This window comes from Streptomyces sp. NPDC049040 (genome assembly GCF_043197715.1).
In the GTDB taxonomy this organism is placed as follows: domain Bacteria; phylum Actinomycetota; class Actinomycetes; order Streptomycetales; family Streptomycetaceae; genus Actinacidiphila.
In genome coordinates this window covers 288,358-740,185 of the sequence record NZ_JBICTO010000001.1, presented here as the reverse complement: position 1 = coordinate 740,185, position 451,828 = coordinate 288,358, and the positions used below count along the sequence as shown (strand labels likewise).

The following is a 451,828-nucleotide window of genomic DNA, read 5'->3' as shown; positions in this document are numbered from 1 at the left end:
GAAGCGGCCGGGCGGTCTTCGCGGCCGCGTGCGAGACGGCGGGCGTGCCCTTCCAGCACTTCGTGTCCAACAACGCGATGCCCTGCGGGACGACGATCGGGCCCATCACCGCGGCCCGCCACGGCATCACGACGGTCGACATCGGTGTGCCGATCCTCTCCATGCACTCGGCCCGCGAGATGTGCGGCGCCGACGACCCGGCCTACCTGGCGGGCGCGCTGAGCGCCTTCCTGACCGCATAGGCCCCGGTCCCCTCCGTCCCTCGGACGCGATGACCGGCGGTACCGCACACCGCGGCCGCAGTGCACGCAAAGGCGGCATTGCGGTCCGCGGCGCCGTGGAGTTGACTCCACCCTCTGTGCGAGCGGCGGCAAGGGTCGCGGCGGCCGATTCCCGAAGGGAGGCGACGATGGACGGGACGGTGTTCAGGAGCGAGGACCTGCCGCCGGCCGAGCGGTTCGAGGCCTGGCAGGCACTCATGAGCCAGACACACGCCCCGATGCGCCTGACCAGCAACCACGCCGGTGACTACCAGGCGCACCTGCGGCTCATCACCCTCGGCGAGGTGTCGATGTGGCCGGCCACCTACCAGCAGCTGGTGTTCCTGCGCACCCCGAAGCTGATCCGGCAGTCCGACCCGGAGTACTGCCACATCTCGCTGGTGGTGCGCGGCGGCGCGACCGCCTCCTGGCGCAGGAACGAGGCCACGTACGGCACCTACGACATCTTCACCAACGACAGCTCGGTGCCCTACGAGATCGCGACCTCGGACGAGACGATCACTTCGATCGGCATCGAGGTGCCCAAGACGCAGCTCGGCCTGCCGTGGGGCAGGGCACAGCAGGTGCTCGGGCGCCCGATATCGGGGCGCAGCGGGATCGGCGCCCTGCTGGCGCAGTTCGTCACCCAGGTGACGACGGACCCCACCCCCTACACGACGGCGGACGCGTACCGCCTCGGCGCCGTCCTCAGCGACCTGGTCACCGCGGTGCTCGCGAACGTGACGGACGCGGAGCCCCACCTCCAGCCGGAGACCCGCCACCGGACCCTGGTGCTCGGCGTGAAGGCCTTCATCAAGCGGAATCTGCACGACCCCGAGCTGACCCCCACCGCCATCGCCGCCGCGCACTACATCTCGGGCAGCCATCTGCACCGGCTGTTCAGGACCGAGGGGACCACCGTCGCCTCCTACATCCGCCACCAGCGGCTGCGGGGCGCCCGCCACGACCTCGCCGACCGGGCCCTGGCGGCCACGCCCGTCCACGTCATCGCGGCCCGCTGGGGCTTCAAGGACCACGCCACCTTCACCCGGGCCTTCCGCGCCGCCTACGGGACCACGCCCACCGACTACCGCCACGAGGCCGATGTTTCGGCGGTCAGCGTCGGGTAGGCGAGGGGTGAGCACCACTCAACTCCCCCCTCTGGAGGCGGACATCGTGGGTATCGGAGGCTGCATCATCCTGATCGCCGTCGGTGCGATCATCACCTTCGCGACGGACTGGCACGCCAAGGGGGTCAACATGGACCTGCTCGGCCTGATCATGATGGCCGTCGGCGTGATCGGCATGGCCGCGTACGTGAGCATCTTCAAGCGGCGCAGGATCCCCCCGACAGCGGACGGCAACGTGCCGCCCGTCGTCGAGGAGCGCTACTACACCGACCGGCGCTACTGAGCCGGCGGCGCGTCCATCCCGGCCAGGACCAGCGCGAGGCGGGTCTCACCGGTGTCGGTCAACCGGACCGGGACACCCCAGTCCTGCTGGTGCACATGGCAGGCCGGGTACTCGTTGGCCGGGTCGTCGTCGCAGGACGCCGCCATCGCCGACACGTGCAGGACGCCCTCCACCACGGACGGGTCGAGCACCAGATCCCGGAAGAGATCGGTGCCCTTGCCCCCGCCGTCCGCCAGCAACTCCGGCGGGGTCGCACTGACCAGCAGCCGGGTGGAGGGCCCGTAGCGCTCGTCGAGCTTCTGCCCGGCGGGCGCGGAGAAGACCACGTCTAGCCGGAAGGCACCGGCCGCCACATCCGTGGCGGCCCGCTGCGTGCGGTGGGCCACCGCCTCGACGCGCACCGCCTCCTCGGGCAGCCGCATCCGGGTCAGCCGGTGCCCCGCGGACTCCACGACGACGATGTCGCCGTCCACCACCGCCGCGTCCGACGGCTCGCGCAGGTCGGTGGCCAGCGTGCTGACCTCGCCGGTGGCCGGGTCGTAGCGGCGCAGCGCGTTGTTGTAGGTGTCGCTGACCGCGACGGAGCCGTCGGGCAGGCCGGTCACACCGAGCGGGTGCTGGAGCAGCGCCTGCCCCGCGGGCCCGTCACGGTGGCCGAAGTCGAAGAGGCCGGTGCCGACCGCGGTACGCACCACATAGCCGTCGCCGTCGGTCGCACGCTCCACCCAGCGCAGCGCGGACGTCTCCGAGTCGGCGACCCACAGCCGCCCCGCGCCCTCGGCGGCCGCCGAGAGCCCTGACGGCTGGGCGAACCAGGCGTCGGCGGCGCGGCCGTCGACCAAGCCCTCGTTCGTGGTGCCCGCCGCGACCTCGACCCGCCCTGCGGCCGGGTCGTACACCCACAGCTGGTGCACACCCGCCATCGCGATCCACACCCGGTCCTCGAACCAGGCCACGTCCCACGGCGACGACATGTCCACCTCGCGCGCAGTCCCGCTGGTCGGCGAGCCCTGCCACCACTGGCGCCCGGTCCCGGCCACCGTGGTGACCCGGCCGCTCTCCAGGTCGAGCCTGCGCAACGCGTGGTTGACGGTGTCCGCCACGATGACCCCGCCGTCCGGCAGCAGCGCGAGCCCCTGCGGCTCGCTGAACCGCGCCGTCGCCGCGTCGCCGTCCACGAAGCCGCGCTCACCGGTGCCGATCCTGCGCACGACCGTCTCGCCGTCGGCCGCCAGCTCCACCAGCGCATGCCGCGTCGAGTCCGACACCAGGTAGTGCCCCGACCCCGGCAGCGCCAGCACCTTCCCCGGAAAGCGCAGGTCCGTCGCCACCGGCTCCGGCGGCACGTACACGCCGTCGCCGCGCCGCAGCGTGCCCTTCGCTCCGTGCTCGACCTCCAGCTCCGAGATCAGCCGCTCCAGCGCGTGCGCGTGCCCCTCGCCCGCGTGCTGGGCCACCACGTAGCCCTCCGGGTCGATCACCACCAGGGTCGGCCAGGCCCGGACCGCGTACTGCTTCCAGGTCGCGAGCTCCGGGTCGTCGAGCACCGGATGGTGCACCTCGTACCGCTCGACGGCGTCCACCACGGCCTGGTGCTCCGCCTCGTGCACGAACTTCGGCGAGTGCACACCGACGATCACCACAGTGTCACGATGGCGCTCCTCCAGCTCCCGCAGCTCATCGAGAACATGCAGGCAGTTCACACAGCAGAAGGTCCAAAAATCCAGGATCACGATGGATCCGCGCAGGTCGGCGAGGGTGGGAGTGGCCTCACCCGTGTTCAGCCAGCCGCCCTTGCCGATCAGCTCGGGCGCCCGGACGCGTGCACGTGCAGTCATATCCCCATCCAACAGCATCACCGGGGGTAGGCATTCCCCCATGAAATACGTGGTGCAGGAGAAAATGTTCGCCATCGGCGACGACTACTGGATCGAGGACGAGGACGGCCGCAAGGCCTTCTACGTCGACGGCAAGGTGCTGAGGATCAGGGAGACCCTGGAACTCCAGGATCCGTCGGGCGCGGTGGTCGCCGTCATCCACAAGAAGCTGGTCAGCCTGCGGGACGCGATGACCATCGAGCGGGACGGCGACGTGCTGGTCACCGTCCGCAAGAAGCGGCTGGCGCTGCTGCACGAGGCCTACCGGGCCGACCTCGCCTCCGGCGAGGAGCTGGAGATCCGCGGCGACCTCATCGGCAAGGAGTTCGACATCGAGTACGAGGGCGAGCGGCTGGCCCGCATCTCCCGGAAGTGGTTCTCCCTGCGGGACGCCTACGCCATCGACGTCGAGCGCGAGGACGCGGACGCGGCCATGCTCATCGCGGTCGCCGTCTGCGTCGACCGCATGGTCGCCAAGGAGTAGCCGCCGGGTGGCCGCCGGGGTGGCCGCCTGCCGCTGCGGCCTCGGGGTCGCTACCGGCGGCTCACCCCGAGGACGCGGTCCCGCAGGACCGGGAATTCCGCGCGGGTCGCGGCCGCCCTGGCGGGGTCGAGGTCGACGGTGAGGACCTCCTCGCCGGGGCCGGCCTCCGCCAGCACGGTCCCCCAGGGGTCGACGACCATGCTGTGGCCGGCCTGCTCCACACCGGCGTGCGTGCCGGCGGTACCGCACGCCAGGACGTACGCCTGGTTCTCGACGGCGCGCGCCTGCACCAGGACCCGCCAGTGCGCGAGCCGCCGCGCGGGCCAGCCCGCCGGGACGACGAGCATGTCGGCGCCCTCGTCGACCAGCAGCCTGAACTGCTCGGGAAAGCGCAGGTCGTAGCATGTCGCGAGGCCGAGCACGGCCTGCGGCAGCCGTGCGGCGACGATCCGCTCGCCCGCCGCCATGACCACCGCCTCACCGCGGTCGAAGCCGAAGCGGTGGATCTTGCGGTAGACCGCGTGCAGCGCGCCGTCGGGCGCGAAAAGCAGCGAGGTGTTGTAGAGCGGCCCGTCGGGCCAGGGGTCGCGCTCGACCACGGAGCCCGCGTGCAGCCACACCCCCGCGTCCCGCGCGGCGGCGCTCATCGCCTCGGCGGTGGGACCGGCGGCGGCCGGCTCGGCGCCGCCCGCGAAGTCGTCGGACGCGAACGCGCCGACCGTCCACAACTCGGGCAGGACGACGAGATCCGCGCCCGCCTGGGCACGGACGAGACCGGCCGCACGGCGCCGCCGGTCGGCGGTCGTCTCGGCCGGGTCGACCTCGATCTGGAGAAGCGTTGCGCGCACCTGGACACCGCCCATACGTTGGGTCGTCAAGCCGGGCCTACCATCGTCATTCGAAAGCACTGCGTGGGCGCCCGCGCGCAGCGTAACTTAGGCGCCAACCACCACGACCGCGCACCGATCCGTCGAGGGGTCCCGTGACCGTCCACAGCAAGCTCCAGCCGTACATCGACGCCTGGACCCACTCCATAGAATCCATCAACGAACTGGTGTCCCCACTGACCGAGGGGGAGTGGAACCGCCGGACGGAGTGCCCCTACTGGTCGGTGCGCGACATCGTGTCCCACATCATCGGCTTCGAGTGCGAACTGCTCGGCGATCCGCGCCCGATTCACACACTTCCCAGCGATCTCCGGCACATCACGAGCGAGACCGCCCGCTACACCGAGGTGCCGGTCGACATCCGGCGGCACCACACGGCCCCCGAGATGACCTCGGAGCTCGAGTACACGATCATCCGCAGGTCACGGCAGCTGCGCAACGAGTCGCGGGAGCCCGACGCGGAGGTGCGTGCCATCGGCGGCGGCGAGATCACCCTCGAGGAGCAGCTGTGGAGCCGCGTCTTCGACGTGTGGGTGCACGAGCAGGATCTGCGCAGGGCGCTCGACAAGCCCGGCAACCTGGCGTCCGCCGCGGCCGCGCTGGCCAGGGACTTCGTGCTGCGCTCGCTGCCGAAGCTGGTCGCGCACGACGCGGGCGCCAAGCCCGGGTCCGCGGTGGTCTTCGACGTGCACGGGCCGCTGGAGTTCATGCGCACGGTGCGCGTCAACGCCGACGGCCGCGGTTCCATCGACTCGGCGGTCTCGCTCGGCCCCGCGGTGACCTTCGCCCTGGACTGGGAGACCTTCCTGCGGCTGCTGACCGGCAGGGTGCGGCCGGCGGCGGTCGCCGACCGGCTCAAGACCGAGGGCGACGCGGCGCTGGCGGAAGCGATCCTGCAGCACATCGCGGTGACGCGCTGACACGCTGACACGGTCGCCGGACCCCGGAAGGGCCGGTGCGTACGGGTGGCCACCCGTACGCACCGGCCCTTTGCATATATCCGACGGAACGTCAAGACCGGTAGGAATGCGGGCACTTCGGCGAGTAGGGTGCGGAACGCGGGATTCCCCCACGGCTCTCGCGTCCCGGGGGATGCTCTGCGTCCCCCGGCCGGCCTCCCCCACCGCCGGCCGGCCTCCCCCTTTCCGCCTCCACCGCTCACGGCAGGCGGCCGGCAGCCGGCCACCGCCACGAGGTAGCAATCGATGCCAGCCGCACCGCAGCCCCCGTCCGTCCCCTTTCCCCCCGCGGCCGCGGGCCCGCCCCGCCGGGCGTCGGCGCTGCCGGTCCACGGGCCGCCGGTGGCCGCGGCGCTCGCGGCCGCCGCAGCCGGCGGCTGGGCGGTCTCGCGCACCTCGGCCCCCGACCGGCCCACCGTGGCGCTGCTCGCCGGTGCGGCGGCGCTGCTGCTGGGCGCGGTCGTCGCGCTGGCCGGAGTCTGGTCGCGTACCGCCGACCGGCTCGCGGCGCAGAGCGCGCACGCACGGCAGGCCGCCGACGCGGCGCGGGCCGCCACCGCGGGACAGGCCGCGCTGCGGGCCGGGCTCGCCGCCGAGGCCGCCCGTGCGGCCGAAATCGAGCAGCAGGCGGACCTGCTGACCGAGGTGATCCTGCCCAGGGCGGTGGAGCAGCTGCGCTCGGGCAAGTCCGCGCCGACCGTGCTGGCGAAGCTGCCGCGGCCGCCGGGCGCGGCCCACCAGCGGCTGCTGGCGGCGGTCGTCGGCGAGGTCGGCGCGAGCGAGCGGATGCGGGCCGCGGTGATGGCGGCCTGCGCGAACACCGCCAGCCGGGTGCAGGCGCTGTCCACCAGCATGCTCGCCGACCTGCGCGAGATGGAGATGCGGCACGGCGAGGACGTGCTCGGCGACCTGCTGACACTCGACCACCAGACCGCGCAGGCCGGCCGGATGGCCGACAGCATCGCGGTGATCACCGGCTCCCGCTCCGGCCGCCGCTGGACCCGGCCGATCGTGATGGAGAGCATCCTGCGCGGTGCGGTGGGCCGGATCGGCGCCTACCGCCGGGTGCGGCTGCACTGCGCCTCCACGGCCGCGGTCGCCGGTTACGCCGCCGAGGGCGTCATGCACGCGCTCGCCGAGATCATGGACAACGCGACCACCTTCTCGCCGCCCGCCGAGGAGGTGCACGTCTACGTGCAGGAGACGCACGCGGGCGTCGTCGTCACCGTCGAGGACGGCGGCCTGACCATGCCGCCCTCGACACTGCTGCGGGCCGAGAAGCTGGTGTCGGCCGCGCCGCTGGACCTGCGGGACCTTTCGGGGACCCGGTTCGGGCTCGCGGTGGTGGGCTGCCTGGCCCGCAAGTACGGGCTGACGGTGTCCTTCCGCCCGTCGTCGCGCGGCGGAACGGGTGTGGTGGTGCTGATCCCGCAGCAGCTGATCACCCGGCTGCCCGAGGACTGGCCGCCGCTGCCCCGCCGCGAGGCCCGCTCGTACGACCGCGCCCCGGCGCCCGCCGCGCTGCCCCCCGCCGTGCCGGCGCCTGCCGGGGACGGCGGACGGAGGGGCAGGGCGCGTACGGACCTCGCCCGTACGGACGCCGAACAGACGGGCGCAGAACGGACGGGCGCAGAACGGACGGGCGGCACGCGGATGGAGAGCGTCCGGACCGGCGGCACGGGCGGCGAGCGTACGGAGAGCCTCCGCACCGGCGGCACGCGTACCGCGGTCGCGGCGCCCGTGCCGCTGCCCAGGCGCACCAGGAGCAGGACACGCGCCGGCTCAGGGCACCTCGACCTCATCGCGGCCGCCGCGGTGCCGCCCTCGCCGATCGCGCGGGACCGGGAGTCCCGGGAGCGCGAAGCCAGGGCCCGGGCCGCTTCGGGCGAGCGCTTCCGCGCCTTCCGCCGGGCCGCGCTCGGCGTGGCCCCCGTACCGCGGCAGGAACGTACCGACGGAGAACCGCACACAGGACAGGACACCGACAGATGACCACGACCGATCGCAGCCTGGACTGGCTGCTGGAGAACCTGCTGGCCAAGACCCCGGGCGCCCGGCATGCGCTGGTGCTCTCCAGGGACGGGCTCAAGCTGTGCATGTCGTCGGGCCTGTCCGCCGACCGCGCCGACCAGCTCGCCGCCATCGCCTCCGGAGTCCAGAGCCTGGCGCACGGCGCCTCCATGGAGTTCGGCGACGGCAGCGGCGGGGTCAGGCAGTCGATGACCGAATTCCACGGCGGCATCCTCTTCATCGTCGAGGCGGGCGAGGGCGCGCACCTGGCGGTGATCGGCGACGACGATGCCGACCCCGGCATCGTCGGGCACACCATGAACGAGCTGGTCGAGCAGATCGGCAGCCATCTGCGCGCCGACCGGCGCGACACCGGCGACGGGCAGGACCTGCTGCCCGCGCGGCCGCCCGGCGGGAGGCAGCCGGCATGACCAGGGCCCGGGGTCCCGGCCGCGGCCCTGTGGACAGCGGCGAGCCGGACCGGCTCTACGTCGTCACCGGCGGCAGGTCCCGCACCCGCGAGGACTCCTTCGACCTGGTGACCCTGGTGGTGAGCGAGGGCGAGCCGGCCCGCGGCATGCCCTCGGAGCACGTGCGGATCCTGGAGCTGTGCCGGCGCCCGATGGCCGTCGTGGAGCTGTCCTCCTACCTGCGGATGCCGGTCGGCGTGGTCAAGATCCTGCTGTGCGACCTCCAGGACTCCGGCCGGGTCAGCGCCCGCCACCCGGGGCCCGCGGGCCGCGGCGACCAGCTGCCGCCGCGCGACACGCTGAAGAAGGTGCTCCTTGCCCTCCAGAAGCTCTGAGCGCGCCCGTGGGGGCGCCGCCGCGCCCTCCCCGTGTTCCACCGCCACCACCGGCCCGAAGACCGTCGTGGCGGGCGCTTCCGGCGCCGGCGGGATCCGCGACGCGCGCAGCTTTCTTGCCGGCGCCGGCACCGGTATCGGGGTGCGGGCCGCCCCCGTCCCGCCCCCGCACTCCTCGCACACCCCGCCGTACGCCCGGGAGACCACGCCGTGACGACCCACCAGGACCCCACCGCGCCACCGCCCGCGCAGCGCGGTGAGGGTGCAGAAGAAGCGGTGCGCATGCACTCGCTGGACTTCACGTCCGACCCCGCCGACCTCTACCGGCGGCTGCGCCGCGCCCACGGTCCCGTGGCGCCGGTGCTGCTCGACGACGACATCCCGGCCTGGCTGGTGCTGGGCTACCGCGAGCTGCACCACGTGACCGCCAACCCGGAGGTCTTCGCCCGCGACTCGCGCCGCTGGCACGCCTGGGACCGCATCCCGCCGGACTGGCCGCTGCTGCCGTACGTGATGCACACCCCCTCCGTCCTCTTCACCGAAGGCGCCGAGCACCGGCGCCGCTCCGGGGCGATCAGCGACGTGCTGGGCGCGGTCGACCAGTACGAGCTGCGGATGGCGGCGGAGGCGGTCGGCGACCGGCTGGTCGACGGCTTCGCCGCCGCCGGGCACGCCGAGCTGATGGCGGACTACGCCGGGCAGGTGCCGCTGCGGGTGATGGCCGGACTCTTCGGCCTCGACGAGGACGAGACCGGCGGACTGGCGGCGGACATGGCCGCCTCGCTCGACGACGGGCCCGGCGCGGTCGACGCCTACCGGCGCATCCACGCCACGATGGCGGCGCTGCTCGCCCGCGGCCGGAACTCCCCGGGGCCGGACGTGCCGACCAGGATGCTGGAACACCCCGCGGGCCTCGCCGACGAGGAGGTCGTCCAGGACATGATCTCGATCATGGCGGCGGGCCAGCAGCCCACCTCCAACTGGATCGGCAACACCCTGCGGCTGATGCTCACCGACGACCGCTTCGCCCTCACCCTCTCCGGCGGTCGGCGCAATGCCGGCCAGGCACTCAACGAGGTGCTGTGGGCCGACACCCCGACGCAGAACTTCATCGGCCGCTGGGCTGCGCGGGACACCACCCTCGCCGGGCGGCGGATCGCCGAGGGCGACTGCGTGGTGCTCGGCCTGGCCGCCGCCAACACCGACCCGCAGGTGCGGCCCGACACCACCGCGGGCGCGACCGGCAACCGGGCGCACCTGTCCTTCAGCCACGGCGAGCACCGCTGCCCGGCCCCCGCCCCCGAGATGGCCGAGGTGATCTCCCGGGCCGCGGTCGAGGTGCTGCTCGACCGGCTGCCCGACCTGGCGCTCTCGGTGCCGGCCGAGGAGCTGGTGTGGCGCCCCTCGGTGTGGATGCGGGGCCCCGCACACCTGCCCGTCCGCTTCACCGCGTCGTGACCGCGGGCGGCCGCCCGCCTCAGCCGGCCCCGCCGGGCACGGGTGTGAAGCGCACCGGGAGCGAACCGGCGCCCCGGGTGAAAAGCCCCTGCTCGGGCGGCAGCCCCGGGCCGTCGGGCACCACGTCGGGCATCGCGTCCAGCAGCCGGCCCACCCCCACCTCGATCTCCGCCTTGGCCAGCAGCGCGCCCACGCAGAAATGCCGCCCGAGCGCGAAGGCCAGGTGGTCGGCGGCGGCCGAGAAGGCGTTCGCGGTGGTCAGGTCCTTGCGGTGGATGTCGTACGTGTCGGGTTCCGCGTAGCGCGCCGGATCGCGGTTGGCCGCCCCGATCAGGCAGGTCACCGTGGCGCCGGCCGGCACCGTACCGCCGCTGAGCGCCACGTCCCGAGACGGCTGCCGCATGATCATGTGCACCGGCGGGGTGAAGCGCAGCGTCTCGGCGAAGGCCGCCGCTATCAGCGAGCGGTCCGCGCGCACCGCCGCCAGCTGCTCGGGATTCGCCAGCAGGTTGCGGAAGACGCCCGCCACCGCCTTGTCCGTGGTCTCGCCGCCCGCCGCCAGCAGCAGGCTGACGAAGGCCTTCACATCCTCGTCGGACATGGCCACACCGTCGATCTCGGCCGTGCACAGCGTCGAGAGCAGGTCGTCGCCCGGGTGGGCGCGGCGTTCCCTGATCACCGGGAGCATGTAGGCGGCCAGCTCCTCGCGGGTACGCAGCCCGGCGGCGGTGACGTCGGGATCCTGGCTGAGATTGCCGAGGAAGGCGATGATCGCGGTGTACCAGCCGTGGAAGCGGTCGTGGTCCGCGCGGTCCAGGCCGAGCATGTCGACGATGACGTTGATCGGGAAGCGGGTGGCGAAGTCCGCGACCAGGTCGGCGCGGCCCTCCGCCCGGAAGCCGTCGATCAATTCCGCCGCGTTCCGCTCGATGACCGGCAGGAACTTCTCCCGCAGCTCCCGGCCGCGGAAGGCCGGGGCGACCAGCGCCCGGCGTACCGAGTGCTCCGTGCCGTCCATCTGCAGGATCGTCCTGCCGTGCACGGGGGCGAGCTGCCATTCGTAGTTGTCGCTGGTGAAGACCGGGTCCTTGAACGCGCGGGCCACGTCCTCGTACCGCGACACCAGGTAGCTGCCGGTGGCCTCGTGCCGGATCAGCGGGTGGTGCTCGCGCATGATCCGGTAGGCGCTGTACGGGTCGGCGGCGAATTCGGGCGACAGGATGTCGGGTGCCGCGTGCGCAGAGCTCATGGCGCTCCCTCGCGATGGGGTCGCGTGCGCCAACCACCGTGCGGTAATGGCGGGTTGACGCCCAGAAGGGCATAGTGCCCGCGCCCGTACCGGTCTACTCGCCGCCCACCGCCGCGGCGGACCTGTGGACGCTCTCCACCCGGCTGACCGCTATCCGCTCCCGCTCCAGGCGCTCGCTGTGCCGGCGCAGCCGCAGGATCTGCACGGTGCCGACCGCCTGGAGGACGAAGACGCTGCTCCAGGCCACCCGGTAGTCGTCGCCCGTGGCGTCGAGCAGCACCCCGACCGCCAGCAGGGTCAGCATCGACGCCGTGAACCCGCCGATGTTGACGATGCCGGACGCCGTGCCGAAGCGCTCCGGCGGGTTGGCCGGGCGGGCGAAGTCGAAGCCGATCATCGAGCCGGGGCCGCAGGCGCCGAGCACCACGCAGAGCAGCACCAGCAGCCACATCGGGTCCTGCCCGCCGGGCCAGCCGAGCACCACGGCCCAGATCGCCGCGGTGGCCGCTATCACGCCGAGCGTCAGCGGCATCCTGGCCCCGTGGTGGCGGGAGATCAGCTGGCCGAAGATCATCCCGAAGACCATGTTGGCCAGCACCACCAGGGTCAGCAGGCTGCCCGCGGTGCCGCGCGAGACCCCCTGGTCCTCGACCAGGTAGGGCAGGCCCCACAGCAGCAGGAAGACCATGCCGGAGAACTGCGTGGTGAAGTGCGTCCACATCCCCAGCCGGGTGCCCGGCTCCGCCCAGGCCGCGGCGATCTGCCGCCGTACGTAGGCGGCTCCCACGTGCTCCGCGGGCGCCGGCTCGTGCCCCTCGGGGTGGTCCTGGAGGAAGAACGCCACCAGCAGCAGCACGAAGGCGCCGCCGATCGCGGTGCCGAGGAAGGTCGGCGTCCAGCCCGCCGAGTGCAGCAGCCGGGACAGCGCGACCGTCGAGACCAGGTTGCCCGCCACCCCGAAGAGCGCCGCGCCCTGCGCGATCATCGGCCCGCGGCGGGCCGGGAACCAGCGCGACCCGAGCCGCAGCACGCTCACGAAGGTCATCGCGTCACCGCACCCGAGCACCGCGCGGGCGGCGAGCGCCATGCCGTAGGAGTGCGACAGGGCGAAGGCCAGCTGGCCGCTGGTGAAGAGCACCGCGCCCAGCATCAGCACCCGCTTGGTGCCCAGCCGGTCCACCATCAGGCCGACGGGTATCTGCATGCCGGCGTAGACCAGCACCTGGAGGATCGAGAAGGACGACAGCGCGGACGCGCCGATGTGGAAGCGGTCGGCGGCGTCGATGCCGGCCACCCCGAGGCTGGTGCGGTGCACCACCGCGACCAGGTAGACCAGGGTGCCGACGCCCCAGACCAGGGCGGCACGCCGGCCTCCCGGCGGGTCCCCCGGCAGCGCCCTGCCCGCCTGAGCACTCACGACTCGCCCCTGGCCAGGGTGTTGACCCGCGACAGGTGGCGGCGCACCGCGGCCTCGGCCTGCCGGGGGCCGCCGTGGCGCAGCGCGTCCAGGATCTCCGTGTGCTCGGCGATGTTCATGGCGACCCGGCTGGGCTCCGCGTGCATCGTCGCCACACCCATCCGCAACTGGCGGTCCCGCAGCTGGTCGTAGAGCTGGGAGAGGATGCGGTTGCCGGCCGCGCGCACGATCTCGGCGTGGAAGCAGCGGTCGGCGACCGCGAAGGCCGCCAGGTCCCCCGCGGCCGCGTGCCCGCGCTGCTCGGCCAGCAGTTCCTCGAGCCGGGCGACCAGCCGGTCGGGCAGCGCGCCCACCAGCTTCGCGACCGCGTGCTGCTCGACCAGCAACCGGGTCTCGACGACGTCGGCGATCTCCTGCGCGGAGACCGGCAGCACCAGGGCGCCCTTCTTCGGGTAGAGCTTGAGCAGCCCCTCCGCCTCGAGCCGCAGCAGCGCCTCGCGCACGGGGGTGCGCGACACCCCGACGGCGTCCGCGAGGCCGCCCTCGGTCAGCAGCGTGCCGCCCTCGTAACTGCGGTCGAGCACCCCTGCCTTGACGTGCAGGTAGACCCGCTCGGCTGCGGGGGGCGACTTGACGGCGACCGGGGTCGCGACGGCGGCTGCATCCATGATGCGCACATCATAGATACAACAGCGGGCCGCCCGATACGCCGTCCGGGATCCGGACGGCGTGCGGGATCCGGACGGCGTGCGGGCCGCCGCACACGGCGGGCTCCGGCGCCGGGGCGGGATCCCGAGGCGGGGCCGGGCTTCGGCGCTGCGGCCGGGCTCCCGCGGCGGGGCTCCCGCAGCGGGGCCGGAGCTAGGCGCCGGTGGTGAGGTCGCCGCGGACGATGCCGTAGATGATGCCGTCGCGCCAGGCACCGTCACGGAAGACGACGCTGCGCAGGACGCCCTCGCGGGTGAAGCCGGCCTTCTCCAGGGAACGCTGCTCGGCGATGTTGTCCACCTCGGTGTCCGCCTCGATGCGCATCACGGGGGTGTGCGCGAAGAGGTAGCGGACCAGGAGGCGCTGGGCCTCGGTGCCCACGCCCCGGCCGCGCGCCTCCGGGAAGAGGATGATGCCGATGTTCCAGAAGTGCGACGCGCCCGCCGTCTCGATCTTCCGCCACGAGACCAGGCCGAGCAGCCCGGTCCCGTCGACCACGGCGAGCCTGCCGCCGTCCGGGCCGAGCATGCCGTTCTCGGCCCAGTTCCTGGACATCCGGGCCGGGTCCTGCCAGCCGAACCACTGGAAGGGTGCGGCGATCGCGGGATCGTTGATCATGCCGGTCAGCGCCGGCACGTCGTCCTCGCCGACCGGCCGCAGCAGTATCGTGCCGTCTTCGCTCATCCGATCATCGTAACGACCGTGCCTACGGGTGGATCGTGCTCACCAGATCGGCGGTCGAGGCGACGGTGGACTGGATGGTGGGGGCCAGGCTCGACCCGGCCAGGCAGAAGCCCAGCAGCCCGCAGACGATGGCGTGGCTGACCTTGAGGCTCTTGTTGTGCATCAGGAGTGCCGCGATGACGAACAGCAGCAGGACGACGGAGACATTGACGACCATGGGGCGATAGCAGCACAATTTGCCGCCGAAACAGCGGAAACACGCAGAAGCGGAGACTCCCGGACGTTTGTCCGCCGGGAGCCTCCGCTCGGCGCAAGGGCTAAGCCCAGGTGATCAGGCGCTTGGGCTGCTCCAGGATCGCGGCCACGTCCGCCAGCACCTTCGAGCCGAGTTCGCCGTCGACCAGGCGGTGGTCGAAGGAGAGGGCAAGCGTGGTGACATGGCGGGGCTTGACCTTGCCCTTGTGCACCCAGGGCTGCAACTTGACCGCCCCGAAGGCCAGGATCGCGGACTCGCCAGGATTGAGGATCGGCGTGCCCGTGTCGACGCCGAAGACGCCGACATTGGTGATGGTGACCGTGCCGGACTGCATGTCCGCGGGGGAGGTCTTGCCCTCGCGGGCCGTCGCCACCAGCTCGCCCAGCGCGGACGCCAGTTCGGGCAGCGTCTTGTCCTGGGCGTCCTTGATGTTCGGGACGATCAGGCCGCGCGGGGTGGCCGCCGCGATGCCGAGGTTCACGTAGGACTTGTGGACGATCTCCTGCGCGGCCTCGTCCCAGGCGGAGTTGACCTGGGGATGACGGCGGATCGCGACCAGCAGGGCCTTGGCGACCAGCAGCAGCGGGCTGACCTTGAGCCCGGTGAAGGCGCGGTCCTCCTTCAGCTCCTGGACCAGCTTCATGGTCCTGGTGATGTCGAAGGTCACGAACTCCGTGACATGCGGGGCGGTGAAGGCGCTGGCCACCATCGCCTGGGCGGTGGCCTTCCGCACCCCCTTGATGGGGATGCGGGTCTCCCGCTCGCCGGGCGCGAAGGCGGGCGCCGCGCCGGACGCGGCCTGCGCGGGGGCCGACGGGAGCGACGCGGGGGGCGCCGCGGCCGCACGGATGTCGTCGCGGGTCACCACGCCGTTCGGCCCGGTCGGCACCACGGTGGCCAGGTCGATGCCGAGCTCCTTGGCCAGCTTCCGCACCGGCGGCTTCGCCAGCGGACGTTCGGCCGACCGCGGAGCGGGCGCGGAGGCGGGGGCGGGAGCGGGCGCCGTCGCCGGAGCGGGGACCGCTGCGGGGGCGGCCGCGGCCGGGGCCGCAGGGGTGCCGTTCACCGGGGCCGCCGCGGCGGGCTTGCGCGGGCGGCGGGTGGTCGAGGACGGCGCGACCCCGTAACCCACCAGCACCGCCTCCCGCTTCACGGGCGGCTTCTGCTCCTCGGCTGCGGGCGCGGCGGGAGCAGCGGGAGCGGGCTCCGCCGCGGGAGGGTCGCCCTCACGGGTGCCGGCGCCCGCGTCCACCACGATGATCGGTGTACCGACGTCCACCGTCGTGCCCTCGTCGAAGCGGATCTCGCTGACCACCCCGTCGTAGGGGATGGGCAGTTCGACGGCCGCCTTCGCCGTCTCGACCTCGCAGATCACCTGGCCGTCGGTGACGGTGTCGCCCACCGCCACGTACCACTTGAGGATCTCCGCCTCGGTGAGGCCCTCGCCGACGTCCGGCATCCGGAATTCACGAAAGCGCTGTGCCTGTGCGGTCATGGTCGTCACAACCCTCTCCTCAGAACGCCAGCGCGCGGTCGACGGCGTCGAGTACGCGGTCCAGGCCCGGCAGGTACTCCTCCTCGAGACGGGCCGGCGGGTAGGGGGCGTGGAAGCCGCCGACCCGCAGCACGGGCGCCTCGAGGTGGTAGAAGCAGCGCTCGGTGATCCGGGCGGCGATCTCCGCGCCGGCACCGTAGAAGACCGGCGCCTCGTGCACGACGACCAGCCTGCGGGTCTTCTCGACGGAAGCCTGGATCGTGTCGAAGTCGATCGGCGAGAGCGAGCGCAGGTCCACGACCTCCAGGCTACGGCCCTCGTTGGCGGCCGCTGCCGCCGCCTCCAGGCACACCTTCACCATCGGCCCGTAGGCGGCCAGCGTGACATCGGTGCCCTGCTGGGCGACCACCGCCCGGTGCAGATCACCGGGCACCGCCGAGACATCGACGTCGCCCTTGTCCCAGTAGCGCCGCTTCGGCTCGAAGAAGATCACCGGGTCGTCGCACTCGATGGCCTGCTGGAGCATCCAGTACGCGTCGGAGGCGTTGGACGGCGAGACCACCTTGAGCCCGGGGACGTGCGCGAACAGCGTCTCGGGCGACTCGCTGTGGTGCTCGACCGCGCCGATGCCGCCGCCGTAGGGGATGCGGATGACGACCGGCAGCTTGATCTTGCCGAGCGCGCGGGCGTGCATCTTGGCCAGCTGGGTGACGATCTGGTCGTAGGCGGGGAAGACGAAGCCGTCGAACTGGATCTCCACCACCGGCCGGTAGCCGCGCAGCGCCAGGCCGATCGCCGTGCCGACGATGCCGGACTCGGCGAGCGGGGTGTCGATGACCCGCCCCTCCCCGAAATCCTTGTACAGGCCGTCGGTGATACGGAAGACGCCGCCGAGCTTCCCGACGTCCTCGCCCATGATAAGGACCTTGGGGTCGTTCTCCAGCGCCTTGCGCAGGGACTCGTTGAGGGCCTTGGCCACTGCCATCGTCTGGGTCATGATCAGTGCCCCGTTCCCGCGGTCGTGGCGTCCCCGGTCTCGAAGGACGCCAGGTATTCGGCGAACTGCGCGCGCTCCTCGTCGACGAGCGAGCTGCCGTCCGCGTAGACGTTCTCGAAGATCGCCATGGTGCCGGGATTCGGCATGTTCCTTACGCCGTCGCGCACCCGCTTGGCGAGCGCGTCGCTCTCCGCGTCGATCTCGGCGTAGAAGGCCTCGTCGGCGAAGCCCTCGCGCTCCAGGTAGGTCTTGAGGCGGGCGATGGGGTCCTTGGACGCCCACTCCTCGCGCTCCTCCTCGCGGCGGTAGCGCGTCGGGTCGTCGGTCGTGGTGTGCGCGCCCATCCGGTAGGTGAAGGCCTCCACCAGCATCGGCCCCTGGCCGCTGCGGGCGTGCTCGAGCGCGGCCCTGGTCACGGCGAGCACCGCGAGCACGTCGTTGCCGTCCACCCGGACACCGGGGAAGCCGTAGCCCGCGGCGCGCTGGTAGATCGGCACCCGGGACTGCTTCTCCGTCGGCTCGGAGATGGCCCACTGGTTGTTCTGGCAGAAGAAGACCACCGGCGCGTTGTAGACGGCGGCGAAGGTGAAGGCCTCGGCGACATCGCCCTGGCTGGAGGCCCCGTCGCCGAAGTAGGCGATGACGGCGGCGTCGGCTCCGTCCTTGGCCACTCCCATGGCGTAACCGGTGGCGTGCAGCGTCTGCGAGCCGATCACGATGGTGTACAGCTGGAAGTTGTTCTCGTTGGGGTCCCAGCCGCCGTGGTTCACGCCGCGGAACATGCCCAGCAGGTTGAGCGGGTCCACGTCACGCGTCCAGGCGACACCGTGCTCGCGGTACGTCGGGAAGACGTAGTCGTCGGGGCGGGTGGCCCGCCCCGAGCCGATCTGCGCGGCCTCCTGGCCGAGCAGCGAGGCCCACAGCCCCAGCTCGCCCTGCCGTTGCAGGGTGATCGCCTCGGCGTCGAAGCGGCGGGTCAGCACCATGTCGCGGTACAGGCCACGCAGCTCTTCCTGCGTCAGGTCGATCGCGTAGTCGTCGTGCTCGACCCGCTCGCCCTCGGGGGTCAGCAGCTGTACGAGCCCGGGCTCACCGGTACGGCGCTTCGCGACGGCTACACGGGTCGCGCGCCCCCGGCCTTTCGCGGGGGCACCCCCAGCGGCAGTGCTCTTCACGCTCACGTTCGCTCCTCCGTCTGTCCGGCCCCCGGGATCTGCCGGGGAGCAGGATGGGGCCTCCCCCAGGTGTTCGGGGGGCGGCGCACCTGGTCCGGCGGGACGCACGGGGTGTGTGCGGCATGGCCGAGCCAGGCGTGACAGTGTCCCGGCGGGTGGCCTGCAATACAGACGTTACCCAGAAGTCCCGCATTCGCGCGAAGCCGTCCGACCTGCGGTTTTGCTTGGATTTCCTAGTAAGTGCGCGCGGCGGGCACCCACCGGGCCGGTGAGCAGGACCTTGTCGGCCTGCCGCCTGTCTGCGTGTCGGCCTGTTGCCGCAGGCCACCGGGACAACGGCACCGTATCTCGGATGCCGGACATACGTAAGGGGCCGCCCGGGGGTCCGCGGGCGGCGGCGGGGTCGGGAGCGCGGCGGGGGGCCGGGGGCCCGGCGAGTCTTCGGCGGGTCTTCGGCGAGTCGGGGCCGGGGGTCGGCGGGTCCGGGGCGGGGGTCGGGGGCGGGGGTCGGGGCGGGTGCGGGGGCGGGTTCAGGGGCGGGTCCGGCGCGGGTCCCCGGCGGCTCGGCCACGGCGGGCGGACCCGGGCGCGGGGTGCGAGGCTGGGCAGGTGAGTGAAAACGGACATATAAGGGTTTTCCTACTGGACGACCACGAAGCGGTCCGGCGCGGCGTGAACAAGCTGCTGTCGGTCGACCCCGCGATCGAGATCGTCGGCGAGGCGGCCACCGCGAGCGAGGCCGTGGACCGGGTGCCGGCAGCGCACCCGGACGTCGCCGTCCTCGACGTGCGCCTGCCCGACGGCAGCGGTGTCGAGGCCTGCCGGGAGATCCGCTCCCAGGACCGGTCGGTGAAGTGCCTGATGCTCACGTCCTTCGCGGACGACGAGGCCCTCTTCGACGCGGTCATGGCCGGAGCCGCCGGCTACGTCCCCAAGGTCATCAGGGGCGACGACCTGATCACAGCCGTCCGCGAGGTCGCCGCCGGCCACTCGCTGCTCGACCCGGTCGCCACCGCCCAGGTCATCGAACGCCTCAGGGAGGGCGGCGGCCGCAGCGAGCACGAGGAGCGGATGGCCGACCTGACCGGTCAGGAGCGGCGCTTCCTCGACCTGATCGGCGAAGGCCTCACCAACCGGCAGATCGGCGAGCACACCGGGCTCGCAGAGAAGACCGTCAGGAAGAACGTCACGGCGCTGCTCGCCAAGCTCGGCATGGAGCAGCGCACCCAGGCGCAGGCCTACGCGTCGCGCCTGACGAAACCGGTCCCCTGACCCGCGCCACCCGGTCACGGAAATGCCAATAGCAGGTCCGGGTGGGGTGGCGCCACCCCACCCGGACGGCCCCCTTAAGTGATCTACGCTGTGGCACGTGACAGGCACGGCGACAGAGCCGCACGCGCGGGCTTCGCTGACCGCACTGCTGCACCGGTATGACAATGCGGGCGAGCCGCTGACCTGCGAAGCGGTCCCCCGGGGGCTGCTGAATCGCGGGTGGCGGGTGACCACCACCCGGGGCCGCTACTTCCTCAAGCAGTACATCGCCGCGGACACCGCGGAACCCGCTCTCATCGCGCGCCAGCACCGCGCCACCCGGGGCCTGGCCCGGCTCGGCCTGCCCGCCGCCGCGCCGCTGCCGGCCACCGACGGCCGCACCGTGGCACTGCTCGGCGGCACCGGCTACGCGCTCTTCCCCTGGATCGACGGCACCCACCGCGAGGGCACGGAACTGACCGCGGGCCAGTCCCGGCGGCTCGGCACCCTGCTCGGCCGGGTGCACACCGGTCTGGCCCACGTCCAACCGCCGCCCGCCGCGGGCCCGCGGCCCAGCGCCGACCCGGACCGTACGCATGCCGACATCGGGCGGCTGCTGGCCCTGGTCCGCGCCCACCGGCCCTACGACGACTTCGACGGCCTCGCGGAACACCGCCTGGTCGAGCGCAGCGACCTGCTCAGGCGGCACGCCCACCGCCGACCGCCCGACCCGGCGCCCGACGGACGCGTGCAGGGCTGGGTGCACGGCGACTTCCACCCGCTCAACCTGCTCTACCACGGCGACGAGCCCGCCGCGATCGTCGACTGGGACCGGCTCGGCGTCCAGCCGCGCGCCGAGGAGGCGGTCAGGGCGGCCGCCATCTTCTTCGTGCACCCGGTGCACGGCCGCCTCGACCTGCGCAAGGTGCGGGCCTACGCGCGGGCCTACCGGCTCGCGTCGGGTGCGGGCGAGGCGGAGGTCGCCACCGCCGTCCACCGGGTGTGGTGGGAGCGGCTCAACGACTTCTGGATGCTGCACTGGCGCTACGAGCGCCGCGACCCCCGCTCCGACCCGCTCTTCCCCGCCGCCTCGGCGCTGGCCGTGTGGTGGACGGGGGAGTACGAGGCGGTGCTCGACGCGTTCGCGGGGTAGCGGCGCCCGTTGATCCGTCAGGTGTCGCCGAACCGGCCTTCACCGCCGAACCGGCCTTCACCGCCGGGCCGGCCTTCACCGCCGGGCCGGGCCGTCAGGTCCCGTCGGGGTTGTCGTCCGGCGTGGTCGGCGGCGCAGCCGGCGTGCTGTCCGGGGGATCCGAGGGCGGCGCCGTGGTCTTGGTCGGCGTCGACGAGGGGGTGTTCTTCGTCGGCGTCGAGGACGGGGTGTTCTTGGTCGGCGTCGTCGACGGGGTCGTCGGCGGCGCGCTGGTCGCCGGAGTCGAGGGCGGCGTGCTCGGCTCGCCCTGGTCCGACGGCTGCTCCTCGGTCGGCTGCTCCTCGGTGGGCTGCTCGTCGCTCGGCTGCGTCTGGTCCTGCGTCACGGAGGTGCTGGGCTTGGTGTCGGGGGGCGAGTCGCCTCCGTCACCGCCGCTCTGGGTCGCCAGATAGACGCCGAGCACGACCGCCATCACCGCCGCGACCGCGAAGAGCACCGGCTTGAGCCAGCGGTTGCCGCCGCCCTGGCCGTTGCCTGAACCCTGCCCGGTGTCGTAGCCCGCGGGGTCGTAGCCGCTGCCCTTGACGTCCGGCCCGCTGCCGACCACGCCTGCGACCAGCGGCAGGCCCATCTCCGCGGTGCTGCCGCTGCGCCCGTCCGGATGCTGCCCACCGCCCTGCCCGCCGGCGCGCGGCGGCTGCGGGAGCACCGCGGTCACCACACCGGTGTTCCACATGCCGCCGGTCCAGCCGCCCTGCTGGGTCAGCGCCTGGTGCGCGTAGCCGACGACACCGCGCATCTCCTCCGCGCTCTGGAAGCGGTCCTCCGGCTGCTTGGCCAGCGCCCGGAGCACCATGCCGTCGAGCTCGGGCGGCACCCGGTCGCTGACCTGCGACGGGACCCGCGGGTCGTCCTGGACGTGCTGGTAGACCACGGACAGCGGGGTCTCACCGGTGAAGGGCGGGCGCAGCGCGAGCAGCTCGTAGAGCAGGCAGCCGGTGGCGTAGAGGTCGCTGCGGTGGTCGACGGATTTGCCGAGCGCCTGCTCGGGCGACAGGTACTGCGGGGTGCCCATGACCATGCCGGTCTGCGTCATGGTGCTCGCGGCGCCGTGCAGGGCGCGGGCGATGCCGAAGTCCATGACCTTCACGGCGCCACCCGTGGTGATGATCACATTGGCCGGTTTGATGTCCCGGTGCACGATGCCGTGCTGGTGGCTGTACGCCAGCGCGTCCAGCACACCCGAGACGATCAGCAGCGCCTGGTCGACCGGCGGCGGGGTGGGTCCGTTCAGCAGGTCCTTGATCGTGTGGCCCTCGACCAGCTCCATCACGATGTAAGGGGCGGTGCCGGTCGGCGTACGGTCCTCGCCCGAGTCGTAGACGGCCACCACCGCATGGTGGTTGAGGCCGGCGACGGCCTGCGCCTCGCGCGTGAAGCGGGCCTTGGAGACCGGGTCCTCCGCGAGGTCGCCGCGCAGCAGCTTCACCGCGACGATCCGGCCCAGCCGTACAGCCTCGGCCGCGAAGACCTCCGCCATGCCGCCACGGCCCAGCCGGCCGCTCAGCCGGTAGCGGCCCTCGCCGACGAAGGAGCCCACGCCCCACGGGCCGGGGGACTCGCCGCGGGACTCGCCGGGGGCCTCCGATGCTCCGGTGCCGGCGGCCGTCTCGTTCGGGTCGACCATCAGTCCTCGCCGTTGTTCGCCATCGCTTCGTGCTTCGTCTGGTGCGCCACCGTACCGCTTTTCCGTACCCGGCCACGGCCCCCGTCCAGCCGCTTACCCGCCTTTGACGGGCCGATCCTGATACTTGCGAAAGTTCCGGGTTCTGTGCGCGCCCGATGCGCATCAGGTGACGAGATGGTCAACGAACTTGACGTGCTCGCGCGATCGGCCAGACTTGGCGGGCAAGCTCGGGGACGAGTGTCTTCCCGTTGGACCTTCATGGGGGTAGCGGTACTGATGAGCGGGGACGCCACGCAGGGCGGCGGGTATACGGGGCGCTCGGTCGGCGGCGGGCGGTACGTACTGCGCGACCTGCTCGGCCAGGGTGGCATGGCGTCCGTGCACCTGGCACATGACACCGTGCTGGACCGGCCGGTGGCCGTCAAGACCCTCCACACCAATCTCGGCCACGAGCAGTCCTTCCGCGAGCGCTTCCGCCGCGAGGCCCAGTCCGTCGCGAAACTCAACCACACCAACATCGTCTCCGTCTTCGACTCCGGCGAGGACACGATCGACGGCCAGGTCGTCCCCTACATCGTCATGGAATACGTCGAGGGCCAGCCGCTCGGCGACGTCCTGGCGGCCGACATAGCCCAGTACGGCGCCATGCAGGCCGACCGGGCGCTGAAAATCGTCGGCGACGTCCTGGCCGCGCTCTCCGTCAGCCACGAAATGGGCCTGGTCCACCGCGACATCAAGCCCGGCAACGTGATGATCACCCGGCGCGGCATCGTCAAGGTCATGGACTTCGGCATCGCGCGCGCCATGCAGTCCGGGGTCACCTCCATGACCCAGACCGGCATGGTCGTCGGCACCCCCCAGTACCTGTCGCCCGAGCAGGCACTGGGACGAGGCGTCGACGAACGCTCCGACCTCTACTCCGTCGGCTGCCTGCTCTTCGAACTCCTCACCGGGCGGATCCCCTTCGACGCGGACTCACCGCTCGCGATGGCCTACCAGCACGTACAGGAGACGCCGCCCGCGCCGTCCTCCTTCAACCGGGCCCTCACCCCCGCCATCGACGCCCTGGTCGCCCGCGCCCTCCGCAAGAACCCCGCCGAGCGCTTCCCCACCGCCGACGCCATGCACGACGAGAGCGACCGGGTGCTCGCGGCCACCACCCGCAACACCATGCCGCTCATCTCCCGCGACCCGGCGGCCGGCAACCGCGGCGAAGGCGTCTCCGCCTCCGTCTTCCCCTCCCCCCAGGGGCCGGTCCAGTCCCCGCCGCCCCAGCTGCACACCCCCTACGCGCCGACACCGCAGCCGCAGGGCTTCGGCCCCTCCACCCCGCCGCCGTCCGCGTACGGCTACCCGCAGCAAGGCGGCGCCCAGACCCCGCCGCCCAGCCCCGCCTACGGCATGAGCGCGCCGCCGTCACACCCCTCCCACCCGTCGCTGCCGCAGCAGCACATGGGCGGCGGGCGGCCCGGCGGCGGCATGGGCGGAGGCCCAGGCGGCGGAGGCGGCCGCAAGCGGAACACCCCGCTGATCGTGGGCGCGGCAGTCGCGGCGGTCGCCGTCATCGCCGTCGTCTCGATCCTCATCGCCATGTCCGGCGGTGGCGGCGACCCGGAGTCCGACCCGACCGGCGACCCCACCGTCACCACCTCGGACTCCGGCTCCCCGACCACCTCCGCGAAGGACAGCGTCGTCCAGGGCGACCAGAGCCGCACCATCGAGTCCACCGAGTGCACCAAGGCGCACAACGACCTGATCAACCCGGGCAAGCCCAACCTCATGACGATGCCCGACTTCACCTCGATCTACGTGGACTCCGCCGTGGCCTGCATGAAGGCCGCCGACTGGTCCTACGAGATCAAGTACATGGACGAGCAGCAGTGGGGCAAGGGCACCATCACCGCCCAGACGCCGAAGTCGCTCGAGGACTTCGACGTCGACTCGGGCCAGAAGATCACCATCTGGGTGTCCACGGGCGAGGGCTCCAGCTGATCCGCCCCCGGTCCGGCTCGTCCGGCCCGTGCAGCTCATCCGGCCCGTGCAGCTCGTCACGCGACGGGTGAACGGGCGGCCGGGTTCGGCGGCCGGTTTGTGGCGGCCGGTTTGTGGCGGCCGACCGCGCGCCCGGGTGCGGGTGCGCCTCCGTGTGCGGGCCGCGGCTTCACCCGTCCGGCCCGGCCCGGGGCCCCAGCTCCTGAGTCGGCAGCTCCGAGGCCCCGCGTGCTGCGGTTTTACAGGTACGGGCCCGAGCGCGAACCCGGGTGGCCGACCTCCTGCTCCTCGTCGCTGTCGAGCGCACCGGGAGGCAGCGCTCGGCGCATCTGCTCGAGCTGGGCACGGGCGGCCATCTGCTGAGCGAAAAGCGCGGTCTGGATGCCGTGGAAAAGCCCTTCCAACCAGCCCACCAGCTGCGCCTGGGCGATCCGCAGCTCCGCCTCACTCGGGACGCTGTCCTCGGTGAACGGCAACGACAACCGCTCCAGCTCCGCCACCAGCTCCGGCGCGAGACCCGCCTCCAGCTCCTTCACCGAGCTGGAGTGGATCTCCTTGAGCCGCACCCGGCTGGCCTCGTCGAGCGGTGCCGCCCGCACTTCCTCCAGGAGCTGCTTGATCATGCTGCCGATCCGCATCACCTTCGCCGGCTGCTCGACCATCTCCGTCACCGGGATCTCGCGGGCCTCCTCGCCATCACCGCCCGGTCCCCCACCCAGGGCCATTCCGTCCGGCCCCACGACCAAGACCTGCGGATTCTGCGAGCTCTCCGGCGACCGTTCGTTCATCGGCATCTCCATACGACCATTGTCCCGCACCCCCACCCCGCGCGGGCCCGTACCCCCTCCCGCCCGCCGGCCGTCCCCCGAGTCCCCCGACGGGAAATCCGACGCTCATCCGCCACCCCGCCCGCCCTCCCGCCCGGCGCGCCCGTCAGGTGGTTCGCCCCCCGTGGCCCCGCAGGACGACCCGGAGCCCGTCCCGAGACCCGACCGACCCCCAGGGGCTCATCCGCTGCCCCAACCGGGCGGCACCCGCCGCCCTCCAGGGAGCCACCCCCGGAGCTCACACCCCTCGACCCACCCGCCCCCACGACGCCCGCCGCCCTCCGGGAGCCACCGGGGCTCATCCGCCGGCCCCATCCAGCCCACGGCACCCGCAGCCCTCCGCGGAGCCACCCCGGGAGTCACCCCGCGGTCGTCCGGCCGGCGTCCCAGGGACGTCTCGCGGTGGTCCGGCCGGCGTCCAAGGGACGTCCCGCGGTGGTCCGGTCACGGTCCGGCGGGCATCCCCCCCGCCCACCTGACCCCGCAGCCGTCGACTGACCGTCCCACGGCACTGCCCCCGTGGCCCGGCGGGACGACCCGGGACTCAGCCCCCAGCTCCGGCCGACCTCCCGGGGCTCATCCGCAGCCCCCAACCGGGCGGCACCCGCCGCCCTCCGTGAGCCACCGGGGCTCATCCGCCGGCCCCAGCCGACCCCACGACACCCGCCGCCCTCCGTGAGCCACCGGGGCTCATCCGCCGGCCCCATCCAGCCCACGGCACCCGCCGCCCTCCGGGGAGCGGCACCGGGGGTCACCCCGCGGCCCAGCCGCCCCCAGAGCGCCCGCGGCCGCCAGGCAGCGGGCGCCCCTCATCCCTCGGCCCGCCTGGCGAAGTCGGGACGAGACCGGGTGACCAGTGCCGCCAGCAGCCCGGCGCCCAGCGGCACCAGCACGACCAGCATCGCCAGGGTGCCCCACGGCACCGCCACAGGTACGTGCGGCACGGTCGCGCCGCCCCATCCCTCGGTGATCGCGCGATGGTAGTCCGCCCAGCGGCGGTGCCGGTCGGCACGCCGCAGCGCGACGGCGGGCAGCACTCCCGCCACCGACCCCAGCACCACGCCCATCAGCGCGACCACTCCGCACTGGAAGCCCGACAGCGTCCGCCGCATCCGCCCGTTCGCGCCTATCGCCGCCAGCGTCCTCAGGTCCGGTTCCGCGTCCGTCTGCGCCAGCCCCGTCGTTATCCCGGACGCGCCGATGGTGATCAGCCCCGCGAACAGCGTGAGCGCCAGCAGGATCACCCCGTCCCTGCCGGTGTATCCCCGCTCCAGATACACCTGCGCCCTCGTACCGATCTTGGCCACGTCGTTGTTCAGCGCCTGTCGCTGTGCGCCACTGGGCATCGTCGACGTCGTGAAATACGAGCCGGCAGGGGTGGTCGTCAGCCCCGCCGCGTCGGCCGCCTTCTGCGGCACGACAGCCGTCACACCGTAGGACTGGTGGTCGGCCGCCAGAAGCGCAGGCAGCGTCTTCACCGGCCCCTTCGGCTCCGAACCGTCCTCCGGCGCTTCCGCCGAGTCGGTGATGATCTTGACCTTCAGTGCCCCGTGGTCGGCGTACGCCCGATCGAACAGCACCGTCCCACCGCGCGCCAGCTGCTGCTCGGCGGCGGCGTCGCGGATGCCGAGCGCGTGCAGCACCCCCGGTCCGCCCACCAGGATGCCGCCCTCGACGGAGATCGCCGCCGGGCGACCGCTGACATCGCACCGCCAGTCGTTGACCAGCGCCTCACGCTGCGCGGTGGAGAGCCCATGGACACCCCTGGGCCCCGACGAAGGACACCTGTTGGCAGCCGGCATCACCGGCTGGACGCTGCCGCAGTCCTGCGCACCCGACTGCGTGGCACAGGCCGGCGGACCGGCGTAGATCCTGGCCACATCCACCCGGCCGGTGACCGGGTAGTTCTTCGCCACCGCGGCGCGCACCCGCCCGAGGTCGGCGGTCCCATCGCCCCACGCGCTCACCGCGACCACTCCATGGGGCAGCTGGGCCTGGTAGGCCTGCCGCTCCTCCTGCGCCTGGCTGGCCGAATACGTCGCCACGGCGACCGAGCCGGCCACCGCGGCCAGGACCGCCGCCACCGCCGGGGCCGTGCGCCCCCGGTTGCGCACCGCGTCCCGCAACGCCAGCCGCGGTGTCAGCGGCAGCCACCTGCCGAGCCGGCCGAAAGCCCCGACGATCGCCGACGTCATCATCACCAACCCGATCTCCGCGAGAGCCGCTCCGCCGACCGCCGTGAGGCTGGTGTCGTCGTGCGTCGTCGCGTAGAAGACGACGGCAACACCGAGGCAGAGCAGGAACAGCCCCGCGGCCGGCAGGAAGCGATTGGCGCGCCGGACCCCGCGGCGTCCGGTGAGCGAAGCGAGCACGCTCTGCCGGGACGCGCTGACCGCCGGCACTATCGCTGCCAGCACCCCGGTGAGCACGGCGAGCCCGCCGATCCCCGCCAACTCCAGTGGCCGCAGATTCAGTCCGCCGAACCGCGAGCCGTTGTAATCCTCCAGCGTGCCGCGCAGCAGCTGCGTGAGCACCACCCCGAGCAGCGTGCCGACCACGGCCGCCGCCGCTCCTATCACCAGACCGCTGGAGATCACGATCGCCCGGATGTGCCTGCGGTCACCGCCGTTGGCCCCGACCAGCCCCAGCTGACGCCGGGAACGACGCGCTCCCACAGCGAAGGCCGGACCCGCCAGCAGGCAGATCTCCAGCATGCTCAGGCCGACGATGGTCGCGGCCGCGGCGACGGCCGCCGCCCGGGTGTCACCGCCGTCGTAGGCGAGCTCGAAGATATTCGGGTCGACCTGGTAGATCGGCACATCGGCCCTGGCCGGCGGATTCTCCCGTACCGCCCGTGAATCGACCACGACGCCGAGCGTGTTGGCCTGCTTCACCATCTGCCAGGTGAAGTCTCCCGGCATCGACACCAGATAGGACGCCCTGACCGAGTCGACCACTTTCTCCGCCGCGTCCAAATTCGCCTGGTACGGGGCGATGAAAGCCCCCGGCAGGGCGTTGAGCTGCGTGCTGTCCAGCTGACTCGGCAGTTCGTAGGCGCCGACGATGCGATATGTCCGGTCGTAGCCGCGCACCCTCACCTTCGAACCGATATGCAGACCACTGGACTTGAGGAACGCGGTGGTCGCGCTCATCTCGTCCATGGCCTTCGGAAAGCGCCCCTTGTCCAGGTGCGTGATTCCCGCGGCGATCGGGTCGCCGGCCTTCAGCTCCCTGATCTCGACGTCGAGCAGGCCGTACTTCGTCAGGATCGGCGCATAGCCGTTCGTGTCGCTCAGCCAGTGCGCTCCGGCCGGCAGTGCCGTCCGCGAGTCGACCGCCGCGTCGACGTCGCCACCCACCGCGGAGACCCCGCCGTCCACCACCGCGGCACCGACCGTCGCCGCCGTGCGGTCTTCCTTCCTGTGCACCGGGATGACCCCGCCGTCCACCGGTTCCTGGTAGACCGGTTGCGGCCCCTCGCCCGCGTCGGAGAGCCGCGCATCCGCGGCACCCAGCTCCCGGGTGATCTTCTGCCCGGTGGTCAGCTGTGAACTGCGGATCGTGACATCGGCCGCGCTCACCCCGATGATCGGCACCGCGATCATCGCCAGCACCAGCACGCTGCGGCCCTTGTACCGCACGGCGTCCCTCCGGGCGATCCTGATCGCCGCCCGCCAGGCATGCAGCCGCCCGACCCCCGGGACCCCTGCCTGCCCCGCCTTCACTGGGCCGCTCCGCCCGCGAGCAGCGACTCCGCGCTGGACCGCAGCGTCATGTCGACCACCGAGCCGTCCCGCAGGAAGACCACCCGGTCCGCCCAGGCGGCGAACCGCGGTTCGTGGGTGACCAGGATGCCTGCCGCCCCCGCGTCGCAACGGGACCGCAGCAGGGCGAGCACCGCGTCCCCGGTCTCCGAGTCCAGTGCGCCGGTGGGCTCGTCGGCGAGCACCAGCCGCCGGTCGCCCACCAGCGCCCGGGCGATGGCGACGCGCTGCTGCTGGCCGCCCGACATCTCGTCGGGGAAGCGGTCGGCGAGATCCTGCAGCCCGAACTCCTCCAGCGCCACCAGCGCCTCCCGGCGCGCTCTGCGGCTGCTCAGGCCGTCCAACTCGCGGGGGAGTGCCACGTTCTCCGCGGCCGTGAGCGCGGGGATCAGGTTGTAGTCCTGGAAGACGTAGCCGATGCTCCGCCGGCGCAGCGCCGCTATGGCCTTCCTGCTGGCGGTGGTCAGATCGGTGCCCTCGACCAGGACCCGTCCCGAGGTCGGCAGGTCCAGGCCGCCGGCGATGGTCAGCAGGGTGGACTTCCCCGAACCCGAAGGTCCCATCACGGCGACGAGCTCCCCCGGGTGCACATCGAGGTCGATCCCGCGCAGCGCGTGCACTTCCGCGGCACCCGTGCCGTGCACCCGGGTCAGTTCCTCGAGCCTGAGGACGGGTTCGACGGCGCGGCCGGGCGCGCCGGACGCGATGGGTGCGGCAGCCGCGGTGCCGTGGCGGGCGCCTGCCGGATCCGACGGGTCGCGCGGTTCTGCGGGCGGTGTGGGCTGGCTGGACATGAGAACTGCTTCCCCCTGATTCGGGCCCGGGCTGTTCGGTCCGGACTGCGCTTGCGCGCTGTGCTCTTTCGGTCTGCGACCGGTTCTCGGCACTCGGTGCCGGCGCTCGGTCTCTGCGCTCTGCGCTCTGCTGCGGGTGCCTCGGCTGGTGCGGTGCTGTGACTGCTTCAGGTGCTGCGGTGATGCGGTGCTGCGGGGTGGTGCGGCGCGCCGTCGGCCTGCTGTGCGGGCGGCCGGCTCCGGCCGGTCAGCGCCGGGGGCGGGGCCGCCCGAGGGCGCCACGCAGCCCCCCGTTTCGCGCGGCGCCCTCTTCCTGCTTGCTGTCCGCCGGCCGCTCGGGCTCTGCCGCCGGGCTCGGGCGGCTGTCGGCCGCGGCCTGCGGGGCGAGCCGGACGAGCCGGGTCTCGCAGTGGTCGAGCCAGCGGGCCTCGGCCTCCGCCTGGAAGATCAGCTGGTCCAGGACCAGCTGCCAGGCCACGTCGTCGGGGTCGAACACCCCCGGTCGGCGGGACGCGGCCTCCAGCGCCTGTCCCTTCAACCGCGTGTAGTCCTGCATCGCCCGGATGGTGTGAGCGCGCTGGGCCTGGATGACCGAGCGCACGTCGACCTCGGGCGAACCGACCGCCATCGCGAGCTTGATCGCCAGCTCGTTCCGCGGCGGATTCGCCCGGTCGACCGGGGTGGCGAACCACTGCCGCAGTTCGTCCCTGCCGTCCTCGGTGATGGCGTAGAGGGCGTGACCCGCCTCGTCCTCGCCCGCGGGGACGACGAGGCCGTCCCGCTCCAGCCGGGCGACGGTCGTGTAGACCTGCCCGACGTTGAGCGGCCAGGTGGAACCGGTGCGTGACTCGAACTCGGTGCGCAGCTGATAGCCGTAGCGCGGACCTCGTTCGAGGAGGGCCAGCAGGCCGTGACGGATCGACATACTGAGTATGTATACCGAGTAAGGCCACGGCAGGCAAGGCCGGTCGGCGGGTTCGCGCACCACTTCACTCGAACGGGTGGTCGAATGCGGCGGCAGGTTCGAAGCGGCGACCGGCAGGCAATCATCTCCGTGGGCGGTCACTCGCAGTCACGAGCTGCTCGTCAGGGGCGGCGGAGGCGCAGGCCGAGAAAGCCGAGTCCCAGGCCGACCAGCGTCAGGCCCGCACCGAGCGGCAGCACCCTGAGCACCCGTCGGCCGGGCTGGTAGGAGGGGGCCGACGGCTCCTGCTGCCCCGTCCCGGGGGCGGTGGGCGCGGGACGGCTCGTGGTCGATCCCGTGTCCCCCGCGTCTGGCAGGAACGACGGCGCCCGGCCGGTGTAGCCGCGGCCGTGGTGGCGCACCGGGTGCCGCTGCTCGTAGGTGTGCGCGGTCGGCCGCCCGCTCCCGGAAGTCGGGGGCGCGGGCGGGCGGGCCGGGGGGTGCAGCGGTGCGGCCTCGGAGTCCGACGGCTTCGGGGCCGGGCCGGGCGCGGGCCGGTCAGGGGTCTTGGCAGGCCGCGGCGGCTCCGCGGACGGGCGGGAAGAGGCAGGCGAATGAGACGAGGGAGGTGGCGGTATGGCAGGCATGCCGGCGGTGGCGTGTGGACGGGGCACGGCAGGGTCGGCCGGCCCGGGCACGGGGGGCCTCACGGGCGCGGATCCATGGGGCCCGCCCGGCCGGTCGGGTCCTGGTGGGCCCACGGTGCCGGGCCCGGGCGGCGGGATTCCCGGCCGGGGGTCAGGTCCGGCCGGAGGCTGCGGCGGCCGGGCGACACCGGGGAGCGCGGCTCCCCCAGGTGCGGGTGCGCCACCGGGCGCCCGCGGCGCGGGGGCGACGCCCGCGACGGGGGGTGGCTCGGCGGCCCGGGCGACGGCGGCGGGGGTCAGCAGCGACGCTGCGAGGAGCAGGGGGGCTGCCAAGCGGAAGGTGGCGGAGTCGGCCGGGCGTATCGGGGGCCCAGAGGCCCGGGATCTGGCTCGCCTGCCGGAAAACCACCGCACGCACGTCGCCTCTCCGCCGGACCATCGGTGGTCTCAGCGTCACATGAAGCGACATTTCCGGCATCCTGGCTGCCATGGCGGCAGAACGGTCCTCCGGATCGGCAGGGCAGCGCCGAGTCGGCCAGGCGAGCTGTGGGCGCTCCGGCCGGGTCCGCTGACGGGTCCGCTGCCGAGGCGCGCCGCACGGCGGCAGCTGTCAGACCGTGAGCAGGATCTTGCCGATGTGCTCGCTGCTCTCCATCAGACGGTGGGCGTCGTCGGCCGAGGCCAGCGGGAAGGCGCGGTCCACGACCGGGCGGACGGCACCGGCCTCGATCAGCGGCCAGACGTGCTCGCGCACCGCGGCGACGATCGCCGTCTTCTCCTCCACCGGCCGGGCCCGCAGGCTCGTCGCGATGACGGCGGCACGCTTGACGAGCAGTTTGCCGAGGTTGAGTTCACCCTTCGCCCCGCCCTGCATGCCGATGACGATGAGTCGGCCGTTCACCGCCAGGGCGTCGATGTTGCGCCCCAGGTATGCGGCACCGACCACGTCGAGGATGACGTCGGCCCCGTGGCCGCCCAGTTCCTCGACGAAGTCCTGATCCCGGTAGTTCACCAGGACGTCGGCACCGAGGTCCCGGCAGACGGCGAGCTTGCGCGCGCTGCCCGCGGTCGTCACGACCTTCGCTCCGACCGCCTTGCCCAACTGGATCGCCATCGAGCCGATGCCGCTGGAGCCGCCGTGCACCAGCAGGGTCTCGCCCGGCCGCAGATGGGCGATCTGGAAGACGTTGGACCACACCGTGGCGGTCACCTCGGGCAGTGCCGCGGCCGTCAGCAGGTCGATCCCCTCGGGGACCGGGAGCAGTTGGCCGACCGGGACGGCGACCCGCTCGGCGTAGCCGCCGCCGGCGAGCAGTGCGCAGACCTCGTCGCCGACGCTCCACCCTGTGACGCCCGGCCCGATGGCCGCGATCCGTCCGGAGCACTCCAGCCCCGGGTAGGGGGACGCACCGGGCGGCGGGTCGTAGAAGCCCTGCCGCTGGAGGATGTCGGCACGGTTCACGGCCGAGGCCACGACCTCGACGAGCACCTCGCCCGTGCCCGGCACGGGATCGGGGACGTCGGCAAGGACCAGCGCCTCGGGGCCACCGGGTTCGGCAATCGTGATCGCACGCATGACACGACCCTAAGGGACGTGCTGCCGTGGACCCGTGAGGCCGAGCGCGCACCCGCGAGGGCCGGCGGCGGGCGGCCGCCGGTCTCAGTCAGGCGGCGCCGCGGCGGGTTCTGCGGACGCCCTTCGGATGGTGATCAGCCGGTCGGCGACCCGCAACGGCGCGGCGTCCGGGTCGTCGTGGTCCAGCAGCCGCCCCTCGCGTATCACCGACACGACCAGATCGCCCATCTCACGCGGTGTCATGCCCACCTCCGAGGCGGCGACCGGCCGCTCGATGAGGTCGAGCCCGCTGCCGTAGGTGATCAGGTCGTCCATCACCTTGCCGACGTTCGGGCTCAGCACGGACAGCCCGAGCAACCGCCCCGCGGCGCCGGAGCTGGTGATGACGGAGTCGGCTCCCGACTGGCGCAGCAACGGAGCGTTCTCCTCCTCGCGGACCGAGGCCACCAGGTGTGCTTCCCGGTTGAGTTGGCGGGCGGTCAGGGTGACCAGGACCGCGGTGTCGTCACGCTGGGCGGCGACGACGATCTGCCGGGCCCGCTGCGCCTCTGCCCGCCGCAGCACGTCACTGCGGGTGGCATCGCCGACGACGGCCACGTAGCCCTCCTCCGTCGCGGCGTGCACCACCTTCGGGTTGGGGTCGACGACCACGATCCGCTCCCTCGGCACACCGCGCCCCAGCAGGGTCCGCGCCGCCGACCTGCCCTTGGTGCCGTATCCCACGATGACCACATGGTCGCGCAAGGTTCTCCTCCAGCGGGTGGTGCGGAATTGCTCCCTGGTCCGCTCGGTCAGCACTTCGAGCGTCGTACCGACCAGGATGATCAGGAAGATCACCCGCAGCGGCGTGACCAGGAAGGTGTTGCTCAGCCGCGCCCCGGTGCTGTAGGGGACGATGTCGCCGTAGCCGGTCGTCGAGAGCGTCACCGTCGAGTAGTAGAGGGAGTCGAGGAAGGACACCGAGCCGTCGGCGTTGTCGTGGTAGCCGCCCCGGTCGGCGTAGACGATCAGCACTGTGATGGCCAGCACCAGGACAGCCAGCACCAGGCGCCGAGTGACCTGGAGCAACGGCCCTGTCGAAGGCCGCGGGAAAGCGACCTTGTAGGCCTTGGGGTCGGGCGGGGGCAGGTCATCGGAGGCGTCGGTGTCCGGTGGCTCGTCGCCGTCCGATGGCGTCATGTGCCGCTCCCCCACGCCGGGGCGAGCGCACCGGTGTCCAGGACAGCGGTGTCCTGGCCGGCCCGGGCGCCGCCCGGCGGGATCACAGCCATACCGTCGGCGGCGGCGAGGCCGCGCAGCATCGCGGGACCGGTGAAGTGCAGCGGCCGGGCGGCCGATTCGTCGTCGAAGACGACCGGGACCAGCCGGGTGTCCACCGGGTGCCCCTGCACATCAGCCGTCAGCGGCGCCGCGTAGGGCGCCGGCACCGGGCGGCCGGCGAGGGTACGCAGGACCGGGGCCACCAGGGTGAGCACACCGGAGACGGCCGCGAGCGGGTTCCCGGGCAGGCCGGCCAGCAGCCCGCCGGCCGGGAGTTCGGCCAGCAGCATCGGATGCCCCGGCCGTACCGCCACCCCGTCGACCAGCAGTTTGGCGCCGAGTTTCGCCAGCACGGGGTGGACGTGGTCGACGGGCCCGCCCGCCGTACCGCCGGTGGTCACCACGAGGTCGGCGCTGCTGGCGGCCACCGCAGCGCGGAGCATGTCGGCGTCGTCCGTCAGCCGCCGCACCGAGGTGACCTCAGCGCCGAGGCCGCGCAGCCAGGACGGCAGCATCGGGCCGAGCGCGTCACGCACCCGGCCGGCCCGCGGCGCCCCGTGGTCGAGCAGTTCGTCGCCGAGTACGAGGATCTCCACCCGCGGGCGCATGGTGACGGTCAGTTCGTCATAGCCCGCCGCGGCCGCCAGGCCCAGCATCGCGGGGGTCACCAGCGTGCCCGGGGGCAGCAACTCGTCCCCGCTCCGGCATTCCTGGCCCCTGCGCCTTATCTCCTGGCCCGAGCGGGGATCGGGGTGCGGCGCCAGGACGTGCAGCCACTCGCCGTCGGTCCTGCGCCGGCAGGTGCCGTGCTCGCTGCGCAGCACCGCGGTGGTGCCGGGCGGGAGTACCGCGCCGGTGGCGATACGGAGGGCGTCGCCACCCAGCAGGACGCCGACCGAGCGCTGCTGCCCGGCGAGCACCTGACCCTTCAACCGCCAGGGGCCAGGTCCTGCCACCGCCCAGCCGTCCATGGCCGAGGAGTCGAAGGGCGGCAGATCCGTCAGCGCCACCAGGGCCCGCGCCAGCGCCATGCCGAGGATGTCCTCGCCCAGCGGCAGCGCCCGCGCGTCGAGCCTGCGCCCGACCTGCCGGGCGATCCGCCGCGCCTCGGGCCAGGGCACGGCCTCCGGGTGCCGGTCCTTGCCCGCGGGCGCCCGGGTGCCTGAAGAGGCGTCCCGTGTCATGCCGACGGGTTCGTGCCCGAGCGCGACGACCAGCGGGTCGGTGCGCGGCGGGCGCGAGGCCGGACCGCCGGCGCCGGGGCCGTTGGCCAGCGCGAGGGCGTCGTCGAGTGCCCGGTCGGCGGCGTCGGAGCCGCGAGGGCCCTTGTCACCCGCGCCGTTCATCCGCCCGACTCCTGCGGCCAGCGCAACGCCAGGTCGGCGGCCTTCCGCGACGCCTCCCGCACGGCCTCGGGCCCGCCGCCCGCCTGGGCCGCCGCGTATCCCACCAGGAAGGTGGTCAGCGGCGCCGCCGGCCTCGCGACACCGTGTGCCGCGTCACGTGCCAGGTCGAGCAGGACCTCGGTGTCCACATCGAGGTCGATACCCAATTCGGTCTTGACTGCTGCGATCCATTCGTCCACCACACGCCCATGGTCCCCGATCCGCACCCGCAAGCCACCCAGGCTCACCCCTCGGACTGCGTCCGGCACCCGCGGACGGTCCCCCGGGTGCGGGTTCGCTTCAACGGGTGTCGTCGAGCCGGGCCCGCGCGCCCGCCACGTCGTCCCAGGTGTCGCAGTCGAAACTGGCCTCGCCGGTCGGGTCGGCGAGGCGGCGCAGTGTCAGTTCGCGGGTCAGCAGGCGCAGCGGCAGGCCGCTCAGGGTGCCGTGCTCCGTACTGATCAGCGCGGTCTCACGGCGCAGCGGCTCCGCCAGATACGCCGCCGCCAGCGGTTGGTCGCGCCCTGCGGGGTCGGTGAGGATGACGCCCTCGCAGTCCTCGGCCACGGCCAGGGCCCCGGTGAGCGCCGCCACCGTATGCACCGTCAGGAAGGGCAGGTCCGCGGCGAGGACGACGACCGCCCGGGGGCCGCCCTCACCGGCCAGGGCGGCCAGCCCGGCGGCGAGTGCGGGCAGCGGTCCACCGCCCGTGGGCTGCTCCCTGGTCCACCGCACCGGCCGTGCGGTCGGCCTGCGCGGTCCCACCACGACGGTGCGGTCGGCGCCCGCGCACGCGGCGAGCACCCGGTCGAGCAGCGTCCGGCCGCCGACCTCGAGCGCGGGCTTGTCGGTCCCGCCCAACCGCCTCGCCGCGCCGCCGGCCAGCACCACCGCGTCGTAGCTCGTCGTCATGCCCGCGAGTATCCCCCGGCCAGGAGCGATCCGGGCCGGGGCCCCGCGTCACACCGCGGCGACGGGCGTCACACCGCGGCGAGCAGCAACGCCGGCTGCTCCACGCAGTCCGCCACCAGCCGCAGGAATCCGCCGGCGGTCCCGCCGTCGCACACCCGGTGGTCGAAGGTGAAGGACAGCTGCACCACCTGCCGCACCGCCAGTTCGCCGTCGTGCACCCAGGGCTTGGCCGCGATCCGTCCGACGCCCAGCATCGCGGCCTCCGGGTGGTTGATGATCGGCGTGGAGCCGTCGACCCCGAAGACCCCGTAGTTGTTCAGCGTGAAGGTCCCGCCGGTCAGTTCCGCGGGGGTCAGCGAGCCGTTCCTCGCCGCCTCGGTGAGCCGGGACATCTCGGCCGCTAGCGCCGTCGTGGTCATGGTGTGGGCGTCCCGCAGCACGGGCACCACCAGGCCGCGGTCGGTCTGGGCCGCGAAGCCGAGATGCACGGCGGGCAGCCGGATGATCTCCGACCGCTCGGCGTCCACCGTGGAGTTGAGGTCCGGATAGCGCGCCAGAGCGGCGGTCACCACCCGGGCCAGCAGGGCGAGCAGCGAGATCCGCCGCTCTCCTGAGGCGTTCATCGCCGCCCGGGCGGCCAGCAGTTCCGTGGCGTCGGCGTCCACCCAGCAGGTGGCGTCGGGGATCTCCCGGCGGCTGCGGGCCAGCTTCTCCGCGGCGGCCCGGCGGATCCCGCGCAGCGGCACCCGCTCGGCGCCGTCCTGCGCACCGCCGTGCACCACCGGTGCGGGGGCGAGCGCGGGGGTGGCGACCGCGCGCTCCACGTCGGAGCGCAGGATCAGCCCCTCGGGACCGCTGCCGGTCAGGCGCCGCAGATCGAGACCGTGCTCGCGGGCGATCCGCCGGACCAGCGGCGAGATGACGGCCACCGGCCCGTCCCCGCCCACCACGCCAGCACCGTCCACCGCACCGCCGGAAGCCACACCGCCCCGCGCCACGCTCCGGGAGGCCGCGGCCCCATCCACCGCGGCGCCATCCACCGCGCGTCCGGAAGCAACCGCACCGCCGGAAGCCGCACCGCCGCCGGAGTCCACGCCCTCGGAGCCCTCGAAGCCCCCGGAGCCCTCGGAGCCCCCGGAGCCCGCAGCCAATGCCACCGCCTGGCCGTCGGCGCCGGCCCGAGCCGCTGTGCCGCCGGCCGCCGGGCGGCTCGCCCGCACCCGCTGCCGGCGGCGCGAGACCGCGCCGCCGGTGCCGTATCCGACCAGGACGTTGCCCGAGCCCTCCCCGTCACCGCCCCCGCCGTCACCGCCCCCGCCGCCGTCCGCGGGTCCGGCATCGGTGCCGCCCGCGCCGGAACCGGCTTCGGACCCGACGGCGACGGTGACCAGCGGGCGCCCCACCGCGAGCGAGTCGCCCTCCTCGCCGAAGCGCGCGGTGACCACCCCGCCGTAGGGGCAGGGCACTTCGACGACCGCCTTGGCCGTCTCCATCTCGACCACCGGCTGGTCGACGGCGACGACCTCGCCGACCTGCACCAGCCAGCGCACGATCTCCGCCTCGGTGAGCCCTTCCCCGAGGTCGGGAAGGGTGAATTCGCGCACGACGGCCATCAGTCGTCCTCCCACTGCAGTCGGCCGACGGCGTCGAGGATGCGGTCCACGCCCGGCAGATGGTGCCGTTCGAGCATCGGCGGCGGGTAGGGGATGTCGAAGCCGGCGACCCGCAGCACGGGGGCTTCCAGATGGTGGAAGCAGCGTTCGGTGATGCGTGCCGCGATTTCCGCACCGGCGCCGCCGAAGCCCGACGACTCATGGACGACGACCGCCCGTCCGGTGCCGCGGACGACCTCGGCGACCGTCTCCTCGTCGAAGGGCACCAGGCTGCGCAGGTCGACCACGCCCAGATCCCAGCCCTCGCCCTCGGCCGCCTCCGCCGCCTCGAGGCACACCGGCAGCGACGGCCCGTAGGTGATCAGCGTCGCCGTGCGGCCCGGGCGGCGCACCACGGCCCGCCCGATCGGTTCGACCGCGGACGGCTCCTGGGGCGACCAGTCGGCCTTCGACCAGTACAGCCGCTTCGGCTCCAGGAAGATCACCGGGTCGTCGGAGGCGATGGCCGCCCGCAGCAGCCCGTAGGCGTCCTCGACGGTCGCCGGGGTGACCACGTGCAGGCCAGGGGTGTGCAGGTAGTACGCCTCGGAGGAGTCGCTGTGGTGCTCGACCCCGCCGATGCCGCCGCCGTAGGGGATCCGCACGGTGATCGGCATCGGCAGCGCCCCGCGGGTGCGGTTGCGCATCCGCGCGACATGGCTGACCAGCTGCTCGAACGCCGGGTAGGCGAAGGCGTCGAACTGCATCTCGACGACCGGCCGCAGCCCGTACATCGCCATGCCGACCGCGGCACCGAGGATGCCCGCCTCGGCCAGCGGGGTGTCGGTGCAGCGCTCCTCGCCGAACTCCCTGGCCAGCCCGTCGGTGATGCGGAAGACGCCGCCGAGGGTGCCGACGTCCTCGCCCATCACGTGCACCGACGGGTCGGCGGCGAGGGCGTCGCGCAGCGCCTGGTTGAGCGCCTGCGCCATGGTCGCGGGCTTGCGGGCAGGGGCCGTGGCCCGGCCCGCGGCCGTGGTGGCGGCGGTGGTCATGACTGCCGCTCCGCTTCCCTCTCCGCCCGCAGCTGCGCGGCCTGCTCGCGCAACTGCGGTGTCGGCTCGGCGTAGACGTGCGTGAAGAGCTCCGCCGGGTCGAGCCGCGGGTCCTCGTGCATCCGCGTGCGCAGGTCGGCGGCCATGGCCTCGGCGTCGTCCAGGGCGCGCTGCCGGCCGGCGTCGTCGAGCAGCCCGCGGGCCGTCAGCTCCCTTTCCAGCAGCTCGACGGGGTCGTGCTCCCGCCATGCCGCGACCTCGGACTCCTCGCGGTAGCGGGTGGCGTCGTCGGCGTTGGTGTGCGCGTCGATCCGGTAGGTGAGGGCCTCGACCAGGGTGGGGCCGCCGCCTTCACGTGCCCGCTCGACCGCTTCGCTGAGCACCTGGTGGACCGCCGCGGCGTCATTGCCGTCGACCAGCCGCCCCGGCATGCCGTAGCCGACCGCCTTGTGGGCAAGGGTCGGGGCGGCGGTCTGCTTGTCGAGGGGGACGGAGATGGCGAAGCCGTTGTTCTGCACGAGGAAGACCACGGGGGCCTGCCAGACGGCCGCGAAGTTGAGCGCCTCGTGGAAGTCGCCCTCGCTCGTCCCGCCGTCGCCGACCATGGCCAGCGCGACCACGGGGTCACCGCTGAGCCGGGCCGCGTGCGCGAGGCCGACGGCGTGCGGCAGCTGGGTCGCCAGCGGGGTGCTGAGCGGTGCGACCCGGTGCTCGCGGGAGTCGTAGCCGGTGTGCCAGTCGCCCCGCAGCAGCGTCAGCGCTTCGACGGGGTCGACGCCGCGGGCGACGACGGCGAGCGTGTCGCGGTAGCTGGGGAAGAGCCAGTCGCGGGGCCGCAGGGCGAGGGCCGCGGCGATCTCGCAGGCCTCCTGGCCGGTGCTGGACGGGTAGACGGCCAGCCTTCCCTGCTTGGTCAGGGCGGTGGCCTGCCGGTTGTAGCGGCGGCCGCGTACGAGCTGCCCGTAGAGCCTGTCGAGCAGCGCGGGGTCCAGGTCCGCCGCGGCGGGGGTGCCGAGCAGCCGGTACGGCTCAGGATCGGGCAGCAGCGGGGCGGCGTCGGTGCGTGGCCGCCGGGCACGGGTGTCCAGCACGGTCATCGCGAGCACCTCCTTGTGGTCGGTGACCGGTAGTGCGAGCGGGTCCCGCTCTCCCTACCGATTGTTCGGTCGCCGGAGGCATTTTGGCTACGGGGTGGTTTCGCCTGTGGACAAACGGTTCTGCACAGCCTGAGATGGAGCCAGTACGTCCATGGTAGGGAGCTTGCGGGGGATGGCGAGAGAACAGATGGCCGACGAGGAGCCGACGGTCCGACCTCTGGACCCGATAGACCGCACGATCCTGCGGCTGCTCCAGGAGGACGGCAGGGCGTCCATACGCTCGGTCGCCGAGCGGGTGCACGTGTCGCGGGCGAACGCCTACGCCCGGATCAACCGGCTCATCGAGGACGGGGTGATCCGCGGTTTCACCGCCAGGGTGGACCACGAGCGAGCCGGGCACGGCGCCTCGGCCTACATCACCCTCAAGATCGTCCAGAATTCGTGGCGGACGGTGCGGGAGAAGCTCGTCACCCTTCCCGGCGTCGTCCACATCGCGCTGGTGAGCGGCGATTTCGACGTCCTGCTCCTCGTGCACACCGTCGACAACCGCAGCCTGCGCGAGCTGGTCCTGACCCGGCTGCAGTCCATCGAGGAAGTGCTGAGCAGCCGTACCCTGCTGGTCTTCGAGGAGACCGACCTGGTGGTCGGGGACTGATGACGGCCAGGCGGACCCCGGCCAGGCCCAGGGCCCACCCGGCGGACGACGGACGGGTCAGCCGCCGTACTTCCGCAGGAAAGCCTTGACCTTCGCGAAGTTGTCGGGATTGTCCAGCATGCTCACCCCGTGGTTCGGGCCGTCGACGATGGTGAGGTCGTTCTCCCCGGCCTTCCCGGTGGCCTTGCTGAGGTCCCTGGTCGACGCGGCGAATTCCGTGTCGCCTTCGGCGGCCATGTAGAAGACCGGCATGGTCAGGCCGGGGACGGTACCGGCCGCGTCCATGCCGCTGTAGCTCGCGGGCGCCGAGAGCGAGACCACCGCGTCGACCGGCGGGGTGATCGAGCCGGCCGAGGTCAGCACTGCGGTGCCGCCCTTGGACGCGCCGACCAGCAGCACCTTGCGCGCGCCCTCGGCGCGGGCGTGGGTGACGGCCGCGGTGATCTCCGCGACCTCGCTGCCCGCCGAGTCCACCGCGATCACCCGGTAGCCCTCCTTCGCCAGCTCGTCTGCGTCCGGCACCCACTGGCAGACGTCGCCGTCCGCCTGGTGTGCGAGGACCAGCACGGTGGTGCCCTTGCCGGTCGCGTAGGCCTCGACGTCCTGGTTCTCCGAGCTGGTGAAGGTCAGGTAGCCCGCACTGGCCTGTTCGGGTGACAGGCAGCCGAAGTCGTTGACTTCCGCGGTCGGCGCGGGGGCGCCGCCGGTACTGCCGTCCGCGGTGTCGCCGCCTCCGCCGCATCCGGTGAGCAGGCAACCGGTGAGCAGCGCGAAGGACACCGCCAGCGCCGAGGCGGCGCTCATGCGCAGCGGGGCGGGGCCGCGCCCGGGAGATCGATCAGCCGTCAGCATGGCTGGATCGTGGCGGTGATCGACGGCCTAGTCAATGGTCTGGACCAATATGCGGACGTGCCGTCCGCCACGGACGCGGTCTACGCACGCAGTCCGTCGAAGGCCAGCCGTACCACCGCATCGGCGACCTGGTCGCGGTCCAGCGCCCCCTTCACGGCGGGGCGATACCACTCGACTATCGAGTTGATCATCCCGAACAGCAGCCTGGTGGCCAGCCTGACCTCGACGTCCACCCGCAGATCGCCCTCCGCCACGGCTGCCTTGAGCAACTCCGCGACCCGCTGGTCGAACTCCCTGCGGCGCTCCATCGCCCACCGCTCCGTCGTGGTGTTCCCCCGGACCCGCAGCAGCAGCGTGACGTAGGGAAGTTCGTCCATGAGCACGACGGCGGTCCGCCGGATGACGTATTCCAGCCGCCGCACCGCGGGGCCGCTTCCGGCCTCCGGCTGGTCGAGGATGCCGAAGAGGCCGTCGAGGGCGCGGCCGACCGCGCGGTTGAGCAGTTCCTCCTTGCCCCGCACATGGTGGTAGATCGAGGACTTCGAGATACCCGCCGCGCGCGAGAGGTCTTCCATGGACGTGCCGTCGTAGCCGCGCTCGTTGAAGACCTCCACGGCCACGGCGAGCAGCGAGTCCGGCGTATAGGTGTCGCGCTTGGGCATGGTCATGAGGAGATCACACCTTCCCTCGCGGCCGCACGCCGCCTCAGTTCCCGGCAGGGCGCGTAGCGCCCGGTGGGGGAGTCCCGGTGCAGCGCGTCCAGGAGATCGCGCACATAGGTGGCGGAGATCAGCTCGCACCACTCCAGCGGACCCAGCGGATAGTTGACGCCCCTCCGCATCGCGGTGTCGATGTCCTGCGCGGAGGCGACCTGCCGGGCGACCGCGTCGGTCGCGAGATCGGCCAGCATGGCGACCGTCCGCGCCACGATCAGACCCGGCACGTCCCCGATGACGCTGACCTTCTTGCCCAGCGCCTGGAAGAGCCCCACCGCCTGCTCCACCGCCGCGGCGTGCACACCGTCGCCTGGCGCGACGGCGACCCGGGTGGCGGTGCGGTAGTCGAGCGCCAGGTCGAAGCGGATCCCCGGCGCGGGCATGGGGTGGCCGTCGGCCAGCCGCAGCGGCGTGCCGCCGGGCAGCACGATCGCGCCGGGCCCCGCCGCGGGCTCCACACGGACCTCGATCCCGGCCTCTGCCGCCAGCCCTGCCAGCGACCGCGCGGGACCGAGCGAGCCGCGCACCCCGATGTACGCCGGCGGGACGGCCGGCCCCGCGGTGTGCGGCTCCGACCCCGGATCCGGTACGCCCGCCGCACCGCGGGTGCCGGCGCCCTCGGTGTACGTGAACCAGCCGCGGCCGGTCTTGCGGCCGAGCCGCCCGGACTCGACCAGCCGGCGCTGCGCGAGCGAGGGAGTGAACTTCGGGTCGTGGAAGAAGGCCTCCCAGACCGAGCGGGTGACGGCCTCGTTGACGTCCTGGCCGATGAGGTCCATCAGCGCGAAGGGCCCCATGGCGAAGCCGCCGCACTCGCGCAGCACCGCGTCGATGGTCGCCGGATCGGCGGCGCGCTCCTCGTAGACCCGCAGGGCCTCGGCGTAGAAGGGGCGGGCGATGCGGTTGACGACGAAGCCGGGGGTATCGGTGCAGCGCACCGGCGTCTTGCCCCAGGCGGCGGCCGTGTCATAGGCGGTGGCGACCGCCGCCGCCCCGGTGGCGGCGCCCGCGACCACCTCGACCAGCGGCAGCAGCGGGGCCGGGTTGAAGAAGTGCAGCCCGACCAGCCGCCCGGGCAGCCGCAGCCCACCGGCCACGGCGGTCACCGGCAGCGAGGAGGTGTTGGTCGCCAGCAGGCAGTCGTCACCGACGACCGCCTCGATCTCGGCGAACAGCGCCTGCTTGGCCGCCGCCTCCTCGACGATGGCCTCCACGACCAGTGCCGCCCCCGCCAGGTCGGCGAGGCTCTCGGCGGGGACGAGCCGGGCCAGCGCGTCCTGGTGCTCGCCGGCGGTGATCCTGCCCTTGGCGGCGAGCCGGTCGAGGCGGCCGGCCACGGCGTCGGCCGCGACCTGCGCGCGGCCGGGGACACCGTCATGGAGCAGCACCCGGTGGCCCGCGAGCAGGGCCACCTGGGCGATTCCCTGGCCCATCGTGCCCACGCCGACGACGGCCACGGTGCTGTTGCTGTCAAGTGCGGTCACGCTGTCCACGACTCCTTGCCGGTGCCGGCCGGTTCCTGCGGGCCCTGCCCGGTCCGGCGGAGAGTTGTCCACAGGCCGGGTTTCCCGCCCTTGTCCCGACCGAACATTCGGTTAATCTAGCGGTGTTCCCCACACCCGGCGCAGCTCGACGAGGAGTTGGTCCCATTGTCCGCCGATCTCTCCAGCCTGTCCCTGGCCGAGCGCCATCGAGAGACCCTCGACAGGGCACTGGACACCATCAGGACCCGCGCTTACTGGTCGCCCTACCCCGAGCACCCCAAGGCGTATCCGGACGCCGAGGAGGGCAAGGCCGCCTTCGAGGCGCTGCTCGGCCGCCGCTTCGACTTCACGACCGAGCAGCCGGGGACGGACGGCTGGACCGGCGGCGAGCGGTCCCCGTACGGCATCGAGCTGGGGGTGGAGTATCCGCACCCCGATCCGGACGTGCTGCTGCCCGCGATGCGCGCGGCGATGCCCGCCTGGCGGGTCGCGGGACCCGAGGCCCGGGCGATGGTGTGCCTGGAGATCCTGGCCCGGATCAACGCACGGAGCCAGCTCTTCGCGCACGCGGTGATGCACACCTCAGGACAGGCCTTCATGATGGCCCTGCAGGCGGGCGGCCCGCACGCGCAGGACCGCGGCCTCGAAGCGGTGGCCTATGCCTACGCGGAGCAGGTGCGCACCCCGGGCACCGCGGAATGGGTGAAGCCGCAGGGCAAGCGGGACCCGCTGGAGCTGCGGAAGGACTTCACCGCGGTGCCGCGCGGCATCGGCCTGGTGATCGGCTGCAACACCTTCCCGACCTGGAACGGCTATCCCGGGCTCTTCGCCTCGCTGGCCACCGGCAATGCGGTGCTGGTCAAGCCGCACCCGCGGGCCGTCCTGCCGCTCGCGCTGACCGTCGCCACCGCCCGCGACACACTGGCCGAAGCCGGCTTCTCCCCCGACCTGGTCTGCCTCGCCGTCGAGCGACCGGGCGAGGGACTGGCCAAAACCCTGGCCGTACGCCCCGAGGTCCGCATCGTCGACTACACCGGGTCGACCGGCTTCGGCGATTGGCTGGAGGCCAACGCGCGCCAGGCGCAGGTCTTCACCGAGAAGGCCGGGGTCAACACCGTGGTGGTGGATTCCACCGACGACTACCGCGGCATGCTCGCCAACCTCGCCTTCTCCCTCTCGCTCTACAGCGGCCAGATGTGCACCACCCCGCAGAATCTGCTGATCCCCCGGAGCGGCATCGGCACCGAGGCAGGGCCGCGGACGTACGACGAGGTGGTCGCCGACCTCGCCGCCGCCGTGGACAAGCTGCTCGGTGACGACGCCCGGGCCAACGCGCTGCTTGGCGCGCTGGTCAACCCGGACGTCAGGGCACGGCTCGACGCCGCCCCCGGCATGGGCGAGGTCGCGCTCGCCTCCCGCGCGGTGGAGCACCCCGACTTCCCCGACGCGGTCGTCCGCACCCCGGCGCTGGTCAGGCTGGACACCGCCAAGCCGGACGCGGAGGCCGCGTTCATGGCCGAGTGCTTCGGGCCTGTCGCCTTCGCCGTCGCCGTGGACTCCACCGACGCCGCGCTGGAGCTGTTGCGCCGGACGATCCGCGACCACGGCGCCATGACGGTGGGCGGCTACACGACAGAACCCGAGGTGGAGCGCCGGCTGGTGGAGGTCTGCCAGGAGGAGTGCGCGCAGCTGTCGCTCAACCTGACCGGAGGGGTGTACGTCAACCAGACCGCCGCCTTCTCCGACTTCCACGGCTCCGGCGGCAATCCCGCGGCGAACTCCGCACTGTGCGACGCGGCGTTCGTGGCCGGCCGCTTCCGGACGGTGGAGGTGCGCAGGCAGGCCTGACCGACGGTCGCACGGCGGTCCAGGTCAGGTCCGTCCGGGGACCAGCGGGGAACCGGACGTGGCCGACCAGTGGTAGAGCGTCATACCGACGCTGGTGGCCAGGTTGTAGCTCGACACCTGGGGCCGCATCGGCAGCGACACCAGGTGCGTGGCCCGGGCGCGCAGCTCGTCGGACACACCGTGCCGCTCGGAACCGAAGACGATCAGCGCGTCGTCCGGCAGTTCGGCGGCGCGGATGTCCTCGCCCTCCGGGTCGAGCACGTGCAGCGGCCCCGGCGGCAGCCCGTCCGGGGTCGTACGCTCCACGGCGGTCGCGTAGTGCAGCCCCGCGCCGGCCCGCAGGACGTTGGGGTGCCAGGGATCGAGGTCGCCGGTGGTGACCACACCGGTCACGCCGAAGCCGGCGGCGAGCCGGATCACCGCGCCGACGTTGCCGAGGTTGCGCGGCCGGTCGAGGACCACGACGGGGGCCCGCCGGGGCCGCGCCGCCAAAGTGGCCAGGGCCCCGTCCCGCGGCGGCCGGGCGGCAAGCGCTGCCACACCGGTCGGGTGGACGCGTGTCACCAGCTCGCGCAGCGCGGCCGCCGGGATCTCGGTGACGCGTTCCGCGAGGTCCGCGGTCAGGTCGGGCGCGAGGTCGGCGGCCAGCCGCAGCACGGCCGCCTTGTCACTGCTCACCGCGAGGTGGACCTCGGCGCCGAAGCGCAGCGCGTGCTTCAGGGCGTGGAAGCCGTCGAGCACCACGACCGTGTCCCGATCCCCGCCCGCGTCCCCGCCCGCATCCGAGGCGGTGCCCCCACCTGTGCCCGCGGCCAGCTCGCGCCACCGTTCCACGGCGGACCGCACCCCGGGCAGCCGGAGTGCGGCCTGCTCTTCGCTCATGGCGCCAGCCTACGGCGAGGCCCGACACCGCCCGCCCGGCCGGCCCGCCACCGTCCTGGCCGGGCGGGTCGGGTCAAGGTCAGGTCAGGTCAGGTCAGGTCAGGAAACGGCTTCGGCGCTCGGCGAACCGGCCGCGGGCTGCCCGGTGTCCTCGTCCCCCGCTGCCGTTTCCGGGCGCTGCCCGGGAATGGCCGCGGCCCCCGCCCGCGTCCCGCGCTCCCGCAGCGGCCGGCTGATCCGCTCACCCAGCCAGCGCAGGAAACCGGTCGGCAGGAAGACGGCGTCGGCGGCGATCATCGCCAGCGAGAAGAAGGGCAGGCCCAGCACCACCGCGATCGACGCGTGCTCGAGCATCATCGCCGCCAGCAGCACGTTCTTCACCCGGCGGTTGAAGAGGGTGAAGGGGAAGGCGACCTGCACCATGACCGTGCCGTAGGTGATCAGCATGACCATCAGCGAGTTGCCCGCCAGGGCGTGCGACAGGCCGGGCCAGGGGGTGAAGTCGTCCAGGTGCAGCGGATAGTAGAGCGCGGTGCCGTCCTCCCAGCGGCTGCCCTGGATCTTGTACCAGCCGGCCGTGGAGTAGATCAGGCAGACCTCCACGACGATCACCAGCATGGCGCCGTTGTGGATCACGTTGGCCATGATGTCCAGCACGGTGCGCGGCTCGCCGGGCGCGTAACGGCGGACGGCCCACCACAGCGCCTGGAGCAGCAGCCCCGCCCACAGGGCCACCTCCCACTCGGTGCTGAGCTTGCCCGCCGCGGTGGCCATCACCAAGGCGGCGCCCAGCAGCGCCCACAGCGCGATCCCCACCGGGTCGTTCCACAGCCTCCCGGCCGCGGCCTTGCCGCCCGCGACGGACTCGGCCGCCTCGCTCCCGGCCACGGCGTCGACCTCGGCGTCGACCTCGGCGCCCGCCGCCTCCGACGCGGCCGCGGCCCGCAGCGCCCTGCGGCGGTCGAGCGACCAGACCTGCCCGCAGCGGGTGAAGACCAGGTAGATGGCCATCAGATGGATGACGTTGTCGCCGCCGTCGCCCATGAAGACGCTGCGGTTCTGGAGCGACAGCACCCCGATCATGAAGAGCACCGACGCGGTCCTGGTGCGCCAGCCCACCAGCAGCATGGCGCTGCTGACGATCGCCACCGCGTAGACCAGCTCGAACCAGCCGCGGCTGTCGCTCCACAGCAGCGCGGTGAAGGCGTGGTTGCCGGCGACCAGGCGCTTGGCCAGGTCGAAGGTCCACGGGCTGTCCGGGCCGTAGAGCTCGGAGCGGTTCGGCCACTCCCGCAGCAGGAAGAGCAGCCAGGTCGCCGCGAAGCCGATCCGCACGATCGCGGCCTGGTACGGGCCGAGGGCACCGCCGGTGACCCTGGCCAGGCCGCGTGCGATGCCGCGGTCGATCGAGGCGCCGAGCCCGGCGAAGGGCGACGGGGTGCCGGCGGGGTCCTCGGCGTGCGCTGCCGGGGTGCGGGGGACGCTCACGAGGCCTTCTCCTGCCCTGCCGGCGCGCTGGTGACGGTCCACCAGGGCAGCTCGCGGAATGTGGTGGTCGTGTCGACCGACTCACCGCTCCAGGTCGGCCTGGCGACCATGGTGATGGCGGTCCTGGCCTGGATGCGGACGACCGTGCCGCCGTTGAGCGTGTGGCCGAGGCGCTTGGCCAGGATGTTCTCCAGCAACGCGCTGCTCATGTCGCTGCCGGTGCCCGAGGTCGGCTGGTTCTGGTCGTTGTGCGTGTCGGTGTAGTAGCCCCAGGCGCGGCGCAGCTCGTTCTGCTGGGTGTGGCTGGGCAGCGGGTTGTGCCGCATGTCCGCCACGTCGATCGCCGTCATGTCCACCCAGCCGGTGGTCTCCGTGCTGCCGTCGGGCTTGCGGACCTCCGCGCGGGCCTGCACGTGGTTGTTCTGCTGCACCGGGTCGGGCGCGAAGAGCTTCCAGTTCTGCTCGAACTCGGGATACACGTAGTCCCCGACCGCCGAGGCGTGCTGTTTGCTGAGCGTGTTCGAGGGCGCGACGTGCAGGAAAACCATGCCGAGATGGAAGAGCGCGCCCACGGCGACCACACCCACGGTCACGGCCACCGCTATTCGGGCGGGCAGCGACAATCCCGCCACCTGGGGCGGCTCCCCCTGCTCTGACTGCATCGTCTCTCCGCTCTCCGCGCCGGGCACGCCTGTCGGGCGGCACGCTAACGACGCCGGGGTCCGGCGGTGACCATACCGAGTCATCCACCGGTAGCGGAATGGTGCGACGGCCCCGCGACGGGCCGCCGGGCCCGGGGGCACCGGCTGCCGGCGACGGGCGGGAGGAAAGAGGTGCAGGACGGCGGGGCCGCGGGCCCGCCGCCGGGGTCACAGGACGAAGCCGTCGGCTCCTTCGCCGGTGACGACCGGTCGGCCTGCGGCCTCCCAGTCGAGCATGCCGCCGCTGACGTTGACCGCGTCCCTGCCCTGGCCGATCAGATACTGGGTGACCTGCGCGGACCGGCCGCCGACCCGGCAGACCACGTGGACCCGGGCGCCCTCGGGCACCTCGTCGAGCCGTGCGACGACCTCGCCCATCGGGATGTGCAGCGCGCCATCCGCGTGTCCGGCCGCCCACTCGTCGTTCTCGCGGACGTCGAGCAGGACGGCGTCGGCCGGTACGGCGGTGGCGTCCACCGAGGGCAGCTGGGAACGGAACATCGGGCGCGGCCTCCTGGGACACGGGGAACGCGGTCGGCGCATCGCCGATACCGCTCGCTCGCGGCGCGCATGCGCCGCTCGCATGGGTCCCGGCAAAACTACCTCAGCCGTCCGAGGCGTCCCTGACCAGTTCGGCGAGCCGCGCCTCGCGCTGGGCGACCTGGGTGAGCAGCTGCTCGGCGATCTCGTTGAGCAGCGCGTCCGGGTCGTCGGGGGCGAGCCGCATCATCTGCCCGATCGCGCTCTCGTCCAGCTCCGCGGCCACGGCAGAGAGCATCTCCTTGCGCTCGGCCAGCCACTCGAGACGGGCGTAGAGCACCTCGGCCTCGCCGGGCAGGTCGGCCAGCGGCACCGGCCCTGCCTCCCACTCCGCGGCCAGGGCGCGCAGGGTGTCCTCGTCCGCGTAGGCGTAGGCCTCGTTCACCCGGGCGATGAAGGCGCTGCGGCGCTCCTTCTCGTCGTCGTCCTGGGCGAGGTCGGGGTGGGCCTTGCGGACCAGCTCGCGGTAGAGCCGCTGGGCCTCCTTGCCCGGCCTGACCCGGCGCGGCGGGTTCGGGTCCTCCACCGGGCGTACCCCGTCGGAACCCAGCAGCCCGCCGAAGAGCTCCTCCACCCCGGGCATGGGCATGACCAGGGCGCGGGCCTCCCAGGCCCGCTCGATGTCCGCCCGGTCGCCGCTGTGCGCCGCGACGGCCTCGGCGACCAGCGCGTCCAGCTCGTCCAGCCGCGCGTACATCGGGCCGAGCCGCTGGTGGTGCAGCCGGGAGAAGTTCTCCACCTCGACCCGGAAGGTCTCCACGGCGATCTCGAACTCGATCAGCGCCTGCTCGGCCGCCCGTACCGCCTTCGCCAGCCGCTCCTGCGAACCGGGCGCGGGCGCCGCAGCGGCGGACGCGGCTGCGGACTCGGTTCCGAAGGTGTTCGTCACCCGGACAGCCTAGGCCCTGTCCGGGTGATCGCGCGGAGCGCCGGGCCGCACCAGGCCCTGTACGCCCGCACGGCGGGCCGGCGCCGCGCAGGCCGGCCCGGGTCACAGCCACCGCCGCCCCGCCTCCTCGACCCGCCCCGGGCGAGCCCTGCCCGGCCGGGGCAGCAAAGCGCCCATCCCGGCCGAACGGACGGCCGCCGGTCAGGCCGGTACCGGCGACCCCGGCGCCGGCGTGGCCGGGGCCCCGGGCGCCCCGGGGACCGTGGCAACCGGCGTCGGGGCGGGCACCGGCGCCGGTCGGCCCTCGAAGTCCGCGGGCAGCCGCCCGGCCCGTATCGCCGCCAGCAGGTCGGCGTGGTCGGCCTCGGTCCTGTCGGCGTAGGCCGCTGCGAAGGCGGCCACGGCCTCGTCCAGCTCCTCGTTCTTGCCGCAGTAGGCCGCCACCAGCCGCGGGTCCGCGCTGTGCGCGTGGGCCCGGGCCAGCAGTGCGCCCGTCATCCGGCCGTAGTCGTCGAGCAGCCCGGACGGCAGGGTCGCCGGGTCCACGCTCCCCTTGCGGTTCCTGAACTGCCGCACCTGGTAGGGCAATCCGTCCACCTCGGTCCAGCCGAGCAGGATGTCGCTGACCACCTGCATCCGCTTCTGGCCCAGCACCACCCGGCGCCCCTCGTGCTCCACCGGCTCCGCGGCGAAACCGGCCTTGGCGACGTAGGGCAGCAGCGCCGACGCGCGGGCCTCCTTCACCTGGAGCACCAGCGGCTCGCCCAGGTGGTCGAGCAGCAGCACCACATACGACCTGGTGCCCACGCTGCCGGTGCCGACCACCCGGAAGGCGACGTCATGCACGGCGTAGCGCGCCAGCAGCGGCAGCCGGTCGTCGCCGACGGTGCGGAGGTAGCCGTCGAGCGCGCCCGCCACCGCGGCGGCCTCCGCGTCCGGGATCCGCCGCAGCACCGGCGGCGCGTCGGTGAAGCGCCGTGCCCCGCCCTCGATCGACTCGGTGGAGCGCGCGGCGAACTTCGCGCTGGTGTTGCGCCTGGCCTTCGCCGACACCTGGTCCAGCGTCCCGGCCAGGTCGCGGGCGTCCGCGTGCGCGACCAGCTGCTCGTCGGCGATGGCGTTCCAGGCCTCGTGCACCGGAAGCTTCGCCAGCAGCCGCGTGGTCCGCCGGTAGGCGCCCACCGCGTCGTACGCCGCCGCCCGGCAGACGTCCTCGGCCGCGCCCGCCTCCCGCCCGGCCAGCACCAGCGAGGCGGCGAACCGCAGCAGGTCCCACTCCCAGGGGCCGCGTACGGTCTCGTCGAAGTCGTTGATGTCCATGACCAGGCCGCCGCGCGCGTCGCCGTAGAGGCCGAAGTTCGCGGCGTGCGCGTCACCGCATATCTGGGCCGGGATGCCGGTCACCGGGCGGTCGGCCAGGTCGGCGGCCATCAGGCCGGCAGAACCGCGCAGGAAGGCGAAGGGGCCCGCCGCCATCCGCCCGACCCGCAGCGGCACGAGATCGGGTATCCGGCCCGCGTTGGACTCCTCCACGGCCGTGACCGCGGCTGCCGCCCCCGGCGCGGCGCCGTCCCGGCCCCTGTCCTGCCAGGTCCATACCTCCGGGCGGCCGAACAGCGCCCGTGGCACCCGTTCGCGCAGTGCCTTCCCCGTCTGCTTGGCCGACCGCTCGTGCGGCCAGCGGGCGAATCCCGCCACCTGCGGCACTCGTGCGTGCACCGGTGTCTCCCCTGTCCCCATCGCCCGCGTCAGCGGACATCCCGTCATGTACCCCACTGCGGGGGTTAATCCGGCTATTCGGTCGCCCCCGCGGACTTATTCGTGCTTGCCTTGAAGCCAGGACCCTACTCAGCGGCGAACCGCAGGTGCACGACGTTGGACGACATCACCCGGCATCCCGCAGCCACCGACGCAGATGATCACACGGAGCTTCCCGCCACGGAAGAACGGCGCGATGAGCAGGCACACGGCGTGCTCATGCCGGTGCCGGAGGTCGAGCCGCCGCACCGCGCCCGGTTAGCCGGCAGCAGCCGTCCCGACGCCCCCGGGCGGCGCCTGCCGACCGCCCCGTTCGGCAGCCCGCCCGCCGGCGGCGGCACCGTCGACGCCGCCGGCATGACCGTGCTGCTGCGCCTCGCGGTGCTGTGCGTGGATCCCGACGGCCGGATCTCGTACTGGAACCGCGGCGCGGAGGAGCTGTTCGGCCACCGCTGGGAGCACGTCTTCGGCCACCGCGCCTCTGGTCTGCTCACCCCGACCCGTGCCGCCGCGGGCGCGATGCCCACCGCCTCGGGCACCGCGCACCAGGACACCCTCGACGTCCTCGACGAACTCACCACCTCCGCCTGGGCCGGACCCCTTGCGGCCACCGACCGGGACGGCACGGTCAAGGACGTGCTGTGGTGGACGTACCGGATCGCCGAGCCCGGCGGCCGCAGCCTGCTCGCGATCGCCGCGCACGCCCGCCCGCTGCGCACCGGGAGCCTGCGGATCGCGGTGGGCGGCCGGCTGCTGCCCTACATCGCGGAAGGACCCCAGCGCCAGGACATCGCGATCGCCGCTGTGCTGTGCCCCGCCCCCGATCCGGCGCAGGGCCATGCGCTGACCGCGAGGCTCGGCACCGTACTCCCCGGGGTCAGCCCGGGAAGGCTGGACCGCATCGTGCGGCAGATCGCCCCGCTCGGCCACCCGGCGCTCGAGGTCGAGGGCAGCGTCCGGCTCCCCGTCACCCCGCAGGACTACGCCCAGGTCGCCGCCGCGGCCCGCGCCGACCGCTCCGCACGCAGGGAACTGCTGCCCGGCCCCCGCCCGGGCCCCGCCGCAGACCACCGCCCGCAAGCCGCCGCCCGCCCCGGTCCCGACTCCGGTACGGGCCCCGCTGCCGGCCCTGTCTCCCACCCAGAGAATATCACTCCCCGCAATGAATTGACTACCCACAGTGGCGATCGTTCAAGCGCATCGTCCTTGACCGCCGTCCCGGCCCCGGGACCCGCAGGCACCTTCACGCCCCACACCCCGCCCCACCCCGCCGCCACAGCGTTCCGGGACCGGGCCGAGCCCGGTCCTGAGCCCGGTCCTGGTCCCGCCTCGGACCCCGATCCGGGGCTCGGTCACCCCGCGCCCTCCGCCGCCCGGGGCTCCCGCAGCCCGCTGCCGGGCAGCGCGCTGGACGAGCAGCTGTCGCTGCTGCGCGAGACCGGCTCTGTGGTCGGCTCGACCCTCGACCTGCACACGACCGCGCGCGAGCTGTGCGCGGTCACCGTGCCGCGGTTCGCGGACCTGGCCACCGTGCTCGTCGTGGACCAGCTGTTCTCCGACACCGAGCCGCCCAAGGACGACCGGACGGCCGACACGGTCCTGGTGCGCCGGATCGCGATCGCCTACCGGTCCGGCCCGGCCGACGGCTGGGAGTCCGCGCTGCCCGAGGGCGAACTGCTGACGCTGCCCGCGCACGACATGACACCGCGGCTCGGCGACCCGGTCCTGGTGCCGGTCGTCGACCCCGCGCTGGCCCCTGACATCGCCGCGGACCTGGGGGTGCCCGCGCTCGGCCGGCTGCTGGCCGGTCAGTCGCTGATACTCGCGCCGCTCACCGCGCGCGGCACCGTACTCGGCCGGGTCTGCTTCGTGCGCGGCCCGGGCCGCCGCCCCTTCGACGCCCGAGATGCCGCCACCGCGGCCGAGGTCGCCGCCCGCGGCGCGGTCCATCTGGACAACGCGCGGCTGCACCGGCTGGAGTCCCGCGCCGCGGCCACCCTGCAGCGCTCGATGATGCCGACCCGGCCGCCGCGCATCCCGGGGGTGCGTATCGCGCACCACTACATGCCGGGGGACCGGCAGGCGCAGGTCGGCGGCGACTGGTTCGACGCCATCCAACTGCCGGGCGGCAGGGTCGCGCTGATCGTCGGCGACGTGATGGGCCACGGGCTCCAGGCCGCGGCCGTGATGAGCCAGTTCCGCACCTCGGTGATCACCATGGCCGCGCTCGACCTGCCGCCCGCCCAACTGCTGCGGCATCTCGACAACCTGGCCCAGCGGCTCGGCACCGACCACCTCGCCACCTGCGTCTACGCCGTCTACGACCCCATCCACCGCACCCTGACGCTCGCCAACGCCGGCCACATCCCGCCCGTCCTGGCCGGGCACGACGGGCGGGGGGAGCTGCTGCAGATTCCCGGTGGCGCACCGATCGGCGTCGGCGGGGTGCCGTTCGAGACAGTGGAGATCCCGGCGCCGGACGGAAGCTGGCTGGTGCTGTGCACGGACGGCCTGGTGGAGGTACGAGGCCAGGGCATAGACGCCGGACTCGCTGCCCTGTGCGCCCATGTGATCGAGCCCCAGCAGACCCCCGAGGACGTGTGCGCGCAGATCCTGGGCCGGGTGCACTCCGAGGACCGGCGTGACGACGTGGCGCTGCTCGTCGCGCGCTTCGACGGCATCGCGCCGCAGGACGTGGTGCAGTGGCGGCTGCGCGTGGACGACTGCGAGGTGGCACGAGCCCGCGACCTGACCCGGCGCCAGCTCGGCGCCTGGGGCCTCGGCCGGCTGAGCGACACCGCGGAGCTGCTGGTCAGCGAGCTGGTCACCAATGCGATCAGGGCCGCGTCCTACGAGGTGGGGCTTCGACTGATGCGGGTCGGCAAGTTGCTGGTGGAGGTCAGCGACGACAACCACAACCTGCCCCAGTTGCAGCGCGCGGATGCCGACGACGTCCGCGGGCGCGGGCTCGCGCTGGTGTCGCACATGTCGCGGCGATGGGGGACGAGCCGCCAGGCGGTCGGCAAGGTGGTGTGGTTCGAACTTCCACTGCCCGGCTGATATCGTTGCACTCTACAACACAGCGTTTTTCCGCAGGTGGCCTGCCCACCAGGGCGGCCGAAGAACCGGTGTGAGGAGCCGCAGCCATGAGCGCACGGGAGCCGTCCTCGCTTGACGTCGTCCAGCGGGAGCTGACCGCGTTCGCCCGGCGCGCGCGGGCCACCGCCGCCCGCATGCACCCCGAACTGTCGCTCGTGGCCTACACGATCCTGTCACACCTGGAAGAGCGGCAGGGCTGCCGGGCGACGGATCTGGCCGCGCACTACCTGCTGGACAAGTCCACCGTCAGCAGGCAGGTGGCTGCGCTGGAGAAGCACGGCTTCATCGAGCGCAGGGTGGACGAAGCGGACCACCGGGTGCAGGTGCTGCATCTCGCGCCGCGCGGGATCGAGGTCCTGGCCACCGCACGCGCAAGCCGCCAAGAGGCCGTCCAGGTGCGACTGGCCGCCTGGGACCCGGAGGACCTGGAACGCTTCGCCGGCTACCTGGTCCGCTACAACGCGGACGCGGCCACCCACCCCTGAGCCCGGCCTCGGAAGCCGCCGAGCCCCCGCGGGACGCCGCCGGACGGTACAAGCCACCCGTGCGAGCCCAGCCCTGATCCCCGCCCGCCGCCGAGGCGACGACGAGCGGGGACCCACGGACGCGGGCCTGACGTCAGAGGTTGACGCCGAAGTCCTGCGCGATGCCGCGCAGCCCCGAGGCGTACCCCTGGCCGACGGCGCGGAATTTCCACTCCGCCCCGTTGCGGTACAGCTCGCCGAAGACCATCGCGGTCTCCGTCGAGGCGTCCTCGGTCAGGTCGTAGCGGGCGATCTCGGCGTTGCCCGCCTGGTTGACCACCCGGATGAACGCGTTGCGCACCTGGCCGAAGCTCTGCTGGCGGTTCTCACCGTCGTAGATGGAGACCGGGAAGACGATCTTGTCCACCTCGACGGGCACCCCGGCGAGGTTGACCTTGATGGCCTCGTCGTCGCCCTCGCCCTCACCGGTGAGGTTGTCACCGGTGTGCTCGACCGAGCCGTCGGGGCTCTTGAGGTTGTTGAAGAAAACGAAGTGCTTGTCCGAGACGACCTTGCCCGTGGCGTCGAGCAGCAGCGCACTCGCGTCCAGGTCGAAGTCCGTGCCGGTCGTGGTGCGGACGTCCCAGCCCAGGCCGACGGTGACCGCCGTCAATCCGGGGGCCTCCTTCGTCAGTGAGACATTGCCGCCCTTGGAGAGGCTGACACCCATGGTGGATCTCCCTGCTCAATCCGGCGCGGGCCGCGCCACTTGACGATTCCTTTGCCCAATGACTCCAACGGACACCAGCCTGCCCCTGTTCCCGTACGGCTGCCACCCTTCACATCGGCCACCACAGGCGTCAGGTGAGTTCGGAGACCTGATCCCGCGCCCACTTCGCCCATTCCTCCTGCATGGCGGTCAGCCGCAGGCCGTATTCCAGGGCCAGCCGCCCGTAGACCGACAAGGCGTCGTCCCCCCAGTCCACCTGGGCGTCCAGCCGCTCGAGCTCGGCGTGCTCGTCGGCGGCGCGGGCCGCTTCGACACTGAGATAGGTCACCGACTCCACAGGGGTGAGGACGCCGAGGAAGAAGACCCTCAGCAGGGTCTCGCTGCGCCGGGTGCGCTCCGGCTCGGTGTCGATCAGCCAGCTGCGCAGCTCGTCGAGACCGCGCTTGGTGATCGCGTACTCCTTGCGGCCGCGCGGGCCCTCGGCTGACACCTCCAGCAGACCGGCCCCGGCCAGCTTCCCCAGCTCCCCGTAGACCTGGCTCTGGGTGGCTGGCCAGACATTGGCGAGTGAACTGTCGAACAGCTTCATCAGGTCGTAGCCGCTGGCCGTGCGATCGGCGAGCAGCCCGAGAACCGCGTGGCGAAGACTCATGCATACCATCGTACCTTCCACTCTTGACAGGTCAATCCTTGACCTTCCACTCTCGACATGTCAGAGTTGGAATACATCGACGGCCGGGGAATCCCGGGCCTACGGAGGGACTCCCATGAACTACCTGCGCGGCTTCATCCCCTGGATCGCCTTCGCCGCGGTGTCGTCGGTCGGCTGGCAGTGGGGCGCGCTGGCCGGCCTGCTGCTCGGCCTGCGACTGGTGGTGCAGGACCGCAGGGCGGGCGTCGCCGCCGACTCGCTGATACTCGAGCACAGCACGGTCGTCTGGTTCGCCGCGCTGACTGCCTTCGCCTTCGCCGACACCGGCAGCCCCGTGCGGCACTACACGGGCGCGCTGTCCATGGGCTGGCTCGCCGTGACCGCATGGGCGGGCCTGGCCGTCGCCCGCCCCTTCACCCTGGGGATAGCCCGCCGCCGGACCCCGGCGGAGCTGTGGGACAACCCCGCCTTCCTGCGGATCAACGTCGTCCTCACCCGGGTGTGGGCCGCCGCCTTCACCGTCACAGCCGCCCTGCTGGCCGGCGCGAGCGCCGCCCACCTCGGCGACGCCGTGTCGATCGCGCTGCAGGTGGCGGGCTTCGCGATCCCCGCCCTGTTCACCGCCCGCTACCCCGACCGCGTGCGCGCCCGCCTGGCCTGACCCGCCGCCCATGCCCCTCATCGCGGAGAAGAGGGCTCCGACACGCCACCAAGAGCAGACTTGGACACCATATCCGCCTAAAGGGAGGATTATGGCACTCTACCCAGCCCTCTCGCGCACGCGGAGACACTTATGCGCTCTGACATCAACACAGCACAGGACACAAGGGTGTTGGCGTCCTGTCCCGACCAGAGGTCACCGGCCGAAGCGCGAGTGGAAGAGCGGAGATTCACCTTCGAGGGCTTCGCGTACCACTGCCGCATCGTGCACCAGGACAGTCCGCGGACCGAGCCGCTGGTCCTGCTGGGCGGCTCCTCCCAGAACCGCTACGCGTGGCTGCGGCACCAGAAGTGGCTGGCCGAGCACTCCACGGTGGTCACCGTGGACCTGCCGGGCTACGGTGACGCGGACTTCCTCCCCGCGGTCCACGGCCTGGATTTCCTCGCCGCCAACGTGCGCCACATGCTCGGGGAGCTGGCCATGGAGCGGGTCAATCTGGTGGGCAGCTGCTTCGGCGGGGCCATCGCCCTGCGCTTCGCCCAGCACCACCCCGCGTACGTGGCCAAGTTGGGCCTGGTCGGGATGACCAAGGTCATCCCCGACGACTACGCCACCGCGGTCCCGCGCTGGGCGCGCATGCTCGAGCAGGGCGACCGTGCGCAGATCGCCTCCGAGCTCGTCCAGCGGTTCATGTCGCCGCCCGGCACCGGCCTGGTCTACAAGCACCAGGCGGTCTCACGGCTGCTCTACGGACAGTTCATGGCGCAGTCCGAGGACGACATCCTGAAGTCGGTGGAGCACAACACCCGCCTGATGAGCCACGATTGGTATCGGGACGAGCCGGTACCCGCCGTGCCCTCCCTGGTCTGCACCGGTGAGCACGACACGCTCTGCACGCCCGCCATGGGCCGCGAGGTGGCCGTCTCGCTCCCGGCCGCGGCGTTCACCACCATCAAGTACGCCGACCACCTCGCGCCGGTCGAACGGACCGAGGAGTTCTGCGACTTGGTCAACAGGTTCTGCGACCACCAGCCGCTCACCGACCTGCCGTACACCAATCCGATCGAATGGGTGGGCACGACCGTCCGGCCGTGACTCCCCCCGTGACCGGCCACGGGCGAGGCGGCGCCGACCCGGAGTGATGTGCCGGCGCCGCACACCGGATCCCGTGCCCGGCCCTCCGGGTCCACCCGACCGGATCCGGGCGCCCCCGCGCGTCCGCCCGGATCACCTATGTGGTCCGGGCTGAACAGTCTGGCCACTCGGCTCAGCGCGAGATTTCAGGCGCCACGAAGCCTTCGGGCGCCGGCGCGGTGTTGGAGCAGCCCACCGAGGCGCCGATCTGCGTGGTGCCCGGCTGCCCGACCGCGCTCTGCGGCGTGTCCGTCTCCTCGCGCGAGGAGGTGGTGCATTCCTGGCTCTGCTGCACGTGGTAGCGGCCGTCCTTGGTGACGTACGTCTGCTCGCTCGTGGAGACGCAGGTGGTGTTCCCCTGGGCGTCGCGGGTGCAGTTGCCGGAGGGGCCCGCCGCGGAGGCGTGGCCGATGCCCACGCCCACTGCGGACAGGCCGCCCAGGAGCAGTGAGACGGTTGCGATCTTCTTCTTGGTGAACATGTGCCGCTCTTTCGCGGTCAGGGCCGGGCTGGGACCCGACGGATTCAATGAGGACGGGCCCCGGCGCCAGGCTGTCGCATGGATGCCGGGACCCATCTCAGAACTGCTCGGACGGACTCGCTCAGAAGGCGCTGTTGCTACAACCCATGGACGAGCCGAGGCTGGTGGCCTGGGCGCCCGGGTTGCCCTCACCGTTGAGCGCGTTGCCCAGCGCACCGTTGAGGACACCGACCTCGCCGAGGACGTCGAGGTTCAGGTCGTGCGAGACGCACTTGGCGCTCTGGGACACGACGAAGTCGCGGCCACCGTCGCTGGCGGAAGCGGTGCCCATGCCGATGAAGCCGATGCTGCCGAGCATGGCGGCCACGGCGGCGGCCTGGTAGAACTTGCGCATTTTCTTTTCCTTCGCTGATGGAGTGAGGGTGTGCGACAGCCCCGGCGCGTGACCCTTGCGGGTCATCCGGGGACTGAAGTTCGTACAGGTGCAGATGGCGCGCGAGGGCGCGTGCGTCCGGCTCTTCGCAGGACCCGGATCGGGTGGCCTGCGGGGGTGACCCCGTCCGCCACCACTCCGATCGGCTGCCGCGTGTCCGGCGGTCTCGCCCACGCACTCGGGCGGTGCCGCCGGGAGGGCCGGACGCATGAAAGACGGCAGGCCGCGGTGAAGCAGCCCGCCGCCTATGCGTCCCCGAAGGTCAGCCGACTGTCAGCGCTCAGAAGGCGCTGTTGTTGCAGCCCATGGTCGAGCCGAGGCTGGTGGCCTGGGCGCCCGGGTTGCCCTCGCCGTTGAGCGCGTTGCCCAGCAGGCCGTTGAGGATGCCGACCTCGCCCAGAACGTCGACGTTCAGGTCGTGCGACTTGCACTGCGTGCTCTGCGACACCTGGAAGGAGTCGCCACCGTGCTCTCCGGCGAAGGCGGTGCCCGCGCCGATGAAGCCGATGCTGCCGAGCATGGCAGCCACGAGGGCGACCTTCTGGATCTTGCGCATTTCTTCCTCCGATTGATGAATCACACACATCTGCGACAGAGCGTCCCAGGCGGGGCTAAATGTACTCAAGGCAGACCATGCGGCGCTCTGCGGCGCGCGGGCTCTTCACCCGGTAGGAAGGGACCATTCGACCGACGGGGGGCCGCCAACTCCAGGCGCCACAAGGGAAGTTGCCAGTTCAGGGCCAATTTCGGCCCACCACCTGAAATGACCCGATCAGCCCAACACGAGAGCATTAAGCCCCCCAGGAGATCACTCTCCTGGGGGGCGTGAGGTGACTCGGCCTGCCGGTCTCCGCCTAGTTGTTGAAGGCGTGGTTGACCTGGGTGCAGGTGTCGCCCTTGGTCTCGGACTGACCCAGGATGGAGATCGGGAGGTTGGCCTCCAGCACGGTCTGCGGGCTGCACTCCTGGTACGGGCGGAAGAGGTTGTTCTGCTCCTGCGGAGCCGCCTGCGGGGCGCCCTGCAGCACCGACCCGATGGGGGGAGCCTGCGGAAGGGTGACCGTCGGCGACACGTCAGGCGAGATCTGCGTCCCCTGCGGGGTCTGCGACTGCCCCTGCGGGGGAGCGGGGGCCGCCTGCGTGTCCGCGAAACTGACGCCCGCGCTGATGGCAGAAAGAGCGCCGACTGCCAAGGTGACGACGGCCAGTTGCTGGAGCTTGCGCATATTGTCTTCGGTCCTTCAGTGGACGTACGGAGGTCTGTTACCTACCGTGAGTGTATGAATGCTAACAGTAGTAACCCCAGGGCCTCGGCACGAGCGGGTTCCGCGTATCGGCCCACCCCCAGGGGGACATGACCTCTCGGGCGGCGCATCGAATGCCAGTCGGCGAACCGATCACACGCGCTGTGCGGTGAATTCGTACGCGGCGCACGCACGGTGAATCCGAGGGCAGGACCCTCCCGTTGGGCCGCCACCCGACCGTCGGCCGACCCCGCCCGGCAGTTGACGATCCACGCACCGGCCAGCGCGGCGACGGGAGCCGGCAGGCCGCCCTGGGCCGCGTCGAGTTGACCGGCGAATTCAGGTAATTCGGGCCGTTCGGTGTCGAGATGAGCCCGCCCGCGACCGAACGGCACCGGCAACCGGCAACCGAGAATCACGGGACGGGTGGACCGGCGAACCGGTGGACCACGACCACGACCACGCCCCGTGGCAAAGGCGTCACGCAACGCAAAACGGACCTCCGTCAGCGACTTTCGTCACTTCCGGAGGCCCGTTTCGGTACCTCTTTGTGCGCGAGGGGGGAGTTGAACCCCCACGCCCTTTCGGGCACTGGAACCTGAATCCAGCGCGTCTGCCTATTCCGCCACCCGCGCATGGGTGCTGTCGTCCGATTCTCCCACATCCGGCGGACCGTTCGATCCGGGGAGGTGGGGGTGCCTTCCGACATGCAGAAGATTAGCACGGGGCGCGGGGTGGAATCACATCTGTTTGGCCTGGGCGCGACCCGGGCGGGACACCGGCGCGGGCGGTGCGGGGGCGGCGGGGAAACTCGATACGGGGAGTCGGCGCGGGTGTGCCTTGGGGTGCGCGACACTGGGAACACTGGGCACAGGGCCGCATCTACCATCGCAGTGGACAAGGGGAGGCGTGCGCGGCCGGTGTGAGGGTTGACACTGGCCTGTCCAGGGCGATCGGGGAACCGGAGGTTTTTCCCGAGCGTGGATACGATCAGTAAGCAGTATCGGATTCGACTCGGAGGAAGTCCCGAGGAGGGAGGTGCCCCGTGGGAGTACTGAAGCGCTTTGAGCAGCGGCTGGAAGGCATGGTGAACGGCACCTTCGCCAAGGTGTTCAAGAGCGAGGTGCAACCCGTCGAGATCGCGGGCGCGCTGCAGCGCGAGTGCGACAACAACGCCACGATCTGGAACCGGGACCGCACGGTGGTGCCGAACGACTTCATCGTGGAGCTGAGCACCCCGGACTTCGAGCGGCTGAGCCCGTACGCGGTGCAGCTGGGCGATGAGCTGGCCGGGATGGTCCGCGACTACGCCAAGCAGCAGCGCTACACCTTCATGGGCACCATCAAGGTGCACCTGGAGCGTGCGGCCGACCTCGACACCGGCCTGTACCGGGTGCGCAGCCGCACTCTCGCCTCCAGCGAGTCCCAGCAGCCCCAGTTCCCGCAAGGACAGCAGCAGGGACCGCAGCACGGGCAGCCCTCGCAGCGCCCCCCGCAGCCCCCGTACGGGCAGCAGGCGCAGGCGCCGCAGGGCTACCAGCAGGCACCGCGCGCCCCCTTCCCTCCCGCCGGATCGCAGCAGCGCCCCTCGGCCCCGCCGCCGATGCCCGGCACGCCGCCGCCCGCGGGCGGGCGGCCGCCGGCGCCGGTGACCCGGCTGCCCGGCACAGGTGCGGGGCCCGGCACCCGTGCGTGGATCGAGATCAACGGCACCCGGCACCAGATCACCAGGGGCTCCCTGGTCCTCGGCCGCTCCACCGAGGCGGATGTCCGGGTGGACGACCCGGGCGTATCACGCAAACACTGCGAGATCCGGGTCGGCACACCCCCCCTGGTGCAGGACCTCGGATCGACAAACGGCATTGTGGTGGACGGGCAGCACACCCAGCGCGCTACGCTCCGCGACGGCTCCCGCATTGTCGTGGGGAGCACGACCATCGTCTATCGGCAAGCCGAAGGGTGAAGCGGGGCAAATGTCAGAGCTGACCCTGACGGTCATGCGGTTGGGTTTCCTCGCCGTTCTGTGGCTGTTCGTGATCGTCGCGGTGCAGGTCATCCGCAGCGACCTCTTCGGGACCCGGGTGACCCAGCGCGCCGCGCGCCGTGGTGACACCGGGACCCGCCCCCCGCAGCAGCGCCAGCAGGCCGCTGCGCAGGACAGGCGTGCCCAGCAGCCCGCGCAGAACAACCGCCAGCGGCGCGGGGCCCCCACCAAACTGGTGGTCTCCGAGGGGTCGTTGGCGGGGACCACGGTGGCGCTCCAGGGCCAGACCATCACGCTGGGCCGGGCGCACGACTCGACGATTGTCCTCGATGACGACTACGCGTCCAGCAGGCATGCCAGGATCTACCCGGACCGCGACGGCCAGTGGATCGTCGAGGACCTGGGATCCACGAACGGCACCTATCTCGACCGGAACAGGCTGACCACGCCGACCCCGGTCCCGCTGGGTGCGCCGATCCGCATCGGCAAGACCGTCATCGAGCTGCGGAAGTAGTCGCACAATGGGCGAGCGGAGCCACGACGCGCAAGCGAGAGGGTGGGCAGCGTGCGGATGTACCCGGAGCCGACGGGGGAGGTGCGCATGTCTCTGAGCCTGCGTTTCGCCGCCGGTTCGCACAAGGGCATGATCCGCGAGGGGAACGAGGACTCCGGCTACGCCGGTCCGCGTCTGCTCGCGATCGCCGACGGCATGGGCGGCCAGGCCGCCGGCGAGGTGGCCTCGTCCGAGGTGATCTCGACCATTGTCACGCTTGACGACGACATTCCCGGTTCCGACATCCTGACGTCGCTGGGTACCGCCGTTCAGCGCGCCAACGACCAGCTCCTCCAGATGGTCCAGGAGGATCCGCAGCTCGAGGGCATGGGCACCACCCTGACCGCCTTGCTGTGGACCGGTCAGCGCCTTGGCCTTGTGCATGTCGGCGACTCCCGCGCGTATCTGCTGCGCGACGGCGTCCTCACCCAGATCACCCAGGACCACACCTGGGTGCAGCGGCTGGTGGACGAGGGCCGGATCACCGAGGAGGAGGCCACCACCCACCCGCAGCGCTCCCTGCTGATGCGCGCGCTGGGCAGTGGCGAGCGGGTCGAGCCCGACCTGTCCATCCGCGAGGTCCGGGTCGGCGACCGCTACCTGATCTGCTCCGACGGCCTGTCCGGTGTTGTCAGCCACCAGACCCTGGAAGACACGCTGGCCGGCTACCAGGCGCCGCACGAGACGGTGCAGGAGCTGATCCAGCTCGCGCTGCGCGGCGGCGGCCCAGACAACATCACCTGCATCGTCGCCGACGTGCTCGACACCGACGACGGCGACACGCTCGCCGCCCAGCTCAACGACACCCCCGTGGTGGTCGGCGCGGTCGCCGACACCCAGCTGCCGCTGAGCGACGCGCGCCATCTGCAGACCCCGGCCGGCCGCGCGGCCGAGCTGGGCCGCACCCCGCCGCCGCAGCAGGCCGGTCCTGCCGGCTCCTTCGGGCCGCCCGGCAGCGGGGAGCCGGTCCCTGGCGCCGCGGGCGCACCGCTGGGCAGCTTCGGCAGCCATGACGACGCCGACCTCGACAAGCCGGGCAAGAACCGCAGGTGGGTCAAGCGGACGCTGGTCTGCGTCGCCGTCCTCGCGGTGGTCAGCGGCGGCCTGTACGGGGCGTACTACTGGACGCAGACGCAGTACTACGTCGGCGCCAAGGACAACCACGTCGCCGTCTACCAGGGCATCGACCAGAAGCTGGCCTGGATCAGCCTGTCGAAGGTGCACAAGGACCGCTCCGACATCGAACTCAAGTACCTGCCGTCGTACCAGCGCGACCAGGTGCAGAACACCATCGCGCTCAGCAGCCTCGGCCAGGCCAACGACAAGGCCGACGAGCTGGCCCGGCAGGCGTCGGTGTGCAAGAAGGTCATCGACGCCAAGACGGCAGCCGACGCGGCCGCCGCCGCGGCGAAGAAGGCCAAGGAGCAGCTGCCCGCCACCGGCGGTGCGGCCAGCACCCCGGTCGGCAGCACCCCGAAGAAGACCGCTCCGACCAGCACCACCCCGACCACCGCCCCGACGCCGGCACTGACGCCGGACGAGCAGAAGCTGGCCCCGAACTGCACCTCGGGCCAGCCGTAACACCAGGAGGGGTCGGCTCGTCATGAGCGCCAGCAACACCACCACCATCACGTCGATCGGCGCTCCCAACCGCCGGAACACCGAGCTCGCGCTGCTCGTCTTCGCCGTCGCCATCCCGGTCTTCGCGTACGCGAACGTCGGCCTGGCCAAGAACGGCTCGGTTCCGGCAGGGCTGCTCGAATACGGTGCGGGGCTCGGCCTGCTGGCGACGGCTGCCCACCTGCTGGTGCGCAAGTTCGCCCCCTACGCCGACCCGCTGATGCTGCCGATCGCCACCCTGCTCAACGGGCTCGGCCTGGTGCTGCTCTGGCGGCTCGACCAGGAGCCGGCCATCACCACGGCGCAGCTGGGCGGCGCGATGGCCCCCAAGCAGCTGATGTGGTCGGCCCTGGGCGTGATGCTGTTCGCCGGTGTGCTGGTCTTCCTCAAGGACCACCGCATCCTCCAGCGCTACACGTACATCTCGATGATCGTCGCGCTCGGCCTGCTGATCGCCCCGATCTTCTTCCCGGGTGTCAACGGCGCGAAGATCTGGGTGACGCTGCCGGGTATCGGCTCGATCCAGCCGGCCGAGTTCGCCAAGATCGTCATCACGGTCTTCTTCTCCGGCTACCTGATGGTCAAGCGGGACGCCCTGGCCCTGGCGAGCCGCCGCTTCATGGGCCTGTACCTGCCGCGCGGCCGCGACCTCGGCCCGATCCTGGTGATCTGGGGCGTCAGCCTGCTGATCCTGGTCTTCGAGACCGACCTCGGCACCTCGCTGCTGTTCTTCGGCCTCTTCGTGATCATGCTCTACGTGGCCACGGAGCGGACCAGCTGGATCGTCTTCGGCCTGCTGCTCAGCGCGGGCGGCGCGGTCTTCGTGTCGACCTTCGAGGCGCACGTCAAGGACCGGGTCCACAACTGGCTGCACCCGCTGGCGCTGCAGAACGACGCGGTCACCGAGACCGCCCAGGTGCGCTACGCCTTCGGCTCAGGCGGCCTGTTCGGCTCCGGCCTCGGCCAGGGCTACTCCCGGCTCATCGGCGGCATCGGCGCGAAGAGCGACTACATCCTCGCCACCGTCGGCGAGGAGCTGGGCCTCGCGGGCCTGATGGCCGTCCTGCTGCTGTACGGGCTGCTGATCGAGCGGGGTATACGCACCGCTCTCGCCGCCCGCGACCCCTTCGGCAAGCTGCTGGCCATCGGCCTTTCCGGCGCCTTCGCGCTCCAGGTCTTCGTGGTGGCCGGCGGTGTGACGGGCCTCATCCCGCTGACCGGTATGACCATGCCGTTCCTGGCCCAGGGTGGTTCCTCGGTGATCGCCAACTGGGCCCTGGTCGCGATCCTGATGCGGATCAGCGACACCGCGCGGCGGCCGGCGCCAAGCCCCGCTCCCTCTCCCGACGCCGAAGCGACCCAGGTGGTGCGTACTCAGTGAACAAGCCGCTACGACGGGTCGCGGTCTTCTGCGGTCTCCTCGTCCTCGCCCTGCTGGTGCGCGTCAACTACGTGCAGTTCGTCCAGGCCGACCAGCTCAACAAGGACCCGCACAACCGCAGGGTCGCCATCAACCAGTACGCGCAGCCGCGCGGCAACATCATCGTCGACGGCAAGGCCGTCACCGGTCACACCGAGACCGACGGCAGCGACTTCAAGTACAAGCGCACCTACACCGACGGCCCGATGTGGGCACCGGTGACCGGCTACGCCTCGCAGGTCTACGGCACCACGATGCTCGAGGGCGTCGACGACAGCTTCCTCACCGGCGACGACGACCGGCTGTTCTTCAACCGCACGATCGACCTGCTCACCGGCAAGCAGCGGCAGGGCGGCAACGTGGTGACCACGCTGAACGCCAAGGCGCAGAAGGCGGCCTTCAACGGGCTCGGCGACAAGAAGGGCGCGGTCGTCGCGCTCGACCCGCGCACCGGCGCGGTCCTCGCCATGGCGAGCACCCCCTCGTACGACCCGTCCGGCATCGCCGGCAGCAACGACGAGAAGAACTGGGTCGCGCTGGACAAGAAGAACGACCCCGACGACCCGTCGCTGAACCGGGCGCTGCGCGCGACCTACCCGCCGGGCTCGACCTTCAAGCTGGTCACGGCCGCGGCAGCGCTGGAGTCCGGCCAGGTGACCGACATCGACGACAAGACCACGTCGCCCGACCCGTACCCGCTGCCGGGCACCACCTCGGCGAAGCTGGTCAACGAGGGCAACATCAAGTGCAAGGACGCCACCCTGCGCGACGCGCTGCGGCAGTCCTGCAACACCGTCTTCGGCAAGCTCGGCGCGACCATCGGGCTCAAGGGCATGGTGGACGAGGCCGAGAAGTTCGGCTTCAACCAGAAGCAGTTCATCCCGGTCCGCGCCGACGCGAGCAACTTCGACACCAAGATGAGCCCCGACCAGGTCGCCCAGTCCTCGATCGGCCAGTTCGACACCGCGGCCACCCCGCTGCAGATGGCCATGGTCGCCTCGGCCATCGCCAACAACGGGGTGCTGATGAAGCCCTACGAGGTCGAGAAGCTGGTGGCGCCCAACCTGAGCACCATCTCGCAGACCGATCCCTCCGAGCTCAGCAAGCCGCTGTCGCCTGAGAACGCGCAGAAGCTCCAGTCGATGATGGAGACCGTGGTCACGGAGGGCACCGGCAAGAACGCCAGGATCCCCGGGGTCAAGGTCGGCGGCAAGACCGGCACCGCCCAGCACGGCATCAACAACGACAAGGCCCCCTACGCCTGGTTCGTCTCCTACGCCATGACCGACCAGGGATCGCCGGTCGCGGTGGCCGTCGTCGTCGAGGACGGCGCGGCCAACCGGGACGACATCAGCGGCGGCGGGCTGGCCGCGCCGATCGCCAAGAGCGTCATGGAAGCGGTCCTGAACAAGTGACCGGTGACGTGCGGGCGCGGCCGGCGCGCGGCTGCCCTACGAGACGAACCTCACGCGCGCCGCGGCCCCCGTCCACATACCGGTCGGGTATCGGCGGGCGGCTGGGGCACGGATGGGCCGACCCGGCCCGGTACCGTAGCTCGGAGCAGGCGCAGGGCATGGGTTAACGGAATTCGGGTCGTGAACGTCAAGAACGTCAAGATACGGGTTTGAGGAGAGGGCAGAGCTATGGAAGAGCCGCGTCGCCTCGGCGGCCGGTACGAGCTGGGCTCGGTGCTCGGCCGCGGCGGCATGGCCGAGGTGTATCTCGCGCATGACACCCGCCTCGGCCGTACCGTCGCTGTGAAGACGCTGCGGGTGGATCTTGCCCGCGATCCGTCCTTCCAGGCCCGCTTCCGCCGGGAGGCCCAGTCGGCCGCCTCGCTCAACCACCCCTCGATCGTCGCTGTCTACGACACCGGCGAGGACTACGTCGACGGCATCTCGATCCCGTACATCGTGATGGAGTACGTCGACGGATCCACCCTGCGTGAGCTGCTTCACTCCGGGCGCAAGCTGCTGCCCGAGCGGGCGATGGAGATGACCGTCGGCATCCTCCAGGCGCTGGAGTACAGCCACCGGGCGGGCATCGTCCACCGCGACATCAAGCCAGCCAACGTGATGCTGACCCGCACGGGCCAGGTCAAGGTCATGGACTTCGGCATCGCCCGCGCGATGGGCGACTCCGGCATGACGATGACGCAGACCGCGGCCGTCATCGGCACCGCCCAGTACCTGTCGCCCGAGCAGGCCAAGGGCGAGCAGGTCGACGCCCGCTCCGACCTGTACTCCACCGGCTGCCTGCTCTACGAGCTGCTGACCGTACGCCCGCCCTTCGTGGGCGACTCCCCGGTCGCGGTGGCCTACCAGCACGTACGCGAGGATCCGCAGCCGCCGTCGGTCTTCGACCCCGAGGTCACCCCTGCGATGGACGCGATCGTCCTGAAGGCGCTGACCAAGGACCCCGACTACCGCTACCAGTCGGCAGACGAGATGCGCGCCGACATCGAGGCGGCCCTCGACGGCCAGCCGGTCGCCGCGGCCGTCGCGATGGGCGCGGTCGGCTACGGCTACCCGCACGGCTACGGGGACAGCTCTCCCACCACTGCCCTGCCCCCGCAGGCCGACCCGCGCACCTCGATGCTGCCGCCGTCCCGCGAGGACGACGGCGGCTACGGCTACGACGACCGTCCCGACCGCCGCCGGCAGAAGAAGGGCGGCAACACGTCCACCGTGCTGCTGGTCGTCGCCGGCATCCTGGTGCTGATCGGTGCGATCTTCCTGGGCAAGTCGATCTTCGGCGGGGGCAACGCGACATCCGACGACAAGGTGCCCAACTTCCTCAGCAAGTCGTACGACGAGGCGCAGACGACGGCGAAGAACATCGACCTCACCCTGGTCAAGGGCGCGCCGCAGTTCTGCGAGGGCGTCGACAAGGACCTGATCTGCAAGCAGACCCCTGAGCCCGACACCGCTCTCCCGTCCGACAAGACGGTCACCGTCTTCCTGTCGAAGGGCGCCGCACCGATCCCGGTGCCGGATGTGAAGAACGACACCTACGACGCGGCACAGCAGGAGCTGACCAGCGCCGGGTTCACCGTGAAGCGGGTGGACCAGGTCTCCACCACCAAGGACGCGGACACCGTCCTGAGCCAGAGCCCGGCGGCCGGCACCAAGCAGCCCAAGAACACCGTGATCACCCTCAAGGTCGCCGTCGAGCCCGAGCAGATCGAGGTCACGGACGTCAAGGGCTACACCAAGCAGGCGGCCCTCGACCGGCTCTCCCAGGACGGCTTCACCAACGTCCACACCACGGAGCAGCCCTCGCCCGACGGCAGCGCCCCGACCGGCACGGTCATGAGCCAGACCCCGCCCGGTGGCAGCAAGGCGACCAAGGACGAGTCGATCAACCTGGTCATCTCCACCGGCCAGCCGCAGACGCAGAACCCGCCGCAGGGCCAGACGATGCCCAACGTGCAATTCCACCGGCTCGGCGAGGTGCAGGACCAGCTGAACGCGATGAACCTGGGCCTGAGCGTCGTCGTGGTCAACGGCGGCCCCGAGGACCGCAACGCCTGGGTCACCGGCAGCACCCCGAATCCGGGGACCCCGCTGACGCAGGGCCAGCAGATTCAGTTGCAGACCGCGGGCGCGCAGGGAGGCGGCCACTAGGGCCGCCGGGCAGGCCCCGGCCCTGGGGCCGGGGCACACCAGCAGGGGACGCCGCCGTCCGGACTAGCGAAGTTCGGGCGGCGGCGTCCTTTGCGCGTCGACCTTCTGGGTGCGGACCAGCTCGCCCCACACGACGTAGCGGTAGCGCGAGGTGTAGACCGGGGTGCAGGTCGTCAGGGTGATGTAGCGGCCGGGCTTGGTGCGGCCGGACTCCTTGGGGACCTGGTCGGTGACCGCGACGTTGTACTTCGAGGTCTGGTCGAGGACCTTGTAGACCTTGTAGATGTACCAGGTGTCCTTGGACTCGAAGACCACCGCGTCACCGTCGTGGATCTTGTTGATGTTGTGGAACTTCGCGCCGTGGCCGTCCCGGTGGGCGGCGAGGGTGAAGTTCCCGACCGAGTCCCACGGCATGGCCGCGGGGGTGGGGTCGGTGTAGTAGCCGGCGACGCCCTCGTTGAGCACCTTGGTCGAGGTGCCCTTCTCGACCAGCACCTCGTAGTTCTTGCCCATGGCCGGCACGTGCAGGAAGCCGATGCCGTCCTTGGTGTCCAGGCCGCGTGCGGGCGCATCGGTCGGGCCTGCCGCCCACTGCTGGCGCACCTTGCTGCTGGCCTTGGCCTCGTGGCGGTCGGCCAGCACGTTGGTCCACCACAGCGAGTAGACGACGAAGAGGGCCAGGACCAGGCCGGCGGTGATCAGCAGCTCGCCGACCACGCTGACGACGCCCGCGACCCGTCCGCGCCGTGCGGGCCCGCCGCCGGCCGCGCGGTCCCGCTCCCCGTCCGGTGGCACGTTCTGCCCGCCGTCGTGCGGCACGTCAGGACGTGGTTCTGGTCGCACTTCCGATGGCACTGGTGGCGCTCCTGGTGGTGGCAGGGGGCTCGGCGGATCCGTCAGCCGCCGACAAGCGCGTCGGGCTTGCCCTTGCTGCGCGGCCGTTCCTCGATCAGCTTGCCCCACACGATCAGCCGGTTGGTGCTGGTGAATTCCGGGGTGCAGGTGGTGAGCGTGAGGTAGCGGCCGGGCGCGGTGTAGCCGGAGCCTGCCGGGATCGGCTTGAGCACGTCGGTGTTGGTCGGCGGAGTGGAGGGCAGCGAGCTGGTGATCTCGTAGGTGTAGTACTCGCTCGCCGTCTCGACCACCACCTTGTCCCCGCGCTCCAGGTGGTTGATGTAGCGGAAGGGCTCGCCATGGGTGTTGCGGTGGGCGGCGACCGCGAAGTTGCCGCTCTTGTCCCAGGGCATCGCCGTGTTCAGGGCGCCGTCGTAGTGGCCGATCATGCCCTTGTCGAGCACATCGTGCTTGGAGACGCCCTGCGCGATGGGCGCCTTGACGTCCAGCTTGGGGATGTACATGATCGCGAAGCCCTGGCCGGGCGAGAAGGTGCCCGGCACCCGGTTCGGGTCGGCCGAGGCGCTGTCCCACTGGTGCTGGAGGTTGTTCGCGGCGCCGTTGGCCTGCTGGTGGGCGCGCACGTTGGTCCACCACAGCTGGTAGGTGACGAACAGCAGCATCAGCACGCCGGTGGTGATGAACAGCTCGCCGACGATCCGGCTGGCGACGACCGCAGGGCTGTCCTTGGCGGCCTTGGCTGCCCGCCGTGCCTCCATGCGGCTCAACGGGGCAGCGGACGCCTCCTGGGCCGCGCCTGGGCCGTGTGCGGGCCCGCTCAGGCCCCGCCCGCCGGCCCGGTGGCCGCCACCGCCCTGCCGCGCTGCCTTGCGCCTGGCGGCCCGGCCCCCGTCCGACGGTGAAGGCGGCGGTGCGAGCGACGGTGCGGGATCGGTCCCGCCGTCATCGGGGGCCGCGGCCGGCTCGGCCACGACGGGCATGCGCGCGGTCTGCTCCGCGTCGGCGACGGGCAGCTCGGGCGCCAGATCCGGTACGCCGGGTGCCGCGGGCTCGTCGTGGGCCACCGGCGGCGCCGCCATGGCGGGCTCGTCACGCTCGGGGGAGCGGAACCACGGGGACGCCGGTGGCTCGTCGAAGCCCTGCTCCGTGACGCCCTGCTCGGCGAAGCCGGGCTCCGTGAAGCCGTGCTCTGCGAAGTCGGGGCCGCTGAAGTCGGGCCCGGTGAACCCCGGCTCCCGGTAGGCCGGGTCCTGGCGGACCGGCTCTTGGCGCACCGGCTCTTGGCGCACCGGCTCGGTGAACGCCTGCTCCGGATGGTCCGGCACCACCGGGGGGCGGCCGGGCAGCGGGTCGCTCAGGGGGTCGTTCAGCTGCTCCACGACAGCTTTGAACTGCCCGGTGTTCTCGTACGACATCGGGCCGTCCGCGGGGCGCTCCGGGCGGAGCGTGGTCACGCCCCCGCCCTCCCGACGACCGGTGCGAGTCCGTGCGAGCGGCCCGGGGCGCCGTGGTCACCGCATTCGGCGAGCCAGTTCGCCAGCATCTTGTGCCCCCATTCGGTGAGCACCGACTCGGGATGGAACTGCACGCCCTCGACGGCCGCGTCCCGGTGCCGGAGCCCCATGATGATGCCGTTCTCCGTCCACGCGGTGACCTGCAACTCATCCGGAAGGGTGCTGCCCTCCACGGCGAGCGAGTGGTAGCGCGTGGCGGTGAACGGTGTCGGCAGTCCGGCGAAGACCCCGACCCCTTCGTGTGTCACCAGCGAGGTCTTGCCGTGCAGCAGCTCCGGGGCTCGGTCGACGACTCCGCCGTAGGCCACCGCGATCGACTGCACTCCCAGACAGACGCCGAAGACGGGCACCGCGGTTTCCGCGCAGTGCCGCACCATCTCGACGCACACGCCGGCTTCCTCAGGGGTGCCTGGACCAGGGGAGAGCAGCACCCCGTCGAAACCGTCCTGCGCGTGTTCCGGCCGCACCTCGTCGTTGCGCAGCACCTCGCACTCGGCGCCGAGTTGGTAGAGGTACTGCACGAGGTTGAAGACGAAGCTGTCGTAGTTGTCGACCACGAGGATGCGTGCGCTCATCGGACTGCGGCCATCCCGTTGTCGACGGTCACGTCGTTGAAGGGCAGCAGCGGCTCCGCCCAGGGGAACACGTACTGGAAGAGGAGGTAGACGACCGCCAGGGCCAGCACCAGGGAGATCAGCGCCCTCACCCATACGTTGCCCGGCAGATGCCGCCAGATCCAGCCGTACATGCGGTCCCTTCCTTCGGCTCCCGGGAACAGACTAAAGGGAGATCGCACGGAGTGGGTTGGTAGCCGGACAAAGCTTCGTCATGGCTTCACCTGGGCGTCCACCGGCTCCGCGGCCGTCTCCCGGCCTGTTCTCAGGGGCGGTTCACAGGTTGTGCATAGTGAAGGACAGTCGAGCCGGTGTAGCCGGGGAGAGTGGTCTTGCTCCCGGCGGTGACCTTCCAGCCCAGTCCGTAGGCGGACACGTACTGGAGATAGTTCTGGATCGCCGGGCTGTCGTTCAGCCCTTGGCGCAGTTTCGCCTGGTCACCCACTGCGGTGATCCGGTAGGGCGGCGAGTAGACCCGGCCCTGGAGGATCAGGGTGTTGCCGACGCAGCGGACCGCGCTGGTGGAGATCAGCCGCTGGTCCATCACCCGTATGCCCTGGGCGCCGCCCTGCCACAGCGCGTTGACCACGGCCTGGAGGTCCTGCTGGTGGATGACCAGGTCGTTGGGCTGCGGGTCGGGGACGCCGGGGATCAGGGCGGTGGCGTTCGGCGGGGCGTCATCGAGGGTGACCTCGATCGAGGGTCCGGTGAGCGGGCTGGTGCCGGCCGCCCTGCTCAGGGCGTCGATCGCCGCCTGCTCCGCGGCGCTGAGGCCGCTGCCCTGCCGGGTCAGCCGGTCGACGTCGTCGCGGACGCCGGTCAGCTGGCTCTCCAGCCGGCCATTGCGGTTGTTCTTGGTACGAATGGTGTCGGACAGCTTCGGCAGCGGGTCGTCACTGCGGATGTCGACGCCCTTGGCGGTGTCGAAACTCATCCAGAAGATCAGTCCGGCCAGCGCGAAGACTCCCGCACTGAGCACTCGCAGCGCTACGGTGCGGGAGACAGCACGGGGGGAGGGGGTGGGTGCGCTTCCACCGGAATCCGTCGCCACCGTACGCTGTCTCCTTACAACCTGAGGAAGCACTACGCTAACGGACGCCCGGCGGCGGCAGTGCCCCTCGCCGACAGCCGACTGCCACCCCATATCCGCCAGGACCGCCCCGCACATCCGCGCGGTTACGCAGCGCATCGACAGGAGACTCCCTCGTGCCGAAGTCACGGATCCGCAAGAAGGCCGACTTCACCCCGCCCCCGGCGAAGGCCGCCACCGCCATAAAGCTGGGCGGTCGCAGTTGGGTGGCCCCGCTGATGCTGGCGTTCTTCATCGTCGGCCTCGCCTGGATCGTGCTGTTCTACGTCACCCAGGGCAGCCTGCCGGTGGACGCCTTCGGCAACTGGAACATCGTGGTGGGCTTCGGCTTCATCGCCGGCGGGTTCGTCGTCTCGACCCAGTGGAAGTAGTTGTCCACACGGTTATCCACAGTGGGGAAAAGGTCGGAAGATCTGTGGATAACCTCTACGAGGTTGACGCTGGTACGACCGGTGGCCAGGACAGACGGCCACCGGTCGTTTGCTGTCCGGACGCCGAAGTGTACTGATCTTGCCGGGAAAACCGGGACAACCCGGACGAGCGACCGGCTGTACAGCCGTTCACATCGACTGTGCACAACTCGCACAGGATCCCCTACCCGTTGTGGATAACGTGGGATCACCGTCGCCGGTAACGGGCCTCAGGACGTGACCTGCGCCACAGCGATCACCGTCAGCACCACGGTCAGCACCAAGACCCCGGCCGCGGTCCCCCACTGCACGACATCACGCCGCTCACGCGGCGCGTACGCCATCCCTATGGCCACCACCGTGCCCGCCACCAGTCCGCCCATGTGCGCCTGCCAGCTCACGTTGGGCCAGGTGAAACTGAAGACGATGTTGAGCACCAGCAGGATCAGGATCCGCCGCATGTCGTAGCGCAGCCGGCGCATGAAGACAGCGATCCCGCCGAAGAGCCCGAAGATCGCCCCGGACGCGCCCAGCGTCAGCGAGTGCGGTGTGATCAGCAGCACAGCGGCGCTGCCTGCCAGTGCGGAGATCAGGTAGATCGCGATGTAGCGGCTGCGGCCGAGCAGCCGCTCCAGCGGAGCACCGATCCACCACAGCGACAGCATGTTGAAGCCGATGTGGAAGAAGTTGCTGCGGTCGTGCAAGAAGGCCGAGGTGATCACCCGGTACCACTCGCCGTCCGCCACCCCGATGCACTGGTGGGGGGCGAACCCCTTGGGAGTGCACAGCGCGTAGAGGCCGAGGTCCTCCACCACCCGGTCGCCCACCGCCAGCTCGATCGCGAAGACCGCGATGTTCAGCGCGATGAGGATCTTGGTGATGAGGAAGGGGTCGTGCGCCACCACCCCGCCGGCCACGGTGCGCTGCCGCGGCGCGTGCGCCGAACCCTGCCGGACGCAGTCCGGGCACTGGAAGCCGACCGAGGCACTGACCATGCAGTCCGGGCAGATCGGTTTCTCGCACCGGGTGCAGCGTATGCCTGTCTCCCGGTCCGGGTGCCGGTAGCAGCAGACCGCCTGGTCCATCACACGCACTCCCCTGTCACGGCGCCCTGACGCGCTGAACGCCCCGCCCACTTGGACGTGCGGGCGGGGCGCGGTGTTCCCGGAAGAGTACGTCAGTCGCGCTTCTCCACGACGACCGACTGGATCACGACGTCCTCCAGCGGGCGGTCGGTCCGCGGATTGGCGGGGCTGTTGATGATCCCGTCCACCACCTTCCGGCTCGCGTCGTCGGCGACCTCGCCGAAGATCGTGTGCTTGCGGGTCAGCCAGGTGGTCGGGGCGACCGTGATGAAGAACTGCGAGCCGTTGGTGCCGGGGCCCGCGTTGGCCATCGCCAGCAGGTAGGGCTTGTCGAAGGCCAGGTCCGGGTGGAATTCGTCGGCGAACTCGTAACCGGGGCCCCCGGTGCCGTTCCCCAGCGGGTCGCCGCCCTGGATCATGAAGCCGGAGATGACCCGGTGGAAGACCGTACCGTCGTACAGCTTGTCGTGGGACGCCTTGCCGGTCCGCGGGTCGGTCCACTCGCGGGTGCCCTCGGCGAGCCCGACGAAGTTGGCCACCGTCTTGGGGGCATGGTTCGGCAGCAGCCGGATCACGATGTCGCCGTGGGTGGTCTTCAGGGTGGCGTAGAGCTGCTCGGCCACGGTCTACCTTCCATAGTCTTCGCTGACAGGGACAAATCCTTGCACGCCCCGAGCGGGCGTGCGGGCTTCCGCCGTTCTCCGTCCGCCCGGACTCCGCATCAACCGGGCCGACTGACCCGTATGCCCGTCCGCACATGCCGTACGTCGTGCGCGCGGGCATGATTTCAAAACGGGTGGACAGGCGAAAACCGTACGCCACCGAGGAGGAGGTTCCTGTGACCCGCATCGACAGCGTGCGCAACGCGGCCGACATCACGAAGGACAGCGTGCGGCACGCCGCGGAGGTGGCTGCGCCGTACGCGAGCACGGCCAAGACCGAGGCCGCGCGTTACGCACAGCAGGCCGGTACGTACGCGCAGCAGGCAGGCGTGATGGCCAAGCAGACCTATGACGCCAAGCTCGCCGCGCAGGTGCGGCAGGCCCGTGAGCAGGCGTGGGCGGCGGTGCCGCCGAAGACGGCGGTCGCCGTGGAGACCGCCGCCCGCCGGACCAAGGAGACCGCCAGGACGGCGGCCGACTACACCGCGCCGAAGGTGGGTGCCGCCGTCGCCGCCACCGGCGCCGTCGCGGTCCCGGTGACCAAGGAGGCGATGGTGCGCAGCGCCGCCGCCCTGCACGCGCTGCGCGGCCAGGTGACCGCGGCGGACATCGACAGGCTGGTACGCCGGCGGGTCCGCAGGCAGCGGACGGGCCGGGTCTTCCGCGGCCTGGCGATGGTCGGCATCGTCGGCGGCGCCGCCTTCGCGGCCTGGCGCTGGTGGAGCAAGCAGGCCAATCCGGACTGGCTGGTGGAGCCCACGGAGGCGACGGAACCCGACGAGGCCACCGAGCACGCCGGTACGAGCACCCTGACGGTGGTGGACCCGCTGGAGGACTCCCCCACCTCGGTGAACGGCAGCGGTGCCCACGTCGACCGGGTCGACGGTACGCCCGGCGCCGACTCCGAGTTCCAGGCCACCCGGCCCGAGGACGACCGGCGCGACGGCGCCTGACCCCGCAGGCCCGTGGAGGTCTGCGGGGCCGGCGTCCCGGCACACCGTCAGGCCGCCGCGGGCACCGGCTCCGGCTCGGAGTCGGGGTCGTTCAGTACCGCGGGCACGTCCCTGAGGGTGATCAGCGCGGCCACCGCGCCGAGCACCATCAGGGACGCCCCGATCAGCGTCGTGGTGTGCAGGCTGTCGGTGAAGGCCTGCCTGGCGGCGTCGACGACCTGCCGCCCGAGGCCGCCTGCCAGCTGCTGACCGGTGTCGACGCCGCCGCTGACCGACTCGCGCGCCGCTCCGGTCTGCCGCGCGGTCAGACCGGCCGGCAGCCTGAGGTCACTGCGGTAGTACGCGCTGAGGACCGAGCCCAGGATCGCGACGCCCAGCGCACCGCCCAGCTCCATGGCGGTCTCCGAGATGGCCGCTGCGGCACCCGTCCTGGTGCTCGGGGCGCTGGCCAGGATCGTGTCGGCGGTCACGGCGAAGGTGAGCATCAGCCCGGCGCCGTTGACGATCACCACCGGCAGCAGCTGCCAGTACGCGGTGTGCGGGGTGGACAGGCCGAGCCCCGCGGTGCTCAGGCCCATCAGGAACAGCCCGGCCGCGACCGTGCGCGCCCGGCCGATCAGCGGGATGAGCGCGCCGGCGGCAGGTGCGGTGACGGCCGCCGCCAGCGGCCCCGGCAGCACCGCGAGCCCCGCGGTCAGCGGCGACCAGCCACGCACCACCTGGAAGTACAGCGAGAAGCCCAGTGACAGGACGGACGCCGCGAACATCGTCACCACGTTGGCGCTGATCGCCCCCGAGAAGGCCGGGTTACGGAAGAGGCGCAGGTCGAGCAGCGGCTCGGCCAGGGTGGTCTGGCGGACCAGGAACACGGTCAGCAGGGCGGCGCCGAGTCCGGCGGCGATCCACACCGAGGGCTCCGCGACCCCGTCCCGTGCGGCGGTCTTGATCGCGTAGATCACCCCGAACATGCCGAGCACCGACAGCGGCACGCTGACCCAGTCGAGCCGGCCGGTCTCGGGGTTGCGGGTCTCCGGCAGGATCAGGGCGCCCGCCACGAGGACCACCGCCATCACCGGCACGTTGACCAGGAAGACCGAGCCCCACCAGAAGTGGTCGAGCAGCAGCCCGCCGACCACCGGGCCGAGCGCGAAGCTGGCCGCGGCGACACCGCCGCTGATGCCGACCGCGGTGGTGCGCTCCCTGGGGTCGGTGAAGGAGGCCCGCACCAGCGACAGCGTGGACGGCATGATCGTGGCACCGGCCAGCCCGAGCAGCGCCCGGGCCGCGATCAGGGTGGCCGGGCTGTTCGCGTAGGCGCTGATCGCGGACGCGGCGCCGAAGCCGGCCACTCCGAGCAGCAGCAGCTTCTTGCGCCCGATCCGGTCGCCGACGTTCCCGGCCACGATCAGCAGGCCGCCCAGCACGAAGCCGTAGACGTCCACGATCCACAGCAGCTGGGTGGCGGAGGGGGCGAGTTGCGCGGAGAGCGAGGGCACCGCGTAGTTCAGGACGCTGGTGTCGATGCCCAGCAGCGCGGAGGCGACGCCGCAGATGGCGAGTACGGCCCAGCGCCGCCCGTTCTGCTCCGCGGCACCGCCGTTCATGTCGTTCGTGTTCGTCTTCGTCATGTACGGCAGCGTGCGCGGCACCGCTGACCGGCCGCGCACCGCGCGCTGACCGCTCGCGCACCGGCGCCCGGCGGGGCCGGTCAGCCCGCCGTGGCGTACGACATGAGCAGGTCGAGGGCCGCGGGGCGCTCCAGGGTGGCGGCCGCCGCGACGGCCGCCTCGTAACCGTCGCCGCCCAGTGCGGCACGCGCGGCCGCCGCGGTGGCCAGGGCGTCCGGATCCGAGGGGCGGCTGCCGCGCAGCGCCTCGGCGGCGCCGAGCAGCGCGGCGGCCTGACGCGGTGCGCCGTCCAGGATCGCGAGCGCGGCCGCTGCCGCCGCGATGTGTGCGGCGTTCAGCGAGAGCTTGAGCACCTCGGGGTCGAGGGAGACGGCCTTGCCGAGGCAGTCGTGGGCCGCGGTCGCGTCGCCCTCTGCGACGGCGATGGCGACCCGGGCGATCAGCACCGTGGATCTGACGCTGTTGCTGGAGAACCAGCCGGTGGGGCATTCGGCGAGTGCCTGCTCGGCCAGCGCGCGGGCCGCGGGCAGGTCACCGCCCAGCCGGGCGGTGTCCGCGAGGCAGCGGTGCGCCACCGCCAGCGCCTCGGGTGCCCCGGCCCGCCGGGAGAGGGCCACAGCCCGCTCGCCGTAGGCGGCCGCGGTGGCGAGGTCACCCGCCCGCAGGCTGTAGGCGGCGCGGTTGGTGAGCAGTTCCGCCATGTCGAGCAGCGAGTCCAACTCCTCGGCGAGGACCAGCGCCTGGTCGAGGAAGTCGACGGCTTCCCGGTACTCACCGCGGTATTCGGCGAGGTCGGCCAGCACGTTGAGGCAGGTGATCAGGCCCCAGCGGTCGCCCGCGCCGCGGAAGCCCGCCAGCGACCTCTCGCACTCTCGCTGCGCGAAGTCGGCGTCGCCGTTCACCATCCAGGCCTGGAAGCCGTGCCCGAGGTGCGCCAGCGCGTAGTACCAGGGGTCGTCCCGGCCGGCGAGCAGCGCCTCGATGCCCTCCAGGGTGTTCAGGTCGTCCCGCGGCACTCCGGCGAAGGGCGCCCACAGCAGGGTGAGCACCGGGAAGCGCCGGGCGATCCGGTCCATGCCCTCGACGATCCTGGTCACCGACGCCAGGTGCTCGGTGAAACCATCGGGGTCGGACATCGCGGTGACCACCGCCAGCACGCACAGTGCGTACTCCTCCTCGAGTCCCACGGGCGCCGTCGGCCCGAGGGCGGTGAGCACCCGCTGCGCGGGTCCGACGCCTTCGTAGCGCACCCCGCGCAGCAGCCAGTAGGAGGAGAGCGCGGCGATGAGCCGCATGGCGCCGTGGATGTCCCCGGCGTCGAGCGAGCGGTGCAGCGCCGTCTGGAGGTTGTCCCGGTCGTCGGAGAGCATCCGCAGCCAGTCCAGCTGCTCGGCGCTGCGCAGATGCGGGTCGGCGGTGAGGGCGAAGTCCAGGAAGTACGCGGCGTGGGCGCGGTGGGTCCGCTCGGTCTCGCCGGCCTCGGCCAGCCGCTCGGCGCCGTAGGCCCTGATCGATTCGAGCATCCGGTAGCGGACCGGGCCGGTGCCTTCGGTGCGCTGGGCGACCACCAGGGACTTCTCGACCAGCGCTGCCATCAGGTCCAGCACGTCGTCCGCTTCTATCGCGTCGCCGTCCGCGCACACCGCCTCGGCAGCGGCCTGGGTCCAGCCGCCGGCGAAGACCGCGGCGCGGCGCAGCGCCGCCCGCTCGTCCTCCGGCAGCAGGTCCCAGCTCCAGTCGACGACGCCGCGCAGCGTCCGCTGCCGCGGCTGGGCCGTCCTGTTGCCCCGGGAGAGCAGCCGGAAGAGCGCGTCGGAGCGCACACCGAGGCTGTACTGGGCGTCGTCGGCAGGCAGCGCCCCGAGCCGGGCGGCGATATCGGTGACGGACAGCGAACGCAGCCGGGCGGCGGCCAGTTCGATGGCCAGCGGCAGCCCGTCAAGGGCGGTGCACAGCCGCAGTACGGCGTCCGCGGTGGCGCGGTCGGCCGCCGGGTCGAAACCGGGGCTGACGGCTCCCGCCCGGTCGGCGAACAGCCGGACGGCGGGGGAGGCGAGCACCTGGTCGCGGTCGGTGCCCGGCTGCGGCAGGCCGAGCGTGGCCACCGGGCACAGCGCCTCGCCCGCGATGCCGAGCGCCTCCCTGCTGGTGGCGAGGATCCGCAGCTGCGGGCAGCCGGTGAGCAGCCGCTCGGCGAAGCGTGCCGCGTCGTCGACCACGTGCTCGCAGTTGTCCAGCACGAGCAGCATCGGCCGCTCCGCCAGCGCCGCGGCGATGCGTGCCACAGGGTCGGGGGCGGCCGGGGCCGTACCGGCCGCGCCATGACCGACGGTGGGCAGCAGCGCGCCGTCGCGCAGTCCGAGCGCGCCGAGCACGGCGCGCGGGATGTCGGCCCCGTCGGTGAGCCCGGCCAGCTCCACGAAGCGGGCGTCTTCGGGGTGGCGCCCGGCCGCCTCCACTGCGAGGCGGGTCTTGCCCGCGCCGCCGGGTCCGATCAGGGTCACGAGCCGCTGGCGGGTCAATCGGTCGCCGATGAGCGCGAGTTCGTCGTCACGGCCGACGAAACTGGTGAGCTGGGCGGGCAGTTCGTGCCGTACGGCGGCCGGTTCCGCCTCCCGAGCCGCATCCGGGAGGGCCGGGTCTGCCGGAGCCGCGCCCGTCGGGGCCATATTCGGCGGGGCCGCGCCCGGCGGGGCATCGGGGGTGGCTCGCCGAGCTACCTGTGGCGATGTTTCACGTGGAACATCCGCGCGAGGTCCGGTTTCACGTGAAACATCCCGCGGTGCCGCTATCGGCTCGCCACGCAGTACGGCGAGATGGACGGCAGCCAATTCCGGCCCGGGGTCGGCGCCCAGCGAGTCGGCCAGCTCCTGCCGGGCGTCCTCGTAGGCGGCCAGAGCCTCCCCCTGCCTCCCGCTGCCGTGGAGCGCCCGCATCAACTGGCCGCGCAGCCGCTCCCGCAACGGATGAGCAGCCACCAGCTCGCCGAGTTCGGCCACCAGCGAGCGGTGCCGGCCGAGGGCGAGGTCGGCCTCGATCCGGTCCTCGACGGCGCCGGTGCGCAGCTCCTCCAGCCGTACGACCTGGGCGGCGGCGAAGGGCGCGTCACCCACGTCGGCCAACGCGGGGCCGCGCCACAGGGCGAGCGCGTCGCGCAACAACCCTGCGGCCGCGGCCGGTTCGCCGTCGAGCAGCGCCTCGCGCCCCTGGGCGGCGAGCCGTTGGAAGCGGTGCGCGTCGACCTGATCGGGGTCGACGGCAAGCCGGTAACCCGCGGGGTGGCCCTCGATGGGGACCGGAAGCACCTGGCGCAGCCGGGAGATCTGCGACTGCACGGCATTGCCCACCCCGGCCGGCGGGTCCTCCCCGTACAGCGCGTCGATCAGCCGCTCACCGCTGACCGTCCGACCTGCGTCGAGCAGCAGCAGGGCGAGCAGCGCACGTCGCCGGGGGCCGCCCAGCGCCACCTCGGCGCCGTCCGTGCCGAGGGCCTGCGTCGCGCCGAGGATGCCGAACATCACGCACCGATTGTGTCGCACCGCCATCGAATGCGCGTGCCCCAAGATCACCTCTTGGCACGGCACGCCGCACCACCGCCACGCCGCCGACCGCACGCAGCTCAGTAGCCCACGCCGCCGACCGCACGCAGCTCAGTAGCCCACGCCGCCGACCGCACGCGGCTCAGCAGCCCACGCCGCCGGCCGTTCGCCGGTCAGCACTCCACGTCGCGCTCCCGCAGGTCGGCCGGACCGCACTCGGGCACGGTCCCGGACGAGGCGAGCAGCAGCAGTTCGTAGAGGGTGGCCCGCTGCGAGACGTTCAGCGCGCTGAGCACCTCGTCCTCCACCCCCGCGAGGGCGAACTCCGCCTTCGCCAGCCGCTTGGCCCCGCGATCGGTCAGCCGCACGATGTGCCGCCTGCGGTCCTCGGGGGAGCGCTGCCGCTCCACGAGAGCGTCGGCCTCGAGGTCGTTGAGCAGTCCGACCACCGTCGCCCGATCCATCATCAGCGTCGATGCCAGCGCCTGCTGCGTGCTCCCGTCCCGGTCCCGGAGGACGGTCAGCGCCACCAGATGCCGGGGGCGCAGCCCGAGTGGCTTCAGCACCGACTCGGCGTGCAGCCGCATCCGCCGGGCCAGGTTGTCGAGCAGAGCGCCCGACCGTCTCGGCGGCTGGTTCAGCACGGGGAGTGAGGCCATCCACGAAGTCTATCCGTCCGGGAGGAAGAATGGCGTGGTATAAATCGTTGGTGGTACACAAACTAATGATGAAAGGCCAATAGGATGCCTCACCTGCTGCACATTGACTCCAGCGTCCAAGGCGAGAACTCGGTCAGCCGCAGGCTCACCGCCCGCGCCGCCGCGGCCTGGCGCGCCGCTCACCCGGACGGCACGGTCACCTACCGCGACCTGGGCGAGGAGCCGCTTCCCCACCTCATCCCGAGCACCGTCTATGCCGGAGCCGTGCCGGCCGCCGACCGGACCCCCGCGCAGGCAGCCGCCATGGCGCTGAGCGAGCAGGTGGTGGGCGAGGTGCGGGAAGCCGACACCGTGCTGCTCGGCCTGCCCGTCTACAACTTCGGCGCCCCCAGCAGCGTCAAGTCCTGGGTCGACCACCTGGTCGTCGTCGGCCTGTCCATAGACCCGGAGACCCACGAGGGCCTGCTCGGCGGCCGCGACTTCGTCGTCCTCGCCGCCCGCGGCGGCGGCTACGCCCCCGGCACCCCCCGCGAGGGCTGGGACCACGCCGAGCAGTGGCTCCCGCACGGCGTCGCGATGGCCGGCCTGACCCCCCGCTTCATCACCGCGGAACTCACCCTGGCCAAGGTCAACCCGGCCATGTCCGACCTGATCCCGCTGGCCGACAAAAGCCTCGCCGCCGCCGAGCAGTCCATCGACGCCCTCTGGCCGGCCACCACCCTCGCCTGACCCGCACCGCGGCGGCGGCATCGCCGTCAGGGCCCCACCACCCGGCGGGGCCCTGATCCCGCGGAGCGGACGCCGCCCTGAGCCGAAGGACCTTTCCCCCGGACCCACGGACGCCGATCCCACGACGCCGCTACGGTCGGACCCGGCCATCCCCCCGTACGAAGCGAGGAACGTTGGACCGGCGCCCCGAGCACGACGACGACCCGACGGCAGGGGCATGAGCACGTGGACCATCGACCGGTTCGCATCCCACGCGGCCGCCGTCCACGGCAGCGAGCTGGAGGGTGTCCGATGGGTCGCGCAAAGCCGCGCGTACCGTTCCGAGGACCCCCCGGACCTCCGCCGGCGCTGGGCAGCCCTGTCGCTGGACGCCAATCGACGGGGGCACGGCGACGGCCCCTGGGACCGGGCCGGATGCACGGCCAGGACTTCATGCTCCGCACTTGGGTCATCGAGCATCTCGGCCCGGACGCGGAGCCGGCCTGGAACCCGGGCGTCCTGGCCACCGACACCCTGGCCGCGCTCACCTTGGACCCCGCAGAGGCCGAGACCCTGGCCTCGGACTGGCGCAGCCTCCCGATCGAGCAGATCGGCTGCCTTCGGCGGCACAAGAATCTGACTGCCCATCTCGACCGGCTCATCGGCTACCTGCGGCCAGGCACGACCGCGGATCTGATCGCGACCTGGATCGAGGTCAGGAAGCTCCTGCCCTGAGCCAGGGCGCCTCCACCCTGGCCCCGGTGGGCAGACGCCGACGGCCCCCTCGCCCTTACCCGGGCGAGGGGGCCGCTGACCTGCGTCGAACCACTGTGGAGCCTAGGAGATTCGAACTCCTGACATCTGCCTTGCAAATTCCCCCGGGGTGGCTTCGTGACCTGCGGCGATCGCCCCGCAAGGGCGATGAGCTGCGAAAACTCCCTCCGCTGGTTTCCACTGGCCGTGGAGGCTTTCACGACTCATGTGTGCTGAATGCGTGCTGCGGGTCGACAGGGTTTCGGGACCCGCGAAGAACGCCGCCCGGCCCCGTGCCGGTCCGTGGTCGGCACGGGGCTCGATCGAGAGCGTCCAGGAAGACGAGGCCGCCGGCGCGAACCGTGGATGCGGTTCGCGCCGGCGGCCGGTTCTGCGCGGAGCCGTGCGCCCTGCCTACTGCCTCCGGGTCCGCAGTGCCGGGCGGGCCGGCATGGCAGACCCGGATCGGCCGACCCGCTCAGTTGCGGATGTGCAGCCCCAGGAGGTTCACGACGCAGGTGGCCAGAACGGCTCCCCACCGCCACAGGCGGTCTCCCGCCGTCTCCGCGATCCCCTGGGCCACCCGGGTCAGCGCGTACACGACGAAGGGGCCCGCCAGGCCGTAGATCCTGCGGATGCGAGGGCTGCGGCACTCGGACAGGAAGGACCACTGGTAACGGGCGGGGGGCTTGCGGGAACTGCGGCTGACGGGACGGTTGGTCCGGCGCGTGCGGCGGCCCTGGGCTGCGCCCTTGGGCGACGCCCGCCGACGCTGGCGATTAGTCTTGCTCATGAGGGATTCCTTTGCGGTGCGTCTGCATGATGGGGTTCCTCGGAGGGCCCGGTGCGGTCCGGTTTTCGAGGCCGTGGACCGGCCGGGCTCCTTCAAGTCGTGGCGGGATAGAGCCGGCGGCCCGGAAGGGCGGCGGCTCGCGGACGTGAAGCAGTACCTGACCCGCTTTCTCGCATGATCGGAAGCATCGACGTCAAAACTGTCCGTCGAATGCACGCTCTAGGGCTTCACATCTTGCACCACCGGCGAATAAGATTCGACGGATTGCTGAAGATCTTACACGCCTGCCGGTTGCCGGAATAACACCCGGCCGAAGCAGGCGGCGTCAAGATTGCACCCCCATCCGCGCACGGGATGCGAAGATCACCATGTCTACCATCCCGCCACCCCGATGAACGACCATTTCCCCGAGCAGGATACGCGCGGCATCTTCTTCGCCGCGCTCCAGAAGCATTTCAACAGCGGACTGAAGCTGCGCCACCGGCGCAGAAATACTCATGCGACGTAAAATGCGGAATGCCTCATTCCGATTGCCAGCGCCGAGGAGTGCGAGGGCTTCCCCGGTCGGCGAGCGCTTGCCGACCGCCAGGAGGGACGGCGCTTGTGCGTTGCGCCGGTCCCCCTCGCTACCGACCGGTGGACATTCGCTGTTGCGCCGGTCCCCCTCCGCCAACGCCGACCTGGCGGCACGTCGATCCCGGCAGGCCGAGGAGCCGCAGCAGGCTTCATGGCGCATGTCGATCAACTGGTCAAGCCGGTAAGGGACGGTGCGCCCCGTGGCCAGCGCCACCTTCACCGCCTCGGAGTACAAGCGGGCGAGGGACGGCTCCTGCGGAGCCCGCCGCCCGCGGAGCCAGTGGGAGACCGCGGGTTCGGAGACACCGACTCGCCGCGCCACCGATGCCATCGTGAGCGGCGCGAACAGGGAGTACAGCTCGTTCAGGGCAGCGGTGAATTCCCGCTCGACCCCTCCGTCAATGTCGACTTTTACCGTACGCGGCACTAGACCTCCGGCTCCTTAGGTACGAGGGAGAGCGCGACCCCTATGAGGCGACGCGGGTTGACACTACATCGGGCAGCAGGCCCCCGGGTAGCCGCCGCAAGGAGGGAATTCCCTACCGTGCTGTAAAGAATCCTGTTCGCGCACACCGCCGTCGGGAAGGACGCATATCCACGCGAAGCGCCGCAACTAGAACATATGAGCTGTCATGTCCCGCCGCGACCGTGGTATAAATAATCCGGCGGCAGTGGGCTCTCAGCGCGACAGCCCTCCCGAGCCGCCGTCTCCTGAACTACTTCCGAAGATCCGGTGGTGCGAATGTCCGACCTCCCCTCGTGGGAAGACACTTCCCTGGGAACGATGAAGCGGGTCGCCCTCTGGCTGGTGACCGTCGTCGGTGAAGGCGAGGTCTTCACGAAAGAAGAGTTGCGCCGAGCGTTCCCCGGTGTCTCGCAGGTCGACAGGCGTATGCGCGATCTGCGGGACTTCGGGTGGTCTATCAGCACGAACAGAGAGGACGAAAGCCTCGATCCGGTCGAACAGCGGTTCGTGGAGCCGGGGATTCCCGTCTGGGAGCCGGGAAAGGCGACCCGGCCCCGCGGCACGATCGCCATCGGGGCCGGCAGGCGGCGTGAGATCATCTCCCGCGATGGCAACATGTGCCGCTCGTGCGGTATCACTCCGGGTGCCCGCTACGAGGGGACCTACGAACAGGCGCAACTCGACATCGCCCGTCGGCGGGTGCGGCGCGCGGATGGCGCCGAAGAGCCTGAGCTGGTCACCGAGTGCCAGCGGTGCCGCCTCGGCGCCCGCGAACTCGTAGCGGACCTGACGAAGGTGCTGAGCACCGTCAACGCGCTGCCTGTCGCAGAGCGCCGCGCGCTCGCCGGCTGGGCTGAGGCGGACGAGCGGGTCTTCAGCGCGGCCGAGCGGATCTGGGGCGAGTACCGCTCCCTGCCTGAGGAGTCCCGCGCCGCAGTTCGGGCGGCGCTCGGGCTCTGAACAAGCGCGGCGAACAAGATATCCAGCAGGGGGAGAGTGCAGTGACGCAAGACTACGGGCGCCCCGCCCGCGCCGAGGAGAACCGCGCGACGGTGGCCCGGCGGCTCAAGGAACTCGCCGATGCCGACGGGGCCCGCGAGACCCTGACGATCGAATGGCGCGGCAAGCCCGGCCACTTCGACGTCATCGAGATGCAGGTGGGGGACCTTTACTACAACCCGGCCACACACCGCATCCGCGCCCAGCGCAGCCACGACGTGGGCCGGGACAGGCTGCTGGACACCGAGCCGTGGAGCGACAAGAGCCAGGAATACCTCGACCTCCTGCTCAAGGCTCTGCCCTCTGATCCCTCCCGTCCGGACCCCGAGTTCCTCAACCTGGCGGAGAGCCTCCGCGACTACGGGCAGAACGACCCCGGCCTGATCACCCGCGACGGCGTCCTCGTCAACGGCAACACCCGGCGGGCTGCGCTGCTGCAGGAGTTCGGACCCACCCGCGCGATGCGGGTTGCTGTCCTACCCCAGTCGTGCGACTGGTCCGACATCGCCGCCGTCGAGCTCTCGCTCCAGCTGCGCAAGGACCACCGCAGGGACTACTCCTACATCAACCGGCTGCTCGCCATCGACGAGATGGCGGCGCAGGGAACGTCGCTGTCGGCTATTGCTACGGCCTTCCGCAGCACCGTAGAGGCGTGCCGGCGGGACCAGTGGGTCCTCAGCGTCATCCGGACCATGATCAAGAGGAGCGAGGCCAGCGGGAAGGCACTCCCGCTCATCGCGTTCGAGGACCACACGGAGAAGCTTCGGGAGCTCCACCGCAAGTACGCCAAGGAGGCCGCCAGCAATCCGGACAAGGCGGAGCTGATGCTGGAGTCCCGCCTCTCGGCCATCGCGCTGGGGTTCTCCAAGACCGACGTGCGGCTCATCGAGTCCGACTTCCAGGACCGCTACCTGGCGAAGGCGCTCCCGGAGGGCCTGCAGCCCAAGGCGCCGACTGCGGGCGAGGTGAAGATCCCCGGGCTGGCGCGGTCGGTGAAGGGACCGTCCGACAGGCTGGCCTCGGCCCGTGCGATGACCGATGCGCTCCTCCAGGCCCGGGCGCTCAGCTCCGCGGATGTGTCGCTCAGCAGCCGCGACGGAGTCCGGGCGCAGAACACCCTCGCAACATACAAGGACGCCTTCGAGGAGTCCCTCGAGTTCGCCGGCAAGGACGCCCGGGTCCGCAAGCGCAAGCAGGCCGCTCCCGCCCGGCTGGCCGACGCGTGCCAGGACATCGACCAGTGCGTCACCGACCTGGTCATGTCCCGCAGTTCGCGCAGCCTCGACGAGGATGCCTTCGACGACGCCGTGGCCAAGCTCAGGAAGAGCCTGGGTAAGCTCGCAGTCGAGGTCAAGCGCACCATCCCCGAGCCCGGGGACGAAACCTCCTGGCTGTTCGGACTGCTCAAAGAAGGACTGTGAGTGCCGGATACCACCGCTCCCAGCCTCGCCCTCGGGTTCGACATCAGTCGGACCCGGGCACTGCTGCGGACGGTTCCGGAACACAAGGGGGACCTCGCTCGGCTGCTGTCCCGGTTCCCCAGCGGCAGGATGACCGAACTGCTCACCGCCGCGATCCCGGTCGATGAGTTCGTCGCGGGCCTCGAAGCACTCGCCGGATGGCCCGACCCGGAGGGTGTCGTCTTCGACGGCCCCTTCCAGGCTCTGGTCGAGGAGATGCTCGACACCGCCGAGACCGCGGAGCGGTTCCTCAACGGCGGGACCGACGGGGAAGCCGTCGCGCCGGAAGACCTCGACGGCCTGCTGGGCGACGGATGGCGCGGCGGTCTGACCTCCTTCCAGCAGCGGGACGCGGCCCGGCTGCTGTCGCTGCGGCACGGGGCGAACTTCAGCGTGCCGGGGGCCGGCAAGACCCGGGTAGCGCTGGCCGTGTTCGCCGCGCTCCGCGAGCGCGGCGAGGTCGACCGGCTGCTCGTCGTCAGCCCCAAGTCCGCCTATGAGGCGTGGCAGTTCGAGAGCCGTGTCTGCTTCGAACGGCCGCTGGACGTCCAGGTGGTCGGCAGCCGGATGCCCGAGTCCGCCGATGTCCTCCTGGTGAACTACGAGCGGCTCGGCCGTTCCCAGTTCGGCCTAGCGGACTGGCTCACCTCTGTGCCCACGATGCTGGTCTTGGACGAGGCCCACCGCATGAAGCTCGGCGGCGCCGGCGTGTACGGGGCCGTCTGCCTGGCCCTCGGCCCGCTGAGCACCCGCCGGCTCATCCTCACGGGTACCCCGGCACCGAACGGCGCGAAGGACCTGGAGAACCTGCTGTCGTTCGTCTGGCCCGGCCATGGCCGCCGGGTGGTGACACAGGCGGTCGACGGCGGCGACCTTGCCGAGGCCAGCCGCGTCCTGAGTCCGCTCTACACCCGCACCACCAAGCAGGAGCTCGGCCTCCCGCCTGTCGACCTGCGGCTGCGGATGCTGCCCATGCCCCCGCTGCACCGCGAGATCTACGACGCGATGGTCGGCCGCTTCACCGCGCGCGCCGAGTCCAGCCGCTCGGACTTCCAAGCCTTGGGCAAGGCAGTGCTCCGCCTGCTGATGGCCGCAACCAGTCCGGCTCTCCTCGTTGCGGGCGCCACCAAGTACGAGCCCCTCTCGCTCCGGGTACCGCCGCTCACCGTCCCCGATGGCGACCCTCTCATGGCGCTCCTCCGGAAGCTGCCGAGCTACGAGGTGCCGCCCAAGTACCAGGAGGCGCTGGCGATCGTGGCAGCCAACGCCGCGGAAGGGCGCAAGACGCTGGTATGGGCGAGCTTCGTGCGGAGCATCACGACCCTGGAGCGCCTCTTCGCGGACTACCGCCCAGCCGTCGTGCACGGGGGGACCCCTGATAGGGACGAGCAGTTGCGCCGTTTCCGGGAGGACGCGGACTGCGCGGTCCTCGTCTCCAATCCGGCCACTCTCGGCGAGGGCATCAGCCTGCACCAGGTCTGCCACGACGCGGTGTTCATCGACCGCGACTTCCAGGCCGGGCGCTTCCTCCAGAGCCTCGACCGCATCCACCGGCTCGGGCTCGCCCCGGACGCCGTGACCCGCATCACCGTCCTGGCGTCGGAGGGGACTGCGGACGAGGTTGTTGCCATGCGCCTCGGCGAGAAGCTCGACTTCATGGGCAGGATCCTGGACGACCCCTCCGTGCAAATGCTGAGCGATCTTGAAGAGGAGCCGGCCTTCGCCGCAGGCATGGACGCAGCGGACCTCCAGGCTCTGCTCCGCCATGCTCAGGGAGCAGAAGCCGAGCGCAGCTGATCCCCTCCGCGGTTTGCGGATCAGAGCGAGCCGTCGTGCAGCAGCCGGTCCAGTGCGTCCGCCTCGCGCTGGAGCACGATGCGGCCGTCGCCGTCGCTGAAGGCGAGCAGCCTGGACCCCGTATCGAGGCCCGCTTCGGCCAAGAGGCCCAGCGGCAACGCGACTCGTCCGTCGTCATCGACAGCGGTTTCAGCGGGTTCGCGGATCATGGCACCGAGTGTTCCACGCCCGCCGCGGTGCCTGTCCGCGAAGCAGGGACGGATAGGGTCACGTCCTGTGGATGAAGGCATCGAGGGGGTACAGGCCCCTCTATGGGGGCCGCAGCCTGTGCAGGATGCGGAGCTGGAGGCCGTGGCGGCGGCGATCCTGCGGCAGGATCTGGACGGAACGCGCTTCGCCGGTGCGATCCGCAGGAGCATCGACATGCTCCTCGACGGGCAGCACACCGGCCGCTTCCGCTGGGAGCAGCTGTACAAGACGGAGAAGGCCCATATGGGGACCCTCGTCGAGATCAATCTCCAGCGTGAGTTCGGTTTCGGCGACGGGGCGGTGATGGACTACCGCATCGTCGGCGTCGACGTGGACTGCAAGTTCTCCCAGACCCCGGGCGGCTGGATGATCCCCCCGGAGGCCGTCGGGCACCTGCTGCTCGTTGTCTGGGCCAGCGACATCAAAGCGCGGTGGTCCGCCGGTCTGGTGCGAGCGGCTCCCGGCTGCCTCAACACGGGCGGAAACCGCGATGCCAAGACCACCCTGAACAGAGCAGGGCGGGAAGCCATCCGCTGGCTTTTCCGTGAGGCCCCGCTCAAGGAGAACATGCTGCTCGGGCTCTCGCCGGATGATGCGGACTCGGTCTTCGCCCAGAAGTCGGGACAGGGCCGGGTCGACGAGCTCTTCTTGCGTGCCCAGGGGAGGCGCGTCAGCCGGACCGTGGTCGCCACCGTGGCCATGCAGGAGGACTACATGAAGCGGGTCCGCTACAACGGCGGCTCCCGCTCGCGCCTCCAATCCCGCGGCATCGTCATCCTCGGCCACTACACGAGCCATGGCGACATCGCGCGTCTGCTGGGTCTGCCCGTCCCGCAGGCAGGGGACTCGGTGAGCGTGCGGCTCGCACGTCGGCAGGCGCATCACAGCGACGCGCCCTACATAGAATTGAACGGGGAGCAGTGGGTACGAGCACTGCCGTCGGACCCCGAAGAGACCGTTCCGAAACTGCCCGAGATATGAGCGCGAAAGCAAACGACGCCGACGCAGGCGCGGCATGGACAGCGCCGAAGGGCTCATGGGCCTCATCAGCCGCCAACCGGCGCAGCATGCTGGGGAACCGCGCTCGCGACACCGCCCCTGAGCTGGCCTTGCGCTCCCTGGTCCACGCGGCCGGGCTGCGCTATCGCGTCGCGGCCAAGCCGCTGCCCGGCATGCGCAGGACCGCTGACATGGTGTTCCGGCCGGTACGGGTGGCCGTGTTCGTCGACGGCTGCTTCTGGCACGGCTGCGAGCAGCACTTCGTACCGCCCAAAACCAATCCCGACTACTGGCGGGAGAAGATAGGCGGCAACATGCGCCGAGACCGGGAGACCGATGAGAGGCTGGCCGATTCCGGCTGGCTGGTCCTGCGCTTCTGGGAGCACGAGCCAGCGGGCGAGTGCGCCGCAGCCGTGGTCGCAGCTGTGAGCGAGCGCAAGGCGACACGGGAGCGCCGGAGCGGACAGTGACCGGGCCGGGGCCGGCGTTCCGCCTGCGCCCCGGCCCGGTGCGGCTCAGCTGATCCTGGCTTTGTTCACGGCGAACAGCTCGTGCCGCTCATGGCCTTCCTGCCCGACGAAGGCCTTGAACTCGCCAAGGGTGTAGGCGTAGGTGCCGCCCGAACGCTTCGCCCGCTCGATCACGAAGTCCCTTTCGAGGTGAGCCAGATGGCGCTCCACCTCGGGCTCGCTCAGCTCCACCCCGCCCTTTTGGAGCTTCGTGATGATCTGGCTCATGCCGACCGGGCGTTCGGCACCGCGCAGCAGCTTGTAGACGGGGTCGTGGATCACCTCGGTGGTCTCCACAAGCTCGACCCGCTTGCCCTCCTTTTTGAGGGCCTGGTAGATGGACCGGCCGACCGCTTCGGCCACAGGCGGGGGGAAGGCGTTGCCGATCTGCCGGTACCGGGTGGTCTTGCCGCCGGTGAACTCCCACTCCCCCTCCTCCCACCCTTGGATGCGGGCGACCATCTCGCACGTCAGCTTCGGTCCCGGCTTGCCTTCGGGCACGACCCATCCGGCCTCCGGCGGCGCATCGGCCACGCCCATAGCGTCCACGCCCAGCTTCTTCCATGCGGTCTTGGCCCTGGTAGGCCCGAGGTCGGCGCCGCCGTGCTTCTTCGAGCCGCCGACGATCGTCGGGGCAATGGCGAGAGCGCCCTCTGCCCATGCGTCGGCGCCTTCCCAGCCGCCAGAGCCCATCATGCCCGCCAGGGTTCCGCCCACTGTCGGCTTGTCCCCCTCGAGCGGCTCCGGCCAGGTGAAGTATTCGGCGTACTCGCGCTTCAGCGCGACCAGCACGAACCTGGGCCGCAGCTGCGGGACGCCGAAGTCGGAGGCCTGGAGCAGCCTCCATGAGGCCACGTAGCCACACCTCTGAAGCTCGTCCAGTACGTGCTGGCGGTACGCCGCGAAGCGGTTGGCGCTGAGGCCGCGCACATTCTCCAGCAGGAGGGCCTTGGGCTCCACGGTCTTGACCTGACTGACCGCCCAGGCGAAGAGGTCCCGCTCGTCAGTGGCCCCGAGCTGCTTGCCGGCGATAGTGAAGGGCGGGCAGGGCACCCCTCCCGCGAGCAGGTCGATGCCGTGGTATTCCTCCGGGTGCCAGACGTCCCGGCTGGCTACATCGCCTTCTGCGACGTGCCAGTCTTTCCGGTTGTGCCGAAGCGTGGCCGCTGCGTTGGGGTCGAGTTCGACCGCCAGCTTGTGCCCGAAGCCTGCCCGCTCCAAGCCCAGGGCTTGGCCCCCCGCTCCAGCGCAGATCTCGACCGCAAGAAGCTTCGACATTCGTCCTCCATCACGTGCACACCGCCGGGCCGACAGGCCGTAGTCCGGCCTCTTCCACTCTGTGCGTCCGATTAGATTCGAACGCGCTAGCGACCCGTTCTCTGCGGACGAACATCCCAGCTTCTTTCCGGACAGTCCAGCGTGACGGCCGAGTACAGCTGACCGCGAACGCGAGCCCCGGGGCGCAAGTGTAATTGCAGGTCGCTCCGCAGCTTGGGACGCGGGCCGCTGCGGGGCTAACCGCTGGGCACGCAGGATGACACGCCAGGGCTCCTACCTGCGACGCAGCCCCGCGCGGTTCCCCCGGGCGCCTGCGGTTCCGGCGAAAAGGCACCCGCCTGGAGCGTCGGCTGGCAAGATGCTCCGCAGATGCTTTCCCGGGGGGGCCGCATGGGCCGACAGCAGGTTGCAGATGTCCTTGACGCCGAAATGGCAGCCCGTCTTCTGCCGGGCTCCGCTGTCGCAAGCCTCGGCGTCTGGCTGAGAGGAGCCGGTGCCCAGTACGCGGAGGGCACGGGCTGCCACACAGTCGACTACTTTCCCGTCCGCTGGGCCACGGTCAGTCCATGGCCCCGAAGCCTGGCCGACCGGAGCACAACAGGAAAGGTCCGCTTGAGCCGCCGCCAAGCGGTATCGGCTGTGGGCGATGCCCTGGCGCGTGAAGAGTGGAGCGAAGCCCTGGTGGCCTCGTACGTCTGGGGGCAGGGACTCGCTGGCTATGGACCCCATCGGTTGGAGGAGATACTTGCCGATGCTGGTCTCCCCGCCCACTTGGTCCAAGCTGTCGACGCCCTCATACGGCATGGCGCGGTGGCCTCGTACAGCGTCCTGCGAGGGGCGGTAAAGGGCCTCGGTCCAGCGTTCTTCACCAAGCTTCTCTACTTCCTGGGCCCGGCAGTCGGATCCGTACCGCCCACCGCCCCACTGATTCTGGACATGAGGGTGGCGCGGGTGCTTCGCGCCTACGCCGCTGGCATCGGCGAGCAGATGGGCGAGCAGTCTGCCGCCAAGGTAGCGGCTTGGATTTGGAGCGACGGCGGGTGGACCCCGCATCGCTATGACATCTACCTGCGATGGATGACTGCCGCGAGTGAGCAACTCGCCTCGGCAGGAATCGGCTGGCCCCCGGCTTGTCCGGATCTCCTCGAACTCGCCTTCTTCGAGGGCCGGTGGAATCCCACCGCGTAAGCGCTGTCCCCGGCTATCGCCACTTGGACCATGCGGCCTTAGCGGGACACCAGGGCAACCGGCCGAGTGCTCAGCGGACGGATAGCGGAGTCGACGCACGCACAGGCAGTGGGATCAGAGCCGGCCCCGTCGGTTCAGTGCTCTTGCCCGTAGCGAGCTATGCCGCCATACCCTTCCGGGTTGCGACTTCTCGGGCGCGCTGTTCCAGGGTGCGGACTGAGGGGGACTTGCGGTGGGTGCGGATGCGGGTGCGCATCGTGTCGAAGTGCTCGTCGCCGCGTGAGGACGAGACCTGTTCGTAGTCGTCCAGGAACAGGGTCCAGGTGGCGCATGCGGCGTCGAGGTGGCCGAGTTCGAGTTGGCGTTGGGCGAGGAGGCCGTTGGCGTGGACGCGGCCCTGGCGTTCCTGCGGGGGCTGGGTGCGGAGGCAGTCCTGCATGGCCTTGACGGAGCCGGGGAGGTCGCCGAGGTGGTGGAGGACCGCGCTGGTGTGGAAGTGGAAGGCGGAGGCGTCGTAGCCGCCGACGGCGTCCTTGCGGGAGTCAGCCTTCGACAACGCGGCCTCGGTCTCTGCCAGCCGTGTGAACGCCTGGGCGCGGTCGCCGGTCTGGGCGGCGGAGGCTGCCTGCTGGCCGGCGAGGAAGGCGTGGAGTCGGGGGCCTGCCTGGGGTGAGGCTTCGGCAGCGGCGTCGGCGAGTTGGAGGGCCTTGGTGCCGTAGCCGAGGTTGCCGGCCTGGAGGCTCATCCCGCGCAGCGTCCGGCAGTAGGTGAGGTGGTCCTCGGCGGCGCCGGCCAGCTTGAGCGCCTTGACGTAGTAGCGCTGCCCGAGGCCGTGCTCGCGCTCGTACATCGCCATCCATCCGGTGAGGTAGACCAGGTCGGAGGCGGCGGAGAGCATCGCCGAGCGGTGGGCTTCGCTGGCGTCGGCGCGTAAGTACGGGGAGACGGTGTTCACCAGGAAGGCCGCCGCCATGGGCCGTGCGTGGCCGCCGCCGAAAGTGTCGAGGATGTCCGCGATCCGCTCCGTCATGGACCGGACGATCTCGACCTCGCCGTCCCCGATCCGCGAGGTCGGCCGCGCCGGTACAGACCAGTCCGTGCCGGCCAGATCCGGGAACCCGGGGACGGCAAGTGCCGCTGAGTAGAGGGCTGTCGTCAGTACGCCTCTGCGGGAAGGGTCCATGTCCGCCTTTCCGAGTTCGAGGAGGTCATCAACAGTCTCTCCTCCCCCGGTGGCCGCGACAGCGCCGGTACTCGCCAATCCCGCTTCCTGGAGGGTCACCGGACGCTTCAACCGCCGGGCGAAGACCTCCGCGATGACCGGCCGCACCCTGGCCCGAGGCATCGTTCCGCTCAGCCAGTGGCTCACTGCGCTCTGGTCGTAGTGCAGGGCCATGCCGGCCTCGTGACCAGCGCGGTTGACCGCGAGGGCGCACTGGGTCCGCGACCAGTCGGCCTCGTCGAGCAGCGCGGCGAGACCGGCATTGCGTGCAGTGGGTTGAGTCATCCGAACCAACTCCCCGGAGACGCGGGCTGCTTCATGACTTTCATGGTCGCCCCTTCGCTTCACGGTACCGCTCAGCGTGTCCACACGGTTGCGTAGTGCGTGCAACGAGCACCACGCGACAACCGATCCCTGAGCACTCGTCCCGCACGAGTGAGGAGGTGTGACCATGACGTCCGCCGACAGACCGCTGATCAGCAGCCTTGACCTTGCGCCCCAGCTGTATTCCGTTCGAGCAGCCCGCCGCTACGCGACGGCCGCGTTCCAGAGCTGGCACGTTCCCGCCGGCACCGTCGACAACGCCATCACGATCATCTCCGAGCTTGCCGCCAATGCCCTTCGGCACGCAGCCCCGAAGCCGGAGGCAGAAGCGGAGCAGCCGGCCGGTCGGCCTGTGGCCAGCGCCTGCACTCTCGTACTGCAGCTGTGGCCCGCATACCTCCTCATCCTCGTCTGCGATGGGGACCGTCGGCTGCCGGTCCTGCGGCATCCGTCACGCGACGCGGAAAGCGGCCGTGGCCTGCAACTGGTCGACGAACTCAGCGAAGCCTGGGGATACGCCCTCCCAGAACCCGCCGCCGGCAAGGTGGTGTGGGCGCAGATCATGCTCCCGGATCTCTCGGAGCAGGAGCCGGAACGCAACAGTGCGACAGGGCGGCCGGCGCTGCCCTGGGAGCTCATGCGATCGGGAGCGGCGCCCGAAACGTAGGGCCTGGAATCCGCCCCGCAGGAAAGCCCCGAAGCCCCCGCACCCGGCACAGCCGATCCGAGCAACTTCAGAGAGCCGCACCATGACATCCGCACCCGCCCTCTCCCCGGTTTGCGGCGCGACAGCCGTCCTCCCCGTTTCCCTGTCCGCTCAAGTCGTCGCTCTGGCGGCGCCGCACGGCAGTGCGGAACTCCCTGATGTGGAGGTGCAGTTGCGCTGCTGTCTCCAGGACCACGAATGCGGCGCGCACTACGCACTGGCGCTGGACCTGCCCGGCGCTGAGACAGGCGCAGTCTGGGCCCGCTGGGAGGCCGGGGCGGCGTCTCCCTGTTTCGTTCTGGAGGTGTTGCCCGATTGCCCCGCTACGGACCGGGTATCGCGCGAGCCGTGCAGCGAATTCGCCGGTCACCACGGCGGGCACACCTATGAACTCACCGACGATGTGGCGCCCGACAGCCGGGGGACCCCCGGGGTGGGCAGTCTCTGACCGGCTCGGCAACTCACGCAGCACCGGCGTCGGTGCACGTCCTTTCGTCCCACCACCCTTCCACCGTTGGGAGTCGTCATGGCATCCCGTACCCGCAGCAGGCCTCGCAGGCTCCATCAGGAGCCTGAAGCCGTCACCTGGGCCCGTGAGAAGGCCGGCCTGACCAAGAGGGCACTCGCCCGAACGGTCGGCGTGTCCGAGCAGTTGGTGGGAGAGATCGAGTCCGGCTGGCGCAACGCCACGCCCGCCAATCTGGCCCGTATCGCCGAGGCGCTGAACTGCCCGGTCGTCTTCCTGGAACGCAAGCGCCAGCGCTGACGCCCCGGTCACCTACCTCGCCGGGAGTCCTGCATGGGCGGGTGCGCTGGGGGCAGGGGCGGGGCCGACCGTGCGGGTTCGCCTGCGGGCGCGGGCGGCAGATAGGTGCGGGTGCGGGCTGCCTCTGCTCGGCGGTTGGGTGCGGTCATCAGGCGCCAGGCGATCACCTCGGCGGGCGCGTGGGCGGAATCGAGTTCGCGGTCCGCGGCTACCTGTCGCAGGAGGGTGGGGAGGTGGTGGCCGGTGGTCTCGGCTTGGGCGAGGGCGGTGGTGAGTGCGGGCCAGGCAGGGTCGGCCAAGATGCGGTCGGCGTGGTCGGGGATGGTTTGGCGGACGGTGGCCTCGAAGCGCTGGGCGGTCTCCGGCTGTGGGGTGCGGCGGGTGAGGTCGGCCAGCACGGGAGCTGCGGCCTGCTGGTAGCCGGTGCGGAGGTGGGTGACGGCCTGGTGGGCTGCGGCCGCTTGCTGTTCGTAGCCTCGCTGTTCGTACCAGCGGGCGGCAGCAGCGGCCGTGTGGATCAGCACGAAGAGGACCGCTACGACGATGCCGCCGGCGTCGGGTGAGGCGTACAGGAGGTCCTTGGCCGCATCGCGTAGAGCTGTGGCTTTCTCGTGGTCGGCGCGGATCGCGGAGCGGCGGGCACGGTTGAAGGCGGTTGCGGCGGCCTGGAGTTCGGCCCGGCTGTCTGGTAGCGCGACGCGGACGGTGTTGTGCAGGAGCGTGCCGACGGAGGTCAGGTGGGCTTGGGCTGCGGCGTCGTCCGTGCCTTCCAGGACGGTGGCTGTCTCGCGCAGGGCCTCGTCCACCTGCCGCCAGATGTCCTGTGGCTGCGGCCGGGAGTCCTTGGCCGGGCGCAGGAGCGGGTTGGTGAGGGTTTCGCGGATACGGACGATCGACAGGTCGGGCGCGAGCTTGGAACCGCCGAAGTACACCGGCTCACCGGCATCATTGGTGTCACCTGGCGCGGCAAGGCTGTAACCGGTGACCTGGCCCGTCTGCGGCCCGATGCGCTTGTTGACCATGATGCCCAGCGTGCCGAGGATGTCGAAGAACTCCTCCTCGGTGCGGACAGCGGCCAGAACGCCGTAAGCCTGATCACGCAGCCACTCACGGCTGGTGACGCTCCTGCCCATGCGCTCAGCCTTCGCCTGTTCGGCGCTGGTGGGCGTCTTGGGCGCGGTCAAGTCGCCGGACTTGAGCTGCCGCAGCCCGAACTCCTCCTCGATCCGCCTGCATTCCTTCTGCGCACGCCAGCCGTCGCGGTTCGTACGGGCGCGGCGGCCGTCGGCCCGTACGGAGACCGCGGCGATGTGGATGTGGTCATCGGCATGCCGGACGGCGATCCACCGGCAGGCCAGGTCATCGCCGTCGGGGGCGATCCCGGTGGCCGCAACGACTCGGCGGGCCACCTGCGCCCACTCGGCGTCGGTGAGGTAGCGGTCGCCGGGCGCGGTGCGCACCGGGCAGTGCCATACGTGCTTGGCCGGCATGGTGCCGGTCTCCTTCGCCCGGAGGCGTGCGTGGAGGTCGAGGCGGTCGGCGAGCCGGGCGATGGTGGCGTCGGGGTCGCGGCCGGGGTCGGGGGCGCCGGCCAGGTCCCAGGCGGCGACGATGTGCGAGTCTTGGTGTTCGTCTCGGCGGCCGGGGCCGAAGAGGTAGTGCAGCAGTCCTGCGGTGTGGGAGCCGGTGGACACGTCGGGCACCATCAGGCCGCCCCTTTGCCGGTGAAGCCGTCGAGGAGGGTGAAGGCCTCCTCGACGGCTGCTTCCACGCGTTCCAGGACGTGCTCGGCGTGTTCGGGTATGACGCCGGAGTTGACCGCGTGGGTGACCTGGTTGAGGTTGTTGCCGGTCCGGCGGAGCTGGGCGATGAGCCGTTCCACGGTCTCGACGAGCGGGCGGACCGGGTCGTCCTCAGGACTGGCCGCGGCAGTCCTGCCGAGGGCATGCGCGTAGGCGACATCGCCGACGTAGCCCGCGAAGAACTGGCCGCGTGCCCTCGCCGCTTCTTCGATGACGCGTTCGGCGGTCGGGGTGAAGCGGATGCTGCGGGGCCGGCTGCGGGACTCCTTGGTGCGCTTGCGGTACATCGGCGCTGGCAAAGGCGGGTCGTCCGGCTCCCGCCAGGACGGCGGCTCGGCCTCTACAGGGGCCGATGGCTGACCGCAGGACGGACAGGCGGTATCGGCCGACGGCTCGGGGTTGTCCTGGGTGAGGCCGCGCTCGGCTTCACCCTCCCGGCACGGCGCCCCCTGGCGCCGGTCCTCCTCCGCCCCCGCCGGGGCGGAGGCAAGCGCGGACGAAATCCGATAGGAGTTTCGACCGCTCCAGCTTGCTCCTGCTGGGCGGTCGGTGAACGTCCGGCTGATCCGTGCGAGGACTCCGGGCTTCTTCTGGGACTGGTTCATGCTCGTCCTACTCCTGAACGGGGGCGTGAGGGTGTGCGACCCGTCCCACCCGTTGCATGGCTGGTCAGCCCAGGTACGGGTGGATGCGGCGATGCGGGTCGACTTGTCACGGGGAAGTGACCCGTCCCCGCGCTGACCTGCGCGGGGACGGGTGGTACGGGTCAGCGAGGGTTACCGCCCGACCGGGAGCGCCTCTTCGGGTTGCGGGCAGTAGCGGGTCCAGGCGTCGGTGAACTGGTTGCGGGTGAAGCCACGGCGCTGGGTGTCGCCGGGGAAGCGGCGGTTGGCCGCACTGATCCCGTAGTCCCTCAGCAGCAGTTGGAGGCCGCGCGGGGTCAGACCGCTGGTGCCGTACTCGCGCCACGGCCCCTCCGGGTCCGTGTTCAGGGCGTTAAGGAGGGACTGCGTCGAGAGCGCGTCCGGGTCCCCGTACGAGGCGAACACGGCACGGATGTCGGCCAGGATGCGGGTCTTCAGGCCCGTGTCCTGGTCCTGGCCCTCCTCGTGGGCGGTCATCACCCGGCACGCCGCCCGCGCCCGCTGCGGCCAAAGGCCCCCCGCCAGGTCGGCGACCGACACCAGCGGCTCCCAGGTGTCCGCCGCCCGGTCTTCGACCGGCATCACCGGCTCCATGGCCGCTGCTGCGTCGGTCAACGGCACCAGCCAGGCCGCCAGCCGGTCCCGCAGGACGTGGAGAACCGGGGTGTCCCGGCGGGCACGGAAGGGCCGCACGGTCTCGCCCGGCCCGCGCCTGCGCATCCGGACCACGACGGCACGATCCATGATCGTGTCGGGCAGGTCGCCGATCCCGGCGAGTGCCGCCATGGCGAACGTCGCGAACCTGGTCGGCTTGTGCTCCGGACCGACAACCCGGGTGGTGGGGCGGTTGCGCTGGTGCCCGGAGTTGAGCAGGCCGCGCATCTCCTCGTTCTTCTCCGCGACCTTGGCGCTGCCGAAGATCGTGTCGGCCTCGTCCACCAGAAGGGTGGGCGGCTGCTCGGTGATCGACCGGAAGATCGCCGCCGGGGTCGAGTTCACCGTGATGAACGGGTCATGGACGGTGTCGTGCAGCACGTCCAGCAGCCGCGACTTCCCGCACCGCTTCGCCGGACCGACCACCGCCAACCTTGGTGCGTGCTGCCACGCGGGTTGCAGATGGGTCGCCGCTATCCACAGGGTGACCGCGTCAAGGGCCTCGCTGGACGGCATGACCACGTACCGGGCAACCGCTGACCTCAGCTCGGTCAGCAGGTCAGCGCCCTCTGTGGCCGGAACTTCGGCCCCCGGACTGACCGGGCCGACCGGCTGACCGGGGTCAGTGACCGCCACCAGGTCAGCGACCGCGGTCACCCGGTCAGTGACCGATGCCGGGTCACCGGGCGCCCGGTCACTGACCGGACCGCGGTCAGAGCCAGCCGCAGCCCGGTCAGCGGCGGACAGTGCACGAGCGGTCAGCCGCTCGGCCACCACCGCAGTTGGCGCCGGTGCATGGTTGGAGGCAGGCAGGCGGCAAGACGCGCCGCCGGGCTGGCCTGGTATCGCAACTGGCGGCCACATCGGTTTCCCGGATGCGCTGTTCGGGCGCGGGGTCGTACGCTGCATGGGTATCTCCTCCACTGGCGGCGCCGGGCTGGCAGGCCCGCACCGCCTGGTTCGATCGTTCAGACGCGGTTCTGGGGAGTTCGCGGCCTCCGGCGTTGACGCGCTGGAGGCCGCACTGCGCTGACGGGTGCGCGGTCAGGCCACGAGGTCGACGGCCTGTTGGTCGACCCATGCCTCAATCTCCGCCCAGCGGTAGCGGAGGTGGCGGCCGAGCTTGTGGACCTTCGGCCCGATGCCCCGGTGACGCCATTGGTAGAGCGTGGCGACGGGGACTCCGAGGTAGGCCGACAACTCCGCCGGAGTGGCCAGGGGGCGCCGGTCATCGAGGGCTTTCTGTGAGCTGGGCATGAGGCTCGCCTTTCGGATGCGGATGGCCATTCGCAGCCAACATAGCCACGAGCCGGGTGAGCCATCCAGCGGGATTGTGGCCGAAAAATACGGACGGGCCAAATGCGCCTCCACGCCTCGGGCGTAAACCCCCGGAAACCGAATCAAGCAACCCTCCCGGCCTGGCAACGCTCCTCATCCGGGAGACGACTTGCGCCGCCCCGTGCCCTCCTACCAGCCATGTTCGCCGCCTTGGACAGCGCAACACCAGGTAGCACTACTCAGCATAAAGAAAAGAGCCGGACCATATCACTGCCGCCGCAACAATGGAATCAACATCCGCCGCACACAACCCAGAGGCCTCTATCACGGAATTACGGCTGGCCCAAACCGCCGACTCCAAGGGAACCTCCCACAACGTTCGCCAGCCCCATCCGAAGGGGCAGAGGAAAAGGGAGATCCCGTGGACAAGAGCCCCGCCCTGCCGAGCAACCGGACCGGCGCCTGATGGCCCGAGTCTGGATCGAGGACCGCGCCGGCCACACCGCCTACCAGCACGCGGTCGCCGCAGCCAAGCAGGCCGGACGCACGCCGCCCGGACGCTGGCGTGTGCGCTGGTACGGCCCCGACGGCAAACCGAAGATGAAGGTCTTCGACGTGAAGGTGAAGGCGGACGACTTCCGCTCCCAGCTCCAGGCCCGGCTCGGGGACGGAACGTACCGAGACCCTGCCGCCGGACGCGTCCCGTTCGCCGTGGTCGCCGAGTCCTGGTTCGAAAGCCAGTTGCACCTCAAGCGCTCCAGCCGGGCGCGCTACCGGATCGCGCTGGACACGCACGTTATCCCCAGGTGGGGATCCACGCCTGTGGACAGGATCCAGTACGACGACATCGCCGCATGGCTGGCGGAGCTGGCCGCAGGCAGGACGACGAACGGACGCCCCCAGGCGGCACGCTCGATCCGCAAGACCTACGTCGTCCTCAGCCGCGTCCTCGGCTTCGCCGTCAAGTCCCGCCGCCTCGCCTTCAACCCGGCCACCGGCGTGCCGCTGCCCGCCATCAACCCCGCCGACCACGTCTACCTGAACGAGGTCCAGGTCGAAGCCCTGGCCGACTCAGCCGCCGGATACCGCGCCTTCATCTTGCTCCTCGCCTACACCGGCCTCCGCTGGGGCGAAGCCTCCGCCCTGAAGGTCGGCCGGATCGACCTCACCGCCCGCCGAGCGCACATCGTGGAGGCCTTCGGCCTCGACGGCGGCACGCTTTACCTGGACACGCCCAAGAACCACGAGCGCCGGTCCGTGCCCCTCAGCGCCTTCCTCGTGGATGAGCTGAGGCCGCACCTCGAAGGCCGCGACCCCGGCGAACTCCTCTTCACCGGCCCCCAGGGCGGCGCCCTGCGGGCCAGCAACTTCGTCCGCCGGGTATTCGACCCCGCCGTCACGGCAGCTGGACTCGGCGATCTGGGCGTCACGCCCCACAAGCTCCGCCACACTGCCGCCTCGCTCGCCATCGCCAGCGGCGCCGACGTCAACGTCGTCCAGACCATGCTCGGCCACAAGTCCGCCACCATGACCCTCGACGTCTACGGCCACCTCTTCCCCGACCGCCTCGACGAGGTCAGCAAGAAGATGCACAAGCGCCGCGCCCGCGTCCTCGCCAAGGCCAAGGAGAAGGCACAGAAGGCCGCGCGGAAGGCCCAGCGGGCGGCGGCCGAACTGGCGGCGCTGGAGCAGGCCGCAGCCTGATGTGTGCCAGATGCGTGCTGGACGCCAGCGGCCCCTCCACCCGAACCGGGCGAGGGGGCCGCTGACCTGCGTTAAACCACTGTGGAGCCTAGGAGATTCGAACTCCTGACATCTGCCTTGCAAAGGCAGCGCTCTACCAACTGAGCTAAGGCCCCGCGTCGGAAACAGCGTACCGGTTCGGGTGCCATGGGCCGAACCTGGTTTGCGGCACCTAGGATGGTTTGCAGATTTCGCAGGCGCAAACTGAGGAGCGGCTATGGACGGCTCGGGACAGGGCGGCTCGGGGCAGGACGCCATGGCCCGGGCGCTGGAGGCCAGGGAACTCCAGCGGGGTTGGTACGGGGAGCCGTTGGGGGAGCTTTTCCAGCGGCTGATCGGGGATCTGGGCCTCAACCAGTCGCGGCTTGCGGCGGTGCTCGGGCTGTCGGCGCCGATGCTGTCGCAGCTCAAGAGCGGGCAGCGGGCCAAGATCGGGAATCCGGCGGTGGTGCAGCGACTACAGGCACTCCAGGAGCTGGCCTGGCAGGTGGCGGAGGGGCGTACCGGGGCGCTGGAGGCGGCGGCCAGGATGGACGAGATCCGCGAGTCTGCGGGCTCCTCCGTGCTCGGCACGACGACGCATTCGGTGGCCGCGGACGCGACAGCGCCCCGGCAGGTCGTACGGGGCATCCAGGAGGTGCTGCGGTCGGTCGCCTCTGCCGAGGAGATCGAGCGGGCGGCGCACTCCCTCGCGCCGGACCATCCCCACCTGGCAGAGTTCCTTCGTGTGTATGGCGCCGGGCGGACCAGTGAGGCCGTCGCCCACTACGAGGCGCACCGGGACTGACGGCAAGCAGGGGGAGAGCGGTACGCCATGGGTGAGGTCTTCGCGGGCCGTTACGAGCTGGTCGACCCGATCGGGCGCGGCGGCGCCGGCGCGGTCTGGCGGGCCTGGGACCAGCGGCGGCGCCGCTACGTGGCGGCGAAGGTGCTCCAGCAGAGCGACGCCCACGCGCTGCTGCGCTTCGTCCGCGAGCAGGCGATGCGGATCGACCATCCCCACGTGCTGGCGCCGGCCAGCTGGGCGGCCGACGACGACCAGGTGCTGTTCACCATGGACCTGGTGCACGGCGGCTCGCTGTCGCACCTGATCGGCGACTACGGGCCGCTTCCCCCGCGCTATGTCTGCGTGCTGGTCGACCAGTTGCTCGCCGGGCTGCACGCGGTGCACGCCGAGGGCATCATCCACCGGGACATCAAGCCGGCCAACATCCTGCTGGAGGCCACCGGCACCGGCACCCCGCACGTAAGGCTGTCGGACTTCGGCATCGCCATGCGCAAGGGCGAACCGCGGCTGACCGAGGCCGACTACGTGGTCGGCACACCGGGGTATTTCGCGCCGGAGCAGATGCTGGGCGCGGAGCCCGACGTCCCCGCGGACCTCTACGCGGTCGGCCTGGTCGCCCTCTACCTGCTGGGCGGTCAGAAGCCGGACTCGCGGGCCATAGCGGAGCGCTTCATGGCCCAGGGTGTGCCGCCGGCGCCCACCGGGGTGCCCGAGCCGCTCTGGCAGGTGATCGCGGCGCTGCTGCAGCCGGACCCGCAGGCGAGGTTCCGCACCGCGACCGGGGCGCGCAAGGCCCTGGCGGGCGCCGTCGAACTGCTTCCCGAGCCGCCGCCGGACGAGGAGCCGGTGGAGATCTTCGACCAGATCGGGCCGCTGCCCGAGGGCTTCGGCCCGCAAGGACCGCGAGGACCCCAAGGCCCGCTCCGGGCGCCGGACGGCCGCGGGCCGGTGGGCCTGCCTGAGGAGGCGCCTGAGGTGGCGCCTGAGGCCGCACCGGGGACCGTGTCCGCCGCCGGTCCCGTGGCCAGCCAGGCCGCCGTACGCCCGCAAGGGCCGCCGGAGCCGCCCGCACCGCCGCGGCACGCATCGGCGCCCCGGCACGCCGCGCCGCCGCCCCAGGTGTCGCAGACGACCGGCTATCCGCTGGCGGCCCCCGCGCACGCGCCGACCAAGACCGACATCCCGGGCCCCGCGGCAGCGCAGCCGTCGGCTGCCCCGGCCGCGCACCCCCTGCCCCTGCCGCAGCCGGGGCCCGCGCGGCAACCGCTCGCAGCGGCCACCGCGAGCCCGTCCGCAGGGCTTCCCGCCCGCACGCGGAAACCGGGACCACCGCCTTCCGTGGTGATCCCGGTCCTCGTGCTGGCCGCGATCTGCTTCGCGGTCGGCATCTTCGCGCTGGCCACCGGCTGACCTGCGGCCGAGCGCAGGCTGACCTGCGGCCGGGCACGGACTCCGCGAGGGTTGCCGTACGGTCAGCCACGACCGCACGGCAGCGCCGTCACCAGGACGGCGGCGGCCCGAAGCCGGATGACTGCGGCGGCAGCTGCTGCGTCACGGTGTCCTGCGGCGCCGCCCGGCGCCGCGCGGTCACGGTCCAGACCGCGAGCGCCAGCAGCAGCACGGTCCCCGCGCCGAGCGCCGCGAAGCCGAGGAAACGCTTCGCCGAGGTGCTGCCTGCCGACGAGGAGGCGGACTGCGGCTTCCCGTCTGCCGACGACACGTCGTGCGCGTCGACACCGATCCCCGCGGCCTTCGGGTCCCCGGCGTAGGCGGGAGCGGGCTGCGCGTCACCCGTGACGTCGACCCGCAGCGTCACCGGCACCGGGCCGCTGACCGCCTTGGCCACATCGGGGTGCACCGTGACCGCGAAGTAGTACCAGCCCGCGTAGCGCACCCGGGAGACCTCGGTGTCGTCGGCCGCACGGTTGGCGTACGAGACCGGCGCCAGCTGCTCGTGCACCGACGCCGGGGTGCCGGCGTAGGAGTGCTCCTGGTCGTCGATGAGCTCGCGCACCGGGCTGTAGGCGGCCAGCCGCACCCCGGAGCCGATGTAGGCGGAGCTGTCGGTGACCTGGGCGCTGGAGAAGTCCGAGAAGACGGTCGCCTGCTGGCCCCAGTCGACCGGGACCTTGTAGAAGCGGGTCTCGCCCGGCAGCACCTTGTCCTTCCAGATGCCGGTCTTGACCGGCGCCGCGCTCTCGAAGGACGTGCCGCCCGTGGCCTGTTGCGGGGTCCCGCTGGTCAGCGGCGTCGGCGAGGCCGTGCCCGCGCCCTCGGGGGCGTGGCCGGCCGCGGCGCCGCTCTTGAGCGCCGGCTCGAGCACGTAGCGCAGTTCCAGCGGCCAGGCGCCGGGGTCCGAGGCGCCGTCGCTGGTGCGGTGCACGGACAGCGTGTACTGGTTGGCCTCCTGGCAAGAGGAGTCGACACCGATCAGCCGGGCCACCGCGCTGCCCACAGGACGCACCGCGCCGTCGTCCTGGAAGTGCGCGTCGACACTGTCGCAGTCGTCGCCGTCCGCTCCCTCCAGCTTGAGTTCGATGCCGTCGCCGTAGGCCACCCGGCCGCCGGGCGGTGGCAGGGCGAAGGCGGACGCGTAGGCGGAGGACTTGGCGTCCAGCGTGATGCCGTAGATGCGGGTCTCGCCGACCTTGATGGTGTCCCGGTAGGTGACCCCGGGCTTCATCGCCGGGGCGTCCGCGGTCGTGGCCGCGCCCGCAAGCACCGTGCCCTGCGGCTGCCAGGTCGCCGGTGTCCCGGGTCCCGTGGTGGGGGTGGCGCCGTCCGCGACGGCCTGCCCGCCCTGTATCCCCTGGAGTGCCGCCAGCGCCAGCAGCGCTCCCGCGGCGGTGAGCACCCGCTTCCCTGCCGCGCGGGACCGGCCGTGCCCTGCCGCCGCGGTGTCCGCACCGCGCTTCCCAGAACTGCCCCGATTCATGCCCCACCCCTTGTCGTACGGCTGCGCAGGCGGTGCACCAGCGCCGCCGCTCCGATTCCGGCCAGCGCGACGGCGCCGCCCGTACCCGCTGCCACCAGGTCCATGCCCTTGAGCCCACCGCCCGAGGAGGCGGACGCCTCCTGGGCGGGCGCCTTGCCCGGCCCGCTGCCCGCGGTGCCCGAGCCGGCCTTGCCGTCGCCCTGGGCGGCGCCGTGGGCCGCGAGCGCGGGCGCCTGGTACTGCGGCCCCGCCAGCTCGGTGCCGGTGACGTCGACCCGCAGGATCACCCCGACCGCGGTGTTCCGGGCCAGCTGGGCGGCGTCGGGTCCGAGGCCGACCGCGATCCAGTAGTCGCCCGCGCTGTGGACGGTGGCGGCGTCCGCCTCGTCCACCCAGCGGTTGGTCCAGGTCACCGGCACGGTGCCGAGGCCGACCGACACCGGCGTACCGGTGTAGAGGCGGTCGTCCCGCGCGTCCGAGGCGCCGTCGACGGGCAGCCGGCCCGGCGCGTACGCGGCCGTCGCCACGAAGGTCGAGGCCGCGGCTGAGGCGCCGTCGAGCACCGGCTCGTTGGCGAACTCGGCCGCGTAGGTGAGCTGCTGGCCCCAGCCGACATGCACTTTGTAGTAGCGGGTCTGGCCGGGCAGCAGGCGGTCCCGCCAGACGCCCTTGGCCACCGTCGTGGCGTCGTTGAAACCGGTGCCGCCGACCACGTCCTTCGGGGTGCCGGTCAGCGGCGCGGGGGCCGTGCCGTAGTCGGTCCGCGCGGCGGCGGCGACCGTGCCCGCGGGCAGCGGCGCCTCGTTGTCGAAGCGCAGCTCGACCGGCCAGCGGCTGCGGTCCGAGGTGGCTGCCGTGGTGCGGTGCACGGAGAACAGGTAGCGGCCCGCCTTGTCGCAGTCGTCCTTGCCATCGCGGCTGGGCACCCGGCTCACCGCGCCGGTCAGGATCATCGCGCCCTCGTCCTGGGCGAAGTGCGCGGAGTCGGAGCCGCAGGTGTAGGAGTACGCCCCGGTCCCGGCCAGCTTCACCTCGATGCCGTCGCCGTAGTCGACCGCGACACCCGGCTGGGGCACCGCCGTCGCGGACAGGTCGGCGGTGCTCGCCGCGTCCAGGGTGGCGGCATACCAGCGGGTCTCGCCCGGGCCGATGGTGTCGGTGTACTGGCCGGGACCGATGGCCGCCGCCTTGGCCGGGGTGGCGCCGCCGGTCACCGGGTCGCCCGCCATCCGGTAGGCGTCGGCGCTCAGCTGGGAGGCCCGCACCAGCTGCCGGCCGAGGGCAGCGGCGTCGGGGGCGTCGTAGTAGGCGCCGTGGCCGGCCCTGGCGATGCATTCCAGCTCGTCGCGCGCTGCGCCCTTGACCTGGAAGCCGACTGTGTCGATCCGCAGGTCCAGGCCGTCGCCCGCGAGTCCCGCGGCCACCTCGCAGGGCTTGGGCGACCCGCAGTTGGACTCCCCGTCCGACACCAGCAGGATCGTCCGCCGCCCCTGCGCCGGCAGGTCGGCCGCGGCCTTGGTGAGGGCGAGCGCGGTGGGGGTGTCCCCCTTGGGCTGTACGGCGGCCACCGCCTGCTTCATCGCGGCCCGGTCCAGCGCGGTGACCGGCTGGGCCAGCGAGGTGTCGTCGCAGCCGTGGGTCTTGCCCGCGCCGTAGACCCGCAGTCCTGTCGGGTAGCCGTCGGGGAGCGAGTCCACCACGGAGCCGACGGCGGTGCGGGCCGACTCGATCCTGGTGTGGCCCGAGCCGTCGGGGCCCGCCATGGACCCTGAGGAGTCCAGCACCATGATCAGGCTGCCGTCCTGGCTCCCGGTCGCGGGCGGCGCGGCGGACGCGACAGGCGCGGTGAGCAGGCTCACCCCCGCCAGCAGCAGGCCGGCGGCCGGCAGCAGGAACCGCCCCGGCGGTGGTCGTCGTCTCATGGCGCCACTTCCCCCTCGTTTCCGCACACGCGCTCCTCGTTTGCTCAAGCAAAGTAATTCATTTGCTGGCGCAAACTCAAGCGGCTGCGGTCACGGTCCTGCAACAACGAAGGTCCCGGCCGCAGTCAGCGGCCGGGACCCGGGGGCGGTCGCGGCACCTCACGGCGCCGCAACGCCGTCTCACACGTTCGAGCCGGTACCCGTCGGAACCGCGTCAGTGGCTTCCGTCCACAGGTCCTGCTCGGCGCGGTCCGCCTGAATCTGTCGGTACACGAACAGCCCGGCGACGGCGGCCAGTGCGACCAGGAGAAACTTCTTCATCGCGTGACCTCCTCCTTCATGGGTGGGGACAGCATCTGACCCGCCCGACTATACACAGCAGCCGATACCGAACGGTGACCTGAGGTCGGCATGCCCTACCCCTGTTCTCCGCACCCCACACCCCCCTCACCCGAAGGCACGAACCGACACCCGGCACCCGGCCCGGGAGGTCACCCTCCCCGCGGCGCGCCGAGCGGGAAACCGGTCCGCGCGTCCACGTCGTAGACGGACCAGTCCTGCACCCTGCGGATCCCGAACCGGGCCGGATCGACGTTCACGGCCGCGATGAAGACGATGCCGCCTTCGAGCCGCCGGTAGCCGATGGAGAAACCGTCCGGTGCCGCGGTCTCCGCGAAATCCTCCTGGTCCGGTGCGCTTCCGCCGGTCCACAGCCCCGAGCCCTCGAAGCCCTCGATCGCCTCGTGGGTGGCCCGCGGTCCCTGCGGGCGGCCGGGAATCGGGAGGGCGTCACCGCCCAGGGCCAGGTGCGCCGCCCTGGACCTCGCCTCGGCCCTGCCGTAGCTGCGCCCGGACGTGCACACGATGGCGACGGCCCCGCCTGAGGACCATCCGAGATGGACCTCCTCGGCAGGCTCGCCGATCAGCCCGTCCCAATGGCCGAACCATCGCCGCCCACCCGGGCTCCGCCCCTCCCCTGCCTTCCCCTCGTCGAACTCGTACAGATCGAACTCCGCCGGGACGAACACGTGCACGTCGACCACATCTCCCCAGTGCCGGTCTGGCGCGACCCGGCCGACCCTCGACGCCGGCCACCGGTGCGGCGGCCGCCGGGGGTGCCGGGCTCATCGCGGTGTCCAAAGGCTACTGCGGCACCGCCGAAGTCCCCGGGCCCCGGCGCCGCGGCCCCGCCCTGACTCGGAATCGGCGGCGGACGCCTCCGTGTCTCCCGACCGGGCTCGCGCGGGGCCGCCGGTGTCGGCCGGAGATGTCGGCCGGAGATGCAGAAGAGGTCCCACTCGACTGAGTGGGACCTCTTCGCGCTGGTGGGGCTACCAGGACTTGAACCTGGGGCCTCTTCCTTATCAGGGAAGCGCTCTAACCGTCTGAGCTATAGCCCCTCGCCGCACCGAAAGATTAGCGCACGGCAGGCCATGTCCCAAAATCGGTATCGCGCGCCCTACTCGTCCTCGGCCAGCGTCAGCTCCACGCCGCCCACGAAACCAGCCGACAGGTTGTAGATGAAGGCGCCCAGCGTGGCCAGCGCGGTGGCCAGCACCACGTCGATGACCGCGATCACCGTGGTGAAGACCATGACGCGGGACAGGGACAGGAACGACACCAGGTCGAAGCCGCCCTTGCCGCCCTGCTCGGAGGTGGTGGCCTCGCTGATCGTGGAGCCCACGGTGCTGAAGACGCCGATGGTGTCCAGCACCATCCACAGCACCGCCACCGCCACGATCGTGCAGATTCCCAGCGCGATGGACAGCAGGAAGCTGACCTTCATCACCGACCATGGGTCGGCCTTGGCGATCCGCAGCCGCGCCTTGCGGGTGCGCGGCGCGGTACGCGCGGCCGGGCGCGGCCGGCGTACACCGGCCGAGGCCGGCGAGCCGTGCCCGCCCCCGCCGGACGAACCCGGCTTGCCCCCGGACCCGCGGCTGCCGCGCCCGGCCGGCGCGGTGGCCGGCGGCGCCGGCGGTGCGCCGGGCGGCGGTGGCGCGTACGCCTGCGGCGGCTGCTGCGGTTGTGCCGGCTGACGCGTGCCCGTCACGGCGAATCCCCCCTCGTCCGGGCCGTTGAGGTTGGCCGAGCCACGGGCACCCCCGGACCTCCCGGCCCCGCCCGCGGCGCCCGTGGCTCCACTCACGGCTTACTCCTCCGGTTCACCGGCCGGGGGCTGCACGCCCTCGGCCGCAACGTCAAGCTCGCTGTCGTGCTCGTTGCCGGGCACGCTGTCATCATCCTCGCCACCGGCAAGACCGGCCGCCTCCGGATCGTCCTCCGCCTCGGCATTGCGCGCGATGCCGACGACGGCATCCCGCTTCCCGAGGTTGATCAGCTGGACGCCCATGGTGTCACGGCCTGTCTCCCTGACTTCGTTGACCCGCGTCCGGATGACCCCGCCGCTCAGCGTGATGGCGAGGATCTCGTCGGTCTCCTCGACCACCAGCGCCCCGACCAGCGAGCCCCGGTCCTCCACGATCTTGGCCGCCTTGATTCCGAGTCCGCCGCGGCCTTGCACCCGATACTCGTCCACCGCGGTGCGTTTCGCATAACCGCCGTCGGTGGCGGTGAAGACGAACGTACCGGTCCTGACGACATTCATCGAGAGAAGTTCGTCACCCTCGCGGAAACTCATGCCCTTCACGCCGGACGTCGCCCGGCCCATCGGCCTCAGCGCGTCGTCCGACGCGGTGAAGCGGATGCACTGCGCCTTACGGCTGACCAGCAGCAGATCGTCCTCCGCCGAGACCAGCTCGGCGCCGATCAGCTCGTCCGATCCCGCGATGCCGCCGACCTCGCCTTCGGACTCGCGCAGGTTGATGGCGATCACGCCGCCGGCCCGCGGGGAGTCGTAGTCCTTGAGGGCGGTCTTCTTCACCAGGCCGGACTTGGTGGCGAGCACCAGGTACGGCGCCGCCTGGTAGTCCTTGATGGCCAGGATCTGGGCGATCCGCTCGTCGGGCTGGAAGGCCAGCAGGTTCGCCACGTGCTGGCCGCGCGCGTCCCGGCCGGCGTCGGGCAGCTCGTAGGCCTTGGCGCGGTAGACCCGGCCCTTGTTGGTGAAGAACAGCAGCCACTGGTGGGTGGTGGTCACGAAGAAGTGGTCGACGATGTCGTCCTGCTTGAGCTTCGTGCCGCGCACGCCCTTGCCGCCGCGCTTCTGCGAGCGGTAGTCCTCGGTCTTGGTGCGCTTGACGTAGCCGCCGCGGCTGATCGTGACGACGATGTCCTCTTCGGCGATCAGGTCCTCGATGGACATGTCGCCGTCGAAGGGCACCAGCTTGCTGCGCCGGTCGTCGCCGAACTTGTCGACGATGGCCTGCAGCTCCTCGCTGATGATCTGCCGCTGCTTCTCCGGCGAGGCGAGGATCGCGTTGTACTCGTTGATCTTCGCCTGCAGCTCGTCGTGCTCGGCGATGATCTTCTGCCGCTCCAGGGCGGCCAGCCGGCGAAGCTGCATCTCCAGGATCGCGTTGGCCTGGATCTCGTCGATCTCCAGCAGGCCCATCAGGCCCTCGCGCGCGACCTCGACGGTGTCGCTGCGCCGGATCAGCGCGATGACCTCGTCGATCGCGTCGAGCGCCTTGAGCAGGCCGCGCAGGATGTGGGCGCGCTCCTCGGCCTTGCGCAGCCGGAAGCGCGTACGCCGGATGATGACCTCGACCTGGTGGTTCACCCAGTTGCGGATGAACGCGTCGAGCGACAGGGTGCGCGGCACCCCGTCGACCAGGGCGAGCATGTTGGCGCCGAAGTTGGTCTGCAGGTCGGTGTGCTTGTAGAGGTTGTTCAGCACCACCTTGGCGACCGCGTCCCGCTTGAGGACGATGACCAGCCGCTGACCGGTCCGCGACGAGGTCTCGTCGCGGACGTCGGCGATGCCGCCGATCTTGCCGTCCTTGACCAGGTCGGCGATCTTCTGCGCCAGGTTGTCGGGGTTGGTCTGGTACGGCAGCTCGGTGACGACCAGGCACTGCCGGTTCTGGATCTCCTCGACCGCGACGATCGCCCGCATGGTGATCGAGCCGCGCCCGGTGCGGTAGGCGTCCTCGATGCCCTTGCGGCCGACGACCAGGGCGCCGGTCGGGAAGTCGGGGCCCTTGATGCGCTCCATGAGCGCCTCGAGGAGTTCCTCGGGGGTCGCGTCGGGGTTGGCCAGGCACCACTGGGCGCCGTCGGCGACCTCGCGCAGGTTGTGCGGCGGGATGTTGGTGGCCATGCCGACCGCGATGCCGGCCGAACCGTTGATCAGCAGGTTCGGGAAGCGCGCCGGCAGGACCGTCGGCTCCTGGTTGCGGCCGTCGTAGTTGTCCTGGAGGTCGACGGTCTCCTCGTCGATGTCCCTGACCATCTCCATGGACAGCGGCATCATCTTGCACTCGGTGTACCGCATCGCGGCGGCCGGGTCGTTGCCCGGGGAACCGAAGTTGCCGTTGGAGTCCACCAGCGGCATCCGCATCGACCACGGCTGCGCGAGCCGGACCAGCGCGTCGTAGATCGACGAGTCGCCGTGCGGGTGGTAGGTGCCCATGACGTCGCCGACGACGCGCGCGCACTTGTAGAAGCCCTTCTCGGGCCGGTAGCCGCCGTCGTACATCGCGTACAGCACCCGGCGGTGCACCGGCTTGAGGCCGTCGCGCACGTCCGGCAGCGCGCGGGAGACGATGACGGACATCGCGTAGTCGAGATAGCTGCGCTGCATCTCGGTCTCGAGCCCGACGGGCTCGACACGCAGTCCGCCGGCCTCGTTGCGCAGTTCCCGCTCGGAGTCGGGGACGTCGGGCACGGGAGGGATGTTGGGGGTCTCGTCGGCCATCGCTGTCAGATTGTCCTTTCACACGGCCAAAGTGGGGGCCGACTCAGATGTCCAGGAACCGGACGTCCTTGGCGTTGCGCTGGATGAACGAGCGACGGGCTTCCACGTCCTCGCCCATCAGCACCGAGAACAGGTCGTCGGCCTGGGCGGCGTCGTCGAGCGTGACCTGGCCGAGCACCCGGTGGTCGATGTCCATCGTGGTGACCCGCAGCTCCTCCGCGTTCATCTCGCCCAGGCCCTTGAAGCGCTGGATCGAGTCCTCGCGGATCCGCTTGCCGCCCTGCTTGCCCAGATCCACCAGCGCGTCGCGCTCGCGGTCCGAGTAGGCGTACTCGAAGTCGTCACGACCCCACTTGATCTTGTACAGCGGCGGCCGGGACAGGTACACGTGCCCGGCCTCGACCAGCGGACGCATGAAGCGGAAGAGGAAGGTCAGCAGCAGGGTGTTGATGTGCTGGCCGTCGACGTCGGCGTCCGCCATCAGGATGATCTTGTGATAGCGCAGCTTGGAGATGTCGAAGTCCTCGTGGACCCCGGTGCCGAAGGCCGAGATCAGCGCCTGGATCTCGGTGTTCTGCAGGATCTTGTCGATCCTGGCCTTCTCCACGTTAAGGATCTTGCCGCGGATCGGCAGGATCGCCTGATACTGCGGATTGCGGCCGGACTTCGCCGAGCCGCCGGCCGAGTCGCCCTCGACGATGAAGATCTCGCACTTCGTCGGGTCGTTGGACTGGCAGTCGCTGAGCTTGCCCGGCAGCGACGCCGACTCCAGCAGGCCCTTGCGGCGGGTCAGGTCGCGCGCCTTGCGGGCCGCGACCCGGGCGGTGGCCGCCTGGATCGACTTGCGGATGATGTCCGCGGCCTCGGTCGGGTTGCGGTCCAGCCAGTCGGTCAGGTGCTCGTGCACGACCTTCTGGACGAAGGTCTTCGCCTCGGTGTTGCCCAGCTTGGTCTTCGTCTGGCCCTCGAACTGCGGCTCGCCGAGCTTGACCGAGATGATCGCGGTCAGGCCCTCGCGGATGTCCTCGCCGTTGAGGTTGTCGTCCTTCTCACGGAGCAGCTTCTTCTCCCGCGCGTACTTGTTGACCAGGGTGGTCAGCGCCGCGCGGAAACCCTCTTCGTGGGTGCCGCCCTCGTGGGTGTGGATGGTGTTGGCGAAGCTGTAGACGCCCTCGCTGTACTGGCTGTTCCACTGCATCGCGACCTCGACGGAGAGCAGCCGCTCCTTGTCCTCCGCCTCGATGTCGATGACGGTGGGGTGGATCAGCTCGCCCTTGCGCGAGTTGAGATACGTCACATAGTCGACCAGGCCGCCCTCGTAGTGGTACGAGACGGTGAGCGGCTTGCCCTCCTCGTCGACGTGGTCCGCGCGCTCGTCGGTCAGCGAGATCCGCAGCCCCTTGTTCAGGAACGCCATCTCCTGGAAGCGGCGCGACAGCGTCTCGAAGGAGTAGTCGGTGGTCTCGAAGATGTCCGGGTCGGCCCAGAAGGTGACCGAGGTGCCGGTCTCCTCGACCTGCTCGTTCTTCGCCAGCGGCGCGGTGGGCACCCCCAGCTTGTAGTCCTGCGTCCAGCGGTGGCCCTCGGTGCGGACCTCGACCGCGACCCGGGTCGACAGCGCGTTGACCACGGAGACGCCGACGCCGTGCAGGCCGCCGGAGACCGCGTAGCCGCCGCCGCCGAACTTGCCGCCCGCGTGCAGCACGGTCAGCACCACCTCGACGGCCGGCTTGCCCTCGGAGGCGACCATGCCCACCGGGATACCGCGGCCGTTGTCCACCACCCTGACGCCGCCGTCGGCGAGGATCGTCACATCGATGGTGTCCGCGTGACCGGCCATCGCCTCGTCGACCGAGTTGTCGACCACCTCTTGCACGAGGTGGTGCAGGCCGCGTTCACCGGTCGAGCCGATGTACATACCGGGGCGCTTGCGCACCGCGTCGAGGCCTTCGAGCACGGTGATCGCGCTGGCGTCGTAGGACTTGCTGGACTTCTCGTTGGGGTTGCCGGAATCGGCCACGAAGCGCCCTTTCTGGCACAGCACGAGCCGGGTCCCGCAGGGCGGGATCGGCTGCGTCTTCGACATGTTCCGCTGGGTAACCCCTGCCGCGATGCCAGGGGAGGGCGGTGTGGGATCAGTCTACCGGTAGCGCCGACATGAATGGGGCTTTGCCGGTACCTGCCTTCCCATGTGCCGCCCAAAACCGCACTCGCCCGACTCCCTACACGCGGCCCCGGTGCCAAAACCGCTCACACGGGCGTCCAGGGCTTCCGGCTGTCAAGGCCCGGCTACGCTGAGCAGGGGCGCGGCTCCGCGGTCGCGCGGGCGTACGAAAAGGGCGGCGCGCGAGTGCTGCGCCGCCCTGCGGCAGGTCGTCCGCACGCGCGGACGGGCCCGCTCAGCCGTAGGTGTCCCCGGGTCCCCTGCTGCCCGGCGCCCGCAGCCTGCCGTAGTTGCGCGGCGGCGCCGCCGGACCCAGCACCTTGAGCAGTTTCACCGTGCCGTGGCCGAGGTCGGCGTTCAGCCGGGCCACCAGGGTCGGGGCCAGCAGCCGCAGCTGGGTCGCCCACGCGGTGGAGTCGCACTGCACGGTCAGCACCCGCGCGTCCTCGTCATAGCGGTCGGGCGAGCAGTGCTGGGCGACCTCGGGCCCGACCAGCTGCGGCCAGCGGCCCATCACCCCGCCGACCGCCGCCGGAGCCTCCCAGCCGCGCTCGGTGATCAGCCGGTTGATGGCCGCGCCCAGCGGCAGCGGATCCCTGCCGTCCGCCCTGGCACCGCTGCGCAGCCCGCCCCGCCTGGCCTGCTTCTTCTGTACGGCCGCGGCGCCCCTCGCCCTGGCCTGCTCCTTGGCCGCCCGCAGCGCGACCCGCGCCAGGTCCACACCCGACGCCTCGGGGGCCGCCGGCTGCTGGGGTACGTCGCCTGTCCCCGCTGTCTCGCTCACTGCCGAACCACCGTCCCGTCCTCCACCGCGAAGCGCGCACCGCGCAGCACCCCCGGTACGTCGTCGTCCACCGCCGCGGTGACCAGCACCTGCTCGCCCGCGGCCACCAGCTCCGCCAGCCGCTCCCGGCGCCTGACGTCCAGCTCGGCGAAGACGTCGTCCAGCACCAGCACCGGCTCGTCGCCGTCCGCGCACAGCAGTTCGTAGGAGGCCAGCCGCAGTGCCAGCGCGTACGACCAGGACTCGCCGTGGCTCGCGTAGCCCTTCGCGGGCATCGGGCCGAGCTTGAGCAGCAGGTCGTCCCGGTGCGGGCCGACCAGTGTCACCCCGCGTTCGATCTCCTGCCGCCGGGCCGCACCCAGCGCCTCGAGCAGCCGCTCGAAGAGCTCCTCGCGGCCGCCGGCGCCCGCCATCGCCTCGTCGCCGATCGAGCTGCGGTAGTCCAGGCCCACCGGGCCGCCGCCGGGCGCCAGCTGCTCGTACGCCTTGTCGGCCAGCGGCTGGAGGGCCGCCACCAGGTCGAGCCGGTGGGCCAGCAGCTCCGCGCCGACCCTGGCCAGGTGCTGGTCCCACACGTCGAGGGTGGACAGGTCGGCGCCCTTGCCGCCGTGCCTGCGGGCCAGCGCGGCGGTTTTCAGCAGCGTGTTGCGCTGCTTGAGCACCCTGTCGAAGTCGCTGCGGACTCCCGCAAGCCGGGGTGCGCGGGCGGTGATCAGCTCGTCGAGGAAGCGGCGGCGCTCACCCGGGTCGCCCTTGACCAGCGCCAGGTCCTCAGGTGCGAACAGCACGCTGCGGACGATGCCGAGCAGGTCACGCGGGCGGACCTGGTTGGAGCGGTTGATCCTGGCCCGGTTGGCCCGGCCCGGGTTGATCTCCAGCTCCAGCAGATGGCGGCGCTCACCGTCGGCGGGCGTGCCCTGCACGACCTGGGCCCGCACCACCGCCCGCTCGGCGCCGACCCTGACCAGCGGCGCGTCAGAGGAGACCCGGTGGCTGCCCAGCGTCGCCAGATAGCCGACCGCCTCGACGAGGTTGGTCTTGCCCTGCCCGTTGGGGCCCACGAAAGCCGTGACGCCCGGGTCGAGAGGGACCTCGGCCCGGGCGTAGGAGCGGAAGTCGGCGAGCGACAGGTGCGCTACGTGCATCGCGTGCTTGGCGCGTCGCCGCGCCGACCTCCCTGCTTGCTGTGTGCTGTGCGGACCGCCTACTCGGCGGCGGTGACCGCGTGGCCGCCGAACTCGTTGCGCAGCGCGGCGATCATCTTCATCTGCGGCGAGTCGTCCTGGCGGGACGCGAAGCGCGCGAAGAGCGAGGCGGTGATCGCCGGCAGCGGCACCGCGTTGTCGATCGCGGCCTCCACCGTCCAGCGTCCCTCGCCCGAGTCGTCGGCGTAACCGCGCAGGGCGCCCAGGTGCTCGTCCTTGTCGAGGGCGTCCACGGCCAGGTCGAGCAGCCAGGAGCGGATGACCGTACCGGACTTCCAGGAGCGGAAGACCTCACGGACGTCGGTGACGGAATCCACCGCCTCGAGCAGCTCCCAGCCCTCGGCGTAGGCCTGCATCATCGCGTACTCGATGCCGTTGTGGACCATCTTCGCGAAGTGGCCGGCGCCGACCCGGCCCGCGTGGACCGCGCCGGTGTCGCCCTCGGGCTTGAGCGCGTCGAAGATCGGCTGCGCCTTGGCGACGTCCTCTGCCTTGCCGCCGTACATCAGCGCATAGCCGTTCGCCAGGCCCCAGACGCCGCCGGAGACGCCGCAGTCGACGAACCCGATGCCCTTGGCCGCCAGCTGCTCGGCGTGCTTCTCGTCGTCCGTCCAGCGGGAATTGCCGCCGTCGACCACCAGGTCGCCGGGGGAGAGCAGCTCGCCGAGCTCGTCGATGGTGGACTGGGTCGCGGCGCCGGCCGGCACCATGACCCACACCACGCGCGGCTCCTGCAGCGAGTCCACCAGCTCCTTGAGGCTGTGGGCATCGGCGAGATCCGGGTTGCGGTCGTAGCCGATGACGGTGTGGCCTGCGCGGCGGATGCGCTCGCGCATGTTGCCGCCCATCTTGCCGAGACCGATGAGACCGAGCTCCATCACACATCCTTCGTTCGAAGCGTCACGGGCGCCCGGGAATGCGGTGGACGCCGGTTGCTGCCTGACCCTGAACCTGACCTGGGATGAGCCTACGTCGGCCGCGTCGGCGGCTGCGTGCGGGCTCAGCCGGACAGCCGCACCGGCATGATCAGGTACTTGTACGCCTCGTCGGGCTCGGCATCGACGGCCGCCCGGCCGCTGAGCAGCGCCGGCTTGGTGGAGGTGGTGAACGACAGCTGCGCCGCGGGGGAGTCGATCGCGCTCAGCCCGTCCAGCAGGAAGGTCGGGTTGAAGGCGATCGAGATGTCGTCGCCCTCCAGCTTGGCGTCGACCCTTTCCACAGCCTGTGCATCGTCGCTCGACCCCGCCTCCAGGGTGAGCACGCCCTGCTCGAAGCTCAGCCGCACCGGGGTGTTGCGCTCGGCGACCAGGGCGACGCGCTTGACGGCCTCGACGAAGGGCGCAGTCTCGATCACCGCGACGGAGGCGAACTCGGTCGGGAAGAGCGTGCGGTATTTGGGCAGGTCGCCTTCGAGCAGCCGGGTGGTCGTACGGCGCCCGGCGCCCTCGAAGCCGATCAGGCCCTCGCCCGCGCCGGAGCCGGCCAGCGCGATGGACACGGTGTCGCCGCTGGTGAGCGACTTGGCGGTGTCCTGGAGCGTCTTGGCGGGCACCAGGGCGACAGCGGAGATGTCCGCCTGCTCCGGCTTCCACAGGAACTCGCGGACCGCGAAGCGGTAGCGGTCGGTGGCGGCCAGCGTGACCGTGTCGCCCTCGATCTCGATCCGCACACCGGTCAGCACCGGCAGGGTGTCGTCACGGCCGGCGGCGATGGCGACCTGGCTGGCCGCGGCGGCGAAGATCTCGCCGGGGACCGTGCCGGACGCGACGGGCATCGCGGGCAGCGCCGGATACTCCTCGACCGGCAGGGTGTGCAGCGTGAAGCGGGAGCTGCCGCAGACCACGGTGACGCGGACGCCGTCGGTGGAGATCTCCACCGGGCGGTTGGGCAGCGCCCGGGAGATGTCGGCGAGCAGCCGCCCTGACACCAGGACGGTGCCCTCCTCGTCCACCTCCGCCTCGACGGCGACCCGGGCCGAGACCTCGTAGTCGAAGCCGGAAAGGCTCAGCTGGCCCTCCTCGGCCTTGAGCAGCAGTCCGGCGAGCACCGGCACCGGGGGGCGGGCCGGAAGGCTTCGGGCTGCCCAAGCCACTGCCTCGGCGAGTACGTCGCGCTCCACCCGGATCTTCACCGGAACCGCCTCCTGCTTGTTGCCAGCTGTCGGGGAACAGTCTGACGCACAGGACTGTCACTCGGAGCGGCTTGGCGTCAAGCGGCGACACGGTCGGCCGGGCGACGAGGGCCGAGTTGTGCACAGGACCCGCTTCGAAGCAGTTTCCCCGGTATCTACGTGTAGTCGTAGTAGTAGGGGTTGTGGATACCGTGGATAACCGGTTCCTGCGCAGGTCAGGCCCCGTTTTTTATCCCCAGGGCCTGTGGGTGGGGGCGGTGGACAACCATGGGGTCCTGTGGACGGCGGAAAGTTGTGCACACCCCATGCACAGGCGACTACGGGTTGTCCCCAGGCCTGTCCCCAGAAATACCCAGGTTCTCCCCAGGCCAACCCACCACCTTGGTGTGACGGCTTTCACTCTCCCGTGTGACAGGGGGCATTCGGTTGCCGAACAGTGGACAGAGATGTGGAGAAGTGGCCCCAGGCTGTGCACAACAGGCCTCCACCTGTGGGCGGGCGGTGGACAACCGATCACGGGGTGCTGTGGACATCCGATCCGTCCACAGTCTGTGGATCACGGTTACCCACATATCCACACCCCGCTGAGCTGCCAGGACGCCGGTATCGCGGACCCGCCTGTGGAGAGTATCGGGACAACTCCGGTGTCCCCAGGGTGTGGACAGACAAAACGCCGCGATCCTGTGGACAACAGGACCGCGGCGACGGGTAATCGAACAGGACGCGGCGCGCGTCAGCTCTTGATGCGGTTGGTGAGCTCGGTCACCTGGTTGTAGATGGACCGCCGTTCCGCCATCAGCGAGCGGATCTTCCGGTCGGCGTGCATCACCGTGGTGTGGTCCCGGCCGCCGAAGAGGGCGCCGATCTTCGGCAGCGACAGGTCGGTCAGCTCCCGGCACAGATACATGGCGATCTGGCGCGCGGTGACCAGGACCCGGCTGCGCGAGGAGCCGGACAGGTCGTCCACCGCGAGCCCGAAGTAGGCCGCGGTCTCCGCCATGATCGCGGTGCCGCTGATCTCCGGCACCGAGTCTTCGCCGCCCGGGATCAGGTCCTTGAGGACGATCTCCGTGAGCTGGAGGTCCACCGGCTGCCGGTTGAGGCTCGCGAAGGCGGTGACCCGGATCAGCGCCCCCTCCAGCTCCCGGATGTTGCGGGAGATCCGGGACGCGATGAACTCCAGCACCTCGGGCGGCGCGTTCAGCTGCTCCTGCACCGCCTTCTTGCGCAGGATCGCGATCCGTGTCTCCAGCTCGGGCGGCTGGACGTCGGTGATCAGACCCCACTCGAAGCGGTTGCGCAGCCGGTCCTCCAGGGTGACCAGCTGCTTGGGCGGCCGGTCGGAGGACAGCACGATCTGCTTGTTCGCGTTGTGCAGCGTGTTGAAGGTGTGGAAGAACTCCTCCTGCGTCGACTCCTTGCTCGCCAGGAACTGGATGTCGTCGACCAGCAGGATGTCCATGTCGCGATACCGCTTGCGGAACGCGTCCGCCTTGCCGTCCCTGATCGAGTTGATGAACTCGTTCGTGAACTCCTCCGAGCTCACGTACCTGACCCGGGTGCCGGGGTAGAGGCTGCGCGCGTAGTGCCCGATCGCGTGCAGCAGGTGCGTCTTGCCGAGGCCGGACTCGCCGTAGATGAACAGCGGGTTGTACGCCTTGGCGGGCGCCTCGGCCACCGCGACCGCGGCGGCGTGCGCGAAGCGGTTGGAGGCGCCGATCACGAAGGTGTCGAAGAGGTACTTCGGGTTGAGGCGGGCGGTGGGCTCGACGGCACCTCCGCTGCCGCCCGTACCGCCGCCGGGCCCGCCCGCGCCGCCCCCGGACGGCGGGATCGCGGAGGACCGCTCGGGCCGGCCGGCGGGCGGCTGGACTCCCTGCGCGGGATAGCCGCCTCCCGGGCCTGGGCCGTAGGGGCGGTCGGCCGGGTGCGCCTGGTGGGGCACCGCCGGGTAGCCGCCGTCCAGGCGGTCGGGGCGGTAGCGGTCCCTGTCGCGGTCCCTGTCGCGGTCCCGGTCCCTGTCGTCGCGCGGGTCATGGTGGTCGCGGTGGTCGCGGTCGTCCCGCGGGCCGCGCGGATCCCGCAGGTCGCGGTGGTCGCGTCCGTCGAGCCGGTCCCGCGGGTCGCGTCCGTCGCGTGGATCGCGGCTGTCGCGGCCGTCCCGGGGCTCGGGGTAGGTGTCGGTCCTGCGGTCCTGGAAGCCGCCGCCCGCCGGCGCCCCCCAGTTGCCGAGCCCCGGCTGCTGCCACTCCTCGTCCGGTGTACGCGGCGGCCAGTCGTCCGTACCGCCGTCCTGGCGGTCCTGGTAGCCCCTGCGCATCCGCGGGGCCTCGTCGTACGGGTCGGACCCCGACTGCGGCTGCTCCGGCAGCACGGGCGGCGCGGGCTGGTCCTGCTCGCCGCCGGACGCCACGGCGATGGCGATGCCCACCGTGTGACCGAACTCATGGCTGAGCACGTCCGTGATCAGCTGCTTGAGCTGCTGGCCCTCGAGGATCTTCTTGGCGTACTCGTTCGGCGCAGACAGCACCGCGGTGCCGGCGACCAGCGCCAGCGGCTGGATGCGGCGGAGCCATTCCGCATGGGTCGGCTTCAGGTCTTCGCTGTCCACCAGGAGCTTCTGGAGCACTTGCGGCCATACTGCGGCAAGATCGGCAGATACATCAGCCACAGGGCACGCTCTCTCGGGTTGCATGGTTGCGTAGTGGTGCAGCGAACTCCCGCAGGCGTGTGGACCTCGGCAGGGGCGGGAAGAGTACGGAGTTCAGCCACGGTAATCAGCGCGGCGTGCGCGGTTCAAGTCGTTGTCCACAGGCTGTGTACAAATGGCGGGGGTGCGCCGCCGGGTTTGACCGGATGGGCTAGCCGCACGTACCGTATCGAGGTCGAGTTGTCGATGGCTGCTGCCGCCTGCCTACCGATGGGCGAGGATCCTCCGGAGCGTTAACGCACACCGGGTGATCGTCAAGCGGTGCACCCGATTGGTCCGCGAGCTTTTCGTGGGCGCACGGTGACAGCCAGGCGACGCCCCGCCGGACACGATCTCTTCTGGAGCCCCCGAGTGAGCAAGCGCACCTTCCAGCCGAACAACCGCCGTCGCGCCAAGACCCACGGCTTCCGTCTGCGGATGCGGACCCGCGCAGGTCGTGCGATTCTCGCGACCCGCCGCGGCAAGGGCCGCGCGCGCCTTTCCGCCTGATTGCCAGGTCTGATGCCGTGCTGCCCACCGAGAATCGGCTGAGGCGGCGCCAGGACTTCGCGACGGCGGTTCGCCGTGGACGCCGGGCGGGCCGCCCGCTGCTGGTTGTCCACCTGCGCCGAGACGCCACCGACCCGCACGCGCCGGGGGGGAGCACTCCCCCGGCACGTGCGGGTTTCGTCGTGAGCAAGGCAGTCGGCGGAGCTGTGCAGCGGAATCTGGTGAAGCGCAGATTGCGTCATTTGGTTCGGGCGCGCCTGCGTTTGCTGCCCCCCGGTAGCCTGGTAGTGGTACGCGCGCTTCCCGACGCGGGAAACGCGGACGAAGCACAGCTGGCCCTCGACCTGGACGCCGCACTGTCGCGGCTGCTGGGCCGTGACACCCATGGCGACGCCGAGGGGAGGGTGGCTCAATGAAATACCCGCTGCTGGCACTGATCAAGCTGTATCAGTGGACGATCAGTCCATTGCTCGGCCCGGTCTGCCGGTATTACCCGTCGTGCTCCCACTACGGGTACACCGCCATCGACCGGCATGGCGCGATCAAGGGCACCGCCCTTACCGCGTGGCGCATCCTCCGGTGCAACCCCTGGTCGCCCGGCGGAGTGGACCATGTCCCGCCGCGTAAGCGGCCGCCATGGCACGAACTGCTGCGCCGCGTACTGCGGGGCGGCTCCGACGGGCCCGTCACGCCCGAGCCCACCGGACCCTCTCACGCCCAAGGAGCCTGACCGTGGGGATCCTGAACCCCCTTTACGACGCAGTGTCGTGGATCATCGTCCAGTTCCACTCGTTCTACAGCCTGATCTTCGACCCTGACAGCGGCTTGGCGTGGGGTCTGTCCATCGTCTCGCTGGTGGTCCTGATCCGGATCTGCCTGATCCCGCTCTTCGTCAAGCAGATCAAGTCCACGCGGAACATGCAGGCGCTCCAGCCGAAGATGAAGGCGATCCAGGAGCGCTACAAGAACGACCGCCAGAAGCAGTCCGAAGAGATGATGAAGCTGTACAAGGAGACGGGCACCAACCCGCTCTCCTCGTGCCTGCCGATTCTGGCGCAGTCTCCGTTCTTCTTCGCGCTCTACCACGTGCTCAGCAACATCGCGAAGGGCAACAAGGTCGGTGTCATCCACTCCGACCTGGTCACGAGCGCGGGTCATGCGCACATCTTCGGAGCCCCGCTGGCGGCGAAGTTCCTGGACAGCTCGAACAAGGTCGAGCTGCTCGGCGCGACCCTCACCGATGTGCGGCTCGTCACCATCATCATGATCCTCATGATGTCGGCGTCGCAGTTCTACACGCAGCGCCAGCTGATGACCAAGAACGTCGACATGACGGTGAAGACCCCGTTCATGCAGCAGCAGAAGATGCTGATGTACGTCTTCCCGGTCATCTTCGCCGTGATGGGCATCAACTTCCCCGTCGGTGTCCTCATCTACTGGCTGACCACCAACGTGTGGACCATGGGCCAGCAGATGTTCGTCATCCGCCGCAATCCCACCCCCGGCAGCCTGGCCTTCCAGCAGCGCCAGGAGCGGCTGCGGGCCAAGGGCAAGCTGGTCGAGGCGCCCGAGGAGGTCGCCGCCAAGGAAGCGGTCGAGATCGCCCGTGCCAACCGCACCCAGCCCAAGCGGCAGCCGAAGGCCAAGCGCCACACCGGAGGCGCCGCAGGCGGCCCCGGGGCGCCGCGGGCCGGCGGCTCCGCGGAATCGCAGGCCGGCGGATCGGACGGCGACGCGGACACCGGTGTGCAGGACGCGAAGCCCGCAGCATCCGGCGCCAGGTCCGGCACCCCGAAGTCGGGCGGTGCTCCCAAGAGCGGTGCCTCCCGGTCCGGCGGCGGCAAGGGCAGTGGCGGCGCGCCGCGGGCCGGTGCTCCGAGGGCGGGCGGTCAGAAGCAGGGCGGCGGAACGGCGGGCAAGCAGTCCGGCGGGACCAAGGCCAAGCCGACCAACCTGTCGTCGAAGAAGAAGTAAGAGGAGAGTCCAGGCGTGAGCGACGTCAACACCACCACGGCACCCGAGGGCGGCTCGTCCGCGACTCTGACCCGGCTGGAGCAGGAGGGTGAGATCGCGGCGGACTACCTGGAGGGGCTGCTGGACATCGCCGACCTCGACGGTGACATCGACATGGATGTCGAGGGCGAGCGTGCCTCGGTGTCGATCATCGGTGACACCTCCACCCGGGAGCTCACCAAGCTCGTCGGGCGGGACGGCGAGGTGCTGGAGGCGCTCCAGGAGCTGACCCGGCTCGCGGTGCACCGGGAGACCGGTGAGCGCAGCAGGCTGATGCTGGACATCGCCGGCTTCCGGGCGCGCAAGCGCACCGAGCTGACGCAGCTGGGTACGGAGGCGGCTGCCGAGGCCAGGGAGACCGGTCAGCCGGTCAAGCTGGACCCGATGACGCCCTTCGAGCGCAAGGTCGTGCACGACGCGGTCGCCGCCGCGGGGCTGCGCAGCGAATCCGAGGGCGAGGAGCCCCAGCGCAGGGTGGTCGTCCTGCCGGTCTGACCGGCTGCTCGCCCTGATCGTTCGGCCCCGTCTGCTCGCAGGCGGGGCCGAAGCTTGTCAGCCTTGATACGACCGCACACGAGCATGAGCACGGACGAGAACACGGATGGACGCGCGGGCGGCGACGCCCGGGCGAGAACCGAGGAAAGGACAGTCCCGTGACGGAGGCAGCAGCGGAGCTTCCCGCGCCGCCCGAGCAGGCTGGGGCGGTGTTCGGCGACCGGTTCGCCGATGCGCTGCGCTATGCCGAGCTGCTGGCGGATGCCGGGGTGCAGCGCGGTCTGATCGGTCCGCGCGAGGTGCCCCGGCTGTGGGAGCGGCATCTGCTGAACTGCGCGGTGCTCTCCGAGGTGATCGACGAGGACGTGTCGGTCTGCGATGTCGGCTCGGGAGCCGGTCTGCCCGGCATCCCGCTGGCCCTGGCCCGGCCCGATCTGGAGATCACCCTCCTCGAGCCGCTGCTGCGCCGTACGAACTTCCTGGAGGAGGTCGTACGGCTGCTGGGGCTGGCCAATGTGACGGTCGTGCGCGGCCGGGCCGAGGAGATGGTGGGCAAGCTGCCGCCGGTTGACGTGGTGACCGCTCGCGCCGTGGCGCCGCTGGAGCGGCTCGCCGGCTGGGGACTGCCGCTGCTGCGGCCGCACGGAGAGATGGCCGTACTCAAGGGCGACACCGCCGAGGAGGAGCTGCGATCCGCTCGGGCGGCGCTCGGCCGGCTGGGGGCGGTGAACGCCTCGGTGATCCAGGTCGGCGAGGGGGTGGTGGACCCCCTGTCCACGGTGGTCAGGGTTCTGGTGGGGGAAAGCCCGGGTGGAGTGCGTGCGGCCACCCGGCGGGCGAAGGCGGCCCGGGCCAGTCGGGCACCTCGTGGCGGGAGCAGCGCGGGGCGTCGACGCCGCTGATTTCTGATCCGGAAAGCGTGCAAAACGGCACAATCCGGAGTGTCTGCCGCGATACGGGCGCGCTGCGGCGCATCGTGTTCCACGTGAAACGTCGCTCACTGCTTCCAGGAGTCCTCAGTCGCGGCCGTGCCGCTGCCGAGGCGCGCGCCAACAAACCGACCAAGACCAATTCGGCTGTGGATAACCGCGATTTATCCACAGCCGACCGGGGCTCGCTGGTTCAGCACCCCTCGGGCATGGCAGGCTCTCCTCATAGCGAGCCTGAAGTCGAGGAGAGTGAGTCCTTGCGGTCCGACGCCAACATCGCGGGGCCGATGGCCGACCCGGTCCCCGGTCCCCGCTCAGCTGAATCAGCCGGGGGCTCACTTTCCGTGCCCCCGGGGTTCGGGAGCGATGTTTCACGTGAAACATTGCCTCCTATGGATGACACCCCGATCGGCCGCGCTGCCCAGATGGCCGTCGAGGCGCTGAACCGTACCGGCGAGGGTCTGCCCAGACCTGCGCAGACCCGGGTGATGGTGGTCGCCAACCAGAAGGGCGGGGTCGGCAAGACCACGACCACGGTGAACCTGGCGGCCTCCCTGGCCCTGCACGGTGCCCGGGTGCTGGTGATCGACCTGGACCCGCAGGGCAACGCCTCCACGGCGCTGGGGATCGACCATCACTCCGAAGTCCCGTCGATCTACGACGTGCTGGTGGAGAGCAAGCCACTGTCGGATGTCGTGCTGCCGGTGGTCGATGTGGAGGGCTTGTTCTGTGCGCCCGCCACGATCGACCTGGCTGGTGCCGAGATCGAACTGGTCTCCCTGGTGGCTCGGGAGAGCCGGCTCCAGCGGGCCATCGAGTCGTACGAGCAGCCGCTGGACTATGTCCTGATCGACTGCCCGCCCTCGCTCGGCCTACTCACCGTCAACGCCCTGGTGGCCGGCGCCGAGGTGGTCATCCCGATCCAGTGCGAGTACTACGCGCTGGAGGGCCTGGGGCAGCTGTTGAAGAACGTGGACCTGGTCCGCGCCCACCTCAACCCCAAGCTGCATGTGTCCACGATCCTGCTGACCATGTACGACGGCAGGACCAGGCTCGCCTCCCAGGTGGCGGAAGAGGTGCGCACCCACTTCGGCAAGGAGGTGCTGCGGACCAGCATCCCGCGGTCGGTACGCATCTCCGAAGCACCCAGCTACGGCCAGACCGTGCTGACCTATGACCCGGGTTCCAGTGGCGCGCTGTCGTATCTGGAAGCCGCCCGGGAGATGGCCCTGCGCGGCCTGCCGGGTGAGATGGCGGTCGAGTACGACCCGCAGCCGCAGGGCGAACAGCACAACGAGCAACACCCGCACAGCATGTCGGAGGGGATCCAGTGAGTGATCGACGCAGAGGGCTCGGCCGTGGTCTCGGCGCGCTGATCCCGGCCGCGCCGCAGGCAACCAGCCCAACGTCGGGGACCGCGCCGGTCCTGGTACCGGACCGCGGGATCGCGGCGGCCAAGGTGGCCGGCCTGGTGGACCGCCGGTCGCCGGAGCCGCCTGCGGTGGACATCCCTGTTTCACGTGAAACAGAGCCCGATCTCTCGTCGTCGCGGGTACCGGTCGAGGGTGCCTACTTTGCCGAGCTGGAGCTCGACGCGATCACCCCGAACCCGCGGCAGCCGCGTGAGGTGTTCGACGAGGACGCGCTCAACGAGCTGATCACCTCGATCAAAGAGGTCGGACTCCTCCAGCCGGTGGTGGTACGGCAGATCAGTGCGGACCGCTTCGAGCTGATCATGGGCGAGCGCCGCTGGCGGGCCTGCCGCGAAGCGGGCCTGGAGCGGATCCCGGCGATCGTCCGAGCCACCGACGACGAGAAGCTGCTGCTGGACGCCCTCCTGGAGAACCTGCACCGGGCACAGCTCAACCCTCTCGAGGAGGCCGCGGCCTACGACCAGTTGCTGCGGGACTTCTCCTGCACGCACGAGCAACTGGCGGACCGGATCGGGCGCTCCCGCTCGCAGGTCTCCAACACCCTCCGGCTGCTCAAGCTGTCGGCTCCGGTGCAGCGCCGGGTGGCAGCGGGAGTCATCTCCTTCGGGCACGCCCGGGCTCTGCTCTCGCTGGACGACTCCGAGGACCAGGACAAGCTGGCGCTGCGGATCGTCGCAGAGGAGCTGTCGGTTCGCACGGTCGAAGAGATCGTGAAGCTGATGAACAGCGAGCCTCAGACCACCAGGAAGTCCGCGGGTCCGCGGGCCGGCCGCCGGGTGTCCCCGGCGCTGACCCATCTGGCCACCCGGCTCTCCGACCGCTTCGACACCCGGGTGAAGGTCGACCTGGGCCAGAAGCGGGGCAAGATCGTGGTGGAGTTCGCTTCGATAGAGGATCTGGAGCGCATCCTCGGTGCGATGGCACCGGGCGAAGGCAAGGTCCTGGAGGATCGGCTGGACGACGAGGCCGAGGACGACGACGAGTGACACCGTGGCACCCCGGCACTGAGCACCGGGGTGCCACCGTAGTTCGGTCAGCGACAGGAATGGGGTCCTTGGCACATGGGCCGTCGGCTTGTACCGCTCACCCTCGACAATCTTCCCGACCTTCCCAAGCCATGCCGGCGCTGCGTCTTCTGGGAGCTCGACCCGGTGAGTGGCGAAGCCGCTGTGCAGGCCGGCAAGCCCGAGCTGGAGAAGGAGGCCTGGATCTCCGCGGTGCTGCTGGAGTGGGGCTCCTGCGGCCGGGTGGTCTATGTCGACGAGGTCCCGGCGGGATTCGTGCTCTACGCCCCAGCTGCCTACGTGCCGCGATCGTTGGCCTTCCCGACCAGTCCGGTGTCCGCTGACGCCGTCCAGCTGATGACGGCCCGCGTGCTGCCCGGCTACCAGGGCCAGGGCATCGGGCGGGTGCTGGTGCAGACGGTGGCGAAGGATCTGGTCCGCCGGAATTTCAAGGCGATCGAGGCGTTCGGCGACGCGAAGTGGTCGTCGCCGTCGTGTGTGCTGCCGGCCGACCATCTCTTGGCCGTCGGCTTCAAGACGGTCCGCCCGCACCCGCGTTATCCCCGACTGCGGTTGGAGCTGCGCTCGACGATCTCCTGGAAGGAAGACGTCGAGATGGCGATCGACCGGCTCCTGGGCGCCGTGCAGAAAGAACCCATCCTGCGCCCGCTCTGACTTCGCGCTCCGGCTTCAGGCTTGGACGCTTCTGCTTCCGACACGAAAGGGCCCGCTCCCCGTTGGAGAGCGGGCCCTTCGATGTTCCACGTGGAACAGTGCGCGAACTCAGCCGATGAAGTCGGAGAGGTCGCGGACGAGCGCGGCCTTCGGCTTGGCACCCACGATGGTCTTCACGACCTCGCCGCCCTTGTAGACGTTGAGAGTCGGGATGGACATCACGCCGTACTTCGCGGCGGTGACAGGGTTCTCGTCGATGTTGAGCTTGACGATGGTGATGTCGTCGGCGTGCTCCGCCGCGATGGCCTCCAGCGACGGGGCAATCTGACGGCACGGGCCGCACCATTCGGCCCAGAAGTCGACCAGCACGGGCTTGTCGCTGGCCAGGACCTCCTCGGCGAAGGTCGCGTCGGTCACATGAATGGGCTTGCCGGCCACGGCAGTCTCCTCAGGTTCGAATCGGTCGGGTGGGGGATGGGGGACGTCAGACGGCCTTCTCGGCGTCGCTGAGAGACGCCAGGTAGCGCTCGGCGTCCAGAGCGGCCGAACAGCCGGTGCCGGCCGCGGTGATCGCCTGACGGTAGGTGTGGTCCACGACGTCTCCGGCGGCGAAGACGCCGGGGATGCTGGTGCGAGTGCTCGGGGCCTGGACGGTGAGGTATCCCTCCGCGTCGAGGTCGAGAACACCCTTGAAGAGTTCGGTCCTCGGGTCGTGGCCGATGGCGATGAACAGCCCGCTGACGGGCAGCTCCGAGGTCTCGCCGGTCCGGGTGTTCCGCAGGGTCAGCCCGGAGAGCTTGCCTTCGCCGTGGATCTCGGCGACCTCGCTGTCCCAGACGAAGGAGATCTTCGGGTCGGCGAACGCGCGGTCCTGCATCGCCTTGGACGCCCTGAGGCTGTCCCGGCGGTGCACGATCTTCACGGACTTGGCGAACCGGGAGAGGAAGGTCGCCTCCTCCATCGCGGTGTCGCCACCGCCGATCACGGCGATGTCGTGCTCGCGGAAGAAGAAGCCGTCACAGGTGGCACACCAGGAGACGCCGCGACCGGAGAGCTGGTCCTCGTTCGGCAGGTTGAGCTTCCGGTGCTGCGAGCCGGTGGCCACGATGACTGCCTTGGCCCGGTGGACGGTGCCCGCCGAGTCGGTGACGGTCTTGATGTCCCCGCTGAGGTCCACCGCGACCACATCGTCCGGAACGAGCTCCGCGCCGAACCGCTCGGCCTGAGCCCGCATGTTGTCCATCAGGTCCGGGCCGATGATCCCGTCCCGGAATCCGGGGAAGTTCTCCACCTCGGTGGTGTTCATCAGTGCACCGCCCGCGGTGACCGAGCCCTCGAAGACCAGCGGGCTGAGAGATGCGCGTGCCGTGTACAGCGCCGCGGTGTAGCCCGCGGGCCCCGAGCCGATGATGATCACGTTACGGACGTCGCTCACGGGTGTCTTCCTCGTCTCTGCGTACTGCTGTGGGGGTCCGGCCCTGGCTGGACTCTCGTCCTGCCTAACGGATCCTACGGGGCTGGCATTCCCCCGGTGCCGCACCGCCTCACGCCCGCTGGGACGCGCCCTCGGGAGTGCTGGTCAGCTCCGGGGGTAGCTGTCGTGGAACAGCACCTGGCCCGGGGTGTCGGCCGTACAGGAGGCGGTCACCACGAAGGCATCCACCCGGGTCGTGTCGGCGGGATCCGGCAGCACCACGAGATAGGAGTCCAGACCCTGGTAGGCCTCTCGATCCGCAGCCAAGGGCTTCTCGGTCCGCTGGGTGGCCTGGAGGACACACGCGGGCACGGTGACGACAGAGCCGTCGGGTGCGGCGACCCGGGCGTCCCCCTTGCCGCTCAGCATCGGCGAGGTGATCCCACCGCCGGCGCTCTTGCCGCCCGTGCCGTCCAGCAGCCGGGCCACCTGATCTTCCACAGCGCTGGAGCTGCCCCGGTCCTCGGCGCCCGCTTTCCGCTCGGCGCTGCTGTCAGCGTTCATGCTGCTCGTCCCACTGTGGGAAGCCAGCTCGTAGACCATGCCGCCGAGTGCGAGGAGGGCGGCGATCGAGGCCGTACCCATCAGCAGGGCGCGCCGTCGCCGACTGCCGCGGCCGGGTCCGGTGGACGCGGAAGGCCGCCCCGCCGGAGCCGATGTTCCACGTGGAACATCCGCCGTCGTGTTGCTGCTCTGCGCGGGGAGCGATGTTTCACGTGGAACATGCGGCAGTGTCGAGTCGAGTCGGCTCTCCGCAGCGAGCGCCGTGTCGATCCGGGCGGCGATGTCCGCGGGCATCGGCTCCGGCTCGGGCAGGTCGCCGAGCAGGTCACGGATTTCCCGCAATGACGCGATCACGTCGCCGCACTGTGCGCAGGACTCCACATGGGCCTGGACGTCGGTCGCCCGCTCCGTGGGCAGGATGCCTTCGGCCAGATCGGAGATGTCCATGACGTCGGGATGCGCGTCCTCGTGGGGAGACGGGTCCTGGCCCGTGGTCGACGTCATCGGTGGTCACCTCCGCCCTGCTCTGTTCCTGCCGGTGGGACGGATGTCCCCTGCGTCCGGTTCCTTCTGCTCTCCGGGTCGGCGCGGTCTGCCCCGCTGCCCGCCCGTAGATGGGTGATCAGCGGCAGCAGCCGGGCTCGTCCCCTCGCGCATCGGCTCTTCACCGTGCCCTCCGGCACGCCGAGCACCGTGGCGGCTTCCGCGACCGGATAGCCCTGCATGTCGACCAGCACCAAGGCGACGCGCTGCTCCACGGGCAGGGTTGCCAGAGCGGTGAGGAGTTCGCGGTGCAGTTCACCGCGCTCGGCAGGCGCCTCGGCGGACTCGTGTGGTTCGAGGAGCGCGTCGAAGTTCTCCCCGTCGGCGACCGGCGCCGTACGCCGGGAAGCGGCGCGCCGTACCCGGTCCAGGCAGGCGTTCACGGTGATCCGGTGGAGCCACGTGGTGACGGCCGACTGGCCGCGGAAGGTATGCGCGGACCGGAAGGCCGACACCAGTGCGTCCTGGACGGCGTCAGCGGCCTCCTCGCGGTCGCCGAGCGTCCGCAGGGCGACCGCCCAGAGCCGGTCGCGATGCCTGCGGACCAGTTCGCCGAAGGCATCCACCTCGCCCGCCACATGGCGGGCCAGCAGGGCGGTGTCGTCGGCTTCACCGAGCGGTGTTCGCTCCAAGGCCCGACTCCCCCGTCCCTTTCCGTTCATCCGGTTCAGCCCGTGACGCTGATCTCCGAGATCTTGCCACGGAAGCCGGCAGGGTCATGCGGGAGTTTGGTCAGCCAGACCAGAAGGTAGCGAGTGGTGACCTGCTTGGCCGGCTTGAGCGTCACCTGGCGGCTGCCGGAGCCCGAGGCGACCTTGCTGAAGCCGTCCAGCTGGGTGGGCCGGCCCGTGCTGCCCGGCGCGGCCATCAGCGAGACATCGGTGCCGTCGCCGAGGAGGTTGACGGTGACCGAGGTGACACGGTGAGCGCTGCCCAGGTCCAGGACCACGCCGACGCCGGACTTCAGTCCGCCGAGGTCGGCCCGGGAATACCAGCTCGTCTGCCAGTAGGTCGCCGGGTCGCCGTCGTAGACCTTCGAGATCTCCGAGGGGGTCTCGCTGCCGTCCCCGAGCGGGTCGAAGTCCTTGGCGCCGACGATGCGTAGCGGAGCGGCGACCGGCGGGGCCGGATTCCGCTCTGCCTTCTCCGTGGGGGTCGGATTGCGCGGGGTGTGGGTCTCACGGGATTTGAGGGTGTCCGCGAGCTGCCAGCTGCCGAGCCCGATCGCCACGATCAGCAGTGCGGACACCGCCCACTTCAGCGCGCTGCCGGTACGACCCGGCAGGGCGGGAGGCGGGGTGATGGGAGCGGGGACCGGGCTCGCGACGGTGTAGCGGGTGGCGCCTGCCGGTGGCTGCGGCGGCTGCTGGAAGGCCGCCTGCCGGTAGACGGGCGCGGGGTGCTCGGGAGGTCGGATCCGCGGAATGCCCGCGATGGCCTTGGCGAGCTCCTCCGGGGTGGTGCAGGGCGACTCCTCGCGGGAGGCGGTCGCCCCGTCGTTCACCAGCGCGCGCATCGCCACGTCCGACATACCGCGGTGGATGCCCGCCCGCAGCTGGTCGGGCGCGACCAGGCCGACGCCCTTGGGCAGCCCTGCCAGGCCGTGCGCGTCCTCCTCGTAGGGCCAGCGCTGGGTGAGGGCGGCATACAGGAGCGCGCCGATCGCCTCGGTGTCCTGCCGCTGCGGGCGGTCGGAGCTCAGCCCGCGCAGCGCGGCCGCGACAGCCAGCCCGCGGATGCGGTACTGCCCCGAGCTGGTCCGCAGCACGGCACCCGGGTCGAGCCGCAGATGGGCCAGTCCCTCGCGGTGGGCGGCGGCCATGCCCTGGGAGACCTGGCTGGCCATCTGATAGGCCTCGTGCGGCTCCAGCGGGCCCACGGCCAGCAGGTCGGCGAGCGAGCCGGCGTCCGGCAGCCACTCATGGATGACATAGACCAGCTCGTCCTCCTCGACGGCGTCGAGGACCTGGACGAAGCGCGGGTCGCCGAGCAGTGCGGCGGAGCGGGCGGCGGCCAGCACCTGCCGGGCACGCGGGTGCTCGGCGGGCAGCAGGTGGATGCCGACGGCCCGCCGCAGCTTCTCGTCCACCGCACGCCAGCTGCTGAAGCCGTCCACCCGCGTGACACACTCGGCGAGCTGGTAGCGCCGGGCCAGCCGGTGGCCGCTGTGCAGCTCGGGTGCGGTGGGCTTGGCCTTGGGCCGGGGCTGTGCGGGCCCGTGCCGCTCGGGTTCGTGCTGCTTGGGTTCGTGCTGCGTGGGTTCGTGCCGCTCGGGTTCCGGCTGGAGTCCGGCCGCGACGGCTTCGGTCTCGTCGACCTCGGGCCCGGGCGCTTCGGTTGCTTCAGCCGCGTCGTCTTCGGCCGGTCCGTCTTCGAGCTTTTCGGCTCCGGTGGCTGCCGGCAACGGCTCGGTGGCGTCGGTGGGTGCCTGCGCGGTCTTCTCCGCGTCGTCTTCGGTGTTCTCGGTCCCGTCCGCTGTGCCCTGGGGTGGGGTGCCGTCGCCGGCGGTGCCGCCGTCCTGGTCGTCCGTCGTCGTACCGTCGGGTGTGGTGCCGTCCTGCTGGGCTGCGGGCGGTGCCTCGCCGCCCTCATCGGCCACTCCGACGGCCGCCGTGCTCCGATCCGCCACCGTCGTTCCTGCCTCCCCATCCATAGCGCGATCCCACGTCGAGCCGATGACAATTGTGCCCACAGTCCGGCTCTATGCACGACACACGGCAGACCGTGATGGTTGCGCCAAGCGGTGCGCCGGTGCGCGGAAGTCGTGATCAGCGGCCGAGCCTGCCCCTGACCATGCCGATCATGCCGTTCAGCTCCTGGATCCGCATCCGTTTCGCGGCGAGCAGGAAGATCCCGCCCAGCAGAATGGCGCCGACGATCAGCGAGGCCAGCGACCCGGTCACCCCGCCGCCGAGCTTTCCGCTGATGACATACGCCGCGATCCCGGCCACCGCGGCCGCCGGGATGCAGGCGCCGACCAGCCGGGCGTAGGTGCGGACCACCCGGCGGCCGTCCAGATCGCCGCCGAGGCGGGCCCGCAGCCGCTTGACGGCCACCCCGACGCCGACCGCGTAGGCCAGGCCGTAGGAGAAGGCCATGCCGACCACGGCCCAGCGGGCCGGCAGTGCGACGAAGCAGAGGGCGGAGGCCGCCGCGTTGACGGTCGCCACGATCACGGTGTTGTAGAACGGGGTCCTGGTGTCCTCGAAGGCGTAGAAGCCGCGCAGCACCACGTACTGCACGGAGTAGGGGATCAGGCCGGCGCCGAAGGCCATCAGGATGAAGCCGATGTTGCGGGCCGAGCCCTCGTTGGTGCCGGCGTAGAGCAGACCGCACATCGGTACACCGAGGGCGAGGAAGGCGAAGGCGGCGGGCACGATCGCGACCGCCGAGGTGCGCAGGCCGTAGGAGATGTCATCGCGGACCGCGGTGATGTCTCCGTCGGCGGCGGCCCGGGAGATCCGCGGCAGCACCGCGGCCATGACCGAGACGGTGATGATCGCCTGCGGCATCTGCCAGAGCAGCAGCGCGTAGTTGTAGCCGGTGATGCCGGTGCCCTGGTAGCCGCTCTTGTCGGCGTTGGCGCCCGCCCAGGTGGCGAGCTGGGTGACCACGATCAGTCCGGCCTGGTTGGCCAGGACGAAGAGGAAGGTCCACTTGGCCAGCTTGGCCGCCTTGCCGAGGCCGTGTCCGCGCCAGTCGAAGCGGGGCCGGAATTTGAAGCCCGCGTCCCGCAGGTAGGGAAGCATCGCCAGCGACTGCACGACCAGTCCGAGCAGGGTGCCGATACCGAGCAGCCGGACGCCCTCGGGGGTGATCGTGGTGGCGTCCATCCGGGTGGAGCCGTAGGAGCCGTAGACCCAGATGAACATCCCGAAGGTGAAGATCACCACGATGTTGTTCAGGACCGGCGTCCACATCATCGCGCCGAACCTGCCGCGTGCGTTGAGCACCTGGCCCATCACCACGTGGACGCCCATGAAGAAGATGGTGGGCATGCAGTAGCGGGCGAAGGCGATGGCCACGTTGTACGTGTCCGGGTTGTCGGCGATCTTCGCGGACATCAGCTTGACCAGCAGGGGCGCGGCGAGCACGGTGACGGCGACGATGCCGCCGAGCGCCACCATCACCACGGTCAGCAGCCGGTTGGCGTAGGCGCTGCCGCCGTCGTCGTCGTCCTTCATGGCACGGACCAGCTGCGGGACGAACACGGAGTTGAGGCCGCCGCCGATGGTCAGGATGTAGATCATCGTCGGCAGGACGTTGGCGACCTGGTAGGAGTCGCCGAGGGTGGCCACACCGATCGCCGCGGCGATCACCAGGGTGCGGACGAAGCCGGTGACGCGTGACACCAGGGTGCCGGCCGCCATCAGGGCGCTGGACTTCAGGATCCCGCCGGACTTGGCGGCCGTCGCGGGGGCGCCGACGACCGGCACGGTCGCGGTGGTGCCGGCGGCGGCCGCTGCGGGCGTACCGGGCTGCTGGGAGCCCTGCGGCGGCTGGCCGGGCTGCTGGTGGCCCTGGGCCGGGTACGGCTCCTGGTAGGGCGCCTGGGACGGCTGCTGGTACTGCTCCTGGTAGGGCTGCTGGTACGGGTAGCCGTAGCGCGGGTCGGCATACCGCGGGTCGACGTACTGGGAGTCGGCGTAGTGCGGGTCGGCGTACGGCTCGCCGCGGTAGATGTCCTGGCCGTAGCCCGGGTCCTGGAAGACCGGGATCGAGAAGCCGGTCGTCTCGTTGGCCGAGGGCGTGTGCGGATACGCCATCGGGTAGCCCTGCTGCGGATAGCCGCCCTGGTAGCCGCCGGCCTGCTGCGGATAGCCCTGCTGCGGGTAACCGCCCTGCTGCTGGTAACCCTGCTGCGGGGCGTACCCGCCCTGCTGGGGATACGGCTGCTGGTGGTCGCCGGGCTGCTGCTGGGGGTACTCCTGCTGCGGGTGGCCGGCCTGCTGGCCGCCCTGCGGCTGCTGATCGCGGAAGAGGTACTCGAAGGCGTCGTACTCCTGGCCCTGCTGCCCGTGCCCGGCATCGGCCGCGGGTTCGCCCGTGCCCATGTACTGCGTCGCCGCGTTGTCCGGGTAGGACTGCTGCTCGTAGCCGGGCTGCTGCTGCCACTGCGCCTGATCCTGCTGCTGATACGGATCGTAGGCATACGTGTTCTGCAGATAGGGGTCGGCAGGCGCCGGACGCTGCTCGGGCGAGGGAGGCATCTGGCCCGCAGAGTCGCGATCACCGTCATACGGCGCGTTCATCAGTGCCCCACCTTATTGTCAACCGGCTACCCGTCCACCTTCTCACCTGTCGGAGACGGCTCCTGCCTTTCCTGCCCGGTGTCAGCGGCCGGGTCACCCGGGTGCCCGGGGTCCCTGCCGTCCTCCTCGTCGTCGCCGTCCCCGCCGTCGCCGTCCTCTTCGCCGCTGTCGTCGCCGCCCCGCCGCTTGCGCTGGCGGTAGATCCGCACCCCCGCGAGCACCAGCAGCAGCAGTCCGGCCCCGATGATCAGCATCACCAGGTCGGTGACCTTGTTGATGTGCACCTCGAAGGGCACAGCTTCCCCGTAAAGCTTGCCGTTGTCGGTGTGCAGCGAGGCGGCGACCCCGACCGTGCCGTTGGCGTTGGCGGTGGTCTGGAACTTCAGGGTACGGGTGTGGCCGCCCTCGATGGTGACCGGCTGGTCGGCGTTCTGGATCTCCAACCTGATGTTGGTGCCCGAGGTGAGCCTCAGCACCAGGCCCTTCACCGGCTGGCTGAGATTGTTCTTCACCGTGACGGGAATGGTGCCGCTGCGCCCGGACAGGGTCAGTGCGCTCTTGCTGACGATGTAGACCGCTTTGATGAGTTCCGTCAGATAGTCGCCGCCCGCGTCGCGGTAGGACTTGGCCCCTGACGGGTCGCCCCGCCAGCCGGTGGACACCGCGCGCAGCATCGCTTCCCGGAACGGCACGGTGACCCGGTCCGGTCGGGTGAGGATCAGCACGAAGTCGTTCAGGTGGCTCTGGATCCCCTGGATCTGCTCGAAGGCGTCCGTGGGCAGCTCCTGCTTGCGCAGGCTGTTGGGGTAGGCCTTGCTGGACGGGACCTTGCGGTTGGCGTCCGGGTCGGGGTGCGCCTTGGTCGCGTCGTCGAAGAAGACCGGGGAGACCCAGGGCGCGGGGCTGGTGTCGTGGATGGCCTCGGCCATCGCCCGGGCCTGCGCGACGGTGGGCATCCGCTGCGGGGCGACCACGATGTTGCGCTGGCTCTCCGGCGCCTCCATGGTGATCATCAGGGTCTGCGCGATGTAGCTCTGTACATCGAGGTTGACCTTCTGCGGGTCGGTCAGGTCACCGGTGAAGGCGGTGGACAGCGTCGCGTCGCTGACCACCGCGGTCATGCCGCCGCCGATGGGGCGGGCGGCGTTCGGGGTGTAGTTGAGGTCACTGCCCTCGGTGAAGGTGTCGCTGCGGGCGATGATCCGCTTGGCGCCGCCTGTGCGTGCCACGGAGACGATGGACGGGTCGATGGCGCCGTTGACGGGCCAGGCGACGTCGGCGGTCGGTGCGCCGCGGAGGATGGCCTCGGTGGTGGTCAGTCCGAGAGTCGTGCCGGTCTTGAGGTGGCTGACGGCTCCGGGCACCTTCTGCCCGCGGTGCGCGAGCGAGGCGATGTCGGTGTCGCCGAAGGGCAGTGCGATCACCTGGTCGCCGGCCACGGCCAGCTTGAGGTCGTTCAGCCACTGCCTGGCCACGGCGCCACCGGTGCCCGTCGTGGTCTTGGTGACATCACCGCCCGGCCCCGCGACCCGGTAGCCCTTGGTCATGAACTCGACGCTGGCCAGCAGGTCGGGGTCGATGACCCAGGTCACCTGGAGGTTTCTGGCGAGGTCGATCATCTCCCGCAGCCGCCCGCCGGGGCCCAGCTCCGTGGTCAGGTCGTCGTCGAGGAAGATCGGGCTCTGCTGGGAGTCGGTGTCACCGCGCGGTGCGATGTGCGCCCGGTCGGTGAGCGGCCACAGATTGCTGATCCTGGTCTGCTTGGTGCTGCTGGTGGTCGCGTCGCCGTACCAGGGCAGGAAGGTCCGCTTGATGCCGACCACGTGCTCGGTGGGGTCGGTCTTCGTCCGGCCGTCGAGTGCCACACCCACCTGGTAGACGCCGGCGTCGTCCAGGTCGAGTGCGCTGACCGGGACGGTGATGGTGTAGGTGGCGTGCCCGCCGGCCGGGATGTCCTGCACGGCCACCGTGTGGCCGTCGATCTCGTCGCCGTCCTGGGCGTTGCTGTAGCCGTTGCGCGAGGAGGCGTTCTTGATCGCGCTGCGGGTGCTCAGCGCGCCGCCCCAGGGCATCCGGATGCCGATGTGGGCGTCGGTGATGGCGGACTTGCTGTCGTTGTCCAGCCGGCCGGCCAGGGTGACCGAGTCGCCCTTGACCGGGATCCGCGGTGTGAGCGAGTCCACTGTCACCGAGGCGGTACGCGAGCCGCTGCCGGCCGCCGCCTGGGAGGGGGCCGCCTCGGTGGCCTGGAGCAGCCCGGTGAGCAGGGTGGCACCGACCACCAGCGCGACGCCCCGCGCTGCCCGGCGCCTCGCCCACGACGGAGGTTTCCCGGGTGACTGTGCCGCCTCGCCCACGCGTTCGCCCGTCCTCGTCCTAGGTGTAGCTGATCGTCTGTCGCCGGTCGTCCATCGGATGTGCGTGCTGGCATGTTAACGATCGGCGCTGTGTCGGAGTGCTGCGGACTGCTCCTTGGTACAAGCCGGGAAACCTGTGCGCGGGCGATGGCCCGGGACCCGTACCCTTTTACGTTGTGCCGAATGCCAACAATGCCGCTCAGACACCGCAGCCCCCGCGAGCCGGGCAGGCCCCTCACCGGGTCGAGCCGGTCGCCGAGGAACTGGGCCACCGTTTCCGTGCCGCCGGATTCGCACTCGCCCTGGTCGGCGGCTCGGTCCGGGACACCCTGCTGGGCCGCCTGGGCAACGATCTGGACTTCACCACCGACGCCCGCCCCGAGCAGGTGCTGAAGATCCTGCGGCCCTGGGCCGACTCGGTGTGGGAGGTCGGCATCGCCTTCGGCACCGTCGGCGGCATGAAGAAGGCCGAGGACAGCCAGGGTACGTCCCGCAGCTTCCAGATCGAGGTGACCACCTACCGCAGCGAGGCCTACGACCGGACCTCGCGCAAGCCGGAGGTGTCCTACGGCGACACCATCGAGGAGGACCTGGTCCGCCGTGACTTCACGGTGAACTCGATGGCGGTGGCGCTGCCGGGGAACGACTTCATCGACCCCTACGGCGGCCGGGAGGACCTCGCGGCCCGGCTGCTGCGTACCCCGGGCTCCCCCGAGTCCTCCTTCTCCGACGACCCGCTGCGGATGCTCCGCGCGGCCCGTTTCGCCGCTCAGCTGGACTTCGAGGTCGCCCCCGAGGTGGTCGCCGCGATGACCGCGATGGCCGACCGGATCGACATCGTCTCGGCGGAAAGGGTGCGGGACGAGCTGAACAAGCTGATCATGTCCGACCACCCGCGCAAGGGTCTGCGGCTGCTGGTCGACACCGGGCTGGCCGATCGGGTGCTTCCCGAGCTGTCGGCGCTGCGGTTGGAGCGTGACGAGCACTTCCGGCACAAGGACGTCTACGACCACACCCTGACGGTGCTCGAGCAGGCCATCGACCTGGAGACCGAGGGGCCGGACCTGGTGCTGCGGCTGGCCGCGCTGCTGCATGACATCGGCAAGCCGAAGACCCGGCGCTTCGAGGCGGACGGCCGGGTGTCCTTCCACCACCACGAGATGGTCGGCGCCAAGCTGACCAAGACCCGGATGATGCAGCTCAAATATCCCAATGAGCTGGTGAAGGACGTCTCCCGGCTGGTCGAGCTGCATCTGCGATTCCACGGCTACGGAAGCGGCGAGTGGACCGACTCGGCGGTGCGCCGCTACGTACGGGACGCCGGCCCCCTGCTGGAGCGGCTGCACAAGCTCACCCGGTCGGACTGCACGACCCGCAACAAGCGGAAGGCGGCGACGCTGTCCCGTACGTACGACGGCCTGGAGCAGCGGATCGCCGAGTTGCAGGAGCAGGAGGAGCTGGACGCGATCCGGCCCGACCTGGACGGCAACCAGATCATGACCGTGCTGGGGATTCCGCCGGGTCCGGTGGTGGGCAAGGCCTACCAATACCTGCTGGAACTGCGGCTGGAGAACGGTCCGCTGGATGAGGAAGCGGCGACCACGGCGCTCCGCGAGTGGTGGGCGGCGCAGTCCGCCGGCTGATGTTCCACGTGGAACATCGGGTTCCACGTGGATTCCGGCGTCACCTCGGCGTGGTGCTCGCGGGTGATGTTCCACGTGGAACATTGCGCTCGCGCAGTATCCCGACCGCGGTGGCGGCGTAGATCAGCGCGAGCACCACGATCAGTCCGACCGAGCGCCCGTCAGTGGGCAGCACCAAGGCCGCGACGGCTGCGGCACCCACGAACGCCACGTTGAACAGGACGTCGTAGAGCGAGAAGACCCGGCCGCGGTAGGCGTCGTCCACCTGCGCCTGGACGACCGTGTCGGTGGCGATCTTGGCACCCTGGGTGGTGATCCCCAGCGCGAAGGCGGCCAGCATCATCGGGGCGACGGCGAAGGACAGTGCCAGTGGCGGCAGCAGCAGTGCCGAAGCAGCCGAGCAGACGGTGATCCAGCCCGAGGTGCCGACGCGGGCGGTGGCCCACGGGGTGATGAGTGCGGCCACGAAGAAGCCGGCCGCTGACAGGCCCACTGCCACACCGAGCAGCCCCAGACCCGCGTCGGTGTCGGAGGGGTCGGACCACGCGTAGCGGCACAGCATCAGCAGCGTCACGGTGAGGGCGCCGAAGCAGAAGCGCATCGCGGTCATGGCGGTCATCGCGCGGGCGGCCGCCGGGCGCCGCCGCAGATGCCGCAGCCCGGCGTGCAGTCCCCGTGCGGTGCCGGCGAGCGCGGCAAGGAACTGCGGGCGGACCCGGTCAGGGTCGGGGCCCAGCAGATCGCGGCCCAGGGTCAGTGCGGACAGTCCCGCGCACAGATAGAGCAGAGCACCGAGCACCACGGTCGCGGCGTTGGCCACGTCCCCTTCGGCGACGAAGAGATGGACGACGAAGGCGACGCCACCGCCCACGGTCGCAGCCAGGGTGCCCGCTGTCGGCGACAGCGCGTTGGCGGTCACCAGCCGGTCCTTGTCGACCACGCGCGGCAGCGCGGCGGACAGCCCGGCCAGCACGAAGCGGTTGACCGCGGTCACCGAGAGGGCGGACAGATAGAACAGAGTGTCCGGCACGTGCAGCAGGATCAGCCCTGCGGTGCCGCAGGAGAGCACGGCGCGCAGCAGGTTGCAGTACAGCAGCACCTGACGCCGCCGCCAGCGGTCGAGCAGCACACCGGTGAAAGGGCCGAGCAGCGAGTAGGGCAGCAGCAGGACGGCCATCGCCGAGGCGACCGCTCCCGGGGAGGCCTGCTTCTCCGGTGAGAAGACCACGTAGGTGGCCAGCGCGACCTGGAAGACACCGTCGGAGAGTTGCGACAGCAGGCGTACGCCCAGCAGCCGCCGGAAGTCCGGCAGCCGCAGCAGGGCGCGAAGATCGCGCAGAAGGCCCATGCGCACAGCCTCACACGCCACGGAAGGCCCCGGGCATGCGACCCGGGGCCTTCTCGGTGATCGGTGTATCAGGACGTGGGGCGCGTCAGGCTCTCAGGCCTCTCGGCCTTCGCGCCATCGGGCTCCTGACGCCCGCACAGCCGTCGGCTGCTCAGCGCTCGACCTCGCCGCGGATGAACTTCTCCACGTTCTCGCGGGCCTCGTCGTCGAAGTACTGCACCGGCGGGGACTTCATGAAGTAGGAGGACGCCGACAGGATCGGGCCGCCGATGCCGCGGTCCTTGGCGATCTTCGCGGCACGCACCGCGTCGATGATGACGCCGGCGGAGTTCGGGGAGTCCCAGACCTCCAGCTTGTACTCCAGGTTCAGCGGGACGTCGCCGAAGGCGCGGCCCTCGAGGCGGACATAGGCCCACTTGCGGTCGTCGAGCCACTGCACGTAGTCGGACGGGCCGATGTGGACATTCTTGGCGCCCAGGTCGCGGTCCGGGATCTGCGAGGTGACGGCCTGCGTCTTGGAGATCTTCTTGGACTCCAGGCGCTCGCGCTCCAGCATGTTCTTGAAGTCCATGTTGCCGCCGACGTTCAGCTGCATGGTGCGCTCGAGGACGACGCCGCGGTCCTCGAAGAGCTTGGCCATCACGCGGTGCGTGATGGTGGCGCCCACCTGGGACTTGATGTCGTCACCGACGATCGGGACACCGGCCTCGGTGAACTTGTCCGCCCACTCCTTGGTGCCGGCGATGAAGACCGGGAGGGCGTTGACGAAGGCGACCTTGGCGTCGATGGCGCACTGCGCGTAGAACTTCGCCGCGGCCTCGGAACCGACGGGCAGGTAGCAGACCAGCACGTCGACCTTGCGGTCCTTGAGCACCTGGACGATGTCGACCGGGGTCTCGTCGGACTCCTCGATGGTCTCCCGGTAGTACTTGCCGAGGCCGTCGAGGGTGTGGCCGCGCTGGACCGTCACGCCGGTCTGCGGCACGTCGCAGATCTTGATGGTGTTGTTCTCGCTGGCGCCGATGGCGTCCGCGAGGTCGAGGCCGACCTTCTTCGCGTCGACGTCGAAGGCGGCGACGAACTCGACGTCACGCACGTGGTAGTCGCCGAACTGGACGTGCATCAGACCGGGCACCCGGGAGGCCGGGTCTGCGTCCTTGTAGTACTCGACACCCTGAACCAGCGACGTGGCGCAGTTGCCCACACCGACGATGGCTACGCGAACCGAACCCATACCCGTTGCTCCCTGTGTAATCGTCACGCGGTTCCCCGGGCTTCGGGTCGGCCGCCGTTCTCTTGGTTGGTGTTGTCGTTGTCGTCCCGCTCGTCGGCCGGCCGCTCAGTGCGTCCGGCCCGCTCGGTCTCGATCAGCTCGTTGAGCCAGCGGACCTCGCGCTCCACCGATTCCATGCCGTGCCGCTGGAGCTCGAGCGTGTAGTCGTCGAGCCGTTCGCGGGTGCGAACCAGTGAGGCGCGCATCTTCTCCAGGCGCTCTTCGAGGCGGCTGCGCCGCCCTTCGAGGACCCGCATCCTGACGTCCTTGGACGTCTGGCCGAAGAAGGCGAATCGAGCGGCGAAGTGCTCGTCCTCCCAGGCGTCGGGACCCGAGTGAGCCAGCAGTTCCTCGAAGTGCTCCTTGCCCGCGGCGGTCAGCCGGTAGACGATCTTCGCCCGGCGGCCGGCGAGGGGCGCGGCGGGCGGACCGCTGTCCACCGCCGGTTCCTCGATCAGCCACCCCAGGGTGACCAGCGTCTTCAGGCAGGGATACAGGCTCCCGTAACTGAAGGCGCGGAACACCCCGAGCGAGGTGTTGAGCCGCTTGCGCAGCTCGTACCCATGCATCGGTGACTCGCGCAGCAGACCGAGAACCGCGAATTCGAGGATTCCGGAGCGCTTGCTCAATCCCTCGTCCCCTCGTTCACGCTTCTTCCGATCCGATGTATCGAGTCGATACATCGAGACGATAGAACGGCGCGACACATCACGCAAGGCGGCAGGTGGTGACCGGCGTCACATCCCCAAACCTGTGAGTCGCCAACTGTCCGATATGTGGGGAACGTTCGCATCATGTGTCTTTTGACCGTGCGTACTCTGTTCGCCATGCAGAGCACCGGGAACCCCGCGCCGTCGGCGCGCGTCTTGATCCTTGGTGCAGTGCGGCCTGACACAGCCGCGTGCAGGGGGACCAACCGGATTGTCACCGATGCCTTCAGGCGATCCCGCCTGTCGAGGAGTAGCTGTTCATGAGCGAGCACCGTCGCAAGCCGCCGCAGTCGCCTGACGGCGGCCGTGCTGCCGCCCGGCGCGGGGGACAGCCGCCGACGCCCCCGCCGTCCGCCGGCCGCCGCGCCGCGGGCGGCCCCCCTGCCGGCGCACGTAGCGGACGCGAAACACCCACCGGTTCCCCGAGCGGTGCGCACAGCGGTCCGTCCGCGTCGCCCACGGGTTCCGGCGACGGCGAGCCGTACCAGGGCAGAGCCGCGGCACGCCGCGCCGCCCAGGGACGCGGCGGCGGTGGTCGGCGCAGAGGCGCGGGCGGTGGTCCCGGCGGGCCGGGCGGGCCGGGAGGACCCGGCACCGGCGGCCCCGCGGGCCGCGGTGGACGCGGCCCCGGGCGGCGCCCGACCAAGAAGCGCTTCATCGACTACCCGCGCTTCGGCAAGGACGGCTGGCGCCGCTGGATGCCCTCGTGGCGCCAGGTCACCGCGATCGCCGTGGGCTTCGTCGGCACTCTGGTCGGCATCGTCGGCATCGCCTACGCGATGGTGGACATCCCGAAGGAGAACCAGGACGCCCTGGCGCAGAACAACGTCTACTACTGGGCCGACGGCACCCGCATGGTCACCGCGGGCGGCAGCGTCAACCGGCAGAACATCCCGTACGAGAAGATCCCCAAGGCGATGCGCTACGCGGTGATCTCGGCGGAGAACAAGACCTTCGAGACCGACTCGGGCGTCGACCCGATGGGCATCGCCCGTGCGCTGTTCAACATGGCCAAGGGCGGCGAGACCCAGGGCGGCTCGACGATCACCCAGCAGTACGTGAAGAACACCATGCTCGACCAGTCGCAGACCATCAGCCGCAAGTTCAAAGAGCTGTTCATCTCCATAAAGGTCGGCGAGAAGGTCAGCAAGAACGACATCATCAAGGGCTACCTGAACACCTCCTACTTCGGCCGGGGTGCCTGGGGCCTGCAGGCGGCGGCGCAGACGTACTACGGCGTCGACGCCGAGAAGCTGGACCCCAGCCAGTGCGCGGTCCTGGCCGCGCTGCTCAAGGGTCCGACGTACTACGACCCCAACGGCAACCCGGGCATCGACTCGTCGGCGACCGCCGCGGCGAACACCGCTCGGGTCACGCAGCGCTGGGGGTCGATCCTCGACAACGAGGTCAGATTCGGTCACATGTCCGCGACCGACCGGGCCAAGTACACGAAATTCCCGATGCCGCAGGGTCTCAAGCCACAGGCCCAGCTCAACGGCCAGATCGGCTACCTGGTCGACACGGTGAACAACTACGTCACCACGCACTCCAAACCGAAGATCTCCCAGGAAGACCTCGATCGCGGCGGATACCAGATCTACACCACGTTCGACAAGAACAAGGTCAACGAGCTCAAGACCTCCGTCGAGACCGTACGCGCCAAGAACATCAAGCCGGGTGCCGGGCACAAGTACACCGGCGGCAATCCCGACTTCGCGGGCGACGCCGACACGAATGTGCAGATCGGCGCGGCGTCCGTGGTGCCGGGCGACGGCAAGATCGTCGCGATCTACGGCGGCGCGGGCTTCGAGAACAAGGAATTCAACAACAACGCCAACACCGCCGGTGTCCCCGTCGGCTCCACCTTCAAGCCGTTCGTCATGGCGGCGGCCATGCAGTACGGCACGAACTTCAGCGACGGCAAGCCCATAACGCCGGACAGCAAGTACAACGGCAACGACCTGATCCCCATCAAGGACCACGAGGGCAAGCAGGTCTACGACAAGGACAACAACGAGTTCAAGCAGAAGAACGAGACCGGCACCAAATGGGGCTACATCACCTTGAACAAGGCGATGGAGCAGTCGATCAACAGCCCCTTCGTGCAGCTCGGTGAGGATGTCGGTCTGCCGCATGTGCGGGACACCGCCGTGTCGGCAGGGCTCCTCAAGGACACCATGGCGGACATGGTGCCCTCCTTCTCCATCGGTACCTCGACGCCCAGCGCGATCCGGATGGCCGATGCCTACGGCACCTTCGCCAAATCCGGCACCGCGGTGGAGCCGTACTCGGTGACCAAGGTGCTGCACAACGGTGACGACGAGACCGCCTTCCAGAAGCCGGAGCGCAAGACGACCCAGGCCATGAAGTCCGAGGTCGCCAACAACATCACGAAGATGCTCCAGAACGTGGTGAAGAACGGCACCGGCTTCGAGGCCAAGAAGCTGGGCCGCGCGGCGGCGGGCAAGACCGGCACCACCGACACCGACGGCGGCACCCGGTCCGCGTGGTTCGTCGGCTACACCCAGCAGCTGTCGACCTCGGTGGTCCTCTTCCGCCAGGACAGCAGTGGCAAGAAGCTGCTGCCCATGGCCGGCACCGGTGGCGCCACGTCCACCCACGGTGGTGACATCCCTGCCACCATCTGGACCGACTACATGAAGGCCGCGCTCGGCAACCAGCCCGACCCGGGCTTCCCGAGCGCCACCAAGCTCGGCAGCGGCCCCGCGCCGAACGAGTCCGGTGCCCCGTCGCCGACCCCGTCGATGACGCAGCCGCCGACGACCACGCCGCCTCCGCCGCCGACCACACCGCCCACCCATACACCGCCCACCAACACCACGCCGCCTCCGCCGCCGACCAACACCAGTCCGCCGCCCACGACCCCGCAGTGCGGGCTGTTCAATCCCAACTGCCACCAGTCCGATCCGCCGACCACCCCGGCGAGCCCGACGACCAGCCCGCCGGGCCGGAACAACGGGGGAGCCAACGGAGGAAGATCGAACGGCGACGGATGAGCCGTTGAGGACCCCGTGGCGGTCGGCAGTGACATGACGACCGCCACGGGGTCTGCTGCACCCACAGCCCGGTACGGCAGGATGTCCGCATGACGAGCGTGCGCGATCGCGAAGAGGACGGCCGGCAGGAGCTTCCGGTGCGTCCCACCGACGAGGATTCACTGGCCGCGTCGGCGAGCGAACTCATCGGCGGCCCGGCAGGCAGACACGCCGAGGCCGGCGGCCACCAGTGGTGGAACGCGCTGCGGGTGATGGTGCTGATCGTCATCGGGATGTTCGCGCTCGGCATGGTGCAGAAGGTGCCCTGCTACGACAGCGGCTGGTTCCAGGGCGGCGACCCTCAGTACATCCACGCCTGCTACTCGGACATCCCGCACCTCTACCACGACCGCGGTTTCGCCGCCGACGTGGTGCCGTACTTCGACAGCATCCCCGGGTCGATCTCCGGCAGCGGCTTCCAGCACCTGGAGTACCCGGTCCTCACCGGGCTCTTCATGGAGGTCGCCTCCTGGCTGACCCCGCACGGCGGCACCCTGCAGCACCGGTCCCAGATCTACTGGATCGTGAACTCCGGCATGCTGCTGCTCTGCGCGGTCGCGCTGGTCGTGCTGGTGTCCCGCATCAACCGGCGGCGGCCCTGGGACGGGCTGTTCATCGCCCTGTCCCCGGCGCTGGCGCTGTCCGCGACGATCAACTGGGACCTCTTCGCGGTTGCCCTGGCCTCCGCCGGCCTGCTGCTGTGGTCCCGCAGCCGCCCGCTGGCCGCCGGTGTGCTCATCGGCCTGGCCACCGCCGCCAAGCTCTACCCCGTCCTGCTGCTGCTCGCGCTGTTCCTGCTCTGCCTACGGGCGGGCAGGATGCGGGCCTTCGCCGCGACGGCCGGCGGGGCGGTCGGGGCCTGGCTGGTGGTCAACCTGCCGGTCTTCCTGCTGGCAAGGTCCGGCTGGTCGGAGTTCTACGACTACAGCCGCACCCGGGGCGTCGACTACGGCTCGGTGTGGCTGATCATCATGCAGCGCACCAACAACCCGCTCACCGGCGTCAGCGCCTACGTCGCCGCGCTGCTGATCCTGCTGTGCGCGGGCATCGCCGCCCTGACCTTCTACGCGCCCCGCCGGCCGCGGCTCGGCCAGATCGCCTTCCTGGTCGTGGCCGCCCTCATCGTCAGCAACAAGGTCTACTCGCCGCAGTACGTCCTGTGGCTGCTGCCGCTCGCCGTGCTCGCCCGGCCGCGCTGGCGCGACCTGCTGATCTGGCAGGGCGCCGAGGTGCTGTACTTCCTCGCGATCTGGATGCAGCTGGCCTATGTGAGCGGCGGCACCAAGCACCACGGCCTGTCCTCCGACGGCTACCACTTGGCGGTCGCGCTGCACCTGCTGGGCGTGCTGTACCTGTGCGGCATGGTCATCCGCGACATCCTGCGGCCGGAGCACGACGTCCTGCGGCAGCACGGGGAGGACGACCCGGTGGGCGGGGTGCTCGACGGGGCCGAGGACGCCTTCGTCCTGGGCCTCTACCCCGAGCACGACCACCCGGGCGGCCCGTACCCGGCGCAGCACGCCGCCGTCGGCTCCGCGGCGGGGTCCGACGGCATGCCCGGCACCCTCACCCTCGACGAGGGGAAGCCCGGCCACGACACCCGGGACGAGGCCTGACGGGGTCTGACGAGGCCTGACGGCTCAGCCGCCGGGTCTCGGCGTCACGAGGCCTGGCGGTCCACGATCCGGTCGAACTGGGTGGTGGTGTGCCGGAGATGCGCGATCAGCTCGTCACCGACAGCGGGCGGTGCCACATCGCCCGGCAGGAAGAGGATCGAGACCTGCATGTGCGGCGGCTCGGCGAACCACCGCTGCTTGCCGGCCCACACGAAGGGCGACAGGTTGCGGTTGACGGTGGCCAGGCCCGCCCTTGCGACCCCCTTGGCCCGCGGCATCAGGCCGTGCAGCGCCTTCGGCGCCTCCAGGCCCACGCCGTGCGAGGTGCCGCCGGCCACCACCACCAGGTGGCCGTTGTCGGTGGCCTTCTCCTGCCGGTAGCCGTACCGCTCGCCCTTGGTGATGCGGGTCACGTCCAGCACGGCGCCGCGGTATTCGGTGGCGTCGTGGTCGCCCAGCCACATCCGGGTGCCGATCCTGGCGCGGAACCTGGTCTGCGGGAACTGCTGCTGGAGGGCGGCCTGCTCGGTGGCCTTGAGGTGGCTGACGAACATCGTGTGCAGCGGCAGCCGGGCGGCCCGCAGCCGCTCCATCCAGCCGAAGACCTCCTCCACCGCGTCGCTGCCGTCGGTACGGTCCAGCGGCAGGTGGATCGCGAAGCCCTCGAGCCGGACGTCGTCGATGGCGGTGTGCAGCTTGCCCAGGTCCTCCTCGGCCACGCCGTGCCGCCGCATCGAGCTCATCACCTCGATGACGACCCGGGCGCCGACCAGTCCGCGCACCCCCTCCACCGAGGAGACCGAGCGGATCGCCCGGTCCGGCAGCGGCACCGGCTCCTCACCGAGCCGGTAAGGGGTCAGGACGAGGATGTCGCCGCCGAAGTAGTCCTTGATCCTGGCCGCTTCGTAGGTCGTGCCCACCGCGAGCATGTCGGCCCGCAGCCGGGTCGCCTCGTCGGCCAGCCGCTCGTGGCCGAAGCCGTAGCCGTTCCCCTTGCAGACCGGGACGATGCCGGGGAACTGGTCCGCCACCTGCTGCTGGTGGGCACGCCAGCGTGCGGTGTCGACATACAGGGTGAGCGCCATGGCCTGATCAGGACCTTCCTTGTGAGAGTCGGCCGTCAGCGGCGCGACATGTAGATGTCGAGTGCCTTGTGGAGCAGTTTGTTCAGGGGGAAGTCCCACTCGCCCAAGTATTCGGCAGCCTGCCCTCCGGTGCCCACCTTGAACTGAATCAGTCCGAACAGATGGTCGGTCTCGTCGAGCGAGTCGCTGATGCCGCGCAGATCGTAGACGCTGGCGCCCATCGCGTACGCGTCCCGCAGCATCCGCCACTGCATGGCGTTGGAAGGCCGCACCTCGCGCTTGTGGTTGGCGGAGGCGCCGTACGAATACCAGACGTGCCGGCCGACGGTGAGCATGGTGGCCGCGGCGACCGCCTCGCCCTCGTGCACGGCAAGGTAGAGCCGCATCCGGTTGGCGTCCTCGGCGTTGAGCTTGGTCCACATCCGCTGGAAGTACGACAGCGGGCGGGGGCGGAACTGGTCGCGCAGCGCGGTGATCTCGTACAGCTGCTGCCATGCGGGGAGGTCGTCGTAGCCGCCCTGGATGACCTGGACGCCGGCCTTCTCGGCCTTCTTGATGTTGCGGCGCCACAGCTGGTTGAAGTTCTTCAGGATGTCGTCGAGCGAGCGGTTCTCCAACGGCACCTGGTAGACGTAGCGCGGCTGCACGTCACCGAAGCCGGCGCCGCCGTCCTCGCCCTGCTGCCAGCCCATCCGGCGCAGCCGCTCCGCCACCTCGAACGCGCGGGGCTCGATGAAGTCGGCCTCGACGTCCCGCAGCCGCTTGATGTCGGGGTCGGCGATGCCCGCCTTGATGGTGTTGGCCTCCCAGCGGCGGATTATCACCGGCGGGCCCATCTTCACGGTGAAGGCGCCCTGCTGCTTCAGGTGCCGCAGCATCGGCTGGAGCCACTCGTCCAGGTTGGGCGCGTACCAGTTGATGACCGGGCCCTCGGGCAGGTACGCGAGATACCGCTTGACCTTGGGCAGCTGCCGGTAGAGGACGAGGGCGGCGCCGACCTGCTGGCCGCCCTTGGTCAGCTGGCCGGGCTGCTCGTCGAACCAGCCGAGGCTCTCCGAACGCCACTCGGACTTCACGTCGGCCCATGCCGGGACCTGGCAGTGGCTCGCCGCGGGCAGGCTCTGGATGTAGGCCAGGTGCTGCTCTCGGCTGATGGTCCTGAGGGTCAGGCTCATGCGGGGCGCTCCCCATGCTCACGACTGCGGGCTTATCTGGCCCGAAGCCTACTGTGCAGGGGGAGCCCTCCCACCAGCCCTGTGGACAACGGCGCGGCTTTCCACAGGCCCCGCCGCCATGGCGCGGCGGCTACCAGAGGCCGCCGGTCAGACCGCCGTGGGCCGCCCCTATGAAGAAGCCGACAGCGGACGCGCCCAGGCCGATGATCAGAACGAAGCGCTGGGCGGTGGTGGCCGAGATGAACTGGCCGTAGCCGCCGGTGAAGATCCCGATCAGGCCGGTCCAGGAGCTGAGCAGATGGAGGCTGTTGAAGATCGAGGAGATGGCCGCGATGCCGCCCAGGATCAGCGTGACGACCGCGAGGGTGTTGACCAGCGGATGCGTCCGGCCGTCGGTGTTGAAGGTGAGGTGGTGGGCCCGTGCCGCGTGCTGTGCCATGGGGCACCTCCGTGACGGAGAAGTGGCGGACTGTAGCGCCCGCAAACCCGATGTGTACAGATTGCGGGCATATGGGGGCGGATTTCAACCCGGGGGACTGAGCCGGGTAGTCTGTACGGTCTGCACCGGTGTCTGCGCTGGGCCAGACCGGGCGGTCCGAGGATTTCTTCGACTGTCAGTGGTCCGCGCTACCGTTGCGACGCAGATACAAACCCTCCTGCCACGGAAATGCCGTGGCCGCTGAGTCCAAAGGAGGTGGGTTCCACTATGCGTCACTACGAGCTCATGCTCATTCTCGACCCCGATCTTGAGGAGCGCGCTGTCTCCCCGCTGATCGAGTCCTTCCTGTCCGTCGTCCGCAATGGCGGCGGCAGCGTGGAGAAGGTCGACACCTGGGGCCGTCGTCGTCTCGCCTATGAGATCAGCAAGAAGCCCGAGGGCATCTACTCGGTCGTCGACCTCAAGGCCTCGCCTGACGTCGTCAAGGAGCTGGACCGTCAGCTCAACCTGAACGAGTCGGTGCTGCGGACCAAGGTCCTTCGTCCGGAACTGCACTAGTCCCGGACTTCGAGTAGCAGTCAGCCAGCACAGCCCAAAGCCAGTCGAGAGGTCATCCCATGGCAGGCGAGACCGTCATCACGGTTGTCGGCAATCTTGTCGACGACCCCGAACTGCGCTTCACCCCGTCCGGTGCGGCGGTCGCGAAGTTCCGCGTCGCGTCCACTCCCCGCACCTTCGACCGGCAGACCAATGAGTGGAAGGACGGCGAAAGCCTGTTCCTGACCTGCTCGGTCTGGCGGCAGGCGGCGGAGAACGTCGCCGAGTCGCTCCAGCGAGGCATGCGCGTCATCGTGCAGGGCCGGCTGAAGCAGCGGTCGTACGAGGACCGCGAGGGTGTCAAGCGCACGGTCTACGAACTGGACGTCGACGAGGTCGGCGCCAGTCTCAGGAGCGCCACGGCCAAGGTCACCAAGACCAGCGGCGGTGGCGGTCGTGGCGGCCAGCAGGGTGGCCAGGGTGGCGGCGGCTGGGGCGGCGGCCCCGGCGGTCAGCAGGGCGGCGGCGGTGCTCCCGCCGACGACCCCTGGGCCACCAGCGCACCGGCCGGCGGCGGCCAGTCGGGCGCCGCAGGCGGCGGGCAGGGTGGCGGCTGGGGCGGAAGCTCCGGCTCGTCCGGCGGCGGCTACTCGGACGAGCCGCCCTTCTAGGGCGGACCTCACACACTTCTTGATCGCATAGGAGAATCACCATGGCGAAGCCGCCCCCGCGCAAGCCGAAGAAGAAGGTCTGCGCGTTCTGCAAGGACAAGACCGTGTACGTGGACTACAAGGACACGAACATGCTGCGGAAGTTCATCTCCGACCGTGGCAAGATCCGTGCCCGCCGCGTGACCGGCAACTGCACGCAGCACCAGCGTGACGTCGCCACGGCCGTCAAGAACAGCCGTGAGATGGCGCTGCTGCCGTACACGTCGACCGCTCGATAAGGAAGGGTGACCAGATAATGTCCAAGATCATCCTTACCAACGAGGTCAGCGGCCTCGGCGCCGCAGGCGACATCGTCGACGTCAAGCCGGGCTACGCCCGCAACTACCTGATCCCGCGTGGCTTCGCCATCGCGTGGACCAAGGGTGGCGAGAAGGACGTCGAGCAGATCCGTCGTGCCCGTCGTATCCGCGAGATCCACTCGCTGGACGACGCGAACGTGGTGAAGGCCCAGCTCCAGGCCGTCAAGGTCAAGCTGAGCACCCGCGCCGGTGACACCGGCCGCCTCTTCGGCTCCATCACCCCGGCCGACATCGCCGCGGCGATCAAGGCCGCCGGTGGTCCGGTCGTCGACAAGCGCCGGGTCGAGGTCGGTGCGCCGATCAAGACGCTCGGCGCGCACAAGGTGTCGGTGCGCCTGCACTCCGAGGTCGAGGCTGTGCTCGACCTCGAGGTCGTGGCGGCGTAACGCGCCTTTTGCTCGGCATGTTCCACGTGGAACACCAGGGCCGGGTGCCCCCTCTAGGGGGTGCCCGGCCCTTGCGCATGCCGTCGCCCTTGCGCATGCCGTCGCAAGGGGCTCCCTCCGGTGCCGGCGGCCTTGCAGGTGTAGCGGCCGCCGTCAGCGGGCCGCGCCGGTGACGATCCAGCGGCCGGAGCGGGCGCGCAGCCACAGGGCGGCGAGCCGGGTGAGCATCATCAGCGTCATCGCCCACCACAGGGCCGTCAGGCCCGCCCCGAGCGCCGGCACGGCGAAGGCGACGGGGGCGAAGACCGCCAGGGTGACCAGCATCGACCAGGCCAGATACGGCCCGTCGCCCGCGCCCATCAGCACCCCGTCCAGGACGAAGACCACCCCGGAGACCGGCTGCGAGACCGCGACCACCAGCAGCGCGGACATCAGCGCGTCCTGCACGGCCGGGTCGGAGCTGAACAGCGGCCCGATCAGCGGCCGGGCCAGCGCCACCAGCAGCCCCAGGACCACGCCGCAGGCCACGCCCCACTCGATCATGCGACGGCAGGCGGCACGGGCGCCCGCCGCGTCCTCGGCGCCGAGGTAGCGGCCGATGATGGCCTGGCCCGCGATGGCGATGGCGTCCAGTGCGAAGGCCAGCAGCGACCAGACGGTGAGGGTGATCTGGTGTGCGGCGATCTCGGTGTCCCCGAGCCGGGCGGCGACGGCGGTGGCGATCAGCAGTACGGCCCGCAGGCTGATCGTCCTGACCAGCAGCGGCAGCCCGGCGCGGGCGCAGGCACGGATACCGGCGGCGTCCGGGCGCAGCACGCTCCACCAGCCGCCGCGACCGCCCTCCGCCTCGGTCCCGGCCTTCACCTCGACGCCGGCATCGCGCGCTGCACCGGTCGCGATCTGCCGGCGGACGCCGCGGACCACCACCCACAGGTAGACCGCGGCCATGCCGTTCTGTGCGATGACGGTGCCCCAGGCGGACCCGGCGATGCCGAGCCCGGCGCCGTAGACGAGGGCGGCGTTCAGGCCCGCGTTGGCCGAGAAGCCGCCGACCGCGACCACCAGGGGTGTGCGGGTGTCCTGCAGGCCGCGCAGCACTCCGGTGGCGGCCAGGACCACCAGCATGGCGGGGATGCCGAGCGAGCTGATCCGCAGATAGGTCGTGGCGTAGGGGGCCGCTGTCCCCGACGCGCCGAAGAGGCCGACGAGCGCGGGGGCGGCAGGCAGCACCGCCGCGATCACCAGGCCGCCGAGCAGCAGGGCCAGCCAGATGCCGTCCACACCCTGCCGCAGCGCGGCGCGGAGGTCGCCCGCGCCGACCCTGCGGGCGACCGCGGCTGTGGTGGCGTAGGCGAGGAAGACGAAGATGTTGACGGCGGTGGTGAGCAGTGCGGCGGCAACGCCGAGCCCGGCGAGCTGCGCGGTGCCGAGGTGGCCGACGACCGCGCTGTCCACCATCACGAAGAGCGGTTCCGCGACGAGTGCCCCGAACGCGGGCAGCGCGAGGGCGACGATCTCCCGGTCGTGACGGCGCCGACCGGACCGGTGGCGGTCGCTGCCGGGCCGCGTACCGCGGGGGCCGGGTTCCTGCTTTTCTGGCGGCTCGACAACGGGATTCACAAGCACAGCTTAATCGTCCACAAGTAAGAGGTGGAAGTGCTTCGGGACTATTACCGATGACTGCGTAGAGTGATCTCCTCCGCGTCGTTTGTGGCGATCTTGGTCCGGCGTGAAAAGTTTTTCTCCTGCACAGGCTATGGATGAAGAAAGAGCAGGTCAGGGGGCATTCACGGGACCGCCTCCCGGGTTGTCCACAGCGCTGTCCCAAGGGCTGTACACAGGTTGGGGGCAGTTCTCCACAGGTATGCCGCCGTCGTCCACACCCCCTGTGGATAACGGCCTTGGTCCACGCCGTCACTGGCCCTAACGTGGACCCTCTCCCGATGCGATGCGAGCACAGCCGGGTGGATCGAGGATCGGAGCGGTGCCGTGAAAGAGTGGCACGCACGCGGGGTCCGGCCGGACCGGTCGGACGGGAGGAGGTGGCGGGGGTGACCCAGCCCGAACCCGCAGACGACCACTGGCCAGACCTCCCGCCGGACGACCACCAGGGCCCGCCGCCCGGGGTCAGCCCGTTCCGCAAGAAGTCCGCGTCCGACGACAACCGCTACTCCGAGGGCGGCGGCGGTTTCGAACGCGTTCCCCCGCAGGACCTCGACGCCGAGCAGTCGGTGCTGGGCGGCATGCTGCTGTCCAAGGACGCCATCGCCGACGTGGTCGAGGTCCTCAAGGGCGCCGACTTCTACCGGCCCGCCCACGAGACCATCTACACCGCGATCCTCGACCTCTACGCCCGCGGTGAGCCCGCCGACCCGATCACCACCGCCGCCGAGCTCACCAAGCGCGGTGAGATCGCCCGGGTCGGCGGTGCCCCCTACCTGCACACCCTCGTCAACGCCGTACCCACCGCGGCGAACGCCGAGTACTACGCCGAGATCGTCCACGAACGGGCGGTGCTGCGCCGGCTGGTCGAGGCCGGCACCCGCATCACCCAGATGGGATACGCGGCCGACGGCGACGTCGACGAGATCGTCAACAACGCCCAGGCCGAGATCTACGCCGTCACGGAGCAGCGCACCTCTGAGGACTACCTCCCGCTCGGCGACATCATGGAGGGCGCCCTCGACGAGATCGAGGCGATCGGCTCACGCAGCGGCCAGATGTCCGGTGTCCCGACCGGCTTCACCGACCTCGACTCGCTCACCAACGGCCTGCACCCGGGCCAGATGATCGTCATCGCGGCCCGCCCCGCCATGGGCAAGTCCACCCTCGCGCTGGACTTCGCCCGCACCTGCTCCATCGCGAACAAGATGCCCAGCGTGATCTTCTCGCTCGAGATGGGCCGCAACGAGATCGCCATGCGCCTGCTGTCCGCCGAGGCCAGGGTCGCGCTGCACCACATGCGCTCGGGCACCATGACCGACGACGACTGGACCAAGGTCGCCCGCCGGATGTCCGATGTCACCGAGGCGCCGCTCTACATCGACGACTCGCCCAACCTGTCGATGATGGAGATCCGCGCCAAGTGCCGTCGCCTCAAGCAGCGCAACGATCTGCGACTGGTCGTCATCGACTACCTCCAGCTGATGCAGTCGGGCGGCTCCCGCCGCCCCGAGAGCCGCCAGCAGGAGGTCTCGGACATGTCCCGAAACCTCAAACTGCTGGCCAAGGAGCTGGAAGTCCCGGTCATCGCCCTGTCCCAGCTCAACCGTGGCCCCGAACAGCGCACCGACAAGAAGCCGATGGTCTCCGACCTGCGCGAGTCCGGCTCCATCGAGCAGGACGCCGACATGGTGATCCTGCTCCACCGCGAGGACGCCTACGAAAAGGAGTCCCCCCGCGCCGGTGAGGCCGACCTGATCGTCGCCAAGCACCGCAACGGCCCCACGGCCACCATCACCGTGGCCTTCCAGGGCCACTACTCCCGCTTCGTGGACATGGCCCAGACCTGACCGGCAGGTGTGGGGGGCCGACTTGGGTTCAGCAATCGAGCCCGTATCTCAGCGGTACATCAGCAGTGTCGGGTAGTTCAGCAGCCTGAAACCTCGATGGGCTGCTGCCACACCTGCCGACTACTGCCAGGAGGGGTTACGGCTCGGCAGCCATGTGCCGAACAGGGATTCGTACTCTCCTGCCCCGCTGGTCAGCACGAAGTCCGGAACTGTGGCGGAAACCGCAGCATGCAGGCGGCCCAACAGGGCCGAGATGGGCTCGGACCCCAAGCCCAATGCTCGAGCGACTGTTGCTCGATCCGCGTCCTTCCAAGGCTCATCCGCAAGCTCGTCATCGCGTAGGTGATCGGCGGTCGCGCGCATGACCGCCAGGTCACCCGCCCCGGAGAACTTCAGGCAGTCCCACCAGGAAGGCAGCCCAACCATGGTCTCCAACGCTTCGGTCAAGCTGTTGCCGATCAGGCCGGCCTGTCCTTCGGAGCTCGCATAGAGCACGGGACGGTCCTTGCCGTTGCCGCAGAGGAAGAACGTCCCGCCGGTGTAATCGCCTGCGATGCCTTCCAGCGCCACGCCGGACGAGAGGCGGACAGGCTCGCCATGATCGCTGCGCGAGAGATCAAACTCGCAGACACGCCAAAGCACCTCGGCAAGATCGGAGTCCCGCCGGATCGAGTCCAGGACTTCTTCAGGGCGAGTCACCCTGCGGACGATAGCAGTGCCCTTCGGGCGAGATGGTGGGTGTCACATCACCGTGAAAGTGCTCAACTACCGGCAAAGCGCGACGAAGAGCGCCGAGATTCGTGGCTCCCCTACAGCAGGTGGGGATAGGGGCCGCGTTTCGCTGGCCGAGTCGCAGGTCCGGAAGGCCGGCAAGGACGAGCCTGAAGTGTACGGGTTCGGCGAGGTGCGACAGGGCCAACCGACGGACGGGAACCGATCCTGAATGCCGCGTCCCTACTGCGACCGCAACGACTACCCTGTCGCGGTGACGACCTCGCGAGTACTGTCGATTGCCCTCCAGGACACCGGTCGGCCTCCGCTGCGTCCACTGCCAATCGAAGCAGCCGAACTGCTTCACAATGCTGACGCTCCGCCGCGTCTGGTCGCCCATCTGCGAGCGGTCCACGACGTCGCAGGGCAACTCCTCGAATGGATTGCCACACGCAATCTCGATCTGGGCATCAACCCGGAGGCGGTTCTCTTCGGAGCCGCCACCCACGACATCGGCAAGACTCTGCACCCCGCCGAGTTGTCCGCTCCCGGTGCACAGCACGAAGAAGCAGGCCGCGAGCTACTCATGACCCAAGGCGTCGACTCCGCCATGGCACGCTTCGCCGGAACACACGCGTCCTGGACCAGCGAAGAGGCCGGGATGGAAGACCTACTTGTCAGCCTGGCCGACAAGATCTGGAAGAACAAGCGGGTCCCCGAACTCGAAGATCTTGTCGTCGCCAGACTCACAGCGGCGAGCGGAAGACCGGTCTGGGAAGAGTTCCTCGACCTGGACAGGGTGCTCGCTCGCATCGGTGACGAGGCTGATGAACGCCTCGCCTTCCAAATGTCCTACCCGACAGCAGGGAGCGGCCATCGACCGCCGAACCTCCCGGACACGCCCGGGACATGATTCACCAAGATCGACCCGTTCTTCGCACATGTGGGATCACTGCCGAACTGTGGCACTCCCCAGAAGAGAACCCCATGCCCTCCTCGGATCCACACTCGACTGGATCGTCCTCGGCACGAACGGCTGATCACGAGGATGGGACACGATCCTGCGGACAGAAGTCGACGGCAGCCGAATCTCAGCCGTGGAACAGCGGGAAGCTGCTCAGTGCCTCGTCCGGTATCTGGTCAGGGTCACGCCGTCGGGAAGGGTCCGCGACGCCACCAGGCTCAGGTTCACCCAGCTGTCCAGCGCGGTGAAGAACGGTGTGCCGCCGCCCATCAGGACCGGATGGGTGGCGATCACGTACTCGTCGATCAGACCGGCGCGCATGGCCGCCCCCGCGAGCGTCGCGCCGCCGATGTTCATCGGGCCGCCCTCCTCGGCCTTGAGCCGGGTGATCTCGGCGATCGCGTCGCCGGTGACCAGGCGGGTGTTCCACTCGACCTTGTCGATCGTCGAGGAGAACACCACCTTCGGCGTGTCCCGCCAGTTCCGCGCGAACTCGATCTCCGCCGGGGAGGCGTCGGGCCGCTGGTCGCCGGTGGGCCAGTAGGAGCTCATGCTCTCCCACAGCTTGCGCCCGTACAGCGACAGGCTGCTGGCCTGCTCATGGTCGAGCCACCACTGGAACAGCTCGGCGCTCGGCGCCCCGCTCCAGCCGATGTCGTCGCCGACTGCGGCGATGTAGCCGTCCAGCGTCAGGTTCATGCCGTAGACCAGTTTCCGCATGGCCAGCCTTCCGTTCGTGGGTGTCCGGGGTGTCCGGCGTATGGACCAGTGCGGCGCGGGAAACTCATCGCTGCGCGCCGCAGCTGATGGGTGCGGCCGGGGTGCCGCCCCGGGGGGTCAGCCGGTCAGGACCAGCCAGCGGTGGCCGTCGATGAGTTCGCGGACCGCGTCGAGGTGGCCGCAGTGGCAGGCTGTCTCGGCGATGACGTGCAGCAGGATCTCGCGGTGGGTGTGGATGTTCTGCTTGCCGAAGAGGTCGGTCGGCCACCAGGCGGGGGCGGTGTCGGCGGGGGTGGCGGTGATGATGGCGTCGGCGAGGGATGTCTCGCGGCGGTAGGCGTCGAACACCTCGGCGGCCGGCACGTCCGGGTCCACCAGCCAGGCGTCGGGCTCGTCGGCCAGGGCGGCGATGACGGCCGGGTCCCCGGCCAGGACCGCCCCGAACCAGAAGCGCTCGACGTCGAGGGCGAGATGGCGTACCAGGCCGAGGCAGCTCCAGCCGGACGGCAGGACAGCGCGGCGCAGGTCGGCCTCGTCGAGGCCGTCGAGGATGCCCAGGATGTGCTTGCGCTGGCCGGTCAGGCAGTCCAGCAGCGCGGCGATCTCCGGGTCGGGCTGCCCGGCGGACGGCTCAGTCATGGGCCACACCGTATGACCCGCCGTGGAAAGCGCGCACCCCCGGGGCCGCGGGAAGCGGCTCCGGGGGTGTCCTTCCCGGGGAGGGGAAGGGTCAGGTGGTGGTCCAGACGAAGGTCGCCGAACCGGATGCCCCGGCCTGGTCCTTCGCTGTGACCGTCACGGTGTAGCTGCCGGCCCTGCTTGCCGCGCCGGTGAACCGCCCGTCCGCGCCGAGCGAGATGCCGGGCGGCAGGCCGGAGGCGGTGTAGGCGTGGTGCGTGGCGGCGCCGGCCGGGTCGAAGGCCCAGTCGACGGCGGAATGCACGGGGCTGCTCATGCCGTGCGGGTTGGGCACGGACAGGGCGGCGGCAGCGGCGGGATCCGTGGAGTCCGCGGCGCCCGCGGCGGCCGATTTGGGCGTGAGGCCGGCGGCGGCGCCGTTGACCGTGGTCGGCACGGTGAGGGTGCCGGTCTGCGGCAGGTTGCGGGAGGAGTCGCCCACCAGGATCTGGTAGGTCCCCGCGGCCGTGGTCCAGTTGTTGCCGCCGGTGTTCCAGTAGGCCAGGTCATGGGTGCCGACCGTGAAGGTCAGGGTCTGCGACTGGCCCGGGTTGAGGGTGACGCGCTGGTAGCCGCGCAGCTGGTGGACCGGCTCCCCGGTGGACGCCGGGTCGCCGACGTAGAGCTGGGCGACGTCCGTGCCTGCCCGCGACCCGGTGTTGGTCACGGTGACGTGCACCGTGGAATTGCCGCCGCTGAGCGCGCCGACCTGGAGGTTGCTGTAAGCGAAGCTGGTGTAGGACAGGCCGAAGCCGAACGGGAAGAGCGGCTCGATGTTCCTGGCGTCGTACCAGCGGTAGCCGACGTTCAGGCCCTCGCTGTACTGCACCTGGCCGTTGGCACCGGGCCACTGCGCCGGGGTGTTCGCGGGCACGTCGGCCAGCGACTTGGGGAAGGTCACCGGCAGCTTGCCGGACGGGTTGACGTCGCCGAAGATCAGCGCGGCCATCGCCGTGCCGATCTGCTGGCCCGGGTAGAAGCCCTCGAAGACGCCCGCGACCTGGTTCAGCCACGGCATGTTGATGGCCGAGTTGTTGTTGAGGACCACGATGGTGTGCGGGTTCGCCGCGGCCACCTGGGCGATCATGTCGTTCTGCTTGACCTGGCTGCCGCCGTTGTTGGGCAGGTCCAGGGTGGTGGTGTCGTGCTCCTCGTTGCCGTAGTTGTCGCTGGCGAAGACGATCGCGACATCGGAGCCGCGGGCCAGGGTGACCGCGGAGGCCAGGTTCGTCGCGTCGTTGTACTGCACGGTGGTGCCGGTGCCCGCGACCCGGTTCTGGATGCCGGTGATCGGCCAGACCGTGCCGGAGCTGGTCACGGTGGCGCTGCCGCCGCCGATGGACTGCACTCCCGCGCCGCCGTCCCAGCCGATCACGGCGATGGAATGGGTGGTGGCGGTGGACAGTGGCAGGATGCCGTTGTTCTTCAGGAGGACGGTGCCCTCCTCCGCGCCCTGGAGCGCGACCTGCACATGCGCGGGGGTGGTCACGGTGGCGTCCCGCGAGCCGCTCGGCGCCTTGTCGAACAGGCCGAAGGTGAAGAACTGCGTGAGCAGCCGGCTGACCATGGTGTTGAGCGTGGTCTGGCTGACCGTGCCGTTGGCGACGGCCTGGGCAAGGAAGTCGGCGAAGAAGTAGCCGTTGGGCATCTCCACCGTCAGGCCCGCGTTGGCCGACTCCACCGTCGAGTGGGTGCCGCCCCAGTCACTGGTGATGAAGCCGCCGAAGTTCGCCTGGCTGTACAGGCCGGTGTTCATCAGGTCCGGGTTCTGGCAGGCGGGGACGTTGTTGACGATGCTGTACGCGCACATCGCCGCGGCCGGGGATCCCTGCTGCACCGCGGCCTGGAAGGCCGGCAGGTAGAGCTCCTGCATGGTGCGCTTGTCGACGATGACCGTGCCGACCGGATTCTCGATGTTGTAGACGGCCACATGCTTCATCTCGGCCATCACACCCTGGCTCTGGATGCCCTTGATGTCGGCGGTGGCCATCTGCCCGTTGAGATACGGGTCCTCGCTGAAGGTCTCGAACGAGCGGCCCCAGCGCGGGTCGCGGACGATGTTCAGCGTCGGGCCGAGCGCGACCTGCACGCCCTTGCCCGCGAACTCCGCGCCGATCGCGGCGCCGTACTGCTGCTCCAGGGCGTTGTCGAAGGTCGCCGCCGAGGCGTTGGCGGACGGCATCTGCGTGACGCCGCCGAGCCCGTCGCCGACGCCGTGCGGGCCGTCCTGGAGGCCGATGTTCGGGATGCAGAGCGACGGGATGCCGGTGATGTTGCCGATGTACGGCGAGGCGTTGTTGTTGCCGTGCAGGATCGACACCTTCTGCGCCGTGGTCATCTGCGCCATGACCTGCGACACGCGGGTGGAGACCGGGGCGGTGGACCCGACCCACGGGCAGCTGCCGTCACCGCCGCCGGGCGGCGGAGTGGTGCTGCCGCCACCGGCGGTCAGGAGGGTGAACTCCCACAACGAGTAGCCGTACTGGGTGGCACGGACCGTGCCGTACATCCGCACGTAGCGGCCGGTGGCGTTGAAGGACAGGTTCTCCACCCCGCCGGGGCCGGTGGTCGTGGAGTAGACGGTGTTCCACGTGGAACCGTTGTCCGACACCTGGATCTGGTACGCCTTCGCGTAGGCGGTCTCCCAGCTCAGCTGTGCGCCGCAGAGCGTCTGCGAGGAGCCGAGGTCGACCTGGACCCACTGCGGGTCGGATGCGGCACTGGACCAGCGGGTTCCCGCGTTGCCGTCGAAGGCGGCGGATGCGGGGGTGCCGGCGTTCTCGGTCGAGGATGCGGTGGCGGGCTTGCCGAGCGCGGCCGTGGTCGTGGCGCAGCCGGCGGGCGGGGTGCCGCCGCCGGAGCCGCCGTAGACCTGGAACTCCCAGAGTGAGTAGCCCCACTGGGAGCCCCGGGCGGTGCCGTACATCCGGACGTAGCGGCCGGTGCCGGTGACGTTGAGGGTCTGGATGCCGCCGGTGCCGGTGGTCGTGGAGTAGATGCTGTTCCACGTGGAGCCGTTGTCCGACACCTGGATCTGGAAGGACTTGCCGTAGGCGGTCTCCCAGTTCAGTACCACCTGGCTGATCGGCTGGCTGGAGCCGAGGTCGACCTGGAGCCACTGCGGGTCGGATGCGGCGCTGGACCAGCGGGTGCCGGTGTTGCCGTCCACCGCGGCGTTCGCGGTGAAGGCGTCCTGCACGGACGAGGCGGTGGCCGGCTTGCCCTGGGAGAGCAGGACCGGTGTGGCCGCGCGGGATGAGGTCGCCACGATCGACAGATACGTCGAGGCGATCATGATCAGGACGAGCAGGACGATGCCCTGCGGCGACTCTCGGAAACGTTTACGGGACAGGGAGAGCCCTTGTGGGGTGACCCTCATGTGTCTGCTCCTACGTGTCGGAATGCAACGGGTGTGGGGGGTGGTAGGAGGAACGGCCAGCGGGCTGAGAGCGCTCTCTGGCCGACGTGATATCTACGCCCGGCCCCGAGGGGTGTCAACCTTTCTGACACGCAGCGGCCGGTGAAATCGCTGGCTTCGGCGGCCTGTTGACCTGGGAGCGCTCCCGTCCGGGACGCGCGGCCGCCTGGGTGGGAAGGTGGGTCCATGGACGAGGACAGGAAGGCCGACCGGATCACCGTCGACCTGGAGGGCGTGCCCGAGACACTGCTGTGGAATCTCTACCAGCGGTCGGTGGAGGCCGCCCGTCCCGGCAAGCGGCTGCTGGACGACCCTCGGGCGGTGGAATTGGTCGAGCGGATCGACTACCCCTTCGAACGCTTCGGCGGCGACGGCATGGCCCAGTGGCACGCCCTGCGGATCGCCTGCCTCGACGGGGAGGTACGGCGCTTCCTCGCCGCGCATCCCGGCGGCACCGTGGTGGCGCTCGGCGAGGGCCTGGAGACGCAGTTCTGGCGAGTCGACGACGGCCGGGTGCACTGGCTGACGGTGGATCTGCCGGAGACCGTGGCGGTTCGCGACAGGCTGCTGCCCGAGGACCCGCCGCGCCGCCGCACGATCGCCTGCTCGGCTCTCGACCTGCGGTGGATGGACGAGGTCGACGCCGGCACGCCACCGCAGGACGTCCTGGTCACCGCCCAGGGACTGCTGATGTACCTGCCGCCGCGTGAGGTGAGGCGGCTCATCGCCGCGTGCGCAGAGCGCTTCCCCGGCGGGTCGTTCCTCTTCGACGCGCTCCCGCGGAGCATGGTGGCCCGCAACCAGGCCGGGCGCATGGACACGCCGGGCGGCTACCGCGCTCCCCGCTGGCAGTGGGGCATGGACACCAGGGAATACCGCAAGGTGGCCACCGCCTCACCGCGGATCGCCGAGGTCCGCAGCCTGCCGCTGCCGCGCGGCCGGGGCCTTTACGCGATCGCCCCGGTCTCCCATCTGCTGCCAGGAGTGCGGTCGATGCGGATGTCGATCGTGGCGGTGCGCTTCGGGGCCGCCGACTACCGTAATGACGCGCGGGCCTGACGCCCGCGTGAACGGGTCAGCGGGCGAACGGCGGAAGGGCGTGTACGGGTGACCGTGGAAACCGGATCCGGGACCGGGCGCGACAGCGGTACCGGCAGCGGCGAGGACTTGCTGCCCGCCACCCGGCGGGCCCTGCTGCACCGGGTGGCGGTGGGACAGCGGGACGGGCGCACCCCCTCGCTGGTCGGTGCTGTGGTGCGGGACGGGGCGATGGTGTGGTGCGGCTCGCGCAGCATGATCGAAGGCCATGCTCCCGACGCCGACACGCAGTACCGCATCGGCTCGATCACCAAGACCTTCGTCGCCGTGCTGGTGATGCGGTTGCGCGACGAGGGGCTGCTGGATCTGAACGACCCGCTCGGCCGCCACCTGTCGGAGACGGCGGCGCAGGCGGGTGCTCCGCGGCGGCCGTCGTCGGATCCCGGCTCGCTCGGATTCGACCCGGCGGGGCTGCGAGCCGCCGGTGAGGTGACGGTACGCCAGCTCCTCAGCCACACCTCGGGCCTCGCGTCGGAGACGCCTGGGCCATGGTGGGAGCGCACTCCCGGGGAACTGCGGCCCGACTTGGCCGATGTGCTCGGCGGCGATCCGGTGAAGCACCCCGCGGGGGCCCGCTTCCACTACTCCAACCCGGGATTCGCCCTGCTCGGTGCCCTGGTGGAGCACCTGCGCGGAGTGCCGTGGAGCGAGGCGCTGCGGACCGAGATCCTGGAGCCGCTGGGCATGGCGCGGACGACGCTGCTGCCGCAGGCCCCGGCCGCGGGCGGGTTCGCCGTCCACCCCTGGGCGGATGTGATGCGGTCCGAGACCGTCCAGGAGACCGGGCGGATGGCGCCGGCCGGGCAACTGTGGTCGACGGCGGGTGATCTGGCCCGCTGGCTGGGCTTCCTGATGGCGGGTCGGGAGGGCGTGCTGAGCGCGGCCACGCTTGAGGAGATGCGGCAGCCCGCCGCACCGCCCGAGGCCGGGGACATGGACGGCGGCTTCGGGCTCGGCCTCCAGCTCAGCCGGCACGGCGGCCGGCTGTTGGCCGGCCACGGCGGTTCGATGCCCGGCTTCGTCGCGACGGTCTGGGTGAGCGCCGAGGACGGCGTCGGCGCGATCGCACTGGCCAACGCGACGTCAGGACCGAAGGTCGGCAGCATCGCCGCCGATCTGCTGGCGATCACCGCCGACGCGGAACCGGGCCTGCCGGCCGCGTGGCGTCCCGCCGACACGCTCGACCCGGATCTGCTGGAGCTGGCGGGGACCTGGTATTGGGGCACCCAGGGTTTCGGGCTGCGGATCGCCGCCGACGGCACCCCGAGCCTCGCCCCGCTGGCCGGCCAGGGCCGCGCCACGCGGTTCCACGTGGAACATGACGGGACCTGGACCGGTCGCGAGGGCTATTACGCGGGTGAGACGCTGCGGGCGATCCGCGGGGACGACGGCTCGGTCAGCCATCTCGACCTGGGCTCCTTCGTCTTCACGCGAGAGCCCTATGATCCGTCGGCTCCGCTGCCGGGAGGTTTCCCCGGCTGGCGCTGAGGATTTCGGCGGCCCTGCCGCCCGCGCTCGCGGGAGCCCCGGCCGCCGTGTCCCCGTGCGCCGTGTCCCCGGGCGCCGCCTTGGTCCCGGCGGCCACGGAGCCGTCGCCGAGCACGGACTCGCCGGCGGCCGCGGTGTCGTGGGCGATCGTGGACCCCGCGGAGCCGACGGAGTCCGGCCTCTGTGAATCCGCCGTGCCGCGATCCGGCGTCCTGAGCAGGACAGCTGCTGCCACCGTCGCCACCGCGAGCAGGCCGGCGGCCACCAGGAAGGCCAGGTGGTAGCCGCCGGTCAGGGCAGCGGCCTGCGAGTGGCCCGCGGCGGCCAGCCGGTCGGTGCGGGCGGTCGCCAGGGCGGCGAGGACGGCGAGGCCCAGCGCGGCGCCTATCTGCTGAGCGGTGTTGAAGACGCCGGAGATCAGGCCGGAGTCGGCAGGCGTGGCATCGGACATGCCGAGCGTCATCAGGGCCGGCATCGCCAGCCCGAAGGCGACGCCGAAGACCAGCGTCGCCGGGAGGACGTCGCTGACGTACGAGGCGTGCCCCGCGGGCACCCTGGCCAGCAGCAGGAAGCCGCCGGCGAAGAGCACCAGGCTGGGCAGCAGGACCGCCCGCTCGCCGAAGCGGGCGCCGAGCCGTGCCGACAGCGCGAGTGACATCAGGCCGATGACGAGCCCGGTGGGCGCGATGGCCAGGCCGATCCGCAGCGGGTCGTAGCCCAGCACCCGCTGGAGGTAGAGCGTGACCATGAACTGGAAGCCGAAGCCGCCGGCCACCATCAGCGCCTGCACGATGTTGGCGCCGGTCACCAGCCGGGAGCGGAAGAGCCGCAGCGGCATCAGCGGCTGCGCGGCCTTGGCCTGCCGCACCAGGAAGCCGGCGAGCAGCGCGAGGGAGAGGAGGCCGAGGGTGACGGTGGACGCCGACGCCCAGCCGTGGTCGGCGGTGCCGACGATGGTGTAGACGCCCAGCATCAGGGCCGCGGTGACCAGCAGCGCACCGGGTGCGTCGGCGCCGCGAATCCGATCGCCGGAGCCGGCGGCGGGACGGTCGTCGGGAAGCAGGCGCAGGCTGAGCACGGCAGCCGCGGCGCCGATCGGCAGGTTGACGAAGAAGATCCAGTGCCAGTTGACCGCCTGCGTGAGGATGCCGCCGGCGAGCAGCCCGAGCACACCGCCGGCCGACTGCACGAAGCTGTAGATGCCGATGGCCAGGCCGCGTCCACGCGGGTCCGGGTGGAGGGCGATCACCATGCCGAGGCTGACCGCGGAGACCATGGCCCCTGCCGCGCCCTGGATGAAGCGGGCCGTGATCAGCAGCCCGGCGGAGTCGGCGAGGCCGCAGGCGAGGGAGGCGGCGGTGAAGGCGGTCAGCCCGCCGATCAGGACGCGGCGGCGGCCGATGAGGTCGCCGAGCCTGCCGGAGAGCAGCAGCAGACCGCCGAAGGCGATGAGGTAGGCGTTCACCACCCAGGCCAGTGCGGACTGGGAGAAGCCCAGGTCGCGCTGGATGGACGGCAGTGCGACGGTCACGATCGTGCCGTCCAGGATGATCATCAGGGTGCCCGCGCTGAGTACGGCGAGGGCGGCGCCGCGGGAACGGGAAGACAGTGGCATGAGGTCGCCTCCTGGCGGATGGGGTGCCAGGACTGACCGTAGCAGAAGGTTTTGTTGGAGACTATCTATTACGGGCTTACTCGCGGATGCCCCTCGCTCACCTGCGGCTCTGTCGCGGGCGGCGCACCGCCTGTGTGCCCTCCGGGGAGTCGGCCGGGACCGCGAGATGGCCGCCGGCGAGCCGGTTGAGTGCCGAGACGAAGACCGCGCGCTCCGATTCGGGCAGTGCGTCGAGGACGCCGCGGTGCACCCGGTCGACGATCTCCTGGCCTGCGGCGACGACCTCCGCTCCGGCCGGGGTGACCTTGATGATCCGCGCCCTGCGGTCGCTCGCCGACGGCACCCGCTCGGCGAGGCCGGCCCGCTCCAGCTGGTCGACGGTCACCACCATCGTGGTCTTGTCCAGGTCGGACAGCTCCGCGAGCTGCGCCTGGGTCCTTTCGCACTGCGTCGCGTGTGCCAGCACGCAGTGCGCCCGCGGCGACATCCCGATCTCGGCCAGGGCGGCCGTCATCTGCGTGGCCAGCACGTGCGCGGTGTGCTGGAGCAGGAAGGACACGTCGAATTCACCGACGGCGTCCGGTACGGGGGCGGCGGCCGGTGCGGGCGCGGGGGATGCGGGGCTCATGTGCCGAGGGTAGCAAAATAGGTCGGCTACGGGACGATCCCGTTGCCGACCTATCCGGAGAGTCTGCAGCCCCGATCCGCAGCCCCGGTCCGCAGCCCCGGTCTGCAGCCCCCTGGTCTGCCGCCGCAGCTCAGCCCAGTTCGGGCCCGAGCAGCCCGAGCACGCCCTCGATGTTCGCGTCGAGGTAGTGCCGCAGGGTCAGCGGCACGATGCCGACCGAGGCGATGCCCATCCTGCTGAAGGGGACCCGCACCACTTCGTACTCGCCGCAGGGGTCGTCGACCTCGGGGCCGTGCCGCCGGTCGAGGTCCATCGACTCCAGCCGGCAGGCGAAGAAGAACTGCACCTTCACGCCGTGCGAACCGTCCTCCGCGATGTGCTCGACGGTGTCGACGAAGGCGGGCACCACGTCGGTGATCTTGGCGCCGAGCTCCTCGTCGATCTCGCGGTGCAGGGCGGCGACGACGCCCGCGTCGTCGTCCTCGACACCGCCGCCGGGCGTGACCCAGTACGGCGCGATGCCGGGCTTGGTGCGTTTGATCAGGACGAGCTGGTCACCGTCGAAGACCAGGGCACGGGCGGTGCGCTTGACCACCGGGCGGGTGGCGGGGCTGGGATGCGAGTCCGGGGGCATGCCAGAGATCTGCCGCGGCCGGGCCGGGGGCAAACGTGCCCGCGGCCGTCAATCGAGGTGTTCGGCCGGGCCGTGCGCGCTCCGTGACCGCGCACGCCCGGCCTGTGCACGGGCCGGACCTGCGGCGGGTCGTAACGCGCCCGGCGTGACGCCTGGCGCCGTCACGCCTTCGCCGCCGCGTCCAGCGCGCGCAGCACGTCGGCCACGATGTCCTCGGGGTCCTCGATGCCCACCGAGAAGCGGACGAAGCCCGCGGGCACGGCGTCGCCGCCCCAGCGGGCGCGGCGCTCGGCGGTGCTCTGGATGCTGCCGAAGCTGGTGGCCTCCGACGTCATCCGCAGCGCGGCCAGGAAGCGTTCCGCGTGCGCCTGGTCGGGCAGGGTGAAGGACACCACACTGCCGAAGCGGCGCATCTGCCGGGTCGCCACCGCGTGCGAGGGATCGGTGGGCAGCCCCGGGTGTCGCAGGTCACTGACCTCGGGGCGTTCGAGCAGCGCCGTCGCGAGTGCCACGGCGTTCGTGCCCTGCCGGTCCACCCGCAGTGCGAAGGTCGCGATCGACCGGTGCGCGAGCCAGGCCTCCATCGGACCGGGGATCGCGCCGACGGTCTTGCGCCAGTAGCGCACGCTCGCGGCCAGCTCCGGGTTCCTGGTGCTGACGTAGCCGAGCAGCAGGTCGCCGTGGCCGCTGAGCGCCTTCGTGCCGCTGGCCACCGAGAAGTCCGCGCCCAGCGAGAGCGGCCGCTGGCCCAGCGGCGTGGCGAGGGTGTTGTCGACGGCGACCAGGGCGCCCGCCGCATGGGCCGCGTCCGCGAGCCGCCGGATGTCGCACACGTCGAGCCCCGGATTCGACGGCGTCTCCAGCCACACCAGCGCGGCGCCCTCGATCGCCTCCAGTTGCGCGTCGCCCGCGGTCGGCGCGAGCCGCACCGTCACGCCGTACGACTCCAGGCGCTCGCGCAGCGCGCGCGTCGTCTGGTAGCTGTCGGACGGCAGCAGGACCGTCTGCCCGGCCTTCACCTGCGACAGCAGCACCGCCGCGACGGCCGCCATGCCGGAGGCGAAGATCGCGGTGCCGACCTCCTCGTCGCCCGGTGCCTCGAGCTCCGAGATGGCCTGCTCGAGCCGCTCCCAGGTCGGGTTGTCGTCCCGGCCGTAGACGTAGGGCCCGGCTGCCTCCCCCGGCAGGTGGTAGTGCGAGACGAAGACCGGTCCCGGCAGCGACGGTTCGTACGCCGTCGCCGGCGGGCGCCCCGCGTGCACGCTGCGCGTGCTGTCACCGGGGCCCGCGCTGGCCGCGGTGTGCTCACCGCTCCCCGGTCCCCCGGAAGATTCCGTGCCCCCCTGCGCGCCGGTCACTCGTCGTCCGGCAGGACGACGTGCAGGGCCCAGGACACGATGCTCACGATCAGACCGCCGACCACCGCGGTCCAGAAGCCGTCCACATGGAAGTCCAGGTTCAGCTTGCCGGACAGCCACGACGTCAGCAGCAGCATCAGGGCGTTCACCACCAGCGTGATCAGCCCCAGGGTGAGGATGAACAGCGGGAAGGCCAGCACCTTGACGATCGGCTTCACGAGCCAGTTCACGACGCCGAAGACCAGCGCCACCAATATGAGGCTGAGGACCTCGCGGGACGTGGAGTCGCCGCTCAGGGTGATGTCCTTGATCACCCAGGTGGCGACGCCGAGAGCCCCGGCGTTCGCGAGGGTTTTGACGATGAAATTCTTCATGGTGTGATCGTCGCAGACCTGATCGGCAGGGCAAGAGACGGAACAGAACCGTAGCCCGACCGCAGCTGAGGAGTGGCGATGAAGGTGTTCCGGCTGGACGACCTGGACGCGGAACGGGCCGCGAACCAGGGTGCTTACCTGCGCTTTCTCAAGGAACGCAGCATGTCGGCCGGGCTGTACGCGCTCAAGGCCGGGGAGAGCGACCCGCAGCAGCCGCACGCGCAGGACGAGGTGTACCTGGTGGTGAGCGGCCGCGCCGCGATCACCGTCGGTGAGGAGACGACGACCGTCGCGCGCGGCAGCGTCGTCTACGTGCCGGCCGGCACCGTCCACCGCTTCCACCACGTCACCGAGGACCTCAGGGTCATGGTGGTCTTCTCCCCGCCGGAACCCTAGGGGTCGGTTCAGGGTCGTATCCGGCACTCGCGGCCTCCGCATCGGGCACGAGTGGCCCTACAGTCGAAGTACCGGCGGAAAAGCCGCCGGACCGACCCGGTGCGGGGACGAAGGAGAATCAAGGCGTCATGGACAAGCTGCTGAAGGGCCTGCCGTGGTGGGTCAAGTGGGTCGCCGTGCCGATCATCGCGCTGGTGGTCTTCGGTTCCCTCGTCGCCGCGCTTGTGAGCTTCGTGATCGGCCTGCTGTTCAAGCTGATCGTGTTCGTGATCCTGGTCGGGGCCCTGGTCCTGGTCGTGAAGCGCGTCACGTCCGGCGGGTCCTCGAAGTCCTCGAAGCGCGATTGGTGACGGCCCCTCGCTCTCCCGCTCCCGTCACTTCCCCCGCCGCCGGTGGCCCCCGCCACCGGCGGCCACTGTACGTGCGGCGCCGCCGCGTGCGTCCGTACGCCCTTCGCCCCGTGCGGCGCCTGCCGCCGCGGGCTGCCGGTCGGCGCTGACCACCAGGGCGGCGAGCGCCGTCGTCAGCGGTACCGAGGCGACCAGGCCGATGCTGCCGACCAGGGTCCTGACGATCTCCTCGGCGACGAGTTCGCTGCCCGCGACCTGGAGCACCCCGCTGCGGGCGATCGAGAAGAGCAGCAGCAGCGGGAGCGCGGCACCGGCGTAGGCCATCACCAGCGTGTTGACGACCGAGGCGATGTGGTCGCGGCCGATCCGCATTCCGGCGCCGTAGAGCTTGCGCCGGCTCACGCCCGGGTCGGCGTCCTTGAGCTCCCACACCGCCGCGACCTGGGTGACCGTCACATCGTCCAGCACGCCGAGTGAGCCGATGATCACACCGGCGAGCAGGACGCCCTTGATCTGGATGCCGGGATAGAGGCTGTGGATCAGACCGGTCTCGTCCGAGGTGTTCCCGGTCAGATGAGCCCATGAGATGAACACCGAGCCGAGCACGCCGATCAGGAACAGCGAGCACAGCGTGCCGATCACCGCGACCGATGTACGGGCGTTGACGCCGTGGCACATGTAGAGCGCGATCAGCATGATCGCGCTGCCGCCGACCACCGCCACCAGCAGCGGATTGTCGCCGTGCAGGATCGCCGGGAGGATGAAGAGCGTCAGCACCCCGAAGGACACCGCGAGCGCGACCAGTGCCATCAGCCCGCGCAGCCGGCCGACCACGATCACCGCGAGCGCGAAGATCCCGGCCAGCAGGGCCAGCGGGAGGCCGCGCCGCACGTCGGTGACCGAGTAGCGCAGACCGGGCGGGGCGGTGGGCGCGTACGCCAGCACGACGCCCTCGCCCGCGGTGTAGCGGCGGGTCTGGTCCGGCTGCACGACCTCGGTGAAGGTGGTGCCCTTGTCGGGCCCCGACGTCACCTCCACCGTCGCCTTCTGGCAGACGTCACCGGCCGGCGCCCCGGCCGAGTCGGTGGCGGGGGCGGCGCCCGCGGCCTTGCAGGACACCGTGACCAGCTTCACGACCGTGCCCTGCCGGGTCTGCTGGTCGAAGCCCACACCGGTACGGGCGTGCTGCGGGGCGCCGCCCGGCCACAGCACGACCAGGCCGACGACCACGGCGGCGGCGAACGGCACCAGGACCGCGGTGATGACCCGGCGCAGCCGCCGGGAGACGGGCGGCACCGGACCGTGCGCATGGCCGTGCCCGTGCGGGTGTCCGTGCGCGGTGCCGTGGCCGGGTCCGCCGCCACGTCCCGACCCCTGACCGGGAACAGGAACAGGAACCTGACCGGGAAGAGGAAAGGGATCGGGACCGGGAACGGGCGCCGGGCCGCCGGCCGGTGGGCGGTGCGCGTGCTCATGGGGTGAGTCCACCGGCTGATCATCGCAAGGGCCCCTGGTGCCTGTATGCACCCGACCGCTACCGTTGGGGCCACCTTTGCAAACGCGGGAGCTCGGAGCACCGGGCTGAGAGGGCGCTGACAGCGGACGCGGCAACACGCCGACGCCACAGCTGCGCCGACCGCCGAACCTGTTACCGGGTAATGCCGGCGTAGGGAGTAGGTCTCATGACCACGCAGGACGCACGCACGCGCGAAATCGGCTGGCACAAGGGCTACCTCACCGGGTCACGGCCCGATGTGGCGGTCCCTGTCCGCCGGGTGCACCTCACCAACGGGCGCGATGTCACGCTGTACGACACATCGGGCCCCTACACCGACCCCGCGGTGGAGACCGACGTCCGGCGGGGCCTCGCCCCGGTCCGGGAGAACTGGATCATCGGCCGCGGCGACACCGAGGAGTACGCGGGCCGTCCGGTCCGCCCCGAGGACGACGGCATCAAGCACACCGCGCCCCGCGGGGGCCTGCGGAACCTGGACGCGGTCTTCCCCGGCCGGCCGCGGCTCCCCCGGCGTGCCCGCGACGGGCAGCCGGTCACCCAACTCGCCTACGCCAGGCGCGGCGAGATCACCCCGGAGATGGAATACGTCGCGCTGCGCGAGAACGTGGCGCCGCAGACCGTGCGCGACGAGATCGCCGCCGGCCGGGCCGTCCTGCCGGCGAACGTCAACCACCCGGAGATCGAGCCGATGATCATCGGCAAGCGGTTCCTGGTGAAGGTCAACGCGAACATCGGCAATTCCGCGGTCACCTCCTCCATCGAGGAGGAGGTCGACAAGATGACCTGGGCCACCCGCTGGGGCGCCGACACGGTCATGGACCTGTCCACCGGGCGCAACATCCACACCACCCGCGAGTGGGTGCTGCGCAACTCCCCCGTTCCCATCGGCACCGTCCCGCTCTACCAGGCCCTGGAGAAGGTCGACGGCCGCGCCGAGGAGCTGACCTGGGAGACGTACAAGGACACCGTCATCGAGCAGGCGGAGCAGGGCGTCGACTACATGACCGTGCACGCCGGCGTCCTGCTGCGCTACGTACCGCTCACCGCCCGCCGCAAGACCGGCATCGTCTCCCGCGGCGGCTCGATCATGGCCGCCTGGTGCCTGGCGCACCACAAGGAGAACTTCCTCTACGAGAACTTCGCCGAGCTCTGCGACATCCTCGCCGCCTACGACGTCACCTACTCCCTCGGCGACGGCCTGCGCCCCGGCTCCATCGCCGACGCCAACGACGAGGCGCAGTTCGCCGAGCTGCGCACCCTCGGCGAGCTGAACACCATCGCCAAGCGCCACCAGGTGCAGACCATGATCGAGGGCCCCGGCCATGTCCCGATGCACAAGATCAAGGAGAACATCGACCTCCAGCAGGAGATCTGCGAGGAGGCCCCGTTCTACACCCTCGGCCCGCTGACCACCGACGTCGCGCCCGCGTACGACCACATCACCTCGGGCATCGGCGCCGCGATGATCGCCTGGTGGGGCACCGCGATGCTCTGCTACGTCACCCCCAAGGAGCACCTCGGCCTGCCCGACCGCGACGACGTCAAGACCGGGGTGATCACCTACAAGATCGCCGCGCACGCCGCCGACCTGGCCAAGGGCCACCAGGGCGCCCAGGACTGGGACGACGCCCTGTCGGACGCGCGCTTCGAATTCCGCTGGGAGGACCAGTTCAACCTGGCCCTCGACCCGGACACCGCCCGCGCCTTCCACGACGAGACGCTGCCGGCCGAGCCCGCGAAGACCGCGCACTTCTGCTCGATGTGCGGCCCGAAGTTCTGCTCGATGAAGCTCAGCCAGGACATCGTCGAGAGGTTCGGCGGCGACGCGGGCACGACCGCCACCGACGAGGAGGTGGCGGCCGGGATGCTGCAGAAGTCCCAGGAGTTCGCCGCCGCGGGCAACCGGGTCTACCTGCCGCTGGCGGAGTGATCCGCACGCCGGCCGGTGGGCGGTGAGCGCACCGCAGCGCCGACGGGGGAGTCGGCGGACCCGGAGCGCGGCGGACGCCACGGGACGTCAGTTGGGTGCTGCCGGCGGGGGCCAGCCGACCGTGGAGAAGCTGCGCCACAGGCCGAGCTTGGCCACCGCGGTGGCCGAGAAGGTGGTTCCCAGGTAGGCGCTGGGGCGGCCGACCGGGTCGGTGCAGTTCGGGCCCTTGTGCAGGACGATGTCGATGCCGAGGTTGTTGCTCACCGCGTCCACCCCGAGCGGCGCGAAGTCGTGGCAGTGGCCGTGGATCGGATTGCTGATGGTCTGGGCGAACACCAGGCCGCGGGTGGCGGTGATCCGTCCCGCGGAGGTGTCCGAGCAGCCCGTGGCCGCCCATGCCAGCGGGACGATCGTGCACAGGGCGGCGAGCGTACGGCGGACGCGCATGGACCTCTCCCGTCTGACCAGGTACGGGATGAGTCAAACAACGTCCGGCGCGGGGCGCGACCGGGGTCGGCCAACCGGGGCCGGGTGTCACTCCGGCGGGCGACCGGGCCGCCGCCCACGGCCCAGGCAGCCGCGGCGCACCGCTCCTGACGGACGTGCCGTCAGCCCTGTGCGCCCTCAGGGCGCGTGGCCGGACCGCCCTGAGCCGTCCTCACTGCATGCGGTCGGGCCCGCCGAAGTCAGGGCTGCCGAAGTCCGGACTGCCGAAATCGGGGCTGCCGAAATCGGGGCTGCCGAAGTCGGGGCTGCTGAAGTCCGGGCTGCTGAAACGGGGTCCGGCCGGCCGTGGATGCGGGTCCTGCGGCGAGGAGAAGTCGGGGCGGGTGTAGCCCAGGCGCGGCATCCGCGACACCGAGGGCGCGGCGGACGGCGCGGTGGGGGCGGTGGTGTCGTTCAGCGCGTCGTCGAGGAAGGGCAGCAGCCCGCGGTCGAGCAGCGCCTCATGCCACGCCTCACGTGCCCGCAGCACCTCGGGCGGCATGCCGTCCGGCGAGTCGTGGATGGCGGTGGAGCCGTCCCGCAGCGCGGTGAGCAGCAGCCCTATCGCGCCGAAGAGGATCGCCGCGGCGGCGACCGCGGCGAAGAACCAGCCCGCCGTGCGCAGCGGTGAGGCGATGGCGGGCTGCGGGTGCACCGCGGCCATGGAGTAGCCGATGAGCAGGAAGATGAGCGCCGCGGCTCCGGCGAGCAGCGGCGTCAGGACGGCGACGACGGCGGCGAGGCCGGCACCCGAGCCCGCCCCGTCCGCGACGCCCATGGCGGCGTAGCCGAACGCCCTGCTGTCGCGGGACCGCGCCGCCTCGCGCACCGCCTCCCGCGTCTGCGCGCGGATCGCGCGGTAGACGTCGTACTCGGCGGCCGCCCGCTCGCTGATCGCCTCGGCGGAGGCCAGCGCGAGAGTGCGCAACTGCTCGGCGTTCAGCGGCAGGCCGACGCCTGCGGCGCCGTCCGGCCCACCCGGGCCTCTGGCACCGTCCTCGTCCAGAACGATGCGCAGAGCCTCGTCCAGTACGTGCTCGAAATCGGGGCGGTCTTCGTTGAGCAGGTGTGGAGCGGTGGTCATGTGCATCCCCCGATGCTCCGACTCCCCGGGCGAGGCCGGTGTTCCGTCAACGGAACGGGCTCGGCCGGCCGGATGCGCGGAGAGCGGTGTGCCTACGGATAAAGCGATGGTAGAGCGGGGAGGTCAGACCGTGACAGGGTGCAACCAGGAAATGTGGAGGCTAACCAATCAGCGGGAGTTGGGCAACCAGTAGGCGGCCTTCCATGGTGACGCCGCCGTCCATGGCCACCGCGAGACTGTCCGCGTAGATCATCGGACCGCTCACCGCGTAGCCGCGCTCCTCGCCGTCCTGCGGAATCTCACCGCCGGCCTCGCCCAGCAGGTACGGAATAGGGCTGTGGCCGTGCACCACCCGCCGGCCGCCGTAGACGCCGAGGATCTCCCGTGCGGCCTCGGGGCCGTCGTCGCCGCGGAAGGCGAAGCGCTTGGTGAGTTTGCGGAAGAGGTCCCAGCATTCGTCGGCGTCATTGCGCTGGAGCACACCGGTGATCGCGTCGTTCATTTCCTCGATGCTGCTGCCGTAGTCCAGATACGCGGTGGTGTCGGAGTGCATCAGCAGGTGGCCGTCGGTGAGGTGGGCGGCGTCGAGCCGGGAGATCCAGGTCAGATGCCGGTCCTCCAGCCGCTCCATGTCGGAGGGCTGGCCGCCGTTGAGCCGCCAGGCGGCGAGGAAGGACGCGGTCCCGCCCGCGGAGTTGACGGGCGTGTCGCCGAAGCGGTGGGCGCCGAGCAGCAGCAGTTCGTGGTTGCCCATCAGGGCGCGGCAGTAGCCGCCGGCCGCCGCGGCCTCCGCGGACAGCTGCATGACCAGCTCGATCACGCCGATGCCGTCGGGACCCCGGTCGGTGAAGTCGCCGAGGAACCACAGCCTGGCGCTGCCCGCCGACCAGTGGCCCTCGCTGTCCACGAGTCCGCGTTCGCCGAGCGCGGCCAGCAACTCGTCCAGGTAGCCGTGCACGTCGCCGACGACGTAGAGCGGCCCTGGGCGCTCCGGGCGCTCGCCCGCGGTCTCCGACGGGTCGGAGAGGACCGGCAGGTCGCGGGCGGTGGGGGTGTAGTCCGTGGGGACCAGCTGGGAATCGGGCTCTGTCGGCTCGTACGGCCGGGGCGGCGCGGGGACGGTGGGGGCGTGCGCGGGCGGCGCGGTGTCGAAGGCCGGGACGGGCGGCGGTGCCGGATATCCGCCGGCGGCGCCCTCCTGCCCGTAGCCGGCGGCAGGCCGGTGCTCGTGGCCGTACCCGCCCGCTTCCCGCGCGTGCTCGTAGTCGGTGCCCGCCGGTTCGTGCTCGTAGCCGGCGGCCGCGTCGTAGCGCGCGGCCTGCGCGGTGCCCGCTTCGTACGGCACGGGTTCCGCCGTGCCCGCGGCCTGCTCGAACGCGGGCGCGGGCGGGATGCCCAGCGCGTGCTCGTAACCTGCCGCGCGCTCAAAAGCCGCCTCGGGACGCCAGCTCTCCGCGGTCCCGGGCTCGGCCCCCTGACCTGCCCCCTGAGTCATCGACCCCTCCACGATCGCGCCGCCATCCGCCCATCATAGGAATGACGCTGTCGCGTTGTGACATACCCGGGCAGCTGGTTTTCGCAGGGTACAGACAAAACACCGCGTAGCCACCATGGGAATACGAAGGCTTGACGAACGAAGCCCCCGCGCGTCCCGGCGTGGCGGCCCCTTCGCGGTCCCGTGCCGCGGGGTCTAGCCCTCTCCCCGCGACGGGGCGCGCGGCGGGCTGACGGTGGTGCGGTGCGGTCGGCGCTGTGATGACGTGCGGATGATCAGCTCGGTCGGCATCACCTGCTGGACCGGCTGGGCGGGGCCCACGCCCTCGATGGCGTCGATGAGCAACTGCACCACGGCGGTGCCGATCCGGCGGGGTTTGAGCGACAGTGTGGTGATCGGCGGCTCGGTGGCGGCGTAGCCGGAGCTCTCGCTGCAGCAGACCAGCAGCAGGTCGTCGGGCACCCGCAGGCCGTAGCGCCTGGCGGCCGCGAGCAGGTCGGTGCCGTTGGGGTCGAAGAGCCCGTAGACCGCGTCGGGCCGGTCGGGCCGGGCCAGTAAGCGGTCCGCGGCGACGGCGCCTGCGCACGGGTCGTGCGCCGGGTAGGCCTCGTAGACCGGCTCCTGGCCGATGCGTTCGCACCATTCGAGGTACGCGGTGGTCGACAGCCGGGTGTACGTGTCGGTGCTGGTGCCGGTGAGCAGGCCGATCCTGCGGGCGCCGGCGGCGGCGAGGTGGTCGAGGATGCCGAGCACGGCCTCCTCGTGGTCGTTGTCCACCCAGGCGTGCACCGGCAGGCTGCCGGCCGGGCGGCCGTCGCTGACCACCGGCACGCCCTGCCTGACGAGTTCGGTGACCACAGGGTCCTGGTCGGAGGGGTCGACGACCACCGTGCCGTCAAGTGCGACGTTGCCCCACACGTCGTGCCGCGAGGAGGCGGGCAGGATGACCAGCGCGTAGCCGCGCGCCAGCGCGGCGGAGGTGGCGGCCCTGGCCATCTCCGCGAAGTACGCGAATTCGGTGAAGGTGAACGGTTCTTCGCCGTATGTCGTCACCGTCAGGCCGATCAGGCCGGACCTGCCGGTGCGCAGTGTGCGGGCGGCGGCGGAGGGGCGGTAGCCCAGCCGGTCGGCGACCTCACGGACATGGCGTCGGGTGGCGTCGGGCAGTCGGCCCTTGCCGTTGAGCGCGTCGGAGACAGTCGTGATCGAGACGCCGGCCGCAGCGGCGACATCTCTGATCCCCGCCCGTTCCAGCCGGCGTCCGACGGGCCGGCTCGCCTGGTGATTCCCTGCTGCTGTCATGGCGTTGCCGATAGTAGGGCGGCCTTGGTCCGCCTGGCCGCCACCCTGCTGAACACGCGGAAGGAAGGTTTCTGCATGATCGAAATCGTTATGCAATGTGGAATATGCAGGCGGCAGTGCGGGAGTTGAGGTGATACGGGCGCAAGCAGGGCGATCCGTGGGCCATTGGCCCAATGGAGGCCGTCACGGCAACTCACTCCTACGGGGGATGCGCGCCACCCCGCGCGCCACCGGAGCATGGTCCGGCGCACGCTCCCTGCGCAAGGACGCCTGCCCGCGGCGAGGGTGGTGCGGCGCCGGGTTCGCGCCACCCCGGCGCATCCCCCGCGGACTTGCTCCGCGGCGGCCTGCGGAGGCCGCGGAACGCGGTGGCGCAGCGCACTCCCCAGGTCGGCGCGGTCCTCATAGGGTGTGGCCATGAGTCCCGAGACCCCGAAACTGCGCGCGGAACTGGACGGTATCCCCACCTACAAGCCGGGTCGTCCCCCGGCCGTGGCGGAGGGCGTGCCGGCTTTCAAGCTGTCCTCGAACGAGAACCCGTACCCGCCGCTGCCCGGTGTCCTGGAGGCCGCCATCGCCGCCGCGGCGTCTTTCAATCGTTATCCGGACCTCGCCTGCTCCGCGCTCACCGGCGAGCTGGCGGCGCGTTTCGGGGTGCCCGCCGAGCACGTGGCGACCGGCACGGGTTCCGTCGGCGTGGCGCAGCAGCTGCTGCAGGCCACCTCGGGGCCGGGCGACGAGGTGATCTACGCCTGGCGGTCCTTCGAGGCCTACCCGATCATCACCCGGATCAGCGGTGCGCGGGCGGTGCAGGTGCCGCTGGACGGCGAGGAGTGCCACGACCTGGACGCGATGGCCGACGCGGTCACCGAGCGGACCCGGCTGATCTTCGTCTGCAACCCGAACAACCCCACGGGCACCGTGGTGCGCAGAGCGGCCCTTGAGCGCTTCCTCGACCGGGTGCCGGGCGATGTGCTGGTCGTGCTGGACGAGGCCTACCGGGAGTTCAACACCGACCCCGACGTGCCCGACGGCACGGACCTCTACCGGGAGCGGCCGAACGTGGCCGTGTTGCGGACCTTCTCCAAGGCGTACGGCCTGGCGGGCCTGCGGATCGGTTTCGCCATAGCGCACGAGCCGGTGGCGGCCGCGCTGCGCAAGACCGCGGTGCCCTTCGGGGTGAGCCAGCTCGCGCAGGACGCGGCGGTGGCGAGCCTGCGGGCCGAGCCGGCACTGCTCGAAAGGGTCGCGGGCCTGGTCGCCGAGCGGTCGCGGGTGGCCGGCGAGCTGACCGCGCAGGGCTGGACGGTGCCGGAGACCCAGGCCAACTTCGTCTGGCTGCGGCTGGGGGAGCGCACTGCGGCCTTCGCGGCGGCCTGCGAGCGGGCCGGGGCGACGGTGCGGCCGTTCGTCGGCGAGGGGGTACGGATCTCGGTCGGCGAGACAGCGGCGAACGATCTGCTGCTGCGGGCGGCGCAGGAGTTCCGCAAGGAGCTCTGACCGCTGCTGCGCCCCTCCCGTAGGCACTCTGACCTGCGCATTCGCCCTCTGTTCACCCCCCGGTGACAGGGGGCGAACGCATGTGCGTGATACTGCTTGTGAATGAGTTCACGTTCACAAGCGCGACGCAAAGGAGACGTATCGTGCAGCTCGCACTGGAGCCACTGAACGTCGCCAGGTGGCAGTTCGGCGTGACGACCGTCTACCACTTCCTCTTCGTCCCCCTGACGATCTCGCTCTCCGCGCTCACCGCGGGCATGCAGACCGCCTGGGTGCGTACCTCCAAGGACAAATACCTCAGGGCGACCAAGTTCTGGGGCAAGCTCTTCCTGATCAACATCGCCATGGGCGTGGTCACGGGCATCGTCCAGGAGTTCCAGTTCGGTATGAACTGGTCGGACTACTCGCGCTTCGTGGGCGACATCTTCGGCGCCCCACTCGCCTTCGAGGCGCTGATCGCCTTCTTCTTCGAGTCGACCTTCGTCGGCCTGTGGATATTCGGCTGGGACAAGCTGCCGAAGAAGATCCACCTGGCCTGCATATGGATGGTCTCGATCGGCACCATCCTGTCCGCGTACTTCATCCTGGCGGCCAACTCCTGGATGCAGCACCCGGTCGGCTACCGCTACAACCCCACCACCAAGCGGGCGGAGCTCACCGATTTCTGGGCCGTGCTGACCCAGAACACCGCGCTGGCGCAGTTCTTCCACACCATGTCCGCGTCCTTCCTGACCGGTGCCGCCTTCATGATCGGCATCGCCGCCTACCATCTGGCCCGCAAGCAGCACATCGCCGTGATGCGCTCCTCGCTGCGGCTGGCCCTGGTGGTCGCGGTGGTGGCCGGCGCGCTCACCGCGATCAGCGGCGACACCCTCGGCAAGGTGATGTTCAAGCAGCAGCCGATGAAGATGGCCGCCGCCGAGGCCCTGTGGGACGGGCAGAAGAGCGCGCCCTTCTCGATCTTCGCGGTCGGCGACGTCAACAAGGGCCACAACGAGGTCGCGATCGACGTCCCCAACCTGCTGTCCTTCCTCGCCACCGACAACTTCACCGCCTACGTCGGCGGCATCAACGATGTGAACAAGGCCGAGCAGCAGAAGTTCGGCCCCGGTGACTACCGGCCGAACATCCCGGTCGCCTACTGGGGCTTCCGCTGGATGATCGGCTTCGGCGTGGTCTCGATCGGCGTGGGCGCGGCCGGCCTGTGGCTCACCCGGCGCCGGCTGTGGGTGGCGCCGGAGCACAGGACCGGCGAGGACGAGGTGCCGAACCTGATGCTCACCAGAGGGACCAGGTTCGGCCCCGGACTGTCCCGCTGGTATTGGCGGCTGGCGCTGCTGACCATGCTCTTCCCGCTGGCCGCGAACTCCTGGGGCTGGATCTTCACCGAGACCGGCCGGCAGCCCTGGGTCGTCTACGGGGTGCTCCGCACCCGCGACGCGGTCTCCCCCGGGGTGTCCACCGGCACGGTGCTGACCTCGCTGATCGTCTTCACCAGCCTCTACGCCGTCCTCGCCGTCATCGAGATCCGGCTGATGGTCAAGTACGCCAAGGCGGGCCCGCCGGAACTCACCGACGCCGACCGCCACCCGCCCACCCGTATCGGCGGTGACAGCGGCGGCGCGGACGCCGACGACCGCCCGATGGCCTTCTCGTACTGAGCGGCAGGAGGAGAGATCATGCATCTGCACGACGTCTGGTTCGTCCTGATCGCCGTTCTGTGGACCGGGTACTTCTTCCTGGAGGGCTTCGACTTCGGGATCGGCGTCCTGACCAAGCTGCTGGCACGCGACCGTGGCGAGCGGCGTGTCCTGATCAACACCATCGGCCCGGTCTGGGACGGCAACGAGGTCTGGCTGCTCACCGCGGGCGGCGCCACCTTCGCGGCCTTCCCCGACTGGTACGCCACCCTCTTCTCCGGCTTCTACCTGCCGCTGCTGGTGATCCTGGTCTGCCTGATCGTGCGCGGCGTCGCCTTCGAATACCGCGCCAAGCGGGAGGACGAGCGCTGGCAGCGCAACTGGGAGCACGCGATCTTCTGGACCTCGCTGCTGCCGGCCTTCCTGTGGGGCGTGGCCTTCGCCGACATGGTGCACGGCGTGAAGATCGACGCCGACAAGGAGTACGTGGGCGGCCTCTGGGACCTGCTGCAGGGATACGCCCTGCTCGGCGGCCTGGTGACACTGGCACTCTTCACCTTCCACGGTGCCGTCTTCGCCTCGCTCAAGACGGTCGGCCCTATCCGGGAGCGGGCACGGCGGTTCGCCACCAGGGCCGGAGCGGTCGCGGCGGTGCTGGCGCTGGCCTTCCTGATCTGGACCCAGGTGGACAGCGGCAACGGTCGCAGCCTGGTCGCGCTGGTCGTGGTGGCCGTCGCCCTGGCCCTCGCGCTGGTCGCCAACGCTGCAGGGCGGGAAGGCTGGTCCTTCGCCTTCTCCGGGGTGACGATCGCGGCGACCGTCGCGCTGTTCTTCCTGAGCCTCTTCCCCGACGTCATGCCGTCCTCGCTCGACAGTGCCTGGAGCCTGACGGTGGACAACGCCTCGGCGACTCCCTACACGCTGCGGATCATGACCTGGTGCGCGGCGATCGCCACCCCGCTGGTGCTGCTCTACCAGGGGTGGACCTACTGGGTGTTCCGCAAGCGGATCGGCACACAGCACATCGCCGCAGGTCAGCCGGCAGGGCAGGCCGCCGGCTACCTGCCGGGTCAGCCGTCGGGAGAGCCGTCAGGCCAGCCCTCGGGGCGGCAGCCGGGTCGGCCGCTGGAGAGCGAGCGCTGATGTTCCACGTGAAACACGTTCGCCGTGAAAGGGGATGTTCCACGTGAAACCCGTCGATCCGCGACTGCTGCGGTATGCGCGCACCACCCGGGTCTTCCTGGCAGGCACGGTGGCGCTCGGTCTGGTGGGCGCCGCGCTGATCGTCGCGCAGGCGACCCTGATCGCCGACCTGGTCGTCGGCGGCTTCCAACACGGTGACGGCACCGACGCCCTGGGCGCCGATCTGCTGTGGCTGGCAGCCGTCTCGGTCGGCCGGGCGCTGGTGGCCTGGCTGACCGAGCTGTGCGCACACCGGGCCGGGGCGGCGGTGACCTCACAGCTGCGCAACCGGCTGCTGATACGCGCGACCGCGCTCGGCCCCGGCTGGCTGACCGGCCGCCGCAGCGGTGAACTCACCACGCTGGCCACCCGCGGCATCGACGCGCTGGACGACTATTTCGCCCGTTACCTGCCCCAGCTGGGGCTCGCCGCGGTCGTCCCGGCGGTCGTGCTCGTCCGCATCCTGTTCGCCGACTGGATCTCGGCACTCACCATCGTGCTCACCCTGCCGCTGATCCCGCTGTTCATGGTGCTGGTCGGCTGGGCGACCCGGGACCGGATGGACCGGCAGTGGCAGCTGCTGGGCCGGCTGTCAGGACACTTCCTCGATGTGGTCGCAGGACTGCCCACGCTCAAGGTCTTCGGCCGGGCGAAGGCCCAGGCCGACAACATCCGGGCCATCACCGGCGACTACCGCAAAGCCACCCTCAGGACACTGCGGATCGCCTTCCTGTCGTCCTTCGTGCTGGAACTGCTGGCCACCATCTCCGTCGCTCTGGTCGCCGTCGACATCGGCATGCGGCTGGTGCACGGCGAACTGTCGCTGCGCACCGGGCTGCTGGTGCTGGTCCTCGCCCCGGAGGCGTATCTGCCGCTGCGGCAGGTCGGGGCGCAGTACCACGCGGCGGCGGAAGGGCTGGCCGCCGCCGAGCAGGTCTTCGAGGTGCTGGAGACCGAGCCCGCCACCGCGCCCGGCAGTTCCCCCGCGCCCGACCTGCGGACCGCGACCGTCCGGGTGGAGGAGCTCGAGGTACGCAGCGAGGGCGCGTTGGCGCCGACCTCCTTCACCCTGGCGCCCGGCGAGACGCTGGCCGTGACCGGGCCGAGCGGGATCGGCAAGACCACCCTGCTCAGTGCCCTACTCGGCTTCGCCCCTGCGGCGCAGGGCCGGATCCTCGTCGACGGCATCGACCTCGCCACCATCGACCCGGTGTCGTGGCACCGCCAGATCGCCTGGGTGCCGCAGCACCCGCACCTCTTCGCCGGCACGATCGCGGACAACGTCCGGCTGGCCCGGCCCGACGCGGCCGCCGCCGACCTGCACGCGGCCCTCGCCGCCGCCGGTGCGCTGGGCTTCGCCGCTCCGGACGACGTCATCGGGGAGGACGGCGCCGGGCTGTCCGCGGGCCAGCGGCAGCGGATCGCGCTGGCCCGCGCTTTCCTCGCCGACCGCCCCCTGCTGCTGCTGGACGAGCCGACCGCCAATCTCGACGGTGACACCGAGGGGGCGCTCATCGCGACCCTGCGGGAGCTGGGCAAGGGCCGGACGACGGTGCTGGTCGCGCACCGGCCCGCACTGCTGCCGCTGGCCGACCGGGTGCTCGCGCTGGCACCCGCGGGGGACGCGGCGCCGGAGGTGTCGCCCGCGCAGGCCCGGACTGCGGGGACCGCAGCGGACTCGCCGCTGGGGAAGGCCGCTCCGGCCGGCCGGACCCCCGCGCTGATCGCGGTCACCGGCCGGGCGGCCGCATCCGCCGACCTGGCCGTTCCCACGGACCTGGCTGTTTCCGGCGCCGGCGCGCCCGCTTCCGACGCCGGCACCGCTTCCGCCGGTCTGGCCGCTTCCGTGGACGGCACCGCTTCCGGGGACACCGGCGCTTCCGCCGCCGAAGCCGACCGTACGAAGGAGCGGGGGCCGGCCAGGCCGGGTGCCGCCGGGGTGCGGGGGCTGCTCGCGATGGGGCGGGTCGGCGGCTTCCGCGGGCGTTTCGCCGCGGCCTGCGGCCTCGGCGCACTGGCGCTGCTGTCCGCGGTCGGACTGATGGCGACCTCGGGCTGGCTGATCAGCCGGGCCTCGCAGCAGCCTCCCGTCCTCTATCTGATGGTGGCGGTCACCGCGACCCGGGCCTTCGGTATCGGGCGGGCGGTCTTCCGCTACTGCGAGCGCCTGCTGGCGCACGACGCGGTCTTCCGGGCGCTGGCAGGCGTGCGGGTCGCGGTCTACCGGCGGCTGGAGCGCCTGGCGCCCGCGGGGCTGCGCGACCGGCAGCGCGGTGACCTGCTGTCCCGGCTGGTCGCCGATGTGGACGCGGTCCAGGACCACTATCTGCGGTGGCTCCAGCCCGCGCTCACCGCGGCTCTCGTGGTGCTCGCCTCGACGGTGTTCGCCGGAATGCTGCTGCCCGCGGCGGGGATCGCCCTCGGGACCGGCCTGCTGGTCGCCGGGGTCGCGGTGCCGCTGCTGGCAGCCGCCGTCGCACGCCGTACCGAGGCGCGCCTCGCCCCCGCCCGCGGTGTGCTGTCCGCCAGGGTGCTTGCCCTCTTCACCGGCACCGCGGAATTGACGGTGGCCGGGGCGCTCGACCGCCGGCGTGCCGAGGCCGCCGACGCCGATCGCACTCTCACCGCGGTCGCCGCCAGGTCCGCCGCGGTCACCGCGCTCGGCACCGGGCTGACCACGCTGATCGGCGGGCTGACGGTGGTGGCGTGCGGCTACGCGGGGGTGCGGGCGGTGGCCGCGCACGAGCTTCCCGGGGTGGCGCTCGCGGTGCTGCTGCTGACCCCGCTGGCCGCGTTCGAGGCCGTGAACGGGCTGCCGCTCGCCGCACAGCAGCGGCAGCGCAGCAGGCGGGCCGCGGAGAGGGTGAACGACGTGCTCGACGCGCCCGTGCCGGTGAGCGAGCCCGCGGATCCGGCGCCGCTGCCCGGCTCGCCCTTCCCCCTGGTGGTGAGCGGCCTGACCGCCCGCCACCCGGGTCGGACATCCCCCGCCCTGGACGGCGTTGGCCTCACCCTCACGCAGGGTCGCCGGGTCGCGGTCGTGGGCCCTTCGGGCGCCGGCAAGACGACGCTGGCGCACGTCCTGCTGCGGTTCCTGGATGCCGAGGCCGGCACGTACACCCTGGGGGGCCGGTCCGCGGACGCGTGCGAAGGCGACGACGTACGCCGGCTGGTCGGCCTGTGCGCGCAGGACGCGCACGTCTTCGACAGCAGCGTCCGGGAGAACCTGCGGCTGGCCCGTCCCGGTGCCTCGGACGACGAGCTGCGGGCGGTCCTGGCCGAGGCCCGTCTCGACCTCGACCTCGACACGGCCGTCGGTGAGCACGGCGCCCGGCTCTCCGGCGGGATGCGGCAGCGGCTCGCGCTGGCCCGCGCCCTGCTGGCCGGCTTCCCCATGCTGATCCTCGACGAGCCGGCCGAGCACCTGGACATCGCCACCGCGGACGCGCTGACCGCCGACCTGCTCGCCGCCACCCGCGGCCGCGACCGTACGACGCTGCTGATCACGCACCGGCTGGCCGGGCTCGCGGGCGACGCCGTCGACGAGATCGTGGTGCTCGACGCGGGCCGGGTGGTCCAGCGCGGTTCCTACCGCGAACTGGCCGCCACCGATGGCCCCTTCCGCCGCACCCTGGAGCGCGAGCGGCTCGCGGACGCGCTCGCCCGGCCCGGCACCGCGGCGGTGCCCGCCGCTGCCTGAGCCGGGCCTGAGCCGGGCCTGAGCCGGGCCTGAGCAGGCGCCGCGCCCCCCGGCCCCCTCGGCCGCGACACCCGCGGGCACCCGTTGCGGCATCCGGTTGCGGCCCCATGGGGCCGGGAGGAGGCTGGACGTGGGGCGCGACCGGGGTTTCCCGTGCGTGCGCAGGGCGCAGAGCGCCGGCCATGCGCCGCCGAGAGGATGAGGCTCCATGCGGATGCTGCTCACCGCGAAGATGGACACCGAGACCGCGAACCAGGCCGTGACGGACGGCACGATGTCCAAGATGGTGCAGGAAATGGTCGAGGAACTCCGGCCGGAATCCGCCTACTTCACCACTTCACAGGGCAACCGGTGCTGCTATCTGGTTTTCGACATGAAGGACAGCGCCCAGATGCCGCGGATGCTCGAACCCTTCTTCCACGCGGAGGCGGAGGTCGATCTGCGCCCGGTGATGACCGTGGACGACCTCCAGACCGGCCTGGCCGACCTCGGCCGCTGACCTGCCCGGAACCTCCCCGGAACCTGCTCGAATCAGCAAAACAGCTCCCGCGGCCCGCGTCGGCGCCCACCTGGGATGCCCGGATTGCGCCGGACGGGTGGCGTTGGTCCGAAAATCCCGGAACTCGGGGTGCGGATCCGGAAAAACCGTGCTCGTTTCCTCATCATCGGATTAGTCACTTCGACCGATAAGGAAACGAGAGAGGTCATGGCTGCTACAACTCCCCGTGTCACCGCGTTCTGGGGCGCTTTCCTGAACGTGCTCGTCAGGTGCATCGCCGCGCTGGGCTTCGCGACCCCGGCCCGTCTGAGGGCCGCCACTTCCGGGCGGACCGCCTGCTCCGCCACCGTACCGGCGCAGGGCGGTGCCACCACCTCACAGCGGGCGGCCGCGCCGGTGGGCGGTTATGCTCCGCCGCCGCCTCCCGCCGGCCGGGTGATGCTGCCCGCACCGCGTTCCTCGGAACGCGGGCGCTCGCTGCCGCCGACGATGAAGCAGCGGATCAGGGCCGAGGCGCACGGCACCTCCCCCAGCGACCGCTGTGTCGCCCTACCGGTCGAGGGCATCGGCGACGCGGTGGCCGCGGCGGCGACCTCCTCGGCGGCCTCCGCGACCGCCGCGGGCAAGGACGACGCCGAGGACCGTGCGGGCCGCCGTCGTGACCGCGCGCTGCGGGGCTGACCGCGGGCGTTCTTTCCGCGCCCCACCCGCAGGCTCGAGCGCACCACCCAGGTCGCAGTACGCCACCGCGTCAGCACGGCGCCTTTCCGCGGCGACGACGACCGTCCCGAACCTCACACCGAGGGCGTAGCACCCCGCACCACCCGGCTCGGCTGAGCGCCTATCCGCACCTTTGTGCGGGACAGGAGCGGCGGATACGGGAGTATGGGGTCTGTGACCTCAGCCATCGGTGCCCCCGGCGGGCCGTCCCGTCCCTCCGGCGCGTACCCGCAGCCTCATGAACACGATGACTTCGCCGTCTCCTCGCCGCGGCTGATCGCCACCGACCTGGACGGAACGTTGCTGCGCAACGACCGGTCCGTGTCGCCGCGTACGATCGCCGCGCTGGCCGCCGCAGAAGCGGCCGGTATCGAGGTCTTCTTCGTCACCGGGCGCCCTGCCCGGTGGATGGGCGTGGTCGCCGAACACCTCGCAGGACACGGAATGGCGATCCTCGCCAACGGTGCCGCGGTCTACGACCTGCGTGCGCACCGGCTGATCGAGGCCTTTCCGCTGCCCGAGGACAACGCGCTCACGGTCGCCCACGCGCTGCGTGCGGCGGTGCCCGGCACCGCTTTCGCGGTCGAGCGCGCCGGTACCTTCCGGCGCGAACCCGCGTACGTGGCCCTTGAGCCCGATGTCGCGCCGTGCGCGCCCATCGATGTGCTGCTGGCCGAGGACCGCGCGCAGCCGCTGCTGAAACTGCTGGCCAAGCACCCGTCGATCGATCCTGACGACTTCCTCGCGACGGCGCTCGCGGTCGCAGGCGAGCACGGCGAGATCACCCGGTCGAGTGAGTCGGCCCTGCTGGAGGTCAGCGGCGCGGGCGTCAGCAAGGCCACCACGCTGGCGCGGTGCTGCGCCGAGCGCGGCGTCACGGCGGCCGAGGTCGTCGCCTTCGGAGACATGCCCAACGATCTCGCGATGCTCGGCTGGGCCGGTACGTCATACGCCGTGGCCAACGCGCACCCCGATGTCCTGGCCGCCACCACACACCGGACGGTGGCGAACGAGGACGACGGGGTGGCGCGGGTGATCGAGCGGATCGTCGCGGCCCGCCGCAACTGAGCGCAGGGCCGGGGTCAGCCCTGGCTCTCGGCCGCCACGACCGCGAAGACGCCGCCCTGCGGGTCCTGGAGCACGGCCAGCCGGCCGACCTTGTCCATGTCGAAGGGCGGCGCGATCACCGAACCGCCTGCGTGCACGACGGCGTCGACGATGCTGTCGGTGTCGTCGACCGCGAAGTTGACCAGCCAGTGCGGCGGGGTGCCGGGGGGCAGCTCCTCCATGCCCATGACGCCGCCGATGGTGCGGCCCTTGACCTGGAAGCCGTTGAATTCCGGCATCTCCGGCATCGGGCCCGCCGTCAGGCCGAGTACCGCGGAGTAGAAGGTCCCGGCGCCCGCGGGGTCCGGGCTGTGCAGCTGGTTCCAGACCAGCGCCCCGTGCTCGTTGACGATCTCGGCGCCCTTGAACTCCCCGGGCTGCCACACGCCGAACACCGCGCCGTACGGGTCGGCGGCGACGAACATCCTGCCCAGCTTCATGACGTCGGAGGCCGGCATGATCACGGTGCCGCCGTTCGCCTTGACCGCCGCCTCGGTGGCGTCGGCGTCGGCCACCGAGAAGTACGTGGTCCACGCGGGGGGCGGTGCGGGCTGGTCGCCCATCGCCATGGCCTTCATCAGGCCGGCGACCGGCTTGCCCTTCTGCGTGCAGACCGAGTACCCGCCGTACTCCTCCGGTCCGACCTCGCCCTGCCAGCCGAACAGGTCACGGTAGAAGTCCAGCCCTGCTTGCTGGTCGGGCACCATGAGGTCGATCCAGCACGGGGTGCCGGGCTCGTAGGGGCCGGTGACTTCGGACATCTGGCGCCTCCATGGGTGGTCCCGGGTTCCGCGGGGGCCCCGGTACGTGATGTGCCGCCACCCCGGCCGGACGGCCGGGTGGCCACGCCCCCGAGAGACCACCCTCCCCGCCGCCCGGCTCTCCCGCTACCGGAACGCGATCCCGGCCCCCTTCACCCGCCGGCCGGCGTATTGTGCGGGCTCGCCGCCGCGGCCGGGGCGAACGCCGCGGCGTGCCGGGCCGCCCAGCCGGCGAAGGTACCCGCCTCCCGGCCCAGCACCCGCCGGATGTCGGACGTCACCGCCTGCTCGGCGGGCAGCGGCTCGCCCAGGATGCCGAGGGTGGCTTCCACCACGGGCTCGGGCATGAAGTGCAGCATCTGGTCCCTGGCCTCGGCCCTGCTCTGCTCCACGAAGTCCACCGGCCGGCCCACCGCGACACCGATCTGCCTGGCCCGCTCCCGCGGGGTGAGGGCGGCCGGTCCCGTGAGCTCGTAGGTACGGCCGCTGTGGCCGGCCTCGCGCAGCACGGTGGCCGCGACCTGCGCGATGTCTGCCGGGTCGACCACCGGCAGTGCCACGTCGCCGAAGGGCGCCAGGACCGTCTGCCGGGTGCGTACCGTCTCGGCCCAGGCGAACGCGTTGGACGCGAAACCGCCGGGGCGCAGCACCGTCCAGTCCAGGCCGGAGGCGCGTACGGCCGCCTCGAAGCCTGCCGGGTGTGCGTAGGCCTGCGGCCGGGTTCCGGCGCCCTGCGAGGAGAGCAGCACCACCCGGCGCACACCGCCGGACGTCGCCGCGTCCAGTACGGCGTGCGGGTCGTCGCCCGCGACGAGCAGGAAGAGGGTGTCGGCCCCCTCGAAGGCGGTACGCAGGCTGTCGGGCGCGGCCAGGTCGCCCCGCCGGTGGTCGACGCCCGCTGGGAGGTCGGCCCCGGCGGCGCCGCGCGAGACGGCGACGACCTTCTCGCCCGCCGCGGCGAGCACCTCCACGACCTGCCGTCCGACGTTTCCGGTTGCTCCGGTCACCACGATCATGATCTCTCCCAGGTCCGCTCACTTGCTGACCCGGCGAAGCTAACATCACGGAGATAGTAGGTACCTAGAGGATAGTAATGGGATCCCGGCATCGGAGGCCGAGTCCGCTGACGCCTGACGGCCCGCCACGACAAGGGGCCTCCCGGCGGCGCGGTGGCCTGACGGCCGCCGGCCTCCGGGAGGCCCCTGCTCCGTGCGTCGGGCTACGCGCGTATCACCGCACGCTCTGCGCGTGGCGGAAGACGTTGTGCGGGTCGTAGCTGCGCTTGATCCGCTGCAGCCTCGGATAGTTCGAGCCGTAGTAGGAGCGCTCCCAGTCCGGGAGGCGGGGGTCGTAGAAGTTCAGGTAGGTCTCGCCGTTCGAGTACGGGTCGACCGCGTTGAAGCCGTCGTCGGCGAACTTCTCCGCGGACGCCACCGCCTCGTCCGAGGTGTGGCCTTCCGCGTTCGAGGCGAGGAAGGCGGCGGAGAAGATGGTGTCGCGGTGCACGAACGCGGTGGCGTCGCGCGCCACGGTGTTGGCCCGGCCGCCCATGGTGACGACCTGGAGCTGGCGCATCTGCCCCGCCAGTCTGTCCTTGTCGAACACCTCGACCACCTTCGTCCACCCCTCGTGCGGGAGCGGCTCGCTGAACAGGCGGCTGCGCCAGATCCCGTACCCCATCCTGGGGACGAGACCGCCGCCGACCGTGCCGGTGCGGTGGCACTGCTCCACCGTCTTGTCGTCGCAGACGTAGAAGCCCATCATGATGTCCTTGTACGGCGCCTTGACCGGCCTGCGCTGCACCGGGGGTTTGCCGACCGCGGAGATGAGCCGCTCGACCTCGCCGGCCAGCACACCGCTGGTGTCCACGCAGCCCAGGAAGATCGACACCACGGGGACGTTGCCGGGCGCGGCGTCCAGGAGGGTGATGAGGAAGGCGCTGCCGATCGTCCACGGCACGTCCGCCTGCCACTTGGACCAGCCGTCGAACAGGTCGACCGCCTGGTCGTAGGGCCAGATGAGAGTGCAGGTGTCGAGGTCGGTGAGCGGTGTCGGGGTGACCTCGTAGGAGGTCACGATGCCGAAGTTGCCGCCACCGCCGCCGCGCAGGGCCCAGAAGAGGTCGCTGTGCTCGTGCGGCGACGCGGTGACGATCCTGCCGTCGGCGAGGACCACCTTCGCCGAGGTCACGCTGTCCGCGGCGATGCCCATGCTCCGGGTGAAGGGGCCCACGCCACCACCGGTGAGGAATCCGCCGGCCGCGACCGTCGGGCAGTAGCCGTCGGCTATCGACAGCCCCTCCCGGCTCAACCCGTCCGTGATGTCCACGAGTTCCGCCCCTGCGCCGAGTCGCGCGCCGTGCCGGCCGAGGGAGACCTCGTTCATCTTGGAGACGTCGATGACCAGGCTGTTCTGCTTCGTGGAGTAGCCGCCGGCACAGTTGCCGCCACTGCGTACTGCCAGCGGCAGGTCCTGGTCCTGGGCGTAGCGGAGGCACAGCGAGACGTCCTCGGGGGAGGTGCAGTACGCGATCGCCCGGGGATGGATGTCGTCGAACTGTGCGAGATAGAGCTGTTTCGCCGTCGTGTAGTCCGCGTCCGACGGCAGTACGAGCCTTCCGTCGAGGTGGCGGCTCAACCGGTCCCAGCTGCTCTTGGGCGCGGTACGGGCGAATGCGGAGTTGGGCATCAGGCCGGTCGCGGCGAGTGCCGCCCCGCCTGCGCCTGCGAGGAAGGATCTCCGATTGACCATGTGCCGTTCCTTTCGTCGAGGGGATGCTGCGGGCCATCGGGTGCGCCTGGTCGGCGCACCTCGCCCTGCGGACCGCCGGTCTGGTGGCCGGCTGCCCTCGATGCCCGCGTCCGGGCGCACGGCATGCGACTTCGCGGGCGCCGTCGACTGTTGTCGACGGCGCCCCACGGCGTCGACGCCGCCGTGATCGTATGCGCGCTGACTTGGCGCAGACTTGGCCGTGACCTGACATCGGTGGGGCGGGGCCGCGAGCCGGTGATACCGCGCTCTGCGGGCGCCGAAGGGTCAGAAAAGCTGATACGACCCGATCGGCGTCAACTGATCCATCGCCAGAGGCTGCGCTATCCAGTTGGTCTTCAGTTCGGCCATCACGGCCCCGAAGGCCGGAATGGCGGCGAGCGGATTGGCGTCGTCGTCGTCCAGCTCCACTATGAGCAGATAGGTCTCGCTGTCCCCCAGCCTGGACCAGGCATAACGGACGCCCTGCGGCTGGGCGGCTTCGATCGCCGCGAACAACTCCTTGCCCGCCGCTTCCATTTCGGCGGTCTTCTCGGGCTTTATCGTGGCGCGGAACATGCGAACGCTCATCGGTTTCTCCTTTTCAGGGGTGAACGGGTGTCTCTTTCCGCTCCGCCGGCTGTCGCGACGGATTCGAGGTGCCCTTGTACGACGGGTTCAGCGGGTGGGGTGTGACATGGCCGCCGGAGGCGGCGGCCGCACCGCCTGGGCAGGCCCCCCGGGCCTGTGAGCAGCGCGAAGCCATCGTGCGGCGGGTCGGGCCGCGGGTCGGCGTCCGCTACCCGCGCCCGGCGGGGGCGCTCGGCCGGACCCTCATCGTCGGCCACCCGACTTGGCTCCGACCGTATGGCGACTTGGCGGCCGCTTGACGGCGGGCCGCTGATGTGACATCGGACACGTGGCGCGGGAAACTGTCACACTCCGGGCTCCAAAAGGCTCGACAGTCTGTCGGAACGCATTCGCGACGAGAGGCCAGAAGATGTCCTACCCCCCGTCAGGTTCACCGGCGGCCTTGTCCCCAGGCGGCCCGCAGGAGGCGGCGTCGGATGAGGCGGCGTCGGAACAGGCGGCATCGGATCAGGTGGCGTCGGATCAGGTGCCGTCGGAAAAGGTGGCGAAGACTGCGACAGAGACGTTCACCGGCCATCGCGACCTGCTCTTCTCCATCGTCTACAACATGCTCGGCAGCGTCACCGACACCGAGGACGTGCTGCAGGAGACCTGGCTGTCGTGGATGGCCAGGAACCGGGCACCGGGTGCGGAGGCCATCCACAGCCCGAGCTCGTACCTCGTGCGGATCGCGGTGAACCGGGCGCTCGACCACCAGGCGACCCTCAGCCGCCGCCGGGAGACGTACGTCGGGCCGTGGCTGCCCGAGCCGATCGGCACCCCGCGGGTGAACACACCGGTCGTCGAGGACGCCGCCGACGCCGTGGTGCGCGCCGAGTCGGTGTCGATGGCGCTGCTCGTCGTCCTTGAGACCCTCTCCCCGCTGGAGCGCGGGGTGTTCGTGCTGCACGAGGTGTTCGGCTACACGCACATCGAGATCGCCGACATCCTCGGCCGCACCCCCGCAGCGGTCCGCCAGCTCGCCCACCGCGCGCGCCAGCACGTCCACGCCAGGCGCCCCCGCTACGAGCCCGACCCCGACATCCGGCAGCAGGTGACCGAACGCTTCCTGGCCGCCACCCGCGACGGCGACGTGGACGCGCTCCTGCAGGTCCTCGCGCCCGAGGTGAGCCTGTGGGGCGACGGCGGAGGCAAGGCACACCCGGCGGGAGGGCTGCGGTCGTTCCACGGCAGGGACAAGGTCGCCCGCGTGCTCATCTCCAGCGCCCGCCGCTTCGGCCAGGAACTCGACATCGTCTACCGCAGCGTCAACGGGGACCCGTCGGCTCTGATGTTCGACGGCGCCACGGCCCAGGCCGTCCTCGTCCTCGACCTCACTCCCGACAGCCACCAGGTGTGCGGGATCTACATCGTCGCCAACCCCGACAAGCTCTCCCACGTGGAGTGACCGCCCCGGCGGACTCTGGCACCGCCTGCCGGCCCGGCCGTCACACGACGGCCGGGCCGGCAGGCGAACCACGCCGTCAGCCCGTGAGGACGCTCGGTCCGTGAACACGCCAGGCCCGCGGGGCGTCAGTCCGCGAGGGCGTCGAACGCCTTCACCAGCCTGCGCTGGTGGTCGCTGACCTGGTAGTAGGCGCCGAGCTTGTAGTACTCGTCGTCCTCCGAGAAGGCGAGCCCGTAGACGAGCGCGCGCCGCTCGTCGTTGTAGGCGTACGGCGCGCTGGTCGCGTACTTGTGGAGCTGGTCGACCTCGGGCTGGGAGGTGGTCGGCGTGGTGCTGGGGTCCGTGGTGATCACGGCGAAGCAGATCCGCTCGATTTTTGAGGAGTCCCAGCTGAGGGTGGGGTAGATGGCGAACGACCGCTTCGCGAACTCGAGACCCTGCTCGGTCGCCTCCTTCAGCCCCATCTCGCGGAGCAGCGACTGCACGTACTCCGGGTCGAGGGCGTCGGTGGTGACCCGGTCGCAGTAGAGGTTCAGCTGGTTGCGCTTGTAGTCGACCGAGACCCCCTGGATCGTGTCCATGCCGTAGCGGGCGAAAAGCTCGGCGTTCTCGGCGACGGAGCGCGGCATCGACGGGAGGTCGACCAACTTCGACAGGTCGCGCATGTCATCGGCGGGGAAGGCCGCGTAGGCCTTCTTGAAACCGCCGCTGACATCGATGTCGATCCCGTACATGCCGATGGGGAAGCGCTCCTGGATGTCCGAGATCACGGACCCGACAGGGTGGTCGGTGGGCTCGATCAGACCGTTCGACAGCGCGAAGGAGTAGGGGTCGACGTGATCGGCCGGCACGGTCATGCTGAGGTCGAGACCGCCGGAACGGCTGCCGCTCGCCGTCATGGAGAAGACGACCACGGCCTCGTCGAGCAGGTCCTGGTGCCCGGTCAGGATCGGCCGGATCCTGTCACCCGCGCAAGACACGCCACACAGGTCGGCCGCTTCCTCCATGGCCGAAAACACACGGTCGACTTCGGTGGTTCCGAGCATTGAGTCCTCCATGCCTCGAGTGATTCCTGATGCTGATGCGCCTAGAACAGTGTTGTCAGGTGTCTTGGCCCGGACTGCACGGCCACTTGGCGGTGGCTTGGGCTCCACGGCGCCGGGAGGGACGCCGGGCCCGGCCGGACCACGCGCCGCGGCCTGCCGGGCCTGCGGGTTCCGGCCATGGCATGGGGCCTGAGCCCGCGGTCCGCCGGTCCGACGTCGGTACGAGCACGACGGCGGCCCGTGACCCGGGCCCGCAGGCCCGGACTTGCACCCCGCTTCCACCCGCGGGCACCTGTCCTGTCACGCCTTCCGCGGCCCGTGGTCAGCGCCAGGAGCCGCGCGGGTCACGGGAGGGCATGGGGCCGGGATGGTCGAGGCCCGCGCCGGCCGCCTGCGCGAGCCAGCCGGCCCAGCGGCCGGTGAACTCGTCCAGGTCTTCGAGGGCGAGGGGCAGGAAAGGCCACGCGACCCGGTGGTCGGCCAGGGTGCCGCCGAGTGCCATGCCCGCCTCGTACTGGGCGTCCAGCGCGAACGGGTCGAGAGCCGTCTCCGGCGCGGCCGGCTGCGGGCTGTCGGTGAAGGCCGTCTCGAACCACTGGTAGCGGCCTTCCCGCTGGGCGTCCGCATACCAGAGGGAGTGGCTGCGGCCCTGGTAGCCCTGCCGGTTCGCGGGGCCCCTGACGGCGATGACCACGGAGGCGACGGCATCGAACGGCGGCGGTGCGAGTCCGGTCCGCAGACTCTCCGCCGGGACCCGCGATGGGCCGGAGAGGGTCAACCGGGCCTCGTTCAGCCGGATCCCCCAGCCTCCCCCCTGGTGGACGCCGACCGCGGCGCTCGGGGCGGCGGTCGTCAGCGCTCTGATGAACTCCCCCGCGATGAAGGCGAAGGAGGTCGTGGCGGCCTCGTACAGATCCGCACGGCGTTCGGCCTCTGTGGCCTGCCGCGACGCCTGCCGATCGGCTTCCGCCCGGCGGGTCACCGCGCTGCGGTTCGCGTCGGCCAGCGCGGCGAGTCCTCCGCCGAGGGGCGTGGCGGGGATGCGGTGCAAGCGGGCCAGCACATTGCCGGGGACCGGGCGCGACTGCGGCGCCCGGTAGAGGCATTCGGTGATGAGGGCCGCGAGCAGGACGGGTGCGTCGGCCAGCACGGGAGGGGTGCCGTGCAGGTGCTGCTCGTAGAAGTCGTTCTCGCTCGGCCCCTTGAACGGCAGCTCCCCCGACAGGAGTTCGTGGGCGACGATGCCCAGGGCGTAGATGTCGCCGGCACTCGTGGCCCGCTGGTTCTTCCACCTCTCGGGCGCCATGTAGGCGAAGGTGCCGGCGAACTTGAAGGTGTGCCGGGCGGTCGTGGCATCGGCGTCGCGGGCCATGCCGAAGTCGGCCAGGCACCAGCGCCCGTCCAGGAGCAGGATGTTGTCCGGCTTGATGTCGCGGTGCACGACGCGGCTGTCGAGGTCGGCCAGGGTCTCTGCCACGTCGGACAGGATGGCGACGGCTTCCCCTGCGGGAAGCCGCCCCCTCTTCGCGAGGTGGGCACGCAGCGATGTCTCGGCGCGCGGCATGACCAGCGCCCAATGACCCTGGTGCTCGCCGCGGTCGATGACCGGCACGATGTTGCGGACGCCCACCAGGTCGGTGAAGAGCAACTCCCTCTCCGCGCCAGGCTCCTTGGGCACCAGCTTCACCGCGGCGCGCTGCCCGTCGGAGGCGTATGCCTCGAAGACGGCCCCGAAGCCGCCGGCGCCGATGCGTTCCCCCAGGGTCCAATCCCGTTCAAGCGCCAGCTTCATGCGGCTCGATGTCTCCCTTGTCGACTTCCGTGCCCAAACCGGGGATTCGTCGGGAGTGTGGCCGATCGTGCGGATCCCGCCCCCTTCGGTCCCCTCACGCCTCCATACTTGTCGTATGAGACGAACGGACGCGGCGGCGGTTCGTGCGGCCGGAATCGCCGTCGTCCTGTGCTCCGTCGTCGGCGCCGTCGCGCTGGTGCGTCACGTCGACTGGGACCGGTCGTCGTCGAGCGCCGCCCTGATCAGTATTCCCCTGGTCGTCGCCGCTTTATGCTCGCCGTTGTTCTTCGGCGGTTCCGTGTCCGCGCCGAACGACACGGCGTCCCTCGCTGTCCGGCTGGCTGAGGCCGTCACCCACCAATGGGCGGAAGAAGCCCAGGTCAGAAGCTTGCACGACCCGTATCCACTTCCGCTGGACCTGGTGGCCGCCGACTCGCGGCTCTTCGTCCCGTGGGCGGCGCTGGAACAGCTCGGCACAGGGAAGGGCAAGAGGAGGGGCGCGTCCCGTGGCGCCGGGCCGCGCGGCGCGCGCTCCCTCGCGGAACTCCTGGACGCTGACCGGACCCCGGCCTCGGTTTTCCGCGCGATCCCGACCCGTCGGCTCGTGGTGCTCGGCGCCCCGGGCTCCGGCAAGAGCACGCTCGTCCTCCAACTCGTGCTGGATCTGCTGGCCACACGTCGTGATCGCGATCCCGTCCCGGTCATCGTGGGGGCCGCCGGATGGAACCCGGCGCAGGAAGGTCTCACCGAGTGGCTGCACCAAGTCCTCTGTCGCGACTACCCGTTCCTGGCCGTCCGTACGGAGGGCGGTCGCACGCGCTTCGAAGTCCTGCTCGAGGCGGACAGGCTGCTGCCCGTCGTCGACGGCCTCGACGAGATGGCGGAGGGCCTGCGCACCTCGACGCTCCGGAAGATCAACGACTACCTGCGCAGGCCCGGACGCCAGATCGTGGTCACCTGCCGGACCAGCGAGTTCAGGAACGCCTCCCGCCCCCGCGGCCGGGAGGTGACGCTCTCCGGCGCCGCCGGTGTCGGCATCCGCCCTCTCGACGGCGCCGTGGTGGCCGACTACCTGGAGAGCTCGTCCGAGGGGCCGGCCCGCGCGTTCGACTGGCGCGAGGTGCGCGCCGCGCTGCGCGAAACGCCACCGCCGCCCCTCGCGCTGGCATTGCGGACTCCCCTGATGGCGAGCATGGCGCGGGAGGTCTACAACCCGGTCGGTCCCGCACTCGACGCCGACCTGCCCGACCCCGCGGATCTGCTCGACCCCGAGAAGTTCCCCGAGGTCGCGGATCTGGAGGCGCACCTCCTCGACGCCTGCGTGCGCGCCGCCTACCGCGGAGGAGGTGAAGGCCGCCGCGGCGCGTCGAAGACCGGTGCGGAAAGGGCCGAGCAGTGGCTGATCCATCTCGCCCACCACCAGCAGACGCGGCTCAACGGTGCGACGGACATCCGGTGGTGGCAGTTCGACCAGGCGATTCCGTACGCCCTGCGGGTGTTCCTCGGGGCGTTCATCGGGGGCGTCAACGCCGGGTTGAGCGGCCGGTCGCCCGACCCCGCTCGCGGTATCGGCTGGCAGCAGGGGCAGTTCCTGCGGCGCTTCGCGTACCTGATCGCCTTCTGGACGCTCGTCGGCGCGCTCACTCCCGTGCCGATGCCGCTCGCGGTCCTGCTCGGAGTCGGTGTGGGTGTCGTGTCCGGCGTCGTGGTGGCGACGAGGGGCGACCCGGTCGAGCTGCCCACCGCCGTCAGCCCCACCGGGGTGCTGGCCACCGACCGCAGGGCGTTCTGGCTGCTCGGCGTCCTCTTCGGTGCCTTCGCCGGTGTCCTGCTGGGCGGCGCCGTGGGCCTGACCCTCGGGATACGGCAGGGGCTCGTGTTCGGGATCGCCGCCTGGGTCTTCGCCGCCGCTGCACTGGGCATGGGCAAGACGGCCTGGGGGTGGTTCACGTATGCCAGGTGGTGGTGGTTCCTGCGCCGCCGTATGCCGCTGCGGGTCATCCGCTTCCTGCGCGACGCGCACCGCCGCGGGGTGCTGCGGCAGGTCGGTGCCGTCTGGCAGTTCCGCCACGTGGACCTTCAGCGGCGGCTCGCCGCGCGGCACGTCGAGCGCTGAATCGCGCGCGCGGCACGTCGAGCGCTGAATCGCGCGCGCGGCACGTCGAGCGCTGAATCGCGCGCGCGGCACGTCGAGCGCTGAATCGCGCGCGCGGCACGTCGAGCGCCGAACCGCGCGCCAGGCACGTCGAGCGCCGAGGGTCCCGGTCGCTGGACCGCTGGACCGCTTGGCCGCTGGACCGCACCGGCGTCGCGTTCCGTCGCCGTCCGTCGCCTCAGGGCGCTTCCCCCAGCACCAGGGCGGCGGCCGCGGCCCATGTGACACGGGCCGCGAGGGCGCTGCGCACCGCCGTCATCCTGTCGAACGCCGCCTCCCGGTCGCTGAGGCACCGCTCGATCCTGGCGGCCCAGGTGTCCGCGTCGAGTTCGTCGTCCCTGGTGACCGGGACGATCAGCGGGTCGGCGTCGCCCCGGAGGAATTCCCGCAGCAGCAGGGCCAGTCCGCTGTTCCCGCTCGCCAGGAGCGGCACCCCGCGGATGATGGCCTCCAGCCCGACGAGGCCGAACCCCTCCCGGCGTGACGGCATGATGACCAGGCTCGCCCGGGCCAGATCCGCGTCCAGGTGGCGGGGATTGCGCGAGAAGGCGCGCACGACCACGTCGAGACCGGGAGCGCCGGACCAGTCGCGGATACGCTCCTGCTGCATGTCGGCCATGTTCGTCGGCGCGCCGCGCACCACCAATTCGATCGGCTCGGTGGAGGCCTTGGTGCGCAGCTCGTGGACGAGACCGCAGGCGCGGGCTCCCAGATCGATGCCCTTGAGCGGAGCGTCCTCGGTACGGCCCATCATCAGCACCTTGAACGGGTTTCCCGGCGGCGGGGTGCGCGGCGCCGGGAGCCCCGACTCCGGCAGGTCGAACCCCGGGTCGATCCGCACCGGTTCCGGCCCTCCGCTGTCGCAGAGTTCATTGCGAAAGCGATCCAGCAGCCGCGGACCCACCGTGAAGACGCGGTGGGCGGAGGCCCCGAGCCGCCGCTCGATCTCGGTGCGTTCCTCCGCTCGCAGAGCCATGGCCGTGGAGTCGTCGAGCTTGTGCCATTCGATCTCGTCCGGTGCCATGTGGACGACGTGCAGCCGCCGGGCCCGCGGGAAGTAGTCCTCCTGGAGGTGTACCGCCGCAGGACCGGTGATGCGGGCGTGGCCGATGATGAGGTCGGGTTCCACCCCCGGCGGCAGCTGGGGTCTGCGGGTGAGCTTGCCGTAGTCGGGGGCGCCGGGAGCCCCCGGATGGCACAGCAGGGTGACGTGTTTCGCCGCCGCGTCCGCGATCTCCGGGTCGTCGGCCGTGACGACCGAGCAGAAGACGGTCGCCCCTGCGGCGGCGAGGGCTATGCACAGGTGGCGGCTGAAGGTGCTCAGACCCCCGTGGGCCGACGACCACTCGGTGGCCACGACCAGCACCGTGACACGGTCGGACAGGATTCGGGAGACGACCTGTTCTGCCGGGTCCGCCTCCGGGAGGTCGCCGGAAGGCCCCGACTCCGGCGTCGACCGCGGTGCTTCGGTCACACCGGCGTCGAGAAGAGCGTGCAGCAGGGGCTTGGAAGCGGCGTGCCGTACGTAGTCGTCGTCCCGCACCAGAGCGGGCAGGACGCGGCCGGCCCCGGCGTGCGCGGCAAGGTGCTCGCGGATGTACGGGTGCGCGGCGGCCCAGACCCGCGCGCCGCCGGCCGAGACCGGCACCTGGGCGATGAGGACTTCGGCGATCAACCGGTGCGCGGTTTCGCTGTCGCCGGGTGCGGCGGGATGGCCGGGCAGGTCGCCTGTCAGGTATTCGGCCAGGTTCTCGTGCACCAGCCGGTGGACCGTGCCGTCGGCCGTCCTGCTCTCGGTGACCAGGCCACGGGCGTCGTCCCGCGCGAGGAACCAGCCGACCTCGGCGTCCGTGCACGCGGTGTGCGCGAGCGCTTCCGCCAGCGGGGCCCACAACGCGCGCGGCAGCCCGCTCCCTTGCGCGTAGGCCAGCGGGAGCAGAAGGCGTACCACCAGCTCCTTGTCCCGGCCGAAGGCTTCGAGAACGTGCGCGAAAGGTTCCGCGTCGCCCGTGGCCCTCAGGGCGGCAGGATTCGCACCGTTGAGCAGGGCACGGGCCAGCAGCTGCGCGGTCAGGAAGGACCCGGCGGCCTGGCGGGCGATCAGTGCGGCGTCGGTGGCGGCTCGCGCCGGGTCGGCGCGGTAGGCGGCGGAGCGCTCCTCATCCTGCCCGCCGCCCCGGCCCTCCAGCAGCAGGCGTGCGTACGCGCGCAGATCGTCGTCGTCCCGGTACTTCGGCGTGTCCAGGTCGATGACGTCGGCGGCGCCGAGCGCGGGCAGCAGGGAACGCCGGACGCCGACGATCACGCGGTCCATCCGCAGCAGGGCCAGCGGTTCGATCACCTCGGCGATGATGCGGCCGCTGTCCACCGCCTCGTCGAGTCCGTCGAGCATGACCACGAAGGGGTCGCCGCGGCGGGCGCGGGCCGTGGCCGCCTCCCGCAGATGGCCCCGGCCGCCGCCGAGCGCGGCGGACAGACGGGTGGTGACGTCCTCCACCGTGGCATGACGGCAGTTCATCGCCGTGACGGACAGCCCCGGTGGCGGCAGCGCGCCGTCGGGCACGCTCAGCCGGGCGGTGCTGTCAGGGTCGGTGAGCGCCAGGAAACGGCCGAGCAGCGCCGACTTGCCGCTTCCCGGCCCGCCGGTGACGACGAGCAGTCCCCCCTCGTCGCGGGGCCTGCCGAGCCAGTCAGCGACCGCTCGCAGGGCCGCGACACGACCGGTGAAGAGGTCACCGGTCTCCGAGGCGTGCGCCACTCCTCGGCTGCGCGACAGGAAGTGGGCTTGCTGATTCCTGCGGAGCCGCGCTACGTCGGATATGCCCATCCGGTCCTGGGGGTCGGGCGGAGGTGCGGGCACATACGCCGGGTTGGGGAAGAACGGGCTCACTCCGCTCGCCCCCCAGCCCGCCGTGACAGCCCGATGGGTGACGCCGTGGGAGTCGAAGTGGCGGTTGATCCCGTCCGTCACCTGATCCATGCCGAGGTAGCGCTGGCGGGTGTCCGCCCACGGCTGCGTGACCGTCTGCTCCAGCGCCGCCACCAGCGCTCCCTGCCAGGCCACTTCCGTGCCCCCGGCCGCGGCCAGTACCCAGGTCGCGCCGGCTCCTGACGGTGGCGCGGCGCCCAGATCGACGAGCGACCGCATCGCGTCCTGTGTGGTGGCGCCCGCGTAGCACGCGTCGATGATGACCAGGGTGTTCCCGGCCAGGCTGCTCGCCACGGTGGCGACGAAGTCCGCTCCCAGGACGGCCGTCGCGGCCAGGTCCTCGCCGTCGTCGCCGGCACCGAGGAGGTAGTGCCTGTTCTGGTGGAGCACGCCGTGCCCGGTGAAGTAGGCGACCACCACGTCGTCCGGGCCCAACCGGGCCTGCCTGCTCCAACTGCCCAGCGCCCCGAGCAGTTCGGCCGAGGTGGGATCGGCCGAGACCTCCGGCAGGACCCGTTCGTACCCCATCGTGCCCAGGAGGTCCGCCACCCGCTGCGCGTCCGCGACGGACTGTGGGAGATCACCGAACGGCTCCGCGTACCGCGAGACGCCCACCGCGATCGCGAAGCGACGCCCCGAGGCACCGCCGGGCTCCGCTGCCGCGGTATCCGCCACGGCCACCTCCTCATCGATCCGCGCCCAGCGTAATCGACGGTGGACGATGCGCGACGGGAGTCCGGACGACGCGATCCGCCGGACGCGGACGCCACCGGATCCACCGCCACGGCACATCGCGCTTCGGCGGGTGCGGAGTGCTCCGGGCACCGCCGGGAGCCCCCTCTGCCCGAAGAGCCCCTTCCCGTGGCGCATCCTCGCCGGAAGGGGCTCTCCGCTCGCGCGGTCGGGCGCGGGGGTCAGTTCACGTAGACCGTGGTGCCGCCGGCCGTCGCGTCCACGACGGGGCTGTACCGGGCGGTCAGATACGCGGTCGGCGCCGTTCCGCAGGCCGGTAGTGCCCCGCTGACCAGCTTGAACGGCTGGTTGACGAACTGCCACGGAGCGCCGCCGGGTGCGGTGGTGCCGTTCACGGGGCCGCCTGCCTGGAAGGTGCAGGTGACGGTCGGGCCGGTGGTGGTCACCGTGTAGGAGATCACCAGGGGACCGGTCGACGGCAGGATCTGGATCGGGTAGCCCGAGGTGTCACTGACCGTCATGGTCGCCGGGAGGTTGCCGACGGTGACGCCCACAACCCCGGTGACGGTCGGTGAGTTGTCGAAGCACGAGGCGATCGTGAAGGGATTGAGCAGCTTGATCGCCGCCGTGCCCGGTGCGGCCGGGTTGGACAGCGTCTGGCCCACCCAGCTCGACTGCTTGCAGAACAGGCCGACAGAACCGCCGGGGGCGGTGGGAAAGTTCAACGGTGTGCCAGGGGTGAGCGAGGACTTCAGAATGTCACCCGGGATGACGGCGGGGCCGCCGGGCACGGTCTGGCTCAGGACGGGGAAGGCGGCAGCCGACGGGGTTGCCGCGGCCGCGGGGACGATGGCTGCGAGCAGCGCCGCCGGCAGAGCGGCGGCGAGAGTGCTGATTCTTCGCATGGGGCGGTTCCTCCAGGAAGTAAGAGGTTCACCGTACGGAGTCGTGCGAAAGCACACTGTCCTCTCGATTACCTGTCCATGACAGACGTAAGGGCATATTGGCCGAAACCGACACCTCTGCGGATCAGAGGCCGATGAGCCCGATCTGCTTGCCGCACAGGCGGGCCATGTCGTCGATGTCCGACGTCAGGATGACCACGGGTCCGGGCTGCCGCAGGGCCGCCTCCGCGACGGTCGCGTCGATGGCGTACTTGTGCCCATGAAGGCCGGTCGCCTTGAGTAGCCGCGCCGCTTCCTTGGCCGTCTCCTCGGTGACCGCCTCCACCTTGATCCTGGACAGTGCCCACTGGAGCCGCGGCATGTTCACGCGGGAGTGGCTGACCTCCACGATGGTGTTCGCGCTGATGATCAGATCCGCGCCCATCTCGTGGAACACCTTCAGCAGGCCGAGGACCTTCCGGTCCTGGGCGACCCAGGCGGACAGGCCCTCGCTGTCCAGGACCACGGATTCGATGTGCTGACTCACGCGGCGCTCGCGCCACCTGTGGTCTGCGTCGCTCCCGTGATTCGCGCACGGGCCTCGGCCAGCTCCTCTTCGCTGAAGGATCCGTGCTCGTCCTCGTAGCTCCGCAGATCGGCCCCGAGCAGTTGGTGTCTGATCTGGCGGGCCACAGCTTCGGCCACGTAGCCGGAGACGTTGTCAGTAAGCTTTTTCAGCTCTGCCACCTGCTCGGTCGGCAGCGTGACCGTGATTCGGGTCGTGTCAGCCATACGGCGAGCATACCGCGGTATGCGCGCGGTGGCCTTCCTTCAGGGCCGCCAGGCGTGCGAGAAGTCCGAGGGCCGAGCCGTGTCGTCGCCCCATGTGTGTGCCGTCACCGGACGTGAAGAGCTCAGATCGGCTCGATCGCGATACGCGGATGGCACAGTCGGCGCAGGTCGTCCACGTCGCTGGTCACGACCGTCACATCGCCGTGTTCCGCGTGTGCGGTTGCGGCCAGCATCGCGTCGATGGCGTAGATGTGACCGTGAAGTCCCGCGGCGACCAGAAGCTTGCTCGCCGCGCGGGCGGTCTCTTCCGTGATCGGTCGCACCTTGGTGAGGGAGACCGCGAAGTCGAACGCCGCCTGGACGACCTTGGGATCGCGCGCCTCGACCAGGGTTGCCGCACTCGTCACGATCAGCAGGTCGAGGCTGCGAGCCACGTCCAGCCAGACCGCCATGCCGCGGTGCCGACTCGAGAGCTTGGACAGGGCCTCGCTGCCCAGTACGAGCGTGCCGCTCACTTGGTCACTCGGGGGCGGGACGACTGAGCAGCGGCGCGTGTGCGCCTGTGGTCGGTTGGCCCTATGCGACTGAGCACTGTCATTCTGCCGATCTACCGCTGGCACGAGCAGGGGCGGGAGGTGTGGCAGCGGGCGGAGAGGCTGGGTTTCCATGCCGCCTACACCTATGACCATCTGTGGTGGCGGAGCTTTCGGGACAAGCCCTGGTTCGGGGCGGTGCCGACGCTGACGGCGGCCGCCACGGCCACCTCCCGGGTACGGCTCGGCACCCTCGTGACGTCAGGCAAGCCTCGTTCATGCATCACGGGCTGACCTGCGGGGAGTGCTGCTACCCCGGTCAATCGGCGGGGCGCCTGTACGGATTGATGAACGGCTTGGGCTCGCGGCCCACGTCTGCTGTTACTGGGAGCATTCGTGGGCCGGCGGTGTAGTAGCGCCCACGAGCTTCGCCATGCGAGTCCAACCAGTGCAGCGCCACCATCTGGCGCATGTCCCGGATGGATTGCTGCTCGCTGAGCTCGGCATCGATCTGGTACAGCTTCCTCCGTACCTTCTGGCCGAGGAACGCCGGGAGGAGCGCGTAGGTGGCACGTTCATCCAGGCCAGACCGTTCGGCTTCGTCGGCCAGCCGAATCCAAGCGCGGGACAATAGTTCGACTCGCCGTTGGGCGCCTTGGGCCTGGCGGTGGTGTGCCGTGAGGCAGAACTTGATCCATTGACTGGTGTCCGTCGTGGGGTTCCACACCGGGCCACCCATCAGTTCCAGGACGGCGTAGTAAGCGAAGGTGTTCTGTCCACGTCCGAGCCACTCCTCGATGGAGGAGAACTCGGCAGGCATGAGCGCTTCGCGCGCGAACACCAAAGTGGACAGCGCTCGCGACATGCGACCGTTGCCGTCTGCCCAGGGGTGAATCTTCACCAGGTTGAGGTGGGCCATGGAAGCGCGAACATGAACGGGAGACCCCAAATCTCCGTCGTTCAACCAGGCGACCAACTCGGCCATGAGCCCTGATACGGCGTCGCTCTCCGGCGCGGTGTAGACCGGTACCAGTTCATCGTCTGGATGGGAGATGTAGACCGGCCCTCTCCGCAGCCGACCTGGACGTTTCCCAGGCTGGTGCTCCTGGATCATGTAGTGGAGACCGTTTATCAGTCCCATGTCGTAACGGAACTCATCTCCGGCATCGGACAGCGCCTGGATGTACGTCATCGCTTGGCGATAGCCCTCGATCTCATGCCGGGTTTCATCGCTGGTTTCGAGCGGTGCTTCGCCAGCCATGAGAGCTTCGACATCGTCTACCGTCGCTCGGTAGCCCTCGATCGTGTTCGATCCTGCGATCGCGCGCGCGGTGAGGTTGCGTCGTAGTTGCTTCGTCCACCGTTGCTGGGGGCGCACATAGTGCCGCAACTCTTCCCGCATCTGCTCGATCTCCTCGAGTACACGCAGGTCGGCGTCATCCAAGGCCGGTGTCTCGTACAGCATGACTCAATGACACCATGATTGTGTCATCTAGGCAATCGCCTGCTTACCGTCGGGAGCGCCGCAGTGAGCGGGCCACCCGTATCGTCGTCTCCATGCGTCTGAGCACTGTGATCCTGCCGATCTACCGCTGGCACGAGCAGGGGCGGGAGGTGTGGCAGCGGGCGGAGAGGCTGGGTTTCCATGCCGCCTACACCTATGACCACCTGTCGTGGCGGAGCTTTCGGGACAAGCCCTGGTTCGGGGCGGTGCCGACGCTGACGGCGGCCGCCACGGCCACCTCCCGGGTACGGCTCGGCACCCTCGTGACGTCGCCGAACTTCCGCCACCCGGTGACGCTCGCGAAGGAGCTGATCACCCTGGACGACGTGTCGGGCGGCCGGATCACCCTCGGGATCGGGGCCGGCGGCACCGGGTTCGACGCGACCGCCCTCGGCCAGGTGGCCTGGACACCCCGGGAGCGGGCCGACCGGCTCGACGAGTTCGTACCGCTGCTCGACCGGCTGCTCACCGAAGGCGCGGTCACCCAGCGCGGCACGTACTACTCGGCGGAGGAGGCCAGGACCATCCCCGGGTGCGTGCAGCGCCCCCGGCTGCCCTTCGCGGTGGCCGCCACCGGCCCGCGCGGCCTGCGGCTGGCAGCCCGGCACGGCCAGGCGTGGGTGACCACCGGCGATCCCGCCCTCTTCGAGACCGGCACTCCGGAGCAGTCACGGCAGGCCATCCGCGGCCAGATCGAACGCCTCGACGCCGCCTGCACGGAGATCGGCCGCGACTCCGCCGAGCTGGACCGCATCCTGCTGACCGGCTTCACGCCCGACCGCAACACCCCCCTGGATTCCCTCGACGCCTTCGTGGACTTTGCCGGCCGGCACGCGGAATTGGGCATCACCGAGATCGTGATCCACACCCCGATCCCCGACTCGGACTGGGACACCGACCCGAAGGTCTTCGAACGCATCGCGACCGAGGCCCCGGCCCAACTCGGGCGGTGAGCCGCCTCCGGCGCGCCGCGCCGGGACACCGGACGGTCCTGAGGCGATATCCCGCCGAGGCGGGGTAGCCGCCACGGCACAGCAGTTCGATGCCAGGACCTCCGAGGAGAAGCATGTTCGCACTCTCGTCCCGTCGGCTGCGCGCCACCGCGCGCCGGGTCTTCGGCTGGGAAAAGCTACGGCCGGCCCAACTGGCGGCGATGAAGGCGGTGATGAAGCGCCGCGACGTGATCGCCGTGATGCCGACCGGTTCGGGGAAGTCCGCGATCTACCAGGTGCCCGCGGCGCTGCTCGGCGGTCCCGTGGTGGTGGTCTCGCCGCTGATCGCCCTCCAGCGCGACCAGATGCAGGGCCTGCTCGACTCAGGCACCCTGCGCGCCGCGGCCGTCAACTCGGCGCAGCGCCGGAGTGACAACGACACCGCGTGGGACAGGATCAGCGCCGCGTCGATCGACGTGGTCTTCCTCGCACCCGAGCAACTGGCAAAGGAGGACGTGCTCGACCGGCTCGCCGCTGCGCAGCCCAGGCTGCTGGTGGTGGACGAGGCGCACTGCGTCTCGTCCTGGGGGCACGACTTCCGGCCTGACTACCTGCGGCTGCGCCACGCGCGCGAGCGGCTGGGGAATCCGCCGGTGCTGGCGCTGACCGCGAGCGCGGCGGCCCCGGTGCGCCGGGACATCGCGGAACGCCTGGGCATGAAGGACCTGGTGGAGATCGTGGCCGGCTTCGACCGGCCGAACATCGCCCTGGAGGTGACCGCCTTCCAGGACGAGGCGGCCAAGGACCGCTTCGTCCTGGAGCGGGCGGCCGTGGAGGAGAAGCCCGGGATCGTGTACGCGGCGACCCGGCGGGCGGCCGACACCCTCGCCCGGGAGCTCGCCGACCTCGGGCTGGCCGCCGAGAGCTACCACGCGGGGCGGTCGGCGGGTGACCGCGGTGACGTCCAGGACCGCTTCCTCGCGGGCGGGTTGGACGTCGTGGTGGCGACCTCGGCGTTCGGGATGGGCATCGACAAGGCGGACGTGCGGTTCGTGCTGCACGCGTCGGTACCCGGGTCCCTGGACGCGTACTACCAGGAGATCGGCCGTGCGGGCCGGGACGGGGCACCGGCCCGGGCGATCCTGGCGTACCGGGCGAAGGACCTGGGGCTCCAGCGGTTCTTCGCCGCCGGGGCGCCGGACGCGGACGCGCTGGGGCGGGTCGCCGAACGGCTGCGGAAGGAAGGGGGCACCCTGGGCGCGACCGCTTTGCGGGCGGAATGCGAGCTGAGCGCCACCCGGCTGGCCGCGGTCCTCAACCTGCTGGAGGAGGCGGGGGCCGTCCGCACGGCACGGGACGGCAGCCGCTGGGTCGGGGACGACGATCCCGACGGCCACGGCATCGACGACGCCGTCGAGGCCGCGCTCGCCGTCGACACCACGCACCGCAAGCTGGAGCAATCGAGGGTCGAGATGATGCGGGGGTACGCCGAGAGCGTCGACTGCCGGCGCCGCTTCCTGCTCGGCTACTTCGGGGAGACCGTCGCCGTTCCCTGCGGCGCCTGCGACAACTGCACGGGCACGACGGCATCCGCCACCGCCACCCTGGGCGTTGCGGAGCGTACTGCGGGCGGCGGTGAGCATCGCGGTGCGAGCGCCGCTGCGGACCGTGCTGCGGGCGGCGATACGGCGGCACCCGCGGTCACCGGCGGGCGCCGGATGCGGTTGCGGCGCGACAAGTCCGGCGCCGCCCCCGCCCCCGCCAAGGGACGAGCCACCGCAGGCGACCCGTCCCACCCCTACCAGCCCGGCGTCGGCGTGCGGCACGAGCAGTGGGGCGAGGGCGAGGTGATGAGCGAGGGCGACGGCAAGCTGACCGTCCTCTTCTCCTCCGTCGGCTACCGCACCCTGTCGCTGGCCGTGGTCACGGACAAGAACCTGCTCGCCCCCCTCCCCGACCGCGCCCGCTGACCGAGGGCCTGCTGACGGGGCCCACTGACGGGTGACCTGCCGATGGAGGGACCTGCTGACGGAGGGACCTGCTGATGGAGCGGGGGCGCCTACTCCGCGTCGCCGCGCGGTGCCGCGGTCTTGAACCGCTTGGACAGCACGGGATCGGTCTCCCACCACAGGCCGTTCGCTCCCGCGCCGGTGCCGGTGCCGGTCGGGGGAGCGGCCGGTGCCTGACGGTGGCTCTGGACCTGCAGGCGGCAAATCAGCCCGGGTATCAGGGCGAGCGGCGGCATGAACACCGCTGCTGTGCTGAGCCCGGTGGCGCGGGCGGCCACCCGAGCCGTCTCACCGTCGGCCACCTCGACGGTGACCGTGTTCGACCTGCTGCCCCCGCCGCTGACCCGCACCGTGTGCCTGCCCGGCTCCACGGTGAAGGGTTCCACCTCGCCCTGCCGGACCTGACCGGCCTTGACCCCGTCGATGACGACGTTGAAACTTCCCGTCCTGCCGAGAGGTGGGGCCTCCGCCCACACCATCACTGTCGCGTCCATCGACTTCCCCCCTGTCCTCGTGCGCCCGAACGGGCGCACGAAGGCTATGCACCACGCAGCGCTGCCGACAAGTGACTTGTGTTCAGTCGGCGGCGTCCCTGCCGTCGCTGTCCTGTTGGGTGCCGGTGCCGGTGCCGGTGCCGGTGCCGGTGCCGGCCCGCTTGCCGGTGCTCCGGTCACTGCTGCCGTCGCCGGCCGCGCCGCCGGAGGCCAGGGTGTCCATACGGCGGGCGGCGATCTCGCGGTCGGTGGCGGCGGCGATGAATTCGGGCACGGCGGCCGGGCCGACCAGGGCGCGGACGGCGGCGACGGTGGAGGCGGGCAGCGGCACCCGGACCGGGGTCTCCTGAGGCGGTGCCTGACGGGTGGGTGCTGCCGGGCCGGCGGCAGGGGTGTCGGGGGCCGCGTCGCCGAGGTGGCGGCGGACGTGCTCGGTCGCCCGCAGACGCATCGCGCGGGCGAGCTCCGCGTCAACGGTCTGCTGGGCCAGCGGCCGCAACCGCCGGACCAGGGCGGCGGCCTCTGCCGCCTCGGCGTCGCTGGGCGGGCGCTCGAGGAAGCGGGGGAAGACGTATTCGGTGGTGAATTCGAGAAAGCGCTCCGAGATGTACTCCACCTGCCCCCGCAGTTCGCGCAGATGGCCGGTGATCGCGCCCAGCGGCACACCGGCGGTGTGCAACTCCACCGCGACGGCCAGCTCCCTGGGGCTCGGCACCTCGAACTCGTCGTCCGTACCGGCGACCGCCTCCAGCACCCCGAGCTGGAGCGCCTCCTCCACCGCCGACAGGTCGGCCGCCCCGCCGAAGGCGGCGATCAGCTCGGGCAGGCCGATCCGCACCGGCTGCTCGTCCGACCAGGGCCGGTCCACCTCGCCGACCAGGCCGAGGACGCCGCCGAGCCCGGTGCCGGAGTCCCACGCGGCCAGCAACTCCTTGATGCTGGCCAGGGTGTAGCCGCGCTCCAGCAGCTCGGCGATCCGCCGCAGCCGTTCGAGGTGCGTGTCGTCGTACACGTTGGCCCGGCCGTGCCGCTCCGGCTTCGGCAGCAGCCCGCGGTCGGTGTACGCGCGGATCGTGCGGACCGTGGTCCCGCTCAGCCGGGACAGGTCCTCGATCCGGTACCCGCCCTGCCCGGCGTCGCTGGCGGTCGTCACCCGGCGGCCCTCACTTTTTCCCACCCACGTGCTCGCACTCATCCCTCGGTCGTCATGAGGCCGCCGTACGGCCGGCCGGTCCCGCGGCCCCCCGGGCCGCGGGGGAGACGGCCAGATACTCGACCGCCCTGTCCAGCGAACCCTCCTGCGACGGATGGTACGACCGGCGCAGATAGCGGGGCATGGCGGCGTGGAGCGAGGCCCAGGACGGCAGCAGTCCACGGCGGGCCGCGGCCCTGTGGTCCTTGAAGCGGTATCTGCCGCCGGCGAGCTTCGGGTCGTGCCGCAGCAGATACCGGGCGCCGGCCGTCCACAGGTAGAACAGTGTCGGCCAGGCCAGCGCCATTCCCTCCACCCGGCGCAGATAGCGCACCGCGCTGCCGCCGCCCGTGTGCTGGTACATGTCGAACGCCACCGATCGGTGCTCGACCTCCTCCGCGCCGTGCCAGCGCAGCAGGTCGAGCATCACCTCGTCGGTGCCGGCGCCGTCCAGCGCCCCGGCGTCCAGGATCCAGTCGCCGAGCACCGCGGTGAAGTGCTCGATCGCGGCTATCAGCGACAACCGGAAGCGCAGCCACTCGCGCCGCGGTATCGGTGCGCCCCACGGCGGCTTCTCCCCGAGCAGCACGTCGAACATCCACTCCACCTGGCGGGTGTAGGCGGTGGTGTCGAGGTGCTGCTCGGCCAAGTGCTCCAGCACGTACGCGTGCTGCACGCTGTGCGTGGCCTCCTGGCCCATGAAGCCCTTGACGTCCCTGAGTAGCTGCTCGTCGGTGACCAGCGGCAGCGCCTCCTTGAAGACCTTCACGAACCACCGCTCACCCGCGGGCAGCAGCAGGTGCAGGACGTTCATGACGTGCGTCGCGGTCGGCTCGTCCGGAATCCAGTGCAGCGGGGTCTGCTTCCAGTCGAACGAGACGCGGCGCGGTTTTATGGGGTGACTCACGGGCGTGGCCTCCTTACCGATGGCTGGGCGGGAACGTGCGGGGCCGGGACACCGGCTACAGCTTGGGGTCGACCCGGGCGAGCGCCCGCAGCGCGCCCGGTGACAGCCGGGACAGCAGCCGGGCACCCCGAGCCTCCGGCGTGACCGGGACGACGGCACTGTCCCGCAGCACCGCCCTGACGACCGCGCCCGCGACCTTCTCCGGCGGGTAGTTGCGCAGCTTGTAGAGCCGGGCGCTCTTCGCGCGGCGGCGCTCCTGCTCCTTGTCACCGACCCCGGCGTGCCGGGCGCTGGCGGTGATCGGGGTGTTCACCAGGCCGGGGCATATCGCGGTCACGCCGATGCCGTGCGGCGCCAATTCGGCACGAAGGCACTCGCTGAGCATCAGCACCGCGGCCTTCGAGGTGCTGTAGGCGGGCAGTGTCCGCGACGGCAGGAAGGCGGCGGCCGACGCTGTGTTGACGATGTGGCCGCCCTCGCCGCGCTCGACCAGTTGGCGTCCGTAGAGCCGGCAACCGTGGATCACTCCCCACAAGTTGACGTCGAGCACCTGCTTCCAGTCCTCGGGTGTGGTGTCGAGGAAGGAGCCGGCGAGGCCGATGCCCGCGTTGTTCACGACCACGTCGGGCACGCCGTAGCTGTCGAAGGTCCTGGCGGCCAGCTCCTCCATCGCCGCGGCGTCGGACACGTCGACGGTCTCGGGCCAGGCCTCGGCCGCGCCGATCTTCAGAGCGAGCTCCGCGGTGTCCGCCCCGCCCTCGGTGTCCCGGTCCACGGCCACCACCCGGGCTCCGGCTTCGGCGAACGCGAGCGCGGTGGCCTTTCCGATCCCGCTGGCCGCGCCCGTGACCAGCACCAGCTGTCCGCCGAACCGCTCCCGTGCAGCGGGGAGTGTCCGGCCCAGCGCGGAGGCCGGCAGCTTCGCGGCTCTCCCGGCCTTCCCCGCCGGTGCGCTGCGCGATGTCGGCCGCGCCCCCGCGGCCGGCCCGCTCAGCGCGGCCGCGGACCCGGCCACCAGGCCGCCGCCCGCCCCGCCGCCGGTCTCCACCGCGGTGACGAAATCGGCGATCCAGCGGGCCAGTTGCTGCGGCCGGGAGCGCGGCACCCAGTGCTTGGCGGGCAGCGTGCGCCGGGTCAGCCGCGGCACCCAGTGGTCCAGGTCGTCGTAGAGCCGCTCCGAGAGGAAAGCGTCGCCGGTCGGGGTGATCAGCTGGACGGGGACATGCGCGTACGGGTCGGAACGCGGCTTGCCGAGGCGCTGCCGCACGTTGTCGCGGTAGAGCCAGGCACCGTGCGCGGCGTCCTGGGGCAGCGAGGCGGTCGGATAGCCGTCGGAGGGCAGCTTCTCCACCCGGGCCAGCAGCTTGGGCCACTGCCTGCCGAGCACGCCGCGCCAGGCCAGCTCCGGGAGCACGGGGGTGTGCAGGGCATACACGTACCAGGACTTGACGCCCTGGCCGAGCACCTGTGCGGCCCGCCGGGGTGTGGGGCGGCGCACCCGGCGCCTGATCCAGTGGCCGAAGTGGTCGAGGCAGGGTCCCGAGACGGAGGTGAAGGACGCCAGCCGGCCGGCGGTGCCCGGCACGGTGGCGAACTCCCAGCCCTGCACGGAACCCCAGTCGTGGCCGGCCACGTGCACCGGCCGGTCGGGGCTCACCGCGGCGGCGACCGCGAGGAAGTCCTCGGTCAGCTTCTCCAGGGTGAAGCCGCCCCTGAGCGGATCGGGGACCCCGGAGCGCCCGTGCCCGCGCACGTCATAGAGGACGACGTGGAAGCGGTCGGCGAGCAGCGCGGCGACCTCGGCCCACACCTCTTTGCTGTCCGGGTAGCCGTGCAGCAGCACCACCGTCGGCCTCGCCGCGTCACCGAACTCGGCCACACACAGCCGGACCCCGTCCGCGCCTGTCACGAACTGCTCGTCCGCCCCGCCCGATTCTTCCGTTCCACCCGCCGTGTCCATCCCGCCCACCCGCCCCTGCCCGCCACGCGCCGCGCTGCGACGCCACCATCCGAAGCTGACATCAATCACTGTGACATCGCCCGATGGCACGGTCAAGGCCTGGTCACGTGCCTGTGGAAAGCTCTCCGCCGCCGGCCGATCGCTGACCGTGGTCGTAGCTACCCCTACGGGTGGTCAGCCCCCAGGAGTACACAGATCCGGCACCCCGGACTGACGCCAGGCTGTGGCGCGGGCCACTACGGTCTCCATGTGACTGTGATCGCTACCGAAAGCCTGAGCAAGCGGTACCCGAGGGTGACCGCTCTTGACCGGCTGTCCGTGGACGTCATCCCCGGTGTGACCGGGCTGGTGGGCGCCAACGGGGCCGGGAAGTCGACCCTGATCAAGATCCTGCTGGGGCTGTCCCCGGCGACCGAGGGTCGCGCCGCCGTGCTCGGACTCGACGTGGCCACCGAAGGTGCCCGGATCCGCAGCCTGGTCGGCTACATGCCCGAGCACGACTGCCTGCCGCCTGACGTGTCGGCGACCGAGTTCGTCGTGCACATGGCCAGGATGTCCGGGCTGCCGCCCACCGCCGCGCGGGAGCGCACCGCGGACACCCTGCGCCACGTCGGCCTGTACGAAGAGCGGTATCGCCCCATGGGCGGATATTCGACCGGCATGAAACAGCGGGTCAAGCTCGCCCAGGCGCTGGTCCACGACCCGAAACTGGTGCTGCTCGACGAGCCGACCAACGGCCTCGACCCCACCGGCAGGGACGAGATGCTGGGCCTGATCCGCCGGGTGCACACCGACTTCGGGATCTCGGTGCTCGTCACCTCCCATCTGCTCGGGGAGCTCGAGCGCACCAGCGACCACATCGTCGTCATCGACGGCGGCAAGCTGCTGCGGGCCTCCTCCACCAGCGACTTCACCCAGGCCACCGCGTCACTCGCGGTCGAGGTGACCGACCGTGAGAGCGAGCTGCTCGATCTGCTGACCGGCGCCGGACTCACCGCGCAGGCCAGCGGGCATCTGCTGCTGGTCGACATCGCCGACGACGGGACATACGACACGGTGCGCGACGCCGTCGCCGGCCTCGGAGTCGGTCTGGTGCGGATGGAGCAGCGCAGGCACCGGATAGCCGAGCTGTTCATCGACGACGACACCACCCCGACCTGGGAAGACACCCCGAGCAAGGAAGGAGACGGCCGTGACGCAGCCTGACGTCGCCGCCCCGGGCGGCCCTGCGGGCCCCGCCGCGGGCGCCCGAGCCGGTTCACCCCCCGATGTCATCCACAACATCGGCTACCGCAACTACACCGGCCCCCGTCTCGGCCGCGGCTATGCCCGGTTGGCCCTGTTCTCGCAGAGCCTGCGCGGCGCCTACGGTCTTGGCCGCAGCGCCAAGTCCAAGGTGCTGCCGATGATCTTGTTCGGGGCGATGTGCGCACCCGCGCTGATCATGGTCGCAGTGGCGATCTTCGCCGACCGGAACGACCTGCCGGTCGCCTACACCCGCTACGCGGTCCTGCTCCAGGCGGTGATCACTCTCTTCGTCGCCTCCCAGGCACCCCAGTCGGTCAGCCGCGACCTGCGCTTCAAGACGACCCCGCTGTACTTCTCCCGCCCCATAGAGCGCGTCGACTACGTGGCGGCCAAGTACGCGGCCCTCACCGTCGCGCTGTTCCTGCTGACGGCGATACCGCTTGTCATCCTCTACGTCGGCGCGCTGCTGGCGAAGCTGAGCTTCGCGCACCAGACCGCCGGGTTTGCGAAGGGCCTGGTGTCCGTACTCCTGCTCTCCCTGCTCTTCGCCGGAATCGGCCTGGTCATCGCAGCCGTCACCCCGCGCCGCGGCTTCGGGGTCGCGGCGGTCATCGCGGTGTTCGTGATCACCTACGCGGCAGTCTCCGTCGTCCAGGCGGTCGCCGACTCCCAGGAGAAGTACGAGGCCATCGGCTGGCTCGGACTGTTCTCGCCGATCACCCTGATCGACGGCTTCCAGACCTGGTTCCTCGGCGCGGACTCCGCCTTCCCGCACGGGTCGGGACCGTCGAACGCCGGGATCGGCATCGTCTACCTGCTGGTGCTGGCAGGGATCGTCGCGGGCACCTTCGGCCTGCTGATGAACCGCTACCGGAAGGTGGGCCTGTCGTGACCACGATCAGCATCGACAACGTCTCCCGCTGGTTCGGCAATGTGGTGGCGGTCAACGACATCACCATGACGATCGGCCCCGGTGTGACCGGCCTGCTCGGCCCCAACGGCGCGGGCAAGTCCACCCTGATCAACATGATGGCGGGATTCCTCGCGCCCTCCAACGGCAGCGTCACCCTCGACGGCGCCACCATCTGGCGCAACGAGCAGGCCTACCGCGAGATCGGCATCGTGCCCGAGCGCGAGGCGATGTACGACTTCCTCACCGCGCGGGAGTTCGTCGTCGCCAATGCCGAGCTGCACGGCCTGCCCCACCCGGAGGCCGCGGCCCAGCAGGCGCTGGCCACCGTCGAGATGGAGTACGCGCAGGACCGGCGGATCGAGACGTACAGCAAGGGCATGCGGCAGCGCGCGAAGATGGCGTCAGCCCTGGTCCACGAGCCGTCCGTGCTGCTGCTCGACGAGCCCTTCAACGGCATGGACCCCCGGCAGCGGCTCCAGCTGATGGATCTGCTGCGCCGGATGGGCGCGGCGGGCCGCACCGTGCTGTTCTCCTCGCACATCCTGGAGGAGGTCGAGCAGCTCGCCCACCACATCGAGGTCGTGGTGGCGGGGCGGCACGCGGCCTCGGGCGACTTCCGCAAGATCCGCCGCCTGATGACCGACCGCCCGCACCGCTATCTCGTACGGTCAAGCGACGACCGGCTGCTGGCGTCCGCGCTGATCGCGCACGCGTCCACCGCGGCGATCGAACTGGACCTGCGGGAGGACGCCCTGCGCATCCAGGCCGTCGACTTCGCCGGATTCACCGAATTCCTGCCCCGGATCGCCCGCGACCACGGCATCCGGCTCTTCACGGTCTCGCCCTCGGACGAGTCCCTGGAGAGCGTGTTCTCCTACCTGGTCACGGCGTAAGGAGCCGAGCGACATGTCCGTCACCACCGCCCCGGCCGGCCGCGGCGCCCTTCAGCCGCAGGCCACGGGACCCAGGCTCTACCACCCCACCGTCGCCCGGCTCACCTACCGGGCGCTGCTCGGCCGCCGCCGCGCCCTGCTGCTCTTCGCTCTCCCGCTCCTCCTGCTGATCATCGTCAGCGCGGTCAGAGCCCTGGCGGGCACCGACGACTCCACCGCCAACGACGTGCTCCAGGGCTTCGCACTCAGCGCGATGGTGCCACTGGTGGGTGTCATCGCGGGCACCGGCGCGATCGGCCCGGAGATCGACGACGGCGCCATCGTCTACCTGCTGGCCAAGCCGATCAGGCGCGGCACGATCATCTTCACCAAACTGCTGGTGGCCATCGGCGTGACCATGGCCTTCTCCGCGATACCGACCCTGCTGGCCGGATACATCCTCAACGGCAACGGGCAGAACATCGCCGTCGCCTTCGCGATCGGTGCGGCTGTGGCGTCCGTCGCCTATGCCGCGATCTTCCTGCTGCTCGGCGTGCTCACCCGGCACGCGGTGGTGGTCGGGCTGGTCTACGCACTGGTGTGGGAGGGCCTGATCGGCAATGTGGTGCCGGGGGCGCGGACGCTGAGCGTCCAGCAGTGGGCGCTGGCCGTGGCGCAGAAGCTGGCTCACGGCGACGTGGTCAGCTCGGACGTCGGCCTGCCGGCGAGCGTGGTGCTGCTCGCCGTGGTCACGGTGGTGGCCACCTGGTTCGCCGGGCGCAGGCTGCGCAGCCTCAAGCTCGCCGGGGACGAGTGACATGTGCCCGGCGGTGAAGCGCAGGCACTGACAGGCGCTGGCTGCCGGGCCGGCCGGTGACGGGCGGTACGGCCGCGACGTCGGCGGGCAGCGTACAGCGCGGCGGTGAAGACTGAGGTCGATGGCCCAGCAGACCACGCAGGCGGCGCGGACCCTGTCCACCCGGGTCCGCGTCGCGGCGCACCGGCTCCGCCGCGTCACCCCGCGCGACGCGTGGCGTTTCGCCGCGCTCTGGGCGCGGTCGTCGCCGGGCACGCACATCTGGCTGGTGATCCTGGCGGCCACCAGTGCGGTGATGGCCCTCGCACCGCCGGACGTCCGCTCGCATCTGCTGCACCACTTCAGCACGAACCTGATCGAGCTGCACCGTCACCCGATCCGCGTACTGATCGGCAGCGCCTTCTGGATCCAGACCCCGTCCGGCTTCGCTTTCTACACGGTGCTCTTCGAGGTGGTGCACGCGCCCGCGGAGCGCTGGCTCGGGACCTGGCGCTGGCTGTTCACCGCGGCCACCGCACACATCGGGGCGACCCTGGTCAGCCAGAAGGCGGTCTTCTTCGGTATAAGGGACGACCGGCTGCCGCACTCCCTGGCACACACCGTGGACATCGGGGTGAGCTACGGGCTGGCAGGGGTTGTCGGGGTGCTCGCCTATCGGGTCCCGCGGCCGTGGCGCTGGTTCTATCTCGCGGCGGTCCTCGGCTTCTTCGCCTACCCGCTGCTCGACGACGGCACGTACACCGACCTCGGCCATCTGACGGCGGTGCTGATCGGGTTGGGCTGCCACGCGGTCACCCCGCTCGTGCCCGTCACCGGGAACCGGAACCAGGATGGAGACCGGAACGGGAAGAGGGACGGGAACGGGAAGAGGGACCGGGACGGGGAGGAGCAGCGGACCGAGGGCGAGGTCAGAACGGGCCGAAGAGCCGGTTGAGTACCGGCACGATGCCGTCCGCGTCGTTCGAGGCGGTGACCTCGTCGGCGATCTGTTTCAGCTCGGGGTGCGCGTTGGCCATGGCCACGCCGTGGCCGGCCCAGGCGAACATCGGCACATCGTTGGGCATGTCGCCGAAGGCGATGGTCTCGGCGGCCGTCACCCCGAGCCGCCGTGCGGCCAGTGACAGGCCGGTGGCCTTGGTGAGGCCCAGCGGCAGCAGCTCCACGATGCCCGCCCCCGCCATGGTGGCGCTGACCAGGTCACCGGCCACGTCGGTGGCCACCTGGGTCAGTTCGTCGTCGGACAGGTCCGGGTGCTGTATGTAGAGCTTGTTGATCGGCTCTGCCCACAGCTGGTCGGTGCCGGTGACGTGGACGACGGGCAGCTCGGGGTTGTAGATGTACCCGGGACCGATGAGCACCTCTCCGGTGAGCCCGTCCCGGCCGGCGGCCACCGCGAGCGGCCCGACCTCGGCCTCGATCTTGGCCAGCGACAGGGCGGCGAGCTGCCGGTCCAGGGTGACGGACGTCAGCAGCCGGCCGGCCCCCGCGTCGTAGACCTGCGCGCCCTGCCCGCAGACGGCGAGGCCGGAGTAGCCGAGGTCGTCCAGCACGTGAAGGGTCCACGACACCGAGCGGCCGGTGACGATGATGTGTGCGGCACCTTTCGCGGCCACCGCGGCCAGCACGTCACGGGAGGCCTGCGAGACGGTGGCGTCGCTGCGCAGCAGCGTCCCGTCCAGATCGGTCGCGACCAGCCGGTAGGGGAGCCCGTGCGGCCCGCCCGGTTCGTGCGCGGACGGGCCCGCGCTGGCCTCGGTGCCGCTCACTTCGCGGCGGCGGAGAACGCGGATGTGGCGGAGGCGACCGGTTCCAGTACGTCGCGGCCACCCAGGTAGGGCCGCAGCACCTCGGGCACGCTCACCGATCCGTCGGGCAGCTGGTGATTCTCCAGGATCGCCACGATGGTGCGGGTGACCGCGCAGAGCGTGCCGTTGAGCGTGGCGAGCGGCCGGGTGCCGTCGGAGTCGCGCATCCGCACCCCGAGCCGCCTGGCCTGGAATTCCTGGGTGTTCGAGGTGGAGGTCAGCTCGCGGTATTTGCCCTGGGTCGGGATCCACGCCTCGCAGTCGAACTTGCGCGACGCCGAGGCGCCGAGGTCGCCCGAGGCGAGCTCGATCACCTGGAAGGGCAGTTCGAGCGAGGTCAGCCACTGCTTCTCCCAGGCCAGCAGCCGCTGGTGTTCGGCCTCTGCCTCCTCGGGAGTGGTGAAGACGAACATCTCGACCTTGTCGAACTGGTGCACCCGGAAGATGCCGCGGGTGTCCTTGCCGTAGGAGCCGGCCTCGCGCCGGTAGCACGACGAGAAGCCGGCGTAGCGCAGCGGCAGCCGGGCCGCGTCGATGATCTCGTCCATGTGGTAGGCGGCGAGCGGGACCTCGGAGGTGCCGACCAGGTAGAGGTCGTCCTTGTCGAGGTGGTAGACGTCGTCCTCGACCTGGCCGAGGTAGCCGGTGCCCGCCATGGCGGCGGGCTTGACCAGGTTCGGCGTCAGCATCGGGGTGAAGCCGGCCGCGGTGGCCTGCGAGATCGCCGCGTTGACCAGGGCGAGCTCCAGCAGGGCGCCGACACCGGTGAGGTAGTAGAAGCGCGAGCCGGACACCTTGGCACCGCGCTCGGTGTCGATGGCGCCGAGCATCTCGCCGAGTTCCAGGTGGTCGCGGGGGGTGAAGCCCTCGGCGGCGAAGTCGCGCGGGGTGCCGTGCTGTTCGAGGACGACGAAGTCCTCCTCGCCGCCGATGGGGGCGTCGGGGTGGACGAGGTTGCCCAGTTCCAGCAGCAGTCGCTGTGCCTCGTCCGCGGCCTGGTGCTGCTCGGCGTCCGCGGCCTTGACCGCGGCCGACAGCTCGCCGGCCCGGCGCAGCAGCTCCGCTTTCTCGTCGCCCTGTGCCTTGGGGATCAGCTTGCCCAGCTGCTTCTGCTCGGAGCGCAGCGCGTCGAACCGGGTGCCGGACGCCCTGCGCCGCTCGTCGGCGGAGAGCAGGGAGTCGACAAGCGCGACGTCCTCTCCACGGGCGCGCTGGGAGGCGCGAACACGGTCGGGGTCCTCACGAAGCAGGCGAAGGTCGATCACGGCTACAGGCTACCGGGGCGAGGCCGTCGCTCGCGACAACTTAGGGGCTTTATGCCCGCTTTGAGTACTTCGTGGCAAAAGCGGGAGAAATACCGATAACGGGCGTAAAGGCAGCTCGTCAACCCTATTGCGGACGTCCCTCCCGAGGGGCATCCGGCTTGTGGAGAACTGGAGTTGATCATCGTCCCCGCGGTGAGTTATCCACAGGGCACTCCATGATCTCCACGGTTTGTCCACAGGGTGTGGGGAAGGTCTGTGGAGGAACGGAAAGATCATTCCCGGGGTCTGATGCGCGGCTATGGATTCCCCGTCAAAACCCGCTCCACACGCACTTTCGAGTGAGAAATACTCCCTCGGACGAGTGTCTCGGACGAATTGTGCTGACGAGGGCGCTCCTGCGTCACTCTGTGATGCCTTGCAGCCTGTGTACCGATTTGTCGACTAGGTCGGCTTCTCCTGTCGACTTGTCCCCAGTTACCCACAGGCTGTGCGACCTACCTGTGGATAACTCGTCAGTAGCTGTGCAGAACCTGCAGAACAGTTCAGCCCCGCCCGTCGAGCGCCCGGTTCAGCCAGTCCGCGGCCTCGGTGAACTCCGCGTCCCCGGTGCCGCGGGACACCGTCCCGGCCACCTCGTCGGCGCGCGGGTAGGACCCGAGGAAGCGGACGTTCAGGCAGCGCCGCCGCAGGCCCATCAGCGCCTCGCCGACCCGCCGGTCGGTCAGGTGCCCCTCGGCGTCCACCGAGAAGCAGTACTGCCCCAGGCCCCGGCCGGTCGGCCGGGACTCGATCCGCATCAGGTTCACCCCCCGGATCGCGAACTCCTGAAGGAGTTCGAGCAGCGCGCCGGGGTGGTCGTCGCGCAGCCAGAAGACCGCCGACGTCTTGTCGGCCCCGGTCGGCGCCGCCAGCCGCGCCGGGCGCCCGACCAGCACGAAGCGCGTGGTGGCGTTCTGCGCGTCGTGGATCTCGGTGGCCAGCGCCTCGAGGCCGTACGTCGGGGCCGCGAACTCGCCCGCGAAGGCGCCGTCGAAGCGGCCCTCCTGCACCAGCCGGGCGCCGTCGGCGTTGGACGCCGCCGACTCCCACACCGCGTCGGGCAGGTGCTCGGCCAGCCACTGCCGCACCTGGATCTGCGCGGCCGGGTGCCCGGTGACCGTCTTCACCGCGGCCAGGTCCGTGCCGGGCCGTACGAGCAGGGCGAAGGCGATCGGCAGCAGCACCTCGCGGTAGATCATCAGCGGACCGCCGAACGCCAGCTCGTCCAGGGTGGCGGTGATGCCGCCCTCCACGGAGTTCTCGATCGGCACCAGCGCCCCGCCGGCCTCGCCGCCGCGTACCGCGTCCAGTGCGGCGGGCACCGAGACCATCGGCACGAGCTCGCGGGTCGCGGCCTCCGGCAGCGAGCGCAGCGCGGCTTCCGTGAAGGTGCCCTCAGGGCCCAGATACGTGTATCGGCTCGCCGGCGACATGCGATCAGCCTAACGGCCCCCAGGGCGTGGGCCGTACGGGTCACGACTGGCAGGACACCCGCCCCCGCCCTCACCCCTCCAGCAGGCGCTGTCCCACGTACTCGCCGGGTCCCGCCCCGCCCGGCACCGCGAACAGCCCGCTCGACTCGTGCCGCAGGAAGCGCGACAGGCCGTCGCCGCCGTCGAGCTTGCGCTGCACCGGCACGAAGCCCTTGAGCGGGTCCGCCTGCCACGCCACGAACAGCAGCCCGGCGTCCGGCGCACCGTCCGCGCCGATGCCGTCGTGGTACGAGAACGCCCGCCGCAGCATGGCCGCGCCGCCGTTGGACGCCGCGGCCGCGACCCGGATGTGCGCGTCGCCCGCGATGGCGAGCGAGCCGTCGGCCTCGACCTTGCCCAGGTCGACCGGGGTGGATTCGGTGCCGCCGGACAGCGGGGCACCGTCGGACTTGCGCCGCCCGATGACCTTCTCCTGGCGCGCCACCGGCAGGTGGTCCCAGTCGTCGAGCAGCATCCGGATCCGCCGCACCACCGCGTAGGACCCGCCCGCCATCCATGCGGGCGACCCCTTCGCCGGTACGAAGACCCGCTGTTCGAAGTCCTGGTCCGCGGGCTTCGGGTTGTTCGTGCCGTCGATCTGCCCCATGAGGTTGCGCCCGGTCATCGGGTGCGCGGTGGCGCCGGGGGTGCGGTTGAAGCCGTTCATCTGCCAGCGCACCGACGCCGTGTCCCTGGCCGCCTTCTGGAGCACCCGCAGCGCGTGGAAGGCGACCAGCGCGTCGTCCGCACCGATCTGCACCCACAGGTCGCCGTTGCTGCGCCCGGCGTCCAGCCGGTCGCCCGCGAAGTCGGGCAGCGGCGCGAGCGCCTCCGGCAGGGCCGCGCCGAGGCCGGTGCGCCCGAAGAAGCTGCGGCCGAAGCCGAAGGTGACGGTCAGCGAGGAGGGGCCCGCGTCGTACGCCACCTGGTCGTCGTACGCCGCCGGGGCCGAGGGGCGGTCGGCGCGCGTCATCGTGCGCACCGCGTCCGACCAGTGCCGCAGCAGGGCGGCGGCGGCCTTGCGGTCGGCACCGGCCACCAGGTCGAAGGCGACGAGGTGGCCGCGGGCCTGCGCGGGCTGCACGATGCCCGCCTGCCGGGCGCCCTCGAAGGGGATGTGCGCCGAGCCGACCGTGGTCAGAGCGGTCGGCTCCGCGCCCACCGCGGCCGTCACGCCGGCGCCCGCCGCGCCGCCTGCGACCAGCCCGGCCGCCCCGACGGCGCCCGCCGTGCCGAGCAGCCGCCGCCTGCTGATCGCAGCGGGCCGCTCCCGTCCCGGGCCGCCGCCGTCGCCGGAAGCGGCGCCCTTCCCGGCGCCGTTGCCCGCAGCCGTGCCGCTTCCCCCGGCTGTACCACCGCTTGCGCCCGCACCGCCGCCCGTCGCTGTGCCGCCGCTTGCGGCTGTGCCGCCGTCCGCGGCTGTGCCGCCGTCCGCGGCTGTGCCGCCGTCCGCGGCTGTGCCGCCGTCCGCGGCAGTGCCGCCGCTTGCGGCTGTACCACCGCCCGTCGCCCTACCGCCGTCCGAGGCCGTACCGCCGCCCGTCGCCATGCCGTCGGCCGCCGGGCCGCCCGCCGCGGTGGTGCCGCCGCGGGTGGTCCCGATCCTGCCTGCCTTGCTCATGCCTGCTCGCTCACGATGTGATCCGTATGGTGCTCGTCACCGTCACCTCGTCGATGTCCGAGGTACGGATGGTCAACGCGACCTGCCAGTCGCCGGCCAGCGGCAGCTGCACGGAGGACGCGATCCAGTGTCCTGCCCCGAAGGGGCTCACCTTCGCCGGCAGCGGGCCGAGGTGCTGCGCGGGCAGGGTGAAGGCCAGCCGTACTTCCGGCGCCTTGATCGGCAGCCCGGCTGCGTCGGTCAGCTCCAGGTGCACGACGGCGGCGGTGGCTGCCCGTGTGGGTGACATGCTCAGCCCGGCGGTGCCCTTGCCGCCGGGACCCCCGGTGTCGAAGGGGATGCGCAGGTCCACGTTCTGCGGCGGGATGGGGGCGGCGGAGGGTGTGGCCGCGCCGGGTGCGGCGGGTGCGGACGCCAGCCCCTTCTGCTCCTCCGCGGCCCTGCCGGGCTGGCTGCCGCTGAGCATCGTGGTGACGGTCAGCAGGACCACGGCGATACCGGCCTCGGCAAGGACCGAGCGGCGCAGCGCCACCCTGGACGGGTCGGCGTCGCGGACCTTCCGCTCCCGTGCGGCGGTACGGGCCGCCTGCTGCCTGCGCAGCTGCGCCATGCGCCGCGGATCGCCCGCGGCCTGGTCCGGGTCCGCGGCGGCCGCTCCCGTACCCGTACCCCGGCCGCCCGCGGCGCCGTTCGCCGAGCCCGAGCCCGAGCCCGAGCCCGAGCCCGTCGCAGTGTCGGTCGCCGTGCCTGTCGCGGTGTCCGCCGATGCCGGCGCCGAGGCGCTGCCCGCGGCGTCCGGGCCGCCGGCGCCGTCCCCGCCCTGGCCGCGCGTGCCGCCCGTGACCTCGGCGGCACCCGTGACATCGGCGGCCTCGGGGCCGCCTGCGGCCGCCTTGACCGCCTGACGGGCCGTCTGCCTGCCGACCTTCCCGGCCGGGGCCGTCGCCGCGGCCGTGGCCTTGGCCGCCGCGGGTTCGCCGATGGACTGCGTCCAGCGGCGTGAGAACCAGGCGACGCACACCAGGGTGCACACCAGCGAGATCTTGATCAGCAGCAGCCGCCCGTAGGAGGTGTCGGTGAAGGCGCGCCAGCTGCCGAGCTGCCGCCACGCCTGGTAGGTGCCGGTGGAGACCAGCGTGGTGATCGCGGTGAGCGCGATGGCGGAGAACCGGCGTACGGCGGCGCGTTCGACCGTACCTGCGGTGGACGGCGCGCTCAGCGCGGTCAGCAGGGTGATCAGTCCGCCGAGCCAGACCGCCATGGACAGCAGGTGGATCACGTCGATCGGCATCGCCAGCTTCCGCTGGATGCCGACCGAGGCGTGCTCCGCCATCGCCCAGGTGGCCGCGATGCCGACGGCGACGACACTGCCGCCGATGCCGAGGCCCCACGCCAGGTCGGTGCGTTCCTCCGGGTCCTCCCGTTTGGCGTAGCTGCCGAAGAGCACGGCGAGGAAGACCGCCGCGGCGGACAGCAGCAGCAGCCGGGAGACCAGGGCCGCGCCCGGCCGGGTCTCCAACTGGGTGCGGATGACATCGAGGTCGAAGGCGTCGCCGAGCCCGCTGCCGTTGACGTAGGGGCCGCGCAGCATGATCAGCGCGATGGTGGCCGCGACCAGGGCCGCCCAGCCGCCGGCCACCAGGCGCTGGAGGGGTCGCAACAGGGCGCCGCGCGGCCAGCACACGGACAGGAAGACGCAGCCGCCGACGAGCAGCGCGAAACTGCCGTAGGCGACGTAGCGGGCGACCCCGTAGAGCGTGCCCGCGGCGCCGCCGCCGAGCGCGGCCTGGTCGGACAGGTCGACGGTGGTCTTCGAGGGCGCGCCGACCGAGAAGGTGAAGGCGCCCGCCACCGGGTGGCTGTCCTGGGAGACGGCCTTCCAGGCGACGGTGTACGTGCCGTTCCCGAGCCCGGCGCGCAGCGCGACCGTCGCGGTGGACCCGGAGTCCTTGCCGGTCGCGTGGCCGGGCGTGCCCGTGGCCACGTCGGTGCCGGCCGGGTCGAGCACCCGCAGCGAGTCGGCGGACAGCAGCACACCTTCGGAGAAGGTGAGCACCACCTGCTGCGGCGCGGTCTGCACCACGGAGCCGTCCGCCGGATTGGTACGGATCAGCGCGGCGTGCGCGGACGCGGGTGTGGCGGTGGCCAGCAGCACCGCGAAGAGCGCGCAGCAGGCGGCCGCGAAGGCCGCCAGCCTGCGCACCGGCCTCCGCGGGCGGCCGGCTGCCGGACGGCGTACCGGCGACGGCATGGCCGCCGAGCGCGGCGCGTACCCCGGCGCGTACCCCGGCACGTACAAGCGTCTTCTCATCGTTCGCTCAGCCCCTCGGGTGATACGTCGTCGGCCGCACGGGCACCGTGACGGTGACCGTGGCGGGCGTGGCGTGGGTGAAGTGGAGCCTTACGGTGATCCGCTCGCCCACCGAGGGCATGTGGGTGAGTGTTTCCAGCATCAGGTGGTCGCCGCCGGTGCCGAGGGTGAGCCGGCCTCCCGCGGGGACGGTCAGCGAGGTCACCTGGCGCATGGTGGTGCCGGTCGTCGTGTGCAGGGTGACATGCGCGGCCAGCGGTGTCGTCACCGCTGTCAGTTGCGCGTCCGTGCCACCGCTGTTGGTCACCGTCACATACGCGGCGGCCTCGTCGGTCAGCAGCGGCCGCGGTATGTATCCGCCGCTCACCGCGAGCTTGGCAGGACTCCCGGAACCGGGGCCCTGGCCGTGCCCGGCGAGGCCGGCCGCGGCGCCGCTCGCCGCGGCCACCGCCGCCACTCCGCCCAGCGCGCCCAGGAGCGCGCGCCGCCGTTTCACGGCGCCTCACTCCTGATGATCTTCGGCAGGTCGTGGGCGAACTGCTCGGCCGTGGTGCCGGACATGTAGAGCACGTGGCCCTTGTCGTCCTTGGGCCAGAAGGCCAGCACCTCGGCCCCGTGGGTGACGGTGACACTGCCGTCCTTCTCCTTGACCGGCGCGTCGATCCCGACGCCGACGGACCGGGCCGCGGCCTGGATGGCGGTGAAGTCGCCGGTCAGGCCGATGAAGCTCTTGTCCATCGCGCCGAGCCACTCGGTCAGCCGGGCGGGGGTGTCGCGTTCCGGGTCGGAGCTGACGAAGACGACCCGGAGCTTGTCCTGGTCGGCCTGCGGGAGCTTGGCCTTGGCAAGGGCCAGGTCGCTCATGGTGGTCGGGCAGACGTCGGGGCAGTGGGTGTAGCCGAAGAAGAGCAGCGTGGGATGGCCCGCGGTCTGCTTGACCAGGTCGAACGGCTTGCCGTGGTTGTCGGTGAGGTGCAGCTGCGGCTTGGCGAAGGGGGTGTCGAGCAGCGTGCCCGGCTGGGTGGAAACGCCCTTCACCTCAGCCAGGCTGTTCGAGCCCTGCGCCGCGTCGGAGCCGGCGTCGGAGCCGGACGAGCCCCCGCAGCCGGTGAGCAGCAGGGCGCAGGCGGCGGCGAGTGCGACGGCGCCGGTCTTGATGGTGGTACGCATGACGATGGTCCTCAGAGTGCGATGACGAGTGGGCCGGGCGGCCACGGGGCCGCGGTCCGCGGACCGCGGCCGCCCGGCGTGAAATCCGGTGCCGTCAGGCGGCGCTGCCGTCGCCTGGACCGCCCTGCGCGGCCGTGCGGCGCCGTCCGGCGTGGATCCCGAAGCCGACGCCCGCCGCGCCGACCACGATCCCGGCGACGCCCAGGGCGCGTGCGGTGCCGTCGCTGTCGCTGCCGCCCGAGGATGCCTGCGCGGTGCCGGTCTTGCTGTCCGCGGCGGGGGCGGGGGCGGGTGCGGCCGTGCCGGTGGCCGTGGCGGCGGGCGCCTCGTCGGCGGGCGCGGTGAGCGTCAGGGTCGGTGCGGGGTTCTGCGGTTCGGCCTGACCCGCCTGGGGGATCTCGATCCAGCGCACGATGTCGCCGTTGTCGTAGGTCTGGAGCGTCTTGAACGACAGCGACGCGGCGTCGGTGGGCAGCGGCCCGAAGGAGACGGGGAACTGCTGGAACTGCCCGGGTGCGATCTTCCCGCCGCTCCAGGTGATCTTCGTGACGGCCTCGTCGACGGTCCCGTCGTCGGTCTTGACGGGCGTGTCCAGCTTCGACTTCGTCACCTGTGCGGTCCAGCCCGGGACCGGCTGCAGCGAGACCGACGCGATCGGGTGGTCGGTCGGTACGTTGACCTCGATCTTGACGGTGGACGCGCTGTCCTGCTCGTTGGGCACCTTGAAGGCGACCGTGGTGTAGCCGCCCTTGGCGGCGGTGTTCGGCTGCACGGTGACATGGGCGAAGGCCGGTACTGCGGCCAGCAGGACGGTGGCACCGGCGAGCGCGGCGACGGCGGCGGCACGGCCGCGCAGGCGTGACATGCGTGAACTGCTCATGGCAGAGGTACTCCACGGTGAGTGGTGCGGACGGTGGCATGGTGCGGGCCGCGCCGCCTGCGCAGGTGAGCGGGCGTGGGACACGCGTACGAAGCGGGTGTCCTCCCGCGGTGATGTGCGGGGGATGCCCCTACGGGTACGCGGGTGCGCCACAGAAGCGCTCCTGCGCGGCTCGCGGCCGGTCGGACCCGCGCGCCGTCGGCTCACCCCCGGTGCACGGGAGGAGCGGACACCGCGTCAGGCCGCGAGTGCCACCGGTGGGCCGCGCCTGGCCACGGAGTGCCGCAGCAGGACCGCGCGGTGCCCCAGGACCGGCGACTCTGCGCGGCGACGTATGCCGCGCGGCCGGGCACAGGGCACCCCGGCGGCGAGCGCGGACATCAGCGCGTGGGCGCGGTGCAGGACCGCGGGGCTCAGGACGGCCAGCTCCGCGGCGCCGCGTACCGAGAGCCGGGCCAGCCGCCACAGGGCGGCCTCGCCGCGCCGCAGCAGCCAGCCCGCCACCGCGGCGGCGAGCAGGTGGCCGAGCAGCATCGGCAGCGAGCAGAAGGGCAGGGCCGCCACGACGGAGTGCGAGGTGCCGGCCGGCGGCGCCATGCCGGGCATGTCCGGCATGGCCTGCAGACCGTTCGGGTCGATGCCCGCGTCGGTGACGACCTGCCGGGCCGCTTGCGGGCTGAGCCGCAGCCCGTGGTTGTCGCACACCAGTCGGGCGGCGATCGACAACAGGCCGCCGCTGTTGTCACTCGAAGGAGTGAGTGACTGCGTGGCGCACATCTGGCCCGCGCCGAAGACCGTGTGCAGCGCCAGCTGCCCCGCCGCGAGGGCGCCCGCGATGCCCGGCAGCGTCCGCTCCCGGCCCGCCAGCGGGACCACGACGGCGAGGACCGCGAGCCACCCGAAGACCAGCGCCCAGACCGGCACCGGGGCGCCGGAGGCCAGTGTGTGCCCGGCCGCGGCCAGCGCGACGCAGACCGCGGTGAACACCGCGGCCCGCAGCAGACGCATGCCGGCGCCTGCGCGCGCGGCGGCGGTCGGGGAAGCCATGACGGCGGTCATCCTCTCACCGCGCGCACCGGCGGGGAACAAGGGGGTGCCCGGCTCGCGGTGGTGTGTCCGGCTGATTCCCTACACCCGTACGCCGGGCGCACACATCCGCCGAATGAGCGGCATCACGTCAACACCACGCTTACGGAGCGCCCTTCGCGGCAATACGTAACCGTATGTCGAGCCGCAGCCAGGAGGCTGGAGCATGAGCATCTGGTGGTCCCTCCATTTGCGGCGCGAGGCTGCGAGCGTGCCGCTCGCCCGGAGACTTCTGCTGGGGACCATGGAGACCGCCGGGGTCGACCCCGACATCTCCTTCGATCTCTCGGTGGCACTGTCCGAGGCGTGCGCCAACGCCGTGGAACACGCCGGATCGACGAGCGGCTACTGCGTCACCGCGCTGATCGACGGTGACTGCTGCCGGATCGAGGTCGCCGACTCCGGGCCGGGTTCAACCCGCGACCGCACACCCGAGTTCGACCGCTCACCCGAATTCGACCGCAAACCCGACTGGGTCCTGCACCCCGCCCGGCCGCTGACCCACCGGGGCCAGTACGCCGAGCACGGGCGGGGGCTCTTCCTGATCGAAGCGCTGGTGGACCATGTGCGCTTCCACGACCGGCCGGGGCACGGCACGGTCGTGTCCTTCGACAAGGTCCTGAAGTGGCGGGACGACGCGCTCCTCAAGGCCTCTTGACGGGCTCTCCCCGTCCCCCCGCCCGGCCGTGCCCGGCGGGGGACAGCCCTCAGCCGCGGAGTGCGGCCATCCAGGACTCGACCTCGTCCGCCGCACGCGGCAGGGCCGCGGAGAGGTTGCGGTGCCCGCCGGGCGTCACCAGGATGTCGTCCTCGATGCGCACACCGATGCCGCGGTAATGCTCCGGCACCGTCAGGTCGTCCGGCTGGAAGTACAGTCCGGGCTCGACGGTGAGCACCATGCCGGGCTCCAGGGTGCAGTCCACGTACGCCTCGGTCCTTGCGTGCGCGCAGTCGTGCACGTCGAGGCCGAGCATGTGCCCGGTGCCGTGCAGTGTCCAGCGGCGCTGGAGCCCGAGTTCGAGCACCTTGTCGACGGATCCTTCGAGCAGGCCCCACTCCACCAGCCGCTCGGCCAGCACCCGCTGTGCCGCCTCGTGGAAGTCGCGGTAGGCGGCGCCCGGCTTGACCGCGTCGATGCCCGCCTGCTGCGCCGCGTACACGGCGTCGTAGACCTGCCGCTGGATCGGCGTGAAACGGCCGCTGACCGGCAGCGTACGGGTGACGTCCGCCGTGTAGAGGGAGCGGGTCTCCACCCCGGCGTCCAGCAGCAGCAGGTCGCCCGCCTTGACCGGGCCGTCGTTGCGCACCCAGTGCAGGGTGGTGGCGTGCGGGCCGGACGCGCAGATCGAGCCGTAGCCGACGTCATTGCCTTCGACCCTGGCGCGCAGGAAGAAAGTGCCCTCGATCCAGCGCTCCGAGGTGGCCTCCGCCTTGTCCAGCACCTTGACGACGTCCTCGAAGCCGCGCGCGGTCGACGCGCAGGCCGACTCCAGCTCGCCGATCTCGAAGTCGTCCTTGACCGCCCGCAGCTCGGAGAGGAAGACGGTCAGCTCCGCGTCCCGCTCGGCGGTCACCTTGTCGGTGAGGGCCGCCTCGACGCGCGCGTCGTGGCCGCGCACCACCCGGACCGGCCCCGCGGCCTCGCGCAACACCGCGGTGACCTTGCGCACGTCGCGGCAGGGCAGCCCGAGCAGCTGCTCGGCCTCGGCCAGGCTGTTCCGGCGGCCGACCCACAGCTCGCCCTGGCCGTCCAGCCAGAACTCGCCGTTCTCCCGGTCCGAGCGCGGCAGCAGGTAGGCCGTCGCCTCGTGCCCGCCGTCCGCCAGCGGCTCCAGCACCAGGACGGCGTCCTGCGTCTGGTCCCCGGTGAGGTGGACGTATTCGGTGGCGGCCCTGAAGGGGTACTCGGTGTCGTTCGAGCGCCTCCGCAGGTTTCCCGCGGGGACGACGATCCGCTCACCGGGGAAGCGGGCCGACACCGCGGCACGCCGCTGCGCGGTGTGACCGGCCTGGGCTATCGGCGCCAGGTCGTGCAGCTCCGTGTCGGCCCAGCCGGTCTTCATGACGGCGGCCAGTTCTTCCGACACCGCCGGGTAGAGCCCGTTCTTGCGCTGCTTGATCGGCTTGTCCTTGACCGCGCCCTGCCCGTCCGCCGCCGTCGTGGCCTTCGCCGCGCGCTGCTCGTCCCCGGTCGCGCCCTGCTGCTGGTCGGCCTCCGCCACTTCCCTGCCTCCTCACGATGAACCCCCGGTCCATCATCGTAGGCGGGGTGCATGTCAGTCGAAACGGGCCACCAGCAGCACCAGGTCCTCCTCGCCCCCGGTCGCGTCCAGGCCGCCGGGCAGCACGGTGCGCAGCAGGTGGTCGGCCAGCAGCCCGGGGTCCTCGCGTACGGACCCGGGCGCGCACTGGGCCGCCGCGCGCACCCGGGCGAAGGCCCGGTCGGCGGACTCGCCGGTCCTGTGCAGCAGCCCGTCGGTGAAGAGCACCAGGCTCTCGCCGGCCCGTACGTGCAGCTCGACGCTGGGCGCCTCCCAGCAGCTGAGCATGTTCAGCGGTGCGGACAGCGACGTCTCCACGAACTCGCAGCGGTGGTCGCCGACCAGCAGAGGCGGGCAGTGGCCCGCGCCCGCAAGCGTGACCTTGCGCCCACCGGGCGGCAGCGGGGCGCCCGCATGGCCGAAGAGCGCGGTCGCGCTGCGGGCCGGCTCGGTCAGCCTGAGCAGCAGTTCGAGGTCCGAGAGCACCGCGACCGGGTCCTCGCCCTCCATCACCGCGTACGCCCGCAGGGACGCCCGCAGCCGGGCCATCGCGGCGACCGCGCCGGGCCCCGCGCCCGTCACCCCGCCGACGGCCAGGCCGAGCGCGCCCTCGGGCAGCGACAGGGCGTCGTACCAGTCGCCGCCGCCGAGCGGTCCGGTGCGGTGGCGTACGGCCATCCGCACGCCGGGGACGCGCGGCAGCCGGACGGGCAGCGTCTCGGCGGTCAGCTCCGCACCGGCCCTGCGCACCCGGGCCAGCTCGAGACCGCGGGCGATGTGCTCGCTGGCGAACCGCAGATACAGGCCGGTCAGCCGGCGCTGCCGGTCGCTGGGCTCCGCGGGCTCGTCGTAGAACCACACGACACTGCCCAGCCGGCTCCTGGGGACCGCGGCGGAAGCGGCGCCGGCGAATCGGGTGGAGAGGTCGCCGGTTGCCGTGGAGGAGTCGCGGAGGTCGGTGAAGGAATCGTCCGCGGGTGCGGACGGGCCCGCACCGGTTGTGGAGGAGCCGCCGAGGCGGGGTGAGAATCCGGTGCCGTCCGCGGTGAGCGCCAGCCCGTAGCCGGCCCCGAGGCCGAGCTGCGCGGCGATCTCGCTCTCCCGGGCGTCCAGCAGCTCGCCGTGCCTCAGGTCGGGGTGTACGACCTCGTCGGCGCCCACCGGGCCGCGGCCGAAGTCCACGGTCTCCAGGGCGCCCAGATCGGCGCGGCCGAGCCCGAGTCCGACGGTGGTGTCGGGACCGAGGCCGTCGACGGGCGCCAGGGCGATCAGCCCGCGCGCCGCGCCGACCAGGGTGGCCCCGGCCTGCACGACCTCACGCAGCGTGTCGTCCAGTGACGCCGTACGGACGAGCCGTTCGGTCAGTTCGTGCAGCAGGGAGAGGTCGCAGACCCAGGACGCCAGGCGGTCCTGAACGGCCGGCGAGTGCTCCGGCGAAGCGCGTTCAGGCAGCGCCGGAACCGAGGCCGCCGGTGGTGCCGGCGGGGCCGCGACGGCGGCGGCGGAGGAAGCGGTGGCGACAGGCGCACCGGGAGTATGCGCCGCAGCGGGCCCGAGTGGCTCGCTTCCGGCCACTTTTCTGACACGGGCCGGGTTCACGGCCGGGAACTTCCGGTTGGTGGCCGGCAGGTGGGGCAAAAAGCGCTTTTCGTTCGCAGTGTGCGGAGCACCTGCATGATTAGCATCGCAAACCCCCATGTGTGCTGCGCCGCTATCAAGGAACCCACTTCTACACGCCCCATCGTGGGCATGTCCAGGATTGTCCTGGTACAAGGACTGGTGTCGGACTCCTTGCGGAGGACACCCCTGCCGGAATACCTTGGCCGAAAACAGCCACCCCCGCCCTATGCCCGCTGTCGACTGACCCCAGCCAACAGCGCGTCATATTGCGGGCGATGGGTAGGAACCCGAAGTCTGGCTCAAGCGTCATATGTACGTAATCAGTTGACGGCCGACCCAACCCCGGGTGGCGAGGGGTGCTTGGCCCGGCGTGCACCACGAACAGTGGGTCACGGTCAGGGCACCGCGAACAGACAGGCGCCATATGCGCGCTACCCTCCGCCACGTTCCACGCTCGGCTGGCGGCGTGATGCGCTGCCTCGTATGCGGTGTGCTCGGCAAGTTACGTTCTGTAATGGGCAGATCCCTGGGCGTTAACGGAAAGGAACGAGCGCTGATGCGCGAGATCCTCGGAAGGCGACGCAAGCTCTCAGTACAGCGAAAGGAGCGGACCGCGTTGCTCAACGCGGCGCTCACCTACGCCGAGCAGTGGCAGTGGAGGGTCGTGCCCGGCGTCGGCTTCGACCGGCGCGCCGGTTGGCGGGCGGTGGGAGCGCAGCCCTGCGCCTGCGGGCGCTCCACCTGCCCCGTGCCCGGCGCGCATCCGCTCGACCCCGGGCTGCTTGCGGCGACCCGCGACCCGCGGATGGTGCGCTCCTGGTGGACCCGCAGGCCCGACGCGCCGGTGGTGCTCGCCACCGGCGACCGGGTGTCGGCGGCGAGCCTGCCCGCGGTCGCGGGCGCACGCGCGCTGGAGGTGATGGAGAACCTCGGGGTCCGGCTGGGCCCGGTGGTCGCCACACCGACCCGGTATCTCCTGCTGGTCGCGCCCTACTCGCTCGCCGACCTCGGTGAGATCCTCGACAGCCACGACTGGGTCCCCACATCCCTGCGCTACCACGGGGACGGCGGCTATGTGCCGCTGCCGCCGACGAGCGGCAGCGCCGGGCAACTGCGGTGGGTCCGCCCGCCGCTGCCGGGCGCGCCGGCCGACGGCCCCGGGCCCTGGCTGCCGCCGATCGGCACCCTGGTGGACGCACTGGTCCGCGCAGGGCGCACGGCACCGGACGGCGACCGGCTGACTTTCTGACGCCGTGAAAGCGACGGCGAAGGGGTACGGCGCGGCACCTGCCGCGCCGTACCCCTTCGTGCCGTCCTGTCCGCTGTTCGCCCCCATCCGGCCTTACGCGTGACACACGCGGGGCGGCGTACGGTCGACGCACTGCCGGCGCGGACGGGCGCGCGCCGCAGACTCACTCGTTCGGGGTCGCCGTCGCCGTGACCGGCCGCGGAGAGGCGGCGGGTGGGCCGGATGCCATGATCCAAACCGCTATGTTCGGTCCACGGCCCTTCCGCCGTCGAGCACGTGGACGTGAGCGCGTGGGCCGGGGGTACGCGGGCAGCGGGTACGTGAGAGCAGCGGGTACGTGGGCAGGGAGTGCGTGGGCGCGTCGGGTATGTCGGGCCGCGTCGGCGCGCACCGTCGAGGACCGTCGAGGACGAGGGGAGCGGCACCATGGCATCGCACCAGCCCGCGCGGGAGTCCGGTGACCGCCTGCGCCTGATCGCCGCCGCCAGCGTGGCGGCGCTCGCCGTGGTCCTTCCGCTGGCCGCGGCGACGGGCGGCGGCCCGCACGACGGCGCCCAGCACGGCAACGCGGGCCACAGCGCCTCGCACCGCCCCGCCACGGGCCCGGCGGACGGCGACTGAGCCTGCGCGGACGGCGACTGAGCCTCCGCGAGCGGTGCCTGACACCGCCTCCGACCAGGCCCTGGACAGGGAAAACCCGGTCGCTGACGACGGGGGATGCATCAGCGACCGGGCTGAATAAACGGTAACAAGACTTCGTCCGAACGCAAATTCCCCGGAGGGGACGGTTCCGCCGAATCCCCTCGATTTGGGGGGAGTTGTGATCGGAATCACTGACCAACCGCTCAGTCGGATCTCGAGCCGGCTCTGCGGGTGGCCCGCCCGGCCACCCGCCCGTCGGCTCTCAGCTGAGGGTGATCTGCCGGTTGGTGAAGCCGCTCCTGGCCCGCCGCTCCTCCGCGGTCAGCGGCTCGTCGCGGCCCAGCGTCTCCGCCAGCCGCTCGCCGAACGCGGCCGCCGGCTTCTCGACCTCGTCCGCTCCCATGCCCACCGGCAGGTCCCACACCGGCACCGTCAGCCCGTGCGCGCGGAAGGATCCGACCAGCCTGGTCCCCTCGCCGAGCGACGAGGTACCGGCCGCGTGCAGCCTCGCCATCGCGTCCAGCAGCGCCTCCTCGGGGTGCGGCATGACCCAGCGCAGATGGTTCTTCTCCGGCGTCTCGCACCAGTAGGCCGCGTCGACACCGGTCAGCCGGACGGTCGGGATCGCGGCCTGGTTGGCGCGCTCGAGCGACGCCGCCACCTCCCCGGTCGCGGTCTGCGCGTCCTCCAGCCAGTACTCGAAGCCGCTGTGCACCTCGGGCACGAAGGGCGCGTCCAGGTCGAGCAGGTCCTGCAGCCGCGGCCCGTCGGGCGCCGGCCTGCGGCCCTCCACCGGGTTGCCGGGCGCCGCGGTCAGCGCGCGGGTCAGGGTGTCGGCGAGGTCGCGGCTGATGTCGCCGGAGGCCGTGTCGCTCTGCAGGCCGAGCAGGACGGCACCGGTGTCCCGGCGCAGCCCGGGCCAGGCCATCGGCAGCACCGTCCCGAGGATGACCGAGGGCACCCCGTCCGGCAGCGGCTCCTTGAGGGTGAGCGGCACGGTCGCCGCGGGCACCAGCTCGCGCAGCGCCACCCAGTCGCACTCGCCTGGCAGGCCCTCGAAGGGGCGCCGGACCAGCTCGGTCACCGCGTGCGCCGCCTCACGGCCGTGGCATGCCTTGTAGCGGCGGCCGGAACCGCAGGGGCAGGGCTCGCGCGCACCGACCACCGGCACGGCCGCCCCTTCCGCGGTCCTGGGGGCCTGTGCGGCCCCCTTGCTCCTCGTGGCGGTCGCGCGCTTCTTGGCCATGGCTCGGTCTCTCCCGTTCCGGCGGTATTCCGGCCGCGAGCCTAGCGCCCGGCGGGCCCGCCGCCGGACCACGACGGGCGGGGGCGTATGGGTGTACCGGCGGGGGCGTACGGCGTGCGGGCGTACGTATCTCCGTACGGGCGCACCGCGGCTCACTCGTCGGTGGCGGGGCGGGTGCCGGCGCACACCGAGGCGCGCCCGGGGGCGCCCGGCGGCTCAGCTCAGGTCGTCGAGCGACTCGGCGAGGTCCAGCGGGAGGTCGAGCGGGATGCCGCGCGGCAGTCCGATGCCCGTACCCCCGGAGCCGAGGTCGTCGCGCCGGGCATGCCGGCCGCGGACCGGCAGCAGCGCCCAGACCGTGACCTCGCCGGGTGCGTCGTCCCGCACACCCCAGTGCAGCGCCAGGCTGCCGACGATGCCCAGCCCGCGGCCGCCGTGCGCGGTCAGCGAAGGGCTGGAAGGGCGCGGCCTGGTGGGGCCGCCACCGTCGGTGACCTCGACTTTCAGCAGCCCGTCCACCCCGATGGCCCAGCTCGCGCGTATGCCGCAGTGCTGCCGTGCGGGCGGTGCGCTCAGCGCGCTCGCACCCGCCGCGCCGGACCCCGCCTCGTACAGCGCACCGGCGGACTCGGCCGGCTCCTGCACCTCGCCGAGCGGCCGGGCGTGCCGGCAGGAATTGCTGAGCAGTTCGGAAAGGATCAGCACCGCGTCGTCGATCACCGTCTCGGGGACGTCCCGCGCGTGCAGGTCCCTGCGCATCCGCCTTCGGGCGTCCGCGACTCCGGTGGGTCCATGGGGAAGGGCCATGGTGGAGGACGTCGGCACCTCCTGCGCGACCATCAACGACACCCCCAAGACCTCCTTCACCCCACGCCACGGGATGGATGCCCCTTGGGACACGGTCGGAAACTGGCCAACGGCGATCTCTTGACGCACTCCATATGCCCCGCGGACGCCCCCGCGTCATATGCGCGTGCCGCGGGCGCGGCGGGACGGCGCCCGGCCGCCGGGCGAAGTCAGCGGAGGGGTTCGATCGGGCCGTTCAGCTGGGCCAGCACCTGCCTGGGCCGGTTGGTGATGATCGCGTCCACCCCGAGCCGCACGCACAGCTCCACGTCGGCCGGTTCGTCGACCGTCCAGACGTGGACCCGGTTGCCCGCCCGATGCAAACGCGCCACGTACCCGGGGTTCGCCCGCACGATGCGCATGCTCGGCCCGGCGATCCGCACCCCGGCGGGCAGCCGCCCGTCACGGTGCCGCGGCGACACGTACTGCATCAGGTACACGGTCGGCAGCGCGGGCGCCGCCAGCCGCACCCGGCGCAGCGAGCGGGACGAGAAGCTCATCACCCGCACCCTGGAGTCCTCACCCGGCGGCGGCGGGCGGTCGAGGCCGAAACGGTGCAGCAGGTCGATCAGCCGCTCCTCCACCTGCCCCGCCCAGCGCGTCGGGTGCTTGGTCTCGATCGCCAGCTCCACCCGGCGGTCGGTGTCCGCGACCAGTTCCAGCAGCCGCCGCAGGGTCAGCACCCGGCTGCGTTCCGCCAGGTCGTGGCGCTCCGGCGCCTCCGGGTCGGCGTGCTGGCCCTTCCACGAGCCGAAGTCGAGCGCCGCCAGATCCGCCAGCTCGAGCGAGGAGACCGCGCCGCGGCCGTTGGACGTACGGTTCACCCGCCAGTCGTGCACGCACACCAGCTCGCCGTCCGCCGTCAGCCGGATGTCGCACTCCAGGGCACCGGCGCCGTCCTCGATGGCTTTCCGGTACGCGGCGAGCGTATGTTCTGGTACATCCTCGGAAGCACCCCGATGGGCGACGACCTGAACAGGTCGCCTCTCCGGGTACGCCTCCGGGACCACGCGCGCATGTGTCACCGGTTCATGGTGCCACCGCCCCGGCGGCGGCCACGCGAATCGGCCCCGCGCAAGCGCCACGGACATGCACAGCTACCGCTTACGGCGGTCCGACACGCCGTGGGAAATGCTGTGCTCGGCCCACCACCCTGCCCTGACCCGAGGAGAAACGCTGTGAGCACCGAGAACGAAGCCGGATCCGTACCGGCTGCGGAGTCGGCAGCGACCGCGCCCGACGGTGCCGCGCCCGACGGTGCCGCGGCGGCACAGGCCCCCGCTCCTCCGGCGGCCCCGCCGACGCCCCCCGCGCCGGACGACGCACCGAGGACCGAGGTACTTCCCGCGCAGGCGCCCCCGCCGGTCGGCCCGCCGTCCCCGTACGGTCCGCCGCCGGCCGCGCTCACCCACCAGACGCCGTCCCCCGTGCCGCCCGCCCCGCAGGCGCCCGCGGCCGCGCCGTACGAGCACGGCGGCCACGAGGCGCACAAGCCGGCCGCCTACGACGCCCCCGCGGCCCCGCGGCAGCCCGTGCACGACGCCCCGGCCCCCGCCGCCCCGCAGGCACCCGTCGTGCCGGCCCAGGCGCAGCCGTACACCCAGGCGCCCGCCTACGGTGCCGAGCAGCCCCCGCACCGGCCCGCCTACGGCGCCGAGCAGCCCCCCGCGTACGGCGGCGAGCCCGCGCACAACCCGCCCCAGGACCCCTACGCCGTACCGTCCACCCCCGCGTATGCCACCGGTGGCCAGCACCCGCAGACCCAGCCCGGCTACGGCGGCGGCGGCCCCGAGGGCCCGGTGTGGGGCGCGCCCGTGCCGACCCCGCCGGACGGCGGCCGCAAGCGCCGCGGCATCGGCGGCCTGGTCGCCGCCGTCCTGGTGGCCGCGCTCGTCGCGGGCGGTGTCGGCGGCGGCATCGGCTACTGGGCGGCAGAGCACAACGACGACAACAACACGACCTCCTCCACCACCGTCTCCGACTCCGGCAGCCAGAAGGCCCTCAACCGCGCGCCCACCTCCGTGGCAGGCATCGCGGGCAAGGCGCTGCCCCGCGTCGTCACCATCAAGGCCAGCGGCAGCCAGGAGAGCGGCACCGGCACCGGTTTCGTCTACGACACCGAGGGCCACATCCTCACCAACAACCACGTCGTCGCCCCGGCAGCCGACGGCGGCAAGCTGACCGTCACCTTCTCCAACGGCAAGACCTACGACGCCTCGGTCGTGGGCCGCGCCCAGGGCTACGACGTCGCGGTCATCAAGCTCAAGAACGCCTCGGGCGTGACGCTGTCCCCGCTGCCGCTCGGCAACTCCGACCAGGCCGCGGTCGGCGACGCCACCATCGCCATCGGCGCACCCTTCGGCCTGTCCGGCACGGTGACCACGGGCATCGTCAGCGCCGTCCACCGCCCGGTCGCCTCCAGCGACGGCCAGGGCTCCTCGGCGTCCTACATGAGCGCCATCCAGACCGACGCCTCCATCAACCCGGGCAACTCCGGCGGCCCGCTGCTCAACGCCAACGGCGCCGTCATCGGCATCAACTCCGCCATCCAGCCCGGCGGCAGCGCCCAGCCCGGCACCCAGGGCGGCAGCGTCGGCCTCGGCTTCGCCATTCCGATCAACCAGGCCAAGCGCGTCGCCGACGAGCTGATCAAGACCGGCCAGCCGGTCTACCCGGTCATGCTCGTCAGCCTCGACGGCCAGTACCAGGGCGACGGCGCCAAGATCGGCGCCACCAGCGACTCCGTCCAGGCCGGCGGCCCCGGCGCACTGGCCGGCCTCAAGCCCGGCGACGTGATCACCGAGTTCGACCACACGATCATCGACAGCGACGAGACCCTCATCGGCGAGATCTGGCAGCACCAGCCCAAGGACAAGGCCACCCTCGTCTACACCCGCAACGGCACCTCCCACACCACCACCGTCACCCTCGGCTCCCGCGTCGGCGACTCCGCCCAGTAAGCTGTGCCCCGCACGCCCAGGACCCCCACCCCGGGTCCTCCGGCACTGCGGGGAGGCTTGCCCGAGCGGCCGAAGGGAACGGTCTTGAAAACCGTCGTGGCAGCGATGTCACCGTGGGTTCAAATCCCACAGCCTCCGCAGAGGTAGCAGTACGAGCAGGTCAGAGCGGGTGCCCTGAGCTTGGGGGCACCCGCTCTGCGTTGCGCTGTCCCGCCCTGGCCCGCGTATGGCCGGCGGTAGGCCAGCGCGTGTGGGCCAGGCGTGGACCGGCTTCGGGGGTCTACGTGGATCCGCCTCCCTAAGCCAGTCCGGCTGTGAGGGTCCGGCGATTCAGGCGTCGCCGACAACCCGGCCGACAAATCGAGGGTGGCCGAGCACGGTCAACATGAGATCATCTGGCTCAGCCAATTCTGGGGGATGAGATGGACCATGCCTATGTGGCCGCGCAGGCGTACTCCACGGCAAAATACTTCGAGACCGCAGGCCTCGCGGTACTGATCGCGGTGGGCTCCCTCTGGTGGGGACGCACCTTTCGCCGCACCGGACGCAGCCCGCTGGCCGCGCCTGGCGGCGTCGTCGTCGACGGCGCCCTGTCAGGCCTGCGGCCGCCGCGTCCGAGTGCCTCCGCTCGGCTGACGGGCTGGGCGCTTGAGGTCATCGGCTGGTTCGCGGCGGTGGGGTTCGTCGTCAACCTCGGCGAAGCGATCTTCTACGCGCTCGGCTGAGCTTGAATGTCGGGATCCTGGTGTTTCCCGGCGCGGTAGCGCGGCCAGCGGGCAAGGCTGGGGCTGTTTCGAAGGCCGATGTAGTTGTCGAGATGTCTGTTGTCGGTGCCCGCACCGAACCTTCGCCACGTCCGACAGCGTCGGCGCCAGCCGCACTCTGGCCGTCGACACGGTCCGCGGCCTGCTCATCAGGCCGGCTACGGCACATGGCGGCCGAGTACGTCGCACTAGGCTCGGGCCCATGAAGGTGCTGGTCACGCGGGGAAGTGTCGCGTTGGGGGACGACGCGGACGCTCCGCATAGCCAAGTGTGGGAGCTTCCTGGGCAGTCCGGGATCCCTGACATCCTCGCCGTGATCAGGCGTGACCACTACCTCCCGTGGTTCAGGCAGGCGACATGGGTGGTGCACAGCGGTGGCCGGGGCGGTACGGCCCTTGCCGTGGTGGCGGCGCAGTGGAGACGGCCCCGGATGCTGCCTGGGGGCCTGGTCGACGCGGTCGGCCTGGCAGACGGTGACGGCACGCTCCGGCTTCACTTCGGCTACCGCGCGCAAGTCGATCCCGACGGTGTCTACGACGACCTGTGCCAGGCCCGACCGTAATGGCGTTCGGTCGACGGCGAAGCCGTACGGACACCCGGCCGCCTGAAAGGGTCTGCCCTACCCCAGGCAGAGCGCGGCCAGGCGTGGCAGGCGGCGGGCCATTTCGGCCCGGTCGTCGAAGTCGAAATTCCAGGTGGCGTCCAGTACCGGATAGCGGATGGTGAAGGCCCCGCGGGGGAGTTGTTCTCCGGTGGCGGCGAGGTGGGCGTTCCAGGCGATGCCCAGCATGTCCTCGCTCTCCAGGTCGAGTCCGTCGAGCGCCACTTGCCGCACGACGGGTGTCTCCGCGAGGGAGTCGGGGTCGGCGACAATGCGTTCGAACGCTTCGCGCCCCTGGCTTATCAGCCAGCCGCGGAAGTAGTCGAAGCCGTCGTCCGAGCATCCGCCGTTGATGAGATAGGCGGCGGCCCAGAGGGGGTTCGTGTAGGAGTCGGCCATCAGGTCCCACAACTCCCCCTGCGCCGCGACGATCTCGTCGACCGGGCGGGTGGCCAGCAGCAGCGATGCCAGGCGGGCGACCGTCTCGCCGTCGTCCGGGTCGTGCGCCTGGTCGCGGGCCGCTGCGATGAGTTGCCAGAAATGCTCTCGGTTCACGTCAGCGGAGCCTGCCATGCGGCACTGACACGGAGCGCGGTTGCCGAAAGCCGGGCACCCCGGACGGCGGGCCGCCCCCGAGGCTCTTGTCCGGCGTTTCCTGGGGGCGTTACCGTGCCGGGAATGGATCTCTTCTCCCGCTCCTGGGCGGCCTTGCGCACGGCGGTGGACGAACTCTCCGAGCAGGACTGGGAGCGGCCGTCCGGCTGCGCCGGGTGGCTGGTGCGAGACCTCGTGTGCCATCTGGTCATCGATGCGCAGGACGTGCTGATCACGCTGGTCACTCCTGCGGAGGCCGAGCCGACCGCGGACTCGGCCACTTACTGGGATCGGGTGGAGCCGCCGACGGGTGAGGATCCGCTCGACGCCTTGATCCCCAGGCTGGCCGCCGCCTACGGCGACCCGGGGCTGCTCGCCTTCCACCTCGATGACGTGGGTTCCGCCGCCGGGCGGGCCGCGGAGCTCGCCGACCCGGACGCCCGCGTCGGCACCCAGGGCAAGGTGCTGACCGTCGCGGACTACCTGTCGGCGTATGTCCTGGAGTGGACGCTGCACCACCTGGACTTGGTCGCGCATCTGCCCTCTGCTGCCGGTCCGTCCGCCGAAAGTCTGGCGGCCGCACGGGCGTTGCTCGAGAGGGTTGGCGGCGGGCCGATTCCGGCGGCCTTCTCCGACCGGGACGCGCTGCTGGTCGGGACCGGACGGCGGGTACGGACGGATGCCGAGAGCGCCGCCCTGGGCGGGCCGACCGGGAGGTTTCCGCTCGCGCTGGGTTGAAGGGATCGACAGGCGTGGTGGATAGGGGCCGGCGGCACGTCGGCAGTGGAGGCGGTTCCGGGAGGCACTGTGGTCGGCGAGGGGCGAGAGACCGTGAACGGCTGTCTGGCCTGTGACTTGATGTCCGGCGCTGCCCCGCTGCCCGGCGGCACGCTGCTGCGCGCCGCGCACTGGGTGGCAGAACACTGCGTCGGGCCGCTGGGGTTGGGCACCGCGGTGGTCAAGCCTGTCAGGCACGTTCTGCATCTCGCCGACCTGACGGCGGAGGAGTCCGCCGAACTCGGGCCGCTGCTGGCCCGGATCAGCGAAGCCGTCACCTCCGTGTCTGACCCCGAACAGGTCTACGTCTGCCTCTGGTCCCACGCCGGCGGTGTCCCCGGGCACCTCCACTTCGTCGTGCAGCCGGTCAGCTCGGCGGACATGGCCGAGTTCGGCTGCCATGGCCCCGCGCTGCAGGTGGCGATGTTCGAGCGCGGCGTCGTCCCGGGCAGGGCGGAGGTCGAGGCGGTGTGCGACCGCCTGAGAGCGGCCTTGGGCCCCACCGACGCCGACGTCTCCGCCGCCCCCGACGCCACCGACGCCACCGACGCGGACGGTTCGGCATGACCGCCGGGCGCCCGGCCCGACCGGGCTTCGGGCGCTTCGGTCGGGCTCGGTAACGTCGGCCGGTATGAGTACCGGCATCCACGGTGGTATCGAATACCGGCATCCCGGCGTCGGCTCCGACCACTACGAGGGCGAGCCGTGGGTCGCTGCGGTCGACCTCTGGCCGTTGTACGACCAGAGCGACTACGCCGCCTTCGGCTGCCTCTTCGGGGTGCGCAACACCGCGGGTTACCGCCCGCTCGCCGCGGGCCGCGGCCTTCCTGCCGACCTGTCGAGCGGGCTGCGGGCGGACCTGTGGGATTCGGTGCGGGACGGCTTCCTGACGGACGCGACCTGGGTCAGCTGGGCCGACGTCGCCTCCCTCGATCCCGCCGCCGGGCCCGAGTCCTACGCGGGCAGGCTCAGCTGGTCCGCCCTGGACCCGCCGTCCACCCACCACCAGGTGCTCGTACCGGCGCGGTGGCCGCCCGAAGTGGTCGCCGCGGTGGGCCCGCGACCGGTCGGGCTGGGGGAAGCGGACACCGGTACGGAGTGGGTCAGCGGGGGCGTGCGGTGCAGGTACGAATCGCTCGCTGCCGGTGCCGTGCTCGGCGCGGGTACGCATTGGCCGTACGTGTTCAACGTGATGAGGGCGCTGGCGGACCGGTTCGGCGCGGACGGTGTCCGGCTCGTGGTGGCCTTCGACTGACCGGACGCGGGCACGGAGGAGTCCGGACGCGCGGACGTCAGGGATGGGACGCGCGGACGGAAGGGATCTCGGGCGCGGGCGCAAGGGTCCGGGCGGGCGGAGCGGGCGTGAGGACCGAGCGCGGGGATCCGGCGCGCGGGCGGGTCGTACTCAGCCGGCCGGCGATCCGAGGGCGGACGGGCCGGACAGCCAGGTCTGGATGCCCGCCATGGCGCCGGGGCCGTAGTCGTCGTTGACGCCCGCCGCGAGGTCGGCGATGGATATCGCCTTCAGGGCGGCCCGCCAGGCGGCGTCCGCGGTGGCCATCGCCCGGGAGATGGGGCAGGGGCGGGTGCAGGCCTCGTCGGCTGCCGCCATCGGGCCGCGCCGGCGGATCTCGGTGCAGACGAACGCGGGCTCGGGGCCGTCGATGGCCGTGACGACGTCGAGGACGCTGATCTCAGCGGGCGGCCTGGTCAGCGCGTAACCGCCGGCCTTGCCCTGGACCGAGCGCACGAGGTCGGCGCGGGAGAGCGCCTGGAGCTGTTTGGCCAGGTAGCTGCCCGAGACGTCGTGCAGCTCCGCGAGGCGGGCCGCGGGAACCGGCTCTGCCGCGGCGGTCAGGACGACGCAGCAGTGCAGCGCCCACTCGACACCGCCGGACAACTTCACGGACTCGCACTCCCTCCACTTGACTCGGATAAATACTATCCGACTATGATCTCGGACAAGAAGTATCCGAGTTACGGAGGCGCGTCCTCCGTCGACCCCGGCGTGCCCGACGGCACGCGACGAAAGGCACGGACATGAAGTTCACAGTCATCGGCGGTACCGGACTGATCGGCTCCCAGGTGGTGCGGATGCTGACCGACGCCGGGCACGAGGCCGTGCCCGCGGCGCTGTCCACCGGGGTCGACCTGATCACGGGCAAGGGCCTCGACCAGGCGCTCGAAGGCGCCGACGTCGTGATCAACCTGGCGAACTCGCCGACCTTCGACGAGGCGTCCCTCGACTTCTTCCGCACCTCGATGGGCAACCTGCTCGCGGCGGGCGAGCGGGCCGGGGTGGGGCACCAGGTCGTCCTGTCGATCGTCGGCGTGGACCAGGTGCCCGCGCTGGACTACTACCGGGCCAAGGAGTTGCAGGAGGAGCTGCTCATGCAGGGGCCGACGCCGTACTCCATCGTGCGCGTCACGCAGTTCTTCGAGTTCATGGAGGCGGTCATGTCCTGGACCTCCGACGCGGACACCGTGCGGCTGCCCGCGACCCCCATCCAGCCGATGGCCGCCGCGGACGTCGCCGCCGCGGTCTTCGAGGTCGCCACCGGCGCGCCGCTGCGGGGGATCCGCAACTACGCCGGCCCCGACGTCTTCGCGCTCACCGAGCTGGGGAAGATCACGCTGGCCGCGAAGGGGGACGGCAGGAGGGTCGTCACCGACGACCAGGCCGGGATGTTCGCCGCCGTCGTCGGCGACGTGCTCATCGGCGGGCCGGACGCCCGGGTGGTCCCGACGCACTACCAGGACTGGCTGAAGCAGGCCCGCTGACCCGCCCGGTCACCCGCGGCGGCCCGGGTACGGCCGCCCCGGGACTCAGGGCCAAGGGGAGTATCGGGGTCGGCCACGACGGGCTCGGGGGAGTACGGGAGCCGACCTCGGAGGGCTCAGGGCAGTAGTGGGGCAGGCCACGACGGGTCCGAGCGCCAGGCGGTCCACCCGGCGTCCGCCGCGAAAGGACCCGCCTGCTCCCCGATCATCGCCAGCACCTGTCCGCGCGCCGCCTCCAGCGCCAGGTGGTCCGTGTCGTCGACCACGCCGAGCCGCCGCCCGTGGGCGTATTCGTCCTCGTCCTTCCACTCCCAGCGGGACAGGTCGGGCGCGACCACGAGGTCGACCAGCAGGTCGAAGGTGTCGAAGCCGGCTGCCGTCCGGCGCAGCGGGCGCTGGAAGTTGACGTACCACCGCAGGAGCCGGTGGTCCGCGGAGGGGGAGAAGTAGGCGTTGACGCTGAAGTAGGTCCCCGGCGGATTCCAGAGCAGCGCGACGGTGTCCTCCCAGCGCCAGTCGCCCAGCCGCCAATCACCCGAGGCCAGGTCGAGCAGCGACCGGTCCCGGTCGGCGGCGGCGCCGGCCGGGTCGCCATTGCGGCGGGACGCGATCCAGCGGGCGGCGGCAAGCCCCTGCGCGCCGGGCCGGCAGGCGGCGACCAGCGCGTCCTGCGTGTCGCCCACGACGCGCAGGGCCTGCGCGCTCCACACCTTCCCGCGGAAGACGTCCCGGCGGACGACGGTGCTTCCTGTCGCGAAAAACGGGGGCATGCCGCTCCTTCGATCGGGCCACGGATGTGGCGGAGGCCGGGGGTGGGCCAGGGGTCAGGCCGGAGGCCACGGACGCCTGGCGTGAAAGCGGGGGCGCGCAGGGCGTGTGTGAATGCCGCGAATGCCATGAAAACGATCGTCGCGGATGTTTGTCGGCAGATCGTCACGCGTGCGAGGGAAATGGATCAACTGGGCGCGTTCGGTGCGGATGTGATGGGCAAGTCTGGTCTCGGCGACGTCGTCGGAGAAGGGGTGGAGCGGTCGGCCGGCCGCTCCACCGCAGGCAGCAGTAGGTCCGAGTCCGAAATATCTGTCCCCTGGGAGGGATCTCCATGGCAAGCATCCGTACCGTCCGTCTTCTGGCCGCCGTGGCCGCACTGCCCGTCGCGGCGGTGCTGTTCTCCGGCACCGCCGTGGCCGACGACGGCGCTTTCGCGGGTGGCCAGTCGAACGCGTCGGTGGTGAGCAACTCCGGCGGCAATGTGGGCCCCGGGAATTCCGGCAATGTGACGACGACCCAGCAGGCGGCCACCGGTACCGGCGCGTCGAACGAGAACAACACGGCGAGCGCAACGGGCACCGGCTTCACGGCGGTCGAGCAGAATGTCGTCAATATTCATTTCCCGCCGTTCGGGTGATCCGGCTTCCGGGGGGAGGTGGTGCCGGCGTGACCAGCGCGCGCCGGGCGGCTGAGGCTCGTGGCTCGCGGCCCGAGGTCTGAAGCCCCATGTCAGGGTGCGCGGCGGCATCCCCGTGCCGTCGCGCGCCCGCCGCTGTCCAGGGGGTGGCGGGGTGTCCGCTTCCGTTGTCCACAGGCTGTGGACAACGGAAGCGGGAGGCTACGGCCCCGCTGATCGGCCGGGTCGTAGCCATCAGCCGGGCCCCGCTGATCGGCCGGGTCGTAGCCCATCAGCCGGGCCCCGCTGATCGGCCGGCCTCGGCTCCAAGGGGCGGGGCGCTGCGCCGGAAGGCCGTCGCGGACGGGGGTGCGGCGGCGTGTCTGCGCGATAGGGAGCCGGTCGCCGCATTCACTCGCTGAATGAGCGAGAAAAGTACTTTTATCCGTTATGTCCATCACGTATTGGTCGGCGCCCTCACCCTGACCGGCCTGCTCCTCCCCGCGGTGAGTGCCACCGCCCGATCCGAGGCCACCGGCCAGCCCGGAGCCGGCGTCCACCCCGGCGCCACCGCCCGGCCCGGAGCCGGCGCCGCGAACCGGGCCGACATCGCACCCCGTATTTTCCAGGGCCGCGGGTTCGACACCTGCCAGGCACCCGACCTGGCGACGATGGCGGCATGGCGGGCGTCCTCCGCTTACCGGGCCGTCGGCATCTACTTCGGCGGCCGGGCCCGCGCCTGCAAGAGCCAGGCCCATCTGACAACCGACTGGGTGCGGCAGACCACGGACGCGGGATGGAGCCTGCTGCCGATCTACGTCGGTTCGCAGAGCCCCTGCGTCAGCGGCTCCAACAAGAACCCCTACCGCATCGACCCGTCGACGGCGGCGACGCAGGGCGGCACCGAGGGCGCGGACGCCGTCGACAGCGCCCAGGCGCTGGGCCTCGGCGAGGGCAGCGCGCTCTACCTCGACATGGAGGCGTACGACATCGACGACAAGGACTGTGCCGCCGCGACCCTGACCTTCCTGCGCGGCTGGGACCGCCAGGTGCGGGCCGCGGGATACCTGGCCGGCTTCTACAGCAGCGCGGACTCCGGTATCAAGCACGTCGAGACGGCCCGCAAGGCCGGCGCCGACGACCTGCCGGACGTCGTCTGGTACGCCCGCTGGGGCGTCAGCGCGACGCTGACCGACGAGCCGGCGCTGAGCGACGGCGCGTGGGCGTCCCACGCCCGCATCCACCAGTACACCGGCAGCGTCACCGAGTCGTACGGCGGCAAGAAGCTGAACATCGACCGCGACCTCGTCGACGCCCCGGTCGCCGTCGTCGACTGACGCCACCGGAGCGGGGGGAGGTTCCCAGGGGCGGGCCGCGGGAGCACCGGCGGGAGCCGCGGGGGCACCGGCGGGGGCCGCGGGGGCACCGGCGGGAGGCGCTGGATCCCCGGCGGGAGGCGCGGGCCGCCGCTCCGGTACGCCGCTCCCCCGTACACCCTCAGGTGTATCCCCTGCGGGACAGCGGCCCGCGGCTCCCCCCTCGGGGGGTGGGGAAAGCCCCCGCCCTACGACCTGAGAGTGATCCCGTTTCGGCACCTGCGGCCGATCCGCGAAGGGCCCCGCGCCTCCTAGCGTGGAGCCATGACCACGCCTGTGTGCACCAGCGCCAGCATGACGCAGTTCACCATCTACGTACGCACCAAGGGCCCGACGCTGCTGCGCACCGCGCGCTCCCTGACCCCGAACCCCGCCGATGCGGAGGACCTGCTCCAGACCGCGCTGACCAAGACCTACCTCGCCTGGGACCGGATCGACGACCACCGGGCCGTCGACGGCTACGTCCGCCGCACCCTGGTCAACACCAGGACCTCGCAGTGGCGCAAGCGCAAGGTCGACGAGTTCAGCACCGACGAGCTGCCCGAGCCCGCTGCCACCGACGGGCCCGACATCACCGAGCAGCAGGCGCAGCGCGACGCCCTGCTGCGCGCGATAGCCCGGCTCCCCCCGCGCCAGCGCGCCATGGTGGTGCTTCGCTACTACGAGGACATGAGCGAGGCGCAGACCGCGGAGGCGATGGGCGTCTCGATCGGCACCGTCAAGAGCGCGGTGTCGCGCGCGCTGGGCAAGCTGCGCGACGACCCCGAGCTGGAGCTGTGCGTGGCCTGAATTCCTGGCCACCGGCCGGGCCCCGAAAGGCCGGGGCGGAGGCTGCGCGGGGGCCCGGCGCGCGGGTCGCGGCGCGAGGTAGTGACATACCACCCGGTATGACACCACAATCGCGGGATACCGACCCCGTCGACCTCATGTAGCCCGCCGGAGGCCCGCTGTGCTGAGCACCATGCAGGACGTACCGCTGACCGTGACCCGCATCCTCCTGCACGGGACGGTGGTGCACGGCCGGTCGAAGGTGACGACCTGGACGGGGGAGGGCGAGCCGCAGCGCCGTACCTTCCGCGAGGTGGGCATACGAGCCGTGCAGCTGGCGAACGCGCTGCGCGACGAGCTCGGCGTCGCGGAAGGCGACAGGGTGGCGACCCTGATGTGGAACAACGCCGAGCATCTGGAGGCCTATCTGGCCATCCCCTCCATGGGCTCGGTGCTGCACACCCTCAACCTGCGGCTGCCCGCCGACCAGCTGGTCTGGATCGTCAACCACGCCGCCGACCGGGTGGTCCTGGTCAACGGCTCCCTGCTGCCGCTGCTCGCCCCGCTGCTGCCGCTCCTCGAACCGCTGGAGCACATCGTCGTCGTCGGACCCGGTGACCGAGCCCTGCTGGACGGCTGCCGCCCCGCCGTGCACGACTACGAGGAGTTGCTGGCCGGCCGCCCCGTCAGCCACGCCTGGCCCGAGCTGGACGAACGCAGCGCCGCCGCCATGTGCTACACCTCCGGCACGACCGGACACCCGAAGGGCGTGGTCTACTCCCACCGTTCGATCTACCTGCACTCGATGCAGGTCAACTCGGCCGAGTCGATGGGCCTGACCGTCCACGACACGACGCTGCCGGTGGTCCCGATGTTCCACGTCAACGCGTGGGGCCTGCCGCACGCGGCCTTCATGACCGGCGTCAGCATGCTGATGCCGGACCGCTTCCTGCAGCCGGCGCCGCTCGCCGAGATGATCGAGAGCGAGCGGCCCACGCACTCCGCCGCCGTGCCGACCATCTGGCAGGGCCTGCTGGCGGAGCTGACCGCCAAGCCGCGCGACGTCAGTTCGCTCCAGCGGGTCACCATCGGGGGTTCCGCCTGCCCGCCCGCCTTGATGAAGGCCTTCGACGAGCAGCTGGGTGTGCAGCTCTGCCACGCCTGGGGCATGACGGAGACCTCGCCGCTGGGCACGGTCGCTCTGCCGCCGGCCGGGGCGGTGGGCGACGAGGAGTGGGCCTACCGCATCACGCAGGGCCGCTTCCCCGCCTCCGTCGAGGCCCGGCTGATCGGGCCCGACGGATCGGTGATGCCGTGGGACAGCGAGTCGGCGGGCGAGCTGGAGGTGCGCGGGCCGTGGATCGCCGGTTCGTACTACGGCGGCGCGGGCGGTGATCCGCTCCGGCCCGAGGACAAGTTCAGCGCGGACGGCTGGCTGCGGACGGGTGACGTCGGCGTCATCTCGCCCGACGGCTATCTCACCCTCACCGACCGGGCCAAGGACGTCATCAAGTCGGGCGGCGAGTGGATCTCGTCGGTCGAGCTGGAGAACGAGTTGATGGCCCATCCGGATGTCGCCGAGGCCGCGGTGGTGGCCGTGCCCGACGAGCGGTGGGGCGAGCGCCCGCTGGCCGCGGTGGTGCTGGCCGAGGGCACGGACACGGGGTTCGCCGAGCTGCGCGACTTCCTGGCCGGGCGGATCGCCCGCTGGCAGGTCCCCGAGCGGTGGGCGCGGATCCCGGCGGTGCCGAAGACGAGCGTGGGGAAGTTCGACAAGAAGGTGATCCGGCAGTCGTACGCCGACGGGGAGTTGGACGTCACGCGGATCTAGCGCTGCGACCGGTGAACCCTCCCGGTCGCAGCACTGGCGCCGGCTGCCGCGCCCGGGTTCCCACGACGCCCCCTCCCCCGGGCGCGGGTGACGACGCGGCCGGGCGCGCAGCTCCCGGTGACCCCGGGAGCCCCCCGGGACGGCGCCCCCGGGCCTGGGGGGCACACCCGCTAAGGCGCCGGGAGGACCTGGCAGAGGGCGGCCAGGGACGCCGTGAAAGCCGAGTCCGGGGGTGCGGCGTAGCCCACGACGAGGCCGTCGCCCGGCGTGTCCCCGGACGCGGCAGGGTGGCGGAAGTCCGTCAGGGCTTCCAGCGCGAGCCCCTGGAAGGCGGCGGCCCGAGCCACCGCGCCTTCCGTGCCCGGCGGGAGGCGCAGCACGGCGTGCAGCCCTGCCGCGATCCCCGTCACCTCGACGTGCGGCGCCTTTTCCGCCAGCACCGCGGCCAGCTGGTCGCGGCGCCGCCGGTAGCGCTGCCGCATCCCGCGCAGGTGCCGGTCGTAGCGGCCGGACTCGATGAAGTCGGCCAGCGTCAACTGGTCGAGCGCGCTCACCGTCTGCTCCCGCTCGCCCTTGGCCGCGACGACCACGTCGACGAGGTGCGCGGGCAGCGCCATCCAGCCGAGCCGCAGGGCGGGCGACAGGCTCTTGCTGGCCGAGCCCAGATACACCACCCGCTCCGGGTCGAGCCCCTGCACCGCCCCCACCGGTTGCCGGTCGTAACGGAATTCGCCGTCGTAGTCGTCCTCGAAGACCAGGGCGCCGACCGACCGCGCCCAGGCGACGGCGGCCGCCCGCCGGTCCGGGTGCAGGGCTACGCCGGTCGGGAACTGGTGCGCGGGCGTGAGCAGTACGCTCGCCGCGCCGGACGCCCCGAGCCCCGCCGTGTCGGCGCCGCGCCCGTCGACGGGGAGCGGGACCGTGGGCAGGCCGGCCGCGGTCAGGATGCGCCGATGGTGCGGCAGCCCGTACGCCTCCACGGCGACCGGCGCCGACCGCACCTGCGCGACGGTCGCGAGCAGCCGCAGGGCGCCGCCGACCCCGGAGCAGACCACGATCCGCTCGGGGGACGTCCGCACCCCGCGCGCCCTGGCCAGGTAGCGGGCCAGCGCCCTGCGCAGCTCGATGCGGCCGCGCGGGTCGCCGGGCCCGAAGGCGTCGTTCGGGGCGCTGGTCAGGGCCCGCCGGGACGCGGCAAGCCAGCTCGTCCGGGGGAATGACCCGGTGTGCGGGAGGCCTTGCCGCAGGTCGAAGGCGGGCCGGGGTGCGGGGGAGGGCGGCGGGTCGGGCGCGGGCGGCGCCGCGGCGCGTTCGGCGACCCGGGTGCCGGAGCCCTGCCGTGCGGTGAGCCAGCCTTCGGCGACGAGTTCCGCGTAGGCGTCGGCGACCGCGTTCCTGGCCATGCCGAGGTCGGCGGCCAGCGAGCGGTAGGGCGGCAGCCGGGTGCCGGGTGGGAGCCGCCCGGAGCTGACCGCGTCCCGCAGCGCCCTGGCGAGTACGGCCCGCCTGCCGCCCCGGCCGCTGTCGCCGTGGGTGGCCAGCTCGACGTGCAGGTCGCGGCCGAGGCCGCCGGCTGCGTAAGCCCACCCGGCGGCGGCCGAAGGGGGGTCGCCGGTACCGTCCCGGGTTGCCGCGTCTGTTGAATTGACCCGTGAATCCGTCACGGAATTGCACTCTACGCCCGGTCACCACCACTTCTAAGCTGATCAACATGACAACGACGACAGACGCGACGGACACGACGGACACGACGGACACGACGGACACGGCAGTGACGGCAGGGACGGCAGTACCGGCCACCGCGTCCCGCCTCGACATCGCCACCGCCGCGCCGGCGGTCTTCAAGGCCCTGATCGGCTTCGACGCCGCCTCCCGCGCCGGCCTCGACCCGATCCTGGTCGAACTGGTGCAGACCCGCGTCTCCCAGATCAACGGCTGCGCCTACTGCCTGCACATGCACACCAAGGACGCCCGCAGGCGCGGCGAGAGCGAGGAGCGGCTGTACCTGCTGCCGACCTGGCGCGAGGCCCGGCACTTCTACTCCGCCAGGGAGCAGGCGGCGCTCGCCTTCGCCGAGGCCGTCACCCTCGTCTCGCAGGGTGGCGTCCCCGACGACGTCCACGACGCGGCCGCCGCGCAGTTCGACGACGCGGAACTGGGGCGGCTGCTCGGGCTGGTGCTCACCATCAACTCCTGGAACCGCATCGCGCTCACCAGCCGCAAGGTGGCCGGCACCGACCAGCGCGCCAGGAAGGACTGAGCCGTCCCCTGACGGCGCGGTGCCTGACGGCGCGGTGCCGATCGGCTCAGGTGCCGATACGGCTCAGGTGCCGATACGGCTCAGGTGCCGATACGGCTCAGGTACCGATCTTGCCCAGCAGGTCGACGATCCTGGACTGCACATCCGAACTGGTGGAGCGCTCGGCGAGGAAGAGCACCGTCTCGCCGGACGCCAGCCGGGGCAGCTCGGCAGGGTCGATGTCGGCGGAGGTGTAGACGACCAGCGGGGTGTTGTTGAGCCGGGAGTGCCCGCGCAGCCAGTCCACGATGCCCTGCCTGCGACGGCGGATCAGCATCAGGTCCATCACCACCAGATTCGGGTGGATCTGCGCCGCCTTCGTCATCGCCTCGGCCTCCGAGCCGGCGTGGGCGACCTGCATGCCCCTGCGCTCGAGCGTCGCAGCGAAGGCCTGCGCTATCGCCTCGTGGCCCTCCACCAGCAGCACCCGGGGCGGGTGCTGCTCGCTGTCCCGCGGCGCCAGCGCCTTCAGCAGCACCGCGGGGTCGGCGCCGTACGCCGCCTCCCTGGTCGCCTGGCCGAGCCCGGCCGTCACCAGGACGGGTACGTCCGCCGCCGCGGCCGCCTGCCGCAGCGCCTGGAGCGCGGTACGGGTGATGGGCCCGGTCAGCGGGTCCACGAACAGCGCGGCGGGCGGCTCCGCGACCTGCGCGTCGACCTCCTCGCGCGAGCGGACGATCACCGGGCGGTAGCCGCGGTCGGTCAGCGCCTGCCGGGTCGACACGTCGGGCTCAGGCCACACCAGCAGCCGCCGCGGCTCGTCGAGCGGGTCCTCGATCAGGTCGTCGGCCACATCGGTGACGTCGACCGCGCCGTTCGGCCCGTCCAGCGGCTCGGGGCCCTCGTCGGCGCCTGCCGCGGGCGCCCCTATCGCGTAAGACCTGCCGGGCGCCTGCACGGGCGCGGGCGGCACCGGCCGCAGCAGGGCCGTCTCCTCCTCGGGAGCCACCGGCGGTTCCGGGCGGCGTACGGGCAACTGGCCGCTGTCCGGGTCCGCCTGCGGGTGCTGGCGGGCCTGCATCTCGCCGCCGGGGCCGTGCGGCTGGCTCGGCACCTGCTGGATCAGGCTGCGGCTCGACGGCTCGCTGTCCGCCGCCCGGTCCGGGTTGAGCCTGCGGCGCCGCCCTGAACCACCCGCCGCGACCTGTGCGGGCAGCCCTTGCGGGCTGTGCGCCTCGACCGCCTGCGTCTGGGTCTGCGGGTCCTGCGAACCGTCCGGCCGGTGCGAGAAGGGAACGCCCTGGCCGAGGGTGCGGACGCTTATGGCACGGCCGTAGGTGCTGTGGGACGGGTCCTGCTGCGGGGCCGTCGGGGCGGGCGGCGGCGGGGGCGCCGCCGGGGTCGGCCGGGTGCCCTGCGCCGGCGGCCAGTTGGTGGGCGGCGGCGTGGCAGGCGGCAGCGCGGCGCGCGGGGCGCCGCCTGCGGCAGGGTCCGCGGGGCCGTCGGACGAGGCGGACGGGTTCTGCGACTGGGCCTGCGGGGGCCGGGGGGACGGGGCCTGCGGAAGCTGCGGAGGCAGCGGAGCCTGCGGAACCGGCGGGGCCTGGCGGGCCGGCTGGGCCGACGCGTCGGGCCACGCCTGCGGGGTGGGCGGTGCCGTACGGCCTGCGTCCGGCCACGACTGGGGCGCGGGCGGGGCCGGCACGTGCGGCTGGGGCTGCGGTCGGGGCTGCGCCGGCACGGCGGGCGGCTCGACGGCGCGGCGGGCCGCACGGCGGCCGGTCCCCTCGGGCACGGCGACGTCGGTACCTGACTGCCCGGCCCCGCCGGCCGGCGGAAGGGCGTTGAGGATGGGTGCGGCGGGCAGTTCCGCGCGTTCCTGGGCCGGGTCGGGGTCCTGGCTCTGGCCCTGGACCTGGGCCTGGTTCTGCGGTTCGTCACCGCGGGCCCGGCGGCGGCCTGTCGGCTGCGGCGGCGCCGGCGCGGCCTCAACGGGCGCGGGCCGGCTCTCGGGCCTGCCTTCCGGCCTGCGCAGCGCACGCCTGCGGCCGGTCGGCGCACCCGGGTTGTCCTGGTCCTGCCCCGCGTGCGGCCGGCCGTTGTGCCGGTCCTGGTCCTGGTGCTGCTCCTGGTCCGCCACCGGCCAGGAGGCCGCGTCCTCGGCGGGCTTGCGGGCAGCGGGGAGTTCCTGGCGCCGGGTGCCCCGAGCGGGCTCGGTCGGCAGCGGCATCACGGTGGTGTCCGACTCCCGGGGCCCGTCACCGTCACCCCTGAGGGGGCCGCCCTGGTGCGTACCGCCCTGGTCGGCGCCGTCGGCGGAGCCGTCCTCGTGCACCCGCCGCGTGGTGCCGCCGGCCGCGCCGTTGCCCTTGCCTGCCGGCACCTCCAGCACGTAGGCGCTGCCCTGGCCCGGCACCTCGTGGGTCTGGAGCACACCGCCGTGCCGCTCCACGATGCCGCGGGCCAGCGGGAGATGCACCGGGTCGCCGCCGGCGTGCGGGCCGCGTACGTCGATACGGATCACGTCGCCGCGCTGGGCCGCTGCCACCACGATCGTGGAGTCTCCGGTGTACGCGATCGCGTTGCCGGCCGAGTCGATGCCCGCCACGTCCGCGACCAGGTGGGCGAGGGCCTGCGCCATCCGCTCGCCGTCCACCGACGCCTCGATCGGCGGCGCGTGCACCGCGAACTGCGCCCGGCCGGGCCCGATCAGCTCGGTCGCGCCCTCGACGGCCGCCGCGATCACCTGGTCGAGCCCGACGTCCTCGCGGCGCAGCTTGTCCTCGCCCCGGTCGAGCCGCTGGAAGGCCAGCACGTTGTCGATGAGGGTGGTGATACGGGCATAGCCGGCGGACAGGTGGTGCAGGATCTGGTTGGCCTCGGGCCACAGCTGTCCCGCGGGGTCGGCCGCCAGCCCGGTCAGCTCGCCTCGCAGCTCGGCCAGCGGTCCGCGCAGCGAGGTGTCGAGCAGCGCGCTCAGCTGCCCGTTACGAGCGGCGAGCGCGTCGTAGGCCGAACGGTCGGTGAAGGTCATCACCGCACCGACCAGCTGGTCGCCGTCGCGTACCGGCGCGGTCGTCAGGTCGACCGGGACCTGCCTGCCGTCCTTGCGCCACAGCACCTGGCCGCGCACCCGGTGCTTGCGCCCGCTGCGCAGCGTGTCGGCGAGCGGGGTCTCCTCGTACGCCAGCGGGCTGCCGTCCGGGCGCGAGTGGTGCACCAGCGGGTGCAGCTCCTTGCCGCCCAGGTCGGTGGCCCGATACCCGAGGATCTGCGCCGCCGAAGGGTTGACCAGCACGACCTTGCCCGCCGTGTCGACCCCGACCACGCCCTCGGCGGCGGCCCGCAGGATCATCTCGGTCTGCCGCTGCTGGCGGGCCAGTTCGGCCTCGGTGTCCATCGTCCCGGTCAGGTCGCGGACCACCAGCATCAGCAGCTCGTCGCCGGTGTAGTGCGGCACACCGTCGCCGTAATCGGCGTACGGCGTGCGGCCGTTCTCCAGGTTCGCGCTGGTCACCTCGACCGGGAAGTCCGTGCCGTCGGTGCGCCGCGCCACCATCCGGGTCGGCTTCGTCCTGGTGTCCTCGGCCGCCTCGCGCGGGCTGCGCATCGACCCCGGGATGCGCTTGGAGTCGAACGCCGGCAGCAGGTCGAGCAGCCCCCGCCCCACCAGGGCGGTCCCGGGGGACTCGAACGTCTCGAGCGCTATCGCGTTCGCGTTCACCACGGTGCCGTTGACGTCGACCAACAGCAGGGCGTCCGGGAGGGCGTCGAGTATGGAGGCGAGGCGAGCAGCGCCTCTGGATGGCCTGCTGCTCACGAGACGCGTCCTCTCTGGTTTACCGCTGCTCTCTTGACCCGGGTGGCTTGCCGCGCACGGCGTACTCCCGCCGGCGCCGTCGGCTGTCTTTACGGGCGGCCCATCTTGCCGCCACCCCCGGGACATGTCACTAGACCGAGTGTACGGGTCGAGGCCCCGAGCGCGGCTTCGGATGCCCATGTGGAGCTGTGCGTATAGAGGTTCGGATATGTGCGGGGTTTGTGTGGTGTGCGTCACGGGCATGGTGGGGCGCCTGCGAGGCGGGCTCGGGGCCTGTTTCCCGAGCCGGGAGCCCGGCCCGGGTCGGCCCGGGGCGGATCGGGTCCCGAGCCCGGCTCGGGTCTTGCGGGGCCGAGTCCTACGGGCCGCGTCCTGCGGGCCTGGTCCTACGGTCCGGGTCCGGGTCCGGGTCCGGGTCCGGGTTCGGCCAGCCCGGCCCGGTCGCGGCTCAGGCGGCGAAGATGTGCGGGCCGCCGTCGGTGCCGGGAGTGGGCGACGGGAGCGCCGGCACCATGCGGTTCCAGCGGGCGACCTCGCAGCCGTCGGTCCTGCGGTACGTCTCGTCGACGGGCACGCCGTGCCACATGCCGGTGACGTGGGCGGTCTGCGGGCCGCCGTAGATCATCGAGCACATCTGCCCGGCCTGGACGGGGGCCAGCGGGCCGCCCAGCTCCTCCAGTCGCCGGCAGGCGTCCTGCTCCTCCACTCCCGTCTGCTCGGCCGTCTGCTCGACGTCACCGCAGGTCAGGATGCGGGTCACCGTGCCGCCCGCGCCGTCGTCGTACGAGATGGCGAGCCGGTCCCCGATGCCGACGACCCCCGGCCGCGGCAGCCCGACAGCCCCGGCGGGGCCGGCCGCCGGCAGCGCACCGAGCGCGGTGAGCCCGAGGACGGCGGCGACGAGGCCGGCCCGCAGGCGCGAGCCGGGCGGGGCGTACGGAGGTCGGACGGCCGGGCGGACCCTGAGGCCCATCTGGAGGCCCACTCGACGGCTGACCGGGAGACTGCTGCGGCGACTGATGCGAGACATGCCTCTCTCTACCGCGTGAAGGCGGTGGAACCCGCCCATTTCACCCGTCAGTGGGCGCGCCGCCCCCGCTCCGTGCCCCTCGGTCCCCGACCCGCCCGGGCCAACCCCTTTGCCCCGCCCGCCGACGGCCTTGTACCGTAGTCTGCGATTGGTCGCGGCCCCCAGGGCTGTGCCATCATCTCCACACGCGCCCGCTCACCCGGGTCGCACCCAGGAGGCGTCGCCTAGTCCGGTCTATGGCGCCGCACTGCTAATGCGGTTTGGGCTTTACCGTCCATCGAGGGTTCAAATCCCTCCGCCTCCGCCACCACCTCCGGAGCCCCGCTCGTCCCTTGGACGGCGGGGTTTCCTCGTTCCCCGCCCCTCCCCCGCCCGGCTCCTTTACCGATTTCACCTCCCGCCGCACCTCATGTAATGTTGTCCTCGCAGCCGCCGACCGGCCCAAAACACCGCGAAGCAGCCCAGCACTCGTAGCTCAACGGATAGAGCATCTGACTACGGATCAGAAGGTTGCAGGTTCGAATCCTGCCGAGTGCACACAGGTGAGAGGCCCGCTCCGAATCTCGGAGCGGGCCTCTTTCGTGCCGTACCGCGGCGAGCCTGACCGAGGCTCGCCGGAACTTCGCGCGGATCGGGGCCGGCGAGGCGCGGCGGGTGGCTTTCGTCCGTGATCCCCTCCCCGAGGAGTACCCACTGAACTGAGGAGTGCCGGTGTGACGAGGCCCCCGCAATCATGCGGGGGCCTGTTCTGCCAGAGCTCTCTCGGGCCGCCTTCGGGTCGGCACCCGAACGTGTCTGCTGGACTGGGGTGTTGCGCGGCGGCTGGCCGAGGACCCCTGATCGGGGCGGTCGACAGCTTCACCATCTCCACGATGCCGGCCGGGCGACCGGGCGGTGTCCGGGCACCTGCGCCCGGGCCGAAGTGAAAACACACTTCGCCCGGGCGCTACGTGCTGCCTTGCGACTGACGCCCGGGCTCGCCCTGCCTGCGGGCTGGTCAGTTGGTGGACTGGCAGGCGTCCCAGCGCCACGTGCCGTCTTCGCGGGACCACGGCTGGCCTTTGCGGGTCATCGCGGGGATGTTCCCGGCGCCGTAGCTGACGCGGGCGAGGTCACCGGACAACTGGTCCACAGAGATGTTCGTCGCCTTCTGGGAGCCGTAGTCGTGGTGGCCCTTCTTCGCGAGGACGGCCCACGCGTACTTCGTCATGTCGATCTTGCAACGGGCGGACAGGTAGTCGTACCCGGCGGGGTCGCCTTCGAAGAGGAGCGCGGTGTAGTCGGTGATCGACTTGGTGAGGGCTGCCTTGTCGGCGGCGGCGGGGTCTTGCTTGCCGGCGGCGGGTGCGGGGCCGGCCGCGGTGCTGCCGGCGGGCGGGGCGGCCTTCTCGTCGTCGCCGGACGAGGAGCAGGAGGTCAGGGCGGTGGCGAGCGCGGCAGCGGTGAGGGCGGCGGCGGCGATACGAGTACGCATGCGGGCCAGCGTGGCGCACCGGGAGGAGTCGTGAGGGCGGCGTGACGGTGCTGTGACAACCGAAGCCCCGGCGCCACTCCGAACTTCCTTTACGTCCCCGCTGCCGGCTGCCTTTCCCCTCCACCAGGGGGTGAGCGACTGCGGTGGGCGCCGAGATCCCTGGATGCCCTGAACACGTGCCTGGATCGAGGGCCCTTCTGGCGTTGTGCGCCCCGGCGGAAAAGGCGCGGCGTCACGGGCGGGGGCGCGTTAGGGTGCCCGGCGTGGATGGGGATGAGGGGGAGCCCGGATGGGTCGAGGGCCTGGTCGGGCGGGTGCGGCCGGGGGTGCGGGTGCTGGGGGTCGTGCGGCGTACCCGGGGGCCGGTCAGCAACGTCTACGCGGTGCGGTGCGGCGGGCCGGACGCGGGGCTGATCGTCAAGGTCTACGCGGCGCAGTGGCGGTGGAAGCAGCAGAAGGAAGTGCACGTCTACCGCATGCTGGCCCGGCACGGGGTCGGGCTGATCCCCGAAGTGCTGCTCCAGGACGGCGACGGCGGGCCGCTGGGCGGCGGCTTCACCGTGATGACGCTGCTCGAGGGGCGCCCGCTGTCCGAGGTGGAGGGCGGCCTCGGCGATACGGACGTCGCGCGGATCTACCGGCAGATCGGCGGGTGGCTGGCCGGGACGCACCGCATAGGGCAGGACGCCTACGGATACGTGACCACCGGCATCATCGACCCGCTGCCGGACAACACGGCGTACATGGAGCGGCAGTTCGCCACCAAGCTCGACGACTTCGGGCGGCTCGGCGGCGACCCGGCCCTGCTGGCGGCGATGCGCGCCCACGTGGCGGAGCGCTCCGGGCTGTTCGCGCACTGCACGGGCCCGGTGCTGTGCCACAACGACATCCACGAGGGCAACGTCCTGGTCGGGCGGGCGGCGGACGGCGGCTGGGACGTCACCGGGTTCATCGACGTCGAGAACGCTCTCGCCGCCGACCCGCTGATGGACCTGGCGAAGGCCGACTACTACGCGATACGCGGCAGCGGCGGCAAGCGAGCGGCGTTCTTCGAGGGGTACGGGACGCTGCCTGCCGGGCTGGAGGAGCGGCTCGCCCTCTACCGGCTCTTCCACGCGCTGGAGCTGTGGGACTTCTACGCCGCCACCGGGAGGCCGGACCCGCTCCCCGGCATCGCGGAGGACATCGGGCGGCTGACCGGCTGACTGGCTGACCGGCTGAGCACGGAAGGGCCGTTGTCGTACCCCTGTCCTACTGTGGCGTCATGGGTGATCTACGTGCAGCGCAGGTGGAGCTGGTGGCCTGGGCCGAGGCGGACTTCTGGCTGCTGGAGCGGGCCAACGCGGCGGAGATGACGGAGCACCTCGGGGGGCCGGAGAGCGCGGAGCAGCTGGCCGCGCGGCACCGGCGCTATGTCGCCATGCAGGTCGGGGGGATGTTCCGGGTCGTGTCGGCGGACGGCGGGGAGACCGTCGGCTCGATCGGCTACTGGGAGCGGGAGTGGCGCGGCGGGACGGTGTGGGAGACCGGGTGGGGGGTGCTGCCGGAATTCCAGGGGCGGGGACTGGCCGCGGAGGCGGCCAGGGAGGTGATCGCGGTGGCGCGGGCGGACGGCGGGCACCGCTGGCTGCACGCCTTCCCGGGGGCGGACCACCCGGCGTCGAACGCGGTGTGCCGCAAGGCGGGGTTCGAACCACTGGGCTTGGTCGACTTCGAGTATCCGAAGGGCCACATCATGACGTCCAACGACTGGCGGGTCGACCTCGCGACCGGCTCCGGCGCGATACCCGCCGCCCGCTGAGCGCGTCCGCCCACCGTCCGCCCTCGCCCGCACCCGGACCCGCACCCGGACCCGCACCCGGTGGCGGCGTCGGCGCGGCGCCCGCGCACGGCAGCGGTGGCCGGCGGGCGTATTCGCGGCGTGATCCTGGTACGGATGGTGCAGCCGGGCCGGGGCGCGGGTCGCCCCGATCCGGGTCGCGCCGGTCGCGGGCCGGCGCGCCAGCCGATACGAGGCCTCCGCGGAGCCGACCTTGAGCAGTCCCCAGCGTGTACGGGCCGGCGGCCGCCCGCTCCCCGCCACGGAGCGGATCTGGTACGCGGCGTACGGCTCCAACATGGCGGACGACCGGCTGCGCTGCTACCTGGCGGGCGGATGTCCGCCGGGCGGCTCCCGTACGTACGGCGGTGCGCGCGATCCCCGCATGCCGGCCAGGTCGGAGCCGGTGGAGCTGCCGGGGGCGATGTACTTCGCGACCATGTCGCCGGTGTGGAAGGGCGGCCGGGCCTTCTACGACCCGGACGCGGACGGCACCGTGTGGGGCCGGGCGCGCCTGGTGACCGTCGGCCAGTTCGCCGACATCGCGGCGCAGGAGATGTACGAGGCGCCGGGGCGTGACCTCGACCTGGCCGCGGTGCTCGCCGAAGGCAGGGCGGAGGTGCGGGCCGGGCGGTACGGCACCCTCGTCTGTCCCGGTGAGGTCGAGGGCATCCCGCTGGTCACCTTCACGGCGCCATGGCGCATGGCGGACGTGGAGTGGACGGCACCGTCCGCGCCCTACGTGCGGCTCATCGCCGCGGGCCTGGGCGAGGCGGGTGCGTGGGACGCGGACCGGATCGCCGGCTACCTGGCGTCGCGCCCGGGGGCGGAGGGCCACTGGACGGCCGAGGACGTCAGGCGGTTGATGGCTGCCGCCTGACGTCCTCGGCTGACCCCGCAGCCGGTGCCTGGCGCCCGCCCGCGTGCAGCGGGTCGGCAGCCTGCCGGGGGCGGATCGGCTCGCCCCGTGCCCGGCAGCCTGCCGGGGGTGACGCGACCCGCTCCGTGCCCGGCTGCCAGCATGGCGGCATGGCTTCCTTCCGCGGGCACCCGGTCACGATCGTCCACGCGTGCAGGCGGGACGGGCGCGGCGGCAGTCCGACCGCCGTGCTCGCCGAGGTGGAGGCGGGCGACGCCGAGCGGGCGGCGGTGCCCCGGCTCGCGGGGGCGTCCCACGCGGTCTTCGTGTCCGAGGAGCCAGGGGAGCCCGGGGAGCCGGAGCGCGGGGAGGGCCGGGTGGCGTCGCTGCGGTTCTTCACCGCCGAGGGGGAGTTGCCGGCCTGCGGGCACGGCACGGTGGCCGCGCTGGCCTTCCTGGCGGAACGGGCGGGCGGCGGCCGGGAGTACGAGGTCACCCTGCGGGTCGGCGGCCGCGCATTCGGCGGAAGGGCCGTCAGGGACGGTGCCGCCTGGCTGCCCGAATTCCGCACCGGAAGGGTCGCATTGGGCGAACCGGAGGACGCCGCCGCCGCGCTCGTACGCGAGGCCTTCGGGCCGGCCGCAGGGGACGGCTTCCTGCACGGCGCCAGGGTCGCCTCGCTCGGGCGGCCGCGCCTGCTGCTGCCGGTGGCCGGCCGCGAGGTGCTCGACGCGCTCGCCCCGGACCAGGGCCGGCTGCGTGCCGCCTGCGACCGGCTCGGACTGCTGGGCTGCTACGTCCACACGCCGCCGGGGCCCGGCGGGCGGCTCGCCGCCCGGATGTTCGCGCCGTCCATCGGGGTGCCCGAGGACATCGCCAACGCCAACAGCACGGCCTGCCTCGCGGCGCACCTGGCCGGCCGCGGCATCGCCGGTGTCACCGTCGACATGGGCGACTCGCTGGGGGTCCCCGCGACGATCACCGCGGTCGCCGAGCAGGATGGGTCCGTCCGGGTCGGCGGGTCGGCGACGGTCGCGGCCGCCGGGTCCGGCTGACCCGCACACGGTGGATCCCGCTGACCAGCACGCGGTAGGTCCCTGGTGACCGCGCCCGGTGGGTCCCGCTGACCCGCACGCTGTAGGTCCCAGCCGACCGCGCCCGGTGGGTCCCGCTGACCCGCACGCGGTAGGTCCCCGCTGACCGCGCCCGGCGGGTCCCGCTGGCCCGCACGCGGTAGGTCCCCGCTGACCGCGCCCGGTGGGTCCCGCTGGCCCGCACGCGGTAGGTCCCCGCTGACCGCGCCCGGTGGGTCCCGCTGGCCCGCACCCGGGGGTCTCGCTGACCCGCACGCGGTAGGTCCCTGGTGACCCGCACGCGGTGCGTCCCCGCTGACCGCGCCCGGCGGGTCTCGCTGACCCGCACGCGGTGCGTCCCCGCTGACCGCGCCCGGCGGGTCCCGCCCATCGCCGGAAAACGGGTCGCCCCGTGCGGCACGGGCCGGGGAGCATGCGGGGGTGGACTATTCAGGGCCGCCGCAGGGCGGGATACGGGTGCCGGGGCCGATCGCCGAACGCGCGGGTGGGCGGCCCGTGCTGCCCGTGTGGGTCAACACCTCGGGCGGTGTGACCTTCCGGCTGGGGGACGGGGAGGGCCGGCTGTTCGCCAAGTGGGCGCCGGCCGGATCCGGTCTCGATCTCGGGGCGGAGGTGGCGCGGCTGCGGTGGGCCGCGGACCACACGGTGGTGCCGCGGGTCGTGGACCACGGGATGGGCGGCGGCGGGGGCGACCCGGCTGACGACGGCGACTGGCTCATCACCGAAGGGCTCCCGGGGGACAGCGCGGTGAGCCCGCGCTGGAAGGAGGACCCGAAGACCGCGGTGCGGGCACTGGGCGCGGGGCTGCGCGCGCTGCACGACCGGCTGCCGGTCGAGGACTGCCCCTTCAGCTGGTCGGTGGAGCGGCGGCGGGCGGCGTCCCCTGAGCTCGGGTATCTGCCCGCGGCCCCAACGGTCGACCGGCTCGTCGTGTGCCACGGGGACGCGTGCGCCCCCAACACCCTGCTGGACGAGAACGGTTCGTGGTCCGCCCACGTGGACATGGGCGCGCTCGGGGTCGCCGACCGCTGGGCCGACCTCGCCGTCGGTGCGTGGAGCCTGGGCATCAACTACGGGCCCGGGTGGGACGACACGTACTACGACGCGTACGGCATCGCGCCCGACCCGGAGCGGATCGCCTTCTACCGCCGGCTGGGCGGAGTCAGCCGATGACGCACCCGGGCAGCGCCGGCGGTGTCGACGGCAAGGACGCGCTGGCGGCGTACGTGCGCGCCCTGCGGGCCGACCTGCTCGCCCGCGGCGGGACGTGGGAGAACGTCACGCTGGAGAGGTACCTGGAGGCCCTGGCGGCCTGAATCGGTTCCTCCGACGGCTGGTACCGCAACCAGGGCGTCGAGCCGCCGGCCGCCCCTGACTGGTCCTTCCTGGCCATGGCACTCAGCGCGGCCGCCGTCGACGAATGACCCCCCGAGACCACCCGGGTCCGTCGCCCGGACACGTCGCCCGGACACGCCGCCCGCCCACCGACCGGGTCCGCCGCAGCTCCGCCGCCGGACACGCCGCCGGTCCGGGCCGGCCCCACCGGGCCCCTGCAACCCCGCCTCGCCCCGAGGCATGAGCGGGGCATGAGCGAGACCCGAGCCGTTCGCAAGGCCCCGCGCCGCGCATTCTCAGACGATTCACAGAATCGGCCAAGACTGCTCTCATAGCCCGCGCACAGGCTGGTGCGCATGACGACGACACCCACCGCTCACGCCGCTCACGCCGCCGCGAAGCCCGCAGGGCACGCGGCCACCGCACCCGCCGCCGACCTGGCGCGGCCCGACGGCTCGCCGGTGCGCGTGCTCGTCGTGGACGACGAGACCCCGCTGGCCGACCTGCTGTCGATGGCCCTGCGCTACGAGGGCTGGCAGGTGCGCACCGAGGGGGACGGGGCGAGCGCGCTGCGGGCCGCCCGCGAGTCGCGGCCTGACGCGGTCGTGCTCGACGTGATGCTGCCCGACATGGACGGCCTGGAGGTGCTGGCGCGGCTGCGCCGGGAGACCCCGGACGTGCCGGTGCTCTTCCTGACCGCGAAGGACGCCGTCGAGGACCGGATAGCCGGGCTGACGGCGGGCGGTGACGACTACGTGACCAAGCCGTTCAGCCTGGAGGAGGTCGTCGCCCGGCTGCGCGGCCTGCTGCGCCGCTCCGGCGCCGCCGCGGTGCGCAACGAGTCGCTGCTGACGGTCGGCGACCTGGTGCTGAACGAGGACAGCCACGAGGTCAGCCGCGGGGGCGTCGGGATCCACCTGACCGCGACCGAGTTCGAGCTGCTGCGCTACCTGATGCGCAACCCGCGCCGGGTGCTGAGCAAGGCGCAGATCCTGGACCGCGTGTGGTCGTACGACTTCGGCGGCCAGGCCAACGTCGTGGAGCTGTACATCTCCTACCTCCGCCGCAAGATCGACGTCGGCCGCCCGCCGATGATCCACACCCGGCGGGGCGCGGGATACCTGATCAAGCCGGGGGACCCGGCGTGACCCTGCCGCGCCGGCGGATCCGCCTACGCCGCGGGCGGAGCACCGGCGCGTGGTCGCTGCGCCGCAGGCTCGTCGCGTCCTGCGTGGCCCTGGTCGCCGTGGTCTGCACGGTGATCGGCGCGGTCACCATCTTCGCGCTGCACGACTTCCTCTACGGCCAGCTGGACGCCAAGGTGCACGACCTGGCGGTGCGCGCGTCAGGCCCGCACGGCCCCGAGGGCGCGCCGGGCGGCGCCCCCGGCGTGGGCGCGGCCCGCGACGGCAGGCCGCAGGGCGTACCCCTGAACTTCCTGATCGGCGGCGGCCAGCCCGGCGAGACCGTGGGAGCGGTCGTCACCGCGTCCGGCCGCGTCGGCCAGGCCGCGGTCAGCGCGGTCAGCGCCACGGGTTCGACCGGGTCCACAGGGACCGGCGGCCTGGTCGCGGACCCGCTCACCGCCGCGCAGGCGGCCGCCTTCGCCCGCGTACCGCTGGACGGCAGCCCGCACACGCTCGACGTGCCGGGGCTCGGCGGCTACCGGGTGCAGGCCGCGCAGCCCTCGGCTGACGGCAGCACCGTGCTGGTCGGGCTGTCCACCAAGGGCACCCAGGACACCCTGTCGACCCTGATGTGGGTCGAGGTGTCGGTGTCCGCTGCGGGCCTTGTCGCCGCGGGGCTCGCGGGCGCCGCGCTGATGCGGATCGCCCTGCACCCGCTGCGCCGGGTCGCCGCGACCGCCACCCGGGTCTCGGAACTCCGCCTGGACCGGGGCGAGGTGGCGCTCCACGACCGGGTCCCCGACTCGGACACCGACCCGCGTACCGAGGTCGGGCAGGTCGGTGCCGCGCTCAACCGCATGCTGGGGCATGTCGGTTCCGCCCTGCACGCCCGGCAGGAGAGCGAGACCCGGGTCCGGCGCTTCGTCGCCGACGCCAGCCACGAGCTGCGCACCCCGCTCGCCTCGATCCGCGGTTACGCGGAGCTGACGCGCCGCGGCCATGAGCCCGTCGGCCGCGACACCAGGCACGCCCTGGGCCGTATCGAGTCGGAGGCGGCCAGGATGACGACCCTGGTCGAGGACCTGCTGCTGCTGGCCCGGCTTGACGCGGGCCGCCCGCTGTCCCCGGTGCCGACCGACCTGTCCCCGCTGGTCGTCGACGCCGTGAGCGACGCCAGGGCGGCCGGCGGCGACCATGTGTGGCGGCTGGACCTGCCGGACGACCCGGCCGTCGTGCACGGTGACCCGCAGCGCCTGCACCAGGTGCTGACCAACCTGCTGGCCAACGCACGTACCCACACCCCGCCCGGTACCACCGTCACCGCCCGGGTGGCCGCGGAGACCGCGGAGGGCGTCAGGCTCCAGGTGGAGGACGACGGCCCCGGCATCCCTGACGGGCTCCAGGCCGTGGTCTTCGAGCGCTTCGCGCGCGGCGACGCGTCCCGTGCGCGTACGGCGGAAGCGGGCGGCAGCACGGGCCTCGGCCTGGCGATCGTGCAGTCCGTGGTGGCCGCGCACGGCGGCACGGTCGCGCTGGCCAGCGTGCCGGGGCGCACCGTCTTCACCGTCACACTGCCCTCCGCACACTCACAGGCCCTCCCCAGCCTCAGCACAACGTCGTGACAGGGCGGTTGGCGAGTGTCGCCGTATGCGAACCGAACTCGGCAACCTGCCCGCCCGGCGGCACCTGCCGGTCACGGCCGCGGCGCTCCCGGCCGGCACCCCCGTGCTGGACGTCGTCATCCCCGTGTACAACGAGGAGGACGACCTGGGCACTTGCGTCCGCCGCCTGCACGCGCACCTGTCGGGCACATTCCCCTACCCCTTCCGCATCACCGTCGCGGACAACGCCAGCACCGACCTGACCCCGGCGGTCGCCTGCTCGCTGGCCGACGAACTTCCCGAGGTCGTCTCCTTCCGGCTCGAGCAGAAGGGCCGCGGGCGGGCCCTGCGCACGGTGTGGACGGCGTCCGAGGCGCCCGTGCTCGCCTACATGGACGTCGACCTTTCCACCGACCTCAACGCGCTGCTGCCGCTGGTCGCCCCGCTGATCTCCGGGCACTCCGACCTGGCGATCGGCTCCCGGCTCGCCCGCTCCTCGCGGGTGGTGCGCGGCGCGAAGCGCGAGTTCATCTCCCGGGCCTACAACCTCATCCTGCGCGGCTCGCTCGCCGCCCGCTTCTCCGACGCCCAGTGCGGGTTCAAGGCGATCCGCGGGGACGTGGCGCAGCGGCTGCTGCCGATGGTCGAGGACACCGGCTGGTTCTTCGACACCGAGATGCTGGTCCTCGCGGAGCGCGCGGGCCTGCGCATCCACGAGGTGCCGGTCGACTGGGTCGACGACCCCGACAGCAGTGTCGACCTGGTGCGGACCGCGAGCGACGACCTGCGGGGCGTCTGGCGGGTCGGACGGGCCCTGGCCACCGGGCAGTTGGCGCTCGACCGGCTGGGACGGCCCTTCGGCGACGACCCGCGGGACCGTGAACTGTCCGGTGTGCCCGCGGGACTGGCCCGCCAGCTGGTCGGCTTCTGCGTGGTCGGGGTGCTGAGCACCCTGGTCTACCTCGCGCTCTTCTCGCTCTTCCGGCTCGGCACCGGCTCCCAGGTGGCCAACGCGCTCGCCCTGCTGCTGTCCGCGCTCGGCAACACCGCTGCCAACCGGCGGCTCACCTTCGGGGTGCGCGGCCGCGACCGCGCGATGCGGCACCAGGCGCAGGGCCTGGTGGTGTTCGCCATCGGCCTCGCGCTGACCAGCGGTTCGCTGGCCGCCCTGTACACCGCGACCGCCACGCCCTCGCACGGCAGCGAGCTGGCGGTGCTGGTCGCGGCCAACCTGGCGGCGACGGTGCTGCGCTTCCTGCTCTTCAGGGCCTGGGTCTTCCCCGAGCCCGCCCCCACGCCGTCCCCATCCGACAGGAGTGCGCGATGACCGCGCTGACCCACCCGCCGACCGCAGGCGCCTCCCCCATGTCGCCGGGGCGGCGTGCCTGGCGCGGCCGACCCGATGAGCCCGCCTGGGCGCGGCCCGCACTGGTCGCCCTGCTGCTGGGCGCCCTGGTCCTCTACCTCTACGACCTCGGGGCGTCCGGCTACGCCAACTCCTTCTACTCCGCGGCGGTGCAGGCCGGCAGCGAGAGCTGGAAGGCCTTCTTCTTCGGGTCCTCGGACGCCGCCAACGCCATCACCGTCGACAAGCCCCCGGCCGCGCTGTGGCCGATGGCGCTGTCCGTGCGGCTCTTCGGCCTCGGCTCCTGGCAGATCCTGGTCCCCGAGGCGCTGATGGGCGTCGGCACCGTGGCGCTGCTGTACGCGGCCGTACGCCGCCGCTTCGGGGCGGCCGCGGGGCTGATCGCAGGTGCGGTCCTGGCGCTGACGCCGGTGGCGGCACTGATGTTCCGCTTCAACAATCCCGACGCGCTGCTGGCGCTGCTCATGGTCGCGACCGTCTACAGCGTGCAGCGCGCCCTCGAGGACGCGCGCACCAGGTGGCTGCTGGCCGCGGGCGGGCTGCTGGGCCTGGCCTTCCTCACGAAGACGCTCCAGGCCTGGCTGATCGTCCCCGCGCTGACCGCCGTCTACGCGGTCTGCGCGCCCACGGGGGTGGGCCGCAGGCTGCGCCAGCTCCTCTACGCGGGCGGTGTGATGGTGCTCGCCGGCGGCTGGTGGGTGGCGATCGTCGAGCTGTGGCCCGCCTCTTCGCGGCCCTACATCGGCGGCTCGCAGGACAACAGCTTCCTCGGCCTGACCTTCGGCTACAACGGCTTCGGCCGCATCACCGGCAACGAGACCGGCAGCGTCGGCGGCGGGGGCGGCCCCGGCGGTGGCGGCGGTGGCGGCGGCATGTGGGGCGAGACGGGCATCGGCCGGCTTTTCAGCTCCGACATGGGCGGCCAGATCGCCTGGCTGCTGCCGGCCGCGTTCGCGCTGCTGCTCGCGGGCCTGTGGTTCACCCGCAGGGCCCGGCGCACCGACCTGGAGCGCGCCGCCTTCCTGGCGTGGGGCGGTTCGCTGCTCATCACCTTCGTGACGTTCAGCTTCATGTCCGGGATCTTCCACCAGTACTACAACATCGCGCTGGCCCCCTACATCGCGGCGGTCACCGGCATGGGCGCGGTCCTGCTGTGGCGCCGCCGCACCTCGCGCCTTGCCGCGGCGGTGCTGGCCGCGACCGTCGCGGGCACCGGGGCGGTCTCCTACGTGCTGCTCGACCGCTCCCCCTCCTGGCACCCCTGGCTGCGGTACGCGGTCCTGACCGCCGGTGTCGCCGCCGCGGTGGGCCTGCTGGCGGCTCCTTGCGTGCGGTTCGCCGCGGTGTCCCGCGGCGCGGCGGTGCTCGGTCTCGCGGCGGCCCTCGGCGGGCCCGCCGCCTACACCCTCGACACGGTGGCCACCCCGCACCAGGGCTCGATCGTGACGGCGGGCCCGGCCGTCTCCTCCGGCGGTTTCCCCGGGGGTGGCGGCGGCCCGCGCGGGGCCATGGGCGGCGGCAACGGCGGGCCGCCCACCGGGATGTTCCCCGGTGGCCCCGGCGCCGGTGGGACGCAGGGGGCGCCGGGCGGCACCCAGGGCGCGCCGGGAGCGGGCACGCAGGGCCAGGCGCGGGGCCAGGGCGGTTTCGCCGGCGGCCAGGGCGGCGGCGCGGGCGCGGGTGCCCGCGGCGGCGGGGCCGGCGGGGGCATGGGCGGCCTGCTGAACGGCGCCCAGGTCAGCCCGGCGATGACGTCGCTGCTCAAGGCCGACGCCGGCCACTACACGTGGGTGGCCGCAGCGGTCGGTTCGCAGAACCAGGCCAGCTACCAGCTGGCCGGCGGGAAGCCGGTGATGGCGATCGGCGGCTTCAACGGCAGCGACCCGTCTCCGACGCTCGCCCAGTTCAAGAAGGACGTGGCCGAGGGCCGCATCCACTACTTCATCGCCTCGGGCGGCGGAATGGGGGGCGCGATGGGCGGCGGCATGGGCGGTTCCGGCACCGCCTCCCAGATCACGTCGTGGGTCGAGTCCACCTACACCGCGAAGACCGTCGGCTCCACGACCGTCTACGACCTGTCGTAGGCCACCCCCCCCGCGTTCCCCGCGTTCCCCGCGCCTCCCGTGGCGCCCGTCCTCCGCCGTTGGCGGGCGGGCCCCGCCAGGGCGCGGGGATCCGGCGTCCGGCCCCACCCGGCGGGAAGGTCCCGGCGCCGGGAGAGGGGGCGGGACGGTCTCGCCCCCGCCCGGCTACGCCAGCCTGGCGGGGAAGCCGCCGGTGGCCAGCGGGCCCCACCGTTCCGGGGTGACGCGGATGAGGGACTTGCCCTGGCGGAGCATCGCCTCGCGGTACTCCGCCCAGTCCGGGTGCTCGCCGCTGATGTTGCGGAAGTACTCGACCAGCGGCTCTACGGACTCCGGCACGTCGATCACCTCGGCGGTGCCGTCGATCTGGACCCAGGGCCCGTTCCACTCGTCCGACAGGACGATGACGCTGACCCGGTCGTCCCGCCGCGCGTTGCGCGTCTTGGCCCGCTCCGGGTAGGTCGAGATGACGATCCGGCCGGCGTCGTCCACACCGCAGGTGAGCGGCGAGCCTTGCGGGCGGCCGTCCGCGCGGGTGGTGAGGAGGATCGCCCGGTGCCTGGGGCGTACGAAGTCGAGGAGCTCTTCCCGCGATACCGCGGTGTTCGTGGCGATGTTGGGAGCCATGTCCCGCACTCTACGTCGCCGGCCCGCGCGGGTCCCGGGAGCGTCCCGGTATCCGGCGGGGCGGCCGCCCGTGGGCGTGTGCGCGGGTCCCGGCGGCGGCCTCGGCCGTCCCCTGCTCCGGCCGCCGCCTGGACCCCTCACCCGTACCTCCTGCCTGGACCTCTCCGCTACGGGCGCAGGCCGGGTGGACGGGAGCTTCGAGGCGCGGCTGTCACTCCCGCGCGGCCGTGGTCTGCGTGCCCGGGGCGGCCTGCTGCAACCCGCTGCGGGTGCGCAGGGCTACCTCCTTGACGAAGACGACCAGCAGGAAGGACAGCAGCGCGAAGGGCGCCGCGTAGAGGAACACGTCGCCGATGGCGTGCCCGTAGGCGCTCTCGACGACACCGCGGACCGGCGCGGGCAGCGTCGCGACGTCGGGGATGCCGCCGCTGTCGCCGGCCGAGGCCTTGACGTGCAGCGAGGCCAGGCCGTCGGAGACGAAGTGGGTGACGCGGTTGCCGAGGACCGCGCCGAGCGCGGTGACGCCGACCGCGCCGCCGAGTGAGCGGAAGAAGGTCACCAGGGAGCTGGCGGAGCCGAGGTCGGCGGCGGAGACCTGGTTCTGCACGGCGAGGACCAGGTTCTGCATCATCATGCCGACGCCCAGGCCCAGCAGGGCCATGTAGACGGCGACCTGCCAGTACGGGGTGTCGTAGCGGATCAGGCCCAGGGTCGCGGACCCGGCGGTGAGCAGCAGGCCGCCGGAGACCAGGAACGCCTTCCAGCGCCCGGTGCGGGTGATGATCTGGCCTGAGGCGGTCGAGGCGACGAACAGCCCGGCGATCAGCGGGATCGTCATGATGCCCGACATGGTGGGGGTGCGGCCGCGCGCCAGCTGGAAGTACTGGCTCAGGAAGACCGTGCCGGCGAACATCGCGACGCCCACGAAGAGGCTGGCGATCGAGGTGAGGGTGATGGTCTTGTTGCGGAACAGCCGCAGCGGCACGATCGGCTGCGCGGCCCGCGACTCGACGAGGATGAAGACCAGGCCGAGCAGCACCGCGGCGGGCACCATCACGGAGGACTGCCACGACAGCCAGGCGTAGCTCTGGCCGGCCAGCGAGACCCAGACCATCAGCAGCGACACGGCCGCGGTGATGAAGAAGGCGCCCGCCCAGTCGATCGTGACCTTCCGCCTGACCACCGGCAGGTGCAGCGTCTTCTGGAGCACGATCAGCGCGATGACGGCGAAGGGCACGCCGACGTAGAAGCACCAGCGCCAGCCGAGCGCGGAGTCGACGATGACGCCGCCGACCAGCGGGCCGCCGACGGTGGCGACGGCGAAGGTGGCGCCGAGGTAGCCGCTGTAGCGGCCGCGCTCGCGGGGCGAGATCATCGCGGCCATGATCACCTGGGTGAGCGCGGACAGGCCGCCCGCGCCGACGCCCTGGATCAGCCGGCAGCCGATGAGCATGCCGGGGCTGGTCGAGAAGCCGGCCACGACGGAGCCGGCGACGTAGATCACCAATGCCAGCTGGATCAGCAGCTTCTTGCTGAACAGGTCGGAGAGCTTGCCCCAGATCGGGGTGGTGGCCGTGACGGCGAGCAGTGAGGCGGTGACGACCCAGGTGTACGCGCTCTGGCCGCCGCCGATGTCCGCGAGGATCCGTGGCAGCGCGTTGGAGACGATGGTGGACGACAGGATCGCCACGAAGAGCCCGAGCAGCAGCCCGGAGAGGGCTTCCATGATCTGCCGGTGCGACATCGGGGCATCGCCCGCGGCCCCGGGCGGGGCGGTGTCCGCTGTCGTTCCGGGCTTGCCGGTGTGGTCGGGGAGCGCGTCGCTCCGGGTCGACGGGGTCGCCATCAGGCCTCCACTTAATTGCCTGAAGCAACCATAAGACGAGATGGTTGTATACGGCAAGCGCTGTGGATCCGCTGTGGCGCACGCCACGGATGGCCGCCGGTGGGCAGACGTGCGGGATCAGCCGCAGATGAGGGGCCTGCGGGGGGTGCGGTGGATTCCGCCGACACGCTAGGGTCAGGCGGCATGTCGAACAACCCTGAGAACAACTACGACCCGGCCGGCAGCACTCAGATGTTCCGCGCCTTCGTCGACGAGCAGCCGCCGCCCGCCGAGGTGCAGCGCGCCCAGGCCCGACCCAGGACCGGACTGATCATCGGCCTGGTCATCGCGGTGGTCGTCATTGTCGGAGTGGTCGTACTCGCCGTGAAGTAGGGCGTGCCCCGACCACTCCGTCCCGTCCTCAACTCTCCGCGGTCAGACCCTCACGCAGCTGGGCCAGCGTGCGGGTCAGCAGCCGGGAGACGTGCATCTGGGAGATGCCGACCTCCTCGCCGATCTGCGATTGCGTCATGTTCGCGAAGAAGCGCAGCATGATGATCTGGCGCTCGCGCGGCGGCAGTTGGGCCAGCAGCGGCTTGAGCGACTCGCGGTACTCGACGCCTTCGAGCGCCGCGTCCTCGTACCCGAGCCGGTCGGCCAGGGTGCCCTCGCCGCCGTCGTCCTCGGGCGGCGGGGAGTCGAGCGAGCTGGCCGTGTAGGCGTTGCCGACCGCCAGGCCGTCGACCACGTCCTCCTCGGACACGCCGAGGCACACGGCGAGTTCCGCCACGGTCGGCGAGCGGTCGAGCCGCTGGGACAGCTCGTCGCTGGCCTTGGTGAGGGCCAGCCGCAGCTCCTGGAGCCGCCGCGGTACCCGGACCGACCAGGAGGTGTCGCGGAAGAAGCGCTTCACCTCGCCGACGATGGTCGGCATCGCGAAGGTGGGGAATTCCACCCCGCGCTCGCAGTCGAAGCGGTCGATCGCCTTGATCAGGCCGATCGTGCCGACCTGGACGATGTCCTCCATCGGCTCGTTGCGGCTGCGGAAGCGGGCCGCGGCGTAGCGCACGAGCGGAAGATTCAGCTCGATCAGCGTGTCGCGTACGTAGGTGCGTTCCGGGCTGTCCACCGGCACTTCCGCAAGGCGCAGGAAGAGCGAGCGGGACAGCGTACGGGTGTCGATGGCCTCGCCGTGAAGAGCATCGTGCGGTGCATCGGTGGTACGGAGCACCTTGGGACTGCCCACCTGTACGGACATGCCACCCCCTTGAGGTCGCGGACGGGTGTCGCGAGCGACGTTGTTCCTCCACTGGAATACCGGAGGTGCGCTCGCGACAAACGCGGTATCCGCAGAATGTCACATGTCGGCAACACGCTGTAGCGCCAAGTCGACATATCTGCGCAGGTGGCTTAATCCGTTTCGGTTACGCTTCGAGCTGGTTTGCGGACCTCAGGCGGGCGAAGCTGCGTGACAGCAGCCGGGACACGTGCATCTGGGAAACCCCCAGCTCGGCGCTGATCTGGGACTGCGTCAGGTTGCCGAAGTAGCGCAGCAGCAGGATCCGGCGCTCGCGCTCGGGAAGCTGCACGAGAAGGTGCCGGACCAGGTCGCGGTGCTCGACGCCGGACAGCGCCGGGTCCTCGTAGCCGAGCCGGTCCAGCAGCCCGGGAGCCCCGTCGCCCTCCTGCGCGGCCTCCAGCGAGGTCGCGTGGTAGGCCCGGCCCGCCTCCAGGCAGGCCAGCACCTCGTCCTCCGACAGCTTCAGCCGCTCGGCGATCTCGGCGGTGGTGGGCGATCTGCCGTGCAGCACGGTCAGGTCCTCGATCGCGCCGCTGACCTGCACCCACAGCTCGTGCAGCCGGCGCGGCACGTGCACGGTCCGCACGTTGTCGCGGAAGTAGCGCTTGATCTCGCCGACCACGGTCGGCATCGCGAAGGTCGGGAACTGCACCCCGCGTTCGGGGTCGAAGCGGTCGATGGCGTTGATCAGCCCGATCGTGCCGACCTGGACCACGTCCTCCATCGGCTCGTTGCGGCTGCGGAAGCGCGCCGCCGCGTACCGCACCAGGGGCAGGTTGACCTCGATCAGCGCGGCCCTGACCCGGGTGTGCTCGGGTGTGCCGGGCTCCAGTGTGCGGATCTGATCGAAAAGCACCTGCGTGAGTGCCCGTGCGTCCGCCGCGTTGGTGCTGGGGGTACGGGTCCTGCCGCGGGGATAGGTCGTTGACGCCGTACGGGCCGGCACCGGCACATCACACCCCACATCGGTCGACTCATCCGGCGAAAGCGGTCATAGCATCACAATTCATGTGCAGCGTGCGCAAGCACCGCATATTGCCGTGTTGTACAACCGGAGCGCTCCACCGGGCGGTCCAGGGCACGAAGAAGCCCCCCGCCGGACCGGCGGGGGGCGCACCGAAGAGCGTGCCTACGGGTCAGATCTCGTAGTCCGCGATCACCCAGGTGGCGAATTCGGCCCAGGGCGCGACGGCCGCCTGGTGCGCCGGATGCTCCAGATACCGCACCAGCGCGCCGGTGTCCGCGACCGAGGAGTTGATCGCGTAGTCGTAGGCGATCGGGCGGTCGGTGACATTCCAGCCGCACTCCCAGGACTCGACCTCGGGCACCAGCGCGCCGAGCTCCGCGAACCCGCGCGCCCCCTCGACCACCCGCGGCTCGTCCCGCGAGACGCCCTCGTTGAGCTTGAACAGCACCAGATGCCGGATCATCGGACCCCTCGCCTCGCTGACGTGCTAGTTGACCAGGTCGTGCATGAACTGCCCGATGCTCTTGGCCGCGTTCGATATCCCCACGAAGCCTACTTGCACAAGATCGGCCGCCCGGGCGGGCTGGTTGATGATCGTGTAGAGAATGAAGATCACCAGTCCGTAGGTGGCGAACTTCCTCGCCTGCGCCATGCTCCTTGCCCTCCCCAGCCGCGGCAACGCACCAACGGTCACAAGTGTGCAATCAACGAAGTGTATCCATCAGCCGGTGCAACCAGGTGGGCAGTCCAGGGCATTGATCGAATGAAGGGGCCGCCCCGGCGCGGGCCCTGCGGCCCTCGTGCGCGCCTGCGGGAAACGACGAACGCCCGTCCCACCGCATGCGGTGGGACGGGCGTTCGGACTGCTCATGGCGGTAGCGGTGGGATTTGAACCCACGGAGGAGTTGCCCCCTCACACGCTTTCGAGGCGTGCTCCTTAGGCCGCTCGGACACGCTACCGAGACAGATCCTAGCCCACCGCGGGGGGTGGGTCGAAATCCTTACGGGGCGGCTGTCCTGAAGAAGCCGGTGAGGAGGGCGCCGGCGGGGTCGGGGAGGACGCCGGCGATGACCTCGGGGCGGTGGTTGAGGCGCCGGTCGCGGACGAGGTCCCACAGGGAGCCGGCCGCACCGGCCTTCGGGTCGGTGGCCGCGTAGACGACGCGGTCGAGGCGGGACAGCACGATGGCGCCCGCGCACATCGTGCAGGGTTCGAGGGTGACCACCAGGGTGCAACCGGTCAGCCGCCACTGGCCGGTGGCCGCGGCGGCCCTGCGGATGGCCAGCACCTCGGCGTGGGCGGTCGGGTCGCCGGTGGCCTCGCGCTCGTTGCGGGCGCGGGCGAGCACGGTCGTACCGTCCGCGGACAGCACGACCGCGCCCACCGGGACGTCGCCGGTGAGCGGGGCGTGCTCCGCCTCCGCCAGGGCCAGCCGCATGGCGGCGGCCCACGGGTCGCGTACCGGGTCGGCCGGCCGCGCCGCGTCCCCTGGCGGAGGCTCCGGTGCCGGTGGGTGTGCTGTCAGCGGACCGCCTCCAGTACGTCGGCACAGCCCAGCGCGTCGGCGATCTCGCCGAGCGCCTCACCGGTGAGCGCGCCGTCGCCGCTGAGTGCCAGCAGCTCCTTGGTGCTCATCCCGAGGTCCGCCAGCAGATCGGTCTCGCCGAGCGGGCCGGCCGGCACATGGTCTTCCGAGGGGCCCGCCACGGCGTCCTCGTCGTCGTCGGTCTCGCCGTCCTCGGTGCCATCGAGGTCGACCAGGTCATCGAGGTCCTCCGGGTCGCGGCCCAGCACCTCGTCCGTGAGCAGGATCTCTCCGTACGAGCTGCGGGCGGCGGCTGCCGCGTCGGACACGTAGATCCTGGGATCCTCTTCACCGTCGACACGGATGACGCCGAACCAGGCGTCCTCCTGCTCGATGAAGACCAGAACCGTTTCCTCCTCGTCGCCGGCCGCGCGGGCCAGATCGCTCAGATCGGCGAGGGTTTCCACATTGTCGAGATCGGGTTCGCTCGCGTGCCAACCGTCCTCGGTGCGCGCGAGCAGTGCGGCGAAGTACACCGTGACTCTCCCACTGGTCTCAGGCCGTCCGGACCGGGTGGGGCCGCTTTCGACTTCTGTCGGCCCCGCCCATCGGCATCGTGGCAGAAACCAGGGCGTCGCGAGAGGTCTTCGGCACTGCGACGTGCCAGGTCTTCGTCACTTCTGCGAGATTCGGCGATCTTGTACGGCCATTGTGGGGGTGCGGAGGTCACTCTGAGGTCACCATGGGGTCACGCTGTGCTCACCGGTCGCGCCCGGAAGGGCACGGTCTTCACCAGCGGAATGTCCGCATCCGCATCTGCTGGCGCATCCGTGCCGCACGGGCCCTGCGGGGCTGCACCCGGTCGCGGAGCTCCTTGGCTTCGTTCAGCTCCTTGAGGAACGAGGCCCGCTTGCGGCGGCGTTCCAGATCTCGGTCGTCGTGGTCCGCCATGGGCGCCCACCATCCCTGGAATCGGTTCACCCGGGTGACGCACCGGGCGTACAGGATCGGTTTCCCTCTCACGGGCGGTTTACCCCACCGCCCGTGGGAGGGCCGGGGCGAGACGGGGCCGGCGGAGCCCGCCGGGGCTGCGGATACAGTCATCCGTATGCGTCTCCACGTTGTCGACCACCCGCTGGTCGCGCACAAGCTCACCACCCTGCGCGACGAGCGCACCGACTCTCCGACCTTCCGGCGGCTCGCGGACGAGCTGGTCACCCTGCTCGCCTACGAGGCGACCCGTGACGTCAGGACCGAGCAGGTCGACATCCGCACCCCCGTCGCACCGACCACAGGGGTGCGGCTGTCCCACCCGCGGCCCCTGGTGGTGCCGATCCTGCGTGCCGGGCTCGGCATGCTGGACGGCATGGTCAGGCTGCTGCCCACCGCCGAGGTCGGCTTCCTCGGCATGGTCCGCGACGAGCAGACGCTCCAGGCGACGACGTACGCCACCCGGATGCCCGACGACCTGTCCGGCCGGCAGGTCTACGTGGTGGACCCGATGCTGGCCACCGGCGGCACCCTGGTCGCGGCGATCGACCTGCTGATCGAGCGCGGCGCCGACGATGTGACCGCGCTGTGCCTGCTGGCCGCCCCCGAGGGCGTGGAGCTGATGGAGCGCGAGCTGGCGGGCAAACCGGTCACCGTGGTCACCGCGGCGGTGGACGAGCGGCTCAACGAGCACGGCTTCATCGTCCCCGGCCTCGGCGACGCGGGCGACCGCCTCTACGGCACGGTGAGCTGAGGGCCGTCCGGCCCCGCCGCCGCCGCGGCACAGGATCCTGAGCAGGGCGTCCCCTTCCGGGGGCGCCCTGCCGTGTCGGAGCCGGTGTCAGCGGGCGGACGGTGTCGGGGTGGTGCAGACGGCCTTGGGCGGCGGCGGGTTGGCCGCGGTGACCCGGGCCTTGGCCGCGTCCGCCGGGGTGGCGAGCGTGTGGAAGGCCGAGCCGATCATCAGATCGACACTCTTGTCCTTGCGGGTCGGATCGATTTTCACCGTCGATCCCGCCACTTGGGTGCCGGCCTCCCTGGCGGCGGCCTCCGCGGCGGGACCCGCCACGATCAGCGCCGTCTGGGTGACCTTCTTGTCGTAGGGTGCCGGCGCGTTGCCGAACTTGCTCACCTTGAAGCCGCGTTTGGCCAGCTCGTCCGCGGTGGACTTGGCGAGGCCGCCCCTCGGGGTGGCGTTGTAGACGTTCATCGTCACGCCCGCCGGCTGCGGCAGCGCCATCGGCTTCAGCGCGGGCGACGTCGGGGCCGCCGCGGCGCAGGTATGACTCTGCGGGGCCGCGTTGGCCTTGGTGTCGCCGTCGTCACCGTTGAAGACGTGAAAGAGCTGCAGCGCGCCCCAGCCGAACAGGCCCAGCACGACGACCGAGGCGAGGAGCGCGGCGACGATGCGGCCGCGCTTTCTGGGTTTCCGCATCCGGGGATAGGTGTCCCCGGTGACTCGGTACTTACCGCCCATCCCAGAGGGCGTCAGCATGCTCATGAGCGCAGCGTAAGCGGATTGTCAGTCCATCTCCAGGACCCGGGCATGGAGCACTTGACGCTGCTGCAGCGCGGCGCGTACCGCCCGGTGCAGGCCGTCTTCCAGATAGAGATCACCCTGCCATTTGACGACATGTGCGAAGAGGTCGCCATAGAAGGTGGAGTCCTCGGCGAGCAGCGTCTCCAGGTCGAGCTGTCCCTTGGTGGTCACCAACTGGTCCAGCCGCACGGGGCGGGGGGCGACGTCCGCCCACTCACGCGTACTCACCCGGCCATGGTCCGGGTACGGCCGAGTGCTGCCGATGCGCTTGAAGATCACACGGAAAGCCTACCGGTCCGGCTTGTGCGGGCGCAGCAGTGGCGGCGTGGTGCGATGGTGGCAAAAGGCCCATATCCGCACGGGACGGGAGCACGTCATGCCGGAAGGCCGGCCGGACAGCGGTGATGGAGCCCCACTTCCGGCCCCGGCGGCGGCGATTGCCGCGCACCACGCCTCCGGCGGCCCCGCCGTCGGCCTCGGCTCGCTGCTGTGGGAAGGCACCGCATATCCGGGCGTACAGGTGGGAATCCCGCTCTCCGTGCTCAACCGCCACGGACTGGTCGCGGGCGGGGACGACGACGGCAGGACCGAGGTGGTGCGACTCCTCGCGGAGCGGCTTTCCGCGCAGGGCGTGCCGGTCCTCCTCGCCGACATCGAGGGCGCCCTGTCCGGCGTCTCGGCGCCGGGCGCCGGCGGCGACCGGGTGCGGCGGCGGGCCGCGGCGGCCGGGCAGCACTGGACGGCGACCGGCTTCCCCGCGGACTTCCACGCGCTCGGCGGCCTCGGCGGCGGCATCCCGGTCCGCACCACCGCCACCGGCTTCGGGCCGCTGCTGATGGCCAGGGCGCTCGGCCTCGACCACGGGCAGGAGCGGTCGCTCGACCTGGTCTACCGCTACGCCGACGCCAAGGGCGCCGAGATGTACGACCTCGAGGACCTGCGGGCCGTCACCGCCTTCCTCGGCACCGGCGAGGGCCGCGCGGACGCCGGCCCCGGCGGTCTGCCGCCCGACGCGGCGGGCGAACTGCTCCGCACGCTCACCGTCTTCGACGCGCGGGGGGCGTCCGCCTTCTTCGGCGAGCCCGGATTCGACACCGCCGACCTGCTGCGTACGGCGGAGGACGGGCGGGGGGTGGTGTCGGTCATCGGGTCGGCGGCCGTACGGGACCGGCCGCGGCTCTTCTCGGCTTTCCTGCTGTGGCTGCTTGCCGACCTCTGCCAGGGCCTGCCCGAGGCCGGCGACCCCGGCAGGCCGGTGCTGGTCGTCCTCCTCGGCGGGACGCGGCCGCTCTTCGACGGGGCGGGCGGGGCGTTCCTGGAATCCGTCACCCGGATGGTGCGGCACGTCAGGACCAAGGGGGTCGGGGTCTTCTTCGCCGCCGGGACCCCGAAGGACGTGCCGGAGGAGCTGCTCGGCCTGCTCGGCAACCGGGTCGTGCGCCGGGCGGACGCCGAGGCCACCGCGACGGTCACCGTCGCCGGCGCGGACGGCACGGCCACCACGCCGGCCGAGACGCTGCTGCGCGCGCCGGAGTCCTCGGCCGGCCCGCTGGATCCCGCCGACCTGGACTCGGCCGTCCGGGGGTCGGCCCTTTACCTGCGGTACTCGCGGGCGGACGACCGCAAGTCGGCCTTCGAGAAGCTGGTGGACGTGCGCTCGGCGGCGGAGGCGGTCTCCCGGCCGCCGTCCGCGGGCCGGGGCGCCTCCCCTGCCGGGTCGGCGTCCGCGCCGCCGCTTCCCGCGGCGGGCGACGAGGGCCTGGTCGAGCGGGTGGCGGGCACCGGCGTGTTCACCGCGCTGGCCGGGGCGGCGGGCAGGCCCGGCAGCACTGTCGGGCCCGCGGTCACCCGGTCCCTCCTCGGCGTCCGCGGCCGGTGACCCCGCGGGTCCGCCCGCGGTTGCCGCGGCCAGGACCCCGGCGGCCCTACGCGGGTGGATCGGCCGCCGCGTAGAGGAGTGCCCGGGTGGTGGGACGGGACGCGGCGGCCGGGGGCCAGGCGAGGCGGAGGTGGAGGGCGGGCAGCGGGATGTGGAGGGCGACGAGCGTGCCTGCGGCCAGGTCGGGGGCCACCGCGAAGGAGGGCAGGAGCGCCATGCCCACGCCCTGCCGGGCCCATGACCGCATGACTGCCACGCTGCCGGCCTGGACGCGTTCGACGGCGGGACCGAAGAGCCGGTCGGCGGCGAGCGCGAAGGAGCACGAGGAGGCCACGTTGACCAGCAGCCGCTGCCCGTCGAAGTCCGCGGGGGCCAGATCGCGGGCGCCGGCCTGCGGGTGCGAGGGCGAGCCGACCAGGACCAGCGGGACCGGTTCGAGGTCGAGGAAGTCCAGCGGGCCGACGGAGGGGACGGGGAAACCCAGGTCGCCGAGGGCCTTCCCGGTGTCGAGGACCAGCGCGGCGTCGAGGTCGCCCGCGCCCACCGCGGTGAGCAGCGCGTCCCGGGAGGGGTCTGAGCGCACCTCGACCCGCAGCGCGGGGCGCCGCTCGGCGAGCCTGGCCAGGATCGCGGGCACGATCTCCGCGGCTATCGACTCCAGGGCGCCGAGCCGCACGGTCGTCACCTCGCGGGCCGCGGCGTCCGCGGCGACCACCTCGCGGCGGGCCTGCTCGGCCTGGTCGAGCAGCCGGCCGGCCCAGGCCAGCAACTGCTCGCCCGCGGCGGTGGTCCGCATGCCGCGCGGATCGCGGAAGAAGAGCTGCACGCCCAGCGACCGTTCCAGGGTGCGTACCGCCTGTGACACCGACGAGGGGGCCAGCCCGAGGGCCACGGCGGCGTCCGTGACGCTGCCCTCGCGGACGACCGCCTCGAAGGTCCGCAGCTGACGCAGTTCCATCGCTCACTTCCCGTTCCGTGCGTTCGGCGCGGCCGAATGCCGTGTGCGGCCGCGCCGGTGGAGCCGGTGGGCGGGCCCGCCGCACTCTGGCAGGCGTTCCCCCGAACCTGCGATCCGGGTGAGACCGGACGACCGGAGTGGTGATGCCTGGCATGTCCCCCGCCCAGAAACCGTACGCGCTGCTCGGCGTCGCGCTCGGCTACTTCATGGTGCTCCTCGACATGACCGTGCTGTCGGTCGCGGAGCCCGACCTCTCGCACGCGCTCGGCGGCTCCGTCGCCGGCCTCCAGTGGGCGGTGACCGGCTACACGGTCGCGTTCGGCGCGCTGCTGCTGTCCGCGGGCGCGGCCGCCGACCGCTTCGGCGCGCACCGCCTCTTCCGCGGCGGTGTCGCCGTCTTCGGCGCGGGCTCGCTGCTGTGCGCGGCGGCCCCCCACCTGTGGGTGCTGGTGGTGCTGCGCGCGGTGCTCGGGGCCGCGGCCGCGGCCTGCGTGCCCAGCTCGATGGCCTTGATCACCCGGCTCTACCCCGACCCCGCGGGGCGGGCCCGCGCGGTCGCGGTGTGGGCCGCGGTCAGCGGGGCCGCGCTCGCCGCCGGGCCGATCGCGGGCGGGCTGCTGGTGGGCCTGGCGGGCTGGCGGGCCGTCTTCCTCGTCAACGTGCCGATCGCCTTGCTCACCCTCGCCCTGGTGTCGGGGAAGGCCGTGCACTGCCCGGCGGCGCCCTCCCGGCGCATCGACCTCGCGGGGCAGGCGCTGGCATGCGCCGCCCTCGCGCTGGGCACGGACGCGCTGATCGCGCTGGGCGGCCACGGCTGGACGCACACCGCGTGGTCCTGCGGCGCCGCGCTCGTCGCGGGGGTGCTGTTCGCGGTGCGGGAGCGCCGCAGCGCCTCGCCCGTCCTGTCCAGGGTGGTGCTGCGGGCGCCGGGCATGGCGGCGATGCTGCTGGCCGGCGCGGCGGTCGGCTTCACCCTCACCGGCGCCCTCTTCGTCCTGCCGCTGCTGCTCCAGCAGCGGCTCGGCTACAGCGCCGTCGGCACCGGCCTCGCCTTCCTGCCGATGACGCTGCCGACCGCCTTCAACCCGCTGCTCACCGGCCGCGTCGTCGCCCGCACCGGCCCGCGCGGGCCGGTGCTCGCCGGGCTGTGCCTGCTCACCGCGGGGGCCGCGGTGATGGGCGCCGCGGTGTGGACCGGGGCGCCCTACGCCCTGCTGGCGGCCGGTCTCGCCGCGGCCGGCTTCGGCGTCTCCTGCGCGCTGCCCGCGCTCACCACCGCGGTCATCACCCTCGCCCCCGAGGGCGCTGCGGGGGCCGCGGGCGGCCTGTTCAACGCCCTGCGGCAGCTCGGCGCGACCCTGGGCGTCGCCGTGCTCGGCGCCTTCGTGACGGTCGCCCCGCACCGGGGCGCCGGGCGGGCCGACCACGGCGTGGCGGGGGCGCTGCTGCTGGCCGCCGCGGTCTGCGCGGCGGCCGCCGCGGTCGCCGCGGCCGGGCGGCGCGCACGGCGCCCCGGTGCGGCGGTTCCGGCCCTGGCCCCGGCCGGGTCGCAGCGTTAGCGCCGCGGCCGGGAGGGTTCGCAGGGAGCTCGCGGCGCCGCACGAGGCGGGATCGGCCCCTCCCGGTCGCGGCATCAGCGGGTCGCGTAGGCGTCGAGGGCCGCCCGTACCTTCCTGCTCATCGTCGCGCTGCCCTTGTGGCCCGAGTCGGCCACCACCGTCAGCCGGGCGTCCGGCCAGCCGCGTACCAGGTGGTAGGCGGTGTCGACCGGGGAGCTCAGGTCGAGCCTGCCGTGGAAGAGGGCGCCGGGAATGCCGGTCAGCCGGGGGGCGCCGTCGATGAGGGCGCCCTCCGGCAGCCAGGCCGCGTGCGAGAAGTAGTGGCTGGTGATCCGCACCATCGCCAGCCGGGCGGTGGAGGGGCGGTCGCTGTAGGGGCGGGCGCTGCCGCTCGGTTCGAGCGAGAGCACCGCGTCCTCCCAGGCGCACCAGTCCGCGGTGGCGCGCTCGCGCACGGCCGGATCGGGGTGCCCGGTCAGCGCCGCGTAGGCGGCGACGATGTCCTGCGGCGCCACGCCGGGGCCCGCGCCCGCCTTGAAGCGCTCCCACTCCTCGGGGAAGAAGCGGCCGACGCCGTGGTAGAGCCAGTCGGTCTCCGTCCTGCGGGTGGTCGTCACCCCGTTGATGACGATCTGCGAGACGCGCTCGGGGTGGCGCTGCGCGTAGGCCAGGATCAAGGTGGAGCCCCAGGAGCCGCCCATCAGCAGCCAGCGCTCGATGCCGAGGTGGCGGCGCAGCCGCTCCATGTCGGCGACGAGGTGGTCGGTGGTGTTGTGGGCCAGGTCGGTGGCCGGGTCCGACGCGTGCGGGAGGCTGCGCCCGCAGTTGCGCTGGTCGAAGAGGACCGCGCGGTAGGCCTCGGGGTCGAAGAGGGCGCGGTGGCCGGGGGTGCACCCGGAGCCCGGCCCGCCGTGCACGACGAGCGCGGGCTTCCCCTCGGGGTTGCCGCACTGCTCCCAGTGGACGAGATTGCCGTCCCCGACGTCCAGCATTCCCTGGTCGTACGGCTCGATTCCCATGTCGTGCACACCCCGTCCTTCGCGCCTGGCGGCCGGTTCGCGGCGCGGTTCCCCGCGCGCCTGAGGCTGTCCCGTGATCCCCGGCGGGTGCGGGACAGCCCTCGATGGTGCCGCTTTCCCGGGCCGATCGGCCACGGCTTTCCCGGCGGGCGTGTGCCCCGCGGCCCTGGTGGTGTCGCATATCGGGCGGTCGGCGCGCACTGTGGAACGTAGGTGAGACGCGGGCGCGACGGGCAGGAGGGACGGGGATGCGCGACGACCCTCCGGTGGACGCGGGCGCGTGGGCGCTGAGCGCGCTGCTGAACGGCACCACGGCCGGTGTCGCCGTGCTGGACGCCGACCTGCGGTACGTGTACGTCAACCCGGCGCTGGCGCGGATGAACGGGCTGGACGCGGCCGCCCACATCGGGCGGACGGTCGCCGAGATCGTCCCCGGAGTGGACACGGGCATCGAAATCCTGCACCGGGTGCTGGCGGACGGCCGCACCCGTGAACTGGTGTCGCGCGGCCACACCAGGGCGGACTCGCCGCACAGGGTGCGGGTGTGGCGCGGCAGCTACCACCGGCTGGAGGACGAGCAGGGCCGGGTGCGCGGGGTGGGCGCCGTGGTCTTCGAGGTGACCGCGGAGTACGAGGCGCAGGCCGAGCTGGAGCGGGCCAGGGAGCGGCTCCAGCTGCTGGACGCGGCGGCGGTGCGGATCGGCCGGACGCTGGAGATCGACCGTACCTGCCAGGAGCTGTGCGACCTGCTGGTCGAGGTGATCGCGGACGTGGCGACCGTGGAGCAGCTGGCGGTGAACGGCGCCGAGGGCGGCCGGCCGCCGCCTGACGGGACGGTGCGGCTGCGCCGGGCGGCGATGGTCGCGAAGTCGTGGCTGCGCGAGGCGGTACAGCAGTTCGGCGTGTCGGGCGACTACGTCGACTACCAGCCGGGCTCCGCGATCCCGCGGTGCCTGGAGACGGGCAGCTCGATGACGTACAACGTGCCGGCCGACGCCGACCTGAGCCGGTCCGCGCCGAACGCCGAGCGGGTGGCGGCCTACCGTGCGGCGGGCCTGCACTCGGCGCTGGTGGTGCCGCTGGCGGCGCGCGGGGAGCAGATCGGCACGGTGACGCTGATCAGGGCCGGCTCGTCGCCGCCTTTCGCCGAAGAGGACGTGTCGGTGGCCGAGGCGCTCGCCGACCGGGCGGCGATCAGCATGGACAACGCCCGCCGCTACAGCCGCGAGCACGGCATCGCCGTGGAGCTGCAGCGCGCGCTGCTGGCCGGGCCCGGCGCCCCGCACCCGGAGATCGACGTGGCGACCCGCTACCTGCCGGCCGGGGCGACGGACCTGGTGGGCGGCGACTGGTTCGACACGCTGGCGCTGCCCGGCAGGATCAACCTGCTGGCGATGGGCGACGTCATGGGCCACGGCGTCGAGGCCGCCGTCGAGATGAGCCACTACCGCTCGATGCTGCGGGTGGTCGCGGGCGAGGACGACCCGCCGGACCGCATCCTGCGCCGGATGGACCGGCTGCTGGCCGCGGCGGGCACCGAGCGCCCCGCGACGTGCCTGCTGGCGCTGGCCGACCCGGTGCGCGGCGGCTGCTGGTTCGCGAACGCCGGCCACCTGCCGCCCGCCGTGGTCGGCCGGGACGGGCGGATCCGGCTGCTGGACGTGCCGCCGGGGCCGCCGCTCGGCGCGGACCTGGGCGGGCAGTTTGAGGCGGTGTACGTGCGCTGGCCGCCGGGCGAGACCCTGCTGCTGTACACCGACGGCCTGGTCGAGCGGCGCAACGAGGACATCGACACCTCGCTCGCCCGCCTGGCCGGGGTGCGGCTGCCGCACGCGGCGGGCCCGCTGGACGCGCTGCTGGCACGGCTCGTGCACCGGCTGGCGCCCTCCGCGGTGGAGGACGACGTGGCGGTGCTGGCGGCCAGGGCCCGGCCGCCGTCCGCGCCCCGCTTGTAGCCTGGAGGCAGCGCCTTACACGTGGTGTGCGGGCCGTGCGGGAGCCGGAGGAGTGCGGCATGACCGAACGCAAGCCACCCGGTGTCTCCTTCGAGACCTGGGCGGACAAGCAGATCCGCGACGCCGAGCGCCGCGGGGATTTCGCGGGGCTGCCGGGGGCGGGCAAGCCGCTGCCGTCGCTGGACGCCCCCTACGACGAGCTGTGGTGGGTGCGCGGCAAGATGCGGCGGGAGGGCCTGTCCGTTCTGCCGCCGTCACTTGTGCTGCGCAAGGAGGCGGAGGACGCGATGGAGGCCGTCGCGGCGGCCGCCACCGAGGCGCAGGTCCTGCGGATCGTCGAGGCGATCAACGACAAGCTGCGGGAGGCGCTGCGCAGGCCTCCCGAGGGACCGCCGCTGGGCCGCGGGCTCTTCGACGTCGAGCAGGTCGTGGCCGACTGGCGGGCCGCGCGGGCCGAGACCGATCGGGCGGCGGAGCGGGCGGCCGCGGCCGAAGCGGCGGAGCCGGTTCCGCGGGAGCCCGCGCGGGGCGGCAGGGGACGGCTGTTCCGCAGACGCCGCCCCTCCTGATAAGCAAGGGGGATGCGCTTCGAATCCGTCCCCATGCCGCAGTCCGTCGAGGCCAGGCCGCGTGACGGCCGCGGCTATCCCGTACCGGCGATCACCCCGTGGGACGGCGGGCAGCCGCAGTTCGCGCTGACCGACTACGAGCGCAGCGCGAACTGCGCCCGGGGGCGGCTGTGTTCCGTGTGCAATGTGCTGATGCCGCGCGGACCGGTCTGGCGGGTGGTGGGCGGCCCGGAGAGCGCGGCGATAGGCGAGGCGCTGGCGGCGGGGCGCCCGTACCGCAATCTCGCGGCCACCCTCGAAGGCCCGGGCCACCGGGCGTGCATGCTCTACGCCTCGATGGTGTGCCCGTATCTGGCCAGGCCCAACGCCCGCCGGGGCACCAGCGCGAGCACCCCGGACGACATGACGGCGCATGTGGTCCGGGGTGCGGTGCGGGGCTCGATGGGTGCGGTGGTCGGTTTCGCCGACTACGAGTTCGCGGTGACGCCCTCGCAGGTGCTGTTCCGATTCGTCGACGTCGTGGAATTCCTGCCGCACGATGTCGCCGACGCCCACCTCGACGCGCTGCGGGCGGAGTTGGCCGACCGCCCGTAGCGCGCCGCGGGTCAGGCGCGGTAGGCGGGCAGGCCCAGGTAGCCGGACACCTTCACCGGGGCCTTGGAGCCGTCGGCGGGCAGCGTCACGATGCCGTTCGGGGTGCGGGCGGCGATGGTCTTGCCGTCGGGGGAGTAGGCCGGCTCGGTGTAGTCGGTGGTGGCGTTCGGGGTGAGGTCCTTGAACACCGGGCCGGTGCCGGTGGACGTCTCCCGGAAGAGGTGGTCGTGGCCGCCGACGGAGCGCACGAAGACGAAGCTCTCGTCGTCGACCGGCGAGGCGGCGGGCTCGGAGCCCTTGCCGATCGGGGCGCCCTGCTGCCTCAGGTAGTCGTCGCGGATGTAGACCTGCCCGTCGGCGTTGGCGTAGACGGAGCTGCCGTACACGCCGGCGGCGCTGGGCCACACGTTGCCGGTCTGCGGCACCGGCTTGGTGCCCTCGCCGGACTCGTGGCCGAGCCGCAGCACGGTGGGCTTGGCGTTGTGGCCGGTGGCGGGGACGCCGTAGAGCTTGGACACGCCGCCGGCGCGGCCGGCGAAGATCAGGTTGTCCAGCCCCGGCAGCCCGTTGGCGGGGACGGCCTTGCGCACCTGCCAGGTGGGGTGCGACCAGTTCTGGCCGCCCGGGTTCTTCGCGACGACCGTGCGGCCGCTGCCGTCCGGGTTGCTGACGACGAGGTCGCCGTCGCCGTCCACGAAGGCCGCCTTCTTGCCGTCGGGCGACCAGGCCAGGTCGCGTACGGCGGTGCCGAAGTCGACGCGGGTGCCGTTCATCACGACGTAGCGGGTGCCGTCGCTGATCGTCAGGCCGTTGCGGGAGGTGCCGTTGAGCGGAGGGGTGGTCTTGTGCGCCGAGTCGGCGGCGGGCCGGCTGGTGGCCCCGTCGTTGCCGGTGGCGGCGTTGCCGGTCTTGCCGTCGGCGGCGCTGCCGCTGCCGCTCGTGGTGCTGGGCGTCGCGCCGCTCGTCGCCGACGAGTCGGCGCCGGCGGCACCGGAGGCGCCGTCAGAGCCGCAGCCGGTCAGGACGAGGCCGAGCCCCGCGGTGATGCCGGCGGTCAGGGCGATGGCGATGGAAGTGCGGCGGCGCTCGGTGCGAACGGACATGGTGACGTATCCCCCCAGGGAACAAGCGGTGAATTCTGCGACGCGGTCGGCGTCTGCTTCAAAGAATGGACGGGCAACGTCCTTCTCCTGTGCGGCCGCTGTCACGCGCGCGCAACAGGCCCTCCGTGCTTTGTAACAGCGGCTCGTGGGCGGGCGGTCCGGGTGCGCGCGGCCGGTCGGGGCCCGCCTCTCCGCCGCCGTGAAGTGCGGGGGACCGCCGCACTACGCTGGCCTTTCCGAGCATCCGGCAAGAGGAGACGCCCAGCCATGCAGGCGCAGGACCGGCCGGGCCTGATGCACGACCAGTGGCCCGTCGTCGCCGTGGTGGCGGCAGGCGGCGCGGCCGGCGCGTGCGCCCGTTACGGCGCCGCCCTGCTGTGGCCGCAGACGCCCGGCGCCTTCCCGTGGACGACCTTCTGGGTGAATGTCAGCGGGTGCGCCGTCATCGGCGTCTTCATGGTGGTCATCACCGAGGTCTGGGCGGCCCACCGGCTCGTACGGCCGTTCTTCGGCACCGGGGTGCTGGGCGGCTTCACCACCTTCTCCACCTACGCCGTCGAGGTCCGCCGACTGGCCGACGCCCACCAGGCAGGCACCGCCGCCGGCTATGCGGTCGCGACGCTTGCGTCGGCGCTCGCCGCGGTGTGGGGTGCGGCGTGGGCGACCCGCCGAGTCCTGGCCTGGAGGGCACGATGAGACCTGTGACGACCAGTGAGACGGACAGCGGGGGGCGCCGGCTCTCGGGCGCCGCGCTGCGGATGACGGTCCTGCTCGGCGAGAGCGAGCGGTGGCACCACAAGCCGGTCTACACCGAGATCGTGCACCGGGCGCACCGCGCGGGGCTCGCCGGTGCCAGCGTCTTCCACGGCATCGAGGGATTCGGCGCCTCCTCGCTGATCCACACCTCCCGGCTGCTGTCGCTGAGCGAGGACCTGCCGGTGGCCGTGATCGTGGTGGACACCGAGGAGCGCGTGCGCGCCTTCCTGCCCGAGCTGGACGAGCTGGTCGGCAAGGGCCTGGTGATCCTCGACGCCTGCGAGGTCGTCCGGCACACCGCACGGACCGGCGGTGCCGCGTCGTGAACTGGCTGCTGGTCATCGTGGGCGCGGCCGTCGGCGCGCCGATACGGTATCTGACCGACCGTGCGGTGCAGTCCCGGCACGCCTCGGTCTTCCCCTGGGGCACCTTCGCGGTCAACGTCGTCGGCTGCCTGGTGCTCGGCGTCCTCACCGGCGCGGCCGTCGAGAGCGCAGCGTCCCCGCACCTCCAGCTGCTGATCGGCACCGGGCTGTGCGGCGCGCTGACCACCTACTCGACCTTCTCCTACGAGACGCTGCGGCTCGCCGAGAGCGGCGCGAAGGGGTACGCGGCGGCGAACGCCCTGCTCAGCGTGGCCGCCGGGCTGGGAGCCGCCTTCGCGGGCGTGACGCTGGGCACCACCGTGTGGGGGTGACCGGCGTGCCCTGGCGGGCGGTCGGTCGTTGCACGAACCATGAACGCACGCCGATTTCTCAGCAAGGCGGCGGCAGGCACGGTCCTGCTCGCCGCCGCCACGTCCGCGACGACGGCTGCCCAGGCCGCCGATCTCGGCAGCACTCTCAGCGGTACGGCCGTGACCGCCAAGACGGCAGGCCAGGAGGCCGGCAGCGCGACGCAGGGAGTGCTTTCTCAGTCCGGTGTCGGCAGGAAGGTCGCCGCGGTCAAGAAGGCCGTGCAGGCCGGGTCGGACGCCGTCAGCGCGGGCAACGACCTGGTGAACCACTGACGGCTGTCCTTTCGCCGCCCGTCCCCTTCCGGCGGTCCGCCGGGTGGGGACGGCGAGCCGGCGGCCGTCAGCCGAGGGTGCCCACGGGCACCAGGCAGTGGGCAGCCGTGCCGAGCACCGCCTCGTCCGCCGCGAAGGACTGGAGCGCGGCCTCGGTGACCGCCCGGCCGGGTACGGCCTGCGGCCAGGGCCGGCTGGCGAGGATGACATAGACCGTCCCGCGCGCGTGCGCGGCCGCGACCCACTGCTCGGGAACGGGGCAGGCCACGTGCAGATTCGGCATCGTGAGGACCGCCCTGCCGTCCTCGACCAGCACCTTGACGGGGGTCTTCGGCACCTGGGCGACATCGAGGACCACGCCCCCGACGGGCAGCCCGGCCTCCTTGGCGACGGTGAGCGCGGCGGCCTCCGAGCCCTCAGGGCCCGCGACGCCGTCACCGAGGGTGTAGGCCATCAGGAATGCCATGTCGCGGCCGTCGTTCTCGTTCCCGCCGGCCCACGGAATCACCACGAGGGTGCCGAGGTGGCTCATCAGCGACGTGCCGGACGCGGTATTGCTCTGGGTCATGCGCCGGACGATAACGGCCCGCGCCCGCGATCCGCCGCGTATCCCACCCCATCGGCGCAGCCCGAAACGGAATCACCGGTTCAGCTCAACCTGCGTGACTATTCGTGATCCGCTTCCGTTGCTCACTGCGTCAAAGCCGCGGTATTTCGTGGCTGCTTTTTTCGTCTCAGGGAGATCTTGATGTCGCGTATCGCAAAGGCTGCGGCTGTCACCGCCGCCGCGGGTGCTGTTCTGGCCGCGGGTGCCGGGATGGCCGCTGCCGACTCCAGTGCCCAGGGCGCAGCTGTCGGTTCCCCGGGCGTGCTGTCCGGCAACCTGGTTCAGGCCCCGGTCCACGTCCCGGTCAACGTCTGCGGCAACACCGTCAACGTGGTCGGCCTGCTGAACCCGGCGCTCGGCAACCACTGCGTGAACAAGTCGGTCACGCACGCGCAGGGCGAGAACGCGGGCTGGTAGTCGCCGAGCCGGCGCGGCCTCCCCACCCCTCGGGTGCGGGAGGCCGTTTCGCGTTCCGCGGCAGGCCGGGGGGCAGGCCCGGCCGTCAGGCCTCCTCGTACGTGTAGAACTGGCGGTGGTCGAGGACCGCCGACGGCTTCACGTTGAAGGGGGGCATCGGCTCGTCCACGCTCACCACGCGGCCGTGCTCGGGGTCGTCGGCGTCGAGCGGCGCGGCCGGCAGGTAGGCCGACGACGGGTGCAGGCGCTGCCAGCGCACCCAGATCAGGTCGATGAAGGCGTGGTGCAGCCAGAAGATCGGGTCGTTGGGCGAGGCCGCGCCGACCATGTGGCCGCCGACCCACTGGTGCACCCGGTTGTGCAGGTAGCCGCCCTCGGTCTCGCTGACCGTCCAGCCCTCGATCTCGTTGCGGAAGCCCTCCGTGTCGGGGGCCGAGTTCCACGGCGACGTGTCGTACGTGGCGATCTCCAGCGCGTCGTCAAGCTCGGCCCTGGTGGGCAGCACCACGGGGCTGTCGGGCCGGCCGAGGTTGCGGGTGAGGTACTTCTCGCTGGTGACGCCGAAGTTGATCGGCCATTGGCCCACCTGGTACGCGAACGGGCCGGTCATCACCTGCCCGTCGCTGTCCCGGCCGTTTCCGCCCATGAAGTCCGCCGCCCACAGCGCTGACGTGGCCTCGTTGTCGGCGGTCCAGTCCCAGTAGGGGATGGTGACATCGGGGTCGATCGTGCGGAGTTCGCGCTCGAAGACCAGCAGGAACTGCCGGTGCCAGGGGAAGAAGGTCGGCGCCATGTGCGCCATGCGCAGGCCGCTCTCGCCGTCCGCGGCGAAGTACTGGGCATGCAGCCGCACGTATTTGTCGTAGCCGCCCGAGCGTTTGAGCTCGATGAGCGCCCTGACGAAGCGGGTGCGCTGGCTGCTGGTCAGATTCCGCTGGTTCATGCGCGTGTACACCGTGCCGGCCCCGATCAGTGGTGGTGCTCGGTGGTCATGGACAGCTCGGCCCGCCGGATGACGTCGACCGCGCCCCTGGCGGTGGCCAGCGGGGTGGCGTAGGGCTGGTAGTGGTTGGCCACGCTGATCCAGGTCCCGTCCACCCGCCGCATGACCTGCAGCGGCATCCCGTCGATCTTGATCGCCACGCCCTCCTCGCCCGGCTCTGGGAAGGCCTGGATGCGGCGGCCCCGGTAGACCTCGTCGAAGAGGGCGGGCACGGCGCCGGGTGCGAGCGGCGCCTGCGGTGCGCCGCCGGGTCCTGTGCCCGCCGCCGAGTCGCCGGGGATGCCGTCGGCCCGCTGCTGACCACCCGTCAGAGCCGGCCTCAGCGCCGCGACGGTGCCCGACACCGCGACGACCGCCGTCACGCCGGTCCTGATCACCCGTCTGCGGGTCACGGAGGAGCGCGGAGACTTCCCGCGGCGCTTCCCCATGGGATCGGATTCGCTCATGGCCGATTCCTCTCGTCGGTTTTGTGACCGTTCGGCTGCCGGGCAATCATGCAGCCGTCGGGGTGAGGAACTGCGGATTATCAGTGCGCGCTGCCCGCAGATTCATCCGGCCGAGTGATGCCCGCCTCCGCTTCCTGCCGGTATGGCGCAGTGATTTTGACGATACGTCGGAGAACCTCGGGACCCCCGAATTCATTCACGCGTACGGCTCCTGACGCCCCGTATGGATCACTCCAAAGCGCGCATTGATTTCTCATACGTTATGACTTGCCGTGAGGGGGACGCGTACCCGCGGCGCGCAGCGGAGGCGCGTCCCCGCACCCGCGCCTCACGCGCAAGACGAGCGAGGAGTGACATGGGCAACCGACGCCAATGGATGGCGGGATCCGGTGTCGGATTCGCCGCGGCCGCGCTCGTGGTGACGGGCCTGGCGACCACCGGCATCGGCTCGGCCTTCGCCGGCGACCGATCCCCCCTCGACACCGCCACGGCCCGGCCCGGCACCCTGGACCTCCCCTACATGGGCGCCTTCACCGACTCCGGCGCCGAGGGCGTCCGGCGCATCGCCGACCTGGAGGCCTGGCTCGGCGGCAGGCCGATGCGGGTCGGCCACACCTACCTGCCAGGGGACAGCTGGGACGGCATCGAGGGCGACCAGGACCTGCTCCGGCCGTGGGCGCGATGGCGGCTTGAGGACCCGCGCCGGATGTTCGTGCTCAACGTGCCGATGCAGGAGGCCAACGAGGAGCACCTCGACGACGGCGAGGTGCGCTCGCTCATCCGGCAGGGCGCGAGCGGCGCCTTCGACGAGCACTTCACCCGGCTGGCGCAGCGCCTGGTCGAGCTGGGCGTGCCGGACACCGTGGTCGTGCTCGGCTGGGAGATGAACGGCATCACGTACTCCCACCGCTGCGGCCCCGACCCGGAGGACTGGAAGACGTACTGGAACCGCATCGTCACCGCGATGCGCGCGGTGCCGGGCCAGAGATTCCGCTTCGACTTCGCGCCCAGCCGCGGCACGGACGACGTCCCGTGGACGGAGTGCTACCCCGGCGACGACACGGTCGACGTCATCGGCATGGACTCCTACGACCAGCCGCCGGGCGAGTCCTTCGCCGAGCAGGTCAGCCAGCCTTACGGGCTCCAGGCGCAGGTCGACTTCGCCGCCCGCCACGGCAAGGCGGTCTCCTACCCGGAATGGGGCCTGTTCAGGAACGGCGACGACCCGGAGTACGTCGCGCTCATGCTGCGCTGGATGAGCGACCACAAGGCGCTCTACCAGACCATCACCGACTACTGCCCGCACGGCGTGTGGCAGTGCACCGACAATCCGGAGTCCACGAAGGTCTTCCGCGCGATGCTCTACGGCGGCAACCGGCGGCCCGACCCCACGGGATCGGCGACGCCGACGCCCCAGCCGGTGGGCACCCCGAAGCCGGTGACGACGCCCAGGCCGGTGACGACGCCCAGGCCGGTGCCGACGGTGACGCCGAAGCCCGTGGTGCCACCGAAGCCGATGCCCTCGATGACCTTCGAGCCGCGGCCGACGGTGACGCCGCGACCGCCGGCGGCCCCGAGGCCGGTGCCCGCGGCGGCGGCCAAGCCGGTGCCTGCGGTGAGTCCGACACCCGCGGTGTCCCCGACGCCCGCGGTGAGTCCGGCCCCCTCGGTCACGCCGACCGCGAGGCCCACGCCCACGGCGCCGCCGAAGCACTCGCCCAAGCCCGCGCCGTCGGCCAAGCCGAGGCCGGTGTCCGTGCCGATGTCCGTGCCGACGGTCGTGCCGCACAAGCCGGCCTCCTCCGCCGCCCCCGCCACCCCGCCGGGAGCCGCGCCCGTACCGCAGCCGTCGCCCATGGCCGAGGGATGCGTGCCGATGGAGCTGAGCGCCGAGATGAAGAAGACGTACGAGAGCGGTCAGGTGTGCGTCCACCTCACGCCGAAGGCGGCGAAGGCGGCGAAGGCGGGAAAGGCCGCGAAGCCGGCGAAGAGGAGGGCGTGAGGGGCCGGTGGGGGCGCGTCAGGCCCGGCGCGCGCGCAGGTCGTTCAGGCGGGCGCGCCAGGCCTTGAGCGCGGGCAGCCGGTCCGCCGCCGTACGGAGCAGGCGGGTGCGGGCGGCGGCCAGCGCGTGCCGGGCGTGCAGGACGGGTGCGAGCGGGCGGTTCGCCAGCAGCAGCCGCTGGTTGGCCAGGTGCGCGGGCCGCCAGTGGGATTTGTGCGGTTCCGCGCCCCGCAGCAGGGTCAGCACCGGCCGCCCCGCGCCCGCGACATGGCGCACGCTGTGCCTGATCAGCAGCGTCGTCACATCGACCTTCCTGCCGCGCAGGCCCGGGTGGGCGCCGTAGAGGTAGCCGCCGGCCAGGGCGGGCGACAGCACGGTCAGGTTCGCCGCGACCACGGTGCCGCCGATGCTGAACTCGGTGACCACCGCCTCGCCGGCCGCCACCATCGCCGTCGCCGCCCGCGACAGGTGCTCGGCGAACCGCGGCCGCACATGCTCGGGCGTCACCCCGCGGCCCTGCCACTGCATACGGTGCAGCCGCAGCATGGTGGCCACGGCGGCCGGCACCTCCTGGGCGGCGACGTCGCGCTCCTCCACGCCCGCTGCGTCCAGCCGGCGCAGATGGGCCCTGATGCGCTGTCCGCGCGAGCTGCCGACCCGGGCGATCAGCCCGTCCATCGGCAGACCCGGCAGCTCCAGGCACACCGAGTCGCAGGACCTGCGCTTCGGGCCGTGCCAGGCGTCGAAAAGCGCCAGAGCCGCCGCCCCGGGGCGTACCTCGCGCAGATCGACCACCGCGCCGCGCGCCGCCCGCCTGATCCCGAGGGCGAGGGCGGCGACCACCTCGGAAGGCGTGTCGTCCGCGGCCACCAGGACATCGGCGTAGTCCGTGATGTCGCCGCCGAGCGGCAGCAGCACCGGCAGCGGCCGGTGGGTGCGCAGCAGCGGGGCCGCCCCGACCAGGACGCCCTGCCTGCGGACCAGGACCGTCCTGAGGCGGTCGCGCCCGGTGGCGTAGGACAGCCACCAGGAGTGCAGCCAGGCGTGGGTCTGGAAGGGCGTCGCCTGCGGGCAGCGCCGGTGCAGCGCTGACCACTCCTCCGCGAGCCCGGCGAATTCCCGCGGGTCGCGGCAGACGGTGACGGCCAGCCCGGTGGCGGGGGCGGCGGTGGCGGGGGCGAGGGCGGTCGGGGAGGTCACACGGACTCCCGGGCGGCCTGGGCGTGCGCCGGTGCGGGTACGGCCGCGGCGCCGTCCGCTTCCCCGCGCCGCGGCGCAGGGCGCACCAGCAGTGCCAGCGCGCCCAGCAGCCCGCCCGCGCTCGCGCCCACCGCCGCGGAGAGCGCCGCGGAGGGGGAGGCGGGGGATGCCGGTGCGGAGGCGGGCGAGAAGACCAGCAGGCTCACTCCCGTACTCGGCGCGCTCCTGTTGCCGGTCGCGGTCAGGGACCGCGCCACGGCATTGGCGTAACGGGCCGCGGTGGCACCGCTCGACGCGGTCCCGGTCACCGAGATCATCGGCGCGTCGGGCGACGTCTGCGCTTCCACGTGCCCGCGCAGCCGGTCGGCGGCCGTGCCCGCGGCGGCCTGCGCCCCCGCGAGCACCGCGGAGCCGGTCACCACCCTGCCGTACGCCTGTGCGAAGCCCAGTGCCGTGGGCGAGTCCGCGTGCTGCGGTACGACCATCACGTAACTGGTCGCGGCGTACTGCGGCGTCGCGGCGAGCGCGTAGCCGGCGCCGCAGAGCAGGCCGACGCCGAGGCCCAGCGGGAGCGGGATCCAGCGGGGTGCCTTCATGCGCGTGCTCATTTCTTCCGGGCGGACGCGAGGGCCGAGGTGTACAGGGCCATGACGCGGTCCGCGGTACGGGCGATGTGGTAGTTCCCGACGGCCGGGGGCACCGGCAGCCGCGCCGGGCCCTCCCGGCGCTGCCGTCCGATCGCCGCGGCCAGGTCCTGGGGGTCGTCGCCGATCCGGTAGGCGCCGGGAGCGTCGTACGGCGGCAGGTCCTCGATCGCCGGGCAGGCCGCGTAGAGCACCGGCAGCCCGGCCGCCATCGCCTCCACGACGGCCAGCCCGAAGGCCTCCTCGGGGCTCGGCGACACGAACAGGTCAGCCGCGGCCAGCACGCCGGGCACGTCGGGCCCGTCGTCCGGGGCGCCCACCACCGTGACCCGGTCGGCCGCGCCGAGGTCGGCGGCGAGCCGCAGCAGGCCGCCGCGCTCCGGGCCGGCTCCCGCGAGCAGCAGGTGCACGTCGGGGTTCGCCGCGGCCGCGCGGACGAGCAGGTCGAAGCGCTTGGCCGGCACGAGGCGGCCGACGCCGGCGACGACGTAGACATCCGGCGGCAGGCCCAGCCTGCCGCGGGCCGCCGCACGCACGGCGGCGTCGAAGCGGAAGCGGTCCGGGTCGATGCCGTTGGGCACCAGGCGGATCCGGTCGTCCGCGACGCCCCAGGCCCGCAGGCGGTGCGCGACCGTCGCGGACACCGCGGCGGTGCCCGCGCCCATCCGCTCCGTCGCGAGGTAGAGCGCCCGCGTGCCGGCGCTCAGCGGCCTGCCCTCGATCTGCGAATCGCCGAGCGAGTGCTCGGTCGCCACCACCGCCCGCACCCCCGCCAGGCGGGCGGCGACCCTGCCGTACACGCAGGCGCGGTAGAGGTGGGTGTGCACCAGGTCGAATCCCCCCGACCTGATCAGCCGCACCAGCCGCGGAAGCGCGCCCAGGTCGCGGTTGCCCGCCATGCCCAGGTGGGTGACCTCGGCGGTGCCGTCCGATCTGATCCCGTCCGCGACGGGGCCGGGGTCCGTCAGCGTCACGACATGGCACGACGCCGCCTGCCGCGGCAGGTGCCGCAGCAGCAGCCGCAGTTGCTGCTCGGCCCCGCCGATTCCGAGTCCCGTGATGACATGCACGACCTTCACCGCCGCACCCCCAGCCGGGGTGCGGTCGGCACCGTCGGCGCCGGGAGTGCCGGGGGTCGGCGGGCGCCGGGCGCCGCGACGCGGCGGAGAGGCGGACGGCCCGTCCGGCCCGCGGGGGCCGGCACGCACGCTCGCCGCGTCGCCTGGGCCGTCCGTGCGGGGCCACGACGGCCCTGCGGCCGGCGATCCGCGGGCACGGCCCCGCGGGCGGTCGACGGGACCCCGCGGACATGCCCGAGGCGCCGCTGCCCGGCGGCGCGGGAAACCGAGCGGGAAACCGTATGGGCCGTACGGGCACCCGTACGGGCGGCAGGGAGGCGGTGCGACGCCCTACGCATGGAGGGCCCGCAGGCGTTCCAGGGGGGTGCGGCCCGCGGGGAAGGCGTGGAGGATGCGCTTCGCGCGCAGCCGTGCCGGGGTGTCACGGTCGCCGACGTAGCTGCGGGGCAGCGCGAAGGGCCCGGCGAGCGGCCCTGGCGAGACCCCGCACGCGTAGGAGTACCCCGCGGAGCGCACCGCGCGGACGGCCCGCGCGTCCACAGCGCCGTAGGGGTAGCAGAAGCCGCCGGGCGGCCGCCCGGTGATCTCGGTGAGCAGCCTCCTGCTGCCGGCGGCCTCCGCGGCGAGCCTGCCGTCGTCGACAGAGGTGAGGTCGGTGTGGACGAGCCCGTGCGACCCCACCTCCATGCCCGCACAGGCGGCCGCCCTGATGCCCGCGGCGGTGAGCAGCGGCTTGCGCGGCCCGCCCGCGTCCCACGCGTTGGTGCCGCCGAGGCGGCCCGGCAGGACGAAGACGGTGGCGCGGTGGCCGTGTTCGAGCAGCAGCGGCACCGCGGTGCCGAGGAAGTCGGCGTAGCCGTCGTCGAAGGTGAGACCCACGAGCCCGCGCCCGCGGCCCTCCGCGCGGGCCCGCAGGAGCTCGCCGACGCCGACGCCGGTCAGCCCCTTGCCCCGCAGCCAGCCGAGTTGCGCGGCGAACCGCCGCGGGCTGACGGTGACCAGGTACGGGTCGTCTCGGCAGTCCGCGACGGAGTGGTACATGAGCACCCAGGGCGCGGGCCCCGGCGCGGTTTCATGAGGCATGAGGCAGGCTCCGTACGGGGGCGCCGGCCGCGGCTGCCGCGGCGGCGAAGGCGAGCGGGACGGTGAGGCAGCAGGCGGCCGCGACCACTACGGCGGGCCCCGGCAGCAGCCGGGTGGTGCACCACCCGGCGCCGGTCGCCGCGGCGGCGGCCGGCACGTAGCGGGACACGGACGCGAGGAAGGCCGGCACCAGGACCGGGACGGCGCGGGCGGGCAGCCCGCGCAGCAGGAGTACGGCGGTGAGGCTGATCCCGGCGGCATTGCCCGCAGCGATGCCGTACGCGCCCCACGCGGGGACGGCGGCGGCGTCGGCGGCGACGGTGAGGCCGAGGCCCGCGGCCATGGCGGCGGCGGGATACCAGGTGGGCCGGGCGGCCGAGAAGTACGGCCGGATGAGCGCGCCGACCAGGCTCTGCCCGAGCAGCCCGAGCGCGTAGACCCGCATGACCGAGGCCGTCGCGGCGGTGTCGGCCGCGTCGAACGCCCCGCGCTGGAAGAGGGTGTGGACGATCTGCGGCGCGCAGGCGACGACGTAGGCGGTGCCGAGCAGGACGACGACGCAGGCGAGGGTGAGGTCGCGCTCGACCCGCCGCCTTGCGCGCTCGCGGTCGCCCGCGGCGAGGGCGCTCGCCACGACGGGGAAGGTGACCGTGCACATCATGAGCGACAGCACCATCGGCAACTGCGCGACCTTCTGGGCGTAGTTGAGGTGCGAGATGGCCCCGGCGGGCAGCCCCGCCGCGAAGAACCGCTCGACCAGCACCTGGGCCTGCCGCTCGACGGCGAACAGGACGACGGGCACGACGAGCGCGAGCCCGAGCGACCCCGTGACCCGCGCCCCGCGCCGGGGCCCGGCCGCCCCGCCGCCGGGCGGCCGCACCACGGGGACGCGGCCGCCAGGCGCCGCGGGCACCACCGACTCGACCGCGGCGACTGGTCGGTCGGTGAGCAGCGGTCGGCTGCCCGGGGCGTGCCGCGGGTCGGTGCCGGGCAGCGTGGCCGCGGGGGTCGCGTTGGCCCTTGGGCGGCCGGGGTTGTCGCCTGCGGTGGACGGCAGGCCGCCTGGTGCGGGGTGCGGTCCCGCGTCCGGCAGCGCGTTCGCGGGACCGCCGTCGCCCGCCTCGTCCGCCTCGCCGCCCGTGGCGTGGTGCGGCCCTTCGCCCCGGCGCAGAGCCCTGACGAAGGAAGGGAGTTGGACCAGCACCATCAGCGCGCCGCCGACCGCCACGCCGGCCGCCGCCGCCCGGACGCCCAGCCTGCCGTGCAGGACCAGGAGCGTGCTGACGATGCCGACGTTGTAGGCGACGTAGACGGCCGCGGGCGGCAGGAAGCGGTGGTGGGCGCGCAGGGCGGCGCTGAGATAGCCGGTCAGGCCGAAGGTGAAGACCGTCGCGGCGGTCAGGCGGGTGCAGGTGACGGCGAGGCCCGGGTCGGCGAGGCCGGGTGCGAGGAGGCGGACGACGAGGGGCGCGGCGGCCCACAGCGCGGCGGTGGCAGCGGCGAGCAGCGCGGCCAGCCGCGGCAGCGTGCCGCGGACCAGCGCGCTCGCGCCGCCCCTGGTCAGGGCCGCGCTGAACGCGGGGACGAGCAGCAGTGCCATCGCGTCCTCGATGAGGACGGTCGCGGCGAGTTCCGGCACCGTCCAGGCGACGAGGAAGGCGTCGCTGCCCGCGCCCGCGCCGAAAAGCCGGGCGATGACCTGGTCGCGTACCAGCCCGAGGGCGGACCCTGCCATGCTCAGCCCCGCGGTCAGCGCGGCGGCCCGCGCGAGGAATCCGCGTGGCGGCGCCGCGTGCCGTGGCGGGCTCGGCCGCGGCCTCGGCCGGGCCGGCCCCTGGACGAGGCCGGTCATGGCGCGCCGCCGTCCCCGCGCCCGGCAACCGGGTCACGCGGCGCGTGCAGCGCCCACCAGGCGGCCAGGCCGAGCAGCACCGCGGTCAGTACGGTCGACGGGCCGCCGATGTCGGCGTAGAGGAAGTCGACGCACTGCCAGATCAGCAGCCCGACTGCTGTGAGGCCGGGGCCAGGCGCCTGTCGTGGCCGGTGGCGCCCGGCTTCGGTACGCAGCCGGCGCAGGCCGAGCACGAGGAAGGCCGCCCAGCCGCCTGCCAGCAGGGTGCAGCCGAGCAGGCCCTGCTCGCTGAGCGCGAGCAGGTACATGTTGTGCGGAGAGAGCAGCGGCTCGCGGGCGAACTCCTGCCCGGCGCCCGCCGTGTCGCTCGCCGATGACAGGCCGAGCGTGGCGTGCCCGTCGCGTTCCGCGGGGAAGCGCTTCAGGCCGACGCCGGTGACCGGGTGTTCGCGCCACATGCCGAGGGCGGCGGACCAGAGGGTGTAGCGGTCGGTGACGGACGGGTCGGGGGTGTCGGTCACCCGGGTGATGCTGGCGGCGCGTTCGCCGATCATGCCCGCCCCGACGCCGAACCCGCCGACGACGACCACGGCGCTCGCGGTGAGCACGGCCAGGACGCGCACCGCCTGGCGGCGCCCCGCGAGCAGGACCATCGCCAGGCAGGCGGCGCCGGTGGCGATCCAGGTGCCGCGGCTGAAGGACACCGTGAGCGGGAAGACGAGCAGCGCGGCGCAGCCCGTCGCCGCGGGACGCAGCCACCGCGGGGCGCCGTGCGGGGCAGGCACCAGGGCGTAGCCGACGGCGATCACCATGCCGTACGCGACGACCGTGGACATGCCCATCACGTCGGAGGGACCGAAGGTGCCGACCGCGCGGACCTCCTTGCCCATGTACGAGGCGCCGCTCCCCGTGGCGTACTGCCAGGTGCCGAGGGCGCCCTGCACGAGGGCGAGCAGCACGATCGCGGCGGCCACGACGCCGAAGTCGCGGCGGTCGCGCAGCAGCAGCACCACGGCGGCCGGCACGGCCACGAACACCTGCACGTAGCGCAGGAATCCGGCGACTCCCGCGCCCGGGTCGAGCGAGGTCACGGCGGCCGCGGCGAAGCCGAGCACGGGCGCGCCGAGCACGGCGGCCGCGGCCGGGCCGAGCGGGCGGGAGCGGGCGCGCAGCAGCAGGACCGCGGCGGTCCCGACGAGCACCGCGGAGGCGGCGTCCGCCGGGGTGACCTTGCCCGAGGCGCTGACGTCGCCCGTGGTGACGGGCGCGGCCAGCAGCAGGACGGTGGCCAGCACCGGCAGCAGCGGGGCGTGGTGGCGCAGCAGCCGCAGCCGGGGGGTGAGCGGCGGAAGGGCCGCCGTCATGAGGGCCATGTGCCGGTCAGCTCCCGCCGCAGCGGAAGAGCGTGGCGGCGGTCCGCAGCATGATCGACACGTCCTGCCACAGCGTCCAGCTGTCGATGTAGTGGTTGTCGAAGCGCGCGCGGTCGGCGATCGAGGTGTTGCCGCGCAGGCCGTGCACCTGGGCGAGTCCCGTGATGCCCGCGGGCATCCGGTGCCGGTCGGCGTAGCCCGGCAGCGACTGGCTGAACTGGCTGACGAAGTAGGGGCGTTCCGGGCGCGGGCCGACCAGGCTCATGTCGCCGCGCAGCACGTTCCACAACTGCGGCAGCTCGTCGAGCGAGGTACGCCGCAGCAGGCGTCCCGCGCGGCTCATCCGCTCGTCGTGCGCGACGCTCCACAGGGTCGCCGACTCGTGCTCGTCCGCCGGGCGCAGGGTGCGGAATTTCAGCAGCGTGAACGGCCGCCCGTGCAGCCCGATCCGCTCCTGCCGGAAGATCACGCCGGGGCCGTCCGCCAGCCGCATCGCAAGCGCGCACGCCGCCAGCACCGGGGCAAGGCACAGCAGGGCGGTGGCGGCCACGGCGGCGTCCAGGGCGCGCTTGCCGCCGCGGGCGGCACGGCCCCCGATCGGCGGGTACGGGTCGAGCCTGCGGCACGGGTGGCCCCACAGGTGGCCCGCGGCGCCGCCTTCGCGGCGCCCTTCCCCGTCGACCTGCCACAGCCGGCAGCCCTGCGCGGCCAGCAGCCCCACGGTCGCGGTCGTACGCGCGTCGAGCGCCGCGGGACCCGCGACGACGGCATGCCGTACGGCGTTCTGGATCACCGCCCGGGTGACGTCGCCCGGTGACGGCAGCAGGGGCAGCACCGGCGGCGGCATGTGCCCCGGCCGGGCCACGGCCTGCGGGTCGCCGCGGGCCGGCGGCTCCGGCGGCGCGGGGCGCACGGGGGCGGGCGCCGCGAGGCCGACCGGGCGCATCCCGTACTCGGGGCGGGCGTGCAGCACCGCGGCGATCCGGGCCGCGGACACCGCGTCGGCCCCGACGACCAGCGTCGAGGAGGGGCGCCTGCGCGCCATCCGGCGGCGCGTCCCGTAGACCGCGGCGCGCAGCACGCAGGCGACGGCGACGGTCACCGCAACCGCCGCGGGCAGCGCCGTCCAGGCGGGAGCCCCGCGGCCCGCCACCACCGCGAGCACCCCCCAGGCCAGGACCGCGCGCGAGGCGAGCCCCGGCAGTTCGAGGAAGGCCGCGGGCGCGAAGCCGGGCCGGTAGAGCCCCGCCCTGTGCTGCGCGACCAGCAGGCACCCGCCGACCACACCGCCGGCGGCCACCCCCTGCGGCGCCACCACCGCGGCCCCGGCGACGGCCCCCACGCAGTCCGCCACGGCCAGCACTCCCCCGACCCGCTCCCGTACCGCCCGGTGCCGGGGCTGCTGCCCCGCACGCCGCCGCCACCGCCGCCCGGCAGCGCGTACGGGCGCCGGGCGCTGCGCACTCGGGGCGGCACGGTGGCCGCGGACGGCGGCGGGCTGCCGCCCGGCGGCGGCGGACGTACGGGGGGTGCCGTGCGCGTCGGGGCCGGTGGTGGCGGGCCCGTGCGGGCGAGGGGCGGGCGGGGTGTCGGTGTCGAGGGCGGTCGCGGCGGGCCCGTGCGGGTGCGGGGTGGGCGCGGGCTCGGGTCCGTGTGTGCGGGCGGTACCGCTCTCGTCGAGGGCGGTGGTTGCGGGTCCCGGCAGCCGTGGGCCGATCGGGCCGCCGGCGTCGGGGGCGGGCGGGCGGCCGGTGGCCGCGTGGCCGGGCTCGTACGTCCGCGGTGCCGTCACCCGTTCGGGGTCGGTGCGGGTCGGGTCGCAGGTGCGGGGCGCGGGGTCGGGGGTCATCGGGGGAGCCGCCGGGCGCGTGCGGGGTGGGGGAGTGCCAGGACGTCGCGGTAGACCGCGGCGACGCCCGCGGCGGCTCTCGCCACGTCGTGCCGGGCCCTGGCCTGGGCGAGGGCGCGCAGGGAGGCCGCGGTGCGCAGTGGCCGGTCGGTGAGCAGCCGGAGCAGCGCCGCGGACAGGGCGGCGGTGTCCGCGACCGGGACGACGCAGGCGTCGGCGTCCGCCGGGTGCAGGCTTTCGCGGGCGCCGCTCACGTCGGTGGTCACCACCGGGCGCCCGCAGGCCATCGCCTCAAGCGGCGCCAGTGCCATGCCCTCCCACCGGGAGGGCAGTACGACCACGTCGGCGGCTTGATACCACGGCACGGTGTCACGGGCGGTGCCCGCGAGCAGCACGCCGGGCGGCGCGTCGAGCAGCAGCCGCCGGTGGTCGGGCCCCTCGCCGACCAGCACCAGGCGGGCCTCGGGGAGTGCGGCGGCGACCGCGGGCCACGCGCGCAGCAGCACGTCCTGGCCCTTCTGCGGGCAGAGCCGTCCGACGCACACCACCAGCGGCGTACCCGGCCCGACGTCGGACAGTGCGGGCAGCGCGGCCCTGACGGCGTCCCGGTCGGCGGCCGGGGTGAAGCGGGCGAGGTCGACGCCGTTGCGCACCACCGCCCATCGGGCGCGGACCCCGGCCCGCCGCCCGGCCCCGCACTCGGCGTCGCTGACGCAGAGCACCCGGTCGGCCCAGCGTGCGGCGCGGCGTTCCCAGACCCGTGCGGCCACGGCGGTGGGGCCGCCGACCGCGTCGAAGGACCAGGCGTGCGGCTGGAAGACGGTCGGCACCCGGCCGCGTACGGCGAGGCGTGCCGCCAGGCCCGCCTTGGCGCTGTGCAGGTGCAGCAGGTCGGGGCGTACCTCGCGCACCAGCCGGGCGGTGGCCGCGGCCTCCAGGAGCAGCCCGGGGCCTGGCGCGCGGCGGGACCGCCAGCGCACGACCTCGGCGCCTGCGCGCGCCGCGGCTTCCGGCAGCGTCTCGGGCGGCGGCACGATCGAAGCCCGCGCCCCCGCGCGCCCCCTGGCGGTGGGGACCGGGCAGCCGACGACCACCCGCGCACCGGCCCTCACCTGCGCACGGACCAGGTCCGCCACGACGCGGGCCACTCCGCCCTCGACAGGCTGGGCCATGTGCAGCACCGTCAGCCCGGCGAGTCCGTCATGCTGTTGCGGCATCGCGCGCCGTTCTCCCTCTACGAGCCCGTCCCAAACGTCGCCCCCGGTCCTGCGGGCGGCTGCGCGGCCTCAGTGAATACCGGGCCGACGAGGTGAATCCCCCGGGAAACAGAAATGCACCGTCGCAGAAGGCGCGTCGAAAATCACGTATGCCGCGCGAGCGGACATCTTGTTCCGGCTTCTTACGACGATCACATCGCAGAGAATTGACGCCCCGTCAATCGTCCGAATGCGCTCACCCCCGTCTGCCGTGCGGGTAGACCGTGCGGGTACCGCTGGCCGTTCGGGTGAAACGTCATGACGAAAGTCGCGCACCGGTGTCGGACTGTCGGACCCGCCATCCGGGAGGGAATCCGGCCCCGTTCGCAAAGGACCCGCCATGACCCCGAAGCCCGTCGCGACCGGGGCAGTGACCAGGGCAGTGACCAGGGCAGTGACCGGGACCGGGACGGCGACCGGGACAGGGACCGGGACGGTGGCCGGGACCGCGGGTGCCGAGGGAAACGTCCGCGAAGACGTCAACGTGGACGTCAACAGCGTGTTCTTCCGGCCGGACCACGGCGACACCCGCACCGGCGGCTCCGGCAGCCCGCCGTTCGCGCTGGTCCGCGGCTCACTCCGCAAGCCGTGTGTCGGCCTGCCGGTCAAGGCCGACGGCTGACGGCGGGGAAGTCCCGAGGGCCCAGCCGGGCCCCCCTTCTCGCGGCTCCGGCTGCCGCCGAGAACCGGCGTCCGGAGCCGTTCCTCGTCGCTGCTCGGCAAATTAATCCCTCCATTCGAGTGGATGTGCCGCTCGAAGAAGGGTCGGGAGTCACCTACCGGCACCAATGGTCGTTGATCTGTCGACGCGGTGCGCAAGCCCCGTGAAAGCCGGTCGCGCCGCCACGAAATCCGTGCCGGTGAAGGCCGCCGCCGTAACTAGGAGTAGAACGTGAAGAAGCTCATGAAGGGCGCGGCATTCGCCGCCGGAACCGTCATCGCGATGGGCGTCGCCACCCCGGCGTTCGCCGGCTCCGACGCGAGCGGTGTCGCCGCCCACTCCCCGGGTGTCCTGTCCGGCAACCTCGTCCAGGTGCCGGTGCACGTGCCGGTCAACGCCTGCGGCAACACCGTCAATGTCATCGCGCTGCTGAACCCGTCGTTCGGCAACGTCTGCGTCAACGCTGGATGACGTCGACCTCGGTCGAACCGGTCGGGCACGACGCTCTGATCAGGTACCGCCCCGGGCCGAGTGCGTCGCGCTCCGGGGCGGCCCGTCATCCGCGCCACCTTTTGTTTCACCTTGCACGAGTGGAGAAATGAGTCGATGCGACGAAAGATTCTGAGCCGGAGTCTGCTCACCGTTGCTGCCGCGAGCAGCATCCTCGCCGTGACGGGAGGCTACGCGAGCGCTGACTCCGACGCCCAGGGCGGCTCGAAGGAGGCGCGCCACTCGGCCGAGGACCAGGCGCCGGGCGTCGATTCGGCGAGCGGCGACCACTCGTACGGGGCCACCGCCGAGGGCACCGCGCACGACTCCCCGGGAGTGCTGTCGGGAAACAACGTGAACATCCCGGTCGACGCGCCGGTCAACGTGTGCGGCAACTCCGTGGACGTGGCCGCGCTGCTCAACGCGGCGAGCGGGAACACCTGTGCCAACGTCGAGTCCGCCACCCCCGTGGCGCACGCGCCGCGGCACGCCGAGCCGCCGGCCGCGCCGGCCCCGGCCCCTGAGGTGCAGCTCGCGGAGACCGGTTCCTCGCAGGGCGCGGTGGGTGCGGCGACCGCGGCGGGCGGCGCGCTGCTGCTCGGCGGCGCGGTGCTCTACCGGCGTACGACCAGGACGGCGCGCGTCCGGCGGGCGCAGTCCTGACACAGCGACGGTCTCCCGGTGGGGTCACGGCAGCTTGTCCTCAGGACGCGGAAAGCCGGGCCCCGCACTATCGGGTGATTGTCAGGCCGCGGGTCCGTGCCCGGTTTCCGCCGCGGTCCGTGGTCGTTGTCCCAGCCGAAAGACATCCTGCGCTACCGAAAGGGCGGCAAGTGAAGTATTCGAAGGTTGCAGCGGTCGTGGCCGGCTCCATGATGGCGGTCGGCGTCGCGGCGCCCGCGTTCGCCCACACCACGGGCAACGAGACCACGAGCCCGGCTCCCACCAGCGTCAGCGGCGGGGTCGAGCAGGTGCTCGGCGCACAGCCGCTGCAGGTCGTCGACAGCGCGCAGCCGCTGCAGACCCCCGGCGGCCCGAAGGCCAGTGCCACCGTGGACACCCTCGCCCAGGCCGCGGCTGACCGGCTCCAGGGCGGCGCTCCGGCCGACGTCATCGCGGCGCAGGCGGTCACGACGGCCCAGGGTGTCGCCGAGGCCGGCCTCGCCGGGGCAGCGCCCGCCGGTGCCGCGCCCGCCGCGGCGACCCCAGGCACCGCAATGCTCGGCGGGCTGCCGGCGGGAGCCGTGGCCGGAGCGCTCGGGCTCGCCGGTCTCGCCGGCTGACGCTCCGGCGACTCCGGCGGACGGCCCCATCGGACCGCGTCGCCGGAACCGGACACTTCGTGAACGGTCGACCGGATCGCTCGGACCTGCTTCCGGAGCCGTGCGATCACAGCACCAGGGGAACGCAATGATCAAGAAGCTGCTGGCCGGAGCCGCCCTCGCAGCCTCGGTCGTCGCAGTCGGCGCCACCGCCTCCCCGGCCATGGCGCTCGATGACGGCACGGGCACCACGGCGGCGATCGGCGACGGCGCCTTGCAGAAGTACGGCGACACCGTGACCAGCGGCGCGGAGGGCCCGCGGATCAACCTGGTCCAGGGCGCCCTGGACCAGCCCTGCGTCGCCCTGCCGGTCAGGACGAACGCCCGCTCGCTCGGCGCCGTGACCCCGATCGCCGTGCAGGGGATCAACGCCCTGGCCTCGCAGCAGCAGCAGTGCGGCGGGAGTTCGGCCCCCGCACAGGGTGTCGCGACGCCGGCGCAGGTTCTCGGCGACAGTCCTGCCGGGTCCGGCGCCACCACCGGCTGACCTTCAGCCGGCTCGGCCCCGCTCGAGCCTGCTCGACCCGCACCACCCCGCTTGACCCGCACCACTCTGCTCGACCCGCGTCACCAGGGCCGCCGGCGATTCCGCGCCGGCGGCCCTCCGCCGTTCGCGGCCACCGACGCCACCGACGCCACCGCCCGGCCGCCCCGCCGCCGGCTGCCCGCCGCACCCTCGGGCGATGGCAGGAAAGGTGGGAAACCCGTCATTGCCGCCCTCCGGCACCGCTGCCAGGCTGAACCGCGTGACCAGCCATGACGTGCTCATCGTGCTCTTCGAGGGCGTGCAGAGCCTCGATGTGACCGGCCCGCTCGAAGTGTTCGCGGGCGCCGCGGGTACGGCGCGGGGCGCGCACCCCGCGCCCTACCGGATACGCACCGCGGCGCTGGGCGGCGGGCCTGTGCGCACCTCCGCGGGGCTGCGGCTGCTGCCCGACGAGGACCTGAGGGCCGCCGCGCCGCCCGACGTGCTGCTGGTGCCCGGCGGCCGGGGCACGTACCCGGCCGACCCCGAGGTCGTCGAGCGGATCGCGGCGCTCGCGCCGGGCGCGGGGCGGGTGGTGTCGGTGTGCACGGGCGCCTTCCTGCTGGCGGAGGCGGGCCTGCTGACCGGCCGCCGGGCGACCACGCACTGGGCGTACTGCGGCACGCTCGCCCGCCGGTTCCCGCGGATCGCCGTCGACCCCGAGCCGATCTTCGTACGGGACGGCCCCTATGCCACCTCCGCAGGTGTGACCGCGGGCATCGACCTGGCGCTCGCACTGGTCGAGGAGGACCTCGGCAGGGACGCCGCGCTCGCGGTGGCCCGCGGCCTCGTGGTCTTCCTGCGCAGGCCCGGCGGCCAGGCGCAGTTCAGCACACAGCTGGCCGCGCAGCTCGCCGAGCGGCATCCGCTGCGCGAGGTCCAGCGCTGGATCACCGAGCACCCCGAGGCGGACCTGTCGGTGGACGCGCTCGCGGAACGCGCCGCCCTGTCGCCCCGGCAGTTCGCCCGCGCCTTCCGCGCCGAGGTCGGGGTGACTCCCGGCCACTACGTCGACAGGGCCCGCCTGGAAGCTGCCCGCCGGCTGCTCGAGGACACCGGCTCAGGGGTGGCCGAGATCGCCCGGGCCGCCGGTTACGGCACACCCGAGGCCATGCGCCGGGCCTTCGTCCGCGCGTTGGCGGTACCGCCGGCGGAATACCGCCGGCGTTTCCACTCAGTCAGGAGCTGACCATGCAGATCGCCGTACTGCTCTACGAGGGTTTCACCGGGCTCGACGTGGTCGGCCCGTACGAGATCCTGTCCCGGATACCCGGCGCCGAGGTGGTCTTCACCGCGGTCGAGGCGGGACCGGTGCGTACCGACATGGCAAGCCTCGCGCTGACCGCCGACCGCACGCTGTCCGAGGTCGCTTCGCCCGATCTGCTGCTGGTGCCCGGCGGCCCCGGCACGGCGCAGGTGCTCGGCGACGAGGCGGTGACGCGGTGGCTGCGCGAGGTCGACGCGGGGACGACCTGGACGACGTCGGTCTGCTCGGGGTCGGTGCTGCTGGCCGCCGCGGGGCTGCTGACCGGGCGGCGCGCCGCCTCGCACTGGATCACGCTGGAGCACCTTCCGGCTTTCGGCGCCGTCCCGAGCACCGACCGGGTCGTCTTCGACGGCAAATACGCGACCGCCGCGGGGGTTTCGGCCGGTATCGACCTGGCGCTGCGGCTGGCGGGGCGGATCGCGGGCGACGCGGTGGCCGAGGCGATCCAGCTGGTCGTCGAGTACGAGCCCGAGCCGCCGTATTCGGCAGGCTCGGTGTCGACCGCCTCGCCTGAGCTGGTCAGCGAGCTGCGGGCGAGCCGGCTTGCCGTGCTGCCGCGCTGAGCTGCGTCAGTCGCGGCCGATCTCGGCGGCCTGGGCGCTGCCGAGTTCGGCGGCGGCGCGGAAGTAGCGGCGGATCACGGCGAGGTCGGCGTCGCTGAACGAGCCGAGCATCGCGTCGTAGGCGTCCCCGGGGCCCTCCCAGGCGTCGCCCAGCCCCTGGAGCGCGCCCGGGGTGAGCGCGACCAGCGACCTGCGGCGGTCGTCGGGGTCCGCGCGGCGCTCCACCAGGCCCGCGGCGACCAGCCGGTCGACCAGCCGGGTCGCGGAGCCGGGGGTCAGCCCGGTCAGCGTCGCGATGTGGCCGGTGGTCAGCGGCTCGGGCTCCAGGTCGAGCAGGTTGAGGCACTGCACGTCGGTCGGGTGCAGGCCGAGCCGGTCGGCCATCTTCTGGTTGAAGAGGGTCCAGGCCGCGTAGTGGCGCCTGGATTCCGTGACGACCTGGTCGAGCAGCTCCTCGCGGTCGGACATGCGGACTCCTTATTTCATTTGCGCGACGCAAAGAGTGTGCCGCACAATATCTGCATGGCGCAGTAGCTGTGCAGCGCCTTCAGTCTAGGGAATCCGCTGCCGCACGAGCCTGTGCGGCACGGGAACGGGAGAAATCATGACCATCCTCGTCACCGGCAGCCGCGGCCGCGTCGCCCGCACCCTCCTCGGCCTGCTGCACGCGCAAGGCCACCCGCTGCGGGCCGGGTCGAGCGACCCCGGTGCGCTGGACCCGCCCGGCGGCATACCCGCGGTGCGGTGCGTGCTCGACGATCCCGGCACCTTCGGCCCGGCCCTGGAGGGCGTGCGCTCGGTCTTCCTCTATGCCGGGCGCTCCACCGGTGCTGCCACCGCCTTCGCCGAGGCCGCGGCGGCCGCCGGGGTGCGGCACATCGTGCTGCTCTCCTCGTCCGCGGTCCTGGAGCCGGGCGGCGCGGACAACCTGCTGGCCGGCCACCATGCCGCCGTCGAGGCCGCGCTGAGCCGCGGGCCCGTCCCGGCCACCTTCCTGCGGCCGGGGGACTTCGCGGGGAACGCCCTGCGGTGGGCGCGGTCCATAGCCGCCACCGACACCGTCCGGCTGCCCTACCCGGAGGCGCACACGCTGCCGCTGCACGAGGACGACCTCGCCGAGGCTGCGGCCGCGGTGCTGACGGCGCCTGAAGGGCACCCCGCCCCCGCGTACACCCTCAGCGGGCCGCAGTCGCTCACCTTCCGCGAGCAGGCCGACCTCATCGGCGAAGGGCGGGGCCGCCCGGTGCGGGTCGAGACGGTGGACCCCGCCGAGTGGAAAGCGGCGTCGGGCATCCCCGCGCCCTACGCCGACGCCCTCCTCGACCACTGGCGCGCCCACGACGGCACCCCGCTGACCCCCGCCGCGCCCCTCGTGGACCACCCCCGCACCTTCTCCCTGTGGGCCGCCGCGAACGCCGCGTCCTTCGCCTGAGCCCGGGACGGCCTGCCGCGCACGGGCTCTCCCACCAGCCAAGGCTCGCTCCAGGGAACTCACACCTTCGCGTGCCAGCCTGTGCAGAGGGCGTAACCGCGGGCGGCCCGCGGAGTGACCGCCGCGTAATCGCAGGTTCGTAGCGTCGATCAGGCGCGGCCGCGGGGGCCGCCAAGGGGAGGGCCCGCAGGTGGGGACGACGACGGTACGAACGGTCTGCTCGTACTGCGGCGTCGGCTGCGGCCTCCTGCTGGACGTCGGTGCGGGACCCGACGGCCGCCGCACCGTGCTGAAGGCCGTCGGCGACAAGTCGCACCCGGCGAACCGCGGCCGGCTCTGCACGAAGGGCGCGACGACCGCGGACATGCTGTCGGCGCCCGGCCGCCTGGAGCAGGCCCTCGTCAGGAGCGAGCGCGGCGCGGAAGCCCTCGCCTCGCCCACCGCGGAGGCGATCGCCGAGACCGGCCGCCGGCTGCGGGCGATCGTGGACGAGCACGGGCCCGACGCGCTGGCCCTCTACGTGTCGGGCCAGATGAGCCTGGAAGCGCAGTACCTGGCGAACAAGCTCGCCAAGGGCTTCGTCGGCACCAACCAGATCGAGTCCAACTCCCGTCTGTGCATGGCAAGCGCAGGCACCGGCTACAAGCTGTCGCTCGGCGCGGACGGCCCGCCCGGGTCGTACCAGGACCTGGACCGGGCCGACGTCTTCCTGGTGATCGGCGCCAACATGGCCGACTGCCACCCGATCCTCTTCCTGCGGATGATGGAGCGGGTCAAGGCCGGCGCCAAGCTGATCGTGGTGGACCCGCGGCGCAACGCGACGGCCGCGAAGGCGGACCTCTTCCTGCAGATCCGCCCCGGCACCGACCTGGCGCTGCTGAACGGCCTGCTGCACCTGCTGCACGCCGGCGGCCACACCGACCAGGACTTCATCGACCGCTGGACCGAGGGCTGGGAGGCGATGCCCGGCTTCCTCGCCGACTACCCGCCGGACGCGGTCGCCGCCGTCACCGGCATACCCGAGGCCGACATCCGGCAGGCGGCCGAGCTGATCGGCGGCGCGGCCGAGTGGACGAGTTGCTGGACGATGGGCCTCAACCAGTCGACCCACGGCACCTGGAACACCAACGCGCTGATCAACCTGCACCTGGCGACCGGTGCGATCTGCCGCCCCGGCAGCGGCCCGTTCTCGCTCACCGGCCAGCCGAACGCCATGGGCGGCCGGGAGATGGGCTACATGGGCCCGGGACTGCCCGGCCAACGCTCGGTGCTGGTGCCGGAAGACCGCGCGTTCGCCGAGGAGTTGTGGGGCCTGCCGCCCGGCACCGTGAGGTCCGACGGTGTCGGGCGCGGCACGGTGGAGATGTTCCGGCGGATGGCCGAGGGCGACATCAAGGCCTGCTGGATCATCTGCACCAACCCGGTGGCGTCGGTGGCGAACCGCCGTACCGTCATCGAGGGCCTGGAGGCGGCCGAATTCGTCGTCACCCAGGACGTGTTCGCCGACACCGAGACCAACGCGTACGCCGATGTCGTGCTGCCCGGCGCGATGTGGACCGAGTCCGACGGCGTCCTGATCAACAGCGAGCGCAACCTCACCCTCGCCCGGCAGGCCGTCGACCCGCCGGGCGAGGCGCTGCCCGACTGGCGGATCATCGCCGAGGTGGCCAGGGCGATGGGCTACGGGGAGGCCTTCGACTACGCGGGACCCGAGGAGGTCTTCGACGAGATCCGCCGGGCCTGGAACCCGGCCACCGGCTACGACCTGCGGGGCGTGACGTACGAGCGGCTTCGCGACACCCCTGTGCAGTGGCCCGCGCCCACCGCGGACGGACCGGACCGCAATCCGATCCGCTACGTCGAGGGCGACGGGCTGCGCTTCCCGACGCCGAGCGGCCGGGCCGTCTTCCACGCCAGGCCGCACGTGCCGCCCGCGGAGATGCCAGACGACGACTTCCCCTTCGTGCTCAACACCGGGCGGCTCCAGCACCAGTGGCACACCCTGACCAAGACCGGCAGGGTCGCCAAGCTCAACAAGCTCGACCCGGGGCCCTTCGTGGAGCTGCACCCGCGCGACGCGGCGGAGCTGGGCATCGCCGAGGGCGACTCGGTGGAGGTCGCCTCGCGGCGCGGCCGGGCGGTGCTGCCCGCGGTGCTGACCGAGCGGGTGCTGCCGGGGTGCTGCTTCGCGCCCTTCCACTGGAACGACCTCTTCGGTGAATACCTCAGCGTCAACGCGGTGACCAGCGACGCGGTCGATCCGCTGTCCTTCCAGCCGGAGTTCAAGGTGTGCGCGGTGTCCCTGACGAGGGTCGCCGCGTCCGCCGCCGCTCCCGGCGCGACCGGGCGGGACGTCCTGCCCGCGGGGGACGCGGCGCCGGCCGCCACCGATGACATCTTCGGTTTGCGGGACCTTGCACCGCCGGTGCTCGCGGAGGGCGAACGGCGCTATCTGGTCGGCTTCCTGGCCGGTCTCGGCCTGGGCGTGAAGGGGGTGCCCGTCCTGCCGCGGGACGCGCCCTTCACACCGGAACACGCGCTGTGGGTCAACGGGGTCCTCGCGGGCATGTATTCGCGGCTGCCCGCGGGACCCGACCAGGAGCCGCACACCGAAGTCCCGCGGGCCGGGCGGGAGGTGGTGGTCCTGTGGGCGTCGCAGACCGGCAATGCCGAGGAATTCGCCGCGGCCGCCGCCCGGCGCCTGACCGGCACAGGGCACCGGGCCACCCTGCTCGGCATGGCCGACGCCTCCCCCGCCGCGCTGCCCGCCGCGGCCGACCTGCTGCTGATCACCAGCACCTTCGGCGACGGCGACGCGCCGGACAACGGCACCGGCTTCTGGGACGCGCTCACCGCGCCCGACACCCCGCGGCTCGACGGCCGCCGCTTCGCCGTACTCGCCCTCGGCGACTCCTCCTACGACGACTTCTGCGGCCACGGCCGCCGGCTGGACGAACGCCTCGGCGAACTCGGCGGAGTACGCCTCGCGCCGCGTACGGACTGCGAGCCCGACTACGAGTCCACAGCGCTGGCCTGGCTGGACCAGGTGCTCGGCGCGCTCGCGGCGGCCGCGCCAGGACAGGCCGACGCCCTGGCCCCCGCCCCGTCCGCGCCCGCGCCCGCCCCGGCAGGGCCCGTACGGCGCACCGCGGCCGGGACCGCCCGGCTCACCGGCAACCGGGTGCTCGGGCTGCCCGGCGCGGCCAAGGAAGTCCGCCGCTTCACCCTCGACACCCGCGACAGCCCCGTCCCGCTGCCCTACGAGGCCGGCGACGCCCTCGGCGTGCTGCCCGTCAACTCCCCCGCCCTGGTCGAGGAATGGCTCACGGTGACCGGGCTCGACCCGGGTACGGGGGTCACCGTCCCCGGCGTCGGCGACGTCCCGCTGGGCGAGGCGCTGCAACGGCACCTGGACATCAGCAGGATCACCCCCGACCTGCTGCGCTTCGTCGCCGACCGCACCCGCGACCGGGTCCTGAGGAAGCTGCTGCGGCCCGACAACAAGGACGAGCTCGCCAAGTGGTCGTGGAGCAGGCAGGCGGTGGACCTCGTCGCCGAATACGTGGTCAAGGCCGACGCCGCCGAGTGGGCCGGGGTGCTCAAGAAGCTCCAGCCGCGGCTGTACTCCATATCGTCGAGCCCGCTCACCGACCCGCAGCAGATCTCGCTGACCGTCTCGGTCGTGCGCTACGACAACCCCGGCGGCCGCCCGCGCGGCGGCGTCTGCTCGCCCTTCCTGGCCGACGCGGAGCCCGGTACGTCCGTCCCCGTGCACGTCCGGCGCTCCCCGCACTTCCGGCCGCCCGCCGACCCGGCCACCCCCATGGTCATGGTCGGCCCCGGCACCGGCGTCGCCCCCTTCATCGGCTTCCTCGACGAGCGCCGCGCCCGCGGCCACCGCGGCCGCAACTGGCTCTTCTTCGGCGAGCAGCACCGCGCCACCGACTTCTACTACGAGGACGACCTCACCGCGCGCCTGGCCGACGGCACCCTCACCCGCCTCGACACCGCCTTCTCCCGCGACCAGCGGGCCAAGGTCTACGTCCAGGACCGGATGCGCGAGCGCGGCCCGCTCCTGTGGTCGTGGCTCCAGGAAGGCGCGCACTTCTACGTCTGCGGCGACGCCGCCCGGATGGCGAAGGACGTCGACCGCGCGCTGCGCGACATCGCCGTCACCCACGGCGCCCTCTCCCCCGAGGCGGCGACCGCGTACGTCAAGCAGCTCGCCGCCGACAAGCGCTACGTGCGCGACGTCTACTAGGCGACTCCGGCGGACCCTTGCCGGGCGCGTCAGCTCAGGATCTTCTGCTTGGCCCGCTGGAACTCCTCCTCCGTGAGGTGCCCCGAACTCTTCATCTCGGCGAGCTTGGCCAGCTCGTCGGCGGACCCGCCGGAACCTGAACCGGCGGTCTTGCGGATGTACTCGTCGATCTCCTGCTGGTGGGCCTTCGAGTGGTGGGCCTCCCGCCGCCCCATGCCGGCGCCGCGGACGCAGACGTAGACGAAGACGCCGAGGAAGGGGAGTACCAGCACGAAAACCAGCCAGCCGGCCTTGGCCCAGCCGCCCAGCGTGTCGTCGCGGAGGAGGTCGGCGACGATCCGGAAGAGCAGGAAGATCCACAGCACCCACAGGAAGACCCACAGAGCGGTCAGGAAGGCGCCGAGCACGGGATAGTCGTAGGCGAGGTAGACGGTGTCGTTCATGACGGCCTCCGGTTCAGGCGGTGTCGGGGGAGACGGGGACGCGGCCATCGGCCGCCGCGGCGGCGAGTGCCTGGTGGTCCAGGGCGTTGCGGTCGGCGTAGGCCTCGGCGAACTCCGCCAGGGCGCGGTCCAGCACCTCACCGCTGCCCGCGTAGGCGGCCAGCGCGATCGGGTCGCCGGAGCGGGCGTGCGCGCGCGCCAGGGAGGCGCCGCAGACCCGGGCGAAGAGGCGCAGCATCGTCGCGGACATCGTGTCGGGCTGCGCGATGCCCTTCCAGTCGCGCAACTGCCGCACGTAGAAGTCCCGCTGTCGCCCGTCGATGCCGATGACGCGGTCCCAGCCGAGCAGGATGTCGCCCGCGGACTGCATCAACCGCTGCCCCGCGACGACGCGTTGGCCCTGGTTGTCCTGGGCGGCGGCACCGGCGTAGGGGGTGAGGACCGAGGGTCCCGCCTCCTTGGCCTGGAGCAGCAGCGGGTCGCCGTCGTCGCGGCCGACGGCGAGGACCACCCAGCACCGGGTGCCGACGCTGCCGACGCCGACGACCTTGCGCGCCATGTCGACCACCTGGAAGCGGCTGAGCAGCAGCCGCCGCTCCGGCGGCAGGCTCTCGCTGTAGCGGCGCAGCAGCTCGTTCAGCCTCCGCTCGAGCTCGGCGCGCCGGTCGTCGGGCAGCAGGTCGCGCAGCGGGGTGATCAGCGGCGGGTCCGCGGCGAACCTGCGGTGCCCGTCGACGACGTGGGTGAGCTTGTCGAAGGCCTGCGCCGTGGTCCTGGTGCGGGCCTTGGCGAGTGCCTTGCCGGTCCGCTTGCGCACGGTCGCGCCGGGCTGCTCCTTGCCCGGCAGCAAACCCGTCAGCTGGTCGGTGTCGTCCTGCGCGTACCAGATGTCGAGGGTGCCCATGCCGGCGAAGAGCTGCATCCGCTCGCGGTACGCCTCCACCGCCCCGCGGACGATCGCGGCACGCTGATCCGAGCCGAAGTCACGCGCCCGCGCGGCGATCTCCAGGCTGGTCGTGAGCCGTTTGAGGTCCCATTCGAAGGGCCCTGGCAGCGTCTCGTCGAAGTCGTTGATGTCGAAGACCAGATGGCGCTCTGGCGACGCGAGCAGCCGGAAGTTCAGCAGGTGCGCGTCCCCGCACAGCTGGGCGGTAAGGCCGGTGTGCGGCTTCGTGCCGAGGTCGGCGGCCATGATGCCGGCGGCGCCCCGGTAGAAGCGGAAGGGCGACTCCAGCATGCGGCCGTAGCGGATCGGCACCAGCTCCGGCACCCGGTCGGCGGACTGCCGTTCCAGCAGCTCGACCGGGTCGAAACGCTTGCCGCCCGGTTCGAAGCGGGCGTGTGCGGACCGCGGCACGCGGCGCCGTGCCGCCTTTCCGTGTGCGGCCCGCTCGGAGGGGCCGCGCCGTGGCACGGCCCTGCCGAGCGGATCCCTGACCTCGTTGCGCATGGGCTCACCGCCCTCCGGTTGCCTCCATCCTGAACCCGGGCCGCCGACCCCGCCACGCGAGCACCTGTCACTCACGGTGACCACGGGTGACGCGGCGGGCGTCCACCGTTCGGTGGACGGTGATGTGCCCGTACGGCCGTTCCGGGCGCAGGCGCGCGGCGGGATCGTGGACGCATGACGGACGACGTGGTGAAAGTGCGCGGGCTTCGCAAGCGGTACGGCGAGGTCGACGCGGTGGACGGGGTGGATCTCGGCATCCGGCGCGGCGAGGTTTTCGGGATCCTGGGGCCCAACGGGGCCGGCAAGAGCACGACCGTGGAGATCCTCCAGGGCCACCGGCGGCGGGACAGCGGCGAGGTGGCGGTGCTCGGGCAGGACCCGGGCACCGCGGACCGAGCGTGGCAGTCGCGGGTCGGGATCGTGTGGCAGGACGAGTCGGCCGCGGCGGAGCTGACCGTCGCCGAGACGCTGCGGCACTTCGCCCGCTACTACCCGCGGCCGCGCGATCCGGCCGAGGTCATCGACCTGGTGGGCCTGGCGGAGAAGGCGGACAGCCGCACCAAGGAGCTGTCCGGCGGCCAGCGCAGGCGGCTCGATGTGGCGCTCGGCGTGATCGGCGGCCCAGAACTGCTGCTGCTCGACGAGCCGACGACCGGCTTCGACCCGGCGGCCAGACGGCAGTTCTGGTCGCTGATCCGCAGCCTCGCCGACGAGGGCACCACCATCATCCTCACCACCCACTACCTCGACGAGGCCGAGGCGCTGGCCGACCGGCTCGCGGTGATCGCGGCAGGCAAGGTCGTCGCCGAGGGCGAGCCCGGCTCGCTCGCCGGGCGCGCGCAGGCCAGGGCCACCGTCCACTGGGCGGACCCGGACGGCACCGCGCACAGCGAGGAGACCGACACCCCGACCCGCACCGTCGGCGCGCTGGCCGGCCGCTTCGACGGCGAGATACCCGAACTGCGGGTCACCCGGCCCACCTTGGAAGACATCTACCTGCGACTCATCGGATCGGAGGACAGCTGATGGCCGGCACCACCGCCGCGACGGCGCTCACTCCCGTGTCGGACGACAGGTCCGCCCGGCTGCCCGGGGCATGGCGCCTCGGCCTGCTGCGCGGGGCGATGGAGATCCGGCTGTTCTTCCGGCTGCGCGAGCAGGTGATCTTCACCTTCGCCTTCCCCATCGTCTTCCTCTTCCTCTTCGCCTCGATCTTCCACGACGACATGGAGAACACCGGCTCCACGGCGTCGCAGTACTACGTGGCGTCGATGATCGCGGCCGGCATCATGTCCACCAGCTTCCAGTCGCTTGGCATCTCCATCGCGATCGAACGCGACGAGAAGGTGCTGCGCCGGCTGCGCGGCACCCCGATGCCGCCCGCCGCGTACTTCCTGGGCAAGATCTGGCTGGTGCTGGTCACGGGACTGCTGGAGACGGCCGCGCTGCTGGTCTTCGGCACCACCGTCTACGACGTCGACCTGCCCTCGGACGTGTCCGGCTGGCTCACCTTCGGCTGGATCTTCGTGCTCGGCCTGACCGGCTGCGCGCTGCTCGGCATCGCGATCAGCAGCGTGCCGAAGTCGGGCAGGAGCGCCACCTCCGTGGTCGTACTTCCCTTCCTGGTCCTGCAGTTCATCTCCGGTGTGTACATCCTCATCGACACGGTGCCCGGCTGGATGCTGACCATCGGCTCGTTCTTCCCGCTGAAGTGGATGTGCCAGGGCCTGCGCGGGGTCTTCCTGCCGGAGGCGGCCGCCGCCCTCGAACCGGCGGGCAGTTGGGAGTACGGACGTATCGCCCTGGTGCTGGGCGCCTGGTGCATCGGAGGATTGGTGCTGTGCTTGCTGACCTTCCGCTGGAAGAGCCGGAACGACGGCTGACCGAGTCGCCACCGCCCGCCGCGGGTGCCCGCGGCGGGCACGTGTGGGAGCGCTCCTTCCTGCCGTGGGACCTGTACTTCGTCGTCGTGTGGGTGGGGACCGTGCTCTTCGCCCTCGCGGCGGAGACCCCGGGGCCCGGTGTACGCGTCATCGCCGCCTGCCTCTTCTGCCTGCCGGTGCCCTGGTACGTGTGGGTCGGCCGCCCGCTGCTGATCACGCAGAGCACCGCAAGCGGCACCCGGCCGGCCGTGCGGTATCTCGTCGGCCTCGTGCTGCTCTTCCTGCCGCCCGCGGCACTCGTGGGGGAGACCAGGCTCGCGACCTTCGGCCTCGTACCGCAGTGCTTCATGCTGCTGCGGGTGCGGGGCGCGCTCACCGCCGTCGCCCTCATCAACACCCTGCCGGTCGCGGCCTGGGCGCTGATCTGGCGTCCCGACGACCACGACCTCTACTACAACTCCGTCTTCGCCGTCGTCACCCTCGCCTTCTCTGCGGTGGTCGGCAGCTGGATCATCCGCGTCATCGAGCAGAGCACGGAACGCGCCGACCTGGTCGCCGAGTTGGACGCCAGCCGCGGCGAGGTGGCCCGGCTGTCCGCGGAGCGCGGCGCCCTCGCGGAGCGCGAACGGCTCTCCCGGGAGATCCACGACACCCTCGCGCAGGGCTTCACCAGCGTCCTGATGCTCGTCCAGGCGGTCGAGACGGAGTTCGAGGACGACCCGGAGCAGGCCCGCCGCCACCTCGCCCTCATGGCGGGCACCGCCCGGGAGAACCTGGCGGAGGCCCGCGCCCTCGTCGCGGACAACGCCCCCGCGGGGCTCGACGGCGGCTCCCTGCCCGACGCCCTGCGCCGCCTCGCCGCCCGTCACACCGAGCAGACGGGCGCACCCGCGGCCGTCGGGATCACCGGTGACGTGCGGGCGCTGCCCGCGGCCGTCGAGGTCGTCGCCCTGCGCAGCTGCCAGGAGGCCCTGGCCAACGCCCGCCGGCACGCAGGCCCCGCCGTCCCCGTCACCCTCGACCTGCACTACGCCGAGGACACCCTGCGGCTCGCGGTACGCGACACCGGCCGCGGCTTCGACCCCGCGGGGCCGCCGGGCACCGGCTACGGCCTGCCGGGGCTGCGCGCCAGGGCCGCCGAGATGGGCGGCACCGCGGCCGTCGACAGCGCGCCCGGCCGCGGCACCGCGGTCACCGTCACCCTGCCGCTCGCGGCCGCCCGGAGGAGCACACCGTGATCCGTATCCTGCTCGCGGACGACCACCCCGTCGTGCGCGAAGGGCTCCGCGCGATGCTCGACGCGGAGGCCGACCTCGACGTCGTCGGCGAGGCGTCGAGCGGCCCGCAGGCCGAGGCGCTGGCCGCCACCCTGCGGCCCGACATCGTGCTCATGGACCTGCGGATGCCGGAAGGCGGCGGCGTCGAGTCCATCCTCCGCATGACCGCGGCCGGGCTGCCGTGCCGGGTCATCGTGCTCACCACCTACGAGACCGACGGCGACATCCTCCGCGCCGTGGAGGCCGGCGCGGCGGGCTACCTCCTGAAGGACCTCGCCCGCGGCGAGCTCGCGACCGCGGTGCGGGCCGCCGCCCGAGGCGAGACCGTCCTGGCCCCGACCGTCGCGGCCCGCCTCGTCGACCGCCTCCGCTTCCGCCCGGAGCGCCCGCACCTGTCCGACCGCGAGACCGCCGTCCTGCGCCTCGTCGCCGACGGCTGCACCAACGCCGAGATCGGCCGCCGCCTGTTCATCGGCGAGTCCACCGTGAAGACCCACCTGCTGCGCACCTTCACCAAGCTGGGCGTCACCGACCGCACCGCCGCCGTCACCTCGGCGATGCGCCACGGCCTGCTGTGACGGCCTGTTGCGACCGCCTGTTGTGACGGCTTGCTGCGACGGCTTGCTGTGACCGCCTGTTGCGACGGCCTGTGTGACGGCCGCGCGGAGCCTTGTGCCCGGCCCGGCCCTGGTCCCGTGGGCGCTCACGCGGCGAGCCGCCTCGTCACGACGAGGCGGCTCGCGGTGTGGGGCAGCCAGCGGGGTGGTGCGACGGCGGGTGCGGTCACAGGCCGCCGGTGTAGAGCAGGCGGTCGGGCGAGCCCGCGGTGACGCTCAGCACGTCAGGGGTGGCCTGGCCCGCGACCCAGTCGCCCACGGCCTGCGCGCCCGCGGTCGGGTTCGCCGCCTTGTAGAGCAGTGCGACCCCGGCGGCGTGCGGGCTGGCCATCGAGGTGCCGCTGAGGGTCACGCTGCCGCCGCCGAGCTTGGCGGAGGCGATGTTCACCCCGGGCGCGTAGAGGGCCAGGCACTCGCCGAAGTTGCTGAAGGAGGCCTGCCGGTCGGAGGAGTCGGTCGCCCCGACGGTGAACACGCCCCGGGCGCCGGCGGGCGAGACGTCGCACGCGTCCTCCGAGCTGTTGCCCGCGGCCACCACCGGCAGCACACCCGCGTCGGCGAGCGCCGTGGCGGCTTCGTTGACCGCGTTGGAGAAGGCGCCGCCGAGGGAGGCGTTCAGCACGGCCGGCTGCTTGGCGTTCTTCGCCACCCAGTCGAAGCCAGCGACGACCCCGGCCACGGTGCCGCTGCCGTCGCAGCCCAGCACCCGGACGCTGACCAGGTTCGCCTTCGGGGCGACACCGTAGGTGGCGCCGCCGACGGTGCCGGCGACATGGGTGCCGTGGCCCTGGCAGTCCTGGCCGTTGCGCCCGTCGCCGATGGCGTCGAAGCCGGGCACGGCCCGACCGCCGAACTGGGTGTTGGCGTAGTCGATGCCGGTGTCCAGGATGTAGGCCGTCGCGCCGGCGCCGTCGCCGGCGGTGGTGAACTGGCCGTCGAGCGGCAGGTCGTGCTGGTCGATCCGGTCCAGGCCCCAGGTGGCCGCCGCGGCCCTGACGCCGCTGCCGCCCGCCGGGACGGCGGCGTCGGTGGTGTGCGCCAGGTCGAAGGCGGTCACCGCCGAGTTCTCCTCGACCGACTCGACGCCGCGCAGCCTGCGGATCGAGTCGAGCTGCGCCGCGTCGAGCGTGACGGCGAAGCCGCGCAGCGCGCTGCTGTAGGTGAAGAAGGGCTTGACGCCGGTCTTCTGGGCCATCGACGACGGGTCGAGGGTCTTCTGCACGGTCACGATGTACTGGCCCGCGACGGCATGGGCGTGCGTGTGCAGCGGGGCGAGCGTGGTGGCGGGAGTGGGCACCGGGATGGCGGCCACGGCAGGAGTGCCGGCCACGGTCAGCGGTGCGAGGACCAGGGCTGCGGCGGAAAGGCCGCGCGCGAACAAGCGCATGTCGGGCTCCGGTGGGGACGGTGGTGGGCGATGACGTCCGCGCCCCGGTGCGCCCGTACGGCGGGTGCGGCGGTACGGGCGGGCAAGGCCACGGCCGGACCTACAATCTGACGATCATTCATCCCCCGGCCTCCGACACACGTACGACGGGGGCCGTGTCAGCCGAATGGGCGCGGCATCCGGCGTACATTGCCGGGCCCCCGGCACGTACGGCCCCCGGCACGTACGGCCCCCCGCACGTACGGCGGCCCCCGGCACGTACGGCTCGCGGCGCGGCAATGTGCCGCGGCCTCTCGTACGGCGGGGGTCGGGAGCCGGGGCGGGGGCCGGGATACGGCAGGCGGGCGCCCTCGCGGGTGCCGGGGAACGGTCCGACCGGCGGCCCCGCCCCGCCCCGCCCCGCGCGGGTCGCGAAACCCGCGTCAGGGTGCGGGCGGTGCGGACGCCGCCGCGTGCAGCAGCAATTCGGAGCCCAGCGCGGTGAGGGTGTGGTGGCTGGAGCGGCCGTCGCGCCGGGTGGCGACGAGACCGGCCCGCCGCAGGACCGTGGCGTGCTCGCTGGCCGACGCCAGCGACAGGCCCACCCTGCGGGCCAGCTGGCCGGTGGTCACCCCGTCGGCGATCACTTCGAGTACCGCCGCCCTGCTGTGCCCGATCAGCGCGGCCAGCCCCTCGTGCGGACCGCCCGGCAGGTCCGCCAGCGGGTGCTCGCCGCTGCCGGGGGCCACCTCGTAGTAGAGCGTGGGCTGCTCGTCGTCCGGGTCACAGGGCACGTACGAGCTGAACGCGCCCGGCGCCAGCAGCAGTCCGCGGCCACCGAGGTGGTAGTCGTAGTCGGTCTCCGCCCTGGTCTGCACTTCGAGCACCGGCGGCCGCCATCGCATCCGGGGGCCGAGGGTGTGCAGCACCTCCTCGACGCCGCCGTCACCCAACTGCCGGGTGCGGGCGGCCCGGTCCGCGGCGAGCAGCGCGGCCAGCCCGCGCCAGTAGGGCGCCACGGCCACCCGGTGGTAGTCCCGTACCGCCGCGGCCAGCCGGTTCGCCGCGGCCCTGTCGCCCTCGGCCAGGTCCCGGGTCCAGCGGGGCAGCGGGCGGTGCCTGCCGACGTACTCGAGGTCGGCGCGCAGGGCCCGCGGCGGGGTGCTCAGCAACCGCTCCAGCTCGTCGTCCAGCGTCCGGAGGCCGATGTGCGGGCGCAGGAAGCGCGGGACGGGGTGCGCGGGGTCGACCGGTGCGAGCTGGGCGAAGTACGGCACCCGCGGCGGCCCGCCGCCCATGCCGCCGCCCGGCCCCACCAGCCCGGCCCGCACCAGCCGCCGCCACCTGTCCAGGCCGGGCGTGCCGGCCCGCTGCGCCAGCCGGAAGGTGCTGAAGGTGGTGACCGCGAGCGGGCTCGGGCGGCCCGCCATCCGGGTACGTGCCAGGTCGGTCAGCGTGAAGTGGATGCGCACGGAGCCCCCCGTTTGCTTCGACCAGGGCCGAAACGTCTCGCCGTACTCCTTTGTACACGGCACGGTGGTGTGCGCGGGGCGCCCCCGGCGGCCGGGGGCGGTCGGGGACGCCGCGCGCTGACGCCCGGTCATGCGGCCGGGCGGGTCCACGCAACGGGAGGACGCACGATGAGTGCACGGCAGCGGGGTGCGGGGCGCCGGGCGTACGGTGCCGGGTTCACAAGGGCCGCGGGCGCGGCGGTGGTGGCGGGCGCGCTCGCCGTGGTGCTGGCGGTGCCGGCCGGTGCGAGCGCCGCGGCCGGCGGGGACTTCACCGGTCTCACCGGCCTGGCGGGCGTACCGGCGGACGTGCCGGGCCTGCGGGGTCCCGTCGTCACCCACCCGGTGCAGGAGTCGTTCGGCTACCCGGCAGGCGAGGTGTGCGCCTTCCCCTCGCACGCCGACTTCCCGGTCAGCGACCTGACCACCAGGACCTGGACCGACGCCGCGGGACGGCCGGTCTTCGCGGTCGAGAGCGGCCCGCTCGTCATGCGGGTCACCAACCTCGCCACCGGCAAGTCCGTCGAGCGCGACATCTCGGGCACCGGTGTGATCACCTATCCCGACCCCGACTCGTTCATCCTCAGCGGCAACGACTGGTCGGCCGGCTTCCACACCGGCGACCACCCCCACAACCAGTGGATCGTGGCCGGCCCCTTCATGTCCGTCGAGATCAGCACGGCGGCGGGCAGGAGCAGCAGAACGCTTCTTGCGCTCGCGGGACCCTACGAGGACCTCTGCAAGACGCTGGCCTGAGGCCGTGGCGCGGCGCATTGCCGCGCCACGGCGTCGGTGACCTGTCGTCGTGCCGGTCCGTGCCGGTCCGTGCCGGTCCGTGCCGGTCCGTGCCGGTCCGTGCCGGTCCGTGCAGGGTCCCGTGTTCCGCGCGGCTCAGCGCGGCGTGGCCAGGTCCTGCCGGTGCGGTGCGGTGGCTCAGGCCCTGCCGACCGGCATCGGGTCGCGCCACATCGGATACATCGACGGGCCTTCGGGGAGGTCGATGGTGTCGCCGGACCACACGAAGCCGAGGCGGGCGTAGAGCGCGCGGCTGCGGGTGCTGCTGGCCTCCAGGTAGGCGGCGAGGCCCTCGCGGTCGCAGCGGGACAGCACCGAGGTGATCAATTCGGTGCCGCGCCCCTGGCTGCGGGCCGTCGAGTCCACCGCTATCAGCATCAGGTGCTCGTGTGCGCGCTCCTTGGGGTGGGCCGCGTCGAGGATCCTGCCGATGGCCTCGACGCGTTCGTTGGCCGGGTCGACGACGCGCCGCAGCTCGGCCGGGCCCGCGTCGTCGGCGGGGTGGCCGCCGGCCGGCACCGAGAACCACAGCGCTGCGGCGGAACCGTCCACCGCCATGTCGACGTAGCCCTCGGCGAGGGCGGTGTCCAGGAAGACGCCCATCATCACGCCGTGCTTGTTCTGCCGGTCGGTGGGGTCGGGAAACACCCAGCCGCTGACCGCGTCGTCCCGGAAGACCCGGTCCAGCAGGTCGGTCACGGCCGCCCTGTCGTCCTGTCCGGCCCGTCGGATCGCCACACCCATGCGCTTGTCCTCCGCCTGCTCGTTGGTCGTATCAACTGATCACTTCCGTAAGGCGGTTGCAGCCTAAGCCCTGGCCTGCGGTCGAGCCTCGGCGGAGCGGTGCCCGGCGGGGCGGGCCTCGGTGCGGTGCTGGGCAGCCGGGGCCTCGGCGCGGTGCTCCGCGGCGGGGGCTTCGGTGCGGTGCTCCGCAGTGCGGGCCTTGGTGGAGCGGGCCTCGATCGCGTGCAGCACCGCGACCATGTCGGCGCCGCCGTGGCCGAGCGCCACGGTCTCGCCGAACAGCGCGTGGCAGGCGTCGAGCAACGGCGACGCGAGACCGGCCTCGCGGGCCGCCTCGGCGATCAGCCGGTTGTTCTCGAGTACGTCCGACGCGGCTGCCTGGACGGCGAAGTCGCGGTCCCTCAGCTTGGGGGCCTTCGCCTTGGACACCGTGCTGGCCATCGGCCCCGCGTCGAGCACGGCCAGGAAGCGGTCGCGGTCGAGCCCGTGCCGTTCCGCGAAGTGGAAGGCCTCGGTGAGCCCGGTGACCATGGTGATCAGGAAGAGGTTCACCGACAGCTTGGTGAGCAGCGCGCCGGGCACGGGGCCGCAGTCGAAGGCGTCCTGGCACATCGGTGCCAGCAGCGGCCGTACGGCGTCGACCCCTTCCTGTTCCCCGGCCAGCATCGCCACCAGCTGTCCCGCCTCCGCGGGCCCGCGCGACCCCGACACCGGCGCCTCCACGTAACGGCCGCCCGCCGCCCGGACGTCGGCCTCCAGCCCCTGTGAGTAGCCGGGCGAGGTGGTGCCCATGTGCACGATCGTGCGGCCCGCCACCTGCTCGGCGAAGTCGGGGGTGCCGCGCGCCAGGGTGGCATCGATCGCGGGGCCGTCGGCCAGCATCAGGAAGACGACATCGCTGTCGCGGAGGACCTCACCGGGTGTGCCTGCGACCCGGGCGCCCGCGTCGCGCAGCGGCCCGCTCCTGGCGGGCGACCTGTTCCACACCCTCAGCGGCGGCCGGTCGGCCCGCTGCCGCGCCAAGTTGAGGGCCATGGGCTGCCCCATGACGCCGAGACCGAGAAAGCCGGCTCTGAGCATGCTGTCGGGTCCTTTCCTGCGGGCCGTGGATACGGCTTGCGATCTATGACGGCCGTCATAATACTGAGCATTATGACCACCGTCATAGGGCCTGTCGCGCCCATCCCGGCCACTCCGGATGATCGGGCCGCTCCGATCGCTCGGACTGATCGGACTGAGCGGGCTGATCGGGCCGCTCGGGTCGATCCGGCTGCTCGGGCTGATCGGGCCACTCCGGCTGATCGGGCCGCTCCGGTTGCTCGGGTCGATCAGGCCGCTCCGGTCGACTCGCCCGACCCGCCCGTCCTGCCCGCTTCGGCCGGGGGCGTGCGCCGGTGGCAGGTGGCGGTCGCCGGGCCCGCCGACGCGGCCGCGCTGCGCGAACTCTTCGCCGCCTGCTCCCAGGACACCGTCCGGCTGCGCTTCTTCGGCCAGGTCCGCGCCCTCCCCCCGGACTACCTGGAGCACGTGCTTGCCGGCCGCGCCGACGTCCACGACGCGGTGGTGGCGTACGAATACGGCGCCGGCAGGGCGCGTCTGGCCGGCCTCGCCAGCCTCGCCCTGCCCCCGGGTGCGCGGGCGGCGGAAATCGGCGTCCTGGTCGGCGATGCCTGGCAGCGGCAGGGTGCGGGCCGCGCCATGGTCGACCTGCTGCTGAGCCGCGCCCGAGCGCGCGGCGTCCGGTATGTCAGCGCAGCCGTACTGCCGGGCCGTTCCGGCCTGCTCGCCGCGCTGGGCCGCCGGCTGCCCGCCGAGCGCCTGGCGCACTCCGCGGACGGGCCCAGCGGCGTCTATAAGCTGGACGGACCCTGAGGAGGCCGGCCATGACTGCACCCCGCACCCACGGTCCGCGGGAGCGCATGGTCTTCGCCGCGGCCCAGCTGATCCGCCGCGACGGCGTCGGCGCGACCGGCATGCGCGATGTCGCGGCCCGCGCGGAGGCCCCCCGCGGGTCGCTCCAGCACTACTTTCCCGGCGGCAAGGAGCAGCTGGTCAACGAAGCCGTGACCTGGGCCGGGCGCTATGCGGGCAAACGCGTCGCCCGCTACCTTGCCGAACTCCCCGACCCCACCCCCGGCGCCCTCTTCGAGGCGATGACCTGGCAGTGGATCGCCGAGTTCGAGGCGGACGGCTTCGGCACCGGCTGCCCGGTCGCCGCCGCCACCGTCGACTCGACCGCCACCCTCCCCTCGGCCCGCGAGGCGACCGCCGCCGCCTTCGCCGCGTGGACCACCCCGCTGACCGCCGCCCTGACCACCCTCCGCGTCCCCGCCGCCCGCGCCCCAGGCCTGGCCACCTTGATGATCTCCACCCTGGAGGGCGCCATCCTGATGGCCCGCGCGCATCAGTCCACGGCCCCGCTGGTCACGGTCACCACGGAACTGGCCCCCCTCCTGGACGCCGCGGCCGCTGCCTGAGCGGTGCCGGCCGGTCGCCTTCGCGATGGCGTGCGTCGGCCGCCTCGCAGGTGGCGTGCCTCCCGGGCAGCGCGTGGAGCCTTGGGCCGAGCCCTTCGCGGTGGCACCCCCGCCCCCCGCTGCTTAGGGTGCGAAGGAGCGGGCACCGCCCCGGCAGGCCCGCGGCCGCACGGCCGGCCGCAGGCCCGGAGCGGGCCGCGGGAGAGAGGCGGAGCGCGATGCCACACCCCACGATCGTGGTCGGCGTCGACGGCTCGACGCCCGCCCAGCAGGCTCTGCGCTGGGCCGGCCGCCAGGCGGAGCTGACCGGGGCCGCACTCGTCGCGGTCATGGCGTGGGAGTTGCCTGGGGCCTTCGGCTGGGCTGACGTGCCCGAACTTCCCGAGGGCTTCGACCGGGAAGGCCCGGCGGCCCGCGCGCTCGCCGAGGCGGTGGGCGACGCGCTGCCCCCGCGGCAGGCGGCAGCCGTCGAGCAGGTGGTCACCCTCGGCAACCCGGCGCAGGCCATCCTCGACCAGGCAGAGGAGGACGCCGCGGAGCTGATCGTGGTCGGCGTGCGCGGCCACGGAACCTTCCACGCGACCCTGCTCGGTTCCGTGAGTCATACCGTCACACTGCATGCGACCTGCCCGGTCGTGGTGGTGCGTGGGACTACGCAAGTGACGGGATAGTCGCAGGCCATCGCGCATTGCCCAGAGTTATCCACAGGCTGTGACGACAGCCGCTCCTGAGGTGCGCTCGGCGGAGCATCATGGGGACATGAACGAAACGACCGGATCCGCCAGCGGGTCCACGCCCGAATCCGACGCCGTGCCGGCCGTGCCCGCACCCGCCTCCTCGTCAGGGATCCTGCCCGGCACCGTCCCGGGAGTCGTCCCCGACACCGTCCCCGGTTCGCTCCCCGACTGGGAGAAGAGGTATCGCGCCCCCCGGGTCGGGCTGCCGGAGTGGGCGGAGGACGCCCCCGACCACAGCCTGTTCGTCTCGGACGTCACCGGGACGTACGAGCTGTACGCGTGGAATCGGACGACAGGGGAGCGCCGCCAGGTCACCGACCGGCCGAACGGCACGACGGACGGCACGCTCAGCCGCGACGGCGCCTGGGTGTGGTGGTTCTCCGACACGAATGGCGACGAGTTCGGCGTGTGGATGCGCCAGCCGTTCGGTGGTGGCGAGGACATACCCGCCGCCCCCGGCCTCGAGCCCTCCTACCCCGCGGGCCTGGCGCTCGGCGTCGGCGGCCTCGCCGTCGTCGGCCGCTCCACCGACGACGAGGGCACGACCGTGCACGTCGTGCCGCCGGAGGGCGCCGAGCCGTATGAGATCTACCGGCACGAGGAGTCGGCCGGCGTCGGCGACCTCTCGGAGGACGGCACCCTGGTCGTGATCGAGCACACCGAGCACGGTGACGCGATGCACAGCGCGCTGCGGGTGCTGCGGGTCGCTGACGGCTCGGTGGTGGCGGAGCTCGACGACACCGAGGGCGGCACCCGGGAGCTGGGCCTCGACAGCCGCGGCTTCGCCCCGGTGCCCGGCGATACCCGGCTGCTGGTCGGCCATCAGCGGGCCGACCGCTGGCTGCCGATGATCTGGGACGTCGCCACCGGCGAGCAGACGGCGCCCGCGATCGACCTGCCGGGCGACGTGCAGGCCGAGTGGTATCCGGACGGCAGCGCGCTGCTGGTGGTGCACGACTTCAGGGCCCGCAGCGAGATGTTCCGCTACGACCTCGCGGCCGGCACGCTGACCGCGCTCGACACCCCGCGCGGTTCTGTGGGCGGCGCCACCGCAAGGCCGGACGGCACGGTCGAGTATCTGTGGTCGTCCGCGGCACGGCCCCCGGCGGTGCGCTCCACCACCGGCGCGATCGTGCTGGAGGCCCCGGGGCTGCGGGCGCCCGATTCCGTCCCGGTGGAGGACGTGTGGGTGGACGGCCCCGGCGGCCGGATCCACGCCCTGGTGCAGCGGCCCCCGGCCGGCGCGACCCGGCGCAAGGAGCCGCTGCCGACGGTCTTCGAGATCCACGGCGGCCCGACCTGGCACGAGTCGGACTCCTTCGCCGCCGGCCCCGCGGCCTGGCTGGACCACGGCTTCGCGGTGGTGCGGGTCAACTACCGCGGGTCGACCGGTTACGGGCGCGAGTGGACGGACGCCCTCAAGCACCGGGTGGGCCTGATCGAGCTGGAGGACATCGCGGCGGTCCGCGAGTGGGCGGTGTCCTCGGGGCTGGCGGACCCCGAGCGGCTGGTGCTCACCGGCGGCTCATGGGGCGGCTATCTGACCCTGCTCGGCCTCGGCACCCAGCCGGACGCGTGGGCGGTGGGCATCGCGGCGGTCCCGGTCGCCGACTATCCGACCGCGTATGCCGACGAGATGGAGGCGCTCAAGTCCCTCGACCGCACCCTCTTCGGCGGCTCCCCCGACGACGTCCCCGAGCGCTATGCGGCCTCGTCCCCACTGACCTACGCGGACCAGGTCGCCGCCCCGGTCTACATCAGCGCGGGCATGAACGACCCGCGCTGCCCGATACGCCAGATCGACAACTACGTGGAGAGGCTGCGGGCGCTCGACAAGCCGCACGAGGTGTATCGCTACGACGCGGGCCACGGCTCCCTCGTCGTGGAGGAGCGCATCAAGCAGGTCCGGCTGGAGCTGGCCTTCGCCCTACGCCACGTGGGCGGCTGATCCCGCCGTCTTCCCGGCCGTGGCCGCCGGGTCCGGCTCCGCGCCTCGGCCGCCGGTGCCGTTACCGGGGTCCGGGTCCTGCGGGGGCAGGAGGCCGAGCGCGGCATCGGTCCGCGCCTCGGCCTCCCGGCGGGCCAGCCGGAAGTACATGAAGACCACGAAGCCGGCGAAGACGAACCACTCACCGGTGTAGCCGAGGTTCTGGAAGGCCTTGAGGTCGAGGCCGCTGCCCGGCGGTGCCACCGGCGGCACCGGCTTCAGCGGTGCGGCGGAGTGGGTGGCGGTGATCCACCCGCTGTAGACGGGATAAGGGAGGACGTTGACGAGGGTCGCCGCGCTGATGATCCCGAGCTGTCCGCTCGGCAGCGCACCGGGAGCCGCGGGCACCCCGTTGCTGCCCGCGGTCTCGGGGTATTGCAGCGCACCGGTCACGGAGACCTCGCCGGCCGGGGCGGGCGGCACCGTACCGCCCGCGGCGGCGGCCGGGACATCGCCGGGCAGCCAGCCGCGGACCACGGGCAGTGCGGCACCGCCGTCGACCCGGAGCGGGGTGAGGACGTAGTAGCCGTTGCGGCCGTCGAGCAGGCGGTCGGGGACGAGCAACTGGTGGGCGGAGTCGTAGCGGCCGGTCGCGACGACCGGGCGGCCGGAGGCGTCCGAGGGCACCTGGGTCCCGGTGTCGGGCAGCAGCCCCGCCAGCGGTACCGGAGCGCGGTCGGCGGTCTGCACCTGGGTGTGCTTGGCGTCCTTGTGCGCGTCCACCCGGCTCTCGAAGCGGCTCAGCTGCCAGCTGCCCATGAAGACGCAGAAGGGCACGGCCAGCAGTACGAGAACGCCGACCGCCAGCCAGCGCGGGGTGAGCAGGAACCGGTACACACCACCACGGTACGGGGGCGCGCCCGGCCGCCCGTCACCGGGACCCGCGCAGGCGGCGCCGCACCGCGCCGCCTGCTATGACGGCGGGGTGCCCGATCCGGTCGGGGCCATGGGCGCCGTTGTGTAGATGGTTCCGGCACACGCGCCCTGGATGGTCGGTCCGGGGACCAGCGGCCCTCCGGCGGCCGGGACGTGCGTGAGCGAGATGGCGGTGCCCTGCGGCGCGTCCGAAGGGCCACCGGGCGGTGGGCCCTTGGGGGCGAGGGAGTCGGCGGAGTCCCCGCTGCCGGGGTCGGGCACCGCGGTGTCCGACGGCGTGTCGGTCGGCGTCGGGGTGGCCGGCGGTGAGCTGGGCGGCGGACAGCCGCCCGGACCCGCGTCGCCGGGCACCCAGGCGAAGGCGACCTCGTAGTCCTCGCCGGGCGCGAGCACGAGGGGTTCGTCGTCGGAGGAGGCGGGCAGAGCGGTGGCCGGGTCGCCTGCGGTGTGGCCGACCACGGTGATCTGCGACAGGTCCGCGGGTCCCTGGGCGCTCACGCTCACCTTGCCCGAGGAGGGCGGCACCGTGCAGGCGACGGTGGAGACGTTGGCGACGCGGAACCAGCCGTAGACGCGCCCGTCTGCGTCGGCCGAGTCGGCATTGCTGCTGCCCTCGCCGAGCTGGTCGCCGGAGCACTCGGGGGCGTCGGCCGGCGGCAGCCCACCCGGGCTGGTCGCCTGGCTGGACGGGCCGTCCACGCTGCCCGCGGTGGGGGACTGGTGGTCGGAGCCGCCGCTGTCCTGCTGGTGGCCGGACTGCCCGGAGTCGCCGGTGGAGCCCCAGGCGTTGACGTGGCCGTCCTCGCCGGGCTGCGCGGCGTGCGTGCTCGCCACGTTGGCGGGGGCGGCGGTCGTGCTGCTGCCGGCGCCGGCGGCGTGGATCAGCGCCGGTACCGCGGCGCCGACGAGCAGTGCCGCGGCCGCGGCGCCCGCCAGCGCCTGCCGCCGGTGCTGGCGGCGGGCAGGTACGGCACGCCGCAGGTGGTCGAGCGCGTCATGGTGCGGCCTGAGGTCGCGGACGGCCCTGTGCATGAGGTCGCGTAGCGCCGCCTCGTCGTCGGACGCCTCCGGCAGCTCCCCGGCCAGGTCGTCCGCGAAGGCCGAACCGGTCGAACGGTTCGCACCGTCCAGGGCGAAAGGACTGACGGGTGCCGCGGCCTCGGCACGCTCGGCGTGCCCGGCCGACTCGGTGGCGGCACGTGCGCCGGGAGCGGCCGGCTCGGGACGTTCGGCCTGGACGGCAGCCGGGCCAGGTTCGGCGGCCTCGGCGGGCTCGCCGTGCTCGGCCGGCTCAGCGCGCTCGGCCGGTTCCTCGGCGGAGGCAGCCGGGCCGGGCTCGGCCGACTCGGCGGGCGCGCCGGGCTCACCGTGCTCGGCCGGCTCAGCGTGCTCGGCCGGTTGGGCAAGCTCGGCGGTCTCGCCGGGCTCGGCCGACTCACCGCGCGGGGCTGCTTCTGCGGGGCGGGCCGCCGGGGTCTGTTCGGGTTCTGGGGAGTGCTGGCGGTCGTCCATGCCGTGGGCGTTGTCCGGGGCGTCGGGGGTGGTCATGCCGTGGCCTCCATCGCGACGCGCAGGGCGGCGATGCCACGCGAGCCGTAGGCCTTCACCGAGCCCAGCGAGATGCCGAGCGTCTCGGCGACCTGGGCCTCGGTCATGTCGGCGAAGTAGCGCAGCACCAGCACCTCGCGCTGCCTGCGCTGGAGCGAGCGCATCGCGGTCTTGAGCTGGTCGCGCTCCAGCAGCTCGTAGGCGCCCTCTTCCGCGCTGGCCATGTCGGGCATGGGCTTGGAGAGGAGCTTCAGGCCGAGGATGCGCCGGCGCAGCGCGGAACGGGAGAGGTTGACCACCGTCTGGCGGAGGTAGGCGAGGGTCTTTTCCGGGTCGCGGACCCGGCTGCGTGCGGAGTGCACCCGTATGAAGGCCTCCTGGACGACGTCCTCGCAGGACGCGGTGTCGTCGAGGAGCAGCGCGTCCAGGCCCAGCAGGGCGCGGTAGTGGGCGCGGTAGGTCTCGGTGAGGTGGTCGACCGTGGTGCCGACAGCCATTGCGGGGTCAGTTTCCTCGCGCTCTGCGGTGGCGCCTTGCGCCGGATTCACCCGCGCCACCGGCCAGGGCGCGATCACCGGGAGCCCCCCGTAGGCCTGCCCGGTCCGTGGTGGGCGCGCCGGGCGAGCCGGACGCACGGGTGCGATCGTCCCCCGTTGCCCGAATGCCGTCTCGATACCCAGTGCCTCCGCCACGTGTGTTGGACACGCGTCCCCCCGTCAGGGTTGTACGCGCAAGGCATACCGCCCGATGGAGCGTCATATATCCCCATGCGCACCAGCTCTTCCTCAGCGCCCCATTTACACCGACGGCCCCCGTTCACGTTCGGTGTGCAGCACCCCAGGACAGCACCCAGGCAGTGCGCTGACTCAAAGACGCTCCCCCGCGGCCGGCGGTTGCAGCCACGGGGGAGCAGATTGTCCAACGGTTGGGCAGTCGGATTCAAGTGGTCCAGACCAAATTACGGCCAGTTTCGGTCGTAATCGGCCGGATTCGCCTGGAATTCGAGCTCCGTGTTCAGCGACCTGTGCCGCCGTAGACGACGGCCTCGTCGCTGTCGCTGTCCAGGCCGAACGCCGAGTGCACCGCCTGGACGGCCGGGTTCACGTCATCCGCCCGGGTGACCACCGAGATGCGGATCTCGGAGGTCGAGATCAGCTCGATGTTGACCCCGGCGTTGGACAGCGCCTCGAAGAAGGTCGCCGTGACCCCGGGGTTGGTCTTCATCCCCGCGCCGACGAGCGAGATCTTGCCGATCTGGTCGTCGTAGCGCAGCGAGTCGAAACCGATGACCGACTGCGCCCTGGTCAGCGCCTCCATCGCCTTGTGTCCTTCGGACTTCGGCAGCGTGAAGGAGATGTCGGTCAGCGCGGTGGCCGCGGCCGACACGTTCTGCACGATCATGTCGATGTTGATCTCGGCGTCCGCGATGGCCCGGAAGATCGTCGCGGCCTCGCCCGGCTTGTCCGGGACTCCGACGACGGTGATCTTCGCCTCGGACGTGTCGTGCGAGACGCCGGAGATGATCGCCTGCTCCACTGGGCTGTCTCCTTGCGATGCGAGTTGCGGCGCGAGCCGCAGTGCGACCTGCGGTGCGATGCCTTGCGGCCGTTCGTTGCTGACCCAGGTGCCGGGGAGCCCGGAGAACGACGAGCGCACGTGGATCGGGATGTTGTAGCGCCGGGCGTACTCCACGCAGCGGTGCAGCAGCACCTTCGAACCGGAGCTGGCCAGCTCCAGCATGTCCTCGAAGGCGATCCAGTCCATCTTCCTGGCCTTCTTCACCACCCGCGGATCCGCGGTGAAGACCCCGTCGACGTCGGTGTAGATCTCGCACACCTCGGCGTCCAGTGCCGCGGCCAGCGCGACCGCCGTGGTGTCGGACCCGCCCCGGCCGAGCGTGGTGATGTCCTTCTTGTCCTGCGACACGCCCTGGAAGCCGGCGACGATCGCGATGTTGCCCTCGTCGAGGGCGGTGCGGATCCGGCCCGGGGTCACATCGATGATCCGCGCCTTGTTGTGCACCGAGTCGGTGATCACACCGGCCTGGCTGCCCGTGAACGACTGCGCCTCGTGGCCGAGGTTTTTGATCGCCATCGCCAGCAGCGCCATGGAGATCCGCTCTCCTGCGGTCAGCAGCATGTCGAACTCGCGGCCCGCCGGGATGGGCGACACCTGCTCCGCGAGATCGATGAGCTCGTCCGTCGTGTCGCCCATCGCGGACACCACGACGACGACCTGGTGGCCGCCCTTCTTGGTGTCCACGATCCTTCGGGCGACGCGCTTGATGCCTTCGGCATCGGCGACGGAGGAGCCGCCGTACTTCTGCACGACAAGGCCCACGTGCGCTCCTCGCTCAGGGGTGAATCGGTCGCCCCAGTTTAACGAGCAGGTCCGTTCTGCCCGGAACGTATCGCATGGTGAGATGTGCTGTTCAGGTAATGATCACACCCACTCAGGTGGCGATCACTGCGCCGGGCGCAGCCCCAACGTCCCCAGCTCGGCCTCCATCACCTTGCCGGCCTCCTCCGCCAGCTCGTCGTCGTCGTCCGCGCCGCCGCCGGTGTCCAGGCCGTTCAGCTCGTCCAGCGGGCTGTCGAGCCGGACGTGCGCGACCAGCGACTGGAGGGCCCGCAGGCTCGCACTCGCCGTGGAGCCCCAGTTGGACAGGTAGGAGAACTGCCACCACCACAGGGCCTCCGACACCCGCCCCGCCGAGAAGTGCGTCAGCCCGTGCATCAGATCGGCGACCACGTCGGCCATGTCGTCCGAGATCCGGCACGCCACCGGCGTCGACCTCGGCACATACGGGTCGAAGACCTCCGAGTAGACGTCGATCGGCTCCAGCAGCGCCGCCAGCCGCTGCCGCAGGTCGTCCTCGTCGGGCTCGGGGCCCGCGTCCGGCTCGTACCGCTCGTCGGGCACGAAGTCCTCGTGCGCGCCGAGCCGCCCGCCGGCCAGCAGCAGCTGCGAGACCTCGAGCAGCAGATACGGCACCGCGCTGTCCGGGTCGTCGCCCTTGGCCACCTCGCGGACCGAGAGGATGAAGCTCTCGATCTGGTCGGAGATCTGGACGGCGAACTCGTCCGGCTCCTGCGGGACGAACGGCACGGCCTGCGGCCCTGCCGCGACCGCTCCCGCGCCCTTGTTCATCACGGTGTCAGACATCGAGCAACCGCCTCCCTTCGAAGGCCCGCCCCAGCGTGACCTCGTCCGCGTATTCCAAGTCGCCACCCACGGGCAGGCCACTGGCCAGGCGCGTCACGCGCAGCCCCATGGGTTTCACCGTCCGGGCGAGATACGTGGCCGTGGCCTCGCCCTCCAGATTCGGGTCCGTCGCCAGGATCAGCTCGGTGACGGTGCCGTCGGCCAGCCTGCGGAGCAGTTCCGCGATCCGCAGATCGTCGGGGCCGACACCGTCGATCGGGCTGATCGCCCCGCCCAGCACGTGGTACTTCCCGCGGAACTCACGGGTGCGCTCGATCGCGACCACGTCCTTGGGCTCCTCGACCACGCAGATCACCGCCGGGTCGCGCCGCGGATCGCGGCACACCCGGCACAGCTCGTCCTGCGCGACATTGCCGCACACCTTGCAGAAGCGGACCTTCGCCTTGACCTCGGCCAGCACATGCGCGAGGCGGCGTACGTCCGCGGGGTCGGCCTGGAGGATGTGGAAGGCGATGCGCTGCGCGCTCTTGGGACCCACGCCGGGCAGCCTGCCCAGTTCGTCGATCAGGTCCTGAACCACGCCTTCGTACACTCCGGCACGCCTTCCAGGTTCTCGGGGTTTCCAGTATTTCCAGGGGATGGGGGCAGACTCAGAACAGGCCGGGCATGCCGCCGCCGAGCCCTTGGGCGAGCGGGCCCAGCTTGTCCTTCTGGATCTCCTGTGCCGCGTCGGTCGCATTGTGGACGGCGGCGACCACCAGGTCGGCCAGCGTCTCGGTGTCGTCCGGGTCGACGGCCTTCGGGTCGATCACCAGTCCCAGCAACTCGCCCGCGCCTGACACTGTCGCGGTCACCAGGCCGCCGCCCGCCGAGCCCTCGACCTCGGTCTCGGACAGCTCCTGCTGGGCCGCAGCCAGGTCCTGCTGCATCTTCTGCGCCTGCTGGAGCAGTGCCTGCATATTCGGCTGACCACCGGGAATCACGGTTCGCTCCTGCCTCAGGTCTGCTGTATGTGCTGCGTTTTTCACTGACATGCCGAGCCTACGTGCTCGTACGGCGGTGCGCCCTACGCCGTACGGAGGATCGCTGCGGCGCGCCCTCCACCTGGAGTGGCGGACGGCTGAGCCGCAGGGAGTACGCAGCGGCGTCTGCCCGCGTTGCCGCTGGTCAGTCGTGCTGAATTTCCTCGATCACGGTGGCGCCCAGTTCGCGGATGAACAGATCGTGGCCACTGAGTGCCGAATCGACGAGGTCCGGGTCGTCGTCCTCGGGGATGTCGTCCTCGATCGGGGGCGGCGTCTCGTCGGTGTAGTGCACCGGTGCCTGCCGGGATCCCTGCCGCGGTGCCTCCACGGGCGCTGACCTGGGACCCGGTGGTGCGGCGGTCGCGGTGGCGGCACCGCCGGGACGGCCCTGCTGGGCCGGCGCCATGGCCTGGGTCACCGCCTGCGCGGAGCCGTACGCGTCCGAGACGGCTCCGCCGCCGTACGCCTGGGGCGAGCCGGGGGCCTGCGACGGCGCGGGCGGGCGAGGTGCCCCGCCCCCGCCGGAACCCCCGCCGAACCCGCCGCCGCCCGAGCCGCCGCCACCGCCCCCTGAGGGGTCGACGATGGCCTCGATGCGCCACTGCACGCCGAGCGCGTCGTTGATCGCCTGCTTGAGTACGTCCTCGCTGCCGCTGTTGGTGAAGCTGTTGCGGGCACCGGGGTTGTCGAACCCGACCTGGAGCGTCTCACCATCGAAGCCGGAGACCTGGGCGTTGTTGAACAGCAGCATCCAGGTCAGCCGGCGCCGGTTCTTGACCGCGTCCAGGATCTGCGGCCACATCTGCCGGACCCGGGTGGGGTCACCCGAGCCCGCGGCGGCCTGGGCCTGTGCGGGCGGCTGCGCCGGGGCGGGGGCGCCGGGAGCAGGAGCCGGCGTCTGGGGCGCGGCGGTCGGCCAGGCCCCCGGCTTGGCGGGCGCCTGGGGCACGGGCTCGGAAGCCCGCACGGGCGCCTGCGGTGCCGGCTCAGGCGGGCGTACGGGGTCGGGGGGGCGTACGGGGTCCGGCGGGCGCACCGGTTCAGGAGCGGGCTCCGGTACGGCGCGCACCGGCTCGGGCTGCTGGGTACGTACCGCGGCCCGGGCGGCGGCGGCCCCGGTGGGGGCGTCACCGGGTGCACCGGCGACAGGAGCGGCGGCCGCGGTCCCGGCGCCCAGGACGCCCCCCCGCTCCAGCCGCTCCAGCCGGGCCTGCAACGAGCGCTCGTCGTCGTACGCCGCGGGGAGTAGCACCCGGGCGCAGATCAGCTCCAGCTGGAGCCGCGGGGAGGTCGCCCCCCGCATCTCCGTCAACCCGGTGTTGACGATGTCGGCGGCCCTGCTCAGCTCGGCGGCACCGAAAACCGACGCCTGCGCCTGCATGCGCTCCACCACATCGCTGGGCGCATCGATCAGCCCCTTGTCCAGCGCGTCCGGCACGGCGGCGAGGATGACCAGGTCACGGAGCCTTTCCAGCAGGTCGGCCACGAAACGGCGCGGGTCGTGCCCGCCCTCGACCACCCGGTCCACCATGCCGAAGACCGCGGCGCCGTCCCCGGCGGCGAAGCCGTCCACCACGTCGTCGAGCAGCGCCGCGTCCGTATAACCCAGCAGCGCGGTGGCCATGGCGTACGTCACCCCGTCCGCCCCGGCCCCGGCAAGCAGCTGGTCCATCACCGACATCGAGTCCCGCACCGACCCGGCCCCGGCCCGCACCACCAGCGGATACACCCCGTCCTGGACGGCGATCGACTCCCGCTGGCACACCTCCGCGAGGTAGTCACGCAGCGTCCCCGGCGGCACCAGCCGGAAGGGATAGTGGTGCGTACGCGAACGGATGGTGCCGATGACCTTCTCTGGCTCGGTCGTGGCGAAGATGAACTTCAGATGCTCCGGCGGTTCCTCGACCACCTTGAGCAGCGCGTTGAACCCGGCGGACGTGACCATGTGCGCTTCGTCGATGATGTAGATCTTGTATCGGCTGCCCGCCGGCCCGAAGAACGCCTTCTCCCGCAGGTCACGGGCGTCGTCCACACCGCCGTGCGACGCCGCGTCGATCTCGATCACGTCGATCGACCCCGGCCCGTTCCTGGCCAGGTCCCGGCACGACTGGCACACCCCGCACGGCGTCGGCGTCGGCCCCTGCTCGCAGTTCAGGCAGCGGGCCAGGATCCGCGCGCTGGTCGTCTTCCCGCACCCGCGAGGCCCGCTGAACAGGTACGCATGGTTGACCCGGTTGTTCCGCAGCGCCTGCTGCAACGGGTCGGTGACATGCTCCTGCCCGATGACCTCGGCGAAGGTCTCGGGACGATAGCGGCGGTACAGAGCGAGGGACACGCCACCGAGCCTAACCGCGCCCACCGACACCCGGCCCCCACCCACGCAAAGACCCCCCACGCACCCGCCAGAGCCCACCTACCCTTGCTGCCTTCCGGCCCTGGGGGAGTTCAGCGAGATAGCGCCACGTGAGGGGCTGGCCCCCACCCTACCCGATCCCCCCACCCCCCAACGAGTTCGCTACCACCCCCCCGCGTCTTGTACTGTTTGCGGCGGAGGATTCGCCTAGTGGCCTAGGGCGCACGCTTGGAAAGCGTGTTGGGGGCAACCCCTCACGAGTTCGAATCTCGTATCCTCCGCCAGTGCCTCACCGGGCACGACGTCGAAGGGCCCCGCTGTCCGCAACGGGGCCCTTCGACGTTGAGGGTTGCAGTTTGGGTTGCAGTTGGCTGCTGCAGGTCCGGTTGCCAAGTGCTCCGCCGGAGGGTCTCGGGCTCTCGCTCAGGGGTCAAAGCGTCCTCCGGAGAAGATCGAGCGGGAGCCATCGCGTCGGGCCACTCTTCCGAAGACAGAGCCGATCACGAGCAAGATCCCTGCCGACGCCGCCAGCACCCGCGCACCTTTCCACGGGGCCCGTCGTCTTCCGCTGACGGAGAGGGCGTGGCTCCGTTTCTCCCGGTTGGCGTCAGAGGGTCGGTCGTGCCTGGCTCTCTTGGGGCTCGACGGGCGGCAGCAGCAAGCTGCGGCGCTCCTCGACAGTGAGTTGACGGAAGGCTCGGGCGCGTGCCCGTCTGAGCAGAGGCTCCGGATCTGTGGAGGGTTCCCAGATCCGGATGCTGCGGTCCCGGGAGGCGGTGGCAAGACGGCTGCCGTCGGGGTGCCAGGAGAGGCCGTTGATCTGGTCGTCGTGGACCCCGATCACTGTGCGTTCTCGCCCGCTCACGGGGTCCCACAGTCGTATCGTCCGGTCCCAGGAGACCGTTGCCATGCTGCGGCCGTCAGGCGACCACGCGACACCCTGAACGCGGTCCTGATGCCCGGTCATGGTGATGAGCGCCTCGCCCGTCAACGGATCCCATGTCCGGACGGTGCGGTCACGGGACCCGGTGGCCAGCCGTCGGCCATCCGGCGACCAGGCGATGCGCCAGGCGTAGTCGGTGTGACCACGCAGGGTTGTCAGTTCCGCACCCCGAAGAGTGTCCCAGACCGTGAGGGTTCTGCTCGTCGCGGACGTGGCGAGACAGCGGCTGTCTGGAGACCAGGCGGCACCCCCGACCCAACCGGCCCGTCTGCCGAGCACCAAGAGTTCCGTGCCATCGCCGGCGTCCCAGATCCGCGCGGTGCCGTCGCGGGACGTCGTAGCGATGCGCGTTCCGTCGGGTGCCCAGGACACGGCGGTAAGTTCGTCGCTGTGGCCGCGCAACTCGACAAGCGTCAGCCGATCGCGTACGTCCCAGATTCGGGCCGTCCCGCCTCGTGCCGACGTGACAAGCCGTCGGCCGTCCGGAGACCACGCCACACCGAGGGCGCCGCCCTCATGCGGCAACTCAGTTACGGCCGGACCCAATTCGCCATCCCAGATCAGAGCCCTACCATCCTGGGACGCGGTGGCGAGGCGACCGCCGTCAGGGGACCAGGCGACATCCCACACCGAATCTGTGTGCCCTAGCAGGGCGCGGCTGTGGCTACCGCACGGAACGGTGTCCCATACGGCCACCGTTCGGTCGCGCGAGGCGGTGGCTACACGGCTGCCGTGCCAGGCGATCCCGTGAATGCTGTCCGAGTGGCCGATCAGCAGTGTCTGTTCGTTCGTCTCCAGGTGCCAGACGCGTGCGGTGCGGTCGTCGTCCCCGGTGGCGATGCTTTGGTCGTCCGGGGACCACGCCACACAGGTCGGCGCACCGGGTGTTTCCATCTTCATGATCACCTCGCCCGCGGTACCGCTCCCGTCGACCATGTCGAGAACCAGGACAGCGTGGTCCTCGGACGCCGTCGCGAGCTTGTCCCCGTGACGCGACCACGCGAGGCCCCAGACACTGTCGTGGTGCCGGGAATGCACTGCGGCAGGGCCGCCGCCCGTGGGCGGAGTCACCGTCCAGACGTGAACCGCCCCGTCCACTGACGAACTTGCCAGCCGATGCCCGTCGGGGGACCACGCGACGCCGGACACCCGTCGCCGATGTTCGCTCAGTACCGTGACCGGGGCGTAGGTGTCGCTGTCCCAGATCCGTACGGTTCGGTCCCCTCCTCCCGCCGCGAGCCGGTGACCGTCCGGCGACCATGCCACTGCGGCGACCGCCTCAGCGGTGTCGGAGAGAAGGGCCAGTACCGTCCAGCCTGCGGTATCCCATACGGTGACGCCTCCGTCGCGCGCGCCTGCTGCCAGCCGCCGCCCGTCGGGTGACCAGGCCACCGTGCCGACCGGGGCGCCCCCGCGACGAGCGAGCACCGTGGCACCGTCCGGGTTCTCGTGGAGCGTCCAGATCCTGACAGTGCCGTCGTCGGACGCCGATGCCAGTCGGGTCCCCTCCGGCGACCAGGCCACCGCGTTGATATCGCCCTCGTGACCGCGGAACACAGCTCCAAGGCGGGACACGTTCAATGCGATGTGCAGCGCCTGGAGGGCTGTCGACGTGGGTGCGCACTCGACAGCGGCGAGGGACGCCAGGAGCGCCAACTGCGGGTCGCCTGCGGCCGCCTCCATCGCCCGGCGGGCAACAGCTTCCGACAACCGCTCCAGCGCGGCCCGATCCTGTCTGCGTGAGCGTTCGAGCAATGCCGTCACGACGGGGATGCCCTCGAATACCCCGGTCGCCTCCGCAGCCCATCTCTGAGCGGCTTCCAGCCGCTCGCCGGTGAGTAGATAGCTGTCACGGAAGCCCGAGTTGCGCCAGTCCAGTGCCCAGCGCTCCAGTTCCGTACGGTGCTGCAACTGCTCCGCCCGAACCGCTACGGCTTGACGCAGGAGAGGCCACTGCCGGAACAGCGCCTCGTGGGCGACGTCCAGCAGATCGGCGTGGCTGACGAGCAGACGGCCGGCGACGAAGGCGTCTGCCACCAGCTGCTCCTCAGGGGTGATGTCGGCGCGACGTACACGGCGACGGGTGGCCTCTCCGTGCTCGACACCCACGAATTTGAGCAGCGCGCTGAAGACGGGCGCGTCCGGATCCGCGGCGCGCAACTCCCCGGTGATCCTGTCCGCCCGGTCGGACAAGGCCCCCGCCACACCTCCCAGTTGCCGATACGCATCCTCCGTCACGGTCCCCCCGGGACCGACGCGCAGAAAGAGTTCCTGAAGGGTGTAGGCCAGAAGTGGAAGGGCGTCACCACCCCCGGTATCCTCCACCATCCGTGCGACGAGACCCGGAGCGAAGGCCAGGCCCGCCATCTCCGCCGGTCTCTCGATCGTCTGGAGCAGCTCGGCGCGGCTCAGGACACCCACGGCCATCGGATGCCGCAGCAAGCCGGCGAATCCGGTTCCCAGAAAGGCTGTCAGGAAATCCGAACGTAAGGTGGCCACCACCCACAGGCGCGAATCGGCGTGCAGACAGTCCGAGAGGAGGGACAGGAAGGCGTCGCGTTCGTCGTCACCCGTCAGGACGAACAGCTCCTCAAGTTGGTCAACCACCACGAGGACCGGAGCTGCATCTCCGCCCACCGACCGGCGCAGTAGATCCAGATATCGCCGTACGCCGGCCGGACCTCCGGCCAACTCCGCCCGCACCTGGGCCGTGGTCGCACCGGGCAGCACCGTGGCGAGACTCGCCGCGAAAGCGGTCAGCGGGTCGGCACCCGGAGCGTACGGAGGCACGACCGCCCACCGGCGACGCCGCCGCGCGAGCGCAGGCAGCAACCCGGCGCGCACAAGGGAGGACTTGCCGCTGCCGGACGGGCCGACCACGGTGACGAACCGGTGAGCTCGGGCAGGTACGGCGGGATGAAGCCTGCCCACGAGTTCCGCCGTCTCGCTGTCCCGGCCGAAGAAGACGGCGGCGTCATCCTCGTTGAACGACTCCAGCCCGGGGTAGGGGGGTTGCGCCCCCCTCCACAACCGGCGAGGCGACGTGGGCCGGTCCAGCACGTACAGCCAGACCTGACCGGCGACAAGCAGCAACAAGGCCGCCGCCACCAAAGGCACCGACCACGTCCGCAACTCTCGAAGCAGCCAAGGGGTCGATCCCGTGTCCCCGGTTGCGTAGTTGGTGGCAATGCCCAGCAGTGCCCCGACCAGCATGAGCAGGACATCCAGGACGAGCTTCAACGGACGCCGATCCACGCCATCTCCCCATCGACCGCAAGGACCGCGCCATCCCAGGCGCTCTGCCCACCGTACGCACAGCATCGAATCGGCGGGAGTCACGCGACAGCTGGCGGCCTTTCGACGCTGTCTCGCAGCAGAATCAGAAGGGTCTCCCCGTTGGCCGCCTCACCATGCCGTCGCTACTGGTGGCGACCCGCCCGCCCGTGCCGTGATCCGACCTGCGACTGCTGTCGGCGCGCTGTGGTCAGAGTTGCCAGGCGGTACAAAGCTCATCGAGCAGAGCATCCTGCCGCTTTTGCAGGGTGATCGGGGTCCACGTTCGGGTGCGCAGTACCTGGGTGGTCAGGGCGAAGTTGACCACCCCGAGCTTTCCAGTGAAGTAGCGCTCCTTCTTCGTGCTGAAGTCGTAGTTCTGAGCCTGCGAGTTCTTGTACCGGTTGAGGAGCACGAGGTTGGCCAGCCGGTTGGTCCAGAACTGTCGTTCCTCGTCGGAGAAGTCCGACATCCACTGCGAGCCGCCCTTGGGGTTCTGGGGCAGGACGTGCTCGACGGTGATCAAAGGGTGCGAGTAGACGACGCCGGAGCCCTCGACCAGTACTTCGTCCAGCCTCAGCAGGATGTACTTGCGTGTTCTGATGTCCAGGTAGACAGGCCCTTCGAGGCGCTCTCGGGTCGCGTTGCGCTCCTCTTCGGTGAGCTTGAGCGATGGCGAGTCCAAGCCGTGGCCGCTGTCCAGGTCGCGCAGCAGCTCGGCATACCTCTGGACCCGCTTGGTCGTGTACATCCGGCGGATGAACATGCTGGCCGACAGGCGTTCCAGCGCTCGGAAGAAGTTGTTGAGCCATTCCGGATCGTTCCCGCGGGTCCGCAGTGCCCACAGGGCCGACGGGTGCCAGTCGTTGTTGTCGATTTGGGCCAGTCGCCTGAACCACGCGTTGACCTGGTCGGCGCCTGCGTCGGCGCTGTAGTGGTGATCGCGCATCTGAACGTAGGCGTTGGCGTACGGCACGAGGACGTCGTCGACGAAGAGTTGCGCCTTGCCGGGCAGGAAGTGAGGCTCAAGAACCTGCCGGGGGAATTCCTTGAGCAACTCTGCCTTGGCCCGCTCCTTGGCATAGATCATGCGCAGGTGCAAGAAGAGTTCGGCGAAGTCGTCGCGGCCCAGGGCCTGTTCGGCGTCCTCCCACTTGGCGGCGACAGCGTCCGCGGCTACGCCTTCGCCGAGGTCGCCGATGATCTGGGACTTGAAGATGTCTGCGGGCGTGAGATCGAGCCCGCGCGAGTTCATCACGCTGAAGATCCGGTGGGCACTGCTGAGATCGGGGGTGCTGACGACGACGAGGAAGGTGCGCACGATCATCATCTGCACGAGATCCAGCCGGCGCGAGGCCGTCCATCCGGACAGCTCTTTCGCCAGGGCATTGGCGTTGTCCCGGATGGCCTTCTGCGCGTCGGTCTTCAGCTCCGCTGTCGGGAGGTCCGGCAGCGAGAGTGTGGCGCCCTTTGTCTGCACATGCTTGTGGAAGAACTCGGCGTCTTTGAACCGCAGGGTCAACCGGGGCTTGGCGGACAGGCCCTTGGAGATCTTGCCGGGTTCGCATACGGCCGCGTCCAGTTCGGACTGCAGCGCGGGATCCTCGGCCAGGTCGCGCAGCACAGCCAGCAGGATGGTGAGCGTGGTGAGCCGCTGTTGCCCGTCGATGACCTGGGCGACCGAGTCGGACGGTTGTTTGACCAGGACGATCGACCCGAGGAAGTACGGCTCGTCCGTGCCTCCGTCCAGAGCTTCGGTCAGATCGGACAGTAGCTGCTGAGCCTGTTCGACTTCCCACGCGTAGGGCCGCTGGTACTGAGGAATACTGAAGTCATAGTCGCTGCAGAACACCTTGTCCAGCGGCATTTCGTGGGCTTCGAGCTGCTTCATACGTCTATCGTTCCGCGACGTCGGAAGCGGTGTGGGTCGAACGTGGAATCTGCCTGCCTGGTTTGGCCAGCCACCAGCCGATGCTCTGGCTGCCGGGAGCACGTGGTGCGCTGGTCTCAGTCCCGTTCTCATTCGGCTGTGTCCGGGGCCGTCCAGCAACTGTTCGAGCACCGGTTCCGCTGCAGGTCAGGAAGCCCCTGCCTACTCATGTACGGCCTTGTGCGCAGTTGGAAAGCGTGTTGGGGGCAACCCCTCACGAGTTCGAATCTCGTATCCTCCGCCAGTGCCTCACCGGGCACGACGTCGAAGGGCCCCACCGCTCGCGGTGGGGCCCATCGACGTGCGTGGTCTCGACCTATGTGCGACTCACTCGCGTACCCGGGGCGCAAGCCGCTTTCCGTCCGCCTGTACGACGGCCACGGTTCTGCAGTCCCGGGTGGCGCCGTGGGCGTTACCAGGGGAGGGGGTCGGGGCGGCGGCGCCACCACCAGCCGACGTCATCCGTGCCGGGGACGTCCAGCTTTGGTCGGTTGTCGAGTTCCAGGTACCAGGCGGGATCGGGCACGGTCAGCTTGATGAACTGCCGGTCCACCGGGTCCACCGCAGCCTCCAGCAACTCTGCTTCCTGCCGCGGAAGCTGCTGCCGTACGACCTCCAACCCGTCCCGTGCCGTGAGGTTCTGCACGTAGAGATCCGCCGGATACCAGCCTGCAGGGGCCCAGCCGTCCGCCATGGTCCGCACAAGCTGTTCCCATGCCCCCAAGCGCGTCACGGCCGTCCAGTACGGGGAGCCGGATTGGTCGGTTCGCCCCGTCCCGAGAGCGTTCAGAGACGTGGCGAAGCCGTCGCTCACCGGGGTCGGTTTCCGCTGTTCATAAACGATCTCGGGAAGTCGGGTGACCTGGGCGTGCGGGAGGTCGGCAACGGGTGCCTCGACGGCATCGACCCTGTAACCGGGCTCCTCGTCGTCCGGGTCGAGCAGGCGGGCCCGGGTGACCGTACCGTCGGCCGCCGCGAGCCAGTGCGCGCTCGGCGGAAACTTCTCCGCCGGATAGAGGACCGATGCGCCGAGCACCCGCGCGAGCATTGCGGCGAGTTCCGGCTCACCGGGCTGCGGCTGAACGCTGTCCTGGGCGTAGATGTCCAGGGACGTTCGCACGTCGCCTCGCATGCCTTCCTTCCCGCAAAGCACCGGCGCGTTCCAGTTCCGCGTGTTCTGATCGGTGTCGTCATCGGCCACGTCGACGTCGTGGAGAGGGAGCCGGAAGCACTCGGCGAGTGCTTCGGCAATAGCTCTGTTGCTCAACGGCTCGGTGACGAGCAGATTGTAGGTCATCAGTACGTCCCCTCGTATATGGCCAGGGCTTTCTGGACAGCCTCTGGATTATTGGTGAAGCGTGGAGCCCTCGTAAGCTGCGGTGCGGCTTCGAGGTTCCCTTTGGCCTTGGCTATTTCCTTGAGGGCCGCGTACTCGTTCCGGTCGAGTTTGACGATGCCTGGACCGCTGTCGGGATAGACCGTACCGGTCGGTTCGACCCCGTAAGTGCGTCCGTTGATTTCATAGCGAGTGGACTTCTCATCGAATTTTGCCCGCCCGGCCGCGATGTCGGCGATGTCCTGATTCACTTGCTGCTGGTATCCGCGCAGGATCACGCTGTTATCGGCCTCGACCTCACCGGACGCCGCACCGGAAACGGTATGGCGTGCGTTGGGCGGCCGCAGTGATCTTCCTTTCGCGGGTCCGGGCACTGAGTCAGGTGTGGGCCAGGGGCCCCTGCCGGGGCCGGTTCCGCCCTCCCCGGTTCGCATCACCATCCCCAGGTCGTCGAGACCGGCCGCTGGGCCGCTGGGCAGGGCCAGGCCCGGTTGGAAGTCCGGCAGGTGGAGACTGTCGAGCAGGCCCCGCAGGCCCCCGTTCTGGGCAATAGCCTTGAAGGTGCCGCCGGCCGCGCCTAACCCGCCGCCGAAGACCGCCCCGTAGAGCGCGGCATCGTTCGCCTCGTCGAAGTTGAAGCCGCTGCTTTCGCCGGTGGCGATCGCGATGGGTTGGGTGACGGCGAGGTCGACGGTGACCGAGTCGATGCCGGCGATGGCGGCGGTCGCCAACGTGGTGCCGATGATCGCGGCCACCTCGGTGGAGACGGACACGCCCAGGGCGGCGGACAGGTCCACGACCTCGGCGGTGGCAGCCGCCGCGGCGGCTTCGGTGAGTCCTGCGGTGAAGAACGCGAGGGCGGTGCCGGCGACGATGGTGCCGCCGACGATCTCCAGCTTGTGCTCCAGCTGCTTGACCGCGCTGTGGACGCTGTCGGCGTACTGGTCGAGGGCTGTGGCCAGGTCGCGGGCGCCGTCGATCATGTCCTGGAGCCAGCCGCGGTTGCCGTAGTAGTAGCGGCGCCAGAAGGGGTCGTCGAAGGCGGATATCGCCTTGCCGGTGTTGTTCTCGATCAGTGTGCGGGCGGTGGTGTTCGCGGCGGCGGTGAGCGTCTCGACGTCGTCGGCGAAGGTCCGCCATGCGGTGGCCGCGTCCCGCAGGCCGCCTTCGTCGGCGTCCGGCCACCACATGCCGGTCAGCTTCATGACGATCTTCTTGGCCTCGTCGGCGACGCTCACTGCACGCCGCCCCCGGCGGTGTGCGGGGGAGGTTCCGGCTTCGGCCCGTTCCGGCTGAACATCAGCCGGATCAGCTCCTCGTTGCCCACATGACCGTCCGCCATGTCGACCATCGCGTCATGGATGCTGGCCAGGCCGAGCGCCAGGACCTCGGCCGCCATCGTCATGCTCGTCACGTTCGGCACGTACTGGTCCTCGAACTGCTTGCCCTGGTCGTCCCCGCCCCACGGCGAACCGGCCGCGGCAAGGCCCCCCTGGAGCTTGGCCAGGGCTGTCGCCAGGTCCGAGCTGTGCGTGAGGAACTGCGGTGCGCTCGTCTGCAGGTCGGCGAGCTTGATGTCGAGTATCTGGTCGTCGTCGGCGTTGCCCATACGTGATCCACCCCCATGGCTCAGCGATTTCCCCAGAGCACCAGCTGATCAACAGCTGTTGCCTCCTGTCACTTTGGTGGCGGTCGGGCGGATTCCGGACAGGAACCGCGACACGTGCAAAGGGAATGGCCTGAACAGCGGCATCGCTGGCTTGTGTTCAGCGACGTGCGGCCTGGCGCAGGGCTTGCGGACGGTAATGGCCGTCACATTTCCGCCTGCCCGTCGCCCAGGGCAGAGGCCGACCCGGCGCCCCCACGCCCTCGGTCTCAGTTCTGGTCGCATTCAGCCGCGTCCGGGTCCGTCCACCACCCGCCTGGGTGCTCGCTCGGCCGCAGGTCAGAACGTCTCTGCTCCCTCGTGTACGGCATCGTGACCCGTTGGAAAGCGTGTTGGGGGCAACCCCTCACGAGTGCGAATCTCGTATCCTCCGCCAGTGCCTCACCGGGCACGACGTCGAAGGGCTCCACCGCTCGCAGCGGGGGCCAACGACGTCTTCCGTTACCGTTTCCGTCTCACTCCGGGTCTGCGGAGCCTTGCGGCGGGTCCTCTTCCGCGGCGGTGTCCCCCTCCGAAGGTTCGCCCCACAGCGCGTTGCCGACTTGCTGTGCGACGTTCTTAAGCATGAGACCGGTGGCGTGCAGCTACCGGGCACGCATCCTCGCGGACCCGCCAGGCTCCCAGCTGATGATTGCGTTCGGCCGGACCAGCGAGGCCTTCGCCAACGAGCACGGCCGTCGTGCGGCGTACAGCTGCGGACAGGCCGACGAAGACTCAGTACCAGATGGCCACCGGGCGGCCCTCGGTGTCCCGTTCCGGAGTGGCCGGCAGGCATGCCGCGGCGCCAGTGGCGATGCGGTACGCGGACCAGGCCGCCGCGGCAGCATCGAGTACGTCGTCGGTGGGGACGGAGTCGGCCTCGCCGAGTTCGTCGCCGAGGTGAATACCGGCGGCGGCCAGGAGGGAGCGGCGTGCGGCCTGACCCCGCCAGGTCTTCTTGCCGTGGGTCAGGGAGGTGCCGCCGGCCATGGCCTGGAAGGAGATCTCGGGATGTACCTCATGGATACGGCCCGGATCCTCGGCCCAACACCTTTGCGCGGCAACGAGTTTGGGCGCGAGTCCCCACGCCTGCCGACTGAGCCCCTTGCCGTTGATGGACACGCACCGAGCACTGGCGGACGCGTAGTCGGTCTCGCTCCAGACAGCCCTCGGCGCGGTGAGGAACACGCTGCTCCGGCGAAGCCCGAGATACGCCCGGGCTTCGGTGTCCGCGGCACGCCACCCCGTCTCCAGCAGTCCGAGCGGCATGTCGACCGCGACGGTCGAGCAGTCCGGGGCCCGCGCAACCAGTGAGCCAAGGTCCACGTCGACCAGGCTGCCCCCGTACGCGCCGTCGACCAGCCTGACGCCGACCCAGCCCTGCTTGCCGCAGGCATCAATCCCCAGGACGTTCATCGACCCCTGCCTCAAGACCACCACCACGGGTAACCATCAGCGTTCACCATGCCTGACCCTCCTGGACAACGGAGCGGCCACCCGGTTGCCCTACCTGAGCGAACCCGACCAGGACGATATGGAGAGCTACCCCGAGAACGGGCTGACGCTCCTCCCCTTGGTCGGAGTCATGCAGTTCGCAATCCTGGAAGCGCCGTCCGCAAGCCCGGCAACCGCTGTTGCGGTCGCTCCCGTGGAAGGAACGGCCCACACCCTGCACACCGTACTCACGGAGGCGACGGGCAGGGACGACTCCCAGGGCTTCATCGTCCTGGAGGGGGCACTTGGGAGGCGGGAGAGGAAGGTGATGACGGCCGCCTACGAGAGGCTGCGCCAGAGCCTGATACACGACGGCACCCTCGTTGAGCATGGAGCAGATCAACTCAGGCTGACCAGGACGTACGTGTTCGACAGTCCTTCCAGCGCGGCGAGTGTCCTGGCGGGGGGAAGCAAGAACGGTCGGGACGAATGGAAGGACGTCCACGGTCGTTCCTTGAAGGAGAACCAGGAACGAGCCGCCGAGACTGAGGTCCATCGGCCGGCGGACGACACCGAGTGATCTGCACCGCACTCGGCGCAGACCCGAAACGCCCTCACGACGCCTTCACGACGTGCCGCGGGACATCGAACGGACCGTTGATGGGCGGCGTGCGTGTCGGGACGAACCCATGTGGCAGGCCCGAAGCACCAGGAGTATGGTGCTTTGTATGGCGAGTAAGAAAGTAACGGTGACGATTCCCGAGGATCTCCTTGACGAGATCCGGGCGGAGGCGGCTGAGCGCGGCCTGTCGGCGTACGTTGCCGAGGCACTGCGGGTCAAGCGCGACCGGGACCGGCTGGTGGAACTCGTCGGCTGGCTGGAGGAAGAGCACGGCCCGGTCACCGAGGACGAACATATGACGGCCCTCGACGAGCTGAACAGCCTCGACGCCGAGCACGAGCGTCGTCGGACCAGCAGTGTCGGAGACGCCGCGTGAAGAAGCGAGGCGGCGAGCACGGGCCTCCGCTCCGGGTCTTCGTGCTCGATTGCGAAGCCTTGTCCCTGGCCGTACGCGGTGACCGGAAGATGATCGCCTGGCTCGACCTCGCGGCCCGGGGGGAAGCCGAGGTGGTGACATCCCCGATGACGTTGGTCGAGGCGTACGACGGTCGGATGACCGAGCAGCGCTGGGACTGGGTGCTCTCCCGCCTCAAGGTCGCCGACATCGGAAAGGACGAAGCCCGACAGGCCCGCCGGCTCCTGGCCGATGCCAAGTTGCACGGTCACAAGTACGCGATCGATGCGGTACTCGCCGTTGTCGCGCGTCGACAGCAGGGCCGGGTCACCGTCTTCACCTCGGATGTCGACGACCTGGAGAAGCTAGTTCCGGATACGGTCGTCGTCAAGAAGGTATGACACTGTCGTCCGGTCTCAGTTCTGGTCTCATTCAGCTGTGTCCAGCGGCGTCCGCCACCCGCCCGGACATTGAGTTCGTCCCCGGTCAGCACGTATCTGCCTCCATACGTACGGCATCGTGACCCGTTGGAAAGCGTGTTGGGGGCAACCCCTCACGAGTGCGAATCTCGTATCCTCCGCCAGTGCCTCACCGGGCACGAGTCGTCTCGTCCCAGTCTCAACGGGTCCTGCTGCCGGGCTCCGAGGTGTCCTCGCCCCGTCCTTCGACACCTCCCGGATGAGACCAGCGACGCGCATCGGGAGATGAGGGCGTCGGCCAGAGCCGGCAGTCCTCTGAAGATCGGACGTGGGGCACGCCGGAAACCCTCGGCACCCGCCTACGGTCAGATGTCGTCTGCCGACCATCGGCCCCTTATGGGAACGGGGGCTGCCATCACCCCCGCCATCCGGAGGAGTAGACCCCGTCCCGTACGAACCGCTCTCGGGTATCGGGTTTGCCGCCTTCCACGAGCAGCACGAACTGCTCGAACTCGTGCCGCCTCTTCTCCAGGTCCTGCTCTCCTGGGCCGGCCCACCGTTCCCAGAGGCCTTCCGTGCTGAGGAATTCCTGCGCCCACTCGGTGCCCACTTGGTGCCCAGCCGGTCGTCCAGATGGAGCAGCGCGGCCAGCGACCAGACCTGTCCGTCGGCCTCGGTTCCGGGGGTGAGCGCCTTACGCAGGTAGGCCGTGAGCAGTTGGGCGTCTTGTTCACCACCGAGGCATGCCAGAGCCAGAGCGAGATCTGCCGAGTCGGCGCGTGAATCGGCGTAGAGGAATCGGGCCAATTGGTCGCGCAGATCGGTGCGGCGCCCGGCCGCGATGAGCCAGAAGGCCGTGGTGGCCTCCCGCCACCCCATGCTCAGCAGCTCCTCCAACTCGCGGGTGCTGATCCTGCGTGCGTCCCGTTGCAGGCGGCATTGGAAGGCACGTTGCCTCGAAGGGGGCAGCAAAAGCACTGACCCGGTGGACGCGTAGCGGTATCGGCCACCCGCCTTGACGTACTTCCGGCGCAGCCTGATCTCCTTTCTCCGGCGCCGATCCCGGGTGAGCAACTGCTCAGCGAGGTCCCGCCATGAGTACCCGATCCGCGCGAGGAGGCTCCACACCCCGCAGGATTCCAGCTTCGGGCGCCTGGCGGCACCAGATGCGACCGGATCGGTGCGGTCAGGCGTGCCCGACTGTCACGCGCAGTCCCCTCCATCGGTGTTCGGCGAACGGTGATTCAGCGGTCCCTTTCGGCTGAGCCTGCCAGACCGGAGTCGAGCAGGATGCGGTCGATGGATTGCGGCAGGCTGCTGTCGTGGCCGATGACCGTCTCGACGCGGCCGGGCAGAAGATCCATCTCCCGGTACCAGACGCGCATCTCGGCCTCGCCGTACTCGTCCGCCTGCGGCTTGCCGGCGTGCCTGGTGAGGGTTTCCGCGAAGGGGACGTGCAGGTAGTAGGCATACGTCGCGCCTCGGTGATCGGTCATGAGGCGGGCGAGCATCTCGCCGTAGTGGTCGGCGTACAGGATGCCCTCGATGATGACGTGGTATCCGGCATCCAGCGCGTAGCGGGCGACGGCGCTGATCAGGCCGATGTTCGCTGCGCCCGGTCGGTCGCGCTCGCGCAGGACGGTCCGGCGCAGGTTGTCCTGGCCGACCACGGCCAGACCTCGGCCGAACCTTGCACGGAGTCCGGCCGCCACGGACGACTTCCCCGACGCGCTGTTGCCGCGGAGCACGACCAGGACGGTCTCCTCCGTGCCCACTGCCATGGGGGTCACGGTACCGGGGACCCCGGTGCTCGTCGACGCCGTCCGCCGGGCCGCAAGGTGCGCAGCCCACACCCCGCCTTGACTTCGGAACGTATTCCGAAGTAAGCTCAATCCATGTCCATTCTGACCGTTTCGTTCTCCGACCTGTCGAAGAACTCCAAGCGTGTCGCCGACACCGTCGAGCGTGCCCAGCGGGTCCATGTGACGCGTCGCGACGGCGAGGATCTGTACCTCACCACCGAGCGCCATGACCGTCAGCGCGAGGAGACCGCCGACGTCACCGCTCGGCTGTTCGCGGCCCTGATCAGCAGCGACGAAGGCGCCCGCGCGATTCTGATGGCCCTGCCCGAGGTCTTCCCGTGGACGCGGCACCTGTCGACGGAGGAGGTTCGCGAGTTCGTCGTCGACCTGGTGAACGCGACCCATGACGCCGCGGAACTGGACGTGCACACCAATCTGCACCGGGTCATCGTCGAATGGCGTGCCACCGCCCGGATCCTCGCGGATCCCGAACTGACGGCGCAGCTGACGGCTCCGCTTCCGGACGAGGACCACGGCGAGGTACCTGCTCCATGAGCCCCAAGCGCGGCGACGACGTCCCGCCACCGCCGATCGGCAACGAATGGCGCCTCCGATTCGCCACGAACGACGCAGCCAAAGGCTGGGGCGACCTGTGCTCCGAGGCTCCGGGTAACACCCGGCGCTGCTACGAAGCGCTGCGCGCCGACCCGGCCTCCATAAAGGACCCCGACCGCCAACACAGACTCCGCGGACGACTGGGCACCGCCACCCTCGGTGGCACGGAATACCCGCAATGGGAGTACGAGGTCACCGCCGGCGGCCGCGTCCGTTACCTCATCGACCAACCACGCCGGACCGTGCACCTCGTCTACGCCTCCACCCGCCACCCCAAGGACACCGACAGCTGAAACCGTCGCATCACACGCAGGTGAACAGGATTCGACCCGATAGGCGATGCCCGGCGCGCGCCGAACGGGACATCTCATGGACGGCAGTGCGCTTCGGCCGCTGACCAGAGGAATCTGCGAAGTCCGGTCTCACTTCCGGTCTCATTCGTGCCCGTTCATCGGCGTCCGCCAGCCTCTCGCCCCACCGCTCCATTGCAGGTCAGAACACCTGGAGCCATCCGCGAACTCTAAGGCGACCCGTTGGAAAGCGTGTTGGGGGCAACCCCTCACGAGTTCGGATCTCGTATCCTCCGCCAGTGCCTCACCGGGCACGACGTTGTTGGCCCCCGCTGCTTGCAGCGGGGGCCATCGACGTTCGTGGTCTCGCCCTGTGTGGTTCTGCAGCCCACCGGTGACCGGGGCGCAAGCCGTTGTCCGTCCACCTCTACGACGGCTACGGGCCTCTGCCGTGTCGGGTGGCGCCGTGGGGCTACCAGGGGAGGGGGTCGGGGCGGCGGGTCCACCACCAGGCCGCGTCGTGCGGGACGGGGACGTCCAGTCCCTGGGTCCTGAGGTCCAGGTACCAGGCGGGATCGGGGACGGTCAGCTTGATGAACTCCCGGTCCACCAGGTCCACCGCGGCCTCCAGCAACTCCGCCGGCTGATCGGTGAGCTGCTGCCGCAGGGCCTCCAAGTCGTCCCGTGTCGTGAGGTTTTGCACGTAGAGGTCTGCTGGGTACCAACCCGCGGGATCCCAACCGTCCGCCATCGTCCGCACGAGCTTTTCCCATGCCCCCAAGTTCGTCGCCGCCGTCCAGTACGGGGAGCCGATGTCGTCCGTACGCCCCGTTCCCAGGGCGTCCAGAGACGTGTCGAACCGGTCGCTGATCGGAGTCGGCTTCCGCTGTTCTCGCACGATTTCGGGAAGTCGGGTGACCTGGGCGTTCGGTAGGTCGGCAACAGGGGCCTCGACGGCATCGACCTTGTAGCCGGCCGTTTCGTCGTCCGGGTCCTCGCCCGGGTCGAGCAGCCGGGCACGGGTGACCGTACCGTCAGCCGCCGCGACACTGGGGACGCCCTGTAGAAACTCCTCCGCCGGGTAGAGGACCGAGTGACCGAGCACCCGCGCGAGCGCGGCTGCGAGTTCCGGCTCACTCGGCTGCGGCTGAACACTGTCCCTGACGTAGATGTCCAGGGACGTCCGCACATCGCCCCGGAGGGTTTCCGTCCCACAGAGCACCATCGCGTCCCAGTGCCGCGTGTTCTGGTCGGTTTTCTCGTCGGCCACGTCGACATCGCTCACGGGGACCCCGAAGCACTCGGCCAGTGCTTCGGCAACGACTCCGTTGCTCAGGGGCTCGGTGACGAGCAGGTTGTAGTCAGTCATCAGTACGTCCCATCATAAACTGCCCGGGCTTTCAGGATGGCGTCCGGGTTGTTGATGAAGCGCGGATCTTTCACAAATGCCTGCACGGATTCAGCATTTCCTTTGGCTTTGGATATTTGCTGGAGTGCTGCGTATTCGTTGCGGTCGAGTTCGGCGAGACCTGTACCGCTGCAGGGAAATACTCTACCCGTCTCTTTCGCCCTGTAGGTGCGTCCGTTGATTTCATAGAGATTGGCCTTCGCATGAAATGTTGCCCTCCCGGCCGCGATGTCGGCGATGTCCTGATTCACTTGCTGCTCGTAGCCGCGCAAGATCACCGTGTTTTCCGCGTCTGCTCGACGCGCCCCCCACCCTCTCCGAGCCCTACGCCCGGCACTTGGGCGACGGGTTACGGGAACTGCGATTCAGCCTCGGCCACGACGGCAACCCCGTCCGTCTGACCTATTGGCTCGCTCCCGAGCGTCGGATCGTGCTGCTGACCGTGTTCCGCAAGTCACGGATGCGGGAGGATGCGGAAGTGGATCGGGCCAAGCAGGCCAGGAAGGCGTGCGAAGCCGAGCGCCACAGCGCGCACGACGAGTTCTCTCGCCACGTCACGAAAGGAGAAGGCGCGTGAACCACGCCCAGTGGAAGCTCGCCCGCGAGCGGAAGGCCGCGGAAGGCTACGTCGAACCTCCCGAAGTCGAGGCGACGCGCACGGAGATCCGTATGGCCTTCGACCTCGGGCAAGCGGTGTACGACCGCCGGACCGAGCTCGGAATCTCGCAGACCGAACTGGCCCGACGAGCCCGCATGACGCAGCCCCAGGTGTCCAAGCTCGAACTCGGTGGCACCGTCCCTACCCTTCCCCTGCTCGCCCGGCTGGCCGGCGCCCTCGACGCGTCGCTCAACATCGCCCTCGACGGTGACACCTCCTCTGTCGCCTTCATCCCCCACGCGGCGTGAGGGCCGCTGCTCTCACTTCTGGTCTCATTCAGCTCCGTCCGACGGCGTTCGGAACCCGGACCACCACCTGATTCATTCCAGGTCACGACCAGCTCTGACTCGTGGCGCACGGCCTCGTGACCCGTTGGAAAGCGTGTTGGGGGCAACCCCTCACGAGTGCGAATCTCGTATCCTCCGCCAGTGCCTCACCGGGCACGACGTCGTAGGGCCCCCCACCGTTCGCGGTGATGCTCCTTCGACGCTTTGTGCACCCGTGGGTGTGGGCTTGCGGCTCGGGCCGGCGGGCTCGCCCTTCGGTGGATTCGGGCGCAGGGCCAGGTCCTGCCGGACCGTACGCAAGGTGCGAACTACTCCGGCCGCCTCCTCCAGGAGCTTTCGGACCTGGAGGAGGAGCAGTCGGACCAGCAGCACGGCAGTGGTGATCCCCGCCAGGGAAGCGAGCCAGTACACGTCGTACCTCCTCGCTGCCCATGGCCGATGACGTGCGCCCCCTGTCTGCCGCACCTCCCTCAGGCTCCCGGCTTCGAGGTCAGGAGTCAGCAGGGGAGCCGGGCATTTTCTGATCTTGCCGGAAGGACTCGGCTGGACTCATGCCCTATGCATCCGTGTATGTATGTATAAGGTGCGTCATTGCTATCAGGGGGGGTTGTCATGAGTCGAACGGTGATCGACCTCGACGATGAGCTGCTAGGAACTGCTGACCCGCAAAGGGCAGTACCGCAGCGCCGGCGCGGTGGACCTGGTGGTTGCAGCGACGGCGGAGCTCCAAGGTCTGACCCTGCTCCGTCGTGACCGGGATTTCGACTGCATCGCCGCCGTCACTGGTCAGCCTCTCCAGTGGTACGGCCCTGATCCTGGGAAATAGTCTGACAGCGCGAAACGGTCCGCCCTCCGGGGTTCCCCAGGGGCGCCGGAGACTGCCGGCCGTACGGGGCTGTCAGCCTTTGCGCACGGGACGCAAGGTCACCAGGTCGTTGCCGTCGCAGTAGGTGAGCGACCCGCCGTAGCTGTGGTCGGGCAGGAATGCCTGGCAGTCCGATGTGCCCTGCCAGAGGGTTTTGCCCTCGTAGTCCAGCAGGAACAGGCGGCTGCCGTCCTGCCAGAAGTTTTTGGTGACGGACCGCGCCGCGGGGCTCAGCCCGTGGGGGCGGACCAGTCGGCCGGCGTCTGCGTTCAGGAGCCGATCCGGGCGGCCGGGCGCGCGGATGATCTCGTTCATGGTGCCGTAGGTGACCAGGTACTCACCCGGGGCCAGTCGCCGGGAGGTCCCCAGGGTGCCGAAGTAGGGACTGACGACGAGGGCGCCTTTCGCATCCGGCAGGACCATCTGGAAGCCGACGAGCAGAGGCAGAGTGCGGTTCCAGCGGCATCCGGTGCGCGCGTCGCGCGGGGCCTGAGGCTGGTCCCAGACGAAGCTGTACCGCCAGCCGTGGTCGCCGTCGCCGGATTCCACCCCGCCGGCGAGGACGGTGGCGCGGCAGCTGCCCTTGGCCGGTGCGGTGACCATGATGACCCGGTCGTTGTCCTGGATGATGCGATCGACAGTGCCGTCGGGCGGCCGCAGCGCCGTCTGCCAGTGAAGGCCGCCGTCGCTCGGGTCGACAGCGCCGACACGGTCGGGGGTGACCAGATACGGCATGCAGTGGTCCGCACTTGGGCTGCCGGCACCGGCGAGCGCGTCGGTCTGGCAGACGACCCCTGTCGCCCCGGACACCGTACGCGTCCACTGGAGTACACCAGACCCGGTGTCCCAGCCGTCCAGGCGGCAGGACCCGGTGTGGCAGACCGCCGTCATCACCACGGAGCTGCTCTCCGACATGAAGACCTGACTGCCGGTCGGCACTGTCTGACGCCAGGTCAGGAGCCCCCGCTCCGGGTCGAGCCCGGCGATCGCGCTCGGCCCCGGGTGGCCGTCCCTGCCGCCGACCAGCACCACCCGGCGACCACTGATGAGCACGGAGTGCGCACCGCCGGGCTGGTGCGAGGTCAACGCGAACTCGGCCGGCAGTGCCAGCCGCCAGCCCGCGCTCTCCGCGCCGTGCAGGCGGACCACCGTGCGGCCCTCGCCGAGCAGCCCGACCGCGGGGACGTTCAGCGCCCAAGTGCCGTCGGGGCCCGGCCGCACCGGCAGTGGAACACGCGAGGCCTCCTCGGGCACCGTCTTCCCATCGCCGAACGCCGGCGGATGCGGGGCGAAACAGCCCGCCGCCAGCAGCCCCATCGATACGGCCAGTAGCGCTCGCCACCACCGATGTCTCATCGCGCCCCCCCGGCTCCGCCCACACGGTAGAACGCCCGCAATTCCGTACACCACCGTCCCGCCTTCTTCGTGATGACCTCGTAGCCACGAGGGAGGACCGGAAAGCGCCGTTCGACTGGACCTACTTGTTCAGTCGCCGTGCCGGCGAGAGCTGGCCTTGCTGAATTCCAGGAGCAGTTCGAGGTTCGTCGGCGCCTGCGCCAACCTCTCCCGGAAGACATCCATCGCCTGGTCGGTGTCCCAGCCGGACAGCCAGTGCCGCAGGCTCCGGGCGATAGCCGTCTGTTCCGGCGAGTCGAGGAGCTCTTCCCTGCGGGTACCGCTCGCTTTGATGTCGATCACGGGGAGAGCGTCCGTGTGGGCGGGGCGGCGGGCGATCCTGAGTTCCATGGTGGCGAGGCCCCTGAACTCCTCGGCGATCGTTTCGTTCATGCGCGAGCCCGTCCCCTCCATCGCGGTCGCCACGATGGTGAGCGAGCCGCCGTCCTCGATGTTGCGGGCGGAGGTGAACAGGCGCTTCGCGGGGTGGAGGGCCAGCGGGTCAAGCCCGCCTGGCAGGAGACGTCCGGACGCGGGCACGCACAGGTTGTAGGCACGGACGAGGGAGGTGAGGGAGTCGAGGAGCACCACGGCGTCGTGGCCCATCTCGGCAAGGCGTTTGGCACGTTCGACAGCCAACTCCGCAGCGCCGAGGTGGTCCTCGGCAGGACGATCGGAGGTCGTGGTGATGAGTTCGCCTCTCATCGTCCGCTGCATCTCGGTGATTCGCTCCGGAGGCTGGTCCACGAGGAGCACCATCAGGTGGCATTCGGGGTTGTTCTGGTGGACCGCCTCGGCGACGGTGTGCAGGATCGTGATCCTGCCGGCCTTCGGCGGGGCGGCAACGAGGCCGCGCTGGCCTTTGCCGATGGGGGCCACCAGGTCGATCATCCGGCCCATCATCGCTTCCCGCCTCGTCTCCAGGAACAGCCGTTCCTGGGGGGCTATCGGAGTGAGGTCGTCGAATGCCGGGCGTCCGCCGTCGGGTGACGGAGGTGTGCCGTTGACGAGATCGAGCTGTGCCAGCGCGTTGTACCGGTCGCGCTGCCTGCGGTGCGGATCGATCCGGATGGCGCCGACGACCGCATCACCCTTTCGCAGACGGTATTTGCGGGTCTGGGCAAGCGACACGTAGACGTCCTTCGGACCCGGCAGGTAGCCCGAAGTGCGGATGAACGCGTAGTTGTCGAGGACGTCGAGAATTCCGGCGACCGGCACCAGGACGCTACCGTCGTCATCATCAGTGCCCGGCTCCTGCGCCGAATCGGCGCGGGCTCGAGAACGGTGCCTGCGTCCGCGGGTCTCGCTCCCTTCCCGCTGCCGGCGAGGCCGGCCCTCGCCGCTCTCCGGCGAGTCCTCCTCCCACTCGCCAGCGCCGGCGGTCGGATCGGTCGAGTCCGTCGCGTCGGGTGCCTCGGCGGGTGTGGCAGCGTCCGGCGCAACAGGGCTGGGGGACTGCTGCCGGGCTGGCTGCGGCCCTCGCAGCAGTCGGCGGACCGCGTGGGCCGCCTCAGCGGCACCCGCCTCGCGAAGGAGCAGCTCCATCGTGTCCAGCGCCCGCCGGATCCCCGCGTCGGTGAACGGTTCGTTGTGGGCCCAGCGGTTGCGCGTGTCACGCAACTCACCGGCATAAGCCCGGGCCACGACAGGCAGTTTGCCGTCGAAAACGTGCCACTGCACCACCAGGACCCTCAGTAGCAGTGCGGGGTCACTCAGCGATATCTGGTGTGCACGCCCGTAGCGCTGAACGTCGCGCGCCCGCAGATCGGCCAGCCAATCCCCTGTCGGGTGGACGGCACGCATCCGCTCGTCGACGAACGGCCCCAGCCCTTCGGCCAGCGCGGCGAAACCCCTGCCGATCAGTTCCCGGTCCACGACATTTCCCTCCCCCGGAGCAACGCTGACAACTATGGCTCCAGGGGCAATCCCGCGTGCGCCTTGTCGACAACCTGGTTCTCAGGCACCGGCTTGGCGGCCGAAGTGTGAGAGCCATGGCCTCGGTCCTGGTCTTCTTCACGCCTGTTCACCCGTGTCCGTGAACCTCTGGCTCGACCGTTCTGTCGCAGGTCAGGACACCAGGATTCGCCGCCGGACTCCAAGGCGGGCAGCGGGAAAGCGTTATGGTGTGGGGCCGGTCGGTCATCGGCGCGGCGTGTGCCGTCGTGATCGGCTGAAGATCCGCGGGCTGGCAGGGCAGGGAGGATCGGATGGGGACGGACCAGGTGGATCTTGAGGCCGCTCTTCACGATGCCGAGCAGAGGCTGCAGGCCGCTGTTCGATCGGGTGATGTGCAGGCGTTGGACCTGCTCCTTGACGACCGTGTCGTCTACACGGGACCTGACGGCAGCACCGTGACGAAGGAGGAGGACCTGGGAGCGCACAGGTCCAGGACCCTGGCCGTCGAGGTCTTCGACCAGCAGGACCTGCACGTGACCGTGGTGGGCTCCACCGGGATCACCCGTGTACTGGCGGGACTTGAGGGCACCGCTGGAGGCCATCCGTTCACGGCGCGCCTCCGCTACACCCGCACCTGGATACACGCTGACGGCACCTGGCGCGTCCTTGCCGCCCACGCCAGCGCCGTCTAGAACCGCCGGCCCGGCCGACGGTATCGGCGGCTCCACGGGCTGCGGGGCGCGACCGTATGTCGCTCACAATGGACGCATGGACTTGCTGCCCGTGTTCGTGGCCGACTGGGAGATGGAGTGCTGCGGCAAGCCGTTCGCTCTGGGGACGGAAGTCAGCTGGCACCTGGAATTCCTCTACGAGGACGAGTTCGCGGCTCCCGCCGAGGCCCTGCTGCCGGTGGACTCCGTCGTGACCATGGCGGCGACGGCCTCGGTCGCCGACCCCGGGCAGACCGACGGACTGCGGGGCGGGCTGTTCGCCACCTGGCACAGGAGTGACCCTCCCGCACGACCGCTGACCGGTACCGTCCGCCGGATACGCCTCGTACGCCAGCACGTCGTGCGGGAGGACCGCGTGGTGACGGTCATACCCGGCAGGTCCCGGCTCACCGAACTCAGCGCCAGCCGCGACTCTTTCGCCACCGGCTCCATGCTCACCCGGGAGGACTCCTGGTCGGAGACCGGCCTCCTCGTCGACCTCGCCATGAACCTCGATGACGTCATCGCATCCGTCTCCAGCTGACGGAATCACGGAGACCATGGAGTACGCGCTCGCGCGAACCGCCGGCCGGAGTCGGCGAACCCGTCCGGGACACGCGTGGCGGTCAGCCGACGTAAAGCCCTTGGTGGTGAGCCGGACGGTGCCAGGGCAGCGTGACGTCGTAGGAAGTGCTTCCGGCGGACTCCGCCGAGGTGGGCACGACCCCGCGGAGGACCGGCTCCCTGCCGGGGTCAGCGGTACAGCCAGCTCAGCAGGGTCGTCGCCGTGAACACCGCACCCGACGCCAGGCAGACCGCGCGCAGGGTCAGCCGCCCGGGGCGTTCCTGGGACTGGAGCCGGGCCTGGGACTGGTCCTCAAAGGGCTGGTCCTCGGGCTGTGACTGGGCCTGGGCCCGCGGGGCCGGCGCCAGCAGCGCGTCCGCGAAGGCCTGTGCGGTCGGCGGCCGGTCCGCCGGCTCGACGGACATGGCCTTCCGCAGCAACAGGGCCACCCCCGGTGGCAGTTGCCGGCTCGCAGGCAGCGCGGGCAGCGTCGACGCGTCCGGCTGGTCCGTCATCAGTGCCGTGGCGCGCCCGCCAGGGCCGAACGGTTTCTGCCCCGTCAGCAGTTCGTAGGCCACGACGGCCAGCGCGTACACGTCGGCCCTCCCGTCGAACCCCCCGGTCTGGAAGGCCTGTTCCGGCGCCATGTAGGCAGGGGTGCCCGTGGTCACCGTCAGCCCGGACGCGTCGGCCATCTGCTTCGCGCTGCCCAGATCCGCCACCAGCACCGCGGCGGGCGCGGAGTCGGTGGCGAGCAGCAGGTTGGACGGCTTGACGTCGCGGTGCACCACGCCGGCCTCGTGCAGGACCTGGACCGCGTAGCCCGCCTCCGCGGCCAGCCGCAGCGCCTCCTGCAGGCCGCACCGCCCGACCCGGTCCGCCAGGGTGCCGCCGCGCACGTAGTCCATGACGAAGTAGGGCCGGTCGTCCTGCACCCCGACGTCGTGCACCCGGACCACCCGCGGGCTGGCGATCCGTCGCAGCAGCCGCGCCTCGGCGAGGAACCGCTCGCGCACATCTGCGTTGGCGGCCCAGTTCTCGGCCAGCACCTTCACCGCGACCTCGGTGTCGAGCTCCGGGTCGTAGGCCTTCCAGACCGTCGCGAAGGAGCCTGCTCCGAGCCGGTCCAGGAGGAGGTGACGGCCGAGCTTGCGCATGTGGCAGCATTCTGCCGGAATCGCCGGGGGTGGGAAACTCACGTTCGACGAGCGGGATGCGACAGGGACAGGACGGGGGCTCCGGGTGTTCGAGGAAGGCGAGCTGGAAAGGCTCGTGGCGGCTGCCCAGGCGGGGGACCCGGGGTCGATGGACTACCTGCTGGCCAGGCTGCGGCCGGTGGTGCTGCGCCGCTGCTCCCGCTTCCTGCCGCACCACGCCGACGCCGAGGAGGCCGCGCAGGACGCGCTGCTCTCCATCAGCACGCACCTGGGCGAGTACGGGGGCCGCGGCTCCTTCCTGGGGTGGGTGACGGTGATCGCGTCCAACGCCGCCCGGTCCACCTACCGTTCGATGCGACGGCGTGCCGAGGACAGCCACGCCGACCTGCCCGAGTCAGTGGACCCGAGGAGCACCAGCGTCATAGCCGGGACCCGGCTCGACCTGATGGAGGCGCTCACCGCGTTGGAGCAGCAGCACCCCACCCTGGTGGAGGCCTTCGTACTGCGCGACCTGGGCGACCTGACCTACGTCCAGGTGGCCGAGGAACTGGACGCCCCGCTGGGCACCGTCAAGGACCGTATCCACCAGGCGCGGCGCTTCATGCGACTGCGGCTGGCCGGCGGTCGGTGAACGGCGGTCCCGCGGCGGGGGGCGGCCCTGCCGCCGTCCGGCCCCGAACCGCCGTCGCCGCCTTGCTGGCGGCCGCCGCGTGCGGCCTGGCGGCCGGCCGTTTCGTCCTGCCACCGCCCCCCGGCACCGCGCACCCGGCAGCGCGGTCGACGCCTGCGACCAAGGAAGCTTCCGCCCTCGCGACGCCTGGTGCGTCCGCCCCGGCGCCCGCGCCCTCGGCCTCCGGCTCCGCCCCGCCGAAGGCCGCCACCGGGCCGGTGACGACGGCCGACCTGCTCGACCCCGCGGCGTTCGGCGCGGTCGGCATCACGGCGCGGATCCACACCAGGGACCGCTTCGGTGACGGCGCGTACGCCAACTCGGCCTGCACCGGTGAGAAGACGCTCACCCAGACGCTGGGCGGGCCCGGTGCCCACTTCCGGGGACTGATGACCGGCACCCACACCGACCCGGACGACCCCACCATGGCCCTGGACCGCGCCGACCAGGTCGCACGCGAGGTCGCCGCCGACGCCAGGAGCCCCGCCCTGGCGCAGAACTTCAGCGAGCGCCTGCTGCTCGAGGAGGTGCCCTGCCAGGACGAACCTCCCGGCCACTGGGTCTACGGCAGGACCACGACGCTGGAGCCCGCCCCCGGCCTCAGCGCGAGCTGGATGGGCACCTACCAGGGATCCCTCAACACCACCGGAGCGGCGCCCGAGGGCAAGGAGCCCTGCGGCGGCATCGCCGTACTGCGCAGCGGCAACCACTACGGGGTGCTGGAAGTCGACGCCTGCCTGGGTACGGCCGCGATGTCGAGCATCGTCAGGACCGCTCTGTCACAGCTGTGAAACAGCCGGTCAGGGCTCCAACTTTTCCCCTCTCCCGCGTCATCTCCCCGGCTGTACGAGGACGCAGCAGGCGTCCCGACCAGAGGGGGACCACATGACCGAGAACCAGGCCGTCCAGCAGAAGTCCGTTCACCGCAACCATTTCGTCGCCGCGGCCTGCCTCACCGCCGCACTGATCACGGTCGGCGTCGTGGGCACCCAGTCGGCCACCGCGGACGGGGCCGGGCACAGCACCGCGCACCGCACCGCTGCCCACCCTGTCACCGCCATGCCGGTCGCGGTCGGGGCCGCGGTGGCCGCGCCCGGACTCGGCTCCGCCGCCCTCGTCCAGAGCGAGGACTTCTTCCAGCAGGGCCTCGGCCCGGTCGGCGCGACGGTGTCGCTGGCCGGGGGCCAGGGGCTCTCGGCGTGCTCGGGCGAGGAGACGATGCGTGACCTGACCAAGGGCAAGGCCACCGCGTACGCGTCGGTGACCTGGACCTTCGACACTGATGGCCTGCTGACCGAGTCGGCCGCGAGTGCTCCCACCGGCAATTCGGCGAGCACCTACGAGAAGCAGCTCGAAGCGCTGGTGCAGGACTGCCAGGACGAGCCGGCCGGGCACTGGCACTACGGTGCGGCCCACACCCTCACCGTCAACGGCGGTACGGGGCACTGGTACCCGTCCTACAGCGGCGACGGCATCGTCACCGGCGGTGTCGCGGTCCTTCGCAGCGGCACCAGGGTTGCTGTCGTCGAGCTCACCGGCCAGCCCACAGACGCTCCGGGCTACGTCGAAGGCATCGCCACCGCAGCCCTGAACCGCCTCCCCGCCTGACACGGCAGTCCCGCCCCGCCCGCGGTCGGTGCCCGTGGACGACCGGGCTCGCGATCGCGGGAGGTCCGGCCGGGGCGGGGCAAAAGCGCTGTGTCCGCGTGCAGCGGTCGGCGAGACTGTGGCCATGGATGGCCCGAATTTCACGGCACCGCCGCCCGGTCCTGAACCGCCCGCTGTGGACGCTTTCCTCTCCGCCGTCGATCACGCCATGAACAGCAACACCCTGCTCCTCACGGCGGTCTGCGAGGTGCCCGTCACAGCGGGAAACCGGCAGGACGTCCTCCACGCCTTCCTGCGCAGTGCCCTGTTCGAGCAGCTCATGCGCGCCGCCGACCGTTGCCGCGGGTGGTACAACCTGGCGGACGATGACGATGACCGGCCCTGCGAACGGCCGCTCCTGCGGGCCGGTTTCCGTGCCACGACGAGCCCGCTCGGCGAAGCCGGCTTCCTGGCGCGGCTCCACTGGATGCTCTGCGAGGCGTTCAGCCCCTACGCCCACCACTACCCGGCGAAGGAGGCCGAGCCACTGGTCCGCGCCTTTGCCAGGGAACTGCTGGGCGCGCACGGACCGGCGTGGTCCTTCGCCACTGTCAGCCCGGACTTCCTGCGTTCCAGCTTCTACCACAGCGGAGAGGAGGAGCCGCTGCGGCCGGTGTACTTCGACGGAAGCGACAGCGACACCGCTACGTTCGTTCACCGGGACCGCACCTTCCACCTGCTCCTGACGAACGGCTCTCCGTGAGGGCAGCGGCGGACCTGGTGCTCGTCGAGGCCCGCCAGGTCCGCCAGGCCCGCCCGGCCCGCCCGGGTCGTGGGCGGGGCCATCGCCCGGGGCCGAGCTCCAGGAGGTAGCGGGCGAGCAGCGCGGACAGTGCGGCGGCTGCTCTGGCCTTCGGGCTGCCGCACATCAGGGCGACGGTCTCGGCTGCCGCGGCCAGGGTGAGGAGGAGGCCTCCCGGCGCTCCATGAGGCCTTTCGCCCGGGGCCGGTCGCTCCGTGTCCGGGCTTGCCTCCGGGGCGGCGCTCACGATGTCGGTCGGCCGCAGGACGACTGGCGGTGGTCTTTGGGCGAGACGCCGAACATCTGCCGGAAGTCGCGCGCGAACTGGTCCGACCGGCAATAGCCGACAGCCGACATGATGTCACCGATGGGAGCGCTCGCCAGCGCGGGATCCTCCAGCCTGCGGCGGGCTTCCTGAAGGCGCAGATCCTTGAGGAACCGCATCGGCGTGAGCTCGACGTCCTGGAACAACGAGTAAAGGTGTCGGGGGGACAGGTTCGCCGCTTTGGCGATCTCCTCCGGGCCGAGCGCCGGATCGCCGAGACGTCGACGAATGATTCCGTCGATGTGAGTCCGTTGCAGCAACCGGCTTGTGCGCCGGGTGATTCCGGCCGGCTCACCGAGTCTCTGCCGAATCAGTCCGACCACGCATTCGTACAGCACCTCGGCCAGGGCCGGGACCTCGAGGGCGGCCGGTTCGGTCAGCCCGATCAGGAACTGCGCGAGCACACTGCGCCCAGGTGCGTTCTTGGGGGTGACGCTGCCGACGAGCGGACGAACGGCAGCGTAGTCGACGGGCACCAGGGCTCGTGGGAACGTCAGCATGATCGTCCGGATGAGGCCGGTCGGGTTCATCGTCTCCCAGGGCTGCGAACTGTCGTAGAGCGCGATGTCCCGGGCGCGTAAGTCCGCGATGTGCCCCGCATGCTTCACCCGTATCCCGGGGGTGAGAGCGATGACCACCCGGTAGCATTCGGGATCGCTGACGCGGATCAGGCGCTCGCTGCGCCGCACGGAGATCTCGCGGTCCGCGGCGAAGGTGTGGCTCTCGATTTCGAATTCACTGATTTCCGCGACCGACATCACCGCGAGCAGTTTCCCCGGCTGGCGCCCATGGACGGTGACCGGTGCCAGTTCGGCGGCAGACCCCGCGCGATAGTATTCGTAACGGTCGAGCGGGTGCACTGTTGCGGTGTCGTACAGCGTGTCCATCGCCTCTGCCTTTCTCGCCGGCCTCGGGAATCATTGTGGGCCGACGTGCCCGCCGCGGAGTTGGCTGTGGGCGCACAGGGGGCCCGGCAGCGCAGGGGCCGCGCCGCGCCGCCGTCCACCGGGTTGAAGTAGCGTTCCCGTCACCGCACGACGACCCGGAGGACGAGAAGAATTGACCGGTCTGCCTGCTTTCCCGCTGCCTTTCCACGCTTCCCGCTCCCTGTCGTTCGCGGCGCCTCGAACGCTGCGGGAGTTGCAGATGATGCGGTGCAGCGCCCATATACGGGCGAAGCCGAGGTGGTTCGACAAGATGAAGGACGCCGGGATCGTCGCCAGGTGGACGCGGGAAGCGGTCGGCCAGGGCCTCACGCAGGCGCAGGTTCGCTACGTGCTTGCCGAACTCGCCTACTACGCCGCGCTGCGGGACGAACGAACCGGCATCGAGGTGTCGGCGGTCGACGGCGTGTGGCAGTCGGACACGCTCGTCGACGACACGCTCGGAGCGCGGCTGCGCGAGGCGGTCCGGGCTCTGGAAGAGGTCCCGGAGGCGGAGAGGGACTGGCATCCCGGATCCGGGGGCCAAGTGCTGGATCTTGTGCATCCCTCACTGTTCTGCCTGGTCGCAGGGGTGAGCGGCGAGTTCGAGCGGGCTTGGCGGAACCCGACGGACCGCTTCTCGAAGCACGAGTTCTCGGAGAGGTTCCAGTGGCTGCCCACGGACGTCGACGTCAGTGACGACGGCGATGCCGTCTTCCGCTCGTACATCAACAACGTCCACCCCGTGACGCATCGCGAGCTGGGCCTGGTCCTGGCGGACGTGTTCGCGCGCCTGCGCCCGCTGTGGGAGAGGGTGCTCACCGACCTGTCCCATCCGCGGCCGCTTCGCATCGAGGCCGATCCTTACGGGTGGTACGGCTCGGAGCCGGAGTACCCGGACGAGTCCGCCTACAGCGACGCCGAAGCCTACGCGGCGGCCTGCCAGGCATATGTCCAGGCCCGGGACGACTGGTGGGAGAACCGCCGCCCGGTCATCCCGGACGCCCCGGTCTTCACCCCGCCGGAATCCCCCGACGAGTCCGTCCGGGTCGACCTGCGCGGCCGCCGTCTCCAGGTCATCGTCAAGCTCGCCACCATCCATCTCACGCCGGACAAGCCCGAGTACCCCGGTGGTTCCTGGCATGTCGAGGGGATGATGAACGAACGGATCGTCTCGACCGGCATCCACTACTGGGACAGCGAGAACATCACCGAGAGCACGCTGGGTTTCCGGGCGGCACTCGACGACCCGGACTACGAACAGAACGACGACGACGGTCTGCGTGAGGTCTACGGCCTGGAGGACGAGGACGCGCTGAACCAGCTCCTGGGGTCGGCATCGACCCCGGCGGGCCGCTGCCTGGCGTTCCCGAACATCCTTCAGCACCGCGTCGGTTCCTTCCGCCTCGCGGACCCCACCCGGCCGGGACATCGCAAGATCCTCGCGTTCTTCCTGGTCGACCCGTCGGCAACCCTCGTCTCGACCTCCGATGTGCCACCGCAGCAGCCCTGGTCCGAGACCTCGACCATGACGCTGGAGCAGGCCAGGGAGTACCGCGAACAGCTGATGCGGGAGCGGAAGTTCTTCGTCGACGAACACAACGAGCAGCTCTATGAGCGGGAGTTCTCCCTCTGCGAGCACTGAGGCGCGGCGTACGGCCCGGCGTGCCGGTGCCCGCGCCCCAAGGGGCCGCTCCTCGGGTGCGGAGCTCAAAGGCGGGTGGCGGCCCTGACCAGGGCGGCGACCGCATGCGAGCGGCTGTGGGGCGGCCACGCGATCACCGTCGTCACCGTCGGCGCGTCGGTCACGGGGACGGTGACGAGGCCGTCCCTCAGCTGGGCGGTCACCGACTCCGGCAGGATCGCCGACGCCCGGCCGAGCGCGATGAGCTGGAGCAGCTGCGTGTGGTTGTGCACCGGCGGGCCGGCGCCGTCAGGGAAGGTGCCGTCGGGGTCCGGCCAGCGGGGCATGGGCAGGCCGGGCAGCGCGGCGACGTCGGACATCCGCACCCGGGCCCGGCCGGTGAGGGGGTGCCCGGCCGGAAGGACCACGACCTGTCCCTCCGCGTGCAGCTCCTCCGTGTCGAGCCCGGCCGTCGAGTCGAACGGCCGGTGCAGCAGGGCCACATCGGCCCGCCCGTCCCGCAGCAGCCGCTCCTGCTCGCCGATTCCGCACAGCATCACGTCGACGGCGACCGCGCCGGGTTCCGCCGCGTAGGCGTCGAGCAGCTTCGCCAGCAACTCGCCTGTCGCCCCCGCCTTCGTGACGAGGACGACCCCGGGCCGGCCGGTCGACGCGAGAGCGGCACGGCGGGTCCTGCGCTCGGCGGCACCGATCGCGTCGAGGGCCGCCCGTCCTTCCCGCAGCAGCACCGATCCGGCCTCGGTCAGGGTGACACCGCGGTTGCCGCGTTCCAGCAGCGGGGCACCGAGCCGGCGTTCGAGCTGCTGGATCGCCCGCGACAGCGGAGGCTGGGCGATCCCGAGCCGCTGCGCCGCCCGCCCGAAGTGCAACTCCTCCGCGACGGCGACGAAGTACCGCAGCTCCCTCGTCTCCATGCTGCCAAGCTACCCGACCCCGGCTCGGCACCGGAGGGGATTACCGCAGTGAGCTGGTCCGATACCGGGGAGGTATCGCCGCTTACCGAGATGGTGTTGGCCGTGTGGCGGGGGTGCGGCACACGATGGATCGCATGAGCGGACAGACGATCGCGCTGGTCACCGGCGCGAACAAGGGAATCGGATACGAGATCGCGGCGGGCCTGGGCGCCCTCGGTTGGAGCGTGGGCGTCGGCGCCAGGGACGAGGCGCGCCGGGAGGCCGCCGTGCAGAAGCTGCGGGCGGGCGGCGCGGACGCGTTCGGCGTGCCGCTCGATGTGACGGACGACGAGAGCGTGGCGGCTGCCGCCCGGCTGGTGGAGGAGCGGGCCGGCCGCCTCGACGTCCTGGTCAACAACGCCGGTGTGACCGGCGGGATGCCGCAGATGCCGACCACGGTCGATCTCTCGGCCGTACGGACGGCCGTGGAGACCAACGTGATCGGAGTCATCCGCGTCACCAACGCGCTGCTGCCGCTGCTGCGCCGTTCCGCGGCGCCGCGGATCGTCAACATGTCAAGCACCGTCGGCTCGCTCACGAAGCAGGCCGCTCCGGGCGCCGAGATGGGGCCGGTCTCCGCGGCGTACGCGCCGTCGAAGACCTTCCTCAACGCCCTCACCGTCCAATACGCCAGGGAGCTTCGGGACACGGACATCCTGATCAACGCCGCCTGCCCCGGCTACTGCGCGACCGACCTCAACGGCCTGCGCGGCGTGCGCACCCCCGAACAGGGCGCGGCGATCGCGATCCGGCTGGCGTCCCTCCCCGACGACGGCCCGACCGGCGCGTTCTTCGACGAGGACGGGGTGGTGCCGTGGTGACCTCTCGGCCCCGGACCGGGGAACGGTCCGGGGCCGGCCGCGGTCGGCTCAGCCGGCGGCGGCTGCCTTGAGCTTCTCGACCTGCTTGGCCAGCAGCGGCTGGGGGAACCCGACGGCCTGATCGAGCTTCGTGACGTCCATGGTGGCGAAGAGCGCGATGGTGGAGCCGACGCGGATCTGGGTGAAGGGGAGGACCATCGATTCACCGTCGGTGGTGACGGTGAGCTCCAACGCGACCGCGTCATCCCCGAGCGAGACGGGCTGAAGGGACTTCACCACGGTCTTCCCGACCGTACCGTCCGCGTCGTCCTTGGATGTGTAGGTCGGGCATGCCTTGGCGGCTGCCTTGAGGTCGGCCATGGCCTTCTCGGCGTCGCCGGGGGCGTAGGCGGCGATGCGTCCGAAGACCTTCACGAAGGGCTTGGACTTCTGCGAGTAGTTCTGGTCCGCCGCCGCGGTGGGCCGCACGGACTTCTTGCCGGCGCCCATGTCCTGGATCGGCTGGCAGGCGGCGGGCGTTGCTGTGGCGGTCTGCCCGAGGATGTCCTCTTCCGGCTTCGGTGTGGCGGCCTTGTAGCCGGCCGGCAGGTCCGCGGCGGTGAGCAGGGCGCCCTTCAGCTGATCGGCGCTGAGCGCCGCCGCGGCGGGTGCGGAGGAGGCGGCAGGCGTCGAAGGCGCGGAGGAGGCCGGCGCCGATGAGGCGGGGGTGGCGGCCGCGGGCTTGTCGTCACTGCCGCTTGCGCAGGCGGAGGCGCCGAGGGCCAGGACGGACAGGAGGGCGGAGCCCACCAACGCGGATCGCGTGCTGCGAGGCATTTTCTTCCCAGGATCTCAGGTAGGACAAATTATGAGGACATCATTGCCAAGATATTGCCTGCCAAAGGGTACGTGCTCCGCAGCAGGCCCCGCGGTCACGCCGAGCTCCCGGGGCACCCGTCACGACAGAGGCAGGGCCCGACCGGGATGCGGTCGGGCCCTACGTCGTCACGGGGTTGCGGATGTCACCTTCAGCCGCCCGGAGTCGGAGCCCCCGGGGCGGGAACGGACCGGGGCGGTTCAGTCGTTGTCGACCTCGAGTCCGTCGAAGGTCATGTAGCTGCCGTCGACTTTGGTGAGGACGAGTGTATGCAGACCGGAGGGCAGGCCGGTCTTCGACCATACGATGACGCACAGGGGGGCGCCGCCGTCTGTCACGGTGACCGTGTCACCCGTGGTCCCGGACCCGTGGACGGTGAACGTGCCGGGCACGCCGGACGCGCCCGACGCCGGAGCCGAGATCCCGGGCGCGGTGACGAGACCGCCGACCGACACCTGCGAGGTGTCCGCACCGGGCGGAAGTGACGCGATCAGGAAGCCGGGTGAGAGCACCTGGACCTTCGGGGCGGCGTGGCCGGAGAAGTAGACCGGGGTCCCCGGCGTGAACCCCGCGCCACCGCTCGACCCGGCCGTCGACCTCCTGCCGGCGGGTCTGGGCGCTCGTCCCGGCGGCGGCTGTCCTGGCTATTTGCGCCAGAAGAGGTGGTGGGCCATGCCGCTCGGGCTGGGTACGACCTCCAGGTGGAAGCGGTCCAGAAGCTCATCGGGGGAGTCCCACAGCCGCAGCCCCGACCCGAACCTCATCGGCGAGACCGCCACGTGCATGCTGTCGACGAGGTCGGCGTCGAGGAACTCCCGGATGGTGGTCACGCCGCCGCCGAGCCGGACGTCCTTGCCCTGCGCGGCCTCCCGCGCCTGGGCGAGAACGGTCTCGGGGTCGGCGTCCACGAAATGGAAGGTGGTGTCGGAGAGCGTGAACGACGCACGCTTGTGGTGGGTCAGGACGAAGACCGGCGTGTGGAAGGGCGGCTCGTCCCCCCACCAGCCGCGCCACTCGCTGTCGGTCCACGGACCGCGCTGGGGTCCGAACTTGTTGCGGCCCATGATCTCGGCGCCGATGTTGTGGCCGAAGTCCCGGGTGAAGTAGTCGTCCAGGCCCCGGCTGCCCCCGGGATCGGTGCGATTGGGCCAGCTCGCGGTGGCGCCGGCCCAGGCGAAGAGCTCTCCCGGATTGATGGCGTGGCCGAAAGGCCGCTCCAGGCTCTGGTCCTCGCCGGCGGCGATACCGTCACTGGAGATCGTGAAGTTCTGCACACGCACCCGCTGATCCCTGTGTTCCCTCATCGGATCCACTCGCTTTCCTCGTACGGTTTTCACGTCCTACACCAGCGCGTCGAACGAGGCGTGCCGGGATCGACCGCGCCGCCCGGGTTTTTTTCCGGGCGTGCCCGCACGACCGCCCGCCTGCGTGATCCGGCCGGCGCGGTTGCGATGATCGGGGGAGCGGCACCGCACCCCGGATCACGACGTAGTTCTGCAGGAGGACTGATTCATGGCTGACCGGCCCTTGACGCTCATGGCGGTACACGCCCACCCCGACGACGAGGCCACAGGAACGGGAGGGATCCTCGCGCGGTACGCGGCGGAGGGCATCCGCACCGTCCTCGTGACGTGTACCGACGGCGGTTGCGGTGACGGACCCGGGGGTGTCAAACCGGGCGATCCCGGGCATGATCCGGCGGCGGTCAGCGCGATGCGCCGCCAGGAGCTCGAGGCGAGCTGCGACGTCCTGAAGATCGGCGATCTGGAGCTGCTGGACTACGCCGACTCCGGGATGATGGGCTGGCCGAGCAACGACGCCCCCGGGTCCTTCTGGCAGACCCCGGTCGAGGAAGGCGCCGCCCGGCTCGCTGACCTCATGCGGCACCACCGGCCCGACGTGGTCGTCACCTACGACGAGAACGGCTTCTACGGCCACCCCGACCACATCCAGGCCCACCGCATCACGATGGCGGCGCTGGAGATGACCGGGCTGACACCGAAGGTGTACTGGACCACGATGCCCCGCTCGATGATGCAGCGGTTCGGCGAGATCATGCGCGAGTTCGGTGCGGACATGCCGGAACCCGACCCTGCCGAGGCCGCCGCGATGGCCGAGATCGGCCTCCCCGACGATGAGATCACCACGTGGGTGGACACCATCGCGTTCAGCGGCCAGAAGTTCGACGCGCTGGCCGCGCACGCCAGTCAGGGCGAGAACATCTTCTTCCTCAAGATGGGCAAGGAGAGGTTCGGCGAGTTGATGGGCATGGAGACCTTCGTACGCGTCCGGGACACCACCGGCGCGGCCGTGCCGGAGAACGACCTCTTCGCCGGACTGCGCTGACGATGCCGTCGGCCCCCGCTGCTCGTGGCGGGGGCCCACGTGCCGCGGTCGACGGCAGGCAGGCGTCGGTCATGGTGGACCTCGACCCGGGCGGCACGGACGCCCGGGACCAGGACGTGCAGGCCGCTTGGACCGCCAGGGCGGCCGGCAGTGCGTTCGTGTGGCGTCAGGCGGGTCCGATCAACTCCAGGTCCACGTAACCGGCGGTGAAGTCCGAGGAGTTGGTGTCCGCGTTCATGGTGCCCTGGTTCACCGCCGCGATCCTCCACAGGCGGCCCGCGATCTCGACCGTGTCCCCCTGCCGTACGTCCACGTAGCTCGCTCCCGACTTGCCACCGTCCACGACGTTGATCGAGGTGCGCGGCGGGCCGTCGAGGATGCTGGTCACGACCGCGCTGTTCTGGCCCGGCCCGTGGTCGGGCAGGTGCCACATCAGCCGCCACCGGCCCTCCTGCGTCGTCGGCCATCCCGTCGTCATGGTGCCTCCCTGGTCGGGGAACGTGAGCCCGGGGCCGGTGAGGACCACGCGGTAGGTACAGATCTGGGCGACGGTGTAGTCATGGCCGCCGACGGTGACCCGCTGAGCCGCGCGTACGGTCTGCCGCGTGCCGGATCCGGCGCCTGGACCCGTCTCGGTGAGGTCGGCGGTGCGGTGCGTACCGTCGGCGTGGGCGGCGGCATAGTGGACGGTGGCGCCGCCGGGCAGTGCGGCGTCGGCGTTGATCAGGACGTGCAGGCCGTGTGCGGGCGCCCGGCCTTCGCACTGCGGGCCCTTGTCAGCGGGCGGCCCGGCAGGACTCATGGCCGGGCCTGCGGGGTCCGTGGCAGGACCGCCGCCCGCACCGCAGGCGGCCACCAGCAGCAGGGCGCCGAGGCCGGTCACCGCCCGGGCGGCCGTGTGCGCGGTGCTCATCCGCCCACCTGCAATTCCTGCGGGCTGTTGAAGTAGTCGTGATACTGCTGCGCGGTGATGTGGATGTCTCCTCCGGGTCCCCACGGATTGCCGAGGATCATCTTGCCGTCCGCGTCGAAGCCCTTCACGTAGAAGACATGCCGGGTCACGTAGTGCGGGTCGAACTGCGGGTTGAGGTGATCGTTCTTCAGGTCGTCGTCGGACCGGGTGGCGACGATCACCGGGTGGTGCGACTCGAAGGACGACTTGACGCTGCCGAAGTCGTTGTCGATGGACTTCGGGTCGTGGCCGGTGACGTAGGAGGGCGCCTTGTCGGTGAAGTCCCATTCGATGGCGCCGTAGTCGCCCTGCTCCTTGCGGTCGTAGCGCGGGTCGTTCTCGTGGCCGTCGGGACCACCGCCCTTGTCGCCCCCGTACATGAGGGCGAACGCCTTCTCGTAATAGGCGGGCCACACCTCGCCGTTGCCGTTGGCGCTCATCACGTTGCCGTTCTGGTCCATCGGCAGGTCGGGGGTGACGGTGACCCAGTGCACCTTGCCGTCCTTGTCCCAGATCCGCACATCGATCGTGCCGTTGGGATTCTGCTTGATCCCCTCCTGGATGAACTTGGGGTCGGCGTGGGCGGTGGCGGTCAGCGAGGCGATGTACCAGCAGTCGCCGAACCTGCCCTGCGCGATGCCGTCCACGTCGATCAGGCCCGGAGTGGCGAAGAGCGGTTCGCCCGGGACGCCGAAGTGCATGCCCTTGGCGCCCTGGCTCGACTGCGGGTTGTACCCCTCGATCCAGGCGTCCGTGGTGTCGAAGCCCGGCTGCACGCTGGGGAAGGCCGCCTCCAACGCCGGCCAGTGGGACGGGCCCGCCCTCTTCACCAGGGAGCTGACGAAGTCGCGGAATTCGCCGTCGGGCAGGCCGTTGTGGTCCCACCACTTCCAGCCGCTGCCGTCGTCGTCCTTCGCGGCGAGGTCGTTCAGGCGCTTGAGGTCGGCGGCGGGCACCTTGGAGAGCAGGGCGTCCAGCTCGGCCGGTGTCAGATCGCCGAACCGGTCGCGGAGCTTCTGGAGATCGTCCCGGTTGCCGTTGCTGCCGAAGTCCTTGCCGTCGAGGGCGGCCAGTGCGGAGAGCAGGTCGGTGATCTTCTTCTCTTCGGGGGCCTTCTCGTCGCCGAAATAGAGCGCCGGGTCGATGGCGTAGCCCTCGTCGGTGAGGTGCTGGACGCCGTCGAGCTGGTCGCAGCGGCGGACCATCGAGCCCTGGGTGTCGTGCAGTTCGGCGGCGAGCGTGCCGGGCATGGCCGCACGGCCGCCGAGCGGGTAGCCGACCAGCGGTTGGAGCAGGGTGCTCGCGGTGGCCGACTTGCCCGCCATCAGCTCATCCGCGCGGGTGAGGACGCCCGCCACGTCCCGGTGCAGGGAGGTGACGCCCTGGCTGAGCGTCTCCAGGTCCCCTGCCAGGCTGCGGATCTTGGCGGTGTCGAAGCCGTGGAAGCCCATCAGCCGCCCCCGGCCTTCTGCTTGGCGTCGGCCTTCGACGCCCGGTCGTCCAGATCGTGCGCCTCGGTCTCCCAGCGGCCCGCGTCCCGGGTCAGATCGGACGCCATCTGGTGGAGCGTCGACTTGCGGGTGCCGAGCATCCCGCTGGTCGAGGTGGCGTAGGGGCCGGTCCAGATCGCCGGTGTCGCCTGCGCCACCGCCTTGTCCAGATACGGTCCGAGGCTGCCGGCGAGCTTGCGCGCGGTACGGGCGCACTCGCGCAGGTCGTCCGCGCGTTTGCGCAGCTGCCCCGGCGTCTCCGCCGTACCGTCAGGCTCCGGCCGAACCATGGGCCACTCCCCCCTAGAGCCCCCCTGGCACACGCCCCGTGCGCCGACCGGCCCAACGTAACGGCGGCTCGCCCACGATGACGAGCCGCCCGGTGCGCACTGTTACCCAACCGCTACGAGGCCGCCGTCCCATCCCCCATCCCCGAACACGGGCCCTTCGGCGGGCGCTCGGCAAAGGCGGTGCGAGGCCGGTCAGGTGGTCAGCTTGGCGACCTCCGCGGCGGCGAGCAGGAAAGCCCCGACGCCGAAGTCCGCCGTGGAGCCGTAGGTGACCGGCTGGCTCGACTCCGGGTCGAGGCCCACGTTCTGGACGTAGCCGAGGAAGCCGTCGGCGTGCACGGCGGTCGCGACCATGCCGTTGTACGCGCGGGCCAGCACCGGCAGATACGTCGCCCTGCCGATCACTCCGGTCCTGATCGCGTAGGCCAGGCCGAAGGTGAACAGGGCTGTACCGCTGGTCTCGGGGCCGGGATGCTGGAGCGGGTCGGCGAGGTTGACGTTCCAGAAGCCGTCGGCGCGCTGCCGGGTCAGCAGCGCCCGGCTCAGCCCCTGCGGGTTGTAGGTGTACTCCGGCCAGCGGGTGTCGCCGGGCGGCAGCAGCCCCAGCACCTTGGCGTGCGCGGCGAAGGCCCACCCGTTCCCGCGCGACCAGTAGACCTTCGCACCGTTCGGCGAGTGCGCGCCCGAGCCGCCCGGCCAGATGTAGTCGGCGTCGCGGAACCACAACTCGTCGGTGTAGTCGTACAGTCCGCTGCCCGCCAGGCTGTGCTTGGTGAAGGAGTACATCGCCCAGAGCTTGTCCAGATACGCGCTGTCGTGCAGGTACGACGCCACGCGCACGAAGGCGGGCATCGCCATGTGCAGGGCGTCGACCCACGTCCAGTCGCTGTTGGAGGTGTTCGTGCCGTGCACCATCCTGCGCAGGGACTCGCTGATGTCCGCCACGTACGCCGGATCCGGGTCGACGTCGTAGAGGTCGAAGTACGCCTGCCCGGCGGTGTGGTTGTCGGCGAACCGGGTGGACACCCCGCCGTTGAGGCCGTAGTTGTTCTTCTCGCCCCAGGCGCGGGTGTAGTCGAGGTAGCGCGCCTCGCCGGTGGCCCGGTGGGCCGCCATGTTGCCGCTGAAGTACGTGGCCCGCGCCCACTGGTTGTTCCCCGGGTCGCCGTGCGCGCCGATCCAGTGGTCGTTCACCAGCCGCAGCGTGCCGAGGACCGCGGCCCGCGACGGCAGCACCGCGCTCGGCACGGCGGCAGGTGCCGCCGCGGTGGCGGCCGCCGCGGCGAGCGGCGCTGCGCCGCCGAGCGCCCCGCCCGCGAGCAGTGCCCCACCGAGGAAGCGGCGGCGGTTCATACCCTCTGCACGACGTGGATGCACGGACATGAACGGCTCCTCTGGTTGTGGACAGTGGACTAGACCTAGTCTCCGCGCGGAGCACGCTACCGCCCCACCCGTGGCCGCAACGACAGCCAATCCGGACACACTTGGCTCACGGGCCATGCCTGCGCGGCTCAACGGCCGCTGCCGGTGGCCGAGTCCTGCCGGATGCCCACGCCCTCGCGTGCGGTCGTCCCCGTGGCCTGCCGGCGATGAGGCCGGTCAGCGCTGCTCCCACTGCTCCTTGGTGATCTCGTACCGCACGCCCCCGTGCTCGGAACCCTCGACCCTCTCCATGTCGGCAGGAGTGGGGAGGGCTCCCGTGAGCGTCATGCCGAGCTTCGCCATGACATTGCGCGAACCGCGGTTCACGGCCATCGTCGCAGCCCAGACCGTGTGCACTCCGAGTTCGGTGAACCCCTTGTGCAGCAGGGCCCGTGAGACTTCGGTGGCGTAGCCCCTGCCCCAGGACGCCTGTCGCAGGCGGTAGCCGAGTTCGGCCTCCTCCCGCGGGCCGTCCGGCTCGGGACGCAGGCAGAACCAGCCGACGAACGCTCCGCCGTCCCTCTCGTACGCGGCGAAAAGCCCCAGGTCGCCGCCCCACTTCCCGTAACCGGCGATGACGCTGGGCAGTTGGCGTTCGCGGACGATCTCAGGGGCGGTCGCCTCGCCTCCGGTCAGGTAGCGCATCACCGCCGGGTCGCTGTCCAGTTCGATCAGCAGGTCCGCGTCGTCGGCCGTGAAACGGCGCAGGGCCAGGCGCTCTGTCTCCAGGTAGGTGTCCACGGGGCGGATCATCCCCGGACCGGCGCGGCCGCTCAATGGCATTTCCGCGACGCCGTCTTGTGGTGCCCGGTTTGCGCGGGGACGGCCCCGTGCCGGGTCAGGCCCGCGGCGGGCTGTCGTCCGCCGCCAGCCGGGTCAGCCATTCGAGCAGCAGGCGCTGCTCGGCGTCGCTCAGGACGTCGGCGTCGTCGGGGAGGGCGGCGCGCAGGGCGCGGGCGGCGGGGGCGGGGCCGGACTCCGCGGCGGGGACGGTCGGCTCCGCGCGGGTGACGGCGGCGACCATGGACTCGCGCATGATGGTCAGCAGTTCGGGATTGCGGTGTTCCGCGGGCGTGGACTGCCAGGTGATGACCGCGCCCTGGCCGGTGGCCTGGATGATCTGGGCGGCCAGTTCCTCGTCGACCCGCAGCCATCCGCCGGCCGCGAGCCTGCGCACCCGGCCGTGGAGGATCTCCAGGCCCGCGCGGTGTGCCGCGGCGGGGCCCCGGCCGGTGGCCCGGTTCATCACCGTGAACAGCTCGGGGCGCGAGACCCCGAACTCCACCACCAGGTCCCAACCGCGGCGCAGCTCCTCCACCGGGTCGGCCGGGGAGGGGTCGAGCTGTGCGCGCTTGCTTTCGAGGAACTGGGCGTAGCCGTGCTCGGCGACCGCTTCGAGCAGCCCCTCCTTGTCGCCGAAGAGGCGGTAGATCGCCGGCGGCTGCATTCCGGCCGCGGCGGCGACCGCGCGGGTGCTCACCGCGTCGGGCCCGCCGCTCTCCAGCAGCTCGACGGCCGCCGCGACGATGCGACGGCGAGGGCTGTCGGTGGTGTCGCGAAGAGGCATGGAATCAACGATATCGGAATCTTGCTTCCACCGTTAGTAACAGTGTTACCGTTGAGATGATTCCACTGGAAACCGCTTGGGGAGAAACCCGTGATCATCGTGACCGGAGCCGCAGGAAAGCTCGGACGCCGCGTCGTCGAACGCCTCCTGGACCGCGTCCCCGCCGACCGCGTCGGGGTCAGCGTCCGCGACCCCCGCACGGCTCAGGACCTCGCCGACCGCGGCGTCCGCGTACGGCAGGGCAGCTTCGACGACCCCGCCTCGCTCGTGCACTCCTTCGAGGGCGCCGGGCAACTGCTCCTCGTCTCCCTCGACCGCACGGGCGAGGAGTGCGTCACCGGCCACCGCAACGCCATCGACGCCGCCGTGAAGGCCCGCGTCGGCCGCATCCTCTACACCAGCCAGATGGGCGCCGCCCACGACTCCCGCTTCCAGGCATGCCGCGACCACGCCAGGACCGAGGACATGCTGCGCGCCACCGGCCTGCCCTGGACCGCGCTGCGCAACGGCTTCTACGCGGCCAGCGCCCTGCATTTCCTGGAGCCCGCGCGCCACACCGGCGACATCGCCCTCCCCGCGGACGGCCCCGTCGCATGGACCGGCCACGACGACCTCGCCGAGGCCACCGCGGCGGTCCTCACCGACGAGGGCCGCTTCGAGGGACCCACCCCGCCGCTCACCGGTCCAGCCGCCCTCGACTTCGAGGCCGTCGCCGAGATCGCCGCCCAGGCCACCGGAAGGCCCTTCACCCGCACCGTCGTCCCCGACGGCGACTTCCGCGAGCAGGCCCTTGCGCACGGTGCCCCGGCGCCGATCGCCGACCTGCTGCTGAGCATCTTCGCGGCAGCGCTGCACGGCGAGTTCGCCGCCGTCGACCCGACGCTGGCCGAGCTGATCGGCCGAGAGCCCACCCCCTTCCGCACCCTGCTGGAGCAGGCCTGGGCCCAGTAGCCCGCCGGGCGTGCACCCTGGCGCCGAGGCCGCGCGCCCCAGAGCGGGGTTCCGCGCGGCCTCGGGAAGGGCCCCGGGCCGGGTCAGCGGTGGGCGAAGACGGGCTCCCAGCGTGCGGGGGACCCTTCCGTGCCCGGCCGCGCCCCCGAGAGGGGCACCTCCTTGTCGCTCCCGACGGTGACCAGCACCAGCCGGTTTCCGAACTCGTTGCCGCCGGGCGGGATGTCCCAGGCGATGAGGTGGCGCCTGTCGACCCAGGCGAGCAGCCGCTGCCCGCCCTGTAGCGCGACGCGCCTGCCCGTGGCCGGGTCGAGCACCTCGGTGGCGGTCTTCGCGCCTTCGCCCGCGAAGCCTCCCGCCATCAGGGTCCCGTCAGGGGACAGGCCGGCCGGTGCGAGTGCGGTGTCCGCGTACTTCTCCTTCGCCGGTGCGGGCGCCGTCGTGCCGTCGAGGCGGTGGAAGACGGTCTCGGGCGATGCCATCATCCGCTCGGTCAGGAGCGTGCCGTCGGCGTTGAACGACAGGCTGAAGCCGGAGCCGAGGTCGGGGCCCGGGGGCAGGGACCGGTCGGGTGCCAGCGCGTGCCAGCGCGCCGCTCCGGACGCCACGTCGATGACGGAGAAACCGGTGCGGGAGTACTCGGACTGCGGCTGGGAGGAGCCCTGGACCGCGGCCCGGTCCGCCCAGAAGAGGCGGTTCGGGTCCTTGGCGTAGGTGGTGGCCACCAGCCTGCCGCCGTCAGGGGAGAACTCCACGGCGCCCGCCCCCTGCGGCACCGGGATCCAGCGGGTCACCTTGCCGGTGGCGAGGTCGAGGATGCCCACCCGGTCCGCAGGCAGCGCCTGTTCCAGCACGGCCGCGGTGCGCAGGCCGGGGGCGACGGCCACGTCGGACCAGCGCGGGTCCTTCACGTAGCGGCCGGTGGAGGGATTCAGCAGCTGATAGGTACGGGTCAGGACCACGTCGTGGTTGGGCTGTGCCACGTTCCGCGTGGAGTAGTAGGCGGCCAGGACCTGGTCCCCCGCGGCGATGCGGTCGAGTGGCGGGGACTGCGAGGGGTGGGCCTCGACGCCGCTGGCCGCGGGCGCGCCGTCGCCGGTGTGCGGGTCGTGCCCGCGGCCCGCGCCGACGGTGATCACCGAGGCGGCGAAGGCGACGGCGGCGACGGCCGCCACCGTCGCCACCGTGAAGCCGCGCGTCCTGCGCCGGGCGCGCCGGGCGAGGACCCGCCCCGCGAGGTCGGCGGGCGCGGGCCGGGTGGACTCCGCCTGCTCGTGGAGAGCGTCACGGACGAGTTCTTCGAAGCTCACTGCCGTGCCTCCATGGGATTGCCGGGTGACGCGGGACGGGTGGCGGCGCCGGGGGGATCGTCGGACGCGCGCTCGGCGGAGGCCTGCGGAGCAGGCGGGCCGCCGGGCTCGTCGAGGGCGGCGAGTTCTGGTGCCAGCGCGCGCAGCCGGGCGAGTGAGCGGTGGGTGGTGGAGCGCACCGTGCCGACCGAGCAGCCGAGTACGCGGGCCACCTCGGCCTCGGGAAGGTCCTCGAAGTAGCGCAGTACGAGCACGGTGCGCTGGCGGGTCGTCAGGCGGGCGAGGGCGCCGCGCATCAGCAGCCGCAGATCGGCGGCGCCGGTGCCGTCACCCGCGGCTGCGCCGTCGGGCGGTTCTGCGACGGACATCTCCCTGCGCGGCCACTTGAGGCGCCACCGGGTGACCTGCTGCCGGTAGAGGACCTGCCGGACGTACGCCTCGGGTTCTTCGATCCTGTGCCACCGGTTGGCCACCTTGACCAGCGCGTTCTGCAACAGGTCCTCGGCCGCGTGCTGGTCGCCGCCGCTGAGCAGCACGGCAGTCCTCAGCAGAACGGTCGATCGGCTCGTCACGAACGCCCGGAAGGAGTCCTGGTCTTCGGCCTCCATGCTCACGGCCTGCATGCCCACCTTCGCTTTCCGGCGGCCCGTTGCCTCCTCTTGCCGTTACTGACGCTTGCGGGCGCCCGCGGCTATGCCGCCGCTGTACGCCCGCTGTGTACGGGCCGCCTCCCGCCGCGGGCCACCCGTACGCGGCGGTCGCCTGCGGGACCGGACGCGCGGCCTCAGACGCACAGCCGCCCTGGCGAAGCCGGCGCCCGGCGGGCAGCTGGTGTGGTTCGGCCAGGCCAGCCGCGAGCCCGTCACGCTGGACTTCTTCGACTTCTGCCGCGGTCCCGCCCAGGGGCGCATCACGCACTTCGACTACACGAGGTCGGACGCCGCCTACGGCCAGGACCTCGCCGCCCTGGTCCGCCTGGTCGCCGGCGGCCGCCTGCACCCCGAGATCGGCGTCGTGGCCGACTGGTCCCGCACCGCCGACGTCATCGGCGACGTGCGCGCCCGCAAGGTGCGCGGCAATGCGGTCCTGACCGTCGGCTGACCGGCGCCCCGCCCCCGCGCCCTGACGCCGACACCCGACGCCGACACCCGCTTCCCGTCGTCGTGGTCCGTTCTCCCGGCGAGCCTATGCTCACCCTCGTCGACGTCGGCGAACCCGCCCGACGTCGCCACCCGTGCTACGCCAAGGAGGCCTGACATGCGCGTCTTCCTCGCGGGTGCGACCGGCGTCATCGGTCGCCGCCTGCTGCCCCTGCTGCTCGACGGCGGCCATACGGTCACCGCCACGTCCCAGAGCGACGAGGGGGCCGCGCGGCTCGACGCCGCGGGCGCGACGGGCGTGCGCCTGGACGTCTTCGACCGCGTCGCGGTGGCGAAGGCGATGCGGCAGGCGGCGCCCGAGGCCGTCATCCACCAGCTCACGGCGCTGAGCGGCGGAAGCAGCGCCGACAACGCCAGGATCCGCCGCACCGGCACCCGCAATCTCGTCGACGCCGCGCAAGCCGCCGGCGTCCCGCTGATGATCGCGCAGTCCATCGCCTGGGCCTACGAACCCGGCGAGGTGCCCGCCACCGAGACCGACCCGCTGGACACCCCCGCGCCCGAGCCCCGGGCCACCACCGTCGCCGCCGTGCAGGCGCTCGAGGATGCGGTCTCCGAGATGCCCCGGCATGTCGTCCTGCGCTACGGCACCCTCTACGGCCCTGGCACCTGGTTCGTCCCCGGCGGCCCGGTCGAGGCCAGGCTCAGGTCCGGCGGGCTGGCCGCCGACGACGCCGTGAGCTCCTTCGTCCATGTCGACGACGCCGCGCAGGCCGCGCTCGCCGCGCTGGACTGGCCCAGCGGTGCGGTCAACATCTGCGACGACGAGCCGGCCTCAGCCCACACCTGGGTCCCCCTGCTCGCCGAGGCCCTCGGCGCCCCGGCTCCCGCACGTGCCACGGGCGGCTCCGGCTGGGAGCGGGGCGCGGCCAACGCCCGGGCCCGCGAGCTGGGCTGGCGCCCGGCCCACCCCACGTGGCGCACCGGCTTCGCCGCCCGGTAGCCGCGATGCCGCCATGAGGCGCACCGCCCTGGTCGCGGCGGGGGCCATCGGGGCCGGCCGTCCGGCGGGGCGACGGGTCATGCCGGGCGGGAACGTCCCAGGCGGAGGGCGGAGACGAGGAAGAACACGCCGCCGAGGAAGGCGTAGCCGGCCAAATTCTTCAGGGAGGCGCCGTCCTTGCCCGCCTGGGCGATGAAGGAGGCGCCGGCGAGCGTGGAGATGGCTCCGCTGGTGATCATCGCCCACTGGCCGCCGATGCGGCGCCTGGCGGAGCCGACGACGAGCTGGACGATGCCTGCGGTGACGGCCCAGGTACCCCAGACCCGCAGCACGGCGGGGATACCGGAGGCGGCGGCGACGGCGAGGCCGATGCCGGTGAGGGCGCTGAGCGCGATGTTCACGTAGAGGCCGGGCAGCGGGCGGCCGTCCGCCGGGGCCGAGCGGATGTCGACGACCGCGCAGGCCACGTCGAACAGGGGATACGCCACCAGCAGCGTGACGCTGAGCGGGCCCAGCGTGTCGGCGGTCGCGAACAGCAGGGCGGCCCACACCGCGGCGAAGGCGAAGCGCAGGAGGTACAGCCTGCGCAGGGCGGCGGGAAGGGTGGCGGGAGCGGCACCGGCGAGGGCGTCCACGGTCATTCCTTTCAGGGGGGCGGGCCGATGTCGGTCGGCCGCACTCCGAGGTAGAACGTTCTGTCTCGTTGGTATCCAAGACGATGCAGCCGGGTGTCGTCAAGACCGAACGTTCTCCCTCATTGCTGGGGTAGCCTGGCCGCATGAGCGAGGGCATTCCAGGGGGCAGCACGTCCGCGGCACGCGCGCGGCTGCTCGACACGGCGACCAGGATCTTCTACGCGGAGGGCATCCACTCCGTCGGCATCGACCGGATCATCGCCGAAGCGCAGGTCACCCGTGCCACGCTCTACCGGCACTTCGCCGGCAAGGAGGAACTCGTCCTCGCCTACCTCGACCAGGCCGACCGGGCCATCCGCGCCGGAACCGAGGCCGCGCGGGCGGGCGAGCAGTCGGCGGCCGACGCGGTCCTGGCGATCGGCCGGTTCATCGCCGGCGGTATCCAGAGCCCCGGCTTCCGCGGCTGCGCCTTCCTCAACGCGGCGGCCGAATACCCCGACCCCGACCATCGCATCCACCAGGCTGTCCTGGCCCACCGCCAGTGGTTCCTCGACACCGTCACCGAATTGCTGGCGCAGGTCGGCGACCAACCCGCGGACGAAGCCGGCCGGCACCTGGTCATGCTCCGCGACGGCGCCATGGCCGCCGGCTGCCTCGTCGACCCGAAGCCGATCGTCGAGACCTTCCTCCTGGGCGTCCAGGGAATCCTGCGCGCGCGGGGTGCCTGAGCGGCGGGGCAGCAGCGGTGCGGGACATGCGCTTCGGCCGCGCGGGCCGGCATCGGCGCGGCCCGGCGCCCGGCGGTTTCCGATCGGCAGCCCCGGCGGCTACGGTGCACCGGTGAGAGCGTCCACGCGGCGGCCCCTGCTCTTCCTGGACGTGGACGGACCGCTCATCCCGTTCGGTGCCACGCGGGAGCAGTATCCCGAGGGCTACCCGATGTACGGGCCGCGGGAGGCCGGTGCCAATCCGCTGCTGGCCAGGGTCGATCCGGCGCTCGGGCCGCGGCTGCTGGCGCTTCCGTGCGACCTGGTGTGGGCCACCACCTGGGAGGCGGAGGCCAACGAGTGCCTCGCGCCGCTGCTGGGCCTGCCGCAGCTTCCGGTGGTCGCCTGGCCTGAGCCGTCCGACCAGCCGGAACCGGACGGCCTCCACTGGAAGACCCGCACCCTTCTGGCCTGGGCCGCCGGCCGCCCCTTCGCCTGGCTCGACGACGAGATCACCGACTCCGACCGCGTCTGGGCCGAGGCGCACCACCCCGCCCGTACCCTGCTCCACCGCGTCGACCACCGCCACGGCATCACCGCCGCTGACCTCGCCACGCTCGACACGTGGCTGCGGGCGGAAGAGGGCTCGCCGGGCACTGCGGGGTCAGGCCGCGTCGGCGGGCAGGCCGCCGCGCAGCTTCCTGACCGTGATCACGCCGGAGTCGCCGCCCGCCGCGATCAGGGTGCCGTCGGCGGAGTAGGCGATCCGGTGGACACGGTGGTCCTCGACGCGTTCGAGCGGGAAGGGCACCGGTTCGCGGCTCGTCGCGTCGCGCAGGTCGAGGCCGCGCGAGCCCCTGCGGCCGATGGCCAGCAGGCTGCCGTCGGGTGAGTACGCCCACGAGAAGCAGGTGTCCCAGCGGTCCGTGCGGCGCTCGTCAGGGAAGTGCCAGGCGACGAGGCCGTCCGCGGACAGCGCGCACGGTCCCTGCACCGGGTCCGGGCTGGTGAGGACGTGCGTCTCCGGCCCGTCGAACCCGATGGCGGAAAGGCCGCGACGGCTCAGCGGGGCAGGCACCCGGACGACGCCCACCCGCTGTGCGTCGTCGATGTCCCACACCTCGATCTCGTTCGTGGTGTCGTGCTCGGCGTCCTGGTGGCCGTAGACGATGCCCCGGCTCGGCCGGTACAGCGCGACGCGCCGGCCCGACGCGGAGATCGCGGCCGCGCGGCACTCCGTCGTCGGTGACGCCGTCGACACCTCCCACACCGGGCGGCCGTGCGCGTCCAGCACCCGCACCATGTCGTTCGCGTCGAAGACCAGCAGCCGTTCGCGCCTGCCGTCCCAAAGGGGCTTGACGCAGAAGGGGTTGAAGCGGGAGGTGACGTGGTCCTGGTAGTCGGCGAGCACCCGGGTCGTGCCCGTGCGCAGGTCCAGGTGCCGGGTCTGCCCGTTCACGGCGTACACCAGGCCCGAGCCGCCGGCGTCGAACAGCACCTGGTGCAGGAAGGTCTGCCGGCTCCCGGCCGGCCCGTAGGGCTCGGTGTGCACGAGGCGCCGTGCCCCCGTCGCCACATCGATGAGGTGGATCTCGGCGCCATGCGCGTCCTTGAGCACGCTGCCCACGGCGATCAGGGCGCCGTCGGGCCGCAGGTCGAACGCGCGCGAGTCGTGGCCGTTCGGCTCCAGGCACTCCAGGACCAGTTCGCCGACGCGTGCCTCGCGCACGTCGCGTACGAAGACGAAGCCGTCGCGCATCTTCTTGCGCACCTCGCGCTGATACGCCTGCCGTACGTCCGCGGCGCTTCCGCCGATCTCCCTCACGCTCTCCCGCGCCTTGCCGTCCCCGGCCCAGCTCGCCCGGACCAGTCGCGCCCCGTCCCGCGAGATGCGCCAGAACTTCGTACGCGGCTCGTCCGGCCGGGCCAGGGTGATCTCTTCGTTGTCCACCGGATCAGCGTAGGAAGCGGCACTGACACTCCCGCCTCCGGTCCCCACCCCGGACCTGCCCGCAGGGACGACTGCCTCAAGGGGGCCGGACCCGGCGGTTCTCGGCACCGCGGCGATTCCTTTTCCGATGCCGGAGGGTCTACCTCTTGTGGGCCGGGGCCTTCCGCGACTGCGGGTGGGTGAGGCCTGATGCGCCGAGCACCGCGAGAGAGGCACAATCGGTGGACAGTCAGCAGGATCACGCGCCCACCCGGCAGTTGAGCCGGGCCTTCGCCAGCACCCGGGCGGTGCTGGCCACGGTCGGCCAGGACCGGTGGGGCGCCGCCACGCCCTGCGCTTCGTGGGACGTCCGCGCCCTGGTCAACCACTTCGTCGGCTCGGCCCGTTGGGGTGCCGCGACAGCCATCGGCGGGGGTCATGAGGTCGCAGAAGAGGACTTCGCGGCGGGCGACGTCCTCGGCAGTTACGACGAGAGCATCGAGCGGGCGATGGCAGCCTTCGGCTCGGCAGGCGTGCTCGAGAAGACCGTCGTGCTGCCCTTCGGTGAGTTCACCGGTGCGGACCTGATGGGCATGGTCGCCAGGGACCAGTTCACGCATGGCTGGGATCTCGCGCGCGCCCTCGGGTACGGCACCGACCTGGATCCAGGACTCGCCGACGAACTCCTCGTCCGTGCCAGGGCCGAGATCCTCGACGCCTATCGCGGACCCGAGGGAAGGGCTGCCTTCCGCCCCGTCGTCGAGGCCCCCGCCGGCGCGAGCCCGGCCGACCGGCTGGCCGCCTTCCTCGGGCGGACCGTGTGACCGCGAGACCGCGGGGCCGCTTGGCCGTGGGCGGATCGGAGCGGGAAGCCGTGGCGCCCGACGACGAGGAGTTCGTCGGGGCCACCGAGCCCTTCCGGCGGGAACTGCTGGCGCACTGCTACCGGATGCTCGGCTCTGTGGACGATGCCACCGACGTGGTCCAGGAGACGTATCTGCGCGCCTGGCGTTCCTACGGCGCGTTCGAGGGGCGGTCGTCGGTGCGCACCTGGCTGCACCGGATCGCCACCAACGCCTGCCTGAGCGCGCTGGCACACCACAGCCGACGTGTGCTGCCCTCGGGACTCGGTGCTCCCGAGGCGGATCCCGAAGCGGTGCCGGTGGCCGCCGCACCGGGTGTCAGCTGGCTCCAGCCCATTCCCGACGCGCTCGTCGATCCGGGCACGGCTGCCGATCCGGCCTCCGTCGTCCTCGCCCGCGAGGACCTGCGGTTGGCGCTCGTCGCCGGTCTGCAGTACCTGTCAGGTACGCAGCGGGCGGTGCTCCTCCTGCGGGAGGTGCTGTCCTTCCCGGCCTCGGACGTCGCCGCCATGCTCGGCACCACCACGGCGGCCGTGAAAAGCACACTGCAACGCGCCCGCGCCAGGCTTCGCGAACTGGCCCCCGCCGCCCAGGAGATCGCCCAGCCCACCGCCCCGGAGGCCAGGAGGCTTCTCGACGAGTACATCGCCGCCTTCCAGAACGCTGACGCGCGAGCCCTGGAAAGGCTGTTGTGCCGGGATGCCACCTTGGAGGCGACCCCCTTCACGACCTGGTTCGCCGGCAACAGGAACTGCGTGCCCTACCTCCGCCACCGGGTCATGGGATCGCCAGGCGACTGGCTGATGCTGCCCACGCGTGCCAACGGGCAGCCCGCCGCGGTGGCCTACACCCGTGATCGGCAGGGCACTCACCAGGCGTACGGAGCGGTGGTGCTCACCGTCACCCGTGCGGGCATCAGCAGGATCTGCTCATTCCACCGACCCGGCCTCGTCGCCGCGTTCGGATTCCCGCCGACGCTCCGGCGCCCGCTGCGGGACAGCCCCTAAGAGGCCATCCGGGCGCGAAGTGCCCCGGCGCACCAGGAGTACACCGGTGACAGGCTCTCCGGTTCGGGCCAGCCGTTGATCACCGAGAGCAGCGCTCCATACCTGTCCCTGCGCGGGTCGTCCATGCTCTCCACTCGCTCCAGCAGGCGCCGGACGAGCTGCGTGTCCTCGGCGGGCGCGGGGTGGCCGAGGATGTGCGCGTAGTGCGCGGTGAGCGAGTCGACGACCGGTGCGGCCTCGGGGGAGGCCGGGTCGACTCCGGCCCGCAGTGCGGGCTCGACCTCGGCGCGTACCGCTTCCGCGAGGATACGGGGCAGGCCCGTCGTGTCGCCTGGGGCGCGGTCGGACATGAGGTCACGGGCCATGCCGTGCATGGTCCGCCGGAAGTCGAGGTCCTGCATCAGCTCGACCAGATCGGCCCATGCGGCCACCTGCTCCGGCTCGGGGTTGTCGGGAAGCTCGGGAGTCATCGAGCGGGTCGCCGCCGCGAACACGGGATGGCCGCGCAGGTCGTCGAAGACGGCGTCGAGGAAGTCGTCGACCATGTGCCGCCGTTCGGCCTCCGACAGGCGCACCAGCCGGTGCAGGTAGTCCAACTCCTCGGGTGCGCCGCCGCGTCCGGCCACCGCGGTCAGCACCGCGCGACGCAACCGCAGCTGGCGGATCCGCACGTCCAGGGCTTCCGCGTGGGCTTCCAGCGTCTCGGGCAGCGGCACTTCCCTGTTCACGACCTTCCGGATCGTGGACAGGTCGAGGCCCAGGTCGCGCAGCGTGCGCACCAGATCGAGGCGGGCGACGGCGTCGGGCGCGTAAAGGCGGTACCCGGCGGGGCTGCGGCCCGCCGGTGGCACGACGCCCGCGTCGGAGTAGAACCTGACCGTCTTGACGGTGAGCCCCGTGCGCCGCGCGAGGTCACCGATCGTGTGGAGCATCCTGCCGTCCATGCCCCCACCCTCGCGCCTCCCCCCAGGGGAGACTCAACCCGCCTGCCGGGTCCTGGTGTTCAGGGGGTGCGGGAGGCGCATCAGCCCTGTTCGCCGGTGGCCGACCGGCTGCCGCCGTAGGAGGCGACCAGCGCGTCCGCCACGATCGCCGCGTCCGCTTCGGCCGCGTCCCGCGGGTATTCGGGCAGCAGGTCGTCCCAGATGACCATCCACGATCCGTACAACTGGGCTTGTCCCTCGGGCCTTGCGAAGAACCAGATGTGCAGATGGGCGCCGCCGTCGCCGATGCGGTAGACGTGGGACCGCGCGATGTGCGGCAGCGCCTCGATGTGGCGGGCGATGTGCGCGCTGAGCACGCCCGACTCCGCGGCCAGTTCGTCGGGCAGGTCCGTCAGGTCGAAGTGATCGCGCGGGTGCAGCATCAGCACCAGCGGTACGCCCACTCCCTCGATCCTGGTGAGCCGCCAGCGGTCGTCGAACCAGATGCCCTCGTCCCGGTTGCGGCACGAGTCGCAGTCCGACGGGTCCTCGCCGTGCCGTGCGGGCTCGGGCAGGACCGGTGGGCGCAGTGGCGCGACGCGCAGGCCCTCCGGCTCGAAAGGACTGATGTCCCACCCCGTCATGCGGGACAGCGGGAGCCTGGACTCGCTGTCCGTGACGCTTCGTGCGTGGGCGTGGAACTCATCGGGTCGCAGGGCCATGGCGGAAGACTACTGGTGTGCGAAGAGCGCCGATGCGGTGCCGCGGCGCTGCCGTGCCTGCCCGACCCCGGCCCTCCCCGCCGCACCCCCTGGCAGGCAAGCGGCCCGGCCCGCGCGGAAAGCGCAGGCCGGGCCGTGCGGCGGCATCAGGTGAGGGACCGCGTCAGACGAAGATGAAGTACTTCCAGGACGTGTAGGTCGTGGTGTTGATGACGTCTCCGGACGAGCCGTTGATGTAGGCCGCGCGCACCCGGGCGCGGATGCCGGACTCGCCGGCGTGGCCCAGGTTCACGGCCGACCTCCCGTTGGTGGCGAGCGGGAAGTAACCGGAGCCGCCGGCATACCACTTGCCCTTGTAGTAGACCTCCAGCTGGAGGTACTGCTCGCGGCCCTTGTAGTAGGTCATCGACGTCGTGGAGATGACGTCGGTGTTCTTGTGGAAGTAGTAGTACGCCGTGGAGCCGATCTTGCCGGTCTTGTAGTACCTGGACAGCGCCGTCGAGACCCGGGCCAGGGCGTAGGCGGTGGACTTGACGGCCTTGGGGGCGTAGCGCGCGTCGCCCTTGAACGCGGCGGTGACGGTGGCGTCCCGGTTCATCGCCAGCGCGACCGACAGGTTGCCGTGGGAGTCGACCTTGCCGGAGCGCAGCAGCACGTTCGGCCGGTCGGTGCCGTAGGGGTCGGCCCAGATCTCCACCGTGCGGTTCGTGTAGGTCGTGCCGAGGTGCGCGGTGAAGACGACGCTCTTGCCGTAGGAGTAGACGCTGCCGTTGTTGTTCAGGGTCAGCGCGGGCGTCACGCGGGACACCGCGACGGTGTCGGAGGCGCTCACCGCGATGTGCCCGGTGTCACCGGGATACCGCACCGTGTATGTGACGTTGCCGCCGGCCGGCGGGGTGTCGGTGAACGCGTACGATCCGTCCGACTTCGGATGGACGGCGGCCAGCACCTTGCCGCCGGGGCTCTCCATGTCGACGCGGGTGACCTGGAGGGTGGCACCGGCGGTCCCCGCCACCGTCGACGACAGCTTCCCCGTCACGGTGAGCGCCTTGCCGCGGACCGCGGTCGCGGGGGCGGCCACCGTCAGGGTCGGGACGTTCTTCGTCGGGTCGGTGAGCACCTGGAGGGTGTAGCCGCTGCCGCTCTTGACGACCGTGAAGATCCGGGAGGAGTCCGGGGCCCACGCCAGCTCCACGGCGCCGGTCCCGCCGAGGGTGTACTTGCGGAGCGGCTGGGTCGCGTTCGGTCGGTAGACCGCCACGGTCGTGCCGGAGACCTGGGCGACCAGTCCGTCGGGGGCGATGTCGGCGCGCTGCGCGGCGGGGTAGGCGCCCGTGGCGCTGAACTTGCCGTTCGCGTAGCTGTCCCGCTGCGAGCCGTTGACCAGCACCTGCCGGCTGCTGCCGGGCACCAGGTCGAGGTCGACGACACCGGAGTTCAGCGAGTAGTCGCCGAAGTACCAGGCGGTCGAGGTCGGGGTGGCGCCGGAGACGTCGACGACGGCCATCGAGTCCGTGGACAGACCGGTCTCGCCGATGGCCAGCAGGCCCGGGGCCGACGGGTCGGTGTCGAGTATCCCCGCACCCCAGATCCCCGGCGCCGGTCCAGGGAACTGCCCGAGCGTCACCGGGTTCGCCGGTGTCGGGTCGGGCGTCGGCGTGCCCGTCGGGTCGGGCGTCGGGTTGTCCGAGGGCGTCGGATCCGCGGTCGGCTCGGCGGTCGGGGTGACCGTCGGGTCCGGGGTGGGATCACCGGGGGACGTCGGGGCCTCGGTCGGGGTGACCGTGGGGTCCGGCGCCGGGTTGTCCGTCGTCGTCGGGTCGGGTGCCGGCGGGTCCGCGGTCGGGGTGACCGTCGGGACCGGGTCCGGCGACTGCGACGGTTCCGCGGTCGCCGACCCGGCCGCGGCGGAAGTGGCCGACCGGGTCGCCGACGGGTCGATCGACGGGTCGACGGACCCCAGGTCGCCGGACCACTGGTCGCCGTACGTGAACCAGACCTTGCCCGCGGCGAACGCCACATGGCTCGGGCCCGTGTCGGTGGCGACGGGGTAGCGGGTCTTGACGTCGAGGGTGGCCGCCTGGAGGGCCACGATCTGGTGGCTGCCCGCGGCAGCCGCGTACAGGACGCTTCCGTCCTGCGACAGCGTGAGGTCGGTGACCCCGCTGACGCCGCCGACCGAGTCGACGACGGCGCCGCTGTAGTCGGTGGCCGTGATCCGGCCGGAGGCGTGGTCTCCGACGAAGACCCGGTGCAGTGCGCCGTCCACGGCGATTCCACCGGGCGTGGTGATGACTGCAGGAGCAGCGGCGGCGGAACCCGCCGCGGCGACGCTCAATACGACAGAACTGAATGTGACCGCGAGCGCTGTCGCGGTAGAAATGCTGCGCGTACGCACAGTGTGTGTTCCCCCCACGGGAATTCCAGCAACGAACGACGTTGAGAGCGCCGCGTAGCCTTCGTACCGTTCTGTGGAAACCGGTCGGCTCTTGCGCGGCTGCTGAGGGGCAGCATAGGGCACCGCTCCGACAGTGGACGCACATGATGTTCGCCGCCGCTTTGCCTCCGTGCGGGGCGCGATTCATCGCGCGCCCTCCGCCCGCGTGGCGACGTGCCGGCTCCCGTGCCGGCAGCCGGCGCGGACTCGCCGATTCCGCCGTGTGCGACGGCCGGTCAGCGCCGGAAGGGGGTCGCCTGGTCGGCCCGCGCCGCCAGCAGGTTCTCCTCGGCGGTACGGGTGAAGGGGTGGTCGGCGCCCAGGACCCGGACGTAGTCGCGGACGACCGCCTCCAGCAGGCGCTTCCCCTTGACGCGGCTCCCCGCCGCGAGGCAGACGCAGCCCAGGTTGCGGCGGGCGTTGAGGGTGCTGGGATGGTCGGGGCCGACGACGCGGCTCCGGTCGGCGATGGTCCGGACGAGAAGGGACCGCGAGGCGCCGAAGCGGCCTGCGGAGGCGTAGGCGCGGGCGAGGAAGATCTGTACCCGCAGGGTCTCCGGGTGGTCGCGTCCCAGGCGGTCGGCGGATTCCGACAGGAGCCCGGAGAGCAGGTCGAGCGCTTCACGGTGGCGGCCGATGCCCTGAAGGGCCAGCGAGCGGAATGGCTGCCACCAGGAATTCATGGTGTGGTCAGGGCCGTGCAGCCGCCGGTAGCCGTCGAGTATGTCGTCGTAAAGGGCCAGCGAGTCCTGGTGCCTGCCCACCCGCCCGTACATTCGGGCCAACTCTCCGCGGGCGTTGAGCGTGGACGGGTGGTCGGGCCCATGGGCGCGCAGATTGTCCGCCGCATTCTTCTCGAAGAGTTCGAGGGCTTCGGCAGAACGGCCTTGGGCCCGGTAGCAACTGGCCAGGTTGACCTGGACGTAGAGGGTGGCCTGCGCGTCGGGCCCGCACACGCGCAGGCAGTCCCGCAGATTCACCGCATGCGTACGGATGGCGTCGTCCAGCCGGCCCGCGGCTTCGAGGTGGTAGCCGAGCGAGTTGGTCAGCATCAGCGTCCCGACGGCGTCCGGGCCCGCCGAGCGTCGGCTGGCGGCGAGGCTCTGCTCGACCAGCGGCACGGAGAGCGCCGGCAGGTTCGCGAGCATGTACACATGGCTGAGGACCGCGCGGGCGGTGGCGACGGCGTCATCACCACACGGCAGCCGGAGGTGGTCGGCGAGGACTTCCTCGCCCAAGGCCCTGGCTCCGGCCAGGTCACCGTCGTCCCCCAGCCGGCGGACCGCTTCCAGGCGCAGGTCGAGCAGTGTGACGAGTACGCCGTCCCCCAGCGGGCGCGCCCCGGCCCACAGGCTGTCGACGTGCGCGGCCAGTCCACGAAGGACCGGGTCCGTGCGGTCGCCGAGGCCGCGCAGCACGTCGGCCGCCCGAGCCACGGCCGTGTCCAGGCGCCCTTCCCCTGCCAGCCTCTCCCGCAGCACCCGCTGGACCAGCCGGTGCATCAGCACCGCTGCACCGTCTCCGGCGAAGAACACGAGCGAGGCGTCGGCCAGGCTCCCCACGGTCCGGTCCATCCCGGCCCTCTCGCCGGGGGCAAGGGCGTAGAGGATGTCGCGGTCGACTCCGTTGGGTGACATGAGCGCCATCAGGTCGACGACGGCACGCGCGTGCGCGGCCCGCGCTGATCCCTCGACATCGCCGACCGCGAGCAGCAGCACGGTGGCCGCGCTCTGCGGGTAGCACTCGCCGGGCACGTGGGGCAGCACGTCGGAGGCCGGATTGCGGTCGAAGCGCTCGGCGTACTGGGCGAAGGTCAGGTTCTGGGTGCGGATCACCCAGGCCGCCTGGGCCAGGGCGAGCGGCAGCCGGTCGAGTGCCCGCACCACCCGGGCGGCATCCCGGTCGTCCGTGCGCCCCGACCGCTCCACGAGGAAGTCCAGGGCCTCCCGCTCGGTGAACACGTCGAGTTCGACCGATGTACCGAGCAGCGAGAAGGAGCGCAGGGTGCTGGTGACGACCACCGTCGTCCGTCCCGTACGGGGGAGCCAGCGAGCCGTCTCGTCCGGGTCGGTCGCATTGTCGAGCACCAGCAGCGACGGTTCACGCAGCTCCTCCAGCCACTGGCGGGCGGCTGCGGCGGCGAGTTCCGCGCTCTGCAGCGGCCCCCGCACCCCTGCTGCGCCGGCGAGTTCGGCGAGCCCGGTCACGATCTGTCCGGCGGGCTCGGCCACGACCCACACCACCGCCCGCCACTTCTCCGCGGCGCACTCGCGCGCGAACGCGGCGGCCAGCTGCGTCTTGCCCACCCCGCGGGCACCGGTGACCGTGCTGACGACGACGACCCGCCCGGGCCTCGCGGCGTCCCGCAGGGCCCGCGAGGCCTCCCCCCGCTGCTGATAGCCGAGGGGACGTCTCGGCAGCGCCCCGACGACGATCGCCGCCGGTGCCGCGGGAGCAGCCGCGGCGGTCGGCTCGCGCCCGGCATACCAGCCGCCCACGGCGAGTACGGTCGCCCCGGCCGTCGGCGCGCACGCCAGCACGACCGCCTCGCCCAGCCCTGCCCACTCCAGCACCGGCCAGAAGAGCCCGAAGGCGGCGATCGAACCGGCGACGGTGAGCGCCCACCGGGTACCGTGCGACATGTCCTGCCCTCCCCGAATCACGAGCCCTCAGCCCCGTGCCCACAGCCCCGAGCCCTCAGCCCCGGACCCCGGTCCCGACCCGTGACTCCGGTCGGCACGGAGCGGTCAGAGTCTCCAGGCCGTGTACAGCTCATCGGGAAGGGCCTCCTGCCGCTTCCGCAGCGTGACCGGGGTCCACGCGCGGGTGCGGAGAACCTGGGTGGTCAGGGCGAAGTCGACCACCCCGGGCCTGCCGGTGAAGCAGCTCTCAGTCCAGGGCATTTCGTGGGCTTCGAGCTGCTTCATGCGCCTATCGTTCCGCGATGCCGGACGGTGTGGGGGCGGAATGTGGAATCTGCCCGGCACACCGCCTGGCTCGGCGCCCGGCGGGATGGCGGGGCGGCGGATTCGGCATTGCGAGGCGGTGCTTGACCCTCGACATGGTGGAGGGCCGAGAGTCCCGGGTGTGGAGAACGAGATGCTCAGCATCGGCGAGATGGCACGCGACAGTGGCCTGAACGCGAGTGCCCTGCGCTTCTACGACGGGGCGGGTGTGCTCGTCCCGGCGTGGGTGGATCCGGTGAGCGGCTATCGCTGGTACGGCATCGGGCAGCTCGATGAGGCCCGGGTGCTGGCGCGGTTGCGCCGGGCCGGTATGCCGCTCGCGGACATCCGGCTGGTGCTGGCCGGCTGGTCCGGCGCGGACACCGATCTGGTGCGGAGGCTGCTCACGGCGCATCTGCGCCGCCTCGAAAGGGGGTTGGCCGACGCCCGCAGCGAGTTCTCCACGGTCCGAGCGCTACTCGAGAACCGAGGGGATCCCATGACATCGACCCGTACCCCGGCTGTCCGTCTGGCTGTTGCGGCGCCCGAACTCGCCGCGGCGTTGGACGCGGTCCGATTCGCCGCGGGCACCGACCCGGAGCTGCCCATGCTCGGCGGTGTGCTGTTCGACATCGAGGGGGACACGTTGCACACCGCGGCCACCGACCGCTACCGGATGGCCGTCGCACAGGCCGGCACCAGCGGCCACGACGGGCCCCGCGCGCAAGCCGTCGTCCCCTCGCCGCTCGTGGACGCGATGCGGGCGCTGCTCACCGGCGACGGGTCCGCCACGATCGGTCTGGACGGCGACCGGGTGGTGCTGGAAACGGGGGACCGCGAGGTGGCCGGCCAGTGCGTCGATCACGATTACCCCGACTACCGCCGCCTGGTCCGCCTGCCGACGGGGACGCGTTGCCTCGTCGATGTCGCGGATTTCCGGAAGGCGGTGGAGACCGGGCCCACCCGTCTCGGCGAGGCGCGCGAGCAGGGGGGAGCGCCTTGCGAGCTCAGCGTGCTCAAGGTCGGTGGTGACGGGACGGTGGCCGTCTGCGAGGACGGTGGCGACGGCCGGGGCGACATCGCCGTCAACCGCGCGTATCTGCTGCATGCGCTGACCGCCGGAGCCCGCGAGCGGTTGATCCTGGAATTCGGCGCCCCCACGGCGCCCATGGCGATCCGCCGGCCCGACAGCGAGCACACCTTCTCGATACTGATGCCGGTCCGCCTGGAGGACTGACCGCCGGCGGTCCTGGCGGCGCGAATACCCGTGCCAGGGCCACAATCGGGGCATGGATGACTCGCGGCTGCCCGCAGGCTGGACACTTCAGATGATCCGTGAGGTGTCCGGCGACCGCAGGGCCTGCGTTCTCTCCGCCGATCGCGCCGTGAGATACCTGGGTGCGACGGCCGGCATGGACGACGAGGTGCTGGAGCCCGAGGTCGTTCTCGGGTTCGGCGATCTCTGCCTCGTGCGGACGGTCGGCGGGGAGGACTGGTACATGGGCAGCCTGTATCCCGACGGGAGCGTCGACTGCTGGTCGGCCTACGACGATCTGACGGAAGCGCTCAGGGGGTTGTAGCCATGGGGCGGGCCTCCGCCCCGGGCCCGGGCAGGATCGGCTTGGCGAGACGGATCGTCCCCGCGTCCCCGCCGGGCATCGGGTGGTAGCCCTCGCTCTCGTAGAGGGCGATGTTGCGGTGACTGGCGGCGCCCGTGGTCAGGACCGCCCGCTCGCCCCCCTCGGCGGCGGACTCCGCGGCGGATTCGGCGGCGCGGAGCATCCACCGGCCCAGCCCGAGCCGGCGCTGGTCGGGGGCGACGGCGAGCCGGCCGATGTGCCAGTCGTCACCGATGCGCCGGGCGCGCACCATCGCCAGCAGCCGGCCGTCCAGGAAGAGGCCGGTGGCGTGCCAGTCGGCCAGCCAGGCCACGACTTCCCCGAGCGGTTCGTGCAGGGCGGGTACGGCGAGCGTGTCGTTGGCGAGGGCCTCGTCGACCCAGCAGCACCGTTGCAGCACGCTGACCTCCGGTGCGTCGTCGGGGACCAGCCGCCGCACGTAGGAGCCGGGCAGCGGCCCTGGCGTCGTGCCCGCGGCGGTGCGCTCCCGCATCGGCCGCAAGGCCTGGGCGAGGCGTACGAGTTCGTCGAGGACGCCGACGGCCGCCCCGGTGAGGGCGGGGTCGGGCCGGACCTGGCCGTCCCGCACGGTGTCGGCGATGCGGAGCGCGACGGTGGCGCCCAGCGGCACCAGGCGGAGGGTGGTCACCACCTGCTTGGCGTGCTGGACCGCCCGGGTGCCCGCCGAGGTGTGCCCGTAGCTGACGAAGCCGACCGGTTTCCAGGCCCACTCGGGGCCGAGGTAGTCGAGGGCGTTCTTCAGGGTCGCGGGCATCCCGTAGTTGTATTCCGGCGTCACGATGACGAAGCCGTCGGCCGCTTCGACCGTCGCGCTCCAGCGTCGCGTGTGCGGGTGGGCGTGGATGCCGGTGGACGGGTGCTCCTCCTCGTCCAGGAAGGGCAGTCCGAGGTCGCCGACGGACAGGGACGTGAGGTCCACGCCGAGTTCGCGGGCGCGCGGGGTGATCGTCTCGGTGAGCCAGCGGCCGACTGCCGGGCCGAGGGCGCCGGGGCGGGTGCTGCACACGAGGACGAGGATGAGCGGCCTTTTCGTTGACATGGAAACGACGTTAACTGCTAAGTTGGTTACATGTCAACGAAATCGTCCGGGGGTCGCCCCGCCACCCGGTGGCTGGCCGTGGAGGAAGAGCGCGCCTGGCGGGCGTACCGCCGCATGGTGACCGCCGTGCAGGCGCGTACGGCGCAGGACCTGGCCGAGCACGGGCTGTCGGAAGCGGACTACGAAGTGCTCAGCACCCTCTCCGAGCACCCGGGCAACGCCAGGCCCCTGCACGAGCAGGCCGCCAAGATGGAGTGGTCGCGCAGCCGCCTGTCCCGCCACGCCACACGCATGGAGGCACGCGGCCTCCTGCGGCGCGAGCCGGACCCGGCGGACGGGAGGGGCTGCATCCTGGTCCTCACCGAGCAGGGGCTGGAGACGCTCGGGGACGTCGCTCCCGCCCACCTCGCCTCGGTGCGGCGCCACTTCATCGACCGGCTGGCCCCCGATGACCTCGCGGCCCTTGAGCGCATCGCCGCCAGGCTCGACGCCCCCGCGGACTGATCGGACCGGCCCCCCGTTCCAGGGGGCGGATGCTCCGCTGGGCGAGGGCCCCGATCAGCCGACTGGTGATCGGGGCCCTCGCCGGTGTCCGCCTCAGCCGGTCGGTGCCGGGCCGGTGGGACCGCGGTGGGAGGCGGCGGTCAGCCGTGTACCTGGACGGTGCGGGTCGCGGTGGCCGGGGCGTACCGGACGTCGCCGGCGTAGGAGGCGGTGAAGGTGGTGTCCTTGGTCAGCCGGGGGCTGACCAGCACGGCGTTGCCCCGGCTGTCGACGGTGGCGGTGCCGATCTGCGTCTTCGCGCCCTTGGCGGGGGTCGCGTAGAAGGTCACGGTGCCTCCGGTGAAGGCCGCGCCGAGATGGGCGGTCACAGTGGCCCTGCTGCCGTTGGCGTAGCCGGGGGCGTCGGTGGTCACGGACAGCGGTGTCACCAGACCCGCGACGTCCACGACCGCGGTGGCCTCCGCGGCGACCACCTCGGAGCTGCCGCCGTAGCTGAACGTGTAGGTGTGGGTGCCCCGTGAGTTGGGGGCGGTGGGGAAGGTGAAGGTGCCGTCGGGCTGGACGGCCACGGTGTACTGGGCGCCGGTGTACGGCGAGTCGTCGATGACGGTCAGCTGCGGGACGCCGTACGGCTCGTCGTCGGCCGGCGGTGTGCCCGTGAGGCGGCCGCTGAAGGTGAGCTGCTTGTCGACGCCTCCGGTGTGCGGCGGGTCCGTCAGCGTCAGCGTCGGCGTGTAGGGCACGAAGAGGCTGACGTCGTCGGAGCCCGCGGTCAGCCAGGACGTCCCGGCGAAGGAGACCGTGTAGGTGTACCTCCCCGGTGTGCCGGGTGCGTCGGTGACGGTGAAGGCGGCGTGCAGGTCGTCCTGCGGGGTCACCGGTACGGACGCGAGCCGTGTCGACTGCCGGGTGTCCTCGTCGACGCGGGTGACGTCGACCGTCATCCCGTCGGGGAAGGCCGCCCGCCTGCCCTGGACGGTCACGGTGCCGCTGAGCACCACGGAGCCGGCGTCGACGGAGGTCGGCTGCGCCCAGACGCTGGTCGTCATCGGCGCGACGTCCACTCCGAGGCTCGTGGTGGACGCCCGGTGGGAGCGGTCGCCGTCGTACGAGATCCGGTAGTCGTGGTGGCCCGCGGTGCCGTGCAGGTCGTCGAAGCCGAACGAACCGTCCGCCGCCAGGGGGGCGTCAGGCAGGTCCGCACCGTCCTCCGTCACATGCACGACCTCGCCGCCGGGGAAGGCGGACTGCGCGGTGACCTTGCCCGAGACCGTGTAGGGCAGGGTCGGCGCCGCGTACCCGTAGGCGACCGAGGCGGACAGCTGCGTGGCCGCCAGGCCGGCCTCGTCGAGACGCAGCAGGCCGTATCCGCTGGTGCTGTCGCCGACGACGGCGTACAGGCCGACCCCGTCCGCGCCCCACATGAGGCCGTCGGGGGCGAGGCGTTGCGAGCCCAGGTCGAAGGTGTTCATGGCCAGGTTGTCGCCGGGCGCGTAGACGAACACGTCGTTGCCGCTCGCGCCGCCGTTGCCGGTGGCCACCGTGCCGTCGGGGGAGACGCTGACCGCGTCGGGGCCCTGGCCGGTGAAGTAGACGCTCGGCTGGGCGAAGTTCAGGTCCGAGGTGCGGAAGGCCCGCAGGGCGGCGGCGGTCGTGCCCGCGGTCAGCAGGGTGCTCCCGTCAGGGGTGAGGGCGAACTCCCCCGCACCGGCGTTGAGGCCGAAGTCCGCCTGCGGTGTGGCGCCCGAGGACGTGAGCCGGAAGGTGGCGGCGTGGACGGTGTTCCCCGACGGGGTCTCCGCGGCCAGCACCTGCCCCTTCGCGGTGAGGAGGGGCGCGCGATCCCAACTGCCCATGCCGGGCTGGGGCTCGGCGGCCGGTACGGGCGCCGACAGGTCGACGGACCCGATGCCGCCCTGGCTGGCGCCGGCCGTGTAGCCGTACCAGACACGGGTCCCGGCGGTGGCCACGGAGACCGGCGCGCTGCCGCTCCCGGTGTCGAAACGCCCGGTCTCGGTGAGCGTCACCGGGTCGACGGCGGAGATCGCGTCCCCACCGGAGAGGGCGACGTAGAGGGTGCTGCCGTCGGCCGAGAGCGCCAGCCCGTCGGCGCCGGGCTGGTCGGGGATGGTCCTGGGGTCGCCGCCCGACAGGTCGGTGGACAGCAGGCTGGTGCTGCCGGGTCCGCCGCTGAAGAACAGCCGCTGGTGGGCGGGGTCGACCAGCATGTGCGCGTAGCTGCTGACCGGCAGTGCGACCGAGGTCCCGGCCGCGGCGGCCGGGACTGCGGACAGGGCGAGGGAGCTGAGACTTCCGGCGATGAGTGACGTTGCGGCAGCGAGGGTGATGCGCCTGGAACGCATGGAACTCCTGACGGAGAGCATCGATCAAGTGTTCGAACTCTAGGGTGCGCGGCCGGTAGTGATCAATGGGCCGGCCTGGCGCAATCCCCGAGTTGGCCGGGTCTTTGCACGGTCGCACCGGCACCGCCCGCGGCGGGCACGACGGCGGAGGGCCCCACCGCGGCGGTGGGGCCCTCGCGGGCCGTCAGCCCCCGTCGTCCCGGTGCGTCCGCCTGCACCCCCTCAGGGGAGGCGGTGGCGGCGCGGCACCGGGGATCCGGGTCCGCGCGACCCCCGCTACTTGCTCATGGCGAAGCGCATCAGGGCCTGCTCGTCGCCCTGCTTGATCTTCCCGGTCTCGTTGATGACCTGGAGCTTCCAGCCGCTGCCGTCCTTGGTCGCCTTGGCCACGGCGCAGCCGTTGTCGGTGGTGAGCAGGCTCGGCCAGATGTCGGCGACCTGCTGGGCGCTGCCGCCCGTCGCGTCGTACACCTTGAAGCTGATGTTCCGCGCGTTCTGGAAGGCGCTGCGCTTCTTGTACGCGGCGGCGACGAACACGATGGAGGTGATGTTGGGCGGCACCCGGTCGAGTACGACCGTCACCGTCTCGTCGTCGCCGTCCCCGCGCCCCGTCTGGTTGTCCCCGCTGTGCACCAGCGAGCCGTTGCCGAACGGGTCGGAGGAGTCGAGCCCGGCCAGCCGCACCGGCTCCGCCCCCTGCATCGCTATCGCGATCAGGTCGAGGTCGGTGCCGGTCTTCTGGCGGATCTTCCCCATCAGGCCGCCGCTGCTGCCGGCGGTGGGGTCCCAGGACACCCCGATGGACAGGTGAGTCACTCCGCCCAGATCCGCCGGCTCGTCTTCCTTGTTGAGTGTGATCATGTTCGATCCTCTTTTGATAGGGGGACTGCGACAGGTGAAGTGTGCCTGGTGCACCTCACCGTGCGCTCCACCAGGTCCTCAACCCTTCCCCGCCCGTCGCGCGAACCCGCCCGTCGCCGGGCCGCCCGGTCGTCGGCGGCGGCCATGCTCTCGGCGCCGCTCAGCCCGCGGCCGGGATCGGCCGTACACCGGTCGGCAGCTTCGGATCGGACACCGCATCCACCACGAGCGATTCCAGGTCGAGCACGAGCGCCTTCACCTCGTCCACCGAGACATGGTGGGTGTCCACCTGGATCTCCAGCTCGACGGTGTCCTCTGCGGCTCCGACCTGGATCATCAGCTTGTCGAGATACCGCGGGAAGGGCGCGCCCCAGCGCAGCGCGCTCTCGGCCCGGACGGCTTCGAGTTCGGTCCCGGCCGGCGCCGCGGGCTCCGGCGGCTCGACGCCGGCGCCGAGCCTGCGGTCGTTGAACAGGCAGGAGAGCTCGACCACTTCCCCACCGCGCTCCCGGGCGAGCCTGGCCCGCAGCTCCTCCAGCCGCGCCGGGTCGTAGTACGCGTATTTCGAGCACAGCGCCGAGGCCCGCTGCGTACGGTCCACCACCTCGTCGAACGGGGCGTCCGCGACGTCGACCATGAACAGGCCGTTCACGGACAGCGGGTGGGACACGTCGGCCAGGCCGGGCCGGAACCTGTTGCTGACCACCACCTGGATCAGCGCGGGGGTGACCCCCGTCAGCCGGGCCACGGCCACCGCGTATCCGGCCAGCAGCACCGAGGACGTCGTGCAGCCGACCCGGGCCGCAACCGCCTTCGACGCCAGGTGCAGCGCGCGGGAGGTGAAGATCGCCCGCCGGTAGCGCGGCTCGCCCCGGTCCACCCGCGGGCCGAACCGCAGCGGGCCGGCCGCGCGCAGCAGGCGCTCCCAGTGGCGCAGCGAGAAGTCGCTCTGCCGCAGGGCGGACGGTGCACTCTGCAATGCCGCCAACTCCAGCGGCCCCATCGCCGGATCCGCCGTCCCCGGCTGCCCTGTGACCGGGTCGCGCTCGCCCAGCTCCCTGAGCATGACGCCGATCCCGCTGCCGTCGGTGGCGACGTGCGAGATCGTCACGACCACGTGCGTGACCACGCCGAGGCTCCGCACCGCGGCCATCCGGATCGGCCATTCCCCGGCGTGGTCGAACGGCGTCGCCTCCCACCGGTCGGCCAGGTCCCGGGCGACCTGGCCGGGGTCGCCGCCGTCCGCGGTGTCGACGATCCCCAGCACGGCCTGGCCGGAGCCCGACACCTCCTGGACCAGGGCGCCGTCCGCGCCGGTGCTGATCCTGGCCCGCATCGACGCGTAGCGGCTCATGAAGAACCGCAGTTCCGAGGCGAGGTCCTGGACCGTCCTGCCGTCGGTCACGGGTACGGCCCCGCCCATGCTCATCGAGGTGCCGGCCTGTTCCATCAGCGTCCAGACCTTGCGCTGCCCCCAGGTCAACCCGCCGACGCCGGCGCCCGGCCCCTCGAAGGGCACGAGGACCCCGTCCGTCATCCGCGCCCCGCCCAGGACCGTCCCCGCCACCGGTTCCGCCATCGGCCGCCGCCCCCTCGAAGTGTCCCGCCGCTCACCGGTACCGGGCGCGCCCCATCTTCTGGCAGCCACCCCGGGGGCGCAAGACTCTGAGAAAAGGGAGCAAGAAGCGTATTTTCCGAGTCCGATAAGGTGACCGATCTCCGCAAGTGGCCGCCACTCACGGGAGTGGCGGCCACGGTGAACTCGCCCTGCCCGCCGGGCCGGTGCCGGGCCCGGGGCCCGTGTTCCGGCCCGAGCCCCTGACCGGCGGCGGGGCAGTGCAGGCGTCAGTGCGAGCGGGCGAGGGCCGGGTCGGACCAGACGTCGATCACGATCCGGCGGTTCTGCGGGACGGCCGCCGATGTACGGCCCGCGTAGTTGCGGTCGACCCGGGCCGCCTCGGTCGCGTTCGGCTTGGCGTTGAGGCAGGACGTGCCGGGGCCGTGGCCGGACATGATCTCCGAGCACGGGCCGGTGTAGTGGTCGAGCAGCCCGAGGATGTGCCCGGTCTCGTGCGCGGCGATCCGGGTCATGTCGTAGCCCTCGGTCACCGCTTCCTGGCCCAGCTGCACCTGGCCCCTGCCGCCGGGGAAGATCGGGCCCAGCGTCGTCTGCGGCCAGCCGGAGGTCGCCACGTAGACGTAGTCGGCCGAGCCGGGTGAACTCGCGGGCTGGAGGTGCACGTTGTGCACCGCCGCGTTCCAGTTCTGCACGCCCCGCGTGATCGCGCCCGCCCACTGGCCCGCCCGGCTGGCGTCGTAGGTCAGGGTGACGACCGCCGCGGTCGCCTTCGGTGCCGGGGTCGCCGAAGCGACAGCGGACGTGGTGCCCAGCATGGCCGGGATGAGTGCCGCCACCGCGACTATTCGCTTGATCATGAGACTCGTGCGCCTCCTTGGCATCAGTTGCCTTATGAGCCACAAGGGCACCACGCCGGCCGAGAGCTCCACAAGTACGCGGCACCCGGCAGCTGTTGGGCGCGTGGCGCCGGCGCGGGGGCCGCGCCCTGGCCGCCGGGCGGCTCGCGGCGTGCCGGATGATGGGTACCGACGGCGGGACAGCGGATGTGGGGAGCGGTGCGGTGGCAGACAGCGAATCCATCCGGTCGGAGCCGGGGCCTCGGCCGGCCGGGCAGGGGTCGGACAGCCTTGTGGCCGCCGGTCGGCCGGAGGCCGGGGTGGAGGGAGCGGCGCCCGTGACGCCGGAGGCCGGGAGCGACGGGGCGGCGCCCGTGACGCCCGCGGGTGGGGACGCGCACCCGCGGCAGTCGCTGCGGCGGCGACTGGGCGGGACCGTGATCCTCCTCGTCCTCGCGACGCTCTTCCTGCTGCCCTGGTGGACGCTGTTCGGGTCGGGCACGGACTGGCCGCTCCCGGTCTTCCTGGCCGGCACGGCCGTCTTCGCCGCGAGTCTTGTGTCCTTCCCCTTCCTGATGGCCGCGGGCCACGGACGCCGGCGCGACGACCGGGCGGCGCGCGTGGCGGACAGCACCCTCGGGATGGTGTGGGTGCTGTTCACCTGGTCGGCACTTGGCGGTCTGGCGCACCTCGTACTCATCGCGCTCGGCGCCGGCGGCGCCGACCGGGCCAGGATCGTGGCCGTGGCCGTCGCCGCGGTCTCGGCAGGGCTGCTGGCCTGGGGACACCACGAGGCCATGCGCGTACCCCGGGTGAAGCGGCTGGACGTACGGATCCCGCGGCTCGGCGGAGGTCTCGACGGGACCCGGGTCGTCGTGCTGGCGGACACCCACTACGGGCCGATCGACCGGGCCGGCTGGTCGGCGAGGGTCACCGAGGCGGTCAACGCCCTCGACCCGGACGTCGTGGTCCACGCCGGCGACATCGCCGACGGCACCCCCGTCCAGCGCCGCGAGCAGTCCGCGCCGCTCGGGACGATCCGGTCGCGGCTCGCGAAGGTCTACGTCACCGGGAATCACGAGTACTTCGGGGAGGCCCAGGGCTGGCTGGACCGCATGGCGGAACTGGGCTGGGAGCCGCTGCACAACCGCCATGTCGTGGTGGAACGCGGCGGCGACGCCCTCGTGCTCGCGGGTGTGGACGACGTGACCGCGGAGTCCTCAGGCCTGGCGGGACACCGCGCCAACCTGGAGGGCGCACTTGCTGATTCCGACCCGGACCGCCCGGTGCTGCTCGTGGCCCACCAGCCCAAGTACGTGACGCAGGCCGCCGCTGCCGGCATCGACCTGCAGATCTCCGGGCACACCCACGGCGGCCAGATCTGGCCGTTCAACTTCCTGGTCCGCATCGACCAGCCGGTGGTACACGGGCTGAGCCGGCACGGGGAGCGGACCCAGCTCTACACCAGCCGGGGCAGCGGCTTCTGGGGTCCGCCCTTCCGGGTCTTCGCGCCGAGCGAGATCACCCTGCTCACCTTGCGGTCCGCCGGCGACGGGGCAGACGGCGACAGCTGACCCGGCCGGTAGTCCTCGCGTCGGGTCGGGGCGGTCGACTGCCCGGCGGTGCCGCGGCGCTGTGAGGGACGGCCGCGGGTCCTTGCCCTTCCGAACCGCCGCAGGCCGTCCGTGCCTTCCCGAATGGCTGGCACCGCCCGGCGCCGCGCGTCAGACTGGGGGGAGCTACCGCCGCGATTCGGGTGCGGTGCTCAATGCCCATGGGGGGCGGGGGAGTTGGACGTGGTTCTGGCCACCCGGTGTGCGGGCGGTCGCCGCGGCCGGGTACGCGGCTCGCAGCCGGGTACGCACGTCGGCGCGGGGACGGTGAGCGACCTCCCGTGGGCCGCCGACTCGCGCTGCTGATCGCCACCTACGACTACCAGGACCCCGGCCTGGGGCGCCTCACCGCACCCACCCACGACGCGGAGGCCCTGACCGGCGTGCTGCGGGACCCGGACATCGGGGGCTTCGAGGTCACCACGCTCGTCAACGCGAAGCACCACCGCGTCGGCGAGGCCATCGGCGACCTCTACCGCGACCGCCGCCGCGACGACCTCACCCTGCTCTACTTCACCGGGCACGGGCTCAAGGACGACGCGGGCCGGCTGTATCTGGCCACCGCCGACACCCGCTGCGACAACCTGCGGTTCACCGCGGTCTCGGCCGCCGACATCGACGGGGCCATGTCCGATTCGCGGTCCCGCAGCAAGCTCCTGATCCTGGATTGCTGCTACAGCGGGGCCTTCCCGCACGGCACCTTCGCCAAGGCCGGGACGGACGTCCACGCGCTCGACAGTTTCCGCGGTCACGGCCGGGCCGTCCTGACCGCCTCGGACGCCACCCAGTACGCCTTCGAGGACGGATGCCTGCTCGGCGAGACCGTGGGCGTCCTGCCCAGGTCCGTCTTCACCCGCCACCTCGTGGCGGGCCTCAGCGACGGCAGCGCGGACGAGGACCTCGACGGTGACATCACCGTCGACGAGCTGTACGACTACGTCTACGACCGCGTCGTGGCCGAGTCGCCGCGGCAGCAGCCGAAGTGCCTCACGGATGTCAGGGGGCGCATGGTCGTCGCCCGCAACATCAACTGGACTCCCCCCGCGCACCTGGTCCGTTCACTGGGCAGCCCGCTGGCCGCCATTCGCCTCGCCGCGCTGCCGGCCCTCGACGACCTCCACAGGAAGGGCAACGCGCACGTCCGGGAGCGGATCGCCGCGGAATACCTGCGGCTGACGGAGGACGACAGCCGCAGTGTCTCGGAGGCGGCCGCGGAGTGGCTGGCCGCGCACGAGGCCGTGCCGCCGGGAGCGGCGGAGGAGCCCCGGGCCGCGGTGCCGCCGGCGGTGGAGGAGCCTCGGGCTGACGTGCCGCCGGCGGTGGAGGAGCCTCGGGCTGATATGCCGCCGACGGTGGAGGAGCCTCGGGCTGACGTGCCGCCTACGGTGGAGGAGCCTCGGGCTGACGTGCCGCCTACGGTGGAGGAGCCTCGGGCTGATATGCCGCCGGGAGCGGCGGAGGAGCCTCGGGCTGATATGCCGCCGGGGGAGGCCACGGTCGGGGAACGGGGACGGGACCAGCGGCGGGCCCCGGTCGGGGAACGGAGACGGGAACGGGCCCCGGCCCCGGAACCGGGGGCGGCCCCGTCTCCCACCGCGACGCCGACGTCGCCCCTCGCACCGGCACCGGCACCCGCACCGGGGCGCCCGCGCGCGGCCGCAGAACGGCCGCCCCGGGTGGGGCCGGAGGAGGCCGGCCGGGCCGCCGAGCTCGACACCAGGAGCGGGCAGGATCCGCTGGACGTGCCGGAATGGGTGAAGCCGATGGGGGGCTCCCTGGCGGCAACGCCCCAGGACGAACGGTCGGCCGAAGCGAAGGCCGCCACCTCAGGCACCGGCCGACGAAGCGGCGGCCCGGCGTCCGAAGTGGTGCTCGTGGCCGAGTTGCTCGGCGCGAGCGGCCACGCCGACCTGGTCGAATTCTCCCCCGACGGACGACTGCTGGCCGCGGGCGGCGCGAAGGGCAGCGTGTGGCTGTGGAGCATGCCGACCTGCCGCCTTGTCCGGCGCCTCAGCGCCGACGGTCTCAGCGACCTGTCACTGTCCAGTGACGGCTCCATGCTGGCCATCGCCGACGGTGCCGGGCAGGCGGTCGTGCAGTCGCTGACCCACCCGGAGCGCCGCGGGCAGCGGCTGCCCACAGTGAGCGTGGGCGGTGCCATGACGCAGATGGCGGTGTACCTGGCCCTGATCGAGAACGAGACCAAGCCCGGACCCTCCCTCGTGGCGTTCTCACCGGTGGATCCGACCCGGGTGGCCACCGCGAAGGTCGGCGGGAGCGCACAACTGTGGGCCCTGCGAAGGGACAGGGAGCCAGCCCGCAAGTCGCCTGGCGTATTCGGCGTTTCGGCCATGGCGTTCGCCCCGAGCGGCGACCTGCTCGCCACCTGCGGTGTGGACGGGCACATCGGCGTGTGGCGGGTGCCGACCGGGCGGCGGCACTCCGCGATCAAGCCTGACCGCGGCACTGCCATCAGGGCCGCGGCCTTCTCACCTGGGGATTCCGTCCTCGCTACGGGCGACGACGACGGCAGGGTGTGGATCTGGCGCGTGGGGGCGCGCGGCGGCCTTGTCGACACGGCTTTCGGCGACAGCGGCCCCATCACGTCGCTTGCGTACTCCCCCGACGGCTCCCTGCTGGCGTGCGGCAGCGCCGACGGTTTCCGGATGGCCGCCACGGTGGGATACGCACCCGCGCATCCTCTCCCCGCGAGCCCGATCGGCGGACTCCCCGTACGCAGCGTCGCCTTCTCGCCCACAGAGCCCCTCCTTGCCACCGCGTCGTCCGACGGCCGCGTCCGCCTCTGGAACATCAGCGCCCTGACCGGCCGCTGAGCCGGGAAGGGGCCGCCCCTGCGGCGGGCAGCCGCATTGTCAGTGCCTGCGCCTAGGGTCGAGGCGCGTGGTCGGCTTCCGAGGTATCCAACTCTGCAGAGCGGTTGCATCCCCGGCTCTGCCAGGGGGCGGCGCGGGTCACACCCGGGCCCAACCGGCGGCCGGGCCTTGTCGATGGCCCAGAGGAGACCTGCCAGCGCCGACCGCGCACCATCTGTCCGCGCTGCCGAGTGGTGCGGGTCCCCGCCGGAGCGGGCGCAGGCCGCGTGGCCCGCGGCGGGCTGAGCGCGGTCAGTGCGGCAGCCGCAGGTCCGTACAGCCGTGCCGTTCCGCGGCGTTCTCGGCGAAGGCACGCAACGAGGCCTTCAGAAAAGGGGCCTTGGGGTCCGCGTATTCGGTGGCGACGACGGAGAAGAGGGTCCGCGCGGTGTGCCCGGGGCAACGGGCGGTGGCCCAGGCCTCGTTGCGGGAGAGGCCGGCGTCCGCGTCCGTGCGGTATCCGTTCCTGGCGTCGGGGGCGGTCCGCAGCCGCTGCGCATACGGGCCGTAGTTCGCCTGGAACCAGTACGCGGCCTCGTCCAGGCCCGCGGTCTTGCCGAGGGCGCACTCCTCGACCGGGAGGTTCCCGGTGCCGCCGGTCTGCTTGGTCCAGTTGACCTCGCCGGTGTCCGCGACGGTCTGGACCGGGATGCCGGTGCAGGTGCCGTCGGCGTCCCTGGCGCTCCCGCTGTGCCGTGCGGTCTCGGTGGGCGACTCCGTGGCCGGTTGCGCCAGTTCCGGTATCGGGCCGCCGTGCTTCGCGTCGCAGCCGTAGTGGCGGGCCGCCCGTATCGCGGTGGCGGTGACGAGCCGGCCGACCTCGCGGGCCGCGTCCACGTCGTCGAGCCCCCGTTCCGCGGTGGCGGACACCACCACGGAGGCCTGCCTGTTGGTGCAGCCCATGACGACCGCGGTGTTGCGCAGGTCGGTGTAGCCCTCCCAGCCGCCGCCGAGCGCGATCGGCAGTTCGTCGGCGTCCCCGCGCAGCCGGCTGAGGAAGCCGGCCGAAGCGCCGGTGTAGGTGCCGGAGTCGGTGGCGGTGACCGTGTCGGCGATCTCGCCGATGGTGAGGTGGAGGCGGGCGACGTCGCAGCTCTCCCAGCGCAGTCCTTCGCGCTCCGCGTGGTGTTCTTCGTGACCCAGGCCGCTTTCGCTGTGGCCGGTGAAGACGGCGGACTCGGCCTCGGGCAGGAGATTCCGGCAGTAGCTCGCGAGTTTGTCGCGGTAGCGCGCGTCCCTGCCGGTGTCGCTCAGCCGATACCAGCTGTACCCGGCGACGGTGACCGCCACCAGCGGCAGCACGACGAACACGGCGACCCGCCGCAAAACCCGCATCTGATCCGCACCCGCTCCCCGTCAGCCGCAATGCCCCCGCGTGCGGCGCGAAGCGTCCTTCGTACCGATCATCAGAGCCGATGGTCAAGGGGGTTTCGAAGGCGAGCGGTTCGCGGGGCGCCCGGATGCCGGTGGGTCATCGGCCCCGCGCCTGCGCCATCGAGCGCGGAAAGCGGGCGGGGGCGAAGGCCATCGCCCCCGAAGGAGCCATCCACGGCAGCACGGTGACCGAGAAGCGGCCGGCTTGGACGGCAGGGTCCGCTTCCTCGAGCCGCAGCACCTCGTCGGGGCCGCCCCGGAAGATGGCCAGCCCCTTGAACGCCTCCTCCGCGCCGCCGAGCAGCGGGCCCGCGGACAGCAGATGGCCCGCCTCGTGGAGATCCGCGAGGTGGGCCATGTGGGCGTCCTGCAGGGCCGCGGCCGCCTCTTCGTCCAACTGGGGGGCGTCGGGACGGAGCACGAGGAGCGCGATGGTGAACCGGTCGAATTCCATGCGCGGGACGGTATACGAGGCCACCGACAGCCCGGCCCGGCAAGCGGTGGGCCGGGCTGTCGGCGGGCGGCTTCCCCGGCCGGCGTCCGCGTGCGCGCTCAGGCGAGGGCCCGTCCCCTCCGGGCGGTCCCGCGGGGGCGGAGGAAGACCGCGGCGAGGACGGCCGCGAGGAGGACGAGTGCGGCGTTGACGGCGATGGCGACGGTGACGCCGTGGTGGATCGCCGAGGGGGTGACGGCACCGGCGGTGGTGGCGGTGACGACGGCGGACATGATCGGCGTGCCCATGGTGATGCCGACCTGCTGGGACATCGAGGCCAGGCCGGTGGCGAGACCCTGCTCCGCGTCCGGCAGCCCACTGGTGGCGGTGACCATGAAGCCGACGATGACGAGCATGTTGCCGATGCCGCCGATGAAGGTGGCGGGCAGCAGCAGGGCCAGCGAGGGGCCCGTGGTGGTGCCGAGGAAGACCAGCGCGGCGGTGGCGGCGGCCTGGATCAGGGCGCCGGCGACCAGCGGGGTCAGGAGGGTGGTCTTCGCGATGACCCTGGGGGCGAGCAGGCCGCCGACGACCGTGCCGCCGCCGAGGACACCGAAGGTGACGCCGGCCGCGAGCGGGGAGAAGCCCAGGGTGTCCTGCAGGTAGAGGGTGAGCAGGTAGACCAGCGAGGTCTCGGTGACGAAGGCGAGCAGGCCGAGCACATTGCCCCAGGCGACGTTGCGGCGGCCCAGCGTCCGCAGCGGCACCAGCGGCTGGGCGACCGTGCGCTCGATCAGGAAGAACGCGGCGAGCAGCGCGACACCCAGGCCCAGGCCGAGGAGGGCGTGGCCGCTCGTCCAGCCGTGGTCCCCGGCCTGGGTGAGGCCGTAGACGAAGGCGAGCAGGCCGCCGGTGACGGTGAGGGCGCCGGGCAGGTCGAGCCGGGGGCGCTCGGTCGGCCTGGACTCCTTGATCACGGCCGGGGCGACCACGACGACGGCGAGTGCGACGGGCACGTTGATGAAGAAGGCCCACCGCCAGGAGAGCAGGTCGGTCAGGGCGCCGCCGAGTATGGCGCCCGTGGTGAACCCGGCGGACATCAGGGCGCCGTTGACGCCCAGCGCCTTCTGCCGCAGCGGGCCTTCGGGGAAGGCGGTGGTCAGCAGGGAAAGGCCGGCGGGTGTGGCGGCGGCGGTGGCCAGGCCCTGGGCGACGCGGGCGGCCAGCAGGACGCCGGGGGTGGTGGCCAGCCCTCCGACCAGCGAGGACAGGCCCAGCAGGGCGATGCTGCCGATGAACATCTTCTTGCGCCCCGCCAGGTCGCCGATGCGGCCGAGGAAGAGGGTGAATCCGGCGGCGGTCAGGGCGAAAGCGGTCGCGATCCACTGGAGGCCGGACAGGGAGAAGCCGAGGCCGCGGCCGATGGTCGGCAGCGCGACGTTCAGGATCGAGAAGTCGACGGCGAGCATGAACTGTGCGACCAGCAGGACGGCCAGGACCACTTTCAGCCGGCGGGTGAGGTGCTGTGGCCGGGCCTCGGGCGCCTGGTGGAGGGTGGCGGCCTGGGCCGCCTGTGCGGTGGACATGGCAAGGCTTCCTTTCGGCTCCACCGCCGGTGGCGGCGGCAGGCGCGAGGGCGAGCGCGGAGGGGCATGAGCCATCCGGCTAACGGGACTGAAGTTCCGTTACGGCCTGACGGTAGCATGGTCTGACGCCCTAAGGGAACCGTGGTTCCGATAAGGTGGATCTCTGGCTTCACCAAGGCATCACGCACCGCCGCGAGCCGTCGTGGATCGCCGCTGGAAGACTGGAAAGAACGGAAGGGAGAGGCCCATGTCCGCAACGTCCGCCGCCTCGGCGGCGCCCGGAGCCCAGCGCCCGGGCGGCCGTACCGCACGCGTCCGCGAGGCCGTCCTGCAGGCCGCGGGCGACGCCCTCGCGGCCGACGGTTTCGAATCGCTCGACCTCGCCGAGATCGCCCGCCGCGCGGACGTCGGCAAGACCACCGTCTACCGGCGCTGGGGCAGCTCAGGTGCGCTCGCGGCCGACCTGCTGGCCGACATGGCCGAGCAGTCCCTTCCCCGCGCCGACACCGGCAGCCTGCGGGAGGACCTGCGGGCCAACGCCCGGCTCGTCGTCAAGACCCTGGCCGACCCGCGGCAGGGCCGCCTGTTCAAGGCCCTGATCGCGGCCTCCCTCTGCAACGACCAGGCAGCCGAAGCCCTGCACCGCTTCTACGCGGTCCGCATCGAGGAGTGGGCCGGCTGCGTCCGCGACGCCGTCGCCCGCGGCGAGATCCCCGGGGCCACCGACCCGCACGCGGTCGTCGCCGCGGTGTCGGCCCCCCTCTACTACGCGTTCCTCAACACCGGCCGCGCCCTCGGCGACACGGACGCCGAAGCGGCCGCGGACGCCGCGGCCACCGCGGCCGAGGCAGGCGTCTGGACCCGCCGGGCGGGCTGAGCGGGCCGGGCTGAGCCGGGCGGGCCGGAGCCGGCGGGATGCCGGGGGTCAGCGGCGGTCGAGGCCCCAGGTCTGCAGGGCGTAGGGACGGCCCTTCTCCTCGCCCGTGACCAGCGGGACGTCGAGCCGGGTGAAGCCCGCCTTGGTGGCCACTGCGACGCTGGCGGAGTTCTCCGCCTCCAGCTCCAGGATGACCTGGTCGGCGCCCAGCTGCTCGAAGGCGTACGCGGCCATCACCCGTACCGCGCGGACGGCGAGCCCCTGGCCGCGGTGTGCGGGGCCGACCGCGTAGCCCAGCTCCGTGCCCTCGGGGGCGCGCCGCAGCATCACCTCGCCGAGCGGGGCGCCGCCGTCGACGGTGATGGCGAGCAGGATGGCCGCGCCCTGCGCCCGCAGCTGCCGGTCACGGTCCAGCCGGGCACGGGCGGCGGCCGCGTCGAAGGGGGAGACCAGCGGCGTCCAGTACGCGACGTCGGGGTGGTCGAACAGGTCCGGCATCGCGGCCAGGTCCGCCTCCGTCCAGTCACGCAGGACGAGGCCTTCTCCCGTCAGCTCGATCCGATCGGGAAAGGGCGGAGCGGCGCTGCTCATCGGGTGACCTCCCTGGCCGGTCGGGAACGAGGCAGCTTAATCGGGCGGGGCCGTCGCTCCGCCGGGGGCATCCGAGTCGGCCGCGCGGCCTCCCGCCACGGCGGCGGGGGGGTGGGGAGCACGCCTCGTGTCCCTCACGGGTGGGCGTCAGACCTGGCCGTAGAGGGTCGCCGGGTCGACCAGTCGGATATCCGGGTCGGCTGCCGCGGCGGCGTGCGCCTTGTCGTGGAAACCGCCCCCGCTGAAGCACATGAGTTTCGTGCCGGTGGTGTCGTAGCGGCCTGCCGAAGTGATGAGGTCGCGGATATGCCGGAGATGTTCGATGGGGGCCGCACCCATGGTGTCGTTCCACTTGGCCTCTCCGATGGCCAGGAGTGGCGGCTTGGCGCCATCCGCGATTCCGATGACCGCCACGTCGACCTCGTGGCCGGTGCGGGCCTTGGGGTCGTGAACGACGCCTTGTCCGACACGGGCCGGCAGACCGCCCGGAAACTCAGGGTCCGCGTGATGCAGCGCCCAGTCGCGGCAGACCTGTTCGAAGTGGGGTCCGAGGACGTTGCTGACGAAGCGGCGCCGACTGGCCTCGGTTCTCGCGGAAAACGTCGGCGTCCTGGTGGAGCAGTCCTGACCGGCGGGGGCGGGCGGCCCCCGCCGGTCAGCGAAACGGCGGCCGGATCAGCCGATGGCGCAGGCGCTGCCGTTGAGGGTGAAGGCGGCCGGGTTGGTGTTGGTGGTGCCCTTGTTGCCGATGAAGCCCACGGAGACCGAGCCGGCGGCGGGGATGGTGGAGGTGTACGCGGCGGGCACGACGCTCACCGTGGCGCCGCTCTGCGTGGGTGTGCCTCCCCACATGTTGGCGATGGTCTGGCCGTCGGCGAAGTCGAAGGCCAGCTTCCAGGCGCTGATGGGGGTGGTGCCGGTGTTGCGGATGGTGATGTCGCCCTGGAAGCCGCCGGGCCAGTCGCCGGTGACGCGGTAGGCGACGGAGCAGCCCACCGCGGGTGCCTTGGCGGTGGTGACGGTCACCGTGGCGGAACGCGGCGAGCGGTTCCCCGCGGCGTCGCGTGCGTAGACCGCGAAGGTGTAGGCGGTGTTGGGGGTGAGGCCGGTGACCGTGGCGGAGTTGGTGGTCGACGCGGCGGCCGCGGTCTCGGTGCTGCCGCTGACGCGGACGACGTCGTAGCCGGTGACGCCCACGTTGTCGGTGGCGGCGGTCCAGGCGAGGGTGGCGGAGGTGGCCGTCACTGCGGAGGACGCCGGGGTGCCGGGGGCCGTCGGCGCCTGGGTGTCGGTCGAGGTGCCGCCGCCGTAGACGGTGGCCTCCTTGGCGGTCTGGGCGATGCCGTTGACACCGTTGAAGATGCGCTGGCCCCAGGCGCTGAGGTGGGTGGGGTCGAAGCCGATCGCCAGGTCGAGGATCGGGTCGGTGTTGCCGCTCCAGGACCAGGCCAGGTAGCCCAGCTTGAGCTGCTGGGCTGTGGCCATCATGGTGTCCTCGTCCGGGTCGCCGTACTGGTCGGCCGGGCCGCCGAACTCGCCGATGAGGATGGGGAGTTTCGCGCTGACGAAGGCGTTGAGGTAGTCGGTGATCTCCGCCGCGGTGTCGAAGACGCTGTACATGTGGATCGAGAAGATCAGGTTGCCCGTGGTGTCGGCGTTGTAGACGGACTGCGCGTTGGCGCGCATCACGCCTTGCCAGTCCTGGCCCCAGTTGGGCGCGTCCACCATGATCGTGTGCTGGAAGCCGGCGGCGCGCAGCTTCTGGACGGCGGCGGTGGTGGGGGCCGTCCAGCCGGCCGGGTCGGTGTTGCCCCAGGGCTCGTTGCCGATGTTGATGATGACGTAGCTCTCCTGGCCGGCGAGCACGCTCTTGAGGCCGATCCAGTAGTCGGCCGCCTCGTCGAGGGTGCCGGCCGCCGAGTCCTCGCCGTAGCCGGTGGTGTCGTGCACTTCGAGCACGCAGATGAGCCGGAGCGACTTGCACTGGGAGACGATGCCCGTGACCTCCTCCGGGCTGGTCCTGGTCCAGCGGTGGCCGTCGGAGAGCACCACGCGGACGGAGTTGGCACCGAGCGCCTTGATGTCGGCCAGCGACCGGGTCTGGCCCGTGTACCAGGTGTACGCGTGGTTGACGCCGCGCATGACGAAGTCGTTGCCGTTGCCTTCGAGCAGCCGGCCGTTGGCGATGTGCAGGCCGGAGGTGGCGGCGCTCGGCGCGGCCGCGGTGTCCGCGGCGGGCGACAGGGCCTGGGCGCCGGCCGGGGACAGGGCGCCGAGGGCGACGATCCCGAGGGCGGCGGCCAGCGCGGTCAGCAGGCGGGTGAGAGGACTCTTGCGTGTCGGGCGGGGTTTTCTCACTGCGACTCCAGGAAGTGGGCGCCGGCAGTCGGCGTGTGGGGGGTGTGGGAGCGCTCCCATGAAGCCACCGCCCTGCACCCGCGTCAAGGGATCCCGCACGCACCGACCGGCTCAGGCGCCGGCCGGCACACCCTCCGCCGCGTCCTTCGCCGAGCTCGCCGGAGCCTCCGCCGCGTCCTGCGGAACGCGCGCGCCCAGCAGTGCCAGGCAGTTCGCCCACAGCGCGTCCAGCCGGCGCGGGCTGTTGTACAGCTTCGCGAACAGCACCTGGCCCTCCAGTTGCGCGACGACCGAGCGGGCGGCCTCGCGGTCGTCCGCGGCGGTGATCTCACCGCGCCCGCGGGCCTCGGCGACGACCGACTCGACCATCGTCACCTGGGCGTCGAAGACCTCCTGGAGACGGGCTCTGATGGCCTCCGTCTGGTTGCTCAGCTCCAGGGTCAGATTGCCGAACATGCACCCGGAGACGGTGCCGCAGCTCTGCTGGCCGGACCGCTGGATGTTCTCGGTCTCCTCGAACAGCTGCCGCAGCCGCAGCAGCGGCTCGGGGTCGCCGCGCAGCACCCGGATCCAGTCGCGCTCCTGCGCGGCCCAGTGCTCGTCGATGACGGCCAGTGCCAGGGCCTCCTTGGAGGCGAAGAAGTAGTAGAAGCTGCCCTTCGGCACCCCGGCGGCCTTGCAGATCTCGGCCACGCCCAGCGCCGAGTAACCGCGCAGCTCGATGAGCGACTGCGCGGCGGTGAGGATCTTCTCCCTGGCATCACTGGTACGTCCCATGCGGACAGTGTACGACCGGTCGTCTACTCTGGCCAGTGGATACCCGACCGGTCGGCTACCACTCCGGCCGCCGAAACCGTACAGAGACGAGGTCCCACCCATGAGTGACCTGAAGACCGCGGCGACGGACACGCCCGGCAATCCCATGGCCGAGGTGCTGGCCCGCTGGAAGGCCGCCTTCGACGGCCACCGGACGGACGCGATGGCCGCCCTCTTCACCCCCGACGCCCTCTTCCAGGGGTTCGACCCCGAGGTGGCCGCCGGGCGGGAGGCGGTCAGGGCGTACTACGCGGCGGTGGCGCAGGACCGTACGGCCGACGTGACGCTGCTGCACACCTACGCGATAGGCGCCGAGACGGCAGGCGGCTTCGCCGACGTCACCTTCCGCGGCCGCGACGGCTGGGAGGCGGCGGTGCACCTCTCGCTGGTGCTCCGGCTGGTCGAGGGCCGGTGGCTGATCCGCCAGTACCACGTGTCGCGGGTCGCCACGGATCACTGACGCGGCCGGGGGCGGGTCCTGCGCGCAGGGGCTCCGGGGGCGTCGGGGGCCGGGCGGCGGGCGGACCGGCGGCGGGCGGCGGGCTTGGGGCCGGACTGGCGGCCGGGTCGCGCCGGGGTGTGACCCGGAACTCCTTGACCTTTTGTCGACCGGTCGTCTACATTCAAATAGGCGACCGGTCGGCTAGTAGATCGGACGCCAGCGAGAACCACCAACCCTCATCGGAAGAAGGTCACCATGAGCACCACTCAGGGCCAGAAGGTCGCCGTCGTCACCGGCGCTTCGCAGGGCATCGGCGCCGGCCTGGTCGCCGCCTACCGCAAGCTCGGCTATGCCGTCGTCGCGACCTCTCGCGGCATCGACCCGTCGGACGACGCCGGCATCGTGACCGTGAGGGGCGACATAGCCGACCCCGCCACCGCCGAGCGCGTGATCGCCGCGGGTGTCGAGCGCTTCGGCCGCATCGACACGCTGGTCAACAACGCCGGCATCTTCGTCGCCAAGCCCTTCACCGACTACACCCAGGACGAGTTCGACCAGGTCCTCGGTGTGAACATGGCGGGCTTCTTCCACCCCACCCAGCAGGCGATCCCGCACATGCTGGCCCAGGGCGGCGGCCACATCGTCAACATCACGACCAGCTTCGTCGACCACCCGAACTCGGCCGTGCCCTCCGTGCTCGCCTCGCTGACGAAGGGCGGCCTCCAGGCCGCGACGAAGTCCCTGGCCATCGAGTACGCCACCCGCGGCATCCGCACCAACGCCGTATCCCCCGGTGTCATCAAGACCCCGATGCACCCCGAGGCGCACCACGCGACGCTGAGCTCGCTGCACCCCGTGGGCCGGATGGGCGAGATCTCCGACATCGTCGACGCCGTGCTCTACCTGGAGAACGCGCCCTTCGCGACCGGTGAGATCCTGCACGTCGACGGCGGCCAGAGCGCGGGCCACTGACCCCGCACCACCCCGCCACGCGGCCGTCCGGAAAGTCCGGTGCGGCCGCGCGTCGTCGTTCCGGGCGGTTGCCGGGCGGGGAAGCCCCGCCCCTACCGGTGGCCGGGGTGGGTCTCCCACGCGGACGCGACGGCTTGCCCTCCGGTGCCGTCGCGCCCGCTTCCGTTGCGGAACGGTCACATGGGCCCGGCACCCGGCACCCGCCCCCAGCAGGGCACATTCCCAGGGCGTTATGCATCCGTGACCGGATGGACCAGGCGTCATCACATGTCCCCGCGAGTCTGGAGGCTGTGCGCACGGGCCAGGATTCCCCCTTGCCGGCCCGTGCGCACCGGACCACGGCGGGAAGGCGGAGCGGGAGCGCGTCGCTTCACCGCCGCGCCGGCGATCGGAGAGGACGCGGAATGGGAAGGGCGCGAAAGCGGAGGACGGCGGCGCGCGGGCGCGGCGGGAAGCGCGCGGGCGGCGGGTCGTACCTGCTCTTCGGGCTGATCTTCGTGGCACTGCTCGGGGTGACGCTCTACGCGGTGAAGTCAGGCGGCCAGGCGCGCGCCGGGACCCCGGAGGCCACGTCCGGCAGTGACGGCACGGCGCGGCCCGCGACCGCCACCCCGCCCCCCGCGACCCCCGCGCGTCCCCGCACCCCTGCCTCGGTCCCCCAGCACGGCACCGGCGGCTTCAGCACCGCGCACGCCTCGGGCAAAGCGGTGGGCCGGGGCACCATCCGGCGCTACGAGGTGCAGGTCGAGGACGGCGCGGGCATATCGTCCGCCATCGCGGCGCGGGAGGTCCAGGAGATACTCGCCGACCCGCGCGGCTGGACCGACGACGGCCGCGACGGCTTCCAGCTGGTGTCCTCGGGGCCCGCCGACTTCGTGGTGAAGATCGCCACGCCGGACACGGTGGACAAGATCTGCGGCGCGGCCGGGCTGCACACCCACGGCGAGGTCAACTGCGACGTCGGCCCGACCGTGGTGGTCAACCTCAAGCGCTGGCAGCTGGGTTCGCCGGAGTTCGCAGGACCGATCGGCGGCTACCGCGCGCTCATCATCAACCACGAGGTCGGCCACCGGATCGGCCACGGCCACGAAGGGTGCCCGGGCCCCGGGAAGCTCGCGCCGGTCATGATGCAGCAGATCGACGGCCTGCACGGCTGCAAGGCCAACGCCTGGCCCTACGACGCCGACGGCCGCTACATCCGGGGCCCCGCGGTCCCCTGACCCGGCGCCGCGTCAGCCGGGGTTCGCCCGGTCAGCCGGTGCGGTGGGCCCGCCGCCGCTCGGCCCACCGCACCGCGGGGACCATGGCCGCGCCGCTGAGGGCGAACAGGGCGCCGGGCACCGCCCAGCCGAGCGGGCCGTGGCCGATGGCCACGCTGGTGATCAGGGCGGGGCCGAGCATCATGCCCGCGGACGCCCCGGCCTGGAAGACGCCCTGGTACGCGCCGGTGGCGCCGGGATCCGCCAGGTCGTAGCTGAGCAGCCAGCCGCCGGCCTGGGAGAACACCTCGCCCGCGGTCTCCAGGACGACCGCCGCCAGCAGGACCGCCGCCGCGGCGGCCGCGGGCAGGCCCCGGCTGACGGCGACGACGAGGCACGAGCCGGCCAGCAGCAGCCCGGAGAGGCGGCAGGCGCGGGCCGCGGAGTGCAGGTCCCTGGTGGCGCGGGTGGCGCGTACCTGGAAGGCCACGACCAGGACGGTGTTGAGGAGCAGCGCGGCCGCGACGACGGCACGCGGGGCGTCGGTCTCGCGCACGACCCACAGCGGGATGCCGACGTTCAGGACGGCGAACTGCACGGTCAGCAGGGCGTTGAGCGCCGTGACGGCGAGGTAGGGCAGGTCGCGCAGCGCACCGCGGCGGACGGCGTCGGGCAGGACCGCGCCGGCGTCCGCGGTGGCCTCCGGGCCCGCGCCGGCGTCCGGGGCCGCCTCCGCGGTGGCCTCCGGGTCCGCGGTGGCCTCCGGGCTCGCGCCGGCGTCCGGGGCCGCCTCCGCGGTGGCCTCCGGGCTCGCGCTGGCGTCCGGGTCCGCCTCCGCGCCGGCCTCCGGGCTCGTGTCCGCCCCGCGCGCCGCCGTCGGGATGCGCGGCAGCATCGCGGCCACCACGAGGAAGGAGGCCGCGTCGGCGAGGATCGCGGCGAGGTAGGCGCCGCGGGTGTCGGCCTGGAGCGCGAGCGCGGCGACGGCCGCGCCCGCTCCGATGCCGACGTTGGTGACGGCCCGCAGGTAGGCCCGGCCGCGCACCCGGGTCGCCTTGGGCAGCGCGTCCGCGTACAGCGCGTTGCGCACCGCCGCCGCGCCCCGGTCCACCGCCGTCTCGGCGCACACCACCAGCAGGAAGACGCCGAAGCTGTGCACCAGGGCGTACGAGGCCATGCCCGCCGCCCCCGCGAGGCTCAGCACGATCAGCATCCGCCGGCTGCCCCAGCGGTCGGCGGCCCGTCCCGCGGGGATGCTCGCCGCGACACCGCAGACGCCGGCGGCGGTCAGGCCGATCCCGACCTGGCCGACGCCCAGCCCCGCGACGCGGGTGAAGTACAGGGCGCTGACCGTCATGAAGAGGCCGTTGCCGAAGGTGTTGACCAGCACCATCCAGGACAGCCGGCGGACCTCCGGCTCCGGGCGGAAGCGGCGGCGGGGCGCGGCGGGCGGGCCGGCCGTGACGGTGGTCGAGGTCATGTCACGATCACAACGGGTCCCGCCGGTGGCGGGAACTGATTTAGCCTGGCGCTCAATGATCCGCTTCCGGCTCGGACTTGCCGACCTCGCCTCGGCCTCCTTCGCCTGCTCGGCGCTCCAGGAGGCCGCGTTGAGCCTGCGCATGTGGGGCCACCCGGGCCACTACGTCGAGCAGACGCGGTGGTTCCACCGCATACGCCCGGACTTCGAGGCGCTGGAGAACCGGGACCTGCTGCTGTCGCTGATCGCCTCCAACCGCTACCTCCCGGACTTCCTCACGCCCCGCCCCACCACGCCGTGGCCCGATTTCCAGGACGAGTTGGCGGCCCTGCGGGCGACGCCGCCCGAGCTCGTACGGCCCGACCTGGAGCGGACCTTCCTGCCGCACGACCGCGTCGTCCCCGCGCTGCTCGCGGACCGGCTCGACGACCCCGCCGCGCTGCTCGACGTGATCGCCGGGGCGATGGACGAGTACTGGCAGCGGTGCCTGGCGCCCGCCTGGTGGCCGCGGGCCCGCTCGGTGCTGCAGGCCGATCTCGTGTACCGGGCGCGGATGATGGCGGAGGGCGGCGCCGACGCGCTGTTCGCGGACCTCGCCCGCAGGCTGAGCTGGCAGGGCGGGGTCCTGTCGATCCACTGGGACCAGCCGCTGACGCTGGCCCGCGCCGAGGTCGACGTGGACGGCCGCGGGCTGGTGCTGGTGCCCACCTGCTTCGCGCGCGGCGCCAGCACGTACATCGACCCCGGGCAGACGCCGGTCATCACCTACCCGGCCCGCGGCCTCGCCACGATGGTGGAGAACCTGTGCCCGCCGGCGCCCGGCCCGGCGCTGAGGCGCCTGCTGGGCGCGCCGCGGGCCCGCCTGCTGCTGCTCCTCGACGAGCCGTCGTCCACGACCGAGCTGGCCCGCAGGCTCGGCGTCACGCCGGGCGCGGTGAGCCAGCACCTGCGAGTCCTCCACGACGGCCGCCTGGTGAACCGCGCCCGCCACGGCCGCATGGTGCTCTACGCCCGCAGCGCGCTGGGCGACGCGCTGTGCACCTGAGCCGTGGTGCGGCGCGGGCCGGCCGGCAGCCGACCGGCGGTCCACCAGGAGCGGACCGGAGGCCGACCGCCGGCCGACCGGCAGCTACCGGCAGCCGACCGCCGGCCAACCGCCGGCTGATCCGGGGTCTGAGTCGCCGTCCGTCCCGCGGCGGGCGAGAAGCAGGCCGCCGAGCCTGCTCTCGGCCGAGGTGAGGGTCCGCTGCGTCTCGACGGTGAAGCCCGTGCCGTCGAGCAGGGCGGCCAGCCGTTCGGGGCGGCGGCGGTGGACGTGGACCCTCATGGGGTGGCCGCCGTACCCTTCCGTCTTCAGCCGCGTCCCGTCCCCTGCATGGAAGCTGAGCAGCAGCGGGGCGCCGGGCCGCAGCACCCGCCGGAAGTGCCCGAGGACCCGGCCGATCTCGTCGTCGGGGATGTGGATGAGCGAATACCACGCCACCAGGCCGGCCATCGAGCCGTCGGCCATGCCGAGTTCGGTCATGGAGCCGACCTCGAACCGCAGTCCGGGGTGGTCGCGCCGGGCCACCTCGACCATCCCGGGGGACAGGTCGATGCCGAAGGCGTCCACGCCCAGACCCGACAGGTGGGCGGTGATCCTCCCCGGGCCGCACCCCACGTCCGCGACCGGTCCGCCGCCGCCCTGGCGCACCAGGTCGGCGAACAGCGCGAGGACGGCGCGCTCTTCGGGCGTCTCGTCCAGCAGGTGGCGTACCTGGTCCGCGTAGTCGGCGGCCACCGTGTCGTAGGACGTCCTGGTGTCCTGAAGCCAGTCGCCGGTGTCCGGCCCGATCTCCACGCCCGCAGGCTACGCCGCCCCCCGCGCCCGCGGCATCCCCGGCCGCCGGTGCCGCAATCGCGGTTGCCACCGGGGAGCCGGGTTGGCACCATCGCTGCCATGACGTCAGGAAAGGGCTGCGGGCCCTTCACACGGTGAGCGCGGCACAGCGGGGCACCCGCGGGGGACCCCAGGGGAAGGCCACGCTTCTCGCCCATGCGCTCGGGCTGCGGGGCCGCCACGGGAAAGGGCCGTGGCCCGCTTACGGGGACCCGCTGCCAGACGGGGGCGGCCACCGGCTGGGCTTCGCCGGCGGTGGTGAGGACGCCTTGCTCAGGCGGGACGCGGGGGAGGGCGGCGCCCGGGTCACGGCGGCCGATGTCGCCGGGCACCTCGAACAGCTTCCGGCCGCGCCCGAGTCGGGGGCCGGACGGCTGCACGACCTGCTCGCGGGGTGCTCCGCGATCGACATCGCCGACGGGCTCGGTGCCGAGGTACTGCGTCGCGGGCTGCCGCCTGACGGACTGCGGCGGGTGGGGCGGGAACTGGCGCAGGACGGGACGCACCGGGAGGCGGTGAAGATCGGGCTGGTCCTGCTGGGACTCGGCGGGGACGTCAGGGACCGCGAACTGCTGCTCCTGCTCGGCACGTTGGAGGAGTTGACGCTCTACGCGGCCGTCGCGCTGCGCCGTTCGCAGCCGGACCCGGAACCGGCCGTGCACGAGCTGGCCCGGCGGGTCGCGGGCTGGGGGCGCATCCAGGCGGTGCGGGTGCTGGGCGGCACCGTGGACCCCGTGGACCCCGCGGTCAGGGCGTGGCTGCTGCGCGAGGGCTTCCGCAACACCATCTCGGACGAGTACCTGGCGCACATCGCCGCGACCGCGGGCGATCTGCGCGGCGCGCTGGGCCCGCAGCACGTCGACACCGCGCTGCTGGACGGCGCCGGCGGCATCCTGGCGGCGCTCGCACGGAGTCAGGGCGGTCCTGCGCCCGGTCTGGCCGACTACCGGGACGCCGTCCCCGTGCTCCACCGCTACGCCGACCTGGCTCCCCGGGAGCGGCCCGCCACCGTCGCCGCGCTGCGCGACCTGATCGGCATCACCGCCTTCTTCCGCCACCCGCCGGACGACCTGGCCTGGGCCGACGCCGCCAAAGCGGAACTGGCCGCGCGCTACGAGCGGCTGCTCCTGGCACCCCACTGGCCCGCCGTGGTCCTCGACCATCTCGCCGACCCCCGCCGCCCCGACTTCGCCCTTGCCCTGCACCCCGCCGCCGTCCTGGGCCTGCGCCCGCAGGCCCGCATCCTGGCCCGCCTGGAGACGGGGCCTTCCCTGCTCGACCCGACCTGGGCCCACGCGCTGCGCACCGCGGACCCGCGACTGGCCGCCCGCGTCGCGGCCCTGGCGGAGCGGCGCGCCGCTGTCGCCCCGCAAGCCGAACGCGACCAGGCGCGGCAGGTGTTCGCCCACCTCGCACCGGGCCTGGCGGACCGCTGGGACCGGTACGGGGAGCAGCGGCCGTGACGGCGGCCCGCCTCACCCCGTACGCCCGCCTCCCCGGCCGCTACGCAGGGCTGCGGGTCGCGGCGTCGACCGTCGACGCCCGGGGGCGGGTCGTCACCCTGCTCGTCCCCCCGGCGGCCACCTGCACCCGCCGCCTGCCGCCCGAGCGGCGGCTGTCCTACGACGCGCTGGTCGTCGTGTCGGAGGGGACGGACGGCGTCCTGGACGAGGTGCGCCTGCCGGGACTCGACCTGCACCTGCCGTACATCGACGCGCTGGGCAGCGGCTTCGTCCTCGCGGCCGCCCGCTGCCCCATGCCCTCAGGGCCCCCCGCCGCCACCTTCGAGGCGCTGGAAAGGGAGGTGCCGCACAACGCGCTCGTCGTGGGCCGTGACGGCGTCCCGCTCAGGACCTTCCACGCGGGCGACGACATCCGGCACCTGCTCACGGACGCCTACGGCGGGATCTGGACGGCTTACGGCGACGAGTCGTGCCTCTGCGCCCCGCTCCTGCCCCCCCGTCGCCGCGACGGCAGACCCGTGCTTGCGGCCGCCCCGGGCCCGGGACCGCGGACGACCATGTCGAGGCCCGGCCTCGTCCGGTGGACCGGCGCCGGGGAGCCGGCCTGGTACGCGAGGAACGACCAGCCCCTGCACTGGGACGACTGCTACGCCCTCAATGTCGCGGACGACCGCGCGTGGGCCTACCCCTACACGGGCTTCCCCCTGGTGGAGGTCGATGCGGAGGGTATCCGCAGGACCCGGCGCACACCGGTGCGAGGTGCCACGGCGATCCTGGTCGACGGCCAGGACGGCACCGGTGTCGGCTTCGTGACGGCCGACACCGGCACCGCCAGGGTCCCCGGCCACTACACAGTCACCCTCACCCGTGACCGTGGCGGCCTGCTCGGCGTGGTGGCCTCGGTCCCGCTGCTGCTCCCGGACGGCAGCCGACCCGGCGCGTGGGCCCGCCGCACCGTCTGCCGCGGGAGCCGGATGTGGACGCAATTCGACGACGACCGCACCTGGTACGGCTTGGGCCTGTGACTGGCGATGACTTTCCGCCCTCCCCGTGGTCCTACGAAGGGCGGTCCCGGTGGGCGGGGCCGGTGGTGACGGGAGCGAAGACGTGGCGATCGACGACCGGGACGACGTGATGGCGCTGCCGCAGGGCGATGTCGGGCTGTTGCGGACCGATGTGGCGCAACGCCTGCTCGGATCGCGGGAATTGGCGCGGATGGCGTATGTGGCGGCGGACGGGACACCGCGGGTCTTCCCCATGCTCTTCCACTGGACCGGGACGGAGCTCGTCCTGTCGACGTTCGCGGGCGCGCGCAAGATCGACGCGCTGCGGGCGCGGCCCGCCGTGGCCCTCACCATCGATGCCGCGTCCACCCCGCCCGAGGTGCTGCTCATCCGGGGCCGGGCGGAGGTGACCGACGTGGAGGGGATCGTCCCCGAGTACGCGCTCGCCCAATACCGCTACGGCAGCCGCGAGCAGGCGGACGCGGCGCTCGCGGCGGTCGACCACCCCGGCACGAGGATGGCGCGGATAGCCGTCCGGCCGGAGTGGGTGGGCGTCCTGGACTTCAGGACCAGGCTCCCCGGTGGCGTCGGCGCCGACGACTTCGAGCGCAGGGGGCGCTCCTGACGGCCTGCCCGGCCCCCGGGCGTGCAGCGAAAACCCCTTGCGGGCGGGGACAGGGCGCGGCGAGGATCCGTCACATGACCGACGTGAAGGGCGCGGTGCGCCCGGGGGTGTGACCCCCGCCGAGCCGGTGCACGGGCCGGCCGACTGTGTCGACACCTGGCTGTCCGCCGCTCTCGCGGACCCGGAGGACGCCGGCCACGGCGCGGCGCGCAGCGCGGTCTTCGACGCGCTGGAGAGCATCCGCGGGCGCGACACCCCGCAGGACGGCGCCGCGAGCCGCATCGCCCGTGGATTCCTGACGATGGCCGAGGACAGCCGCGCCGACGTCAGGTACGCCGTGCTGAGCCTGCTGTTCGAAGCCGCCTGGGGCAGAGGGGTGTGGCCGGCCGCCGTCGAGGTGGCGCTCCCCAGGCTCGGTGACGCCGACGAGCGGGTGCGCCGGTGCGCGGCATGGGTGCTGGCGTACGCCGACCGGCACCGGGCGGCGGCCCTGCTCGACGACGGCGCCCGGGAACTGGACGCGGTGGCCCGGCTGTCGGTGGTGGAGGCGCTGGCGACCCGCGTACGGTACCGCCGCGCCGGCTTCCTGGTCGCGCTCGCCGAGCGGCTGCGCTCCGACGCCGATCCCGCGGTGCGGCTGGCCGCCGCCCTGGGCGCCCTGAGGTCCGAGCCCGCGGGCCGAGGAGCCGAGTGGGAGGCGCGGGCGCTCCGTGACCTGGAGGCCGGCGGCGGCCGGATGGCCGGCGCGGGGAGCCCTCTCGACTACCTGCCGGGGGAGACGCTCGGCCTGGCGCTGCGGGACGGCGGCACCCTGGACGGTTCCTGCGCCCTCGTCGAAAGCCTCGCCTCCCGCAGGGGCGAGGTATCTCGGCGGGCCGCCGTGGACGTGGCACGGACGGTGATGCGGCACTGGCGCGCGGCGCCTGACCGGCTTTCCGGGGTGCTCGCACGCCTGCTCGCCGAGGGCTCGGGCACCGTACGGGACCAGGCCGCGGACGCGCTCGGGGCCTCGTACGCCTCGGCCAGGGCCGGCCGCGACGCGCTGGCGTCGCTGCTGGACCGGGGACCCGGCGCCGACGTGCCCCAGACCGTACGGGACGGCGCGGCGACGGCCCTCCTGCGGATCGGCGACCCGCGAGGGGTGCCGACCGTGTGCGAGGCACTGGCCGCCGGGCGCCTGCTCGGCCACCGGTTCGACGGCCTGGGGAGGCCGGCGGATCCGGCCGCCGACAGGTCCCCCCTCGTCGGGGCCGCCCGGGCGCAGCTCGTCTCCCACGGCACGTCCTGCGGGCACCGGGCCGCCCGACGCTTCTGCCCCGCGGTCCAGGCGGTGGCGGCCCTCAGGCTGGCCGGAGCCGCGGCCGCCCCTGCCGTACCCGAACTCGCCGCCTGGCTCGACGCGCTGACCCGCACCGGTGACCGCCGCCGTGGGCACGACCGCACCCGACTGGTGCTGGCCCTGGGCGACATCGGGCCCGCGGCGGCCGCCGCGGTGCCGCTGCTCGAATCGCTGCTCGACATCCCGGCGGCCGGTGACCGGCCGGCTCCTGCCCGGTATCTCGCGACGGCCCTGGTCCGCATCACCGGCGAGCGGCAGCGGGCGGAGGCGTACCTCGAAGGGCTCGCGGGCAGCTCCCGTGACTCGGCCGCGGCGGTCGACCTGCTGGAATGGCTGGCCGACCATGGCGGGCTGACGGACCGCCAGGTCGCCGACCTGTGGACCATGGCCAGCAGCCCCCGGTCCGCGGACCTCCGGGTATGGGGGCTGCTGTGGCGGTACGACCCGGAGCGGGCGCGGGACCGCATCCTCGACACGCTGCCCGGATATCTCGACGACGACACCTGCGGCCCTTACGCCTGCGAGGTGCTGGGCCGGATGGGGGCGGCGGCGGAAGCGGTGCTCGGCAGGCTGGCAGAACTGGCCGACCGGCCGGTGCGGCTGAGGGTGTACCTGGGCGACGCGGACGCCGAGATGAGGGCCGAGGAAACCTTGGCCGAATCCTTCGCCGCGGCCAGGTCCGCGATCGCCCGCGCCCTCGGCCGCTGACGGCACACCGCCTGGGCGGGGCCGCCGTGCCCTGACGCGACGGCGCCAGGGCCGGTGCGCCCGTCCGCCGCGTCGCCGCGGCGGACGTTCGGGGCGGGGGCCAGGTCCGGCCGGACGGCGGGCGTCGTGCCCCCGGGGGCGGCCGCCCGGGTCGGCCGGCGCGGGCGGCTCCGGTCAGGGGGCGGCGTCGGCGTGGCCGGACAGCGCCTCGGCGAGGAGGTCGACGGCCCGGGGGATCTCGGTGTCGGCGATGTTGCCGTAGCCGAGGACCAGCGCGCGGTCGGCCGACGGCGTCATGCGGTAGCCGTCCAGGTCGGTCAGCCGCAGTCCGGCCGCGGCCGCGGCACGTACCGCCTCCCGGGCGTCGGTGCCCGGCGGCAGGTGGAGCAGCACGTGCAGGCCCGCCGCGGTGCCGTCGACCCGGGCCTGCGGCAGCCGGGTGGCGAGGGTGTCCAGCAGCAGGTCCCGGCGGGAGCGGAAGCGCCGCCGCGCGGCGCGCAGGTGGGCGTCGTACCAGCCGCGCTCGATGAAGGTGGCCAGGGCGAGCTGGTCGAGTACCGGGGGCGCGGTGGCGACGGGGTTCGCCGCCCGCAGCGCAGGGGCCAGCGCGGGCGGGGCGACCAGCCAGCCGAGGCCGAGGGCCGGTGAGAGGGTCTTGCTGACCGAGCCGAGCAGGAAGACCCGGCCGGGCGCCATCCCCTGCATGACGGCGACAGGGTGGCGGTCGTAGCGGAATTCGGCGTCGTAGTCGTCCTCGATGACGAATCCGTCCTTCTCGCGGGCCCAGCGCACCAGGCGGGCCCTGCGGTCGGGGGACAGCACCGCGCCAGCGGGGAACTGGTGGGCCGCGGCGACGACGACGGCCCTTGCCGGGGTGCGTGCGAGGTCGTCGACGCGCAGTCCGTCGGCGTCCACGGGCACGGGGTGCACCCGCAGCCCGGTGCTCGCCGCCGCGTCCCGCAGCCGCCCCCAGCCGGGGTCCTCGACGGCGAGGTCGGTGACCCCCTCGGCGCGCAGAGTCCTGCAGGTGCGCACAAGACCGTCGGTCACGCCCGCGCACACCGTCACGGCCGCGGGCTGCGCGTCCGCGCCGCGCGAGCGCCGCAGGTACTGCGCGACGGTGGTACGCAGCCGGGCGTGCCCCGCGGGGTCGGGCAGGCCGAGGTCGTAGTGGACGGCGGAACCGGTGACCGCCCGTACGGCTTCGGCCCAGCGGCGGCGCGGAAAGGCCCGCAGGTCGGGCAGGCCGGGCGCGAGGTCGTACCGGACGGGCGGCGGCGCTGCCGCGCGCGGGGTGCTCGGGCGCGGCGGCAGCGCTTCAGGCGACCAGGAGACGCGGGTGGCGGAGCCCACCCGGGCGGCGAGGTAGCCCTCGGCGACGAGTTGCCCGTAGGCCTCGGTGACGACCCAGCGGGAGCAGCCGAGCTCCTCCGCGAGCGCCCGGCTCGGCGGCAGGGCGGCGCCCTCGACCAGCCGGCCGTCCCTGATCGCGGTGCGCAGCCCGGCGGCGAGCCGGTCGTTGAGCCGGTGCCGCCCGCGACCGGGTTCGCCGAGGTCCACCAGCGTCGCCCACGCGGAATTGGTCTGGGAAACTGCCATGGCATTGGACCCTAACGCCGATCCGGACCCGCCTAGCGTGGCGGGCATGATGGACAACCTGGTTCTGGGTGCCATGCTCTTCGGCACCGTTCAGGACGAGCGCCGCTCGTTCGGGATACTCGACCACTTCGTCGACGCCGGAGGCGTCTGGATCGACACCGCCGACTGCTATGCCTTCTGGGCGGATCCCACCGGTTTCGGCGGGAAGAGCGAGGCGCTGCTCGGCCGGTGGCTCGCCCGCCGACCCGGCGTCCGCGACCGCGTGCGGATCAGCACCAAGGTGGGCTGCGAGCCGACCGAGGCCGGGCGCTTCCCCGAGACGGCGGAAGGCCTCTCGGCCCGTGCCGTCAGGAAGGGGATCGAGGGCAGCCTGCGGCGGCTCGGCACGGACCGCGTCGAGCTGTACTGGGCCCACATGCCCGATCCGGCCACACCGCTCGAGGAGACCGTCGCCGCCTTCGGCGAGCTGGTGTCCGATGGCACCGTCGGTCGGCTCGGCTGCTCCAACCACCCGGTCTGGCAGGTCGAGCGGGCGCGGCAGATCGCCCGTGCGCACGGCGTCGAAGGCTTCACCGCGGTGCAGCAGCAGTACAGCTACCTGCGGCCCCGCCCCGAGACCCGGCCGAGCGTGTCGCACCGCTTCGGCGAGGTCACCGACGAGGCGCGGCACTACCTGGAGCACCATCAGGAGATGGCGCTGTGGGCGTACACACCGCTGCTGGGCGGCGGCTACACCCGCACGGACAAGCCGCTGCCTGCCGAGTACGAGCACCCCGGCACCACCCGCCGGCTCGCGGCGCTCGACAGGGTCGCCGCCGAGACCGGCACGAACCGCAACCGGGTGGTGCTGGCCTGGCTGACCGGGGGGACGCCGGCCGCGACGCCGATCGTCGGGGTCAGCACGGTCGAGCAGCTGGACGAGGCGGCAGCGGGGGTGTCGCTCGAACTGACGGCGGAGCACCGCGAACTCCTCGACTCCGCGGCATGATCCGGCGCCCGGCACCCGGCTGGCTGCCGGGTGCCGGGCAGGGGATGCCGAGCGGGTGGGGGCGTTCAGAACCCGATGGCCTCGCGGACCAGCAGGACTGTGCCCCGCCCGGGGAAGGGCTCGGCGTGCATGACGAGGAGGCGGTTGATGGCGCTGGGCTTGCCGTAGGCCCCCTGGGCGCGGGAGTTCTCCAGCGGGAAGGTGTGCTCTTCGAGGCGCCGCATCGCGGTCTCCAGGTCGGGGACCACCTTCTGCGCCCCGATGACCCAGATCGCCCGGCCGGCGCCGCCGGAGTACGGGGGCAGCTGGCTGCCGCTGGCCGACGCGACCACCAGCGACCCGGTCTCGGTGACCGCGGCGACGCTGCCGACCACGACGTCGGGGCTGGCGAGCATCCGGCGGATCGCGTCCCCGTCGGTGACACGGTTCATGCCCAGGACACGCGGCTTGAGGGCGTCGTACCGCCCGCTGGTGTTGATGTCCTCGTCGATGCCCGACAGCCGGGTCGTCTCGCTTGCCGACGTGAAGACGCTGACCCCCTCGGGGATCAGTTCCCTGACGCGGGCTCGCGCGGCGGCGGCGTCGTCGACGATCTCGGCGGCGAAGCCGTTCGCCGTCAGAGCGGCCGCCGTCCGCTCCAGGCGTTCCGCGGACACCGGGTCGGTGAAGAGTGTGGCCGGGATCTGGGAGGTCATGGTCTGCGTCTCCTGAGCTGGTCGTCGTGCTGCGCTGAAGGCGGGTCACGTCTATGACATGGCAACCGCGCGGAATGTGACGGCGCCATCTGCCGGGGCGCCGCGGGCCTGCCCGCGGCGCCCGATGTCCACCCCGTGCCGGGGCACTCTTCACCGCGGTGCCCGACCTGCGCGAGGAGGTGTCCTGCCTGCCGCGGCGACCACCACCCCGACGGGCGGCGCGCTCCCGGAGCCCGGCGGCTGACCGCCGCCGGGCCCTCCGCGTACCGGCCGTACGCGTACCGGTCCTACCCGTACGGCTCTACGCGTCGGCGAGCAGCGGGTCGAAGGCGGTCGAGCGCATTCGGCCCGACATGAAGCCGAGGAAGTCCCGCACAAAGGCGCTGCGGGAATACCGCCCCCCTGCGTCGGCCACGGTGCGCCGGAAACCGGTCCTGAACAGTGCGCGGTATTCCGCCGCGTCGATGAACTGGTCGCCGTCCGCGTCGGCGGCCTCGAAGAGCGTCTCGGCGACGCGGATCAGCGCGGGCCCGGCCAGCGAGGGCACGGCCGCGGTGTACTCCTCCCGGCTGATGCGCCCGTCGCCGTCGGTGTCGAGCGCGCTCTGGAGTTCACGCCACCACTGGGCGAAGGCGTCGTAGAGCCTGGTCTCCGCCGGCTCGTCCAGATCGAGCCGGGAGGCCAGCTCGCGTGCCATGGCGGCGAGGTCGGGCCAGTCGAGATGGCCGTCCGCGGTCTGGTCGAGCACAGCGGTGAAGAACTCGTCGGCGCCGCGCGGCGCTTCGTCCGGGCTGTCGGCGTCGCGCTGCGCGGGGAAGGGCGTGACCAGCCGGAAGAGGGCGCCCGCCTGCCGCGCCCGGTCGCGCAGCGCGGTGAGCGTGGCGAGCCGGGGGTCGTCGCTGTCGGGGGTCAGCGAGAGCAGGCCGGTGAGGTGTTCCGTCCTGATCCAGCCCTCGGGCAGGAAGCGGGCGAGGCCCGCGGCGGTGTAGGCGCTGTGCATCAGCGTCTGGGCGCCGGGTGTGTCGGGCAGGCCCGCCCGCCGGCGGAAGGATTCAGGGAGCGACGCCACGGTGATCGTGCCGAGCACCGGGCCCGCGAGGGCGCGGCCGGCCGCCCACACGGTGGGCACGCCGTCGAGCAGCGGCGGCGCCGGCAGGTGGTCGAAGAGCCGGTAGAGGATCAGCCGCAGCGCCTCGGTGTCCTCCAGCTCCTCCTCGACCATGCGGTCGTAGTACGGCCAGAACTCGCGCAGCGTGGGCGGCAGATGACCGGCCCGGTCGCCCAAGGCCGCCAGGAACGCCTGGAATTCGGCGTACAGCTGCTCCATGGTGGCCCGGTCGAGGGGCTGCCCGCTGAGCCGGCACATGGTGACCGAGCTCTCGAAGAGCGTCGCGATCACCCAGGCGCGCACCTCGGGGTCCATCGCGTCGTACGGCCGGTCCTGCGCGTCGGTGCCGTTCAGCCGCCCGTGCAGCCGGTTGAGCCGCGCCGCCTCCCGCTGCCTGACCTCCTCGTCCGCGCCGAACATCCGCTGGAGGCTGACCAGGGTGTTGCGCAGCCGGCGCCACGGGTGCGCCACGAAGGCGGAGTTGTCGATCAGGGCCGCTCCGACCTGCGGGTGCGCGGCCTCCAGCACGGTGGCCCTGACCATGGCCAGTGCCCAGCGCGGGTCGTTGAAGAACCGGTGGAATTGCGGGCTGGCTGTTTCCGTCACGGGTGGACCTCTTCGTTCGCGTGCGGTGGGATCACGCCGCCGAAGCGGCGGTCGCGCTGCCGGTAGGCGCGCAGGCACTCAAGGAAGTGCGGTGCGCGGAAGTCGGGCCAGAGCACCTGCGGGAAGACCCACTCGGCGTAGGCCACCTGCCAGAGCATGAAGTTGGAGATGCGCTGCTCGCCCGACGTCCTGATGACCAGGTCCACGTCGGGGGTGTCGGGAAAGGGCAGATGGGCGGCGAAGTGCCGCTCGTCCACGGCGTCCGCGCCGATCCCGCTGCGGATCAGCGACCGCGCCGCCTCGACGATGTCCCTGCGGCCGCCGTGGTCGAACGCCACTGTCAGGGTCATGCCGCGGTTCGCGCCGGTGAGCGTCGCGAGGTCGGCGAAGTCGCGGGCGAGCGGTGCGGGGATCCGCGGGTCGGCCACGCCGAGGAACCGGCAGCGGATGCCGCGCGCGTGCAGCAGCGGGGCGTGCTTGCGCACGACCCGGCGCACCAGCCGCATGAGGAAGTCGATCTCGCCGTCGGGGCGCCCCCAGTTCTCGGTGGAGAACGCGTACAGGCTCAGCCACTCCACCCCCGCCGTCCGTGCCGCCTCGATGACGTCGATGACCGTGGTCTCGGCCGCCCGGTGGCCCGACGTCCGCGGCAGGGAACGCAGTTGCGCCCACCGGCCGTTGCCGTCCATCACGCACGCGACATGGCGCGGTACGTCCCCGCGCCGGCTCGCCCCGGCTGTCACCCCGGCCCCCCTCCGTCCCGCCCGTCCACCCCCGCACCGTCAGGCTGCCGGTGGCCGGCGGCGGCCGCATCGGGATCGGCGCGTGTTCACCCGTACGGGGTCGGCGGGCCGCCGCCCTCTATATGCAACCAAAGGTTGCGTCTCATTCCGGGGTCGGCTAGCGTGAAGCGCAACCAAACGTTGCAGAAGGTGGCGGTCATGGAATACGGAACGTTCGAGCGGGAGATCCACATCGACGCCTCGCCCGAGGTGGTCTTCGACGTGGTGAGCAGCCCCGAGCACCTGCGCGAGTGGTGGGTGGACGAGGCGGAGCTCCCGTCGGTGCCGGGCGCGGCGGGGCGGATCGGCTTCGGGGACGTCTCGCAGGGCGGCGGCATGTGGGTGCAGTTCACGGTCGTCGACGCGGTTCCGCCGCGGCTCTTCTCCTTCCGCTGGACCCACGCCGAGGGCGAGACCGCGGCTCCCGGCAACTCCATCCTGGTCGTCTTCGAGCTCGAAGCGGCCGGCGGCGGGACCCGCCTGCGGATGACCGAGAGCGGTTTCCGCGAGCGCGGCTGGGAAGAGGCGAAGCTCGCCGCCGAGTACGCCGAGCACGCCGCCGGCTGGGAGCACTTCCTGCCGCGGCTCCAGGCGTACGCCGCCAAGGTCGGAGCGGACGCGTCGGCGTGATGACGCCCGTCACGGTGGACGACGACCTCTGGTCCGCGGTGGGCGACCCGACCCGGCGCCGGATGCTCGACCTGCTGCTGAGCGAGGGCACCGGGACGGCCACCGGCCTGAGCGAGCATCTGCCGGTGACCCGCCAGGCGGTCGCCAAGCACCTGGCCGTCCTGGACCGCGTCGGCCTGGTGCACGCGGACGCCGCGGGCCGCGAGAAGCACTACCGGGTCGACCAGGACCGGCTGGCCCGTGCCGTGGCCCAGCTGGCCGGCGTCGGTGCCGCCTGGGACTCCCGCCTGCGGCGCATCAAGCGCATCGCGGAGACGATCCAGCGGCGCGAGGACGCGGAAGGGGCCGGGAAGTAGCGGTCCGGCTCGCGTACGGCACCTTTTCGCACCGCTTCTTGCCCGGCACCGCTTCTTGCACGGCGCGGCTTCTTGCCCGGCACGGCTTCATGTACGGCACGGATTTGCGCAGCACAGAGAGGACTTCGGAGATGGCAGACATCCTTCACCGCATCGGCGTCGAGCAGGCCTCGCCCGAGCGGGTGTACGAGGCGCTCACCACCCTGGAAGGGCTGTCCGGCTGGTGGGCGGAGAAGACGTCGGGGGAGACCGGCCTCGGCGGTGTGATCGAATTCCGGTTCGCCCCCGGCGGGTTCGACATGAAGGTGGTCGGGCTCGACCCGGGGCGGCGGGTCCGCTGGGACGTGGTGGCAGGCCCCGAGGAGTGGATCGGCACGAGCGTGCAGTGGGACCTCCGGCAGGAGGGCGACTACACGATCGTGCTGTTCAGGCACGAGGGCTGGCGCGAACAGGTCGAGTTCATGCACCACTGCACCACCAAGTGGGGCACCTTCCTGATGAGCCTCAAGCAGCTCATGGAGACCGGTGAGGGCTCCCCCGACCCGCGTGACGTGGTGATCAGCGACTGGCACTGACCGCGGACGCCGCCCCTGGCCCGCTACGCCGGGCCCCGGGTGCGCCGCGCCGCGCCACGCCCGGCCCGAGCGGTCCTATCCGCCGGCCGGGCCGTCGTGCGCGCAGGACGGGCACAGGCCCCGGTAGGTGATCTCGGCCGCGGCGACCGTGAAGCCGAAACGCTCCTGCGCGGGCAGGTCGGCCAGCGGGTCGCGGGCCGGGTGGACGTCGCGGACCGTGCCGCAGGTGGAGCAGACCAGGTGGTGGTGCGGGCGGTGGGCGTTGGGGTCGTAGCGCCTGGCGCGGCCGTCGGTGGCCACCTCTATGACCTCGCCGAGCGAGACCAGCTCGCCCAGGGTGTTGTAGACCGTCGCCCGGGAGATCTCCGGCAGCAGCAGCGCGGCCCTGGCGTGCACCTCGTCGGCCGTGAGGTGGACGTGGTCGCCGTCGAGGACCTGCGCGACGACACGCCGCTGGGAGGTCATCCGCCAGCCACGCCCTCGCAGCCGCTCCAGCAGGTCACTCATATCGCTTCACCCATCACCTGTTCGGATTCGCGGGATGCCCGGACTTTATCAGCGGAATCCGTATATCGACGAGGTGCACGGTTGGCCCGCTTCTTGACTTGGACTCTGTCCATCGTAGGATCGGTTCCGGCGGTAGCCAAGGGCCAGGAGGATTCCGGTACGGCAACCGGCCCGCTGGCGAGGTTCGCCGCCGTCCTGAGCCCGACCGTTCCACCACCGCAGTCCTGAGCACGTGATCCGCCTGGTCCGGAAGGATTCCCATGACCGAGAACAACGACGCCATCGTCACCGACCCGAAGACGGAGAGCGCGCAGAGCGCGGGAGGCTGCCCTGTCGCGCACGGGCGCGCCCCGCACCCGACTCAGGGCGGCGGAAACCGCGCGTGGTGGCCGGAACGGCTCAACCTCAAGATCCTCGCGAAGAACCCCGCGGTGTCCAACCCGCTCGGCGGCGACTTCGACTACGCCCAGGCCTTCAAGGGCCTCGACCTCGCGGTCGTGAAGCAGGACATCGCCGAGGTGCTGACCACCTCGCAGGACTGGTGGCCCGCCGACTACGGCCACTACGGCCCCTTCATCATCCGGATGGCCTGGCACAGCGCCGGCACCTACCGGATCAGCGACGGCCGCGGCGGCGCCGGTGCCGGCCAGCAGCGCTTCGCCCCGCTCAACAGCTGGCCCGACAACGCCAACCTCGACAAGGCCCGCCGCCTGCTGTGGCCGGTCAAGAAGAAGTACGGGCAGTCGCTGTCATGGGCCGACCTGCTGATCCTGGCCGGCAACGTGGCCCTGGAGTCGATGGGCTTCGACACCTTCGGCTACGGCGGCGGACGCGAGGACGTCTGGGAGCCCGAGGAGGACGTGTACTGGGGCCCCGAGACCACCTGGCTCGGCGACGAGCGCTACACCGGCGACCGCGAGCTGGAGAGCCCGCTCGGCGCGGTCCAGATGGGCCTGATCTACGTCAACCCCGAGGGCCCCAACGGCAACCCCGACCCGATCGCCTCGGCCCGCGACATCCGTGAGACCTTCCGCCGGATGGCGATGAACGACGAGGAGACCGTCGCCCTGATCGCGGGCGGCCACACCTTCGGCAAGACCCACGGCGCCGGCCCCGCGGACAACGTCGGCGACGACCCCGAGGCCGCCGCGCTGGAGGAGCAGGGCCTGGGCTGGCGGAACGCGTACGGCACGGGCAAGGGCGCCGACACGATCACCAGCGGTCTCGAGGGTGCCTGGACCAACACCCCCGTCACCTGGGACAACAGCTTCTTCGAGATCCTCTTCGGCTACGAGTGGGAGCTCTCCAAGAGCCCCGCGGGCGCGCACCAGTGGAAGCCGAAGGACGGGGGCGGCGCCGGCACCGTGCCGGACGCCTACGACCCGGCCAAGACGCACGCGCCGACGATGCTCACCACCGACCTGGCGCTGCGCGTCGACCCGGCCTACGAGCAGATCTCGCGCCGCTTCCTGGAGAACCCGGCGGAATTCGCCGACGCCTTCGCCCGCGCGTGGTTCAAGCTGACCCACCGCGACATGGGCCCGACCGTCCGCTACCTCGGCCCCGAGGTCCCCACCGAGACGCTGGTGTGGCAGGACCCGGTGCCCGCGGTGGCGCACGAGCTGGTCGACGCCGCAGACGTCGCCGTCCTCAAGTCGCAGATCCTCGCCTCCGGCCTCACGGTGTCCCAGCTGGTGTCCACCGCGTGGGCCTCGGCCGCCACCTACCGAGGCAGCGACCGGCGCGGCGGCGCCAACGGCGCGCGCATCCGGCTCGAGCCGCAGCGCGGCTGGGAGGTCAACGGGCCCGACGAGCTGTCCTCGGTGCTGCGCACCCTCGAAGGCGTCAAGGAGGCCTTCGACGCCGCGCAGATCGGCGGCAAGCGGATCTCGCTCGCCGACCTGATCGTGCTGGCCGGCGCCGCGGGCGTCGAGAAGGCCGCACAGGACGCGGGCCTCACCGTCGAGGTGCCCTTCACGCCGGGCCGCACCGACGCGTCGCAGGAGCAGACCGACGTCGAGTCCTTCGCCGCGATGGAGCCGACCTCGGACGGCTTCCGCAACTACGTGGGCAAGGGCAACCGGCTGCCGGCCGAGTACCTGCTGCTCGACCGGGCGAACCTGCTGACCCTGAGCGCCCCCGAGATGACCGTCCTGGTCGGCGGCCTGCGGGTGCTGGGCGCCAACCACCAGCAGTCCTCGCACGGCGTGCTCACCGCCACCCCCGGCGTGCTGACGAACGACTTCTTCGTCAACCTGCTGGACCTGGGCACCACCTGGCGTCCGGCCGGCGACGACGGGTCCTCCTTCGAGGCCCGCGACGCCGCCACCGGTGCGGTCAAGTGGACCGGTACCAGGGCCGACCTGGTCTTCGGCTCCAACTCCGAGCTGCGCGCCGTCGCCGAGGTCTACGCGAGCGACGACGCGAAGGAGAAGTTCGTGCACGACTTCGTCGCCGCGTGGACCAAGGTCATGGACCTGGACCGCTTCGACCTGCTCTGATCCGGCCCGGTCACGACCGGCCTGAGCCGGCCCGACCGGCCGCGGGGCCCCGCAGTCCGCCATGGACCGCGGGGCCCCGCGGCGTTGTGCGTGCCCGGCCTGACCGTCAGCGCGGCCCGTCCGGCGGCGTGAGGTCGCCGACCGCGTCGGCGTAGTAGACCGACCCGGTCAGGTGGAAGGCGAGCTGGCGGAAGGTCCAGCCGGTGCCGGGCGAGCGGTCGAGCTGGTCCGGGGTCAGGGTGTCCAGCCGGTTGGACCACATCCGGGCGAGCCGGGTGAGACGGCTGCGGGCCTCGTCGAGGTCGTCGGGGGTGAAGGGGGCCAGATCCGCCGGGGTGGTGGTCATCGACGCGTGCCAGTGGTCGGGCTGCGCCTGCTCGCCCACCAGGCGGGCTTCCAGCTCCGCGAGGTGGTCGATCAGGTGGTCGGCGACCCTGCGGATCGCCTTGTGCGGGGTGTAGACGCGGTCCTCGCTCGGCAGCGGGCGGCCGTCCCACGCCGTCCAGGTCTCGGCGAGCTGCAGGACGTGGGCGACCATCGCCGCGACGGCCTCCGCGGGGTCCCGGTCGTCGGTGACCGGGGCATCGTCGGCTTCGGCGGCGTCCGCGGGCGCGGTATCCCGGGCTTCGGTGGTGTCCCGGGTGTCGGTGGGGGCGGCGGGCGCGGGGTCCCGGGTGTCGGTGGTAGCGGCGGGCGCGGGGTCCCGGGTGTCGGTGGTAGCGGCGGGCGCGGGGTCCCGGGTGTCGGTGGTGCCCCGGGTGGCGGGTGCGGTGCCGGTCGGGTGGGCGCTGAGCAGGCCCGCGGCCAAGGCCAGCGCGTGGTCGGTGCCGGGACAGCGGCGGGGCTCGGCGCCGAAGGTCAGCGGGGCGGGGCCCGTGCGGTGCGGGTCGAAGTCGTCCGGGCCCGCTCCCCCGGCGGTCACGGGGAAGGCGCGGGAGTCGCGGTTGGCGGCGGCGATGTCCAGGACCACCAGGTCGCCGGCGGCGATGTCCGCCCCGGCCACCCGGGTCGCGGCGGCGGCGACCCGCCGCATGGCGCGTACCGGAGGGTCGTGCCGCAGCGTCTCGGCCAGCAGCGCGGTGACCGGGGCGGTCGCCGCCCCCGGGTGCTCCGCTGCGGCCCTCGCGGCGTGCTCGACCAGCCGGGCGGTCGCGTCGCAGGCCTGGATCAGGATGCCGACCCGGTTCGCGGCGGCCTCGGCCTGCTCCTCCGGCGCCCCTGCCGCGGGCGCGGCCCCGGCCCCCGCTTCCTCGGCGGCGGCCAGCAGGTGGGCGACCGCCGCGTCGGTGGCCGCGTCGGCCGCAGCGCCGAAGTATGCCGCGGTGACCGCGACGACCGCCGGCGCCACCGCCGCAGGGTCCGCGAAGCCCAAGCCGTCGGCGACGGCCCGCGCCACCACCAGCCGCGGGTCGTCCCCGCCGCCCGCTGCGGCGGCCCGCCGCAGCGCCTCCGGGTCGAGGCGGGCGAGGTCGGCCGCCACCAGGGCGCTGCGCCTGGCGTGGGCGTCGCCCGCGCTGAAGCGCGCCACCGTCGCCCGCAGCCACGCCATGCCGCCGGCCGGCCCCGGCCCGGCGGGCTCCGGTACGAGGCAGGGGTCGGCGAGCGCGGCGGCCACCTCGTCGTAGCCGCGGAATTCATGCACTGAGCTGGTCATGGCGGTCACGCTAGGACCGGGAAGCGTCGGCGCCCGCCGAAGTGTGCCGCGCGCATCATGGACGTATGTCACTCGCCACGATCGCCGGGCTGCTCGCCGACCGCACCCGTGCCGCCTTCTGCCTCGCGCTGCTCGACGGCCGGGCGTGGACCGCGGGCGAGCTGGCGCGGCACGCGCGGGTGGCGCCATCCACCGCGAGCGAGCACCTGTCGAGGCTGGTCGCAGGCGGCCTGCTCACCGAGGAACGGCAGGGCAGGCACCGGTACGTAAGGCTGGCGGACGGCGCGGCCTCCCTGGTCGAGGACCTGTCGGCGTACGGCGCCGGCGGGGCGGACGACGCGCCCGCCCCGCGGAATCTGCGGGAGTCGGTGCGCAGGAGCGCCGAGGCGCGGGCGCGTACCTGCTACGACCACCTGGCGGGCCACCTCGGTGTGGCCGTCGCCGACGCGGCGCTCGACCGGCGGCTGGTCGCCGACGAGGCGGGGCTCGTCGTGACCGAGGCGGGGCGGGCCTGGCTGGCGGGACTCGGCATCGACATCGGCGCGCTGAAGGGGCCGCGGCCGGTGATCCGCCGCTGCCTCGACTGGACGGAGCGGCGGCATCACCTGGCCGGCGCGGTCGGCGCGGCCCTGTGCCTGCGGGCCTTCGACCTCGGCTGGGTGGAGCGGATCGGCTCCGGCCGCGCCCTGCGGGTCACCGCGGACGGCGAGCGGGCCCTGCACGACCAGCTCGCCATCGACCTGCGGGCATGACGGCAGGGCTCAGTAGCCGGCGCCGGGGTTCGACGAGGCGCCGGCGGTGATCGGCTTGCCGTCGGTGCCGATCACGTACCACTTGGCGCCGAAGTTGTTCAGGCCCTGGCCGTTGGTGTTGCCGGGCTTGCTGTCGCCGGCGAAGCGGTAGAGCGGGTGGCCCTTGTACGTGACCTGCATGGCGCCGCCGGAACGCTTGCTGCTGGACAGCAGGTTGCTCTGGACACCGCCGGACCCGGTCGGCTTGGTCTTCACCACCAGGGGCGGCCACGCGGCGGCGCAGGCGCCCGTGCAGGTGGACGTGGAGGTCTTGTCCTTCATGAAGACGTACAGGGTGAGGTTCTTGTCGTTGACGAGGATCTTGCCCAGCGACACCGACTTGGTGGTGACCGTCGCGGGAGCGGCCTTCGCGGCCTCTTCCACCACGTTGGAGGGGGAGGCCGTACCGGCGCCCGACGAGTTGGGGCTGCTGCTGCCGCCGGAGCAGGCGGTGGCCGTGGCGGCCAGCACGATTGCGGCGGTGGCGGCGGCTCTGACATGGTGCCTCACGGTGGCTCCTCCGATCGGTGCGCCCCTGGCGGGCGATCGGCGGCCCGCCTTGTCGGGGCCGCACACGCCCACTACACGACGCACTCGCGCGGTCGGCCACGCGGGAGCGCCGTCCGGGGTACGGCCGCGATCCGGCGGGTGACCCGCCCCGCCGTGCCCGTGGCGGCCTGACGCCCGGGGCCGCACGGCGGTGGCGCGGGCGGAGGCGCAGTGCCAAAGTGTCCACTTCGGTCGGCTGACTGCCAGTCGGACGGCCGCGCACCGCGTGAGGCACGGGTGCGAGAACGGGGGAGCGCGCGATGGAACCGCTGAGGCCGGGGGATCCGGCACAGATCGGGTCTTACCAGCTGGTGTGCAGGCTCGGCGACACCGGACTGGGGCAGGCGTACGGGGGCCGCGGGCCCGGCGGCGGGCCGCTGGTCACCGTCACGGTGCTGCATGGACGGCTCGCGCAGGACCCGGAGTTCCGCGACCGTTTCCGCCTCGACGTGAACAACGCCCGCCGTGTCACCGGGCCGTATCTCGTACCCGTCGACGCGGACACCGAGAGCGCGTCGCCCTGGCTGGCCGCGGGCAGCCCCGACGCGCCGTCCCTCGACGCGGTCGTCGCCGACAGCGGGCCTCTGCCGCCGCACCTGATACGTGAGTTGGCGGTGGCGCTGACCGCCGCCACGACGAGCGCGCACGAGGCCGGTGCCCGCCTCGTCGGCATCGAGCCGTCCAACGTCATGATGGCGGCGGAGGGGCCGCGGGTCTCCCACGTCGGCATCACGCACATGGCGCAGAGCGCGGCGGCCGGCGGCGCGACGGAGGCCGACGCCGTCCACGGCATCGGCACGATCCTGCACTTCGCGGCCACCGGCCGGCCGCCCGCTCCCGCCAGGTGGCAGGCGGTACCGCCGCCGATCGCCGACCCCGTACTGGGACCGCTGATAGCCGGCTGCCTGGCCGCGCAGCCCGCCGCCCGGCCCACCCTCCGCGACCTGGCCGCCCGCCTGGGCGGTGCCGCGGCCCAGGGCGCGACCATGCCCGCCGCGATGTACGGCGCCCCGGGACCCGCGGCGATGTACAGCGCCCCGGGACCCGGCGGGCCGCCGCCCATGCCGCCACCCCCGCCGGGGGGCATGCCGCCACCCCCGCCGGGGGGCATGCCGCCGATGGCGGCGGCTCCGCGGCAGCCGTGGTGGCGGGCGGTTCCCGCTTCCGTCATCGCCGCCGCCGTGGTGCTGGCCGCGGTCGCCGCCCTCGCCTTCTCGGCAGGCGGCGACACCGACACCTTCGGGGCGCCCCCGGCCGCCGGCGCGACGACCCTGCCCGAAGGGCTGCCGACGCTGCCCGGCGACCTGCCGACCGACAGCACCGACCCGGACGACGACGGCGACCAGTCGGACCCGTCGATCCCGACCGCGTCGGCCACCCCCGATCCCATCGGCAGCGCCGAGACCGGTGACTGCTTCGACAACGCGGGGACGGACAAGACCGCCGACCTGTCGCCCGCCGCGTGCGGGCCGGGCAACTTCAAGGTCGTCCAGGTCCTGCACGGCACCACCGTCACGAGCGGCTGCGACCACGTCGCGGGGGACGACTGGAACGTGTCCTACACGGAGCACGACCTCGTGCTGTGCCTCAGCTACCAGTACGAGCACGGGACCGCCTACCACGCGAAGGCCGGCACCTGCGTCTACGGCGACAGCGCGGCCTCCGACTGGGACGAACTGGACTGCCAGACCGGCGCGTTCACCGTCCTGGCGCGCTACACGGGGACGACCGACGGTAATCGCTGCAAGGGGCTGCGGAACGAGGACTGGGCGGAGCACTTCGGGGTGTCCGGCAGGGACGACCTCGGCGTCGTGCTCTGCCTGTCGATGATCTACCCCGACGACGCGGGCCACGCCACCCTGCACGAGTGCATGCGCTTCACCGGCTCGTCCACCCGGCCCTCCCTGCACTCCGTCTCGTGCAACGCCGCCAACGTCGTGATCACCGGCCGCACCCCCACCTACAACAACAGCAAGTTCTGCGGCACGGACGCGTGGGCCACCTGGAAGCCGAACAACTACGCCAGCCTGTCGTACACCGTCTGCTACCGGTATCGCTGACCCGGGGGCCGGCCGCTCACTCGCTGGGCCTGGCACGCACGTGCATGCGCTCGCCCTGCCTGCCGAAGAGGCTGAGGACTTCGGCGGGCCGGCCGCCGGTGCCGCTGAACCAGTGCGGCAGCCGGGTGTCGAACTCGGCTGCCTCGCCCGGGTCGAGCATCAGGTCGTGGTCGGCCAGGACCAGCCGCAGCCGGCCGTGCAGCACGTACAGCCACTCGTAGCCCTCGTGCGTCCGCAGCTCCGGCTCGCTGCCCCGGTCCGGGACGATCATCTTGTACGCCTGGAGCGGGCCGGGCCCGCGGGACAGCGGCACCACGGTGCCGCCGTTCGGCAGCGAGCGCGGTGTCAGCCGCACCCTTGGGTCGCCCACCTCGGGCGCTCCGACCAGGTCGTCCAGCGGCACCCGGTAGGCGGCGGCGAGCGGGAGCAGCAGTTCGAGACTGGGGCGGCGCTGCCCGGACTCCAGCCGGGACAGGGTGCTCTTGGAGATGCCGGTGCTCTCGGAGAGCGCGCCCAGGGTGAGGTTGCGCTTGGTCCGCAGCCGTCGCAGCCGCGGGCCGACCTCGTCGAGCACCGCTTGGTGCGGCGGAGGGGTGTCCATACCGGCATTCCACCTCGCCGTCCCGGAAACGGCAACAGGAGTTGCCGCACCGTCGGCGCCGGTGCACGCTGCCCGGCATGAGCGCAGACACCGCACCCCACGGGCACGATCACCGCCACGACCGCCATGGCCACGCCGGTCATCACGGCCACGACACCGACCTCGACTGGGAGGCCATGGCCGACACCCTGGAGAACGCCGGCGAGCTGCGGCTCCCCCTCCTGCGTGCGACGGCCGCCCGGCTGCGGGAGCTGATCGGCCCGCGGCACGAGGTCCGCCGCGTCCTCGACGTCGGCAGCGGGCCGGGCGTGATGACCTGCGTGCTGGCCGAGGAGTTCGGCGACGCGGAGGCGGTCGCCGTCGACGGTACCCAGGCGCTGCTCGACCGCACGCTGGCCCGCGCGGAAGCCCACGGCCTCGGCGGCAGGGTCGGCGTACGGCTCGCTGAACTGCCCGCGCCCCTCGACGGGCTCGGCACCACCGACCTGGTGTGGAGCAGCATGGCCATACACCACCTCGGCGACCAGCAGGGCGCCCTGGACGCGCTCGCGGGACTGCTGCGGCCCGGCGGGATGCTCGCCGTGGCCGAAGGCGGCCTGCCGATGCGCTTCCTGCCGCGCGACATCGGCATCGGGAAGCCGGGCCTCCAGGCCAGGCTGGACGCCATCCAGGAGGACTGGTTCGCCGCCATGCGGGCGGAGCTGCCCGGCAGTGTCGCCGCCGTCGACGACTGGCCCGCGATGCTCGGCCGCGCCGGCCTGACCGGCGTCACCGCCTTCACCCCGATCCTCGACCTCCCCGCCCCGCTCTCCACCCCCGCCCGCAGCTACCTGCACGCCCACCTGACCCGGCTGCGCGACGGAATGAGCGAATCCCTCACCGCGGAAGACCTCGCCACCCTCGACACCCTGCTCGACCCCGCGACCCCCGAGGGCATCATGACCCGCCCCGACGCCTTCCTCCTGTCCGCCACCACGATCTTCACCGCCACCCGCCCCACCCCCTGACCCCGGGCCCCCTGCGGGCCGCGCCCGCCAGGGGCCACCCCCGAGCGGGCGCGGCCCGCACGGCGGTTCAGCCACCCGCGAAGGCCAGGGGGCACCCCCTGAGGGGCGCGGCCCGCACGGCGGTTCAGCCACCCGCGAAGACCCGGGGGCACCCCCTGAGGGGCGCGGCCCGCACGGCGGTTCAGCCACCCCCGAAGGCCCGGGGGCACCCCCTGAGGGGCGCGAGGAACTGCGCGCCCGGCCCCGGCGGCGGATCAGTCGCTCTCCAAGGCCCGGGGGCACCCCCTGAGGGGCGCGGCCCGCGCGGCGGTTCAGCCACCCCCGAAGGCGAGGGGGCACCCCCTGAGGGGCGCGGGGAACTACGCGCCCGGCCCCGACGGCGGATCAGTCGCCCTCCAAGGCCAGGGGGCACCCCCTGAGGCGCCCAGCCCGCGCGGCGGATCGGTCGCCCGCGAGGGCCGGGGGCCACCCCCTGAGTCGCCCGGCCCCGACAGCGGATCAGTCGCCCTCCAGGGCCAGGGGGCACCCCCCGAGTCGCCCAAGCCCGCGCGGCGGATCAGTCGCCCTCCAAGGCCAGGGGCCACCCCCCGAGGCGCCCCCAAAAAAGACCCATTCGGGCGCCGTGGCCACGGCAACGGCGGCCTCCCGTACGTCCGGCTGCGGGTGCCCGCGCAAGCCCCGCAGCCGCCGGCGGGTGTCGGCGGGCCACCCGGCCCGCACCCCCACCGCGTGGGTGAGGGCGACGGCGAGGAGCCCTCCCGCGTGATCGCCGGCGGCAGCCAACCGCTCGGACGCGGCGAGCAGGACGGGCGGATGGCCCGGCCGCCCGGCGGCCGTGAGCCGCTGCCGCACCACTTCGGCGGTACGCACGGCGAGTGCGGGCCGGCCGTCGTGCAGGGCGGCGAGGCGGTCGAGCGCGGGGAGCAGCACCTCCGCGTCCGCGTCGAGATCGAGCGCGTCGACGGACAGCCGGACGCCCTGGACCACGAAGTCCCCTGCCCCGCAGAGGTATTCGGCGGCCAGCAGCGCCGCGCCCTTGGCCCCGGTGGCACCGGGCCGCGCCGCGGCGGCCGACAGCCGGGTGACGAGGTGCCCGAGCCGGCGCCGCGCGGGGCGGTCCCGTTCGGCCGCCGCGTCCAGCTCCCGTGCCGCACTCGACCCGTCCGCGGCGACGAGCAGGCGCAGCGCGTCGAGCAGGGTGTCGGCGCCGCCCGGGGTGGCGGTGAGTGCCACCAGCCCCTGTGCGGCTGCCGGCCAGGACGTGCGGTTGTCGAGGTCGACGGTTTTGGCGCGGAGCAGCCGCGCGGCACCGGGGTGCCATGGCGACCAGCCGGCGAGCAGGGCGAGCGCGGCGTCGGCGGTCTCCGTGTCGTCGCCGTCGGCGATCCGCAGCACCAACTCGGCGTACCGGCCGCGTTCTTCCTCGGCGACGGCGTACGGCCGGGTGCGCAGGACCGCGGTCCTGGTGACGGGCGGACCTTCGGCGGCCCGTTCCAGGAGTTGCCACGCGGCCGGCGAGCGCGACAGCTCGACGGCCATGGCCACGCAGGCGGCCTGGACGTCGGGGTGCTGCCCGGGAAGGCCGTACGCCTCGGCGATGACGGCGACCGCTTCCCGGGCGGGCAGCAGCGCGCCGGCCAGCCGTACCAGTTCCTTGCGGCTGGTGACCTTGGCCGCGGGCGCGGCGCCCGCCCCGGGTGCGGCGTCCGCGGGCGGCAGCAGCGCGCCGCGCAGGGCGGCGCTCAGCCGGGACGGCGGGGTGCGGGACGCGGCGCGGGTGGCCGCGTAGAGGGCGACCCTGGCCCGGTCGTCGCCGGCGTGGGCGAGGAGCAGCGGGAGCGCGTCGGCCGGCCGGTCGGTCCAGACGAGCGCGCCGAGGGCCGCCTCGGCGAGCACCGTGTCGGGGGAGTCGGTCCAGCGGCGGACGATGCCGGCGCCGAGTTCGGGTATGGCGGCCGCCGCCCTGATGTGCCATGCCCTGGTGTGCTTGCCTTCGGACGCGTCGCCCGCCGCTCTTGCCAGCAGCCGTGCGGCGTCGGCCTGCTGGCGGGGCAGCCAGCTGCCGGCCGCGTCGACCGGCGGCAGCCAGCGCGCGCCCTGGACCAGGAAGCGTCCGTAGGGCGGCGTGGCCGACAGCACGGTGTCCAGCAGGTCGGTGCGGCGGCGGGTCACGACGGCCAGGACCGGTGCCAGCACGACGGCGGACGGCTCCAGTGCGATGACCCGTTCGGCCCGCTCGTCCCGGGTGGCGGGGTCGTCGAGCCACAGGCCGACGGCTCGGCTCACGGTGGCGTTGTCGCCGAACTGCACGGCCTGCCAGAGGAGTTCCTGCAGTTCGGGCATGTGCCGGGCGCGCCGTCCGAAAGCCCTGGCCAGCGCGAAGGTGAGCGAGTGGTCGACCTTGTCCGCACCGGCTTCGAGCCATGGCCGCAGCGCCTCGAAGACCTGGAATTCCTGTCCCCG

General features: G+C 72.0%; 408 protein-coding genes, 8 tRNA genes, 1 other RNA gene, 6 pseudogenes and 1 riboswitch (2 of these 424 running past the window's edge). Of the genes and pseudogenes, 187 read left to right on the top strand and 236 right to left on the bottom strand.

Annotation, left to right across the window (positions count from 1 at the left end):
• The 3 genes from ACGFMP_RS03390 to ACGFMP_RS03380 all read left to right on the top strand — a co-directional run.
• Positions 1-242 carry the end of a M18 family aminopeptidase gene (locus ACGFMP_RS03390; protein WP_393669953.1) on the top strand. The gene continues 1,054 nt to the left of window position 1, outside the view, so the window shows 242 of its 1,296 coding nt (coding positions 1,055-1,296); its start codon lies off the left edge, out of view; its stop codon occupies positions 240-242.
• 167 nt (positions 243-409) lie between these two features.
• On the top strand, positions 410-1,390 hold the full coding sequence (locus tag ACGFMP_RS03385; protein ID WP_393669952.1) for a helix-turn-helix domain-containing protein: 981 nt from the start codon (positions 410-412) through the stop codon (positions 1,388-1,390).
• A 46-nt stretch (positions 1,391-1,436) separates the two neighbouring features.
• The gene (locus ACGFMP_RS03380; RefSeq protein WP_393669951.1) at positions 1,437-1,673 is read left to right on the top strand and encodes a hypothetical protein; all 237 of its coding nucleotides are present in this window, start codon (positions 1,437-1,439) and stop codon (positions 1,671-1,673) included.
• Here the strand turns inward: ACGFMP_RS03380 and ACGFMP_RS03375 are convergent.
• Positions 1,667-3,511: an NHL domain-containing thioredoxin family protein gene (locus ACGFMP_RS03375; RefSeq protein WP_393669950.1), complete on the bottom strand. Its 1,845-nt coding sequence runs from the start codon at positions 3,509-3,511 to the stop codon at positions 1,667-1,669. The two genes, ACGFMP_RS03380 and ACGFMP_RS03375, sit on opposite strands and share 7 nt — an antisense overlap.
• A 40-nt stretch (positions 3,512-3,551) precedes the next feature.
• On the opposite strand from ACGFMP_RS03375, the gene ACGFMP_RS03370 reads away from it, so the two are divergent.
• Positions 3,552-4,034: an LURP-one-related/scramblase family protein gene (locus tag ACGFMP_RS03370; RefSeq protein WP_393669949.1), complete on the top strand. Its 483-nt coding sequence runs from the start codon at positions 3,552-3,554 to the stop codon at positions 4,032-4,034.
• Positions 4,035-4,084: 50 nt separating this feature from the next.
• Here ACGFMP_RS03370 and ACGFMP_RS03365 read toward each other — a convergent pair whose 3' ends face one another.
• Complete coding sequence (locus tag ACGFMP_RS03365; protein ID WP_393670320.1) at positions 4,085-4,882, bottom strand: carbon-nitrogen family hydrolase; 798 nt, start codon at positions 4,880-4,882, stop codon at positions 4,085-4,087.
• A 134-nt stretch (positions 4,883-5,016) separates the two neighbouring features.
• On the opposite strand from ACGFMP_RS03365, the gene ACGFMP_RS03360 reads away from it, so the two are divergent.
• The 5 genes from ACGFMP_RS03360 to ACGFMP_RS03340 all read left to right on the top strand — a co-directional run bounded on the left by ACGFMP_RS03360 (position 5,017) and on the right by ACGFMP_RS03340 (position 10,153).
• A complete protein-coding gene (locus tag ACGFMP_RS03360) occupies positions 5,017-5,841 on the top strand; it encodes a maleylpyruvate isomerase family mycothiol-dependent enzyme (protein ID WP_393669948.1) in 825 nt (274 codons plus the stop codon).
• A gap of 285 nt (positions 5,842-6,126) precedes the next feature.
• Entirely contained in the window at positions 6,127-7,872 is a 1,746-nt protein-coding gene (locus ACGFMP_RS03355) for a sensor histidine kinase (RefSeq protein WP_393669947.1), read from the top strand.
• A complete protein-coding gene (locus ACGFMP_RS03350) occupies positions 7,869-8,321 on the top strand; it encodes a roadblock/LC7 domain-containing protein (protein WP_393669946.1) in 453 nt (150 codons plus the stop codon). The genes ACGFMP_RS03355 and ACGFMP_RS03350 overlap by 4 nt, the downstream gene beginning before the upstream one ends.
• Complete coding sequence (locus tag ACGFMP_RS03345; RefSeq protein WP_393669945.1) at positions 8,318-8,695, top strand: DUF742 domain-containing protein; 378 nt, start codon at positions 8,318-8,320, stop codon at positions 8,693-8,695. The genes ACGFMP_RS03350 and ACGFMP_RS03345 overlap by 4 nt, the downstream gene beginning before the upstream one ends.
• Positions 8,696-8,977: 282 nt before the next feature.
• The gene (locus ACGFMP_RS03340; RefSeq protein ID WP_393670319.1) at positions 8,978-10,153 is read left to right on the top strand and encodes a cytochrome P450; all 1,176 of its coding nucleotides are present in this window, start codon (positions 8,978-8,980) and stop codon (positions 10,151-10,153) included.
• 19 nt (positions 10,154-10,172) lie between these two features.
• On the opposite strand, the gene ACGFMP_RS03335 is transcribed toward ACGFMP_RS03340, so the two are convergent.
• The 8 genes from ACGFMP_RS03335 to pdhA (ACGFMP_RS03300) form a co-directional block, all read right to left on the bottom strand.
• Complete coding sequence (locus ACGFMP_RS03335) at positions 10,173-11,402, bottom strand: cytochrome P450 (RefSeq protein WP_393669944.1); 1,230 nt, start codon at positions 11,400-11,402, stop codon at positions 10,173-10,175.
• 94 nt (positions 11,403-11,496) lie between these two features.
• Positions 11,497-12,819, bottom strand: coding sequence for a nitrate/nitrite transporter (locus ACGFMP_RS03330; RefSeq protein WP_393669943.1), 1,323 nt, complete (start codon positions 12,817-12,819; stop codon positions 11,497-11,499).
• Entirely contained in the window at positions 12,816-13,487 is a 672-nt protein-coding gene (locus tag ACGFMP_RS03325) for a GntR family transcriptional regulator (RefSeq protein WP_393669942.1), read from the bottom strand. The genes ACGFMP_RS03330 and ACGFMP_RS03325 overlap by 4 nt, the downstream gene beginning before the upstream one ends.
• A gap of 193 nt (positions 13,488-13,680) precedes the next feature.
• Positions 13,681-14,211, bottom strand: coding sequence for a GNAT family N-acetyltransferase (locus tag ACGFMP_RS03320; RefSeq protein ID WP_393669941.1), 531 nt, complete (start codon positions 14,209-14,211; stop codon positions 13,681-13,683).
• Between the two features lie 22 nt (positions 14,212-14,233).
• Positions 14,234-14,428, bottom strand: coding sequence for a hypothetical protein (locus tag ACGFMP_RS03315; RefSeq protein WP_393669939.1), 195 nt, complete (start codon positions 14,426-14,428; stop codon positions 14,234-14,236).
• A gap of 100 nt (positions 14,429-14,528) precedes the next feature.
• Positions 14,529-15,962 carry a dihydrolipoamide acetyltransferase family protein gene (locus ACGFMP_RS03310; RefSeq protein ID WP_393670318.1) on the bottom strand — a complete coding sequence of 478 codons (1,434 nt, stop codon included), beginning with the start codon at positions 15,960-15,962 and terminating at the stop codon, positions 14,529-14,531.
• Positions 15,963-15,981: 19 nt separating this feature from the next.
• A complete protein-coding gene (locus tag ACGFMP_RS03305; RefSeq protein ID WP_393669937.1) occupies positions 15,982-16,959 on the bottom strand; it encodes an alpha-ketoacid dehydrogenase subunit beta in 978 nt (325 codons plus the stop codon).
• A gap of 2 nt (positions 16,960-16,961) precedes the next feature.
• Positions 16,962-18,140 carry a pyruvate dehydrogenase (acetyl-transferring) E1 component subunit alpha gene (gene pdhA / locus ACGFMP_RS03300; RefSeq protein WP_393669936.1) on the bottom strand — a complete coding sequence of 393 codons (1,179 nt, stop codon included), beginning with the start codon at positions 18,138-18,140 and terminating at the stop codon, positions 16,962-16,964.
• Positions 18,141-18,743: 603 nt separating this feature from the next.
• Between pdhA (ACGFMP_RS03300) and ACGFMP_RS03295 the strand changes: the two genes are divergently transcribed.
• Together ACGFMP_RS03295 and ACGFMP_RS03290 are read left to right on the top strand one after the other, a co-directional pair.
• A complete protein-coding gene (locus ACGFMP_RS03295) occupies positions 18,744-19,406 on the top strand; it encodes a response regulator (protein WP_393669935.1) in 663 nt (220 codons plus the stop codon).
• Between the two features lie 97 nt (positions 19,407-19,503).
• A complete protein-coding gene (locus tag ACGFMP_RS03290; protein ID WP_393669933.1) occupies positions 19,504-20,538 on the top strand; it encodes a phosphotransferase in 1,035 nt (344 codons plus the stop codon).
• 94 nt (positions 20,539-20,632) lie between these two features.
• Here the strand turns inward: ACGFMP_RS03290 and ACGFMP_RS03285 are convergent, their stop codons facing one another.
• Complete coding sequence (locus tag ACGFMP_RS03285) at positions 20,633-22,225, bottom strand: protein kinase (protein ID WP_393669932.1); 1,593 nt, start codon at positions 22,223-22,225, stop codon at positions 20,633-20,635.
• A gap of 276 nt (positions 22,226-22,501) precedes the next feature.
• Between ACGFMP_RS03285 and ACGFMP_RS03280 the strand changes: the two genes are divergently transcribed.
• Positions 22,502-24,217, top strand: a complete 1,716-nt coding sequence (locus tag ACGFMP_RS03280; protein ID WP_393669931.1) for a protein kinase — start codon at positions 22,502-22,504, stop codon at positions 24,215-24,217.
• A gap of 239 nt (positions 24,218-24,456) precedes the next feature.
• On the opposite strand, the gene ACGFMP_RS03275 is transcribed toward ACGFMP_RS03280, so the two are convergent.
• The 12 genes and pseudogenes from ACGFMP_RS03275 to pdhA (ACGFMP_RS03220) all read right to left on the bottom strand — a co-directional run bounded on the left by ACGFMP_RS03275 (position 24,457) and on the right by pdhA (ACGFMP_RS03220) (position 40,030).
• Entirely contained in the window at positions 24,457-25,017 is a 561-nt protein-coding gene (locus tag ACGFMP_RS03275; RefSeq protein WP_393669929.1) for a bacterial proteasome activator family protein, read from the bottom strand.
• Between the two features lie 836 nt (positions 25,018-25,853).
• Complete coding sequence (locus ACGFMP_RS03270) at positions 25,854-28,649, bottom strand: FtsX-like permease family protein (protein ID WP_393670317.1); 2,796 nt, start codon at positions 28,647-28,649, stop codon at positions 25,854-25,856.
• A gap of 116 nt (positions 28,650-28,765) precedes the next feature.
• Complete coding sequence (locus ACGFMP_RS03265; protein ID WP_393669927.1) at positions 28,766-29,602, bottom strand: ABC transporter ATP-binding protein; 837 nt, start codon at positions 29,600-29,602, stop codon at positions 28,766-28,768.
• A gap of 247 nt (positions 29,603-29,849) precedes the next feature.
• The gene (locus ACGFMP_RS03260; protein ID WP_393669925.1) at positions 29,850-30,527 is read right to left on the bottom strand and encodes a PadR family transcriptional regulator; all 678 of its coding nucleotides are present in this window, start codon (positions 30,525-30,527) and stop codon (positions 29,850-29,852) included.
• A 161-nt stretch (positions 30,528-30,688) separates the two neighbouring features.
• Positions 30,689-30,928, bottom strand: coding sequence for a hypothetical protein (locus tag ACGFMP_RS03255; RefSeq protein ID WP_393669924.1), 240 nt, complete (start codon positions 30,926-30,928; stop codon positions 30,689-30,691).
• 835 nt (positions 30,929-31,763) lie between these two features.
• A complete protein-coding gene (locus tag ACGFMP_RS03250) occupies positions 31,764-32,729 on the bottom strand; it encodes an NAD(P)H-quinone oxidoreductase (protein ID WP_393669923.1) in 966 nt (321 codons plus the stop codon).
• Between the two features lie 84 nt (positions 32,730-32,813).
• Entirely contained in the window at positions 32,814-33,908 is a 1,095-nt protein-coding gene (locus ACGFMP_RS03245) for a potassium channel family protein (protein ID WP_393669922.1), read from the bottom strand.
• Complete coding sequence (locus ACGFMP_RS03240) at positions 33,905-35,335, bottom strand: molybdopterin molybdotransferase MoeA (RefSeq protein ID WP_393669920.1); 1,431 nt, start codon at positions 35,333-35,335, stop codon at positions 33,905-33,907. Before ACGFMP_RS03240 ends, ACGFMP_RS03245 begins: the two co-directional genes overlap by 4 nt.
• Positions 35,332-36,286: pseudogene (locus ACGFMP_RS03235) on the bottom strand (NTP transferase domain-containing protein). The gene ACGFMP_RS03240 and the pseudogene ACGFMP_RS03235 overlap by 4 nt, the downstream one beginning before the upstream one ends.
• A 68-nt stretch (positions 36,287-36,354) precedes the next feature.
• Positions 36,355-37,899, bottom strand: a complete 1,545-nt coding sequence (locus ACGFMP_RS03230) for a dihydrolipoamide acetyltransferase family protein (RefSeq protein ID WP_393669919.1) — start codon at positions 37,897-37,899, stop codon at positions 36,355-36,357.
• Positions 37,899-38,933, bottom strand: coding sequence for an alpha-ketoacid dehydrogenase subunit beta (locus ACGFMP_RS03225; RefSeq protein ID WP_393669917.1), 1,035 nt, complete (start codon positions 38,931-38,933; stop codon positions 37,899-37,901). Before ACGFMP_RS03225 ends, ACGFMP_RS03230 begins: the two co-directional genes overlap by 1 nt.
• Complete coding sequence (pdhA, locus tag ACGFMP_RS03220; RefSeq protein ID WP_393669916.1) at positions 38,930-40,030, bottom strand: pyruvate dehydrogenase (acetyl-transferring) E1 component subunit alpha; 1,101 nt, start codon at positions 40,028-40,030, stop codon at positions 38,930-38,932. Before pdhA (ACGFMP_RS03220) ends, ACGFMP_RS03225 begins: the two co-directional genes overlap by 4 nt.
• Before the next feature lie 172 nt (positions 40,031-40,202).
• Between pdhA (ACGFMP_RS03220) and ACGFMP_RS03215 the strand changes: the two genes are divergently transcribed.
• A complete protein-coding gene (locus tag ACGFMP_RS03215; RefSeq protein WP_393669915.1) occupies positions 40,203-40,685 on the top strand; it encodes an Lrp/AsnC family transcriptional regulator in 483 nt (160 codons plus the stop codon).
• A 57-nt stretch (positions 40,686-40,742) separates the two neighbouring features.
• On the opposite strand, the gene ACGFMP_RS03210 is transcribed toward ACGFMP_RS03215, so the two are convergent.
• The 3 genes from ACGFMP_RS03210 to ACGFMP_RS03200 form a co-directional block, all read right to left on the bottom strand.
• On the bottom strand, positions 40,743-41,537 hold the full coding sequence (locus tag ACGFMP_RS03210) for an alpha/beta hydrolase family protein (RefSeq protein WP_393669914.1): 795 nt from the start codon (positions 41,535-41,537) through the stop codon (positions 40,743-40,745).
• Between the two features lie 80 nt (positions 41,538-41,617).
• Entirely contained in the window at positions 41,618-42,205 is a 588-nt protein-coding gene (locus ACGFMP_RS03205; RefSeq protein ID WP_393669913.1) for a TetR/AcrR family transcriptional regulator, read from the bottom strand.
• The gene (locus ACGFMP_RS03200; RefSeq protein ID WP_393669912.1) at positions 42,202-43,737 is read right to left on the bottom strand and encodes a 3-hydroxyacyl-CoA dehydrogenase; all 1,536 of its coding nucleotides are present in this window, start codon (positions 43,735-43,737) and stop codon (positions 42,202-42,204) included. The genes ACGFMP_RS03205 and ACGFMP_RS03200 overlap by 4 nt, the downstream gene beginning before the upstream one ends.
• A 186-nt stretch (positions 43,738-43,923) precedes the next feature.
• Here ACGFMP_RS03200 and paaN point away from each other — a divergent pair, with 186 nt between their 5' ends.
• The gene (paaN, locus tag ACGFMP_RS03195) at positions 43,924-45,585 is read left to right on the top strand and encodes a phenylacetic acid degradation protein PaaN (protein WP_393670315.1); all 1,662 of its coding nucleotides are present in this window, start codon (positions 43,924-43,926) and stop codon (positions 45,583-45,585) included.
• Positions 45,586-45,609: 24 nt separating this feature from the next.
• On the opposite strand, the gene ACGFMP_RS03190 is transcribed toward paaN, so the two are convergent.
• The 6 genes from ACGFMP_RS03190 to ACGFMP_RS03165 all read right to left on the bottom strand — a co-directional run bounded on the left by ACGFMP_RS03190 (position 45,610) and on the right by ACGFMP_RS03165 (position 51,852).
• On the bottom strand, positions 45,610-46,467 hold the full coding sequence (locus ACGFMP_RS03190; RefSeq protein ID WP_393669911.1) for a TrmH family RNA methyltransferase: 858 nt from the start codon (positions 46,465-46,467) through the stop codon (positions 45,610-45,612).
• 99 nt (positions 46,468-46,566) lie between these two features.
• Positions 46,567-47,955, bottom strand: coding sequence for an HTTM domain-containing protein (locus ACGFMP_RS03185; protein WP_393669910.1), 1,389 nt, complete (start codon positions 47,953-47,955; stop codon positions 46,567-46,569).
• A complete protein-coding gene (locus ACGFMP_RS03180; protein WP_393669908.1) occupies positions 47,952-48,617 on the bottom strand; it encodes a DUF5819 family protein in 666 nt (221 codons plus the stop codon). Before ACGFMP_RS03180 ends, ACGFMP_RS03185 begins: the two co-directional genes overlap by 4 nt.
• A gap of 207 nt (positions 48,618-48,824) precedes the next feature.
• Positions 48,825-49,157, bottom strand: coding sequence for a rhodanese-like domain-containing protein (locus ACGFMP_RS03175; RefSeq protein ID WP_393669907.1), 333 nt, complete (start codon positions 49,155-49,157; stop codon positions 48,825-48,827).
• A 103-nt stretch (positions 49,158-49,260) separates the two neighbouring features.
• A complete protein-coding gene (locus ACGFMP_RS03170; protein WP_393669905.1) occupies positions 49,261-50,085 on the bottom strand; it encodes a hypothetical protein in 825 nt (274 codons plus the stop codon).
• Positions 50,086-50,286: 201 nt separating this feature from the next.
• Positions 50,287-51,852 (bottom strand): DUF2252 domain-containing protein, encoded by a 1,566-nt coding sequence (locus tag ACGFMP_RS03165; RefSeq protein WP_393669903.1) that lies wholly within the window; start codon positions 51,850-51,852, stop codon positions 50,287-50,289.
• 210 nt (positions 51,853-52,062) lie between these two features.
• On the opposite strand from ACGFMP_RS03165, the gene ACGFMP_RS03160 reads away from it, so the two are divergent.
• Both ACGFMP_RS03160 and ACGFMP_RS03155 read left to right on the top strand, forming a co-directional pair.
• Entirely contained in the window at positions 52,063-54,903 is a 2,841-nt protein-coding gene (locus tag ACGFMP_RS03160; protein WP_393669901.1) for a SpoIIE family protein phosphatase, read from the top strand.
• Positions 54,904-54,989: 86 nt separating this feature from the next.
• Positions 54,990-55,427 carry a MarR family winged helix-turn-helix transcriptional regulator gene (locus tag ACGFMP_RS03155; protein ID WP_393669900.1) on the top strand — a complete coding sequence of 146 codons (438 nt, stop codon included), beginning with the start codon at positions 54,990-54,992 and terminating at the stop codon, positions 55,425-55,427.
• Between the two features lie 133 nt (positions 55,428-55,560).
• Here the strand turns inward: ACGFMP_RS03155 and ACGFMP_RS03150 are convergent, their stop codons facing one another.
• Both ACGFMP_RS03150 and ACGFMP_RS03145 read right to left on the bottom strand, forming a co-directional pair.
• The gene (locus ACGFMP_RS03150) at positions 55,561-56,136 is read right to left on the bottom strand and encodes a TerD family protein (RefSeq protein ID WP_393669899.1); all 576 of its coding nucleotides are present in this window, start codon (positions 56,134-56,136) and stop codon (positions 55,561-55,563) included.
• A 130-nt stretch (positions 56,137-56,266) separates the two neighbouring features.
• The gene (locus ACGFMP_RS03145; RefSeq protein WP_393669898.1) at positions 56,267-56,788 is read right to left on the bottom strand and encodes a PadR family transcriptional regulator; all 522 of its coding nucleotides are present in this window, start codon (positions 56,786-56,788) and stop codon (positions 56,267-56,269) included.
• Between the two features lie 115 nt (positions 56,789-56,903).
• On the opposite strand from ACGFMP_RS03145, the gene ACGFMP_RS03140 reads away from it, so the two are divergent.
• Together ACGFMP_RS03140 and ACGFMP_RS03135 are read left to right on the top strand one after the other, a co-directional pair.
• Positions 56,904-57,449 carry a hypothetical protein gene (locus tag ACGFMP_RS03140; RefSeq protein ID WP_393669896.1) on the top strand — a complete coding sequence of 182 codons (546 nt, stop codon included), beginning with the start codon at positions 56,904-56,906 and terminating at the stop codon, positions 57,447-57,449.
• A gap of 213 nt (positions 57,450-57,662) precedes the next feature.
• Positions 57,663-58,544 (top strand): alpha/beta fold hydrolase, encoded by an 882-nt coding sequence (locus ACGFMP_RS03135; RefSeq protein WP_393669895.1) that lies wholly within the window; start codon positions 57,663-57,665, stop codon positions 58,542-58,544.
• A gap of 172 nt (positions 58,545-58,716) precedes the next feature.
• Here the strand turns inward: ACGFMP_RS03135 and ACGFMP_RS03130 are convergent, their stop codons facing one another.
• The 5 genes from ACGFMP_RS03130 to ACGFMP_RS03110 form a co-directional block, all read right to left on the bottom strand.
• On the bottom strand, positions 58,717-59,064 hold the full coding sequence (locus tag ACGFMP_RS03130) for a hypothetical protein (RefSeq protein WP_393669893.1): 348 nt from the start codon (positions 59,062-59,064) through the stop codon (positions 58,717-58,719).
• Between the two features lie 121 nt (positions 59,065-59,185).
• Positions 59,186-59,458, bottom strand: a complete 273-nt coding sequence (locus tag ACGFMP_RS03125) for a hypothetical protein (protein ID WP_393669892.1) — start codon at positions 59,456-59,458, stop codon at positions 59,186-59,188.
• Between the two features lie 319 nt (positions 59,459-59,777).
• Entirely contained in the window at positions 59,778-60,053 is a 276-nt protein-coding gene (locus tag ACGFMP_RS03120; protein ID WP_393669890.1) for a hypothetical protein, read from the bottom strand.
• Positions 60,054-60,351: 298 nt separating this feature from the next.
• Complete coding sequence (locus ACGFMP_RS03115) at positions 60,352-60,723, bottom strand: hypothetical protein (protein WP_393669889.1); 372 nt, start codon at positions 60,721-60,723, stop codon at positions 60,352-60,354.
• Positions 60,724-61,292: 569 nt separating this feature from the next.
• Positions 61,293-61,376: transfer RNA gene (locus ACGFMP_RS03110), tRNA-Leu, on the bottom strand.
• 410 nt (positions 61,377-61,786) lie between these two features.
• On the opposite strand from ACGFMP_RS03110, the gene ACGFMP_RS03105 reads away from it, so the two are divergent.
• The 6 genes from ACGFMP_RS03105 (at position 61,787) to pknB (ending at position 69,944) form a co-directional block, all read left to right on the top strand.
• Positions 61,787-62,704 carry an FhaA domain-containing protein gene (locus ACGFMP_RS03105; RefSeq protein WP_393669888.1) on the top strand — a complete coding sequence of 306 codons (918 nt, stop codon included), beginning with the start codon at positions 61,787-61,789 and terminating at the stop codon, positions 62,702-62,704.
• Between the two features lie 10 nt (positions 62,705-62,714).
• A complete protein-coding gene (locus ACGFMP_RS03100) occupies positions 62,715-63,239 on the top strand; it encodes an FHA domain-containing protein (protein WP_393669886.1) in 525 nt (174 codons plus the stop codon).
• Between the two features lie 57 nt (positions 63,240-63,296).
• Positions 63,297-64,859, top strand: coding sequence for a Stp1/IreP family PP2C-type Ser/Thr phosphatase (locus tag ACGFMP_RS03095; protein ID WP_393670313.1), 1,563 nt, complete (start codon positions 63,297-63,299; stop codon positions 64,857-64,859).
• A gap of 22 nt (positions 64,860-64,881) precedes the next feature.
• Positions 64,882-66,279: an FtsW/RodA/SpoVE family cell cycle protein gene (locus tag ACGFMP_RS03090; RefSeq protein ID WP_393669885.1), complete on the top strand. Its 1,398-nt coding sequence runs from the start codon at positions 64,882-64,884 to the stop codon at positions 66,277-66,279.
• A complete protein-coding gene (locus ACGFMP_RS03085) occupies positions 66,276-67,733 on the top strand; it encodes a peptidoglycan D,D-transpeptidase FtsI family protein (RefSeq protein ID WP_393669883.1) in 1,458 nt (485 codons plus the stop codon). The genes ACGFMP_RS03090 and ACGFMP_RS03085 overlap by 4 nt, the downstream gene beginning before the upstream one ends.
• 228 nt (positions 67,734-67,961) lie before the next feature.
• A complete protein-coding gene (gene pknB, locus ACGFMP_RS03080; protein WP_393669882.1) occupies positions 67,962-69,944 on the top strand; it encodes a Stk1 family PASTA domain-containing Ser/Thr kinase in 1,983 nt (660 codons plus the stop codon).
• A gap of 63 nt (positions 69,945-70,007) precedes the next feature.
• Here the strand turns inward: pknB and ACGFMP_RS03075 are convergent, their stop codons facing one another.
• The 5 genes from ACGFMP_RS03075 to ACGFMP_RS03055 all read right to left on the bottom strand — a co-directional run bounded on the left by ACGFMP_RS03075 (position 70,008) and on the right by ACGFMP_RS03055 (position 73,906).
• Positions 70,008-70,739 (bottom strand): class E sortase, encoded by a 732-nt coding sequence (locus ACGFMP_RS03075; RefSeq protein WP_393670312.1) that lies wholly within the window; start codon positions 70,737-70,739, stop codon positions 70,008-70,010.
• Between the two features lie 101 nt (positions 70,740-70,840).
• A complete protein-coding gene (locus ACGFMP_RS03070; protein ID WP_393669881.1) occupies positions 70,841-72,253 on the bottom strand; it encodes a class E sortase in 1,413 nt (470 codons plus the stop codon).
• Positions 72,250-72,888 (bottom strand): aminodeoxychorismate/anthranilate synthase component II, encoded by a 639-nt coding sequence (locus ACGFMP_RS03065; RefSeq protein WP_393669880.1) that lies wholly within the window; start codon positions 72,886-72,888, stop codon positions 72,250-72,252. Before ACGFMP_RS03065 ends, ACGFMP_RS03070 begins: the two co-directional genes overlap by 4 nt.
• Complete coding sequence (locus ACGFMP_RS03060) at positions 72,885-73,061, bottom strand: hypothetical protein (protein WP_393669879.1); 177 nt, start codon at positions 73,059-73,061, stop codon at positions 72,885-72,887. Before ACGFMP_RS03060 ends, ACGFMP_RS03065 begins: the two co-directional genes overlap by 4 nt.
• A 131-nt stretch (positions 73,062-73,192) precedes the next feature.
• Entirely contained in the window at positions 73,193-73,906 is a 714-nt protein-coding gene (locus tag ACGFMP_RS03055) for a DUF881 domain-containing protein (protein WP_393669877.1), read from the bottom strand.
• A gap of 227 nt (positions 73,907-74,133) precedes the next feature.
• Between ACGFMP_RS03055 and crgA the strand changes: the two genes are divergently transcribed.
• On the top strand, positions 74,134-74,388 hold the full coding sequence (crgA, locus tag ACGFMP_RS03050) for a cell division protein CrgA (protein WP_033175597.1): 255 nt from the start codon (positions 74,134-74,136) through the stop codon (positions 74,386-74,388).
• 269 nt (positions 74,389-74,657) lie between these two features.
• Here the strand turns inward: crgA and ACGFMP_RS03045 are convergent, their stop codons facing one another.
• Together ACGFMP_RS03045 and ACGFMP_RS03040 are read right to left on the bottom strand one after the other, a co-directional pair.
• Complete coding sequence (locus ACGFMP_RS03045; protein WP_393669876.1) at positions 74,658-75,512, bottom strand: rhomboid family intramembrane serine protease; 855 nt, start codon at positions 75,510-75,512, stop codon at positions 74,658-74,660.
• 92 nt (positions 75,513-75,604) lie between these two features.
• Complete coding sequence (locus ACGFMP_RS03040; RefSeq protein ID WP_393669874.1) at positions 75,605-76,135, bottom strand: peptidylprolyl isomerase; 531 nt, start codon at positions 76,133-76,135, stop codon at positions 75,605-75,607.
• A gap of 215 nt (positions 76,136-76,350) precedes the next feature.
• On the opposite strand from ACGFMP_RS03040, the gene ACGFMP_RS03035 reads away from it, so the two are divergent.
• The gene (locus tag ACGFMP_RS03035) at positions 76,351-77,127 is read left to right on the top strand and encodes a DUF5324 family protein (RefSeq protein ID WP_393669873.1); all 777 of its coding nucleotides are present in this window, start codon (positions 76,351-76,353) and stop codon (positions 77,125-77,127) included.
• A gap of 47 nt (positions 77,128-77,174) precedes the next feature.
• Here the strand turns inward: ACGFMP_RS03035 and ACGFMP_RS03030 are convergent, their stop codons facing one another.
• From ACGFMP_RS03030 to ACGFMP_RS03020, 3 genes are all read right to left on the bottom strand, one after another.
• A complete protein-coding gene (locus tag ACGFMP_RS03030; RefSeq protein ID WP_393669871.1) occupies positions 77,175-78,755 on the bottom strand; it encodes an MFS transporter in 1,581 nt (526 codons plus the stop codon).
• 80 nt (positions 78,756-78,835) lie between these two features.
• Positions 78,836-82,273: a BTAD domain-containing putative transcriptional regulator gene (locus ACGFMP_RS03025; protein WP_393670311.1), complete on the bottom strand. Its 3,438-nt coding sequence runs from the start codon at positions 82,271-82,273 to the stop codon at positions 78,836-78,838.
• A 194-nt stretch (positions 82,274-82,467) separates the two neighbouring features.
• A complete protein-coding gene (locus tag ACGFMP_RS03020) occupies positions 82,468-82,953 on the bottom strand; it encodes a MarR family winged helix-turn-helix transcriptional regulator (protein WP_393669870.1) in 486 nt (161 codons plus the stop codon).
• Between the two features lie 84 nt (positions 82,954-83,037).
• On the opposite strand from ACGFMP_RS03020, the gene ACGFMP_RS03015 reads away from it, so the two are divergent.
• Together ACGFMP_RS03015 and ACGFMP_RS03010 are read left to right on the top strand one after the other, a co-directional pair.
• Positions 83,038-83,682: an FMN-dependent NADH-azoreductase gene (locus ACGFMP_RS03015; protein ID WP_393669869.1), complete on the top strand. Its 645-nt coding sequence runs from the start codon at positions 83,038-83,040 to the stop codon at positions 83,680-83,682.
• 432 nt (positions 83,683-84,114) lie between these two features.
• A complete protein-coding gene (locus ACGFMP_RS03010; protein WP_393669868.1) occupies positions 84,115-84,396 on the top strand; it encodes a hypothetical protein in 282 nt (93 codons plus the stop codon).
• A 496-nt stretch (positions 84,397-84,892) separates the two neighbouring features.
• On the opposite strand, the gene ACGFMP_RS03005 is transcribed toward ACGFMP_RS03010, so the two are convergent.
• Complete coding sequence (locus ACGFMP_RS03005; RefSeq protein ID WP_393669867.1) at positions 84,893-85,207, bottom strand: hypothetical protein; 315 nt, start codon at positions 85,205-85,207, stop codon at positions 84,893-84,895.
• 325 nt (positions 85,208-85,532) lie between these two features.
• Entirely contained in the window at positions 85,533-86,210 is a 678-nt protein-coding gene (locus ACGFMP_RS03000; protein WP_393669866.1) for a helix-turn-helix domain-containing protein, read from the bottom strand.
• A gap of 315 nt (positions 86,211-86,525) precedes the next feature.
• Between ACGFMP_RS03000 and ACGFMP_RS02995 the strand changes: the two genes are divergently transcribed.
• The 3 genes from ACGFMP_RS02995 to ACGFMP_RS02985 are packed head-to-tail and all read left to right on the top strand — an operon-like array spanning position 86,526 to position 90,505.
• A complete protein-coding gene (locus ACGFMP_RS02995; RefSeq protein WP_393669865.1) occupies positions 86,526-87,209 on the top strand; it encodes a hypothetical protein in 684 nt (227 codons plus the stop codon).
• Between the two features lie 41 nt (positions 87,210-87,250).
• Entirely contained in the window at positions 87,251-88,669 is a 1,419-nt protein-coding gene (locus ACGFMP_RS02990) for a transcriptional regulator (protein WP_393669864.1), read from the top strand.
• The gene (locus ACGFMP_RS02985) at positions 88,670-90,505 is read left to right on the top strand and encodes a DEAD/DEAH box helicase (RefSeq protein WP_393669863.1); all 1,836 of its coding nucleotides are present in this window, start codon (positions 88,670-88,672) and stop codon (positions 90,503-90,505) included. It abuts the gene before it with no gap.
• Between the two features lie 20 nt (positions 90,506-90,525).
• Here the strand turns inward: ACGFMP_RS02985 and ACGFMP_RS02980 are convergent, their stop codons facing one another.
• Complete coding sequence (locus ACGFMP_RS02980; RefSeq protein WP_393669862.1) at positions 90,526-90,714, bottom strand: hypothetical protein; 189 nt, start codon at positions 90,712-90,714, stop codon at positions 90,526-90,528.
• Between the two features lie 67 nt (positions 90,715-90,781).
• Between ACGFMP_RS02980 and ACGFMP_RS02975 the strand changes: the two genes are divergently transcribed.
• Together ACGFMP_RS02975 and ACGFMP_RS02970 are read left to right on the top strand one after the other, a co-directional pair.
• Positions 90,782-91,735 carry a NaeI family type II restriction endonuclease gene (locus tag ACGFMP_RS02975; RefSeq protein WP_393669861.1) on the top strand — a complete coding sequence of 318 codons (954 nt, stop codon included), beginning with the start codon at positions 90,782-90,784 and terminating at the stop codon, positions 91,733-91,735.
• Positions 91,732-92,223: a very short patch repair endonuclease gene (locus ACGFMP_RS02970; protein ID WP_393669860.1), complete on the top strand. Its 492-nt coding sequence runs from the start codon at positions 91,732-91,734 to the stop codon at positions 92,221-92,223. Before ACGFMP_RS02975 ends, ACGFMP_RS02970 begins: the two co-directional genes overlap by 4 nt.
• A 45-nt stretch (positions 92,224-92,268) precedes the next feature.
• Here ACGFMP_RS02970 and ACGFMP_RS02965 read toward each other — a convergent pair whose 3' ends face one another.
• A complete protein-coding gene (locus ACGFMP_RS02965; RefSeq protein WP_393669859.1) occupies positions 92,269-93,540 on the bottom strand; it encodes a DNA cytosine methyltransferase in 1,272 nt (423 codons plus the stop codon).
• A gap of 390 nt (positions 93,541-93,930) precedes the next feature.
• Between ACGFMP_RS02965 and ACGFMP_RS02960 the strand changes: the two genes are divergently transcribed.
• A complete protein-coding gene (locus ACGFMP_RS02960; RefSeq protein ID WP_393669858.1) occupies positions 93,931-94,728 on the top strand; it encodes a hypothetical protein in 798 nt (265 codons plus the stop codon).
• A gap of 157 nt (positions 94,729-94,885) precedes the next feature.
• Here the strand turns inward: ACGFMP_RS02960 and ACGFMP_RS02955 are convergent, their stop codons facing one another.
• Complete coding sequence (locus ACGFMP_RS02955) at positions 94,886-96,235, bottom strand: hypothetical protein (protein WP_393669857.1); 1,350 nt, start codon at positions 96,233-96,235, stop codon at positions 94,886-94,888.
• A 166-nt stretch (positions 96,236-96,401) separates the two neighbouring features.
• On the opposite strand from ACGFMP_RS02955, the gene ACGFMP_RS02950 reads away from it, so the two are divergent.
• The 3 genes from ACGFMP_RS02950 (at position 96,402) to ACGFMP_RS02940 (ending at position 97,746) form a co-directional block, all read left to right on the top strand.
• On the top strand, positions 96,402-96,941 hold the full coding sequence (locus tag ACGFMP_RS02950; RefSeq protein WP_393669856.1) for an ATP-binding protein: 540 nt from the start codon (positions 96,402-96,404) through the stop codon (positions 96,939-96,941).
• Positions 96,942-97,023: 82 nt separating this feature from the next.
• Positions 97,024-97,428, top strand: a complete 405-nt coding sequence (locus ACGFMP_RS02945) for a hypothetical protein (protein ID WP_393669855.1) — start codon at positions 97,024-97,026, stop codon at positions 97,426-97,428.
• A 78-nt stretch (positions 97,429-97,506) separates the two neighbouring features.
• Positions 97,507-97,746, top strand: coding sequence for a helix-turn-helix domain-containing protein (locus ACGFMP_RS02940; RefSeq protein WP_393669854.1), 240 nt, complete (start codon positions 97,507-97,509; stop codon positions 97,744-97,746).
• A gap of 8 nt (positions 97,747-97,754) precedes the next feature.
• Here ACGFMP_RS02940 and ACGFMP_RS02935 read toward each other — a convergent pair whose 3' ends face one another.
• From ACGFMP_RS02935 to ACGFMP_RS02920, 4 genes are all read right to left on the bottom strand, one after another.
• The gene (locus ACGFMP_RS02935; RefSeq protein WP_393669853.1) at positions 97,755-99,452 is read right to left on the bottom strand and encodes a relaxase/mobilization nuclease domain-containing protein; all 1,698 of its coding nucleotides are present in this window, start codon (positions 99,450-99,452) and stop codon (positions 97,755-97,757) included.
• The gene (locus ACGFMP_RS02930; RefSeq protein ID WP_393669852.1) at positions 99,452-99,835 is read right to left on the bottom strand and encodes a MobC family plasmid mobilization relaxosome protein; all 384 of its coding nucleotides are present in this window, start codon (positions 99,833-99,835) and stop codon (positions 99,452-99,454) included. Before ACGFMP_RS02930 ends, ACGFMP_RS02935 begins: the two co-directional genes overlap by 1 nt.
• 489 nt (positions 99,836-100,324) lie before the next feature.
• Complete coding sequence (locus ACGFMP_RS02925; RefSeq protein WP_393669851.1) at positions 100,325-101,755, bottom strand: DUF3631 domain-containing protein; 1,431 nt, start codon at positions 101,753-101,755, stop codon at positions 100,325-100,327.
• Between the two features lie 135 nt (positions 101,756-101,890).
• Positions 101,891-102,103, bottom strand: coding sequence for a helix-turn-helix transcriptional regulator (locus tag ACGFMP_RS02920; protein WP_393669850.1), 213 nt, complete (start codon positions 102,101-102,103; stop codon positions 101,891-101,893).
• A 486-nt stretch (positions 102,104-102,589) separates the two neighbouring features.
• Here ACGFMP_RS02920 and ACGFMP_RS02915 point away from each other — a divergent pair, with 486 nt between their 5' ends.
• Positions 102,590-103,828: a tyrosine-type recombinase/integrase gene (locus ACGFMP_RS02915; protein ID WP_393669849.1), complete on the top strand. Its 1,239-nt coding sequence runs from the start codon at positions 102,590-102,592 to the stop codon at positions 103,826-103,828.
• 82 nt (positions 103,829-103,910) lie between these two features.
• On the opposite strand, the gene ACGFMP_RS02910 is transcribed toward ACGFMP_RS02915, so the two are convergent.
• Positions 103,911-103,983, bottom strand: a tRNA-Ala gene (locus tag ACGFMP_RS02910).
• A gap of 101 nt (positions 103,984-104,084) precedes the next feature.
• Between ACGFMP_RS02910 and ACGFMP_RS02905 the strand changes: the two genes are divergently transcribed.
• On the top strand, positions 104,085-104,654 hold the full coding sequence (locus ACGFMP_RS02905; RefSeq protein WP_393669848.1) for a DNA-binding protein: 570 nt from the start codon (positions 104,085-104,087) through the stop codon (positions 104,652-104,654).
• A 27-nt stretch (positions 104,655-104,681) separates the two neighbouring features.
• Positions 104,682-106,064: a protein kinase gene (locus ACGFMP_RS02900; protein ID WP_393669846.1), complete on the top strand. Its 1,383-nt coding sequence runs from the start codon at positions 104,682-104,684 to the stop codon at positions 106,062-106,064.
• A gap of 88 nt (positions 106,065-106,152) precedes the next feature.
• Here the strand turns inward: ACGFMP_RS02900 and ACGFMP_RS02895 are convergent, their stop codons facing one another.
• The 13 genes from ACGFMP_RS02895 to dnaA all read right to left on the bottom strand — a co-directional run bounded on the left by ACGFMP_RS02895 (position 106,153) and on the right by dnaA (position 123,285).
• Positions 106,153-107,589, bottom strand: coding sequence for a hypothetical protein (locus ACGFMP_RS02895; RefSeq protein ID WP_393669844.1), 1,437 nt, complete (start codon positions 107,587-107,589; stop codon positions 106,153-106,155).
• Positions 107,586-109,511 (bottom strand): VWA domain-containing protein, encoded by a 1,926-nt coding sequence (locus ACGFMP_RS02890; protein ID WP_393669843.1) that lies wholly within the window; start codon positions 109,509-109,511, stop codon positions 107,586-107,588. The genes ACGFMP_RS02895 and ACGFMP_RS02890 overlap by 4 nt, the downstream gene beginning before the upstream one ends.
• 180 nt (positions 109,512-109,691) lie before the next feature.
• Complete coding sequence (locus ACGFMP_RS02885; RefSeq protein WP_393669842.1) at positions 109,692-109,832, bottom strand: DLW-39 family protein; 141 nt, start codon at positions 109,830-109,832, stop codon at positions 109,692-109,694.
• Between the two features lie 170 nt (positions 109,833-110,002).
• Positions 110,003-110,554, bottom strand: a complete 552-nt coding sequence (locus tag ACGFMP_RS02880) for a hypothetical protein (RefSeq protein ID WP_393669841.1) — start codon at positions 110,552-110,554, stop codon at positions 110,003-110,005.
• 280 nt (positions 110,555-110,834) lie between these two features.
• A tRNA-Ile gene (locus ACGFMP_RS02875) sits at positions 110,835-110,911 on the bottom strand.
• Between the two features lie 59 nt (positions 110,912-110,970).
• On the bottom strand, positions 110,971-111,660 hold the full coding sequence (locus ACGFMP_RS02870; protein ID WP_393669840.1) for a DUF3566 domain-containing protein: 690 nt from the start codon (positions 111,658-111,660) through the stop codon (positions 110,971-110,973).
• Positions 111,661-111,663: 3 nt separating this feature from the next.
• The gene (gene gyrA / locus ACGFMP_RS02865; protein ID WP_393669839.1) at positions 111,664-114,330 is read right to left on the bottom strand and encodes a DNA gyrase subunit A; all 2,667 of its coding nucleotides are present in this window, start codon (positions 114,328-114,330) and stop codon (positions 111,664-111,666) included.
• A 43-nt stretch (positions 114,331-114,373) separates the two neighbouring features.
• A complete protein-coding gene (gene gyrB, locus ACGFMP_RS02860) occupies positions 114,374-116,374 on the bottom strand; it encodes a DNA topoisomerase (ATP-hydrolyzing) subunit B (protein WP_393670310.1) in 2,001 nt (666 codons plus the stop codon).
• A 355-nt stretch (positions 116,375-116,729) separates the two neighbouring features.
• Complete coding sequence (locus ACGFMP_RS02855; protein WP_393669838.1) at positions 116,730-117,278, bottom strand: DUF721 domain-containing protein; 549 nt, start codon at positions 117,276-117,278, stop codon at positions 116,730-116,732.
• Positions 117,275-118,423, bottom strand: a complete 1,149-nt coding sequence (gene recF / locus ACGFMP_RS02850) for a DNA replication/repair protein RecF (protein WP_393669837.1) — start codon at positions 118,421-118,423, stop codon at positions 117,275-117,277. Before recF ends, ACGFMP_RS02855 begins: the two co-directional genes overlap by 4 nt.
• 59 nt (positions 118,424-118,482) lie before the next feature.
• Positions 118,483-119,361, bottom strand: coding sequence for a phosphogluconate dehydrogenase (NAD(+)-dependent, decarboxylating) (gene gnd / locus ACGFMP_RS02845; protein ID WP_393669836.1), 879 nt, complete (start codon positions 119,359-119,361; stop codon positions 118,483-118,485).
• A 122-nt stretch (positions 119,362-119,483) separates the two neighbouring features.
• On the bottom strand, positions 119,484-120,614 hold the full coding sequence (gene dnaN, locus ACGFMP_RS02840; RefSeq protein ID WP_393669835.1) for a DNA polymerase III subunit beta: 1,131 nt from the start codon (positions 120,612-120,614) through the stop codon (positions 119,484-119,486).
• A gap of 733 nt (positions 120,615-121,347) precedes the next feature.
• The gene (gene dnaA, locus ACGFMP_RS02835; RefSeq protein ID WP_393669833.1) at positions 121,348-123,285 is read right to left on the bottom strand and encodes a chromosomal replication initiator protein DnaA; all 1,938 of its coding nucleotides are present in this window, start codon (positions 123,283-123,285) and stop codon (positions 121,348-121,350) included.
• Positions 123,286-123,675: 390 nt separating this feature from the next.
• Here dnaA and rpmH point away from each other — a divergent pair, with 390 nt between their 5' ends.
• The 9 genes from rpmH to ACGFMP_RS02790 all read left to right on the top strand — a co-directional run bounded on the left by rpmH (position 123,676) and on the right by ACGFMP_RS02790 (position 130,362).
• Complete coding sequence (gene rpmH / locus ACGFMP_RS02830) at positions 123,676-123,813, top strand: 50S ribosomal protein L34 (protein ID WP_030354375.1); 138 nt, start codon at positions 123,676-123,678, stop codon at positions 123,811-123,813.
• A gap of 17 nt (positions 123,814-123,830) precedes the next feature.
• Complete coding sequence (rnpA, locus tag ACGFMP_RS02825; protein ID WP_393669832.1) at positions 123,831-124,229, top strand: ribonuclease P protein component; 399 nt, start codon at positions 123,831-123,833, stop codon at positions 124,227-124,229.
• Positions 124,226-124,543: a membrane protein insertion efficiency factor YidD gene (yidD, locus tag ACGFMP_RS02820; protein WP_393669830.1), complete on the top strand. Its 318-nt coding sequence runs from the start codon at positions 124,226-124,228 to the stop codon at positions 124,541-124,543. Before rnpA ends, yidD begins: the two co-directional genes overlap by 4 nt.
• A 2-nt stretch (positions 124,544-124,545) precedes the next feature.
• A complete protein-coding gene (gene yidC, locus ACGFMP_RS02815; RefSeq protein ID WP_393669829.1) occupies positions 124,546-125,787 on the top strand; it encodes a membrane protein insertase YidC in 1,242 nt (413 codons plus the stop codon).
• A 15-nt stretch (positions 125,788-125,802) separates the two neighbouring features.
• Complete coding sequence (locus ACGFMP_RS02810) at positions 125,803-126,321, top strand: protein jag (protein WP_393669828.1); 519 nt, start codon at positions 125,803-125,805, stop codon at positions 126,319-126,321.
• Between the two features lie 158 nt (positions 126,322-126,479).
• Positions 126,480-127,223 carry a 16S rRNA (guanine(527)-N(7))-methyltransferase RsmG gene (rsmG, locus tag ACGFMP_RS02805; protein ID WP_393669827.1) on the top strand — a complete coding sequence of 248 codons (744 nt, stop codon included), beginning with the start codon at positions 126,480-126,482 and terminating at the stop codon, positions 127,221-127,223.
• A 236-nt stretch (positions 127,224-127,459) separates the two neighbouring features.
• The gene (locus tag ACGFMP_RS02800; protein ID WP_393670309.1) at positions 127,460-128,584 is read left to right on the top strand and encodes an AAA family ATPase; all 1,125 of its coding nucleotides are present in this window, start codon (positions 127,460-127,462) and stop codon (positions 128,582-128,584) included.
• The gene (locus tag ACGFMP_RS02795; protein ID WP_393669826.1) at positions 128,581-129,669 is read left to right on the top strand and encodes a ParB/RepB/Spo0J family partition protein; all 1,089 of its coding nucleotides are present in this window, start codon (positions 128,581-128,583) and stop codon (positions 129,667-129,669) included. Before ACGFMP_RS02800 ends, ACGFMP_RS02795 begins: the two co-directional genes overlap by 4 nt.
• Before the next feature lie 75 nt (positions 129,670-129,744).
• Positions 129,745-130,362: a GNAT family N-acetyltransferase gene (locus tag ACGFMP_RS02790; RefSeq protein ID WP_393669825.1), complete on the top strand. Its 618-nt coding sequence runs from the start codon at positions 129,745-129,747 to the stop codon at positions 130,360-130,362.
• A 108-nt stretch (positions 130,363-130,470) separates the two neighbouring features.
• On the opposite strand, the gene trxA is transcribed toward ACGFMP_RS02790, so the two are convergent.
• The 7 genes from trxA to ACGFMP_RS02755 all read right to left on the bottom strand — a co-directional run bounded on the left by trxA (position 130,471) and on the right by ACGFMP_RS02755 (position 140,492).
• Entirely contained in the window at positions 130,471-130,800 is a 330-nt protein-coding gene (gene trxA, locus ACGFMP_RS02785; protein ID WP_393669824.1) for a thioredoxin, read from the bottom strand.
• A 46-nt stretch (positions 130,801-130,846) separates the two neighbouring features.
• Positions 130,847-131,797 carry a thioredoxin-disulfide reductase gene (trxB, locus tag ACGFMP_RS02780; protein ID WP_393669823.1) on the bottom strand — a complete coding sequence of 317 codons (951 nt, stop codon included), beginning with the start codon at positions 131,795-131,797 and terminating at the stop codon, positions 130,847-130,849.
• 144 nt (positions 131,798-131,941) lie between these two features.
• Entirely contained in the window at positions 131,942-132,844 is a 903-nt protein-coding gene (locus ACGFMP_RS02775) for an anti-sigma factor family protein (RefSeq protein WP_393669822.1), read from the bottom strand.
• Positions 132,841-133,545 carry an RNA polymerase sigma factor SigM gene (gene sigM, locus ACGFMP_RS02770; protein ID WP_393669821.1) on the bottom strand — a complete coding sequence of 235 codons (705 nt, stop codon included), beginning with the start codon at positions 133,543-133,545 and terminating at the stop codon, positions 132,841-132,843. Before sigM ends, ACGFMP_RS02775 begins: the two co-directional genes overlap by 4 nt.
• A gap of 5 nt (positions 133,546-133,550) precedes the next feature.
• Positions 133,551-135,512 carry a serine/threonine protein kinase gene (locus tag ACGFMP_RS02765; RefSeq protein ID WP_393669820.1) on the bottom strand — a complete coding sequence of 654 codons (1,962 nt, stop codon included), beginning with the start codon at positions 135,510-135,512 and terminating at the stop codon, positions 133,551-133,553.
• Between the two features lie 139 nt (positions 135,513-135,651).
• Complete coding sequence (gene murJ / locus ACGFMP_RS02760) at positions 135,652-138,135, bottom strand: murein biosynthesis integral membrane protein MurJ (protein WP_393669819.1); 2,484 nt, start codon at positions 138,133-138,135, stop codon at positions 135,652-135,654.
• 26 nt (positions 138,136-138,161) lie between these two features.
• Positions 138,162-140,492, bottom strand: a complete 2,331-nt coding sequence (locus tag ACGFMP_RS02755; protein WP_393669818.1) for a DUF6049 family protein — start codon at positions 140,490-140,492, stop codon at positions 138,162-138,164.
• A 176-nt stretch (positions 140,493-140,668) separates the two neighbouring features.
• Between ACGFMP_RS02755 and ACGFMP_RS02750 the strand changes: the two genes are divergently transcribed.
• Entirely contained in the window at positions 140,669-142,135 is a 1,467-nt protein-coding gene (locus ACGFMP_RS02750; RefSeq protein WP_393669817.1) for a CCA tRNA nucleotidyltransferase, read from the top strand.
• A 40-nt stretch (positions 142,136-142,175) separates the two neighbouring features.
• Here the strand turns inward: ACGFMP_RS02750 and ACGFMP_RS02745 are convergent, their stop codons facing one another.
• The 3 genes from ACGFMP_RS02745 to ACGFMP_RS02735 form a co-directional block, all read right to left on the bottom strand.
• Positions 142,176-143,483, bottom strand: a complete 1,308-nt coding sequence (locus ACGFMP_RS02745) for an MFS transporter (protein ID WP_393669816.1) — start codon at positions 143,481-143,483, stop codon at positions 142,176-142,178.
• A 151-nt stretch (positions 143,484-143,634) separates the two neighbouring features.
• A complete protein-coding gene (locus tag ACGFMP_RS02740; RefSeq protein WP_393669815.1) occupies positions 143,635-144,717 on the bottom strand; it encodes an inositol-3-phosphate synthase in 1,083 nt (360 codons plus the stop codon).
• Between the two features lie 23 nt (positions 144,718-144,740).
• Positions 144,741-145,385: a helix-turn-helix transcriptional regulator gene (locus tag ACGFMP_RS02735; protein ID WP_393669813.1), complete on the bottom strand. Its 645-nt coding sequence runs from the start codon at positions 145,383-145,385 to the stop codon at positions 144,741-144,743.
• A 341-nt stretch (positions 145,386-145,726) separates the two neighbouring features.
• Between ACGFMP_RS02735 and ACGFMP_RS02730 the strand changes: the two genes are divergently transcribed.
• Complete coding sequence (locus tag ACGFMP_RS02730) at positions 145,727-148,483, top strand: transglycosylase domain-containing protein (RefSeq protein WP_393669812.1); 2,757 nt, start codon at positions 145,727-145,729, stop codon at positions 148,481-148,483.
• A gap of 89 nt (positions 148,484-148,572) precedes the next feature.
• On the top strand, positions 148,573-150,138 hold the full coding sequence (locus ACGFMP_RS02725; RefSeq protein WP_393669811.1) for a glycosyltransferase family 87 protein: 1,566 nt from the start codon (positions 148,573-148,575) through the stop codon (positions 150,136-150,138).
• 44 nt (positions 150,139-150,182) lie between these two features.
• On the opposite strand, the gene ACGFMP_RS02720 is transcribed toward ACGFMP_RS02725, so the two are convergent.
• The 3 genes from ACGFMP_RS02720 to ACGFMP_RS02710 all read right to left on the bottom strand — a co-directional run bounded on the left by ACGFMP_RS02720 (position 150,183) and on the right by ACGFMP_RS02710 (position 152,837).
• On the bottom strand, positions 150,183-151,223 hold the full coding sequence (locus ACGFMP_RS02720) for an alanine racemase (RefSeq protein WP_393669809.1): 1,041 nt from the start codon (positions 151,221-151,223) through the stop codon (positions 150,183-150,185).
• A gap of 35 nt (positions 151,224-151,258) precedes the next feature.
• Positions 151,259-152,398 (bottom strand): lipid II:glycine glycyltransferase FemX, encoded by a 1,140-nt coding sequence (locus ACGFMP_RS02715; RefSeq protein WP_393669808.1) that lies wholly within the window; start codon positions 152,396-152,398, stop codon positions 151,259-151,261.
• 130 nt (positions 152,399-152,528) lie between these two features.
• Complete coding sequence (locus ACGFMP_RS02710) at positions 152,529-152,837, bottom strand: hypothetical protein (protein WP_393669807.1); 309 nt, start codon at positions 152,835-152,837, stop codon at positions 152,529-152,531.
• A 267-nt stretch (positions 152,838-153,104) separates the two neighbouring features.
• On the opposite strand from ACGFMP_RS02710, the gene rpsF reads away from it, so the two are divergent.
• The 4 genes from rpsF to rplI are packed head-to-tail and all read left to right on the top strand — an operon-like array spanning position 153,105 to position 154,790.
• Entirely contained in the window at positions 153,105-153,395 is a 291-nt protein-coding gene (gene rpsF / locus ACGFMP_RS02705; protein WP_393669805.1) for a 30S ribosomal protein S6, read from the top strand.
• A 59-nt stretch (positions 153,396-153,454) separates the two neighbouring features.
• Positions 153,455-154,045, top strand: coding sequence for a single-stranded DNA-binding protein (locus ACGFMP_RS02700; RefSeq protein ID WP_393669804.1), 591 nt, complete (start codon positions 153,455-153,457; stop codon positions 154,043-154,045).
• A gap of 41 nt (positions 154,046-154,086) precedes the next feature.
• Entirely contained in the window at positions 154,087-154,323 is a 237-nt protein-coding gene (rpsR, locus tag ACGFMP_RS02695) for a 30S ribosomal protein S18 (RefSeq protein ID WP_031512678.1), read from the top strand.
• Between the two features lie 17 nt (positions 154,324-154,340).
• Positions 154,341-154,790 carry a 50S ribosomal protein L9 gene (rplI, locus tag ACGFMP_RS02690; protein WP_393669803.1) on the top strand — a complete coding sequence of 150 codons (450 nt, stop codon included), beginning with the start codon at positions 154,341-154,343 and terminating at the stop codon, positions 154,788-154,790.
• 153 nt (positions 154,791-154,943) lie between these two features.
• Here rplI and ACGFMP_RS02685 read toward each other — a convergent pair whose 3' ends face one another.
• Positions 154,944-156,305, bottom strand: coding sequence for an MATE family efflux transporter (locus ACGFMP_RS02685; RefSeq protein WP_393670308.1), 1,362 nt, complete (start codon positions 156,303-156,305; stop codon positions 154,944-154,946).
• Positions 156,306-156,841: 536 nt separating this feature from the next.
• Between ACGFMP_RS02685 and dnaB the strand changes: the two genes are divergently transcribed.
• Positions 156,842-158,302: a replicative DNA helicase gene (gene dnaB, locus ACGFMP_RS02680; protein ID WP_393669802.1), complete on the top strand. Its 1,461-nt coding sequence runs from the start codon at positions 156,842-156,844 to the stop codon at positions 158,300-158,302.
• A gap of 120 nt (positions 158,303-158,422) precedes the next feature.
• Here the strand turns inward: dnaB and ACGFMP_RS02675 are convergent, their stop codons facing one another.
• Complete coding sequence (locus ACGFMP_RS02675) at positions 158,423-159,001, bottom strand: hypothetical protein (protein WP_393669801.1); 579 nt, start codon at positions 158,999-159,001, stop codon at positions 158,423-158,425.
• Between the two features lie 286 nt (positions 159,002-159,287).
• Here ACGFMP_RS02675 and ACGFMP_RS02670 point away from each other — a divergent pair, with 286 nt between their 5' ends.
• Entirely contained in the window at positions 159,288-159,926 is a 639-nt protein-coding gene (locus ACGFMP_RS02670; protein ID WP_393669800.1) for an HD domain-containing protein, read from the top strand.
• A gap of 204 nt (positions 159,927-160,130) precedes the next feature.
• Here ACGFMP_RS02670 and ACGFMP_RS02665 read toward each other — a convergent pair whose 3' ends face one another.
• The 3 genes from ACGFMP_RS02665 to ACGFMP_RS02655 form a co-directional block, all read right to left on the bottom strand.
• Complete coding sequence (locus ACGFMP_RS02665) at positions 160,131-160,697, bottom strand: dihydrofolate reductase family protein (RefSeq protein WP_393669799.1); 567 nt, start codon at positions 160,695-160,697, stop codon at positions 160,131-160,133.
• Between the two features lie 117 nt (positions 160,698-160,814).
• Positions 160,815-161,336, bottom strand: a complete 522-nt coding sequence (locus ACGFMP_RS02660) for a DinB family protein (RefSeq protein ID WP_393669798.1) — start codon at positions 161,334-161,336, stop codon at positions 160,815-160,817.
• 91 nt (positions 161,337-161,427) lie between these two features.
• A complete protein-coding gene (locus tag ACGFMP_RS02655; RefSeq protein ID WP_393669797.1) occupies positions 161,428-164,754 on the bottom strand; it encodes a discoidin domain-containing protein in 3,327 nt (1,108 codons plus the stop codon).
• 225 nt (positions 164,755-164,979) lie between these two features.
• Here ACGFMP_RS02655 and ACGFMP_RS02650 point away from each other — a divergent pair, with 225 nt between their 5' ends.
• Positions 164,980-165,852: a class I SAM-dependent methyltransferase gene (locus tag ACGFMP_RS02650; RefSeq protein WP_393669796.1), complete on the top strand. Its 873-nt coding sequence runs from the start codon at positions 164,980-164,982 to the stop codon at positions 165,850-165,852.
• A gap of 54 nt (positions 165,853-165,906) precedes the next feature.
• Complete coding sequence (locus tag ACGFMP_RS02645; protein ID WP_393670307.1) at positions 165,907-167,379, top strand: serine hydrolase domain-containing protein; 1,473 nt, start codon at positions 165,907-165,909, stop codon at positions 167,377-167,379.
• Here the strand turns inward: ACGFMP_RS02645 and ACGFMP_RS02640 are convergent.
• From ACGFMP_RS02640 to ACGFMP_RS02620, 5 genes are all read right to left on the bottom strand, one after another.
• Entirely contained in the window at positions 167,318-168,994 is a 1,677-nt protein-coding gene (locus tag ACGFMP_RS02640) for a DHA2 family efflux MFS transporter permease subunit (protein ID WP_393669795.1), read from the bottom strand. The two genes, ACGFMP_RS02645 and ACGFMP_RS02640, sit on opposite strands and share 62 nt — an antisense overlap.
• A 97-nt stretch (positions 168,995-169,091) precedes the next feature.
• The gene (locus ACGFMP_RS02635) at positions 169,092-169,622 is read right to left on the bottom strand and encodes a MarR family winged helix-turn-helix transcriptional regulator (protein WP_393669794.1); all 531 of its coding nucleotides are present in this window, start codon (positions 169,620-169,622) and stop codon (positions 169,092-169,094) included.
• A gap of 130 nt (positions 169,623-169,752) precedes the next feature.
• The gene (locus ACGFMP_RS02630) at positions 169,753-170,256 is read right to left on the bottom strand and encodes an NUDIX domain-containing protein (RefSeq protein ID WP_393669793.1); all 504 of its coding nucleotides are present in this window, start codon (positions 170,254-170,256) and stop codon (positions 169,753-169,755) included.
• A 161-nt stretch (positions 170,257-170,417) separates the two neighbouring features.
• The gene (locus tag ACGFMP_RS02625; RefSeq protein ID WP_393669791.1) at positions 170,418-171,614 is read right to left on the bottom strand and encodes a cystathionine gamma-lyase; all 1,197 of its coding nucleotides are present in this window, start codon (positions 171,612-171,614) and stop codon (positions 170,418-170,420) included.
• Entirely contained in the window at positions 171,611-171,988 is a 378-nt protein-coding gene (locus ACGFMP_RS02620) for a phage holin family protein (RefSeq protein WP_393669790.1), read from the bottom strand. The genes ACGFMP_RS02625 and ACGFMP_RS02620 overlap by 4 nt, the downstream gene beginning before the upstream one ends.
• Before the next feature lie 78 nt (positions 171,989-172,066).
• Between ACGFMP_RS02620 and ACGFMP_RS02615 the strand changes: the two genes are divergently transcribed.
• Both ACGFMP_RS02615 and ACGFMP_RS02610 read left to right on the top strand, forming a co-directional pair.
• Positions 172,067-172,384 (top strand): cupin domain-containing protein, encoded by a 318-nt coding sequence (locus ACGFMP_RS02615; RefSeq protein ID WP_393669789.1) that lies wholly within the window; start codon positions 172,067-172,069, stop codon positions 172,382-172,384.
• Positions 172,385-172,512: 128 nt separating this feature from the next.
• A complete protein-coding gene (locus ACGFMP_RS02610; RefSeq protein WP_393669788.1) occupies positions 172,513-172,734 on the top strand; it encodes a DUF5326 family protein in 222 nt (73 codons plus the stop codon).
• A 24-nt stretch (positions 172,735-172,758) separates the two neighbouring features.
• Here the strand turns inward: ACGFMP_RS02610 and ACGFMP_RS02605 are convergent, their stop codons facing one another.
• Positions 172,759-174,030, bottom strand: a complete 1,272-nt coding sequence (locus ACGFMP_RS02605; RefSeq protein ID WP_393669787.1) for a YibE/F family protein — start codon at positions 174,028-174,030, stop codon at positions 172,759-172,761.
• Between the two features lie 254 nt (positions 174,031-174,284).
• A riboswitch (TPP riboswitch) is annotated at positions 174,285-174,424 on the top strand.
• Here ACGFMP_RS02605 and thiC point away from each other — a divergent pair.
• Positions 174,417-176,180 carry a phosphomethylpyrimidine synthase ThiC gene (thiC, locus tag ACGFMP_RS02600; protein WP_393669785.1) on the top strand — a complete coding sequence of 588 codons (1,764 nt, stop codon included), beginning with the start codon at positions 174,417-174,419 and terminating at the stop codon, positions 176,178-176,180. Its footprint overlaps the riboswitch before it by 8 nt.
• A gap of 87 nt (positions 176,181-176,267) precedes the next feature.
• Here thiC and ACGFMP_RS02595 read toward each other — a convergent pair whose 3' ends face one another.
• The 4 genes from ACGFMP_RS02595 to ACGFMP_RS02580 form a co-directional block, all read right to left on the bottom strand.
• Positions 176,268-176,627, bottom strand: coding sequence for a hypothetical protein (locus ACGFMP_RS02595; RefSeq protein ID WP_393669784.1), 360 nt, complete (start codon positions 176,625-176,627; stop codon positions 176,268-176,270).
• A 211-nt stretch (positions 176,628-176,838) separates the two neighbouring features.
• Complete coding sequence (locus ACGFMP_RS02590) at positions 176,839-177,756, bottom strand: hypothetical protein (protein WP_393669783.1); 918 nt, start codon at positions 177,754-177,756, stop codon at positions 176,839-176,841.
• Positions 177,757-177,910: 154 nt separating this feature from the next.
• Entirely contained in the window at positions 177,911-179,245 is a 1,335-nt protein-coding gene (locus ACGFMP_RS02585; RefSeq protein WP_393669781.1) for a metallophosphoesterase, read from the bottom strand.
• Between the two features lie 195 nt (positions 179,246-179,440).
• Positions 179,441-180,547: a LacI family DNA-binding transcriptional regulator gene (locus ACGFMP_RS02580; protein WP_393669780.1), complete on the bottom strand. Its 1,107-nt coding sequence runs from the start codon at positions 180,545-180,547 to the stop codon at positions 179,441-179,443.
• A gap of 417 nt (positions 180,548-180,964) precedes the next feature.
• Between ACGFMP_RS02580 and hisC the strand changes: the two genes are divergently transcribed.
• The 7 genes from hisC (at position 180,965) to ACGFMP_RS02545 (ending at position 190,856) form a co-directional block, all read left to right on the top strand.
• Complete coding sequence (gene hisC / locus ACGFMP_RS02575) at positions 180,965-182,047, top strand: histidinol-phosphate transaminase (RefSeq protein ID WP_393669779.1); 1,083 nt, start codon at positions 180,965-180,967, stop codon at positions 182,045-182,047.
• A gap of 143 nt (positions 182,048-182,190) precedes the next feature.
• Positions 182,191-183,708 (top strand): cytochrome ubiquinol oxidase subunit I, encoded by a 1,518-nt coding sequence (locus ACGFMP_RS02570; protein WP_393669777.1) that lies wholly within the window; start codon positions 182,191-182,193, stop codon positions 183,706-183,708.
• Positions 183,709-183,726: 18 nt separating this feature from the next.
• The gene (cydB, locus tag ACGFMP_RS02565; RefSeq protein WP_393669776.1) at positions 183,727-184,830 is read left to right on the top strand and encodes a cytochrome d ubiquinol oxidase subunit II; all 1,104 of its coding nucleotides are present in this window, start codon (positions 183,727-183,729) and stop codon (positions 184,828-184,830) included.
• Positions 184,831-184,873: 43 nt separating this feature from the next.
• Positions 184,874-188,569 carry a thiol reductant ABC exporter subunit CydD gene (cydD, locus tag ACGFMP_RS02560; protein ID WP_393669775.1) on the top strand — a complete coding sequence of 1,232 codons (3,696 nt, stop codon included), beginning with the start codon at positions 184,874-184,876 and terminating at the stop codon, positions 188,567-188,569.
• A 208-nt stretch (positions 188,570-188,777) separates the two neighbouring features.
• Complete coding sequence (locus ACGFMP_RS02555) at positions 188,778-189,068, top strand: DUF3303 family protein (protein WP_393669774.1); 291 nt, start codon at positions 188,778-188,780, stop codon at positions 189,066-189,068.
• 207 nt (positions 189,069-189,275) lie between these two features.
• The gene (locus ACGFMP_RS02550) at positions 189,276-189,749 is read left to right on the top strand and encodes a DUF6344 domain-containing protein (protein ID WP_393669772.1); all 474 of its coding nucleotides are present in this window, start codon (positions 189,276-189,278) and stop codon (positions 189,747-189,749) included.
• A 204-nt stretch (positions 189,750-189,953) separates the two neighbouring features.
• Positions 189,954-190,856, top strand: coding sequence for an HAD-IIB family hydrolase (locus ACGFMP_RS02545; protein ID WP_393669770.1), 903 nt, complete (start codon positions 189,954-189,956; stop codon positions 190,854-190,856).
• 14 nt (positions 190,857-190,870) lie between these two features.
• Here ACGFMP_RS02545 and ACGFMP_RS02540 read toward each other — a convergent pair whose 3' ends face one another.
• The 4 genes from ACGFMP_RS02540 to ACGFMP_RS02525 form a co-directional block, all read right to left on the bottom strand.
• Positions 190,871-191,656 (bottom strand): VOC family protein, encoded by a 786-nt coding sequence (locus tag ACGFMP_RS02540; RefSeq protein ID WP_393669769.1) that lies wholly within the window; start codon positions 191,654-191,656, stop codon positions 190,871-190,873.
• Positions 191,657-191,808: 152 nt separating this feature from the next.
• On the bottom strand, positions 191,809-192,672 hold the full coding sequence (locus tag ACGFMP_RS02535; protein ID WP_393669767.1) for an NAD(P)H-binding protein: 864 nt from the start codon (positions 192,670-192,672) through the stop codon (positions 191,809-191,811).
• A gap of 214 nt (positions 192,673-192,886) precedes the next feature.
• Entirely contained in the window at positions 192,887-194,407 is a 1,521-nt protein-coding gene (locus ACGFMP_RS02530) for an FAD-binding oxidoreductase (protein WP_393669765.1), read from the bottom strand.
• Positions 194,408-194,692: 285 nt separating this feature from the next.
• Entirely contained in the window at positions 194,693-194,995 is a 303-nt protein-coding gene (locus ACGFMP_RS02525) for a hypothetical protein (RefSeq protein WP_393669763.1), read from the bottom strand.
• Positions 194,996-195,536: 541 nt separating this feature from the next.
• On the opposite strand from ACGFMP_RS02525, the gene sigJ reads away from it, so the two are divergent.
• Positions 195,537-196,442 (top strand): RNA polymerase sigma factor SigJ, encoded by a 906-nt coding sequence (sigJ, locus tag ACGFMP_RS02520; protein ID WP_393669762.1) that lies wholly within the window; start codon positions 195,537-195,539, stop codon positions 196,440-196,442.
• Positions 196,443-196,567: 125 nt separating this feature from the next.
• On the opposite strand, the gene ACGFMP_RS02515 is transcribed toward sigJ, so the two are convergent.
• Positions 196,568-197,488: an aromatic prenyltransferase gene (locus tag ACGFMP_RS02515; protein WP_393669761.1), complete on the bottom strand. Its 921-nt coding sequence runs from the start codon at positions 197,486-197,488 to the stop codon at positions 196,568-196,570.
• Positions 197,489-197,810: 322 nt separating this feature from the next.
• A complete protein-coding gene (locus ACGFMP_RS02510; RefSeq protein WP_393669760.1) occupies positions 197,811-199,280 on the bottom strand; it encodes a serine/threonine-protein kinase in 1,470 nt (489 codons plus the stop codon).
• A 115-nt stretch (positions 199,281-199,395) separates the two neighbouring features.
• On the opposite strand from ACGFMP_RS02510, the gene ACGFMP_RS02505 reads away from it, so the two are divergent.
• Complete coding sequence (locus ACGFMP_RS02505) at positions 199,396-201,396, top strand: NACHT domain-containing protein (RefSeq protein WP_393669759.1); 2,001 nt, start codon at positions 199,396-199,398, stop codon at positions 201,394-201,396.
• A 217-nt stretch (positions 201,397-201,613) separates the two neighbouring features.
• Here the strand turns inward: ACGFMP_RS02505 and ACGFMP_RS02500 are convergent, their stop codons facing one another.
• From ACGFMP_RS02500 to ACGFMP_RS02480, 5 genes are all read right to left on the bottom strand, one after another.
• The gene (locus tag ACGFMP_RS02500; RefSeq protein WP_393669758.1) at positions 201,614-205,039 is read right to left on the bottom strand and encodes a caspase family protein; all 3,426 of its coding nucleotides are present in this window, start codon (positions 205,037-205,039) and stop codon (positions 201,614-201,616) included.
• A 239-nt stretch (positions 205,040-205,278) separates the two neighbouring features.
• Positions 205,279-205,962: a hypothetical protein gene (locus ACGFMP_RS02495; protein ID WP_393669757.1), complete on the bottom strand. Its 684-nt coding sequence runs from the start codon at positions 205,960-205,962 to the stop codon at positions 205,279-205,281.
• A gap of 124 nt (positions 205,963-206,086) precedes the next feature.
• Positions 206,087-206,488 carry a PIN domain-containing protein gene (locus ACGFMP_RS02490; protein WP_393669756.1) on the bottom strand — a complete coding sequence of 134 codons (402 nt, stop codon included), beginning with the start codon at positions 206,486-206,488 and terminating at the stop codon, positions 206,087-206,089.
• The gene (locus ACGFMP_RS02485) at positions 206,485-206,733 is read right to left on the bottom strand and encodes a hypothetical protein (RefSeq protein WP_393669755.1); all 249 of its coding nucleotides are present in this window, start codon (positions 206,731-206,733) and stop codon (positions 206,485-206,487) included. Before ACGFMP_RS02485 ends, ACGFMP_RS02490 begins: the two co-directional genes overlap by 4 nt.
• Positions 206,734-206,855: 122 nt before the next feature.
• On the bottom strand, positions 206,856-207,248 hold the full coding sequence (locus tag ACGFMP_RS02480) for a type II toxin-antitoxin system VapC family toxin (protein WP_393669753.1): 393 nt from the start codon (positions 207,246-207,248) through the stop codon (positions 206,856-206,858).
• 63 nt (positions 207,249-207,311) lie between these two features.
• Between ACGFMP_RS02480 and ACGFMP_RS02475 the strand changes: the two are divergent.
• Positions 207,312-207,554: pseudogene (locus ACGFMP_RS02475) on the top strand (LLM class flavin-dependent oxidoreductase); the annotation flags it as partial.
• 31 nt (positions 207,555-207,585) lie between these two features.
• Here the strand turns inward: ACGFMP_RS02475 and ACGFMP_RS02470 are convergent.
• Complete coding sequence (locus ACGFMP_RS02470) at positions 207,586-208,731, bottom strand: Fic family protein (protein ID WP_393669752.1); 1,146 nt, start codon at positions 208,729-208,731, stop codon at positions 207,586-207,588.
• A 92-nt stretch (positions 208,732-208,823) separates the two neighbouring features.
• Here ACGFMP_RS02470 and ACGFMP_RS02465 point away from each other — a divergent pair, with 92 nt between their 5' ends.
• Entirely contained in the window at positions 208,824-209,723 is a 900-nt protein-coding gene (locus tag ACGFMP_RS02465; protein ID WP_393669751.1) for an LLM class flavin-dependent oxidoreductase, read from the top strand.
• Positions 209,724-209,836: 113 nt separating this feature from the next.
• The gene (locus ACGFMP_RS02460) at positions 209,837-211,672 is read left to right on the top strand and encodes a RecQ family ATP-dependent DNA helicase (RefSeq protein ID WP_393669749.1); all 1,836 of its coding nucleotides are present in this window, start codon (positions 209,837-209,839) and stop codon (positions 211,670-211,672) included.
• An 89-nt stretch (positions 211,673-211,761) separates the two neighbouring features.
• Here the strand turns inward: ACGFMP_RS02460 and ACGFMP_RS02455 are convergent, their stop codons facing one another.
• The 4 genes from ACGFMP_RS02455 to ACGFMP_RS02440 all read right to left on the bottom strand — a co-directional run bounded on the left by ACGFMP_RS02455 (position 211,762) and on the right by ACGFMP_RS02440 (position 216,264).
• A complete protein-coding gene (locus ACGFMP_RS02455) occupies positions 211,762-212,205 on the bottom strand; it encodes a hypothetical protein (protein WP_393669748.1) in 444 nt (147 codons plus the stop codon).
• Between the two features lie 82 nt (positions 212,206-212,287).
• Positions 212,288-213,400, bottom strand: a complete 1,113-nt coding sequence (locus ACGFMP_RS02450) for a MerR family transcriptional regulator (RefSeq protein WP_393669747.1) — start codon at positions 213,398-213,400, stop codon at positions 212,288-212,290.
• Between the two features lie 10 nt (positions 213,401-213,410).
• Positions 213,411-214,304, bottom strand: a complete 894-nt coding sequence (locus tag ACGFMP_RS02445; RefSeq protein ID WP_393669746.1) for a metal-dependent hydrolase — start codon at positions 214,302-214,304, stop codon at positions 213,411-213,413.
• A 55-nt stretch (positions 214,305-214,359) separates the two neighbouring features.
• The gene (locus ACGFMP_RS02440) at positions 214,360-216,264 is read right to left on the bottom strand and encodes an SDR family oxidoreductase (RefSeq protein ID WP_393669745.1); all 1,905 of its coding nucleotides are present in this window, start codon (positions 216,262-216,264) and stop codon (positions 214,360-214,362) included.
• A gap of 249 nt (positions 216,265-216,513) precedes the next feature.
• On the opposite strand from ACGFMP_RS02440, the gene ACGFMP_RS02435 reads away from it, so the two are divergent.
• The 5 genes from ACGFMP_RS02435 (at position 216,514) to ACGFMP_RS02415 (ending at position 221,048) form a co-directional block, all read left to right on the top strand.
• The gene (locus ACGFMP_RS02435) at positions 216,514-217,470 is read left to right on the top strand and encodes an ABC transporter ATP-binding protein (RefSeq protein WP_393669744.1); all 957 of its coding nucleotides are present in this window, start codon (positions 216,514-216,516) and stop codon (positions 217,468-217,470) included.
• Positions 217,471-217,537: 67 nt separating this feature from the next.
• The gene (locus ACGFMP_RS02430) at positions 217,538-218,404 is read left to right on the top strand and encodes an ABC-2 transporter permease (RefSeq protein ID WP_393670305.1); all 867 of its coding nucleotides are present in this window, start codon (positions 217,538-217,540) and stop codon (positions 218,402-218,404) included.
• On the top strand, positions 218,401-219,318 hold the full coding sequence (locus tag ACGFMP_RS02425; protein WP_393669743.1) for an ABC transporter ATP-binding protein: 918 nt from the start codon (positions 218,401-218,403) through the stop codon (positions 219,316-219,318). The genes ACGFMP_RS02430 and ACGFMP_RS02425 overlap by 4 nt, the downstream gene beginning before the upstream one ends.
• A gap of 13 nt (positions 219,319-219,331) precedes the next feature.
• Entirely contained in the window at positions 219,332-220,114 is a 783-nt protein-coding gene (locus ACGFMP_RS02420) for an ABC transporter permease subunit (RefSeq protein ID WP_393669742.1), read from the top strand.
• Between the two features lie 121 nt (positions 220,115-220,235).
• Positions 220,236-221,048, top strand: coding sequence for a rhomboid-like protein (locus ACGFMP_RS02415; protein ID WP_393669741.1), 813 nt, complete (start codon positions 220,236-220,238; stop codon positions 221,046-221,048).
• Here ACGFMP_RS02415 and ACGFMP_RS02410 read toward each other — a convergent pair.
• From ACGFMP_RS02410 to ACGFMP_RS02370, 9 genes are all read right to left on the bottom strand, one after another.
• The gene (locus ACGFMP_RS02410; protein WP_393669740.1) at positions 221,023-221,880 is read right to left on the bottom strand and encodes an HAD family hydrolase; all 858 of its coding nucleotides are present in this window, start codon (positions 221,878-221,880) and stop codon (positions 221,023-221,025) included. The genes ACGFMP_RS02415 and ACGFMP_RS02410 overlap by 26 nt on opposite strands.
• On the bottom strand, positions 221,877-223,184 hold the full coding sequence (gene serS / locus ACGFMP_RS02405; RefSeq protein WP_393669739.1) for a serine--tRNA ligase: 1,308 nt from the start codon (positions 223,182-223,184) through the stop codon (positions 221,877-221,879). The genes ACGFMP_RS02410 and serS overlap by 4 nt, the downstream gene beginning before the upstream one ends.
• 542 nt (positions 223,185-223,726) lie before the next feature.
• Positions 223,727-224,656, bottom strand: coding sequence for a prephenate dehydratase (gene pheA / locus ACGFMP_RS02400; RefSeq protein ID WP_393669738.1), 930 nt, complete (start codon positions 224,654-224,656; stop codon positions 223,727-223,729).
• Positions 224,657-224,726: 70 nt separating this feature from the next.
• Entirely contained in the window at positions 224,727-225,950 is a 1,224-nt protein-coding gene (efeB, locus tag ACGFMP_RS02395) for an iron uptake transporter deferrochelatase/peroxidase subunit (RefSeq protein WP_393670303.1), read from the bottom strand.
• A 376-nt stretch (positions 225,951-226,326) separates the two neighbouring features.
• Positions 226,327-228,567: a copper resistance CopC/CopD family protein gene (locus tag ACGFMP_RS02390; protein ID WP_393670302.1), complete on the bottom strand. Its 2,241-nt coding sequence runs from the start codon at positions 228,565-228,567 to the stop codon at positions 226,327-226,329.
• A 67-nt stretch (positions 228,568-228,634) separates the two neighbouring features.
• Positions 228,635-229,123 (bottom strand): copper chaperone PCu(A)C, encoded by a 489-nt coding sequence (locus ACGFMP_RS02385; RefSeq protein ID WP_393669737.1) that lies wholly within the window; start codon positions 229,121-229,123, stop codon positions 228,635-228,637.
• On the bottom strand, positions 229,120-229,797 hold the full coding sequence (locus ACGFMP_RS02380) for an SCO family protein (protein ID WP_393669736.1): 678 nt from the start codon (positions 229,795-229,797) through the stop codon (positions 229,120-229,122). The genes ACGFMP_RS02385 and ACGFMP_RS02380 overlap by 4 nt, the downstream gene beginning before the upstream one ends.
• Positions 229,798-229,891: 94 nt before the next feature.
• The gene (locus ACGFMP_RS02375; RefSeq protein WP_393669735.1) at positions 229,892-230,677 is read right to left on the bottom strand and encodes a YcnI family protein; all 786 of its coding nucleotides are present in this window, start codon (positions 230,675-230,677) and stop codon (positions 229,892-229,894) included.
• Between the two features lie 237 nt (positions 230,678-230,914).
• The gene (locus ACGFMP_RS02370; protein WP_393669734.1) at positions 230,915-231,724 is read right to left on the bottom strand and encodes a hypothetical protein; all 810 of its coding nucleotides are present in this window, start codon (positions 231,722-231,724) and stop codon (positions 230,915-230,917) included.
• Positions 231,725-231,929: 205 nt separating this feature from the next.
• Here ACGFMP_RS02370 and ACGFMP_RS02365 point away from each other — a divergent pair, with 205 nt between their 5' ends.
• Complete coding sequence (locus tag ACGFMP_RS02365) at positions 231,930-232,421, top strand: ATP-binding protein (RefSeq protein WP_393669733.1); 492 nt, start codon at positions 231,930-231,932, stop codon at positions 232,419-232,421.
• A 49-nt stretch (positions 232,422-232,470) separates the two neighbouring features.
• Here the strand turns inward: ACGFMP_RS02365 and ACGFMP_RS02360 are convergent, their stop codons facing one another.
• Both ACGFMP_RS02360 and ACGFMP_RS02355 read right to left on the bottom strand, forming a co-directional pair.
• Entirely contained in the window at positions 232,471-233,883 is a 1,413-nt protein-coding gene (locus ACGFMP_RS02360; RefSeq protein WP_393670300.1) for an aminopeptidase P family protein, read from the bottom strand.
• Positions 233,884-234,039: 156 nt separating this feature from the next.
• A complete protein-coding gene (locus ACGFMP_RS02355) occupies positions 234,040-235,623 on the bottom strand; it encodes a PP2C family protein-serine/threonine phosphatase (RefSeq protein ID WP_393669732.1) in 1,584 nt (527 codons plus the stop codon).
• Positions 235,624-236,200: 577 nt separating this feature from the next.
• Between ACGFMP_RS02355 and ACGFMP_RS02350 the strand changes: the two genes are divergently transcribed.
• Both ACGFMP_RS02350 and ACGFMP_RS02345 read left to right on the top strand, forming a co-directional pair.
• The gene (locus tag ACGFMP_RS02350) at positions 236,201-236,893 is read left to right on the top strand and encodes a bifunctional DNA primase/polymerase (protein WP_393669731.1); all 693 of its coding nucleotides are present in this window, start codon (positions 236,201-236,203) and stop codon (positions 236,891-236,893) included.
• A gap of 426 nt (positions 236,894-237,319) precedes the next feature.
• Positions 237,320-237,514 carry a hypothetical protein gene (locus tag ACGFMP_RS02345; RefSeq protein ID WP_393669730.1) on the top strand — a complete coding sequence of 65 codons (195 nt, stop codon included), beginning with the start codon at positions 237,320-237,322 and terminating at the stop codon, positions 237,512-237,514.
• Positions 237,515-237,797: 283 nt separating this feature from the next.
• Here ACGFMP_RS02345 and ACGFMP_RS02340 read toward each other — a convergent pair whose 3' ends face one another.
• From ACGFMP_RS02340 to ACGFMP_RS02330, 3 genes are all read right to left on the bottom strand, one after another.
• On the bottom strand, positions 237,798-238,781 hold the full coding sequence (locus ACGFMP_RS02340) for a DUF5926 family protein (RefSeq protein WP_393669729.1): 984 nt from the start codon (positions 238,779-238,781) through the stop codon (positions 237,798-237,800).
• Positions 238,782-238,997: 216 nt separating this feature from the next.
• Positions 238,998-239,717, bottom strand: coding sequence for an ATP-binding protein (locus ACGFMP_RS02335; RefSeq protein WP_393669728.1), 720 nt, complete (start codon positions 239,715-239,717; stop codon positions 238,998-239,000).
• An 80-nt stretch (positions 239,718-239,797) separates the two neighbouring features.
• Positions 239,798-240,652 carry a glycerophosphodiester phosphodiesterase gene (locus ACGFMP_RS02330; RefSeq protein ID WP_393669727.1) on the bottom strand — a complete coding sequence of 285 codons (855 nt, stop codon included), beginning with the start codon at positions 240,650-240,652 and terminating at the stop codon, positions 239,798-239,800.
• A 153-nt stretch (positions 240,653-240,805) separates the two neighbouring features.
• Between ACGFMP_RS02330 and ACGFMP_RS02325 the strand changes: the two genes are divergently transcribed.
• The 4 genes from ACGFMP_RS02325 to ACGFMP_RS02310 all read left to right on the top strand — a co-directional run bounded on the left by ACGFMP_RS02325 (position 240,806) and on the right by ACGFMP_RS02310 (position 243,913).
• Positions 240,806-242,587, top strand: a complete 1,782-nt coding sequence (locus ACGFMP_RS02325; RefSeq protein WP_393669726.1) for a S1C family serine protease — start codon at positions 240,806-240,808, stop codon at positions 242,585-242,587.
• A 51-nt stretch (positions 242,588-242,638) separates the two neighbouring features.
• Positions 242,639-242,725, top strand: a tRNA-Ser gene (locus tag ACGFMP_RS02320).
• Positions 242,726-243,009: 284 nt separating this feature from the next.
• Positions 243,010-243,312, top strand: coding sequence for a hypothetical protein (locus ACGFMP_RS02315; protein WP_393669725.1), 303 nt, complete (start codon positions 243,010-243,012; stop codon positions 243,310-243,312).
• A 352-nt stretch (positions 243,313-243,664) separates the two neighbouring features.
• Positions 243,665-243,913 (top strand): hypothetical protein, encoded by a 249-nt coding sequence (locus ACGFMP_RS02310; protein WP_393669724.1) that lies wholly within the window; start codon positions 243,665-243,667, stop codon positions 243,911-243,913.
• Between the two features lie 57 nt (positions 243,914-243,970).
• Here ACGFMP_RS02310 and ACGFMP_RS02305 read toward each other — a convergent pair whose 3' ends face one another.
• Positions 243,971-244,507, bottom strand: coding sequence for a DUF4240 domain-containing protein (locus ACGFMP_RS02305; RefSeq protein ID WP_393669723.1), 537 nt, complete (start codon positions 244,505-244,507; stop codon positions 243,971-243,973).
• 123 nt (positions 244,508-244,630) lie between these two features.
• Between ACGFMP_RS02305 and ACGFMP_RS02300 the strand changes: the two genes are divergently transcribed.
• The 3 genes from ACGFMP_RS02300 (at position 244,631) to ACGFMP_RS02290 (ending at position 246,578) form a co-directional block, all read left to right on the top strand.
• Positions 244,631-245,284 (top strand): maleylpyruvate isomerase N-terminal domain-containing protein, encoded by a 654-nt coding sequence (locus ACGFMP_RS02300; RefSeq protein WP_393669722.1) that lies wholly within the window; start codon positions 244,631-244,633, stop codon positions 245,282-245,284.
• A 120-nt stretch (positions 245,285-245,404) separates the two neighbouring features.
• The gene (locus ACGFMP_RS02295; RefSeq protein ID WP_393669721.1) at positions 245,405-245,890 is read left to right on the top strand and encodes an HIT family protein; all 486 of its coding nucleotides are present in this window, start codon (positions 245,405-245,407) and stop codon (positions 245,888-245,890) included.
• 64 nt (positions 245,891-245,954) lie between these two features.
• Positions 245,955-246,578, top strand: a complete 624-nt coding sequence (locus ACGFMP_RS02290; RefSeq protein ID WP_393669720.1) for a hypothetical protein — start codon at positions 245,955-245,957, stop codon at positions 246,576-246,578.
• 150 nt (positions 246,579-246,728) lie between these two features.
• Here the strand turns inward: ACGFMP_RS02290 and ACGFMP_RS02285 are convergent, their stop codons facing one another.
• Complete coding sequence (locus ACGFMP_RS02285) at positions 246,729-247,229, bottom strand: RrF2 family transcriptional regulator (protein ID WP_393669719.1); 501 nt, start codon at positions 247,227-247,229, stop codon at positions 246,729-246,731.
• Positions 247,230-247,363: 134 nt separating this feature from the next.
• Here ACGFMP_RS02285 and ACGFMP_RS02280 point away from each other — a divergent pair, with 134 nt between their 5' ends.
• Positions 247,364-248,104 carry an SDR family oxidoreductase gene (locus ACGFMP_RS02280; RefSeq protein WP_393669718.1) on the top strand — a complete coding sequence of 247 codons (741 nt, stop codon included), beginning with the start codon at positions 247,364-247,366 and terminating at the stop codon, positions 248,102-248,104.
• A gap of 116 nt (positions 248,105-248,220) precedes the next feature.
• Here ACGFMP_RS02280 and ACGFMP_RS02275 read toward each other — a convergent pair whose 3' ends face one another.
• Entirely contained in the window at positions 248,221-248,874 is a 654-nt protein-coding gene (locus tag ACGFMP_RS02275) for a DUF402 domain-containing protein (RefSeq protein WP_393669717.1), read from the bottom strand.
• Between the two features lie 332 nt (positions 248,875-249,206).
• Here ACGFMP_RS02275 and ACGFMP_RS02270 point away from each other — a divergent pair, with 332 nt between their 5' ends.
• From ACGFMP_RS02270 to ACGFMP_RS02255, 4 genes are all read left to right on the top strand, one after another.
• Positions 249,207-249,512 (top strand): hypothetical protein, encoded by a 306-nt coding sequence (locus ACGFMP_RS02270; protein WP_393669716.1) that lies wholly within the window; start codon positions 249,207-249,209, stop codon positions 249,510-249,512.
• Positions 249,513-249,913: 401 nt separating this feature from the next.
• Positions 249,914-250,828, top strand: coding sequence for a DUF1906 domain-containing protein (locus ACGFMP_RS02265; RefSeq protein WP_393669715.1), 915 nt, complete (start codon positions 249,914-249,916; stop codon positions 250,826-250,828).
• Positions 250,829-251,131: 303 nt separating this feature from the next.
• The gene (locus ACGFMP_RS02260; protein ID WP_393669714.1) at positions 251,132-251,656 is read left to right on the top strand and encodes a SigE family RNA polymerase sigma factor; all 525 of its coding nucleotides are present in this window, start codon (positions 251,132-251,134) and stop codon (positions 251,654-251,656) included.
• Between the two features lie 160 nt (positions 251,657-251,816).
• Complete coding sequence (locus tag ACGFMP_RS02255) at positions 251,817-253,466, top strand: long-chain fatty acid--CoA ligase (protein ID WP_393669713.1); 1,650 nt, start codon at positions 251,817-251,819, stop codon at positions 253,464-253,466.
• Positions 253,467-253,636: 170 nt separating this feature from the next.
• On the opposite strand, the gene ACGFMP_RS02250 is transcribed toward ACGFMP_RS02255, so the two are convergent.
• Positions 253,637-255,019: a PLP-dependent aminotransferase family protein gene (locus ACGFMP_RS02250; protein ID WP_393670298.1), complete on the bottom strand. Its 1,383-nt coding sequence runs from the start codon at positions 255,017-255,019 to the stop codon at positions 253,637-253,639.
• A 158-nt stretch (positions 255,020-255,177) separates the two neighbouring features.
• Here ACGFMP_RS02250 and ACGFMP_RS02245 point away from each other — a divergent pair, with 158 nt between their 5' ends.
• Positions 255,178-255,726 carry a carboxymuconolactone decarboxylase family protein gene (locus tag ACGFMP_RS02245; protein ID WP_393669712.1) on the top strand — a complete coding sequence of 183 codons (549 nt, stop codon included), beginning with the start codon at positions 255,178-255,180 and terminating at the stop codon, positions 255,724-255,726.
• A 97-nt stretch (positions 255,727-255,823) separates the two neighbouring features.
• Here ACGFMP_RS02245 and ACGFMP_RS02240 read toward each other — a convergent pair whose 3' ends face one another.
• Both ACGFMP_RS02240 and ACGFMP_RS02235 read right to left on the bottom strand, forming a co-directional pair.
• Positions 255,824-259,525, bottom strand: a complete 3,702-nt coding sequence (locus ACGFMP_RS02240) for a PAS domain-containing protein (RefSeq protein ID WP_393669711.1) — start codon at positions 259,523-259,525, stop codon at positions 255,824-255,826.
• A 448-nt stretch (positions 259,526-259,973) separates the two neighbouring features.
• A complete protein-coding gene (locus tag ACGFMP_RS02235; protein ID WP_393669710.1) occupies positions 259,974-260,555 on the bottom strand; it encodes an SSI family serine proteinase inhibitor in 582 nt (193 codons plus the stop codon).
• A 213-nt stretch (positions 260,556-260,768) separates the two neighbouring features.
• Between ACGFMP_RS02235 and ACGFMP_RS02230 the strand changes: the two genes are divergently transcribed.
• From ACGFMP_RS02230 to ACGFMP_RS02220, 3 genes are all read left to right on the top strand, one after another.
• Positions 260,769-260,862: transfer RNA gene (locus tag ACGFMP_RS02230), tRNA-Ser, on the top strand.
• A 157-nt stretch (positions 260,863-261,019) separates the two neighbouring features.
• Positions 261,020-261,092 (top strand) — tRNA-Arg (locus ACGFMP_RS02225).
• A gap of 63 nt (positions 261,093-261,155) precedes the next feature.
• Complete coding sequence (locus ACGFMP_RS02220; protein WP_393670297.1) at positions 261,156-261,257, top strand: hypothetical protein; 102 nt, start codon at positions 261,156-261,158, stop codon at positions 261,255-261,257.
• 295 nt (positions 261,258-261,552) lie between these two features.
• Here ACGFMP_RS02220 and ACGFMP_RS02215 read toward each other — a convergent pair whose 3' ends face one another.
• On the bottom strand, positions 261,553-262,029 hold the full coding sequence (locus ACGFMP_RS02215) for a hypothetical protein (protein WP_393669709.1): 477 nt from the start codon (positions 262,027-262,029) through the stop codon (positions 261,553-261,555).
• A gap of 263 nt (positions 262,030-262,292) precedes the next feature.
• On the opposite strand from ACGFMP_RS02215, the gene ACGFMP_RS02210 reads away from it, so the two are divergent.
• The 10 genes from ACGFMP_RS02210 (at position 262,293) to ACGFMP_RS02165 (ending at position 273,314) form a co-directional block, all read left to right on the top strand.
• The gene (locus tag ACGFMP_RS02210; RefSeq protein WP_393669708.1) at positions 262,293-263,234 is read left to right on the top strand and encodes a phosphotransferase family protein; all 942 of its coding nucleotides are present in this window, start codon (positions 262,293-262,295) and stop codon (positions 263,232-263,234) included.
• 59 nt (positions 263,235-263,293) lie between these two features.
• Positions 263,294-263,830 (top strand): GNAT family N-acetyltransferase, encoded by a 537-nt coding sequence (locus ACGFMP_RS02205; protein ID WP_393669706.1) that lies wholly within the window; start codon positions 263,294-263,296, stop codon positions 263,828-263,830.
• Between the two features lie 232 nt (positions 263,831-264,062).
• Positions 264,063-264,728, top strand: coding sequence for a histone deacetylase (locus ACGFMP_RS02200; RefSeq protein WP_393669705.1), 666 nt, complete (start codon positions 264,063-264,065; stop codon positions 264,726-264,728).
• A 149-nt stretch (positions 264,729-264,877) separates the two neighbouring features.
• Positions 264,878-265,762 carry a PhzF family phenazine biosynthesis protein gene (locus ACGFMP_RS02195; RefSeq protein ID WP_393669704.1) on the top strand — a complete coding sequence of 295 codons (885 nt, stop codon included), beginning with the start codon at positions 264,878-264,880 and terminating at the stop codon, positions 265,760-265,762.
• Positions 265,763-266,221: 459 nt separating this feature from the next.
• Positions 266,222-266,974 carry a phosphotransferase gene (locus ACGFMP_RS02190; RefSeq protein ID WP_393669703.1) on the top strand — a complete coding sequence of 251 codons (753 nt, stop codon included), beginning with the start codon at positions 266,222-266,224 and terminating at the stop codon, positions 266,972-266,974.
• Positions 266,971-267,117, top strand: a complete 147-nt coding sequence (locus ACGFMP_RS02185; protein WP_393669702.1) for a hypothetical protein — start codon at positions 266,971-266,973, stop codon at positions 267,115-267,117. The genes ACGFMP_RS02190 and ACGFMP_RS02185 overlap by 4 nt, the downstream gene beginning before the upstream one ends.
• Positions 267,118-267,492: 375 nt before the next feature.
• On the top strand, positions 267,493-268,284 hold the full coding sequence (locus tag ACGFMP_RS02180) for a response regulator transcription factor (RefSeq protein WP_393669701.1): 792 nt from the start codon (positions 267,493-267,495) through the stop codon (positions 268,282-268,284).
• Complete coding sequence (locus tag ACGFMP_RS02175) at positions 268,281-269,885, top strand: sensor histidine kinase (protein WP_393669700.1); 1,605 nt, start codon at positions 268,281-268,283, stop codon at positions 269,883-269,885. The genes ACGFMP_RS02180 and ACGFMP_RS02175 overlap by 4 nt, the downstream gene beginning before the upstream one ends.
• Positions 269,886-269,910: 25 nt before the next feature.
• On the top strand, positions 269,911-271,191 hold the full coding sequence (locus tag ACGFMP_RS02170) for a glycosyltransferase (RefSeq protein WP_393669699.1): 1,281 nt from the start codon (positions 269,911-269,913) through the stop codon (positions 271,189-271,191).
• Positions 271,188-273,314 (top strand): ArnT family glycosyltransferase, encoded by a 2,127-nt coding sequence (locus tag ACGFMP_RS02165; RefSeq protein WP_393669697.1) that lies wholly within the window; start codon positions 271,188-271,190, stop codon positions 273,312-273,314. Before ACGFMP_RS02170 ends, ACGFMP_RS02165 begins: the two co-directional genes overlap by 4 nt.
• Before the next feature lie 165 nt (positions 273,315-273,479).
• On the opposite strand, the gene ACGFMP_RS02160 is transcribed toward ACGFMP_RS02165, so the two are convergent.
• A complete protein-coding gene (locus tag ACGFMP_RS02160; protein WP_393669696.1) occupies positions 273,480-273,941 on the bottom strand; it encodes a PPOX class F420-dependent oxidoreductase in 462 nt (153 codons plus the stop codon).
• 211 nt (positions 273,942-274,152) lie between these two features.
• Positions 274,153-275,685: an MDR family MFS transporter gene (locus ACGFMP_RS02155; RefSeq protein ID WP_393670296.1), complete on the bottom strand. Its 1,533-nt coding sequence runs from the start codon at positions 275,683-275,685 to the stop codon at positions 274,153-274,155.
• 285 nt (positions 275,686-275,970) lie between these two features.
• Between ACGFMP_RS02155 and ACGFMP_RS02150 the strand changes: the two genes are divergently transcribed.
• Positions 275,971-276,159 (top strand): hypothetical protein, encoded by a 189-nt coding sequence (locus tag ACGFMP_RS02150; RefSeq protein WP_393669694.1) that lies wholly within the window; start codon positions 275,971-275,973, stop codon positions 276,157-276,159.
• 28 nt (positions 276,160-276,187) lie between these two features.
• On the opposite strand, the gene ACGFMP_RS02145 is transcribed toward ACGFMP_RS02150, so the two are convergent.
• From ACGFMP_RS02145 to ACGFMP_RS02110, 8 genes are all read right to left on the bottom strand, one after another.
• Positions 276,188-277,024, bottom strand: a complete 837-nt coding sequence (locus ACGFMP_RS02145) for an RNA polymerase sigma factor SigF (RefSeq protein WP_393669693.1) — start codon at positions 277,022-277,024, stop codon at positions 276,188-276,190.
• 166 nt (positions 277,025-277,190) lie between these two features.
• Positions 277,191-278,012 carry an RNA polymerase sigma factor SigF gene (locus ACGFMP_RS02140; protein WP_393669692.1) on the bottom strand — a complete coding sequence of 274 codons (822 nt, stop codon included), beginning with the start codon at positions 278,010-278,012 and terminating at the stop codon, positions 277,191-277,193.
• 190 nt (positions 278,013-278,202) lie between these two features.
• The gene (locus ACGFMP_RS02135; protein WP_393669691.1) at positions 278,203-278,496 is read right to left on the bottom strand and encodes a Dabb family protein; all 294 of its coding nucleotides are present in this window, start codon (positions 278,494-278,496) and stop codon (positions 278,203-278,205) included.
• A 24-nt stretch (positions 278,497-278,520) separates the two neighbouring features.
• Positions 278,521-278,685: a hypothetical protein gene (locus ACGFMP_RS02130; RefSeq protein ID WP_393669690.1), complete on the bottom strand. Its 165-nt coding sequence runs from the start codon at positions 278,683-278,685 to the stop codon at positions 278,521-278,523.
• A 218-nt stretch (positions 278,686-278,903) separates the two neighbouring features.
• Positions 278,904-278,993, bottom strand: a tRNA-Ser gene (locus ACGFMP_RS02125).
• Positions 278,994-279,034: 41 nt separating this feature from the next.
• Positions 279,035-279,472, bottom strand: a complete 438-nt coding sequence (locus ACGFMP_RS02120) for a nucleoside deaminase (protein WP_393669689.1) — start codon at positions 279,470-279,472, stop codon at positions 279,035-279,037.
• A gap of 83 nt (positions 279,473-279,555) precedes the next feature.
• On the bottom strand, positions 279,556-280,095 hold the full coding sequence (locus ACGFMP_RS02115) for a hypothetical protein (protein WP_393669688.1): 540 nt from the start codon (positions 280,093-280,095) through the stop codon (positions 279,556-279,558).
• A 253-nt stretch (positions 280,096-280,348) separates the two neighbouring features.
• Positions 280,349-280,510 (bottom strand): hypothetical protein, encoded by a 162-nt coding sequence (locus tag ACGFMP_RS02110; protein ID WP_393670341.1) that lies wholly within the window; start codon positions 280,508-280,510, stop codon positions 280,349-280,351.
• Between the two features lie 157 nt (positions 280,511-280,667).
• On the opposite strand from ACGFMP_RS02110, the gene upp reads away from it, so the two are divergent.
• The gene (gene upp / locus ACGFMP_RS02105) at positions 280,668-281,303 is read left to right on the top strand and encodes a uracil phosphoribosyltransferase (RefSeq protein ID WP_393669687.1); all 636 of its coding nucleotides are present in this window, start codon (positions 280,668-280,670) and stop codon (positions 281,301-281,303) included.
• Positions 281,304-281,390: 87 nt separating this feature from the next.
• Here the strand turns inward: upp and ACGFMP_RS02100 are convergent, their stop codons facing one another.
• Both ACGFMP_RS02100 and ACGFMP_RS02095 read right to left on the bottom strand, forming a co-directional pair.
• A complete protein-coding gene (locus tag ACGFMP_RS02100; RefSeq protein WP_393669686.1) occupies positions 281,391-281,984 on the bottom strand; it encodes a LytR C-terminal domain-containing protein in 594 nt (197 codons plus the stop codon).
• 87 nt (positions 281,985-282,071) lie between these two features.
• Positions 282,072-282,368 (bottom strand): type II toxin-antitoxin system VapB family antitoxin, encoded by a 297-nt coding sequence (locus tag ACGFMP_RS02095; protein ID WP_033173270.1) that lies wholly within the window; start codon positions 282,366-282,368, stop codon positions 282,072-282,074.
• 97 nt (positions 282,369-282,465) lie between these two features.
• Between ACGFMP_RS02095 and ACGFMP_RS02090 the strand changes: the two genes are divergently transcribed.
• Positions 282,466-283,968, top strand: a complete 1,503-nt coding sequence (locus tag ACGFMP_RS02090; protein WP_393669684.1) for a helicase HerA-like domain-containing protein — start codon at positions 282,466-282,468, stop codon at positions 283,966-283,968.
• Between the two features lie 46 nt (positions 283,969-284,014).
• On the opposite strand, the gene ACGFMP_RS02085 is transcribed toward ACGFMP_RS02090, so the two are convergent.
• Entirely contained in the window at positions 284,015-284,926 is a 912-nt protein-coding gene (locus ACGFMP_RS02085) for a LysR family transcriptional regulator (protein ID WP_393669683.1), read from the bottom strand.
• Positions 284,927-285,078: 152 nt separating this feature from the next.
• On the opposite strand from ACGFMP_RS02085, the gene ACGFMP_RS02080 reads away from it, so the two are divergent.
• On the top strand, positions 285,079-286,485 hold the full coding sequence (locus tag ACGFMP_RS02080) for an MFS transporter (protein WP_393669682.1): 1,407 nt from the start codon (positions 285,079-285,081) through the stop codon (positions 286,483-286,485).
• 74 nt (positions 286,486-286,559) lie between these two features.
• Here the strand turns inward: ACGFMP_RS02080 and pip are convergent, their stop codons facing one another.
• Positions 286,560-287,504, bottom strand: a complete 945-nt coding sequence (gene pip, locus ACGFMP_RS02075) for a prolyl aminopeptidase (RefSeq protein ID WP_393670295.1) — start codon at positions 287,502-287,504, stop codon at positions 286,560-286,562.
• Between the two features lie 248 nt (positions 287,505-287,752).
• On the opposite strand from pip, the gene ACGFMP_RS02070 reads away from it, so the two are divergent.
• From ACGFMP_RS02070 to ACGFMP_RS02060, 3 genes and pseudogenes are all read left to right on the top strand, one after another.
• A complete protein-coding gene (locus ACGFMP_RS02070; protein ID WP_393669681.1) occupies positions 287,753-289,459 on the top strand; it encodes a SpoIIE family protein phosphatase in 1,707 nt (568 codons plus the stop codon).
• Between the two features lie 59 nt (positions 289,460-289,518).
• Positions 289,519-289,917, top strand: a pseudogene (locus ACGFMP_RS02065) (DUF1992 domain-containing protein); the annotation flags it as partial.
• Positions 289,918-290,040: 123 nt separating this feature from the next.
• Positions 290,041-290,622, top strand: a complete 582-nt coding sequence (locus ACGFMP_RS02060) for a hypothetical protein (protein WP_393669680.1) — start codon at positions 290,041-290,043, stop codon at positions 290,620-290,622.
• Between the two features lie 11 nt (positions 290,623-290,633).
• On the opposite strand, the gene ACGFMP_RS02055 is transcribed toward ACGFMP_RS02060, so the two are convergent.
• Positions 290,634-291,725: a hypothetical protein gene (locus ACGFMP_RS02055; protein WP_393669678.1), complete on the bottom strand. Its 1,092-nt coding sequence runs from the start codon at positions 291,723-291,725 to the stop codon at positions 290,634-290,636.
• A gap of 267 nt (positions 291,726-291,992) precedes the next feature.
• Between ACGFMP_RS02055 and crcB (ACGFMP_RS02050) the strand changes: the two genes are divergently transcribed.
• From crcB (ACGFMP_RS02050) to ACGFMP_RS02035, 4 genes are all read left to right on the top strand, one after another.
• Entirely contained in the window at positions 291,993-292,421 is a 429-nt protein-coding gene (crcB, locus tag ACGFMP_RS02050; protein ID WP_393669677.1) for a fluoride efflux transporter CrcB, read from the top strand.
• 62 nt (positions 292,422-292,483) lie between these two features.
• Positions 292,484-292,807, top strand: a complete 324-nt coding sequence (locus tag ACGFMP_RS02045) for a DUF190 domain-containing protein (RefSeq protein ID WP_393670294.1) — start codon at positions 292,484-292,486, stop codon at positions 292,805-292,807.
• Positions 292,804-293,178 carry a fluoride efflux transporter CrcB gene (crcB, locus tag ACGFMP_RS02040; protein WP_393669676.1) on the top strand — a complete coding sequence of 125 codons (375 nt, stop codon included), beginning with the start codon at positions 292,804-292,806 and terminating at the stop codon, positions 293,176-293,178. The genes ACGFMP_RS02045 and crcB (ACGFMP_RS02040) overlap by 4 nt, the downstream gene beginning before the upstream one ends.
• Before the next feature lie 39 nt (positions 293,179-293,217).
• Positions 293,218-293,490: a hypothetical protein gene (locus tag ACGFMP_RS02035; RefSeq protein ID WP_393669675.1), complete on the top strand. Its 273-nt coding sequence runs from the start codon at positions 293,218-293,220 to the stop codon at positions 293,488-293,490.
• A 67-nt stretch (positions 293,491-293,557) separates the two neighbouring features.
• On the opposite strand, the gene ACGFMP_RS02030 is transcribed toward ACGFMP_RS02035, so the two are convergent.
• Positions 293,558-294,058, bottom strand: a complete 501-nt coding sequence (locus ACGFMP_RS02030; protein ID WP_393669674.1) for a DUF5949 family protein — start codon at positions 294,056-294,058, stop codon at positions 293,558-293,560.
• A 180-nt stretch (positions 294,059-294,238) separates the two neighbouring features.
• Here ACGFMP_RS02030 and ACGFMP_RS02025 point away from each other — a divergent pair, with 180 nt between their 5' ends.
• Positions 294,239-294,514, top strand: a complete 276-nt coding sequence (locus tag ACGFMP_RS02025) for a chaplin (protein WP_393669673.1) — start codon at positions 294,239-294,241, stop codon at positions 294,512-294,514.
• A gap of 85 nt (positions 294,515-294,599) precedes the next feature.
• Here ACGFMP_RS02025 and ACGFMP_RS02020 read toward each other — a convergent pair whose 3' ends face one another.
• Positions 294,600-295,469 carry a tyrosinase family protein gene (locus ACGFMP_RS02020; protein ID WP_393669672.1) on the bottom strand — a complete coding sequence of 290 codons (870 nt, stop codon included), beginning with the start codon at positions 295,467-295,469 and terminating at the stop codon, positions 294,600-294,602.
• A gap of 14 nt (positions 295,470-295,483) precedes the next feature.
• Entirely contained in the window at positions 295,484-295,963 is a 480-nt protein-coding gene (locus ACGFMP_RS02015) for a tyrosinase family oxidase copper chaperone (RefSeq protein WP_393669670.1), read from the bottom strand.
• Positions 295,964-296,318: 355 nt separating this feature from the next.
• On the opposite strand from ACGFMP_RS02015, the gene ACGFMP_RS02010 reads away from it, so the two are divergent.
• Entirely contained in the window at positions 296,319-297,965 is a 1,647-nt protein-coding gene (locus tag ACGFMP_RS02010; protein ID WP_393669669.1) for a glycosyl hydrolase, read from the top strand.
• Positions 297,966-297,983: 18 nt separating this feature from the next.
• Here the strand turns inward: ACGFMP_RS02010 and ACGFMP_RS02005 are convergent, their stop codons facing one another.
• The 8 genes from ACGFMP_RS02005 to ACGFMP_RS01970 form a co-directional block, all read right to left on the bottom strand.
• Positions 297,984-299,165: a GNAT family N-acetyltransferase gene (locus ACGFMP_RS02005; protein WP_393669668.1), complete on the bottom strand. Its 1,182-nt coding sequence runs from the start codon at positions 299,163-299,165 to the stop codon at positions 297,984-297,986.
• A complete protein-coding gene (locus ACGFMP_RS02000) occupies positions 299,162-299,761 on the bottom strand; it encodes a lipopolysaccharide biosynthesis protein (RefSeq protein WP_393669667.1) in 600 nt (199 codons plus the stop codon). The genes ACGFMP_RS02005 and ACGFMP_RS02000 overlap by 4 nt, the downstream gene beginning before the upstream one ends.
• 8 nt (positions 299,762-299,769) lie before the next feature.
• Complete coding sequence (locus ACGFMP_RS01995) at positions 299,770-300,888, bottom strand: glycosyltransferase (RefSeq protein ID WP_393669665.1); 1,119 nt, start codon at positions 300,886-300,888, stop codon at positions 299,770-299,772.
• 330 nt (positions 300,889-301,218) lie between these two features.
• A complete protein-coding gene (locus tag ACGFMP_RS01990; RefSeq protein ID WP_393669664.1) occupies positions 301,219-301,971 on the bottom strand; it encodes a polysaccharide deacetylase family protein in 753 nt (250 codons plus the stop codon).
• On the bottom strand, positions 301,961-303,706 hold the full coding sequence (locus ACGFMP_RS01985) for a lipid II flippase MurJ (protein WP_393669662.1): 1,746 nt from the start codon (positions 303,704-303,706) through the stop codon (positions 301,961-301,963). The genes ACGFMP_RS01990 and ACGFMP_RS01985 overlap by 11 nt, the downstream gene beginning before the upstream one ends.
• Before the next feature lie 113 nt (positions 303,707-303,819).
• Positions 303,820-305,196 (bottom strand): O-antigen ligase family protein, encoded by a 1,377-nt coding sequence (locus tag ACGFMP_RS01980; RefSeq protein WP_393669660.1) that lies wholly within the window; start codon positions 305,194-305,196, stop codon positions 303,820-303,822.
• Between the two features lie 7 nt (positions 305,197-305,203).
• Positions 305,204-306,496 (bottom strand): sugar transferase, encoded by a 1,293-nt coding sequence (locus ACGFMP_RS01975; RefSeq protein ID WP_393670293.1) that lies wholly within the window; start codon positions 306,494-306,496, stop codon positions 305,204-305,206.
• A 545-nt stretch (positions 306,497-307,041) separates the two neighbouring features.
• Entirely contained in the window at positions 307,042-308,262 is a 1,221-nt protein-coding gene (locus ACGFMP_RS01970; RefSeq protein WP_393669659.1) for a glycosyltransferase, read from the bottom strand.
• 379 nt (positions 308,263-308,641) lie between these two features.
• On the opposite strand from ACGFMP_RS01970, the gene ACGFMP_RS01965 reads away from it, so the two are divergent.
• From ACGFMP_RS01965 to ACGFMP_RS01935, 7 genes are all read left to right on the top strand, one after another.
• Entirely contained in the window at positions 308,642-308,923 is a 282-nt protein-coding gene (locus ACGFMP_RS01965) for a hypothetical protein (RefSeq protein ID WP_393669658.1), read from the top strand.
• Positions 308,924-309,205: 282 nt separating this feature from the next.
• Entirely contained in the window at positions 309,206-309,433 is a 228-nt protein-coding gene (locus tag ACGFMP_RS01960; RefSeq protein WP_393670292.1) for a chaplin, read from the top strand.
• A 135-nt stretch (positions 309,434-309,568) separates the two neighbouring features.
• Positions 309,569-310,114 carry a chaplin gene (locus ACGFMP_RS01955; protein ID WP_393669657.1) on the top strand — a complete coding sequence of 182 codons (546 nt, stop codon included), beginning with the start codon at positions 309,569-309,571 and terminating at the stop codon, positions 310,112-310,114.
• Positions 310,115-310,284: 170 nt separating this feature from the next.
• On the top strand, positions 310,285-310,734 hold the full coding sequence (locus ACGFMP_RS01950; protein ID WP_393669655.1) for a hypothetical protein: 450 nt from the start codon (positions 310,285-310,287) through the stop codon (positions 310,732-310,734).
• Between the two features lie 127 nt (positions 310,735-310,861).
• Positions 310,862-311,260 carry a rodlin gene (locus ACGFMP_RS01945; protein ID WP_393669653.1) on the top strand — a complete coding sequence of 133 codons (399 nt, stop codon included), beginning with the start codon at positions 310,862-310,864 and terminating at the stop codon, positions 311,258-311,260.
• Positions 311,261-311,519: 259 nt separating this feature from the next.
• Positions 311,520-312,488, top strand: coding sequence for a GlxA family transcriptional regulator (locus ACGFMP_RS01940; protein WP_393669652.1), 969 nt, complete (start codon positions 311,520-311,522; stop codon positions 312,486-312,488).
• A 2-nt stretch (positions 312,489-312,490) separates the two neighbouring features.
• Positions 312,491-313,129, top strand: coding sequence for a DJ-1/PfpI family protein (locus tag ACGFMP_RS01935; protein ID WP_393669651.1), 639 nt, complete (start codon positions 312,491-312,493; stop codon positions 313,127-313,129).
• Between the two features lie 6 nt (positions 313,130-313,135).
• Here the strand turns inward: ACGFMP_RS01935 and ACGFMP_RS01930 are convergent, their stop codons facing one another.
• On the bottom strand, positions 313,136-313,597 hold the full coding sequence (locus tag ACGFMP_RS01930; RefSeq protein WP_393669650.1) for a MarR family winged helix-turn-helix transcriptional regulator: 462 nt from the start codon (positions 313,595-313,597) through the stop codon (positions 313,136-313,138).
• A 136-nt stretch (positions 313,598-313,733) separates the two neighbouring features.
• On the opposite strand from ACGFMP_RS01930, the gene ACGFMP_RS01925 reads away from it, so the two are divergent.
• Both ACGFMP_RS01925 and ACGFMP_RS01920 read left to right on the top strand, forming a co-directional pair.
• A complete protein-coding gene (locus ACGFMP_RS01925; protein WP_393669649.1) occupies positions 313,734-314,561 on the top strand; it encodes an SDR family oxidoreductase in 828 nt (275 codons plus the stop codon).
• Between the two features lie 190 nt (positions 314,562-314,751).
• Positions 314,752-318,822: a molybdopterin-dependent oxidoreductase gene (locus ACGFMP_RS01920; protein ID WP_393669648.1), complete on the top strand. Its 4,071-nt coding sequence runs from the start codon at positions 314,752-314,754 to the stop codon at positions 318,820-318,822.
• Positions 318,823-318,851: 29 nt separating this feature from the next.
• Here the strand turns inward: ACGFMP_RS01920 and ACGFMP_RS01915 are convergent, their stop codons facing one another.
• Together ACGFMP_RS01915 and ACGFMP_RS01910 are read right to left on the bottom strand one after the other, a co-directional pair.
• Entirely contained in the window at positions 318,852-319,265 is a 414-nt protein-coding gene (locus ACGFMP_RS01915) for an SHOCT domain-containing protein (RefSeq protein ID WP_393669647.1), read from the bottom strand.
• A gap of 13 nt (positions 319,266-319,278) precedes the next feature.
• On the bottom strand, positions 319,279-320,715 hold the full coding sequence (locus ACGFMP_RS01910) for a DUF2252 domain-containing protein (protein WP_393669646.1): 1,437 nt from the start codon (positions 320,713-320,715) through the stop codon (positions 319,279-319,281).
• 174 nt (positions 320,716-320,889) lie between these two features.
• On the opposite strand from ACGFMP_RS01910, the gene ACGFMP_RS01905 reads away from it, so the two are divergent.
• From ACGFMP_RS01905 to ACGFMP_RS01890, 4 genes are read left to right on the top strand one after another with little or no spacing between them, the layout of a single operon-like run.
• Positions 320,890-321,741 carry an ABC transporter ATP-binding protein gene (locus ACGFMP_RS01905; protein WP_393669645.1) on the top strand — a complete coding sequence of 284 codons (852 nt, stop codon included), beginning with the start codon at positions 320,890-320,892 and terminating at the stop codon, positions 321,739-321,741.
• The gene (locus ACGFMP_RS01900; protein ID WP_393669643.1) at positions 321,741-322,598 is read left to right on the top strand and encodes an ABC transporter permease; all 858 of its coding nucleotides are present in this window, start codon (positions 321,741-321,743) and stop codon (positions 322,596-322,598) included. Before ACGFMP_RS01905 ends, ACGFMP_RS01900 begins: the two co-directional genes overlap by 1 nt.
• Complete coding sequence (locus tag ACGFMP_RS01895) at positions 322,556-323,836, top strand: sensor histidine kinase (protein WP_393669642.1); 1,281 nt, start codon at positions 322,556-322,558, stop codon at positions 323,834-323,836. Before ACGFMP_RS01900 ends, ACGFMP_RS01895 begins: the two co-directional genes overlap by 43 nt.
• Complete coding sequence (locus tag ACGFMP_RS01890) at positions 323,833-324,453, top strand: response regulator (RefSeq protein ID WP_393669641.1); 621 nt, start codon at positions 323,833-323,835, stop codon at positions 324,451-324,453. Before ACGFMP_RS01895 ends, ACGFMP_RS01890 begins: the two co-directional genes overlap by 4 nt.
• Before the next feature lie 205 nt (positions 324,454-324,658).
• Here the strand turns inward: ACGFMP_RS01890 and ACGFMP_RS01885 are convergent, their stop codons facing one another.
• Both ACGFMP_RS01885 and ACGFMP_RS01880 read right to left on the bottom strand, forming a co-directional pair.
• Complete coding sequence (locus ACGFMP_RS01885; protein ID WP_393669639.1) at positions 324,659-325,879, bottom strand: S8 family peptidase; 1,221 nt, start codon at positions 325,877-325,879, stop codon at positions 324,659-324,661.
• Positions 325,880-326,301: 422 nt separating this feature from the next.
• Positions 326,302-327,330, bottom strand: a complete 1,029-nt coding sequence (locus tag ACGFMP_RS01880) for an ArsR/SmtB family transcription factor (RefSeq protein ID WP_393669638.1) — start codon at positions 327,328-327,330, stop codon at positions 326,302-326,304.
• A 168-nt stretch (positions 327,331-327,498) separates the two neighbouring features.
• Here ACGFMP_RS01880 and ACGFMP_RS01875 point away from each other — a divergent pair, with 168 nt between their 5' ends.
• Entirely contained in the window at positions 327,499-328,125 is a 627-nt protein-coding gene (locus ACGFMP_RS01875) for a hypothetical protein (RefSeq protein WP_393669636.1), read from the top strand.
• A gap of 177 nt (positions 328,126-328,302) precedes the next feature.
• Here the strand turns inward: ACGFMP_RS01875 and ACGFMP_RS01870 are convergent, their stop codons facing one another.
• Complete coding sequence (locus ACGFMP_RS01870) at positions 328,303-328,908, bottom strand: GNAT family N-acetyltransferase (protein WP_393669634.1); 606 nt, start codon at positions 328,906-328,908, stop codon at positions 328,303-328,305.
• Between the two features lie 63 nt (positions 328,909-328,971).
• Positions 328,972-329,988: an NAD(P)-dependent oxidoreductase gene (locus ACGFMP_RS01865; RefSeq protein ID WP_393669633.1), complete on the bottom strand. Its 1,017-nt coding sequence runs from the start codon at positions 329,986-329,988 to the stop codon at positions 328,972-328,974.
• A gap of 306 nt (positions 329,989-330,294) precedes the next feature.
• On the opposite strand from ACGFMP_RS01865, the gene ACGFMP_RS01860 reads away from it, so the two are divergent.
• The 4 genes from ACGFMP_RS01860 (at position 330,295) to ACGFMP_RS01845 (ending at position 334,070) form a co-directional block, all read left to right on the top strand.
• Complete coding sequence (locus ACGFMP_RS01860; RefSeq protein ID WP_393669632.1) at positions 330,295-330,780, top strand: GNAT family N-acetyltransferase; 486 nt, start codon at positions 330,295-330,297, stop codon at positions 330,778-330,780.
• A gap of 11 nt (positions 330,781-330,791) precedes the next feature.
• A complete protein-coding gene (locus ACGFMP_RS01855) occupies positions 330,792-331,385 on the top strand; it encodes a TetR/AcrR family transcriptional regulator (RefSeq protein WP_393669631.1) in 594 nt (197 codons plus the stop codon).
• 218 nt (positions 331,386-331,603) lie between these two features.
• The gene (locus ACGFMP_RS01850; RefSeq protein WP_393669630.1) at positions 331,604-332,056 is read left to right on the top strand and encodes a universal stress protein; all 453 of its coding nucleotides are present in this window, start codon (positions 331,604-331,606) and stop codon (positions 332,054-332,056) included.
• A gap of 88 nt (positions 332,057-332,144) precedes the next feature.
• Entirely contained in the window at positions 332,145-334,070 is a 1,926-nt protein-coding gene (locus tag ACGFMP_RS01845; protein WP_393669629.1) for a S9 family peptidase, read from the top strand.
• Here the strand turns inward: ACGFMP_RS01845 and ACGFMP_RS01840 are convergent.
• The 9 genes from ACGFMP_RS01840 to ffs form a co-directional block, all read right to left on the bottom strand.
• On the bottom strand, positions 334,050-334,946 hold the full coding sequence (locus ACGFMP_RS01840; protein WP_393669628.1) for an SURF1 family protein: 897 nt from the start codon (positions 334,944-334,946) through the stop codon (positions 334,050-334,052). The two genes, ACGFMP_RS01845 and ACGFMP_RS01840, sit on opposite strands and share 21 nt — an antisense overlap.
• A gap of 75 nt (positions 334,947-335,021) precedes the next feature.
• Positions 335,022-336,533, bottom strand: coding sequence for a hypothetical protein (locus tag ACGFMP_RS01835; RefSeq protein WP_393669627.1), 1,512 nt, complete (start codon positions 336,531-336,533; stop codon positions 335,022-335,024).
• Positions 336,530-337,225, bottom strand: a complete 696-nt coding sequence (locus ACGFMP_RS01830) for a SigE family RNA polymerase sigma factor (protein ID WP_393669626.1) — start codon at positions 337,223-337,225, stop codon at positions 336,530-336,532. The genes ACGFMP_RS01835 and ACGFMP_RS01830 overlap by 4 nt, the downstream gene beginning before the upstream one ends.
• 322 nt (positions 337,226-337,547) lie before the next feature.
• Positions 337,548-338,873 carry an aspartate kinase gene (locus ACGFMP_RS01825; protein ID WP_393669625.1) on the bottom strand — a complete coding sequence of 442 codons (1,326 nt, stop codon included), beginning with the start codon at positions 338,871-338,873 and terminating at the stop codon, positions 337,548-337,550.
• A 123-nt stretch (positions 338,874-338,996) separates the two neighbouring features.
• Positions 338,997-339,683: a DUF5063 domain-containing protein gene (locus ACGFMP_RS01820; protein WP_393670290.1), complete on the bottom strand. Its 687-nt coding sequence runs from the start codon at positions 339,681-339,683 to the stop codon at positions 338,997-338,999.
• A gap of 7 nt (positions 339,684-339,690) precedes the next feature.
• Positions 339,691-340,290, bottom strand: a complete 600-nt coding sequence (recR, locus tag ACGFMP_RS01815) for a recombination mediator RecR (RefSeq protein ID WP_073495190.1) — start codon at positions 340,288-340,290, stop codon at positions 339,691-339,693.
• A gap of 58 nt (positions 340,291-340,348) precedes the next feature.
• A complete protein-coding gene (locus ACGFMP_RS01810; RefSeq protein WP_393670289.1) occupies positions 340,349-340,657 on the bottom strand; it encodes a YbaB/EbfC family nucleoid-associated protein in 309 nt (102 codons plus the stop codon).
• A gap of 208 nt (positions 340,658-340,865) precedes the next feature.
• Entirely contained in the window at positions 340,866-343,058 is a 2,193-nt protein-coding gene (locus ACGFMP_RS01805) for a DNA polymerase III subunit gamma and tau (RefSeq protein WP_393669624.1), read from the bottom strand.
• A gap of 47 nt (positions 343,059-343,105) precedes the next feature.
• Positions 343,106-343,196: signal recognition particle sRNA small type (gene ffs / locus ACGFMP_RS01800), an RNA gene on the bottom strand.
• 76 nt (positions 343,197-343,272) lie between these two features.
• Here ffs and ACGFMP_RS01795 point away from each other — a divergent pair.
• A tRNA-Ser gene (locus tag ACGFMP_RS01795) sits at positions 343,273-343,360 on the top strand.
• 323 nt (positions 343,361-343,683) lie between these two features.
• Here ACGFMP_RS01795 and ACGFMP_RS01790 read toward each other — a convergent pair.
• From ACGFMP_RS01790 to ACGFMP_RS01765, 6 genes are all read right to left on the bottom strand, one after another.
• Complete coding sequence (locus tag ACGFMP_RS01790; protein ID WP_393669623.1) at positions 343,684-347,259, bottom strand: AAA family ATPase; 3,576 nt, start codon at positions 347,257-347,259, stop codon at positions 343,684-343,686.
• A gap of 244 nt (positions 347,260-347,503) precedes the next feature.
• Positions 347,504-349,183, bottom strand: coding sequence for a DUF262 domain-containing protein (locus ACGFMP_RS01785; RefSeq protein WP_393669622.1), 1,680 nt, complete (start codon positions 349,181-349,183; stop codon positions 347,504-347,506).
• Between the two features lie 451 nt (positions 349,184-349,634).
• Complete coding sequence (locus tag ACGFMP_RS01780) at positions 349,635-350,519, bottom strand: hypothetical protein (RefSeq protein WP_393669621.1); 885 nt, start codon at positions 350,517-350,519, stop codon at positions 349,635-349,637.
• Positions 350,519-351,796 (bottom strand): hypothetical protein, encoded by a 1,278-nt coding sequence (locus ACGFMP_RS01775; RefSeq protein WP_393669620.1) that lies wholly within the window; start codon positions 351,794-351,796, stop codon positions 350,519-350,521. The genes ACGFMP_RS01780 and ACGFMP_RS01775 overlap by 1 nt, the downstream gene beginning before the upstream one ends.
• Positions 351,793-352,167 carry a WXG100 family type VII secretion target gene (locus ACGFMP_RS01770; RefSeq protein WP_393669619.1) on the bottom strand — a complete coding sequence of 125 codons (375 nt, stop codon included), beginning with the start codon at positions 352,165-352,167 and terminating at the stop codon, positions 351,793-351,795. The genes ACGFMP_RS01775 and ACGFMP_RS01770 overlap by 4 nt, the downstream gene beginning before the upstream one ends.
• Positions 352,168-352,938: 771 nt before the next feature.
• A complete protein-coding gene (locus ACGFMP_RS01765) occupies positions 352,939-353,619 on the bottom strand; it encodes a DUF429 domain-containing protein (RefSeq protein ID WP_393669618.1) in 681 nt (226 codons plus the stop codon).
• A gap of 85 nt (positions 353,620-353,704) precedes the next feature.
• On the opposite strand from ACGFMP_RS01765, the gene ACGFMP_RS01760 reads away from it, so the two are divergent.
• The 3 genes from ACGFMP_RS01760 (at position 353,705) to ACGFMP_RS01750 (ending at position 355,054) form a co-directional block, all read left to right on the top strand.
• On the top strand, positions 353,705-354,217 hold the full coding sequence (locus ACGFMP_RS01760; RefSeq protein WP_393669617.1) for a DUF4357 domain-containing protein: 513 nt from the start codon (positions 353,705-353,707) through the stop codon (positions 354,215-354,217).
• Between the two features lie 148 nt (positions 354,218-354,365).
• Positions 354,366-354,635, top strand: coding sequence for a CopG family transcriptional regulator (locus ACGFMP_RS01755; protein WP_393669616.1), 270 nt, complete (start codon positions 354,366-354,368; stop codon positions 354,633-354,635).
• The gene (locus ACGFMP_RS01750) at positions 354,632-355,054 is read left to right on the top strand and encodes a PIN domain-containing protein (protein ID WP_393669615.1); all 423 of its coding nucleotides are present in this window, start codon (positions 354,632-354,634) and stop codon (positions 355,052-355,054) included. The genes ACGFMP_RS01755 and ACGFMP_RS01750 overlap by 4 nt, the downstream gene beginning before the upstream one ends.
• Before the next feature lie 433 nt (positions 355,055-355,487).
• Here ACGFMP_RS01750 and ACGFMP_RS01745 read toward each other — a convergent pair whose 3' ends face one another.
• From ACGFMP_RS01745 to ACGFMP_RS01735, 3 genes and pseudogenes are all read right to left on the bottom strand, one after another.
• Positions 355,488-355,682 (bottom strand): hypothetical protein, encoded by a 195-nt coding sequence (locus ACGFMP_RS01745; protein ID WP_393670339.1) that lies wholly within the window; start codon positions 355,680-355,682, stop codon positions 355,488-355,490.
• Between the two features lie 56 nt (positions 355,683-355,738).
• Positions 355,739-356,050, bottom strand: a pseudogene (locus ACGFMP_RS01740) (DUF6000 family protein); the annotation flags it as partial.
• A gap of 266 nt (positions 356,051-356,316) precedes the next feature.
• Positions 356,317-356,853 (bottom strand): AAA family ATPase, encoded by a 537-nt coding sequence (locus tag ACGFMP_RS01735; protein ID WP_393669614.1) that lies wholly within the window; start codon positions 356,851-356,853, stop codon positions 356,317-356,319.
• A 114-nt stretch (positions 356,854-356,967) separates the two neighbouring features.
• Between ACGFMP_RS01735 and ACGFMP_RS01730 the strand changes: the two genes are divergently transcribed.
• A complete protein-coding gene (locus ACGFMP_RS01730; protein ID WP_393669613.1) occupies positions 356,968-357,429 on the top strand; it encodes a prevent-host-death family protein in 462 nt (153 codons plus the stop codon).
• Positions 357,426-357,782: a hypothetical protein gene (locus tag ACGFMP_RS01725; RefSeq protein ID WP_393669612.1), complete on the top strand. Its 357-nt coding sequence runs from the start codon at positions 357,426-357,428 to the stop codon at positions 357,780-357,782. Before ACGFMP_RS01730 ends, ACGFMP_RS01725 begins: the two co-directional genes overlap by 4 nt.
• Before the next feature lie 469 nt (positions 357,783-358,251).
• On the opposite strand, the gene ACGFMP_RS01720 is transcribed toward ACGFMP_RS01725, so the two are convergent.
• Together ACGFMP_RS01720 and ACGFMP_RS01715 are read right to left on the bottom strand one after the other, a co-directional pair.
• On the bottom strand, positions 358,252-359,148 hold the full coding sequence (locus ACGFMP_RS01720) for a hypothetical protein (protein WP_393669611.1): 897 nt from the start codon (positions 359,146-359,148) through the stop codon (positions 358,252-358,254).
• Positions 359,148-359,465: a hypothetical protein gene (locus tag ACGFMP_RS01715; RefSeq protein ID WP_393670337.1), complete on the bottom strand. Its 318-nt coding sequence runs from the start codon at positions 359,463-359,465 to the stop codon at positions 359,148-359,150. The genes ACGFMP_RS01720 and ACGFMP_RS01715 overlap by 1 nt, the downstream gene beginning before the upstream one ends.
• Between ACGFMP_RS01715 and ACGFMP_RS01710 the strand changes: the two genes are divergently transcribed.
• The 3 genes and pseudogenes from ACGFMP_RS01710 to ACGFMP_RS01700 all read left to right on the top strand — a co-directional run.
• Positions 359,396-359,764: a type II toxin-antitoxin system RelE/ParE family toxin gene (locus tag ACGFMP_RS01710; protein WP_393669610.1), complete on the top strand. Its 369-nt coding sequence runs from the start codon at positions 359,396-359,398 to the stop codon at positions 359,762-359,764. The two genes, ACGFMP_RS01715 and ACGFMP_RS01710, sit on opposite strands and share 70 nt — an antisense overlap.
• A complete protein-coding gene (locus ACGFMP_RS01705; protein ID WP_393669609.1) occupies positions 359,761-360,093 on the top strand; it encodes a helix-turn-helix domain-containing protein in 333 nt (110 codons plus the stop codon). The genes ACGFMP_RS01710 and ACGFMP_RS01705 overlap by 4 nt, the downstream gene beginning before the upstream one ends.
• A gap of 691 nt (positions 360,094-360,784) precedes the next feature.
• Positions 360,785-360,958: pseudogene (locus tag ACGFMP_RS01700) on the top strand (VapC toxin family PIN domain ribonuclease); the annotation flags it as partial.
• A 72-nt stretch (positions 360,959-361,030) separates the two neighbouring features.
• Here ACGFMP_RS01700 and ACGFMP_RS01695 read toward each other — a convergent pair.
• Together ACGFMP_RS01695 and rho are read right to left on the bottom strand one after the other, a co-directional pair.
• Complete coding sequence (locus ACGFMP_RS01695; RefSeq protein ID WP_393669608.1) at positions 361,031-362,251, bottom strand: PQQ-binding-like beta-propeller repeat protein; 1,221 nt, start codon at positions 362,249-362,251, stop codon at positions 361,031-361,033.
• A 231-nt stretch (positions 362,252-362,482) separates the two neighbouring features.
• Entirely contained in the window at positions 362,483-364,267 is a 1,785-nt protein-coding gene (gene rho, locus ACGFMP_RS01690) for a transcription termination factor Rho (protein WP_393669607.1), read from the bottom strand.
• Positions 364,268-364,599: 332 nt separating this feature from the next.
• Between rho and ACGFMP_RS01685 the strand changes: the two genes are divergently transcribed.
• Both ACGFMP_RS01685 and ACGFMP_RS01680 read left to right on the top strand, forming a co-directional pair.
• Positions 364,600-364,980 carry a nuclear transport factor 2 family protein gene (locus ACGFMP_RS01685; RefSeq protein WP_393669606.1) on the top strand — a complete coding sequence of 127 codons (381 nt, stop codon included), beginning with the start codon at positions 364,600-364,602 and terminating at the stop codon, positions 364,978-364,980.
• A 76-nt stretch (positions 364,981-365,056) separates the two neighbouring features.
• Complete coding sequence (locus ACGFMP_RS01680; protein WP_393669605.1) at positions 365,057-365,542, top strand: DUF6578 domain-containing protein; 486 nt, start codon at positions 365,057-365,059, stop codon at positions 365,540-365,542.
• A 209-nt stretch (positions 365,543-365,751) separates the two neighbouring features.
• Here ACGFMP_RS01680 and ACGFMP_RS01675 read toward each other — a convergent pair whose 3' ends face one another.
• The gene (locus ACGFMP_RS01675) at positions 365,752-366,720 is read right to left on the bottom strand and encodes a serine/threonine-protein kinase (RefSeq protein WP_393669604.1); all 969 of its coding nucleotides are present in this window, start codon (positions 366,718-366,720) and stop codon (positions 365,752-365,754) included.
• An 85-nt stretch (positions 366,721-366,805) separates the two neighbouring features.
• On the opposite strand from ACGFMP_RS01675, the gene ACGFMP_RS01670 reads away from it, so the two are divergent.
• From ACGFMP_RS01670 to ACGFMP_RS01655, 4 genes are all read left to right on the top strand, one after another.
• The gene (locus ACGFMP_RS01670) at positions 366,806-367,351 is read left to right on the top strand and encodes an RNA polymerase sigma factor (RefSeq protein ID WP_393669603.1); all 546 of its coding nucleotides are present in this window, start codon (positions 366,806-366,808) and stop codon (positions 367,349-367,351) included.
• 257 nt (positions 367,352-367,608) lie between these two features.
• Positions 367,609-368,181, top strand: a complete 573-nt coding sequence (locus ACGFMP_RS01665; RefSeq protein WP_393669602.1) for a hypothetical protein — start codon at positions 367,609-367,611, stop codon at positions 368,179-368,181.
• 94 nt (positions 368,182-368,275) lie between these two features.
• Positions 368,276-368,998 carry a hypothetical protein gene (locus tag ACGFMP_RS01660; protein ID WP_393669601.1) on the top strand — a complete coding sequence of 241 codons (723 nt, stop codon included), beginning with the start codon at positions 368,276-368,278 and terminating at the stop codon, positions 368,996-368,998.
• A 124-nt stretch (positions 368,999-369,122) separates the two neighbouring features.
• Positions 369,123-369,740 (top strand): hypothetical protein, encoded by a 618-nt coding sequence (locus ACGFMP_RS01655; protein WP_393669600.1) that lies wholly within the window; start codon positions 369,123-369,125, stop codon positions 369,738-369,740.
• Between the two features lie 282 nt (positions 369,741-370,022).
• Here ACGFMP_RS01655 and ACGFMP_RS01650 read toward each other — a convergent pair whose 3' ends face one another.
• The gene (locus ACGFMP_RS01650; protein ID WP_393669599.1) at positions 370,023-370,991 is read right to left on the bottom strand and encodes a helix-turn-helix domain-containing protein; all 969 of its coding nucleotides are present in this window, start codon (positions 370,989-370,991) and stop codon (positions 370,023-370,025) included.
• A gap of 172 nt (positions 370,992-371,163) precedes the next feature.
• On the opposite strand from ACGFMP_RS01650, the gene ACGFMP_RS01645 reads away from it, so the two are divergent.
• Positions 371,164-372,672, top strand: a complete 1,509-nt coding sequence (locus ACGFMP_RS01645) for a DUF4246 domain-containing protein (RefSeq protein WP_393669598.1) — start codon at positions 371,164-371,166, stop codon at positions 372,670-372,672.
• A gap of 65 nt (positions 372,673-372,737) precedes the next feature.
• On the opposite strand, the gene ACGFMP_RS01640 is transcribed toward ACGFMP_RS01645, so the two are convergent.
• Positions 372,738-373,586, bottom strand: coding sequence for a LysR family transcriptional regulator (locus tag ACGFMP_RS01640; RefSeq protein ID WP_393669597.1), 849 nt, complete (start codon positions 373,584-373,586; stop codon positions 372,738-372,740).
• Between the two features lie 134 nt (positions 373,587-373,720).
• Between ACGFMP_RS01640 and ACGFMP_RS01635 the strand changes: the two genes are divergently transcribed.
• The gene (locus ACGFMP_RS01635; protein WP_393669596.1) at positions 373,721-374,446 is read left to right on the top strand and encodes an SDR family oxidoreductase; all 726 of its coding nucleotides are present in this window, start codon (positions 373,721-373,723) and stop codon (positions 374,444-374,446) included.
• A 48-nt stretch (positions 374,447-374,494) separates the two neighbouring features.
• On the opposite strand, the gene ACGFMP_RS01630 is transcribed toward ACGFMP_RS01635, so the two are convergent.
• The 3 genes from ACGFMP_RS01630 to ACGFMP_RS01620 all read right to left on the bottom strand — a co-directional run bounded on the left by ACGFMP_RS01630 (position 374,495) and on the right by ACGFMP_RS01620 (position 376,606).
• Complete coding sequence (locus tag ACGFMP_RS01630) at positions 374,495-375,235, bottom strand: hypothetical protein (protein ID WP_393669595.1); 741 nt, start codon at positions 375,233-375,235, stop codon at positions 374,495-374,497.
• Positions 375,236-375,502: 267 nt separating this feature from the next.
• Entirely contained in the window at positions 375,503-375,814 is a 312-nt protein-coding gene (locus ACGFMP_RS01625) for a hypothetical protein (RefSeq protein ID WP_393669594.1), read from the bottom strand.
• Between the two features lie 132 nt (positions 375,815-375,946).
• On the bottom strand, positions 375,947-376,606 hold the full coding sequence (locus ACGFMP_RS01620; RefSeq protein WP_393669593.1) for a dihydrofolate reductase family protein: 660 nt from the start codon (positions 376,604-376,606) through the stop codon (positions 375,947-375,949).
• Between the two features lie 208 nt (positions 376,607-376,814).
• Between ACGFMP_RS01620 and ACGFMP_RS01615 the strand changes: the two genes are divergently transcribed.
• Positions 376,815-377,648 carry a PIG-L family deacetylase gene (locus ACGFMP_RS01615; RefSeq protein WP_393669592.1) on the top strand — a complete coding sequence of 278 codons (834 nt, stop codon included), beginning with the start codon at positions 376,815-376,817 and terminating at the stop codon, positions 377,646-377,648.
• A gap of 166 nt (positions 377,649-377,814) precedes the next feature.
• Here the strand turns inward: ACGFMP_RS01615 and ACGFMP_RS01610 are convergent, their stop codons facing one another.
• The 6 genes from ACGFMP_RS01610 to ACGFMP_RS01585 all read right to left on the bottom strand — a co-directional run bounded on the left by ACGFMP_RS01610 (position 377,815) and on the right by ACGFMP_RS01585 (position 383,369).
• Positions 377,815-378,561: a hypothetical protein gene (locus ACGFMP_RS01610; RefSeq protein ID WP_393669591.1), complete on the bottom strand. Its 747-nt coding sequence runs from the start codon at positions 378,559-378,561 to the stop codon at positions 377,815-377,817.
• Positions 378,558-380,051, bottom strand: a complete 1,494-nt coding sequence (locus ACGFMP_RS01605; RefSeq protein ID WP_393669590.1) for a C2 family cysteine protease — start codon at positions 380,049-380,051, stop codon at positions 378,558-378,560. Before ACGFMP_RS01605 ends, ACGFMP_RS01610 begins: the two co-directional genes overlap by 4 nt.
• Positions 380,051-380,380, bottom strand: coding sequence for a hypothetical protein (locus ACGFMP_RS01600; RefSeq protein ID WP_393669589.1), 330 nt, complete (start codon positions 380,378-380,380; stop codon positions 380,051-380,053). The genes ACGFMP_RS01605 and ACGFMP_RS01600 overlap by 1 nt, the downstream gene beginning before the upstream one ends.
• Positions 380,381-380,572: 192 nt before the next feature.
• Complete coding sequence (locus tag ACGFMP_RS01595) at positions 380,573-381,763, bottom strand: glycoside hydrolase family 88 protein (RefSeq protein WP_393669588.1); 1,191 nt, start codon at positions 381,761-381,763, stop codon at positions 380,573-380,575.
• Between the two features lie 216 nt (positions 381,764-381,979).
• Positions 381,980-382,543 (bottom strand): GNAT family N-acetyltransferase, encoded by a 564-nt coding sequence (locus ACGFMP_RS01590; protein WP_393669587.1) that lies wholly within the window; start codon positions 382,541-382,543, stop codon positions 381,980-381,982.
• 97 nt (positions 382,544-382,640) lie between these two features.
• Positions 382,641-383,369 carry a TetR/AcrR family transcriptional regulator gene (locus ACGFMP_RS01585; protein ID WP_393669586.1) on the bottom strand — a complete coding sequence of 243 codons (729 nt, stop codon included), beginning with the start codon at positions 383,367-383,369 and terminating at the stop codon, positions 382,641-382,643.
• A 90-nt stretch (positions 383,370-383,459) separates the two neighbouring features.
• Here ACGFMP_RS01585 and ACGFMP_RS01580 point away from each other — a divergent pair, with 90 nt between their 5' ends.
• Positions 383,460-384,320 (top strand): SDR family oxidoreductase, encoded by an 861-nt coding sequence (locus ACGFMP_RS01580; RefSeq protein ID WP_393669585.1) that lies wholly within the window; start codon positions 383,460-383,462, stop codon positions 384,318-384,320.
• A gap of 83 nt (positions 384,321-384,403) precedes the next feature.
• On the opposite strand, the gene ACGFMP_RS01575 is transcribed toward ACGFMP_RS01580, so the two are convergent.
• Both ACGFMP_RS01575 and ACGFMP_RS01570 read right to left on the bottom strand, forming a co-directional pair.
• On the bottom strand, positions 384,404-385,630 hold the full coding sequence (locus ACGFMP_RS01575) for a hypothetical protein (protein ID WP_393669584.1): 1,227 nt from the start codon (positions 385,628-385,630) through the stop codon (positions 384,404-384,406).
• A complete protein-coding gene (locus ACGFMP_RS01570) occupies positions 385,627-386,238 on the bottom strand; it encodes a SigE family RNA polymerase sigma factor (protein WP_393670288.1) in 612 nt (203 codons plus the stop codon). The genes ACGFMP_RS01575 and ACGFMP_RS01570 overlap by 4 nt, the downstream gene beginning before the upstream one ends.
• 85 nt (positions 386,239-386,323) lie before the next feature.
• Here ACGFMP_RS01570 and ACGFMP_RS01565 point away from each other — a divergent pair, with 85 nt between their 5' ends.
• Complete coding sequence (locus tag ACGFMP_RS01565) at positions 386,324-386,731, top strand: hypothetical protein (protein ID WP_393669583.1); 408 nt, start codon at positions 386,324-386,326, stop codon at positions 386,729-386,731.
• Between the two features lie 156 nt (positions 386,732-386,887).
• On the top strand, positions 386,888-387,733 hold the full coding sequence (locus tag ACGFMP_RS01560) for an NAD-dependent epimerase/dehydratase family protein (protein WP_393669582.1): 846 nt from the start codon (positions 386,888-386,890) through the stop codon (positions 387,731-387,733).
• 77 nt (positions 387,734-387,810) lie between these two features.
• Here the strand turns inward: ACGFMP_RS01560 and ACGFMP_RS01555 are convergent, their stop codons facing one another.
• Positions 387,811-388,374, bottom strand: coding sequence for a hypothetical protein (locus ACGFMP_RS01555; RefSeq protein WP_393669581.1), 564 nt, complete (start codon positions 388,372-388,374; stop codon positions 387,811-387,813).
• Positions 388,375-388,511: 137 nt separating this feature from the next.
• On the opposite strand from ACGFMP_RS01555, the gene ACGFMP_RS01550 reads away from it, so the two are divergent.
• Together ACGFMP_RS01550 and ACGFMP_RS01545 are read left to right on the top strand one after the other, a co-directional pair.
• Positions 388,512-389,096, top strand: a complete 585-nt coding sequence (locus tag ACGFMP_RS01550; protein WP_393669580.1) for a TetR/AcrR family transcriptional regulator — start codon at positions 388,512-388,514, stop codon at positions 389,094-389,096.
• A gap of 112 nt (positions 389,097-389,208) precedes the next feature.
• A pseudogene (locus tag ACGFMP_RS01545) lies at positions 389,209-389,712 on the top strand (HAD domain-containing protein); the annotation flags it as partial.
• A gap of 27 nt (positions 389,713-389,739) precedes the next feature.
• On the opposite strand, the gene ACGFMP_RS01540 reads toward ACGFMP_RS01545, so the two are convergent.
• A complete protein-coding gene (locus tag ACGFMP_RS01540) occupies positions 389,740-391,026 on the bottom strand; it encodes a WD40 repeat domain-containing protein (RefSeq protein WP_393669579.1) in 1,287 nt (428 codons plus the stop codon).
• A 221-nt stretch (positions 391,027-391,247) separates the two neighbouring features.
• On the opposite strand from ACGFMP_RS01540, the gene ACGFMP_RS01535 reads away from it, so the two are divergent.
• Positions 391,248-391,829, top strand: coding sequence for a TIGR03086 family metal-binding protein (locus tag ACGFMP_RS01535; protein ID WP_393669578.1), 582 nt, complete (start codon positions 391,248-391,250; stop codon positions 391,827-391,829).
• A 50-nt stretch (positions 391,830-391,879) separates the two neighbouring features.
• Positions 391,880-392,875, top strand: coding sequence for an RNA polymerase subunit sigma-70 (locus ACGFMP_RS01530; protein WP_393669577.1), 996 nt, complete (start codon positions 391,880-391,882; stop codon positions 392,873-392,875).
• On the opposite strand, the gene ACGFMP_RS01525 is transcribed toward ACGFMP_RS01530, so the two are convergent.
• From ACGFMP_RS01525 to ACGFMP_RS01505, 5 genes are all read right to left on the bottom strand, one after another.
• Positions 392,872-393,819, bottom strand: a complete 948-nt coding sequence (locus ACGFMP_RS01525; protein WP_393669576.1) for a MerR family transcriptional regulator — start codon at positions 393,817-393,819, stop codon at positions 392,872-392,874. The two genes, ACGFMP_RS01530 and ACGFMP_RS01525, sit on opposite strands and share 4 nt — an antisense overlap.
• Positions 393,820-393,899: 80 nt before the next feature.
• Positions 393,900-394,520: a hypothetical protein gene (locus tag ACGFMP_RS01520; RefSeq protein WP_393669575.1), complete on the bottom strand. Its 621-nt coding sequence runs from the start codon at positions 394,518-394,520 to the stop codon at positions 393,900-393,902.
• Between the two features lie 163 nt (positions 394,521-394,683).
• Entirely contained in the window at positions 394,684-396,789 is a 2,106-nt protein-coding gene (locus ACGFMP_RS01515; protein ID WP_393669574.1) for a YncE family protein, read from the bottom strand.
• A gap of 404 nt (positions 396,790-397,193) precedes the next feature.
• A complete protein-coding gene (gene fxsT, locus ACGFMP_RS01510; protein ID WP_393669573.1) occupies positions 397,194-399,599 on the bottom strand; it encodes an FxSxx-COOH system tetratricopeptide repeat protein in 2,406 nt (801 codons plus the stop codon).
• 105 nt (positions 399,600-399,704) lie between these two features.
• Positions 399,705-399,884 carry a hypothetical protein gene (locus tag ACGFMP_RS01505; RefSeq protein WP_393669572.1) on the bottom strand — a complete coding sequence of 60 codons (180 nt, stop codon included), beginning with the start codon at positions 399,882-399,884 and terminating at the stop codon, positions 399,705-399,707.
• 160 nt (positions 399,885-400,044) lie between these two features.
• On the opposite strand from ACGFMP_RS01505, the gene ACGFMP_RS01500 reads away from it, so the two are divergent.
• Positions 400,045-401,139 (top strand): MerR family transcriptional regulator, encoded by a 1,095-nt coding sequence (locus tag ACGFMP_RS01500; RefSeq protein WP_393669571.1) that lies wholly within the window; start codon positions 400,045-400,047, stop codon positions 401,137-401,139.
• 52 nt (positions 401,140-401,191) lie between these two features.
• Positions 401,192-401,482: a hypothetical protein gene (locus tag ACGFMP_RS01495; RefSeq protein ID WP_393669570.1), complete on the top strand. Its 291-nt coding sequence runs from the start codon at positions 401,192-401,194 to the stop codon at positions 401,480-401,482.
• Here ACGFMP_RS01495 and ACGFMP_RS01490 read toward each other — a convergent pair.
• Positions 401,469-402,581 carry a GNAT family N-acetyltransferase gene (locus ACGFMP_RS01490; RefSeq protein ID WP_393669569.1) on the bottom strand — a complete coding sequence of 371 codons (1,113 nt, stop codon included), beginning with the start codon at positions 402,579-402,581 and terminating at the stop codon, positions 401,469-401,471. The genes ACGFMP_RS01495 and ACGFMP_RS01490 overlap by 14 nt on opposite strands.
• 30 nt (positions 402,582-402,611) lie before the next feature.
• Between ACGFMP_RS01490 and ACGFMP_RS01485 the strand changes: the two genes are divergently transcribed.
• Positions 402,612-403,085, top strand: a complete 474-nt coding sequence (locus ACGFMP_RS01485; RefSeq protein WP_393669568.1) for a MarR family winged helix-turn-helix transcriptional regulator — start codon at positions 402,612-402,614, stop codon at positions 403,083-403,085.
• 140 nt (positions 403,086-403,225) lie between these two features.
• On the opposite strand, the gene ACGFMP_RS01480 is transcribed toward ACGFMP_RS01485, so the two are convergent.
• The 4 genes from ACGFMP_RS01480 to ACGFMP_RS01465 all read right to left on the bottom strand — a co-directional run bounded on the left by ACGFMP_RS01480 (position 403,226) and on the right by ACGFMP_RS01465 (position 408,745).
• Entirely contained in the window at positions 403,226-405,448 is a 2,223-nt protein-coding gene (locus ACGFMP_RS01480) for a YncE family protein (protein WP_393669567.1), read from the bottom strand.
• 276 nt (positions 405,449-405,724) lie between these two features.
• The gene (locus tag ACGFMP_RS01475) at positions 405,725-406,309 is read right to left on the bottom strand and encodes a TerD family protein (RefSeq protein WP_393669566.1); all 585 of its coding nucleotides are present in this window, start codon (positions 406,307-406,309) and stop codon (positions 405,725-405,727) included.
• Between the two features lie 160 nt (positions 406,310-406,469).
• Positions 406,470-407,888, bottom strand: coding sequence for a condensation domain-containing protein (locus ACGFMP_RS01470; RefSeq protein WP_393669565.1), 1,419 nt, complete (start codon positions 407,886-407,888; stop codon positions 406,470-406,472).
• Between the two features lie 266 nt (positions 407,889-408,154).
• Positions 408,155-408,745: a snapalysin family zinc-dependent metalloprotease gene (locus ACGFMP_RS01465; protein ID WP_393669564.1), complete on the bottom strand. Its 591-nt coding sequence runs from the start codon at positions 408,743-408,745 to the stop codon at positions 408,155-408,157.
• Positions 408,746-409,062: 317 nt separating this feature from the next.
• On the opposite strand from ACGFMP_RS01465, the gene ACGFMP_RS01460 reads away from it, so the two are divergent.
• Both ACGFMP_RS01460 and ACGFMP_RS01455 read left to right on the top strand, forming a co-directional pair.
• A complete protein-coding gene (locus ACGFMP_RS01460) occupies positions 409,063-410,298 on the top strand; it encodes a metallophosphoesterase (protein ID WP_393669563.1) in 1,236 nt (411 codons plus the stop codon).
• Positions 410,299-410,618: 320 nt separating this feature from the next.
• Positions 410,619-413,171: a caspase family protein gene (locus ACGFMP_RS01455; protein WP_393669562.1), complete on the top strand. Its 2,553-nt coding sequence runs from the start codon at positions 410,619-410,621 to the stop codon at positions 413,169-413,171.
• Between the two features lie 291 nt (positions 413,172-413,462).
• Here the strand turns inward: ACGFMP_RS01455 and ACGFMP_RS01450 are convergent, their stop codons facing one another.
• The 3 genes from ACGFMP_RS01450 to ACGFMP_RS01440 form a co-directional block, all read right to left on the bottom strand.
• Positions 413,463-414,545, bottom strand: coding sequence for a hypothetical protein (locus ACGFMP_RS01450; protein WP_393669561.1), 1,083 nt, complete (start codon positions 414,543-414,545; stop codon positions 413,463-413,465).
• A gap of 136 nt (positions 414,546-414,681) precedes the next feature.
• The gene (locus tag ACGFMP_RS01445) at positions 414,682-415,038 is read right to left on the bottom strand and encodes a YciI family protein (RefSeq protein WP_393669560.1); all 357 of its coding nucleotides are present in this window, start codon (positions 415,036-415,038) and stop codon (positions 414,682-414,684) included.
• 98 nt (positions 415,039-415,136) lie between these two features.
• Entirely contained in the window at positions 415,137-416,603 is a 1,467-nt protein-coding gene (locus ACGFMP_RS01440) for an MFS transporter (protein WP_393669559.1), read from the bottom strand.
• Between the two features lie 247 nt (positions 416,604-416,850).
• Here ACGFMP_RS01440 and ACGFMP_RS01435 point away from each other — a divergent pair, with 247 nt between their 5' ends.
• A complete protein-coding gene (locus ACGFMP_RS01435; RefSeq protein ID WP_393669558.1) occupies positions 416,851-417,480 on the top strand; it encodes a TetR-like C-terminal domain-containing protein in 630 nt (209 codons plus the stop codon).
• Between the two features lie 48 nt (positions 417,481-417,528).
• Here the strand turns inward: ACGFMP_RS01435 and ACGFMP_RS01430 are convergent, their stop codons facing one another.
• The 4 genes from ACGFMP_RS01430 to ACGFMP_RS01415 form a co-directional block, all read right to left on the bottom strand.
• Entirely contained in the window at positions 417,529-418,071 is a 543-nt protein-coding gene (locus tag ACGFMP_RS01430) for a GNAT family N-acetyltransferase (protein ID WP_393669557.1), read from the bottom strand.
• A 147-nt stretch (positions 418,072-418,218) separates the two neighbouring features.
• Positions 418,219-418,485, bottom strand: coding sequence for a hypothetical protein (locus tag ACGFMP_RS01425; protein ID WP_393669556.1), 267 nt, complete (start codon positions 418,483-418,485; stop codon positions 418,219-418,221).
• 261 nt (positions 418,486-418,746) lie between these two features.
• Positions 418,747-420,429, bottom strand: coding sequence for a cellulase family glycosylhydrolase (locus tag ACGFMP_RS01420; protein WP_393669555.1), 1,683 nt, complete (start codon positions 420,427-420,429; stop codon positions 418,747-418,749).
• Between the two features lie 111 nt (positions 420,430-420,540).
• The gene (locus ACGFMP_RS01415) at positions 420,541-421,206 is read right to left on the bottom strand and encodes a TetR/AcrR family transcriptional regulator (protein ID WP_393669554.1); all 666 of its coding nucleotides are present in this window, start codon (positions 421,204-421,206) and stop codon (positions 420,541-420,543) included.
• 100 nt (positions 421,207-421,306) lie between these two features.
• Here ACGFMP_RS01415 and ACGFMP_RS01410 point away from each other — a divergent pair, with 100 nt between their 5' ends.
• The 3 genes from ACGFMP_RS01410 (at position 421,307) to ACGFMP_RS01400 (ending at position 423,879) form a co-directional block, all read left to right on the top strand.
• Positions 421,307-421,705 carry an SgcJ/EcaC family oxidoreductase gene (locus tag ACGFMP_RS01410; protein WP_393669553.1) on the top strand — a complete coding sequence of 133 codons (399 nt, stop codon included), beginning with the start codon at positions 421,307-421,309 and terminating at the stop codon, positions 421,703-421,705.
• Positions 421,706-421,942: 237 nt separating this feature from the next.
• On the top strand, positions 421,943-422,659 hold the full coding sequence (locus tag ACGFMP_RS01405) for an SDR family NAD(P)-dependent oxidoreductase (RefSeq protein ID WP_393669552.1): 717 nt from the start codon (positions 421,943-421,945) through the stop codon (positions 422,657-422,659).
• 404 nt (positions 422,660-423,063) lie between these two features.
• Positions 423,064-423,879 (top strand): DUF3152 domain-containing protein, encoded by an 816-nt coding sequence (locus ACGFMP_RS01400; RefSeq protein WP_393669551.1) that lies wholly within the window; start codon positions 423,064-423,066, stop codon positions 423,877-423,879.
• Positions 423,880-423,910: 31 nt separating this feature from the next.
• On the opposite strand, the gene ACGFMP_RS01395 is transcribed toward ACGFMP_RS01400, so the two are convergent.
• Positions 423,911-425,338: an MFS transporter gene (locus ACGFMP_RS01395; RefSeq protein ID WP_393669550.1), complete on the bottom strand. Its 1,428-nt coding sequence runs from the start codon at positions 425,336-425,338 to the stop codon at positions 423,911-423,913.
• Positions 425,339-425,393: 55 nt separating this feature from the next.
• Between ACGFMP_RS01395 and ACGFMP_RS01390 the strand changes: the two genes are divergently transcribed.
• Positions 425,394-426,383 carry an ArsR/SmtB family transcription factor gene (locus tag ACGFMP_RS01390; protein ID WP_393669549.1) on the top strand — a complete coding sequence of 330 codons (990 nt, stop codon included), beginning with the start codon at positions 425,394-425,396 and terminating at the stop codon, positions 426,381-426,383.
• A gap of 84 nt (positions 426,384-426,467) precedes the next feature.
• Here ACGFMP_RS01390 and ACGFMP_RS01385 read toward each other — a convergent pair whose 3' ends face one another.
• Positions 426,468-427,178, bottom strand: a complete 711-nt coding sequence (locus ACGFMP_RS01385; RefSeq protein WP_393669548.1) for a class I SAM-dependent DNA methyltransferase — start codon at positions 427,176-427,178, stop codon at positions 426,468-426,470.
• A 134-nt stretch (positions 427,179-427,312) separates the two neighbouring features.
• On the opposite strand from ACGFMP_RS01385, the gene ACGFMP_RS01380 reads away from it, so the two are divergent.
• From ACGFMP_RS01380 to ACGFMP_RS01365, 4 genes are all read left to right on the top strand, one after another.
• The gene (locus ACGFMP_RS01380) at positions 427,313-428,680 is read left to right on the top strand and encodes a hypothetical protein (RefSeq protein ID WP_393669547.1); all 1,368 of its coding nucleotides are present in this window, start codon (positions 427,313-427,315) and stop codon (positions 428,678-428,680) included.
• Complete coding sequence (locus ACGFMP_RS01375) at positions 428,677-429,705, top strand: hypothetical protein (protein ID WP_393669546.1); 1,029 nt, start codon at positions 428,677-428,679, stop codon at positions 429,703-429,705. The genes ACGFMP_RS01380 and ACGFMP_RS01375 overlap by 4 nt, the downstream gene beginning before the upstream one ends.
• A gap of 82 nt (positions 429,706-429,787) precedes the next feature.
• Positions 429,788-430,309, top strand: coding sequence for a pyridoxamine 5'-phosphate oxidase family protein (locus tag ACGFMP_RS01370; RefSeq protein ID WP_393669545.1), 522 nt, complete (start codon positions 429,788-429,790; stop codon positions 430,307-430,309).
• Between the two features lie 109 nt (positions 430,310-430,418).
• The gene (locus ACGFMP_RS01365) at positions 430,419-432,356 is read left to right on the top strand and encodes a hypothetical protein (RefSeq protein ID WP_393669544.1); all 1,938 of its coding nucleotides are present in this window, start codon (positions 430,419-430,421) and stop codon (positions 432,354-432,356) included.
• 174 nt (positions 432,357-432,530) lie between these two features.
• Here the strand turns inward: ACGFMP_RS01365 and ACGFMP_RS01360 are convergent, their stop codons facing one another.
• Complete coding sequence (locus tag ACGFMP_RS01360; protein ID WP_393669543.1) at positions 432,531-433,955, bottom strand: PLP-dependent aminotransferase family protein; 1,425 nt, start codon at positions 433,953-433,955, stop codon at positions 432,531-432,533.
• Between the two features lie 46 nt (positions 433,956-434,001).
• On the opposite strand from ACGFMP_RS01360, the gene ACGFMP_RS01355 reads away from it, so the two are divergent.
• A complete protein-coding gene (locus ACGFMP_RS01355; protein WP_393669542.1) occupies positions 434,002-434,943 on the top strand; it encodes an aldo/keto reductase in 942 nt (313 codons plus the stop codon).
• A gap of 65 nt (positions 434,944-435,008) precedes the next feature.
• On the opposite strand, the gene ACGFMP_RS01350 is transcribed toward ACGFMP_RS01355, so the two are convergent.
• The 3 genes from ACGFMP_RS01350 to uppS form a co-directional block, all read right to left on the bottom strand.
• Entirely contained in the window at positions 435,009-435,638 is a 630-nt protein-coding gene (locus ACGFMP_RS01350; protein ID WP_393669541.1) for an LUD domain-containing protein, read from the bottom strand.
• Between the two features lie 301 nt (positions 435,639-435,939).
• Positions 435,940-437,352, bottom strand: coding sequence for an oxygenase MpaB family protein (locus ACGFMP_RS01345; protein ID WP_393669540.1), 1,413 nt, complete (start codon positions 437,350-437,352; stop codon positions 435,940-435,942).
• The gene (gene uppS / locus ACGFMP_RS01340) at positions 437,349-438,041 is read right to left on the bottom strand and encodes a polyprenyl diphosphate synthase (RefSeq protein WP_393670287.1); all 693 of its coding nucleotides are present in this window, start codon (positions 438,039-438,041) and stop codon (positions 437,349-437,351) included. The genes ACGFMP_RS01345 and uppS overlap by 4 nt, the downstream gene beginning before the upstream one ends.
• A 252-nt stretch (positions 438,042-438,293) precedes the next feature.
• On the opposite strand from uppS, the gene ACGFMP_RS01335 reads away from it, so the two are divergent.
• The 3 genes from ACGFMP_RS01335 (at position 438,294) to ACGFMP_RS01325 (ending at position 439,695) form a co-directional block, all read left to right on the top strand.
• The gene (locus ACGFMP_RS01335) at positions 438,294-438,764 is read left to right on the top strand and encodes an SRPBCC domain-containing protein (protein ID WP_393669539.1); all 471 of its coding nucleotides are present in this window, start codon (positions 438,294-438,296) and stop codon (positions 438,762-438,764) included.
• The gene (locus tag ACGFMP_RS01330) at positions 438,764-439,120 is read left to right on the top strand and encodes an ArsR/SmtB family transcription factor (protein WP_393669538.1); all 357 of its coding nucleotides are present in this window, start codon (positions 438,764-438,766) and stop codon (positions 439,118-439,120) included. Before ACGFMP_RS01335 ends, ACGFMP_RS01330 begins: the two co-directional genes overlap by 1 nt.
• Before the next feature lie 131 nt (positions 439,121-439,251).
• Complete coding sequence (locus ACGFMP_RS01325; RefSeq protein WP_393669537.1) at positions 439,252-439,695, top strand: SRPBCC domain-containing protein; 444 nt, start codon at positions 439,252-439,254, stop codon at positions 439,693-439,695.
• A 75-nt stretch (positions 439,696-439,770) separates the two neighbouring features.
• Here ACGFMP_RS01325 and ACGFMP_RS01320 read toward each other — a convergent pair whose 3' ends face one another.
• Positions 439,771-440,202, bottom strand: a complete 432-nt coding sequence (locus ACGFMP_RS01320) for a Fur family transcriptional regulator (protein ID WP_393669536.1) — start codon at positions 440,200-440,202, stop codon at positions 439,771-439,773.
• A 260-nt stretch (positions 440,203-440,462) separates the two neighbouring features.
• Between ACGFMP_RS01320 and katG the strand changes: the two genes are divergently transcribed.
• A complete protein-coding gene (katG, locus tag ACGFMP_RS01315) occupies positions 440,463-442,703 on the top strand; it encodes a catalase/peroxidase HPI (protein ID WP_393669535.1) in 2,241 nt (746 codons plus the stop codon).
• 106 nt (positions 442,704-442,809) lie between these two features.
• On the opposite strand, the gene ACGFMP_RS01310 is transcribed toward katG, so the two are convergent.
• The gene (locus ACGFMP_RS01310; RefSeq protein WP_393669534.1) at positions 442,810-444,357 is read right to left on the bottom strand and encodes a cytochrome P450; all 1,548 of its coding nucleotides are present in this window, start codon (positions 444,355-444,357) and stop codon (positions 442,810-442,812) included.
• Between the two features lie 65 nt (positions 444,358-444,422).
• Between ACGFMP_RS01310 and ACGFMP_RS01305 the strand changes: the two genes are divergently transcribed.
• Positions 444,423-445,109, top strand: coding sequence for an ArsR/SmtB family transcription factor (locus tag ACGFMP_RS01305; protein ID WP_393669533.1), 687 nt, complete (start codon positions 444,423-444,425; stop codon positions 445,107-445,109).
• A 9-nt stretch (positions 445,110-445,118) separates the two neighbouring features.
• Here ACGFMP_RS01305 and ACGFMP_RS01300 read toward each other — a convergent pair whose 3' ends face one another.
• Positions 445,119-445,658 (bottom strand): hypothetical protein, encoded by a 540-nt coding sequence (locus ACGFMP_RS01300; protein ID WP_393669532.1) that lies wholly within the window; start codon positions 445,656-445,658, stop codon positions 445,119-445,121.
• 299 nt (positions 445,659-445,957) lie between these two features.
• On the opposite strand from ACGFMP_RS01300, the gene ACGFMP_RS01295 reads away from it, so the two are divergent.
• A complete protein-coding gene (locus tag ACGFMP_RS01295) occupies positions 445,958-447,757 on the top strand; it encodes a hypothetical protein (protein WP_393669531.1) in 1,800 nt (599 codons plus the stop codon).
• A gap of 16 nt (positions 447,758-447,773) precedes the next feature.
• Here the strand turns inward: ACGFMP_RS01295 and ACGFMP_RS01290 are convergent, their stop codons facing one another.
• Positions 447,774-448,358: a helix-turn-helix domain-containing protein gene (locus ACGFMP_RS01290; RefSeq protein WP_393669530.1), complete on the bottom strand. Its 585-nt coding sequence runs from the start codon at positions 448,356-448,358 to the stop codon at positions 447,774-447,776.
• Positions 448,359-448,435: 77 nt separating this feature from the next.
• Between ACGFMP_RS01290 and ACGFMP_RS01285 the strand changes: the two genes are divergently transcribed.
• Entirely contained in the window at positions 448,436-449,365 is a 930-nt protein-coding gene (locus ACGFMP_RS01285; RefSeq protein ID WP_393669529.1) for a class I SAM-dependent methyltransferase, read from the top strand.
• Between the two features lie 498 nt (positions 449,366-449,863).
• On the opposite strand, the gene ACGFMP_RS01280 is transcribed toward ACGFMP_RS01285, so the two are convergent.
• Positions 449,864-451,828, bottom strand: the 3' portion of a protein-coding gene (locus tag ACGFMP_RS01280) for a hypothetical protein (RefSeq protein WP_393669528.1). Its footprint extends 1,578 nt past the window's final position; only the last 1,965 of its 3,543 coding nucleotides appear in the window; the start codon falls outside the window, past its right edge; its stop codon occupies positions 449,864-449,866.

Bases quoted from the DNA above. Each gene is read 5' to 3' on its own strand.
- ACGFMP_RS03385 (WP_393669952.1), top strand. From the start codon at position 410: ATGGACGGGACGGTGTTCAGGAGCGAGGACCTGCCGCCGGCCGAGCGG.
- ACGFMP_RS03375 (WP_393669950.1), bottom strand. From the start codon at position 3,511: ATGACTGCACGTGCACGCGTCCGGGCGCCCGAGCTGATCGGCAAGGGC.
- ACGFMP_RS03370 (WP_393669949.1), top strand. From the start codon at position 3,552: ATGAAATACGTGGTGCAGGAGAAAATGTTCGCCATCGGCGACGACTAC.
- ACGFMP_RS03355 (WP_393669947.1), top strand. From the start codon at position 6,127: ATGCCAGCCGCACCGCAGCCCCCGTCCGTCCCCTTTCCCCCCGCGGCC.
- ACGFMP_RS03350 (WP_393669946.1), top strand. From the start codon at position 7,869: ATGACCACGACCGATCGCAGCCTGGACTGGCTGCTGGAGAACCTGCTG.
- ACGFMP_RS03345 (WP_393669945.1), top strand. From the start codon at position 8,318: ATGACCAGGGCCCGGGGTCCCGGCCGCGGCCCTGTGGACAGCGGCGAG.
- ACGFMP_RS03340 (WP_393670319.1), top strand. From the start codon at position 8,978: ATGCACTCGCTGGACTTCACGTCCGACCCCGCCGACCTCTACCGGCGG.
- ACGFMP_RS03335 (WP_393669944.1), bottom strand. From the start codon at position 11,402: ATGAGCTCTGCGCACGCGGCACCCGACATCCTGTCGCCCGAATTCGCC.
- ACGFMP_RS03325 (WP_393669942.1), bottom strand. From the start codon at position 13,487: ATGGATGCAGCCGCCGTCGCGACCCCGGTCGCCGTCAAGTCGCCCCCC.
- ACGFMP_RS03320 (WP_393669941.1), bottom strand. From the start codon at position 14,211: ATGAGCGAAGACGGCACGATACTGCTGCGGCCGGTCGGCGAGGACGAC.
- ACGFMP_RS03315 (WP_393669939.1), bottom strand. From the start codon at position 14,428: ATGGTCGTCAATGTCTCCGTCGTCCTGCTGCTGTTCGTCATCGCGGCA.
- ACGFMP_RS03310 (WP_393670318.1), bottom strand. From the start codon at position 15,962: ATGACCGCACAGGCACAGCGCTTTCGTGAATTCCGGATGCCGGACGTC.
- ACGFMP_RS03305 (WP_393669937.1), bottom strand. From the start codon at position 16,959: ATGACCCAGACGATGGCAGTGGCCAAGGCCCTCAACGAGTCCCTGCGC.
- ACGFMP_RS03285 (WP_393669932.1), bottom strand. From the start codon at position 22,225: ATGGTCGACCCGAACGAGACGGCCGCCGGCACCGGAGCATCGGAGGCC.
- ACGFMP_RS03280 (WP_393669931.1), top strand. From the start codon at position 22,502: ATGAGCGGGGACGCCACGCAGGGCGGCGGGTATACGGGGCGCTCGGTC.
- ACGFMP_RS03275 (WP_393669929.1), bottom strand. From the start codon at position 25,017: ATGGAGATGCCGATGAACGAACGGTCGCCGGAGAGCTCGCAGAATCCG.
- ACGFMP_RS03270 (WP_393670317.1), bottom strand. From the start codon at position 28,649: ATGATCGCGGTGCCGATCATCGGGGTGAGCGCGGCCGATGTCACGATC.
- ACGFMP_RS03265 (WP_393669927.1), bottom strand. From the start codon at position 29,602: ATGTCCAGCCAGCCCACACCGCCCGCAGAACCGCGCGACCCGTCGGAT.
- ACGFMP_RS03260 (WP_393669925.1), bottom strand. From the start codon at position 30,527: ATGTCGATCCGTCACGGCCTGCTGGCCCTCCTCGAACGAGGTCCGCGC.
- ACGFMP_RS03250 (WP_393669923.1), bottom strand. From the start codon at position 32,729: ATGCGTGCGATCACGATTGCCGAACCCGGTGGCCCCGAGGCGCTGGTC.
- ACGFMP_RS03245 (WP_393669922.1), bottom strand. From the start codon at position 33,908: ATGACGCCATCGGACGGCGACGAGCCACCGGACACCGACGCCTCCGAT.
- ACGFMP_RS03240 (WP_393669920.1), bottom strand. From the start codon at position 35,335: ATGAACGGCGCGGGTGACAAGGGCCCTCGCGGCTCCGACGCCGCCGAC.
- ACGFMP_RS03230 (WP_393669919.1), bottom strand. From the start codon at position 37,899: ATGGCCGTCGTGCGCGAATTCACCCTTCCCGACCTCGGGGAAGGGCTC.
- ACGFMP_RS03225 (WP_393669917.1), bottom strand. From the start codon at position 38,933: ATGACCACCGCCGCCACCACGGCCGCGGGCCGGGCCACGGCCCCTGCC.
- pdhA (WP_393669916.1), bottom strand. From the start codon at position 40,030: ATGACCGTGCTGGACACCCGTGCCCGGCGGCCACGCACCGACGCCGCC.
- ACGFMP_RS03215 (WP_393669915.1), top strand. From the start codon at position 40,203: ATGGCGAGAGAACAGATGGCCGACGAGGAGCCGACGGTCCGACCTCTG.
- ACGFMP_RS03210 (WP_393669914.1), bottom strand. From the start codon at position 41,537: ATGCTGACGGCTGATCGATCTCCCGGGCGCGGCCCCGCCCCGCTGCGC.
- ACGFMP_RS03205 (WP_393669913.1), bottom strand. From the start codon at position 42,205: ATGACCATGCCCAAGCGCGACACCTATACGCCGGACTCGCTGCTCGCC.
- ACGFMP_RS03190 (WP_393669911.1), bottom strand. From the start codon at position 46,467: ATGAGCGAAGAGCAGGCCGCACTCCGGCTGCCCGGGGTGCGGTCCGCC.
- ACGFMP_RS03180 (WP_393669908.1), bottom strand. From the start codon at position 48,617: ATGCAGTCAGAGCAGGGGGAGCCGCCCCAGGTGGCGGGATTGTCGCTG.
- ACGFMP_RS03175 (WP_393669907.1), bottom strand. From the start codon at position 49,157: ATGTTCCGTTCCCAGCTGCCCTCGGTGGACGCCACCGCCGTACCGGCC.
- ACGFMP_RS03165 (WP_393669903.1), bottom strand. From the start codon at position 51,852: ATGACGGGATGTCCGCTGACGCGGGCGATGGGGACAGGGGAGACACCG.
- ACGFMP_RS03160 (WP_393669901.1), top strand. From the start codon at position 52,063: ATGCCGGTGCCGGAGGTCGAGCCGCCGCACCGCGCCCGGTTAGCCGGC.
- ACGFMP_RS03155 (WP_393669900.1), top strand. From the start codon at position 54,990: ATGAGCGCACGGGAGCCGTCCTCGCTTGACGTCGTCCAGCGGGAGCTG.
- ACGFMP_RS03150 (WP_393669899.1), bottom strand. From the start codon at position 56,136: ATGGGTGTCAGCCTCTCCAAGGGCGGCAATGTCTCACTGACGAAGGAG.
- ACGFMP_RS03145 (WP_393669898.1), bottom strand. From the start codon at position 56,788: ATGAGTCTTCGCCACGCGGTTCTCGGGCTGCTCGCCGATCGCACGGCC.
- ACGFMP_RS03140 (WP_393669896.1), top strand. From the start codon at position 56,904: ATGAACTACCTGCGCGGCTTCATCCCCTGGATCGCCTTCGCCGCGGTG.
- ACGFMP_RS03130 (WP_393669893.1), bottom strand. From the start codon at position 59,064: ATGTTCACCAAGAAGAAGATCGCAACCGTCTCACTGCTCCTGGGCGGC.
- ACGFMP_RS03125 (WP_393669892.1), bottom strand. From the start codon at position 59,458: ATGCGCAAGTTCTACCAGGCCGCCGCCGTGGCCGCCATGCTCGGCAGC.
- ACGFMP_RS03120 (WP_393669890.1), bottom strand. From the start codon at position 60,053: ATGCGCAAGATCCAGAAGGTCGCCCTCGTGGCTGCCATGCTCGGCAGC.
- ACGFMP_RS03115 (WP_393669889.1), bottom strand. From the start codon at position 60,723: ATGCGCAAGCTCCAGCAACTGGCCGTCGTCACCTTGGCAGTCGGCGCT.
- ACGFMP_RS03100 (WP_393669886.1), top strand. From the start codon at position 62,715: ATGTCAGAGCTGACCCTGACGGTCATGCGGTTGGGTTTCCTCGCCGTT.
- ACGFMP_RS03095 (WP_393670313.1), top strand. From the start codon at position 63,297: ATGTACCCGGAGCCGACGGGGGAGGTGCGCATGTCTCTGAGCCTGCGT.
- ACGFMP_RS03090 (WP_393669885.1), top strand. From the start codon at position 64,882: ATGAGCGCCAGCAACACCACCACCATCACGTCGATCGGCGCTCCCAAC.
- pknB (WP_393669882.1), top strand. From the start codon at position 67,962: ATGGAAGAGCCGCGTCGCCTCGGCGGCCGGTACGAGCTGGGCTCGGTG.
- ACGFMP_RS03065 (WP_393669880.1), bottom strand. From the start codon at position 72,888: ATGAGCGCACGCATCCTCGTGGTCGACAACTACGACAGCTTCGTCTTC.
- ACGFMP_RS03060 (WP_393669879.1), bottom strand. From the start codon at position 73,061: ATGTACGGCTGGATCTGGCGGCATCTGCCGGGCAACGTATGGGTGAGG.
- ACGFMP_RS03045 (WP_393669876.1), bottom strand. From the start codon at position 75,512: ATGGACCAGGCGGTCTGCTGCTACCGGCACCCGGACCGGGAGACAGGC.
- ACGFMP_RS03030 (WP_393669871.1), bottom strand. From the start codon at position 78,755: ATGACGAAGACGAACACGAACGACATGAACGGCGGTGCCGCGGAGCAG.
- ACGFMP_RS03025 (WP_393670311.1), bottom strand. From the start codon at position 82,273: ATGTTCGGCATCCTCGGCGCGACGCAGGCCCTCGGCACGGACGGCGCC.
- ACGFMP_RS03020 (WP_393669870.1), bottom strand. From the start codon at position 82,953: ATGGCCTCACTCCCCGTGCTGAACCAGCCGCCGAGACGGTCGGGCGCT.
- ACGFMP_RS03015 (WP_393669869.1), top strand. From the start codon at position 83,038: ATGCCTCACCTGCTGCACATTGACTCCAGCGTCCAAGGCGAGAACTCG.
- ACGFMP_RS03010 (WP_393669868.1), top strand. From the start codon at position 84,115: ATGCTCCGCACTTGGGTCATCGAGCATCTCGGCCCGGACGCGGAGCCG.
- ACGFMP_RS03005 (WP_393669867.1), bottom strand. From the start codon at position 85,207: ATGAGCAAGACTAATCGCCAGCGTCGGCGGGCGTCGCCCAAGGGCGCA.
- ACGFMP_RS02995 (WP_393669865.1), top strand. From the start codon at position 86,526: ATGTCCGACCTCCCCTCGTGGGAAGACACTTCCCTGGGAACGATGAAG.
- ACGFMP_RS02980 (WP_393669862.1), bottom strand. From the start codon at position 90,714: ATGATCCGCGAACCCGCTGAAACCGCTGTCGATGACGACGGACGAGTC.
- ACGFMP_RS02970 (WP_393669860.1), top strand. From the start codon at position 91,732: ATGAGCGCGAAAGCAAACGACGCCGACGCAGGCGCGGCATGGACAGCG.
- ACGFMP_RS02965 (WP_393669859.1), bottom strand. From the start codon at position 93,540: ATGTCGAAGCTTCTTGCGGTCGAGATCTGCGCTGGAGCGGGGGGCCAA.
- ACGFMP_RS02960 (WP_393669858.1), top strand. From the start codon at position 93,931: ATGGGCCGACAGCAGGTTGCAGATGTCCTTGACGCCGAAATGGCAGCC.
- ACGFMP_RS02955 (WP_393669857.1), bottom strand. From the start codon at position 96,235: ATGACTCAACCCACTGCACGCAATGCCGGTCTCGCCGCGCTGCTCGAC.
- ACGFMP_RS02950 (WP_393669856.1), top strand. From the start codon at position 96,402: ATGACGTCCGCCGACAGACCGCTGATCAGCAGCCTTGACCTTGCGCCC.
- ACGFMP_RS02945 (WP_393669855.1), top strand. From the start codon at position 97,024: ATGACATCCGCACCCGCCCTCTCCCCGGTTTGCGGCGCGACAGCCGTC.
- ACGFMP_RS02940 (WP_393669854.1), top strand. From the start codon at position 97,507: ATGGCATCCCGTACCCGCAGCAGGCCTCGCAGGCTCCATCAGGAGCCT.
- ACGFMP_RS02935 (WP_393669853.1), bottom strand. From the start codon at position 99,452: ATGGTGCCCGACGTGTCCACCGGCTCCCACACCGCAGGACTGCTGCAC.
- ACGFMP_RS02930 (WP_393669852.1), bottom strand. From the start codon at position 99,835: ATGTACCGCAAGCGCACCAAGGAGTCCCGCAGCCGGCCCCGCAGCATC.
- ACGFMP_RS02925 (WP_393669851.1), bottom strand. From the start codon at position 101,755: ATGCAGCGTACGACCCCGCGCCCGAACAGCGCATCCGGGAAACCGATG.
- ACGFMP_RS02920 (WP_393669850.1), bottom strand. From the start codon at position 102,103: ATGCCCAGCTCACAGAAAGCCCTCGATGACCGGCGCCCCCTGGCCACT.
- ACGFMP_RS02915 (WP_393669849.1), top strand. From the start codon at position 102,590: ATGGCCCGAGTCTGGATCGAGGACCGCGCCGGCCACACCGCCTACCAG.
- ACGFMP_RS02905 (WP_393669848.1), top strand. From the start codon at position 104,085: ATGGACGGCTCGGGACAGGGCGGCTCGGGGCAGGACGCCATGGCCCGG.
- ACGFMP_RS02900 (WP_393669846.1), top strand. From the start codon at position 104,682: ATGGGTGAGGTCTTCGCGGGCCGTTACGAGCTGGTCGACCCGATCGGG.
- ACGFMP_RS02895 (WP_393669844.1), bottom strand. From the start codon at position 107,589: ATGAATCGGGGCAGTTCTGGGAAGCGCGGTGCGGACACCGCGGCGGCA.
- ACGFMP_RS02890 (WP_393669843.1), bottom strand. From the start codon at position 109,511: ATGAGACGACGACCACCGCCGGGGCGGTTCCTGCTGCCGGCCGCCGGC.
- ACGFMP_RS02885 (WP_393669842.1), bottom strand. From the start codon at position 109,832: ATGAAGAAGTTTCTCCTGGTCGCACTGGCCGCCGTCGCCGGGCTGTTC.
- gyrA (WP_393669839.1), bottom strand. From the start codon at position 114,330: ATGGCCGACGAGACCCCCAACATCCCTCCCGTGCCCGACGTCCCCGAC.
- recF (WP_393669837.1), bottom strand. From the start codon at position 118,423: ATGCACGTAGCGCACCTGTCGCTCGCCGACTTCCGCTCCTACGCCCGG.
- gnd (WP_393669836.1), bottom strand. From the start codon at position 119,361: ATGGAGCTCGGTCTCATCGGTCTCGGCAAGATGGGCGGCAACATGCGC.
- yidD (WP_393669830.1), top strand. From the start codon at position 124,226: ATGAAATACCCGCTGCTGGCACTGATCAAGCTGTATCAGTGGACGATC.
- ACGFMP_RS02800 (WP_393670309.1), top strand. From the start codon at position 127,460: ATGGCAGGCTCTCCTCATAGCGAGCCTGAAGTCGAGGAGAGTGAGTCC.
- ACGFMP_RS02790 (WP_393669825.1), top strand. From the start codon at position 129,745: ATGGGCCGTCGGCTTGTACCGCTCACCCTCGACAATCTTCCCGACCTT.
- ACGFMP_RS02775 (WP_393669822.1), bottom strand. From the start codon at position 132,844: ATGACGTCGACCACGGGCCAGGACCCGTCTCCCCACGAGGACGCGCAT.
- sigM (WP_393669821.1), bottom strand. From the start codon at position 133,545: ATGAACGGAAAGGGACGGGGGAGTCGGGCCTTGGAGCGAACACCGCTC.
- murJ (WP_393669819.1), bottom strand. From the start codon at position 138,135: ATGAACGCGCCGTATGACGGTGATCGCGACTCTGCGGGCCAGATGCCT.
- ACGFMP_RS02745 (WP_393669816.1), bottom strand. From the start codon at position 143,483: ATGGGCCTTCTGCGCGATCTTCGCGCCCTGCTGCGGCTGCCGGACTTC.
- ACGFMP_RS02740 (WP_393669815.1), bottom strand. From the start codon at position 144,717: ATGGGTTCGGTTCGCGTAGCCATCGTCGGTGTGGGCAACTGCGCCACG.
- ACGFMP_RS02730 (WP_393669812.1), top strand. From the start codon at position 145,727: ATGAGCGAGCACCGTCGCAAGCCGCCGCAGTCGCCTGACGGCGGCCGT.
- ACGFMP_RS02725 (WP_393669811.1), top strand. From the start codon at position 148,573: ATGACGAGCGTGCGCGATCGCGAAGAGGACGGCCGGCAGGAGCTTCCG.
- ACGFMP_RS02720 (WP_393669809.1), bottom strand. From the start codon at position 151,223: ATGGCGCTCACCCTGTATGTCGACACCGCACGCTGGCGTGCCCACCAG.
- ACGFMP_RS02715 (WP_393669808.1), bottom strand. From the start codon at position 152,398: ATGAGCCTGACCCTCAGGACCATCAGCCGAGAGCAGCACCTGGCCTAC.
- ACGFMP_RS02710 (WP_393669807.1), bottom strand. From the start codon at position 152,837: ATGGCACAGCACGCGGCACGGGCCCACCACCTCACCTTCAACACCGAC.
- rpsF (WP_393669805.1), top strand. From the start codon at position 153,105: ATGCGTCACTACGAGCTCATGCTCATTCTCGACCCCGATCTTGAGGAG.
- ACGFMP_RS02700 (WP_393669804.1), top strand. From the start codon at position 153,455: ATGGCAGGCGAGACCGTCATCACGGTTGTCGGCAATCTTGTCGACGAC.
- rpsR (WP_031512678.1), top strand. From the start codon at position 154,087: ATGGCGAAGCCGCCCCCGCGCAAGCCGAAGAAGAAGGTCTGCGCGTTC.
- rplI (WP_393669803.1), top strand. From the start codon at position 154,341: ATGTCCAAGATCATCCTTACCAACGAGGTCAGCGGCCTCGGCGCCGCA.
- ACGFMP_RS02665 (WP_393669799.1), bottom strand. From the start codon at position 160,697: ATGCGGAAACTGGTCTACGGCATGAACCTGACGCTGGACGGCTACATC.
- ACGFMP_RS02660 (WP_393669798.1), bottom strand. From the start codon at position 161,336: ATGACTGAGCCGTCCGCCGGGCAGCCCGACCCGGAGATCGCCGCGCTG.
- ACGFMP_RS02655 (WP_393669797.1), bottom strand. From the start codon at position 164,754: ATGAGGGTCACCCCACAAGGGCTCTCCCTGTCCCGTAAACGTTTCCGA.
- ACGFMP_RS02650 (WP_393669796.1), top strand. From the start codon at position 164,980: ATGGACGAGGACAGGAAGGCCGACCGGATCACCGTCGACCTGGAGGGC.
- ACGFMP_RS02640 (WP_393669795.1), bottom strand. From the start codon at position 168,994: ATGCCACTGTCTTCCCGTTCCCGCGGCGCCGCCCTCGCCGTACTCAGC.
- ACGFMP_RS02635 (WP_393669794.1), bottom strand. From the start codon at position 169,622: ATGAGCCCCGCATCCCCCGCGCCCGCACCGGCCGCCGCCCCCGTACCG.
- ACGFMP_RS02630 (WP_393669793.1), bottom strand. From the start codon at position 170,256: ATGCCCCCGGACTCGCATCCCAGCCCCGCCACCCGCCCGGTGGTCAAG.
- ACGFMP_RS02620 (WP_393669790.1), bottom strand. From the start codon at position 171,988: ATGAAGAATTTCATCGTCAAAACCCTCGCGAACGCCGGGGCTCTCGGC.
- ACGFMP_RS02615 (WP_393669789.1), top strand. From the start codon at position 172,067: ATGAAGGTGTTCCGGCTGGACGACCTGGACGCGGAACGGGCCGCGAAC.
- ACGFMP_RS02610 (WP_393669788.1), top strand. From the start codon at position 172,513: ATGGACAAGCTGCTGAAGGGCCTGCCGTGGTGGGTCAAGTGGGTCGCC.
- thiC (WP_393669785.1), top strand. From the start codon at position 174,417: ATGACCACGCAGGACGCACGCACGCGCGAAATCGGCTGGCACAAGGGC.
- ACGFMP_RS02595 (WP_393669784.1), bottom strand. From the start codon at position 176,627: ATGCGCGTCCGCCGTACGCTCGCCGCCCTGTGCACGATCGTCCCGCTG.
- ACGFMP_RS02590 (WP_393669783.1), bottom strand. From the start codon at position 177,756: ATGCACATGACCACCGCTCCACACCTGCTCAACGAAGACCGCCCCGAT.
- ACGFMP_RS02585 (WP_393669781.1), bottom strand. From the start codon at position 179,245: ATGACTCAGGGGGCAGGTCAGGGGGCCGAGCCCGGGACCGCGGAGAGC.
- ACGFMP_RS02580 (WP_393669780.1), bottom strand. From the start codon at position 180,547: ATGACAGCAGCAGGGAATCACCAGGCGAGCCGGCCCGTCGGACGCCGG.
- hisC (WP_393669779.1), top strand. From the start codon at position 180,965: ATGAGTCCCGAGACCCCGAAACTGCGCGCGGAACTGGACGGTATCCCC.
- cydB (WP_393669776.1), top strand. From the start codon at position 183,727: ATGCATCTGCACGACGTCTGGTTCGTCCTGATCGCCGTTCTGTGGACC.
- ACGFMP_RS02555 (WP_393669774.1), top strand. From the start codon at position 188,778: ATGCGGATGCTGCTCACCGCGAAGATGGACACCGAGACCGCGAACCAG.
- ACGFMP_RS02550 (WP_393669772.1), top strand. From the start codon at position 189,276: ATGGCTGCTACAACTCCCCGTGTCACCGCGTTCTGGGGCGCTTTCCTG.
- ACGFMP_RS02545 (WP_393669770.1), top strand. From the start codon at position 189,954: ATGGGGTCTGTGACCTCAGCCATCGGTGCCCCCGGCGGGCCGTCCCGT.
- ACGFMP_RS02540 (WP_393669769.1), bottom strand. From the start codon at position 191,656: ATGTCCGAAGTCACCGGCCCCTACGAGCCCGGCACCCCGTGCTGGATC.
- ACGFMP_RS02535 (WP_393669767.1), bottom strand. From the start codon at position 192,672: ATGATCGTGGTGACCGGAGCAACCGGAAACGTCGGACGGCAGGTCGTG.
- ACGFMP_RS02530 (WP_393669765.1), bottom strand. From the start codon at position 194,407: ATGGTCAATCGGAGATCCTTCCTCGCAGGCGCAGGCGGGGCGGCACTC.
- ACGFMP_RS02525 (WP_393669763.1), bottom strand. From the start codon at position 194,995: ATGAGCGTTCGCATGTTCCGCGCCACGATAAAGCCCGAGAAGACCGCC.
- ACGFMP_RS02515 (WP_393669761.1), bottom strand. From the start codon at position 197,488: ATGCTCGGAACCACCGAAGTCGACCGTGTGTTTTCGGCCATGGAGGAA.
- ACGFMP_RS02510 (WP_393669760.1), bottom strand. From the start codon at position 199,280: ATGAAGCTGGCGCTTGAACGGGATTGGACCCTGGGGGAACGCATCGGC.
- ACGFMP_RS02505 (WP_393669759.1), top strand. From the start codon at position 199,396: ATGAGACGAACGGACGCGGCGGCGGTTCGTGCGGCCGGAATCGCCGTC.
- ACGFMP_RS02495 (WP_393669757.1), bottom strand. From the start codon at position 205,962: ATGCGAAGAATCAGCACTCTCGCCGCCGCTCTGCCGGCGGCGCTGCTC.
- ACGFMP_RS02485 (WP_393669755.1), bottom strand. From the start codon at position 206,733: ATGGCTGACACGACCCGAATCACGGTCACGCTGCCGACCGAGCAGGTG.
- ACGFMP_RS02470 (WP_393669752.1), bottom strand. From the start codon at position 208,731: ATGCTGTACGAGACACCGGCCTTGGATGACGCCGACCTGCGTGTACTC.
- ACGFMP_RS02465 (WP_393669751.1), top strand. From the start codon at position 208,824: ATGCGTCTGAGCACTGTGATCCTGCCGATCTACCGCTGGCACGAGCAG.
- ACGFMP_RS02460 (WP_393669749.1), top strand. From the start codon at position 209,837: ATGTTCGCACTCTCGTCCCGTCGGCTGCGCGCCACCGCGCGCCGGGTC.
- ACGFMP_RS02455 (WP_393669748.1), bottom strand. From the start codon at position 212,205: ATGGACGCGACAGTGATGGTGTGGGCGGAGGCCCCACCTCTCGGCAGG.
- ACGFMP_RS02450 (WP_393669747.1), bottom strand. From the start codon at position 213,400: ATGAGTGCGAGCACGTGGGTGGGAAAAAGTGAGGGCCGCCGGGTGACG.
- ACGFMP_RS02440 (WP_393669745.1), bottom strand. From the start codon at position 216,264: ATGGACACGGCGGGTGGAACGGAAGAATCGGGCGGGGCGGACGAGCAG.
- ACGFMP_RS02420 (WP_393669742.1), top strand. From the start codon at position 219,332: ATGTCCGTCACCACCGCCCCGGCCGGCCGCGGCGCCCTTCAGCCGCAG.
- ACGFMP_RS02415 (WP_393669741.1), top strand. From the start codon at position 220,236: ATGGCCCAGCAGACCACGCAGGCGGCGCGGACCCTGTCCACCCGGGTC.
- pheA (WP_393669738.1), bottom strand. From the start codon at position 224,656: ATGTCGCCGGCGAGCCGATACACGTATCTGGGCCCTGAGGGCACCTTC.
- ACGFMP_RS02390 (WP_393670302.1), bottom strand. From the start codon at position 228,567: ATGCCGTCGCCGGTACGCCGTCCGGCAGCCGGCCGCCCGCGGAGGCCG.
- ACGFMP_RS02380 (WP_393669736.1), bottom strand. From the start codon at position 229,797: ATGCGTACCACCATCAAGACCGGCGCCGTCGCACTCGCCGCCGCCTGC.
- ACGFMP_RS02375 (WP_393669735.1), bottom strand. From the start codon at position 230,677: ATGAGCAGTTCACGCATGTCACGCCTGCGCGGCCGTGCCGCCGCCGTC.
- ACGFMP_RS02370 (WP_393669734.1), bottom strand. From the start codon at position 231,724: ATGGCTTCCCCGACCGCCGCCGCGCGCGCAGGCGCCGGCATGCGTCTG.
- ACGFMP_RS02365 (WP_393669733.1), top strand. From the start codon at position 231,930: ATGAGCATCTGGTGGTCCCTCCATTTGCGGCGCGAGGCTGCGAGCGTG.
- ACGFMP_RS02350 (WP_393669731.1), top strand. From the start codon at position 236,201: ATGCGCGAGATCCTCGGAAGGCGACGCAAGCTCTCAGTACAGCGAAAG.
- ACGFMP_RS02345 (WP_393669730.1), top strand. From the start codon at position 237,320: ATGGCATCGCACCAGCCCGCGCGGGAGTCCGGTGACCGCCTGCGCCTG.
- ACGFMP_RS02340 (WP_393669729.1), bottom strand. From the start codon at position 238,781: ATGGCCAAGAAGCGCGCGACCGCCACGAGGAGCAAGGGGGCCGCACAG.
- ACGFMP_RS02315 (WP_393669725.1), top strand. From the start codon at position 243,010: ATGGACCATGCCTATGTGGCCGCGCAGGCGTACTCCACGGCAAAATAC.
- ACGFMP_RS02300 (WP_393669722.1), top strand. From the start codon at position 244,631: ATGGATCTCTTCTCCCGCTCCTGGGCGGCCTTGCGCACGGCGGTGGAC.
- ACGFMP_RS02295 (WP_393669721.1), top strand. From the start codon at position 245,405: ATGTCCGGCGCTGCCCCGCTGCCCGGCGGCACGCTGCTGCGCGCCGCG.
- ACGFMP_RS02290 (WP_393669720.1), top strand. From the start codon at position 245,955: ATGAGTACCGGCATCCACGGTGGTATCGAATACCGGCATCCCGGCGTC.
- ACGFMP_RS02280 (WP_393669718.1), top strand. From the start codon at position 247,364: ATGAAGTTCACAGTCATCGGCGGTACCGGACTGATCGGCTCCCAGGTG.
- ACGFMP_RS02275 (WP_393669717.1), bottom strand. From the start codon at position 248,874: ATGCCCCCGTTTTTCGCGACAGGAAGCACCGTCGTCCGCCGGGACGTC.
- ACGFMP_RS02270 (WP_393669716.1), top strand. From the start codon at position 249,207: ATGGCAAGCATCCGTACCGTCCGTCTTCTGGCCGCCGTGGCCGCACTG.
- ACGFMP_RS02265 (WP_393669715.1), top strand. From the start codon at position 249,914: ATGAGCGAGAAAAGTACTTTTATCCGTTATGTCCATCACGTATTGGTC.
- ACGFMP_RS02260 (WP_393669714.1), top strand. From the start codon at position 251,132: ATGACCACGCCTGTGTGCACCAGCGCCAGCATGACGCAGTTCACCATC.
- ACGFMP_RS02245 (WP_393669712.1), top strand. From the start codon at position 255,178: ATGACAACGACGACAGACGCGACGGACACGACGGACACGACGGACACG.
- ACGFMP_RS02235 (WP_393669710.1), bottom strand. From the start codon at position 260,555: ATGTCTCGCATCAGTCGCCGCAGCAGTCTCCCGGTCAGCCGTCGAGTG.
- ACGFMP_RS02215 (WP_393669709.1), bottom strand. From the start codon at position 262,029: ATGCGTACTCGTATCGCCGCCGCCGCCCTCACCGCTGCCGCGCTCGCC.
- ACGFMP_RS02205 (WP_393669706.1), top strand. From the start codon at position 263,294: ATGGGTGATCTACGTGCAGCGCAGGTGGAGCTGGTGGCCTGGGCCGAG.
- ACGFMP_RS02195 (WP_393669704.1), top strand. From the start codon at position 264,878: ATGGCTTCCTTCCGCGGGCACCCGGTCACGATCGTCCACGCGTGCAGG.
- ACGFMP_RS02185 (WP_393669702.1), top strand. From the start codon at position 266,971: ATGACGCACCCGGGCAGCGCCGGCGGTGTCGACGGCAAGGACGCGCTG.
- ACGFMP_RS02180 (WP_393669701.1), top strand. From the start codon at position 267,493: ATGACGACGACACCCACCGCTCACGCCGCTCACGCCGCCGCGAAGCCC.
- ACGFMP_RS02170 (WP_393669699.1), top strand. From the start codon at position 269,911: ATGCGAACCGAACTCGGCAACCTGCCCGCCCGGCGGCACCTGCCGGTC.
- ACGFMP_RS02165 (WP_393669697.1), top strand. From the start codon at position 271,188: ATGACCGCGCTGACCCACCCGCCGACCGCAGGCGCCTCCCCCATGTCG.
- ACGFMP_RS02160 (WP_393669696.1), bottom strand. From the start codon at position 273,941: ATGGCTCCCAACATCGCCACGAACACCGCGGTATCGCGGGAAGAGCTC.
- ACGFMP_RS02155 (WP_393670296.1), bottom strand. From the start codon at position 275,685: ATGTCGCACCGGCAGATCATGGAAGCCCTCTCCGGGCTGCTGCTCGGG.
- ACGFMP_RS02150 (WP_393669694.1), top strand. From the start codon at position 275,971: ATGTCGAACAACCCTGAGAACAACTACGACCCGGCCGGCAGCACTCAG.
- ACGFMP_RS02145 (WP_393669693.1), bottom strand. From the start codon at position 277,024: ATGTCCGTACAGGTGGGCAGTCCCAAGGTGCTCCGTACCACCGATGCA.
- ACGFMP_RS02135 (WP_393669691.1), bottom strand. From the start codon at position 278,496: ATGATCCGGCATCTGGTGCTGTTCAAGCTCAACGAGGGCGTCTCGCGG.
- ACGFMP_RS02130 (WP_393669690.1), bottom strand. From the start codon at position 278,685: ATGGCGCAGGCGAGGAAGTTCGCCACCTACGGACTGGTGATCTTCATT.
- ACGFMP_RS02120 (WP_393669689.1), bottom strand. From the start codon at position 279,472: ATGCGGCTGGCCCTGGCGGAGGCGGAGCACGCCCCGCTCACCGGCGAC.
- ACGFMP_RS02110 (WP_393670341.1), bottom strand. From the start codon at position 280,510: ATGGCGGACCACGACGACCGAGATCTGGAACGCCGCCGCAAGCGGGCC.
- upp (WP_393669687.1), top strand. From the start codon at position 280,668: ATGCGTCTCCACGTTGTCGACCACCCGCTGGTCGCGCACAAGCTCACC.
- ACGFMP_RS02100 (WP_393669686.1), bottom strand. From the start codon at position 281,984: ATGCGGAAACCCAGAAAGCGCGGCCGCATCGTCGCCGCGCTCCTCGCC.
- ACGFMP_RS02090 (WP_393669684.1), top strand. From the start codon at position 282,466: ATGCCGGAAGGCCGGCCGGACAGCGGTGATGGAGCCCCACTTCCGGCC.
- ACGFMP_RS02085 (WP_393669683.1), bottom strand. From the start codon at position 284,926: ATGGAACTGCGTCAGCTGCGGACCTTCGAGGCGGTCGTCCGCGAGGGC.
- ACGFMP_RS02080 (WP_393669682.1), top strand. From the start codon at position 285,079: ATGTCCCCCGCCCAGAAACCGTACGCGCTGCTCGGCGTCGCGCTCGGC.
- pip (WP_393670295.1), bottom strand. From the start codon at position 287,504: ATGGGAATCGAGCCGTACGACCAGGGAATGCTGGACGTCGGGGACGGC.
- ACGFMP_RS02070 (WP_393669681.1), top strand. From the start codon at position 287,753: ATGCGCGACGACCCTCCGGTGGACGCGGGCGCGTGGGCGCTGAGCGCG.
- ACGFMP_RS02060 (WP_393669680.1), top strand. From the start codon at position 290,041: ATGCGCTTCGAATCCGTCCCCATGCCGCAGTCCGTCGAGGCCAGGCCG.
- ACGFMP_RS02055 (WP_393669678.1), bottom strand. From the start codon at position 291,725: ATGTCCGTTCGCACCGAGCGCCGCCGCACTTCCATCGCCATCGCCCTG.
- crcB (WP_393669677.1), top strand. From the start codon at position 291,993: ATGCAGGCGCAGGACCGGCCGGGCCTGATGCACGACCAGTGGCCCGTC.
- ACGFMP_RS02045 (WP_393670294.1), top strand. From the start codon at position 292,484: ATGACGGTCCTGCTCGGCGAGAGCGAGCGGTGGCACCACAAGCCGGTC.
- ACGFMP_RS02035 (WP_393669675.1), top strand. From the start codon at position 293,218: ATGAACGCACGCCGATTTCTCAGCAAGGCGGCGGCAGGCACGGTCCTG.
- ACGFMP_RS02030 (WP_393669674.1), bottom strand. From the start codon at position 294,058: ATGACCCAGAGCAATACCGCGTCCGGCACGTCGCTGATGAGCCACCTC.
- ACGFMP_RS02025 (WP_393669673.1), top strand. From the start codon at position 294,239: ATGTCGCGTATCGCAAAGGCTGCGGCTGTCACCGCCGCCGCGGGTGCT.
- ACGFMP_RS02015 (WP_393669670.1), bottom strand. From the start codon at position 295,963: ATGAGCGAATCCGATCCCATGGGGAAGCGCCGCGGGAAGTCTCCGCGC.
- ACGFMP_RS02010 (WP_393669669.1), top strand. From the start codon at position 296,319: ATGGGCAACCGACGCCAATGGATGGCGGGATCCGGTGTCGGATTCGCC.
- ACGFMP_RS02000 (WP_393669667.1), bottom strand. From the start codon at position 299,761: ATGAAGGCACCCCGCTGGATCCCGCTCCCGCTGGGCCTCGGCGTCGGC.
- ACGFMP_RS01990 (WP_393669664.1), bottom strand. From the start codon at position 301,971: ATGCCTCATGAAACCGCGCCGGGGCCCGCGCCCTGGGTGCTCATGTAC.
- ACGFMP_RS01985 (WP_393669662.1), bottom strand. From the start codon at position 303,706: ATGGCAGGGTCCGCCCTCGGGCTGGTACGCGACCAGGTCATCGCCCGG.
- ACGFMP_RS01980 (WP_393669660.1), bottom strand. From the start codon at position 305,196: ATGGCCCTCATGACGGCGGCCCTTCCGCCGCTCACCCCCCGGCTGCGG.
- ACGFMP_RS01970 (WP_393669659.1), bottom strand. From the start codon at position 308,262: ATGCCGCAACAGCATGACGGACTCGCCGGGCTGACGGTGCTGCACATG.
- ACGFMP_RS01965 (WP_393669658.1), top strand. From the start codon at position 308,642: ATGACCCCGAAGCCCGTCGCGACCGGGGCAGTGACCAGGGCAGTGACC.
- ACGFMP_RS01960 (WP_393670292.1), top strand. From the start codon at position 309,206: ATGAAGGGCGCGGCATTCGCCGCCGGAACCGTCATCGCGATGGGCGTC.
- ACGFMP_RS01955 (WP_393669657.1), top strand. From the start codon at position 309,569: ATGCGACGAAAGATTCTGAGCCGGAGTCTGCTCACCGTTGCTGCCGCG.
- ACGFMP_RS01945 (WP_393669653.1), top strand. From the start codon at position 310,862: ATGATCAAGAAGCTGCTGGCCGGAGCCGCCCTCGCAGCCTCGGTCGTC.
- ACGFMP_RS01935 (WP_393669651.1), top strand. From the start codon at position 312,491: ATGCAGATCGCCGTACTGCTCTACGAGGGTTTCACCGGGCTCGACGTG.
- ACGFMP_RS01930 (WP_393669650.1), bottom strand. From the start codon at position 313,597: ATGTCCGACCGCGAGGAGCTGCTCGACCAGGTCGTCACGGAATCCAGG.
- ACGFMP_RS01925 (WP_393669649.1), top strand. From the start codon at position 313,734: ATGACCATCCTCGTCACCGGCAGCCGCGGCCGCGTCGCCCGCACCCTC.
- ACGFMP_RS01915 (WP_393669647.1), bottom strand. From the start codon at position 319,265: ATGAACGACACCGTCTACCTCGCCTACGACTATCCCGTGCTCGGCGCC.
- ACGFMP_RS01910 (WP_393669646.1), bottom strand. From the start codon at position 320,715: ATGCGCAACGAGGTCAGGGATCCGCTCGGCAGGGCCGTGCCACGGCGC.
- ACGFMP_RS01905 (WP_393669645.1), top strand. From the start codon at position 320,890: ATGACGGACGACGTGGTGAAAGTGCGCGGGCTTCGCAAGCGGTACGGC.
- ACGFMP_RS01900 (WP_393669643.1), top strand. From the start codon at position 321,741: ATGGCCGGCACCACCGCCGCGACGGCGCTCACTCCCGTGTCGGACGAC.
- ACGFMP_RS01885 (WP_393669639.1), bottom strand. From the start codon at position 325,879: ATGCGCTTGTTCGCGCGCGGCCTTTCCGCCGCAGCCCTGGTCCTCGCA.
- ACGFMP_RS01875 (WP_393669636.1), top strand. From the start codon at position 327,499: ATGAGTGCACGGCAGCGGGGTGCGGGGCGCCGGGCGTACGGTGCCGGG.
- ACGFMP_RS01870 (WP_393669634.1), bottom strand. From the start codon at position 328,908: ATGGGTGTGGCGATCCGACGGGCCGGACAGGACGACAGGGCGGCCGTG.
- ACGFMP_RS01865 (WP_393669633.1), bottom strand. From the start codon at position 329,988: ATGCTCAGAGCCGGCTTTCTCGGTCTCGGCGTCATGGGGCAGCCCATG.
- ACGFMP_RS01855 (WP_393669631.1), top strand. From the start codon at position 330,792: ATGACTGCACCCCGCACCCACGGTCCGCGGGAGCGCATGGTCTTCGCC.
- ACGFMP_RS01850 (WP_393669630.1), top strand. From the start codon at position 331,604: ATGCCACACCCCACGATCGTGGTCGGCGTCGACGGCTCGACGCCCGCC.
- ACGFMP_RS01845 (WP_393669629.1), top strand. From the start codon at position 332,145: ATGAACGAAACGACCGGATCCGCCAGCGGGTCCACGCCCGAATCCGAC.
- ACGFMP_RS01835 (WP_393669627.1), bottom strand. From the start codon at position 336,533: ATGACCACCCCCGACGCCCCGGACAACGCCCACGGCATGGACGACCGC.
- ACGFMP_RS01820 (WP_393670290.1), bottom strand. From the start codon at position 339,683: ATGAACAAGGGCGCGGGAGCGGTCGCGGCAGGGCCGCAGGCCGTGCCG.
- ACGFMP_RS01810 (WP_393670289.1), bottom strand. From the start codon at position 340,657: ATGCAGGCACTGCTCCAGCAGGCGCAGAAGATGCAGCAGGACCTGGCT.
- ACGFMP_RS01785 (WP_393669622.1), bottom strand. From the start codon at position 349,183: ATGAAGCAGCTCGAAGCCCACGAAATGCCGCTGGACAAGGTGTTCTGC.
- ACGFMP_RS01780 (WP_393669621.1), bottom strand. From the start codon at position 350,519: ATGACCTACAATCTGCTCGTCACCGAGCCGTTGAGCAACAGAGCTATT.
- ACGFMP_RS01770 (WP_393669619.1), bottom strand. From the start codon at position 352,167: ATGGGCAACGCCGACGACGACCAGATACTCGACATCAAGCTCGCCGAC.
- ACGFMP_RS01765 (WP_393669618.1), bottom strand. From the start codon at position 353,619: ATGAACGTCCTGGGGATTGATGCCTGCGGCAAGCAGGGCTGGGTCGGC.
- ACGFMP_RS01755 (WP_393669616.1), top strand. From the start codon at position 354,366: ATGGCGAGTAAGAAAGTAACGGTGACGATTCCCGAGGATCTCCTTGAC.
- ACGFMP_RS01735 (WP_393669614.1), bottom strand. From the start codon at position 356,853: ATGGCAGTGGGCACGGAGGAGACCGTCCTGGTCGTGCTCCGCGGCAAC.
- ACGFMP_RS01730 (WP_393669613.1), top strand. From the start codon at position 356,968: ATGTCCATTCTGACCGTTTCGTTCTCCGACCTGTCGAAGAACTCCAAG.
- ACGFMP_RS01725 (WP_393669612.1), top strand. From the start codon at position 357,426: ATGAGCCCCAAGCGCGGCGACGACGTCCCGCCACCGCCGATCGGCAAC.
- ACGFMP_RS01720 (WP_393669611.1), bottom strand. From the start codon at position 359,148: ATGACTGACTACAACCTGCTCGTCACCGAGCCCCTGAGCAACGGAGTC.
- ACGFMP_RS01710 (WP_393669610.1), top strand. From the start codon at position 359,396: ATGTTGCCCTCCCGGCCGCGATGTCGGCGATGTCCTGATTCACTTGCT.
- ACGFMP_RS01685 (WP_393669606.1), top strand. From the start codon at position 364,600: ATGGGGACGGACCAGGTGGATCTTGAGGCCGCTCTTCACGATGCCGAG.
- ACGFMP_RS01680 (WP_393669605.1), top strand. From the start codon at position 365,057: ATGGACTTGCTGCCCGTGTTCGTGGCCGACTGGGAGATGGAGTGCTGC.
- ACGFMP_RS01675 (WP_393669604.1), bottom strand. From the start codon at position 366,720: ATGCGCAAGCTCGGCCGTCACCTCCTCCTGGACCGGCTCGGAGCAGGC.
- ACGFMP_RS01660 (WP_393669601.1), top strand. From the start codon at position 368,276: ATGACCGAGAACCAGGCCGTCCAGCAGAAGTCCGTTCACCGCAACCAT.
- ACGFMP_RS01655 (WP_393669600.1), top strand. From the start codon at position 369,123: ATGGATGGCCCGAATTTCACGGCACCGCCGCCCGGTCCTGAACCGCCC.
- ACGFMP_RS01650 (WP_393669599.1), bottom strand. From the start codon at position 370,991: ATGGACACGCTGTACGACACCGCAACAGTGCACCCGCTCGACCGTTAC.
- ACGFMP_RS01640 (WP_393669597.1), bottom strand. From the start codon at position 373,586: ATGGAGACGAGGGAGCTGCGGTACTTCGTCGCCGTCGCGGAGGAGTTG.
- ACGFMP_RS01635 (WP_393669596.1), top strand. From the start codon at position 373,721: ATGAGCGGACAGACGATCGCGCTGGTCACCGGCGCGAACAAGGGAATC.
- ACGFMP_RS01620 (WP_393669593.1), bottom strand. From the start codon at position 376,606: ATGAGGGAACACAGGGATCAGCGGGTGCGTGTGCAGAACTTCACGATC.
- ACGFMP_RS01615 (WP_393669592.1), top strand. From the start codon at position 376,815: ATGGCTGACCGGCCCTTGACGCTCATGGCGGTACACGCCCACCCCGAC.
- ACGFMP_RS01610 (WP_393669591.1), bottom strand. From the start codon at position 378,561: ATGAGCACCGCGCACACGGCCGCCCGGGCGGTGACCGGCCTCGGCGCC.
- ACGFMP_RS01605 (WP_393669590.1), bottom strand. From the start codon at position 380,051: ATGGGCTTCCACGGCTTCGACACCGCCAAGATCCGCAGCCTGGCAGGG.
- ACGFMP_RS01600 (WP_393669589.1), bottom strand. From the start codon at position 380,380: ATGGTTCGGCCGGAGCCTGACGGTACGGCGGAGACGCCGGGGCAGCTG.
- ACGFMP_RS01595 (WP_393669588.1), bottom strand. From the start codon at position 381,763: ATGTCCGTGCATCCACGTCGTGCAGAGGGTATGAACCGCCGCCGCTTC.
- ACGFMP_RS01585 (WP_393669586.1), bottom strand. From the start codon at position 383,369: ATGCCTCTTCGCGACACCACCGACAGCCCTCGCCGTCGCATCGTCGCG.
- ACGFMP_RS01570 (WP_393670288.1), bottom strand. From the start codon at position 386,238: ATGGAGGCCGAAGACCAGGACTCCTTCCGGGCGTTCGTGACGAGCCGA.
- ACGFMP_RS01565 (WP_393669583.1), top strand. From the start codon at position 386,324: ATGCCGCCGCTGTACGCCCGCTGTGTACGGGCCGCCTCCCGCCGCGGG.
- ACGFMP_RS01560 (WP_393669582.1), top strand. From the start codon at position 386,888: ATGCGCGTCTTCCTCGCGGGTGCGACCGGCGTCATCGGTCGCCGCCTG.
- ACGFMP_RS01555 (WP_393669581.1), bottom strand. From the start codon at position 388,374: ATGACCGTGGACGCCCTCGCCGGTGCCGCTCCCGCCACCCTTCCCGCC.
- ACGFMP_RS01550 (WP_393669580.1), top strand. From the start codon at position 388,512: ATGAGCGAGGGCATTCCAGGGGGCAGCACGTCCGCGGCACGCGCGCGG.
- ACGFMP_RS01525 (WP_393669576.1), bottom strand. From the start codon at position 393,819: ATGGACGGCAGGATGCTCCACACGATCGGTGACCTCGCGCGGCGCACG.
- ACGFMP_RS01520 (WP_393669575.1), bottom strand. From the start codon at position 394,520: ATGGCCCTGCGACCCGATGAGTTCCACGCCCACGCACGAAGCGTCACG.
- fxsT (WP_393669573.1), bottom strand. From the start codon at position 399,599: ATGTCGCACGGTACCCGGTGGGCGCTCACCGTCGCCGGTTCGATCGCC.
- ACGFMP_RS01505 (WP_393669572.1), bottom strand. From the start codon at position 399,884: ATGAAGCAGCTCGAAGCCCACGAAATGCCCTGGACTGAGAGCTGCTTC.
- ACGFMP_RS01495 (WP_393669570.1), top strand. From the start codon at position 401,192: ATGGATGACTCGCGGCTGCCCGCAGGCTGGACACTTCAGATGATCCGT.
- ACGFMP_RS01490 (WP_393669569.1), bottom strand. From the start codon at position 402,581: ATGTCAACGAAAAGGCCGCTCATCCTCGTCCTCGTGTGCAGCACCCGC.
- ACGFMP_RS01485 (WP_393669568.1), top strand. From the start codon at position 402,612: ATGTCAACGAAATCGTCCGGGGGTCGCCCCGCCACCCGGTGGCTGGCC.
- ACGFMP_RS01480 (WP_393669567.1), bottom strand. From the start codon at position 405,448: ATGCGTTCCAGGCGCATCACCCTCGCTGCCGCAACGTCACTCATCGCC.
- ACGFMP_RS01475 (WP_393669566.1), bottom strand. From the start codon at position 406,309: ATGATCACACTCAACAAGGAAGACGAGCCGGCGGATCTGGGCGGAGTG.
- ACGFMP_RS01470 (WP_393669565.1), bottom strand. From the start codon at position 407,888: ATGGCGGAACCGGTGGCGGGGACGGTCCTGGGCGGGGCGCGGATGACG.
- ACGFMP_RS01465 (WP_393669564.1), bottom strand. From the start codon at position 408,745: ATGATCAAGCGAATAGTCGCGGTGGCGGCACTCATCCCGGCCATGCTG.
- ACGFMP_RS01450 (WP_393669561.1), bottom strand. From the start codon at position 414,545: ATGCGGGTTTTGCGGCGGGTCGCCGTGTTCGTCGTGCTGCCGCTGGTG.
- ACGFMP_RS01445 (WP_393669560.1), bottom strand. From the start codon at position 415,038: ATGGAATTCGACCGGTTCACCATCGCGCTCCTCGTGCTCCGTCCCGAC.
- ACGFMP_RS01440 (WP_393669559.1), bottom strand. From the start codon at position 416,603: ATGTCCACCGCACAGGCGGCCCAGGCCGCCACCCTCCACCAGGCGCCC.
- ACGFMP_RS01435 (WP_393669558.1), top strand. From the start codon at position 416,851: ATGTCCGCAACGTCCGCCGCCTCGGCGGCGCCCGGAGCCCAGCGCCCG.
- ACGFMP_RS01430 (WP_393669557.1), bottom strand. From the start codon at position 418,071: ATGAGCAGCGCCGCTCCGCCCTTTCCCGATCGGATCGAGCTGACGGGA.
- ACGFMP_RS01415 (WP_393669554.1), bottom strand. From the start codon at position 421,206: ATGGGACGTACCAGTGATGCCAGGGAGAAGATCCTCACCGCCGCGCAG.
- ACGFMP_RS01410 (WP_393669553.1), top strand. From the start codon at position 421,307: ATGAGTGACCTGAAGACCGCGGCGACGGACACGCCCGGCAATCCCATG.
- ACGFMP_RS01405 (WP_393669552.1), top strand. From the start codon at position 421,943: ATGAGCACCACTCAGGGCCAGAAGGTCGCCGTCGTCACCGGCGCTTCG.
- ACGFMP_RS01400 (WP_393669551.1), top strand. From the start codon at position 423,064: ATGGGAAGGGCGCGAAAGCGGAGGACGGCGGCGCGCGGGCGCGGCGGG.
- ACGFMP_RS01395 (WP_393669550.1), bottom strand. From the start codon at position 425,338: ATGACCTCGACCACCGTCACGGCCGGCCCGCCCGCCGCGCCCCGCCGC.
- ACGFMP_RS01390 (WP_393669549.1), top strand. From the start codon at position 425,394: ATGATCCGCTTCCGGCTCGGACTTGCCGACCTCGCCTCGGCCTCCTTC.
- ACGFMP_RS01360 (WP_393669543.1), bottom strand. From the start codon at position 433,955: ATGGCAGTTTCCCAGACCAATTCCGCGTGGGCGACGCTGGTGGACCTC.
- ACGFMP_RS01355 (WP_393669542.1), top strand. From the start codon at position 434,002: ATGATGGACAACCTGGTTCTGGGTGCCATGCTCTTCGGCACCGTTCAG.
- ACGFMP_RS01350 (WP_393669541.1), bottom strand. From the start codon at position 435,638: ATGACCTCCCAGATCCCGGCCACACTCTTCACCGACCCGGTGTCCGCG.
- uppS (WP_393670287.1), bottom strand. From the start codon at position 438,041: ATGGACGGCAACGGCCGGTGGGCGCAACTGCGTTCCCTGCCGCGGACG.
- ACGFMP_RS01335 (WP_393669539.1), top strand. From the start codon at position 438,294: ATGGAATACGGAACGTTCGAGCGGGAGATCCACATCGACGCCTCGCCC.
- ACGFMP_RS01330 (WP_393669538.1), top strand. From the start codon at position 438,764: ATGACGCCCGTCACGGTGGACGACGACCTCTGGTCCGCGGTGGGCGAC.
- ACGFMP_RS01325 (WP_393669537.1), top strand. From the start codon at position 439,252: ATGGCAGACATCCTTCACCGCATCGGCGTCGAGCAGGCCTCGCCCGAG.
- ACGFMP_RS01320 (WP_393669536.1), bottom strand. From the start codon at position 440,202: ATGAGTGACCTGCTGGAGCGGCTGCGAGGGCGTGGCTGGCGGATGACC.
- katG (WP_393669535.1), top strand. From the start codon at position 440,463: ATGACCGAGAACAACGACGCCATCGTCACCGACCCGAAGACGGAGAGC.
- ACGFMP_RS01310 (WP_393669534.1), bottom strand. From the start codon at position 444,357: ATGACCAGCTCAGTGCATGAATTCCGCGGCTACGACGAGGTGGCCGCC.
- ACGFMP_RS01305 (WP_393669533.1), top strand. From the start codon at position 444,423: ATGTCACTCGCCACGATCGCCGGGCTGCTCGCCGACCGCACCCGTGCC.
- ACGFMP_RS01295 (WP_393669531.1), top strand. From the start codon at position 445,958: ATGGAACCGCTGAGGCCGGGGGATCCGGCACAGATCGGGTCTTACCAG.
- ACGFMP_RS01290 (WP_393669530.1), bottom strand. From the start codon at position 448,358: ATGGACACCCCTCCGCCGCACCAAGCGGTGCTCGACGAGGTCGGCCCG.
- ACGFMP_RS01285 (WP_393669529.1), top strand. From the start codon at position 448,436: ATGAGCGCAGACACCGCACCCCACGGGCACGATCACCGCCACGACCGC.